Origin of the sequence: Bradyrhizobium septentrionale (assembly GCF_011516645.4) — a bacterium.
Classification (GTDB): Bacteria; Pseudomonadota; Alphaproteobacteria; order Rhizobiales; family Xanthobacteraceae; genus Bradyrhizobium; species Bradyrhizobium septentrionale.
This window is the reverse complement of record NZ_CP088285.1, coordinates 1919756-2381128: the sequence shown is the minus strand read 5'-3', so window position 1 is coordinate 2381128 and position 461373 is coordinate 1919756. Positions and strand designations below refer to the sequence as shown.

At 63.3% G+C, this 461373-nt stretch carries 407 protein-coding genes, 3 tRNA genes, 1 other RNA gene, 12 pseudogenes and 1 riboswitch; of the genes and pseudogenes, 215 read left to right on the top strand and 208 right to left on the bottom strand.

Features of this window, described 5'->3' with window-relative positions; genetic code table 11:
• Position 1: 1 nt before the first annotated feature.
• The 3 genes from HAP48_RS13110 to HAP48_RS13100 form a co-directional block, all read right to left on the bottom strand.
• A complete protein-coding gene (locus tag HAP48_RS13110; RefSeq protein ID WP_166213453.1) occupies positions 2-505 on the bottom strand; it encodes a phage tail protein in 504 nt (167 codons plus the stop codon).
• 12 nt (positions 506-517) lie between these two features.
• On the bottom strand, positions 518-1015 hold the full coding sequence (locus HAP48_RS13105) for a phage tail protein (protein WP_166213454.1): 498 nt from the start codon (positions 1013-1015) through the stop codon (positions 518-520).
• Between the two features lie 278 nt (positions 1016-1293).
• A complete protein-coding gene (locus HAP48_RS13100) occupies positions 1294-9366 on the bottom strand; it encodes a cadherin repeat domain-containing protein (RefSeq protein ID WP_166213455.1) in 8073 nt (2690 codons plus the stop codon).
• Positions 9367-10146: 780 nt separating this feature from the next.
• Between HAP48_RS13100 and HAP48_RS13095 the strand changes: the two are divergent.
• The 3 genes and pseudogenes from HAP48_RS13095 (at position 10147) to HAP48_RS13085 (ending at position 16052) form a co-directional block, all read left to right on the top strand.
• Positions 10147-11409, top strand: a pseudogene (locus tag HAP48_RS13095) (efflux RND transporter periplasmic adaptor subunit).
• Complete coding sequence (locus HAP48_RS13090) at positions 11406-14579, top strand: efflux RND transporter permease subunit (protein WP_166213456.1); 3174 nt, start codon at positions 11406-11408, stop codon at positions 14577-14579. Before HAP48_RS13095 ends, HAP48_RS13090 begins: the two are co-directional and overlap by 4 nt.
• A 282-nt stretch (positions 14580-14861) precedes the next feature.
• Entirely contained in the window at positions 14862-16052 is a 1191-nt protein-coding gene (locus tag HAP48_RS13085) for an ABC transporter substrate-binding protein (protein WP_166213457.1), read from the top strand.
• A 75-nt stretch (positions 16053-16127) separates the two neighbouring features.
• On the opposite strand, the gene HAP48_RS13080 is transcribed toward HAP48_RS13085, so the two are convergent.
• The 5 genes from HAP48_RS13080 to HAP48_RS13060 all read right to left on the bottom strand — a co-directional run bounded on the left by HAP48_RS13080 (position 16128) and on the right by HAP48_RS13060 (position 21613).
• Positions 16128-16520, bottom strand: coding sequence for an MAPEG family protein (locus HAP48_RS13080; RefSeq protein ID WP_166213458.1), 393 nt, complete (start codon positions 16518-16520; stop codon positions 16128-16130).
• 109 nt (positions 16521-16629) lie between these two features.
• A complete protein-coding gene (locus HAP48_RS13075) occupies positions 16630-17715 on the bottom strand; it encodes a lipocalin-like domain-containing protein (protein ID WP_166213459.1) in 1086 nt (361 codons plus the stop codon).
• Positions 17705-20164 carry an ABC transporter permease gene (locus tag HAP48_RS13070; RefSeq protein WP_166213460.1) on the bottom strand — a complete coding sequence of 820 codons (2460 nt, stop codon included), beginning with the start codon at positions 20162-20164 and terminating at the stop codon, positions 17705-17707. The genes HAP48_RS13075 and HAP48_RS13070 overlap by 11 nt, the downstream gene beginning before the upstream one ends.
• Entirely contained in the window at positions 20161-20814 is a 654-nt protein-coding gene (locus HAP48_RS13065; RefSeq protein ID WP_166213461.1) for an ABC transporter ATP-binding protein, read from the bottom strand. The genes HAP48_RS13070 and HAP48_RS13065 overlap by 4 nt, the downstream gene beginning before the upstream one ends.
• Before the next feature lie 40 nt (positions 20815-20854).
• On the bottom strand, positions 20855-21613 hold the full coding sequence (locus HAP48_RS13060; RefSeq protein ID WP_166213462.1) for a class I SAM-dependent methyltransferase: 759 nt from the start codon (positions 21611-21613) through the stop codon (positions 20855-20857).
• Between the two features lie 224 nt (positions 21614-21837).
• Between HAP48_RS13060 and HAP48_RS13055 the strand changes: the two genes are divergently transcribed.
• Entirely contained in the window at positions 21838-23154 is a 1317-nt protein-coding gene (locus HAP48_RS13055; RefSeq protein ID WP_166213463.1) for an MFS transporter, read from the top strand.
• A gap of 82 nt (positions 23155-23236) precedes the next feature.
• Here the strand turns inward: HAP48_RS13055 and HAP48_RS13050 are convergent, their stop codons facing one another.
• Both HAP48_RS13050 and HAP48_RS13045 read right to left on the bottom strand, forming a co-directional pair.
• The gene (locus tag HAP48_RS13050; RefSeq protein ID WP_166213464.1) at positions 23237-24955 is read right to left on the bottom strand and encodes an N-acyl-D-amino-acid deacylase family protein; all 1719 of its coding nucleotides are present in this window, start codon (positions 24953-24955) and stop codon (positions 23237-23239) included.
• Between the two features lie 189 nt (positions 24956-25144).
• Entirely contained in the window at positions 25145-26953 is a 1809-nt protein-coding gene (locus HAP48_RS13045) for a chloride channel protein (RefSeq protein ID WP_166213465.1), read from the bottom strand.
• A gap of 78 nt (positions 26954-27031) precedes the next feature.
• Between HAP48_RS13045 and HAP48_RS13040 the strand changes: the two genes are divergently transcribed.
• Positions 27032-27484 carry a MarR family winged helix-turn-helix transcriptional regulator gene (locus HAP48_RS13040; protein ID WP_166213466.1) on the top strand — a complete coding sequence of 151 codons (453 nt, stop codon included), beginning with the start codon at positions 27032-27034 and terminating at the stop codon, positions 27482-27484.
• Between the two features lie 210 nt (positions 27485-27694).
• Complete coding sequence (locus HAP48_RS13035; protein WP_166213467.1) at positions 27695-29320, top strand: CYTH and CHAD domain-containing protein; 1626 nt, start codon at positions 27695-27697, stop codon at positions 29318-29320.
• Positions 29321-29393: 73 nt separating this feature from the next.
• Here the strand turns inward: HAP48_RS13035 and HAP48_RS13030 are convergent, their stop codons facing one another.
• Both HAP48_RS13030 and HAP48_RS13025 read right to left on the bottom strand, forming a co-directional pair.
• Positions 29394-29582, bottom strand: a complete 189-nt coding sequence (locus HAP48_RS13030; RefSeq protein ID WP_166213468.1) for a hypothetical protein — start codon at positions 29580-29582, stop codon at positions 29394-29396.
• A 150-nt stretch (positions 29583-29732) separates the two neighbouring features.
• A complete protein-coding gene (locus HAP48_RS13025) occupies positions 29733-30956 on the bottom strand; it encodes an MFS transporter (RefSeq protein ID WP_166213469.1) in 1224 nt (407 codons plus the stop codon).
• A gap of 170 nt (positions 30957-31126) precedes the next feature.
• On the opposite strand from HAP48_RS13025, the gene HAP48_RS13020 reads away from it, so the two are divergent.
• The gene (locus HAP48_RS13020; protein WP_166213470.1) at positions 31127-32416 is read left to right on the top strand and encodes an ATP-grasp domain-containing protein; all 1290 of its coding nucleotides are present in this window, start codon (positions 31127-31129) and stop codon (positions 32414-32416) included.
• A gap of 111 nt (positions 32417-32527) precedes the next feature.
• Here the strand turns inward: HAP48_RS13020 and HAP48_RS13015 are convergent, their stop codons facing one another.
• On the bottom strand, positions 32528-32701 hold the full coding sequence (locus tag HAP48_RS13015; RefSeq protein WP_166213471.1) for a hypothetical protein: 174 nt from the start codon (positions 32699-32701) through the stop codon (positions 32528-32530).
• Between the two features lie 113 nt (positions 32702-32814).
• Positions 32815-35085, bottom strand: coding sequence for a TonB-dependent receptor (locus HAP48_RS13010; protein ID WP_166213472.1), 2271 nt, complete (start codon positions 35083-35085; stop codon positions 32815-32817).
• 108 nt (positions 35086-35193) lie between these two features.
• Positions 35194-35391, bottom strand: a riboswitch (cobalamin riboswitch).
• A gap of 112 nt (positions 35392-35503) precedes the next feature.
• Between HAP48_RS13010 and HAP48_RS13005 the strand changes: the two genes are divergently transcribed.
• The 3 genes from HAP48_RS13005 to HAP48_RS12995 are packed head-to-tail and all read left to right on the top strand — an operon-like array spanning position 35504 to position 38165.
• Positions 35504-36547 carry a FecCD family ABC transporter permease gene (locus HAP48_RS13005; protein WP_166213473.1) on the top strand — a complete coding sequence of 348 codons (1044 nt, stop codon included), beginning with the start codon at positions 35504-35506 and terminating at the stop codon, positions 36545-36547.
• Positions 36544-37317: an ABC transporter ATP-binding protein gene (locus HAP48_RS13000; protein WP_166213474.1), complete on the top strand. Its 774-nt coding sequence runs from the start codon at positions 36544-36546 to the stop codon at positions 37315-37317. The genes HAP48_RS13005 and HAP48_RS13000 overlap by 4 nt, the downstream gene beginning before the upstream one ends.
• A gap of 41 nt (positions 37318-37358) precedes the next feature.
• The gene (locus tag HAP48_RS12995; protein WP_166213475.1) at positions 37359-38165 is read left to right on the top strand and encodes an ABC transporter substrate-binding protein; all 807 of its coding nucleotides are present in this window, start codon (positions 37359-37361) and stop codon (positions 38163-38165) included.
• A 167-nt stretch (positions 38166-38332) separates the two neighbouring features.
• Here the strand turns inward: HAP48_RS12995 and HAP48_RS12990 are convergent, their stop codons facing one another.
• The 8 genes from HAP48_RS12990 to soxX all read right to left on the bottom strand — a co-directional run bounded on the left by HAP48_RS12990 (position 38333) and on the right by soxX (position 44474).
• On the bottom strand, positions 38333-39373 hold the full coding sequence (locus HAP48_RS12990) for an MBL fold metallo-hydrolase (protein ID WP_166213476.1): 1041 nt from the start codon (positions 39371-39373) through the stop codon (positions 38333-38335).
• A gap of 298 nt (positions 39374-39671) precedes the next feature.
• On the bottom strand, positions 39672-40127 hold the full coding sequence (locus tag HAP48_RS12985; protein ID WP_166213477.1) for a DsrE family protein: 456 nt from the start codon (positions 40125-40127) through the stop codon (positions 39672-39674).
• Positions 40124-41872, bottom strand: coding sequence for a thiosulfohydrolase SoxB (gene soxB, locus HAP48_RS12980; RefSeq protein WP_166213478.1), 1749 nt, complete (start codon positions 41870-41872; stop codon positions 40124-40126). The genes HAP48_RS12985 and soxB overlap by 4 nt, the downstream gene beginning before the upstream one ends.
• A gap of 34 nt (positions 41873-41906) precedes the next feature.
• Entirely contained in the window at positions 41907-42209 is a 303-nt protein-coding gene (locus HAP48_RS12975) for a hypothetical protein (protein ID WP_166213479.1), read from the bottom strand.
• The gene (soxA, locus tag HAP48_RS12970) at positions 42206-43015 is read right to left on the bottom strand and encodes a sulfur oxidation c-type cytochrome SoxA (protein ID WP_166216437.1); all 810 of its coding nucleotides are present in this window, start codon (positions 43013-43015) and stop codon (positions 42206-42208) included. The genes HAP48_RS12975 and soxA overlap by 4 nt, the downstream gene beginning before the upstream one ends.
• A 110-nt stretch (positions 43016-43125) precedes the next feature.
• The gene (soxZ, locus tag HAP48_RS12965; protein WP_029083589.1) at positions 43126-43437 is read right to left on the bottom strand and encodes a thiosulfate oxidation carrier complex protein SoxZ; all 312 of its coding nucleotides are present in this window, start codon (positions 43435-43437) and stop codon (positions 43126-43128) included.
• 219 nt (positions 43438-43656) lie between these two features.
• On the bottom strand, positions 43657-44151 hold the full coding sequence (gene soxY / locus HAP48_RS12960) for a thiosulfate oxidation carrier protein SoxY (RefSeq protein WP_166213480.1): 495 nt from the start codon (positions 44149-44151) through the stop codon (positions 43657-43659).
• A gap of 32 nt (positions 44152-44183) precedes the next feature.
• Positions 44184-44474: a sulfur oxidation c-type cytochrome SoxX gene (gene soxX, locus HAP48_RS12955; RefSeq protein WP_166216440.1), complete on the bottom strand. Its 291-nt coding sequence runs from the start codon at positions 44472-44474 to the stop codon at positions 44184-44186.
• 420 nt (positions 44475-44894) lie between these two features.
• Here soxX and HAP48_RS12950 point away from each other — a divergent pair, with 420 nt between their 5' ends.
• Positions 44895-45578 carry a DUF938 domain-containing protein gene (locus HAP48_RS12950; RefSeq protein ID WP_166213481.1) on the top strand — a complete coding sequence of 228 codons (684 nt, stop codon included), beginning with the start codon at positions 44895-44897 and terminating at the stop codon, positions 45576-45578.
• Here HAP48_RS12950 and HAP48_RS12945 read toward each other — a convergent pair.
• Positions 45569-46441, bottom strand: a complete 873-nt coding sequence (locus HAP48_RS12945) for a protein-L-isoaspartate O-methyltransferase family protein (RefSeq protein ID WP_166213482.1) — start codon at positions 46439-46441, stop codon at positions 45569-45571. The two genes, HAP48_RS12950 and HAP48_RS12945, sit on opposite strands and share 10 nt — an antisense overlap.
• A 78-nt stretch (positions 46442-46519) precedes the next feature.
• Here HAP48_RS12945 and HAP48_RS12940 point away from each other — a divergent pair, with 78 nt between their 5' ends.
• The 3 genes from HAP48_RS12940 (at position 46520) to HAP48_RS12930 (ending at position 49970) form a co-directional block, all read left to right on the top strand.
• On the top strand, positions 46520-47011 hold the full coding sequence (locus tag HAP48_RS12940) for a type II toxin-antitoxin system HicB family antitoxin (protein WP_166213483.1): 492 nt from the start codon (positions 46520-46522) through the stop codon (positions 47009-47011).
• A 302-nt stretch (positions 47012-47313) separates the two neighbouring features.
• Positions 47314-48558, top strand: coding sequence for an MFS transporter (locus HAP48_RS12935; protein ID WP_166213484.1), 1245 nt, complete (start codon positions 47314-47316; stop codon positions 48556-48558).
• 197 nt (positions 48559-48755) lie between these two features.
• Positions 48756-49970 (top strand): MFS transporter, encoded by a 1215-nt coding sequence (locus HAP48_RS12930; protein ID WP_166213485.1) that lies wholly within the window; start codon positions 48756-48758, stop codon positions 49968-49970.
• Between the two features lie 283 nt (positions 49971-50253).
• Here the strand turns inward: HAP48_RS12930 and HAP48_RS12925 are convergent, their stop codons facing one another.
• A complete protein-coding gene (locus HAP48_RS12925; protein WP_166213486.1) occupies positions 50254-50748 on the bottom strand; it encodes a VOC family protein in 495 nt (164 codons plus the stop codon).
• 133 nt (positions 50749-50881) lie between these two features.
• Positions 50882-51427: a carboxymuconolactone decarboxylase family protein gene (locus HAP48_RS12920; RefSeq protein ID WP_166213487.1), complete on the bottom strand. Its 546-nt coding sequence runs from the start codon at positions 51425-51427 to the stop codon at positions 50882-50884.
• Positions 51428-51595: 168 nt separating this feature from the next.
• Between HAP48_RS12920 and HAP48_RS12915 the strand changes: the two genes are divergently transcribed.
• The gene (locus tag HAP48_RS12915; RefSeq protein WP_166213488.1) at positions 51596-52780 is read left to right on the top strand and encodes an acyl-CoA dehydrogenase family protein; all 1185 of its coding nucleotides are present in this window, start codon (positions 51596-51598) and stop codon (positions 52778-52780) included.
• Positions 52781-52929: 149 nt separating this feature from the next.
• Positions 52930-54069, top strand: coding sequence for an acyl-CoA dehydrogenase family protein (locus HAP48_RS12910; RefSeq protein WP_166213489.1), 1140 nt, complete (start codon positions 52930-52932; stop codon positions 54067-54069).
• Between the two features lie 170 nt (positions 54070-54239).
• Here HAP48_RS12910 and HAP48_RS12905 read toward each other — a convergent pair whose 3' ends face one another.
• The 9 genes from HAP48_RS12905 to HAP48_RS12865 form a co-directional block, all read right to left on the bottom strand.
• Positions 54240-55277 carry an amino acid ABC transporter substrate-binding protein gene (locus HAP48_RS12905; RefSeq protein ID WP_166213490.1) on the bottom strand — a complete coding sequence of 346 codons (1038 nt, stop codon included), beginning with the start codon at positions 55275-55277 and terminating at the stop codon, positions 54240-54242.
• 48 nt (positions 55278-55325) lie between these two features.
• A complete protein-coding gene (locus HAP48_RS12900) occupies positions 55326-55919 on the bottom strand; it encodes a L,D-transpeptidase (RefSeq protein WP_029083603.1) in 594 nt (197 codons plus the stop codon).
• Positions 55920-56089: 170 nt separating this feature from the next.
• Positions 56090-56218 carry a DUF2474 domain-containing protein gene (locus HAP48_RS12895; protein ID WP_156928837.1) on the bottom strand — a complete coding sequence of 43 codons (129 nt, stop codon included), beginning with the start codon at positions 56216-56218 and terminating at the stop codon, positions 56090-56092.
• Positions 56218-57228, bottom strand: coding sequence for a cytochrome d ubiquinol oxidase subunit II (gene cydB / locus HAP48_RS12890; RefSeq protein WP_166213491.1), 1011 nt, complete (start codon positions 57226-57228; stop codon positions 56218-56220). The genes HAP48_RS12895 and cydB overlap by 1 nt, the downstream gene beginning before the upstream one ends.
• The gene (locus HAP48_RS12885) at positions 57225-58631 is read right to left on the bottom strand and encodes a cytochrome ubiquinol oxidase subunit I (RefSeq protein ID WP_166213492.1); all 1407 of its coding nucleotides are present in this window, start codon (positions 58629-58631) and stop codon (positions 57225-57227) included. Before HAP48_RS12885 ends, cydB begins: the two co-directional genes overlap by 4 nt.
• Before the next feature lie 171 nt (positions 58632-58802).
• On the bottom strand, positions 58803-59381 hold the full coding sequence (locus tag HAP48_RS12880) for a thioredoxin family protein (RefSeq protein WP_166213493.1): 579 nt from the start codon (positions 59379-59381) through the stop codon (positions 58803-58805).
• Positions 59382-59399: 18 nt separating this feature from the next.
• A complete protein-coding gene (locus tag HAP48_RS12875) occupies positions 59400-60095 on the bottom strand; it encodes a cytochrome c biogenesis CcdA family protein (protein ID WP_166213494.1) in 696 nt (231 codons plus the stop codon).
• Positions 60096-60508: 413 nt separating this feature from the next.
• Entirely contained in the window at positions 60509-61120 is a 612-nt protein-coding gene (locus tag HAP48_RS12870) for a sigma-70 family RNA polymerase sigma factor (RefSeq protein ID WP_166213495.1), read from the bottom strand.
• 234 nt (positions 61121-61354) lie between these two features.
• Positions 61355-62422, bottom strand: coding sequence for an acyltransferase family protein (locus HAP48_RS12865; protein WP_166213496.1), 1068 nt, complete (start codon positions 62420-62422; stop codon positions 61355-61357).
• Between the two features lie 213 nt (positions 62423-62635).
• On the opposite strand from HAP48_RS12865, the gene hrpB reads away from it, so the two are divergent.
• From hrpB to HAP48_RS12840, 5 genes and pseudogenes are all read left to right on the top strand, one after another.
• Positions 62636-65170 (top strand): ATP-dependent helicase HrpB, encoded by a 2535-nt coding sequence (gene hrpB / locus HAP48_RS12860; protein WP_166213497.1) that lies wholly within the window; start codon positions 62636-62638, stop codon positions 65168-65170.
• Positions 65171-65556: 386 nt separating this feature from the next.
• Positions 65557-65952, top strand: a pseudogene (locus HAP48_RS12855) (cytosine permease); the annotation flags it as partial.
• Between the two features lie 120 nt (positions 65953-66072).
• On the top strand, positions 66073-67239 hold the full coding sequence (locus tag HAP48_RS12850; RefSeq protein ID WP_224496526.1) for an integrase core domain-containing protein: 1167 nt from the start codon (positions 66073-66075) through the stop codon (positions 67237-67239).
• Positions 67240-67288: 49 nt separating this feature from the next.
• A pseudogene (locus HAP48_RS12845) lies at positions 67289-68332 on the top strand (cytosine permease); the annotation flags it as partial.
• Between the two features lie 190 nt (positions 68333-68522).
• Positions 68523-69035, top strand: coding sequence for a TIGR02281 family clan AA aspartic protease (locus HAP48_RS12840; RefSeq protein WP_420869866.1), 513 nt, complete (start codon positions 68523-68525; stop codon positions 69033-69035).
• Positions 69036-69285: 250 nt separating this feature from the next.
• Here the strand turns inward: HAP48_RS12840 and HAP48_RS12835 are convergent, their stop codons facing one another.
• From HAP48_RS12835 to HAP48_RS12825, 4 genes are all read right to left on the bottom strand, one after another.
• A complete protein-coding gene (locus HAP48_RS12835; RefSeq protein WP_166213498.1) occupies positions 69286-69552 on the bottom strand; it encodes a hypothetical protein in 267 nt (88 codons plus the stop codon).
• A gap of 227 nt (positions 69553-69779) precedes the next feature.
• Positions 69780-70046, bottom strand: a complete 267-nt coding sequence (locus HAP48_RS50730; RefSeq protein WP_420869865.1) for a DUF6881 domain-containing protein — start codon at positions 70044-70046, stop codon at positions 69780-69782.
• A 69-nt stretch (positions 70047-70115) separates the two neighbouring features.
• The gene (locus tag HAP48_RS12830; RefSeq protein ID WP_166213499.1) at positions 70116-70508 is read right to left on the bottom strand and encodes a hypothetical protein; all 393 of its coding nucleotides are present in this window, start codon (positions 70506-70508) and stop codon (positions 70116-70118) included.
• Positions 70509-70678: 170 nt separating this feature from the next.
• Positions 70679-71245, bottom strand: coding sequence for a hypothetical protein (locus tag HAP48_RS12825; RefSeq protein ID WP_166213500.1), 567 nt, complete (start codon positions 71243-71245; stop codon positions 70679-70681).
• A 678-nt stretch (positions 71246-71923) separates the two neighbouring features.
• Here HAP48_RS12825 and HAP48_RS12820 point away from each other — a divergent pair.
• Positions 71924-73423 (top strand): phosphomannomutase/phosphoglucomutase, encoded by a 1500-nt coding sequence (locus HAP48_RS12820; protein ID WP_166213501.1) that lies wholly within the window; start codon positions 71924-71926, stop codon positions 73421-73423.
• A gap of 175 nt (positions 73424-73598) precedes the next feature.
• Here the strand turns inward: HAP48_RS12820 and HAP48_RS12815 are convergent, their stop codons facing one another.
• The 4 genes from HAP48_RS12815 to HAP48_RS12800 all read right to left on the bottom strand — a co-directional run bounded on the left by HAP48_RS12815 (position 73599) and on the right by HAP48_RS12800 (position 76579).
• Entirely contained in the window at positions 73599-74099 is a 501-nt protein-coding gene (locus HAP48_RS12815; RefSeq protein WP_024578797.1) for an Lrp/AsnC family transcriptional regulator, read from the bottom strand.
• A gap of 76 nt (positions 74100-74175) precedes the next feature.
• Positions 74176-75123, bottom strand: coding sequence for a sugar kinase (locus tag HAP48_RS12810; protein ID WP_166213502.1), 948 nt, complete (start codon positions 75121-75123; stop codon positions 74176-74178).
• A gap of 79 nt (positions 75124-75202) precedes the next feature.
• Positions 75203-76153 (bottom strand): NAD(+) diphosphatase, encoded by a 951-nt coding sequence (nudC, locus tag HAP48_RS12805; RefSeq protein WP_166213503.1) that lies wholly within the window; start codon positions 76151-76153, stop codon positions 75203-75205.
• A 6-nt stretch (positions 76154-76159) separates the two neighbouring features.
• On the bottom strand, positions 76160-76579 hold the full coding sequence (locus HAP48_RS12800; RefSeq protein ID WP_166216446.1) for an HIT domain-containing protein: 420 nt from the start codon (positions 76577-76579) through the stop codon (positions 76160-76162).
• A 97-nt stretch (positions 76580-76676) separates the two neighbouring features.
• On the opposite strand from HAP48_RS12800, the gene ffs reads away from it, so the two are divergent.
• The 5 genes from ffs to HAP48_RS12775 all read left to right on the top strand — a co-directional run bounded on the left by ffs (position 76677) and on the right by HAP48_RS12775 (position 80255).
• Positions 76677-76773: signal recognition particle sRNA small type (gene ffs / locus HAP48_RS12795), an RNA gene on the top strand.
• A gap of 113 nt (positions 76774-76886) precedes the next feature.
• On the top strand, positions 76887-78731 hold the full coding sequence (locus tag HAP48_RS12790) for a DNA polymerase III subunit gamma/tau (protein ID WP_166213504.1): 1845 nt from the start codon (positions 76887-76889) through the stop codon (positions 78729-78731).
• 21 nt (positions 78732-78752) lie between these two features.
• Complete coding sequence (locus HAP48_RS12785; protein ID WP_166213505.1) at positions 78753-79073, top strand: YbaB/EbfC family nucleoid-associated protein; 321 nt, start codon at positions 78753-78755, stop codon at positions 79071-79073.
• On the top strand, positions 79074-79679 hold the full coding sequence (gene recR / locus HAP48_RS12780; protein ID WP_028335942.1) for a recombination mediator RecR: 606 nt from the start codon (positions 79074-79076) through the stop codon (positions 79677-79679).
• Between the two features lie 147 nt (positions 79680-79826).
• On the top strand, positions 79827-80255 hold the full coding sequence (locus tag HAP48_RS12775; protein WP_166213506.1) for a hypothetical protein: 429 nt from the start codon (positions 79827-79829) through the stop codon (positions 80253-80255).
• 151 nt (positions 80256-80406) lie between these two features.
• Here HAP48_RS12775 and HAP48_RS12770 read toward each other — a convergent pair whose 3' ends face one another.
• Both HAP48_RS12770 and HAP48_RS12765 read right to left on the bottom strand, forming a co-directional pair.
• Entirely contained in the window at positions 80407-81777 is a 1371-nt protein-coding gene (locus tag HAP48_RS12770) for an AmpG family muropeptide MFS transporter (RefSeq protein ID WP_166213507.1), read from the bottom strand.
• 100 nt (positions 81778-81877) lie between these two features.
• A complete protein-coding gene (locus HAP48_RS12765) occupies positions 81878-83086 on the bottom strand; it encodes a DNA recombination protein RmuC (RefSeq protein ID WP_166213508.1) in 1209 nt (402 codons plus the stop codon).
• A 170-nt stretch (positions 83087-83256) separates the two neighbouring features.
• On the opposite strand from HAP48_RS12765, the gene def reads away from it, so the two are divergent.
• From def to truA, 3 genes are all read left to right on the top strand, one after another.
• On the top strand, positions 83257-83784 hold the full coding sequence (gene def, locus HAP48_RS12760; RefSeq protein ID WP_166213509.1) for a peptide deformylase: 528 nt from the start codon (positions 83257-83259) through the stop codon (positions 83782-83784).
• Between the two features lie 156 nt (positions 83785-83940).
• On the top strand, positions 83941-84876 hold the full coding sequence (gene fmt / locus HAP48_RS12755; protein ID WP_166213510.1) for a methionyl-tRNA formyltransferase: 936 nt from the start codon (positions 83941-83943) through the stop codon (positions 84874-84876).
• Positions 84876-85613 (top strand): tRNA pseudouridine(38-40) synthase TruA, encoded by a 738-nt coding sequence (gene truA / locus HAP48_RS12750; RefSeq protein WP_166213511.1) that lies wholly within the window; start codon positions 84876-84878, stop codon positions 85611-85613. Before fmt ends, truA begins: the two co-directional genes overlap by 1 nt.
• A 162-nt stretch (positions 85614-85775) precedes the next feature.
• Here truA and dapE read toward each other — a convergent pair whose 3' ends face one another.
• From dapE to rpmH, 11 genes are all read right to left on the bottom strand, one after another.
• Positions 85776-86942, bottom strand: a complete 1167-nt coding sequence (gene dapE / locus HAP48_RS12745) for a succinyl-diaminopimelate desuccinylase (RefSeq protein ID WP_166213512.1) — start codon at positions 86940-86942, stop codon at positions 85776-85778.
• Positions 86943-86959: 17 nt separating this feature from the next.
• On the bottom strand, positions 86960-87577 hold the full coding sequence (locus HAP48_RS12740) for a DUF805 domain-containing protein (protein ID WP_166213513.1): 618 nt from the start codon (positions 87575-87577) through the stop codon (positions 86960-86962).
• A gap of 70 nt (positions 87578-87647) precedes the next feature.
• Positions 87648-88493, bottom strand: coding sequence for a 2,3,4,5-tetrahydropyridine-2,6-dicarboxylate N-succinyltransferase (dapD, locus tag HAP48_RS12735; protein ID WP_166213514.1), 846 nt, complete (start codon positions 88491-88493; stop codon positions 87648-87650).
• 221 nt (positions 88494-88714) lie between these two features.
• Positions 88715-89410 carry a pyrimidine 5'-nucleotidase gene (locus HAP48_RS12730; RefSeq protein ID WP_166213515.1) on the bottom strand — a complete coding sequence of 232 codons (696 nt, stop codon included), beginning with the start codon at positions 89408-89410 and terminating at the stop codon, positions 88715-88717.
• Between the two features lie 27 nt (positions 89411-89437).
• Positions 89438-90424, bottom strand: coding sequence for a DUF1036 domain-containing protein (locus HAP48_RS12725; RefSeq protein WP_166216448.1), 987 nt, complete (start codon positions 90422-90424; stop codon positions 89438-89440).
• Between the two features lie 86 nt (positions 90425-90510).
• Complete coding sequence (argB, locus tag HAP48_RS12720) at positions 90511-91404, bottom strand: acetylglutamate kinase (protein WP_029083632.1); 894 nt, start codon at positions 91402-91404, stop codon at positions 90511-90513.
• 219 nt (positions 91405-91623) lie between these two features.
• Positions 91624-91992, bottom strand: a complete 369-nt coding sequence (locus HAP48_RS12715; RefSeq protein WP_166213516.1) for a DUF423 domain-containing protein — start codon at positions 91990-91992, stop codon at positions 91624-91626.
• On the bottom strand, positions 91989-92642 hold the full coding sequence (gene yihA, locus HAP48_RS12710) for a ribosome biogenesis GTP-binding protein YihA/YsxC (protein ID WP_166213517.1): 654 nt from the start codon (positions 92640-92642) through the stop codon (positions 91989-91991). Before yihA ends, HAP48_RS12715 begins: the two co-directional genes overlap by 4 nt.
• Before the next feature lie 159 nt (positions 92643-92801).
• Positions 92802-94694, bottom strand: coding sequence for a membrane protein insertase YidC (gene yidC, locus HAP48_RS12705; protein ID WP_166213518.1), 1893 nt, complete (start codon positions 94692-94694; stop codon positions 92802-92804).
• Between the two features lie 3 nt (positions 94695-94697).
• Positions 94698-95078, bottom strand: coding sequence for a ribonuclease P protein component (gene rnpA / locus HAP48_RS12700; protein WP_166213519.1), 381 nt, complete (start codon positions 95076-95078; stop codon positions 94698-94700).
• A gap of 32 nt (positions 95079-95110) precedes the next feature.
• Complete coding sequence (gene rpmH, locus HAP48_RS12695; RefSeq protein ID WP_008542748.1) at positions 95111-95245, bottom strand: 50S ribosomal protein L34; 135 nt, start codon at positions 95243-95245, stop codon at positions 95111-95113.
• Between the two features lie 468 nt (positions 95246-95713).
• On the opposite strand from rpmH, the gene HAP48_RS12690 reads away from it, so the two are divergent.
• From HAP48_RS12690 to HAP48_RS12670, 5 genes are all read left to right on the top strand, one after another.
• A complete protein-coding gene (locus HAP48_RS12690) occupies positions 95714-97192 on the top strand; it encodes a sensor histidine kinase (RefSeq protein ID WP_166213520.1) in 1479 nt (492 codons plus the stop codon).
• A 155-nt stretch (positions 97193-97347) separates the two neighbouring features.
• Positions 97348-97424, top strand: a tRNA-Arg gene (locus HAP48_RS12685).
• A 280-nt stretch (positions 97425-97704) separates the two neighbouring features.
• Positions 97705-99414 carry an Hsp70 family protein gene (locus HAP48_RS12680; protein WP_166213521.1) on the top strand — a complete coding sequence of 570 codons (1710 nt, stop codon included), beginning with the start codon at positions 97705-97707 and terminating at the stop codon, positions 99412-99414.
• Positions 99411-101234, top strand: a complete 1824-nt coding sequence (locus HAP48_RS12675) for a tetratricopeptide repeat protein (RefSeq protein WP_166213522.1) — start codon at positions 99411-99413, stop codon at positions 101232-101234. Before HAP48_RS12680 ends, HAP48_RS12675 begins: the two co-directional genes overlap by 4 nt.
• A 90-nt stretch (positions 101235-101324) precedes the next feature.
• Complete coding sequence (locus HAP48_RS12670; protein WP_224497037.1) at positions 101325-101768, top strand: hypothetical protein; 444 nt, start codon at positions 101325-101327, stop codon at positions 101766-101768.
• Between the two features lie 96 nt (positions 101769-101864).
• Here HAP48_RS12670 and HAP48_RS12665 read toward each other — a convergent pair whose 3' ends face one another.
• The 6 genes and pseudogenes from HAP48_RS12665 to HAP48_RS12640 form a co-directional block, all read right to left on the bottom strand.
• Entirely contained in the window at positions 101865-103361 is a 1497-nt protein-coding gene (locus HAP48_RS12665; RefSeq protein WP_166213523.1) for a sugar ABC transporter ATP-binding protein, read from the bottom strand.
• Positions 103358-104455 carry an SMP-30/gluconolactonase/LRE family protein gene (locus tag HAP48_RS12660; RefSeq protein ID WP_166213524.1) on the bottom strand — a complete coding sequence of 366 codons (1098 nt, stop codon included), beginning with the start codon at positions 104453-104455 and terminating at the stop codon, positions 103358-103360. Before HAP48_RS12660 ends, HAP48_RS12665 begins: the two co-directional genes overlap by 4 nt.
• A pseudogene (locus HAP48_RS12655) lies at positions 104452-106573 on the bottom strand (ABC transporter permease). Before HAP48_RS12655 ends, HAP48_RS12660 begins: the two are co-directional and overlap by 4 nt.
• A 70-nt stretch (positions 106574-106643) precedes the next feature.
• Positions 106644-107660 carry a sugar ABC transporter substrate-binding protein gene (locus tag HAP48_RS12650; RefSeq protein ID WP_166213525.1) on the bottom strand — a complete coding sequence of 339 codons (1017 nt, stop codon included), beginning with the start codon at positions 107658-107660 and terminating at the stop codon, positions 106644-106646.
• 36 nt (positions 107661-107696) lie between these two features.
• Positions 107697-108668, bottom strand: a complete 972-nt coding sequence (locus HAP48_RS12645; RefSeq protein WP_166213526.1) for an ABC transporter permease — start codon at positions 108666-108668, stop codon at positions 107697-107699.
• Positions 108665-109396, bottom strand: a complete 732-nt coding sequence (locus tag HAP48_RS12640) for a TetR/AcrR family transcriptional regulator (RefSeq protein WP_166216455.1) — start codon at positions 109394-109396, stop codon at positions 108665-108667. Before HAP48_RS12640 ends, HAP48_RS12645 begins: the two co-directional genes overlap by 4 nt.
• Positions 109397-109767: 371 nt before the next feature.
• Here HAP48_RS12640 and HAP48_RS12635 point away from each other — a divergent pair, with 371 nt between their 5' ends.
• On the top strand, positions 109768-109959 hold the full coding sequence (locus HAP48_RS12635) for an MJ0042-type zinc finger domain-containing protein (protein WP_029083160.1): 192 nt from the start codon (positions 109768-109770) through the stop codon (positions 109957-109959).
• Positions 109960-110002: 43 nt separating this feature from the next.
• Here HAP48_RS12635 and HAP48_RS12630 read toward each other — a convergent pair whose 3' ends face one another.
• Positions 110003-111025 carry an AraC family transcriptional regulator gene (locus tag HAP48_RS12630; RefSeq protein ID WP_166213527.1) on the bottom strand — a complete coding sequence of 341 codons (1023 nt, stop codon included), beginning with the start codon at positions 111023-111025 and terminating at the stop codon, positions 110003-110005.
• Positions 111026-111487: 462 nt separating this feature from the next.
• On the opposite strand from HAP48_RS12630, the gene HAP48_RS12625 reads away from it, so the two are divergent.
• The 7 genes from HAP48_RS12625 (at position 111488) to HAP48_RS12595 (ending at position 119697) form a co-directional block, all read left to right on the top strand.
• Positions 111488-113140, top strand: a complete 1653-nt coding sequence (locus tag HAP48_RS12625; RefSeq protein ID WP_166213528.1) for a fatty acid--CoA ligase — start codon at positions 111488-111490, stop codon at positions 113138-113140.
• Between the two features lie 43 nt (positions 113141-113183).
• A complete protein-coding gene (locus tag HAP48_RS12620) occupies positions 113184-113660 on the top strand; it encodes a MaoC family dehydratase (RefSeq protein ID WP_166213529.1) in 477 nt (158 codons plus the stop codon).
• Positions 113657-115360, top strand: a complete 1704-nt coding sequence (locus HAP48_RS12615; RefSeq protein ID WP_166213530.1) for an alpha/beta fold hydrolase — start codon at positions 113657-113659, stop codon at positions 115358-115360. Before HAP48_RS12620 ends, HAP48_RS12615 begins: the two co-directional genes overlap by 4 nt.
• On the top strand, positions 115353-116318 hold the full coding sequence (gene phaZ / locus HAP48_RS12610; protein WP_210292831.1) for a poly(3-hydroxyalkanoate) depolymerase: 966 nt from the start codon (positions 115353-115355) through the stop codon (positions 116316-116318). The genes HAP48_RS12615 and phaZ overlap by 8 nt, the downstream gene beginning before the upstream one ends.
• A 16-nt stretch (positions 116319-116334) precedes the next feature.
• Positions 116335-116763 (top strand): phasin family protein, encoded by a 429-nt coding sequence (locus HAP48_RS12605; RefSeq protein WP_166213532.1) that lies wholly within the window; start codon positions 116335-116337, stop codon positions 116761-116763.
• 98 nt (positions 116764-116861) lie between these two features.
• Positions 116862-118079 carry an acyl-CoA dehydrogenase family protein gene (locus HAP48_RS12600; protein ID WP_166213533.1) on the top strand — a complete coding sequence of 406 codons (1218 nt, stop codon included), beginning with the start codon at positions 116862-116864 and terminating at the stop codon, positions 118077-118079.
• Between the two features lie 73 nt (positions 118080-118152).
• The gene (locus HAP48_RS12595) at positions 118153-119697 is read left to right on the top strand and encodes an acetolactate synthase large subunit (RefSeq protein ID WP_166213534.1); all 1545 of its coding nucleotides are present in this window, start codon (positions 118153-118155) and stop codon (positions 119695-119697) included.
• 13 nt (positions 119698-119710) lie between these two features.
• Here the strand turns inward: HAP48_RS12595 and HAP48_RS12590 are convergent, their stop codons facing one another.
• The 4 genes from HAP48_RS12590 to HAP48_RS12575 are packed head-to-tail and all read right to left on the bottom strand — an operon-like array spanning position 119711 to position 122335.
• On the bottom strand, positions 119711-120946 hold the full coding sequence (locus tag HAP48_RS12590; RefSeq protein WP_166213535.1) for an MFS transporter: 1236 nt from the start codon (positions 120944-120946) through the stop codon (positions 119711-119713).
• Entirely contained in the window at positions 120943-121272 is a 330-nt protein-coding gene (locus tag HAP48_RS12585) for a hypothetical protein (RefSeq protein ID WP_166213536.1), read from the bottom strand. The genes HAP48_RS12590 and HAP48_RS12585 overlap by 4 nt, the downstream gene beginning before the upstream one ends.
• On the bottom strand, positions 121259-121834 hold the full coding sequence (locus HAP48_RS12580; protein WP_166213537.1) for an isochorismatase family protein: 576 nt from the start codon (positions 121832-121834) through the stop codon (positions 121259-121261). Before HAP48_RS12580 ends, HAP48_RS12585 begins: the two co-directional genes overlap by 14 nt.
• A 48-nt stretch (positions 121835-121882) precedes the next feature.
• Positions 121883-122335, bottom strand: a complete 453-nt coding sequence (locus HAP48_RS12575; RefSeq protein WP_166213538.1) for a MarR family winged helix-turn-helix transcriptional regulator — start codon at positions 122333-122335, stop codon at positions 121883-121885.
• A 67-nt stretch (positions 122336-122402) separates the two neighbouring features.
• Between HAP48_RS12575 and HAP48_RS12570 the strand changes: the two genes are divergently transcribed.
• On the top strand, positions 122403-122699 hold the full coding sequence (locus tag HAP48_RS12570) for a RidA family protein (protein ID WP_338028989.1): 297 nt from the start codon (positions 122403-122405) through the stop codon (positions 122697-122699).
• A gap of 180 nt (positions 122700-122879) precedes the next feature.
• On the opposite strand, the gene HAP48_RS12565 is transcribed toward HAP48_RS12570, so the two are convergent.
• On the bottom strand, positions 122880-123392 hold the full coding sequence (locus tag HAP48_RS12565; RefSeq protein ID WP_224497036.1) for a hypothetical protein: 513 nt from the start codon (positions 123390-123392) through the stop codon (positions 122880-122882).
• 64 nt (positions 123393-123456) lie between these two features.
• Here HAP48_RS12565 and HAP48_RS12560 point away from each other — a divergent pair, with 64 nt between their 5' ends.
• From HAP48_RS12560 to HAP48_RS12545, 4 genes are all read left to right on the top strand, one after another.
• A complete protein-coding gene (locus HAP48_RS12560) occupies positions 123457-124527 on the top strand; it encodes a sensor histidine kinase (protein WP_166213539.1) in 1071 nt (356 codons plus the stop codon).
• A 152-nt stretch (positions 124528-124679) separates the two neighbouring features.
• On the top strand, positions 124680-125336 hold the full coding sequence (locus HAP48_RS12555; protein WP_029083136.1) for a response regulator transcription factor: 657 nt from the start codon (positions 124680-124682) through the stop codon (positions 125334-125336).
• 139 nt (positions 125337-125475) lie between these two features.
• Entirely contained in the window at positions 125476-125856 is a 381-nt protein-coding gene (locus tag HAP48_RS12550; protein WP_224497035.1) for a hypothetical protein, read from the top strand.
• Between the two features lies 1 nt (position 125857).
• A complete protein-coding gene (locus HAP48_RS12545) occupies positions 125858-127180 on the top strand; it encodes a hypothetical protein (protein ID WP_166213540.1) in 1323 nt (440 codons plus the stop codon).
• Positions 127181-127206: 26 nt separating this feature from the next.
• Here HAP48_RS12545 and HAP48_RS12540 read toward each other — a convergent pair whose 3' ends face one another.
• Complete coding sequence (locus HAP48_RS12540; RefSeq protein ID WP_166202952.1) at positions 127207-128541, bottom strand: IS1182 family transposase; 1335 nt, start codon at positions 128539-128541, stop codon at positions 127207-127209.
• 30 nt (positions 128542-128571) lie between these two features.
• Here HAP48_RS12540 and HAP48_RS12535 point away from each other — a divergent pair, with 30 nt between their 5' ends.
• The 5 genes from HAP48_RS12535 to HAP48_RS12515 all read left to right on the top strand — a co-directional run bounded on the left by HAP48_RS12535 (position 128572) and on the right by HAP48_RS12515 (position 130851).
• Positions 128572-129057: an OmpA family protein gene (locus HAP48_RS12535; protein WP_166213541.1), complete on the top strand. Its 486-nt coding sequence runs from the start codon at positions 128572-128574 to the stop codon at positions 129055-129057.
• A complete protein-coding gene (locus tag HAP48_RS12530; protein ID WP_166213542.1) occupies positions 129057-129557 on the top strand; it encodes a Rab family GTPase in 501 nt (166 codons plus the stop codon). Before HAP48_RS12535 ends, HAP48_RS12530 begins: the two co-directional genes overlap by 1 nt.
• Before the next feature lie 287 nt (positions 129558-129844).
• Complete coding sequence (locus HAP48_RS12525) at positions 129845-130240, top strand: DUF3597 domain-containing protein (RefSeq protein ID WP_166213543.1); 396 nt, start codon at positions 129845-129847, stop codon at positions 130238-130240.
• 75 nt (positions 130241-130315) lie between these two features.
• A complete protein-coding gene (locus tag HAP48_RS12520) occupies positions 130316-130600 on the top strand; it encodes a hypothetical protein (protein WP_166213544.1) in 285 nt (94 codons plus the stop codon).
• A gap of 86 nt (positions 130601-130686) precedes the next feature.
• Positions 130687-130851, top strand: a complete 165-nt coding sequence (locus HAP48_RS12515) for a hypothetical protein (protein WP_166213545.1) — start codon at positions 130687-130689, stop codon at positions 130849-130851.
• 59 nt (positions 130852-130910) lie between these two features.
• Here HAP48_RS12515 and HAP48_RS12510 read toward each other — a convergent pair whose 3' ends face one another.
• Both HAP48_RS12510 and HAP48_RS12505 read right to left on the bottom strand, forming a co-directional pair.
• A complete protein-coding gene (locus HAP48_RS12510) occupies positions 130911-131729 on the bottom strand; it encodes a class I SAM-dependent methyltransferase (protein WP_166213546.1) in 819 nt (272 codons plus the stop codon).
• Positions 131716-132180 carry an Rrf2 family transcriptional regulator gene (locus HAP48_RS12505; RefSeq protein ID WP_166213547.1) on the bottom strand — a complete coding sequence of 155 codons (465 nt, stop codon included), beginning with the start codon at positions 132178-132180 and terminating at the stop codon, positions 131716-131718. Before HAP48_RS12505 ends, HAP48_RS12510 begins: the two co-directional genes overlap by 14 nt.
• A 488-nt stretch (positions 132181-132668) precedes the next feature.
• Here HAP48_RS12505 and ltrA (HAP48_RS12500) point away from each other — a divergent pair, with 488 nt between their 5' ends.
• Together ltrA (HAP48_RS12500) and HAP48_RS12495 are read left to right on the top strand one after the other, a co-directional pair.
• Positions 132669-134000, top strand: coding sequence for a group II intron reverse transcriptase/maturase (gene ltrA / locus HAP48_RS12500; RefSeq protein WP_224497034.1), 1332 nt, complete (start codon positions 132669-132671; stop codon positions 133998-134000).
• Between the two features lie 399 nt (positions 134001-134399).
• Positions 134400-136532: a tetratricopeptide repeat protein gene (locus HAP48_RS12495; RefSeq protein WP_166213548.1), complete on the top strand. Its 2133-nt coding sequence runs from the start codon at positions 134400-134402 to the stop codon at positions 136530-136532.
• A 49-nt stretch (positions 136533-136581) separates the two neighbouring features.
• Here HAP48_RS12495 and HAP48_RS12490 read toward each other — a convergent pair whose 3' ends face one another.
• Positions 136582-136863, bottom strand: coding sequence for a helix-turn-helix domain-containing protein (locus HAP48_RS12490; protein ID WP_166213549.1), 282 nt, complete (start codon positions 136861-136863; stop codon positions 136582-136584).
• Between the two features lie 83 nt (positions 136864-136946).
• Positions 136947-138368: an AAA family ATPase gene (locus HAP48_RS12485; protein WP_224497033.1), complete on the bottom strand. Its 1422-nt coding sequence runs from the start codon at positions 138366-138368 to the stop codon at positions 136947-136949.
• Positions 138369-138803: 435 nt separating this feature from the next.
• Here HAP48_RS12485 and HAP48_RS12480 point away from each other — a divergent pair, with 435 nt between their 5' ends.
• The 4 genes from HAP48_RS12480 to HAP48_RS12465 all read left to right on the top strand — a co-directional run bounded on the left by HAP48_RS12480 (position 138804) and on the right by HAP48_RS12465 (position 144248).
• The gene (locus tag HAP48_RS12480; protein WP_166213550.1) at positions 138804-141146 is read left to right on the top strand and encodes a mechanosensitive ion channel domain-containing protein; all 2343 of its coding nucleotides are present in this window, start codon (positions 138804-138806) and stop codon (positions 141144-141146) included.
• Between the two features lie 418 nt (positions 141147-141564).
• A complete protein-coding gene (locus HAP48_RS12475) occupies positions 141565-142665 on the top strand; it encodes an LLM class flavin-dependent oxidoreductase (protein WP_166213551.1) in 1101 nt (366 codons plus the stop codon).
• Between the two features lie 80 nt (positions 142666-142745).
• Positions 142746-143300, top strand: coding sequence for a flavin reductase family protein (locus tag HAP48_RS12470; protein ID WP_166213552.1), 555 nt, complete (start codon positions 142746-142748; stop codon positions 143298-143300).
• 75 nt (positions 143301-143375) lie between these two features.
• Positions 143376-144248: an MBL fold metallo-hydrolase gene (locus HAP48_RS12465; protein WP_224497032.1), complete on the top strand. Its 873-nt coding sequence runs from the start codon at positions 143376-143378 to the stop codon at positions 144246-144248.
• A gap of 255 nt (positions 144249-144503) precedes the next feature.
• Here HAP48_RS12465 and HAP48_RS12460 read toward each other — a convergent pair whose 3' ends face one another.
• Entirely contained in the window at positions 144504-144980 is a 477-nt protein-coding gene (locus tag HAP48_RS12460; RefSeq protein WP_166213553.1) for a hypothetical protein, read from the bottom strand.
• Between the two features lie 419 nt (positions 144981-145399).
• On the opposite strand from HAP48_RS12460, the gene HAP48_RS12455 reads away from it, so the two are divergent.
• Positions 145400-146155, top strand: coding sequence for an SDR family oxidoreductase (locus HAP48_RS12455; RefSeq protein WP_176399266.1), 756 nt, complete (start codon positions 145400-145402; stop codon positions 146153-146155).
• Positions 146156-146363: 208 nt separating this feature from the next.
• Positions 146364-148319 carry a DEAD/DEAH box helicase gene (locus tag HAP48_RS12450; protein WP_166213554.1) on the top strand — a complete coding sequence of 652 codons (1956 nt, stop codon included), beginning with the start codon at positions 146364-146366 and terminating at the stop codon, positions 148317-148319.
• Positions 148320-148375: 56 nt separating this feature from the next.
• On the opposite strand, the gene HAP48_RS12445 is transcribed toward HAP48_RS12450, so the two are convergent.
• The 4 genes from HAP48_RS12445 to HAP48_RS12430 all read right to left on the bottom strand — a co-directional run bounded on the left by HAP48_RS12445 (position 148376) and on the right by HAP48_RS12430 (position 153493).
• Positions 148376-148795, bottom strand: a complete 420-nt coding sequence (locus HAP48_RS12445; RefSeq protein ID WP_166213555.1) for a hypothetical protein — start codon at positions 148793-148795, stop codon at positions 148376-148378.
• Positions 148795-150378 (bottom strand): tetratricopeptide repeat protein, encoded by a 1584-nt coding sequence (locus HAP48_RS12440; protein ID WP_166213556.1) that lies wholly within the window; start codon positions 150376-150378, stop codon positions 148795-148797. Before HAP48_RS12440 ends, HAP48_RS12445 begins: the two co-directional genes overlap by 1 nt.
• Before the next feature lie 103 nt (positions 150379-150481).
• Positions 150482-152347: a sigma-54-dependent Fis family transcriptional regulator gene (locus HAP48_RS12435; protein WP_166213557.1), complete on the bottom strand. Its 1866-nt coding sequence runs from the start codon at positions 152345-152347 to the stop codon at positions 150482-150484.
• A gap of 117 nt (positions 152348-152464) precedes the next feature.
• Positions 152465-153493, bottom strand: a complete 1029-nt coding sequence (locus tag HAP48_RS12430) for a DUF1254 domain-containing protein (RefSeq protein WP_166213558.1) — start codon at positions 153491-153493, stop codon at positions 152465-152467.
• Between the two features lie 107 nt (positions 153494-153600).
• On the opposite strand from HAP48_RS12430, the gene HAP48_RS12425 reads away from it, so the two are divergent.
• Complete coding sequence (locus HAP48_RS12425; RefSeq protein WP_166213559.1) at positions 153601-154488, top strand: LysR family transcriptional regulator; 888 nt, start codon at positions 153601-153603, stop codon at positions 154486-154488.
• 245 nt (positions 154489-154733) lie between these two features.
• Here HAP48_RS12425 and glgX read toward each other — a convergent pair whose 3' ends face one another.
• The 3 genes from glgX to radC all read right to left on the bottom strand — a co-directional run bounded on the left by glgX (position 154734) and on the right by radC (position 158052).
• A complete protein-coding gene (gene glgX, locus HAP48_RS12420) occupies positions 154734-156848 on the bottom strand; it encodes a glycogen debranching protein GlgX (protein ID WP_166213560.1) in 2115 nt (704 codons plus the stop codon).
• A gap of 116 nt (positions 156849-156964) precedes the next feature.
• The gene (locus tag HAP48_RS12415) at positions 156965-157108 is read right to left on the bottom strand and encodes a hypothetical protein (RefSeq protein WP_166213561.1); all 144 of its coding nucleotides are present in this window, start codon (positions 157106-157108) and stop codon (positions 156965-156967) included.
• 230 nt (positions 157109-157338) lie between these two features.
• Positions 157339-158052, bottom strand: a complete 714-nt coding sequence (gene radC / locus HAP48_RS12410) for a RadC family protein (RefSeq protein ID WP_166213562.1) — start codon at positions 158050-158052, stop codon at positions 157339-157341.
• A gap of 353 nt (positions 158053-158405) precedes the next feature.
• On the opposite strand from radC, the gene HAP48_RS12405 reads away from it, so the two are divergent.
• The 3 genes from HAP48_RS12405 (at position 158406) to HAP48_RS12395 (ending at position 161068) form a co-directional block, all read left to right on the top strand.
• Positions 158406-159125 (top strand): DNA-3-methyladenine glycosylase I, encoded by a 720-nt coding sequence (locus HAP48_RS12405; protein WP_166213563.1) that lies wholly within the window; start codon positions 158406-158408, stop codon positions 159123-159125.
• 128 nt (positions 159126-159253) lie between these two features.
• Positions 159254-159811 carry a TetR/AcrR family transcriptional regulator gene (locus tag HAP48_RS12400; protein WP_224497031.1) on the top strand — a complete coding sequence of 186 codons (558 nt, stop codon included), beginning with the start codon at positions 159254-159256 and terminating at the stop codon, positions 159809-159811.
• Positions 159812-159868: 57 nt separating this feature from the next.
• On the top strand, positions 159869-161068 hold the full coding sequence (locus tag HAP48_RS12395; protein ID WP_166213565.1) for an MFS transporter: 1200 nt from the start codon (positions 159869-159871) through the stop codon (positions 161066-161068).
• 57 nt (positions 161069-161125) lie between these two features.
• Here HAP48_RS12395 and map read toward each other — a convergent pair whose 3' ends face one another.
• Both map and HAP48_RS12385 read right to left on the bottom strand, forming a co-directional pair.
• Positions 161126-161950 (bottom strand): type I methionyl aminopeptidase, encoded by an 825-nt coding sequence (gene map / locus HAP48_RS12390; protein WP_166213566.1) that lies wholly within the window; start codon positions 161948-161950, stop codon positions 161126-161128.
• Between the two features lie 168 nt (positions 161951-162118).
• Positions 162119-163435 carry a mechanosensitive ion channel family protein gene (locus HAP48_RS12385; RefSeq protein WP_166213567.1) on the bottom strand — a complete coding sequence of 439 codons (1317 nt, stop codon included), beginning with the start codon at positions 163433-163435 and terminating at the stop codon, positions 162119-162121.
• Between the two features lie 323 nt (positions 163436-163758).
• On the opposite strand from HAP48_RS12385, the gene HAP48_RS12380 reads away from it, so the two are divergent.
• Positions 163759-165552 carry a potassium/proton antiporter gene (locus tag HAP48_RS12380; protein WP_166213568.1) on the top strand — a complete coding sequence of 598 codons (1794 nt, stop codon included), beginning with the start codon at positions 163759-163761 and terminating at the stop codon, positions 165550-165552.
• Positions 165553-165555: 3 nt separating this feature from the next.
• Here HAP48_RS12380 and HAP48_RS12375 read toward each other — a convergent pair whose 3' ends face one another.
• The 7 genes and pseudogenes from HAP48_RS12375 to mepA form a co-directional block, all read right to left on the bottom strand.
• Complete coding sequence (locus HAP48_RS12375; RefSeq protein WP_166213569.1) at positions 165556-166824, bottom strand: hypothetical protein; 1269 nt, start codon at positions 166822-166824, stop codon at positions 165556-165558.
• Positions 166825-167072: 248 nt separating this feature from the next.
• The gene (locus HAP48_RS12370; RefSeq protein ID WP_166202952.1) at positions 167073-168407 is read right to left on the bottom strand and encodes an IS1182 family transposase; all 1335 of its coding nucleotides are present in this window, start codon (positions 168405-168407) and stop codon (positions 167073-167075) included.
• A gap of 57 nt (positions 168408-168464) precedes the next feature.
• Entirely contained in the window at positions 168465-169136 is a 672-nt protein-coding gene (modC, locus tag HAP48_RS12365) for a molybdenum ABC transporter ATP-binding protein (RefSeq protein ID WP_166213570.1), read from the bottom strand.
• Between the two features lie 2 nt (positions 169137-169138).
• The gene (gene modB, locus HAP48_RS12360; RefSeq protein WP_166213571.1) at positions 169139-169834 is read right to left on the bottom strand and encodes a molybdate ABC transporter permease subunit; all 696 of its coding nucleotides are present in this window, start codon (positions 169832-169834) and stop codon (positions 169139-169141) included.
• A gap of 2 nt (positions 169835-169836) precedes the next feature.
• Positions 169837-170622 (bottom strand): molybdate ABC transporter substrate-binding protein, encoded by a 786-nt coding sequence (gene modA, locus HAP48_RS12355; protein ID WP_166213572.1) that lies wholly within the window; start codon positions 170620-170622, stop codon positions 169837-169839.
• A gap of 192 nt (positions 170623-170814) precedes the next feature.
• Positions 170815-171320: pseudogene (locus HAP48_RS12350) on the bottom strand (hypothetical protein).
• A 148-nt stretch (positions 171321-171468) separates the two neighbouring features.
• Positions 171469-172416: a penicillin-insensitive murein endopeptidase gene (gene mepA, locus HAP48_RS12345; RefSeq protein ID WP_166213573.1), complete on the bottom strand. Its 948-nt coding sequence runs from the start codon at positions 172414-172416 to the stop codon at positions 171469-171471.
• 195 nt (positions 172417-172611) lie between these two features.
• Between mepA and HAP48_RS12340 the strand changes: the two genes are divergently transcribed.
• Entirely contained in the window at positions 172612-173046 is a 435-nt protein-coding gene (locus HAP48_RS12340; RefSeq protein WP_224497030.1) for a L,D-transpeptidase, read from the top strand.
• A gap of 454 nt (positions 173047-173500) precedes the next feature.
• Positions 173501-175690: a putative bifunctional diguanylate cyclase/phosphodiesterase gene (locus HAP48_RS12335; RefSeq protein WP_175612330.1), complete on the top strand. Its 2190-nt coding sequence runs from the start codon at positions 173501-173503 to the stop codon at positions 175688-175690.
• Between the two features lie 631 nt (positions 175691-176321).
• On the opposite strand, the gene HAP48_RS12330 is transcribed toward HAP48_RS12335, so the two are convergent.
• From HAP48_RS12330 to HAP48_RS12320, 3 genes are read right to left on the bottom strand one after another with little or no spacing between them, the layout of a single operon-like run.
• Entirely contained in the window at positions 176322-176771 is a 450-nt protein-coding gene (locus HAP48_RS12330) for a DUF1801 domain-containing protein (protein WP_166213574.1), read from the bottom strand.
• A 35-nt stretch (positions 176772-176806) separates the two neighbouring features.
• Positions 176807-177589 (bottom strand): sulfite exporter TauE/SafE family protein, encoded by a 783-nt coding sequence (locus tag HAP48_RS12325; protein ID WP_166213575.1) that lies wholly within the window; start codon positions 177587-177589, stop codon positions 176807-176809.
• Positions 177590-177600: 11 nt separating this feature from the next.
• Positions 177601-178206, bottom strand: coding sequence for a TetR/AcrR family transcriptional regulator (locus tag HAP48_RS12320; protein WP_166213576.1), 606 nt, complete (start codon positions 178204-178206; stop codon positions 177601-177603).
• A 165-nt stretch (positions 178207-178371) separates the two neighbouring features.
• Between HAP48_RS12320 and HAP48_RS12315 the strand changes: the two genes are divergently transcribed.
• A complete protein-coding gene (locus tag HAP48_RS12315) occupies positions 178372-179238 on the top strand; it encodes a sterol desaturase family protein (RefSeq protein ID WP_224497029.1) in 867 nt (288 codons plus the stop codon).
• Positions 179239-179624: 386 nt separating this feature from the next.
• Here the strand turns inward: HAP48_RS12315 and HAP48_RS12310 are convergent, their stop codons facing one another.
• Together HAP48_RS12310 and HAP48_RS12305 are read right to left on the bottom strand one after the other, a co-directional pair.
• Complete coding sequence (locus tag HAP48_RS12310; RefSeq protein WP_166213577.1) at positions 179625-181592, bottom strand: methyl-accepting chemotaxis protein; 1968 nt, start codon at positions 181590-181592, stop codon at positions 179625-179627.
• A gap of 472 nt (positions 181593-182064) precedes the next feature.
• Complete coding sequence (locus HAP48_RS12305) at positions 182065-183099, bottom strand: IS110 family RNA-guided transposase (RefSeq protein WP_166205315.1); 1035 nt, start codon at positions 183097-183099, stop codon at positions 182065-182067.
• 360 nt (positions 183100-183459) lie between these two features.
• Between HAP48_RS12305 and HAP48_RS12300 the strand changes: the two genes are divergently transcribed.
• The gene (locus tag HAP48_RS12300; protein WP_166213578.1) at positions 183460-183768 is read left to right on the top strand and encodes a hypothetical protein; all 309 of its coding nucleotides are present in this window, start codon (positions 183460-183462) and stop codon (positions 183766-183768) included.
• Positions 183769-184456: 688 nt separating this feature from the next.
• Here HAP48_RS12300 and HAP48_RS12295 read toward each other — a convergent pair.
• Positions 184457-184717: a hypothetical protein gene (locus tag HAP48_RS12295; RefSeq protein WP_166213579.1), complete on the bottom strand. Its 261-nt coding sequence runs from the start codon at positions 184715-184717 to the stop codon at positions 184457-184459.
• 625 nt (positions 184718-185342) lie between these two features.
• Here HAP48_RS12295 and HAP48_RS12290 point away from each other — a divergent pair.
• Together HAP48_RS12290 and HAP48_RS50005 are read left to right on the top strand one after the other, a co-directional pair.
• On the top strand, positions 185343-186023 hold the full coding sequence (locus HAP48_RS12290) for a Crp/Fnr family transcriptional regulator (protein ID WP_166213580.1): 681 nt from the start codon (positions 185343-185345) through the stop codon (positions 186021-186023).
• A gap of 809 nt (positions 186024-186832) precedes the next feature.
• Positions 186833-186955, top strand: coding sequence for a hypothetical protein (locus HAP48_RS50005; protein WP_256375221.1), 123 nt, complete (start codon positions 186833-186835; stop codon positions 186953-186955).
• Between the two features lie 7 nt (positions 186956-186962).
• Here the strand turns inward: HAP48_RS50005 and HAP48_RS12285 are convergent, their stop codons facing one another.
• The 5 genes from HAP48_RS12285 to lepA all read right to left on the bottom strand — a co-directional run bounded on the left by HAP48_RS12285 (position 186963) and on the right by lepA (position 192630).
• Positions 186963-187112 carry a zinc finger domain-containing protein gene (locus HAP48_RS12285; protein ID WP_166213581.1) on the bottom strand — a complete coding sequence of 50 codons (150 nt, stop codon included), beginning with the start codon at positions 187110-187112 and terminating at the stop codon, positions 186963-186965.
• Between the two features lie 367 nt (positions 187113-187479).
• Complete coding sequence (locus HAP48_RS12280; RefSeq protein ID WP_166213582.1) at positions 187480-188652, bottom strand: acyl-CoA dehydrogenase family protein; 1173 nt, start codon at positions 188650-188652, stop codon at positions 187480-187482.
• Between the two features lie 149 nt (positions 188653-188801).
• On the bottom strand, positions 188802-190028 hold the full coding sequence (locus HAP48_RS12275; RefSeq protein WP_166213583.1) for an MFS transporter: 1227 nt from the start codon (positions 190026-190028) through the stop codon (positions 188802-188804).
• A gap of 250 nt (positions 190029-190278) precedes the next feature.
• Complete coding sequence (locus tag HAP48_RS12270; RefSeq protein WP_166213584.1) at positions 190279-190611, bottom strand: hypothetical protein; 333 nt, start codon at positions 190609-190611, stop codon at positions 190279-190281.
• Between the two features lie 207 nt (positions 190612-190818).
• Positions 190819-192630: a translation elongation factor 4 gene (gene lepA / locus HAP48_RS12265; RefSeq protein ID WP_166213585.1), complete on the bottom strand. Its 1812-nt coding sequence runs from the start codon at positions 192628-192630 to the stop codon at positions 190819-190821.
• A gap of 190 nt (positions 192631-192820) precedes the next feature.
• Here lepA and HAP48_RS12260 point away from each other — a divergent pair, with 190 nt between their 5' ends.
• Positions 192821-193645, top strand: a complete 825-nt coding sequence (locus tag HAP48_RS12260) for a M15 family metallopeptidase (RefSeq protein WP_224497028.1) — start codon at positions 192821-192823, stop codon at positions 193643-193645.
• Positions 193646-193817: 172 nt separating this feature from the next.
• On the top strand, positions 193818-195431 hold the full coding sequence (locus HAP48_RS12255) for a glycosyltransferase family 39 protein (RefSeq protein WP_166213586.1): 1614 nt from the start codon (positions 193818-193820) through the stop codon (positions 195429-195431).
• A 181-nt stretch (positions 195432-195612) separates the two neighbouring features.
• Here HAP48_RS12255 and HAP48_RS12250 read toward each other — a convergent pair whose 3' ends face one another.
• The 5 genes from HAP48_RS12250 to HAP48_RS12230 form a co-directional block, all read right to left on the bottom strand.
• Positions 195613-195939 carry an HPr family phosphocarrier protein gene (locus HAP48_RS12250; protein WP_166213587.1) on the bottom strand — a complete coding sequence of 109 codons (327 nt, stop codon included), beginning with the start codon at positions 195937-195939 and terminating at the stop codon, positions 195613-195615.
• Positions 195936-196337 (bottom strand): PTS sugar transporter subunit IIA, encoded by a 402-nt coding sequence (locus tag HAP48_RS12245; protein ID WP_021076632.1) that lies wholly within the window; start codon positions 196335-196337, stop codon positions 195936-195938. The genes HAP48_RS12250 and HAP48_RS12245 overlap by 4 nt, the downstream gene beginning before the upstream one ends.
• A gap of 214 nt (positions 196338-196551) precedes the next feature.
• Positions 196552-196992 (bottom strand): HPr kinase/phosphorylase, encoded by a 441-nt coding sequence (locus tag HAP48_RS12240; protein ID WP_166213588.1) that lies wholly within the window; start codon positions 196990-196992, stop codon positions 196552-196554.
• Complete coding sequence (locus tag HAP48_RS12235; RefSeq protein WP_166213589.1) at positions 196989-198824, bottom strand: sensor histidine kinase; 1836 nt, start codon at positions 198822-198824, stop codon at positions 196989-196991. The genes HAP48_RS12240 and HAP48_RS12235 overlap by 4 nt, the downstream gene beginning before the upstream one ends.
• 111 nt (positions 198825-198935) lie before the next feature.
• On the bottom strand, positions 198936-199637 hold the full coding sequence (locus tag HAP48_RS12230; RefSeq protein ID WP_016843287.1) for a response regulator transcription factor: 702 nt from the start codon (positions 199635-199637) through the stop codon (positions 198936-198938).
• A gap of 238 nt (positions 199638-199875) precedes the next feature.
• Between HAP48_RS12230 and HAP48_RS12225 the strand changes: the two genes are divergently transcribed.
• From HAP48_RS12225 to HAP48_RS12215, 3 genes are all read left to right on the top strand, one after another.
• Entirely contained in the window at positions 199876-200610 is a 735-nt protein-coding gene (locus HAP48_RS12225) for a HugZ family pyridoxamine 5'-phosphate oxidase (RefSeq protein ID WP_166213590.1), read from the top strand.
• A 151-nt stretch (positions 200611-200761) separates the two neighbouring features.
• On the top strand, positions 200762-203362 hold the full coding sequence (locus HAP48_RS12220) for a CHAT domain-containing tetratricopeptide repeat protein (RefSeq protein ID WP_166213591.1): 2601 nt from the start codon (positions 200762-200764) through the stop codon (positions 203360-203362).
• A 312-nt stretch (positions 203363-203674) separates the two neighbouring features.
• The gene (locus HAP48_RS12215) at positions 203675-205291 is read left to right on the top strand and encodes a phosphoenolpyruvate carboxykinase (protein WP_166213592.1); all 1617 of its coding nucleotides are present in this window, start codon (positions 203675-203677) and stop codon (positions 205289-205291) included.
• Between the two features lie 240 nt (positions 205292-205531).
• Here HAP48_RS12215 and rocF read toward each other — a convergent pair whose 3' ends face one another.
• The 3 genes from rocF to HAP48_RS12200 form a co-directional block, all read right to left on the bottom strand.
• Entirely contained in the window at positions 205532-206509 is a 978-nt protein-coding gene (gene rocF / locus HAP48_RS12210) for an arginase (protein WP_166213593.1), read from the bottom strand.
• 186 nt (positions 206510-206695) lie between these two features.
• Positions 206696-207514, bottom strand: a complete 819-nt coding sequence (locus tag HAP48_RS12205; RefSeq protein WP_166213594.1) for an acyl-CoA thioesterase — start codon at positions 207512-207514, stop codon at positions 206696-206698.
• A 209-nt stretch (positions 207515-207723) separates the two neighbouring features.
• Entirely contained in the window at positions 207724-210234 is a 2511-nt protein-coding gene (locus HAP48_RS12200; RefSeq protein ID WP_166213595.1) for a glycogen/starch/alpha-glucan phosphorylase, read from the bottom strand.
• Between the two features lie 257 nt (positions 210235-210491).
• Here HAP48_RS12200 and HAP48_RS12195 point away from each other — a divergent pair, with 257 nt between their 5' ends.
• Positions 210492-210725: a hypothetical protein gene (locus HAP48_RS12195; RefSeq protein ID WP_166213596.1), complete on the top strand. Its 234-nt coding sequence runs from the start codon at positions 210492-210494 to the stop codon at positions 210723-210725.
• A 285-nt stretch (positions 210726-211010) separates the two neighbouring features.
• Here the strand turns inward: HAP48_RS12195 and HAP48_RS12190 are convergent, their stop codons facing one another.
• On the bottom strand, positions 211011-211301 hold the full coding sequence (locus tag HAP48_RS12190; protein WP_166213597.1) for a GIY-YIG nuclease family protein: 291 nt from the start codon (positions 211299-211301) through the stop codon (positions 211011-211013).
• 186 nt (positions 211302-211487) lie between these two features.
• Between HAP48_RS12190 and HAP48_RS12185 the strand changes: the two genes are divergently transcribed.
• Positions 211488-211919, top strand: a complete 432-nt coding sequence (locus tag HAP48_RS12185; RefSeq protein ID WP_029082964.1) for a hypothetical protein — start codon at positions 211488-211490, stop codon at positions 211917-211919.
• Positions 211920-211999: 80 nt separating this feature from the next.
• On the opposite strand, the gene HAP48_RS12180 is transcribed toward HAP48_RS12185, so the two are convergent.
• Positions 212000-212797, bottom strand: coding sequence for a DUF2865 domain-containing protein (locus HAP48_RS12180; RefSeq protein ID WP_166213598.1), 798 nt, complete (start codon positions 212795-212797; stop codon positions 212000-212002).
• A 383-nt stretch (positions 212798-213180) separates the two neighbouring features.
• Positions 213181-213744, bottom strand: a complete 564-nt coding sequence (gene pyrE / locus HAP48_RS12175) for an orotate phosphoribosyltransferase (protein WP_166213599.1) — start codon at positions 213742-213744, stop codon at positions 213181-213183.
• 201 nt (positions 213745-213945) lie between these two features.
• Here pyrE and HAP48_RS12170 point away from each other — a divergent pair, with 201 nt between their 5' ends.
• The gene (locus tag HAP48_RS12170) at positions 213946-214572 is read left to right on the top strand and encodes a glutathione S-transferase family protein (protein WP_166213600.1); all 627 of its coding nucleotides are present in this window, start codon (positions 213946-213948) and stop codon (positions 214570-214572) included.
• A 118-nt stretch (positions 214573-214690) separates the two neighbouring features.
• Here the strand turns inward: HAP48_RS12170 and HAP48_RS12165 are convergent, their stop codons facing one another.
• The 6 genes from HAP48_RS12165 to HAP48_RS12140 all read right to left on the bottom strand — a co-directional run bounded on the left by HAP48_RS12165 (position 214691) and on the right by HAP48_RS12140 (position 224350).
• Positions 214691-215326 (bottom strand): LysE family translocator, encoded by a 636-nt coding sequence (locus HAP48_RS12165; protein ID WP_166213601.1) that lies wholly within the window; start codon positions 215324-215326, stop codon positions 214691-214693.
• Positions 215327-215561: 235 nt separating this feature from the next.
• The gene (polA, locus tag HAP48_RS12160; RefSeq protein WP_166213602.1) at positions 215562-218627 is read right to left on the bottom strand and encodes a DNA polymerase I; all 3066 of its coding nucleotides are present in this window, start codon (positions 218625-218627) and stop codon (positions 215562-215564) included.
• A gap of 213 nt (positions 218628-218840) precedes the next feature.
• Positions 218841-219578 (bottom strand): response regulator, encoded by a 738-nt coding sequence (locus tag HAP48_RS12155; RefSeq protein ID WP_166213603.1) that lies wholly within the window; start codon positions 219576-219578, stop codon positions 218841-218843.
• A complete protein-coding gene (locus HAP48_RS12150) occupies positions 219575-221323 on the bottom strand; it encodes an ATP-binding response regulator (protein ID WP_166213604.1) in 1749 nt (582 codons plus the stop codon). Before HAP48_RS12150 ends, HAP48_RS12155 begins: the two co-directional genes overlap by 4 nt.
• Entirely contained in the window at positions 221293-223296 is a 2004-nt protein-coding gene (locus tag HAP48_RS12145) for a sensor histidine kinase (RefSeq protein ID WP_224497149.1), read from the bottom strand. Before HAP48_RS12145 ends, HAP48_RS12150 begins: the two co-directional genes overlap by 31 nt.
• Before the next feature lie 97 nt (positions 223297-223393).
• Positions 223394-224350: a TRAP transporter substrate-binding protein DctP gene (locus tag HAP48_RS12140; protein WP_175612433.1), complete on the bottom strand. Its 957-nt coding sequence runs from the start codon at positions 224348-224350 to the stop codon at positions 223394-223396.
• Positions 224351-224532: 182 nt separating this feature from the next.
• Here HAP48_RS12140 and ugpB point away from each other — a divergent pair, with 182 nt between their 5' ends.
• Entirely contained in the window at positions 224533-225885 is a 1353-nt protein-coding gene (gene ugpB / locus HAP48_RS12135; protein ID WP_166213605.1) for a sn-glycerol-3-phosphate ABC transporter substrate-binding protein UgpB, read from the top strand.
• Between the two features lie 297 nt (positions 225886-226182).
• On the top strand, positions 226183-227139 hold the full coding sequence (locus HAP48_RS12130) for an aminoglycoside phosphotransferase family protein (RefSeq protein WP_175612331.1): 957 nt from the start codon (positions 226183-226185) through the stop codon (positions 227137-227139).
• A 370-nt stretch (positions 227140-227509) separates the two neighbouring features.
• Here HAP48_RS12130 and HAP48_RS12125 read toward each other — a convergent pair whose 3' ends face one another.
• Entirely contained in the window at positions 227510-228844 is a 1335-nt protein-coding gene (locus HAP48_RS12125; protein ID WP_166213606.1) for an IS1182 family transposase, read from the bottom strand.
• Entirely contained in the window at positions 228741-229208 is a 468-nt protein-coding gene (locus tag HAP48_RS12120; RefSeq protein ID WP_224497026.1) for a winged helix-turn-helix transcriptional regulator, read from the bottom strand. Before HAP48_RS12120 ends, HAP48_RS12125 begins: the two co-directional genes overlap by 104 nt.
• Before the next feature lie 116 nt (positions 229209-229324).
• On the opposite strand from HAP48_RS12120, the gene HAP48_RS12115 reads away from it, so the two are divergent.
• The 10 genes from HAP48_RS12115 to HAP48_RS12070 all read left to right on the top strand — a co-directional run bounded on the left by HAP48_RS12115 (position 229325) and on the right by HAP48_RS12070 (position 239681).
• Positions 229325-230197, top strand: coding sequence for an NmrA family NAD(P)-binding protein (locus HAP48_RS12115; protein ID WP_166213607.1), 873 nt, complete (start codon positions 229325-229327; stop codon positions 230195-230197).
• 124 nt (positions 230198-230321) lie between these two features.
• A complete protein-coding gene (locus tag HAP48_RS12110; RefSeq protein WP_166213608.1) occupies positions 230322-230681 on the top strand; it encodes a DoxX family protein in 360 nt (119 codons plus the stop codon).
• Between the two features lie 508 nt (positions 230682-231189).
• Complete coding sequence (locus HAP48_RS12105; RefSeq protein ID WP_166213609.1) at positions 231190-232812, top strand: ABC transporter substrate-binding protein; 1623 nt, start codon at positions 231190-231192, stop codon at positions 232810-232812.
• Between the two features lie 287 nt (positions 232813-233099).
• A complete protein-coding gene (locus tag HAP48_RS12100; protein ID WP_029082951.1) occupies positions 233100-234113 on the top strand; it encodes an ABC transporter permease in 1014 nt (337 codons plus the stop codon).
• 9 nt (positions 234114-234122) lie between these two features.
• Entirely contained in the window at positions 234123-235022 is a 900-nt protein-coding gene (locus HAP48_RS12095; RefSeq protein WP_166213610.1) for an ABC transporter permease, read from the top strand.
• Between the two features lie 97 nt (positions 235023-235119).
• On the top strand, positions 235120-236907 hold the full coding sequence (locus HAP48_RS12090; protein WP_166213611.1) for a dipeptide ABC transporter ATP-binding protein: 1788 nt from the start codon (positions 235120-235122) through the stop codon (positions 236905-236907).
• A gap of 20 nt (positions 236908-236927) precedes the next feature.
• Complete coding sequence (locus HAP48_RS12085; protein WP_166213612.1) at positions 236928-237107, top strand: DUF4089 domain-containing protein; 180 nt, start codon at positions 236928-236930, stop codon at positions 237105-237107.
• Between the two features lie 7 nt (positions 237108-237114).
• Positions 237115-238512 carry an AtzE family amidohydrolase gene (locus HAP48_RS12080; RefSeq protein ID WP_338822217.1) on the top strand — a complete coding sequence of 466 codons (1398 nt, stop codon included), beginning with the start codon at positions 237115-237117 and terminating at the stop codon, positions 238510-238512.
• A gap of 1 nt (position 238513) precedes the next feature.
• Positions 238514-238906, top strand: coding sequence for an oxalurate catabolism protein HpxZ (gene hpxZ / locus HAP48_RS12075; RefSeq protein WP_166213613.1), 393 nt, complete (start codon positions 238514-238516; stop codon positions 238904-238906).
• A 43-nt stretch (positions 238907-238949) separates the two neighbouring features.
• Positions 238950-239681, top strand: a complete 732-nt coding sequence (locus HAP48_RS12070) for a GntR family transcriptional regulator (protein WP_166213614.1) — start codon at positions 238950-238952, stop codon at positions 239679-239681.
• A 178-nt stretch (positions 239682-239859) separates the two neighbouring features.
• On the opposite strand, the gene atzF is transcribed toward HAP48_RS12070, so the two are convergent.
• Together atzF and HAP48_RS12060 are read right to left on the bottom strand one after the other, a co-directional pair.
• A complete protein-coding gene (gene atzF, locus HAP48_RS12065; RefSeq protein WP_420869864.1) occupies positions 239860-241647 on the bottom strand; it encodes an allophanate hydrolase in 1788 nt (595 codons plus the stop codon).
• A 235-nt stretch (positions 241648-241882) separates the two neighbouring features.
• Entirely contained in the window at positions 241883-242413 is a 531-nt protein-coding gene (locus tag HAP48_RS12060) for a MarR family winged helix-turn-helix transcriptional regulator (protein WP_166213616.1), read from the bottom strand.
• Between the two features lie 163 nt (positions 242414-242576).
• On the opposite strand from HAP48_RS12060, the gene HAP48_RS12055 reads away from it, so the two are divergent.
• Entirely contained in the window at positions 242577-244436 is a 1860-nt protein-coding gene (locus tag HAP48_RS12055) for a feruloyl-CoA synthase (RefSeq protein WP_420869895.1), read from the top strand.
• 419 nt (positions 244437-244855) lie between these two features.
• On the opposite strand, the gene HAP48_RS12050 is transcribed toward HAP48_RS12055, so the two are convergent.
• Positions 244856-245380, bottom strand: coding sequence for a MarR family winged helix-turn-helix transcriptional regulator (locus tag HAP48_RS12050; RefSeq protein ID WP_224497025.1), 525 nt, complete (start codon positions 245378-245380; stop codon positions 244856-244858).
• A gap of 82 nt (positions 245381-245462) precedes the next feature.
• Here HAP48_RS12050 and HAP48_RS12045 point away from each other — a divergent pair, with 82 nt between their 5' ends.
• Entirely contained in the window at positions 245463-246665 is a 1203-nt protein-coding gene (locus HAP48_RS12045; RefSeq protein ID WP_166213618.1) for a cytochrome P450, read from the top strand.
• Positions 246666-246715: 50 nt separating this feature from the next.
• A complete protein-coding gene (locus HAP48_RS12040; RefSeq protein WP_224497148.1) occupies positions 246716-247942 on the top strand; it encodes an ABC transporter substrate-binding protein in 1227 nt (408 codons plus the stop codon).
• 158 nt (positions 247943-248100) lie between these two features.
• Here HAP48_RS12040 and HAP48_RS12035 read toward each other — a convergent pair whose 3' ends face one another.
• From HAP48_RS12035 to HAP48_RS12025, 3 genes are all read right to left on the bottom strand, one after another.
• Complete coding sequence (locus tag HAP48_RS12035) at positions 248101-249681, bottom strand: tannase/feruloyl esterase family alpha/beta hydrolase (protein ID WP_224497147.1); 1581 nt, start codon at positions 249679-249681, stop codon at positions 248101-248103.
• Between the two features lie 374 nt (positions 249682-250055).
• Positions 250056-251321, bottom strand: a complete 1266-nt coding sequence (locus tag HAP48_RS12030) for an NAD(P)/FAD-dependent oxidoreductase (protein ID WP_166216520.1) — start codon at positions 251319-251321, stop codon at positions 250056-250058.
• A gap of 123 nt (positions 251322-251444) precedes the next feature.
• Positions 251445-252851 carry an MFS transporter gene (locus HAP48_RS12025; protein ID WP_166213620.1) on the bottom strand — a complete coding sequence of 469 codons (1407 nt, stop codon included), beginning with the start codon at positions 252849-252851 and terminating at the stop codon, positions 251445-251447.
• Between the two features lie 182 nt (positions 252852-253033).
• Here HAP48_RS12025 and HAP48_RS12020 point away from each other — a divergent pair, with 182 nt between their 5' ends.
• Positions 253034-253342, top strand: coding sequence for a hypothetical protein (locus HAP48_RS12020; RefSeq protein ID WP_166213621.1), 309 nt, complete (start codon positions 253034-253036; stop codon positions 253340-253342).
• 29 nt (positions 253343-253371) lie between these two features.
• Positions 253372-254268: a sigma-70 family RNA polymerase sigma factor gene (locus tag HAP48_RS12015; protein ID WP_166213622.1), complete on the top strand. Its 897-nt coding sequence runs from the start codon at positions 253372-253374 to the stop codon at positions 254266-254268.
• Between the two features lie 185 nt (positions 254269-254453).
• On the opposite strand, the gene HAP48_RS12010 is transcribed toward HAP48_RS12015, so the two are convergent.
• Complete coding sequence (locus HAP48_RS12010) at positions 254454-254993, bottom strand: DUF805 domain-containing protein (protein ID WP_166213623.1); 540 nt, start codon at positions 254991-254993, stop codon at positions 254454-254456.
• Between the two features lie 390 nt (positions 254994-255383).
• Here HAP48_RS12010 and HAP48_RS12005 point away from each other — a divergent pair, with 390 nt between their 5' ends.
• From HAP48_RS12005 to HAP48_RS11985, 5 genes are all read left to right on the top strand, one after another.
• Positions 255384-256556 carry an ABC transporter substrate-binding protein gene (locus HAP48_RS12005; RefSeq protein WP_166213624.1) on the top strand — a complete coding sequence of 391 codons (1173 nt, stop codon included), beginning with the start codon at positions 255384-255386 and terminating at the stop codon, positions 256554-256556.
• 260 nt (positions 256557-256816) lie between these two features.
• On the top strand, positions 256817-257734 hold the full coding sequence (locus HAP48_RS12000; protein ID WP_166213625.1) for a branched-chain amino acid ABC transporter permease: 918 nt from the start codon (positions 256817-256819) through the stop codon (positions 257732-257734).
• On the top strand, positions 257731-258678 hold the full coding sequence (locus tag HAP48_RS11995; protein ID WP_175612332.1) for a branched-chain amino acid ABC transporter permease: 948 nt from the start codon (positions 257731-257733) through the stop codon (positions 258676-258678). Before HAP48_RS12000 ends, HAP48_RS11995 begins: the two co-directional genes overlap by 4 nt.
• 4 nt (positions 258679-258682) lie before the next feature.
• Entirely contained in the window at positions 258683-259450 is a 768-nt protein-coding gene (locus HAP48_RS11990) for an ABC transporter ATP-binding protein (RefSeq protein WP_166216526.1), read from the top strand.
• Positions 259443-260171 carry an ABC transporter ATP-binding protein gene (locus tag HAP48_RS11985; protein ID WP_166213626.1) on the top strand — a complete coding sequence of 243 codons (729 nt, stop codon included), beginning with the start codon at positions 259443-259445 and terminating at the stop codon, positions 260169-260171. Before HAP48_RS11990 ends, HAP48_RS11985 begins: the two co-directional genes overlap by 8 nt.
• A gap of 146 nt (positions 260172-260317) precedes the next feature.
• On the opposite strand, the gene HAP48_RS11980 is transcribed toward HAP48_RS11985, so the two are convergent.
• The gene (locus HAP48_RS11980; protein WP_166213627.1) at positions 260318-260893 is read right to left on the bottom strand and encodes a TetR/AcrR family transcriptional regulator; all 576 of its coding nucleotides are present in this window, start codon (positions 260891-260893) and stop codon (positions 260318-260320) included.
• Positions 260894-261018: 125 nt separating this feature from the next.
• Between HAP48_RS11980 and HAP48_RS11975 the strand changes: the two genes are divergently transcribed.
• The gene (locus HAP48_RS11975) at positions 261019-262116 is read left to right on the top strand and encodes an enolase C-terminal domain-like protein (RefSeq protein ID WP_166213628.1); all 1098 of its coding nucleotides are present in this window, start codon (positions 261019-261021) and stop codon (positions 262114-262116) included.
• A gap of 49 nt (positions 262117-262165) precedes the next feature.
• Here the strand turns inward: HAP48_RS11975 and HAP48_RS11970 are convergent, their stop codons facing one another.
• Together HAP48_RS11970 and HAP48_RS11965 are read right to left on the bottom strand one after the other, a co-directional pair.
• Entirely contained in the window at positions 262166-263614 is a 1449-nt protein-coding gene (locus HAP48_RS11970; protein WP_166213629.1) for a glutamine synthetase family protein, read from the bottom strand.
• Between the two features lie 217 nt (positions 263615-263831).
• On the bottom strand, positions 263832-265190 hold the full coding sequence (locus HAP48_RS11965; protein WP_166213630.1) for an aromatic ring-hydroxylating dioxygenase subunit alpha: 1359 nt from the start codon (positions 265188-265190) through the stop codon (positions 263832-263834).
• Between the two features lie 110 nt (positions 265191-265300).
• Here HAP48_RS11965 and HAP48_RS11960 point away from each other — a divergent pair, with 110 nt between their 5' ends.
• Positions 265301-266086: an IclR family transcriptional regulator domain-containing protein gene (locus HAP48_RS11960; protein WP_166213631.1), complete on the top strand. Its 786-nt coding sequence runs from the start codon at positions 265301-265303 to the stop codon at positions 266084-266086.
• 11 nt (positions 266087-266097) lie between these two features.
• On the top strand, positions 266098-266424 hold the full coding sequence (locus HAP48_RS11955) for a hypothetical protein (RefSeq protein WP_166213632.1): 327 nt from the start codon (positions 266098-266100) through the stop codon (positions 266422-266424).
• Positions 266425-266439: 15 nt separating this feature from the next.
• Here HAP48_RS11955 and HAP48_RS11950 read toward each other — a convergent pair whose 3' ends face one another.
• Positions 266440-267348 carry a helix-turn-helix transcriptional regulator gene (locus HAP48_RS11950; protein ID WP_166213633.1) on the bottom strand — a complete coding sequence of 303 codons (909 nt, stop codon included), beginning with the start codon at positions 267346-267348 and terminating at the stop codon, positions 266440-266442.
• Positions 267349-267522: 174 nt separating this feature from the next.
• Here HAP48_RS11950 and HAP48_RS11945 point away from each other — a divergent pair, with 174 nt between their 5' ends.
• The 5 genes from HAP48_RS11945 (at position 267523) to HAP48_RS11925 (ending at position 274436) form a co-directional block, all read left to right on the top strand.
• Complete coding sequence (locus HAP48_RS11945) at positions 267523-269046, top strand: benzoate-CoA ligase family protein (protein WP_166213634.1); 1524 nt, start codon at positions 267523-267525, stop codon at positions 269044-269046.
• A 168-nt stretch (positions 269047-269214) separates the two neighbouring features.
• A complete protein-coding gene (locus tag HAP48_RS11940; protein WP_166213635.1) occupies positions 269215-270024 on the top strand; it encodes an alpha/beta fold hydrolase in 810 nt (269 codons plus the stop codon).
• Between the two features lie 166 nt (positions 270025-270190).
• Positions 270191-271879 carry a 2,3-epoxybenzoyl-CoA dihydrolase gene (gene boxC / locus HAP48_RS11935; RefSeq protein ID WP_166213636.1) on the top strand — a complete coding sequence of 563 codons (1689 nt, stop codon included), beginning with the start codon at positions 270191-270193 and terminating at the stop codon, positions 271877-271879.
• A gap of 157 nt (positions 271880-272036) precedes the next feature.
• Positions 272037-273473 (top strand): benzoyl-CoA 2,3-epoxidase subunit BoxB, encoded by a 1437-nt coding sequence (boxB, locus tag HAP48_RS11930; protein ID WP_166216529.1) that lies wholly within the window; start codon positions 272037-272039, stop codon positions 273471-273473.
• A gap of 123 nt (positions 273474-273596) precedes the next feature.
• Entirely contained in the window at positions 273597-274436 is an 840-nt protein-coding gene (locus tag HAP48_RS11925) for an alpha/beta fold hydrolase (RefSeq protein WP_166213637.1), read from the top strand.
• Positions 274437-274484: 48 nt separating this feature from the next.
• Here HAP48_RS11925 and HAP48_RS11920 read toward each other — a convergent pair whose 3' ends face one another.
• From HAP48_RS11920 to HAP48_RS11905, 4 genes are all read right to left on the bottom strand, one after another.
• Entirely contained in the window at positions 274485-274781 is a 297-nt protein-coding gene (locus HAP48_RS11920; RefSeq protein ID WP_166213638.1) for a type II toxin-antitoxin system RelE/ParE family toxin, read from the bottom strand.
• Positions 274778-275086: a type II toxin-antitoxin system RelB/DinJ family antitoxin gene (locus HAP48_RS11915; RefSeq protein WP_166213639.1), complete on the bottom strand. Its 309-nt coding sequence runs from the start codon at positions 275084-275086 to the stop codon at positions 274778-274780. The genes HAP48_RS11920 and HAP48_RS11915 overlap by 4 nt, the downstream gene beginning before the upstream one ends.
• Positions 275087-275300: 214 nt before the next feature.
• Positions 275301-276101 carry an SDR family NAD(P)-dependent oxidoreductase gene (locus tag HAP48_RS11910; RefSeq protein ID WP_166213640.1) on the bottom strand — a complete coding sequence of 267 codons (801 nt, stop codon included), beginning with the start codon at positions 276099-276101 and terminating at the stop codon, positions 275301-275303.
• 251 nt (positions 276102-276352) lie between these two features.
• Positions 276353-276622, bottom strand: a complete 270-nt coding sequence (locus HAP48_RS11905; protein ID WP_166213641.1) for a hypothetical protein — start codon at positions 276620-276622, stop codon at positions 276353-276355.
• A 172-nt stretch (positions 276623-276794) separates the two neighbouring features.
• Between HAP48_RS11905 and HAP48_RS11900 the strand changes: the two genes are divergently transcribed.
• Positions 276795-277520: a sulfite exporter TauE/SafE family protein gene (locus HAP48_RS11900; RefSeq protein WP_166213642.1), complete on the top strand. Its 726-nt coding sequence runs from the start codon at positions 276795-276797 to the stop codon at positions 277518-277520.
• 74 nt (positions 277521-277594) lie between these two features.
• Here HAP48_RS11900 and HAP48_RS11895 read toward each other — a convergent pair whose 3' ends face one another.
• Complete coding sequence (locus HAP48_RS11895) at positions 277595-278653, bottom strand: polysaccharide deacetylase family protein (RefSeq protein ID WP_166213643.1); 1059 nt, start codon at positions 278651-278653, stop codon at positions 277595-277597.
• A gap of 169 nt (positions 278654-278822) precedes the next feature.
• Between HAP48_RS11895 and HAP48_RS11890 the strand changes: the two genes are divergently transcribed.
• From HAP48_RS11890 to HAP48_RS11825, 14 genes are all read left to right on the top strand, one after another.
• Positions 278823-280217 carry an OmpA family protein gene (locus tag HAP48_RS11890; RefSeq protein WP_166213644.1) on the top strand — a complete coding sequence of 465 codons (1395 nt, stop codon included), beginning with the start codon at positions 278823-278825 and terminating at the stop codon, positions 280215-280217.
• A gap of 2 nt (positions 280218-280219) precedes the next feature.
• Entirely contained in the window at positions 280220-280516 is a 297-nt protein-coding gene (locus tag HAP48_RS11885) for a hypothetical protein (RefSeq protein WP_166213645.1), read from the top strand.
• Between the two features lie 106 nt (positions 280517-280622).
• Positions 280623-281213, top strand: coding sequence for a TetR/AcrR family transcriptional regulator (locus tag HAP48_RS11880; protein WP_166213646.1), 591 nt, complete (start codon positions 280623-280625; stop codon positions 281211-281213).
• A complete protein-coding gene (locus tag HAP48_RS11875) occupies positions 281210-282118 on the top strand; it encodes a haloalkane dehalogenase (RefSeq protein WP_166213647.1) in 909 nt (302 codons plus the stop codon). Before HAP48_RS11880 ends, HAP48_RS11875 begins: the two co-directional genes overlap by 4 nt.
• A gap of 19 nt (positions 282119-282137) precedes the next feature.
• Positions 282138-282365, top strand: coding sequence for a SelT/SelW/SelH family protein (locus HAP48_RS11870; RefSeq protein ID WP_166213648.1), 228 nt, complete (start codon positions 282138-282140; stop codon positions 282363-282365).
• Between the two features lie 290 nt (positions 282366-282655).
• Positions 282656-283711, top strand: coding sequence for a putative bifunctional lysylphosphatidylglycerol flippase/synthetase (locus tag HAP48_RS11865; RefSeq protein WP_224497024.1), 1056 nt, complete (start codon positions 282656-282658; stop codon positions 283709-283711).
• A gap of 84 nt (positions 283712-283795) precedes the next feature.
• On the top strand, positions 283796-285109 hold the full coding sequence (locus tag HAP48_RS11860; protein ID WP_166213649.1) for an ATP-binding protein: 1314 nt from the start codon (positions 283796-283798) through the stop codon (positions 285107-285109).
• A 136-nt stretch (positions 285110-285245) separates the two neighbouring features.
• Positions 285246-286256 carry a phosphate ABC transporter substrate-binding protein PstS gene (gene pstS / locus HAP48_RS11855; RefSeq protein ID WP_166213650.1) on the top strand — a complete coding sequence of 337 codons (1011 nt, stop codon included), beginning with the start codon at positions 285246-285248 and terminating at the stop codon, positions 286254-286256.
• A 228-nt stretch (positions 286257-286484) separates the two neighbouring features.
• The gene (gene pstC / locus HAP48_RS11850; RefSeq protein WP_166213651.1) at positions 286485-287474 is read left to right on the top strand and encodes a phosphate ABC transporter permease subunit PstC; all 990 of its coding nucleotides are present in this window, start codon (positions 286485-286487) and stop codon (positions 287472-287474) included.
• A 4-nt stretch (positions 287475-287478) separates the two neighbouring features.
• Positions 287479-288324 carry a phosphate ABC transporter permease PstA gene (gene pstA / locus HAP48_RS11845; RefSeq protein WP_051346119.1) on the top strand — a complete coding sequence of 282 codons (846 nt, stop codon included), beginning with the start codon at positions 287479-287481 and terminating at the stop codon, positions 288322-288324.
• Positions 288321-289139, top strand: a complete 819-nt coding sequence (gene pstB / locus HAP48_RS11840) for a phosphate ABC transporter ATP-binding protein PstB (protein ID WP_050403108.1) — start codon at positions 288321-288323, stop codon at positions 289137-289139. Before pstA ends, pstB begins: the two co-directional genes overlap by 4 nt.
• A gap of 101 nt (positions 289140-289240) precedes the next feature.
• Positions 289241-289957, top strand: coding sequence for a phosphate signaling complex protein PhoU (phoU, locus tag HAP48_RS11835; protein WP_024578984.1), 717 nt, complete (start codon positions 289241-289243; stop codon positions 289955-289957).
• 129 nt (positions 289958-290086) lie between these two features.
• Positions 290087-290797 (top strand): phosphate regulon transcriptional regulator PhoB, encoded by a 711-nt coding sequence (gene phoB, locus HAP48_RS11830; protein ID WP_029079895.1) that lies wholly within the window; start codon positions 290087-290089, stop codon positions 290795-290797.
• A 320-nt stretch (positions 290798-291117) separates the two neighbouring features.
• The gene (locus tag HAP48_RS11825; RefSeq protein WP_166203463.1) at positions 291118-292152 is read left to right on the top strand and encodes an IS110 family RNA-guided transposase; all 1035 of its coding nucleotides are present in this window, start codon (positions 291118-291120) and stop codon (positions 292150-292152) included.
• Between the two features lie 343 nt (positions 292153-292495).
• On the opposite strand, the gene HAP48_RS11820 is transcribed toward HAP48_RS11825, so the two are convergent.
• The 3 genes from HAP48_RS11820 to HAP48_RS11810 form a co-directional block, all read right to left on the bottom strand.
• Complete coding sequence (locus tag HAP48_RS11820) at positions 292496-292636, bottom strand: hypothetical protein (protein ID WP_166213652.1); 141 nt, start codon at positions 292634-292636, stop codon at positions 292496-292498.
• 41 nt (positions 292637-292677) lie between these two features.
• Complete coding sequence (locus tag HAP48_RS11815) at positions 292678-293031, bottom strand: hypothetical protein (protein ID WP_166213653.1); 354 nt, start codon at positions 293029-293031, stop codon at positions 292678-292680.
• Between the two features lie 258 nt (positions 293032-293289).
• Positions 293290-293802: a GcrA family cell cycle regulator gene (locus HAP48_RS11810; RefSeq protein ID WP_029079894.1), complete on the bottom strand. Its 513-nt coding sequence runs from the start codon at positions 293800-293802 to the stop codon at positions 293290-293292.
• Between the two features lie 498 nt (positions 293803-294300).
• Between HAP48_RS11810 and HAP48_RS11805 the strand changes: the two genes are divergently transcribed.
• From HAP48_RS11805 to HAP48_RS11795, 3 genes are all read left to right on the top strand, one after another.
• Positions 294301-295509, top strand: coding sequence for an aspartate aminotransferase family protein (locus tag HAP48_RS11805; RefSeq protein WP_166213654.1), 1209 nt, complete (start codon positions 294301-294303; stop codon positions 295507-295509).
• Positions 295509-296435, top strand: a complete 927-nt coding sequence (argF, locus tag HAP48_RS11800) for an ornithine carbamoyltransferase (protein ID WP_166216535.1) — start codon at positions 295509-295511, stop codon at positions 296433-296435. The genes HAP48_RS11805 and argF overlap by 1 nt, the downstream gene beginning before the upstream one ends.
• A gap of 208 nt (positions 296436-296643) precedes the next feature.
• Complete coding sequence (locus HAP48_RS11795; protein ID WP_166213655.1) at positions 296644-297648, top strand: Hsp33 family molecular chaperone; 1005 nt, start codon at positions 296644-296646, stop codon at positions 297646-297648.
• A gap of 37 nt (positions 297649-297685) precedes the next feature.
• On the opposite strand, the gene HAP48_RS11790 is transcribed toward HAP48_RS11795, so the two are convergent.
• The 6 genes from HAP48_RS11790 to HAP48_RS11765 all read right to left on the bottom strand — a co-directional run bounded on the left by HAP48_RS11790 (position 297686) and on the right by HAP48_RS11765 (position 300956).
• Positions 297686-297916: a hypothetical protein gene (locus tag HAP48_RS11790; protein WP_224497023.1), complete on the bottom strand. Its 231-nt coding sequence runs from the start codon at positions 297914-297916 to the stop codon at positions 297686-297688.
• 23 nt (positions 297917-297939) lie between these two features.
• Positions 297940-298311, bottom strand: coding sequence for a signal transduction histidine kinase (locus HAP48_RS11785; protein WP_166213656.1), 372 nt, complete (start codon positions 298309-298311; stop codon positions 297940-297942).
• Between the two features lie 27 nt (positions 298312-298338).
• The gene (locus HAP48_RS11780; RefSeq protein WP_035976533.1) at positions 298339-298833 is read right to left on the bottom strand and encodes a hypothetical protein; all 495 of its coding nucleotides are present in this window, start codon (positions 298831-298833) and stop codon (positions 298339-298341) included.
• A 417-nt stretch (positions 298834-299250) separates the two neighbouring features.
• Positions 299251-299451, bottom strand: coding sequence for a hypothetical protein (locus tag HAP48_RS11775; RefSeq protein WP_166202910.1), 201 nt, complete (start codon positions 299449-299451; stop codon positions 299251-299253).
• 166 nt (positions 299452-299617) lie between these two features.
• A complete protein-coding gene (locus HAP48_RS11770) occupies positions 299618-300397 on the bottom strand; it encodes a sensor histidine kinase (RefSeq protein ID WP_166216538.1) in 780 nt (259 codons plus the stop codon).
• 94 nt (positions 300398-300491) lie between these two features.
• Positions 300492-300956, bottom strand: a complete 465-nt coding sequence (locus HAP48_RS11765) for a response regulator (RefSeq protein ID WP_420869863.1) — start codon at positions 300954-300956, stop codon at positions 300492-300494.
• A 793-nt stretch (positions 300957-301749) separates the two neighbouring features.
• Between HAP48_RS11765 and HAP48_RS11760 the strand changes: the two genes are divergently transcribed.
• Positions 301750-302010 carry a DUF1488 family protein gene (locus tag HAP48_RS11760; protein WP_084518382.1) on the top strand — a complete coding sequence of 87 codons (261 nt, stop codon included), beginning with the start codon at positions 301750-301752 and terminating at the stop codon, positions 302008-302010.
• 313 nt (positions 302011-302323) lie between these two features.
• Here the strand turns inward: HAP48_RS11760 and HAP48_RS11755 are convergent, their stop codons facing one another.
• From HAP48_RS11755 to apaG, 4 genes are all read right to left on the bottom strand, one after another.
• Positions 302324-302647: a hypothetical protein gene (locus HAP48_RS11755; RefSeq protein ID WP_166213657.1), complete on the bottom strand. Its 324-nt coding sequence runs from the start codon at positions 302645-302647 to the stop codon at positions 302324-302326.
• A 185-nt stretch (positions 302648-302832) separates the two neighbouring features.
• Positions 302833-304047, bottom strand: a complete 1215-nt coding sequence (locus HAP48_RS11750) for a radical SAM protein (protein WP_166213658.1) — start codon at positions 304045-304047, stop codon at positions 302833-302835.
• Positions 304048-304180: 133 nt separating this feature from the next.
• Positions 304181-304459: a hypothetical protein gene (locus HAP48_RS11745; RefSeq protein WP_166213659.1), complete on the bottom strand. Its 279-nt coding sequence runs from the start codon at positions 304457-304459 to the stop codon at positions 304181-304183.
• A gap of 341 nt (positions 304460-304800) precedes the next feature.
• A complete protein-coding gene (apaG, locus tag HAP48_RS11740) occupies positions 304801-305199 on the bottom strand; it encodes a Co2+/Mg2+ efflux protein ApaG (protein ID WP_029079882.1) in 399 nt (132 codons plus the stop codon).
• 276 nt (positions 305200-305475) lie between these two features.
• On the opposite strand from apaG, the gene HAP48_RS11735 reads away from it, so the two are divergent.
• From HAP48_RS11735 to HAP48_RS11715, 5 genes are all read left to right on the top strand, one after another.
• On the top strand, positions 305476-306735 hold the full coding sequence (locus HAP48_RS11735) for an OpgC domain-containing protein (protein ID WP_166213660.1): 1260 nt from the start codon (positions 305476-305478) through the stop codon (positions 306733-306735).
• Positions 306735-307499 carry an SGNH/GDSL hydrolase family protein gene (locus HAP48_RS11730; protein ID WP_166216544.1) on the top strand — a complete coding sequence of 255 codons (765 nt, stop codon included), beginning with the start codon at positions 306735-306737 and terminating at the stop codon, positions 307497-307499. Before HAP48_RS11735 ends, HAP48_RS11730 begins: the two co-directional genes overlap by 1 nt.
• Before the next feature lie 14 nt (positions 307500-307513).
• Positions 307514-308512, top strand: a complete 999-nt coding sequence (locus HAP48_RS11725; protein ID WP_166213661.1) for an SGNH/GDSL hydrolase family protein — start codon at positions 307514-307516, stop codon at positions 308510-308512.
• Positions 308513-308758: 246 nt separating this feature from the next.
• Positions 308759-310261 (top strand): glycerol kinase GlpK, encoded by a 1503-nt coding sequence (gene glpK / locus HAP48_RS11720; RefSeq protein ID WP_166213662.1) that lies wholly within the window; start codon positions 308759-308761, stop codon positions 310259-310261.
• 245 nt (positions 310262-310506) lie between these two features.
• Entirely contained in the window at positions 310507-312951 is a 2445-nt protein-coding gene (locus tag HAP48_RS11715) for a penicillin acylase family protein (RefSeq protein WP_166213663.1), read from the top strand.
• Positions 312952-313129: 178 nt separating this feature from the next.
• Here the strand turns inward: HAP48_RS11715 and HAP48_RS11710 are convergent, their stop codons facing one another.
• Positions 313130-313411 (bottom strand): hypothetical protein, encoded by a 282-nt coding sequence (locus tag HAP48_RS11710; protein WP_166213664.1) that lies wholly within the window; start codon positions 313409-313411, stop codon positions 313130-313132.
• 151 nt (positions 313412-313562) lie between these two features.
• Here HAP48_RS11710 and HAP48_RS11705 point away from each other — a divergent pair, with 151 nt between their 5' ends.
• Positions 313563-314156, top strand: a complete 594-nt coding sequence (locus tag HAP48_RS11705; RefSeq protein WP_166216547.1) for a GNAT family N-acetyltransferase — start codon at positions 313563-313565, stop codon at positions 314154-314156.
• A gap of 28 nt (positions 314157-314184) precedes the next feature.
• Here the strand turns inward: HAP48_RS11705 and HAP48_RS11700 are convergent, their stop codons facing one another.
• A complete protein-coding gene (locus HAP48_RS11700) occupies positions 314185-314685 on the bottom strand; it encodes an EF-hand domain-containing protein (RefSeq protein WP_166213665.1) in 501 nt (166 codons plus the stop codon).
• A gap of 148 nt (positions 314686-314833) precedes the next feature.
• On the opposite strand from HAP48_RS11700, the gene HAP48_RS11695 reads away from it, so the two are divergent.
• The 5 genes from HAP48_RS11695 (at position 314834) to HAP48_RS11675 (ending at position 320744) form a co-directional block, all read left to right on the top strand.
• On the top strand, positions 314834-315460 hold the full coding sequence (locus HAP48_RS11695) for a glutathione S-transferase family protein (protein WP_166213666.1): 627 nt from the start codon (positions 314834-314836) through the stop codon (positions 315458-315460).
• 989 nt (positions 315461-316449) lie between these two features.
• A complete protein-coding gene (thrC, locus tag HAP48_RS11690) occupies positions 316450-317865 on the top strand; it encodes a threonine synthase (protein ID WP_166213667.1) in 1416 nt (471 codons plus the stop codon).
• Complete coding sequence (locus HAP48_RS11685) at positions 317866-319155, top strand: M16 family metallopeptidase (RefSeq protein ID WP_166213668.1); 1290 nt, start codon at positions 317866-317868, stop codon at positions 319153-319155.
• Between the two features lie 215 nt (positions 319156-319370).
• Complete coding sequence (locus tag HAP48_RS11680; protein ID WP_026191927.1) at positions 319371-319958, top strand: GNAT family N-acetyltransferase; 588 nt, start codon at positions 319371-319373, stop codon at positions 319956-319958.
• A gap of 138 nt (positions 319959-320096) precedes the next feature.
• The gene (locus tag HAP48_RS11675; RefSeq protein ID WP_175612333.1) at positions 320097-320744 is read left to right on the top strand and encodes a hypothetical protein; all 648 of its coding nucleotides are present in this window, start codon (positions 320097-320099) and stop codon (positions 320742-320744) included.
• Positions 320745-320842: 98 nt separating this feature from the next.
• Here HAP48_RS11675 and HAP48_RS11670 read toward each other — a convergent pair whose 3' ends face one another.
• From HAP48_RS11670 to HAP48_RS11650, 5 genes are all read right to left on the bottom strand, one after another.
• On the bottom strand, positions 320843-321328 hold the full coding sequence (locus HAP48_RS11670; RefSeq protein WP_166213669.1) for a F0F1 ATP synthase subunit B family protein: 486 nt from the start codon (positions 321326-321328) through the stop codon (positions 320843-320845).
• 4 nt (positions 321329-321332) lie between these two features.
• Positions 321333-321899, bottom strand: a complete 567-nt coding sequence (locus HAP48_RS11665; RefSeq protein WP_166213670.1) for a F0F1 ATP synthase subunit B — start codon at positions 321897-321899, stop codon at positions 321333-321335.
• Positions 321900-321958: 59 nt separating this feature from the next.
• On the bottom strand, positions 321959-322189 hold the full coding sequence (locus HAP48_RS11660) for a F0F1 ATP synthase subunit C (RefSeq protein WP_016847054.1): 231 nt from the start codon (positions 322187-322189) through the stop codon (positions 321959-321961).
• Positions 322190-322244: 55 nt separating this feature from the next.
• Positions 322245-322994 carry a F0F1 ATP synthase subunit A gene (locus tag HAP48_RS11655; protein ID WP_166213671.1) on the bottom strand — a complete coding sequence of 250 codons (750 nt, stop codon included), beginning with the start codon at positions 322992-322994 and terminating at the stop codon, positions 322245-322247.
• Positions 322995-323065: 71 nt separating this feature from the next.
• Entirely contained in the window at positions 323066-323437 is a 372-nt protein-coding gene (locus HAP48_RS11650; protein ID WP_166213672.1) for an AtpZ/AtpI family protein, read from the bottom strand.
• A gap of 274 nt (positions 323438-323711) precedes the next feature.
• Here HAP48_RS11650 and HAP48_RS11645 point away from each other — a divergent pair, with 274 nt between their 5' ends.
• The 3 genes from HAP48_RS11645 to HAP48_RS11635 all read left to right on the top strand — a co-directional run bounded on the left by HAP48_RS11645 (position 323712) and on the right by HAP48_RS11635 (position 325417).
• A complete protein-coding gene (locus tag HAP48_RS11645; protein WP_166213673.1) occupies positions 323712-324335 on the top strand; it encodes a 2-hydroxychromene-2-carboxylate isomerase in 624 nt (207 codons plus the stop codon).
• A gap of 31 nt (positions 324336-324366) precedes the next feature.
• Positions 324367-324879, top strand: a complete 513-nt coding sequence (locus HAP48_RS11640) for a hypothetical protein (protein WP_166213674.1) — start codon at positions 324367-324369, stop codon at positions 324877-324879.
• A gap of 64 nt (positions 324880-324943) precedes the next feature.
• Positions 324944-325417: a secondary thiamine-phosphate synthase enzyme YjbQ gene (locus HAP48_RS11635; RefSeq protein WP_166213675.1), complete on the top strand. Its 474-nt coding sequence runs from the start codon at positions 324944-324946 to the stop codon at positions 325415-325417.
• A 111-nt stretch (positions 325418-325528) separates the two neighbouring features.
• Here the strand turns inward: HAP48_RS11635 and HAP48_RS11630 are convergent, their stop codons facing one another.
• On the bottom strand, positions 325529-327154 hold the full coding sequence (locus HAP48_RS11630) for an MFS transporter (protein ID WP_175612435.1): 1626 nt from the start codon (positions 327152-327154) through the stop codon (positions 325529-325531).
• 355 nt (positions 327155-327509) lie between these two features.
• On the opposite strand from HAP48_RS11630, the gene HAP48_RS11625 reads away from it, so the two are divergent.
• Positions 327510-328184, top strand: a complete 675-nt coding sequence (locus tag HAP48_RS11625) for a response regulator (RefSeq protein ID WP_166213677.1) — start codon at positions 327510-327512, stop codon at positions 328182-328184.
• Positions 328185-328362: 178 nt separating this feature from the next.
• On the opposite strand, the gene HAP48_RS11620 is transcribed toward HAP48_RS11625, so the two are convergent.
• From HAP48_RS11620 to HAP48_RS11595, 6 genes are all read right to left on the bottom strand, one after another.
• Positions 328363-331872 carry a PAS domain-containing hybrid sensor histidine kinase/response regulator gene (locus tag HAP48_RS11620; RefSeq protein WP_166213678.1) on the bottom strand — a complete coding sequence of 1170 codons (3510 nt, stop codon included), beginning with the start codon at positions 331870-331872 and terminating at the stop codon, positions 328363-328365.
• Positions 331873-331985: 113 nt separating this feature from the next.
• Complete coding sequence (hemA, locus tag HAP48_RS11615; protein ID WP_029079858.1) at positions 331986-333215, bottom strand: 5-aminolevulinate synthase; 1230 nt, start codon at positions 333213-333215, stop codon at positions 331986-331988.
• Between the two features lie 190 nt (positions 333216-333405).
• On the bottom strand, positions 333406-334470 hold the full coding sequence (locus tag HAP48_RS11610; RefSeq protein WP_166213679.1) for an MBL fold metallo-hydrolase: 1065 nt from the start codon (positions 334468-334470) through the stop codon (positions 333406-333408).
• Positions 334471-334711: 241 nt separating this feature from the next.
• Positions 334712-336856: a methyl-accepting chemotaxis protein gene (locus HAP48_RS11605; RefSeq protein ID WP_166213680.1), complete on the bottom strand. Its 2145-nt coding sequence runs from the start codon at positions 336854-336856 to the stop codon at positions 334712-334714.
• A 238-nt stretch (positions 336857-337094) separates the two neighbouring features.
• Complete coding sequence (locus tag HAP48_RS11600; protein WP_166213681.1) at positions 337095-337829, bottom strand: outer membrane protein; 735 nt, start codon at positions 337827-337829, stop codon at positions 337095-337097.
• A gap of 229 nt (positions 337830-338058) precedes the next feature.
• On the bottom strand, positions 338059-338379 hold the full coding sequence (locus tag HAP48_RS11595) for a hypothetical protein (RefSeq protein ID WP_029079854.1): 321 nt from the start codon (positions 338377-338379) through the stop codon (positions 338059-338061).
• 101 nt (positions 338380-338480) lie between these two features.
• On the opposite strand from HAP48_RS11595, the gene HAP48_RS50000 reads away from it, so the two are divergent.
• Positions 338481-338606 carry a hypothetical protein gene (locus HAP48_RS50000; protein WP_275949043.1) on the top strand — a complete coding sequence of 42 codons (126 nt, stop codon included), beginning with the start codon at positions 338481-338483 and terminating at the stop codon, positions 338604-338606.
• Positions 338607-338648: 42 nt separating this feature from the next.
• On the opposite strand, the gene HAP48_RS11590 is transcribed toward HAP48_RS50000, so the two are convergent.
• The 3 genes from HAP48_RS11590 to HAP48_RS11580 form a co-directional block, all read right to left on the bottom strand.
• Positions 338649-340076, bottom strand: a complete 1428-nt coding sequence (locus HAP48_RS11590; RefSeq protein ID WP_166213682.1) for a hypothetical protein — start codon at positions 340074-340076, stop codon at positions 338649-338651.
• A 574-nt stretch (positions 340077-340650) separates the two neighbouring features.
• Entirely contained in the window at positions 340651-341742 is a 1092-nt protein-coding gene (locus HAP48_RS11585; protein WP_166213683.1) for a peptidoglycan-binding protein, read from the bottom strand.
• 708 nt (positions 341743-342450) lie between these two features.
• Positions 342451-342525: transfer RNA gene (locus HAP48_RS11580), tRNA-Thr, on the bottom strand.
• A gap of 316 nt (positions 342526-342841) precedes the next feature.
• Here HAP48_RS11580 and HAP48_RS11575 point away from each other — a divergent pair.
• The 5 genes from HAP48_RS11575 (at position 342842) to HAP48_RS11555 (ending at position 346966) form a co-directional block, all read left to right on the top strand.
• Entirely contained in the window at positions 342842-343051 is a 210-nt protein-coding gene (locus HAP48_RS11575; protein ID WP_166213684.1) for a hypothetical protein, read from the top strand.
• A 53-nt stretch (positions 343052-343104) separates the two neighbouring features.
• Positions 343105-344802, top strand: coding sequence for an FAD-dependent oxidoreductase (locus HAP48_RS11570; RefSeq protein WP_166213685.1), 1698 nt, complete (start codon positions 343105-343107; stop codon positions 344800-344802).
• Between the two features lie 170 nt (positions 344803-344972).
• Positions 344973-345281 carry a UBP-type zinc finger domain-containing protein gene (locus HAP48_RS11565; RefSeq protein ID WP_166213686.1) on the top strand — a complete coding sequence of 103 codons (309 nt, stop codon included), beginning with the start codon at positions 344973-344975 and terminating at the stop codon, positions 345279-345281.
• 223 nt (positions 345282-345504) lie between these two features.
• On the top strand, positions 345505-346005 hold the full coding sequence (locus HAP48_RS11560) for a hypothetical protein (RefSeq protein WP_166213687.1): 501 nt from the start codon (positions 345505-345507) through the stop codon (positions 346003-346005).
• A gap of 136 nt (positions 346006-346141) precedes the next feature.
• Positions 346142-346966: an alpha/beta fold hydrolase gene (locus HAP48_RS11555; RefSeq protein ID WP_166213688.1), complete on the top strand. Its 825-nt coding sequence runs from the start codon at positions 346142-346144 to the stop codon at positions 346964-346966.
• 181 nt (positions 346967-347147) lie between these two features.
• On the opposite strand, the gene HAP48_RS11550 is transcribed toward HAP48_RS11555, so the two are convergent.
• The gene (locus HAP48_RS11550; RefSeq protein WP_420869862.1) at positions 347148-347798 is read right to left on the bottom strand and encodes a TetR family transcriptional regulator; all 651 of its coding nucleotides are present in this window, start codon (positions 347796-347798) and stop codon (positions 347148-347150) included.
• 114 nt (positions 347799-347912) lie between these two features.
• On the opposite strand from HAP48_RS11550, the gene HAP48_RS11545 reads away from it, so the two are divergent.
• The 7 genes from HAP48_RS11545 (at position 347913) to HAP48_RS11515 (ending at position 353400) form a co-directional block, all read left to right on the top strand.
• Positions 347913-348851, top strand: a complete 939-nt coding sequence (locus tag HAP48_RS11545; protein WP_166213690.1) for an SDR family oxidoreductase — start codon at positions 347913-347915, stop codon at positions 348849-348851.
• 51 nt (positions 348852-348902) lie between these two features.
• Positions 348903-349562 carry a Rossmann-fold NAD(P)-binding domain-containing protein gene (locus tag HAP48_RS11540; protein ID WP_166213691.1) on the top strand — a complete coding sequence of 220 codons (660 nt, stop codon included), beginning with the start codon at positions 348903-348905 and terminating at the stop codon, positions 349560-349562.
• Between the two features lie 80 nt (positions 349563-349642).
• On the top strand, positions 349643-350071 hold the full coding sequence (locus HAP48_RS11535; RefSeq protein WP_166213692.1) for a DUF2948 family protein: 429 nt from the start codon (positions 349643-349645) through the stop codon (positions 350069-350071).
• 216 nt (positions 350072-350287) lie between these two features.
• Positions 350288-351583 carry a histidinol dehydrogenase gene (gene hisD, locus HAP48_RS11530; RefSeq protein WP_166213693.1) on the top strand — a complete coding sequence of 432 codons (1296 nt, stop codon included), beginning with the start codon at positions 350288-350290 and terminating at the stop codon, positions 351581-351583.
• Positions 351580-352086: a UPF0262 family protein gene (locus tag HAP48_RS11525; RefSeq protein ID WP_029079842.1), complete on the top strand. Its 507-nt coding sequence runs from the start codon at positions 351580-351582 to the stop codon at positions 352084-352086. Before hisD ends, HAP48_RS11525 begins: the two co-directional genes overlap by 4 nt.
• A gap of 36 nt (positions 352087-352122) precedes the next feature.
• A complete protein-coding gene (locus HAP48_RS11520; protein ID WP_166213694.1) occupies positions 352123-352584 on the top strand; it encodes an arsenate-mycothiol transferase ArsC in 462 nt (153 codons plus the stop codon).
• Between the two features lie 186 nt (positions 352585-352770).
• Positions 352771-353400: a Maf-like protein gene (locus HAP48_RS11515; RefSeq protein WP_166213695.1), complete on the top strand. Its 630-nt coding sequence runs from the start codon at positions 352771-352773 to the stop codon at positions 353398-353400.
• Between the two features lie 158 nt (positions 353401-353558).
• Here the strand turns inward: HAP48_RS11515 and HAP48_RS11510 are convergent, their stop codons facing one another.
• On the bottom strand, positions 353559-354647 hold the full coding sequence (locus HAP48_RS11510; protein ID WP_210292854.1) for an ISAs1 family transposase: 1089 nt from the start codon (positions 354645-354647) through the stop codon (positions 353559-353561).
• 168 nt (positions 354648-354815) lie between these two features.
• Here HAP48_RS11510 and yacG point away from each other — a divergent pair, with 168 nt between their 5' ends.
• Positions 354816-354998 (top strand): DNA gyrase inhibitor YacG, encoded by a 183-nt coding sequence (gene yacG, locus HAP48_RS11505; RefSeq protein WP_166213696.1) that lies wholly within the window; start codon positions 354816-354818, stop codon positions 354996-354998.
• 139 nt (positions 354999-355137) lie between these two features.
• A tRNA-Phe gene (locus tag HAP48_RS11500) sits at positions 355138-355213 on the top strand.
• Between the two features lie 65 nt (positions 355214-355278).
• On the opposite strand, the gene HAP48_RS11495 is transcribed toward HAP48_RS11500, so the two are convergent.
• The 6 genes from HAP48_RS11495 to HAP48_RS11470 form a co-directional block, all read right to left on the bottom strand.
• Positions 355279-356316, bottom strand: a complete 1038-nt coding sequence (locus HAP48_RS11495; protein ID WP_166213697.1) for a tyrosine-type recombinase/integrase — start codon at positions 356314-356316, stop codon at positions 355279-355281.
• 283 nt (positions 356317-356599) lie between these two features.
• Positions 356600-358240 (bottom strand): DUF927 domain-containing protein, encoded by a 1641-nt coding sequence (locus HAP48_RS11490; protein WP_166213698.1) that lies wholly within the window; start codon positions 358238-358240, stop codon positions 356600-356602.
• A gap of 145 nt (positions 358241-358385) precedes the next feature.
• Positions 358386-359213: a hypothetical protein gene (locus HAP48_RS11485; RefSeq protein ID WP_166213699.1), complete on the bottom strand. Its 828-nt coding sequence runs from the start codon at positions 359211-359213 to the stop codon at positions 358386-358388.
• Between the two features lie 98 nt (positions 359214-359311).
• Positions 359312-360097 (bottom strand): hypothetical protein, encoded by a 786-nt coding sequence (locus HAP48_RS11480; RefSeq protein ID WP_166213700.1) that lies wholly within the window; start codon positions 360095-360097, stop codon positions 359312-359314.
• 99 nt (positions 360098-360196) lie between these two features.
• The gene (locus tag HAP48_RS11475) at positions 360197-360751 is read right to left on the bottom strand and encodes a hypothetical protein (RefSeq protein WP_166213701.1); all 555 of its coding nucleotides are present in this window, start codon (positions 360749-360751) and stop codon (positions 360197-360199) included.
• Entirely contained in the window at positions 360748-361299 is a 552-nt protein-coding gene (locus tag HAP48_RS11470; RefSeq protein ID WP_166213702.1) for a hypothetical protein, read from the bottom strand. The genes HAP48_RS11475 and HAP48_RS11470 overlap by 4 nt, the downstream gene beginning before the upstream one ends.
• Positions 361300-361989: 690 nt before the next feature.
• Here HAP48_RS11470 and HAP48_RS11465 point away from each other — a divergent pair.
• Entirely contained in the window at positions 361990-362985 is a 996-nt protein-coding gene (locus tag HAP48_RS11465) for a C40 family peptidase (protein ID WP_166213703.1), read from the top strand.
• Here the strand turns inward: HAP48_RS11465 and HAP48_RS11460 are convergent.
• Complete coding sequence (locus HAP48_RS11460) at positions 362982-363140, bottom strand: hypothetical protein (protein WP_166213704.1); 159 nt, start codon at positions 363138-363140, stop codon at positions 362982-362984. The two genes, HAP48_RS11465 and HAP48_RS11460, sit on opposite strands and share 4 nt — an antisense overlap.
• Entirely contained in the window at positions 363118-364392 is a 1275-nt protein-coding gene (locus HAP48_RS11455) for a hypothetical protein (RefSeq protein ID WP_166213705.1), read from the bottom strand. Before HAP48_RS11455 ends, HAP48_RS11460 begins: the two co-directional genes overlap by 23 nt.
• 138 nt (positions 364393-364530) lie before the next feature.
• On the opposite strand from HAP48_RS11455, the gene HAP48_RS11450 reads away from it, so the two are divergent.
• The gene (locus HAP48_RS11450) at positions 364531-365064 is read left to right on the top strand and encodes a hypothetical protein (protein WP_166213706.1); all 534 of its coding nucleotides are present in this window, start codon (positions 364531-364533) and stop codon (positions 365062-365064) included.
• Here the strand turns inward: HAP48_RS11450 and HAP48_RS11445 are convergent.
• The 3 genes from HAP48_RS11445 to HAP48_RS49995 form a co-directional block, all read right to left on the bottom strand.
• Positions 365045-365278: a hypothetical protein gene (locus HAP48_RS11445; RefSeq protein WP_166213707.1), complete on the bottom strand. Its 234-nt coding sequence runs from the start codon at positions 365276-365278 to the stop codon at positions 365045-365047. The two genes, HAP48_RS11450 and HAP48_RS11445, sit on opposite strands and share 20 nt — an antisense overlap.
• Positions 365265-365450: a hypothetical protein gene (locus tag HAP48_RS11440; RefSeq protein ID WP_166213708.1), complete on the bottom strand. Its 186-nt coding sequence runs from the start codon at positions 365448-365450 to the stop codon at positions 365265-365267. Before HAP48_RS11440 ends, HAP48_RS11445 begins: the two co-directional genes overlap by 14 nt.
• A gap of 102 nt (positions 365451-365552) precedes the next feature.
• Positions 365553-365675 (bottom strand): hypothetical protein, encoded by a 123-nt coding sequence (locus HAP48_RS49995; RefSeq protein ID WP_275949203.1) that lies wholly within the window; start codon positions 365673-365675, stop codon positions 365553-365555.
• Between the two features lie 594 nt (positions 365676-366269).
• Between HAP48_RS49995 and HAP48_RS11435 the strand changes: the two genes are divergently transcribed.
• Positions 366270-366947, top strand: a complete 678-nt coding sequence (locus HAP48_RS11435) for a hypothetical protein (protein ID WP_166213709.1) — start codon at positions 366270-366272, stop codon at positions 366945-366947.
• Position 366948: 1 nt separating this feature from the next.
• A complete protein-coding gene (locus HAP48_RS11430; RefSeq protein ID WP_166213710.1) occupies positions 366949-367218 on the top strand; it encodes a hypothetical protein in 270 nt (89 codons plus the stop codon).
• Between the two features lie 234 nt (positions 367219-367452).
• Here the strand turns inward: HAP48_RS11430 and HAP48_RS11425 are convergent, their stop codons facing one another.
• From HAP48_RS11425 to HAP48_RS11410, 4 genes are all read right to left on the bottom strand, one after another.
• Positions 367453-368619 carry a patatin-like phospholipase family protein gene (locus HAP48_RS11425; RefSeq protein ID WP_166213711.1) on the bottom strand — a complete coding sequence of 389 codons (1167 nt, stop codon included), beginning with the start codon at positions 368617-368619 and terminating at the stop codon, positions 367453-367455.
• 28 nt (positions 368620-368647) lie between these two features.
• Positions 368648-370876, bottom strand: a complete 2229-nt coding sequence (locus HAP48_RS11420) for a ThiF family adenylyltransferase (RefSeq protein WP_166213712.1) — start codon at positions 370874-370876, stop codon at positions 368648-368650.
• 2 nt (positions 370877-370878) lie between these two features.
• The gene (locus tag HAP48_RS11415; RefSeq protein ID WP_166213713.1) at positions 370879-372015 is read right to left on the bottom strand and encodes a ComEC/Rec2 family competence protein; all 1137 of its coding nucleotides are present in this window, start codon (positions 372013-372015) and stop codon (positions 370879-370881) included.
• A gap of 70 nt (positions 372016-372085) precedes the next feature.
• Positions 372086-373039 carry a ComEC/Rec2 family competence protein gene (locus HAP48_RS11410; protein ID WP_210292828.1) on the bottom strand — a complete coding sequence of 318 codons (954 nt, stop codon included), beginning with the start codon at positions 373037-373039 and terminating at the stop codon, positions 372086-372088.
• Between the two features lie 223 nt (positions 373040-373262).
• Here HAP48_RS11410 and HAP48_RS11405 point away from each other — a divergent pair, with 223 nt between their 5' ends.
• From HAP48_RS11405 to HAP48_RS11380, 6 genes are all read left to right on the top strand, one after another.
• Positions 373263-373595 (top strand): helix-turn-helix transcriptional regulator, encoded by a 333-nt coding sequence (locus tag HAP48_RS11405; protein WP_166213714.1) that lies wholly within the window; start codon positions 373263-373265, stop codon positions 373593-373595.
• Positions 373592-374107, top strand: coding sequence for an ImmA/IrrE family metallo-endopeptidase (locus HAP48_RS11400; RefSeq protein WP_166213715.1), 516 nt, complete (start codon positions 373592-373594; stop codon positions 374105-374107). Before HAP48_RS11405 ends, HAP48_RS11400 begins: the two co-directional genes overlap by 4 nt.
• 12 nt (positions 374108-374119) lie before the next feature.
• Entirely contained in the window at positions 374120-375484 is a 1365-nt protein-coding gene (locus tag HAP48_RS11395; RefSeq protein WP_166213716.1) for an exonuclease domain-containing protein, read from the top strand.
• A gap of 300 nt (positions 375485-375784) precedes the next feature.
• On the top strand, positions 375785-378196 hold the full coding sequence (locus HAP48_RS11390) for a caspase family protein (RefSeq protein WP_166213717.1): 2412 nt from the start codon (positions 375785-375787) through the stop codon (positions 378194-378196).
• Positions 378196-379305, top strand: a complete 1110-nt coding sequence (locus HAP48_RS11385) for a ComEC/Rec2 family competence protein (protein ID WP_210292827.1) — start codon at positions 378196-378198, stop codon at positions 379303-379305. Before HAP48_RS11390 ends, HAP48_RS11385 begins: the two co-directional genes overlap by 1 nt.
• Positions 379306-379316: 11 nt before the next feature.
• Positions 379317-379727: a 3'-5' exonuclease gene (locus tag HAP48_RS11380; protein WP_224497022.1), complete on the top strand. Its 411-nt coding sequence runs from the start codon at positions 379317-379319 to the stop codon at positions 379725-379727.
• Positions 379728-380013: 286 nt separating this feature from the next.
• Here HAP48_RS11380 and HAP48_RS11375 read toward each other — a convergent pair whose 3' ends face one another.
• Positions 380014-381033: a DUF3616 domain-containing protein gene (locus HAP48_RS11375; protein WP_166213718.1), complete on the bottom strand. Its 1020-nt coding sequence runs from the start codon at positions 381031-381033 to the stop codon at positions 380014-380016.
• Between the two features lie 140 nt (positions 381034-381173).
• On the opposite strand from HAP48_RS11375, the gene HAP48_RS11370 reads away from it, so the two are divergent.
• The 5 genes from HAP48_RS11370 to HAP48_RS11350 all read left to right on the top strand — a co-directional run bounded on the left by HAP48_RS11370 (position 381174) and on the right by HAP48_RS11350 (position 388163).
• Positions 381174-382094 (top strand): S1/P1 nuclease, encoded by a 921-nt coding sequence (locus HAP48_RS11370; RefSeq protein WP_166213719.1) that lies wholly within the window; start codon positions 381174-381176, stop codon positions 382092-382094.
• A 14-nt stretch (positions 382095-382108) separates the two neighbouring features.
• Entirely contained in the window at positions 382109-382906 is a 798-nt protein-coding gene (locus tag HAP48_RS11365) for a hypothetical protein (RefSeq protein WP_166213720.1), read from the top strand.
• Positions 382907-384803: 1897 nt separating this feature from the next.
• Positions 384804-385124, top strand: a complete 321-nt coding sequence (locus HAP48_RS11360) for an MBL fold metallo-hydrolase (RefSeq protein ID WP_166213721.1) — start codon at positions 384804-384806, stop codon at positions 385122-385124.
• A gap of 332 nt (positions 385125-385456) precedes the next feature.
• Positions 385457-386866: an integrase catalytic domain-containing protein gene (locus HAP48_RS11355; RefSeq protein WP_176399265.1), complete on the top strand. Its 1410-nt coding sequence runs from the start codon at positions 385457-385459 to the stop codon at positions 386864-386866.
• A gap of 1063 nt (positions 386867-387929) precedes the next feature.
• Positions 387930-388163: a hypothetical protein gene (locus tag HAP48_RS11350; protein WP_166213723.1), complete on the top strand. Its 234-nt coding sequence runs from the start codon at positions 387930-387932 to the stop codon at positions 388161-388163.
• 174 nt (positions 388164-388337) lie between these two features.
• Here the strand turns inward: HAP48_RS11350 and HAP48_RS11345 are convergent, their stop codons facing one another.
• Positions 388338-388847 carry a hypothetical protein gene (locus HAP48_RS11345; RefSeq protein ID WP_166213724.1) on the bottom strand — a complete coding sequence of 170 codons (510 nt, stop codon included), beginning with the start codon at positions 388845-388847 and terminating at the stop codon, positions 388338-388340.
• 143 nt (positions 388848-388990) lie between these two features.
• Here HAP48_RS11345 and tnpA (HAP48_RS11340) point away from each other — a divergent pair, with 143 nt between their 5' ends.
• The 3 genes from tnpA (HAP48_RS11340) to tnpC (HAP48_RS11330) are packed head-to-tail and all read left to right on the top strand — an operon-like array spanning position 388991 to position 391419.
• Positions 388991-389449 (top strand): IS66-like element accessory protein TnpA, encoded by a 459-nt coding sequence (tnpA, locus tag HAP48_RS11340; RefSeq protein ID WP_166073826.1) that lies wholly within the window; start codon positions 388991-388993, stop codon positions 389447-389449.
• Positions 389442-389795, top strand: a complete 354-nt coding sequence (gene tnpB / locus HAP48_RS11335) for an IS66 family insertion sequence element accessory protein TnpB (protein ID WP_166073804.1) — start codon at positions 389442-389444, stop codon at positions 389793-389795. The genes tnpA (HAP48_RS11340) and tnpB (HAP48_RS11335) overlap by 8 nt, the downstream gene beginning before the upstream one ends.
• A gap of 52 nt (positions 389796-389847) precedes the next feature.
• A complete protein-coding gene (tnpC, locus tag HAP48_RS11330; protein WP_166213725.1) occupies positions 389848-391419 on the top strand; it encodes an IS66 family transposase in 1572 nt (523 codons plus the stop codon).
• A gap of 122 nt (positions 391420-391541) precedes the next feature.
• Here the strand turns inward: tnpC (HAP48_RS11330) and HAP48_RS11325 are convergent, their stop codons facing one another.
• The 4 genes from HAP48_RS11325 to HAP48_RS11310 all read right to left on the bottom strand — a co-directional run bounded on the left by HAP48_RS11325 (position 391542) and on the right by HAP48_RS11310 (position 394321).
• Positions 391542-391871, bottom strand: coding sequence for a DUF3768 domain-containing protein (locus tag HAP48_RS11325; protein WP_166213726.1), 330 nt, complete (start codon positions 391869-391871; stop codon positions 391542-391544).
• A 78-nt stretch (positions 391872-391949) separates the two neighbouring features.
• On the bottom strand, positions 391950-392552 hold the full coding sequence (locus HAP48_RS11320) for a hypothetical protein (RefSeq protein WP_176399264.1): 603 nt from the start codon (positions 392550-392552) through the stop codon (positions 391950-391952).
• A 174-nt stretch (positions 392553-392726) separates the two neighbouring features.
• Entirely contained in the window at positions 392727-393551 is an 825-nt protein-coding gene (locus HAP48_RS11315) for a hypothetical protein (protein ID WP_224497021.1), read from the bottom strand.
• Between the two features lie 194 nt (positions 393552-393745).
• Positions 393746-394321, bottom strand: a complete 576-nt coding sequence (locus HAP48_RS11310; RefSeq protein ID WP_166216565.1) for a tyrosine-type recombinase/integrase — start codon at positions 394319-394321, stop codon at positions 393746-393748.
• Positions 394322-394832: 511 nt separating this feature from the next.
• Between HAP48_RS11310 and HAP48_RS11305 the strand changes: the two genes are divergently transcribed.
• On the top strand, positions 394833-395507 hold the full coding sequence (locus HAP48_RS11305; RefSeq protein WP_166213728.1) for a DUF5131 family protein: 675 nt from the start codon (positions 394833-394835) through the stop codon (positions 395505-395507).
• A 155-nt stretch (positions 395508-395662) separates the two neighbouring features.
• On the opposite strand, the gene HAP48_RS11300 is transcribed toward HAP48_RS11305, so the two are convergent.
• Positions 395663-396097 (bottom strand): DUF2130 domain-containing protein, encoded by a 435-nt coding sequence (locus HAP48_RS11300; protein WP_166213729.1) that lies wholly within the window; start codon positions 396095-396097, stop codon positions 395663-395665.
• Between HAP48_RS11300 and HAP48_RS11295 the strand changes: the two genes are divergently transcribed.
• Both HAP48_RS11295 and HAP48_RS11290 read left to right on the top strand, forming a co-directional pair.
• A protein-coding gene (locus HAP48_RS11295) for an IS3-like element ISRj2 family transposase (RefSeq protein ID WP_166204126.1) occupies positions 396061-397190 on the top strand; the annotation gives its coding sequence in 2 pieces (ribosomal slippage) (positions 396061-396313 and positions 396313-397190; 1131 coding nt in all). The genes HAP48_RS11300 and HAP48_RS11295 overlap by 37 nt on opposite strands.
• A gap of 193 nt (positions 397191-397383) precedes the next feature.
• Positions 397384-397575, top strand: a complete 192-nt coding sequence (locus HAP48_RS11290; RefSeq protein ID WP_166213730.1) for a hypothetical protein — start codon at positions 397384-397386, stop codon at positions 397573-397575.
• Here HAP48_RS11290 and HAP48_RS11285 read toward each other — a convergent pair.
• On the bottom strand, positions 397572-398390 hold the full coding sequence (locus HAP48_RS11285; RefSeq protein WP_166213731.1) for a hypothetical protein: 819 nt from the start codon (positions 398388-398390) through the stop codon (positions 397572-397574). The two genes, HAP48_RS11290 and HAP48_RS11285, sit on opposite strands and share 4 nt — an antisense overlap.
• Positions 398390-399034 carry a hypothetical protein gene (locus HAP48_RS11280; protein ID WP_166213732.1) on the bottom strand — a complete coding sequence of 215 codons (645 nt, stop codon included), beginning with the start codon at positions 399032-399034 and terminating at the stop codon, positions 398390-398392. The genes HAP48_RS11285 and HAP48_RS11280 overlap by 1 nt, the downstream gene beginning before the upstream one ends.
• 171 nt (positions 399035-399205) lie before the next feature.
• On the opposite strand from HAP48_RS11280, the gene HAP48_RS11275 reads away from it, so the two are divergent.
• From HAP48_RS11275 to HAP48_RS11255, 5 genes are all read left to right on the top strand, one after another.
• Entirely contained in the window at positions 399206-400963 is a 1758-nt protein-coding gene (locus HAP48_RS11275) for a GmrSD restriction endonuclease domain-containing protein (protein WP_166213733.1), read from the top strand.
• Positions 400964-401154: 191 nt separating this feature from the next.
• Positions 401155-401604, top strand: coding sequence for a recombinase family protein (locus HAP48_RS11270; protein WP_224497019.1), 450 nt, complete (start codon positions 401155-401157; stop codon positions 401602-401604).
• Positions 401601-401822, top strand: a complete 222-nt coding sequence (locus HAP48_RS11265; protein WP_166213734.1) for a WGR domain-containing protein — start codon at positions 401601-401603, stop codon at positions 401820-401822. The genes HAP48_RS11270 and HAP48_RS11265 overlap by 4 nt, the downstream gene beginning before the upstream one ends.
• Entirely contained in the window at positions 401819-402778 is a 960-nt protein-coding gene (locus tag HAP48_RS11260) for a hypothetical protein (RefSeq protein WP_166213735.1), read from the top strand. Before HAP48_RS11265 ends, HAP48_RS11260 begins: the two co-directional genes overlap by 4 nt.
• On the top strand, positions 402771-403382 hold the full coding sequence (locus HAP48_RS11255; RefSeq protein WP_166213736.1) for an AbiU2 domain-containing protein: 612 nt from the start codon (positions 402771-402773) through the stop codon (positions 403380-403382). Before HAP48_RS11260 ends, HAP48_RS11255 begins: the two co-directional genes overlap by 8 nt.
• A 164-nt stretch (positions 403383-403546) precedes the next feature.
• Here HAP48_RS11255 and HAP48_RS11250 read toward each other — a convergent pair whose 3' ends face one another.
• The gene (locus tag HAP48_RS11250; protein ID WP_166213737.1) at positions 403547-404017 is read right to left on the bottom strand and encodes a DUF4411 family protein; all 471 of its coding nucleotides are present in this window, start codon (positions 404015-404017) and stop codon (positions 403547-403549) included.
• 6 nt (positions 404018-404023) lie between these two features.
• Positions 404024-404314, bottom strand: coding sequence for a hypothetical protein (locus tag HAP48_RS11245; protein ID WP_175612334.1), 291 nt, complete (start codon positions 404312-404314; stop codon positions 404024-404026).
• Between the two features lie 351 nt (positions 404315-404665).
• Here HAP48_RS11245 and tnpA (HAP48_RS11240) point away from each other — a divergent pair, with 351 nt between their 5' ends.
• From tnpA (HAP48_RS11240) to istB, 5 genes and pseudogenes are all read left to right on the top strand, one after another.
• Positions 404666-405061 carry an IS66-like element accessory protein TnpA gene (gene tnpA, locus HAP48_RS11240; protein WP_166202956.1) on the top strand — a complete coding sequence of 132 codons (396 nt, stop codon included), beginning with the start codon at positions 404666-404668 and terminating at the stop codon, positions 405059-405061.
• The gene (tnpB, locus tag HAP48_RS11235) at positions 405058-405405 is read left to right on the top strand and encodes an IS66 family insertion sequence element accessory protein TnpB (RefSeq protein WP_063676425.1); all 348 of its coding nucleotides are present in this window, start codon (positions 405058-405060) and stop codon (positions 405403-405405) included. Before tnpA (HAP48_RS11240) ends, tnpB (HAP48_RS11235) begins: the two co-directional genes overlap by 4 nt.
• 46 nt (positions 405406-405451) lie before the next feature.
• Positions 405452-407125, top strand: a complete 1674-nt coding sequence (gene tnpC / locus HAP48_RS11230; RefSeq protein ID WP_166205228.1) for an IS66 family transposase — start codon at positions 405452-405454, stop codon at positions 407123-407125.
• 80 nt (positions 407126-407205) lie between these two features.
• Positions 407206-408654 (top strand): annotated as a pseudogene (gene istA / locus HAP48_RS11225) (IS21 family transposase); the annotation flags it as partial.
• A 16-nt stretch (positions 408655-408670) separates the two neighbouring features.
• Positions 408671-409432 carry an IS21-like element helper ATPase IstB gene (gene istB, locus HAP48_RS11220; RefSeq protein ID WP_029085260.1) on the top strand — a complete coding sequence of 254 codons (762 nt, stop codon included), beginning with the start codon at positions 408671-408673 and terminating at the stop codon, positions 409430-409432.
• Between the two features lie 31 nt (positions 409433-409463).
• Here the strand turns inward: istB and HAP48_RS11215 are convergent, their stop codons facing one another.
• The 6 genes from HAP48_RS11215 to HAP48_RS11190 form a co-directional block, all read right to left on the bottom strand.
• Positions 409464-409847: an ImmA/IrrE family metallo-endopeptidase gene (locus HAP48_RS11215; protein WP_224497018.1), complete on the bottom strand. Its 384-nt coding sequence runs from the start codon at positions 409845-409847 to the stop codon at positions 409464-409466.
• A gap of 48 nt (positions 409848-409895) precedes the next feature.
• Positions 409896-410842, bottom strand: a protein-coding gene (locus tag HAP48_RS11210) for an IS630 family transposase (RefSeq protein WP_477021283.1) whose coding sequence is annotated in 2 segments (ribosomal slippage) — positions 409896-410494 and positions 410494-410842 — 948 coding nt in all. Because the reading frame shifts where the segments join, the coding sequence is not laid out codon by codon here.
• Positions 410803-411288, bottom strand: a complete 486-nt coding sequence (locus tag HAP48_RS11205) for a hypothetical protein (protein ID WP_166213739.1) — start codon at positions 411286-411288, stop codon at positions 410803-410805. Before HAP48_RS11205 ends, HAP48_RS11210 begins: the two co-directional genes overlap by 40 nt.
• Entirely contained in the window at positions 411272-411457 is a 186-nt protein-coding gene (locus HAP48_RS11200) for a helix-turn-helix domain-containing protein (RefSeq protein ID WP_166213740.1), read from the bottom strand. Before HAP48_RS11200 ends, HAP48_RS11205 begins: the two co-directional genes overlap by 17 nt.
• Positions 411458-411579: 122 nt before the next feature.
• Positions 411580-412992 (bottom strand): SEC-C domain-containing protein, encoded by a 1413-nt coding sequence (locus HAP48_RS11195; RefSeq protein ID WP_166213741.1) that lies wholly within the window; start codon positions 412990-412992, stop codon positions 411580-411582.
• A 56-nt stretch (positions 412993-413048) separates the two neighbouring features.
• Positions 413049-413810: a hypothetical protein gene (locus HAP48_RS11190; RefSeq protein ID WP_175612335.1), complete on the bottom strand. Its 762-nt coding sequence runs from the start codon at positions 413808-413810 to the stop codon at positions 413049-413051.
• Between the two features lie 172 nt (positions 413811-413982).
• Here HAP48_RS11190 and HAP48_RS11185 point away from each other — a divergent pair, with 172 nt between their 5' ends.
• From HAP48_RS11185 to HAP48_RS11170, 4 genes and pseudogenes are all read left to right on the top strand, one after another.
• Positions 413983-415335, top strand: coding sequence for an IS1380 family transposase (locus HAP48_RS11185; protein WP_166213742.1), 1353 nt, complete (start codon positions 413983-413985; stop codon positions 415333-415335).
• 2317 nt (positions 415336-417652) lie between these two features.
• Positions 417653-417907 (top strand): annotated as a pseudogene (locus HAP48_RS11180) (transposase); the annotation flags it as partial.
• A gap of 238 nt (positions 417908-418145) precedes the next feature.
• Positions 418146-419513 carry an IS110 family RNA-guided transposase gene (locus HAP48_RS11175; RefSeq protein WP_166204212.1) on the top strand — a complete coding sequence of 456 codons (1368 nt, stop codon included), beginning with the start codon at positions 418146-418148 and terminating at the stop codon, positions 419511-419513.
• Positions 419514-420413 (top strand): annotated as a pseudogene (locus HAP48_RS11170) (IS3 family transposase); the annotation flags it as partial.
• A 39-nt stretch (positions 420414-420452) separates the two neighbouring features.
• On the opposite strand, the gene HAP48_RS11165 reads toward HAP48_RS11170, so the two are convergent.
• Positions 420453-423227 (bottom strand): DEAD/DEAH box helicase, encoded by a 2775-nt coding sequence (locus tag HAP48_RS11165; protein ID WP_224497017.1) that lies wholly within the window; start codon positions 423225-423227, stop codon positions 420453-420455.
• Here HAP48_RS11165 and HAP48_RS11160 point away from each other — a divergent pair.
• A complete protein-coding gene (locus HAP48_RS11160; protein WP_175612336.1) occupies positions 423227-424135 on the top strand; it encodes a hypothetical protein in 909 nt (302 codons plus the stop codon). The two genes, HAP48_RS11165 and HAP48_RS11160, sit on opposite strands and share 1 nt — an antisense overlap.
• A gap of 761 nt (positions 424136-424896) precedes the next feature.
• On the opposite strand, the gene HAP48_RS11155 is transcribed toward HAP48_RS11160, so the two are convergent.
• Together HAP48_RS11155 and HAP48_RS11150 are read right to left on the bottom strand one after the other, a co-directional pair.
• Complete coding sequence (locus tag HAP48_RS11155) at positions 424897-426180, bottom strand: DUF2130 domain-containing protein (RefSeq protein WP_166216572.1); 1284 nt, start codon at positions 426178-426180, stop codon at positions 424897-424899.
• 797 nt (positions 426181-426977) lie between these two features.
• A pseudogene (locus tag HAP48_RS11150) lies at positions 426978-428323 on the bottom strand (IS1380-like element ISBdi2 family transposase).
• A 129-nt stretch (positions 428324-428452) separates the two neighbouring features.
• Between HAP48_RS11150 and HAP48_RS11145 the strand changes: the two are divergent.
• From HAP48_RS11145 to HAP48_RS11120, 6 genes are all read left to right on the top strand, one after another.
• Positions 428453-430825 (top strand): ABC-three component system protein, encoded by a 2373-nt coding sequence (locus HAP48_RS11145; protein WP_166213744.1) that lies wholly within the window; start codon positions 428453-428455, stop codon positions 430823-430825.
• A 164-nt stretch (positions 430826-430989) separates the two neighbouring features.
• Positions 430990-431469, top strand: coding sequence for an ABC-three component system middle component 1 (locus tag HAP48_RS11140; protein ID WP_166213745.1), 480 nt, complete (start codon positions 430990-430992; stop codon positions 431467-431469).
• Positions 431466-434588, top strand: coding sequence for an AAA family ATPase (locus HAP48_RS11135; RefSeq protein WP_166213746.1), 3123 nt, complete (start codon positions 431466-431468; stop codon positions 434586-434588). The genes HAP48_RS11140 and HAP48_RS11135 overlap by 4 nt, the downstream gene beginning before the upstream one ends.
• Positions 434589-434786: 198 nt before the next feature.
• A complete protein-coding gene (locus HAP48_RS11130; protein WP_166213747.1) occupies positions 434787-435749 on the top strand; it encodes a hypothetical protein in 963 nt (320 codons plus the stop codon).
• A gap of 629 nt (positions 435750-436378) precedes the next feature.
• Positions 436379-436774 (top strand): hypothetical protein, encoded by a 396-nt coding sequence (locus HAP48_RS11125; RefSeq protein WP_166213748.1) that lies wholly within the window; start codon positions 436379-436381, stop codon positions 436772-436774.
• Between the two features lie 89 nt (positions 436775-436863).
• Entirely contained in the window at positions 436864-437505 is a 642-nt protein-coding gene (locus tag HAP48_RS11120) for a hypothetical protein (RefSeq protein ID WP_166213749.1), read from the top strand.
• A gap of 568 nt (positions 437506-438073) precedes the next feature.
• Here HAP48_RS11120 and HAP48_RS11115 read toward each other — a convergent pair.
• Positions 438074-438673: a hypothetical protein gene (locus HAP48_RS11115; RefSeq protein ID WP_166213750.1), complete on the bottom strand. Its 600-nt coding sequence runs from the start codon at positions 438671-438673 to the stop codon at positions 438074-438076.
• A gap of 594 nt (positions 438674-439267) precedes the next feature.
• On the opposite strand from HAP48_RS11115, the gene HAP48_RS11110 reads away from it, so the two are divergent.
• Entirely contained in the window at positions 439268-439912 is a 645-nt protein-coding gene (locus tag HAP48_RS11110; protein WP_166213751.1) for a M48 family metalloprotease, read from the top strand.
• A gap of 173 nt (positions 439913-440085) precedes the next feature.
• On the opposite strand, the gene HAP48_RS11105 is transcribed toward HAP48_RS11110, so the two are convergent.
• A complete protein-coding gene (locus tag HAP48_RS11105; protein ID WP_166213752.1) occupies positions 440086-441774 on the bottom strand; it encodes an amidohydrolase family protein in 1689 nt (562 codons plus the stop codon).
• Between the two features lie 167 nt (positions 441775-441941).
• Here HAP48_RS11105 and HAP48_RS11100 point away from each other — a divergent pair, with 167 nt between their 5' ends.
• The 4 genes from HAP48_RS11100 (at position 441942) to HAP48_RS11085 (ending at position 447555) form a co-directional block, all read left to right on the top strand.
• Positions 441942-442793: a zinc metalloprotease gene (locus tag HAP48_RS11100; RefSeq protein WP_166213753.1), complete on the top strand. Its 852-nt coding sequence runs from the start codon at positions 441942-441944 to the stop codon at positions 442791-442793.
• Between the two features lie 19 nt (positions 442794-442812).
• Entirely contained in the window at positions 442813-444933 is a 2121-nt protein-coding gene (locus HAP48_RS11095) for a S8/S53 family peptidase (RefSeq protein ID WP_166213754.1), read from the top strand.
• Positions 444884-446089 (top strand): trypsin-like serine peptidase, encoded by a 1206-nt coding sequence (locus tag HAP48_RS11090; protein ID WP_166213755.1) that lies wholly within the window; start codon positions 444884-444886, stop codon positions 446087-446089. Before HAP48_RS11095 ends, HAP48_RS11090 begins: the two co-directional genes overlap by 50 nt.
• Before the next feature lie 557 nt (positions 446090-446646).
• Entirely contained in the window at positions 446647-447555 is a 909-nt protein-coding gene (locus HAP48_RS11085; protein ID WP_166213756.1) for a hypothetical protein, read from the top strand.
• 664 nt (positions 447556-448219) lie between these two features.
• Here HAP48_RS11085 and HAP48_RS11080 read toward each other — a convergent pair.
• Positions 448220-448903: pseudogene (locus tag HAP48_RS11080) on the bottom strand (IS110 family RNA-guided transposase); the annotation flags it as partial.
• A 59-nt stretch (positions 448904-448962) separates the two neighbouring features.
• Between HAP48_RS11080 and tnpA (HAP48_RS11075) the strand changes: the two are divergent.
• From tnpA (HAP48_RS11075) to tnpC (HAP48_RS11055), 5 genes and pseudogenes are all read left to right on the top strand, one after another.
• Entirely contained in the window at positions 448963-449358 is a 396-nt protein-coding gene (gene tnpA, locus HAP48_RS11075) for an IS66-like element accessory protein TnpA (RefSeq protein ID WP_166213757.1), read from the top strand.
• Positions 449355-449702 carry an IS66 family insertion sequence element accessory protein TnpB gene (tnpB, locus tag HAP48_RS11070; RefSeq protein ID WP_063676425.1) on the top strand — a complete coding sequence of 116 codons (348 nt, stop codon included), beginning with the start codon at positions 449355-449357 and terminating at the stop codon, positions 449700-449702. The genes tnpA (HAP48_RS11075) and tnpB (HAP48_RS11070) overlap by 4 nt, the downstream gene beginning before the upstream one ends.
• Before the next feature lie 46 nt (positions 449703-449748).
• Positions 449749-451423, top strand: a protein-coding gene (tnpC, locus tag HAP48_RS11065) for an IS66 family transposase (RefSeq protein ID WP_166213758.1) whose coding sequence is annotated in 2 segments (ribosomal slippage) — positions 449749-450957 and positions 450959-451423 — 1674 coding nt in all. Because the reading frame shifts where the segments join, the coding sequence is not laid out codon by codon here.
• 379 nt (positions 451424-451802) lie between these two features.
• Positions 451803-453062: a group II intron reverse transcriptase/maturase gene (ltrA, locus tag HAP48_RS11060; RefSeq protein WP_166213759.1), complete on the top strand. Its 1260-nt coding sequence runs from the start codon at positions 451803-451805 to the stop codon at positions 453060-453062.
• A gap of 53 nt (positions 453063-453115) precedes the next feature.
• Positions 453116-453709, top strand: a pseudogene (gene tnpC / locus HAP48_RS11055) (IS66 family transposase); the annotation flags it as partial.
• On the opposite strand, the pseudogene HAP48_RS11050 reads toward tnpC (HAP48_RS11055), so the two are convergent.
• Positions 453705-454334 (bottom strand): annotated as a pseudogene (locus tag HAP48_RS11050) (IS1380 family transposase); the annotation flags it as partial. The pseudogenes tnpC (HAP48_RS11055) and HAP48_RS11050 overlap by 5 nt on opposite strands.
• 731 nt (positions 454335-455065) lie before the next feature.
• Between HAP48_RS11050 and tnpA (HAP48_RS49990) the strand changes: the two are divergent.
• From tnpA (HAP48_RS49990) to HAP48_RS11030, 4 genes are read left to right on the top strand one after another with little or no spacing between them, the layout of a single operon-like run.
• Positions 455066-455527, top strand: coding sequence for an IS66-like element accessory protein TnpA (gene tnpA, locus HAP48_RS49990; RefSeq protein ID WP_166208700.1), 462 nt, complete (start codon positions 455066-455068; stop codon positions 455525-455527).
• The gene (gene tnpB, locus HAP48_RS11040; RefSeq protein WP_166208697.1) at positions 455524-455877 is read left to right on the top strand and encodes an IS66 family insertion sequence element accessory protein TnpB; all 354 of its coding nucleotides are present in this window, start codon (positions 455524-455526) and stop codon (positions 455875-455877) included. Before tnpA (HAP48_RS49990) ends, tnpB (HAP48_RS11040) begins: the two co-directional genes overlap by 4 nt.
• Before the next feature lie 50 nt (positions 455878-455927).
• Positions 455928-457490, top strand: a complete 1563-nt coding sequence (tnpC, locus tag HAP48_RS11035) for an IS66 family transposase (RefSeq protein WP_166213760.1) — start codon at positions 455928-455930, stop codon at positions 457488-457490.
• 29 nt (positions 457491-457519) lie between these two features.
• A complete protein-coding gene (locus HAP48_RS11030; RefSeq protein WP_166213761.1) occupies positions 457520-458110 on the top strand; it encodes a YecA/YgfB family protein in 591 nt (196 codons plus the stop codon).
• Between the two features lie 204 nt (positions 458111-458314).
• Here HAP48_RS11030 and HAP48_RS11025 read toward each other — a convergent pair whose 3' ends face one another.
• Complete coding sequence (locus HAP48_RS11025) at positions 458315-459388, bottom strand: ribonucleotide-diphosphate reductase subunit beta (RefSeq protein ID WP_198031293.1); 1074 nt, start codon at positions 459386-459388, stop codon at positions 458315-458317.
• Positions 459379-461172, bottom strand: coding sequence for a ribonucleoside-diphosphate reductase subunit alpha (locus HAP48_RS11020; RefSeq protein ID WP_224496569.1), 1794 nt, complete (start codon positions 461170-461172; stop codon positions 459379-459381). The genes HAP48_RS11025 and HAP48_RS11020 overlap by 10 nt, the downstream gene beginning before the upstream one ends.
• Positions 461173-461373 lie beyond the last annotated feature (201 nt).

Sequence of the window (461373 nt, the reverse complement as noted above, 5' to 3'; positions counted from 1 at the left end):
CCTAGTTTTGGCTCGGATAAATGCCGTACAGTGAAATGATGAAGCTGACGCAGAGGTAAGGCTGCATGTTGTCGTGCGGCTGGTTGCCGCTGACCGACGAGCAGGCCTGGCTCGCCATTGGCGACGCGGCCGGGGCCTCGCGGTAAATCTGAGTAGCTCCCACCACACCGACGACATTGCCCGTCACCGTGCTGCCGGTCGCGTTGTTCAGGGATGCCGACATCGGGTGGTTGTGGATGGGCAGTTGCTGGGTGGTCAGCGTCACCTGCTCGACGCCCGCGCTCTGCCCCATGACGAAGCTGTTGCCCTGGTGTAGCGGCAGGCGGCCCTGCAGGTTGGGCAAGGCGAAGGTCGACTGGCCGTCGCCGCCATAGGTGGTCCCGATCAGATTGAACAAAGCGTCGTTCTCGGAGATCGCCAGGAGTTGTCCCTGGCAGAACATCCAGCCGTTCGGGGCAAAATTACCGCCGAACATACGTATCTCGCCAATGTAAGGCTGGCCCATGGCGCGCGTCCTTCAATTCCGGGAGGGGAAGATGCCCTGCAACGCGATGCAGAAGTTGAGCGTGAGATAGGGCTGCATGTTCTCGTGAGGCTGCGAGCCGCCGGCATTGCCGACGGTGCTCGGGTCGAGCGTCGTCAGATTGCTGGCAGCGGTATAAAGATTGGCCGACGTCGCCATCAGATTGCCGGTCACCACAGGATTGTCGGCATTGTTGGTCGTGCCCTGAAAGGTGTGAGGATGCTGCGGCATCTCGGCGATCGTCAGGGTGTGGGACGTTTCGCCCGCGGTCTGTCCGAGCGCGAAGCCCGAGCCCATATGCAGCGGCACTTTTCCCTGCAGGTTCGGTAGCGCGAAAGTCGTCGTGCCGTTGCCGCCATAGGTTGTGCCGAGCAGCGAAAACAGGGCCTGATTCTGATTGATCGGCAGCACCTGGCCGTTGCAAAACGCCCAGCCTTTCGGCGCAAAGCCGAACGACATCATCCTGATTTCCGAGAGATAGGGTTGAGACATCGATCCTCCGGCCAGACGATCCGTCTTGTCAGTGACTCAATTAATGAAAATGCGAGGCAATGCTGCGCGCGATGACGAAATGCACGATAGCGTGTTTTACAACAAGCGCAACCTCAACGATTGTTCGACCTTCACGATTTTTTCTCGGACACGTGATGCACGAGCTTCGTTGCGATCATGTGAAGGTTCTTTCACTGCGCTCGATGCGAACGCGACGAAGCCGAATGGCAAACGCCTGCCGGATCGGTCCGGCAGGCGCTGTCTCGCGTAACGTTCGATCAAACCAGCAGATCGTGCTGGGTGTGGAGATGATTGTCGGTCGGCGTGCCGCCCATCGCGGCGAACGTCGTCTCGTGGCCGGCCCACGGGTTGCCGGCATTGGACTGGCCGCTGAACAGGTCGGACCAGGTCGGGGCATTTGCGGCGACGGCCATCGTGTGGCTTGTATCGGCCTGCGGCGTCTGGGCGAACGCCGAAAAGTCGAAACTGTGGCCCATGGCGACGCCGGCAGACGGTGCACTGGCCGGCTGCTGGCTCGAAGGCGCTGCGCTCGATGCGAACACGAAGTTCTGCTGCGGCTGGCCGGGGTCCATGCTGTGGTCCTTCGGCAGGTCGGCCGTGGTCGGCAGCCGGCGCTCGCCGTCGGCCAGACCGATATACATCAGATCGTTGACGTCGGATGCCGAGATGGTATCGGGCAGGCCGAGCACGTGTCCCAATTCGTGCACCACTGTGGTCAGGAGATCGAGATGACCCGCTGCGGCCGTCGACGGGTCGGTCTGCAGATTGCTACCGGACGCGTTGAGGGTGTTGGTGAATTCCGAATTGTCCGACGGTGTCGGATCGACGAACCAGCCGTGGCCGGCGGCATCGGTGTCGATCGTGATGTGGCCTGCGCCTTCCTGGCCGACGATCTGGCCGGCGAGGTCGGCGACGCTGAAGCTGACGGCATGCAGCGCTGCAAGCTGGCCGGCGCCGGCACCGGCCTTCGCCCATAGATCGATCGCCGCCGACACGACCGAGTCGAGTTGGCTCTGCGTCAGGTGCATTTCGCCCGTGGTCGGCGTCGTGGCCTGCACGCCGCCCGCAGTGGCGAGCAGCGGCGCGACCGGGGTCGGCAGCGTCGGCAGCGTGCCGACGAGCGTCGTCGTGCCGCTTCCGCCCGAGGTGTCGACGGTGATGGCGCCTGTGCCGCTGGTGTTGTCGTCGGTGATGACGCCCGCAGCGGTTCCCGAGGTCGAACCGTTCTTCGACAGGTTCAGATGCGTATTGCCGTTGAAGTTGCTCAGCTCGACGTCGGTGGCGTAGGTCGCGTTGTGGTTCAGCGTGTTCTTGGTGCCGGCCCCGCCGGTGCCCGAGCCGATCACGACGTTCGTCGTGCTGGTGTCGGTCGCTGTCGCACCGTTGTCGACAAGGAGTGCCGCAAACGGATTGGCGGAAGTCGGAGACGACACCGAGTTGCCGTATATCGTGGCGTTCAAGGTCGAACTGCCGTCGTTGTTCTGCAAATGGATGCCGTTGTTGCCGACCCCGGTGATCGTGTTGTTCTGGATCAGCGTCGTCAGGGTGCCGGCGCCGGCGTCGCGGACGAAGATGCCGTCGGAGTTCGAGCCCACCTTCGCCGGCCCGATCGAATTGCTGGCGATCGTCCCGGACATCGTGCCGTTGTCCTGGCCCTTCGCCACGAAGATACCGACCGTATCGAACGCGTTGGCGCCGCCGTCGGTCAGGATGTTGTGCGAGATGTCGAACGTGGTGGTCGCGGCGGAGACGAGGCCGCCGGATCCGCTCCTGATGTCGACCGCCGTGCCGCCGCCGGGGACGATGGCCTGGCCGTTGTGGAAGGTGTTGCCGCGGACAACGGCGTCCATCGACGAATTGTTGTTGGCGGTGAAGGCGATGAAGTCGGCCCGGGTGCCGGCAAACGTGCTGTTGGTCAGGGTGTAGTTGGCCGTCGCAGAGTTGTAGACCTGCCCGCGGACGTTATCGTTGCCGGTCGAGCCGATCAGGCCGAACGTGTCGCTGTCCATCGTCAGGCGATTCAGCGTTCCGCTGGTGTTGTAGAGGTCGATGTTCTCGTCGAAGCCGCCGGAGATGCTGGACCCCGTGATCGAAGAGGTGCCGAGCAGGTTGTCGAACCGGATGCTGCTTTCCTCGCGGTCGCCGGCATTGTTGGTGCCGTTGGTGCCGCTGATCGTGCCGTCGGCAAAAGTGAAGCCGGTGACGTTGTTGCCGTAGATCGCGAAGTTGCTGAAATCATGCAGCGACATGTCGCTCAGCGACACGTTCGAGGTGTTGTGCAGGTAGATGCCGGTTCCGCCGGTGCCCGACGTCGTCTGTCCGCCGGCGTCGGTGCCGCTGAGGATGTCCGCGCCGGTCTTGTTGTTGATCGTGCCGCCGGAGCCGGCGGTGCCGGTGCCTGTGACCGTGAGTCCGCCGGCCGATCCGGTCGTGTCGAGGATGATGCCGGCGCTGCCCGACGAGCCCGTCGCCGAAATGCTCTTGAAGGTCAGATTGCCCGCGCCGATGTTGGTGTGCTCGACGTCGAGTGCGGTGCCGGTCGTGGACGAGATGGTGTTGTTGCTGCCGGTGACGGTGATCGTGCCGCCATGCGTGAAGCTCAAGCCGGCGCCGCTGGCGGTCTTGACCGTGATGTCGGACATCGAGACGGTGCCGACATTGTTGCCGTCGTCGCTGATGCCGATGCCGGTCGAGGCCGAGGTATCGATGCTGACGCCGCTGATGCTGTGGCCCGACGCGCCGAGCAGGTCGATGCCGTTGTCGGCGCCGGTGACCTTGATCACCGGATCGGTGCCGGTTGCAGCGTTGGCGGTCACCAGGGCGCCGGTCACCGGATTGGTGAAGGTCAGGGCGTGGCTGCCGCCGACCAAATTGACGCCGTTGGCGAGGTTGATGCCGTTGGCTTCGGTGTAGGTGCCGGACCTCAGCACGACGTAGTCGCCGCTCCCTGCCGGGTTCGCCGCGTTGAAGGCGGCGATCGAGGTGTACGGGTCGGCAGCGGTGCCGAGATTGTGGCTGTTGGCCAGCGCCGTGGCCGAGTTGTCGATGTAGAACACCTGCGGCACGACGCCGACATGGAAGGTCTGGGCGCCCGAGGTGAGCGGCCCGCCGGTGCCGGTGTGGCCGTTGTCGCTGACGTTCAGCGTCACGGTATCCGAGCCGGCGAAGCCGTCATCGCTGTTGTATGTCAGGGTCGCCAGCGCGGTGTTGACCTGTGCGGCCGTGCCGGTCAGCGTCACCGTGTGGCTGTCGTTGTTGGTGAAGCTGGCCAGTCCGGCGGTGTTGAAGGTCAGGTTCGCATGAGCGGAGGAAACCGTCGCCGTGACGGTGCCGGGGTCGGAATCGATGTCGGCGACCGAAAGGCCTGATATCGCAAAGTCGGTGTGCGAGAACGCAGTGCCGAGCGAATTGTCCGCCGGCACCGCCGCGGTGGGCGCATCGTCCACGGCGGTCACGCTTCCGGTGGTCGATGCCGTCCCGGTGTTGTTGCCGCCATTCGCGGTGCCGCCGTCATCGTGCACGGTCAGGGTATAGGAACGCGCGGTGCTGTCGGGATTTTCGCTGGTGTTGTTGAACTGGATCAGGTCGAGCACCGCATTGTAGTGCGCCAGCGTGTCGGTGCCGGTGAAACTGATCGTTTCGGTGCCGGCGGTGCTGGTGATGTCGAAGTGGATCCCGCCGATGTCGCCGCTGGTGCCGGCGTGACCTGCGATCGAGAGCGCGTCCGACGCCTTCAGATTGTTCAGCACGAAGGTCGCATCGGTGATGTTGTTGCCTTCGGCGTCCGAGATCGTCAGGTTTGGCGTGATCGTGACCGGCGTCGAGCTCGAAGCCGGCGTGCCGTTCGGCGGCTCGGAGAATCCGGTGATGGCGCCGAAGCTCACGACAGGCGCGTCATTGACCGGCGTGACATGGATGGTCGAGGTCGAGGTGTTGCTGTTGGCGCTGCCGTCGTTGACCGTGAAGCTGACGGTGCGATCAGCGCCGGACGGGTTGTCACTCGAGTTGAAATAGGTGATGGAATCGAGCGCCGCCTTGTAGTTGGCGACGCTGGAGGAGCCCGTCAGCGTCAGCACGCCGGTCGCGGAGTTGTACGATCCGCTGATGCCGTTCTGGTTGACGAAGCCCAGCACATCCTGGCCGGCGGCGAAGCCGCCGGTGATGGCAACCGTCGCGCTCGACATGTTGGCGCTGTCGACGTCGGAGACGTTGACCGACGCATCGATCACGGACGCGGCCTGGTTCTCGGTATAGTTCAGCGTGCCGCCGGCCGTCGTGACCGGCGGATCGTTGACCGGGGTGACATTGATGGTGTCGGTGACCGCAGCCGAGTTGGCGGAGCCGTCATTGGTGATGATGGTGACCGTACGCGCCAGGCCCGACGGGTTGTCGCTGGTGTTCTGATAGGTCACCGAGGCGAGCGCCGCCTGATATTGGGCAACCGTCGCTGTGCCTGTCAGCGTCAGCAAGCCGGTTCCCGCATTGAACGAGCCGGTGATGCCGTTCTGGGTGGTGAAGGCGAGGACATCCTGGCCGTTGGCGTAGTTGCCGGTAATCTGCACGGTCGCGCTGGCCAGCGTGGTGTTGTCGACATCGGACACGGTGATCGCCGGGTCGAACGCGGTCGCGGCCTGGTTCTCGGTGTAGTTCAGCGTATGGCCGGCGACCACAACGGGCGGGTCGTTGACCGGGGTGACGTTGATGGTGTCGGTCACCGGGCTGCTGTCGAGCGTGCCGTCATTGGCTGTTATCGTGACGGTGCGCGCCGCGCCCGACGGGTTGTCGCTGGTGTTGTGATAGGTCACCGCGGCCAGCGCGGCCTGATAGTTGGCGACCGTGTCGGTGCCGGTCAGCGTCAGCGTTCCGGTCGCGGCATTGAACGTGCCGGTGATGGTGGCAGTGTTGGCGAAGGCGAGCACGTCCTCGCCGTTGACGTAGCCGCCGGTGATCTGCACCGTCGCGGACACCAGATTGGCGTCGTCGCCGTCGGTGACGGTGATCGCCGAATCGATCGCGGTCGCGGCCTGGTTCTCGGTGTAGTTCAGCGTGTGGCCGGCGGTGACGACCGGTGCCTGGTCGACGACGACCGCGATGGTGAAGGTCTGCTGGTTGTGCAAGGTGCCGTCGCTGGCATCGACCGTGACGTCATAAGACGGATCAGCAATGTTGATCTTGGTAGGATCGGCGACCGTGACCTTGCCAGTGGCCGCGTTGATGGTGAAGGCGCCGCCGGAGGTGTCGCCGACCAGCGAATAGGTCACGGCGGGACCGTTGACGTCGGTCGAGGATGCGGTCACGCCGGTTCCCGAGCCGGCCGGTGCGCCGATCGCGACCCGGTTGACGCCGGCGTCGCTATCGATCGGGGTCGATGGCGCGACATCGGTGACGGCGATGGTGAAGGTTTGCGAGTTCGCCAGCGTCCCGTCGCTGGACTGGGCAACGACGGTGTAGCTGCCGCCCGAGCTTTCGAAATCGATCTTGGTGGAATCGGCGACAGTGATGACGCCGGTCGTCGCGTTGATGGTGAAGCCGCCACCAGAGGTGTCGCCGATCAGCGAATAGGTCACCGCCGGGCCGTTGACGTCGGTCGACGACGCGGTGATGCCGACGGTTGAGCCGTTGGCCGCGCCTTCGGTGATCGAATTGGCACCGGCGTCGGCATCGACCGGGGCCGACGGCGGGGCGTCGTTGACGGCGATGGTGAAGGTCTGCAAGTTCGTGAGCGTGCCGTCGCTGGCCTGCGCAGTCACTGTATAGGCGTGGCCGGGCGCACTTTCGTAATCGAGCTTGGTCGGGTCGGCGACGGTGATGACGCCAGTGGTGGCGTTGATGGTGAAGCCGCCGCCGGAGGTGTCGCCGGTCAGCGAATAGGTCACGGCCGGGCCGTTGACGTCGGTCGACGACGCGGTGACGCCCACGGCGGTGCCGGCGGCGGCGCCTTCGACGACGTTGTTGCCCGCGGCATCGCCGTCGACCGGGGCTGACGGCGCGACGTCGTTGACGGCGATGGTGAAGGTTTGCGAATTCGTCAGCGTGCCGTCGCTGGCCGTCGCGGTGACGGTGTAGGCATGCCCCGCCGCGGTCTCGTAGTCGATCTTGCTGCTGTCGGCGACGGTGATGACACCGGTCGCGGCATTGATGGTGAAGCCGCCGCCGGAAGTGTCGCCGGTGAGCGAATAGGTCACGGCCGGGCCGTTGATGTCGATCGCCGACGCGATGATGCCCACGGTCGAACCGTTGGCCGCGCCTTCGACGACGCTGTTGGCGCCGACGTCGCTGTCGACGGGGGCCGACGGCGCAACGTCGGTGACACCGATCGTAAAGGTTTGCGAGCTCGCGGTCGTGCCGTCGCTGGCTTGCGCGGTCACCGTATAGGAATGGCCCGCGCCGCTGCTCTCGTAATCGATCTTGGTGGGATCGGCGACGGTGATGACGCCCGTCGTTGCGTTGATGGTGAAGCCACCGCCGGAGGTGTCGCCGATCAGCGCATAGGTCACCGGCGGACCGTTGACGTCGGTCGACGATGCGGTGACGCCGACCGCGGTGCCGGCGGCGGCGCCTTCGGCAACCGCATTGGCGGCGGCATCGCTGTCGACCGGGCTCGACGGCGGGGCTTCGTTGACGCCGATGGTGAAGGTCTGCGAATTCGTCAGCGTGCCGTCGCTGGCCTGCGCGGTGACGGTGTAGGCGTGGCCGGGAGCGCTTTCGTAGTCGATCTTGGTGGGATCGGCGACGGTGATGACACCGGTGTGGGAATCGATGGTGAAGCCGCCGCCGGAGGTGTCGCCGGTCAGCGAATAGGTCACGCCGGGACCGTTGACGTCGGTCGAGGACGCGGTGATGCCGACCGTGGAGCCCACGGCCGCGCCTTCGACGACGGCGTTGGCGGCGGCATTGCTGTCGACCGGGGTCGACGGCGCCACGTCGGTGACGTTGACGGTGAAGGTCTGCGTGCTCGACAGCGTGCCGTCGCTGGCCTGCGCGGTGATGGTGTAGCTGCCGTGCGAGGTTTCGAAATCGAGCTTGGTCGGATCGGCGACGGTGACGACGCCGGTCGCCGCATTGACGGTGAAGCCGCCGCCTGAGGTGTCGCCGACCAGCGAATAGGTCACGGCTCCGCCGTTGATGTCGGTCGCGTGCGCCGTGACGCCGACGACGGTGCCCGCAGCCGCGCCCTCGGTGACCGAGTTGGCGGTGGCGTCGGTGTCGGTGGGGGCGGACGGCGGAGCGTCGGTGACGTTGATGGTGAAGGTCTGCGTCGACGAGGTCGCGCCGGCCGTCGCGTGCACGGTGATGGTGTAGGCGTGGCCGGGCGCGCTGCTCTCGAAATCGAGCTTGGTGGGATCGGCGACCGTGACGACGCCGGTGCTCGCGTCGATCTTGAAGCCGCCGCCGGAGGTGTCTCCGGTCAGCGAGTAGGTGGTTGCGGGGCCGTTCGGATCGACCGCGGAGGCGGTAACGCCGACCAGCGTGTTGGCGGCGGCGCCCTCGACGACGGCATTGGCGGCGGCATTGACGTCGACCGGCGTGGAGACCGGCAGGTCGTTGACGTTGATGGTGAAGGTCTGCAAGCTGACGCCGCCATGGCCATCGCTGGCCTGCACCGTGATGCTGTAGGCGTGACCCGGCGCGGTTTCGAAGTCGATCTTGCCGGAATTGGCAACGCTGACGACGCCGGTGTTGGGATCGATCTTGAAGCCGCCGTTGGAGGTGTCCGCCGTCAGCGAATAGGTGACGCCGGGGCCATTAACGTCGGCCGCCGCTGCGGTGATGCCGACCAGTGTGTTGACGGCGGCGCCTTCGTTGACGGCGTTGGCGGTGGCGTTGCTGTCGGTCGGTGTCGAGGGCGGCGCATTGCTGACCGCGATCGTGAAGCTCTGCGACGAGACGAAGATGCCGTCGGTCGCCTGCACATTTACGACATAGCTGCCGCCGGAGCTCTCGAAATCGACCTTGGTGGGGTCGGCGATCGTCACCACACCGGTATTGGCATCGATCTTGAAGCCGCCATGCGAGGAATCGGACGTCAGCGAATAGGTGACCGGGAGGCCGATCAGGCTGTCGGAATGTGCGGTGATGTTGACCGAGCTGTTGACGGCGGCGCCTTCAACGACCGTGTTGGCGCCGGAATTGGTGTCGGTCGGCGCCGACAGGAAGCCGTGGATCGGCGGAAAGGGTGTGCCGGGAGGGCAGCCGAGATAAAGGTATTGCAGACCATACGCATCGACGAATGCCTGCGCGGCCGGATCCAGGATGATATTGCCGCTCGGATCAAGATGGAGTTCGGGACGGGTTAAACCACCGATTGTATAGGCGGGTATGGTCGTCATGTGGACTCCTGCAACCGGCGTGGAAGCCGGTCAATATCTACAATTTTTGGATACGGGGACGTGTGAAGCCGTTCACACGTTGAAGTTGACCAGCCGCCACGGGAGACCGCACCGACTCGCTCGCAATGTGGGAAAGCCGCGATGTCCGCGGAGCAGTGACATCAGCAAGATCAAATGCGCTTGCCATTTACGTAGTCGCCTTCACTCACGCACGCCGCGGCAAAGCCCGATGAATGTTCGAGAAATATGCGGCGGCCAACAAAATTTCACTGTTTGGCAACCAAGACCGTATTGGCGATATTTCCGAGTGTCAATGTGTGTCCGGATGACAGCGCACTGTTAACCACGATTCGGCCATGCAGCGGGAGGTAGAGCGCAGGAAAAGGGGCCGGTTTTGCCATTTGCGGCCGGAGGTTGTGCGCCAAAAGTCGAATCGGACGCCGTGTGACGAATCTGTGAAGCGAATTCGCGTTGTGATTGATTCGGGGCGATCCGTCTGTGATCTCATGCCCTCGAAAGGCCAGCCAGTCTGTCCCTTCCCGTCGTCACGGTTTCGCGAGCGTGTCGTAAGGCGTTCAGACTACGCAACTATTCGCTTGATCCGGCGCCCATCTTGAACAGACTGGGGGTCGGCTACATCTGTGACGTCCACTGCCGCAACATTGCGGCGGTCCATCCGCTTTGAATCACTGCAATTTCAAATGCGACTTTGGTAGCCCTGCTGTGGTCGTTCTGGGGGAGAAGGAATTGAGTGCGATTGACACAACGGAGCGTCCGGCTCTGGTTAACGGCGTCGAACGCGATTCGCTTCGCCGCCATGATTCGCTCCGCCGGCTTGATTCGCTTCGCGGTCTTGGCGGGCTCGGCCTCGCGCCGCTCGGCTTGCTTGCCGCGCTGACGCTCAGTGGCTGCGGCGACAAGAGCGCGCAATCGCAGGCCGCGCCGCCGGCGCCGCCCGTTACCGTCGCGCAGCCGGTCAAGCGCACGGTCACCGACTGGGACGAGTTCACCGGCCGCTTCGAGGCGATCGAGGAAGTTCAGGTCCGCGCCCGTGTCGGCGGCTTCGTGGACAGTTTCGAGTTCAAGGACGGTGCGATCGTCCACGCCGGCGATCTGCTCTACACCATCGATCCGCGCCCGTTCGAGGCGGTCGTGCTGCAAGCCCAGGGTCAGCTCGCCGACGCACGCGCCAAGGGGGAGCTTGCCAAACGTGATCTCGAGCGCGGGCTGAACCTGGTGCAGACCAGCGCGGTGTCGGAGCAGGTCGTCGACTAGCGCCGTCAGGCGTTGCAGGCGGCGCGCGCCGCCGAGACGCAGGCCGAGGGCACGCTGAAGGCCGCGCAGCTCAACGTCGAATTCAGCCACGTGCTGGCGCCGATCACCGGCCGCGTCAGCCGGCATCTGGTTACTCCGGGCAATCTCGTGCAGGGCAGCGAGGGCGGCGCGACGCTCTTGACCTCGATCGTGTCGCTTGATCCGATCTACATCTATTTCGACGTCGACGAGGCGACCTATCAGCGCAACAGCAAGCTATGGTTCGAAGGCCGGCGGCCGAGCTCGCGCGACACGGCGAACCCGGTGCAGGTGTCGCTGACCGGCGAGACCAAGCCCTCGCATGAGGGCAAGATGGACTTCCTCGACAACCGGCTCGACGTCTCGACCGCGACCTTGCGCAGCCGCGCGATCATTCCGAACAAGGATCTGTCGATCCTGCCCGGCCAGTTCGGCCGCGTCCGCATCATCGGCTCCTCGCCCTATGAGGCGCTGCTGATCCCGGATACCGCCATTGCCACCGACCAGTCGCGCAAGATCGTGTTCGTGGTCAAGGACGACAACACGGTGGAAGCTCGAGCGGTCGTGCTGGGGCCGCTCGATGACGGCCTGCGGGTGATCCGCGAAGGCCTCAAGGCGGAAGACCATGTGATCGTGGATGGACTGCAGCGCGCTCGCGTCGGCGCCAAGGTGACCCCGAAGATGGCGCAGGCGCCGGCCGGCGCGGGTGCCCCGGCGGAAGCGAAGCCGGCGGCAGGTGCGAAGCCATGAATCTCGGCAGGCTTTCCATCAACCAGCCCATCCTCGCGATGGTGCTGTCGATCGTGCTGCTGATTGTCGGCGCGATCGCCTATCCGACGCTGCCGGTCTCGGAGTATCCGCAGGTCGTGCCGCCGACCGTCGTGGTGACGACGCAATATCCCGGCGCCTCGGCGCAGACCGTGTCCGACACCGTGGCCGCCCCCATCGAGCAGGAGATCAACGGCGTCGAGGACATGCTGTATCTCTACAGCCAGGCGACCTCGAACGGCCAGCTCACCATCACCGCCACCTTCAAGCTCGGCACCGACCTCGACAAGGCGCAGGTGCTGGTGCAGAACCGCGTCGCGATCGCGCAGCCGCGGCTGCCCGAGGAGGTGCAGCGCAACGGCGTCACCACGCGCAAGAACTCGCCCGACATCCTGATGGTGGTGTTCATGCTGTCGCCCGACGACAGCTTCGATCAGCTTTACATCTCGAACTACGCGCTGCTGCAGGTCCGCGACCAGTTGCTGCGGCTCGACGGCGTCGGCGACATCCAGATGTTCGGCGCGCGCGATTACTCGATGCGGCTGTGGCTCGATCCCGACCGGATCGCCAATCTCGGTCTGACCTCGACCGAGGTGCTGGCGGCGATCCGCGCGCAGAACCTGCAGATCGCGGGCGGACAGATCGCGGAGCCGCCGATCACCGATCGTGCCTTCCAGCCGAACCTGGTTTTCACCGGCCGCCTCAAGGACATCAGGCAGTTCGAAGACATCGTGGTGAAGGCGGGCTCCGACGGCCGCACCGTGCGCCTGCGCGACGTCGCCCGCGTCGAGCTCGGTGCGCTGTCCTACGCCACCAACAGCTTCCTGCTGCGCAAGTCGGCGGTGGCCCTGCTGGTGACACAACGGCCCGGATCGAACGCGCTCGCCACCGCCAAGAGCATCTCCGACACAATGGAGCAGATGAAGGCGAGTTTCCCGAAGGGGCTCGACTACAATATCGGCTACAACCCGACCGAATTCATCGCCCAATCGGTTCATGAGCTGATCAAGACCATCTACGAGGCGATGGCGCTCGTCGTCATCGTGGTGCTGGTGTTCCTGCAGGGCTGGCGGCCTGCGATCATCCCGATCGTCGCGATCCCGGTGTCGCTGGTCGGCACCTTCGCGGTGATGGCCGCGCTCGGCTTCTCGATCAACAATCTGACGCTGTTCGGCCTGGTGCTGGCGGTCGGCATCGTGGTCGACGACGCCATCGTGGTGGTCGAAAATGTCGAGCGCCATCTCGAGCACGGCATGTCCAGGCGCGACGCCGCGCTCAAGACCATGGAGGAGGTCGGCGGCGCACTGGTCTCGATCGCGCTGGTCTTGTGCGCGGTGTTCGTGCCGACCGCCTTCCTCGGCGGCATCTCCGGGCAGTTCTTCCAGCAATTCGCGGTAACCATTGCGGTCGCGACCGCGATCTCCTGCTTCTGCTCGCTGACGCTGTCGCCGGCGCTGGCTTCGCAGATCCTGGTCCCGCACGCGGACAAGCGCCCGCCGGCGCGCTGGAACATCATCGCGCGCGGCTGGGACAGCTTCACCGCATTGTTCAACCGCGTGTTCGACCGGCTGGCTCACGGCTACGCGGCGGTAGCCGACTTCGTGATTCGCCACACCGTGGTGATGCTCGCGATTTATGTCGTGCTGATCGGCAGCGCCGGCTGGCTGCTCGCAACCACCTCGCAGGGCTTCATCCCGGCGCAGGATCGCGGCTACGTCATCATCTCGGCGCAGCTGCCGGGCGCGGCGTCGCTGGCGCGCACCACCGCCGTGGTGCGCGAGATCGAGCGGATTGCGCTCGATACACCCGGCATCGTTCGCGTCGCGGCTTTCGCCGGCTTCTCCGGCGCGACGCGCACGCAGGCCGGCAATGCCGCCGCGCTGTTCCCGGTGTTCGATGAGCCGGAGGCGCGGCTGAAGAAGGGACTGACGGCCACCGAGATCACCGCAGAGCTGCGCAAACGCCTGTCGGTGATCCAGGGCGCCTTCATCATCGTGATCCCGCCGCCCGCGGTGTCCGGCATCGGCACCGGTGGCGGCTTCACGATCCGCATCCAGGACCGGCAGGGCCGCGGCCCCGAGCTGCTGGCCTCCGCCACCGACGAGCTGGTCGGCGCGGCGCGCAAGTCGCCCAACCTGACGTCGGTGTTCTCGCCGTTCACCGCCAACACGCCGCAATTGTTCGTCGATATCGACCGCGTCAAGGCGCAGAAGCTCGGCGTGCCGATCGCTGGCATCAACGACACCATCCAGACCTATTTCGGCTCGACCTACGTCAACGACTTCAACCTGTTCGGCCGCACCTATCACGTCACCGCACAGGCCGACCTGCCGTTCCGCAAGGAGACCACCGACCTCGCGCGGCTGCGCACCCGCAACGCCGCCGGCGACATGGTGATGCTCGGCAGCGTCGTGGACTTCAAGGATACCTCCGGCCCCGACCGCGTCGCGCGCTACAATCTCTACGCTGCCTCCGAGCTGCAGGGTGAGCCGGCGCCCGGCACCAGCTCGACGACGGCGCTCAACACCATCAAGCAGCTCGCCGACGCGACGCTGCCCTCGGGCTTCACCTTCGAATGGACCGACCTGTCCTACCAGCAGGTTACCGGCGGCAATGCCGGCCTCTACGTGTTCCCGATCTGCGTGCTGTTCGTCTACCTGGTGCTGGCTGCGCAATATGGCAGCTGGACATTGCCGTTCGCGGTGATCCTGATCGTGCCGATGTGCCTGCTCGCGGCCACGATCGGCGTCCGCCTGATGGGCCAGGACGTCAACATCCTGACCCAGATCGGCTTCGTGGTGCTGGTCGGGCTCGCCGCCAAGAACGCGATCCTGATCGTCGAGTTCGCGCGCGATATCGAGCTCGAGGGCAAGCCGCGGCTGGAGGCGGTCATCGACGCCTGCCGGCTCCGCCTGCGGCCGATCCTGATGACGTCATTCGCCTTCATCCTCGGCGTGCTGCCGCTGGTGGTGTCGACCGGCTCGGGCTCGGAGATGCGGCAGGCGGTCGGCGTCGCCGTGTTCTTCGGCATGCTCGGCGTCACGCTGTTCGGCCTGATCTTCACGCCGATCTTCTACATGGTGGTGCGCAACCTCGCGGAAGGAAAGAACGAGGGCAAGCCGGCGGCGCCCGCGGCGAATGTGGCGGGGTGATGCCCCCGTGACTAAGACGCGATTCCATTCCCGTCACCCTGAGGAGCGCGGAACGCGCGTCTCGAAGGGTGCACGGCCCGGCTGGTGGCCGTTCGCCCTTCGAGGCTCGCCCAGCGGCGCAATTGCGCCGCAAGGCTCGCACCTCAGGACGACGGGTTTGAGGTCGTGCTGCGGAGTTGGGCCCATACTATTGGCTGAGCGGGAAGGGATGGGCAGGCGCAGGGTTATAAAATAATGTCGCGCCGATTTTTCCTGATCAAAGACTGCTGGGAGAGCATAACGATGAAGTCGGGATTTTTGGCCGCGGTTGCGGCGTGCAGCCTGATGCTTGCGGCGCCGGCGATGGCCCAGGGTGTCAAGATCGGTATCCTGAACGACCAGTCCGGCGTCTACGCCGACTACGGCGGAAAGTATTCGCTCGAGGCGGCACGAATGGCGGTCGAGGATTTCGGCGGCGAGGTGCTGGGCCAGAAGATCGAGATCGTCACCGCCGACCATCAGAACAAGCCGGACCTCGCGACCGCGATCGCGCGGCGCTGGTACGAGGTCGAGAACGTCGACATGATCACCGAGCTCACCACCTCGTCGGTTGCGCTCGCGGTGCAGGAGCTGTCGAAGGAAAAGAAGAAGATCGACATCGTGGTCGGCGCGGCGACCTCGCGCATCTCGGGCGATGCCTGCACGCCCTACAGCTTCCATTGGGCCTATGACACCCGCGCGCTCGCGGTCGGCACCGGCGGTGCGCTGACGGAAGCGGGCGGCGACACCTGGTTCTTCCTGACCGCCGACTACGCCTTCGGCTACGCGCTGGAAAAGGACACCAGCGACATCGTCCACTCGAAGGGCGGCAAGGTGGTCGGCTCGGTCCGCGTGCCGCTCAACTCGTCGGACTTCTCGTCGTTCCTGCTGCAGGCGCAGAGCTCGAAGGCCAAGATCATCGGGCTCGCCAATGCCGGGCTCGACACCACCAACTCGATCAAGCAGGCCGCCGAGTTCGGCATCGTCAGGGGTGGCCAGAAGCTCGCCGGCCTGCTGATGACGCTGTCGGAGGTGCACGGTCTCGGGCTGGAGGCAGCCCAAGGCCTCGTGCTCACCGAAGGGTTCTACTGGGATCACGACGACGCCTCGCGCGCCTTCAGCGAGCGCTTCATCAAGCGCACCGGCCACATGCCGAGCATGATCCATGCCGGCACCTATTCGGCGACGCTGAGCTACCTCAAGGCCGTGAAGGCGGCCGGCACCAAGGACAGCGAAGCGGTCGCCGCGAAGCTGAAGGAACTGCCGGTCGACGACGCCTTCGCCAAGGGCAAGGTGCTCGCCAACGGCCGCATGGTCCACGACCTCTATCTGTTCGAGGTCAAGAAGCCGTCGGAATCGAAGAAGCCGTGGGATTATTACAAGCAGCTCGCCGTGGTGCCTGGCGACAAGGCGTTCTTCAGCGCCAAGGAGAGCGGCTGCCCGCTGACCAAGTGACGCACGCATCCAATGGTGGTGTCGTCCTGGCTTTCGCCAGGACGACGACGGAAGACGACGGCTGAATGCGTGGCGTCACCCGTGCACCAGCCGCCACACCGCGCCGCCGATCGCGCCGACCCACAACACGATGCACGCGGTCGCCTGCACGGCAAATCCGCGGCTGCGCTTTGCCACCGCCTCGCGATAGCCGGTGAAGTAGACGATGCGGCCGATCACCCAGAGCGCCCCGATCGCTGCGGCCGTAGCGTCGCCGATATAGATCGCGAACAGCCAGAGCGACGGCAGGAAGATCGGCATCCATTCCAGCGTGTTCATCTGGATGCGGAAGATGCGCTCGAAATCCGGATGGCCGGAGATCGCCGGCAGCTTGACGCCATAGGCGACACGGGCGCGCGCGACCTGGGTCGAGGTGAAGAAATAGAACGCGACGGCAAGGCAGGTGACGATGGCCGTGTAGTGGTACATGTCGGGCGTGTCCTCTCGTTCCGTTGGCCCCGATGTCATGACGGCGCGACAGCGACCGGTGTGACAGGCGAGTTGATTTTTTTGACTGCGCTGATCTTCTGTCGCCGCCCTAGTACCCGGTCATCTCAAGATAGCCGATTCCGGCGTGGCTTCCCGTGAAGCGGACCGGGCCTTCCCAATAGGGGAAGCTGGTTCCCATCCAGCTTTTTGGATTGAGCGGCGTGGTCTCGATGGCAAGGCCGCGCGCGGGCAGGGCGACGCGCCACGCTGTCGGCAGCTTGCGGCCGTCGATCTCGGTGATCGCAACCGGCGCGATGCTGTTGCCGCTGGCCGCGATCTCGGTCGAGCGGCCGTCCGGCGTGATCCAGTTGCCGAACAGGTTCTCGCGGCCGTCCTTCTGGCGCAGCCGGTACAGCATCAGCTTCTCGTCGCCGGGCAGATGCAACGAGAACCAGTCCCAGCCAGTCTGGTCGGCGGCAAGCGGCTGGCTGCTCCATTCGCGGTCCATCCAGGCCATGCCCGTGACGTCGACCGGCCTGTCGTCGATGACGATGCGGCCGGACGCCTTGTAGAACGGCTGGCTGTAGTAATAGGAGGCCTGTCCGCGATCCGACTTGCGGCTGTAGCCATGGTCGCCTTGCAGCACCAGCGGACGGTCGGCGGCAAGCCGAAGCGTGGCGCTGAAGTCGGCGGCGGAGGCCTTGAGCTCGAGCGGCGCGACGGTCTGCGCATCGAACCCATCGAGGCCGCGGATTTCCCAGGCATCGATCCAGGCCCGGAACGGCGTCGCGTCGACACCGGCCTGGCCGACACCGCCGCGCGCAAAGGTCTCGCTGAAGCGATGGGTGGCGGCGCTGGTCACCGCCGCATGGCCCATCCAGACCTGCTGGTTGGCCCAGCCTTCGGCCGGACCGCCGGGCTTCATGGCCTGGCGGAACAGCGTCCATTGCGTGCCGTAGGCCGCGCCGCTGGCGTCTGTGAGGTTCGCGGTGACGTACCACCATTCGATCCGGAATTCCGGATGCGGGCCGTGATCGGCTGGAAATGCGAACTGCTTGCCCGGCGTGACGGCGGCAAAGCCTTCAGCATTCTCGCCGAGGCCGGCAAAGCCCTGCGCAACGCTCTTGCCGCCAAGCGCGAGCGCCAGCGCGCCACCGGCAAAGGCACGGCGCGTGATGGTGCCGCTAGCGCTCATTGACGAAGATCCGGATCAGGCTGGCCGGCTGCATGCGCGCCAGTCTAGCGACCGGCAGCGCCGCCGCACAGAGCGCCGCCGCCATCGCCACCGCGAGCAGCTCGATCAGCTGCAGCGGGAAGATTTGGAACGGCAGTCGCCAGCCGAACGCCTTCACATTGACGATCGCAAGCAGGCACCACGCGACCAGAAGGCCGAGCGGCAGCGCGAACAGCGCGGTGATCAACGCGACCGCCATGGTCTTCAAGAGTTCGAGCGCCGCGAGCCGGCGCCGCGTCAGGCCGATCGCCCACAGCGGCGCAAGCTGCGGCAGCCGCGAATTGGCGAGCGTCAAGAGGCTGGTCAGGAGCGCGATGCCGGCGACGCCGAGCGTGAAGGCGTTGAGCGCCGCCGTGACCGAGAAGGTGCGGTTGAAGACCCGCTTCGATTCCCGCTTCATCGTCGCCTGGTCGGCGACGTTGCGGTCGTCGAGGCCGAACTTCTCCTGCAACGCCGTGATCAGCGGCGCGATCCTGTCGGGCGCGACGCGCAGGCCCATCCGCGTCATCGGCGTTTGCGGGAAGCGTCGCGTCAGCGCGGCGAAGTTGACCGCGATCTGGCCCTTGGGGTTGCCGTAATCGGCATAGATGCCGACGATCTCGAGCGGCCAGGGGCCGCCGGGGGCGGGCACTTCGATGTGATCGCCGAGGCCAAGCTTCATCCGCCGCGACAGCTGCTCGCTGACCAGACAGGTGTCGCCGGGGCGCAGCCTGACCCACGCATTGGCGGTGCTGTCGAGCAACGGCCAGTTGTCGCGATAGGTGGTGTGGTCGGGCAGGCCGAGCACTTCGATCGGCGCGCCGCCGAGCTGGGCGTCGGCGCGGCCGCCGGGCAGGATCGCCTCGACTTCCGGCCGGTCGCGCAGCCAGGCCTTGATCTCCTTCGCCTGGGTATCGCTGGCGGCGCTGATATAGACGTCGGCGGCGAGCCGGCCGTCGAGCCAGACCAGGAAGGTGCGGCTAAAGCTTTCCACCATGGTGCCGACGCCGACATTGACGGCGAGCGCGAGCAGCAGCGCCATCAGCGCCAGCGACAGGCCCGACAATTGCTGGCGGCTGTCGGCCCAGAACCAGATGCTAACAGGCGCTCGCGCGCTGCGCTGGCCGAATGCGAGCGCGATTTGCAGGACCATCGGCAAAATCAATGCCGCGCCGAGCATCAGCGCCGCCAGCACCGCAAAGCCCGCGATCAGGGAATCGCCGAACTGGATCAGAGCCGCGGCCAGCGCAAACACCGCGAGCGCCGCGGCGCTCTGGAGCATGAGCCAGCGCCGCTGCGCCTGCTGCCAGGCCTGCGGTTGCGCGGTCGCCAGCACGGGCATCCGGATCGCCTTGGCGAGGCTCGCGGCCGCCGCGGCGAGCGCGCCGAAAATGCTGATCGCGATGCCGGCGAACCACCAGACGGGCTTGAGCGACAGCTGCCCGGGGATCTGCGCGCCGTAAAGCCCGCGCAGGGAGGCCGCGACATCCGGCAGCAATGCCGCCGCGATGACATAGCCGCAGACGAGGCCGATCAGACCGGCGATCAGGGCCAGCGACACCAGCTCGATCACCAGCACGGTGTTGAGCATCCGCGCCGAGACGCCGCAGGCGCGCAGCGTGCGCAGCATCGGCAGCCGCTGCTCGAAGGCGAGCCCGATCGCGGAGTTGACGATGAACAGGCCGACGAAGAACGACAGCAGGCCGAAGGCGGTGAGGTTGAGATGGAAGCTGTCGGTGAGGCGTTCGAGCTCGCTCTCGGCGCTCGGCTCGACCAGGCGCAGCTTGTCACCGGTCACGCTCTCAAGCGTGCCATGCGGCGCCTTGGCCTTGCCGACCAACAGGCGCGAGACTTGTCCGGGCATTTTCAGGATGTCCTGCGCGATGCCGATATCGACGACCAGCGCGCCGGGCGCGAGCTCGGCCTGCACGCGCAGCGGCGGCAAGCTCATGCCGTTGGCCTGCGGCCGCTCGCCTTCCTTGAGGCCGAGATCGCGCAGCGTCTCAGGCGCCACCAGCATTTCGCCGGGAGGCGTGACGAAGGATTGCAGGTTGCCGCGGCCGATCGCCGGCGCGTTGCCGACCTCGGAGGGCAGCGTCACCGGCTCGACGCCGAGCAGGCGGAAGCTGCGGCCGTCGATCTGGACACGGCCCTCCAGCATCGGCGACACCGGCCAGCCGGCGCGGCGCAGATCGACGAACAGCTGTTGCGGGAAGGTCGCGCTGTCCCTGGCGACCAGCATCGCGGTGCGCGAGCCGCCGAAGGTCGCGGCGGCGCGATCATAGGCGATGCGGGCCTGCTGGTTCAGCGCCTGGACGCCGCTCCACAGCGCGGTTGCTGAGATCAGCCCGATCACCAGCGTTGCGAGCTGCATCGGATGCCGTCGCCAATGGCTGAGCAGCACGGCGAGGATCCAGAGCGCGCGCCTCACGCAATTACTCCGGCATGCAGATTGACCTGGCGGTCGAGCGTCGCGGCGAGCCGCGCGCTGTGGGTGACCATCAGGAAGCCGCAGCCGGTGCGAACAACCAGATCGCGCGCGAGTCGCAGCACCTCGTCGGCAGTGTCCTCGTCGAGATTGCCGGTCGGCTCGTCGGCGAGCAGCAACAGCGGCTTCGGCGCCAGCGCGCGGCCGATCGCGACGCGCTGCTGCTGGCCGCCGGACAATTGCTCGGGATAGCGCTTCAGCAGATTTTTCAGACCGAGGCGCTCGACCAACTCGTCATGCCAGGCGGCATCATGCCGGCCGGCGATGCGCGATTGAAACACGAGGTTGTCGGCGACCGTCAGGCTCGGGATCAGGTTGAACTGCTGGAACACGAGGCCGAGCCGGTCGCGGCGCAGCTCGGCGCGGCCGGCATCGTTGAGCTGGGAGACGACGGTATCGGCGAGCCTGATCTCGCCGCCGTCGGCGGCATCGAGCCCGGCGATCAGATGCAGCAGCGTGCTCTTGCCGCTGCCGGATTCGCCCGATAGCGCGACGCTCTCGCCGGTCGCGACCGCGAGGTCGACGCCGCGCAGCACCGCGACGTCTTCGCCGGCGGAGCGGTAGCTCTTGGTCAGGCCGGTGACGCGAAGCACCGCGGCGGTCTGGTCAGATGAAGCGATGGCCGTGCCTCATTCAAGGCTTCTGGTATTTCAGGACGAACTCGTCGATCGGCACCGGCGCCTTGAAGACGGGAATGTCCCTGGGGTCCTCCGCATGATGCAGGAAATCGCCCTCGGCCACCAGCTTGAAGCCGGCGGCCTCGATCTCCTGCTTCAACGTGCTCTCCTCGATCCGGTGCAGCGTCTTGGCGACATTGGTGCCATCGCCCGGCTTGGCCGAGTGGTCGGCGATCACCAGAAAGCCGCCCGGCTTGAGCGCGGCGAACATCTTCTTGTTCATCGCGGCGCGGTCGACCGGCAGATAGGTGATGTCGTGATAGAAAAAGAAGAAGGTGATCATGTCGAGGTTTTTGACCTCGGGCGGGATCGGGTCGTCATAGTCCCGCACCAGATGGACGACGTTCTTCATCGCGGGCGCCCTCGCGCGAACGTCGAACTTGTCCTTCACGAAACGCTCGAGGACGGCAGCGGAATCCTGCGCGTAGACCTTGCCCGACGGTGCGACGGTGCGCGCCAACAGTTCGGTGCTGTAGCCGGCGCTCGCCGCCATGTCGAGGATGGTCATGCCGGGCTTGACGCCGGCAAAGGCGAGCATCTTGGCCGGCTGGCGGCGCTGGTCGACCTGGCGATCCGCATCGCTGCGGTCGGGCGCGGCGACGATTGCCGCATAGTCGGGAGCGGCGGCGTCCTCGGCGTGGACAACAGGCACCGCGAGCAGCGTGGCGGACACAAGTGCAACGCAGGCGGCCGCGCGTAGGATCGATTTGTTCATGAAATAACCCCGGGCTTTTCGTTGGCCCCGAACATAGCAGGGAGGACATGACAGATCACCGCTTCACGGGCGTGACGACGCGATCGTGATCGGGCCGTTAGCGGCGCGCCGGGGCGTGTGACCCCGGGAAAATGCGTTGTTGCGTTGCTCGGCGAGGCGTGGCTAGCATCGCCAATTGTGGCCGATCTTACGAAGCCAAAAAACGATACGACGGGGAGCCAGACATGACCACGCAACCGACGCCCAAGGGGATGTCGAAGGGGACGCCCAAGGGCGCCTGGACAATCACCTTCCTTCTGTTCCTGTTCATGGTGGTGAACTTTGCGGACAAGATCGTGGTCGGGCTGGCCGGCGTGCCGATCCGGAAGGACATGGGTCTCACCCCAGAGCAATTCGGCGATCTCGGCTCGGCCTTCTTCATCCTGTTCTCGATCTCGGCGATCGTGGTCGGCTTCATCGTCAACCGCGTCGATACGCGCTGGGTGCTGCTGATCCTGGCGGTGATCTGGTCGCTGGCGCAATTTCCGATGATCGGCACTGTCAGCTACACGACGCTGGTGATCTGCCGCATCATCCTCGGTGCCGGCGAAGGACCGGCCTTCTCGGTCGCCGCGCATGCGATCTACAAATGGTTTCCCGACGAGAAGCGCACGCTGCCCACCGCGATCCTGTCGCAAGGCTCTGCGTTCGGCGTGATCCTCGCGGTGCCCGCGCTGAACTGGATCATCGTCAATCACAGCTGGCATCACGCCTTCGGCGCGCTCGGCATCGTCGGCCTGATCTGGACCGTCGCCTGGTTTGCGTTCGGCAAGGAAGGGCCGCTGGTGTCGACAGCGGCCGCGGCCGCCGACGAGCAACGGATTTCCTACTGGAAGCTCCTGACCTCGCGCACCTTCATCGGCTGCGTGGTCGCGACCTTCGGCGCCTATTGGGCGCTGTCGCTCGGGCTGACATGGTTCACCTCCTTCATCATCGAAGGGCTCGGCTTCACCCAGCAGCAGGCCGGCTTCGTCTCGATCCTGCCCTGGATATTCGGCGCGACGATCGTGCTGCTGACGGGGTGGATTTCGCAGCTGATGCTGGCGCGCGGCTTCACCACCCGCGGCGCCCGCGGCGTGCTCGGCGCGGCGCCCTTGATCGTCGGCGGCTGCATTCTCGCGACGCTGCCCTATGCGCCACCGGGCGGCTTGATGATCGCAGCCCTGGTGATCGGCTCCGGCCTGTGCGGCTCGATCTATGTGGTGTGCCCGCCGATGCTCGGCGAGTTCACGCCGGTGTCGCAGCGCGGCGCCGTGATCGCGATCTACGGCGCGCTGTATACGATCTCGGGCATCCTGGCGCCGACGGTGATGGGCAATGTGATCCAGCATGCGGCCACGCCGATGGCGGGCTACATGACCGGCTTCACCATCAACGCCGCGATCATGGTGGGCTCGGGCGTGCTCGGATTGCTGCTGCTGTGGCCCAACACCGAGCGTGCGCGGCTGACCGGCACGTCGCAGCCCGCAGGCACGATCAAAGGCGCGATGTCGCCGACGTAAGCGGCGGCTCTAGCAACTCGCGCCACTTCGCCTCTCCCACAAGGGGAGAGGCGGGAGTTTGCCGAGACGGTCCGGCCCTATCTCAGTTCAACCCCTGCGCGCCGCGCACGAGCTTGCCGGGCCGCGCGCCGGTGGCGCTGCCTTGGCGCTGGGTCACCACGCCGGAGACGATGGTGGCATCGTAGCCGTCGACCTGCTGCAGCAGGCGGCGGCCGCCGACCGGGAGGTCGTAATGCACCTTCGGCGGATGCAGATGCAGGCGGTCGTAATCGATCACGTTGACGTCGGCCTTGAACCCCGGCGCGATCGCGCCGCGATCATGCAGACCGACCGACAGCGCGGTCTTGCGCGACTGCGCCGCGATCACGAACGGGATCGAGAGTTTTTCGCCGCGGCGGCGGTCCCGCGTCCAGTGCGTCAAGAGATAGGTCGGGAAGCTGGCGTCGCAGATGATGCCGCAATGCGCGCCGCCGTCGGACAGACCGGGCACCGCGCTCGGTTCGCGCAGCATTTCGCGCACGGCATCGAGATTGCCGTCGGCGTAATTCAGGAACGGCACATAGAGCATGCCGCGGCCCTCGTCGGTCAGCATCGCGTCATAGGCGAGCTCTTCCGGCTGTCGGCCCTGGCGCCGCGCCTGCGGGCCGAGCGCGTTTTCCGGCGGCTGTTCATAGTCCGGCGGATTGCCCAACAGATACATCTTGTCGTAGTTCGGCCGGAAGAACAGTGGATCGTCGGTCGAGGTCGCGCTCTCGCTCAGGATCGCCGCGCGCACCTCCGGCCGGCGCAGATGGGTGAGCCGTTCGGCCAGCGGCAGCCTGGCGATCTCGCGATAGCTCGGATGGGTCTGGAACGGGTTGCGCGACAATTCCAGCCCGAGCAATAGCCCGACCGGGCGCGCGGCGATCTGGGTGGTGATCGACAGCCCGCGCGCGGCGGCTTCATTGATGGTGTCCATGGTCTGCCGCCAGCGCCGCGGCGCCTTGTCGGCCTGCGCGACCGAAAACGAGATCGGGCATCTGGTGTTTTCAGCGACCCGCAGCATCATCGGCAGATCTTCGTGAACGGTGCTCTGGTCGAGCACGAATTGCAGCACGCTGCGGCCGACGCCGTGCATCGCGCCGGCGATCGCGGTCAATTCATCTTCGCCGGCTTTCAAGGTCGGCGTGTAGTCGCCGGTCGAGGTGCGGTGGTTGAGCGTGCGCGAGGTCGAGAACCCCAGCGCGCCCGCGCGTACCGCGTCGCCGGCCAGCGCCGCCATCGCCTGGTTGTCGTCAGGCGTTGCGGGATCGCGGCGCGCGCCGCGCTCGCCCATCACATAGACGCGGAGCGCCGCATGCGGCAGCTGCGCGCCGATGTCCATGTCGAAGCTGCGCTTCGACAGCCACTCCATGTAGTCGGGGAAGCTTTCCCAGGCCCAGGGAATGCCGGCGCTCAGCACCGGCTCGGGGATGTCCTCGACGCCTTCCATCAACTGGATCAGCCTGACGTGATCGCTCGGCCGGCATGGCGCGAAGCCGACGCCGCAATTGCCCATGATCGCCGTGGTGACGCCGTTCTGCGACGACGGCGTGATGTCCTGGCTCCAGGTCACTTGGCCGTCGTAGTGGGTGTGGACGTCGACGAAGCCGGGCGCGACGAGCTTGCCCTTGGCGTCGATCTCCTCCCTGCCTTTTGCGGAGACCTTGCCGACTTCTGTGATCTTGCCGCCGGAGATCGCGACATCGGCTTCATAGAGGTCGCCGCCCTTGCCGTCGGCGACGGTGCCGCCGCGGATCACGAGGTCTGGGGTCGAGGTCATGGCGTTTCATCCCGAGGCTGTTCTTGGTTGCCGGCATCATGGGTGACCCCCTGATGCTGTCAACCATCGCCGATGAAGCTCTGGGATGCGCTGGCGACGATTTGCCAGCGAGGATCGAGTGCGCCCGTCCGGCGGAAATTTGTTCCGCGACGGGTCGATGACCCGCCGCCGCGGAAGCCGCCTGCAAACCTAGCGCGCGCCGAAGAACGCTGTCTTCTGGGTCTCCTCGGCCTGCAACCGGGCGCGCACCCGCATCAGATCTTTCCAGCCGATATAGCCGACGAGGCGCTGATCGTCGCGCGAGATCACCGGCAGATGCGAGACGTTGACCTGCATCAGGCGGTCGGCCAGCCGGTCGAGATATTCATCGGGGTAGGCGACGGTGATTTTGCTGCCGGCCAGCAACTGGCCGAGCGTCGCGGTGCGATGCTTGCCGGCGCGGCGCCAGCGCAGCACCGACGGCGGGTCGATCACGCCGAGCACGTGATGGTTGGCGTCGACGACGGGAAAGCTCGGGTGACCGGTCTTCGGGTTGGTCAGGAAGGCTGCCGCGCCGTGCAGTGTCATGGTGTCGGTAACGGTCTCGACCGCCTTGGTCATCACGTCGCGCACGCGGGTCAGCGCGAAGGGATCGACGCGGTACTCGCGCACCAGATGATGGCCGCGCCGCGCAACCTTCTCGGTCAGGATCGATCGCCGCATCAAGAGCACCGTGACGCCATGCGCAGTGCCGCAGGCCGCGATCAGCGGCAGCAGCACATGGGTGTTGCCGGTGAGCTCGACGGCGAAGAAGGTTGCGGTCAAGGGCGAGCGCATCGTGCCGCCCATCGTCGCCGCCATCGCCAGCAGCGCCCAGAAGCCGGGGCTCGCGGCAGGCAAATAGCCGCTCAGCACCGTTCCCATCGCGCCGCCCATGATGAGCAGCGGCGCCAGCACGCCGCCCGACGTGCCCGAGCCGAGCGCGACCGACCAGATCACGGCCTTCACCACGAGCAGCAGCAGTGCCGCCTTCAGCACCACGTCGCCGCTCAGCATTGCGGCAAGATTGTCATAGCCGACGCCGAGCGCCTGCGGTTCGATCAAGCCGCCAAGGCCCACGACCAGGCCGCCGATCAGCGGCCACCACATCCAGTGGATCGGCAGCTTCAGGAACATGTCCTCGCAGCCATAAACCAGCTGGGTGAGCACGCCCGACAGCAGTCCGGAGAGGATTCCGATCAGCATCCAGGCGCCGAGCTGCAGCACCGAGATGTCGACGCCGCCGGTGAACGGGAACAGCGGCGCCGGCATGTGCAGGAAGGTGCGCCCGACCGCGGCCACCACAGCGGCAACCGTGACGGGGATGAAGCTGCGCGGCGTCCACTCGAACAGCAGCAGTTCGACTGCGAGCATGATCGCGGCGATCGGCGTGCCGAACACCGTGGTCATGCCGGCGGCGGCGCCGGCCACCAGCAGGGTCTTGCGCTCGTTGTCCGTCACCGGAAGCATCTGCGCGATCAGCGAGCCGATCGCGCCGCCAGTCATGATGATCGGGCCCTCGGCGCCGAACGGGCCGCCGGTGCCGATCGAGATCGCCGACGACAATGGCTTCAGGATCGCCACCTTGGGGTCGAGCCGGGAACGGCCGAGCAAAATCGCCTCGATGGCCTCCGGAATGCCGTGGCCGCGGATCTTCTCGCTGCCGAAGCGCGCCATCAGGCCGATGATCAGCGCGCCCGGGACCGGCACCAGCACGGTCCAGAGACCGAGCGGCGAATCCTGCAATTTCAGATCGGCGAAGCTGAACTGGCCGAAATAGGCGATGTTGGTGGCGAGCTTGATCAGTTGCAGCAGCCCCGCGCCGGCCAGCACGCCGGCGGCGGCGACGAACACGGCGATCGCCGAGATCACGACGACCCGCGGATCGGTGGTGAAGTCGCTCAGAAGATGACTGGCCTTGTCGCCGATCTTGGAGGCGTTGTTGGCGGAGGCGCTCGATTTGGTGGAAATGACGCTCATGGGTGGCGTAAGGCTCGGGTGAAGTGGGACGCGCGCGTCATATCGCATTGCGATATAATTACAAGCGGGGGACATCGAATGGCAGCGTTGAAAAGGCCTGCGAAATCGCCGGCCAGGAACCGGAAGCGGGTTCCCAGCCAGGCCGATTATCAGGCGCTGTCGCAGTTCCGCTATTTGATCCGGTGCTTTCTGGAGTTCAGCCAGGACGCCGCGAAGGCCGAGGGCCTGACGCCGCGGCAGCATCAGGCCTTGCTGGCGATCAAGGGATATCCCGGCGGCGGGCCGGTCACGATCGGCGATCTGGCCGAGCGGCTGCGGCTTCGTCACCACACCACGGTCGAGCTCGTCGACCGGCTGTCCGATGCCGGATTGGTCGAGCGCGTGCTCGATCCCGCCGACCAGCGGCGGGTGCTGCTGAAACTAACCGGCCTTGCGGCCGATCATCTAGCCGAACTGTCTGCAGTTCATCTCGACGAGTTGTCGCGGATCGAGCCGCTGCTCAAACAGGTGCTGTCGCGGCGGTCGGGCTGACCGCGTCGCATGCACAACGCATCGCGCGTCAGGCGCGCGAGGCTCGCGGTCCCGGCCTGATATCCCGAAGCCTGTGGCTTGCGTGGGTGACGAAGCATCGAAAACTCGCGGCGGGCGTTCCTCGCCTGGCCATGCAACTTCACCGCGTGGATTTAGATACAATTCGTGGCAATGCACGCTGTCGTACAAGGGATATGCCTTGTCATTGTCATGAAACCTTCATACACCAAGCTGGGGGCGATTTCATTGAATGAGCGGCAGCCGGTCGTGATTGATGCGGGCACTGCCATTGCCGTCGGGCGTGGCGATCAGGCGGAAATCGAACTCAAGCTGCTTGCGCCGCAAGGAAGCCTCGAAAAACTGCGCGAGGCACCCTGCATCGTGCAGCATGCGCGCAATCGCGGCGCGTTTCACCGGCTGGAAACGGTGTATTACGACACGCCAGAGCGACTGCTGTTTCAGCATGGCATGTCCCTGCGCGTGCGACGCAGCGGCAAGACCTTCATCCAGACACTGAAGCTATCACCCAATGGCGCGCAGCCTCTGATGCGGCGCCAATGGGAAGCGTCGGTCGAAGGCATCGCCCCTGATCTGGCGCGACTCCCCGTCGATGAGGTCGGCGATCCCGTGGCGGCGCTGAGCAACGACGGGCTGGTGCCGGTTTTCGCGACAAAGGTGCGCCGGCACGCACGGCAGCTCGACCTGCCCGATGCGTCGGTTGAAGTCGCATTCGATGAGGGGACGATCGAGGCCGATGCGCGTCAGGAGGTCCTGTCGGAAATCGAGCTTGAACTGAAGAGCGGCAATGCCGGCGTCCTGTTCGATCTCGGAACGCAGTTGCTCGACGCTGCGCCGCTGCAGATTGGCACGCGCAGCAAGGCGGAACGCGGCTATGCGCTTGCGTTTGACGTCGCGCCAGCGGCAGCGAAAGCCGAGTTGTCAGGCATCACCGCGGAACTTGTGGTCGACGACGTCATTGCACTGCTGATGGGCTCCTGCTGGCATCATCTTTTGAAAAACCACGCGGTGGCCGAGCAGGGATCGGACCCCGAAGGCGTGCACCAGATGCGGGTGGCCCTGCGGCGCTTGCGGACGATCTGTGCGCTGTTCCGGCGCGACATTCCGTCGCCGGCATTTTTGGCGGTCAACAGCGAAGCAAAATGGCTGATGCGGCAACTCGGCCGGGCCCGGGATTGGGACGTCTTCGCCAAGGAGACGATCGCCCGCTTGGCCCGCGCGGCTCCGGATCTCGACCTGGACGGCCTCCGCCAAGCGGTTGAACAGCAGCGGAAGTCGAGCTACGGCGCCTTGCAAAGCGTTCTGGCCGATCCCCGTTGCAGCCGCTTCCTGCTCTCGCTGGGGCAGGTGGTGGAACGCCGCAGCTGGCGCAACGAGATCGACAGCGAAGCGCTGGCCGTCCTGTCGCAACCAATGCCCGTGCTCGCCGATAAAATTCTGGAACGATTGCATCGTAAGACATTGAAGCGTGGTGCGCGGTTCCGGCGGCTCGATATCCATGCGCAGCACAATCTCAGAATCAACCTCAAGAAGCTGCGGTATGCGGCGGAATTCTTCCTGCCGCTTTATGCCGCGCACGCGCCGGCTAAGCGCTACGTGAAGCGGCTCGCCGGGCTGCAGGCCAGTCTCGGGCGGGTGTGCGACATCGCAAGCACGCGCACGCTGCTCCATGCCATCCGGCAGGACGACCAGCCTGCGCTTCATCTCGGCATCGGCGCGATGGCCGGCTGGCTGGCCCGCGATCAGATCGCGGTGGCGAAGACGCTGCGCAAGAGTTGGCGGCGGTTCAAGACGACGCCAGCATTCTGGGGCCGGTGAGTTTGGCAGCGGCAGTCATCGGCCGCGCCTCTTCCTGGAGGCTAGCTCGATGCGCGGTGAGCCCACCGCGCCATCAGGGCATCGGAGGCCGGACTTCGTCATCGGGCGAAACGGGCTCCGACGACGCGCCGGCTCCAGCGCCGTGCAAAGCTGTTTCCTGAGCAATCGGAATATGCGGCACGCTGCTGACCACGACCGGATTGTCGTCGTCGGCGTGGCTCATGAGTGTTTCAAGAAACAGGAAAAATTTCTCAGAAAGCACAGCAACCTCCCCCGGTTCGGAAGAGTCGCAATTAAGCTAGTCCTGCCAAGCGGCAGGCGCCAGTTGTTGTGGCGGAAAATCGCGTCAAGAAACGGCGATTGTCGGCGGCTCTGGGGTCGGAGCGGTCCGTGCGGGGTTGCCCTAACGGGGCTACGCCCGGATTGTAGCCTCGGAGGGCTGCGGCTTGCGCTCGGTGACCAGCGCCAGCAGCACGGTCAGCACCATGAAGCCCACCGAGGCGCCGAACACCCAATGCGGCATGTGCTGGTCCATGATCCAGCCGAACAGCAGCGGGCTGACGATGCCGCCGAAGTTGAAGCCGGTGGAGACGATGCCGAAGGCGCGGCCGGCGGCGCCGGGAGGCGCGGCGTTGCGCACCATCATGTCGCGGGACGGCGCGATCACGCCGCCAAGGAATCCGGCGAGCCCCATCGCCAGCGTGAGCAGGACGGGCGGCAGGTCCATCAGCGCGATCAGCAGCACGAGCGCGGCATTGATCGCAAAGCAGGCCGCCGCGACCTGGCTGTGGCGATGGGTCCAGTCGGCGAGATAGCCGCCCGCCAGCACGCCCGCGGCGCTGGCGCCGAGGAACGCGGTCAGCGCGATATTGGCGGTCGAGAACGACGCGCCGTAGCCGCCCATCAGCGCCACCACGCCGAAATTGTTGATGCCCGAGGTCGAGAGGCTGAGCAGCGTGAAGAAGGCGGTCAGCACCATCAGCGCCGGCGTGATCACGCTCGTCTTCTGTGCGGTGTTGTCCTTGGCCTTGTTCCTGTTGGCGCCGGCATCGGGAATGCCGAGCACGATCAGGAACAACGCCACCAGCGGACCGACCGCGCCGGCCACGATCAGTGCGCCGGGGCCGCCGATCGAGGCGACCAGCGCCGCCATGATCGCGGGCGCGACCGCGCCGCCGAGGAAGCCGGCAAAGGTGTGGATCGAGAAGGCGCGGCCCATCCGCGCCTCGTCCATATGGACCGAGAGGATCGCGTAGTCGGCCGGATGATAGACGCTGTTGGCGAGCCCAAGCAGCACGGCGCAGACGATCAGCGAGGGATAGCTGAGGTGCAGGCCGAGCCCGATCAGCGCACAGCCGCCGATCGTCAGCCCGATCAGCAGGATCTTGCGCGCGCCGATATGGTCGGCGAGGTAGCCGATCGGCGCCTGGGTCAAGCCGGAGACCACCGCGAACACCGTCAGCGCCAAACCGAGCTCGACATAGCCGACGCCGAGCTGCTGCTTCAGGAACGGGAACAGCATTGGCAGCACGAAGATATGGAAATGGCTGACCCAATGGGCGACCGAAATCCCCGTCAGCGTGCGCACCGCGCTGTCGGCTCTCGCTTGCTGCGGTGCGGCCAGAACGTCGACCATTTTTGAGACAACCCTTTTCCCAACGCCCGGCAGGGCGCGCCGAAAATAGAGGCTGGCGGCTAATTGTCCATGAACGCAGGTGCATGGCTGCCCCCGGCGTGGGCGTGCCGGATCGACACATGCGGCATAAAGGGCGGCGACAAAGTACGGCAGCGCGGTGATGATCGGCCATGATCGACGCCAGGAAGCCGCTCCGCGTGCTCGCGTCGGAGGGTTCCAGCACCTCCGGCCGCGAGGCGATCACGATCCTCGGGCTGGCCGGCCATCACGTCGAAATCTGCGATCCCTCGCGCTGGTGCCTGGCGCGCTACTCCCGCTTCGTCCGCAAATATCGCCATTGCCCGCCGCTGCGCACCGATCCGGCCGGCTTCCTGCGCTTCGTCGAGCGCCTGTTGGCGTCGCAACGTTTCGATGTGCTGCTGCCGACCCATGAACAGGGCTTTCTGTTCGCTCGCGCCGCGGATCGATTGAAGCTGCGCGCCGGGTTGGCGCTGCCGGATTTCGCCAGCTATCGCGCCGTCCACAGCAAGGCCGGCTTCAGCCGTCTGCTCGACAAGCTCGGCCTGCCGCAGCCGCCGACCCGGATCGTGAACTCGGCCGATGAGCTGCGTGACGGCCTGCGGTTTCCATCGGTGGTCAAGGCGTCGGTCGGCACTGCCAGCCGCGGCATCTGGTTCGTGCGCGACGCCAGCGACCTCCATCGCGCGCTTTACGATCTCGAATCCGCTGGCGATTTTGCCGGCGAGGTGCTGGTGCAGGACCTCATCACCGGCACCGTCGAGAAGGCCCAGTCGGTGTTCTGCCGTGGCACGCTCACTGGCTTCCACGCCTACCGTCAGATCGCAGCCGGCGTCGGCGGCGGCGAGGCGATCAAGGAGAGCGTGAGCCGGCCGGCGATCCGCGCCGCGCTCGAGACTATCGGCGCGCATCTCGGCTGGCACGGCGCGCTGTCGGTCGACGTCATCATGCCGCTCGACAGTGCAACGCCGCTCTTGATCGACTGCAACCCGCGGCTGGTCGAGCCCATGAACGCATACCGGTCCGGCACCGATCTGGTCGACCTGCTGCTGCGCGTCTCGCTTGACGAGACGCCGGCTCCGCTGGCGGACGGCCGCGCTGGCGTGCGGACCCATCTGGCAATGCAGGCGCTGCTCGGCAGCGCGTCGCGCGACGGCACAAGGCGCGAGCTGATCAGGGAATGCGGCCGCATCGCCGCGGGTGACGGTCTCTATCGCGGCAGCACGGAAGAGTTGACGCCGGTGCGGCTCGATTGGCTCAGCGCCGCGCCGCTGGTGATGACCACGGCGCTGCTGCTGGCATCGCCGCAGATCGCCTCATCGCTGGCGCGCGGCGGCTTCGGCGCGCACCTGCTGGATCGCGGCAGTATCAAGAAGATCGAGAGTGACGATTTTATGCGCAATGCCTCACCACGTCGTCCTGGCGAAAGCCAGGACCCATAACCACCACTGCAAGTTTGGTAGAAGGCTGGGGCCGCAGCTCGCCCGCCAACGCGCTTCAGGGGTAATGGGTCCTGGCTTTCGCCAGGACGACATGGTGGATGGTGCCGCGTCCTACAACGGCTCGTCGTCATTGCCGTAGCGGTCGATCTTCGGGGTGGCGATGTCGCCATCCTCGTCATACTCGTCGTCCGGCGGCGCTGCTTGTGGCGGCGGCGCCTTCGGCTTTTCGTCGGACTTTTTGCCGGGCTTGTCGGCGCCCTTGCTCGTCTTTCCGGCCTTGCCCATGCGTTTCCCCTGCGCGGGTTAAATCAGCTGCCGAAATTCTACCCCAGTTTGCTGGCGCTTGTAATGGAGTGAGACGGCGCGGCGGCGTCACACCCGCCGCGCCGGATCATGCTCTAAAACGTCGCGCCGGCCTTGACCATGTAGGTGCGGCCCGGGAGCGGATAGGCCGAGAAGCGGCCGGCCGTGAACGAGCTCGCAATGGCGTAGTCGTAATAGAGCGCGTTGAACAGGTTGTTGACGCTGAGCGACCAGAAGAAGCGGTCAACCTGCCCGCTGAGCTTGATATCGGCGGTGGCGTTGCCGGGAATCCGGCTCTGGGTGTTGGCCTGGTCGTTGTCCATGATGCGCGAGCTCCAGGCGCGCGCTGTGGCGTCGAACACCAGGTAGTTCTGCCAGATATTCCAGGTCACGCCGACATTGCCGGTATAGCGCGACACCAGCGGCACGTCGTTGCCGGCCCAGATGCCTTCACGGAAGACCGCGCGGGTGATCGCCATGCCGCCGCGCAGGGTCACGCTGTCGCTGACCTTGAGCGAGGCGCTGGTCTCCGAGCCGTAACGGCGGGTAGGGTCGAGGTTGACGTTGTAGAACAGCACCGGGTTGAAATGGATCTCGTTCTCGAGATCCATCAGATAGACGCTGGTCTGGACCTGGAAGCGGTTGGTCCTGACCCGGAAGCCGCCCTCGACGTCTTCCGACGTCTGGGTCTTGAGCGCAAAATTCTGCGCGATGGGCAGGAAGGTCAGCGGGTCGAATGATGGACCCGACGCGACGCGCTCGTCGACATCGGGCGTGCGGAATGCCCGCGCGGCGCGGCCGAACATCGAGAAGGTGTCGGTGAAGCGATGCTCGACGCCGACATGGAGCGCATATTGCGTCTCGTTGCTGTCGAGCGGCGACGCTTGCGCGTCGAACGCGAACGGCGCATTCGGGTCGTAGCGATCGCGCGCCGAGACGCTGGTATTCTGGACGCGTGCGCCATAGGCGAAGTCGGTGGTCGGCAGCAATCCCAGCGTATGCTGCCAGTAGCCGGCCACGCTCTGCTGCTCGATATTGTAGATGTGAAAGGGGTCGACGCCCTGGAAGGCGCCGCGGGCCTGACGGAACGTCGAATCGTAGTAGTCGATGCCGGTCAGGATCGTGGACGGCATTCCCAGCATCACGTTCTTGACGCTGAGCCGCGGCGTCAGCGACCAGGTCTCCAGCGCGGCATCGTTGTAGGTCGAGGCGAAGCTGATGGTCGGCACCGTGCCGAAGAAGCCGCTCTGCGTCTCGCGCTGCCGCCAGCCGCCGTCGACGATCAGGTCGACGCCGTTGATCAGCGTCCTGGTGAAGCCGGCGGTGACGCTGGCGGTCTGCTGGTTGGCATAGTCGAACGGCGTGCTGCTGCCCCGGCGGTCGGTCTGCAGCTCGTTGACGCCGATCGACGGATCGACCAGCCGCCCGCCGGGCAGGCCGAGCTTCTGGTCGCTGCCGGTGACGGTCAGGAACGCGGTCAGGTCAGGCGTGGTGTAGTTGATGCTGCCGACGGCGTTGCGCTGGTCGAGCGCATTGTTGACGCGGTAGCCGTCGGACTTGATGCCGTTGCCGTAGAACGAGGTGGACCACGGTCCCGCATTGAGCGCCGCGGAGACGGCGGCCATGCGGGTGTTGAACGAGCCGTATCCGGCCTCGGCTCGCATTGTCGTCGGCGGACCGCCGACACCGGTCTTGGTGATGATGTTGACGACGCCGCCCACCGCATTATCGCCATAGAGCACGGCGCCGCTGTTGCCGCGCGTGATCTCGATGCGCGCGATCGAATCGAGCGGGATCGTGGTGAGATCGAAGCCGGCCTTGTCGACGTCGTTGAGCCGGCGGCCGTTGAGCAGGAACAGCGTGTTGTCGGTGGCGAATGCGCCGAAGCCGCGCAGGTCGACCGCGGTCTTGGCGCCGTTCGGCCCGCCATAGAGCGTTTGCAGCTGCACGCCCGGCACCTGCGCGAGTATCTCGGGCAGCGACTGTACCGGCGAATGCGCGATGTCGTCGGCGGTGATCACGGCCGAGGACGATCCGACAATGCCGGCGAACTGGCGCCCGCCGCTGGTGCCGCCCGTTCCGGTGGCCGTGCCTGTCCCTGTGGTGCCGGATCCGCTTCCGCCGCCCACATTGGTGCTCTCTACGGTGCCCGGCGCCGGACGGCGCGGTGCGGGCGCTTCGTCCGGAGCGGGCTTGGCGCGCGTGACGTTCTGATCGCCCGGCTTGGTGACTTCGATGGTCGGCAGCTGATCGGGAGCAGGCGCCTGCTGCGCCCGCGCGGCGGCGGTGAAGACTGCCGGCGCGAGCATCGTCGTCGCGAGCAGAAGCGCGCGCCGCCGCCAATGGTGGAATGGGTAGGACAACATAAGCGAGACCTCGGTAACGTCAGTGGCACGTCACCGCGAACCAGTCTCACCATCGTGCTAACAGCCTCAGGTGAAGCTCATGCCTGTACTCCCCGACCGGCATCTCGCGTGTGACCACGGCTGACGGCAGGTCTCCTGGCTCGCGGGTCGTTACCCTTCGTCGCCTTCCCAGGACCGAGATTCCCAGTGGCCTGTGACGAAGGATTCACCGCATACAGTTGCGGGGGCAGCCGCGGCCTTGGGGAAGTTTCCCCGCACCGCATTCCCTTTTCATCTCATGAAAGAACCGTCATGTTCATCTAGGGTTCGGCCGGGCGGCAAAGTCAATCCGGCGCAAGTCGGGCAATGGCTGTGCGGCCACGGTTTTTATCGAGTGTCGCTTGTCTGCCACGGCGATCGCTGTAAGAGCATGGATCCAATGAGCGTGCAGGATTTTGCCTTGGCGGCCGAGGTCGCGGCGCGGCGCCGATGGGGCGCCACCGCGGCGCTGCTCGCGCTCGTGGTGCTGCTGTGCGTGATCTCGCTCGGCATCGGGCCGGTGCGGCTGTCGCCGCTTGCGGTGATCGAAGCGCTGTTCGGCGGCGGCAGCGACGTGGCGCAGGTGATCGTGCGCGAGATCCGCCTGCCGCGCACGATTCTCGCGTTCGCAATCGGCGGCATTCTCGGGCTGTCAGGTGCGGCGCTGCAGGGCCTGCTGCGCAATCCGCTGGCCTCGCCGTCGCTGTTCGGCGCGCCGCAATCGGCGGCGTTCGGCGCGGTGCTGGTGATCGCGCTCGGCCTGGCCGATGTGCGCTCCTACGCGCTGCCGGTGGTGGCGATCATCGCCGCGTTCGGTTCGGTGTTCGCGCTGCTCGCGATCGCCGGCCGCAATGCCGGGCTGTTGATCCTGATCCTCGCGGGGCTTGCGATCTCGAGCTTTGCGGGAGCTGCGACCGCGCTGGTGATGAATCTCTCCAGCAATCCCTTCGTGGTGCTGGAGATCGCGTTCTGGCTGCTCGGCTCGCTGGAGGACCGCAGCTTTCAGCATGTGGCGCTGGCGCTGCCCTTCATCATCGCGGGTGCCGCGATTCTGCTCAGCCAGGCGAGCGCCTTCCGCGCGCTGACGCTTGGCGAGGAAGCCGCGCAGAGCCTCGGCGTCGATGTCGGGCGGCTGCGGCTCTTCGTGATCGCGGGCGTTGCGCTTGGCGTCGGCGGCGCGGTCGCCGTCACGGGCACGATCGGCTTCATCGGGCTCATCGCGCCGCATCTGATGCGTCCCCTGATCGGTCACGATCCGGCGCGGCTGCTGGTGCCGAGTGCGCTCACCGGCGCGGCGCTGCTGCTCGCGGCCGATATCGCGGTGCGCATCATCCCCTCGACCTCCGACATCAAGGTCGGCGTGCTGACCTCGATCATCGGCGTGCCGTTCTTCCTCTATCTGATCATGCGCGAACGCCGCGCGCTCGGCGGAGGTGTGGCATGACGCTGCTGTCCGCCATCGCGCTCGATGCGTCGCTCGGTCGCCGCAAGGTGTTGCACGATGTCTCGCTGTCGCTGGCATCGGGGCATCTGGTTGCGCTGGTCGGCCCGAACGGCGCCGGCAAGACCACGCTGTTGCGCGCTCTCGCCGGATTGATCCCGTCCGACGGCGAGATCAGGATCGGCGGCGATGCGTTGTCCGCGCTGCCGCTGCGCGAGCGCGCGAAGCGCTTTGCCTATCTGCCGCAGGGGCACATGGTGCATTGGCCGCTGCCGGCGCGCGACATCGTGGCGCTCGGCCGCTATCCGCATGGTGCGACCGATCCGGCGCGGTTGTCGCCGAAGGACATGGAGGCCGTGCTGCGGGCGATGCAGGCGGTCGACGTCACTGAATTCAGCGACCGCCGCGTCACCGAGCTGTCCGGCGGCGAGCGCAGCCGCGTCGCGTTGGCAAGGGTGCTCGCGGTCGAGGCGCCGGTGATCCTCGCCGACGAGCCGACCGCGTCGCTCGATCCGCGCCACCAGATCGATGTGATGCAGAAGCTGCGCAACGTCGCCGACACCGGCGTGCTGGTCATCGTGGTGACGCACGATCTCGGGCTCGCGGCGCGCTTTGCCCATCATGTGCTGGTGCTGTCGGAGGGGCGGCTGGCGGCGCAAGGCGCGCCGGCGGAGGCCTTGTCGGAAACGGTTCTCGCCAGCGTATTCCGGGTCAGCGCCTATCGCGCCGAATTCCAGCGCGAGGCCGTCATCGTGCCGTGGGCGGACGTCTGATGCGCATGCGGTGTCTCGCAGCCTTGGCAGCGGCGGCATGGATGATGTCGTGCGGTGCCGCGTCCGCCGCCGGACCGCGCATCGTCTCGATGAATGTCTGCAGCGACCAGCTCGTGCTGTCGCTGGCCGATCCGGACCAGATCCTCGGGCTCAGCCGTTTTTCCCGTGATGCCTGGCAATCCTGGGCTGCCGAGAAGGCGCGAAACTATCCGCGGCTGTCGGGCGAAGCCGAGGACGTGCTGCTGCTCAAGCCCGACCTTGTCGTCGTCAGCCTGTTCGACAAGCGGGCGACGCGCGATCTGTTGAAGGCCAAGGGGCTGCATCTCGTCGAGTTCACGGTGCCGCGCACGCTGGACGAGGTGAAGGACCAGATCCGCGCGATGGGCGATGTGCTGCAGCATCCGGATCGCGCAGAGGCCGAGATCGCGCGCCTCGATGCGGCCATCGCCCGGGCGCGGGCGGTGGCTGACGGTCATCATTATCGCGTGCTTCCGCTGGAACGGCGCGGCTTTGTGTCGGGTGAGAGCAGCCTGATCAGCTCGCTGCTGGCGGCAACCGGCCTGACCAATGCGGCCGGCGAGTTCGGCTTCGGCGCCGGCGGATTTGCCTCGCTGGAGGCGATTGTAAAACTGCGGCCGGATTTCATCCTGGTGTCGGAGGCCGGCGATCGTGCCGAGGATGTCGGCCGCGCCTTCCTGCTGCATCCGGCGCTGGAGCGGTTCTATCCGGCGGGCAAGCGCATCGTGCTGCCGGAGCGGCTCACCGTCTGCGGCGGCGTGATGCTGGCGGATGCGCTGGATCGGTTGACGGCGGAGCTGCAGCGGGTAAGCGCCGAGCGCTCTAATTAACCCCGTCATCCTGAGGTGCGAGCTCTTGCGAGCCTCGAAGGATGCACGGCCCGGATGTTTCCGCATGTTCGCGGACAGAGCGGGGCCGTCGCCCTTCGAGGCTCGCTCCGCTCGCACCTCACAGGGTGACGGTGATAAAAATTGTGCGCGGCTAACGGGCTACGGAACTAACCGTGCACCACCGGCCCGCCGGCCTTCTTCCACGCGTCCATGCCGCCCTCGATATGGGCGGTGTTCATCAGTCCGGCCTTCTTCGCGGCCGCCACCGCCATCGCCGAGCGTTCGCCGAAGGCGCAGAAGAACACCACGCGGCGGCCGGTCGCGGCGGCGACTTCGCGCAGCATGCCGCCGGGCTGCAAGGTGGCGCAAATCCCGGGATAGGGCGCGTGCAGCGCGCCGGCGAGCGTGCCGTGCTTGGCCCGTTCGCCGCTCTCGCGCAAATCCACCAGCAGGATATCGGGCCGGCCGAGGCTCGCGATGGCGTCGCGGGCGCTGAGGGAGAGGCCTTCCTTGGCGAGCTCGTCCTGGTGCAGGCCGACATGCATATTGGCGGGCAGCACGACATCCATCAGCTTCGGGTTCGGCAGATTGAGGTTGTTCATCAGCTCGACATAGTCGTCGATCGATTTGACCTGCAGCCGCGGATTGTAGCGCTTCTCCTCGCCGATCGTGGAGACGGTGTCGCCCTTGTAGTCATGCGCGGGGAATACCATCGTCTCTTCGGGCAGCTTGAGCAGGCGGTTGAAGATCGAATCGTACTGCGCCCGCGCGCTACCGTTCTGGAAATCGGTGCGGCCGGTGCCGCGGATCAACAGCGTATCGCCGGTGAAGACGCGGTCGCCCATCAGATAGCTGTAGGAATCATCGGTGTGGCCGGGCGTGTACATCGCCTCGAGGCAGAGGCCCTCGATCGTCACCTTGTCGCCGTCGGAAACGCGCATCGACACCACGTCGGCCTTGCTCTGCTCGCCCATGATGGTGATGCACTGGGTGCGGTCGCGCAGCTCGCCAAGGCCGGTGACGTGATCGGCATGCAGATGCGTGTCGACGGCCTTGACCAGCCTGAGGTCGAGTTCCTGCAGCAGCTTGCAGTAGCGGTCGGCCTTCTCCAGCACCGGATCGAGGATCAGCGCCTCGCCGCCGGCGCGGCTCGCGAGCAGGTAGCTGTAGGTGCCGGACACGCTGTCGAAGAGCTGGCGAAAGATCATGGCGGCTTACCTATGCTCCGGGCCGAGTCACATGGAGGATATTATTCCATAGATAGGGTCGATTCAAAGCAAATCCATCCCCCAAACGGGTCCATCACCGTCATCCTGAGGAGGCTGCGCAGCAGCCGTCTCGAAGGGTGAACGGCCCGGGTCTTTCCGCGGGGAGGGACAATGCGCGTTGAAGCACGAGGGCCGTGCATCCTTCGAGACGCCGCTGCGCGGCTCCTCAGGATGACGGGTCTAGATAGATACGAGCCTCCAGGCCGGACGAACCTCCAGCCCTGCTCCTGCAGCTCCGTCAGGGACGGACCAGCGTGTATCCGTTCTCGGTCAAGATCAGGATCTGCGCGACGCCGACCTGCACCGGAGTGGCGGCTGCGATGTAGTCGGGCCGCTTGCCGGTGTCGCGCTCGATCGTGTCGACGGTGTCGAGGCAGATATCGACCCGCGCGCCCTGCGCGACCAGGCTTTCGACCAGCTTGCGGTTGGCATTGTCGGGCTTGAGCAACTCGATGCCAGGGCCGAAGGCGACGATCTCGACCGCGACCTTGTCGGGGTCGTAGTGCTTCATCAGATTGTTGGCGACGCTGATGACGAGGCCCTGCTTCCTCGGATCATTGTCGGAGAGCTGCAGCACGATCTTGTGCTCGGCGAACGGCTTGTCCTGCAGCGGCGCCAGCTGGGCGCGGGCGAGGGGTGCTGCAAGCGCGAGCGCCGCCAGGCAGAGCGCAGCGATGACTGGGCGCCGCGTCATCCGAGCCTCGTCATCCCCGGATTGTCGTCGACGCCCTTCAGCGTCACGCCGGGCTCGTCGCGGTTCGGCGGCCGGCCGGAGCGCAGGTGCTTGGCCACGACGTCCCAGATCGGCGCGCCGCTCTGCTGGTTGACCGAGGCCCAGCCCGCGACCTTGTAGTGCTTGCCGGCTTCGAGATGTTTGCCGTTGCCAAGCTTCAACTCGGAAATGCGCTTGCCGACGGATTCGCCCGGCGTGCAGGCGTAGGCCAGGCCGCCGACGCGGACCATGTCGCCGCCCTGCTGATAATAGGGATCGACGTTGAACAGGTTGTCGCAGACGTCTTCCAGCACGTCCTTGATCTGGCTGCCGGTCATGGTGGCGACGTAGGTCTCGGGATAGGTGATCGCGGTTTCCGACAGCACGTCTTCCATGGTCAGTGGCTGGCCGGCGAGCGCGGTGAGGCCCCAGCGGAAACCCGGCGACAGCGCGATCTCGGCGTTGAGCTCGCTCAAGAGCGCGTCGCAGATCAATTGGTCGACGGTGCCGGAGAAATTGCCGCGGCGGTAGAGCAGGCGGTCGGCCGTGCCGAGCTTGTCGCTCCAGTCGTCGACATGCGGGTCGCGCATCTTGTCGATCAGCGTCTGCATCGCCGGATCGGGCTTCAGCAGTTCGGCGAACACCGGCAGCAGGCGGTAGCGGACATTGGCGACCTTGCCCTTGGCGAGATCGAGATCGAGCACGCCGATGAACTTGCCGTTGGAGCCGGCATTGGTGACCAGCGTGACGCCGCCGGCATTGGTCACCGTGATCGGGATCGGGATCGCGTCATGGGTGTGGCCGCCGAGGATGACGTCGATGCCGGTGACGCGGCTGGCGAGCTTGAGATCGACATCCATGCCGTTATGCGACAGCAGGATCACCGCCTCCACCTTGTCGTTGTTGCGGTGGCCGTCGACCAGCTTTTGCAGCTCCTCGTCGCGGATGCCGAACTTCCAGTCCGGCGTGAAGCGCTTGGGATGCGCGATCGGCACATAGGGGAAGGCCTGGCCGATGATCGCCACACGATGCCCGCCGATCTCCCTGATGACAGATGGTTTGAACACGCGCCCGGAGGCCGGATCGAACGCCTTGGCGTCGTTGAACGCGGCTTCCTCGGTCAGGAATACGTTCTGCGCCAGGAACTCGCCCTTGAAGCGGGCGAGATTGTCGCGCAGCACCTGCTCGCCATAAGTGAATTCCCAATGCCCGGTCATCGCCTCGATGCCGAGCAGATTGGCGGCCTCCACCATGTCGGCGCCGTTCATGGCGTTGGCGAGCCCTGAGCCCTGCCAGAGATCGCCGCCATCGAGCAGGATCGAGCGCTTTTCGCCGACATCGGTGCGCAGCTTGTCGACCAGCGTCTTCAGATGGGCAAAGCCGCCGAGCTTGCCGAAGCGGCCGACGGCCTTCTCGAACTCGACGCAGGTGAAGGCATAGGCGTCGGCGCTGTCGGGCCGGATGCCGAAACGGTCGAGGAACGCCTTGCCGACCAGATGCGGCGGCTGGCCGGCCATCGCGCCGACGCCGAGATTGACGCTGGGCTCGCGGAAGAACACCGGCTTCAGCTGCGCATGGGTGTCGGTCATGTGCAGGATGCGGGCGTTGCCGAAGCGCTCGAGGTCGTAGACGCTGGCGGTATCGGCGCCGCGCGCAAGCCGGGGCAGGCCGGCCACAAGCGTCGCGGCGGCCGAAGCTCTCAGGAATTCGCGGCGGCGGATGATCATCACTCTCTCCGCGCGGCCCGTGGCCTGCGCGCCTTTAGCGAATTTCCATGTCCTTCCAGCGTTCCTTTTCGCTGGTGGCCTGGAAGATCGATGCCTTTGCCAGTGCCTCGGCCTCCTTGGCCTGGGCGACGGCGGTGTCGAAATCACCAGCCTCACCGGCCTTTTTTGCGGCGGATAGCGTCGCGGCGGTGGTGGTCCACTGGTTGCGCAGGCTGCCTGCTTCCTTGTTGGCGGCTTCGGCAGCGGCGTAGGCCGCCTTGTAGTCGGCCTCGGAGGCGGCGAGGGCGCCCGTCGCGGTTGCGAGCAGCAGGACCGATGCCGCGATGATGACTCTCATGGCCGTGCTCCCGGACCCGAGATCGGCAGGCCGTTGCTGACATAGGACAGATAATATTCGAGGTTGCGATACTCGTCGTCCTGCGGATTGAGCGGCACACCGCGGATCTGGCTGTTGCAGGTGGTGAAGCGGCGGCTGGTGGTGCCCATCCCTGACCATTCCGAGCGGTAGATCGGCATCGCGTTCAGGATGCCGAGCGCCGGCGCCAGCACCTCGGCGCGGATCCGCTCGCCCGGGCTCTGGATGTGGCAGGTGGCGCAGGAGAAATTGAGCTGGCCGCGGCGGGTGTAAAAATATTCCTTGCCTTTCTGATAGGCCTCAAGCGCGCGCGGATCGTTCGGGATCTTGATGTCCATCGGCTTGCCGCGCGAGGTGAAGGCCATGTAGGCGGTGAGCGCCGCCATGTCGTCTTTCACATAGGAGAACGGCGCCTCGCCATTGGCCTCGCGGCAGCGGTTGAGCGCGAGCTCCAGCGTGACGACCTTGCCTTCCTTCTCGTCGAAATAAGGATAGTTCTGGCGGATGCCGATGCCCTTGTTCGGGAAGCAGTCGGCATAGGTCTTGCCGTTCTTGAACGGCGTCGAGAACATCTCCTTGCCGGCCTCGAGCGAGAACTCGTAGGGCGGAAACTCTTCCTTCTCTTGCCACTGCTTGTGCAGGTCCTCATTCATCGAATAGGGACCGTTGACGAAATCCTCGAGCTTCAGCTTGGGGAATTTGCTGGTGAAGAATTTCTGGAACGCGGCCTTGTCGGCCGCGGGATCGACGGTGTCGGCTGCGCGCGCCGCCGGCGCGAGCGTCAGCATGCCGAGCGCAAGCGTTGCGACCAGATTTTTGTTTGGACGCGTTTTCTTCACGCGAACCGGCGTCCACTTCGCTCGAAAACGCTCTAGAGCGCGGATTGCGAGGCGCCGCGTCATTGAATCTTCGCCGTGGCGGTGTCGGTCGCGCCCTTGTTGTCGACCCAGCTGACCTTCAGATCGTCGCCCTTCTTGCCGCCCTTGAAGGCGAACTTGACATAGGGGTCCTTGGAGACGCCGCCGCCCCAGTCGGCGACGAACACCGGCTTGCCGTCATACTCGAAGGTCAGCACCTGGATGAAATGCGGCGGAATGATCTCGCCCTTGGCGTCCTTGACGAAGCCGGAATCCATCGGATGCTGGATCAGCGCCTGCACCTCGGTGGTGTCGCCGTTTGACGTGGCGCGCACGCGAATGCTCGATGCCATCGGTCTATTCCTCTGTTATCGCAACGGCCCGTCCGCGGGCTCGCTTCACCTCTCCCGCTTGCGGGGGAGGTCGGATCGCATCGCAAGATGCGATCCGGGTGGGGGCTCTCTCCAAACGAAGAGCATCCATGGTGGCGAAACCCCCACCCCAACCCTCCCCCGCAAGCGGGAGAGGGAGCACAGCGAGTTTGCGGTTTCGATCGATGCTCATCATGTAAACTAGCCGCCGCAGCCGCCGACAGTGACCTTGATTTCCTTTTGGGCGCTGTAGAGCTTGCCGCCGGCCTCGACGATCACGGTGACGTTGCTGGTCTTGGCCATCTTGATGCGGTTGGCGACGGTGGGCAGCGTGCCGGCCGGAATCTTGTACGAGGCGACCAGCGAGATCGGGTTCTCGCTGACCAGAAACGAGATCGAGGTGACGTCTGATAGCGTCGTGGTGGCGGAGATCGGCACCACAGCGCCGTTCTCGGCGATCTCCGGCGCGTCCATCTTGACCTTGCCCGAGGGCTCGGCGGTCTTGCCGTAGAGCGCCTTGATCGCGTCGGCCTCGCTCTTCTGCTTGAACGCGTCTTCCGGATATTTGTCGTTGGCGGCGGCGAGCGCCTGCGGCACGTCGAACGGAATGACACCGAGGCCGATCAATGCGGCGACGCCGGCGCCCTTCAGCAGCAGGCGGCGTGTCTTGAAGAATTCGCTGGTCGTGATGTTCATCGAAAAAATCTCCTCAAGCGGCGGTCGCGGCGTCACAACGTCTGCAGGAAGTCCACCACCGCGTTGATTTCCTTTTCGCTCAAAATCCGGTTTCGGCCGAACGGCGGCATCACGGTTTGCGGATTGCGCTTGGTCTCATCCGTCACGATCCCGACCAGCTCGTCGCGGCTGTATTTCGCCTTGAGGCCGGTCAGCTCGGGGCCGATCGTGCCCGGCAGGTCGCCGCCCTTGATGACATGGCAGGTCAGGCAATTGCCCTTGCCGCGGTCGAAGGCGAGTTTCTGGCCCTCGGCGGCGGATTGGGCCTGCGCGGGCACCGCCATGGCGGCGCCTGCCAGCAGCGCCAGGACGAAGGCTGGCTTGAAGAAAGTGGCGATCAAGGACGTTTCCCGGGCTTCAATCTCGATGATCCCATCGCAATATAAAGAGTGGAAAGCACAAAGGCCATCGGCTGGCAACACGGAGAATAGGCGCGTTGCGACGGGGGTAATCCCAGAGCGACAGTGCGCTTAGACGAGATTAGACCCGTCACCCTGAGGAGCGCGCTCTTGCGCGCGTCTCGAAGGGTCGACGGCCCGACTGTGGCCGATTCATCCTTCGAGGCTCGCAAGAGCTCGTACCTCCAGCGACAAAGGCGAAGCCTTTGCGCGGGGATGACGGTTAGGCAGTATGCTATGCGGGTTCCGCTCTTGCCGATGGCATGTGCACGGTTCACAAGCGGCTTGGCGTGAGGGAGAGAAGTGGTGGCGGAGTTCGTGGTGGAGTTCGGCAAGGACGGCCAGCCGGTCGAGGCGGACGGGCGGCTCGACGCGGCAGCGTTCCACCGCAACCATCAACCGATCTGGGCGGTCCTGAAACGCTTCCTCGCCGGCCAGTCCGGCGACGTGCTGGAGACCGGCAGCGGCACCGGCCAGCATGTGGTGTATTTCGCGGGTCAGGCGCCTGACATCACCTGGTGGCCAAGTGATCTCCATCCGGCGCATCTGCGCAGCATCGCCGCCTGGCGCGCGCATGCCGGGCTTGCCAACATCCAGCCGCCGCAACCGATCGATCTGTCCGATCCGGCCTGGTCGCCGGCGCCATCCGACGGCAAAGGTCCGGACAAACTGCTCGCGATCTTCTGCGCCAACGTGATCCACATCGCGCCGTGGCGTGTGGCCGAAGGCCTGTTCGCCGGCGCCGCGCAGCATTTGCGCGCCGACGGCCGGCTGTTCCTCTACGGCCCGTTCAAGCGCGACGGCAAGCACACCGCGCTGAGCAACGCCGTGTTCGACACCTCCTTGCGCGAACGCGACGCCGAATGGGGCGTCCGTGATATCGCCGAGGTCGAGAAGCTTGCGGAGAGCGTCGGGCTGAAGCTCGGCGGCGCCTTCGAGATGCCGGCCAACAACATGATCCTGATGTTTACGCGAACGGCTCAGTCATAGGCGAGGCACCAGCCATCCCCGCGCAGCCAGCAACGTTCGTCGGGAATGTCGGCGTCGCGATAGAGCCGCGCCACCTTCTGCCAGCCGCCGCCGGCGAAGGCTTCGGCCAACGCCTTTTCGGACGGTTCGTCACGACCGCCGTCGCAGGGAATGATCGCGACCGCTGAGATCCAGGAAGCTCGATAGCCTGCCTCCTCGCGTCGGATCCGGAACACCGCGCCGGATCGTGCCACCTGCTCCGGCGTGCCGCCCTTGAATCCCCCATCCGACGTCAGCGGCAGAATCAGGCGGCCGCCATCGGCGAGGCCGTCGAGCCATCGCGCGGCGGGCCGGGTGCAGCCGGCGTTGACGTAGATCACGTCGGCTGGCTCGAACGCGACAAGCGTGCCGTCGCCCGCGATGATCTCGACATTCATGTAGGCGGTGAGATTGGCACGGGCGCGTGCCGCAAGCTCCGGGTCGTATTCGATGCCGGTGACGCGGCCGGTCGGTCCGACCAGATGCGCAAGGAGCGCGGTGTAATAGCCCGTGCCCGTTCCGACATGCACCACATGCTCGCCGTCGGCGGGCGCGGCCTGGTGCATGAGATGGGCGTGCAGCGACGGCTGGCCGTTGTTGAGACGGCGATCGGGCAACAGCGCGACCAGATCGTTGGTGTAGAGATAGACCGGATCGGCATCGGGCGTCGGCACATAGTCGCGGGTCCACCATCGCAGCATCATCCACGGTCCCGGGCCGACGAAGTCTTCGCGCGGAATGGCGGCGAAGGCCGCGGCCACGCGTGTGTCGCGGACGTTGGCGGCAGCCATGATCTGCTTGGCATAGGCGGCGCGGATGATGCGGAGTTCGGCTTGCGGGTCCATTGCCGCATTCTCCTGGCTCTTGTGTTATTTGACACATGAAGGTGTGTGAAATAGCATACCCCGATAACGGAGGCCAGAATGAAGAGACGGCTTTATCCGGCCGTGCTGGAGCGCGGGCCGCGCGGCGCGTTCGGAGCGTGGTTTCCGGATTTTCCGGGTTGCGTCGCCGCGGGGCGATCGCAGGAAGACGCGATCGAGCGCGCCGAGCATACGCTGGCGCAGACCGTCGACGGCTGGGTCGAGCAGGGCAAGCCATTGCCGGAGCCGACCCCGATCGAGCGCATCGTGGCGCCGAAGGGGTCGGACGTCGCCGCCTTCTTCATGGTCGGCGTCGACCCGCCCGACCCGTCCGAGCGCGTCAACGTCTATCTGCCGAAGAGCCTCATCGCACGGATCGACAAGCATGCCGCCGGACTCGGCATGAGCCGTTCGAGCTTTTTCGGTTTCGCCGCGACGCTTGCGCTTGAATGGCACGTTCACAAGCCGTACCTCGTGGGGCCGCGCTCCAAGGTGCACAAGACCGGCGCATTGCGTGCCGAGAAGCGGCCGGGCAAGAAGCCGGCGCGGTAGGCGATTTATCATCGGGCGAGAAACTTTTCACCGTCACGCTGAGGAGCGCGCTCTTGCGCGCGTCTCGAAGGGTCGACGGCCCGGCTGGTGGCCGTGCATCCTTCGAGGCTCGCAAGGGCTCGCACCTCAGGATGACGGGTCTGATAGAGGTGTCAGCCTTTAATTGCGCATGAGAGCAGGGCTGTCTCTCGTGCGCCTCCCGCATGGCGTACGTCCGTTTGAGCCGGTTGATCGGCCTGCGCCGGCTCTCCATAGTGCCGGCGATTGGAGGCTCCCGCCGGGGCTTCAGTGCGGGACGACCGATGATCGACGTGACAGCTGCGGAGGAAACGAGCGACGATGCGCGGGTGCGCAGCAAAGTGTGGCGGCTCGCGGCGGCGCAGGCGCTGACCGGCGCCAATTCGGCCGTGATCTTCGCCACCGGCTCGATCGTCGGCGCGACGCTGGCGCCGGACGTTTCGCTCGCGACGGTGCCGCTCTCGATGTATGTGCTCGGGCTTGCCGCCGGCACGCTGCCGACCGGCGCGATCTCGCGCGCCTATGGCAGGCGCGTCGCCTTCATCATCGGCACCTTCTGCGGCACGCTCACCGGCGCGCTCGGTGCCTGGGCGATCCTGCACTCATCGTTCTGGCTGTTCTGTGGCGCGACCTTCCTCGGCGGACTCTATGGCGCCGTCGCGCAATCCTATCGCTTTGCCGCGGCCGATGGCGCCAGCGCCGCGTTCCGGCCCAAGGCGGTGTCCTGGGTGATGGCCGGCGGCGTGTTCGCCGGCGTGCTCGGGCCGCAGCTCGTGCAATGGACCATGGACATCTGGCCGCCTTATCTGTTCGCGTTCTCCTTCGTGATGCAGGCGCTGGTCGCGCTGGTGGCGATGGCGGTGCTCTCGGGCGTCGATGCGCCAAAACCCGCGGCGGCGGATCTGCATGGCGGGCGCCCGTTGCTCGAGATCGCAAGGCAGCCGCGCTTCATTGCCGCGGCGCTGTGCGGCGTGATCGCCTATCCGATGATGAACCTGGTGATGACCTCGGCGCCACTCGCCATGAAGATGTGCGGACTGACGGTCAGCGATTCCAATTTCGGCATCCAGTGGCATATCGTGGCGATGTACGGCCCGAGCTTCTTCACGGGCTCGCTGATCGCGCGGTTCGGCGCACCTCGCATCGTCGCGCTCGGTCTGGCGCTGGAGGCGGTGGCCGCGATGATCGGGCTGTCGGGTATCACTGCGCCGCATTTCTGGGCGACGCTGTTCGTGCTCGGCGTGGGCTGGAATTTTGCCTTCGTTGGCGCCTCCGCGCTGGTGCTCGAAACGCACCGGCCGCAGGAACGCAACAAGGTGCAGGCGTTCAACGATTTCCTGGTGTTCGGCATGATGGCGATCGGCTCGTTCTCGTCGGGCCAGCTGCTCGCCCATTACGGCTGGAACGCCGTCAACTGGGTGGTGTTCCCGCCTGTGCTGCTCGGGCTTGCCGTGCTGGCGCTCGCCTCATTTGCCAAGCGGCGCGCGAAATTGCGCACGGTGGAAGAAATCCCGGAGCCAAGCCTCTAATGCTTCTTGTTTGAGCATGATCTCCGCGCAAACGCTTCGCGTTTGTCGCGAGGGAAAACCGCTTCGCACTTTTCCGGATCATGCTCCTGCCAATTGCTGACACTTCGATCGGTTTCGAAATGACCGGCTTGCACGGCTGCTCACATCGTGGGAACGGACTACTCCGGCCATGACGATGTGAGAAGCAAGAGCAAGAAATGGACGCATCATCGCCCACGCAATCAGACGAGTCCGCGCTTGGTTACGAGGGCTGGCGCATCGTCGTGGTCTGCTTCCTGCTTGCGACCTTCGGCTGGGGATTGGGCTTCTACGGGCAGAGCGTCTATGTCGCCGAGCTGCAGCGCTTGCACGGCTGGCCAGCGTCGCTGATCTCGTCGGGCACGACATTCTTCTATTTGTTCGGCGCTGCGCTGGTTGCCTTCGTCAGCGAGGCGATCAAGGCGTTCGGTGCGCGCAGCTGCCTGATCGCCGGCACCTTGGCGATGGCGGTCGCCGCTGTCGCGATCGGCGAGGTTCGCGAGCCCTGGCAGCTCTATCTTGCCGATGCATTGCTGGCGTTCGGCTGGGCCGGCACCAGCCTCGGCATCATCACCAACACGCTCGGCCTGTGGTTCGACAAGAAGCGCGGCATGGCGATCAGCCTGGCGCTGAATGGCGCGAGCTTTGGCGGCATCGTCGGCGTGCCGCTGCTGGTGGCGGGGATCGGTGCCTTCGGCTTCTCCGGCGCGATGATCGCGGCCGCGGTGCTGCTGATCGTGGTGATGGTGCCGGTGATCCTGATCTTCGTCGGGCGGCCGCCGGCGCATCTTCACGCGGTGACTTCAGCCGCGGCCGATGCTCCGTCGGCGACGCAGCTGCGCGCGCGGGCGCTGCGCGACATCCGCTTCCTCTCGGTCTCGATTGCCTTCGCGCTGGTGCTGTTCGCCCAGGTCGGCTTCATCGTGCATCTGATCGCCTATCTCGACCAGGTGATCGGCCGTGAGCGCGCGACAGTGGCGATGGCGCTCTTGACCGCGATGGCCGTGGTCGGCCGCGTCTCCTTCTCCTTCGTGATCGACCGGCTCAACCAGCGGCTGGCATCGGCGCTGTCGTTCGTCAGCCAGGCCATCGCGCTCGTCGTCATTATCAATGTGCATAACGATTTCGCGCAGATCGCGGCCTGCGCGCTGTTCGGCTTCTCGGTCGGCAATCTGATCACGCTGCCGGCGCTGATCGTGCAGCGCGAGTTCGATCCGCGCGCGTTCGGCGTACTGGTCAGCCTGATCACTGCGATCAACCAGATCACCTACGCCTTCGGCCCCGGCGTGATCGGGCTACTGCACGATCTCTCCGGCAGCTACACGCTGCCATTCTACGGCTGCATCGGTCTCGAACTGATCGCGGCGGTGACGATCATGATGAAGGGGAAGTAGGCCCGGATGAAGCGAAGATTAATCGGGACCGCTCGATCGATTGGCGAGAAAGCCGCAGGTTGCGCTGCACTCCATCCGATCTACCTTTCCACCTCCCCTTGAAAAGGGGAGGTCGCTTTGCTCGCAGAGCAAAGCGGGTGGGGATCTGCTCTCTCCACTTGCAGCAGAGCCCGCGGCTGACCCCCATCCCGACCTTCCCCCTTTCAGGGGGAAGGGGAATAAAGACCTGTAGCCGGATGCGGCGAAGCGCGATCCGGGCTACGAAATTATCCGGACCGCGGAATTACACCGCCCGCTGCTTCAAGAGATCGTCGAGGTCGAGCCGCCGCGTGAACATCGCGAGCTTGCCGTCGGCGCTGCGCGGCCATTCGGCCTCGGGGCGGTCCCAATAGAGCTCGACGCCGTTCTCGTCGGGATCGCGCAAATAGAGTGCCTGGCTGACGCCGTGGTCGCTGGCGCCGTCGAGTTGGATGCCGGCTGACAGCACGCGATGCAGCGCATCGGCGAGCGCCGGGCGGGTCGGATACAGGATAGCGGTGTGGAACAGGCCGGTGGTGCCCGGCGGCGGTGGATGGCCGCCCTTGCTTTCCCAGGTGTTGAGGCCGATGTGGTGGTGATAGCCGCCGGCCGAGATGAAGGCCGCGTCCGCGCCCAAGCGCTGCTGCAGCTCGAAGCCGAGCACGCCGCAATAGAAGCCGAGCGCCCGGTCGAGATCGGCGACCTTGAGATGGACATGCCCGATCCGCGTGCCCGCGACGATGGGAGGATTTTGCGGCATGGCCTGGCTCCGTTGGCGTCAATGCCTTGCCGTCAGGGGCAAGGCCTCAGCGCTTGATATAATCCGGATTTGCCGGGACCCGAGCGACTGATCCGGAAACGCAGCGTTTCCGCAAGCGCCATCCTTGTGGAGTCTATGCGAGCTCGGACAGTTCGCCGCCGGGCAGCTCGAATTCGAACGTGTTCAGCGTCATCGACACCATCGTGTAATAGCCGCAGAGGCCGATCACCTCGACGAGGCCGCGCTGGCTCAGCACCTCGACCGCCTCGCAGTAGAGCGGCTTCGGCAGGCCGTGACCTTCATGCAGCGCCTTGGCGACGTCGTAGATCATCCTGGCCTTGGGATCGTCGAAGCTCGGCGTCCGGCGCACGCGGATGTCCTCGATGATCTTCGGATCGAGGCCGCCCTTCAGCGCGAGGCGCTTGTGGGCATACCATTCGTAATGTGCGGTCCAGTGCCGCGCGGTGACGAGGATCGCGATCTCCGACAGCTTCGCCGGAAAGATCGTGTCGAAGCGCAGTACCTCGCCGAGCCGCGTGGCGTGCCGCGCCATCTCCGGGCTGTTCAGCCAGGCCATCATCGGCGCCGGTGGCGCGCCGCGCTTGCCGGCGATCGACTCGTCGTAGGTTTCTTTCTGGGCGGCGTTCATTTCGCTAGGCGAAAGCAGCTTCAGCCGCATGTCCGTTTCCTCTTGTTTTTCAATCGTTACCCTTTGTCGGCGATACACCCGATCATGCGAGGTGACCACCGACGCCAGAGCATGGCGCGGCCGCGAGGCATATTGAATTTGGCGGCCGCGCAGGTCTAAGGTCGATTCCAATTCGTCGATTTTGACTGGAAACGCACCATGGCTGACCTCGAGAAATTCCGCGCCGAGACCCGCGCCTGGCTGGAGCAGAACTGCCCGGCGGAGATGCGCAAACCGATGGCCTCGGATGGCGACACCTTCTGGGGTGGCCGCAACACGAAATTCTCGTCCGACGCGCAGCGCGTCTGGTTCGAGCGGATGCGCGACAAGGGCTGGACCGTGCCGCATTGGCCGAAGGAATATGGTGGCGGCGGCCTCGACGGCGAGGAGGCCAAGATCGTGCGCCAGGAGATGGCTGCGATCGGCGCGCGTCAGCCGCTGACCTCGTTCGGCATCTCGATGCTCGGGCCGGCGCTGTTGAAATACGGCACCGAGGAGCAGAAGAAGGAGCATCTGCCAAAGATCACCGCGGGCCTGATCCGCTGGTGCCAAGGCTATTCCGAGCCGAACGCCGGCTCCGACCTCGCCTCGCTGCAAACCCGCGCCGTCGGCGACGGCGACGACTACATCATCAACGGCCAGAAGATCTGGACGTCTTATGCCAACTATGCCGACTGGATCTTCTGCCTGGTGCGCACCGATCCGGCGGCGAAGAAGCATGACGGCATCAGCTTCATCCTGTTCGACATGGCATCAACGGGCGTGTCGACCAAGCCGATCCTCCTGATCTCCGGCTACTCGCCGTTCTGCGAAACCTTCTTCGACAATGTCCGCGTGCCGAAGTCGCATGTGGTGGGCACCGTCAATCGCGGCTGGGATGTCGCGAAGTACCTGCTGCAGCACGAGCGCGCGATGATCTCCGGCATGGGCGAACGCGGCGTCGGCCGTCCGCTCGGCCAGATCGCCGCCGACTCGGTCGGTGCGGATGCGCAAGGGCGGCTCGACGACGCGCAGCTGCGCAGCCAGATCGCGAGCTTCGAGGTCGACGAGGCCGCGCTTGCCGCGGCCGCGGAACGCGCGGTCGACCTCGCCAAGGCCGGGCAATCGCATCCGGCCTTTTCCTCGGCGATGAAATATTACGGCACCGAGCTCAACAAGCGGCGCTACGAGATCCTGATGTCGGCGGGCGGCATCGACGCGCTGGAATGGGAAAGCGACCGCTCCAAAGGCGGCGCACGTCCGCGCGCCTGGCTGCGCACCAAGGCCAATTCGATCGAGGGTGGCACCTCGGAGGTGATGCTTGGCATCGTCGCCAAGCGCATCCTCGATCTGCCGGGGGCATAAAACCTCCGCCGTCATGGCCGGGCTTGACCCGGCCATCCACGTCTTTGTGGCGGCAATCAAGACGTGGATGCCCGGCACAAGGCCGGGCATGACGACATCCTGGAAATCAACTGAACAAACGACCAACATCAGAGTTACCGGATCCATCCATGGCCCTCGTCCTCACCGAAGAACAATCCATGCTGCGCGACAGTGCGCGCGGCCTCATCAGCGACAAGGCGCCGGTGGCGCACCTGCGCTCCTTGCGCGACAGCAAGGATGCCACCGGCTTCTCGCGCGAGCTCTGGACAACGTTTGCGGAGATGGGCTTCTCCGGCCTGCTGGTGCCGGACCAATTCGGCGGCAGCGGGCTCGGCTGCGTCGAGGCCGGCATCGTGATGGAGGAGATCGGCCGCACCTTGATGCCGTCGCCGTTCCTCGCGACCGCGGTGCTTGCCGCTTCGGCGCTGTCGCGCGGCGGCAGCGAGGCCCAGAAGGCCCAGCATCTGCCGAAAATTGCCGACGGCTCGCTGCTCGCAGCGCTCGCGATCGACGAGGGCGCAAAGCATCGCCCGCTGCAAACCAAATTGCAGGCCACGCGCTCCGGCAACGGCTTCAAGCTGTCCGGCGACAAGGCCTTTGTGGTCGACGGCCACACCGCCGATCTTCTGATCGTGGCCGCGCGCAGTGCGGGCGGCGCCGGCGACAAGAACGGGCTGACGCTGTTCCTGGTCGATCCGAAAGCGAAGGGGCTCGCGGTCGAGCGCACCGCGATGGTCGATTCGCACAACGCGGCGCGCATCGTGTTCGACAAGGTCGAGGTCAATGCCGACAGCGTGCTCGGCGAGGTTGACCAGGGTTTTGGGCTGCTCGAGGGTGTGCTCAATATCGGCCGCGGCTCGGTCGCGTCCGAAATGGTCGGCCTCTCCGAAGAGGTGTTCGGCCGCACCGTGACCTACCTGAAGGAGCGCAAGCAGTTCGGCAAGCCGATCGGCGAATTCCAGGCGCTGCAGCACCGCGCAGCAGAGCTCTACATCGATATCGAGATCACCCGCGCCGCCGTGCTGAAGGCGCTGCAGGCGCTCGATGTCGATCTCGACAAGGCGGGCAATGCGGTTTCCGTCGCCAAGGCGCGTGCCGGGACCACCGCGACGCTCGCCGTCCAGGAAGGCGTACAGATGCATGGCGGCATGGGCATGACCGACCAGTTCGACATCGGCTTCTTCATGAAGCGCGCCCGCGTCTGTCAGGAGCTGTTCGGCGACAGCAATTTCCACGCCGACCAGCTGGCGCAGGGCAAGGGGTACTGAGCGGCGGCGTCGCCGCCACGCAACACACTGTCATCGCCCGGCTCGACCGGGCGATCCAGGTATTCCAGAGACGTTTGTGCTTGAGCCGAGAGGCCGCGGCGTACTGGATCACCCGCTTTCGCGGGTGATGACATCGTGAACTTGGCGAGGCTTGTCGGCGAATCCGCCGATCAGCGGATCGGCGGCGCGTACTGGACGCCGCCGGCGTTCCAGAGCTGGTTCATACCGCGCGGGATCTTCAACTTGGAGTCGGCGCCGACGTTGCGGTCATAGACCTCGCCGTAATTGCCGACATGCTTGATGATGCGTACGGCCCAGTCCTTGGTCAGGCCGAGATCCTCGCCGTAGGCGCCCTCGGTGCCGACCAGCCGCATCACCTCCGGCTTCTTCGACTTCAGCGCCTCGTCGATATTCTTCGAGGTGATGCCGAGCTCCTCGGCGTTGATCATGGCGTAGAGCGTCCACTTCACGATCATCATCCAGTCGTCGTCGCGTAACCGGACCACCGGCGCCAACGGCTCCTTGGAGATGATGTCGGCCAGGATCGTGTGGTCGCTCGGCTTGGAGAGGTTGAGCCGCAGCGCATAGAGCTGCGAGGCGTCCGACGTCAGCGTGTCGCATTGGCCCGAGTCATAGGCCTTCACCACATCGTCCAGCTTGTCGAACTTCATCTCCGTGTACTTCATGTTGTTGGCACGGAAATAGTCGGCGAGGTTGAGCTGCGTCGTGGTGTTGGACTGCACGCAGACCTTGCTGCCGTTCAGGTCGAGCGCGGAATCGATATTGCGCGAGCGCGGCAGCATGAAACCCTGGCCGTCATAATAGGCGACCGCCGGGAAATAGAGGTCGTAATTGGTCTCGCGCGACATGCTCCAGGTGGAGTTGCGCGAAAGGATGTCGACCTTGCGGTTCTGCAGCTCCTTGAAGCGCTCGCTGGCGTCGAGCGGAACGAATTTCGCCTTCGATGGGTCGTCGAAGATCGCCGACGCGATCGCGCGGCAGAAGTCGACGTCGAAGCCGGTCCAGTTGCCCTTGTCGTCGGGGATCGAGAAGCCCGGCAGGCCCTTGTTGACGCCGCACAGCACGTCGCCGCGGCGCACGGTGCGCTTCAGCGTGCGAGTGTCGTAACGCTCATAGGTGATGGCGGCGGCCGCGACCAGCACGGCGACCGCGAGCCCGATCGTCAGGCCGCCTCGAAATGTACGCATGGGTTCTCTCTCGCGAGTGATCGGGGGAAACGGGGCGGAGTTCGGACGCTACAGTTCGGGCTTCTGGCGGATGATCACCTTGGTGCCGACGGGAACGCGGCTATAGAGATCGGCCACGTCGTTGTTGACCAGGCGGAAGCAGCCGGAGGAAACCGCGGTGCCGATGGTGTCGGGCCGGTTGGTGCCGTGGATGCGGTAGACCGTGGTGCCCAAATACATCGCGCGTGCGCCGAGCGGGTTGCCCGGGCCGCCCGCCATGAAGCGCGGCAGATAGGGCTGGCGCGCGATCATCTCCGGCGGCGGCACCCAGTCCGGCCACTCGGCCTTGCGGGTGATGCTGACCAGGCCCTGCCACGTGAAGCCCTCGCGGCCGACGCCGATGCCGTAGCGGAGCGCGCGGCCATTGCCCTGCACGAGGTAGAGATGGCGTTCGGCGGTCGCGACGATGATGGTGCCCGGCGCCTCGTTGGTCCGGTAATACACCACCTGCTTCTGCCATTCCGGATCGAGCTCGTAGCCGTCGTCGGCGACCAGGCCGGGCTCGTCGGCATCGGGGCGGCTCTGGGCGAAGCCCTGCGACGTCGACAGCACGAGCGCGCCCGTGGCGATCAACATCCAGACCAGGTGACGAAGTTTCGTCATGTAAAGCTCTCCTTGTTGGCGCGCGGCCAATGGTTGCTCCACCCAAATCGCGCTCGGCATCAAATCTCAGCGGCAGCTTGATGGCAAGTTTAGGGCGGGCGTCACACTATATCACTGTAATGCTTCTGTTTTCTGTCATTGCGCGCCGGGGTGTGCCCGCGCCATTCGCCTCATTTCGGCGCGATCCAGAGTCGCAACGCGAACGAGATCACCGTCACCGTGCCGACGCCGCCGAGCCACAGCGCTGCGAACCACAACAGGCGCTGGCCGAGCGGCCGTTGATTCGGCGCCTGCGGCATCAGTGGTATCCGTGGCCGGGCCGCACCTTGCCGCGGAACACCCAATAGGCCCAGGCGGTGTAGCCGAGGATCAGCGGCACCAGGATCGAGACCCCGAACAGCATGAAGATCTGGCTGTTGGCCGGCGCCGCCGCCTGCCAGATCGTGATGCTCTGCGGCACGATGTACGGGTACATGCTGATGCCGAGCCCGGCATAGGACAGTGCGAACAGCGCCAGCGTCAGGAAGAACGGCTGGTGGTCGTTCTTGTTGCTGAGCGCGCGCAGCAGCAGCGCGGTGACGGCGGCGACCGCGATCGGCACCGGCGCGGTGAGGATGATGTTGGGCCAGGCGAACCAGCGCTGGGTGTACTGCACGGCCAGGAACGGCGTTGCGATGCTGACCGCGCCGATCGCGCACAGCATCGCGACCAGCAGGATCCAGCTCAGGTGATAGGCGCGGTCGCGCAACTCGCCCTCGGTCTTCATCACCAGCCAAGTCGCTCCCAGCAGCGCGTAGCCGATCACCAGTGCGATGCCGGTCAGGACGCTGAACGGCGTCAGCCAGTCCCACCAGCCGCCGGCATATTGGCGTCCCTCGACATGGATGCCCTGCAGGATGGCGCCGAGCGCGATCCCCTGCGCCAAGGTCGCGACCAGCGAGCCGCCGGCGAAGGCGAGGTCCCATTTGTTGCGCGCCTTCTGGGTCCGCCAGCGGAATTCGAAGGCGACGCCGCGGAACACGAGGCCGAGCAGCATCGCGATCATCGGCGTGTAGAGCGCCGGCATCAGCACCGCATAGGCCAGTGGAAACGCCGCCATCATGCCGCCGCCGCCGAGCACCAGCCAGGTCTCGTTGCCGTCCCACACCGGCGCCACCGTGTTCATGATGACGTCGCGATCGGCCTTTTGCGGAAACACCGGAAACAGGATGCCGAGGCCGAGATCGAAGCCGTCCATCACGACATAGACGAACACGGCAAAGGCGATGATGAAGGCCCAGATCGTGGTGAGGTCGATGGGAATGCTCATCGCGCACCCTCCACGGCAGCGCCTGCGGCCGGCGTGATGCCGGCGGCGCGGGCGGGGAGATCACTTGGCGGGCCCTGTTCGCCGGGATGCGGCGGCTGCGCCATCAGCCGCAGGATGTAGATCACACCCGCGGTGAACACGGCGAAATAGACGATGATGAAGGCAATCAGCGAGGAGCCGACCGCGGGCGCCGCCAGCGGCGATACCGAGTCGGTGGTGCGCAACAGCCCGTAGACGGTGAAGGGTTGCCGCCCGGTCTCCGTCGTGATCCAGCCGGCGAGCACTGCGATGAAGCCGGCCGGGCCCATCAGGACCGCGAAGCGGTGCAGCAGCGGCGACTGGTACATCATGCCGCGCCAGCGCATCAGCAGGCTGAGCAGGCCGAGCCCCAGGATCAGGAAGCCGAGCCCGACCATGATGCGGAACGACCAGAAGGTGATCGGCACCGGCGGCCAGTTTTCACGCGGCACGGTGTCGAGGCCGGCAAGCGGGGCGTCGAGCGAATGCTTCAGGATCAGCGACGAGAGCTTCGGCACCTCGATCGCATATTTCACCTTCGCTTCGGCCTGGTCGGGCCAGCCGAACAGGATCAGCGGCGCGCCGTCCTTGTGGCTCTGGTAGTGGCCTTCCATCGCCATCACCTTGGCCGGCTGGTGCTCCAGCGTGTTGAGGCCATGCTGGTCGCCGGCGAGGATCTGGATCGGCGCCACCAAGGTGGCCATCCACATCGCCATCGAGAACATCACGCGCGGGCCGGCGAGATGCTGGTCGCGCAGCAGGTGCCAGGCGCCCACCGCGCCGACCACGAGCGAGGTGGTGAGATACGCCGCCAGCACCATGTGCACGAGGCGATAGGGGAACGAGGGATTGAAGATCACTTTGAGCCAGTCGGCGGCGACGAACTGGCCGTCGGCATTGACGGCATGGCCGGTCGGCGTCTGCATCCAGGAATTGGCCGACAGAATCCAGAACGCCGAGATCAGCGTGCCGATCGCGACCATCAGGGTCGCCAGGAAGTGCAGCCTGGGGCCGACGCGCGACAGCCCGAACAGCATCACGCCGAGGAAGCCCGCCTCGAGGAAGAACGCGGTCAGGACCTCATAGGCCATCATCGGGCCGATCACCGGCCCGGTCTTGTCGGCAAAGGACGACCAGTTGGTGCCGAACTGGTAGGACATCACGATGCCCGAGACCACGCCCATGCCGAACGCGACCGCGAAGATCTTCAGCCAGTAATTGAACAGGTTGATGTAGACTTCGCGCTTGGTGGCAAGCCACAGCGCTTCCAGCACCGCGAGATAGCTCGCAAGCCCGATCGAGAATGCGGGAAACACGATGTGGAACGACATCGTGAAAGCGAATTGCGCGCGGGCGAGTACGACCGCATCCCAGCCTTCGAACATGATCCACCATTTGTCGCCGACCTGGCGTGGACCTTACCACGCCAGGTGTGACGACAAACAGGGCGGATTGTCCGAGACGATGATGCGATTGAATGCAATCGCATCATCGTCTCATCTCCGTTTGAGCATGATCTTTACGGAAAACCGGGTCCCACTTTTCCGGATCATGCGCTAGCTATTGGCGTTGAGCAGCCGGGCGACGGTGCGGTCGATCTCGTCGTACCGCCCCTCGCCGGCGTGCTGGAAGACGATCTTGCCGTTCTGGTCGATGATGTACTGCGCCGGCCAGTACTGGTTGCCGTAGGCGTTCCAGGTCTGCGAATTGTTGTCCTGCGCCACCGGATAGAGGATGCCGTGCCGCTTCAGCGCCGCCTGCACGTTGGACGCCGAATGCTCGAACGGGAATTCCGGGGTGTGGACCCCGATCACCACGAGGCCGCGATCCCGGTACTTTGAATAGAGTTCGGTGACGTGCGGCAGCGTGTTGACGCAGTTGACGCAGCCATAGGTCCAGAAATCCACCAGCACCACCTTGCCGCGCAGGTCGGCGAGCTTCAGCGGCTTCGAATTGAACCAGTTGCTGATGCCGGCGAATTCGGGCGCGGTCTGGCTCTGTTCGGCCGTCATCGCCGCGGCCACCGGCACCGCCTTCGCCGGCGTGTCGAACTCCGAGCAGAGGCCGGGGATGACGGCGCCGCCCAGGCCAAGGGCGCCGACGAGGGCCGACACAGCAAGCAAGCGCATGGGCATCGATATCTCCTGTGGGGTTCAGAGGCCGATCTGGCCGTTGGGATAGAACTGGGTCAGCCACGCCACGATCAGCGTGTCGTATTGCAGGTAGGACAGCGCAGCGAAGCCGATGATCACGACGCCGAAGCCCTGCTGCAGACGCGGCGCGATCCGCGCCATGCTGCGCACGCTTGTGGTGACGGCTTGGCCGCCATAGGCAATCGCAAGCATCGGGATCGCGGCGCCGATCGCGTAGGTGACGAGCTGCAGGCTCGCCCACGCCGTATCCTTCGAGGTCGCGACGATGGTGAGGATCGAGCCGAGCACCGGTCCGGCGCAGGGCGTCCACACCAGGCCGAGCGTGCTGCCGAGCACGAAGCCGCCGAACAGGCCCTGCGACGGCGCAGCCTGACTTGCGCCGCCGGCGGCACCAGTGAGCCGGATCGACAGCCATTCGAACGGCGCCGGCCAGATCATCAAGAGGCCGAAGCCGGCGAGCAGGACGGCTGCGCCGGTGCGCAGCACATTCGGATCGAAATCGAACGCACGCGTGATCGCGCTCAGCAGCAATGCCACCGCAGAGAATGACATCACGAAGCCGAGCGCGATCACCGCGGGCCGCGCCTTGCGGGTCTGGCCTATCGATACCCCAAGCAGGATTGGCAGCATCGGCAGGGTGCAGGGGGCGGCGACGGTGGCGACACCGGCAAGCAGGGCTAGGGCAAGGCTGAGCATCGTCGTCCGTCCATCAGAACTCCCGGCTCGCCAGAGGGCCGTGCCGGGTACGCCTGATGGTCTTCGCGAGGACGGTCGGCCCGTTACGGCCGAGCGGTCGCGGATGACGTCACGTCAGTGTGAGACGAGGCGCGTTCGGCTTCACGACGCCGCGCCAAAGACAGAGCGACCCGGCTGGGGGGCATCCCGGCCGGGTCGTTGGAGGCTACTTGGGAGGTTGGAACTAGAGAAGCGTCGAAACTCGTTGAGCTGGTAGTGGTTGCGGTTGCGTCGTTGGATATGGGTATAGAGATCGGGTTTTTCCGGGTGATGTCGTCGATTGTTTCAATTGTTTCGTCGCCTGACTTTTTCGGCTTCGTCGACAATTGCCTGAATCGCGCGATCTCCTGATAAGTGTCTGGATTTGCGTTAGATTATGCCGCGACGCTGTCCACGCCGGCACCCCTGAGGAGATCGGCGAGCTGCTTGCGGGCATAGAACATGCGGGTCTTCACCGTGCTCTGCGGGATACCGATGATCTGCCCGGCCTCCTCGACCGACTTCTCATGGTAGTAAACCAGGTTGATGATCTCGCGGTGCGCCGGCGACAGCTTGGCGACGCAGGCGCGCAGGATTTCGCTGGTGGTGGCGCGATCGAGCGAGGTTTCCGGCGTGTCGGCGCCATCGGCGATCTCCAGCACGTCGTCCTGGTCGATATCCTCATGCTTGCGCTGGCGCAGTGCGGTCAGCGCCTTGAAGCGGGCGATCGACAGCAGCCAGGTCGAAACCTGCGAGCGGCCCTCGAACTGGGCCGCGGTGCGCCAGACGTCCAGGAACACCTGGCTGACCAGGTCCTCGGCCATCGTGGTGTCGCGGACCATCCGCAGCACGAAGCGGTAAACCCGGACATTGTGACGGGCATAGAGCGTGTGCATCGCGGTGCGGTTATTCTTGGCGATGCTCGCGAGCAGCATTTCATCCGATGTCGCGCGGGCAGCGTCGATATGCTTCTTGGCTGCAGTGTTGATGGCGATGACGTTCGGCATGACAGGCTCCCAGTTCGCCGTTAGGCGGCAGTTCGTTGGGAGAATTGTTAGTTACCGCCCGTTTCCGGATGTCTGCGCGAAAAGCGGAAAATGGTTTCGTGACCGGGAGAATTGTTTCGTCGGACGCCCGACGACGAAATATTCGGGACCAAAAAGCCAGTAATTTCAATGCGCGGAAAATTGGGGCGGCCGGAATCGCTCCTGGTGGAACGAATCCGGCAGTGACTTTTGGCACTATTCCGCGGCTTGCAAAGCGGGCGCTGCCTTTTTCGGGGCGATCCAGAACGCATCGGGCCGTTCGAACAGGAAATTGGCCCGCGCCGCCAGCGCCAGCCGCCAGATCAGGAGCGAACCGGCGACGCCGACCGCGGTCACGATCAGCGAAACCAGGCCGATGTCGTGGATGACACCGGACTTCAGCAGCAGGGTGCGTGTCGCGGCCATCGGCAGGAAGAAAGCCAGATAGATCACGATCGAATGCTCGCCGCAGAAGCGCAGGAAGCCGAGCCAGTGTGCGCGCGCCAACAGCGTGCCGGTCACGATGATCGCGCAGGCGCCGGCCAGGCCGAGCGCCAGCGAGACGATCGGCCATTCGCTGATATCGAGCGCAACCAGGCTGCCGTTCACGAGCGCCCAGAGCCCAAGCCCGAGCAGCGCCAGCGCGGGCCGCGCCCGCGCGCGGTCCGACAACGCGAACACGTAATTGGCGAGGACATAGCCCGTGTAGAAATAGACGAAGCGCGCGCAGAACTCATCGATCACGGTCCAGCCGGTCGCGACATGCGTCGACTCCAGCAATGCTGCGATCAGCCAGATCACCAGCGGATGGACGCTGCGCGTCAGCTTGGTGACGACGAAGAAGATCGGCAGCAGATAGATGAACCACAGCGTGCCGAACGGCTCGATGAAGGATTCGAGATACGCGAGCCCGACCTGGGCGCAGCCCGCCTCGGCGGCCAGCGACGGCGCCTTGAAGCCGAACTGGATCGTCACCCACAGCACATAGAAATAGGCGAAGTGCATCACCTTGCGGTCGAGATAGGTGCGCCAGTCGCGATCGATCACGACCGACAGGAACAGCCCCGAGATCAGGAAGAAGTCGGGCATCCGGAACGGCTTTGCGAACATCACGACATAATGCATGAAGCCGGTCTGGTCGGCGGCCTTCTCGACCCCCAGCACCGAGTGCATCATCACGACCATGATGATGCAGATGCCCTTGGCATAGTCGACCCAATCGACGCGCGCGGCCGCGTTCCCGGCGGAACGATCTGTCGCAGCTTGTGTGCCGTTTGTGGTCATCCCTGTCCTGTTTCGGCGTGATCGTGCCTATCATCGGCCCGATCCGTTGCTTTCTCCTTTATCAATACAAAGGATGTGCCGCCGAACCCGGGCCTTTCCCCGGTTCCCTGCAACAGGCGAATGGTCTAAGAGGCCCAGTATTCCGAAAGGGACCAGAGACGTTCGTTAACCACGGGACGCAGGTCGTCCCAGCCGCTGCCGCGATGAAAGTCCTTGCCACGCCATTTCGATAGCCCGCTGCCGATCGACGCCGTGCTCGATGAGCTCGACCGCACGCTCGATGGCCATAATTCCGCAGTGCTGGTCGCGCCGCCGGGCGCCGGCAAGACCACGCGCGTGCCGCTGGCCTTGCTCGATGCGCCCTGGGCCAGGGCTAAGAAGATCATCGTGCTGGAGCCGCGCCGCATCGCTGCGCGCGCCAGCGCCGAGCGGATGGCGAAGACGCTCGGTGAGCGCGCCGGCGAAACCGTCGGCTATCGCGTGCGCTTCGGCTCAAAGGTGTCGCGCGCGACCCGGATCGAGGTCGTCACCGAAGGCATCTTCTCGCGCCAGATCCTCGACGATCCCGAGCTCAGCGGCGTCGCCGCGGTGCTGTTCGACGAATTCCACGAGCGCTCGCTCGACGCCGATCTCGGGCTGGCGCTGGCGCGCGACGCGCAGACCGGCCTGCGCGAGGATCTGCGCATCCTCGTGATGTCGGCAACGCTCGACGGCGCGCGGGTCGCAAGACTGCTCGGCGATGCGCCTGTTGTCGAGAGCGAGGGCCGCGCCTTTCCGGTCGAGACCCGTTATGTCGGCCGCAAGGTGGACGCGCCGCTGGAGCGGCAGATGGCCGAGACGATCGCAACCGCGCTGCGCGCCGATGCCGGCTCGGTGCTCGCCTTCCTGCCGGGCGCGGCCGAGATCCGCCGCACCCAGACCTTCCTCGCCGAACGCGTGCATGACGCGTCGGTCGAGATCGTGCCGCTGTTCGGCGCGCTCGATGCGAGCGTGCAGGATCGTGCCATCGCTCCGGCGCCGAAAGGCACGCGCAAGGTGGTGCTGGCGACCTCGATCGCCGAGACCTCACTGACCATCGAGGGCGTGCGCATCGTGGTGGATTCCGGCCAGGCGCGGGTGCCGCGCTACGAGCCTGACATTGCGTTGACCCGGCTCGAGACCGTGCGGGCCTCGCGCGCAGCGGTGGATCAACGGCGCGGCCGCGCCGGCCGCATCGAGCCCGGCGTCTGCTACCGTCTGTGGGACGAGCCGCAGACCGCGTCGCTTCCGGCCTATACCGCGCCCGAGATCCTCTCCGCCGACCTGTCCTCGCTGGTGCTCGACCTCGCGCAATGGGGCGTCAGCGATCCCGGCAGCCTTGCCTTCCTCGATCCCCCGCCGGGTCCGGCGCTGAAGGAAGCGAAGTCGCTGCTGTCAGAACTCGGTGCGCTCGACGGCGACGGCCGCATCACCGAGGAGGGCAAGAGCCTGCGCGCGCTGGCGCTGCCGCCGCGGCTGGCGCGCATGATCGTGGATTCCGCCCGCCTCAGTGCAGGCGAGGAAGCGGCCGAGATCGCGGCGGTGCTGACCGAGCGTGGGCTCGGCGGCGACAGCGTCGATCTCGACCACAGGCTCGACCAGTTCCGCCGCGACCGTTCGCAGCGGGCATCGAGCGCGCGCAGCATGGCCGAACGCTGGGCCTCGCAGGTGGAGAGGTCTGAGAGACTTTCTTCTCCCTCCCCCCTTGTGGGGGAGGGCCGGGGAGGGGGGCCCGCAAAGCTAGTGTCTGCCGATCGCGGCGATCTCTCCACCGGCGTCATGCTGGCCTTCGCGTTCCCGGACCGCGTCGCCAAAAACCGCGGCAATGGCAGCTTCGTGCTGGCCAATGGCCGCGGCGCCGCGGTCGAGCAGACGTCAGCGCTGGCGCGGCTTCCCTATATCGCGGTCGCCGAACTGACGGGTACAGCCGCGAGCGGCCGCATCCTGCTGGCGGCGCCGATCACCCAGGACGAGATCGAACAGCGCTTCGCCGACCAGATCGAGACTGTGGAAGAGGTAACGTTCGACCGCGGCGCGATGGCGCTGCGCGCCCGGCGCAGGCGCTCGCTGCATGCGATCACGCTGTCGGAAGCGCCGATGTCGCTGCAGCCCTCGGCCGAGACCGCACGCATCTTCGCCGACGGCCTGATCGCGGCGGGCCTCGACCGGCTGCCGTGGTCCAAGCATTCGAAGCAATGGCGCGACCGAATCATGTTCCTGCGCAAGGCCGAGGACGAGAGCTGGCCCGATCTGTCGGATGCCGCGCTTGCCGCGCGTGCCGAGGACTGGCTGGTGCCTGCGCTGTACGACAAGACCGCGCTGAAGGATTTGTCCGCCGGCGATCTGTCCGATGCGCTGATGGCGCTGCTGCCGTGGGAATTGCGCGCCCGGCTCGACCGCGAGGCGCCGACGCATTTCGAGGCGCCGACCGGAACACAGCTTGCGATCGATTACGAGGCCGAGCAGGGCCCGACCATTGCGGTGCGGTTGCAGGAGCTGTTCGGGCTCAACATCCATCCCTCGATCGCCAAGGGCGCGGTGCCGCTGGTGCTGGAACTGCTGTCGCCGGCGCAGCGGCCGGTGCAGGTGACGCGCGATCTGCCGGGTTTTTGGCGCGGCAGCTACGCCGCTGTCCGCTCCGACCTGCGCGGCCGCTATCCGCGCCACCCCTGGCCGGAAGATCCCGCCAGTGCGCTGCCGACAAGGCGCGTGAAACCGCGCGGCACGTGAATCTCTGCGCCATAGGCATGATGAAGTTAGGTTGAACTAGCGACCGCGAAGACGCTGCGCTCCCTCTCCCGCTTGCGGGGGAGGGCCGGGGTGGGGGTATTGCCGCGAATCCCATCCTGGAGAGAGCCCCCACCCGCCGCGCTGCGCGCGGCGGCCTCCCCCGCAAGCGGGAGAGGCGAAGCAAGTCTGCGGTCCGGCTGATTCAACCAAAACTCATCCTGCGCAAGCGCGTTGCGCTTGTCGCGTCGCGCAAACGTTTCGCGTTGTTGCGAAGGCATATCTCCGCTTTTTCCGGATGATGCTTGATCGGTTGCGCTGGCGAGCGCGCGCAAACGGTGATTAGATTTGCGCGCTGGGATCACGGGCTCGCTTTTGGGGACGCCGCCATGGAGATCAAGAACGCATCGCCGTCGCTCTACAACGAAGACCTGGCGCCGGCCAGGGAACGCAACTGGGGCGCCTTCAGCATCTTCAACGTCTGGACGTCGGACGTGCACAGCCTGTGGGGCTATTATCTCGCCGCCAGCCTGTTCCTGCTCTGCGGCAGTTTCGTCAACTTCATCCTCGCGATCGGTGCCGGCTCGCTGGTGATCTTCGTGCTGATGAGCCTGATCGGCAATGCCGGCGTGCGGACCGGCGTGCCCTATCCGGTGCTGGCGCGCGCCTCGTTCGGGATCTGGGGCGCCAACATTCCGGCCCTGGTCCGCGCCATCGTCGCCTGCTTCTGGTACGGCGCGCAGACCGCGGCGGCCTCGGGTGCGATCGTCGCGCTGCTGACGCGCATCGACGGCTTCGGTACAGACCGGATAGATACCCGACAGTTTAGACCGGCATGATTGCCGACAGGTTTCTAGAAGCATCGGCGGGAGGGCCCGACGATGCCGTTCAGAGAGACCAGTCGGATGGAAGAGCGTATCCGGATGCTTATGGAGTACGAGAGCGGGAACTGGAGCGTGTCGGAGTTGTGCCGCCGTCACGGTATCTGCCGCGACACGTTTTACGCATGGCGCCAGCGGAAGCAGAGCGGCGATCCGGAGTGGTTCAGGGACCGTTCGCACGCGCCGCAGCAATGCCGACAAACGACCGATGCGGCGATTGCAGAGAAGGTGATCGCGGCTCGGCAGCGCTTTCCCTATCTGGGACCGCGCAAGCTGCTCGCCCTGCTTGACCGCCAGGCGCCGGAGATCGATTGGCCGGCGGCGTCGACGATTGGGAGCATTCTCAAGCGCGCGGGGCTGATCTCGCCGGTGAAGCGCCGCCGCCGTCCGCTCGACCAGCGGCGTCCCTGCACGCCGGTGCAGGAGCCGAACGACGAGTGGAGCGTGGACTTCAAGGGTTGGTTCCGCACCCGCGACCAGTGCCGGATTGATCCGTTGACGGTGGCTGACAGCCACAGTCGCTTCCTGATCGAACTGCAGATCGTCGCACCGACGACCGAGGGCGTCCGCCCCCGCTTCGAGAGGGCTTTCCGCGAGCATGGCCTGCCGCGGGCAATCCGCTGCGACAATGGTTCGCCGTTCGGCTCGCGCGGCGCCGGCGGTCTCACCACATTGTCGGTCTGGTGGCTGAAGCTCGGCATTACGCCGCACTTCATCCGTCCGGCCTCGCCGCAGGAGAACGGTCGCCATGAGCGCATGCATCGCACCTTGAAGGCGCAAACATCGAGCCCACCGGCAGATAATGCGTCCGAGCAACAGGCCCGCTTTGACGCCTTCCGAGAGCATTACAATAAGGAACGTCCTCACGAAGCGCTGGGCCAACGGCCGCCGGAGGACGCCTATCGAGCATCTCAACGCACCATGCCGGATCGCGAGCAAGACCCCTGGTATGACGCCGATCACCAGGCCCGCCGTGTTCGCGGCAATGGGGAGATTAAATGGAAAGGCAAGTTCGTCTTTATCGGTCAGGCGCTGGTGAACGAACTTGTCGGCATCGCCGAACTCGATACCGGTGACCACGTCGTCCGCTTCTGCGACCTCGACGTCGGTCTCATCGACCGCCGCGGCCTGTTCACCCGGTTCGCTCCGCCTCGTGAGGGGCTGCGCGAACCGGGCGAACAGACCGCTTAACCCAAACTGTCGGGGATCATGCCGGTCCAAAATGTCGGGAATCATGCCGGTTGAACACCACCAGTCCAGCCACATGCTCGGCCATTCCACGCTCGAGGTGATCTGCTTCGTCGTGATCTGGGCGCTGCAGCTCCTGATCATCCAGCGCGGCATGGAAACGGTGCGCCGCTTCCAGGACTGGGCAGGGCCGGCGGTGTGGCTGATGATGCTGATCCTCGCGGTCTATCTCTGCATCGCGGCCGGCGGCATCTCGCTGACGGCCCCGATCCCGCAGGATGTGCTGCTGGAGAAAACCAAGGAAGCCGGCGTGCCTGGCGTGCCCGGCTCGTTCCCGGCGCTGTGCGCCGTCGCCGCGACCTGGATCACCTATTTCGCCGCGCTCTATCTCAACTTCTGCGACTTCTCGCGCTATGCGCCGGACGTGCATGCGCTGCGCAAGGGCAATATCTGGGGGCTGCCGGTCAATCTGATCCTGTTCTCGCTGGTCGCCGGCGTCACCACGATCGCGGCGTTCAACGTCTATCACGAGGTGCTGCTGCATCCTGACCAGATCTCGGCGAAGTTCGACAGCTGGTTCCTGGCGCTGCTCGCGGCGGTCACCTTTGCGGTGGCCACGCTCGGCATCAACGTCGTCGCCAATTTCGTCTCGCCGGCGTTCGATTTCTCCAACGTGTTCCCGCGGCATATCGACTTCAAGAAGGGCGGCTACATCGCGGCGCTGATCGCGCTGGCGCTGTATCCGTTCGCGCCCTGGGAGGGCAACGCCGCCTCGTTCGTCGGACTGATCGGCGCGACGATGGGACCGATCTTCGGCATCATGATGGTTGACTATTATCTGATCGCCAAAGGTCGCGTGAACGTGCCGGCGCTGTATCAGGAGAACGGCGAATATCGCTTTCAGAACGGCTGGAACGTCAGCGCGCTGATCGCAGCCGCCATCGGCGCCCTGTTCTCGTCGGTGCTGCCGAACTTCACCTCGATCCTGCCGGCGTGGTGGGCGGTCTATGGCTGGTTCTTCGGGGTCGGAATCGCGGGCGCGGTCTATTACGCGCTGCGCGTTGCGATGCCGAGCCCGGTTGCCAAGACGGCCTGAAAGTCGGCCTGAAAGCCGGCAAAATCCTTCCGTGAGAGGCGGCCGATGGCGTTTGGCCGCCTCTCACGGGCTGGCATTAACTCTTCGCTCATCCTTTTCGCCAAAATGGCAGCCTCGCGCTGCCGCGCTTGCTCGCGGCGGGGCGTGCGGCGTGGTGAAATTGCGTGTTCGGTTTTCCGAGTATGGTGTCATGCGTAACCTGATGATTTTCGCGGCCATCCTGATCGGGCTGGGCACCTTCATGGCCCAGATGGCCAGCAAGATGGCGCCCGCCGCCGCAACCACGGCCAAGCAGACCATCGCCCCCGCCGTCACGGTGGCGCAGGCCAGCGCCCGCACGCTGAGCATTTCACCCGACCCCCGCGGCCATTTCGCAACCGACGGCCGCATCGACGGCCAGCGCATCAACTTCATGGTCGACACCGGCGCCTCGGTGGTTGCCCTGAACGAGAGCTCTGCCGCGCGCTTCGGCCTGCGCCCGGTGCCGGGCGATTACACCTCGCGCGTCACTACCGCCAACGGCACCATCAAGGCCGCGCGTGCCCGCATCGCCATGATCGAGCTCGGCGGCCTCACCGTGCGCGACGTCGACGCCCTGGTGCTGCCGGACGAGTCGCTGTCCGAAAACCTGCTCGGCCTGTCCTTCCTGTCGAAGCTGAAGCGCTTCGAATACGCCAACGGCAAGTTGTTGCTGGAGCAGTAAGGCCGATTGGCATCAAAGCCCTATCCAAGTCTTCCGCTGGATGTCTTCCTCCGTGATGCGGATCGTCTCCTCAGAACGGCAGAAAATTCCACCGAAACTGAGGAAGGCGGACATACAAGTAGCCTCGAGGGAATTCAGGGCGCTGCACATTTTGGGAATGAGAGGGTAATCGAGTCGATCTTCGCGACGGCGCGGGCAACATCAGACCTGAGGCGCTTTCGCAGAGTGTCGGGCCGGTCTCCCGGCATACTCACTGTAAATCCCTACTGCACTCTCTAATTTCGCCGGGCGGATCGTCGACATTCGGGCAGCGCACGACCTGAAAGCAAGAGACTTCGTCGCTGTGTTTGAATATCGTGACTTTCAAACTCTCGTCTCTCTCCGTCGGTTTCCCAATAATAGCTATGCCTAGGCCGGCATCGTCACCCGATAGCGACACCTCATCTACGCCAAAAGCAAAAACTGATAGACACTCTTTCGGCACATCAGTCCATTGCCCATTGTGTTCAATGCGCATCGACCGTTCCAAGCCTACCCCAAACCCTTTTTTTCCGGGTTTCGGTCGCAAGCTGCCTTGCGGGTGCGAAGTTCGATCCTCGCAAGATCCCCACCTTGTTGATTTTTGAAAGTCAAAGTCACGACATCCGGCTTACACCAGGGGCCGGAGTTTGCTTTGCATACCGTTGAACTGGAGAGCAGAAGGCATAAGGCTCCCGCGAGCGCGAACATTTTCATCGACATGACTCAATATTTGTATCGATTCCAATCAGGCATTCTCGACCCCGTTGGCTTGCCGTCATGCCAATACTTTCTGTACCCATACCAAGATCCAACCCATGCGCTGTAATCTGGAACCTGCTGAGTGTAAGTCAGCGCGTTGGCATACCCGATCCTTCCGTCGGGAAGGATTTCGACCTTACGGAGCTCCCAATGTTCGTCATCCAACTCACTGTAGATAAGCACGGGTCGGTGGCATAACGCGTGAATCCACTTCACCTTGAGATAGGTCATTGGTCGGATACCTTGCTGCGGCGGGCCTTGCGGCTTGGACTGGGCCAGCTCGGCAATTTTGGTAAATGTCTATTGCGGAGTTACCCCCACGCACTGAGCGAAGTCTGAAATACAGAACTCAGTTTTCCCGGTGGTCTGATCGATTTTCCAAGCGCCTAACACTGGCAATCCGCCAAAAATGTTTGAAATCCCTCCCTGTACGTTAGGTCCTTTGCCGGTTGGTTTCTCAGGAAAGCCGGGCCTCTCGGTGCATTGACCGGTCAATTGCTTAGTCTCGGCGTTGAAGACTGCGGTGCAATGATGAAGCTTCTGGTTCTTGTGGTCGAGGCGTTCGACAGCATAATGGTTTACCCCAGTCTCCACAGTCGCAAATTCAGCGAAAATTTCATCATCCGCAGCGAGCCCAACGGTCGCCGTCACGGTTAGCGAAAGTACGAGTATCCCGGTCTTCAGAAGCTTCATAAGACCTCTCCATGTCTTCCGCTGTGGTGCGCGAACCTCGGCGAAGCGAGCTTCTAGCCGGCCCTTGGTCCCGTTTCGCCAACTCACATTTTGCCAATTGGCATTGGTCTGCATGTGTTCGGCAGCCATCGACAATACATCGGGAATGTGCCCGCTCGGCCGGCGGTTATTCAGTAGCCCTTGTACTCTCTGACACTCAGGAGGTTTGGATTATCTTCTACCGGGGTCGCTACCAACAAGCCAGTTGGATCGGCAGCGGTGATTGTTCTCAAATTATTGCTACCGGGTTCTGAGAACGTTAGCGTGTGTCCATAAACCCCACCGAAATTCGTGGGTTTGGCGCTGTCAGTGGCAGTGATTGTGAGATTACGGTTCGCAGTAGTAACCTGAGGGCCTTCTGGCGGAGTGCCAGTCGAGTTTCTTGCGTAAAAGTAGCTGTCGACTTTACCATTCTCAAGCAAGGGAATTGCGCGACCGTGTGATGGAAGAGCGTCTGTTGGCGTCGGATTGGCGTGGCCGCTAAACGGAGCGGTTTTGGCGGCGCCTTGATCCAAAGTCGGACCGGCTCCCGCTGGGGGCTGTTGCTGCGCCGGGCCTTGCGGCTGCGCTTGATCTTGTTGAATCTGCGCCTGTTGAATGACGCCATCCGCGGCGAACGGATCGTGGTCAACGGGAACGAGCGAGTAGTCATCGAAGTCCGGCTGATGGTCCACCGGCACCAGAGAGTAATCAGGCATGATCATCACCTACAGTATTGCGGACACCTTCGGGTGAGCCCGTGCGTGACCGCACCTCGCGGAGAGGGTTGGGTTGGCGTTATGTGTTGAAGGCGAGTGCTTGAAGGATAGCTTGCGCGAGGGCGCGGAAGTGTCGCTTCCGGTTCGGCTTGCCCATCGTCTTCGCCGGGCGCCCGTCTATCGGCGGGGTCGGCCCTGGCTGTCAGCCAGTTCGGTTCGTTGCGGTGGCCAATTTCGGCGCGCTCGGCAGTGTATTGGCCGACAGCGTCCTGTCTGATTCAAAAAGCCCGCAGCGGGATTTTCCGGTGCGGGCTTAATTGTTGCGACGATGAAAATATATCGGTGAGTTGCCCGACGTGTCAATTATTCGACGCGCAGATTGCAGAGCGCCGGGAGCGGCTGAAATAACAACCGCACGGCAATGCCTGTCCATGCCTGGCGCCACCCCTGCAGAAACCATGCTGGGTCGGAGCGATTAGCGGTCAAGCAGCTCGTAGGGCGCAACAGCGTGGCGTATTGCGCCGCCGTGCAAGGATGGGTGGATGACGACAGTGTTTCACCGACGCCAAATCTGCCGTAATTATTAGCCACAAGCCGTCAATCCTGCCTTCCGCTGCGGCGATGCATTCGCTAAAGCCAGCGGCATTGTTCCTCCGCATTCCCACGAGGCCATTCCTGATGTTTCCCAAGCCGAAACCCGCGCTGGTTCCAAACACCTATGCTTTCGAATCCGAGCCGATGGTGAAGCCGACCGGGTTTCGCGAATACGACGCGCGCTGGCTGTTCAACAAGGAGATCAATCTGATGGGCGTGCAGGCGCTGGGCATGGGGCTCGGCGCGCTGATCGCGGAGCTCGGCGTCCGCCAAGAGATCGTCACCGGTCACGATTTCCGCGGCTATTCCGCCTCGATCAAATACGCGCTGATCTCGGGCCTGATGGCGGCCGGCTGCAAGGTGCACGACATCGGGCTCGCGGTGACGCCGATGGCGTATTTCGCGCAGTTCGATCTCGACGTGCCCTGCGTCGCGATGGTCACCGCATCGCATAACGACAATGGCTGGACCGGCGTCAAGATGGGCGCCAACCGCCCGCTCACCTTCGGCCCCGACGAGATGACCCGGTTGAAGGAGATCGTGCTCACCGCCGCGTTCGACAACAAGACCGGCGGCTCCTACCAGTTTCACGAGAACTATCCGGCGCGCTACATCGCCGACCTCACCAACCGGCCGAAGCTGAAGCGCAAGCTGAAAGTGGTGGCGGCCTGCGGCAACGGCACCGCGGGCGCGTTCGCGCCGCAGGTGCTGGAAGCGATCGGCTGCGAGGTGATCCCGCTCGACACCGAGCTCGATCACACCTTCCCGAAATACAATCCGAATCCGGAAGACATGGAGATGCTGCACGCGATCCGCGATGCGGTGCTGGCGCACAAGGCCGATGTCGGCCTCGGCTTCGATGGCGACGGCGACCGCTGTGGTGTGGTCGACAACACCGGCGAGGAGATCTTTGCCGACAAGGTCGGCGTCATGCTGGCGCGCGACATGTCGGCGATCAACCCGAACGCGCAGTTCGTCGTCGACGTGAAATCGACCGGGCTGTTCGTGACGGACCCGATATTGCAGAAGCAGGGCGCGAAGACGGTCTACTGGAAGACCGGCCATTCCTACATGAAGCGCCGCACCAATGAATTGGGCGCGCTCGCCGGCTTCGAGAAATCCGGCCACTTCTTCTTCAACAAGCCGTTCGGCCGCGGCTATGACGACGGCCTGGTTTCGGCGATCGCGATCTGCGAGATGCTTGACCGCGCGCCCGGCAAGTCGATGGCCGACCTCAAGGATGCGCTGCCGAAGACCTGGTCGTCGCCGACCATGTCACCGCATTGCGCCGACGAGGCGAAATACGGCGTCGCCGATGCGGTGGTGAAGCACTTCGAGACGCTGCAACAGAACGGCGCGAAGGTCGCGGGCCAGAGCATCCGCGATCTCGTCACCGTCAATGGTGTGCGCGTCACGGTCGAGGACGGCAGCTGGGGCCTGGTGCGCGCATCCTCCAACAAGCCGGAGCTCGTGGTCGTGGTGGAAAGCCCGGTCAGCGAGCAGCGCATGCACGACATGTTCGAGGCGATGGATTCCGTGCTGCGCACGCATCCCGAGGTCGGCGAGTACAATCAGAAGATTTGAGCGCGCTGCTTGCGGCGAAGAATGGTGTCATCACCCGCGAAAGCGGGTGATCCAGTATTCCAGAGACGGTAGCGATTGAGCCGAGAGGCCGCGGCGTACTGGATCGCCCGGCCAAGCCGGGCGATGACAGCTCGGCAGGCGGCGAGCCGGGCGATGACAGCTCAGGAGGCGGCGCTTACGCCGCCGGCACCGGCAGCGCCGTCACCGACTTGATCTTCTCCATCGCGAAGCGCGAGGTGACGTTCTTCAGCGGCACGGCCGAGATCAGCTTCTTGTAGAAGACGTCATAGGCCTGCATGTCCGCGACCACGACGCGCAGCATGTAGTCGACGTCGCCGGCCATCCGGTAAAACTCCATCACCTCGGGCATGGCGCTGACGGCGTCGGCGAATTTGCGCAGCCAGGCTTCCGAATGGTCGGCGCTCTCGACCGAGACGAACACGGAAATCCCGAGCCCGATCTTGTTCTGGTCGACCAGCGCGACGCGGCGCAGGATGACGCCGTCGGCCTCCAGCCGCTGGATGCGCTTCCAGCACGGCGTCGACGACAGCCCGACCCGGTCGCCGATCTCGGCGACGGAGAGCGAGGCATCCTCCTGCAGCACGGTCAGGATCTTGCGGTCGATCGCGTCGAGGCGGCGGTTGTTGTCATGAAGCTGAATGGCGACATCGGTCATAGAAGAATGTTCCACATGAAGGTTCAATCTCCCTCATATAGAGAAAAATCTTCCAAATCAAGCGGGTCGTGGCCGGTCAGGCCGGCCGGGCCTCGGCGTGCTCACCCAAAAACGCTTCAACTTCAGCACGTTGCGGTGCGGCATAAGCACCTCCGAAGCGGGTGCATTTCAGCGCTGCGGCGGCCGAGGCGAAGCGCAGCGCCTGCCGCAGCTCCTGCTGCTCGGTGATGGCCAGCGCGAACGCCCCGTGGAAGACGTCGCCGGCCCCGAGCGTGTCGACGGTATGGACCGGGAAGGCGGGGGTTTCCTCGAGCTCGCCCTGCTCATTGAGCCAGATCGTGCCCATCGGCCCGCGGGTGCCGGCCAGGAAGGAGGGGGTGAGCTTGGCGAGCTTGTGCAGCGCCTGGCCGTCGTCGGTGACGTCGGCGGTCTCCTGCAGCGGCTCGCTGGAAAACACCAGATGGGAGGAGGCCGTGAGCAGCCCTTCCCGCATCGACATCGCGCGGTCGACGTCGACAACCACGGGAATGCCGCGCCTGACGGCCTCGGCGCACAGCTCGGTGCAGAACGGTGCGCAGCGGCTCTCGGTCAGGATCGCCGCGCAATCCTCTAGCAGCAGATCGGTCGGCGGCAGCTTGACCTTCCAGAGCTCGGGATCGCGGAAGGTGACGATAGTGCGCTCGCCGGTGTCGTCGATCATGATCGCCGAGATCGGGGTCACCAGGTTCGGCATGTGGATGAGATGGTTGGTCTCGATGCCTTCCTCGCCGAGCTTGTCGAAGATGTAGCGACTCGAGGTCTCCCGCGAATCGCCCATCGCTCCGCAGATCGAGGCGCGGCCGCCCAGCCGGACGATGCCGATCGCGGCGTTCAGCGCATTGCCGCCGCAAATCTCGTCGAAATGCGTCGCATTCTCCTTGGAGCCGCGCGCCGGGACATTGACGCGGAAGGTCAGGTCGCGGACCGGCAGGCCGATGCAGAGGATGCGGGGCGGGACTTTCGGGGCGCCGTTCGGAAAATTCATGCAGGGGTCCGTCGCAATGGTTCCGTCAACTGCCACAAGCAGTGCCCGGACTAATCGGCAGAACGATGTCCGGTTCCCGCTACTGGTCCAACGGGTTTCGGTGATGCACCCAGCGGCCGAGCAAATGATGGGCAATCGCGAACGGATGCGGACCGGCGAGGCCGTCGGGGTGCTGGCGCTTGAGCATCAGCGTCGCCTCGGCGTGGTCGAACCAGCGCGCGTCCTCCAGCTCGGTGCGGTCGACCACGATGTCCTCGTTGGTCGCGCGCGCGGTGCAGCCGATCATCAGCGATGACGGATAGGGCCAGGGCTGCGTCATGTAGTAGTTGACGTCGGTGCAGCGGATGCCGGCCTCCTCGAAAATCTCGCGCCGGACTGCGTCCTCGATGGTCTCGGCGGCCTCGACGAAGCCGGCGAGGCAGGAATACATGCCGGGCATGAACTGCTTCTGCCGTCCCATCAGCACCTTGTCGCCCGACGTGACCAGCATGATCACGACCGGATCGGTGCGCGGAAAGTGCTCGGCCTTGCAGCTCGGGCATTCGCGCTTCCAGCCGCCGTCCTTCATCGCCGTGCGGGTGCCGCAATTCGCGCAGAAGCCGTGGCGCTGGTGCCAGGTCACCATGGATTTCGCCATCGCGATGGCCGAGAGCTGCTCGGGCGGCACCACGCCCTGCATCGCCATGCCGCGCAATTCGGTGATCGCGACGTCGGGACGTCCGACCAGCTTTTCCGCCGCCTGTGGTGCGATCCCCATGCCGAAGATCGGCGCGGCATCGCGGAGCCCCAGGAAAATCGTGCCGGGATTGGCGCCAAAGCTGCGGGCCTCCTCCAGCGAGAGCAGCGCGCGGGCCCCGCCATCCTCCTGCTTCACCACCAGCGAGTCGCGATAGATCACATAGGCGCGGGCTTCGCGGTGGCCTTCCAGCGCGAAAAGTTTTTCGTCATTGCTGCGCAGATGCGCGGCACGGTCCAGCACATGGGTGACGAAGGCCGGCTGGCCGAGCGGAAAGGAATCGAATGCGGACATTGGAGTTCAACCCAACCAGATCTTGCGGCGAAGCGCGCTGATGAAATTCTGCACTTCCTCGGCATCATGCGCCAGCGGTGGCATCACGCCCCAAACGGGACGCGGCCATGCAGCGTCGCTGGTACGGCGTGCGATGACATGGACGTGAAGCTGCGGGACGAGGTTGCCGAGCGCGGCGACATTCAGCTTGTCGCACTTGGTGACCTCTTTCAGGGCCCGCGAGACGCGGGTGATCTCCGTCATCAGCTGCGCCTGCTCGACCTCGCCGAGGTCGATGATCTCGACCGCGCCGTCGCGTCGCGGCACCAGCAGCAGCCAGGGATAATGAGCATCCTTGATGACGAGCACCTTGCACAGCGGCAGGTCGCCGATGTCGATGGTGTCTTTCTTGAGCTGCGAATGCAGCGACCAATTGGAGGCGGACATGAGGGGCAAATAATGCCTTTCCGTGTTCCCACACAAGTCCCACAAAGCACGGTCAGGCCGCTTGCTTTCCGGCGGTTTTGGCCCCAAATAGGGACCGGGAGATTGGCGGTGGACGAGCCACTCGCCAACCGGGTCAGGTCCGGAAGGAAGCAGCCCTAACGAGGTCCGGATCGGGTCGCTCGTCAGTCTCCTACCTGTTTTTCCGAGCGAATCGTGCTGGAATGGCGGTCTCCGCGCCCGGCGCTTGATTTCGGCTCCTATCCGCACGCCGGCTGCAAGAGACAATTCCCAAGTTGCGGATCGACGCATGAATGACGCTGGCGCCCCCTCCCATCCCTCCGAAGGCGCAGGCCAGAGCGGTTTTGATCTTGGAGGAGCGCCGGAGGCCGCAAAGCCGTACCGCGTTCTCGCCCGCAAATACCGCCCCTGCAGCTTCGAGGATTTGATCGGCCAGGAGGCCATGGTCCGCACCGTCTCGAACGCGTTCGAGACCGGGCGGATTCCGCAGGCCTGGATCCTCACCGGCGTCCGCGGGGTCGGCAAGACCACCACCGCGCGCATCCTCGCCCGCGCCTTGAATTATGCGAAGCCGGATGGCTCGGTGAAGGGGCCGACCATCCACATGCCCGACCTCGGCGTGCACTGCCAGGCGATCATGGAAAGCCGGCACATGGACGTGCTGGAGATGGACGCCGCGTCCCACACCGGCGTCGACGATGTCCGCCAGATCAATGACAGCGTGCGCTATGCGCCGGCCAGCGCGCGCTACAAGGTCTACATCATCGACGAAGTCCACATGCTGTCGACGGCGGCCTTCAACGCCTTCCTGAAGACGCTGGAGGAGCCGCCGGAGCACGCAAAATTCGTGTTCGCCACCACCGAAATCCGCAAGGTTCCGATCACGGTGCTGTCGCGCTGCCAGCGCTTCGACCTGCGCCGCGTCGAGGCCGACCTGCTGATGAAGCATCTCGGCAATATTGGCGCGAAGGAGGGCGTCGAGGTCGAACCCGAGGCGCTCGGCATCATCGCGCGCGCGGCCGAGGGTTCGGTGCGCGACTCGCTGTCGCTGTTCGACCAGGCGATCGCGCATGCCGCAGGCAATGTGAAGGCGGACGCAGTCAGGCAGATGCTCGGCCTCGCCGACCGCACCCGCGTCATCGATCTCTTTGATTCGCTGGCGCGCGGCGATCTCGCCTCAGCCTTCGCCGAATTCCGCGCGCAGTATGATGTCGGTGCCGATCCGGTCGTCGTGCTGTCCGACCTTGCCGAGTTCGTCAATTTCGTCACCCGCGTGAAGTTCGTGCCGGGGACGGCCGACAATGTCGCGTTCGGCGAGACCGAGCGCGTGCGCGCGCGCGAATTCGCCGCAAAACTGTCGACGCGGGTGCTGTCGCGGATGTGGCAGATGCTGCTCAAGGGCATTGCCGAGGTGCAGACCGCGACGCGCCCGGCTGCCGCCGCCGAGATGGTGCTGGTGCGGATCGCCTATGTCGCCGATCTGCCGACGCCGGATGAAGCGATCCGGATGATGATCGAGCAGAACGGCGGCGGCGCCGCGCCTGCGACGTCAGGCTCGGCCGCGTCACAGCCATCGCGCGGCGCGCCGTCCTCGGCGATGTCTGCGATGTCGTCGGCGCCGGTGCGTGCCTCGCAGGGGGCGCCACGTGCCGATTTCGCCGCGCGTCCGCAGATGGCGGCGCCGGCTGCCGATGCCGCGCCGGCACTGCGGATATCAAGCTTCCCGCAGCTGATCGCGCTCGCCGGCGAAAAGCGCGACATCATGACCAAGAGTGCGCTGGAGGCCGATGTGCGGCTGGTGCGCATCGAGGATGGCCAGCTCGAGATCGCACTCGAGCCGAAGGCGCAGCGCGCGCTCGTCACCGATCTGTCGCGCAAGCTCGAATTGTGGACCGGGCGGCGCTGGACCGTGATCATCTCCAACGAGGCCGGCCAGCCCACCGTACGCTCGCAGAACGAACTGGCGCGCAGCGAGCACCAGCGCGCCGCCGAGGCCGATCCGCGCGTGCAGGAGGTGCTGGCGCGCTTCCCCGGCACGAAGGTGGTCGAGGTCCGCCGCCTGGCCGCCGAGGTTCCGGTAGCGGATGCGACCGGCGAAGACCCAATTGAAACTTCCGACAGCGACGACGATTGATCAAATTATAGGAACGCACGCATGGCTGATTTTCTCGGCATGATGAAGCAGGCAGCACAGCTGCAATCCAAGATGCAGGCGATGCAGGATGAGCTCGGCAATGTCGAGGTCGAGGGCATTTCCGGCGGCGGCCTGGTCGCGGTGCGCATGACCGCCAAGATGGAAGTGAAGGGCATCAAGATTGATCCGTCGCTGATGAAGCCGGAGGAACGCGAGGTGCTCGAGGATTTGCTGGTCACCGCGCTTGGCGACGCCCGCCGCAAGGCGGAGACCGCGATGCAGGAGAAGATGATGGCGCTCACCGGCGGGCTCGGCTTGCCGCCGGGATTTGGTCCGACCTAAATGGCTGCAAGCGTTGCCGGCCCCGAGATTGAACGCCTGATCCAGCTGCTGGCGCGGCTGCCCGGGCTGGGCCCGCGCTCGGCGCGGCGCGCGGCGCTGCACCTGATCAAGAAGCGCGAAGCCCTGATGACGCCGCTGACCGCGGCGTTGCAGGTCGCCATCGACAAGATCCAAGTCTGCAAGACCTGCGGAAACATCGATACACAAAATCCCTGCACGGTCTGCACCGATCCGCGCCGCGATCCCTCGATCATCGTCGTGGTCGCCGATGTCGCCGATCTCTGGGCGCTGGAACGTGCCAATGCAACCAATGGCCGCTATCACGTGCTGGGCGCAACGCTGTCGCCGCTCGACGGCGTCGGCCCGCAGGATCTCACCATCGATCAGCTGGTGGCGCGGGCGCATGCGCCTGAGGTCAGCGAGATCATCCTGGCGCTGAATGCGACCGTCGATGGCCAGACCACCGCGCATTACATCACCGACCTGCTGTCGGAGGCCAATGTGCGGGTGACGCGGCTGGCGCATGGCGTGCCGGTCGGCGGAGAGCTTGATTACCTCGATGAAGGTACGCTATCCGCAGCCATGCGGCAGCGGACGCTGTTCTAGCCCGCGATCGAAAGCCGGACGCGGCGGGTGTTCGCCAGGCGATCGGTGACAGCCGAAAAGATCGCGCTGAAACAAAATGATAGGGTGGATGGCGATTCGGGGACGGTCATCCACGCTCTGACGAATTGAGATACGGAACTCCTGAAAATGACGACACACCGATTCGGCGTACGCTTGGGCTTTGCGTTTCTGGCGGCCACTTTCGCCGCGCCGTGCGCGATCGCGCAGCAGGGTGACGCGCCGCAGAAGCCCGGCAAGATGATCCGCTCCGGCGACGTGCTGTCGGGGGAACTGAGCGCCCTGAAAGTGCGCGATGCCAAGAACCGTGGCAAGCGCGTCGCGACCTACCAGATCACCAGCGAGCCGCGCCGCCTGCCGCCGCCCAACGGTCTCTGCAATCTCGAGACCGGGCCCGAAACCTTCCAGCTCATCCCGACCAATGATGCCCAGGCTGCCCAGCTAAAGAGTCTCACCGGCAAGGAAATCTCGGTGAAGGTCGACGAGGTCGCCTGCGCTCAGGACGCCGGCCAGATGAGCGAAGCCATCGTCACCAAGTGGAGCGTGGTGGCGAAGTAGGTGCGTGCCTCGATTGCGGTGTCATCGCCCGGAATGCGGTGTCATCGCCCGGCTTGACCGGGCGATCCAGTACGCCGCGGCTTCTCCATCGAACAACGGACGTCTCTGGAACACTGGATCACCCGCCTTCGCGGGTGATGACGGCTGAGCGCTAAACCCGCACCGGCCCCAGCTCGTCAAAATGCCCGCGGCGCTGCAGCCAGGCGAGCAGGATCAGGCTCGGGATCGCGACCAGCACGCAGATCACGAAGAACACCGGCCAGCCGACGGCTTTCGCCACATAGCCCGCGCCCGATGACAAATAGGTGCGGCCGACCGCTGCCAGCGCCGTGAGCAGCGCATACTGGGTCGCGGTGTGCAGCGGATTGCGACACAGCGCCGAGAGATAGGCGACGAAGATCACGGTGCCGATCGCGCTGGTGAAGTTCTCCGCCGTAATCGCCAGCGCAAGCGCCCATTGATCGACGCCGACATGCGCGAGCCAGGAGAACGAGAGGTTGGCGATCGCCTGCAGCACGCCGCCGATCCACAGGCTGGTGGCGAGCGAATAGCGTCGCGCCACGAAGCCGCCGGCAAATCCGCCGATCAGGGTTGCGGCAAGCCCGACGCCCTTCACGATCGCCGCGTAATCGACCTTGGAAAAGCCGATGTCGATCACGAACGGCGCGGTCATGGTGCCCGAGAACGCGTCGGTGAACTTGAACAGCACCACGAAGGCGAGCGCCGCGAATGCATCCTTGCGGCTGAGGAACTCGGAGAACGCGCCGAGCGCCGCGTGCCATACGCGTTCGGCTGCGGTCTGCGCATGCGTCGCCGCCTCCGCGCCTTTCGATTGGGCCGGCTCGGTCGCAGCCAGCGCCGTGACGATGCCGATCACGACCAGCGCGGCCATCGCCACATAGCCCCACATCCAGGCCGACGGGCGTGCCACTCCGGCGGACTCGAACCCGCTGACGATGAACAGCGCGCCTGCGGTCGAGACCAGCATGCCGATGCGATAGGCTGCGACATAGGATGCCATGCCGGCGGCCTGCTCGCTTTCAGGCAGGCTTTCGACACGGAAGGCATCGACCACGATGTCCTGCGTCGACGAGGCGGCTGCGACCAGCAGCGCGGCAAAGGCCGCGAACCATGGCGATCGCGCCGGATCGGCCATCGCCAGCACCAGGATCGCCGCGATCAGCAACAACTGCGAGAACAGCAGCCAGCCGCGGCGGCGCCCGAACATTTGCGTGAACAGCGGCACATGCAGCGCGTCGACCAGCGGCGCCCAGAGGAATTTCAGCGTGTAGGGCGTGCCGATCAGCGCGAGCAGCCCGATGGTGCCGAGATCGACCCCGGCCTCCTTCATCCACACCTGCAGCGTCGAGCCCGACAGCGCCAGCGGCAGGCCTGAGGAGAAGCCCAGCAGCAACACGATCAGCACCCGCGGCTGCAGGTACACCGCGAAGCCGTCGCGCCAGGAGGTGGCGGCAGGGGTGGCTTTTTCCGTCGGGGGCGCAGTCACTTCGGGCGCTGTCATAGTGCAGTTGGTAGCAGATTCGGCCCCAAAAAGACTGTCATCGCCCGGTCGAGCCGGGCGATGACACCGATTATGCTGCGCCAGCTGCGGTCAGCAACAATCACTCCCCCGCCTGCAGCTTGCGCGGGGCCGGGAACAGCTCGGGCGTGCCACTCTTGACGAAGCGGGGGACCTCGATCGGGGTCTCGGACTTGCTGAAGTCGAGTTCCTCGATGCGGCCGGCGCGCTTCTCGATCTTGTCGGCGGAGATCAGGATCTGCCTGACGTCCTCGTTCACCTGGCCGAAATGGTTCTGCAGCTTGAGCACGCGATCGCGCAGACGGCCGAGGTCATCGCCGAGATGCATCACCTCGTTGCGGATCTGGTCGGCGGCGTCGCGGATGCGGGCGTCCTTCAGGATCTGCTGCATCACCTGGATCGCCAGCATCAGCAGCGAGGGCGATACCAGCACGACGCGGGCGCGATAGGCCTTCTGGATCACGTCGTCGAAGCCGTCATGGATTTCGGCATAGACCGATTCCGACGGCACGAACATCAGCGCGGTGTCCTGGGTTTCGCCGGGGATCAGGTACTTCTCCGCGATGTCGCTGACATGCTTCAGCACGTCGGCGCGCAGCCGCTGGCTAGCGAATTTGCGTTCCTCGTCGCTGCGCGCATCGTGCAGCGCGGTCATGGCCTCCAGCGGGAATTTCGCGTCGATGCAGAGCGGGCGCTGGTCGGGCAGGAACACCACGCAGTCCGGCCGCTTGCCCGTGGTCAGCGTGTACTGGAACTCGAACGAGCCCTTCGGCATGCCGTCCTGGACGATCGCCTCCATCCGTGCCTGGCCGAAGGCGCCGCGGGATTGTTTGTTGGCGAGCACGTCGCGCAGCGTCGTGACCTGGGTGGTGAGCTCGTTGAGGTTCTTGTGGGCGTGATCGATGATGCCGAGCCGCTCATGCAGCACGCGCAGCGAATCCATCGTGTTGCGCGTGGTCTGTTCCATCGACTGGCCGACCCGGTGGGTCACCGTGTCAAGCCGCTCGTTGACGGCACGGGCCATCTCGGCCTGGCGGCCGGCCAGCGCCTGCCCCATCGCATCGACCCGTCCTGAGGCCTCGCTCTGGGCCCGCAGCATGTCGGCGAGCCGCTCCTCCAGCTCGTCGGCCCGAATGGCCTGGGCCATCGCCAGTTCCGCGCCGCGCCGGCTGGCGCGCGCGATCACCACCGCAATGGCCAGCAGCAGGATCAACGCCAGCGCGCCAAGGCCGATCAAGGCGTCGGAGACGCGGACCGGCAGGTCGCCAATCGTGAGGAGAATCTCGTTCATGCCGGCAGTTGTAGCCGATTCGGTGTCGCCACCGAACGAAAAGGGAACATTTATGGTAAACGCTCCCTTAATTGTCCTGGTTAACGCTGTGTAAAGAAACGTGGTTAAGGCCGCCTTAAGGGGTTCCTGAACGCATTGACCGCATCATGCCCGCAGCTTAAATCGCGGCCATGGCTATCAGAGAAATCATCATTCTGCCGGACAAGCAGTTGCGGCTGGTGTCGAAGGCGATCGAGAAGGTGACGCCGGAGATCCGCAAGCTCGCCGACGACATGCTCGAGACCATGTACGACGCGCCGGGCATCGGGCTTGCGGCGATCCAGGTCGCGCAGCCGCTGCGGTTGATCACCATGGATCTCGCCAAGCGCGACGAGAACGGCGAGACCACGCCGCAGCCGCGGGTGTTCATCAATCCGGAGATCATTTCGCATTCGGAAGAGCTGTCGGTCTACGAAGAGGGCTGCCTGTCGATCCCCGAATATTACGAGGAGGTCGAGCGCCCGGCGCGGGTGCGCCTGCGCTTCACCGACCTCGACGGCAAGGTGCATGAAGAGGATGCCGAAGGGCTTTATGCCACCTGCATCCAGCACGAGATCGACCACCTCAACGGCGTGCTGTTTGTGGACTATCTGTCGAAGCTGAAGCGCGACCGTGTTTTCAAGAAATTCGAGAAGGCCGCCAAGCGCGCGGCGGAGTGAGGATAGCGTGAGCAGCGTTTCCGCTTGCGCGATGCGCTCTCTCCCCCCTTGTGGGGGAGAGCCGGAGAGGGGGGTAGCCGCAAGCACCGCCGTTGCGGCTACCCCCCTCCCTAACCCTCCCCCACAAGGGGGGAGGGAACGCAGCGAGTGCTGTTGATGCCGCTCCGCCTGATCTTCATGGGCACGCCCGATTTCGCGGTGCCGACGCTGCTGGAGCTTGTGGCCCATGGCCATGAGGTCGCAGCCGTTTACACCCGCGCGCCGAAGCCGGGCGGGCGGCGCGGCCTGCAGTTGCAGCCGACGCCGGTCGAGCAGGAGGCGCGCCGCCTCGGCATTCCAGTGCTGACGCCGAAGACGCTCAAGACGCCGGAGGCGCTCGAGGAATTTCGCGCCCATGACGCGGATGCCGCCGTCGTCGTCGCCTATGGCATGATCCTGCCGCAGGCTATCCTCGATGCGCCGAAGCTCGGCTGCTTCAACCTGCATGCCTCGCTGCTGCCGCGCTGGCGCGGCGCCGCGCCGATCAACCGCGCCATCATGGCGGGCGACGCCGAGAGCGGCGTGATGGTGATGAAGATGGATGTCGGTCTCGACACCGGCGACGTCGCGATGGCCGAGCGGTTGCCGATCACGGACAGCATGACGGCATCCGATCTGCACGACGCGCTGGCGCCGCTTGGTGCCGATTTGATGGTGCGCGCGATGGGCGCGCTGCAGCGTGGCGGCTTGCAGCTTACGAAGCAGAGCGAGGACGGCGTCACCTACGCCGCCAAGATCGAGAAGGCCGAGGCGCGAATCGACTGGAAGCAGCCGACGCATGCGGTGCTGCGGCACATTCACGGGCTCTCGCCATTCCCCGGCGCCTGGTGCGAGCTCGCCGGCGAAGGCGAGCCGGTGCGGCTGAAAATCCTGCGTTGCGAATTCGCCAAGGGCTCGGGCGAGCCGGGCGATCTGCTCGACGACAAATTTGCGGTCGCTTGCGGCGACGGCGCGGTCCGGATTCTCGAATTGCAGCGCGCCGGCAAGGCGCCGATGAAAGCGGCGGATTTTCTGCGCGGCACGCCGCTGAAGCCGGGCGCGCGGCTCGCCTGATGCCGCGCTACAAGCTCACCATCGAATATGACGGCACGCCGTTCTCCGGCTGGCAGATCCAGGACACCGCGCCGACCGTGCAGGGCGCGCTGGAGACGGCGGTGAAGGCGATCTGCGGCGAGAACGTGCGCGTGCATGGCGCGGGCCGTACCGACGCCGGGGTGCATGCGCGCGGCCAGGTCGCGCATTGCGACATCGCCAAGCATTTCCCGCCCGGCCGCTTTCGCGACGGGCTGAACGCGCATCTGCGGCCGAATCCGATCGGCGTGCTGGCGGCGGATATCGTATCAGACGATTTCGAGGCACGGTTCTCGGCTATCAAGCGGCACTACCTCTATCGCATCACCAACACCCGCGCGAACCTCGCGCTCGACATCGGCCGCGTCTGGCGCGTGCCGCGCGCGCTCGATGCTGACGTGATGCACAACGCCGCGCAGCGGTTGCTCGGCAAGCACGATTTCACCACCTTCCGCGACACCGAGTGCCAGGCCAGGTCGCCGGAGAAGACGCTCGACCAGCTCGACGTCACCCGCGACGGCGATGCCGTCAACATCGTGACGTCGGCGCGCTCGTTCCTGCACAGCCAGGTGCGCTCGATGGTGGGCTCGCTGGTCTGGGTCGGCGAGGGCCGCTGGAGCGCGGACGATCTCTTTGGTGCGCTCGCCGCCCGCAACCGCGCCGCTTGCGGCCCGGTCGCGCCGCCGGACGGGCTCTATCTGATGCGGGTGGATTACTAGAGCGTTTTCGAGCGAAGTGGACACCGGTTCGCGTGAAGAAAACGCGTCAAAAACAAGAATCTAGAGCCCAGTTCCGATGGAATCGGAACGGGGCTCTAGTGGCCCCAATCCCTACTGTGCATGGGGTTGTTTTCGATGTTTTTGTCTAGCCGAGCGTCTGGATTACGCAAAATACCTGTCCAGCACGCCGCGATATATCCGCGTCAGCTTCTGCAGATCGGCCACCGGCGTGCGCTCGTCGATCTGATGCATGGTCTGGCCGACCAGGCCGAATTCGATCACCGGGCAATAACTCGAGATGAAGCGCGCGTCCGAGGTGCCGCCCGAGGTCGAGAGCTCCGGCTTGCGGCCGGTGATCTCCTCGATCGCAGCGACGGCGAGGTCGGTGAACGGCCCCGGCTTGGTGACGAACACGTTCGAGTTCGACGGTTGCCAGTCGATGTGGGCGCGGATGCGGTTGCCGCAGGCTTTTGCCAGCCGCTCGTCGACCAGCTGCCGCAGGCTCTCCTGGGTGTGATTGTCGTTGAAGCGGATGTTGAATTTCGCCCGCGCCTGGCCGGGGATCACGTTGCCGGCGGTGTTGCCGACATCGACCGTGGTGAATTCGAGATTGCTGGCCTGGAATTGCGCGCTGCCGTGATCGAGCGGCTCGTCGCTCAGCGCCACGATCAGCCGCGAGATATCAGGCACCGGATTCGAGGCGCGGTGCGGATAGGCCACATGGCCCTGCACGCCGTCGACGACAAGCGTGCCGGATTGCGAGCCACGCCGGCCGATCTTGATCATGTCGCCGAGCACCTCGACATTGGAGGGCTCGCCGAGCACGCAATGATCGAATTTCTCGCCGCGCTCGGCACACCATTTCAACAGCTTGACGGTGCCGTTGATCGAGACGTCTTCCTCGTCGCCGGTAATCAGGAAGGAGATCGAGCCGTTGCCGTCTTCTTGTGGCTTGCCGCCATGGTCCTGCAGATATTGCAGCACCGCGGCGACGCTGCAGGCGATGCCGCCCTTCATGTCGACGGCGCCGCGGCCGTAGAGATAGCCGTCCTTCACCTCGCCGGAGAATGCGCCGATCGTCCACGCTGATTCATCGCCGGGCGGCACCACGTCGGTGTGGCCGCCGAAGGTGATGTGCGGCGCGGAGCTGCCGATGCGGGCGTAGAGATTGTCGACATCGGCGGTGCCGGGCTCGGAGAACGTCACGCGGTGGACGTCGAAGCTCGCCGCCTTCAGCAGGCCTTCGAGAACGCCGAGTGCGCCGGCGTCGGCCGGGGTGACGGAGGGGCAGCGAACGAGATCGCGGGTGATCGAGACGGCATCATTCATGCGCCTCGCTTAACACGTCACACCGCGGGTGGACCAGCTTTGTGCGGTATCATTTCGAGCTCGCTCTGCTGATCCCAGCCCCGCCCGGAGCGCGACCCACTGCCGCGGTCGCCTCCTCGCCTGTCATGGGTTTTTCCCAGCGGATTGGGACCGTATCGATTTGGGTATGACGTGCCCCGCAGGAAGGCGAGCTCGATGAAGCCCCAGATATAGAGCACGAAGACGATCAGGCCCGCGGCCATCATCAAATAAGACTCGTCGGGAAGCCGGCCTGAGAACTGGCTCATGAGACCGGGGATCGCGAAGTACGGGACCATCCACCAGCCGCTCTTGTCGCGGTCGTGCAGGCGCTTGATCGAGACCGCGATATAGACCCAGACGAACAGCGCCGTGCCGCTCGCCTTGACCAGCAGCGCCGGCAATCCGGCAGAGGTCAGCGACTTGTAGCTGTCCGGGTCAAAGGCCCGGAAGATGTCGTCGACATTGAAGCCAAACCCATCCTTGCCGCCAAGGCCGGCCGAGACCACCAGCAGGGCGAGGAACATCATCGAGCAGACGATGATCAACCCTGCGAGCCAGAATTTGGCCCGGTTGACGCGGCCCTTGAAGCCGAACAGGTAATTGGCCCAGTCCATGAAAAAACTCCGGGCGGCGGCAATTTTCGCGGCCCGGAGTTTTGTCGGCGTCGGATGGAAATTGGTTCGATCAGTCCCGCAGCAGCTCGTTGATGCTGGTCTTGGCGCGGGTGCGCTCGTCGACGCGCTTGACGATCACGGCGCAGGCGACCGCAGGTCCCGGCTGGCCGTTCTTGAGCGGCTTGGCCGGCATGGTGCCGGGCACCACGACGGCATATTCCGGGACCTCGCCGACGAAGATCTCGCCGGTCTCGCGGTCGACGATCTTGGTGGAGGCGCCGAGGAACACGCCCATCGCCAGCACTGCGCCCTTGCGCACGATCACGCCCTCGGCGACCTCGCTGCGCGCGCCGATGAAGCAGTCGTCCTCGACGATGACAGGCTCGGCCTGCAGCGGCTCGAGCACGCCGCCGATGCCGACGCCGCCGGAGATGTGCACGCGCTTGCCGATCTGGGCGCAGGAGCCGACCGTCGACCAGGTGTCGATCATGGTGGCTTCATCGACATAGGCGCCGAGATTGACGAAGGAGGGCATCAGCACGACGTTGCGGGCGATGAAGGCCGAGCGGCGCACGATCGCGCCCGGCACGGCGCGGAAGCCGGCGTCGCGAAAGCGGTTCTCGCCCCAGCCCTCGAACTTCGAGGGCACCTTGTCCCACCAAGACGCCTTGCCCGGGCCGCCCGCGATCTGGCCCATGTCGTTGAGGCGGAACGAGAGCAGCACCGCCTTCTTCAGCCACTGATTGACCTTCCACTTGCCGCTGGCCTCGCGCTCCGCGACGCGGGTCTCGCCCTTGTCGAGCAGCTCCAGCGCGTGATCGACGGCCTCGCGGACCTCGCCCTTGGTCGAGGTCGAAATGCCTTCGCGGGCGTCGAACGCGGTGTTGACGGTGGTTTCGAGGGCGGACAGCGACATCGGGACAATCCTTGGGCGTATCGGGGATTATGACGGGAATTTTGCAGGGCTTTTTCGGAATTTGGGGCAGGAGAGTCAAGGCTAACTCAACGTCGTCCCGGCGAAGGCCGGGACCCATTACCCCGAATGTTATTGATGAGTCACGCTGGGGCCGCAGCGTACAACCCAACCGAAATTTGTGGTTATGGGTCCCGGCTTTCGCCGGGACGACGTGGGAGAGATCAGGGCTTTCCGTTCAGCCGCTGCAAGAACCCGGTCAGATCGTCCGTGACATGGTCGACATGGGCGGCGTCGCGGCCTTCGAGCTCCCAGGTCTCGCGCACCACCTCCTGGCTGCCGTCGGGCACCACCAGCACGGTGGTCATGCCGAGCTCATGGGGCACGACCAGATTGCGCGCGAGGTCCTCGAACATCGCGGCTTTTGCCGGATCGACGTCGTGCAGCCTGAGGAACTTCTGATAGGTCTGCGGCGCCGGTTTCGGCTCGAGATCGGCCGCGATGATGTCGAACACGCCGTCGAAATGGTTGGTGATGCCGAGCCGGTCCAGCACCGCATCGACATGGTCGACCGAGCCGTTGGTCAGGATCAGCTTGCGCCCGGGGAGTTTGGCGATCGCAGCCCCCATCGCCGGATTCGGCTGCAGCGGGGAATGATCGATCTTGTGCACATAGGCGAGGTAGTCGTCCGCCTGCACGCCATGCTCGGTCATCATGCCGCGCATCGTGGTGCCGTAGCGCAGGTAATAGTCCTTCTGCAGGCGTCGCGCTTCCCCGGGCGTCACCTTCAGCCAGTTGCTGACGAACTCGCCGATCCGCGCATCGACCTGCTGCCACAGATTGACGTGATGCGGGTACAGCGTGTTGTCGAGGTCGAACACCCAGGTCTCGACATGGCCGAAGCTGCGGGGAGTTTTCATGGCGCTCTCAATCCGTTGTCCCGTGCATCACGGCATCGCAAAGCGCAGCGTCTTGCCGCCGCTGGTCATGTCGACGGTGGTGAAGCCGAGCGCGGCGAGGCCGCGGGTGGCGCAATCGCCCTGCTCGTTGATCTCGAATTTGCTCTCGCGGGTGCAAAGCTGCACCGCGCCGCCCCAGTTCAGTGGCTTGTCCCTGATGCGGATGGCGCGGTTGTCGCTGTCGACGGCCTCGGCGAACGAATAGATCTGCTTCGGCATGCCAGTGACGTCGGGGTGCAGGCACTTGCCGGGGTCGATCCGATACCAGCCGCGGCTGGTCACCACCTTGCCGTCATCGGTCGCAACTGCGGCCATCACCTTGTACTGTGTATCGTTGCACCAGGTCAGCCCCGACGCCGACGGCTTCTGCACGGCATCGATCATGGTGGCGAAGAAGTTCGGCGACTGCACGATGTCGCTGGCGAGCCCGCGGCCCTTCAGGAACGCCGACAGCGCGCTCTGGGTCTTCGGCCCGTCGACGCCATCGATCGGCGCCGCGTCGTAGCCCGCGATCACCAGCAGGCGCTGGATGCCGGCGAGCCGCGCCTGCTCGTCGTCATACTCGCTGTCCTCGGCGAGATAGGCGACGAGATTGCCGTCATCGGTCTGCGTCGGCGTGATCTGGGTGAACTGCGCCGGCGTCTGGCCGGAGCGGCATTGGCGCGCGGCGGCGATCACGAAATTGTCCTGCGCGACGCAGAGCGTGTCGGTGCCGTTCTGCGGGATCGGCGAGGCGCCGTAGACGCCGAGCGCGCGCGCATTGAGCAGCACGCGGTCGGCGGTCAGCGTGCCCTGCACCACCACCCGGCAGGTCGCGGGATCGATGCGGAACCAGCCGCGTGTCGCTGTCGCCGCCTTGTCGTCGATGCCGATCGCGGCCTCGATCACATAGCTCATGCGGTTGCAGAGCTTGAGGTCGGCATGCGCCGGCGCCGACGAGAACAGGATTGATACCAGCGCGGCCGGCAGCGACATCGCGAGCCGCGTCGCCGGCGACCGGCGAGGCATCCTCGCCATGAGTCCCGCGATGACGGCCTTCATTCGCGCTGCCGCGTCTGCCATTACTTATGGATCAGCGTGCCGGTGCCCTGGTTGGTGAAGAGCTCGAGCAGCACCGCGTGCTGCGTCTTGCCGTCGATGATCACGACGCCCTGCACGCCCTGCTCGAGCGCATAGATGCAGGTCTCGACCTTCGGGATCATGCCGCCGGAGATCGTGCCGTCGGCGATCAGCTTGCGGGCTTCCTTGATCGAGAGGTCCGGGATCAGCTTCTTGGACTTGTCCAGCACGCCGGGCACGTCGGTCAGCAGCAGCAGGCGCTTGGCCTTCAGCGCGCCCGCGATCGCGCCGGCAAAGGTGTCGGCGTTGATGTTCAGCGTCTGGCCGTCCTGCGAGGTCGCCAGCGGCGCCAGCACCGGGATCAGCTCATAGCCGATCAGCTGATTGAGCAGCGTGAGGTCGACCTTTTCGGGGTCGCCGACGAAGCCGAGGTCGACCGCCTTCTCGATATTGGAATCCGGATCGACCATGGTGCGCGTCGTCTTCGACGCCTTAACCATGTTGCCGTCCTTGCCGGAGAGGCCAACGGCCTTGCCGCCGGCTTCGTTGATGTAGCCGACGATCTGCTTGTTGACCGAGCCCGCCAGCACCATCTCGACGATCTCGATGGTCGCGGCGTCGGTGATGCGCAGGCCGGCCGCGAATTCCGACTGAATGCCGAGGCGCTTCAGCATGGTCGCGATCTGCGGCCCGCCGCCATGCACGACCACCGGATTGATCGCGGTCTGCTCCAGCAGCACGATGTCGCGCGCGAACGCCTTGGCGGTGTCCTCGGCGCCCATGGCATGGCCGCCATATTTGATGACGATGGTTTCCTCGTCATATTCCTGCATGTGCGGCAGCGCCTCGGACAGGATGCGGGCCTGATCGAGCGGGCTGATGTGCTGGTCGGTCATGGGACTGGTCTCGTCGTCAGCGGAGGGGCGCGCAGGGTTCTATCTGATTGGCGGGCAGCGCGCAAAGTGGTCTTCAAACCCTCTCCCCTTGTGGGAGAGGGTGGCTTCGATGCGATAGCATCGGAGCCGGGTGAGGGGTCTGTCTCCGCGGATAGAGACCCCTCATCCGGCGTGGACTGCGTCCACGCCACCTTCTCCCACAAGGGGAGAAGGCAGTCATCACCGCCTCGGCCACATCGCTGCGACCGCCAGCACCAGCCAGCTCAGGATCAGCAGCGTTCCGCCAGTCGGGGCGGCCATCGGAAACAATCCATGGCCGGCATATTGGCGCAGCACGAGGTCGCCCGCGAACAATGACGCAGCGATGACGAAGCCGGCCGCTGCCGTAATTCCGAACTTCGCATGGATGACCGCGCGGTCCGCAACGGCGATGGTCGCGATGGCGGCGGGTGCATGGAACAGCAGCATCGTGGACGCCGCCGCCAGCCGCGTGGCATCTGGCAAATGGGCTGCGCCCGCCGCCAGCATCACGCCGCAGGCGCCCATCACGGCGGCAACGCAGATCAGAAGGCGGGATAGGCCGTTCATCGGCGCCGTTCCTCGATCAGCCGCACCATCGCGGCGCGCAACTCCGGCATGCCGTCGCCGGTCCGCGACGAGGTCACCAGCAGTTCGGGGAACGCGGCGGGATGCTTTGCCAGCGTCGCTGACGTGTCGGCGATCACGGTCTTCAGTTCGCCGGCCTTGACCTGGTCGGCCTTGGTCAGCACGACCTGATAGCTGACCGCGGACTTATCCAGCGTCTTCAGCACGTCGAGGTCGACGTCCTTGATGCCGTGGCGTGCGTCGATCAGCACATAGACCCGCGCCAGCGTGGCGCGCCCGAGCAGGAACTTGTGAATCAGCGCCGTCCATGACGCCACCTTGGTCTTCGGCGCCGAGGCGTAGCCGTAACCGGGCATGTCGACGAGACGAAAGTCCGCGTTTTCCGGGCCCTCGAAGAAGATCAGTTCCTGGGTGCGCCCCGGCGTATGCGAGGTGCGAGCTAGCGCATTGCGGCCGGTCAGCGCGTTGATCAGGCTCGATTTGCCGACATTGGAGCGGCCGGCAAAGGCGACCTCGAGGCCGGCCATCGGCGGCAGCGTCTCGATCGAGGGCGAGGCCCAGATGAAACGCCAGTCGCCGGCGAACAGCTTTCGTCCCTGCTCGATCAGCGCCGCATCGGGTTCGGTGCTCATGCGAAGGATCCCATCTTGTGGTGGCCAGGCAAAGGCCCAAGGCGTGTCTTTGGCGTAAGACGACCCGGCCATCCAGGTCAACGTCTTGCCGCCCTCCAATACGTCGATGCCCGGCACGAGGCCGGGCATGACGCGGTGATCAAGCGCTGCTGCTGGAAGCTACGTCGCTTTCTTGGTCTCAGTCGTCACGCTTTTTTTTTGAAACGTGGATTTGAGATTGTCGAACAACTCTACCTTCACGCCGTTCTTGCGCATGATGAAGCTCTGCTGCAGCACGGAGAGCGTGTTGTTCCAGGCCCAGTAGATCACGAGGCCCGCCGGGAAGCCCGCCAGCATGAAGGTGAAGATCAGCGGCATCCAGTCGAAGATCATCTTCTGGGTCGGATCCGGCGGCGCCGGGTTGAGCTTCATCTGGACCCACATCGTGATGCCCATGATGATCGGCCAGATGCCCATCACCAGATAGGCCCCGATATGCGGTCCGAGCAGCGCGATCGGGTCGAACGGAATCAGCCCGAACAGCGTGAACAGGTTGGTCGGATCGGGCGCCGAGAGGTCCTTGATCCAGCCGAAGAACGGCGCGTGCCGCATTTCGATGGTGATGAACAGCACCTTGTAGAGCGAGAAGAACACCGGGATCTGCAAGGCGACGGGAAGACAACCGGCGATCGGGTTGATCTTCTCCTTCTTGTAGATCTCCATCATCTCCTGCTGCTGCTTCACGCGGTCGTCAGGATAGCGCTCCTTCAGCGCGGCGAGCTGCGGCTGCACCGACTTCATCTTCGCCATCGAGGCGTAGGACTTGTTGGCGAGCGGGAAGAACAGCAGCTTCACGATCACGGTCACCAGCAGGATCGCGATGCCGAAATTGCCGACCAGGCGATAGAACCAGTCGAGCGCCAGGAACATCGGCTTGGTGATGAAGTAGAAGTGGCCCCAGTCGATCAGCAGATCGAAATGGTTGAGGCCGAGCTGCTTGTTGTAGCCGCCGAAGCCGACCAGCGGGAAGTTGAGGCCGACGACAGCGGCCTCCTTCGCGCCGGCGAACAGCCGCCCACTGGCGACGGCGGTGCCGCCGATCGGGATGGTCTGCCCGCCGAGCATGTAGTCGGCCTGGTAGCGCTTGTCGCCGGTGGTGAACCTCGCGGTTTCGAGCGTTGCGTCGGTGTCGGGCAGCAGCGCCGTGGCCCAGTATTTGTCGGTGATGCCGAGCCAGCCGTTGGTGACCTTCGAGAACACGACGCCGCGCGAGTTTCCGCCGGTCGAGGTCTTGGCCTCGTCGATGTTCTTGTAGGTGTATTCCTGCAGGCCATGTTCGCCGAGATAGCCGATCGGGCCTTCGTGCAGGATCGCGTAGCCGGAGACCGGCGGCTTGCCGCCGCGCGAGATCAGCCCGAACGGATACAGCGTGACCGGGGCGCTGCCGAGATTGTTGACCTCGTCCTTGACGGTGAAGAGGTAGCGATCGTCGATCGCGATGGTGCGGCGGAAGATCAGCCCCTGGCCGTTATCGTATTTCAGCGTCACCGGGCTCGTCGGCGACAGGCTGTTCGACCCTTCCTGCTGCCAGACGGTTTCGCCATTCGGGGTCTTCACCGACGAGCCGTTGGCGGTCAGCCACAGGAACTCGGCATAGTAAGGCTCGGCCGTGCCCGACGGCGACAGCAGCACGACAGCCGGCGATTTGGGGTCGACCGTCTCGCGGAACTGGACCAGCGCGAGATCGTCGATCCGGGCGCCCTTCAACGCGATGCTGCCGGTGACGCGCGGCGTGTCGATCTTGATGCGCGGGCCGGAAGCGAGCACCGCCTCGCGGCTCGCCACCGGGGCGTCGGCAGCAGGTGCGCCCGGCGCCGGCGACGCAGAAGTCCCCGGAGCGGCGCCAGGAGTGGCACCCGGAGCCGCCGGCTGAGCCGCTGGCTTCTGCACCTCGGCCTGGCGCTGGACTTCGCGCTGCTTCTCCATCTGCGGCACATTGTAGAAATATTGCCAGGCGATCAGGACGAAGCCGGACAGAATGACGGCAAGGATCGTGTTGCGGTTGTCGGACATCTCTTATGGTCTCGTCATTCCGTTCGGATTGGGCGCGCTTGTGTTACCCGCCTTTGGCGCAGGCCGGTCGAGGCGGCGCAGCGCCGACCGCAGGTCGTCAAGCATGGTCGCAAAGTCGCGGGTCAGCGCGTCACGACGGCCGACTAGCACATAATCATGGTGCGGCCGCATGTATATGGCATCGACCCGTCTAATCACTTCGCGAAGCCGGCGGCGAATGCGATTGCGCTCGGTCGCGGTGCCATTCTTCTTGGTGACGGTATAGCCGACGCGGATCGGGCCCTGATCGTCGCGGCGGCGGCCCTGCAGCACAAAAGCTGCGGTATTCGCCCGCACGCCATTGGCAACGGCGAGGAAATCCGCCCGCTGCCTCAGCCGATCCATAATGGGTATCTCCGGAGTGGAGACGTCCGGGCTCAGGCGCTCAGGCGCTTGCGGCCACGCGCGCGGCGCGCAGCGAGGACCTTGCGGCCGCCGGCCGTGGCGAGACGGGCGCGGAAGCCGTGACGGCGCTTGCGCACCAGTTTGCTGGGTTGATAAGTCCGCTTCACGGGTAATTCTCCGCTGACCGGGCAATTTGCCGTTGTATTGAGATGGAGTCCGGTGATGCTGGCGGGCTCAAACGAGCCGGTTACGGCCCCAAACGAGCCGCCCCCGGGTCAAGAACCGGGCCATCGCGGACAGTTGGCGCGGCTTATAAGGGAGCGTCCTGTTTTCGTCAATGTCACAGGGCGCCGCAAACGGGCTTCTTCGAAACGTCGCAATTAGGGCGAATATATCTGTTTTCGCGGGGTTTTTGACGGTGAGGGGCGCTATCGGGCGCTCTAGAGCGTTTTCGAGCGAAGTGGGCACCGGTTCGCGTGAAGAAAACGCGTCAAAACAAGAAGCTAGAGCTTCGGTTCTGATTCAATCAGAACCGAAAATGCTCTAGGAACCGCCGACATTAGCGATCCGTAATTTGACCGGCTTGGGGGCCGGGCGGCATCTTCCGACCCCTAAGCCAACCAAGGCCTTATCTTGTGGCTCTAACTGACGATCAGGCGCCCGCGCAGAAGCAGCGGCCCAAGCCGTCCCTTCGGCTCGGGCTGTCGGGCAAGCTGTTGCTGCTGACGATCCCCCTGGTGATGATCGCCGGGCTCCTGATCTACGTGCCGGCGATCGCCAACTTCCGGATGAACCGGCTCAATGACCGCCTGGCCGCCGCCAATACCGCGGCGCTGGTGCTCGATGCCGCCCCCTCCGGCCTGGTGCCGGATTCGCTGGCGCGGCAGATCCTGACCAGCATCGGTGCCCGCGCCGTCGCCATCAAGCTCGGGCAGCAGCGCCGCCTGCTTGCCAGCGCCGATCTGCCGGCCGCGATCGACCATGACGTCGACATGCGGACCATGACGGTGTGGTCGGCGATCGTCGATGCCTTCGAGATCATGCTGGAACACGGCGACCAGACCATCCGCGTGGTTGGCGCCGCGCCGGGCCAGGCGCAATTCATCGAGGTGGTGATCGACGAGAAGCCGCTGCGGCAGGCGATGTACCGCTTCTCGCGCAACGTGCTGGTCGTCGCCCTCCTGATTGCCGGCCTCACCGCCGGCCTGGTCTATCTGGCGCTGCATTATCTGTTCGTCCGCCCGATGCGGCGGCTGACCGCGAGCCTGGTCGGCTTCCACGAGAATCCGGAGAGTGCGGCGCGAATCATCGTGCCAAGCCAGCGCGGCGACGAGATCGGCGTTGCGGAGCGTGAGCTGTCGGACATGCAGCGCGACCTCGTCTCGATGCTGCATCAGAAGAGCCGGCTTGCCGCGCTTGGGCTCGCCGTCTCCAAGATCAATCACGATCTGCGCAACCTCTTGGCGTCGTCACAGCTGCTGTCGGACCAGCTTGCCAGCGTGCCCGATCCGCGGGTGCAGCGTTTCGCGCCGAAATTGCTGCGCTCGCTCGAGCGCGCCATCGCGTTCTGCCAGTCGACATTGTCCTATGGCCGCGCGCAGGAGGCGGCACCCGATCGCCGCGTCATCATGGTTGAGCCGGCGGTTGCCGAGGTGCGCGAGTCCGCCGGGCTCGCAACCGATGTCTCGATCACCTGGATCAGCGCGATCGAGCGCGGGCTCACCATCGACGTCGACCCGGACCAGCTGTTCCGCGTGCTGCTCAATCTGGTGCGCAACGCCGCGCAGGCGCTGGAAAGCCGCCCCGCCAGCGACGGCGGCGCCCAGCAGATCCGCATCACCGGCCGCCGCGAGGGGACGGTTGCGATCATCGAGGTCTCCGACACCGGCCCCGGCGTGCCCGCCAAGGCGCGCGAGCACCTGTTCGAGGCGTTCCAGACCTCCGGCCGCCCCGGCGGCAGCGGGCTTGGCCTCGCGATCGCCGCCGAACTGATCCGCGCCCATGGCGGCCATATCCATCTGGTCGAGGGCACCATCGGCGCCACCTTCCGGATCTCGATCCCGGATCGTCCGGTGGAACTGCTCTCGGTCCGCAGCGAGCGGGCACGGGCGTAAACGGCGTCCCGTTGTTCCGGGACGCGGCCGAAACCGCGCCGAAATTGGCGTTTCCAGACCTTGCCAACCGGACCGGGAGCCTGTAGCTAGAGCGCTCTTTCGCGACGTTCCGGGCCTCTCGGATCCGTCTGGGCTCAAAGCCCTGCCGCGAAAATGCGCCCGTAGCTCAGCTGGATAGAGCATCAGACTACGAATCTGAGGGTCGGACGTTCGAATCGTTCCGGGCGCGCCATTTTCCAATTGCCAGCAAATCCCGACCGGCGCCGCTGAGGTGGATCGGACGGTTGCCTCGATGCTGAAACGCACTCGCGTTGTCAGCGGAGAGCTGACGCGCGATTCGACATCGGCCGAAGTGAATCACGATCAATTCCCTGACTGTCCGACGGTGTGACCGGTGTCTTTGTTTCCGTTTGTTTCCCCTGCGGATAGCAACTTCACGGCGTCGCTACCCTAGATATACTGGCCCCGATTTCACCGGCGCACGTCGCAGGTTCAACGAGGTTCGCTGGCGCATGATCATTGGAATTGACCTCGGCACGACCAACAGTCTGGTTGGCGTGTGGAAGGCCGGTAAGTCTGAACTCATTCCCAATGCCCTTGGATCGTTGCTTACGCCTTCGGCGGTGAGTGTGGATGACGACGGCGCCATCCTGGTCGGTCTGCCGGCACGCGAACGGCTGCTGTCTCATTCGCGCCAGTCGGCCGCCTCGTTCAAACGCTACATGGGCAGCAATCGCAGCTTTCAGCTTGGCACCAAGTCCTTTCGGGCCGAGGAATTGTCCGCGCTGGTGCTTCAAGCGTTGAAGGCCGATGCGGAAGCCTATCTCGGACAGTCGGTCAGCGAAGCGATCATTACCGTTCCCGCCTACTTCAATGACGCCCAGCGCAAGGCCACCAAGGCTGCGGGCGAAATGGCTGGTCTGAAGGTGGAGCGGCTTCTCAACGAACCGACGGCTGCGGCTCTCGCCTATGGACTTCAGGAGGGAGCGGGCGAGCGCAAGATTCTCGTGCTCGATCTCGGAGGCGGAACGTTCGACGTGTCCATCCTCGAAATGTTCGAAGGCGTCATGGAGGTGCGCGCATCGGCCGGCGATAATTTCCTCGGCGGCGAGGATTTCGTCGACGTGATCGTGGATCGTTTCATGGCCGAAGCCGGCGCTCTGGCCGGGATTCCTCCGCGATCCGATTCGAAGGAGGTTCATGCCAATCTTCGCCGTCAGGCCGAAATTGCCAAGCGCGCCCTTACCGACCACGAGCAGCACGAAATCGAACTGGTCCACGACGGTGGCGCGACGCGGTGGTCAATCACGCGGAGCGATTTCGAAGCGGCCAGCGAGCCGCTGATCAGGCGGCTCCGTGCCCCGATCGAGCGGGCGATCCGGGACGCCAATCTAAATCCCGATCAAGTCACCGACCTGGTGCTGGTCGGTGGCGCAACCCGCATGCCGGTGGTGCGACGGCTGGCGGCCCGGCTGTTCCAGCGGCTTCCGATTGCGCAGATCAGCCCGGATGAGGTCGTGGGTCGCGGCGCCGCGGTCCAAGCCGGGTTGAAGATGCGCGATATGGCGCTCGACGATATCGTGATGACGGATGTCGCCCCGTATTCGCTGGGCATCAACACAAGAAGCCGTCTCGCCGACAATTCGTTTCTCGACGGCCTCTATCTGCCGATCATCGAGCGCAACACCGTGATTCCGGTCAGCCGCTCGAAGCAGGTCGCCACGTCGGCTGACGGCCAGAGCGAGGTCAGGTTTCGCATATTCCAGGGTGAAGCCCGGATGGTCGCCGACAACATCGAGATTGGACAACTCTCGGTGCCCGTCCCGCCGGGGCCGGCCGGCAAGGAACGCATCGATGTTCGCTTCACATATGATGTGAGTGGGCTTCTGGAGGTCGACCTGCTGGTTGTCAGCACTGGCCAAACCGTTCAGCTCGTCATCGAAGGCAATCCCGGCATCCTCAGCCAGCAGGAGATCGATGAACGCTTGGCCACTTTGAAGGCGCTCAAGATTCATCCGCGCGATCAGGCAGAAAATCAGGCCGTCATCTCCCGGGCCGGGCGGCTGTATGAAGAGAGATTGGGCGACGAACGCGCCGCGATTGGCAAGCTGATCGATGATTTTCGTGCTCTTCTCGAGCGTCAGATCCCAAGCGAGATCGAAAACTATCGAACCCGGTTCAGCACATGGCTGGATCGCGTGGACACAACGTTCTTCTCGTGAGCATTGCACCGATGTCTCCGTGGGACGCGCTGGGCATTGGACCGACCAGAGATGTCGGCGCGATACGCAAGGCCTACGCGTTGCGACTGAAGCAAACCCGGCCAGAGGACGATCGAGCGGGGTTCCTGCGTCTGCGCGAGGCCTATGATGCGGCGCTTGCCTGGGCCGCGAGTTCGGATGCGACCGCTCCAGACCGGAGTGAACAGTTCGTATTCCGGGGCGATGCGCCCGACCCGCAGGATCCACCACAGGAGTCCCCGCGTTCATCTTTCAGTCAGCTGTTTGATCGCCTACGGACGAATGAGGCGGAGCGGCGGCCCGCACCGGAAGCGTTCCTGCGCGTATCGGCAGACCGGCGCGGGCGGGTGGATGAGATACATGCCGATGTGGCCCAACCGTCACCGACGAGTGCTGCTCAAGCAATTGCGAACGCATTTGCGTCGGGAAACATCGGCGTCGGCTCGTCCTTGTTCGCGAAAGCGCTGACCGAGGGGCAGCTCGCGTTGCGGGATGAATTGCAGTTGGCCGACTGGCTTATCAAGCTGCTGGCCCGCGATGTTGCATTGCCCGTCGAGCAACTCCTGCAGATCGTCGACCAGACGGGATTGTACGACCGGATCAACAAACCGCGCAGCCGCTTCCTGTCGGACCAGCCGAGCCCTCTGGCAAAGCTGGAAGAACGGCTCTGGTTGCCGACTCTGTTGAGGCGGGCGGAGGCCGGCGACGCCAGCGCCCAATTGAGTCTGGCCAGGCTTTATAAGGCCGGCGAACAGGTGCCACAGGACCAAGTGCAGGCGGTGCGATGGTTGAAGGCCGCCGCTGTACAGGGCTTGGCGGATGCCCAAAACGATCTGGCGTTCTGCTATCGCGACGGCGTTGGCACTGAGCCTGACGACGCGGAGGCCCTGAAATGGTTTCGGCTGGCTGCTGAGCAACAACACCCGCAGGCGACCTCCCAACTTGCCTCTCTCTATCGGACTGGCCGCCGAGGCGTTGCACAAGATCACGCAGAGGCGCTGCGGTTATACGAGATCGCAGCCAAATTGGGGCGTGTGCTCGCGCAGCGCCAACTCGGGTTGATATACTGGAACGGCCAGACGGCGCCGCGCGATGACAATCGGGCTGTCCATTGGTTTCGCGCAGCGGCAGATCAAGGCGACGCAGACGCTCAATATCATCTCGGCCGGTGTTATTATTTCGGCCGTGGTGTTCCGCAAGATTACGCCATTGCTGCAGCTTGGTACCGCAAAGCCCTGGCCCAAGGGCAGGCGCAGGCGGCGGCGCAATTCGGTAAGCTTGCCGAACTCGGAAGGGGCGTGCCGAAGGATTTCGGCGAGGCCCGTCGGCTCTACGAAATTGGCGCGGTTCAAGGCGTTGTTTTCGCCCAGGTGAACCTCGCTCTCATGCTGACTACGAACAGAGGAGGCCCCGTTGATTTCTCCGCGGCGTTTCGCTGGTACTTGGCGGCGGCGGAGCAGGGCGACATTCACGGGATGAATGGAGCCGGCCTGTGTTACGTGAACGGCTACGGGGTAGAGCGGGATATCACGAAAGGCCTGAGCTGGTTGGCGGCGGCGGCCAACCGAGGACAGCCAAATGCAATGCATACGCTGGCCGCGCTGCTTTTCGATGGCATGGTTACTCCGAGAAATCTGGAGCAGGCCTATATCTGGGGATCGCTTGCGCTTCGCACCTATGACAGCGCAAATGACAAGATTCCGGTCCTTCGGGATCTGTACGAGAAGATCTGCAACATGCTGTCGGCGGATGACCGCACACGGCTCGACACGGCGGTGGCGCAGTGGAAACCGGACGCCTAGCCCCCGGAGGAATTCATCTGCATTGCTAGATCGTGGCGCTGCCCGTCCCGCTACGCAAACTTTTGCCGCATCTCGCAGAACCTGATCGCCATGTCCGGCGACAAACATCTCAAGCCAGCGGGCGACGGCCTCAAGTGCGTCCGGGAGAATGACGTGATGTCGGACAGGTCTGTACTCGCCTGCATCGTCTGCTGCGCCGTGATGCTCGGTGCGCTCGGCGCGTCCGTGCATGCGCAGACGCCGTCGAGCTGCAAGGAGCCGCAGACCGGCACCAGTCGGGTCCCGATATTCTCGCCGCCGCTCGCCAATGTGGTGACGGGCACGGGACGGCTGCAATTCTATTCGGCGCCCAATCTGCACTGTCCGGTCAGCGGTGTCTTCGTCATTCCGAATGACGAGCTCGTCGCCTATGCGCAAACCAGTGATGGCTGGTCGTCGGTGATGTACATCAATCCGCGGACGGGCAACGACGTCTCGGGCTGGGTGCGGTCGGCGAGGCTGAAGACAACCGGAACCGTCGGTCCAAAGCAGTAGGCCGTCAGGATCGCGGCTGATGCGGCGGGCTCGCTCAATGCGATCGTGCTCCGGCATGGCATCGCGAGCCGTACGTAACGCATGCCCGCCGGGGCATCAGTGGATCGCCGCGTACATGATCTTCTCCTCCGTGGCTTCGACCGCAGAGAATTCCTCGACCACCTTGCCCTGGCGCGACACCAGGATGCGGTCGGAGAGCGCCATGATCTCGGGCAGATAGGACGAGATCACCACCACCGCCTTGCCCTCGTCGGCGAGCTGGTTGATCAGCTCGTGGATCTCGACGATGGCGCCGACGTCGACGCCGCGCGTCGGCTCGTCGAAGATGATGAGCTCGGGCTCCTGCACCAGGGACTTGGCGATCACCACCTTCTGCTGGTTGCCGCCCGAGAGCTCGACCACCTTGGCCTCATCGCCGATGGCGCGCACCTTCAGCCGCTGGGTCCAGGTCTTGCCGACCGAGTTGGTCTCGCGTCCCGACAACAGCATCCGCCCGCCGGGGAACTTGGAGAGCAGGCCGAGATAGATGTTGCGGGCGATCGAGGCGGTCTCGAAGAAGCCCTCGACCTTGCGGTCCTCGGTCACATAGGCGATGCCGGCTTTGACCGCCGGCGCCGGGACCCGGTAGCGCACCGGCTTGTCATGCAGCAGGATCTCGCCGCCGTGGAAGAAGTCGCGCTTCAGCACGCCGGAGACGATCTTGAAGGTCTCGGTGCGGCCCGCGCCGACCAGGCCGAACACGCCGGTGATCTGCCCGGCAAACACCGACAGCGAATTGTTCTTCACCATCGGCGCCATCTTGAGGTTCTGCACCGTGAGCACGCGGGCGCCGGCCGGCCGGACGCTGGTCTTCCGCGCGCCATACAGCGTGTTCGACAAATCGCGTCCGACCATCGCCTGCACGATCGCCGCGCGGTCGAATTTCGCCGCATCGTCGGTGATAACGTGCTTGCCGTCGCGCAGCACGGTGATGCGGTCCGCAAGCAGCAGGGCCTCTTCAAGTGCGTGCGAGATGAAGATGATCGAGACGCCGCGCTTCTTGAGGTCGCGGACCAGGTCGAAGAAGTACTTCTTCTCTTCCGGCGTCAGCGACGCGGTCGGCTCGTCGAAGATGATGACCTTGGCCTTGTGCAGGACCGCGCGCGCGATCTCCACCATCTGCTTCTTGGCGGCGCCGAGCCCGCTCACGGTCGCGGTCGGCGTCACGTCGAAATTGAGCGATTGCAGGAATTGCTGGGCGGCGATGTAGATGCCGCGCAGCCGGTTGTAGAATTTCTCCTGCCCGAGGAAGAGATTTTGCGCCACCGTCATGGTCGGCACCAGGCTGTTCTCCTGGAACACCATAGCGATGCCGAGATTGCGCGCCTCCAGCGGTGTGCGTGGCGCGAACTCTGCGCCATCGACCGTCATGCCCCCCGAGGTCAACGTCACGACGCCGGCCATCACCTTGGTCAGCGTCGACTTGCCGGCGCCGTTTTCGCCGACCAGCGCGTGGATCTCGCCGCGGCGCAGCTCGAAGTCGACGCCCTCGATGGCGGGCACGCCGGCGTAGAGCTTGGTGGCCTTGCGCAGGGACAACACGGTGTCGTTCATGAGCCGACCTCCTCGGCGAGCCCGGCGAGGGGCAGTTTCAGCACGCGGCCCGGTCCCTTGGCGATCAGCACAAGGTCGTCGCCCAGCTCAATCGCCGCGACGACGCCGTGATTGACGCCGTCGACCCGGCTGTGCAACGAATACATTGGCTTGCCGTCTTCGCTCAGCCGGATCACGAGACCGTAGGAACGCGGCGGCGCCCACGGCTTGATGACGCCCATCGTCTTGATGTGCGCGCCCTGCATCGGCTCCTTGAACGAGAAGCCCGAGCGCAGCCGCGGCGCCACCCAATAGGCCGGGTCGATCTCGGCCATCATGCGGCGCCGATAGGCCGGCTCACGCAGGACGAACTCGATGAGCTGCGTTCGTGCGGTGAATGCGGTGAGCCAATAGCCTCCGCCCGCAGCCTTCGACAGCCGCGACGGATAGACAGGCAGGTGTCCGAGTACGACCTGTGGCGGCCGTCCATCCGCGACAAGGACAAGACGATGCCGCCAGCTCTCGCTGACCAGCACGCCATCGCCCTGCGCGCAGGCGCCGAAAGCGTAGCCGAGCTTTGACGCCAGCGGATTCACCAACTTGGTCCTGGGATCGAGCCGGAACACCCGGCCGCTCCGGTTGAGCTCCATCAGGTCGCGCGCCCAGTCGTCGACGTCGCAGGTCGCCGAACCATCGGTCGCGATCAAGGTCCCGTCGCCCGCCGGGCTCAGCGCGTTGATCGCATTGAAGGCGGCGTCGCTGAACGTCACGCTTGGCTCGCCGGACGAGGGGTTGGCGTAGAGCCTCACCTCGCGGCCGCCGAGCGCGACGGCGATGCCGCCGTCGCCCAGCGTACAGAGCGCTGAGATCGGCTGCTCGAAGCTGCGCAGCTCGGTCGCACCGCTGCCATCGAAACGCAGCAGACGGCGGCCGTCGGCGACATAGAGGTTGCGGCCGTCGGTTGCGAGGTCCTCGAGCGCCTCGCATTCCAGTAAGGTCGTCGCGGCCTCGAGCTTCTGGTTCGGCTTCAGTGCGCCGTCGAACGACGGCACGGTGATGGTGGCTTCACCGCGCCCGAGGAAGCGGTTGGTGAATTCCCTGACAGCCGCGATCACGACAGCTTCCCCCAGCGCTTGTCATACTGCACGTAGTTCGGGTCCGCGTTGTCGAGCTTGTAACGGCCGATCCGGTTGTTCATGATGCCGCCGAGATAGAGATAGCCGCGATGCTCGCGCATCGAGGTGATCATCGGATGGTTCTCGCCGCGCAGGTCCCAGAACGATTCGAGGATCTTGCCCTGCTCGTTGAACTTGACGACGCAGCCGGTGTTGATGTTCGGGAATAGCCATTCGTCGACCGGGACGCGCTTGGCCATGCGGCGGCGGAAGCCGGGCATCTTCCAGGCGAGGTCGAGCGAGGGGCTGCGCATGCCGACCAGCGCCAGCCAGTAATTGCCGTCGGAGGCGAGGTTGATGTTGTCGGGATAGCCCGGCAGATTGTCCATCACCACCTCGACCTGGCCCTTCTTCGGCCCGGCGAACCACAGTCGCTTGATCGAGCAGCCGAAGGTCTCGGCGAACAGGATCGACTGGCCGTCGCTGGCGACGCAGATGCCGTTGGGGAATTTGAGGCCGCGCAGCGCGGTGTGCGTGGCGCCGGTCTTGGTGTCGTAGCAGATGATGCGGCCATTGCCGCGCGCCTCGAGGCCATCGATCGGCCATTCGTCCATCTCGTAGCGCACGGTGGCTTCCGAGAAGAAGATCAGGCCGTCGTCGGTGATGTCGAGGTCGTCGGCCAGCCGCAGGCGGCTGTCGTCGTTCACCGAATGCATGCTGCGATTGGTTTCATCAGTGGCCTTCTCGACCGTGCCGTCCGGCTTGATGCGGTAGAGGCCCATGCCGCCGATGCAAACATAGAGATTGTCCTGCCGGTCGAAGGCCATGCCGAGCGGCTGGCCGCCGATATGGGCGAACACCTCCATCCGCTGATAGTCGGGCGCGAAGAAGCGCATGATGTCGCCATGGCGCGAGCCGGCGTAGAGATTGTTGTTGCGATCGAGGATCACGTCCTCCGGCGCCTCGATGCGACCGAGACCGATCAATTCGACGTCGCGCAGCTTGTCGTTCTGCTCGAACGGGCCGCCCTGGCCGATCTCGGTGGCGGGAGGCGGCGGCAAGGCGTGATAGGTCGGCGCGACATAGACCTTGCTGATGATGCGGGTACGGTTCTTCTGCCAGCGGATGTCGACCATGGCGGCGATCAACAGAATTCCCGCAAGCGCCATGCGGTTGATGCCGCCACGTGCGTTGAGCGTGGTCAGGCCGTTGGTGATCAGCAGCACGATCAGGACGCCGACCAGCGACTTGGCGACCGAGCCCTTGCCGCCGCCGAGCGTGATGCCGCCGAGCACGGTCGCGGTCAGCACGATCACCTCGAGGCCGACACCGATGTCCGCCGACGGTGCCGAGCCGTGCGGCAAAGAACAGCGCGGCGATGCTGGTCAGCACGCCGCTTGCGACATAGCAGAGCGCGATGGTGCGGCGAACCGGAATGCCGGAATTGTAGGCCGAGCGGCGCGAGCCGCCGATCGCGGTGATGTGCCAGCCCGGGCGCAGCCGGGTCATGAAGATATGGCCGAAGATCGCGATCGCGATGTAGACCAGTGCGACGCTCGGAATGCCGAACACGTCGCCGCCGCCGATGAAATTCCACGACGGGATGTCGGGAAAGGCCGCGGCGATCGAATTGGAGTAGCGCTGGATCAGGAGATCGAACGCCGAACGGTAGATGATCAGGGTGATCAGCGTGGTAATGAAGGCACGCAGCCGCAAATATCCGATCAGAACGCCGTTGACGGCGCCGAGCAATGCGCCGCAGAGGAGAGTGGCCACCACCACCGCCGGCACCGGCCAGTTCAGCACGTCGAGCAGATAGAGCGCGCAGAAATCCGTCAGCGCGAAGATCGATCCGACCGACAGATCGATGCCGCCGACGATGACCACCAGCGCCATGCCGAGCCCGATGAAGCCGATTTCGCCGGCCTGCCGCGCGGTGTCGGCAAGGCTCGACGGCGACAGGAAATGATCGATGGAGCGGCTCAGCGCGAAGCCGACGATCAAGAGCAGGATCACCGGAATTGCGGTCTCGGTCCAACGCTTGGACAGGATCTCGCCGAGGAGATGATCCGGCCAATAGCGGTAACGCAGGCTCGTCAAGGTGTCGCGCATCGGCATTCCAAAGGCGTTCGATTTGGGAGATCGACGTCCCGGGCGTGACCCGGGACGTCGAGCGGGAATGGCCGGGCTATTTCTTCAGGTCACTGAGATTCCAGCACGCGGTCGGGCTGTCCGCGTTCTCCTTGGTGATCGGAATCAGCGTCGTGTATTCCGAACCCTTGATCGAGCCGGCCTTGGCGCCGGACGACAGCAGCCATTTGATCGTGCCGGCCATCTGCGCGGCCTGGGTCGGCACGTCGTAGCTCATGTTGAGGTCGAAGGCGCCGGACTTCACGAGCTCGCAGGCGCCCTTGCGCTCGCCGCCGCCGGAGGTCGCCACGAACACCTTGCCGGTCAGCCCGGCTTCCTTCACCGCGGCCGCGGTGCCGATGTCCATGCCGTCCCAGAAGCCGACGATGCCGCAAAGATCAGGATTCTGCTTCAGTACGGTCTGGGTGATCGCCTTGGCCTTCGCGGCATCCCAGTCGGCCGCCTGGCTCGACACCACCTTGATCTCGGGATGCTTGGCGAGCACGTTCTCGACGCCCTTGAGCGTGTAGGCGCTGGCCGCCGCCGAGAGCGCGCCCTGCACGATGGCGATCTTGTTCGACTTGCCCTGGCAGGCCTTCACCACCGCTTCGGTGTCCCGCTCGCCGATCTCGATCCAGTTGGCGCCGACGAAGGCCGAAGAGCGATAGGCCGATCCCATGTTGATCTGGATGACGTAAATGCCTTCGTTCTCGGCGCGCTGCAGCAGCTTGGCATAGGTCTGCACGTCCGGATTGTGGATCACCATGACGGCCGGCTTCTCCGAGATCAGCGAGGTCACGGCCTGCGCGCCGGCATTGGTGTTCCAGTTCGGATCGCGGATCTCGAACTTCACGCCGAACGGCTCGAGTTCCTTCTTCATGCCGGCGTACCAGCCTTCGGTGAGGTCGAAGTTCATGGCGACCGGAACGTAGGCCACCGTCTTGCCGGCGAGAGCCTCCTTGAACGGCTTCTGGAACGGCTCGTCGAGGCCCTGCTGGGCCAGGGCCGGTGCGGCGATGGCCGCAAGCCCCAGTGCTATGGCGGTCACCTTTGCAGAACTGACAATGCGCTTCATCGCTTCCTCCTTGGTTATGGTTGTTTCTCTGCTTGATCAGATGTCGCCCTGCTGTGCGGTTTCTTCGTTGCGCGGGTTCAGGAATGAATCCGTGATGACCGCGAGCAGCAGGACGACGCCTTTGACGAGATTTTGTCCGGCGTAGGAGATGTCCATGATGGTCATGCCGTTCAGCATGGTGCCGATCAGCAGCGTTCCGATGATGACGTTGAGCACGCCGCCGCGGCCGCCCGACAGGCCGATGCCGCCGAGCACGACGACCAGGATGACGTCGTAGATCAGGGTCGAATTGAAGATGCGGGTCGGCATCGAGTTGACGGAGGCCGCCATCACCAGGCCCGCGAAGCAGCCGATCAGCGCCGCGACGACATATTGCAGCACGATGATCGGGCGCGAGGGGATGCCGGTGACGCGGGCCGCATAGGGATTGTCGCCGATCGCGTAGATGTAGGCGCCCCAGCGGGTCCGGCGCAGCAGGAACGCGACCACCACGCAGGCGATCGCGAACATCACGATCGAGGTCGGGATGCCGACGATAGTACCTTGTCCGAGCCGCTCGAAGCCTTTCATGCCGTCGCTCCACTGCACGACGTCGAGCTGGAACAGCGCGGTCTGGCCGAGGCCGGCGAGCAGCAGGCCGGACGCGAGCGTCGCGAACAGCGACGGGACCTCGGCGTAGGCAATCAGCCAGCCATTGACCAGGCCGAAGCCGATCGTGAGCAGCACGGCCGTCAGCAGCGAGGCCGGCAGCGAGTGGCCGTTCTGCACCATCTGCAGCACGAGCCCCGGAGGTACCGCGAGGGCTGCGATCAGGGAGATATCGATGCCGCGCCCGATCACGACGATCGCCATCGCAAGCCCGAGGATGCCGAGCACCGCCACGTTCTGCAGCAGCGTCAGCATGTTCTCCGGCGTCAGAAAGCCGCGCAGGAAAATCGAGAACACCAGGAAGAGGGCAGCAAATACCGCGAAGACGATCTCCTGCTGATTGAACCGCAATCGCTTCATTGCCTCGTCCTTCCTGCGGCTATGGATGCGCCCGTCTGCCTGGATTTTGCGCGGGAGGTGGTCGCGACGCGGCTCGGACGCGCCCTGCCGGCGACCGCGGCGTCGATAAACGTGCCGACGGCGCTGATGTAGGCCTCGATCGAGGTGCCGCGTCTGCGGTATTTCCAGCGTTTGACGTACCAGTCCTGCAGCAGCGGCTTGATAAGCGAGGCCGTCAGCGTGATCTGATCGATCGCGAAGACCCCGCTGGCGACGCCTTGCCTGAGGACGTCCGCGATGATCTTCTCGGTCATCACCTCCATCTCGATGGCGCGCTGGCGTTCTGCGGCCGGAAACGACTTCGCTTCCATGAAGCAGAACACGAACCAGGGCTGCATCGCCTCGCTCATGCGAATATGGGTCGCAATGATCCAGTGCAGATGCTTGCGCGCATCCTGCTTGACGTTGGCGGGCGGTGAGTTGAGCACCTCCGCCGCCGTCTCGGCGACCTCGCCGAGGATCATCGACAGCAGCGTCGGCTTGCTGTCGAAATAGGTGTAGAGGCCGCCCATGCTGAGGCCGGAGGCCTCCGCGAGCTGGCGCAGGGTGGTGGCGTGAAAGCCGTGCTTGTTGGAAAGCGTGAGCGTCGCGCCGATGATGCGCGTGAGGTTCGGAACGGCGAGATGGGTTTTCTGGACCCGGATGGATTCGCGATGACGTTCGAGGATGCGTGCGCAAAGCACCTCCATCGCGAACGCATTCGTCCCCGGCCGCTGACGCGCGAGACCCAATTTGCCTCCCTGGCTATGTTCCCGGACCATTTCATTTTGTTGCTGGTCCGGGTGTGGGCTTTGCGCCCTTGCGTCATTCCTAGCCTACGAAACGGCCGTCGGAAAAGGGGGATGAGCAAACTTTCTGAGAGAGCGCTCGCTCGTTTTTTGGTGCGCCGCGTTGCTTGCCCGTGGCCCAGCGTTGCTGTCGCGGCTCTCGGGAAGTTTTCGGTTGAAAGGACAGCACAAATTCCCGGTGCTTTGGTCGACCTGCATCCAGCCCGGCGGCCGTCACATTTCCGACGATGGGTGTGTGAGAAAACCCTGGAGAGCAACCGCTTGCTGATTCGATGCGCAAATCCGATGTGACTTGTCCCCATTGCGAGGCCGGCTATCGCCGGATCGAATTGACGTCGAAGGGTGGCACCGCAGGTGAGTTTCGCTGCCTGGTGTGCGGCCACATGATCGAGCTGATGGATGGTTCGACCGATGTCGCGTTTCGGCTGACCGTGCAGCCGAGCAAGACGTCCTACGCTTTCTAGGACCGGTACCACCCAAGCGGACGACGTAAGGTCGCGGCTGAAGCTATTCGCCGCGGATATCGCTCGGCGCCTTGTTGGTCCAGCGGTGGAACGCGCGCCGGAAGTTTGCCGCATCGCTGAAGCCGAGCGCCAGCGCGATGTCTTCGTTGGCCAGCGTCGTGTTGCGGAGATATTTCAGGGCAATCTGGGTGCGCAGCTCGTCGTGCAGTCCGCGAAAGGAAAAGCCCTGCTGACGAAGCTGGCGCCGCAGCGACCGGTCGTTGACGCCGAGCTGCTTGGCGATGGCCTCGAACGTCGGGGGATTTGCGATGTCGCGGAGCAGGATGGCGCGAATTTTGCCGGCAACGCCGGTTCGCAATCTCAAATCTCCAAGCAAGTCGTCGCAGAGCGCCACGATGGTCGGATATGTCGTCTTGTTGCCGAGATCCGCGCTCCGGTCCAGCAATTGCGCCTTGAAGACGATCTGGTTGGCCGGCTGATCGAAGCGCACCGGGCATCCGACATGGTCGAGCGGGAGATCGAAGTCCGCCGCCTGCGGGTAGGCGAGCGTGATTTCGGAGGGGACAAAGCCCGGCCCCATGATGTCGCGCATCAGCGAGATGTGGATGCCGATCTGCATCTCGGCGACGAACCGGTAGAGCGCGGAATCGGCAAACGCGTGCAGATTGGGCTCGATGGTCCATCTCGCATGGGCCTTGTCTTCAGTGAAGTCGATCGCAGCCAGCGGCGCCGCCAGCGCGTGGTAGCGCATCGCGAATTCCATCGCTTTGCGGAAGTCCGGGCAGCACAGCAGCGCATAGCCGTACATTCCGTAGGTCGAGATGTGGATCGATGCCCCGATGCGATAGGGCAGATGACGGTCGGTCGACAGGCGAAGCGCGTTTTGACAGACCGTTATCAGCTGCGTCAGCGAGATCCGCGCTTGCGGCGAATGAACCTCGGCAAGCGCAATGTTCGTGTTGCGCAGGATGGCGTCGGCCGGGACGCCGTGACTCGCCAGCATGTCGAAGACGGCGCCGAGCTTGGTTGTCTCGTAGACCTTGTCGCCGGCGCCGACGCTCAGCATGTCGCTGCGAGGGCCCAGGGGTCTCTTCGGTCGCGTGGTTGGTTGCAACTCGCACCAGCCTTTCCTGCGGCGCAGCAAATAAAGACGACAACGTTTGAGGAGATCCAGCTTCTCCGACGCGGCGGATTGCTGCTCGCCATCATCACGGAACATAGCTGGTTCGCGGCACAACCCAAGCCATATCAGTAGTCATATAAGCAGACATATCAGCGGGTTCGTCCTTGTTGCAAAGCAGCGGAGAGCCCGTCGAAAAGACGCTGCGGCCGTCGATGAGAGCAGCTTGTCCGGCTAAGACCCCGCCAATGTCCGTTTCGGACCTTCACAAATCTCGGGCGTCACGCGAGGCTTCGTTCTAATGTCACACGGTCAGGCCGTCGTGACAAAGACGGCAGACCACTCGATCCGCTCGCTTAAGAATCGCGGACGTTGGCCGGAGGACATGCCAGGTCGAGGGAGGCTTCCATGGTTGGAAGACTGATTCAGACTGCCCAATCCGCCTATCAATATCCACTCATTTTCAAGCAGCTCTGGCACACGCCGCGCGTGCAGGCGCCGGACCAGGAGATCGTCTATCGCGATCTCAAGCGCTTCACCTACCGGCAGACCAGAGAGCGGATCGGCCGCCTCGCCTCGGCGCTCCGCAAGGCAGGCGTCGAACCCGGCGACACCGTCGGCGTGCTCGAATGGGACAGCCACCGCTTCCTCGAAGCCTTCTTCGCGATCCCGATGATGGCGGCCGTGCTGCAGACGGTGAATGTCCGTCTGTCGCCGGAGCAGATCGCCTACACGATCGATCACGCCGGCGCATCGACGCTGCTGGTCAATGACGAGTTCGTCGGATTGCTTGATGGCATCAAGGCGCAACTGCCCAAGGTCAAACGGCTGATCGTGATGTCGGACAAGCCGTCGCCGCAGACCGGCGGCCTGTCCTTCATCGGTGAATATGAAAGCCTGCTGGCTGCCGCTTCGCCCGACTACGACTTTCCCGATTTCGACGAGAACACCCAGGCCACCACCTTCTACACGACAGGGACGACCGGCCTGCCCAAGGGCGTCTATTACAGCCACCGCCAGCTTGTGCTGCACTCGCTCGCCGGGCTCGCGCTGTTCGGCATGGCAGGCACGCAGGGCCGTTTCTCGCGCGACGACGTCTACATGCCGATCACGCCGATGTTCCACGTTCACGCCTGGGGCTTCCCCTGGTCGGCGACGCTGGCCGGCACCAAGCAGGTCTATCCCGGCCGCTACGAGCCGGGGATGCTGGTCAAGCTGATCAAGAGCGAAGGCGTCACCTTCACCCATGGCGTGCCGACCATTCTGCAGATGCTGCTCAACGCCGCCGCTGCGGCGAACGTCGATCTCAAAGGTCTCAAGATGGTGATCGGCGGCTCGGCCTTGCCGAAGGCGCTGGCCAAGCAGGCGATGGCAGCCGGCATCGATATCTTTGCGGGCTACGGCATGTCCGAAACCGGCCCGCTTGCGGCGGTCTCCCATGTTCAGTCCAAGGACCTCAGCGGCGATCCCGATGGCGAGGTCGAATTCCGCACCCGCGCCGGCATCGCCGGCCCGCTGGTCGACCTCCGCATCGTCGATCCCGACATGAAGGACGTGCCGCATGACGGCAAGTCCGCCGGCGAGATCGTGATGCGGTCACCCTGGCTCACCCAGGGCTACTTCAACAATCCCGAGGGCTCGGAGCAGCTCTGGGAGGGCGGCTATCTGCACACCAGCGACATCGCCGTGGTCAGCCCGGGCGGCTACGTCCACATCACGGACCGGATCAAGGACGTGATCAAGACCGGCGGTGAATGGGTCTCGTCGCTGCAGATCGAGGATCTGATCACGCAATGCGCCGGCGTTGCCGAGGCCGCGGTGATCGGCGTCAAGGACGAGAAATGGGGCGAGCGGCCGCTCGCGCTGGTGGTCAAGAAGCCCTCCGGTGCCGACGGCCTCAGCGACGTCGCCATCAAGGACCATCTCAAGGTGTTCGCTGACCAGGGCGTGATCTCGAAATACGGCATCCCCGGAACGATCCTGTTCATCGACAGCATTCCCAAGACCAGCGTCGGCAAGATCAACAAGAAGGAGCTGCGCGAGCAGTACGGCAACATGTGACCAGCGCAAGCGCAGCCGAGAAGGGATCGAGGAGAACCACAAGATGAGCAACCTCACGCTTGCCGGCCTGGGCGAACATGTTGGACGGGAGCTCGGAATCTCCGACTGGGTCACGGTCGACCAGCAGCGCATCGACGCCTTTGCGTCCTGCACCGGCGATCACCAGTGGATTCATGTCGACGTTGAACGGGCGAGGCGCGAGAGCCCGTTCCGCGGTCCGATCGCGCATGGCTATCTGACGCTCGCGATGGTGGCGCCGCTGGCGATGCAGGTCGGCATCATCCCGCGCGACGCCGCAGCCGGGCTGAACTACGGGATCGACAAGGTCCGCTTTCTGGCGCCGGTGCCGTCCGGCGCCCGCGTGCGGCTGCGCGTCGTGCTTGCCGGCATCGAGCCGAAGGACGGCGGTCAGGTGATCATGAAGACCCAGAACACGCTGGAGGTCGAAGGCTCGGAAAAGCCCGCGCTGATCGCCGAGACGCTGGCCCTTCTGATTCCCGCGGCGGGAGCAAAGCGATGAGCACGGAAAATCGCAGTCCGGATTCGCCGGCGTCTGACGTCTCCGAGGCGGCGTCCAGGAATACGCTGGCGCTCAATCCACTGGTCGGCATCCAGGGGCAGGACCTCGTCGAGGGCGCCGGCATCCTGTTCAAGGCCGTCATCAACGAACCGAAGGTCGCAACCGAGCAGTGGCTGTCCTTCGTCGGCGAGCTCGGCTCCATCGTGTCCGGCAAGTCCGAGCGCGCGCCGAAGGCGGGCGACAAGCGGTTTGCCGATCCGACCTGGAAGGAGAGCTCGCTGCACTCCGGCCTGCTGAAGGCCTATCTGGCGTGGGGCGAGGCGGTCAACGGCCTGGTCGACAAGACCAGCCTCAGCGATATCGACAAGCAGCGCGCGCATCTAATCACGGAAATCCTGATTGACGCCGTCGCGCCGACCAACACGATGCTCACCAACCCGGCGGCGGTCCGCAAGTTCATCGACACCGGCGGACAAAGCCTGTGGTCCGGCCTGAAGAACTACATCGGCGATCTGACGCAGAATCGCGGCATGCCGTCGATGGTGGACATGAGCGCCTTCAAGGTCGGCGAGAACCTCGCGACCACCCCGGGCGCGGTGATCTTCCGCAACGAGCTGCTCGAATTGATCCAGTACACGCCGACGACGCCGACGGTCAGGAAGCGGCCGCTGGTGATCACGCCGCCGCAGATCAACAAGTACTACGCGCTCGACCTCTCGCCGGACAAGAGCATGGTGCGCTTCCTGCTAGAGAGCGGCATCCAGGTGTTTGCGGTGAGCTGGCGCAACCCGACGGCGGCGCACCGGGACTGGGGGCTCGACACCTATGTCGCCGCGCTGGACGAGGCCGTCGACGCAGCGCGCGAGATTTCCGGCAGCGAGGACATCTCGATGATGGGGTCCTGCTCCGGCGGCATCACCGCGTCAGCCTATTTCGCGACGCTCGGCAGCGCCGCCGAGAAGAAGATCAAGAACCTGGTGCTGGCGGTCTGCCTGCTCGACCCCAACTCGGCCGAGGAGAGCACGTTCGGCTGCCTGATGACGCCTGAGACCATGCGCGCGGCCAAGGCCTCGTCGCAGCTGCGCGGCATCGTCGACGGCCATGACCTGGCGCGGATGTTTGCCTGGATGCGGCCCAACGATTTGATCTGGAATTACTGGGTCAACAATTATCTGCTCGGCAACCAGCCACCGGCGTTCGACATCCTGTACTGGAACGCCGACACGACCCGCCTGCCGGCGGCGCTGCATGGCGACTATCTCGATCTCTATTTCTCCAACCCGTTCGTCAACGCCGGCAGGCTTAAGCTCAACGACAAGACCATCGACATGAGCAAGGTCAAGGCCGACAGCTACGTCGTCGCAGGGGTGACCGACCACATCACGCCGTGGAAGGGCGTCTACAAGACCGCGCAGATCATGGGCGAGGGCACCACCTTCGTGTTGTCGAACAGCGGACACCTGCAGAGCCTGATCAATCCGCCGAGCAATCCGAAGGCGTCCTTCATGATCGGGCCGATCTCCGCGGACAAGCCCGATGCGTTCATGGCTTCGGCCGAAAAGCGCAAGGGGAGCTGGTGGCTCGACTGGCGCGACTGGCTGCAGCCGCGCTCGGGCGACGAGGTCAATGCGCCGGCCGCGCTCGGCAGCGCGCGCTATCCGACCCTTGCTGCAGCACCAGGAACCTACGTCTTTGACTGAAGATCTCACCAGCGCCGACAAGGCAAGTCCGGCAAAGGTTGGACCAGCAGCCGCAACGCAGCGCGGCGCGATCGAGACACGGCAGATCACGATCGACGGCCAGCTGCTCCAGGTGGCGATCCGGCACGGTGACGGCGGCGCCCCGCCGCTGTTGCTGTTCAACGGGATCGGCGCCAATTGGGAGCTGGCGCGGCCGTTCCTGGAAGCGCTCACCAATACGACCGCCATCATCTTCGATGTGCCCGGGGTCGGCGGGTCGCCAAGGCCGGCATGGCCCTATCGCCCGTCAACGTTGGCGCGGCTCGCCGCCGATCTTGTCGCAGAGCTCGGCCATGCCGAGGTCGATGTCGCCGGCGTGTCGTGGGGTGGCGGAATCGCGCAGCAGTTCGCGCATCAGTTTCCAAAACGCTGCCGGCGGCTGGTGCTTGCCGCGACCGCGCCGGGTTTCACCATGGTGCCGGCAAGCCCTGCGGTGCTGTGGAAGATGGCGACGCCGCGCCGCTACACCGACAAGGGCTACATGAAGACGGTCGCCGCCGACATCTATGGCGGGGCGTTTCGCGATGACCCGTCTCTGATCGGCCGACATGCGGCCGCGATGCATGGCGCGCGCAGCATGGGTTACTTCTATCAGCTGCTCGCGATGACCGGCTGGACCAGCCTGCCCTGGCTGTGGTCGCTGCCGCAGCCGACGCTGATCCTGATGGGCCGTGACGACCCGCTGGTGCCTCCGATCAATGGCCAGATCATGGCGAGCCTGATCCCGAATGCCGAGCTGCACATGATCGACGACGGGCACCTGTTCATGGTGACGCGGCCAAAGGAAACCGCCGGCCTGATCGAGGCATTCCTGGCTGACGAGAGCCGTCAGGCCGCGGCGTCATCGCTGCTCTCGCGCACCACCAGTTACCTCAGGGATCTCGTTCCAACGTCTGGAGACGGGCGGCAAAAATCGTAACCACAGGGAGGACGTCATGACGGATAACAGCTCATATATCGATATGCTGCGGAAGTTCGGTAGTGATCTCGGCTTGCCGAAGCTGAACGTGGACGAATTGCTGCAGGCCCAGAAGAAGAACCTCGAAGCGCTCGGCCAGAGCGCGAAGGTCGCGGCGCAAGGCGCGCAATCGGTGGCGCAGAAGCAGCGCGAGGTGCTGGAGGCCGGGCTGCGCGAGGCCTCGACGCTGGCGCGCGATTACAAGCCGCTCGGCAAGGTCCATGAGAACCTCACCCTGCAGACCGAATTCGCCCGGAAGATGTTCGATATTGCGGTGAAGGGCGCCCAGGACAGCGCGTCGACCGCACGGCAGTCGACCACCGACGCGGTCAAGATCATCCAGGACCGCATGAAGGAAAGTTTCGAGGAGTTCCGCAGCAGCGTCCGTCCGAACAAGCCGACCTGACGTTACGACGCGACGAAACCCGGCAGGACGTCGCGTTCTGCCGGGAGCGCGAGATATCAGGGCGAAACATCGCCACGCATCAGGGAAGGGAGGACACCATGGCAAACGCGCAGGCAACACGGGCGGCCAAGCCGGACTACGTGCCGCCGCCAATCAACGGTGATTTCTACGGGATTGCCAACGTCCTGAACGAGACGGAACGCGCGCTGGTGCGGCGCGTGCGCGAGTTCACCGAAGGCGTGGTCGCGCCCGTGATCGAGGAGTTCTGGGCGCGCGACGAATTTCCGTTCGCGGTCATTCCGAAGATGGCCGAGATCGGCATCGGCGGCGTCGGCTACCAGGGTTACGGCGCGGCGGGCGGCAGCTGGCTCCTGAACGGCTTCGTCGCGATGGAATTGGCGCGAGCCGATTCCTCGGTGGCGACCTTCTGGGGCGTCCATACCGGCCTGTCGGCGGGCTCGATCTATCTGTGCGGCGACGAGGCGCAGAAGCAGCGCTGGCTGCCTTCGATGATGCGCTTCGAGAAGATTGGCTCGTTTGGTCTCACGGAGCCGCTGGTCGGCTCCGCCACGTCGGGCGGGATGCTCACGACCTGCCGCCGCGAGGGCGACGTCTGGATACTCAACGGCCAGAAGAAGTGGATCGGCAACGCCACCTTCGCCGACATCAACGTGATCTGGGCGCGCGAAGAGGGCTCCAACCAGGTCAAGGGGTTTGTCGTGGCCAAGGACAATCCCGGCTTCTCGGTCGAGAAGATCAAGACCAAGATGGCGCTGCGCGTGGTGCAGAACGGCCTGATCACCCTGAAGGACTGTCGCGTTCCCGAGGCGGACCGCCTGCAAAACGCCAACACCTTCAAGGACACCGCCAAGGTGCTGCGCATGACCCGCACCGGGGTGGCGTGGTTCGCCGTCGGCTGCGCGATGGGCGCCTATGAGCATGCGCTGCGTTACGCGACCGAGCGGCAGCAGTTCGGCAGGCCGATCGGCGGCTTCCAGCTGGTGCAGGATCTCCTGGTCAGGATGCTCGGCAACGTCACCGCGACGCAGGCGATGATGTTGCGGCTCGGGCAGTTGCAGGACGACGGCGTGATGCTGGACGAGCACGCCTCGCTGGCGAAGGCGTTCTGCACCGTCAAATGCCGCGAGACCGTCGGCTATGCGCGCGAGTTGCTCGGCGGCAACGGTATCCTGCTCGAGAACCATATCGGCCGCTTCGTGGCGGATGCCGAGGCGATCTATTCCTATGAGGGCACGCGCGAGATGAACACCCTGATCGTCGGCAAGTCGATCACGGGATTGAGCGCCTTCGTCTGACATGACGGAACCGAATGCCAAGGTGGGAACATCATAACGAGCCAGGCGATCAACCGCACGACGGAGAAGCGGAATGAACGGCGCGGAAAGTCTTTTGCGGACGCTGGTCGAATCGGGTGTCGAGGTCTGTTTCGGCAATCCCGGCACGTCGGAGATGCACTTCGTCGCAGCTCTCGACAGGGTCGCGGGCATGCGGGTCGTGCTTGGCCTGTTCGAAGGCGCGGTGACCGGCGCGGCCGACGGCTATGGCCGCATGGCAGAGAAGCCCGCCGCGACGCTGCTGCATCTCGGGCCGGGACTCGCGAACGGGCTGGCCAATCTCCATAATGCGCGACGCGCGGCGACGCCGATCGTCAATATCGTCGGTGACCACGCGACCTATCACGCGCAATATGACGCGCCGCTCGCTTCCGACGTCCATGGTTTCGCACGGCCGGTCTCGGCCTGGGTGCATTCGTCGGCAAGTGCCCAGACTGTCGCTGCGGACGGAGCTCGTGCCGTTGAGGCAGCGCTGCAATATCCCGGTCAGATCGCGACCTTGATCCTGCCGGCCGATACCGCCTGGCTGGAAGCCGATCGCCCGGCGCCGGCCTTGCCGAAGCCGATGCCGGTAGAGGTTTCGACCGAGGCGATCGACCAGGCCGTGGCCGCGCTCCGGTCCGGCAAGAAAACCATGATGCTGATCCGCGGCGCCGCGCTGAAGGAGCGCGGGCTCAATGCGGCCGGCCGGATCGCCGCGGCGACCGGCGCACGGATCGCCTGCGATACCTTCGCGCCACGTTGCCAGCGCGGAGCCGGCCGCGTGCAGGTCGAGCGCATTCCCTATTTTGCCGAGCAAATCGTCGAGTTCATGCGCGGGACGGAGCAGCTCATCCTGGTCGGCGCCAAGCCTCCGGTCAGCTTCTTCGCCTATCCGAACAAGCCGTCCTGGTGCACGCCCGAGGATTGCAGGATTCTCCATCTCGCCCACGCGCATGAGGATGGCGTCGTCGCCCTGGAGGCCCTTGCCGACGCAGTGAAGGCCGCGGGTCGGCCGCTGCACGTCGGCACATTGAACAAGCCGGACATTCCGGCCGGTCCGCTTGATGCGCGCACGGCCGGACAGGTCATCGCCCATTATCTGCCTGATGGGGCCATCATTTCCGACGAAGGCGCGACGGCAGGGGGCGGCGTGCATCGATTTGCAGCCAATATCGCGCCGCACGATCATCTGACGCTGACAGGTGGTGCGATCGGGCAGGGCATCCCTCTCGCCACAGGCGCCGCCGTCGCCTGCCCGGACCGGAAGGTCGTCTGCCTCCACGGTGACGGTGGGGCGATGTATACGCTGCAGGCGTTGTGGACGCAGGCCCGGGAGCGGCTCGACGTCACCACGGTGATCTTTGCCAACCGCTCCTACGCGATTCTCAACATCGAGCTCGGGCGGGTCGGAGCCGGCGATCCCGGACCCAAAGCCTTTTCGATGCTCGATCTGCACAATCCCGAGCTTGACTGGGTCAAACTTGCGTCCGGCATGGGCGTAGAGGCGAGCCGCGCAACCTCGGTTGAGGAATTCGCGAGCCAGTTCGCCAGCGCGATGAAAGATCGCGGTCCCCGTCTGATCGAGGTCATTTTGTGATGGACCAAACTGCTTACCGCTTCACTGCGGGCGGCAGGTCGCTTGCTTCGACATCCCGTTGAGACAGGAACGTGATCGCCACGATCGCGGCGGCAAAGCCGGCGGCGGCGCCGACCCCGAGCGCCCAGCGCGGGCCGAGATGATCGGCAACCCAGCCGACAATCGGTGCGCCGATCGGTGTGCCGCCAAGCGCAACGCCGAGCCGCAGTGCCATCACGCGTCCGCGCATCGCGGGCTCGGTCGAGAGCTGCATCAGCGCGTTCGAGGTGTTGGTGACGGTCAGCGCGGCGACGCCGATCACGACGAGTGCCGCGGCGAACAGCCAGTAGTTCGGCGCCAGCGCCGCCAGCGTGCAGCCCAGTCCGAAGATCGCTGATCCCAGCGTCAGCGAAGCGAAGCGCGGCTGGTCGCGGCTTGCGGCCAGCAGCGCACCCGACATGGTTCCGAGCGCCATTATCGACGACAGCAGGCCAAAGCCGCGCGCATCGGTGTGGAACACGCCGACCGCCATGGTCGAGATGAAGATCGGGAAGTTCAGTCCGAAGGTGCCGATCAGGAACAGCATGATCAGGGTCGCCCGGAGATCGGGGCGCGACCACACATAGTGGAAGCCCTGCATGACGCTGCCCTTGGTGCGATGTGCCCGCGCGTTCGGCCGCAGCTCGGAGGTGCGCAGCAGGGTCAGCGACGTCAGCACCGCGAGGAACGACGCGCCGTTGAACAGGAACGCCCAGCCGGTGCCGACGGAGGCGATGATGAGCCCGGCGACGGCGGGCCCGATCATCCGTGCGGCGTTGAACGAGGTCGAGTTCAGCGCGATCGCGTTCGAGAGGTTGGTGTCGCTGACCAGCTCGGCGACGAAGGTCTGGCGCACCGGGGCATCGAGCGCGGCGGCACAGCCGAACAGGAAGGCGAACACATAGACGTGCCAGAGCTGCACCAGTCCGGTGACGGTGAGAATGCCGAGCATCAGCGCGAGCGCGCCCATCGTCGCCTGCGTTGCCATCAAGAGCTTGCGCTGGTTGAAATGATCGGCGGCATAACCGGTCCACGGCATCAGCAGCAGCTGCGGTCCGAATTGCAGCGCCATCACGATGCCGACGGCGGACGCGCTATGCTGCGTGAGCTGGGTCAGAACCAGCCAGTCCTGGGCGGCACGCTGCATCCAGGTGCCGATGTTGGAGACCAGCGCGCCGGCCGCCCAGACCCGGTAGTTGAAGCTTGCCAGCGATCGAAACACCCGTCTCATGTTCGCTGCGGTTCATTGCCGCCGTGAAAACGTCCGAACCGCCGCGCCAGGAACAGGCCGATCAGGAGGCCGCCGAGGCCGAGCGCTGCGACGTCGCTGGTGGTCCTCAGGCCGAAGTCGCCGACGCGGCAGACCAAGAGATATCCGACGGCGAGGTTGAAGAAGCCCCACACGATGTTGACTGATGATGACGACAGGCCCTCGCCGGGCGGTTTTGCGAACGGACTCTGGAACGGCTCGCCCATCATGCCGGCGACGACGTGGGGGATAGCGTTGGTGAGGAAGGCGCCGCCAAAGAAGTAGGCGACGAGGTCAAGCCAGTTCATGCGCGTTGGTCCTTTCAAGGAGGTCGATGATCCCCTGCGTCGAGCCGGCTTCGCCGAGCCGCGGGAATACGTGTTCGATGCTGTAGGCATGCGCGTTCGGCCGCACATCGGTCATGGCGTCGACGGCGAACGTGACGTTGAAGCCCGCCTCATAGGCTTGCCGCGCGGTGGATTCGACGCCGGTGCCGGTCGCGACGCCGGCAATCACGACTTGCGTGACGCCGCGGGCTCTCAGCTGGCTCTCGAGATCGGTGCTCGCAAACGCGCCCCATGTCCGCTTGGTCACGACAATGTCGTCCGGCTGCCGGTCGAGCTCCGGGATCAGCTCGGTCCAGCCATCGGGAAACTGTCCACCATGGCGCGGCCGCTCGGTGCGTCCCGGCGCAACGCCGTCAACATTGACAAGCACGATCGGCAGTCCGCGCCGCCGGAATGCGCTGATGAGCGCGCAGGTCCGCGCCACGACATCTGCGAACGGATGCATGAAGGGCGAGCCGACCAGCCCGCGTTGCAGATCGACGACGATGAGCGCGGTGACCGGATCGAGCGTCGTCAGAGCCATCATCGTTTCCTTGTCCAGCGGATGTTGCCCGCGATCGGCGCGGCCGCGTCAATCGTTGACCAACCGCTTCAGCAGGCCGACGGCCGCGGCGAGCTCTTCCTGCTCCCGCGGCGACAGCCGCGCGGCGATGGTGCGCGACAGCCAGTCCTGCCGCGCCGCGCGGCCGGTGCGCAGCCGCTCGCGGCAGGTGTCGGTGAGCGACATGATGGTCTGCCTTCCGTCGTCCGGATCGGGCGCGCCGCGGACCAGGCCCGCGGCCTCGAGCGCTGCAATCGCCGAGCTCATCGACTGCGGACGCATGCCCTCCGATCGCGCCAGGCTGGATACGGTCGCGGGGCCGTGCTTTTCGAGACGAAGCAGGACCGCAACCTGGGACGGCGGCAGGTCCTCGCGTTGCCCTTGCTCGCGAAGCCGGCGCTTCAGCGTGCCGATCAGCAAACGAAGGTCTTCGGCGAGCGCGGAGGTGCGCGCCGAGCCGGTACGGGCGGGTGAACTATTCATGTCGGCTGATTAGCCGATATGAAGGTAAACTGTAAAGATTAACTTATCAGCTAGACTTCATAATCAGGTGATCGGCGCTCTGCCGCCCGGCGGCACCATCGCCGACGACACCAGCGTCTCGATGGGCGAGCAGACCCGCAACATCCTCGGCAAGATTTCGGGCTATCTGAAGCAGGCCGGAACGGACCCCTCGCGTATTGTCAGCGTCTCGATCTTCGTGACCGACCTGTCGAAGAAAACGGAGATGGACGCGGTCTGGACCGAGTTCTTCGGCGACAATCTGCCGGCGCGGGCAACGGTCGGCGTCGCCGATCTCGGCGGCGGCGCTCTCATCGAGGTGGTGGTGACCGCGCTCAAGGGCTAAAGCATGATCCGGAAAAGTGCATAGCGGTTTTCCGAACAGATCATGCTCAAACGAGAACCATGATCCGGACCCGACGGGCCGCGTTAGCGCAAAGTGCATAGCGGTTTTCCCTCGCGACAAACGCGGAACGCGTTTGCGCGGAGATGATGCGCAGACAGGAGCCCAGGGCGCGATGAGGGTTCAATCTGAACTCATCGCGCCCTGGACCACGCCGTCCGCCGTCGGATCTGCATGAATTTCCCGCGCGCGCTTGGTCACGGCCGCGTAGCGCGCCGTTGCGCTGAGGCTCATCAGGCCGGCGCGCACCAGTCCGAGAATAGCGCGCCGGGAGTGGAACGGCCCGGTCTTGCGCGCGGCATATCCGCGCGGATAGAGCTGCAGGCGGCCGGCGAGAGCCTCCTGCAACGCCACCTTCTGGGTGGCACTCAGGCGCCGGCGCCGTGCAGGCTTCTCTGCTTCCGCCAACATGCGCAGCTCGATGCGCGACGATTTTCGTGGCGCGGCCCTCATTGTCAGCTCACATTCCGGTCGACTGGCGCGGCGTCCCGCGAAGCCCAGCGCCGGGCTGGCATCGTCATGGACGCCGGCATGTGGCACAACATGGCTTGCGCTGTTGCTCATCGTGAAACAAAACCGCATTTCGAGCGGCAGCGGCATCTGACGAAAGTCAGGATCGGTTGTGACGAAAGTCATATTCGTTTGCGGCCGCCGCGGGCTTACGCCAGAGTGGGCTGCTCGATGAGCAAATGGGCAACGCATGATCGATCTGAGCGCGGATTTGCTTGCGGCCGCAGAAGCCGATGTCATCGGTCTCGCCGTCATCGCTGCCGACCGGCGCATGCAGCGGAAGATCGGGCGGCTGGTCGAATGGCTTCCCGCCATCGGCGTCGATTGCTGCGAGTGCATGCTGCTGGTCGGCATGGAAGCCGAATTGGCGGCGCTTGCCGAGGGCCAGCGGGACATGATCGCGCTGGCCGGTGTGCGCGGCGCCTCGCCTGACATCACGCAGCCGATAACGGCGGTGGTGCGGTGGAATGGCGCGCAGTCACACTACTTCGTGATCGCCATGCCGGATTTCGCGGGCCGTCAGGTCGAAACGCTGCTCGGCAGCGAGCGCCGGGCCCGCCGCCTGATGGAGCAGCAGCTCGATGCGGCGAGCGCGGAGGTGCGCTTTGCCTCGCTGGCGCGGACCCGGCTTCGGCTGGCGCGCGATCTGCACGATACGCTGGTGCATTCGATCGTGGCGCTGCTGACCCAGATCCGACTGATCAGGCACTATTTGTCGGCCGATCCCGCACGCGTGGCCGACAGTCTCGCGACCGCGGAAGACGCGGCGGCGAGCGGCCTTTCGCGTGCCCGCGAAGCCATCGATCGTCTGCGCACGCCCGACGATCTGAAGCTCGATCCCGATGTCGAGGGACTGCTGAGCGATTTCGCCGCACGCAGCGGCGTCAGGGTCTCGATCCAGATCGACGAGCAGGCACGGCCCGGCTTGCGCGACTGCGGCCTGACCGTTCAACGCATCCTCTCTGAGGCGCTGCGCAATGTTCAGGCACATGCGAAGGCGCGCCGCGTCTCCTTTCACGCCTTCGCCGAGCCGGCCGCGGTCGGCCGCAAGCTCGTTGTCGAGATCCGCGATGATGGCCGCGGCTTCGATCCCGCGGAGCCTACTCCAGGACATTTCGGATTGATTGGCATGGCCGAATTTGCTGAACTTGTCGGCGGAAGCTGCGCGGTGGAGAGCGCGCGCGGCCAGGGAACGCTGGTCCGAATCTCGCTCCCCGTGGCGGCGCTGCCGACAGCGTCTGCCGGCGTGCTGGCCGATTGATGTCACGGCCCGCGCATTGAGCGCGTTTTTTCGAGCTAAGTGGCTACCAGTTCGCGTAAAGTAGCGCGACCGACAAGAGGATGAGAGCATGATCCGATTCGATCGGATCATGCCTTGGAGCGAGAAGACCTTCGAGAGGATGACGGAAGCCCGTGAGCAGGATTGAGAAGGTACGGGTGCTGATCGCCGAGGATCAGACGCTGATCAGGGAAGGTATCGCGACACTGCTTGCCCAGCAGAACGACGATTTCGAGATCCTGCCCGGTGCTGCCGACGGCGAGCAGGCCATTGAATTCGCGCGGCGCTATCGGCCGGACGTCATCCTGATGGATTTGCAGATGCCGCGTGTCGACGGCATCGCCGCGACCCAGCGGATTCTCCGCGAGCTGCCGCAGACCCATATCGTGGTGCTGACGACGTTCGAGACCAACGATCTGATCTTCGAGGCAGTCAGCGCAGGCGCCAAGGCGTATCTGTTGAAGGACGCCAGGATCGAGGAGATCGCGGGCACGATCCGCGCCGTGATCAACGGCCAGTCCGGGCTGTCGCCGAGCGTCGCCGCGCGGATCCTCGACGAGTTCAAGCGGCTGCGCGGCCCGCGCGTCTCGGCGAAGCTGCCGGTTCGCGACGGGCTGACGGCGCGGGAGAATGAAATTCTCACGCTGATCGTCGAGGGCAAGAGCAACACTGAGATCGGTGAACGGCTGCATTTGGCCGAAGGAACCGTGAAGAACTATGTCAGCACGATCCTGGAGAAATGCCAGGTCAAGAACCGTACGGAACTGGCAATAAAGGCAATCACTTACTAGAAATAATTGCCCCTAACCGCACAACCACGCGGTTGATCCGGCTGAGATTGCTCGCCTTGCTCTGGGCCGCGCCCGTAAAATTGGCTATAGGATTGTTTCGGATTTGCTTTTTGACACCGCACGTCCGGATCGCGCAGCCATGAGTAAGCAGGGAATGACCATGAAGGGTATCGAGCGCCAGACCACCGATGGACTGGCAAACGCTCCGGCGGCCGGCAACGGCGCCGATCCGGCGGCGCATGGCATGGCGGCGATCGATCAGGTCCGCGATCTCTTGTTCGGCGGCGCGCAACGCTCGCTCGAGACCAACCTCTCGGGTCTGCGCGAGGAGATGCAGGCGCAGCTCAAGCAGATGCAGGCGGACTTCACCAACGAGCTCACCGCCCTGCAGGCGCGGCTCTCCGACCTCGAGCGGGACACCGAGCAGAAGCGCCTCGACTCGCTGAAGGATGTCGGTGCGGCCATCACCCAGCTCGGCGCTGCGATCAGCGAATTGGGATCGGGCCGCTCGGGCAATTAGCATGGCAGCTGCTGCCGGCCAGAACCGCGAGATCGAGCAGCTCAAGACATTGCTGTTTCAGCCCGAGGCGACGCGTCTGACGTCGCTGGAGGCCGATCTCGACTCGCTGCAGCGATATGTCGGCAACGCCGACCGCCTGGAGACGGCAACCGCCGGCATCCTGGTGGAGGCGCTGGAGCGCGCCGAGGTCAACCGGCCGCGCGAGCTTGCCAGTGCGATCGCGCCGGTCGTCGTCTCCGCGATCCGGAGCGAGATCAAGAATTCGCGCGAGCAGATGATCGAGGCGCTCTATCCGATCGTCGGCCGGCTGGTCAGCGCCGCGGTGGCGAATTCGTTCCGCGAACTGGTTGCTTCGCTCGAGCAGCGCATCAACGCATTGACCTCGGCCCAGCTGTGGGTGGGACGCGTCAAGTCGCTGGTGACGGGACGCCCGATCAGCGAATTCGTGCTCGCCGACAACCCGCCGCGCGTCAACCGCCTGCTGATCATCGAGCGTGGCAATGGCCGCCTGATCGCGGACTGGAAGCGCGACGCCACCGCCGACGAACGCGCCGACCTGCTCAGTGCGATGGTCGCGGCGATCCTGGAATTCTCGGTGCAGGCGCTCGCCGGCGAAGGCAATCTGCAAACGCTCGATTTCGGCGGGCGGCAGCTCGCGCTGCGCGCCTCGCCCCGCTTCATCCTGGCGGCGGAGTGCCTCGGGCCGCTGCGGCCCGCCGACAATGCCAGGATCAATTCGCTGTTCTTCGATGCGATCGAGCGCATCGACCGCGGCGCGGATTGCGATGGGCCGATGCTCGCGTCGCTTGCCGGCTCGATCGAGACCGATGACACCCCGCGCAGGATCGCGAGCCGGCGCGGCAAGGTTATCCTGCTCGCCGTGCTCGCGGCGGTGGCCGGGCTGCTGCTCTGGCTTGCGGTGACGTCGGTGACGCGCAGCCTGCTGGAGCGGCGGACCCACGCGGCGCTGGAGCAGCTAGCCGTCAAGCAGCCGTTGCTGGCCTCGTTCCCGCTCCGGCTCGACTTCGATCACGGCAGTCGCAGCGTGGCGGTCTCGGGTATCGAGCCGAGTCAGCTGGAGACTGCGCCATTGCTCGACGCGCTCGGCGCTGCGGCGGCGCCGTACAGGATCGTCAACCGCATCGGCCTGGTGTCCGCACCGGAGCAGGTCGCGGCATCGCAGGCCGGCATCGCGGGTCTGCAGCGGAGCATGGCGCGCCTGCAGGCGAGCCTCGATCAGATGCGCGAGACGATGGGCGCGCAGGCCCAGTCGGGCGACCAGAAATATGCCGCGCTAGGAGCCCGTCCAGATATGTTTTCGTGACGGGCATTTGTTGTAGAGTAGCAGGCTCAGGCTGCGTTTGCGAGGTTGAACAGCTTGAGGAGGTTATGGACGGTGCAGATCATTGTCCACTCGGCGCGCACTTTCTCGATGCCCCGCAACAGGAACTGGCGGAAGCCTCTTGCCTGTTTGATCTGCCCGAACACCGGCTCCACCACTTGCTTTCGCAATCGGTAGGGTGTTTCGAAGCCGCCATCGTCGATCTTCTTTCGCATGGCCTGTGTCAGCGGGCCGCCGACTTTTCCGTTCGCTACTGTCGGGTGTTTGGCGCGTCCGGGCGCGACATAGCCATCGATGCTGCGTGTGTCGAGCGCTTCGAGATTGGCTTCGCTGCAGTAGCCGGAATCCGCTGAGGCCTGCCGCGGCTTGCGGCCAAGATTGCTCTCGATGGCCTCGATCAGGGGCACCAACTGGCCCTGATCGCTGCCGTGCTGGGTCAGTTCTTGCGCGACAATGATCTGGGCATGTGCATCGACGGCCGCCTGGGCATTATAGGCCTGAACGAAGCCATCCTTCGACTTCATGATGCGGCTTTCCGGATCGGTGAAGTTGCGTTGCGCCTTGGGATTGGGTTCCTCCGATGGCAGCGCCGCCGGTTTGCCCGGCTTCTTGCGGCCTTCGGCCTGGCGCTGCTGTTCCTTTTCGGCCTCGATGCGGCGCTCTTCCTCCGCCGCCAGTTTGGCGTCCGCTTCCAGCGCCGCCATCGCTTGCTGGATCTTCGCCAGCCGTTTCTGCTTGTCGACGGTCCAGTCCGGCAGTTCGTCGCTGTTGCCGAAAGTCTCATCCTCCGAGGCATCCGCCGCCTCGGCGGCCGCCAGCATGCGAGCGACCTCGGCCTTCAATTCCGCCTCGCGCTTCTTCATGCGCTCATAACTCATCGCCTTGTGTTTCGACGCGTTCGCCTTGATCTTCGTACCATCCAGCGCGACATGACCGAGCTTGACCAGCCCGGCCGTCTCGCACAACTTCAGAACCTGCACGAATAGCGCGCCGAGCGCCTTCAAATGTCGCTTGCGAAAGTCGCTGATCGTCCGAAAATCCGGCGCATCCAGCGCCACGATCATCACAAAATCGTTCCGCTCCCGGCAGGCCTTGGCAATCCGACGCGACGAATACAGCCCACTCGCATAGCTATGCAGCAGCAGCGCCACCATCATCCGCGGATCAAACGGCGGCTGCCCAAGCCCGCTCACATAGCTGCCCATGATCTCCCTGAGATCGAGGCTCTCCCGCACCAGATCAACCATAAACCGCGAGACATGGCCTTTCGGCACGAAGTCCTGCACATTCGGCGGCAGAAGCAGCGTCTGATCGATGTTCCAAGGCCGAAAATACTTGCTCATCGCCCAATGTTGAATCAGACCCGACCAGATTTGAACAGCGACTATCCAGACAAGCTCCTAGGCGCGCAATATGACAGGCTCGGCGAGCAGTCCGCGAAGTTGGGCGAGCAGGTTGCCAAGCTGCAGTCGGTTGTCGACGGTCCGGCAGGGCGGCTCGACCGGTTCATCGCCACAACCGCGATCTTCTTCGTTTACAACGCCGACGAATTCCTCGACGCCGATCAGGCCGAGCAGCAGCTTCGCGAGCTTGCCGGATTGCTGGCCAACAACGATCTCAGGGTACGCATCGTCGGCTACGCCGATCAGAGCGGCACGGAAGGCACCAACCGGACGCTGGGGCGCAAGCGGGCCGAGCAGGTGCAGCGCAGGCTGACCGCGCTTGGGGTCGACCCGTCACGGCTGATCCTGGTGTCGCGCGCCGCGACGAACCCGATCACCGACCGGTTCGACGCCACCGTCGGCGGCAACCGCCGGGTGTCGTTCGAGACGGTCTATCGAGGCGAAGTGTCGCGCTGATGCTCACCGCAAAGGTCATGCTGCTCGGCGATATGGGGGTCGGCAAGACGTCGATCCTCTACCGGCTGATCTACAACCGGTTCGAGGGCCAGTACAAATCGACGCTGGGCGTCGAGATCCTGAGCCATGACGTCGTGCCGGCGGACGGCAGCGATCCCATGCGCCTCGTGCTGTGGGACACCGACGGCGATTTCGGCACGCAGATCTTCGATACCGTTTATGTCACCGGCGCATCCGCTGCCATCATCGTCTCCGACGTCACGCGGCCGCAGACGGTGACCCGCATGGTCGAGCTGGTCCGCGGTTTCGAAGAGCGATTTCCCGGCCGGCCGTACCGGGCGCTGTTGAACAAGATCGACCTGCCGGAGGCTGCGGGAAGCGCCGGCGTGATCGGCGAGCTCGCGAGGTCGAGCGTCAAATCGGTCAGCGCCAAGACCGGCACAGGCATTGCGGAATGCTTCGTCGAACTCGCGCAGACCATCCGCCGTCGCCAGCTTTAGCTCAGGAAACTTAGGCGCATGTCTGTGTCAGCCGCCCCGACTTCTCGGGGCTGGCGAATCGGGCCGGGGCGGCTGACTTCATCGCACGTGGGGCGTACGATGAAAGGCTCTCGACATGCGGTCGCTTCGCAGACCGCACACTTTCCGCTCAACCGCACCACGCCGTTCCACACTCCGATAGTGACGATGGTCATCTTCCGCTCGGCCAATGGCCTGCCTATCGTCCGCTCCGTCACTGGAACCAGCCATGAGGCAGAAGGTGTCTCGGGCGCACGGAGTGAGAGATCATGAGCATTTTTGGAAGCATCATGGGTGCAATCTTCGGCCATGGCGCCCAGGCCAAGACGGCTGGGACCACCGCTGCGCCCGGAGCCTCGCCGGCAGCACCGTCAAGCTCGGCTGCATCGGCTACGCCCGCGGCGCAAACCGTCGACGTCGCGGCGATTGTCGACAAGGCCGCCGCTGCCACCGGCGAGAAGCTCGACTGGCGGACCTCGATCGTCGATCTGATGAAGGCGCTCGGCCTCGACAGCAGCCTTGCGGCGCGCAAGGAGCTCGCGAAGGAGCTGCACTACACCGGCGATACCAACAACACCGCCACCATGAACGTCTGGCTGCATCAGCAGGTGATGGCCAAGCTCGCCGCCAACGGCGGCAAGCTGCCGGCCGACATCAAGACCTGACGAGCTGCCTTGAGCCGTGCGAGGCGCGCGCGTCCCGCACGGCTCCGAGCGTGTATTGCGTGAGGAGCAGTTGCGATGACCTCATCCCATCTTGCCACGATGAGCAGTCCCCGGACCGGCGTTGTCCGGTCCGCCGGATCGATCGGCGCGGGACTTGGATTCGCCGCGCTTGCGGTCGGCATCACGATCGCCATCGCACGTGCCGATAGCGCCAGCGGCGAGGCGCGGCCGGCGAACGCGAATGTGCAGCGCGCCGCGCAGAACCTGCCGCCGGCGCGGGTCATCCTGCCGGCGCCGTGGGAGCAGGCGGCTCCCGTGCAGCCGGTCGCAGCGCCAGCGAAGCCGGCAGACCGCAAATAATCTTCGCGCGCTTTTGTTGCGACCGGCGATCCACGCCTTGCGTAGCGATCGCTGCGGATGGCCCCGCCCAGCTCTGGAGCCTCACCATGCCAGAACAGGTCAAGCTGCCCCGAAAATTGTCGCAGGAGCCCGGTGGTCCGTCGACGCTGCGGCCGAGCCACCAGCGGGTCATCGAGGAGCTCGACCGCTGGGCCAACAGCCCCGGCCTGCAGCCGCCGAGCGATGGAGAGAAGCAGGACGATACGCGCTGAGGCGAGAACGGCACGGCCACGGGCCGGCATCGCCGAGCCGGCCAAACTCCGCGCTGCGATCAGAGCCGCCGGGCCGTCGCAATCAGTGCGGTCGAGGGAATCGCGAAGATGTCACCGACCCGTCCGCGCTCGATCTCGGCGCGGAAGGCGCGCGCGACCGCGGCGCTCTGGTCCGCGTCGAGCCCGCTCCAATGCGGCATGAACTCGAACAGTTTGTCGACATCGCCGGGATTGCCGACATTGAGCTTGAAGTCGTGGGTGATCTCGGCGACCGCCGGAACGGAGAAGCCGGCGGCGATGACCGCCGCAGCGAGGCGGCCGGGATCGGCGAGCTCGGCGAGGCCCGTGCAGGGCATCGGCGTGACATTGCCGGGGTAGAGCCGCCGGATGATCTGCGCGAGCAAGAGATGCACGGCGGCGCCGTCGGCGCTTTTCCAGACCGCAATCGCGGCCGTCCCGCCTGATCGCGTCACCCGCGCCATCTCGCGCAGGCCGGCGCGCCAGTTGGGAAACAGCATCACGCCGAACACCGACACCGCCGCATCGAATGCGGCATCCGGCAGGTCGAGCGCCTGGCCGTCCATCTGCCGCGCCTCGATGTTCGCGACATCATGCGCACGGACCCGCGCCACCATGCCGGCGGAGAAGTCGATCGCGGTGACCTCGGCGCCGCTGCGGGCGGCGGCAAGCGCTGCCGCACCGGTGCCGGTGGCGATGTCGAGCACTTTGGATGACGGGCCGATCGGGAGTGTTGCGACCGCGGCATCGGCGAAGTGCGTCGTGAACGGCTGCGACTGCGCCTCGTAGGTGGCAACCATCTTGTCCCAGTGCGCGGGATCGTTGAACGGCAGAGATTTCGCCTGCTCACTTGACTGCATGGATCTGGTCCTGAAGGCTCTGTTTGTGCTTGGCGAGCCGGCGCTTGAAATCCTTGGCGAGGGCATCGAGCGTCACCGCGCCGAGTCGCTTCAGGAAGATCGCCTCGACCTCGCGAAACGTGCCTGTGAGTGCGTCGTTGACCGCCTGTTCGACCAGACAACCGGGATTTTCCGAGCGATGGCCCATCGCAACGATCGTGGGCGCGCCGACCGCGCGAAAGATGTCCGCGAGCGTGATGTCGGCCGGATCGCGCGCCAGCGTCCAGCCGCCGCCATGGCCCTTCTCAGACCGGACCAGCCCCTGCTCGCGCAGGCCCGCCATCACGCGGCGCACGACCACCGGGTTGGTGGCCATCGCCTGGGCAAGTTGCTCCGAGGTGACCGGCTCGCCCGCTCCGATCATGTGGAGCAGGCCGTGCAGCACACCAGACAAACGGCTATCGCGTATCATGTAACTCCATATGGTGCGCCCCGACGGCGCGCATTACCAGTGGAGGAAGGATCCACCCAGAGAATTGTCGATTGATCTGGTAGCTGACGAGCGGTTTGGACGAGCAATCGGACGGATCGAAGCCTCGTGACAAAGGTCGCTTTTGGCGGCCGAGCAATCCAGCGGGCCGTAACGTGAGTGAAGCCTGAGCACGCCTCGAAAGTTACGATGTGAATGCCGACCCGATCGTATGGCGGGGAAGGCCGCGCTGACAGGGAAGCAATCGACGCATGCACCTGTCCGGTTCACCGGGGTAATGGGCACGGCACGCCGGAAAGGTAGTGCGGGTAATCGGGGGAGACCCGTCTTGGTCGAAGGTCGCGCCTTCAGCATCGAGTAGTCGATGGACCGGACGGGAGTCGGACAGGGTCGTAGTACTGATGAAACCGGGTAATTCCGGCGGAGGAAAGGACCCTGACTTCAGGTGCGCTTTTGAAGATGGCGAGGGAATGGGTCGATTGGCGATGAGCCTACAAACGCCCGATAAGATCAGGAGCCTTCAGAGAAAGCTTTATCGCAAGGCGAAGGCGGAGCCTGCCTTCCGTTTCTATGTGCTGTACGACAAGATCTGCCGCGAGGACATTCTGAGCCATGCCTACAAGCTGGCCCGCGCCAACGCGGGTGCGCCAGGAGTGGACGGAACAACTTTCGAGCAAATCGACGCGTCGGGACTCGAAGCATGGTTGGCCGGCCTGCGCGATGAACTCGTCACGAAGACTTACCGGCCCGATCCGGTGCGGCGGGTGATGATCCCGAAGCCCGGCGGCGGCGAACGTCCACTCGGTATCCCAACAATCCGGGACCGGGTCGTCCAAGCTGCCGCAAAGATCGTGCTGGAACCGATCTTCGAGGCGGATTTTGAGGACGGTGCTTATGGATATCGCCCGCGTCGTAACGCGGTCGATGCAGTCAAGGAAGTGCACCGGCTTGTGTGCCGGGGCTACACGGACGTTGTTGACGCCGATCTGTCGAAATACTTCGACACGATCCCGCATTCGGACCTCCTCAAATCGGTGGCCCGACGCATCGTTGACCGGAATGTGCTGCGGCTGATTAAGTTATGGCTGCGAGTACCGGTCGAGGAGCGGGATAGCGACGGGAAACGGTGCATGAGCGGCGGTAAGAGCAACAAGCGTGGCACGCCACAGGGCGGTGTCATCAGTCCGCTGCTCTCCGTCATCTACATGAACCGGTTCCTGAAGCATTGGCGTCTCAGCGGTCGGCGTGAAGCATTCCATGCCCAGGTTATCTCCTATGCCGACGACTTCGTCATTCTCAGCCGCGGCCACGCGGAGGAAGCATTGACGTGGACGAAAGCGGTGATGACCAAGCTTGGGTTGACGCTCAACGAGACTAAAACCTCGGTGAAGAATGCCCGATTGGAAAGCTTTGACTTCCTTGGGTACACGCTCGGACCCCGCCGCTTCCGCAATGGGGGACGGTGGTATCTTGGCGCGGCTCCGTCCAAGAAAAGCGTGCTGCGGATCAAGAGGAAGGTCAGCGTACTGCTGACGCCGGGCAACAAGGGCGCTTGGCCCGAAGTACAAGCACGACTGAACCGCCTTCTGCGCGGCTGGTCCGCTTACTTCAGCTATGGCTCTCTTGCTACGGCTCATCAGGCCGTTGATCGACACGTCTTCGACCGCGTGCTCGCCTTTCTGCGCAGACGACATAAGACGCCAGGACGTGGCGTCAGACGGTTCTCTGATCGGATCCATGGGAACCCTGGCGTACTTGTGCTGAACCGCGTGCGCAAAGTGTCGCCGACGTGCGCCTTGTGACAAAACCTGTCGGAAAGCCGGATGCGGGAAAACTGCACGTCCGGTTTGATGAGCGGGGAGAGGAAACGGAACGCGCAACAAGCGCATCACCGCGCCTCTCCTCGACTCTACTTACATGACGGAGCGCGCGTCAAGAGGGCGATGGCGGGCGCATCATCGCTCCTGGTCACCCTCTTACCTCCCCTTGAAAAGCGAAGGTCGCTTTGCTCCGCAGAGCAAAGCGGGTGGGGATCAGCTCCCTCCGCTTGCAGCGTCGTCTGCGGCTGCCCCCCCATCCCGACCTTCCCCCCTTTCAGGGGGAAGGAGAAGAGATCAGGGCCTGCACCCGGGTTATGATTCTTCAATCGGGATTTGCGTGCCGGATTTGGCGGCGCCGCCCGTTTAATCCCTATCGGGATTATGAAGGGCGAGGGCGGTATCGTGGGCAGTGTGGCGGTTGATCGGATGTTGCTGGATGCGGTGGCGCATTATGGGGCGGGCCGCGCGATGGAGGCCGGCACGCTGTGCGGCGATATCCTTACCGCCGATCCCGACCATGTTCCGGCGCTGCATCTGTCCGCCGTCATCGCCTTCGTGACCGATCGTGCTGCGGAGGGCGCGGTGCTGCTGAACCGGGTGTTCAGCCTCGATCCGCATCATGGGCCGGCATTCGCCACGCTCGGCGACGCGCTCGCGGTGAAGGGCGAGCATGAAGGCGCGGTGGCGGCGTTTCAGCGCGGCGTGACGCTGCGGCCGAAGGATGCCAGCCTGCACATCAAGCTCGGCGTTGCGCTGTGCGATCTGTCGCGCTTCGACGAGGCCGAGACGGCGTTCCGCCGCGCCATCGCGCTCGATCCCGGCTTTACGCGGGCGAAGTTCAACCTCGCCGTTGCGCTGGCCGGGCAGCGGCGCCCGGTCGAGGCGGAGCAGGCCTATCGCGAGGTGATCGCGCGTGATCCGGCCTATCGTGGCGTCTGGCTCAATCTCGGCAATGTGTTGACCGATCAGAACAAGCTCGGGGACGCCGCCACCGCCTATCGCCGCGGGCTTGGCACGGATCCCGACAATGCCGGGCTGCATTGCGGCCTCGGCGGCGCGCTCTATCGCCAGGGCCTGCTCGACGACGCGATCGTGCAATTTCGCCGCGCGACGACGCTCGATCCGGAAAACCTCACGCCGCAGCGTCTGCTGGCGATGGTGCTGCACGAAGCGGGCGAGCGCGAGGAGGCACTCGGCATCTATCGGAAGGTCTCGGCCCGCGACCCGTCCGACCACGTCATTCTCAACAATCTCGGCGCCTGCCTGTTCGAGCTCGGGCAGGTCGACGACGCCATCGCCTGCGCCGAGCTCGCGCTGGCGCTCAAGCCGGACTATGCGGCTGCGCACACCAATCTCGGGATCATCTTCGAGGCGCAGAATCTGGTCGAGGCGGCGGTCGCGGCACATCGGCGCGCCATCGAGCTCGAGCCCCATTACGCCAAGGGCCATGCCAATCTCGCGGTCGCGCTGCGCAATGCCGGCGACATCGATGCCGCGCTGGTGGCCTCGCGCAAGGCCATCGCGCTCGATCCCGATCAGCCGCTCGCGCATTACAACCACGCGCATTTCCTCCTGATGAACGGCGAGTTCGAGGAGGGTTTTGAAGAGTACCAGTGGCGCCGCAAGACCAAGATGCTCAGTGACGGCGATCCCGTGTTCGACGAGCCGGAATGGCAGGGGGAGCCGCTCGCGGGACGCACGCTGCTGCTGTTTGCCGAATACGGGCTCGGCGACGCCATCAATTTCGTCCGCTATGTGCCGATGCTGGCGGGCAGAGGCGGCCGGATCATCCTGCAGGCGCAGCCGGCGCTGGTCTCGCTGCTGCGGCCGATGCTGCCCGATGTCGCGGTGTTCGCCCGCGGCGAGCCATTGCCGCCGTTCGATCTACAGCTGCCGCTGCTGAGCCTGCCGCGGATCTTCCGCACCACCGTCGAGACGATTCCCGCTGAGGTGTCCTATCTGCAGGCGGATGCCGTCAAGCTCGCGCGTTGGCGCGCGGCGCTCGCCGGCGCCGCCGGGCTGAAGGTCGGCGTGGTCTGGGCCGGCAATCCCAGGCACAAAGGCGACCGCCAGCGCTCGCTGCCGGCGGACGCCGTGCTGCCGCGGCTGGTCACAGCTGGTGTCCAGCTCTACAGCCTGCAGAAGGAGCCGCGGCCGGACGATGCACCGGTCCTGCGGCGTCTCGGTTCCGATATCGTCGACCTCGCGCCGACGCTCGGCGATTTTGCCGACACCGCGGCGGCCGTCTGCGCGCTCGATCTCGTGATCGCCGTCGATACGTCGGTGGCGCATCTTGCCGGCGCCCTCGGCCGCCCGGTCTGGCTGCTGTGCCCCTATGCGCTCGACTGGCGCTGGCTGCGCGACCGCGCCGACACGCCGTGGTATCCGACCATGCGGCTGTTCCGCCAGGACAGACCGCAGGCCTGGGACCGCGTGCTGGCGCGGATGTCGGACGAGCTTGCCCGCGTCGCCGCGGGTGATCGCGTGCTGCTGTTGCCGCCGGCGTTGCGGTGATGGTCAACAGGTAGCGCTGATGCGCGGGCGGATCGTCTGTTGCTTGGCGTTACGCCGCCGAGAGCCTGATCCGGAACTTGCTGCCAGTTGCCTTGGCAAACCGCAGCAAGGTCTTGGTGCTCGGGAGCGTCTGGCCGCTTTCGAGGCGAGCGACGGTCGACTGACTGGTGCCCATCCGGGCGGCAAGTTCGGATTGCGACAGTCCTGCGCGCTGGCGCGCTCTCACCAGTTCTGCGGCGATCTCGAATTCGGGTGCAAGCGCGTCGTATTCGACCTTGACCTTGGGATTGGCCAGCAGGCGCGCCTTGAGCTTTTCGAACGGGATGGTCATGCAATTCCCTTAGCTCGCCGCAACGCCAACTCGATCTCATTTTTGGGATAGTGTAAAGCAGCGACCCGCTGATGCGTCGGCCATCACACCGCGCTCCTCCCCTGCGCGCCGCCGAGCAGCTTGACGTTGAGCCGGCCGCCGTCGAACAGCATTTCGTTCAGCGCTCCGTCGATGTCTTCAGCGGTGACGTCCCGGCCGCCGCCGCGTGCGATGCTCGCCTGAGCGATGCGGCGCATCAGCTCCTTGATGAAGGCGGCGCTGACGCCTGCCGTGCGTGCCACTGCCTGGTCGATGATGGCCTCGTCGAGCGGCAGGCCCTTGCCATAGAGCCGGATCAGCTTGCCGCGCCCGGTCTCGTCGGGCAGCGGCACCTCGATCGCCTGATCGATGCGGCCGGGCCGGCCGGCGAGTGCGCTTTCCAGCTCTTCGGGCCGGTTGGTGGTCAGCAGGAACAGGATATCGCAATCCTCCTTCAGGCCGTCCATTTCGTTGAGCAGCTTGTTGAGCAGGGATTCCTCGCACGGTCCGCCCATGTCCTCGCGGTCGCGCGCGATCAGGTCGACATCCTCGATCACGACCATGGTCGGCTGCAGCAGCCGCGCAAGGCTCATATAGGCGCCGAGCAGGCCGACCTGCTCGGCGGTGATGATCAGCGTGGTGTGGCCGGGCAGATTGGTGGCGAGATAGCGAATGGTGTGGGTCTTGCCGGTGCCGGGCGGGCCGTAGAGCAGGATGCCTTTGCGGGTCGACTGGCCGAGCCCGCGCAGCAGATCGCGGCTTTCGACAAAGCCGAGCACGTTGCGGTCGAGCAGCCGCAGCGTCCGGTCCGGCAGGATCACGTCATCGCGAGCAACCGTCGGCAAGCGATGCACGGTCACACCCTGTGCGCGGCCGCGATAGTTTGCGGCATCCTCCAGCGACAGGATTTTGCCGCGATAGGATCGCGCCGCATGCACGGCAGCTTCCAACTCGGCAAAGGTCCGTTGCACCAGGGTGTTTCCGGCGGCGCCTGCGGGCACCGCGAGCTCGATCCGCAGGCCCGGCTCGCTGCGATAGTCTCGGTGGTAGCTGAGCAGTACCGCGTAACGCAGCTCTTCGGCGCGGCACAGCCACAAGCCATTGGTGAGGCATTTGACCGGCTCGGGCTCCCCGACGTCGACGTCGTGATACTGCGGCGGCGCGATCGCCGGCGCGTTGCGGCTGTCTTCCATCAGCGCGGCGAAATCGAGGGTCTCGTAGCGGTGCGCCTCATGAAGGCCGAAGAAATGGATCGGTGCGTCGAACAGCCTGTCGATTGCGATCTGAACATCGGCGCGCATGTGACCGGGAAACTGCCGCGACCGGGTCAGGATCTGGTTGCGCGGCACTCCGGCAAAATGCCAATCGAGGGCCACGAAGGCATATCTGAACTCCTCGCCCGGCAGGTTTTCCGAACTGGCCCTGGCGGCGAGCAGGCAGTTGCTGCACAGGCAGACTGTCTTGCGGCCGAGAAAAACGTCCGTCACGGGGTCCAGCGCGCCACAAAGGTCGCACGGCCGGGCCGCATCGGCGGCTGCGGCCGTGATCAGCAATGGATGGCCATTGCTGCGGATCAATTGCTGCGCGGACTCCTCGAGACGCGATCGCTAACCAAAAAGAACAAAATAAGAACATCATGACAGCCCGCAGACGTCAAGCGAAAGATTGTCCCACTTCATCCCTGACGTGTGGTGGGGCGGCAGACCGGCGAAGCCCGGAACACCGGCATGCGTAAACGCCCTTCAACGCTTGTGACGATTGTGTTGCGGCAAATGCCAAGACAAATGCCAAGAGATGGCCGCCGCAGCGGCAAACTTCCGACACATCATCGGGGCGAAAAGGAGCAATCCGACATGATGCGAGCGCGAGGCAGGTTCTCTCTCAGAATCTTCCGTCGCGCGATTATTTTTTATGAGGTCCTCGTGTCGCACAAACTTCGTTTTGCGATCCTTCTCGTTTTCACGCTGTTCCTCTCTCCCGCGCTCGCGCAGCCGGCCGCCAAGCCGGCGCCGCCGCAACCCGCGCCCAGCGACGCGCTGACGCCAGAGCAGGCCAGGCGCGCGCTCGACACGCTGCAGGACGACAAGAAGCGCGGCGAGATCATCAACACGCTGCGCGCCATCGCCAATGCCTCGCCGCAGGCGGCGCAGCCCGCGCCCGCCCCCGAGCAGCAGTCGCCGATCCCGCTCACCGCCGACAGTCTCGGCGCGCAGCTGTTGCTGATGGTCTCGGAGCAGGTCGGCGAGATGTCGCGCGAGGTCGCCGACGTCGCGCGCACGCTGACGCATTTCCCGGCGTTCTATTACTGGTTCGTGCGTACCGCCAACGATCCGGCCGCCTATGGCCTGCTGATCGATATCGCCTGGAAGCTGGCGCTGGTGTTTGGCTGCGCGCTGGCAGCCGAATGGGTGGTGTTCCGTCTGATCAAGCGGCCGGTCGCATTCCTGGAAGCGCGGCTGCCGCAGACTGCGCGGGTGCCGGTGCAGGCGCTGGCCAGCGCCGATCCGCCGTCCTCGGTCGCGGACGTCACCCCGGAGGGCGATCTGCATCGCCGCCGGCTCGGCCTGGCGCGGGCCTGGCAGTCGCTGGTCCGGCTACCCTTCGTGCTCGGCCGCCTCGTGCTCGAATTGCTGCCGGTGGTGGTGTTCGGCGGCGTCGCCACCGCGCTGCTCGGCACCGAGATCGGCGACCAGTCGACCACCCGGCTCGTGATCCTGGCGGTCGTCAACGCCTATGTGTTCTCGCGCGTACTGATCTGCGCGGTGCGCGCGCTGGCCGGTCCGTTCGGCCTGTTCCGCGTCCGTGCCGAGACCGCGGCCTATATCGAGATCTGGGCGCGGCGCATCATTGCGGTCGGCGTCTCCGGCGTCGCCTTCGCCAATGTCGCGCTGCTGCTCGGGCTGCACCGCGCCGGCTATGCCGCGCTGCTCCGGCTCGTGATGCTCATCGTGCATCTCTTCGTCGTCGTCATCATCCTGCAGTGCCGCCGGCAGGTCGCGGACGCCATCCGCGCGCCGGCCGGCCGCACCGGCCTTGCGGCGCGGACACGCAACCGCCTCGCGTCGCTCTGGCATGTGCTGGCGATCGCGCTCGACCTCGCGCTATGGGCGGTGTGGGCGCTCAATATCCGCAACGGCTATTCGCTGCTGCTGCAATATTTCGTCGGCACCGTCGCGGTGCTGCTGGTCACCCGCCTCGTCATCATGGTGGTGCTGAGCCTGATCGATCGCGGCTTCCGCATCAGCCCGGATCTCTTGCACCGCTTCCCCGGGCTGGAGACCCGCGCCAATCGCTATCTGCCGCTGCTGCGCAAGGTGGTCACGGCGGTGATCGCGCTGATCGGCTTCGTCGCGCTGCTCGAGGTCTGGGGCGTCGACGCCATCGTCTGGTTCTATGGCGGCCAGATCGGCAGCCGCCTGATCTCGGCGCTGGTGACGATCGGGATTGCCGCATTCGCCGCGGCCGTGATCTGGGAAGTCGCCAATGCGCTGATGGACCGGCAGATCGAATCGCTGTCGCGCGAGGGGCACTTCGCCCGCGCCGCGCGCCTGCGCACCTTCCAGCCGATGCTGCGTACCGCGCTGTTCTGCATCATCGTCGCGGTGGTCGGGCTCACCGCGCTCAGCGAGATCGGCGTCAATGTCGCGCCGCTGCTCGCCGGCGCCGGCATCGTCGGCATCGCGATCGGCTTCGGTTCGCAGAAGCTGGTGCAGGATCTGATCACCGGGCTGTTCCTGCTGATCGAGAACACCGTGCAGGTCGGCGACAACGTCACGGTGTCCGGCCTCTCGGGCGTGGTCGAGAATGTCTCGATCCGCACCATGCGGCTGCGCGCCGGCGACGGCTCGGTGCATGTGGTGCCGTTCAGCGCGGTGACGACGATCACCAATGCCAGCCGTGGCGCCGGCAACGCCGCGGTCAGTGTCAACGTGTCCTACAAGGAGGACACCGACCGCGCCGGCGAGGTGCTGAAGGACATCGTCGCCGGGATGCGCCAGGAGACGGCGTATCGCGCGCTGATCCGCGGCGATCTCGAATTGTGGGGCGTCGACAAGGTCGACGGCTCCGTCGTGACCATCGTCGGCCAGATCCGTTGCACTGATGGCGGCCGCTGGTCGGTGCAGCGCGAGTTCAATCGCCGCATGAAGCGGCGCTTCCAGGAAGAGGGCATCGAGATCGCCTCGATGGGCCAGACCATTTTGATGCAGCTTCCCCCGCCGTCGGAGCCGGACACCGGAGCGCTACCGCGTCGCGCCGCCGGCTGATCCCTTTGGCTTGCTCCACCTCTCCCGCTTGCGGGGGAGGTCGGATCGCATCGCAGATGCGATCCGGGTGGGGGCTCTTTCCACGATGTGACTCGCTGAGATACCCCCACCCCAACCCTCCCCCGCAAGCGGGAGAGGGAGCGCAGTCCCTTGGCGGCGGCCGCTCCGGCTTGATCCCAGCTCGCTACAACTGCTGGGCATGTTGCGCGTCTCATCGTCGCGACATCGTCTCGCGACGATGAGACGGCAAGGGCCTCGCCGAGCCCGCGGCATGGCTCACAAGTCGGCCGAAAACGCGGCCTTTCTCATCCTCTTCTGCGATTTCCGCGCTGGCACAGCGCTTGCTCAACGCATCTTCGAATGCGCGGCAAGACGCATTGCATGACTGAACCGCAAAGCCAGAAGGAAGGAAACGCATATGGAGCTTGGCTACTTCACCATGCCCTCGCACCCGCCGGAGTGCGGATTGAAGGAGGGCCACGACTGGGACCTGCAGACGCTGCGCTGGCTCGACGAGCTCGGCTATCAGGAAGCCTGGATCGGCGAACACCACACCGCACCCTGGGAGCCGCATCCGTCGCCCGACCTGCTGGTCGCGCAGGCGCTGCTGCAGACCAAGAATCTGCGCATCGGCCCCGGCGGCTTCCTGCTGCCGTATCATCACCCGGCCGAACTCGCCAACCGTGTCGCGATGCTCGACCATCTCTCGAACGGACGGCTCAATTTCGGCGTCGCGGCCTCGGGCCTGCCGAGCGACTGGGCGATGTTCAATGTCGACGGCATGTCCGGCCAGAACCGCGACATGACCCGCGAGGCGCTCGAGATCATCCTGAAAATGTGGTCGGAGCCGGGCCCGTGGACGCACAAGGGTAAATTCTGGACGGTGAGCAAGCCGGACACGATGTTCGATTTCCTCAAGCCTCATATCAAGCCGCTGCAGGGACCGCATCCGCCGATCGGCGTCGCGGGGCTGTCGAAGAACTCGGACACGCTGAAGCTCGCGGGCGAGCGCGGCTTCATTCCGATGAGCCTCAACCTCAACCCGGCCTATGTCGGCAGCCATTGGGACTCAGTGGAAGCCGGAGCGGCCAAGACCGGCCGCAAGCCGAGCCGCAAGGACTGGCGGCTGGTGCGCGAGGTGTTCGTCGCCGACACCGACGAGGAGGCGTGGAGGCTGTCGACCGGCGACATGATGGGCCGGATGATGGGCGAGTACTTCCTGCCGCTGCTCGGCCATTTCGGCTTCAAGGACTATCTGAAGCACGCGCCCGACGTGCCCGATAGCGACGTCACCGTCGAATATTGCGCGCGCCGGAATTGGATCGTCGGCTCGCCGGCGACCGTCACCGAGAAGATCGAGAAGATCTACCGGGAGGTCGGCGGCTTCGGCGTCCTCTGCGTATTCGGCTTCGACTACAAGCACAAGCCGGAGGCCTGGCGGCACTCGCTGGATCTGCTCAAGAACGAGGTGATGCCGCGGCTCAAGCATCTCGGCGCCGAGTTCGAGAAGGCTGCATGACAGCTGCGCGGGGTGCGGGGCTTGCCTCGCACCCCGCGTCGCATATCTTGAAGGGGATTTTATCGGTTCAGGGTCAGGGCATGACGGTCGACGCACAGAGTTTCAAGCAGGCGATGCGCCATTGCGCGGGCGCGGTGGCGCTGGTGACGGTCGGCCGCGAGCCGGGCCAGCGCACCGGCCTGACGGTGACCTCGGCCTGCTCGCTCTCGGACAATCCGCCCTCGGTCTTGGTCTGCGTTAACCGTAACGCCAGCGCGCATACACGGATCCGCGAGGAGCGCCATTTCGTCATCAACTTCCTGAACGAAGACCACGCGATGCTGGCGCTGACCTTCTCCGGCCAGAAGGGCGTCAACGGCGATGACCGCTTTGCGTTCGGCCGCTGGACCACGGGCGCGACCGGCGCCCCGGTGCTGGAGGATGCCGTCGCGGCATTCGACTGCGTGCTGACGCAGGAGCTCGAGACCAAGACCCATTCGGTCTTCATCGGCGAAGTCCAGCATGTCCGCGCCGCGACCACGGTCGATCCGCTGATCTATCTGCGCTCTGGCTTCCAGAGCGTACGCAACATCCATGATCCGGTCGTACTCGGCGACCTCGACGCGCGGCGCGTGAGCTGGAACGAGTTTTCCTAAGGCTTGCGCTTAACGCCTTCCACCCGCATTTCTTGATGGTCTGCGTCCGGCCAATCTCGCCTGACGGCAATTCGCTTGGCTGAGACCTGCAGCTCCGCCGCCAGCCTAATCCTCGAACAGCGCGCGCGAATTGGCGAAGATGTCCGCGAGATGCCGGGCAACACTGCTGACAAGAGGGTCATTCCGGTCGCGGCGCCTGGTGACGAGCCAAAGTTCGCGTGCCGGCGGGTCGTGCGCGAGTTTGCAGGCACACAGCTTCAGTTCGGCCCTCCCGATGAGTATCAGGGACCGTACAGCCCGGTGAAGCACAGGAAGACGGACGGTCCGGCCCTTTCAGTCGAACGGATCGGCAAGCTCGACGCAGTCCTGCTCAGTCACGACCACCACTTCGACAATCTCGACAATGCCGGCCGCGCGCTTCTTCCGCACGCCGGCATAACCTACACGACGGATTCCGGCGTGCAGCGTCTCGGCGGCAACGCAATCGGCCTCGCTCCATTCGAGACCCGCGTCCTCGAGCGTCATGATCGCAAGAAGCTGTTGGTGACCGCGACGCCGGCCCGCCATGGACCTGTCGGGGTTGACGCCGGTGATGTGGTTGGCTTCGCGCTCGGCATCGAGCAGCCGGGAGACCTGCTTTACGTCACCGGCGATACGCTTTGGTTCGAAGGCACCGCCGACGTCGCGAAGCGTTTTTCGCCCAAGCTCGTCGTGCTGTTCACGGGCGCCGCAGAGCCCCGTGGGCGTTTCCATATGACGATGGGCAGCGAGGATGCTCTGGAGGCTGCACACGCCTTTCCCGACGCAGCACTTGTCGCGGTCCACAACGAAGGTTGGGGCCATCTGCGCGAAAGCCAGGACCAGCTTCTGGATGTCTTCACCAAGTTCAATCTGGCGAGCCGTCTAACCCGGCTTGAAAAGGGCAAGCCGCTGTCACTGTCATGGTGAGCCGGCCGCAGCAGAGCTTGAACACGGGCTATCCGCGGCGTCTTTCGCCGCGCCGACCGCGAGGTATGCAATGCTGATCAAGCTGGCGCTGCTCTTCGTCACATCGCCAGATTATCGAGAGGGCAGCGAGTTGACTCCAACGGGCTTGGTCCGCCTCACGCCGCGTTTGATGGCGTGGGCCCGGCGCGGCCATGCGACCGCCGGCCGGGCCAACGCCCATGTGAGGCGTGCTGTGGTCCTGCGGACGTTGCGCTGCTATGACCCCGGCGTTCTCACGACCAGTTTGATGTTCAGGAGGTTGACGCCCTTGAACGGGTTCGGCGCGCTTTCGATCGTTCCCGTGCCCGTCGCGTTCGCATAGGCGCCCGTGCCCGAAAGGATCGTATATTCGCCATTTGATTTTCCGTCTTTGATCGCGCCGGTGTAACGCGCCGTGATCGCGCCATCCTCGAACGTGTAGGTGCTGTAACCGTAATAGGCGCCCGAGCCCTTCAGCATGTCTCCTGAATGGACGAACTCTTTCACCCCGATACGGCCATCATTGAAGACGGCGACACCAAAGAATTTGCCGGAAACGACCGTCTGCCCTTCGACGTTTGCTGCCTCGATGACCTTGACGTCGATCGGCTTGGTGACGAGCTTGAACTCGAGCACCTTCTCACCCGCTACGGCGGTTGACGCCGCAACAACGATTGCCACGCTGGAAACGAAAAAGGTGATAAAATTCCGCATAGACTCCTCCTGCGTTTGCTGAAATCAAATCAAGGAGTGCACAGCGGGCTATACGTCATGCCCAGCATTTGCGTTGCAACACGAAAGAAAGCCCGCGGTGATATTCCGGCAGCGGCCGAAGCTTTCGGTGCCCCAGCACGCCGGCTGGAACGCAGATATTAGTCTACGCGACAGTAAAAGGTTCAGCAAGCGTAGCCCGCCAACGGCTCGTGCGCATCCGAAGACAGGTTCCGCGCATCAGAACAGCCCGTAGCATGCTATAGTGTGGTTGCGTGCGAGGGAGCGATCGAGGGAGTAGCGCAAACTCACCAATCGTTCTCCCCGTTGCCGTGGTCGGCCCGGGGCGCGCGACGATCATCGAAGCTTCTGCGGATCGACGTACCCATGACGATTGCCGTCACCGGACAAGGAGGATCACCATGAAGATCGTTGTGATCGGCGGTACTGGATTAATCGGCTCAAAGACCGTTACCATTCTGCGCCAGCGCGGCCATGACGTCGTCGCCGCCTCGCCCAAGAACGGCATCAACACCATCACCGGCGAGGGGCTCAACCAGGCGCTGGCGGGCGCGAGTGTCGTGATCGACCTCGCCAATTCGCCATCGTTCGAGAACAAGGCGGTGATGGAATTCTTCGAGACCTCCGGCCGCAACCTTCTGGCAGCGGAGAAGCCGGCCGGTGTCCGGCATCATGTCGCGCTCTCGATCGTCGGCACCGACCGGACGCCCGAGAACGGCTACTTCCGCGCCAAGGTGGCCCAGGAGAAGCTGATCGAGGCCTCCGGCATTCCCTACACCATCATCCGCGCGACGCAGTTCATGGAATTCGTCGGCGCCATTGCCGATGCGGGTGGAGATGGCAAGGCGGTCAGGCTGTCATCCGGCCTGTTCCAACCGATCGCGGCGGAGGACGTGTCGGCCATGGTGGCCGATGTGGCGCTCGAGGCCCCGCGCAACGGCATCGTCGAGATCGCAGGTCCGGACCGCGCGCCGTTCAACGAAATCGTGGCCCGCTACCTGAAGGCCGTCGGCGACCCGCGCGAGGTGATCAAGGACCCTGAGGCGCTCTATTGGGGCGGCCGGGTCGAGCAGCACTCGCTGGTGCCGCTGGGCGAGGCCCGCCTCGGCCGCATCGACCTGAACGAATGGCTGCGCCGCTCGCGGCCGGGGGGCTGATCGTCCTCCGGGGCACGTGACGGGATCAAATCTGGCCCGGGCGCCGCATTTGCGGCCCAATTTGCGGTCCATGGGCATGGTGATTTGCCCGCGCTTGGCGTAAAGCAGCCGAAATCACCATCGCCACGCGCGGCCGTGCCGCCTGCCGGACCTCGCGGCTCGACGCCGCCGGGCGCGGCGTTCTGCGCCAACCAGGATTTCCCTTCTCGTGTCATTTTCGACAACCAGCCCGCCGCTCGCCCGGGCCCTCGCCGAGCGCAGCTACGATCAGCCGACCCCCGTTCAGGTCGCCGTGCTTGCCGACGAAGCCGTCGGCCGCGACCTCTTGGTTTCGGCCCAGACCGGCTCTGGCAAGACCGTCGCCTACGGGCTTGCGATCGCAACCGATCTGCTGGACGGCGCCGAGCGGTTCGAACGGGCGGCGGCGCCGCTGGCCCTGATCGTCGCGCCGACGCGCGAGCTTGCTTTGCAGGTCCACCGCGAGCTCGCATGGCTCTATCAATATGCCGATGGACGCGTCGTCTCCTGCGTTGGCGGCATGGATCCGCGCCGCGAGCAGCGCGAGCTTGCCGCCGGCGCGCATATCGTCGTTGGGACGCCCGGCCGGCTGTGCGACCACCTGCGCCGCGGCCACCTCGACACCTCGGAATTGAAGGCTGTCGTGCTCGACGAAGCCGACGAGATGCTCAATCTCGGGTTTCGCGAGGATATGGAGTTCATCCTCGAGGCCACGCCGGAGGCGCGGCGCACCTTGCTGTTCTCGGCGACGTTCCCGCGCGGCATCGTCGCGCTGGCGAAGCAGTATCAGCAGCAGGCGTTCCGGATCGAGGTCGCGGGCGACGAGGGTGGTCATGCCGACATCGACTACCGCGCGATCCGGATCGCTGCGGGGGATGTCGAGCACGCGGTCGTCAACGTGTTGCGCTTTTTCGACGCGCCGAGCGCGCTGGTGTTCTGCAACACCCGCGAAGCCGTCAGGCATTTGCAGTCCGCGCTGCTGGAGCGCGGGTTCTCCGTGGTCGCACTGTCGGGCGAATTGACCCAGAACGAGCGCACCCAGGCGCTGCAGGCGTTGCGCGACGGCCGCTCCCGCGTCTGCGTGGCGACCGACGTGGCGGCGCGCGGCATCGACCTGCCGAGCCTCGACCTCGTGATCCATGCGGATCTGCCCAATGACGCGGAGGTCATGCAGCATCGCTCGGGCCGCACCGGCCGTGCCGGCCGCAAGGGCGTCAGCGTCCTGCTGGTGCCGCCGGCGCGTCGACGGCGTGCGGAATTGCTGCTCAATCTGTCCGGCATCGATGCGGTCTGGGGCACCGCGCCGCAGCCGGATGAGATTCGCAAGCTCGATCACGAACGCATGCTGAAGGATGCGGTGCTCACCGAGGAGTCGAGCCCCGACGATCTGGTGCTGGCGCAGGCATTGCTCGCCGAGCGCTCGCCGGAGGAGATCGCCGCGGCGCTGGCGCGGCTCTATCGTGCGCGGCTTCCGTCGCCCGAGGACATCAGCGATCCCGGCGAGGGCAAGGGCCGATCGCGCGACGATCGCGGCCGGGACGATCCGCGCAGTTCACGCGGTGATGACCGGCCTGCGCGAGCCCGATCGAAGAGCGGAACATCATCGTCGCGCCACGGCATGGCTGAAGCCAGCGTCTGGTTCCGGGCGGCGATCGGACGAAAGAAGAATGCGGAAGCGCGCTGGCTGTTGCCGATGATCTGCCGTCGCGGCGGCATCGACAAGCGCGACATCGGCGCCATCAGGATCATGGATACAACGACCGAGTTCGAGATTTCGGAGCGGGTCGCCGAATCCTTCGCCGTCAAGATCCAGCGTCCGGACAAGGAAGACAGCATCCGCATCGAGCCGCTCACCGGCGCGCCGCAGGGGCAGGCGGCGTCCGACAAGCGATCACACGCGCCCCGGCGCGAGGCGGTCGACGCGGATGGCGGTGTTCGTCATGGTGACGAGGCGCGCGAGGCGGCCGGACCAAAACACCGCGGCAAGCCTTATCGCGACGGCGGCGCGAAGTTCGGCGGCGAGCCGGCGCGGGATAAGAGAAAGAAGCATCGGGACAAGTCCGGACATGCCGGACCGCCGACTGGGGTGACCGAATGGTCGACGAAGGCATCCGGAAAGAAGGGAAAGAAAAAGCGCCGCGGCTGATCCGTCACCATAGCGCAAGCGCTTCGACTGTGGCGCGAGGGGCGATCCAGCAACGGCTACTTGAGCCACACCATCAGCGGGACCGGCGCGCGCCCCGCGCACGACAGCGTTCCCTCATAGGCATGCGTCTTGCGGGCGCTGTAGGTGCAGGGCGCGCCGTCCAGCACCAGCTCCGCCGTCACCTGCGAATCCGGCCCCGCGAGTTGCAGCCTGATCTCTCCGGCCCGCTCCTCCGGTCCGTCCTGGGTGCAGATTCCGACATGCTTCATCTTCAGCGGTCCGGAGAATTGTTTTCGTGCGCCGGGTTCGCTTTCAGTGAGATGCCCGGTCAGCTCCCATTCGCCGAGCACGCCGGCCTGACCGAGGATCTCCATCGCGCCGAGCGGCGGCACATGGCACAGCGATAGTCCGACGGCGCCGAGCAGCGCCGCCGCACCGTTGCGCCATCCATTGTTGCGCCATGGTGTCCGCAGCATCAGAGCTTGCTTCCGGTTGTCTGGCGCAATTCGATCAGCTCCGGCCTCGATACGTCGGAATCCGCAGTGAGCCGGGCGATCTGCACCGCGCATTCCTGGGTCTTGGCCTGATCGCCGGAGGCCTTGGCGCTCTTGATCATGCCGAGATAGGCCGCCAGCCGATTGGGCTCCTTCTTGAGCACGGCCTCATAGGCGGCCAACGCCTCCTTCGCCTTGCCGCGATCGAGCAGCATCGCCGCGTAGAGCTCGCGCGCCGGCGCCAGCGGTCCCGGGGTGACGGGATGCTTCTCGGTCTTGTCTTCCGCTTCTGCTGCGGCATTCATCGCGCTGAGCGCCTCGTCAAATTTGCCTTCGGCGTACAGCACCCAGGCGCTCGCGATCTGCTGCTGGATGTCGACGATGTTGGACCAATAGGCGTCCTTTGCGTCCTTGAGCTTGTCGCGCAACGCGACGAGCTGCGCGATATCGGCCTTGGCCGCCGCCGGATCACCGGAGCGCGCGGCGCCGACCGCGCGGGCAAAATAGGTGATGGCATCCGCATAGGCGTACTTGGTCGGACGCACTTCAAGTGCGGCAGCCGCCTTCCAGTCGCCGCGTTCGAACACATAGCGGGCCTGGCTTGCCGCCACCGCGTAGGGGCCTGCGAACCGATCGAGCTTGAACTCGAGCTTGCCGAGTTCGTCGACCACCGCGCGCGCCTCCTTGTCCTGGCCGAGCTGCAGATAGGCATAGACCAGATAGTCCATCGCATGCGCCTGATCCTGCTGTTCACCGTCTTCCTTGGCGATGCGCGCGGATTCCTTGTTCGAGGCGATCGATTCCTTCCAGTAGCCGACGCGGGTGAAGATGTGCGACGGCATGTGCTGGGCATGCGGCGCGCGGGCCGCGATCTTGGCATAGCGCATCGCCGCGTCGAGGCCTTTCTCCGCCAGCGTCGGATAGTCGTAGAGATGGATCAGATAATGCGCGACGCCCGGGTGCTCGGGCTGGCGCTTGAAGATCGGCTCGAGCAGTGCCGCGCCTTTCAGCTGGTTGGCATAGGTCTTGTCGGTCGGGGACGCCGCGACATTGAGCGTGATCGCATAGGCGATCTGCGCCTCGTCATCGTCGGCATAGTGGGTCGCGACCTGCTCTTCGGCGGCGAGGAATCGCTGTACGCGGGCGCGGTGATCGACCTTGTCATAGTCGACATACATCGCGGCGATCGCATTGATGTATTCTTGCTCGCGCGGCGTCTGCGCACCCAGCGCCTGGCCTTTCTTCACGGCTGCGAGACCGAGCGGCAGGTTGTCCGGCGGCGGTGGCGCATGCGGATTGTACAGATAGCTGAGCGCGATGCCCCAATAGGCGATGGCGCATTGCGGGTCGGCCTCGAGCACCTCCTCGAAGGTGCGGCGCGATGCGCTGTACCAGAACGAATGCTGATACAGCATGGCGCGATCGAACAGCTCCTGCGCCTCCGGCTTGCAGGATGTCGCAAAATGCACTTTGCCCAATCGTTGGTCTTCGGAATGTGAGGCAGCAGGCTGCGAAATGGTCGCGGCAACCAGGCCAACGACCACAGCGAGGGGAAACCGTGTCATGGGACCCGCTCCATGGCGTTGCATGAAAGCTGCAGGATAGCACCTTTCCCGGCACGGCCGGAACACGACTGCGCGACGAGACCCGGAACGAGCATATCCTCGTCTAGCCCTCGAGCTCGATCTCTAACGTCTTGATCTTTCGGTACAACGTGGCGCGGCTGAGCCTGAGCGCCTTCGCCGCCTCGGTCACGCGACCGCCGCTGGCGCGCAGCGCCTCCACGATCATCGCGCGCTCGCCTCCCGCATGATCCGCCTCGGCGCTCCGTGCGCCGAACGGTGGCAAATCGAGATCGGCCTCGGTGATGACGCCGCTTTCGGCGGTGGCGCCGGCGAGCCGCAGCACATGGCGGAGCTGGCGCATGTTGCCGGGGAACGGATAGGCCATCAGCTGCGCCCAGGCGTCAGCTGAGATACGACAATGCGGCGCCTCCTCGTCGGCGATCTGCGCGATGACGTCTTTCCGATCAGCACGCTCGCGCAACGCCGGCAGCCGGACCTCCATGCCGCGCAGCCGGTAATACAGGTCGGAGCGGAAGCTGCCGTCTTCGGCCATCTGCGCCAGATCGCGATGGGTGGCGCTGATCAGGCGGATGTCGACCGCAACCGGCTTCAACGCGCCGAGCGGCCAGACCTCGCGATTTTCCAGCACGCGCAGCAGCCGCGTCTGCAACGCCAGCGGCATGTCGCCGATCTCGTCGAGGAACAGCGTGCCGCCGCTCGCCTGCACGATCAGCCCCTTCGATCCCTCGCGCCGCGCGCCGGTGAAGGCGCCGGCCTCGTAGCCGAACAGCTCGGCGTCGATCAGGCTCTCCGGCATCGCCGCGCAGTTCAGCGCGACATAGTTGCGGCCGGCGCGACTGCTGGCGGCGTGGATGGCGCGCGCGAACACGTCCTTGCCGGCGCCGGTCTCGCCACGCAGCAGGATCGGCAGATCGAGATTGCCGACCGTCATCAGCCGCTTCACGCCCTTGATCAGCACGGGATCGCGGCCGGCGAGCCTGTGCAGCCCGCCGAACTGCCCGGCTGGTTTTTCACGCGGCTGTGTCGGCAGAGGCCGCAGCGAACGCGCCCGCACCGGCGGCGCCAGATGGCCGCGTCCCCACGGCGTGCCGTCGGCCCGGCGCAACGCAACGAGCTCGTCCGGGGTGCGCGTCGCGCGATCGTCGAGCTGGATCAGACGCGACAGCTCGATGCCGTCGTCGATCATGGCATCGGTCAGTCCAAACACGCCGCGCGCGGTGCGGCAGGCGCCGACCACGCGGCGGTCGTCGTCATAGGCGAGCATGCCATGCCCGTCGCCGGGCAGGGTCGCGATCCAGGAGGCGCGGTAGCGCCGGCGGAAGAACGACTGCTCGATCCGCCGCGTCGCCTCCGTGGTCACGGCCAGCGCCAGCTCATGCGCGCTGCGGCCGAGATCGCTGCGGCACGACGAGATGTTGACGGCGCCGGCGAGCCGCCCGGCATGATCGAACAGCGGCGACACCGCGCAGGTGAACATGTGCCACTGCTCGCGGAAATGCTCGTCGCCATGCACCAGAATCGGCCGCTGCTCGGCGAGCGCGGTGCCGAGCCCGTTGGTGCCTTCGAACGTCTCGGCGAAGTTCGAGCCGGTGTAGATCTTCCATTCCAGGAACATCCGCGCGTAATCGCCCTCGGGCAGCCGGCTCACGAGCATGGTGGCGTTGGGGTCGGCGAGGTTGACGCAGTAGCCGGAGTCGTTGAGTACGCGGGCGAGGTCCTCGATCTCTGGGATCGCGACCTGGATCAGGTCCTCCATCGGTTCGGCGATGTGCCGGACCTCGGCTTCGGTGAGCGTCTGCGGCGGCCCGCGCCGGGCCGGATCAAGGTTGTGATTGACCAGGCAGCGCCGCCAGGACGCGGCAATCCGCGTCTCGGTGTCGACGCCGGCCACCTGATTGGCCGCCGATAAAACACGGGCGACGTGATTTGAGGCCGAAAGATTGGCCATCCAGAGGTCTCCACCCTGTATTTTTGCCAAAGTCTGGCACCCCGCGGCCGAATGTCAATTGGCCGGCGGGGTCGCGGGGAGGGACCTTGGGTGGAGGATCGCGGCACCGGACGCGGCTCAGTCCGCAGGCTGCGCCTCGGGAAATTTCCAGCTGCCGTCAAGGATCTCGGCGCGCGGTTGGAACAGCCGTACCGTGTAATTCCACCCCGGCGCGATCGGCAGGCAGTTGGCGACCTTGCCATCGCAGCCGCCGAACTGGATGGTGACCGCGCCATCGGAAGCTTGCTTCGCGGTGATGCTGTTCACCGCATAGGCATTGGCCGGGTTCGGTTGCAGATAGCCTTCACTGTTGTAGACGGTAAGCGACCAGAAACCATCGACCGGGATATCCCTGACCGTCAGCCGGTAGATGGTGCCGCCGTCGTTGCGCGCGGGCGTGATCGGAAGATAAAGCGCGTCCTGCTCCGGATTGCCGCCCCACAACATCGCGCTTCCGATCAGGTGTCGCACCGGATCGACCTGATGCGCGTTGGCGCCGAACATCCGCCGCGTATCGGAGACCGTGGCGCCAAGCTGCATCAGCGCGGCTTTCACCGTCTTCAGGCTTGTCGCATCCCAGTTCGGGATCTCGAATGCGCCGGGCCGGTCCTGGCTGGCCTTGACCGCGTCCTGCAGGGCGTGAACCTGCCTGACCTCCTCGGCGTTCGCAAAATCGACCTGGAAGCGGACGACCGCTACGGCGTAGCGCGTTCCGACCGCCTCGCGGGTCAGGGTGTGGCGGCCGGCGCCGTAATGGACCGCAAGGGTGTACTGGTCTTCATTGACGATTTGCATTGCCATGAAACGCCTGGCGCCGCCGGGCAGCTCGATGGTCACCGGTCCGGCGTCGAGATCGAACACCGCAAGCGAGTACAGCGTGTCGCGGTTGGGGCGGACGATGCCCTGCTGCACCGGAGCAGCAAGCTCGCGGCCATGGCGGAATTTTCCGTAGCCGCCGCTGCCGGCTACCCCGGCGAAGTAGGTATCGGTCTGCGCGCGGTTGTAGGTGTCGATGGTGACGCGCTGCGGGGCCGATGGTGGTGTTTGTGCGGACGCGATGGTTCCCGCCAATGCAAATGACATGGCTGCCACGATGTTCGTTTTCATAGGGGCTCCGGATGAGGTCCTGTCCGCGCGAGCTGGTAGTCCATCCAAATACGAAAATGAATGACCAAGATTGGCAGACATCCTACCGAATATGGTAGGAATGCCGGATGGATCTCAACGCCGTCAGGATGTTTGTTGCGGTCGTGCAGGCGGGCAGCCTGTCCGCGGCAGCCACGCGCCTTGCAATGCCGCTGCCGACATTGAGCCGCCGCATCCGCGATCTGGAGCGGCAGCTCAAGGTCCAGTTGCTTGAGCGCTCGGTGCGCGGCGCCAGGCTCACCGACGCCGGCGCCAGGCTTTACGAACATGCCGGCCGCGGGATCGAGACGCTGCTCGAGGCCGAGCAGGTGGTCGTGAACGACCAGGCTCATCTGAAAGGACGCTTGCGGCTGTCATTGCCGCCGACGTTCGAGCCGTGGTGGGAGCTGCTGGCCGCGTTCCAGCGGCGCTATCCCGATATCGAGATTTACCTCTACACGACCGAGCGTCGCGTCGACCTGGTCGAGGACGGCATCGATGTCGCGCTTCGTGTCGGTGCGATCGTTCACGAGGCCATGGTGGCGCGACACCTGCTTTCGTCCCGCAATATCCTCGTGGCCAGCCCGCAACTGGTGAAGCGCCTCGGGGTGCCCGGACATCCGGATGCGCTGCATGATCTGCCATGCGCGACATGGGCCTCGCGCATCGATGAGCAGGCGCGCTGGGACTTGGGCGGGCATGTTGTGGAGCCCAGGGCGGTGCTGGCCACCAACGACTACGAGCATTTGTGCAGGCGCGCGCTGCGTGGCGATGTGGTCACCGAGCTGCCGCCGTTCCTTGCGGCGGCGCCGATCCGCGAGAAGCGCCTGGTCCGATTGCTGCCGCAGCATCCGCTGCCGGAGTGGTCGCTCAACCTGCTCTATCCGCCGCATCGTCACCAATCGACCATCGTCAGAACCTATCTGGATTTTTGCCAGAGCTTTCTGCCGAAGATCGTGCAGGCGTGCACGGTTTGAAGGAAGGCGCACCGCTCGCTTTGCTCGGCAGAGCAAAGCGGGTGGGGATCTGCTCTCCCCGCTGAGAGCGTCGCCTTTGGCAGACCCCCATCCCGATCTTCCCCCTTTCAGGGGGAAGGAGAAGGCGGACCTGGATGAAGCGTAGCGGCTGGCCGCGTCAGCAGCTTCGTAGCCCGCATGAGCGAAGCGACATGGGGGGCGACGCACGGTTCCCGGATGTCGCTTCGCTCATCCGCCCTACAGGGCTATTTCACCTCACCGGTCGTGAGCAGCACGAACGAGCGGTCCGTCACCTTGTAGGTGCTGTCGAACGCGAATTGCGCGCCCGCCGCTTGCTCCGGCGCGCTGGTATCGAGCAGCAGAGACCAGTGCGCGCCGGCGCCGGTCATCGGCAGCTTGAAGTCGACCTCGCCCTCATAGCTGTTGAGGATGACAAGCACGGTGTCGTCCTCGCCCTCGCGTGCGATCGCGCTCTTGCGCGCGCGGCCGTCGAGCAGCGCGGCAAAACATTTGATCCAGCCGGTCGTCCAGTCGGCCTGCGTCATCTCGACGCCTGACGTGCTGATCCAGACCACGTCGCGGATGTTGAGCTCGGCGTCGCGATCGCCGGAGAGGAAGCGGCTGCGGCGCAGGATCGGATAATCGCGCCGCAGCTTGATCATCCGCCTGGTGAAGGCGAGCTGCTTCTCCGCGTCGGCGGACAAATTCCAGTCGAACCAGGAGATGTCGTTGTCCTGGCAATAGGCGTTGTTGTTGCCGCGCTGGGTGCGGCCGAACTCGTCGCCGCCGAGCAGCATCGGCGTGCCCTGCGAGGCCAGCAGGGTCGCCAGCATGTTACGCTTCTGTCGCTCGCGCAGGCTGCGGATATCAGGGTTGTCGGTCGGGCCCTCGGTGCCGCAATTCCAGGAATGATTGTCGGAGGTGCCGTCGTTGTTGTTCTCGCCGTTGGCCTCGTTGTGCTTAAAGTTGTAGCTCGCCCAGTCGTTCAGCGTGAAGCCGTCGTGGGCGGTGATGAAGTTGATGCTGGCCCAGGTGCGGCGTCCCTCGCGGTTGAACACGTCGTGTGAGCCGAGCAGCCGCGGCGCCAGCGCGCCGGGCGTGGCTTCACCGCGCCAGAAGTCGCGCACAATGTTGCGGTACTTGTCGTTCCATTCCGCCCAGCCCGCCGGAAAGCCGCCGACCTGATAGCCGCCGGGGCCGCAGTCCCAGGGCTCGGCGATCAGCTTGACGGTGGCGAGCAGCGGGTCCTGATTCATCGCCTTCAGGAAACCGGACTGCTCGTCGAAGCCGTAGACCTCGCGCGCCAGGATGGTGCCGAGATCGAAGCGGAAGCCGTCGACATGCATGTGGCCGGCCCAGTAGCGCAGGCTGTCCATCACCAGCTGGATCACCCGCGGGTGCGACAGGTTCACGGTGTTGCCGGTGCCGGTATCGTTGATGTAGTAGCGCCGCTTGTCGGGGAACAGCCGGTAGTAGCTCGCATTGTCGATGCCCTTGAACGACAGCGTCGGGCCGCGCTCATTGCCTTCGGCGGTGTGGTTGTAGACGACGTCGAGGATCACCTCGAGGCCGGCGCCATGCAGCCGCGACACCATCTCCTTGAATTCGCGCAGGCTGTTCGGAACATCGGCGGCGTAGCGCGGGTCCGGCGCGAAGAAGCCGATCGTGTTGTAGCCCCAGTAATTGGTGAGATGCTTTTTCAGCAAATTGCTGTCGTTGATGAAGGAGTGCACCGGCAGCAGCTCGACCGAGGTGATGCCGAGCGCCTTCAGATAGTCGATCGCGGCGTTCGAGCCGAGGCCGGCATAGGTGCCGCGCAGGTTCTCGGGGATGCCGGGATGCTGCTTGGTAAAGCCCTTGACGTGGGTCTCGTAGACGACGGTCTCGTCCCAGTGGGCTTCCTGCCGTTGCGGCTCCTGGGCCCAGTCGAAATTGGGATCGCACACGACGCATTTCGGCATGAACGGCGCGCTGTCGCGCTCGTCGAACGTCAGATCGTCGCCGCTTTCCATCTTGTAGCCGAACACCGCCGGATTCCATGTCAGGCTGCCGGCATGGGCGCGCGCGTAGGGATCGAGCAGCAGCTTGTTCGGATTGAAGCGGTGGCCGCCGTCGGGCTGGTACGGGCCGTAGACGCGAAAGCCGTAGAACGTCCCCGGCTGCACGCCGTTGATGAAGCCGTGAAACACCTGGTCGGTATATTCGGGCAGCTCGAAGCGGTGGGTCTCGCGTTCGCCGTCGAACAGGCAGATTTCGACCTTGGTGGCATTGGCGGAAAACACTGCGAAGTTGGTGCCGCGGCCGCTCCAATGCGCACCGAGCGGATAGGGCAGCCCCTCCTCAACGACGAAATCGGACATCGGTCCCCCAGCCCTGCAATAATGCCATCAAATCAACCTGCAACAAACGCCGCCGCGCGAAAAACGTTGCATTGGTATTCTAGCGGCAATCGCGCGTGGTTCGTATGACGCCATCGTCATTCCGGGCCTTGCTTCGCGATGCTCCCAGGTGCCCAATTGCGCACCATGTCGCGAGAATGCGAAGCCTTGTCTTCATCCACGCTGTCATCGCCCGGCTTGACCGGGCGATCCAGTACGCCGAGGCCCATCCGTTCAAACACGACTGTCTCTGGAATACTGGATCACCCGCTTTCGCGGGTGATGACACCGAAAAAGCTGTTTCACATTGAATCAGACTAACACCGTCGTCCCGGCGAAGGCCGGGACCCATAACCCCAGATATCAGTTGGTTGGCGATGCTGGGGCCGCAGCCCGCTTCAACAATTCACCCCTGTGGTAATGGGTCCCGGCCTTCGCCGGGACGACAGCGGGGGGCTTGTTGAGTGCAATGCTAAATCAGCCGCATCCCCTTGAAGCTCGTATGCCCGTTCTTGCCGACGATGATGTGGTCGTGCACGGCGATGCCGAGCGGTTTTGCGATATCGACGATCGCTTTCGTCATCTGGATGTCGGCCTGCGACGGCGTCGGGTCGCCAGAGGGGTGATTGTGCACCAGGATCAGCGCGGTCGCCGACAATTCCAGCGCGCGCTTGATCACCTCGCGCGGATAGACCGGGGTGTGGTCGACGGTGCCGGTCTGCTGCACCTCGTCGGCGATCAGCTGGTTGCGCTTGTCGAGGAACAGCAGGCGGAATTGCTCCTTGTCGGCGAACGCCATGCCGGTGCGGCAATAGTCGATGACGTCGTTCCAGGACGACAGCGCGATGTTGCGCTTGATCTCGCCCTTGGCGATCCGGCCGGCGGCGGCCGCCAGCAGCTTGAGCTGGTTGATCGAGGCGTCCTTGATGCCCTCGACCTCGCGCAGCCGCGCCACCGGCGCGTGCACGACCTCGGCGAAGGAGCCGAACTTCTTCAGCAGCGCCTTGGCCAATGGCTTGGTATCGCGGCGCGGGATGGCAGCGAACAGCGCCATCTCGAGCAGCTCATAGTCGGTCAGCGCGTCGGCCCCCGCCGCATGGAAACGCTCGCGCAGCCGTTCGCGATGACCGTGATAATGCGGCGTCTCGTCGGGCTGATCGGTGCTGTCACTGGCTTTGGCGGGCATCGGCCACAACCATGCCGTGCTCGCCGGGTTTTGCAAGGGGCGATGCAACCCACGGTCATCGCCCGGCTCGCCGCCTCCGCTAAAGCTTCGGCGTGCCTGAGAGCGAAAGCCCCGTCGAAGCCTTGGCGTAGACGGCACCGGGCGATCCAGTACGCCGCAGCTTCTCGATTCAAGCGGTGGCGTCTCTGGAATACCGGATCACCGCTTTCGCGGGTGATGACACCGCAAATGGGTCCTGGCTTTTGCGAGAACGACGATCGTGTGTGAGGCGCCCACTTCCCCGGTTTGCCACGACGCGACGGGCGAATTACCGTTCGCTGCAACGGTTCGAGATCGAAAAGGGGGAGGACGGCGTGACATCGTTCAAGGTGATCCGCGCGCGCGCTGAGAAGCGCAAGGGCGGGCCGAAGGCACTGGAGAAACTGCTGCGGCCGCCGGCGGACGCCAAAGCGCTGGCAAAGCTCTGCGACGACCGCGTGCTGGCCGAGATGACCAGGCGCGTGTTCTGCGCAGGCTTTGCCTGGAGCGTGATCGACGCCAAATGGGAGGGTTTCGAGCAGGCGTTCCTCGGCTTTCAGCCCGCCAAGCTCGCCTTCAAATCAGATGAATTCTGGGAGAAGCTGACCAGCGACACCCGGATCGTGCGCAACGGCGCCAAGATCATGTCCGTGCGCGACAATGGCCGCTTCGTGCAGGAGATCGCGCGCGAGCACGGCAGCTTCGGCAAATTCCTCGCGGCCTGGCCATCGTCGGATGAGGTCGGATTGCTTGATCTGCTGACCAAGCGCGGCAGCCGGCTCGGCGGCAACACCGGGCAGATGCTGCTGCGCTTTCTCGGCTGGGACGGCTTCGTCACCTCGCGCGACGTCGTCGCCTGCCTGCGCGATGCCGGCCTCGATATTGCCGAGGAGGTCAAGTCGAAGCGCGATCTCGCCAAGGTGCAGGCGCAATTCAACGCCTGGGCCGAGGAGACCGGACTGTCCTATCTGCATTTGTCGCGGATCTGCGCGATGTCGATCGGCGAAAACCACACGCCCGAGGAGATCGTCGAGCGGACGCGAAGCGATTATTGAGCCTGCCGCGCTGCACAAAAATGTGAATTGATTTAGGGAATAACCTTTTCCTAAATAGGGGAATGGCGACCATGGTCCAACGATTGCAGCAGAGTGCGCGCCCACGCGGGCGGCCGCGGGAATTCGACGTGGACCAGGCGCTCGACAAGGCCATCAAGGTGTTTCGTGAACAGGGCTACAACGCCACCTCGATCGAGGACCTGACCGACGCGATGGGGCTCGCGTCCGGCAGTATCTACAAGGCGTTTAAGGACAAGCGCGCGGTGTTCCTGGCGGCGCTCGATCGCTATATGCGTCTGCGCAACGATCAGGTTGCATCGATCGCCGGGACCCGAGGGTCGGGGCGCGAGCGGCTGCGCGCGGTGCTCGGCTTCTACATGGATTCGGCGAAGGGGATCGAAGGCCGGCGCGGCTGCATGGTCGTCGGCAGCGCGGTGGAACTGGCGATCGCCGATCGGGAGGTCGCCACGCGTGTTGGCGCGACGCTAGCGCGCAACGAGGCGTTTCTGGCCGATCTGATCCGGCAAGGACAGGCGGACGGATCGGTCTCGGGCCGGATCAATCCGGAGGACACCGCGCGCGTGATGGTCTGCCTGACGCAGGGCTTGCGCGTGGTCGGAAAGTCCGGACGGGCGCCGGCGGACACCGCAGCAGCGGTCGAGATCGCGATGAGGCTGCTGGCATGAATGGCCGGCGAGCTTCGTGGCTAATTAGGAAATGATTGTTCCCGAAATGGAGAGCTTATGACGACAATCACATCCGACGCCGGCCCGGAGCCGGACTCGGTCTCCACCTGGCTGACCTTCCTGCTGGCATTGTCCTGCGGACTGGTTGTCGCCAACATTTATTATGCCCAGCCGCTGGCGGGGCCGATCGCCGCGGACCTGGGCTTGCTGCCCGAACATGCCGGCCTGCTCGTGACCATGACCCAGCTCGGCTACGGCGCCGGTCTGCTGCTGATTGTTCCGCTCGGTGACCTGATCGAGAACCGCCGGCTGGTCTCGACGGTGATTGCCCTTGCCGCCGTCGCGCTGGCCGCGGCCGCGCTGTCGCGGCATCCGCTGCCATTTCTCGCCGCCGCGCTATCGGTTGGCTTCTCGTCGGTCGCCGTGCAGATCCTGATTCCCTATGCCGGTCATCTGGCGCCGGCGCGAATCCGGGGTCAGGTCGTCGCCAACGTCACCAGCGGGCTGATGATCGGGGTGATGTTGGCGCGTCCGGCGTCGAGCTTCATCGCCTCGGTGTCGTCCTGGCACATGGTCTATTGGCTCTCGGCCGCGCTGATGGTGTCGCTCGCGATCCTGCTGCGCCTGACGCTGCCGACGCGGATGCCGCAGGCGCGCTTGAGCTATGGCGCATTGTTGCGGTCGATGGTTCACCTCGCCCGCACCACACCGGTGCTGCGGCGTCGCGCGCTCTACCAGGCCAGCCTGTTCGCGGCGTTCAGCCTGTTCTGGACCACCATGCCGCTGGTCCTTGCCGGACCCGCCTTCCGATTCTCGCAATCCGGCATCGCGCTGTTCGCGCTTGTCGGCGCGGCCGGCGTCGTATCGGCGCCGCTCGCGGGGCGCGTCGCGGATCGCGGCTGGACGCGGCCGGCCACCGCGGCGGCGCTGCTGCTGGCGAGCATCGGCTTCGCGCTCACCATGATCACCGAGCCGGGCTCGACCCTGTCGCTGGCCTTGTTTGCCGCCGCAGCGATCGCGATCGATTTCGGCGTGCAGGCCAATGTGGTGCTCGGCTTTCGCGCGCTGTTCGTGCTCGGCGCAGATGCGCGAAGCCGGCTCAACGGGCTCTATATGGCGACGTTCTTCGTCGCCGGTGCGCTCGGCTCGGCCGTCGGTGGCTGGGCTTACGCCACCGGTGGGTGGCTACTGGCGGCAGCGATCGGCGGCGTGCTGCCGCTCTGCGCGCTCGCCTATCTGGCAACGGAGAGCAAATAGAATGCGGCCTGCCGTGGCCTCAGTCCGCGACCAATTACACTTGAACCTTGAACCCCGTTACACCAGAACCCACGGCTTCTCGCCATGGCGCTCGGACAGCGTGAAGATCTCGACGCCGTCGGCGGTGACGCCGACCGAGTGCTCGAACTGCGCGGACAGCGAACGGTCGCGGGTCACCGCGGTCCAGCCGTCGGACAGGATCTTCACATGCGGCTTGCCGAGATTGATCATCGGCTCGATGGTGAAGAACATGCCGGGCCGCAGCGGCACGCCCTCGCCGGGGCGGCCGATATGGATGATGTTCGGTTCGTCGTGGAACAGGCGGCCGAGGCCATGGCCGCAGAAATCGCGCACCACGCTCATGCCCTGCGGTTCGACATAGCTCTGGATGGCGTGACCGATATCGCCGGTGGTGGCGCCGGGCTTCACCGCCGCGATGCCGCGCATCATCGCCTCATAGGTCACCTCGATCAGCCGTTCGGCCTTTCGCGCGATGGCGCCGATCGCATACATCCGGCTGGAATCGCCGTACCAGCCGTCGACGATGAAGGTGACGTCGACATTGACGATGTCGCCTTCCTTCAGCGGGCGGTCGCCCGGCATGCCGTGGCAGACCACGTGATTGATCGAGGTGCAGGTCGAGTAGCGATAACCGCGATACATCAGCGTCGCCGGATAGGCGCCGTGGTCGAAGGCGAACTTGCGGACGAACTCGTCGATATCAGAGGTCGGGACGCCCGGCTTGACGAGGTCGGTCAGCGCGTCGAGGCATTTCGACACCAACGCGCCCGCCTTGCGCATGCCGGCAAAGCCGCTCTGCCCGTGCAGCTTGATCTGGCCGGTCTTGCGAAGGGAGGTGTCGGTGGCGTCGATATAGCTCATGGGCGGGGCGTTTCTGCAGGCAAGGGGCTGATTTCAGGCTCTAATTTAATGATCGGCGCGCCCGGTGCAAGCCAAGGTTGGGCATGGGGACAATTCCCAAACAGCTTGATTTTGCGGCCCAATCCGGAACAGCGGCAGTCGATCCTCCAAAAAAATGGCGCTCAAGCGCTAGCTGGAGACCTCGACCACGCTCTCGACCGGCAGCGCGCCGCCGCGGATCCGGAGTTCCCGCACCGGGTAGGGCACCCTGATGCCTTGCTGCTTGAAGGCGTCCCACAGCGCCAGCATGACGTCGCTCTTCACATTGTCCATGCCGTCGGGATCGGCGATCCAGAAGGTCAAGGAGAACTTCATCCCGGGCTCGGCGAATTCGGTCAGGATGCAGTTCGGTGTCCGGCCCTTGGTGGCGCGCGGATGGGCCGTTGCGGTCTCGATCGCGAGCTTGCAGACCTGCCGCGGATTGGCGTCGTAGTTGGTGGAGAAGGCGATCTTCACCAGCGTGTTCTTGTCGGTGTAGGTCCAGTTGGTGACCTTCTGCGTCACCAGATCCTCGTTCGGGATCAGGAACTCGCGGCCGTCGCCGGCGGCGACCGAGATGTAGCGGGTCTTCATCGCGCTGATCCGGCCCGAATTGTCGCCGATCGTGACGAGGTCGCCGGGCTTCACCGATTTGTCGACCAGCAGGATCAGGCCGCTGATGAAATTGGCGACGATCTTCTGCAAACCGAGACCGATGCCGACGCCGGCAGCACCGGTGAACACCGCGAGCGCGGACAGGTTGATGCCGACCGCGCCGAGCGCGATCGCGATCGCCAGCACCATCAGGCCGATGCGGATGATCTTGACCAGCAGCACCTGGATCGAGGGCGTCAGATCGGTGGCGCGGTTGATGCGGCTCTCGGCGAAATTGCTGGCCAGGTTGGTCAGCCACAGCGCCACGATCAGGAGCGCGCCGGCCTTGAGCAGCAGCAGCGGGGTGAGGCGGAGGCCGCCGACCACGACCGCAAACGAATCCAGCGTGTCGGCCGCCCAATCGAGCTGGCCGACGATGCTGAGTGCCGCGACCACCCAGGCCGCGATCGACACCGTCTTGACGATGAAGGCGTTGTCGATCACCGAGGTCACGAGGCGGATCACGAGCCAGGCCAGCGCCAGCTTGGCGGAGACCGCGATCAGGTAGCTGCGGCTCGGCCAGGTGGCGTGCCACATCACGATGCGCGAGATCACCATCAGCACCGCGAACACGGCGGTCGAGGCGCTCGTCACCATCACGCGGGCAAAGTGCCGGAGCGGCAGCGGCCAGCGGCTCGCCAGCGACGACAATTCGACCCGTGCGTGAATGGCGGTATCGGCCGCGTAGGCGAGGCCCGCGGCGGCGAGGATGATGCCGAACTGCAGATAGAACCAGGGCGAGGCGACCTCGGCGCCGACCGAGCGCGCCGCCATTTGGATCGATTCCAGGACGTCCTTCCAGCTCATGTCCATCGGTAAATTCTCAACTTGCAGTGCGGGTCAGGCAAATGTGATTCGAAGGTGTTGGGAGATTCCCACAACGGCGCGCGCGCGACCATCGATACACCACAGTGTCGAGGCGCATTAGAGCGTTTTCGAGCGAAGTGGTCACCGGTTCGCGTGAAGAAAACGCGTCAGAACAAGAATCGAGAGCCCCGTTCCGATTTTGTCGGAACGGAAAAGGATCTCGGGGCAGCGGGACCGGGCACATTGCCGCTTAAGGCAGAAATCGTTTGGCGTCCCGGTGTGGCGACGATAAGGATGCAATTGCAAGTATTTGAGACCCCCGAAGGCGCATGGCATCCCTCGACTCCGTCAGTATAGCGATCCTGCTCGGCGCGGTGCTGGTGATGGCCGGCATCCTGTCGAGCCTGCTGGCGTTGCGGTTCGGCGCCCCCTTGCTGCTGGTGTTCTTGCTGGTCGGCATGCTGGCGGGCGATTCCGGCCCCGGCCAACTGCAGTTCGACGACGTCCGCACCACCTATCTGGTCGGCTCGGTGGCGCTGGCGCTGATCCTGTTCGACGGCGGATTGAAGACGCGGTTTGCCAGCATCCGCACCGTGCTGGTGCCGTCGATGGTGCTGGCGACCGCCGGCGTGCTGTTGACCGCGCTGATCACGGCGCCGGTCGCCCGCTATGTGCTCGACCTCAACTGGACCGAATCGCTGCTGGTCGGCGCCGTGGTGGCCTCGACCGACGCCGCGGCGGTGTTCCTTCTGGTGCACACCCAGGGCCTGCGCCTGCGCCCGCGCGTCGGCGCGACGCTGGAGGCGGAGTCCGGTACCAACGATCCGTTCGCGATCTTCCTCACTTTGATGCTGGTCGAGTTCATCTCGATCGGCCAGAGCTCCGCCTCGCACATCGCGATGGAGTTCATCCAGGAAGCCGTGCTCGGCGCCATCATCGGGGTGATCGGCGGCCGGCTGGTGGTGCTGGCGCTGAACTATGTGGCGCTGCCGCAGGGCCTGCATGCGCCGTTCGTCACCACAGCGGCACTGGTGATCTTCGGCGGCTCGCAGATCGTGCATGCTTCGGGATTCCTCGCGGTCTATCTCGCCGGTATCATCATCGGCAACCGGCCGACCCGCGCGCATAATTCGGTGGTGACATTCCTCGACGCCGCGACCTGGCTGGCGCAGATCGTGATGTTCGTGCTGCTCGGCCTGCTGGTGTCGCCGCATCGCCTGCTCTCCAGCGCCGGCGGCGCCGTGCTGGTGGCCTTCGCGCTGATGCTGGTGGCGCGGCCGCTGGCGGTGCTGATCTGCCTCGCGCCGTTCAAGTTCAACTGGCGGGAAAAGATCTTCATCGCCTGGACCGGGCTGCGCGGCGCGGTCGCGATCTTCCTCGCCTCGATCCCGATGCTGGTCGGCCTGTCGAAGGCCTATCTGTATTTCGACGTCGCCTTCGTCGTCGTCATCATCTCGCTGTTGCTGCAGGGCTGGACGCTGGGACCGGCGGCGCGGCGGCTGCATGTCGCGCTGCCGCGCGCCGAACGCGGCCCGCGTCGCGTCGAACTGGACCTGCCTGGCCAGCTCGAGCAGCAGCTGGTCGGCTATCCGGTGCGGCCGAAGAGCCTGTATTTCCGCCGCGGGCTGATTCCGTCCTGGTCGAAGCCGACCCTGGTGATCCGCGACGAGCGGATCCTGACGCCTGTCGAGGCCGATCCGGTCGCGCCGGGCGACTACATCTATCTGCTGGCGCCGCCGGAGCGCGCCGAGGCGCTCGACCGCTTCTTCGTCGACATGGCGCCATCGAGCACGCCCGATCCGCATCTGCTCGGCGACTTCATGGTCTCGGGCGAGCATACGCTGGGCGAGCTCGCCGAGATCTATGGCGTCAAGGTCGATGAGCACCAGGCCAAGCTGACGCTGGCGGATTATTTCGACATCAATCTCGACCGCGCGCCGAAGGAAGGCGCCGAGCTTGCGCTCGACGAGATCGTGCTGGTGGCGCGCAGCATCAGCGGCGGCCGCGTCAATGTCGTCGGCCTGCGGCTGCCGGAGGAAGAGGAGGCGGTCGCGCCGCAGACGCGGATGCAGATCGTGCGGCGCAAGCTCGCCGATATCTGGGCGTCGGTGGCGGGGGTCTGAGCGCTACTGCTTGCGCAGGAAGGTCGAATCCGGCGCGAACTTCTTGATCATGTCGGACAGGCCGTCGTCGGCCGGCGAGCCAGGCGAGCCCGGCTTGGGCTCGTCCTTGAACTTCTGGCCGGAAATCTCGGCCAGCGCCGCGAGCAGCGTCTCGTCGAGGTCGTCGGCCGCTGTCTTTCCAGCTGTCTTGGCGGCCGGTGGCTTCGCGACCGGTGTGATGGTGGGCGGAGGTGGCAGTGGCGCCGGCGGAGCGGGCTTCGGCTGGTTGGGCGCGACGGCGCGGGCGTCCTGCTCGGGCATCGCCGCGATCGGCGCGCGCTCCGGTATCGGTGGAGGCTTGGGGGTATCAGCCCGTTTGGCGGCGGCCTGGCTGACTGCGGCGATCAACGATGCTTCGAGATCGGCGGGAGTCTCAGCCGGCATCGGTATCGACACCGGCGGCGGTGCGGCGGGCTTCGTGTCCCGGGGCGCGCGACCGAACAGCGGTTCCCGCTGGTTCGCCGTCGGCGGCCGGTTCTCGGTTGCCTTGCTGGGCTCCCTGCCGGGCTTGAAGAGACCCGCGCGTTCGGCGGCGAGCCTGGCGGAAGCCTCCTCGACCGTTGCGAGCAGGGACGATTCCAGCGCATCGGCGGGATTGCTCGGCGGTGTCGGCGGCGCCGCTGACTTGGCGGCAGGGACGACCACCTGCTTCGGCTCCTGCCGGGGCGGCACCGGCGGCGGCAGCGATACCCCGACCACGGGCGGTGGCCGCGACGCCTCGACTGGGGGGGCCGGCGGGACCGGCTGACCGCTGCGGGCCCGCGCGATGATGCCGTCGACGATCGCCCCCAGGCGGCTCTTGTCGGGGGCAGCGAGATAGCTGGCCGCCAGCTCGTCGACATATTGCGGGCCGTAATCGGCGAGGACATGCGCGAGCTGGGCCAGATCAGGATCGCTCTCGACCAGCCGTCGCCACGCCTCCCGGTCGTAGGGCGCGCCGTTCTTGTCGGGCCAAGAATCGGGCCATGCCATCCGGCGGGGCTGACGCTGAGGTCCGGCGTCCTGGCCGGTGACCGGGTCGAGGGTCGGCGGCTGCAGCCCGGCACTGAGGCGCGGAGGGGTAAATCCCGCGGCGGCTGCCGGCGCGGGATCATCTGCCGGGCTTCGGCGGCGTTCGGCGACCTGCAGCGCGATCAGGCCGACGCCCATCAGCAGGAAGCCGAGCGCGGCCCACGAAATCGTGGCGCACAGCGCCGCGCCGATCAGCAGAAGTACCCAGCCTGTCAGTCGCACAATGTGCCTTTCCCCATGCCCGATCGGATGCCCGATGCGGGCCTAGCAGACAAGATTGGCTATCTTATGCCGACTTTCGGAAAAACGGCCAGCTAGAGCGTTTTCGAGCGAAGTGGACACCGGTTCGCGTGAAGAAAACGCGTCAAAACAAGAATCCAGAGCTTCGGTTCTGATTCAATCAGAACCGAAGCTCTAGGAGCCCGTCCAGATATGTTTTCGTGACGGGCATTTGTTGTAGAGTAGCAGGCTCAGGCTGCGTTTGCGAGGTTGAACAGCTTGAGGAGGTTATGGACGGTGCAGATCATTGTCCACTCGGCGCGCACTTTCTCGATGCCCCGCAACAGGAACTGGCGGAAGCCTCTTGCCTGTTTGATCTGCCCGAACACCGGCTCCACTACTTGCTTTCGCAATCGGTAGGGTGTTTCGAAGCCGCCATCGTCGATCTTCTTTCGCATGGCCTGTGTCAGCGGGCCGCCGACTTTTCCGTTCGCTACTGTCGGGTGTTTGGCGCGTCCGGGCGCGACATAGCCATCGATGCTGCGTGTGTCGAGCGCTTCGAGATTGGCTTCGCTGCAGTAGCCGGAATCCGCTGAGGCCTGCCGCGGCTTGCGGCCAAGATTGCTCTCGATGGCCTCGATCAGGGGCACCAACTGGCCCTGATCGCTGCCGTGCTGGGTCAGTTCTTGCGCGACAATGATCTGGGCATGTGCATCGACGGCCGCCTGGGCATTATAGGCCTGAACGAAGCCATCCTTCGACTTCATGATGCGGCTTTCCGGATCGGTGAAGTTGCGTTGCGCCTTGGGATTGGGTTCCTCCGATGGCAGCGCCGCCGGTTTGCCCGGCTTCTTGCGGCCTTCGGCCTGGCGCTGCTGTTCCTTTTCGGCCTCGATGCGGCGCTCTTCCTCCGCCGCCAGTTTGGCGTCCGCTTCCAGCGCCGCCATCGCTTGCTGGATCTTCGCCAGCCGTTTCTGCTTGTCGACGGTCCAGTCCGGCAGTTCGTCGCTGTTGCCGAAAGTCTCATCCTCCGAGGCATCCGCCGCCTCGGCGGCCGCCAGCATGCGAGCGACCTCGGCCTTCAATTCCGCCTCGCGCTTCTTCATGCGCTCATAACTCATCGCCTTGTGTTTCGACGCGTTCGCCTTGATCTTCGTACCATCCAGCGCGACATGACCGAGCTTGACCAGCCCGGCCGTCTCGCACAACTTCAGAACCTGCACGAATAGCGCGCCGAGCGCCTTCAAATGTCGCTTGCGAAAGTCGCTGATCGTCCGAAAATCCGGCGCATCCAGCGCCACGATCATCACAAAATCGTTCCGCTCCCGGCAGGCCTTGGCAATCCGACGCGACGAATACAGCCCACTCGCATAGCTATGCAGCAGCAGCGCCACCATCATCCGCGGATCAAACGGCGGCTGCCCAAGCCCGCTCACATAGCTGCCCATGATCTCCCTGAGATCGAGGCTCTCCCGCACCAGATCAACCATAAACCGCGAGACATGGCCTTTCGGCACGAAGTCCTGCACATTCGGCGGCAGAAGCAGCGTCTGATCGATGTTCCAAGGCCGAAAATACTTGCTCATCGCCCAATGTTGAATCAGACCCGACCAGATTTGAACAGCGACTATCCAGACAAGCTCCTAGGCGCCAGATGTCAGCACCTTGACACCGCCGAACGCGGTCACCTGGCCGCGGCGCAGCATCACGATCTGGGTGGCGAGCTGGCGCAGCTCGGCCGCGTCGTGGCTGACATAGACCATGGGGACGCCGGCCTCGTCCCGCAGCCGCACCAGATAGGGCAGGATCTCGAGCTTGCGGCTTTCGTCGAGCGCGCCCAGCGGCTCGTCCAGCAGCAACAGCCGCGGCTTCGACAACAGCGCGCGGCCGAGCGCGATGCGCTGGCGCTCGCCGCCGGAGAGTTTTCCGGGGCGGCGGTCGAGCAGGGCGCCGATGTCGAGCAGGTCAACGACGCGCTTGTGTTGCGCGGGATCCTCGGCGAGGCCGTTCATGCGGCGGCCGTAGTCGAGGTTCTGCCTGATATCGAGATGCGGAAACAGCCGTGCGTCCTGGAAGACGTAGCCGATGCGACGGCGCCAGGTCGGCACGTGGATGCCGGCGGCGGTGTCGTCGACGGTCTCGCCGTCGATCACGATCGTGCCGCGGTCCGGGCGCAACAGCCCCGCGATGGTGTTGATCAGCGAGGTCTTGCCGGAGCCGGACGCGCCGAACAGGCCGGTGACGCGGCCCTCGCTGGTGAACGATGCCGCAAGCGTAAACTCGCCGAGCTGTTTGGTGATGTCGACGCGCAGCATCGCTATTGCCCGTGCAGGCGCGCGGTGGCGCGGCGCGCGAACACTTCGGCGGCGATCAGCGCGCCGACCGCGAGCACGACCGAGATGATCACGAGCCGCGCGGCGGCGGTGTCGCCGTCCGGCGTCTGGATCAGCGAATAGATCGCCGACGAGATGGTCTGGGTTTCGCCGGGGATGTTGGAGACGAAGGTGATGGTGGCGCCGAACTCGCCGATCGCCTTGGCAAAGCCGAGCACCATCCCGGCCAGCACGCCCGGCAAAGCGAGCGGCAGCGTCACCGTTGCGAATACCCGCCACGGCGCCGCGCCGAGCGTTTCGGCGGCCTGCTCGAGGCGGCGATCGACCGCCTCGATCGAGAGACGGATCGGCCGCACCAGCAGCGGAAACGACATCACGCCGCAGGCCAGCGCCGCGCCAGTCCAGCGGAACGCGAACACGATGCCGAGATGATCGGCCAGCCAGCCGCCGACCAGGCCGCGCTTGCCGAAGGTCAGCAGCAGGAGATAACCCGTGACGACCGGCGGCAGCACAAGCGGCAGATGCACGGCGGCATCGAGCAGCGACTTGCCCCAGAAATCGCGCCGCGCCAACAGCCAGGCGAGCGCGATTCCAAATGGCGTCGCCACCAGCGTTGCGATGATGGCGACCCGCAGCGACAGCAGGATCGCCGTCCATTCGGTCGGCGAGATCTCAAACACGCTCAGGTCGTCGGGCTGATCAGGAACTTGAAGCCATATTTCTCGAGGATCGTCTTCGCTGCGGACGAACGCAGGAAGGCGAGATACTCCGCGGTCTCCGGCTTCGCGGTCGTGGTCGCCGCGACCGGATAGATGATGGCCGGATGGCTGTCGGCCGGGAAGGTGCCGACGATCTTGACGCCGGGCTCGACCTTGGCGTCGGTCGAATAGACGATGCCGAGCACGGCTTCGCCGCGCGCCACCAGCGTCAGTGCCGCGCGCACGCTGTCGGCCATCGCGAATTTCGGCTCCGCCGCCTGCCAGGCGCCGAGCTTCTCGAGCGCAGCCTTGGCGTATTTGCCGACCGGCACCGCCTTGACGTCGCCGGTCGCGATCCTGCCGTCGCCGGCGAGCTTGGCGATATCGAAGCCGGGTCCGATGTTGACGTTGTCGATCTTGGAATCCTTCGGCGCGATCAGTACGATCGAGTTGCCGAGCAGGTTGACCCGGGTCTGCTCATTGATGTTCTTCTGCTTGATCGCGTAGTCCATCCAGTCGGTGTCGGCGGAGACGAACACGTCGGCCGGCGCGCCCTGCTCGATCTGTTTTGCCAATGCCGAGCTCGCGGCATAGCTGGCGCTGATCTTGACGCCGGTCTTGGCGGTGTAGGCCGCGTCGATGTCGTCGAGCGCGTTCTTCATCGAGGCGGCGGCAAAGACGGTGAGCGTCTTGTCCTCGGCGCGCGCGGGCGAATGGATCGCGCCGAGCAGGATGATGAAGGCAGTGAAAAGTCCGGCAAGTCGTGACATGGAAAGCGCTCCGTGCGAACTCGCGCGCGAACCAGCACGCGCAAATCAGGCGTTGGGTGAAGTCTGGCCTGCGACGGACGGAAGCGCTGTTCCGCTGATCCCCGAAGGACTTACGGTCCTCAGGGATATCGCACTGCAAACATAGCAGGCTGAGGCTTACGGTAAAGGCGACCGTTTGTCTAACCGGGTGCCCTATTCATCCGCCGGTTGGATCGCGATCGACAGCGAGTTCTCTTTTGAGCCGCTGACCTGGAGCACGAAGGGGCTGGCGGCGAGGTCGTATTTCATGGTTTTGCGGATACCGTCGCAATCGGTGGCGCCGCTGAACGCCTTCGGCTTCAGGAAATGCCGTCCTGCACCAGGTCGACCCAGGCCCCGGCCGAGAGGCTGACCGTATAAAGCCCGGCCTTCGCGGCCTTGAAGCTGGTGAAGCCGGCGAAGGTGCCGTCCTTCGGCGCGCGCTCCGGCGGCGTCGGCAATTTGGCGTCGCCGGGCGTGACCAGCGCCAGCGTGACGGCGGTCGACGGCAGTGCGGTCTGCTCGCTGCCGGAGGCGAGCTTGGCGCGATCGGGCGCGGTGAGCGCGGCGCGTGCGCGGTCGATCGACCATTTGAACTTGTCGCAGCCGCTCGGCTCTTCCGCCGCGAAAGCGGGAGCCGAGACGAGCAGGAGCGATGCGGCGAGGAGCGATTTGCGCATGTCTGGTCCATTAAGATGATGACGGATGAAACAGATCAGCGGCCCCGATCCCATCGCTCGTACGCGCTTACGGCGCGACGGCATCAGATCATAACGCAGTTCGAGCCGGCCGGCATAGCCGCCTGACGAAGATGTTATTGCTTGTATGCTACTGCTTGGCGTCAGCTGCGTTCAGCACCGCCTTGCAGTCCGCCGGCAACTGCGCCAGCGTCGTCGGCGGGCGCGGTTTCGGCGGCTTCGGCGGAGGCTTCGGATGCAGCACCGAATCCTTGAACCAGTAGGCGAGGTCGGATGGCTTGCAGCCTTCGCCTTCCGACTGCGGCTTCTGTCCCTCGCATTCGGGGCTGCCGGACGGGCATCGCATGCGGATGTGGAAATGGTAGTCGTGGCCCCACCACGGCCGGACCTTCGACAGCCAGCTGCGGTCGCCCTTGGCGTCGCGGCACAGTGCTTTCTTGATGGCGGGATTGACGAAGATGCGCTGCACCGCCGGCTCCCGCGCCGCATCGCGGATGACGAGCACGTGAGCCGGTGTGAACACGCGCGGATCGATATCGAGCCGGTCGTCGCGCACCATCATCACCGCCGACATCTCCTCACGATCCTCGCGCGACAATTTGCGATCCGGCATCGGCGTCAGCCAGATATCGGCGTCGAGCCCGATTTGGTGGCTGGCGTGACCGGTGAGTGCAGGGCCGCCGCGCGGCTGGCCGATATCGCCGACCAGGATGCCCGGCCAACCGGCATCCTTGTGCGCGTTGGCCGCGAGCCGCTTCAAGAGTGCGATCATGTCGGGGTGACCCCAGTAGCGGTTGCGCGACAAGCGCATCACCTGCCAGGTGTCGCCGTTGAGCGGCATCTGCGCAGCGCCGGCAAGGCAGCCCTTGGTGTAGCCGCCGATCGATCGCGTCGGCATCGCCGCGGGCAGCACCTTGCGTGCGAACAGCTCCTTCGCCCCGATCTTTGGATCGTTAGGGTTAGCGAGCGGCGGCAATGGCTGCGGAGTGAGCGAGCCCTTGTCCTGCGCCCGCGCGGAGATGGTGCAGGCGACGAGGATTGGGATCAGGAGCGGGATCAGACGAAGGCGGGGTGTCATTCGGATCACTCTGAATACGCGAGGCTAGCATGGATTCGAACCAGGCGAACCGCGCATTCATCCCATTTGCTTGATCGCCCACAAGCCGGATTAAGATTACCCGCGGCTTCCTGGCGCGCATGTGAGCCGCGCCACTTTACAAGCACGCGTTGCAGGCGACATCATGCCCGCAATAATTTCAGGGTAGGCGTCATTATGACAAGCGTATGCGTACGGCTGGCATTTGCCGCCGCGATCGCCGCGTCGACATTGGCTTTGTCTCCGGCGCGGGCCGACCTCGTCGTTCACATCGATAAATCAGCCCAGCGCATGGCGGTCAGCGTCGACGGCGCGACGCGCTACAACTGGCCGGTGTCGACCGGCCGCCGCGGCTATGGCACGCCGAGCGGAGTCTTCCGTCCGCAGATGTTGGCGCGCCGCTGGTACTCGCGGAAGTATTACAACTCGCCGATGCCGCACTCGATCTTCTTCCATCGCGGCTTTGCCATCCATGGCACCTACGAGCTCACGCGTCTCGGCGGGCCGGCCTCGCATGGCTGCGTGCGCCTGCATCCCTCGCACGCAGCACAGCTCTATGGGCTGGTCGAGCGCAACGGCCGCGGCGGCACGCGGATCCAGATCACCAACTAGAGCGCTTTCGAGCGAAGTGGACACCGGTTCGCGTGAAGAAAACGCGTCAAAACAAAAAGCTGGAGCTTCGGTTCTGATTCAATCAGAACCGAAAATACTCTAGCCCGCATGGCACGCAGACGGGCTGAAGCGCGCAGCGCCTTAACCCTGCAATAACCCTGTCACATGCTGGCAAAGATTGATGCGGTTGCAGCGCTTTCGGCGCATTCATTGGGCATTCGCGCGCTGATTTACGCTTCCTTCACCACGGTTCGGCGCTCCCACGCTGCAAATCTGCGCTGTTCGTCGCTTGCACACCGCCGGCAACTCGCGCGTGGCGTGAACTCGCCTGCAAAGCAGGCATGCCCTGATATCTCATACAGCGCAGCGCTTCGCCAAGAGATACCAATTTTTCAGAGACTTATCGCAGAAATATCGCCGAGCTGGAATGCGCGTGGGGCGTGCGATACCGATGATGCGGCCGAAGAAGATCAAGAAACCAAACCAGGCCAAACCGGCCCGCTCCCGGGGGCGCCGGCCCCAGGCGGTGCCGAAAGTGTCGGGCTGCTCGCGCCGCCCTGCCGTCGAGATCGGCGAGCTGGTGCGCCAGCGCGCGCAGGCTGAGGCCGCGATCGCCGAGGCGCGCAAGTCGAACGCGCGATTGCGCGAGGCGATCGACATCCTGCCGCAGGGCATCGTGTTCCTGGACCCCGAGGGCCGCTACACGCTCTGGAACAAGAAATACTCGGAAATCTACCAGCGCAGCTCCGATCTGTTCGAGTACGGTGCGCGCCTGGAAGACACCATCCGCATCGGCGTCGCACGCGGCGATTATCCCGAGGCCAAAGGCCGTGAGGAAGAGTGGATCGCCGAACGGGTCAAGAAGATGTATCAGCCGGGCGAGCGGCACGAGCAGGTGCTGGCCGACGGCCGCGTGGTATTGATCGAGGAGCGGCTGACCGCCGATGGCGGCATCGTCGGTCTGCGCGTCGACATCACCGAACTGAAGCAGCGCGAAGCGTCGTTCCGCCTGCTGTTCGACGGCAATCCGGTGCCGATGATCCTGTGTGCGCTCGACGGCGAACGGATCCTCGCCGTCAACGACGCCGCGATCGCGCATTACGGCTACGTCCGTGCCGAATTCGAGCGAATGACGATCAGGAGCCTGCAGGCGTTCGATACTGAGCTGCCCTGGGCCGCCGGCCGCAGCAGCGACGAGCAGGCGGTGCGGACCTGGAAGCATGTACGCGCGGACGGCACGCTGATCGACCTTGCGATCTATTCGCGCCAACTGATGCATGGCGACCAGCCGGCGATGCTGCTCGCGCTGATGGACATCACCGAGCGCAAGCGCGCCGAGGCGCGGCTCGCCTTCATGGCCCAACACGACAGCCTGACCGGGCTGCCCAACCGCAACCTGCTGCGTCAGCAGATGGACGAGATGCTGCAGCACACCCGCCGCTCGACCGACAAGGTTGCGGTGCTGATCCTCGGGCTCGACAATTTCAAGGCGGTCAACGAGACGCTCGGCCACGGCATCGGCGACAAGCTGTTGCGTGGGGTCGCCAAGCGCCTGCGCTCGACGCTGCGCGAGGAAGATGCGCTGGCGCGTCTCAACTCCGATGAATTCACCATCGTGCAGGGCGGCGTGATGCGGCCTGAGGACGCGGTGCTGCTGGCACGGCGGATCCTGGATGCGATCGGCGAGCCCTATCTGCTCGAGGGACATTCGGTGGTGATCGGCGCCAGCATCGGGATCGCGATGTCGCCCGGCGATGGCGAGGATTCCGAAAAGCTGTTGAAGAGCGCCGACATGGCATTGTCGCGCGCCAAGAGCGAATTCCGCGGCACCTTCTCGTTCTTCGAGGCCGAGATGGACGCGCGCGCCCAGAGCCGCCGCAAGATCGAGATCGATCTGCGCGATGCGATCCAGAACGAAGGCCTGCGGCCCTATTACCAGCCGCTGGTCGATCTCGCGAGCGGACGCATCACCGGCTTCGAGGCCCTGGTACGCTGGCCGCATCCGGAACGCGGCATGATCTCGCCCGGCGAGTTCATTCCGGTGGCCGAGGAGACCGGCCTGATCAACCCATTGGGCTCGCTGATGCTGCATCGCGCCTGCATAGATGCGGCGCAATGGCCCGATGACGTGCGCGTCGCGGTCAATCTGTCGCCGCTGCAATTCCGCACCGGCAATCTGCTGGCGCTGATCACCGACGCGCTGCGGCAATCCGGCCTGCCGGCGCGGCGGCTCGAGCTCGAAATCACCGAGACGCTGCTGCTCGAGAAGAGCAGCCAGGTGCTGGCGACGCTGCATGCGCTGCGCGCGCTCGGGGTGCGGATGTCGATGGACGATTTCGGCACCGGCTATTCGAGCCTCAGCTATCTGCGCAGCTTCCCGTTCGACAAGATCAAGATCGACCAGTCGTTCGTGCGCGACCTCGGCGCGAACCCCGACGCGCAGGCGATCGTGCGTTCGATCGTTAGCCTCGGCATCGGGCTCGGCGTCACCATCACCGCCGAGGGCGTCGAGACCGAGGCGGAGTTGAGCTGCCTGCGCGCCGAAGGCTGCCACGAGGGCCAGGGCTTTCTGTTCAGCCGGGCGTGGCCGAACGCCGAGGTCATCAGCCTGCTGAAGGCGCAGCGTGTCGCGACGGCGGCATAGCGTAAGGAAGCTGCCTCCACCGCGTCATTGCGCTGGATCGTGCAATAAATTCAGTGTCGTCCCGGCGAAGGCCGGGACCCATAACCCCAAATGCCGGTCGTTGCGCGTCGCCGGAATGACGAGTCCCATTCACAACATCCGCCGCGGAGTATGGGTCCCGGCCTTCGCCGGGACGACGTGGATGTTTCTCGTGCAATCTATTTCTCTGTCGTCCTGGCGAAAGCCAACATCATACGGTGGGCGAAACGTTAGCGTGCCTACCATCGCGAGCGCGACGTGAATGGTGGGCACGTCGCTTCGCGCCTTTGCCCATCCTACGTTCGCTACAAGGGCATTCATCGGCGGCGTCGTCTATCGACGAAGGGCGACAGCACGTAGTGGAGCGCGGCCTCCGCCGCAAAAGCAGCGCTCCCAGCGACTCCGCCCCAAAGCCATCCTATACCGACACAATGACCTAGATACGCTCCGATCCCGCCGTAAATGACGGCTAGTATCGCAATCAACAAGGCGCTGGCCCATGATGTCTGTTTCATGGGTGGAATAGTAGCAAAACAGGCAGCATCGCCCTAGATGCAGCTTGGTGAGTTTGCCACCTAATGCCGCGCCTTTGCCCACCCTATGTCGACGGCTGCTACCCCGGCTTCCGCCTGTTCAAATGATACGTCAGCGCCAGCGCAACACAATGGCGCAGCGCTACCTCCGGAAGCTTGCCGGCGACGTCGAGCAGGATCGCGCGGTTGCCGCCGTAGCTGAGCTCGGGATAGAGTTCGCGGAAGGTCTCGACCAGATTGGTCTGGCAATGGAAGTAGACCGCGACCTGGCCGGCGGCCGGCTTCACCTGATCGATCCGGATCGTGCTGCCGCTGCCGGTCTCCGGCGTCAGGTAGCTCGGCTGACCCCATTTCAGCGTCTCCTCCAGCGCGCCGACGCCCCTGGTCGCCTTCGCGGTCTTCAAGATCAGGCGCCGCAGTGCCAGCAGCCTGGCCTTGACGGGGGCAGGGTAGGCGTCGAACAGCGCGTCTGTCGATTTCGCTTGCGGACGCCGTGCCGCTTTGCTGGTCGATCTTGCCGGCTTGCGCATGATGGGCTCCGCTAAGGAGGACGTATTGCGCCTATCTACCACAGCGCCTTGAACGTCATATAGACCGCCATCAGCGACACGAAGAAGATCATTGCGATCCGCAGCGTCGCGCGGTCGATGCGGTTGGCGGCGCGGGCGCCGAGATCGGTGCCGGCGAGCAGGCCGACGATCACGCCTGCCAGCACCGGCCATGACGCGAGCGAACCCTCGCTCCAATAGATCCAGGCCGAGGGGATCGTCGTCGGGATCAGCGACATCACCAGGCTCGCCATCTGCGCCTGATGCTGCGGCACCCCGAGCACGGCGCTCAATCCGACCACGGTCGCCAGTCCGCCGCCGATGCCGAGAAAGCCGGACGACAGACCGGCCAGCAGGCCAACAATGAGCAGCGCCAGCCACGATATGTCGCGCGTGGCACCGTCGGCGTCATGCTCCGGCTTGTCGCGCCCGCCGCGCAGGATCAGCATCGCGTCAAGCGCGACGAGATAGGCCACATAGGTCCAGCGCAGCGCGGGCTCGGCGACATGGTTTGCCGCGAGCGCGCCGGCGGCGCCACCGGTGACGAAGCCGACCGTCAGCAAGGCGATCCAGCGCATCGGCGTGCGGTTGCCGCCTTTCCAATAGCGCCTGATCCCGGTCAGACTGGTCGGCGGCACCTGCGCGACCAGGGAGATGCCTTGCGCGACATGCTGGCCGGCGCCGAGCAGCAGCACCGAGAACACGACGAGGCCGCCGCCGGGGCTGACGCCGAGCAGGCCTGCGGTCAATCCGCCGGCGAGGTCCGTGACGATGCCGGCAAGGAGGTCGTGGATGATCACTGTGTCCTCCGTCAGCGTTTGGCGGCGAGGCCGGCGAGGAAGATGTCGAAGGCGTGCATCGCCTCAGATGTCGAGACGGTTTCGCCCCACAGCCGCTGCAGCACGATGCCCTGGAACATCGCGACCATCGCCCGCGCTGCGCCGCGCGGCTGCACGCTGCGGTCGATCGCGCCGCTCTTCTGACCGCGCCGCAGCAGGTCCACGATCAAGGCGATCGGCTGGCGGATGCCGCTGGTCACCTGGTCGCGGACCACGTCGTCGCGCAGCGCTTCCGCCCAGAGCTGCAACGCGACGCGGCGGGCGCGCAGGCCTTCTTCCTTCTGCAGGTCACCGAGAAAGCCACGGGCGATCGATCGCAGGTTCTGCAACACATCGTCCGACCGGTCCTTGACCGTGAGCAGCGCGCCGTCGCGACCATGGCGACTTTCCCCGATCGCCTGGATCAGTTCCTCCTTGCCGGCGAAATGCCCGTAGATGCAGCCGGCGCTGAGCCCGGACTGCTTGATCACGTCCTGGATCGTGGTCTGGTGGAATCCCTGGCGCGCAAAGCAGATCTCCGCGGCCTGCAGGATCTCCTCGCGGCGGATCGCAAGGGTCTCGGGTTTCACCTTCGGCATTGTCGGTCCTTGTCAGTCGCGAAGCGGGCACCGCACGCCCGGTGCAGGGCCGACCTTGACGATCGTTGCCGCCCATTATAAAGAACGAATATTCGTTTTGTAAAGAGAGGAGCAATCGACATGATCGGCTTTGCGAAACTTTTGTAGCATCCGGGCGCGGGCGAGATGGCCAATATCGAGCTGCCGTCGACCGGTTCACGCATCGCGTTTCTGCTCGCGTCGTTCGCAATCGTGCTGCTGTTCGAGGCCGCGTTTCCGCTGTTCAGCTACGGCCGCGGCGAGCGGATGCGCAACATCGGCCGCAACGTCGCCATCACCGTAATCTTCGTCGGCGTGAACCTGCTGCTCAGCCCGTTGTCGCCGCTGGCCGCGCAATGGACGTGGGATGCGAAGTTCGGCCTGTCCTGGTGGCTCGGCCTGTCACCGCCGAGCCAGCTGCTGCTCGGCCTCATCGGGCTCGACCTGTTCGCCTATTTCGCCCACGTCTCGATGCACAAACTCGGCTGGATGTGGCGCTTCCACCGCATGCACCATGCCGACCGTTTCGTCGACGTGACCACGGCCTTCCGTGAGCATCCCGGCGAAACGCTGTGGCGGATCGGCTGGCACATCGCAGGCGTGATCGTGTTCGGAACGCCGGCCTGGGTGCTGGTCACTTATTTGACGCTGTCGGCGCTGAACGCGCAGTTCGAGCATGCCAATATCCGCCTGCCGGAGCGGCTCGACCGCTGGCTGCGGCTCGTCTTCGTGACGCCGAACATGCACAAGATGCATCATTCCCGTCATCAGCCCGAGACCGACAGCAACTACTCGAACCTGCTCTCGATCTGGGACCGGCTCGGCGGCACCTACAATCACGGTCCGCGCTTCGCGGAGCTGCGTTACGGCCTCGATGGTTTTGATGATCCCGAGAAGCAGTCGCTGCGCGGGCTGCTCAAAATGCCGTTCATGGGCGATTGGGGACGGACCGGGGCAGGGCCGGACGACAATGCGGAGCGATCGCCGCCGCCGCCCGTGCTGCCCTGGCCGTGATCACGCTCTGGTACTGCTGCGTGATAGGCCCGAGGCGTACGCTTCCTGGCCCGTCATCCTCGCGCAAAGGCTTCGCCTTTGTCGCTGGAGGTGCGAGCTCTTGCGAGCCTCGAAGGGTGCACGGCCCCGCTGGTGGCCGTCGACCCTTCGAGACGCGCGCAAGAGCGCGCTCCTCAGGGTGACGGGGTGATTGCTCAGCTTGCTCAGTGTCATCACCCGCGCATGCGGGTGATCCAGTATTCCAGAGACCGCAGTGCTTGCGCCGAGGGGCCGCGGCGTACTGGATCGCCCGGTCGAGCCGGGCGATGACAGCGGTGGACGAGGATATAGCCTCACATCCTCTCAGGGTGACGGATGACGGGTATTGTGCCTATGGCACAGTAAGATTAAGCGGCGTTGCGCAGCCCGGCGAGGAAGGTGTCGACGCTGTGCGACAGCGCGGAGGCGTGATCGCCGAGCTGGCCGGACGTATCCAGCACGCTGCCGGTGAGGGCGCGGGATTGGCCGGCGGCCTCGCTCGCGCCGGCGATATTGGCGGAGACTTCGACGGTCCCGGCGGAGGCCTGCTGCACGCTGCGGGCAATCTCCCGCGTCGCCGAGTCCTGCTGCTCGACGGCGGCCGCGATGGCGGTCGCGATCCCCGAGATCTCGCGGATGGTGCCGCTGATGTCGCCGATTGCGCCGACGCAATTGCCGGTGGCTGACTGGATCGCGCCAACCTGGCCGGCAATTTCCTCGGTCGCCTTCGCGGTCTGGCTCGCCAATCCCTTCACCTCGGCGGCGACCACGGCAAAGCCGCGGCCGGCCTCGCCGGCGCGCGCCGCCTCGATGGTGGCGTTGAGCGCCAGCAGATTGGTCTGGCTGGCGATCGCGCTGATCAGGCGCAGCACGTCGCCGATCTTCTCGGCAGATGCGGCGAGGCTCGTCACCATCTCGGTGGTCTCCCTGGCCTTGGCGACGGCATTGTCGGCGACATGGCTGGAATGGGTGACCTGGCGGCCGATCTCGGTGATCGAGGAGGCCAGCTCTTCGGTGGCGGCTGCGACCGCATTGACGCTGGCCGATGCCTCCTCGGACGCGGCGGCCGCCGCCGTGGTCCGTTCCGAGGCGCCGTTGACGCTGGTGGTGATCTCGTTGGCGACGCGCTGCATGTCGCTCGACGACCGCGCGACCGCGGCGACCATGCCCTTGACGTCGGATTCGAAACGGTCGGCCATCTGCCGCTGCAGCGCCTGCTTGTCGGCCGCAGCCTTCACCTTGTCGGCCTCCTGCGCGTCGCGCAGCGAAGAGGTCTCGATCATGCCGCGGCGGAACACGTCGACCGCCTTGGCCATGGTGCCGAGCTCGTCGCGGCGCTCGCTGCCGGGAATCGTGACGCTGGTGTCGCCGCTCGACAGGCGGTTCATCACTGCGGTAATCGCGGTCAGCGGCCGGGACAGGCCGCGGCCGAGCAGGAAGGCGAGCAATACGGCTGCGGCCAGGATCGCGACCGTGCCAAGGATCAGATTGCGCTGCGCGCTTGACGCCGCGGCTTCATAGTCGCTGGTGTCCTTGATGATCTCGAGCACGGCGACCGGCGCACCGGCATAGTTCTTGATCTGCCCGAGATAGAGCTCCACGGCATGGCCGTCGAGATCAGCGTCGCGCAGCAGGGCCGAACCGTTCATCACACCCTTGAGCTCGTCCTGGGTCGCGACCACGGTGTCGCCGAAGGTCGAGGACAGCCGCTTGAAGCTCTGGCCGTCGAAGGAATGCACGGCGAGGTCGATGCCAAAGCGCTTCTTGGCGCGGTCGACGAATTCCTTGCCGAAGGCGGCGCCGACGTCGACATTGGCCAGCGTCTTGCCGTCGTGCATGATCGGGGTCATGCCGAAGATCGAAAGCGCTTCGCGGCCGGGCTCGACGCCGACGATCGGCTTGCCGGCCTTGATCGACTCCACCACCGTCGTGCGCCGCGCCGAGGCGTCGTCGCCGAAAGTTTTCGCCGCGTGGACGCGGTAGAAGCTCGTCGCCGGGGCCTGCCAGAACGAAATCAGCGGGATGCCCTGCGCCTTGATCGAGGCCCAGGGAGCGCCGAGCAGCTTGCCGAGGCCATCGCGGTCGCCCCTGGCGATGGCGTCTTCGACCGGCGGCAAGGCGGCGATCACGGCTGAGACGGCCAGTGCCGCGCGCCCCTCATATTCGATCGCTGCAATCACGCTGTCATATTGCAGCTTGAGCTGCTGATCGAGCGCGAGCCGGGTCAGCGCGCGCTGCTGGCTGATGGAGAAGCCGCCGAGGATGGCGCAGGCGACTGCAACGGTCAGTGAGATCGCCAGGATCAGGCGGGCGGCAATCGATCGAAGCGTGAACATGGGACCTGCGGAACTCCAGGCATTAGCGCCGCCCGCAAAGTTTCAGAAAAAGCTTAACAACCGCATGTTGCGCCGCCGGTATTCGTGCCGGCGGCATCGTGCCGGTGCCTACTTTCGTACCATGCACGATGGGATTCGCGGCGATATCCGACCCCAGCCCTCCCCCGCAAGCGGGAGATGGAGCGCAGCGTCCTCGCGGTCGTCAGGGCGTGTACTCATCTGTGGACGCCCCGCCAGATGCAAGCGGTTTTTGAAGAAGATTGGCACGTAGTCGGATGCTGCCATCTGTCCGGCCTCTGATGCAGCGATGGAGCTGCGGGCCCGTATGGGAGTTCGCGGACCGGAACCAAATCATAAATGCGTGCTCCAGGCACGATGAGTACATCTGGTTCTTCCGGCCCCGTCTCGCCGACTGTTGCGCCATACCCTCCTTCGACCGACTACACCTCTGACGACCTCTGGCCCGCCAAGATCACGCCTTGGCGGCAACCGGAGCTCTGTAGTTTTCGCACTTGACGAGTAGCGCCCAGACGATCCGCGCCATCTTGTTAGCGAGCGCGACGGTTACCAGCATCCGCGGTTTACGAGCCAGCATCTGTTCGAGCCACGAACCCCTTGGCGCACCGCGTTTGCTCGCCTGTTGCACGACCGCGCTGCTGCCGATGATGAGGAGGCGCCTGAGCGTGCGTTCGCCCATCTTGGATGTCGCACCGAGCTTCTGCTTGCCGCCTGTCGATCTTTGAAGAGGCGTGAGACCCAACCAAGCGGCGAAGTCACGGCCTTTAGCAAAGGTCTCGGCCGGCGGTGCTAGAGCGGCGATCGCGGTGGCGGAGATTGGGCCAATGCCGGGAACGGTCATTAGCCGGCGCGATACTTCGTCCTCGCGAGCACGTCGCGCGATTTCCTGGTCGAGGTCCGCGACCTTGCCATTGAGGTCGGTCAGCAGGTCCAACATCAATCGGAACATGGCGTGGGCCGCTTTGGGAAGCGAGCTGGCCATCTCTTCTTCCTCGATCAGGTCGGTAAGCATCGCCACGTGCGACGGCCCCTTAGGTGCGACCCAACCATATTCAGTGAGGTGTCCCCGGATCGCGTTGATGAGCTGCGTTCGCTGCCGCACTAACAGGTCACGGGTCCGAAACACCAGACCCGCCGCCTGTTGCTGTTCGCTCTTCACGGCTACGAACCGCATGCTCGGCCGCTGCGCTGCTTCGCAGATCGCCTCGGCATCGATCGCGTCATTCTTTTGCCGCTTCACAAACGGCTTTACGTAGGCGGGAGGGATCAGCCGAACTTCATGGCCAAGCTGGGCGAGTTGACGGGCCCAGTGATGGGCTCCGCCACATGCCTCCAGAGCTACCGTGCAACTCGGCTGGGCTGCGAAGAAATCCAGCAGCTTTCCTCGGCTGATCCGTTTGCTGAATATAGCTCGCCCTTTCCCGTCTGCTCCATGAGCGTGGAAAACATGCTTGGCGATATCCAGACCGATTATGATAACCTCTGACACGGACGCCTCCCTTAAGTGGTGCTCAACACCTCCACTTTGGCACATCGATGCCGTCGGGCGGGGCGTCCACCCCATCATAAACGCCAGCGGTCCGATGTCCGCTTCCGGAGAATAAGCGGACATCGCGAAGCCACGTCGAAATCGGTCGAGAATGACCCATCTCAGACCTCGCGCATTTGTCCGTGTGGCGCCCGTTGAACCAGTAAACGCCTCGTTCGGACGTCGCGGTATCGCTGACTGGCCAAGAACCGATTGTATTTTGTCAAATCGTGCTTAGTTAACAAGCATCGTCCTTTGTCAAAGACGGCCGAGAGTTCGGCGCTCCCAGAGCAGAGTGGCTTCCTCAGAATGGGGCTAAAAATGACAGAACTTCGAATTGACGCGGGCAAAGCAGAACGAATAATCGCGCAAACCTTGCACGACGAAAAGGGCATACCTCCAGCCGATGCAGCCGCCGTGGCTGCAAATATTTGTCGGCGGCTTACGATGGCGATGCCGACGAGCCCCTCATTGGATCGCTATCGGATCATTTCGAGAGAGCCTCCAGCCGGCGACGGTTTCGCGAGTGCAGTGGCTAAAGCGCTCACTGAAGGGAAGAGTGAGCTTTGGAACGCCAGCGAACTTTGGGAGCTTGTTTACAATCAAGGTCGCCATCTTCGGACGAACTAGCAATAAGCCGCGTTCAATGCCTGCTACTGCTCGGACCCAACTGCCCGAAAGCATCGCCCACCAGACCCCGCGGCTCGAAGGCTCTCGGACTAACATCACATCTAAATTGAAGAGTGAGCAATTTTGCTCAGACGAGAGCTAAGCCGTGTGCTGATTTGGCAAGCTCCGGAGGATTGCTCTATCCGGGGCTAGCGCAACGCCACCAAGCATTATTCAGCTTGGGGGCGTTGTGAGCTTGCCTAGGTGATGAGTTGTCCCGCATATATTTGCATTCGGCCCTGCGTGGTCATTCGAAGCCTGCCCGATAGTTCGACCATGTAACCCATTGCGATCAGCCGGGCGCTGTGTTCGGCCGGGATCACTGCTGGGGGGCTGGTTACGGAGGACGTGTTGCCGACTATAAGCAAGGAAGCAAACTCTTCCGGGCTAAGCGTTTTCGTTTTTGAGACCATGATTCGAGTATGGCCATATCTTAGCAGTTCCGGATGTTCAATTTTGAACAGATCAGCAAATAAGGCCGCCTCAGTTGACGACCGCTTTCATGTATTGATGGATGCCATGTCGCCTCTTGGCACCTCGCAACTGCGCGCACAAGTCCGAAAATGCATCTGTCGAGCAACGTAGTTAGCGGGGCGGGTCAGTAGTTTTGTGGAACCAATAGACCCACCCCTGTACTCGCGCCGTCACTTCATTCCTTGCAAGTCTTATCAGCCATCAAGGCTGCTTGTGCTGACGCCTGTGTCGGATGTGCCGTACCGATGGCCTTCATGTTGCCGCCAGCGGCAGGCTGGGCATTGACAACGTGACACTTCATCGTCGCGGTATCTTGAGCCACGTAGAACGAGGAAGCGCCTGATGGTGGTGCTTGACCGGTAGTTTTGTCCTGCTGCGCGAATGAAGGCGCAGTGAATGCGATAACAGCAACCGTCGCCAAAAGAACTTTCGTCATGGTGTCTACCTCCTGGTTAGAGACAGGGGACAAATAGAGCCAGGCGATAAGAGGTTCCTGCGATACTGGATTTATTTCATGTGCGAGTTGGAGTTGATTTCGTGCGCCTTCGTTTAGCACTTCCGATGTGAGCAATATTGACCAGCCCCGCATTGGCGTATTGGGCTAGACTGGGTCCATCGCCGTCCGAATAGGCAGTTATCGGCGACAGAGAGATCGGTAATGCTCCCGCCCAATACAGGGGAAGGCATGATGTCATCTGTCCAGCCAAATCCGCTATACAGCCGCGCGGAGATCGGAATTCTTCCGTGCTCCAGGTGTGGCAAGCCTATGCGGTTGGCTTGCATCGAACCTGCTCAACCCGGTCATGAAGTCCGCACCTTCCAGTGCCCGGAATGCAAGACGACTGGAAGTTTTGCAGTTGCGATCTAGCCGCCACTCTGGTCGGTGTTTGCGACCTGTTGGGTCCGGCTCGGGCTTCGCTTGCTGACCGTTCCATCAGCTCATCGGCAGCCTGGTGCTCCCATCCTGGCTGCGAAAAGCTGCCATTGTGCGGCACTTTTACTTCGAACGTCGGCGGCTGAATGGTAAGCTAGGTGTCCCACCGCGCGGGACGAAACGGGACATGCCAGAAAATACCAACCACGCAATATTTGATCCTAAGGAGTTTCTCGCCAAGGTAGGCGAAGGGAAGACCATCCTCGCGTTTCGCAAGGATGAGATCGTGTTTGCGCAGGGCGACGTGGCAGATACGGTTTTCTATATCCAGAAAGGCCGGGTCAAGGTTGTTGTCATATCCGAGCAAGGCAAGGAAGCCGTGGTCGGCATTTTGGAGCCCGGCCAGTTCTTTGGCGAAGGCTGCATGAACGGCCATTCGCTGCGTATCGCGACGACGACAGCGATGGAGGAATGCCTGGTGACCGCGATAACGAAGACCGCCATGGTCGCGGCATTGCACGATGAACCCAAATTTTCCGAGCTGTTCATGGCCTATCTGCTGACCCGCAACAGCCGGATTGAAGAGGACCTGATCGACCAGCTCTTCAACTCCAGTGAAAAACGATTGGCGCGCCTGCTGCTCCTGCTGGCGAATTTCGGCAAGGAGGGCAGCCCTCAACCGATCAGTCCAAATATCAGCCAGGAGACATTGGCCGAAATGATTGGAACGACGCGATCCCGCGTCAGCTTCTTCATGAACAAATTCCGCAAGCTCGGCTTCATCAGCTACAACGGAAAAATCGAGGTCAACAGTTCATTGCTGAACGCGGTCTTGTACGACAAGCCCGAGATCAAGCGCGGATTGTAAACGATAAAATTGCGCCTCAAGCGTCGCGGGCCAACGCGAACCGCCGCGTCGTTAGTGGCGACTAAACTCTTCAGAGCCAATTGCATGGACGCGCCGGCCCTTCCTGTACCTGGACAAGGGCACACCTGCTGAATATGGCGCCGCCCTCGAGCACACCATCGCGCAAGGCTGGCTGGAGATCCACGAGAGCGTGACGTACGTGAAGATTCTCCCGGCCGGAAACGAACTGTTCGCCTGAAATGAAAAGGGGCCGCGTCACGCGAATGAGGATCCTTTAAAGCACCTTGCGCGTTGAGGCCCCATCGAGGGGCTGAACCTGAAGGTGGGTTATGAGCGACGTTCCTCGGGATATTCAAAGAAAGTTCGAACGGCGGTGGGCCGCCAGATTTGCGCGGCCAGTGGAAGCGCGCCGGCCCGAAAGGCATCAGTCTAAAAAGCCGGATCAGCGCCTCGCCGCTCCCTCAAAACCCAGAGAAAAACCCGCCGAATTGAACCGGCGGCCCTGAGGCGTGCGAGCGCGGGACCGTAAGCCGCACCGTTGCACCGCTTGGCGACTGGCAGCTGTTAGTCGAGCGGTCGAGAAAGCGCCGCAGATGAAACTTCTTCGCATTCGCCACTCAGTTGGGCGTGGGCCAGCCGTCAGACTACACGCGGCAGTCGCGCCCAAATCGTTAATTTCTTTTCGAGAGTGATCAAAATTGACCAGCCTTGGAACGTCGGCTGTTCCAACCTCCGGCCATCACCGCCCTCGGCGTCTGCCGGTGACTGAGAGCGTTCGCGCTCCCCGCCCAGAGACAAGGGAGCGTGGCATGATCGAACAACCCCATTTAGATTCATATTCAATCCCAGCACGCGTCAGTCTTGGCATTGCTATTTTCGGCGGCACACTGCTTATCGCGGTGATGCTTACGGGTGCCTTCATCGTGCATTGAGGCCGCCTCAGTTGTCTTCCGTGATCTTGCCCTTGCCGTCACAGGCTTTGCATTTGACCGGATAGATTTTGTGGCCCGGCTTTACCGACTGCATTACGGCCGGGAAGCCCGTTCCATTGCAGGCCGGGCAGATTCCCTCTTTGATCTTCGGCTGCATTTGAAGCCTTTCCGGCCGCCTCAGTTTGGGGGGCCACTATTTGTCAGGCGCGATCACCGGAGGCAGCGGCTGTGTAGGCAGGATGTTCGTCCGCCGCTCACGCGACATCGCGAGAGCCAACGCCAAGACGCCTACGGTTATGATGATCGCCCGACGCATGCGAGCATGTTGGTCTCTCCGGACAATATGCACAATCTGACTGAAGTCGAAGGTCGCCTCAGTTGGTGGCTACTTCCGTTTTGCTCAAGTCGCTTGTTGGCCCAAAACCGACATGCCGTGGTCACCCGGCGATGTCCGGCTTTCGGGGTAGAGCCGACATGGCGGATTTGTGAGTACACGCCCTCGTTCAATCTGACTTCATCACGCTTCAGCGCGTCGTCGGCGGGGCGGAGAGATTTCCCGCCAGGATCGCCTTGCCGGCATCCTCATACTGGGTGTCGCGGGCCTGGATCTGCTGCGCGATCGCGTGCATGTCGCGAAACCGCCGCTCGAACGGATTCTTGGCGAATACCGCCGTCGCCCCCGACATGTGATAGGCGATGTCGACCGCGGCGGCCGACTGGTGGATGGTCCAGGTCGAGGCGATGCGGATCGCGATCCGATGCGCCTCGCTGATGGAATCGCCGCGCGACAGATCGCGCCAGACGTCGCTCGCCGTCGCGTAGAGATAGGCGCGGGCGGCGCGCAGGCTCGCCTCTGTGCGGCCGATCTGGCCCTGCACGGCGTTGTTGTCGCGCATCGCCTTGAGGCCCTGCGGGGTCTTGCCGCGGGCCAGCTCGGTCGCCGCATCCAGCATGGCGCGCGCGACGCCGAGCGAGGTGGCGGCAAAGCCCATGCTGAACACCATGTTGGTGGTGAGCTTGTAAAGCGGCCCCGGTTCGCGGCACGCGGCCGGATCGTCGCGCAATGCCGCGAATTTGTCTGATATGAAGAGGTTCTCGACCGAGTAGGAATCGGTGCCCGTGCCCTTCAGGCCGATCACGTCCCAGACGTCGTACATCACAGCCTGTGACATCGGGAACAGGATGGTGCGGATCTCCGGCGAGCCGTCCGGCTTCTTGCGCGGCGAGCCGTCGGCCTCGACGACGCGGACATGGGCGCCGAGCCAGCTCGCCTGCCGCGAGCCCGAGGCAAAATCCCAGCGCGCATTGGCGCGGTAACCGCCGGGCTCGGCGCGGACCTCATGGGCGATCGCGCCCCAGGCCAGGATGCCGGGCGCGGTGTTGAAGATCTCGTTGGCCGCGTCGGGATCGAGATAGGCCGCGGTCATGGCGCAGACGCTGCACTGGCCGAGGCACCAGGCGGTCGATGCATCGGCCTTGGCGATTTCCTCCTGCATCTGCATGAACGCTTCCAGGGTCGCCTCGGCGCCGCCGAAGCGCTTCGGCAGCAGCGCGCGATAGAGCCCGTTCTCGACCAGCGCCGTGGTGACGGACGGCGTCAGCCGCCGCGTCCGTTCGATCTCGTCGGCTTCAGCTATGATCAGCGGCGCCAGCGCGCGCGCCCGCTCGACAAGGTCGAACCCCTGCGGCTTGTTCATGCGTTTCCTCGGCGCCTTCCGATGTTGTTGTTGGGCGGGTTAAGCGATGGTGACCCATCCGGCAGGGGAGGGCAAGGCGGGACGGCGCCGACGCAGATCAGCTATCCATCCGCTGCGCCGGCGCGTGATCGATCGACCGACGCGCACGCTCAGGCCGCGGCGCGGCCGAGGTCGAGCGACGGCTGGCGCTTTGTCGAGAAGCTCAGCGCGACTGCAACCGCGGCGAGGCCGATCGCGAAGGAACCGGCATGCAGCCATGTATAGCCGTGGAACGTGTCGAACACGTAACCGCCGGCCCATGGCCCGAGCGCCATGCCGAGGCTCGCGAAGGCCGACACCGCGCCGAACACCGTGCCCATGATCCGCGCGCCGAAGAACTCGCGCACCAGCACGGCATAGAGCGGCATCACGCCGCCATAGGCGAGGCCGAACACCACCGACAGCGCGTAGAATTCGCCGAGCTGCGCCACCGCGAGGTAAGTCGCAATCGACAGCGCCTGCACCAGCAGGCCGCCGACCAACACCGGCTTGGCGCCGAGCCGGTCTGCGAGCACGCCGAGCAGCAGCCGTCCACCGAGCCCGGAGAAGCCGGCGAGGCTATAGACCGTGACCGCGGTCAACGGCGCGATGCCGCACACCATGGCATAGGACACCATGTGGAAGATCGGCCCGGAATGCGCCGCGCAGCAGGCGAAATGCGCCAGTGCCAAGGTGATGAATTGCGGCGTGCGCAGCGCCTGCGCCACGGTCCATTCGGTTTGTGGCGCGTTCGCGGCCACGCCGGTCGCAACGGTCGATCCGTGCGGCGCGGGGCGCACCAGGAAAGATGCCGGAATCAACAGCGCCCATGCCGCGATGCCGATGACGAGCATCGCAAAGCGCCAGTCATAGGCCGTGATCAGCCAGCTTGCCGATGGCGCGACGGTCAGCGGCGATACGCCCATGCCGGCCGACACCAGGGCGACGGCGAGGCTGCGATGCTTGTCGATCCAGGCGCTGGCGAGCGCCATCATCGGCGCATAGAAGCTGCCGGCGGCGATCCCGATCAGCACGCCGAAGCACAGCTGGAATTGCCACAGGCTCTGCGCCTGGCTTGCCGTCACGAGGCCAAGGCCGAGCAGCAGGCTGCCCGCCAGCACCACGATGCGGGTGCCGAACCGGTCGGACAGCGCGCCCCAGGCAAACGCCGCAAAGCCCATGCAGAGGAAATCCAGCGTCGCTGCTGCCGAGATGCCGGCGCGCGACCAGCCCATCGCATCCGAGATCGGCTGCAGGAACACCGCGAGCGACAGCATGGTGCCGAAGCCGACGCAGGTCATCAGCGCGCCCGCGCCGACGACGACCCAGCCATAATCGAACCGAGCGTCCTTGCTCATGCGTTTCCCCGGCGCTGTTGTTTTTTGTGGTGCGCGAAGGGAGGATGGTGGCCTATCCGAGGTCCAGGGGCAATATGACGGGCAACATGCCTCTCATTCCGGGATCAGCGGATTGTGAGTTGCGTGCGCGAGATGTCGCAGCGACGCGGCTAAAGCGCGATGAGGTTGGGTTGAATCATCATCGCGCTTTAGCTTCTTGTTTGAGCATGATCTTTTCGGAAAACCGCGTCACACTTTTCCGGATCATGCTCTAGCCGCAGTTCCAGGCCCGCCCGATCGGCGTCCAGGTCCAGCACGGGCCAAAACTGCCGCCATTGTAGCGGCCGCGGTAGAATCCGGGGCGGCCGAAATAATGCCAATCCCCGCCATACCAATATTGCGGCGAATAATCCGGGTAGCCGCGGGCGGCGCCGCGCGGACCGAGCACGGGAATGGTTTCGTTGGGCGGCTGCCGGTAGCCGGGCAGGAAGCCATAGCCGTGCCAGCGGGTGCTGCCGTGCCGCTTTTTCGAGGAGGCGGCCGAACTCGGGTCCGGCTGCAGCAGTGCGAGGATGACGATCGAGAGAGACAGGATGCGCAACATGGCCAGAGCTTAGTCGGGCCGCTGCGCCATGGCGATTCAAATCATGGTGCGTTTTGTTGCTGGGACAAGAGTCGGCAACAGGCGCGCTTGCGGCAGCGCGTCAGCTATCCACCTCCGGCTACTTTGCATGGGGTTGTTTTCGAGATTTTCGGTTAGGGCAGGACCGGCGCGGTCGTCGTCAAGCTGGCGACAGTCCGTGCCCGCGCCTCAGCTGTCCACCTTGAGTGCGGCGATGAAGGCTTCCTGCGGGATGTCGACCTTGCCGAACTGCCGCATCTTCTTCTTGCCTTCCTTCTGCTTCTCCAGAAGTTTGCGCTTACGCGTGATGTCGCCGCCGTAGCACTTCGCGGTGACGTCCTTGCGCAGCGCGCGGACGGTCTCGCGCGCGATCACCTTGCCGCCGATCGCCGCCTGGATCGGGATCTGGAACATGTGCGGCGGGATCAGCTCCTTCATCTTCTCGACCATGGCGCGGCCGCGGCCCTCGGCGCGGGTGCGATGCACCAGCATCGACAGCGCGTCGACCGGCTCGGCGTTGACGAGGATCTGCATCTTGACCAGATCGGCCGGCTTGTAGTCGGTCAAATGATAGTCGAACGAGGCGTAGCCCTTGGAGACCGACTTCAGGCGATCGTAGAAATCGAACACCACCTCGTTGAGCGGCAGATCGTATTTCACCATCGCGCGGGAGCCGACGTAAGTGAGCTCCTTCTGCGCGCCGCGGCGGTCCTGGCACAGCTTCAGCACGCTGCCGAGATATTCGTCGGGGGTGAGGATCGTCGCCTCGATCCACGGCTCCTCGATCTCGGCGATCTTGACCACGTCGGGCATGTCGACCGGGTTGTGGATCTCGAACTCGGTGCCGTCGGTCAGCTTCATCTTGTAGATCACGCTCGGCGCGGTCGCGATCAGATTGAGGTCGAACTCGCGCGACAGCCGCTCCTGGATGATCTCCAGATGCAACAGCCCGAGGAAGCCGCAGCGGAAGCCGAAGCCGAGCGCGGCCGAGGTCTCCATCTCGAAGGAGAAGCTGGCGTCGTTCAGCCTGAGCTTGCCCATCGCCGCGCGCAGCGTCTCGAAATCGTCGGCATCGACCGGGAACAGGCCGCAGAACACGACCGGGATCGCCGGCTTGAAGCCCGGCAGCATTTCGGTGACCGGCTTCCTGTCGTCGGTGATGGTGTCGCCCACTCTCGTGTCGGCGACTTCCTTGATCGCGGCGGTGATGAAGCCGATCTCGCCAGGGCCGAGCTCATCGACCTGCGTCATCTTCGGCGTGAAGAAGCCGACGCGTTCGATGTCGTAGGCGGCGCCGGTGCCCATCATGCGGATGCGGCTACCCTTCTTCATGGTGCCGTCGACGACGCGGATCAGCACGACGACGCCGAGATAGACGTCGTACCAGCTGTCGACCAAGAGCGCCTTCAGCGTCGCGTCAGCGTCGCCCTTCGGCGGCGGCAGGCGGGTGACGATCGCTTCCAGCACATCGGGAACGCCGAGGCCGGTCTTGGCCGAGATCATCACCGCGTCGGAGGCGTCGATGCCGATCACGTCCTCGATCTGCTGCTTCACCTTCTCGGGCTCGGCTGCGGGCAGATCGACCTTGTTGAGGACCGGCACGATCTCATGACCGGCGTCAAGCGCATGGTAGACGTTGGCAAGCGTCTGCGCCTCCACGCCCTGGCTGGCGTCGACCACCAGCAGGGAACCCTCGCACGCCGCCAGCGACCGCGAGACCTCGTAGGCGAAGTCGACATGGCCGGGCGTGTCCATTAGGTTGAAGATGTAGTCCTTGCCATCCTTGGCGCGGTAGTTCAGCCGGACGGTCTGCGCCTTGATGGTGATGCCGCGCTCGCGCTCGATATCCATCGAATCGAGCACCTGCTCCTTGCCCGCCATTTCGCGATCCGACAGGCCGCCCGTCATCTGGATCAGGCGGTCGGCGAGGGTCGATTTGCCATGGTCGATATGGGCGACGATGGAGAAGTTGCGGATGTTCGAAATCGGGGCAGTTGTCATGGGGCGCGGGATAGCATCCGCACCCCCGCGCGGGCAACCATATTGCGGTATTTTGCAGGGCTGTGACGGCGAATCACCGGGGTGTTTCAGTCAGGGCTGCCGCGATCGATTTTCGGGCAGGTTTCTGCTAGGTCTTTCGGCCCAAAACCCTCGCTTCTCCTGGTATGCGCCGAACAGCTGGAATCCGAGGATGAACGCGATTGAAGAGGCCAATGTCGCGGCGATCGATCAGGCCGGGCAACGCGGATTGGCTGTGCGATGGGCGGCGTGCGCCCATGTCTTGCTCGCACTGATGCCGCCACTTGCGCATGCCCAAGACAGACGCGAGCTGCTCGACCGTCTGGTGCGCGCCTATCCCGACGCGCTGTCCGCCCACGACGACACCACGATCACCTGGCGCGACGGCACGGTGATGGCGGTCGATGACGGCGTCGCCGGCAAGCCGTTCGATCAATTGCTGCGCAACGCGTCGATCCTCGATCAGATGCGGTTGTCCTATCCGTCCGGGCCAGCGGCGCCGCCGGCCCCGAACGCCGATCCCGGCCGTTTCCGCAACGAGGCCTTCTTCAAGAAGATGTACGGCGACTGCAATACGGGCGAGGTCAGGCGGAACCTGGTGACGATCATTTGGCTGCCGCGATCCTGGGGCAAGCCGGTTCAGGTCACGCGGGTCAACGGCGTCGCCGAGCGTCTCAAGCGGGTCTCGGCCGAGATCGACGCGCTCGATCCTGCGCTGCGCGCCGCCGCCTTTCCGATCGCCGGTGTGCTGTCGTGTCGCGCCGTCGCCGATACCGGCCGGATGAGCATGCATGGCTACGCCGCTGCGATCGACCTCAACCTGAAAGTTTCGGATTACTGGCTGTGGGCGGGCAAGGGCAGCACAATCGCCTACAAAAACCGCATGCCGCAGCAGATCGTCGACATTTTCGAGCGCCACGGATTCATCTGGGGCGGCAAATGGTATCACTACGATACCATGCATTTCGAGTACCGGCCGGAGCTTCTCGGAAAATGAACCGGCCGGCTTGAGGCGTTCTCACGCCAAGCTGATTTCACTCGCCACAAAAACGCGCTAAAGCGCGCTGAACTGCTGGTGAGCATTCACTCATCGTCCTTCCGCTTCCATTCGGCATGTCCCTTCGGAAAACCACTTTCCACTTTTCCGGGTCATGCCACAGGCACAGGCCATGTCGACCGTCTCCACCCTCCCTGCCGCCCGGCGCACCAGCCGCAAGCTGACGATCCGGCGGATCGCCGCATGGGTTGCCTCGCGCGCAACCAGTCCCGGGACCGGCCTGTGGCTGGTGATCGGCTTTGCGCTGGTCCACGCGATCTTGTGGACGCTGATCCTGATCAGGCTCAAGGCCGCGCAGGACGTCCACATGGACGTCGCGGAAGCCTATGCCTGGGGCCAGCGCTTCCTGCTCGGCTATGGCAAGCATCCGCCGCTGTCGGGCTGGATCGCCGGGGTCTGGTTCAGGATATTCCCTGTCACCAACTGGTCGACCTACGCGCTCGCGATGGCAACCGTCAGCTTCGCGCTGGTGGTGTGCTGGCTGATTGCACTGCGGGTCGTCGATCGCCGCCGTGCGTTCTTCATGGTGGTGATGCTCGCGCTCTACCCGATCTTCAATTTCAAGGGCTTCAAGTACAACGCCGACCTCGCGCAGCTGGTGCCGCTGCCGCTCCTGGTGCTGGCCTATCTGAACGCGTTCGAGAAGCGCACGGTGAAATCGGGTCTCTGGCTCGGCTTTGCCGGCATGCTGGCGCTGATGACCAAGTACTGGGTGGTGACGATGATCGGCGCCATCGGGCTCGCCGCCCTGATCCATCCGCAGCGGATGCAATTCCTGCGCTCGCCGGCGCCTTGGGTTGCGATCGGCACGATGGTCGTGGCGATGATTCCGCATCTGGTGTGGCTGGAGGAGGTGAACTTCGTGCCGTTCACCTATGCCGGCGATGTCTACGCGCTGTCGAGCCGCGCGCTCAACGTCCAGCTCGTGATCGGCTACATCGTGCACAATGTTGGGCTGCTCGCGATTCCCGTCGTGCTGGGCCTCGTGGCGCTGCTGCTCGGGTCGGTGCCCTGGCGGCCGTCGGATGTGCTGGCGCGGATCTGGTCGCGCGGACCCAACCCGGGCGTCAATCGTCCGCAGGCGCTCAACGTCTGGATCATCCAGTCGATCGTCGCGATCGGACCGGCGCTCGGTGCGCTGGCTTTCGAGGTCTATATCAAGACTGACTGGGGCATCCCGCTGTTCTTCCTGGTGCCGCTTGCGCTGGTTGCGATCCCCTCGCTGCGCGTCCCGCGCATGGCGCTGTTCTCGATCACGGCAGTCTGGTTCGTGGCCACGGTTGCCACGCTGATCGCTGCGCCCAGCATCGCCACGCAGGAGATGGCGTCCAGCCACAATGGCGCCTCGACCTACGCCGCGCGCTCCGAGCTCGCCCGCGAGCTCACCGAGACCTGGCAGGCCAAATTCCATTCGCGCTGGGCCGTGGTCGTCGCACGTTCCGACATCGGCGAGCCAATGACGTTCTACAGCCCTGATCATCCGGCGTCGCTGGTGCCGGGCGAGGCGTGGTCGTCGGGGTTGACGTCGCTCGACGAGGCCAGGCGCCTCGGCTTCATCGGCGTCTGCGACACCACCGATCCGGTGTTCCTGAAGCCGTGCGAGGCATGGATGGCGGAGAATGCCAGGGATGCCGAGCCGCTGGTGATGACCACCATGCGGTTCTTCAACGGCCATCCCGGCCCATCGACGGTCTGGAAAGTCTATCTGGTGCCGCCGGCGAAGTAGCTTGCTCTTACCTCGCCCCGCTTGCGGGGAGAGGTCGAAATTCGAGCGCGCTCGAATTTCGGGTGAGGGGGTACATGTCTATCGGTAGACCGACATGGCGGTTAGAGCCCCTCACCCCAACCCTCTCCCCGCAAGCGCGGGGCGAGGGAGCGGACCGACTCCGCGGCACGCGAGCCCGTCCTTACGTGCCTTCCTCGTTGAACTTGCCGGCGACGAGTTCGGCGATGGCGTCGAGTGCTTGCTGCGCTTCCTCGCCCTTTGCCGAGACCACGACCGTGGTGCCGGGCCCTGCGGCGAGCATCATCAAGCCCATGATCGAGGTGCCGCCGACGGTCTCGCCGCCGCGCGTGACCCAGATCTCGGCGTTGAAGCGCTCGACCATCTGGACGAATTTCGCCGATGCCCGCGCATGCAGGCCGCGCTTGTTGACGATCAGGAGCTCACGGGAGATGGCGCCCGCCGGCACGCCCGGGCCGACCTGGTTCTCGCCCGGGGCCTCGCCGCTCATTTGCCTGCGAGAACGCGGCTGGCGATCGTGACGTACTTGCGGCCGGCTTCCTGGGCCATCGCGATCGCGTCGGGCAGCGAACGCTCCTCGCGAACCTTGGCGAGCTTGACCAGCATGGGGAGATTGATGCCCGCGAGCACCTCCACCTTCGGGCGGCTCATGCAGGAGATCGCAAGGTTCGACGGCGTGCCGCCAAACATGTCGGTGAGGATCGCAACGCCGTCGCCGCTATCGACGCGGTTCACCGCCTCGATGATGTCGCTTCGACAGAGATCGGAATCATCCTCGGCGCCGATCGTAATTGCTTCAATTTGTTTCTGCGGACCCATGACGTGTTCGAGCGCGGCTCGGAACTCGTCGGCAAGGCGCCCATGGGTCACCAGCACTAGACCAATCATCGGAAACTCCTCGCGGGCGCCCTTTGGTGCACCGCACGAACGCGCCACTTTGACCATCCAGAGGCCCTGCGCAAGAGGGCATCTTGGCTAGTCTCCCTGTTCCTGGCGGTAGAGAGGGGAGGCTGCGCCGGCAAAATCCGACGCGATAGTGGATGTGATATGGTTACCAATTCCCTTCTCACAATTGGCCGCAAGATTACGGGGACATGAACTTTCAGGTTGTCGTCAGCGCAGCGACAACCAGGGGCAGGGGTCGGAAGCCGACCGATACGGGAATTCGCGGTATTGAAACACCATTAAGGCAAGTCTTGAGCGCCTCCGGCGGCGGCAACCGCGCGGCATCGTCGGCCGCGAGGTCGACGACCAGCCCCACCACGGCCTCATTTGCGAACGGGCAATGGCGGATTCCGAGGCCTCGGATCTCGATCAGGCCGGCCAATTGCTGTGCCGGGCGAACCCACAATTGTTCGCCGGCTGTGTCGAGATAGACACGGTCATCCCCCACCAAAATGGCAGACGGGAGCACTCCGGTGCGCCCGGCGAGAATCAGCTCGAAGGCGAGACGCGACTTGCCGGCACCCGACGGGCCGCGGATCAGCACTGCACGCTCGCCGACCAGAACGGCGGATGCGTGCACGCTTGAATTGTCGCTCATAGCGACGGCAGCCTGACCACGAAGCGCGCGCCGGCAACTGCGGGCTTGCCATCTTCACCGGCCGGGCCGGGGCGGTTCTCGGCCCAGATGCGTCCGCCATGCGCTTCGATGATCTGCTTGGAGATCGAGAGCCCAAGGCCGGAGTTCTGGCCAAACCCCTGATGCGGCCGGTCGGTGTAGAAGCGCTCGAAGATCCGCTCCAGCGCGTCCTCGCCGATGCCGGGCCCGTCATCATCGACCACGACCTCGACCTCGCCGCGGCTGCGGCGGCAGACGATGCGCACCTTGTCGCCCGGCTTGGAGAATGATTGCGCGTTCGACAGCAGGTTCGAGATCACCTGGCCGAGCCGGGAATCATGGCCGGGCACCGAGAGCGTGTCGGTCGGTCCGCGGCCCTCGAAGCGGGCTTCGACGGCGACGTCGTGGCCGAGCCGGGTCTCGTTGGCGACGCTGGTCAGCGTGGTCAGCAGCCGGCGCAGATCGACCGGCGCCATGTCCTGACGCTGCAGCTCGGCATCGAGCCGGCTCGCGTCGGAGATGTCGGAGATCAGGCGGTCGAGCCGCCTGACGTCATGCTCGATCACGGCGAGCAGCCGCGCGCGGCTGTTCTCGTTGCGCGCCAAAGGCAGCGTCTCGACCGCGGAGCGCAGCGAGGTCAGCGGGTTCTTCAGCTCATGGGCGACATCGGCGGCGAACATCTCGATCGCCTCGATGCGGCTGTAGAGCGCGTTGGTCATGTCGCGCAGCGCGCCGGAGAGATGGCCGATCTCGTCGCGGCGCCCGGTGAAGTCGGGAATCTCGACGCGGGTCTGGATGCGGTGACGGACGCGCTCGGCGCTTTCGGCGAGCCGCCGCACCGGGCCCGCGATCGTGCTCGCCAGCAACAGCGACAGCATGATCATGACCGCGGAAGCGACGCCGCCGATCTTGAGGATCGCGAGGCGCTCGGACATCACCAGCTGGTCGATGTCGTCGCCCTGGGTGGTCAGCATCAATGCGCCGCGCACGGCGCGGAAATGCTGCACCGGAACCGCAACCGACACGATGATCGCGCCGCGGTCGGTGACGCGCACCGCGCTGCCCTTCATGCCATCGAGCGATTGCGCCACTTCGGAATAACCCTTGCCGCCCTCGGGGCCGAGCTCGCGGTAGATCGGCAGGTCGCCGCGGTTGAGCCAGGTCTTGATGGTGGCCTTGCTCTTCTCATACAGCGACGGCTTCTCCGACGGCGGCGGCAGCTCCATGCGCAGCACGTCGCCGCGCGCAAACAAATTGCGGCTGTCGAGGATCAGGCCGCCATCGCGGTCGAAGATGCGGGCCCGCGTCTTGGTCGGCGCGATCAGGCGGCGCAGGATCGGCGCGAGACGCTCCGGATTGATCGAGAAGTCCGCCGATTCATCCGGCTGGCCAAAACTCTCGCCGGGTTTCAGGTCGAGCAGCCGGTCGGGATCGATGGTGACGGTATTGCCTTCGACGGTCGCGGAGGCGGCGATCGCCTCCGAGATGATCTCGGCATAGACCAACAGGCTCTGCGTGCGCGCCTCGATCAGGCCGGCGCGGAATTGCGAGAGATAGAGGATGCTTGCGACCAGCGCGACGAGACCGGCAAGGTTGAGCGAGACGATGCGGCGCGTCAGGCTCGAGAACGACAGCGCAAAGAAGAACTGACCGGCGCGACGCAGCCAACCGAGCGGCCGGCGCCAGCCCTTGTCCTGCGCCAAGTCGTCCTGCGCCAAGTCCTGCGCAACGTCGTCGGCCACGGCCTCGTGATCGAGGACCTGTGATGCGTCCTCGGTGTTCAGGCCCTGCTCGAGCTGCGTTCGATCAAGCACTGGCAAAGCTGCCGGTTGGTATGGATGTCGTCCCGCGAAGCAATATGGTGGCCCGAGCTTACCCCAGCCGTGCGGAGCCTGTCAGTTAACAAGCCGCCCGGGAAGTGCAGATCAGGCTTCCTTGAAGCGATAGCCGACGCCGTACAGCGTCTCGATCATCTCGAAATCGTCGTCGACCACCTTGAACTTCTTGCGCAGCCGCTTGATGTGGCTGTCGATGGTGCGGTCGTCGACATAGACCTGGTCGTCATAGGCCGCGTCCATCAGCGCGTTGCGGCTCTTCACCACGCCGGGGCGGGTGGCGAGCGCCTGCAGGATCAGGAATTCGGTCACGGTGAGCGTCACCGGCTCGTTCTTCCAGGTGCAGGTGTGGCGCTCCGGGTCCATCCGCAGCAGGCCGCGGTCGAGCGCGCGGGCGTCCGGCTCCTTCGGTGCGGCGGTCGGATCCTTCGGCTGGCCGCGGCGGAGCACGGCCTTGACGCGTTCGACCAGCAGGCGCTGCGAGAACGGCTTGCGGATGAAATCGTCGGCGCCCATTTTCAGGCCGAACAATTCGTCGATCTCTTCATCCTTGGAGGTGAGGAAGATCACCGGCAGGTCGGACTTCTGGCGCAGCCGGCGCAGCGTCTCCATGCCGTCCATGCGCGGCATCTTGATATCGAGGATCGCAAGATCGGGCGGCGACGTGCGAAACCCATCCAGCGCCGACGCACCGTCCGTGTAGGTCATGATGCGATAGCCTTCGGCTTCGAGCGCGATCGAGACCGAAGTAAGAATGTTGCGGTCGTCGTCGACCAGGGCGATTGTGGGCATGAGCTGCTTTCACAATTTGAGAGTGGCTTAAACGGCGGGCACTCTGGCAACGCGCCGTGGAAATGGGCTTCGAACGCGGTCAACGAGCAATGCAAGCTGGGCTGAAGTGTGACCGAGTTCCGCAAAACGCTGCGACCCAAGCGATGGACCCCCATATAGCACCCTTAGACCCTGAGAAAAGGCCCTTTTTTCATGCGGAACCGGGCCCGATTCGCCCATAAAATGACCCAATAGCCCCATGCAACCGACCGCCGACTTCGACCCCGCCCGTCTTGCCCGCTCGCTGCTGCGCCGCAGCCGCCAGGGGGCGCTCGCTACGCTGATGACCGGTACCGGCGATCCCTATTGCTCGCTGGTCAATCTGGCCAGCCATCCCGACGGCTCGCCGATCCTGCTGATTTCGCGGCTGGCGCTGCATACGAAGAACATCCGGGCCGACGGCCGGGTGTCGCTGATGCTGGACGAGCGCGCCGAGGGCGACCCGCTGGAGGGCGCCAGGATCATGCTGGGGGGTAAAGCCGAGGAGGTCGCGCAAGCTGAGCGGGAGCTCGTCCGCCGCCGCTATCTCGGCGCCCATCCTTCGGCGGAAGCCTTTGTAGAATTTAAGGATTTTTCGTTCTTCCTGATAAAGCCGAGCGGCGCCCATCTGGTCGCCGGGTTCGGCCGTATCGTCGACCTCAAGCCGGCGCAGTTCCTGACCGATCTCGGCGGGGCCGAAGCGCTGCTGGAGGCTGAGCCCGGCGCGGTGGCCCATATGAACGGAGATCACCGCGAGGCCATGAACCTCTACGCCACGCGGCTACTCGGCGCGGAAAGTGCCGACTGGCTCTGCACCGGCTGCGACCCGGAGGGCATGGACATGCAGGCCGGCCGCAACACGCTGCGGCTCGATTTCCCCGAAAGGGTCACCAACGGCACCGAGCTGCGCAAGATGCTGGTGCGGCTCGCCGGCGAGGCGCGCGCCAGGCAATAGAAAGACGGCTCGACAATCCGCGGGGCGTGCCTTGAACGAACGCCGCCGCTGCCGCGACCCAAGGCTGCGCAGCGAGCATGCGGGCAGCGAGGCATGATGTCGCATGGCCGCTGCTCCTTGCGCGATCGTCGCAGTGCCGGGAGCGAGCCGCATGAAGTCAGGCATTCATTTGATCGTCACGCTTGGGCTTGCGCTGGCCGCGAGCAGTAGCCTCTCCGCGCCGTCGTTCGCGCAGCAGGGCAGCGTCGCGGCGCTCAGTGCCAAAATCAACGCGCTCAGCCGCGCCGGCAAATATGCCGAGGCGCTACCGCTGGCGCAGGGCCAGCTCGACAGCCTCGAAAAGAAATACGGGTCCGACAACCGCGATGTCGCGGCGGCGCTGAACAATCTCGCCCAGATCTACGGCGCGCAGGGCCGCGACGCCGAGGCCGAGCCGCTGTTGAAGCGCGCCATCGCGATCCTCGACCGAGTGTCGGGGCTTGATTCCGCCGACGCTGCGCCTGAACTGAACAACCTTGCCGCGCTCTATCAGCGGCAGGAGCGCTATGCCGACGCCGAGCCGTTGTTCAAGCGGGCGCTGGCGATCCGCGAGAAGGCGCTGGGTCGAAACCATCCCGATCTCGGGCAGTCGCTCAACAATCTCGCGACGCTCTACGAGAAGCTCGGCCGCCACGCGGATTCGGAGCCGCTGTTCAAGCGCGCGCTCGCGATCTACGAAAAGGCGGCTGGTCCCGAGCATCCCGCGGTCGCGACCCTGCTCAACAATATCGGCCAGGTCGAGAAGGTGCAGGGGCGCTATTCGGAGGCCGAACCGCTGATCAGGCGCTCGCTTGCGATCCGCGAGAAAGTGCTCGGGCGCGAGCATCCCGATGTGGCGCGCTCGCTCAACAATCTCGCCGATCTTGATGAGCGGCAGCGCCGCTATGCCGATGCCGAGCCGCTCTATCAGCGCGCAGTCGCGATCCGGCAAGGCGCGCTCGGACCCGATCATCCCGATCTTGCAATATCGCTCAACAACCTTGCCGGGCTCTACCAGGCCGAAGGCCGCAGCGCGGACGCGCTGCCGATCGTCGAGACCACGATCACGAATGGCCGGGCGCAGCTCCGCGTGGCGCTGCCGGTCTTGCTCGCCGCGCAGCGCCAGCAATTGCTGGCCGGCGACCGCGCGCTCGACGCTGCGCTAAACGTCGTCCAGCGCGCCACCCAATCGTCGGCGGCGTCGGCCGTGAACAAGCTTGCGGTGCGGCTTGCCGCCGGCACCGACCGCCTCGCGCAACTGGTGCGTCGCGACCAGGACCTCGCGGCGGAAGCCGAGGCGCTCGATAAGTCGCTGCTCTCGGCGGTGTCGAAGGACCGCGCCAAACGCGACGCCGCAGGGGAAGCGCGCAGCCGTGCGCGGCTCGCCGCGATCGCCACCGAGCGCGCCGGCCTGCAAAAGACCTTTGCGACCGAGTTCCCCGACTATGCCGCGCTGTCGAATCCCATGCCGATGACTGCGCGGGAAATCCAGGCGCTGCTCTCGCCCGACGAGGCGATGGTGCTGTTCGCGGTCGCTGACAAGGAAAGCTTCGTGTTCGCGCTGACCCGCGACGCGGTCGACTGGAAGCCGGTCTCCCTTGGCGGCGATGCGCTGTCTGCCAAGGTTGCTGCATTTCGTCGCGGGCTCGATATCGGCAAGGCGAGCGACGCCAGCGGCAAGGCCGGCCTGTTCGATCTCGCACTGGCCAATGAACTCTACGCGGCGCTGCTCGGCCCGGTCGATGCGCTGGTCAGGGACAAGCGAAGCCTGCTGGTCGCGCCCGTAGGAGCGCTGACAGCGCTACCATTCCATTTGCTGGTCACCGAGCCGCCGCCTTCAGCGATTCCCGAAACATTTGCCGGCTATCGCGACGCGGCGTGGCTGTTGAAGCGGCAGGCGGTATCGGTGTTGCCTGCGGCTTCCAGCCTGAAGGCGTCGCGCGTCTTCGCGCGCAAGGAGCAGAGCACAAAGCCGCTGACCGGCTTTGGCGATCCGCTGTTCAATCCGTCGCGCGAGGGCTCGGGCAGTGGCCGCACCGCGGTCAAGCAGGCCTCGCGCGCGCTGGTGACGTCGGCCTACACCGATTTCTGGCAGGGCGCCGGCGTCGATCGTGCGCGGCTTGCCGCCGCGCTGCCGCAACTGCCTGACACCGCCGACGAATTGAATGCGGTCGCAAAGGATCTCGGCGCCGAAGCCTCCGACATCCATCTCGGCGCTGAAGCGAGCGAAACCACGGTGAAGCGCGCGCCACTGGCTGATTACGCAATCATCTATTTCGCAACGCATGGCCTTGTTGCAGGCGATGTGAAGGGTGTTGCGGAACCTTCGCTCGTGTTGAGCATTCCTAATCAGCCGTCAGACCTTGACGACGGACTGCTCACCTCGAGCGAGGTCGCGCAGCTCAAGCTCAACGCCGATTGGGTGGTGCTATCTGCGTGCAACACGATCGCCGGCGACAAGCCCGGTGCCGAAGCCCTGTCAGGGTTGGCGCGCTCGTTCTTCTATGCGGGCGCGCGAGCACTGCTGGTGTCGCACTGGTCGGTGGATTCGGAGGCCGCGACGCGGCTGACCATTTCGACCTTCGATCGCCTGAAGGCCGATCCCAAGCTGGGACGCGCGGAGGCGTTGCGCCAGGCGATGCTCGCCTATCTCAACGACACATCCTCGGCGCGAAATGCATACCCGGCATTCTGGGCGCCGTTCGCCCTGATCGGCGAAGGCGCGGCCCGCTAGCTGGCACCTTTTGTGCATCGCAACGCCTTGTGCGCAGCGAGAAAGGTAGTGGAACGCCGCCCGACTGCTGTGAAAACAAAGCGAAAGTGAAAGCGAAACGAAAGGGTCCCGCGCTGCGGTATTTGCGCCAGATGATGTGCCCGCATTGGAATCAACCAAAAGCCGTTCGACTGGCTTGGCAAGCCCGGCGATCCCCACTATTAGGTCGCCGGACCGGGGCCGAGAGGCTATATTCTGATGACGGTCACCGCGGCGGGGCGCGATTAGCGACATTCGCGCGAACAAGGATACGCGGGTTCGAGGAGGTACTTCGTGCAAGAGACGGGCGTGCATAACGGTGCCTTCGGCGCCGACAAATTCGGCTTAAAGAATCTCAAGGGCGTGCATTGGAACTATGGCGCGCCGCAGCTTTACGAGCATTCGTTGCGCAATGGCGAAGCGGTGCTCTCGGCCGATGGCGCGCTTTGCGCGGATACCGGTGAGTTCACCGGCCGCAGCCCGAAGGACAAGTTCACGGTCCGCGACGACCTGACCGACAAGAGCATGTGGTGGGCTGGCAACCAGTCGATCACGTCGGAGCAGTTTGCGGCGCTCTACGCCGACTTCCTCAAGCATGCCGAAGGCATGACGCTGTTCGCGCAGGATCTCTATGGCGGCGCCGATCCGACGCATCGCATCAAGACCCGCGTCTTCACCGAGCTCGCTTGGCACTCGCTGTTCATCCGCACGCTGCTGATTCGCCCCGAAACGTCGGAGCTCGCGAGCTTCGTGCCGGAACTCACGATCATCGATCTGCCGAGCTTCCGCGCCGATCCGAAACGTCACGGCTGCAAGTCGGAGAACGTTGTCGCGATCGATTTCGCCCGCAAGATCGTCCTGATCGGCGGGTCTTATTATGCCGGCGAGATGAAGAAGAGCGTGTTCACCACGCTGAACTTCTACCTGCCCGAGAAGGGCGTGATGCCGATGCACTGCTCGGCCAATGTCGGCCCCGACGGCGACAGCGCGATCTTCTTCGGCCTGTCAGGCACCGGCAAGACCACGCTCTCGGCCGACCCCAAGCGCACGCTGATCGGCGATGACGAGCACGGCTGGAGCGCCGACGGCATCTTCAATTTCGAAGGCGGCTGCTACGCCAAGTGCATCAAGCTCTCCGCCGAGGCCGAGCCCGAGATCTACGCCGCCAGCAAGCGCTTCGGCGCGGTGCTGGAAAACGTCGTGCTCGGTGCCAACGACCGCGTGCCCGATTTCGACGACGGCTCGAAGACCGAGAACACCCGCTCGGCCTATCCGCTCGATTTCATCCCGAACGCCTCGCGCACCGGCCGCGCGCCGCATCCGAAGAATGTGGTGATGCTCGCCGCCGACGCCTTCGGCGTGATGCCGCCGATCGCCAAGCTGACGCCGGCACAGGCGATGTATCACTTCCTGTCCGGCTACACCGCGAAGGTCGCGGGCACCGAGCGCGGGCTCGGCAACGAGCCGCAGCCGGAATTCTCGACCTGCTTCGGTTCGCCGTTCCTGCCGCGCGATCCGTCGGTCTACGGCAATCTGCTGCGCGAGCTGATCGCCAAGCACAATGTCGATTGCTGGCTGGTCAACACCGGCTGGACCGGCGGCAAGTACGGCACCGGCCGCCGCATGCCGATCAAGGTGACGCGCGCGCTGCTCACCGCGGCGCTGAACGGCAGCTTGCGTAACGCCGACTTCCGCACCGACAAGTATTTCGGCTTCGCGGTGCCGACCTCGCTGCCGGGCGTCGAACCGCACGTCCTCGATCCGATCAAGACCTGGGCCGACAAGGTCGAGTTCGACAAGACCGCGCGTGCGCTGGTCGGCATGTTCCAGAAGAACTTTGCCAAGTTCGAAGCGCAGGTCGACGCCGAAGTCCGTGCCGCCGCGCCGGAAGTGAAGCTGGCGGCGGAGTAGTTCGCGCGCTGATACGTGATTTGAAAAGGCGGCCCTCGCGGCCGCCTTTTTGTTTGCAGTTGTCTTCCTCTATCCGCGCGACACTTCCTCGTTCCGTCACCCTGAGGAGCGTGCTCTTGCGCGCGTCTCGAAGGGTCGACGGCCACCAGCCGGGCCGTGCATCCTTCGAGGCTCGCAAGGGCTCGCACCTCAGGATGACGGGGCGGGGGCGGAGTGTGCTTCGCTATTCGCCTCTACCCGCTACTCGCCCATCTCCGGCAGCACCGCGTTGCTTGGCGTCTGGCGGTCGGTGATCTGCAGGCCGAACAGGCTGCCGATCAATTCGACCGCGACGCGCGCGGTGCGGCCGCGCTCGTCGAGGAAGGGATTGAGCTCGACGATATCGAGCGAGCGCACCAGCCCGGAATCGTGCAGCAGCTCCATAATGAGGTGCGCTTCCCGATAGGTCGCGCCACCAGGCACCGTGGTGCCGACGCCGGGCGCCACCGCCGGGTCGAGGAAGTCGACATCGAACGAGACATGCAGCACGCCGTTCTTGGCCCTGACGCGCTCGATGACGCGACGGGTCAGCACGGCGACGCCGAACTCGTCGATCTGGCGCATGTCCGATATCGCGACGTTGCGTTGCCGCAGCAGCTTGCGCTCCAGCGGATCGACCGAGCGGGTGCCGATCAGGTCGAGCTGATCGGGCGGGATCGAGGCGCGCGGCAGCCCGCCGAGCAGGTCGTCGAGGCCAGCCTCGCCGCACAGGAAGGCCGCGGACATGCCGTGCATGTTGCCGGTGATGGTGGTGGCCGGCGTGTTGTAGTCGGCATGCGCGTCGACCCACAGCGCAAACAGCGGCCGGCCCTTCTCCTGCCAGTAGCGCGCGACGCCGTTGATCGATCCCATCGACAGCGAGTGATCGCCGCCCATGAAGATCGGAATCGCGCCGGAATGCGCCAGCCAGTAGGCGCGCTCGGAGAGCGCGCGGGTCCAGGTCTTCACCTCGTCGTAGAATCTGGTGTTCGCCGGCACCGGGCCGTCGGCGACCACGGCCGGGATCGCCAGGTTGCCGTGGTCGTCAACTTGGAAGTCGAGCTGCTCGAGCAGGCGGGCGATGCCTGCGGTGCGCAGCGCGTCCGGTCCCATCAGCGGACCGGCCTGCGATGCGCCGATCTCGATGGGAACGCCCAGCAAAGCGATGCGCGATGGTCGGGAATTGTCGGCTTCGGACATGCGGCGATGCTCCCAAAGGCGTGAAACAGAAGCGACGCGCCAATGTTCCCTCAACCCCTGAAATAGGCAATCCGGTCGCAACAGGCCAATGTGGATATGTGCGCTTCGCCTCGGTTTGACGCGTTTTCTTCACGCGAACCGGTGCCCATCCCGCATCAAGTGCGGGACAGGCCCCGCTTGAAAACGCTATGCCTTGAAGTAAGCGATCTGCGTCGTGGTCGCGAGCAGGCGGCCGGAGGGCGACCACAATTCGCCGTGCTGGTCGCCATAGCTCTTGTGGAAGGTCTTGGCGTCGGCCGTGGCGAGCACGCGGGTGGTGTCCTCTGCGTCCAGGTCCGCCGCGTCGGCGTGGAAATAGGTCGTCAGCGACACCGTGCCGAACGGCACCAGCTCGTGCCGCGCGTGGAACACGCGGCCGAAGAAGGCGTCCGACATCGACATCAGCGACAGCGCATCAAGCTTGCGCGGCACGCGGTCGGCAATCCACATCTTGGAATAGGCGCTCGACGGCTCCTTCGCGGCGCTGCCGCTGAATTTCGGCTCGCCCTCGGCAAAGCGGAAATCGTACTGATTGGCCCAGGTCATTGCGAGCTTCGGATAGGACCGGAGCTGCTCGAACGGCACCGCGCCGGGAAAGTCGGCCGGCTGGTGCGACCACGAGGGCCGGCGCTCGGCGAACACCGCGGTCGCCAGCGTCGCGACCTCGCCGCCGCCCTGCGTCATCTCGACCGACCAGTGCTGGCTCGAACGATTGGCCTTGACCAGGCGGACATCGAGATCGAACACGCCCTCGGCGACCGGCGCGCAGTAATTGACCGTCAGTGCCAGCGGATCGCCCGCGCGCTGCGGATGCTGCATCAGCGCCCGCAGGATGGTCGCCGCCGTGCAGCCGCCGAACGGGCCGACGAACGCCCAGTAATCCGGGCTGGTCCGTCCCTGCCAGCGGCTGTCACCGGCGGTCACGGCGGTGGCTTCATCGAAAAGGTGCGGGGTCTTGGTGAGCATACTCTTTGGTTCCGTCATTGCGAGCGAAGCGAAGCAATCCAATGCCGCAAAGCAAGTCTGGATTGCTTCGTCGCGGAGTTCATCATCGGGCCGGCCAGGGGCCGGACCCGTTGGCTCCTCGCAATGACGCTCTCATCTGGACAAGCACTACCCCGGCAACCACGCCGAATTCAATGACGTCGGGCGTAATCGATTTCCGCGTCGCGGGATTAGCCCTTCGCCTCGCGCTGAACGCCAAGCTGCGGCGAGGCGGTCGGATGCACCGGCACGTGCCAGATGTCCTCGGCATATTCCCGGATGGTGCGGTCGGAGGAGAACCACGCCATGCGGGCCACGTTGAGGATCGAGGCGCGGGTCCAGGCGGAAGGCACGCGCCAGCGGGCGTCGATGCCGCGCTGCGCGTCGTAGTAGGAATCGAAATCGGCCGAGACCATGTAGTGGTCGAGGTAGCGCAGCGCGTGCCCGATCGAGGCGAAGCGGGCGGGATCGCCGGGCGAGAACTCGCCGCTCTCGATGGCGCGGATCGCGCGCTCCAGCCGCGGTGAGTTACGGATCGCGTCGCTGGCGTCCAATCCCTGCTTGCGGCGGACCATGACATCGCCGGCCTCCAGGCCGAAGATCGCGATGTTTTCCTCGCCGACATTGTCGCGGATCTCGATATTGGCGCCGTCCAGCGTGCCGATGGTCAGCGCGCCGTTCAGCGCGAGCTTCATGTTGCCGGTGCCCGAGGCCTCCATGCCGGCGGTCGAGATCTGCTCGGAGAGATCGGCGGCCGGGATGATCACCTCGGCGAGGCTGACATTGTAGTCGGCGAGGAAGACGACCTTCAGCTTGCCGCCGAGCGATGCATCGTTGTTGACGATTTCGGCGACGTCGCTGATCAGCTTGATGATCAGCTTGGCATAACGATAGCTCGCCGCGGCCTTGCCCGCGAAGATTTTGACGCGCGGCACCCAGTCGCGTTGCGGCTCGTCCTTCATCGCGTGATACAGCGCGATGGTCTCCAGGACGTTGAGCAGCTGCCGCTTGTATTCGTGGATGCGCTTGATCTGCACGTCGAACAGCGCCGACGGATCGACCTGGATGCCGTTGCGCTCGCGGATCAGCCGCGCCAGCGTCAGCTTGTTGTGATGCTTGACGTCGCGGAAGCGCTTCTGGAATTCGAGATCGCTCGAATGGGTTTCGAGCCGTTCGAGCAGCGAGAAGTCGTCGAGCACGGCCTCACCGCAGGCCTCGCGCAGCAGCGCGGTCAGCCGCGGATTGGCCAGCATCAGCCAGCGGCGGATGGTGATGCCGTTGGTCTTGTTGGTGATGCGCGACGGATAGAGATGATGGAGGTCGTGGAATACGGTTTCCTTCATCAGGTCGGAATGCATCGCCGAGACGCCGTTGATGCGGTGCGAGCCGACGAAGGCGAGCTGGCCCATCCGCACCCGGCGGCCGCTCCGCTCGTCGATCAGCGACACCGACGCGCGATATTCGATATCGCCGGGGAAGCGTTCCTCGGCGAGCGCGAGGTGCGCCACATTGATGCGGTAGATGATCTCGAGATGGCGCGGCAACAGCCGCTCGAACAATTCGACCGGCCAGGTCTCGAGCGCCTCCGGCAGCAGCGTGTGGTTGGTGTAGGAGAAGGTCGCGACCGTGATCTTCCAGGCCTCGTCCCAGCGGAAATTGTGCAGGTCGACCAGGATGCGCATCAACTCGGTGACTGCGAGGCTCGGATGGGTGTCGTTGAGCTGCACGGCGGCCTTCTGCGCGAGGCTGCGCAGGCCGCCGTCGGAGGCGAGCTGCCGCTTCACCAGATCCTGCAGCGACGCCGAGACGAAGAAATATTCCTGGCGCAGCCGGAGCTCGCGGCCCGCCGCGCTCTCGTCGTTCGGATAAAGGAATTTGCAGATCGCTTCCGCGCGCGCCTGCTCGGCGCTGGCCGAGACGTAGTCGCCGCTGTTGAAGACGTCGAGCTGGAGCGGATCGGGTGCATGCGCCGACCACAGCCGAAGTGCGTTGACGTGCTGGCCGCGCCAACCCACGATCGGCGTGTCGTAGGCCATTGCCTCGACGGTTTCCGCCGGGTGCCAGGTGGCGCGGTCCCGGCCGCGCTCGTCGACATGCTCGACATGGCCGCCGAAGTGGACGTTGTAGACCACCTCGGGCCGCTGGAATTCCCAGGGGTTGCCGAAGGCGAGCCACTCATCGGGATATTCCTGCTGCCAGCCCTGGTTCATGATCTGGCGGAACAGCCCGAAATCGTAGCGGATGCCGTAGCCGGTCGCAGGGATCGCCAGCGTCGCCATGCTCTCCATGAAGCAGGCCGCCAGCCGTCCGAGGCCGCCATTGCCGAGCGCGGCGTCCGGCTCGCATTTGCGCAGCTCCGAAAGGTCGACGCCGAGGTCGCCGAGCGCGGCTGCGAACACCGGCAACAGCCCCATATTGTTCAGCGCGTCGGTGAACAGCCGGCCGATCAGGAACTCGAGCGAGAGATAATAGACGCGCTTGGCGCCGGCGTCGTAGCTCTGCTTCTCGGCCGTCAGCCAGTGGTGGACGATGCGGTCGCGCAGCGCCAGCGTCGCGGCCTTGTACCAGTCGCGCCTGGTCGCAACGGTGGCGTCCTTGCCGATCGCAAGCCGCAGCTTGGCCAGGATCGCGCCCTTGATCTCGGTCAGTGCCAGCTCATCGATCGGCTGGTTCAATGCCGGGTAGTTTGTTTGTTCCTGCAACGCCCAATCCCTGCCGTTCAGACTTCGAAGATCATGATGCGATCATAGTGTCCGGATCATGCCCCAAGATCATGCCCGAAGCCGATGATACGCGTGTTGCATGGCAATCGAAACCGCCCGAAACGTTGCCGTGCCCAGCGCTGCCGATATTTTATGCAAGGACCGGGCCGATTTAGGGGCCTTCGGAACCGTCGTTGCCGGTGCTACGATCGGCCATGAAAGCCTAAATCTTGCGGCAATTTGGCGGAGGATGCGTGATGAGACTCGTGATCGAGATCGCGGCCGCAGCATTGCTCATGGTGTGCATCACGGCGACCAGCGCGGCTTACGCAGCGGGCAAACTCGGCCGCAGCGCCGACGGCCTGAGCTGCAGCTTCAGCATGGCGCAGAACGCCTCGCCGGCCGCGCGCTGCGCCGCCATCAAGCGGCAATGCGGCGGCAAGTTCTACGCAAATGCCTGCGGTGACAAATTGCTGTCGGCGGCGAATTAAGCCGGCGCACAAGGCGTTTCACGCGCAATCGGGAACACCGTGGTGATACGGATTCCCAAGGTTTAACAAGTTCTTTACAACCACACCTGTCGCTCGTGGGGCGGGCACATATTTTAGCTCCGACGCATTTCATTTCGAAGCAATTTTCAACGGGCCGCTGACATTTGTCGGCGGCCCGAATTGGTTGTGGGAGCCGTGCGAGCATGGCGACCGCTTTTTCATCAGGAAACGGCAGTCACCACAATTCGTCGCCCCGGCGAAGGCCGGGGCCCATAACCACAGCCGTTAGAGAAGATGGGACAGGTCGCTCCACTCCGGATTATCTTGCTCGATCAGGCGAATCTTCCAGTCGCGGCGCCATTCCTTCAGCGCTTTTTCCCGTGCAATCGCCTCCTGTGGCGAAGCGTAGACCTCTACGTAAACCAGTCGCATGACGCCGTATTTCTTGACGAATTGTGAGCCGCGTCCGGAGCGATGGAGCGTCAGCCGATTGCAAAGATCGTTGCTGACGCCGATGTAGAGCGTCCCATGGCGGCGGCTCGCGAGAATGTAAACGTAGTAGGCTGCGGCATTCATTTCAGGGCACCGATCACGTGAGATGTCCGATCGCGGTGGTTATGGGCCCCGGCCTTCGCCGGGGCGACGCCTATTGATGGCATCAGAACGAATTAAGAACACTTTAGCAAGTCTTTGATATATCATTGTGATTCGGCGCAGGCGCCGACACAATATCTATGGTCTCTCTGTCTCCACGAGGACTACATGTCCACCATCGCGTTCGATCCATTCGCTCTGACCCGGATTGCCGATTTCGCACGATCGCTGTCGCGGCTGCATCAGGCTTCGCGTCGCCAGCCGATCGACGACGACCAGCTCGATCGCGAATTCAATGCGGTCTGCATGTCGATCTGGGGCTACACCACGGATGATTTCGGCGACGAGCTGTTCTCATCAGAGGATCACGCCTGGCTCGACGCGCTCGATGAAGCGCATGCGCGCATCTTCGCCGCCGAGCACGGTTACGATCTGGTCGACGATCACGGCATGCTGACGGATTGGTGGGGCTATTGCTGGATGATCCTCGCCGAGAAGCGCGGCATCCTCAACCCGGAGAACCGCGCGGCCGCGCGTGCCGCGATCGAGGAGAAATACATGGCCGCGCCGAACGTGATCGGCGTGATCGTGGCGCGCTAGCCGTTTTGCGTCATTGCGAGCGCCAGCGAAGCAATCCATCGCGCCACAACGGAATCTCCTCGCAATGACGGCTTGCGCCGTCAGTTCGCCTCGGCCCGCTTGGCGGGCTTTGCCGCGTTGCCCTTCGGCACCACCGAGGACGGCGCCGACGGCGCGACATCGCGGCTGGTCTCCGGCAGCGGCGCGTCGCCGGCGAGCTCGGCGCTGACGGGAGCGACCTTCATTTCGCCGAGCCGCGCGCGGACCGCCGCGGTCAGTCCGGGATAGGAGGCGATCGGCGTGAAGTCGAAGGACTGCTCGTTGCCGACGCGGACGCCGGTATAGGCGACGAGGCCGTCGGTGGTCGCGATCACGTCGCCGGCACGCAGCGAGGCATCGAGCGCGAGGTCGACCGGCGCAAGCCCGGCGGGGTCGCGGCCGTTGCAGGTGCAGTCGGCGCGCAGCGCCTTGCGATAGGCGAAGGCGTTTTCACTGTCGGCATAGCGCTCGCCGGTGGTCGACGCGGCACTGTCGATATGGCCGCCGTAATAGACCTTGGTCGCGCTCGCCGGACAGAACGCCTGGCAGAGCTGCGCCGGCGTCGCATTGCCGCGCATGGTGAGCGGAAAATATTTGCCGTCGCAGCTGCGCACACAATAAGCGGGCCCGGAACCGGCCACGCGCGGCGCCGAGATGGGCGCGGACGTCTGCCGTTCCGGCTGCTGGTTGAGGCCGAACGGATCGGCGAAGAAATTGGCCTGGGGCGGGGCCTGCCGGCCCTGCTGCTTCTGGGAACCGCCGAAGAACAAGTCGAACAGCCCTTCGGCCGAGACGGGCGCGGGGACGACCAGCACGGAACCCGCAAACGCTGCGGCGGCAAGCATCACGCGGCGCCGCATGCGCCGATCACTCAACTCTGTACGCAACGCCAACTCCACCGACGCACCACGCCGCGGCGACAAGGTGCCCCGGCGGATTCACCATAGTGCGGGATGGTAAACGAGCGATTGATCGTGCGTGACGGCGTCACAGGAAGAAGGCGAAGCTGCGCGAATCTTATCTACCTCGCCCCGCTTGCGGGGAGAGGTCGGATCGCATGCAGCGTTAGCGGAATGCGATCCGGGCTAAGGGGTACAGGTCTCTCGACGATCGCAACTGAGGAGAGAGGCCCCTCACCCCAACCCTCCAAGAGCGAGCTTCGCTCGTCTCGACCCCGCATCCGCCTTCGCCCGAAGGCGGGCTTCGGCGGACAAGAGAGCGGGGCGAGGGAGAACAGAAAGTCTCAGCCCTTCAAAAACTCGCCGGCCTTGTACAGCGCGCGGAACGGCAGTCCGGCTTCGGCAAACGTCTCGGTGGCGCCTTCCTCGCGGTCGACCATGGTGAAGACCAGCGCGATCTCGCCGCCGGCCTCGCGCACGGCTTCCACCGCTTTCAGCGCCGAGCCGCCTGTCGTGGTGACGTCCTCGACGATCACGATCCGCTTGCCTGCCAGGGTCTCTCCCTTGGCGAGCCCTTCGACGGCAAGCCGCGCGCCGTGCTCCTTCGGCTTCTTGCGCACGAAGAAGGCGGCGATCGGGTGGCCCTTCAGCCAGGAGAGCTGTGCGATGGCGCCGGCGAGCGGCACTGCGCCCATCTCGAGCCCGCCGACGAAATCCAGATTGTCATCCTTCAGCGCCTCATAGGTGAGCTCGGCGAGCAGCGCCGCGCCTTCGGGATCGAGCATCGTCGGCTTCAGGTTGAAATAGAAGTCGCTCTTGCGGCCCGACGCCAACGTGATCTCGCCGCGGCCGAACGAACGCTTGCGGATGATCTCGGCGAGGCGGGCGCGGGAGGCTGATTTGGACAAGGCTTTTTCCCTTTGGGGGCTTTTAGGGGTTTGCGGCGGCCGGCAATCTATCGGCGGTCTCCGGCACATTCCAGCGGGTAAATCCCGCCGTCAACAGTGCCCGCGCCGCCATTTCAGCGCAGCCGTGTGCGGAAAGCGCGGGTTGTGCCATCAACGCCTTCCCCCTAAAGCAAGCGCCAAACACTTGCGAGGGAAGCGGAAATGTCCATCGAGCTGCACACCTGGAACACGCCCAACGGCCGCAAGATCTCCGTCGCGCTGGAGGAAATGGGCCTGCCCTACAAGGTGATCCCGGTGAATATCGGCAAGGGCGAGCAGATGGCGCCCGGCTTCCTCGAAATCAGCCCGAACAACAAGATCCCCGCGATCGTCGACCCGGATGGCCCCGGCGGCAAGCGTATCAGCATCTTCGAGTCCGGTGCGATCCTGCTCTATCTCGGCGAGAAGACCGGCAAGTTCCTGCCGAAGCCGCTCGCCGAGCGGATTCCGGTCTATGAATGGCTGATGTGGCAGATGGGCGGTTTCGGCCCGATGCCGGGCCAGGTGCATCATTTCATCGCGCTGGAGGACGAGCAGGACCGCGCCTATGGCCTGAAGCGCTACATGGCTGAGACGCGGCGGCTCTACGGCGTGCTGGACCGTCGGCTGGATGGCCGCGACTTCGTCGCCGGCGATCTCTCGGTCGCCGATTTCGCCATCCTCGGCTGGGCCTGGCGCCATCCGCGCCACAAGGTCGATCTGGCCGACTTCCCCAACGTCAAGCGCTGGTACGAGACGCTGATGGCCCGCCCCGCCACCAAGCGCGGCATGGACGCGAAGCTGGATTGAGGGTGCGACGGCTGTCATCACCCGCGAATGCGGGTGATCCAGTATTCCAGAGACGTCTGTGCTTTAGCCGAGGGGTCTCGGCGTACTGGATGCCCCGCCTTCGCGGGGCATGACAGCGTTACGCCCTCCGCGCTTCCAGCGCCATCTTCATCGCAAGCCCTGCGAGCACCGTGCCCATCAGCCAGCGCTGCACCAGCAGCCAGGTCGGGCGGGTGCCGAGGAACACCGCGATCGAGCCGGCGGCGAGCGCGATCATCGCGTTGACGCTGACGCTGATCACGATCTGGATCGAGCCGAGCGCGAGCGACTGCGTCAGCACGCTGCCGCCTGCGGGATCGATGAACTGCGGCAGCAGCGCGAGATAAAGCATCGCGATCTTCGGGTTCAGCAGATTGGTGACGAAGCCCATCGCAAACAGCTTGCGCGGGCCGTCGACCTTGAGCGTCCTGACCTGGAACGGCGAGCGGCCGCCAGGCTTCAGCGCCTGCCATGCCAGCCAGAGCAGATAGGCGGCGCCGGCAAAGCGCAGCGCGTCATAGGCGTAGGGAATCGCAAACAGCAGCGCGGTGATGCCGAACGCCGCGCACAGCATGTAGAACACGAAGCCGAGCGCAACGCCGCCGAGCGAGACGATGCCGGCCCCGGGCCCTTGCGTGATCGAGCGCGAGATCAGGTACATCATGTTCGGGCCCGGCGTCAGCACCATGCCGAGGCAGACGAGTGCAAAGCCGAGCAGAGCGGATGTGTGGGGCATGATGGGTCTCGCGAGGGGATGCACGCATTTCTAGCGTGTCATCCGCCACGCGGCCATGCTGGAATTGCTCTCGGAGCAATGTAGCGGCAGCGGTGGTGCGAGGGCTCCCTCTCCCGCTTGCGGAGGAGGGCGGGGTGGGGGTGTCTCCGCGCAGAATCTTTCAGCGGTGAGAGCCCCCACCCGCCGCACGCTTCGCGCGCGTCGGCCTCCCTCGCAAGCGGGAGAGGCAAGAAAGCTAGTGCGCCTCGTCCCAATTGTTGGCGGCGCGGGCGTCGACCTGCAGCGGCAGCGACAGGATCACCGCGGGGAACGGCGCATCCTGCATCACCTTTTGCACGACGGGCAGCGTCGCCGCGACTTCGTCGTCGGGCACCTCGAAGATCAGTTCGTCGTGCACCTGCAGCAGCATCTGCGCCGAGAGCTTCTTCTCGGCGAGTGCGTCCTCGACCCGGATCATGGCGCGGCGGATGATGTCGGCGGCGGTGCCCTGCAGGCGGGCGTTGATCGCGGCGCGTTCGTTGAAGGCGCGCACCGAGGCGTTGGAGGCCTTGATATCGGGGTAATAGCACTTGCGGCCGAACAGCGTCGTCACATAGCCGTTGCGGCGGCAGAAGTCCTTGGTCTCGTCCATATAGGCGCGGATGCCCGGGAAGCGCTCGAAATATTTCTTGATGTAGGCGGAAGCTTCCTCGCGGGCGATGCCGAGCTGGTTGGCGAGGCCGAACGCCGAGATGCCGTAGATGATGCCGAAGTTGATCGCCTTGGCGCGGCGGCGCACCTCGCTCGGCATATCCTTGATCGGCACGCCGAACATTTCGGAGGCGGTCATGGCGTGAATGTCGAGCCCGTCGCGGAATGCCTGACGCAGCACCGGCACGTCGGCGATCTCGGCAAGCAGCCGCAGCTCAATCTGGGAGTAGTCGGCCGACACCAGCTTGTGACCCGGCGTCGCGATGAAGGCGCGGCGGATCTTGCGGCCGTCCTCGGTTCTGACAGGGATGTTCTGCAAATTCGGCTCGTTCGACGACAGCCGCCCCGTCGTGGTCGCAGCCAGCGCGTAGGTGGTGTGCACACGATGGGTCTGCGGATTGACGTAGGTCGGCAGCGCGTCGGTGTAGGTCGATTTCAGCTTCGAGACCTGGCGCCACTCCAGGATCTTCTTGGGGAATTCGAGGCCTTGTTCAGCGAGATCGTCCAGCACCTGCGCGGTGGTCGACCAGGCGCCGGTCTTGGTCTTGGTGCCGCCTGGCAATCCCATCTTGCCGAAAATGATGTCGCCGATTTGCTTCGGGCTGCCGACATTGACCGGCTCGCCGGCGATCTGCTGGATCTCGGCCTCGACGCGCGCCGCGGTCTGGGCGAAATCACCCGACAGGCGCGACAGCACCTGGCGGTCGATCGAGATGCCGCGCCGCTCCATCCGCGCCAGCACCGACACCAGCGGCCGCTCCAGCGTCTCGTAGACCGTGGTCATCCGCTCGGCGACGAGGCGCGGCTTCAGCACGCGCCACAGCCGCAGGATCAAATCGGCGCTTTCGGCGGCGTATTCGGTCGCCTTGTCGATCGTGACCTGATCGAAGGTCAGCTTGCCCTTGCCGCTGCCGACGAGGCCGCCATAGCTGACGACGGCATGCTCGAACCAGCGTTCGGCGAGCGACTCCAGCGCATGCGAGCCACGGCCGGCATCGAGTGCGTAAGACATCAGCTGCGCATCATCGATGTTGCGCAGCGTGATGCCGTGCTGCGCCAGCATCACCGAGGTGAACTTGACGTTGAAGCCGACCTTCTGAATTCCAACGGACTCCAGCAGCGGCTTCAGCGCCGCAAGCGCGTCGGCAGCCTTGATCTGGCCGGGTGCGAGACCTGCATCGAACAGGCCTGCGCCGCCGCCGGGCTGCCGGTGGCTGAGCGGCACGTAGCAGGCGTCGTTCGGCGCCAGTGCCAGTGCAAGTCCCGAGAGCTCGCCTTGCATCGGGTCGATCGATTCGGACATCGCCTCGATCGCGAGATAGCCGGTGTCGGGCACGCGGGCGACGAAGGCCTTGAGCTGGTCGAGGCTGCCGATCGCCTGATACGCCTTGCGGTCGAAGCCGGTGTTGCGGATCGCTTCGCCGCGGGTCCCAGCCAGCGCTCCCGGCGTACCCTTCAGGCTGGAGTTCTTGTCATCGCGCGCGCCGCTCGGCTTGCCGCGCTCTCTCGAAGCCGGCGTTGCGGGTGCAGAAGCGGTCGATCCGTTTCCGGGCGCGGGCGTGACATCCGACGGCGGCAGTGGCGAGAACACGCTGGCGCCGCTCTTGTTGCCGGGATCGGCGTCGACATTGGCGGGATCGATCTGCGCGTATTCGGCGACGCGGCGGGTGAGGGTGGAGAACTCCATCGCCTTGAGGAAGGCGACCAGCCGGCGCGAGTCGGGCTCATGCACGGCAAGGTCGTCGAGCGGCACGTCGAGCGCGACCTTGTCGTCGAGCAGCACGAGCTGGCGCGAGATGCGGGCTTTCTCGGCGTTCTCGAGCAGCGCCTCGCGCCGCTTCGGCTGCTTGATCTCGCCGGCGCGGAACAGCAGCTGATCGAGATCGCCATACTCGATGATCAATTGTGCCGCGGTCTTGATGCCGATGCCTGGCACACCGGGAACGTTATCGGTGGAATCGCCGGCCAGCGCCTGCACCTCGACCACCTTCTCCGGCGGCACGCCGAATTTCTCGATCACCTCGTCGCGGCCGATGCGGCGATCCTTCATGGTGTCGTACATCACGACCTTGTCGTTGACGAGCTGCATCAAGTCCTTGTCGGAAGACACGATCGTCGTGGTGGCGCCGCGCTCGGTCGCCAGCCGCGCATAGGTCGCGATCAGATCATCGGCCTCAAAGCCTGACTGCTCGAGGCAGGGCAGGTCGAAAGCGCGCACCGCCTCGCGGATCAGCGCGAATTGCGGGATCAAATCGTCCGGCGCCGGCGGCCGGTGCGCCTTGTAGTCGGGATAGAGCTTGTTGCGGAAGGTGACCTCTGACTTGTCGAACACGATCGCCAGATGGGTCGGCCGGTTGTCCTCCGGCATGTCGCGCAGCAGCTTCCACAGCATGTTGCAGAAGCCGAGCACGGCATTGACCTGCAGCCCGTCGGACTTGCGGTTCAGCGGCGGCAGCGCGTGATAGGCGCGGAAGATGTAGCCCGAACCGTCGACCAGGAAGACATGGTCGCCCTTCGCCGCGGCCTTGGTAGCAACGGGCTCGGCGGCAACGGGCTTGGGGGCGGTCTTCGGGGCTGATTTGGCGGGGTCTGTGGAGGCTGTTTTCGGCATGGCCGAAACTTAGGGATTTTTGCGCGGATTGACAGCCTTTGCTGTGTGGATTCTGGGTGCGCCGCACAGCGATTTCGGTGGATTTGAGACCCGTCATCCTGAGGAGCCTGCGAAGCAGGCGTCTCGAAGGATCGACGGCCACCAGTCGGGCCGTGCATCCTTCGAGACGCGCGTTCCGCGCTCCTCAGGATGACGGGATAAAGACAAAACGAGTCAGGCCTTGTCGCCGGTCGGCGAGAACAGGTAGCCGCCGCCCCGGATGGTCCGGATCACCGATGGCTTGGTCGGATCGAATTCGATCTTGCGGCGGATCCGCATGATGCGCAGGTCGACGGCGCGGTCGAAGGCTTCCGCGTCGCGCGCATTGGCGAGTTCCAGCAGCCGCTCGCGCGACAGAACCCGCTTCGGATTGGCCGCGAACACCTTCAGCAGGCCGAATTCGGAGGCCGTCAGCGGGTGCTCATTGCCCTCGTCGTCGCGCAAGGCCTGGGCCTCGAGATCGAGCCATTTGGTGCCGAACCGCACCAATTGCTCCTTTTCGGCCTTCGCACCGGCCGGTTCCGGCGCTGCTGATTTCGCGGGGCCGCTCCGCCGCAGCACCGAGCGGATGCGCGCCATCAGCTCGCGCAGCTCGCAGGGTTTTGCGACGTAATCGTCGGCGCCGAGCTCGAGGCCGACGACGCGGTCGATCGGGCTGGCAGTAGCTGTCAGCATGATGACGGGGACGTTGATCTTGCTCTTGAGGTCGCGAATGATCGACAGCCCGTCTTCCTCGGGCATGTTGAGGTCCAGCACCACGAGATCGGGCGTGCTGCTCTCGATCTCCTTGCGCAGGCTCTTGCCGCCATCGCACAGCGTCACGCCAAAGCCGTGCATCTTGAGGTAATCGCCGACCATCTCGCGGGCCGGCGCCTCGTCGTCGACGATGAAGATATGCGGGTTCTGGTTCATGATGTCTCTGTCGCCGGCAGTGTAACCGTAAAGGTCGACCCCTGTCCGGGACCGGGGCTCTGAGCGGTCACATGGCCGCCATGCATGTCGATGATGCGCTTGACGATGGAGAGGCCGAGGCCGGTCGAGCTCTCGCCCGCGGTCGGCTTGGCCGACAGCCGCTGGAACCGGCCGAACAGCCGCCCGAGATCCTCGGGGCTGAGGCCGGGGCCCTGGTCGGAGATGCGGATTACGGTGTCTTCGCCCTCGTGGCTGACCGAGACCGTGATCTTGCCGCCGATCGGCGAGTATTTGATGGCGTTGCTGACGAGGTTGTCGATCGCCTCGCGGATCCGGTCGGAGTCGCACATTGTGACGAAATGCTGCGGACCCGAGACCGAGATGCTCTGCTGCTTGTTGACGGCCGAGGGCAAATTGGCCTCGGTGACCTCGTTGACGAGGGCCGCGACGTCGACCGGCTCGCGGCGAATGGTGATGTCGAAGGCATCGGCCATCGCATCCGAGATCAGGTGGTCGACCATCGAGGTCAGCCGCTTGGTGGCATCCCTGATGTGCTCGACCTGCGACGTGACGCTCTCCTTCGGCGAGCCGGCGCCGATCAGTTCGGTCAGCATCTCGGTGCGGCCGAGGATCACGCCGAGCGGATTCTTCAGGTCGTGGGCGACGGTGCCGAGGATCTCGTTCTTGAAGCCGTTGGCGCGCTGCAGCCGCAGCCACTGCGCCGACAGCCGCCGGTTGGCCTGCATCAGCGCGCGGGTGCGCTGCGCGACGCGGTCCTCGAGTTGGCTGTTGGCCTCGTGCAGCTGCTGGTAGAGGATCACATTGTCGAACGCGATCGACAGCCGGCTCGAGAAGATCTCGACCAGCGCACGGTCGGTGTCGGAGAGCTGGCGTTCGGCCTGCAGCAGCACCACGACCTCGCGGCCGCTGCCGGTGCGCGAATAGAGCACGCTGCGGTGGTCGGCGAACTCGTTCTTGCGGCGCTGGAACGCGGCCTCCACCATGTGCCGCAGGTCCGCATCGAGCGCCTTCGACGAGGTGGTGCCGATGAAGCGGCTGTAGCAGCCCGAGCAGGCCAGCACCGAGAAATCGCATGCGGCCGCGTTGCCGTCGTCGCGCAGCACCAGGATCCCGGCGCAATCGACATTGAGCAGCGAGGCGAGCTGGGTCAGCACGCCTTCGGCGAGACGCTGCATCGACTTGAAATCGTACAGGGTCGAGGCGGCGTCGATGATGATCTCGAGCCCGCGCCTTGTCTGCACCATGCGCTCGAGCTGCTGGTAGCTGCGCAGCGCCGCCGTCAGCGAGGTGAACAGCTTGTCGGCGGTGAGCTCGGTCTTCGCCTTGTAGTCGTTGATGTCGTACTGCACGATGACGCGCCGTTCCGGCGCCTGGCCGGGCTGGCCGGTGCGCAGGATGATGCGGACGGTCTCGTTCTTGATCTCGTTGCGGATGTACTCGACGAGCTCGAGGCCGGCGACGTCGGTCTCCATGATGACGTCGAGCAGCACGGCTGCGATATCAGGGTTGTCCCGCATCAGCGTGCGGCCTTCGGCCGCGGAGTAGGCCGAGAGGATTTCCAGCGTCGAGCCGTTCAGATTGTAGTCGCTGAGCGCGAACCGGGTGCCTTCATGGACGGCGTGATCGTCGTCGATGACGGCGATCCTCCATTTGCGGGCCGACGAGTCCTCCGGGGGGCTCTCGGTATCGTCGATCAGTTGGAGGACATCGTCCTGTTCGGCCATTGACTGGTTCCGTCAGCTGCTGCGTCAGTGATCGTGGGCTGGCCTATGGCAATCCCCTTGGCGATCCTGGGCATGATAATGCGAAAAGTGGTGCCTTGTCCTACCCTTGACTCCAGCATCATGCGTCCGCCGAGCTGCTGGGTGACCAGGTTATAGACGATATGGAGGCCGAGGCCCGTACCACCTTCGTTGCGGCGCGTCGTAAAAAACGGGTCGAACGCCTGCCTTTGCACGTCCGGCGTCATGCCCGCCCCGTTATCCGCGAAGATGATCTCGACGTCGTCGGCGCCGCGTCCGCGGGCCGAGATCGTGATGTTGCCGGAGCGGCCGTCCGCGAAGGCATGATTGACGGCGTTGAGGAAAAGATTGGTTAAAATCTGCCCATAGGCGCCGGGATAGCCGTCGATCAGGAGCCCCTCGGGCACGTCGACGGACAGCGCGATGGCGGCCTTCTTCAGCACCGGCCGCAGGCTCGCGACAATCTGGTCGGTCGCTTCGCCGAGGCTGAACTGGCGGCGCTCGGCGTGCGAGCGGTCGACGGCGACCTGCTTGAACGACTGGATCAGTTCGCCGGCGCGCTGCAGGTTGGAGACCAGCTGTTGCGATGCATCGCGCGAGGCGCGCACGAAGTCGTCGAGCTTGGAGCGGCGCAGCGGCTCGGTCTTCAGGTCGTTGTCGAACATCTCGGCGCGGCGGGCAAAGCTCGAGGCCACCGTCAGGCTGATGCCGATCGGGTTGTTGACCTCGTGGGCGACGCCGGCCACGAGGCCGCCGAGCGCGGCGAGGCGCTCCGCATCGATCAGGTTCTGCTGCGCTGCATTGAGCTCGAGCAGCGCGCTTTCGGCCTTCTCCTTGGAGGTGCGCAGCTCGTCCTCGGTCTTGCGCTTGGCGATGGCGTTCTCGCGGAACACCTCGACCGCGCGCGCCATCGCGCCGACCTCGTCCTTGGCCGAGGTGCCCTGCACCGGCCGGTCGAGATCGCCCGAGGTGATCGTGCGCATCGAGGCCATGATCTGCGCAAGCGGCAGCCGGATCGACAGTGCGATCATGACGCCGGCCGACATGATGACGCCGAGGAAGATCACGGCAATCGACAGCACCCGGCGCGAAATCGAGGACAGCGTCCTGTCGAAGGTCTCCTGCGCCTTCTGCTCGCGCTGGCGCATCTTCACCGAGAGATCGTCGATCGCGCCGATCGCGTCGGCCTGGCTGGCGTCGATCGAGTTGCGCAACAGGTCGGTGCGGTTGGTGAGCTGTTCGCTCAGCTTGCCGAGCCCGTCGCGCAGCTCGGCGGTCTTGACCTTGAGCCGCGCCAGCGCCATGCGCTGCAAATCGTTCTCGGCCATATCGGTCATGACCGGGATGGTCTTTTCGATCGTATCGATGTTGCGGCGGGCCTCCTCGGCCGATGACGAGGAAAGCGAGAGGTAGTAGGCGTTGGCGGCGACCAGCAGCGAGGTGAACGCTTCGCGGGACTTGCCGAGTGCGGGCCAGATCAGCGCGTCGCGATGCCCGGTCGCGCCCTCGATGATCGAATAGAGTCCGGCCATGTCCTTGGTCGGCGTCAGCACCTGTTCGTCATAGGTCTTGGAGATCTTGGTCTGCAAGGTGCGCAATTCACCGAAGCCGTCGAGGAAGCGGCTGGTGACGCGTTCCAGCTGCTCGACCGAGCCCGACAGCATCGGGTCGGTCGAGGCCCGGTTGGTCAGCGTGCCGAGCACGGCCTCGCGCAGCAGCAGGATTTCCGCGAACAGGTCCGGGCTCGGCTGGTTGATGTAGCGGTGGATCAGGTTCTGCAGCCGGCTGGTCTCGCTTTCGAGCTTGGCCAGGATCTTGTCGGATTCCCGCACCTGGCGGACATCCTCCCAGGCGGAGCCGAGCACCTTCGAACCGTTCCAGATCAGCACCGCGAGCACGATCACGACCGCGGAGTTGAGCAGCGCGATCGAAAGAATGCGCCAGCGGATCGGCACCGCACGCAGCAACTGGACGATACGGAAACGGCCCTGCGGCCCAAAGGCCGCCGGCCGCCGTGTCGTCCTGTCCTGTTTGGGTGCAGCCAAGATCCGGTTACTCCATGTTGCGGATGCGTTCGATCAGCGCCGACATCGCGGGATCGCGCTCGGCCCTGGCATAGATGCCGGCCATCGCCGCCTCGAACGGCTTGCGGTCGAAATCGGTCACGACCTTGACGCCCGCCAGCTCCGCCTGCTTGCGCGAGCGCTCCTCGAGCTCCCGCCACTTATCGCGCATATAGATGCTGGAGCGCTGCGCGGCATCGCGGAAGATGGTCTGCTCGTCCGGCGAGAGGCTGGCCCAGGCCTTGCGCGACATCACCAGCACTTCCGGGCTCATGGTGTGCCGGGTCAATGTGTAGTAGCCGGCGTATTTGTAGTGGCCGGTGGTGACGAAGGACGGCCAGTTGTTCTCCGCGCCATCGATCAACCGGTTGGCGAGCCCGGTCAGCACCTGGCCGTAGGGCATTTCGACCGGCTGGGCGCCGAGCGCGCGGATCATGTCCGACATCTGCTCGGATTGCTGCACGCGCAGCCGCAGCCCCTTGAGGTCGTCGAGCGAGCGCACCGGGCGGACGCTGTTATAGATCGAGCGGGCGCCGGAATCGTAGAAGGTCAATCCGACGAAGCCATGGGCTTCGAAACTGTTCAGGATCTCGGTCCCGATCGGTCCGTCCAGCACATGTTGCAGGTGCTCAAGCGACCGAAACAGGAACGGCATCGCCAGCACGTTGACCGATGGCACCATGGTTCCGATCAGCGCGACATTGGTCCGGTTCAGATCGATGGCGCCGGCCCGGGTCTGCTCCAGCGTCTCCTTTTCCTCGCCGAGCTGGCGGGAATGGAAGACCACGATGCGGTGCCGGCCGGAGGTCCGCTCGGCGATCAGGCGGTCCATGTAATTCAGTGCCTGAACGGTCGGATAGTCCTCATTCTGGGTATCGGCAGTGCGGAATTCACGCGCAGAAACACTCGCCGAAACCGCTGTCCATAACAGCACGACGGCAAGCATCATTGTCCGCGAAAGGCCGGCGCGGCGGTACACAGGCTACAATTCCCCTTGTGATTTGTGTCCAGGGCGGGAGGAAAAGGTTCAATGCTTTCTAGCAGAACGTGGGTGGTTCGCCCATCGGCCAAACGTTAAATCCGCGCTGCAACCTGCGGTCTCGATTGAATCCGGGGTTGTGGCGCCTTATGACTGCGCGCTGGCATCGAGGAACGCTCGTCGTGAAGTTCGCTTTCAAACTCCTGCAACTCACCGTGGCGACCCTCCTGCTTGTATCGCCTGCGCAGGCTGCGACCGAGATCATGTGGTGGCACGCGATGTCGGGTGAGCTCGGCAAGCAGCTCGAGAAGCTTGCCGCCGATTTCAACGCCTCGCAATCCGACTACCGGATCGTGCCCGCCTACAAGGGCAATTACACCGAAACCGTCACGGCGGCGATCTTCGCCTTTCGCTCGCACAGCCAGCCGGCAATCGTTCAGGTCAACGAGATCGCGACCGCAACCATGATGGCGGCGCGCGGCGCGATCTATCCGGTGTTCGAGCTGATGCGCGATCAATCGGAGGCGTTCACGCCGTCGGCCTATCTGCCGGCGGTCGCCGGCTACTATGCCGATGTCGACGGCAACATGCTGTCGTTTCCGTTCAACGCCTCGACGCCGATCCTCTACTACAACAAGGATATGTTCCGTTCGGCCGGGCTCGATCCGAGCCAGCCTCCGAGGACCTGGCCGGAGCTCGGCATCGCGGCCAAGCGGCTGCGCGCCGCAGGCGCAATGTGCGGGGTGACCACGTCGTGGCCGTCCTGGATCAACGTCGAGAATTTCTCCGCCTTCCACAATCTGCCGATCGCGACCAAGGCCAACGGATTCTCCGGGCTCGACGCGCAGCTGATCTTCAACAACCCGCTGCTGGTGCGCCATATCGCGCAGCTCGCGCAGTGGCAGGCCGACAAGACCTTCGACTATAGCGGCCGCGGGCAGTTGGCCGAGCCGCGCTTCCAGAAGGGCGAGTGCGGCATCTTCATCGGCTCGTCGGGCACCCGCGCGGACATCAGGGCCAATTCGAAATTCGAGGTCGGCTACGGCATGATGCCGTACGATCCCGACGTGCAGGGCGCGCCGCAGAATTCGATCATCGGCGGCGCGACGCTGTGGGTGCTGCGCGACCGGCCGCGTGCCGAATATGCCGGGGTGGCGAAGTTCTTCGCCTATCTGTCGCGGCCGGAGGTGCAGGCCGCCTGGCATCAGAACACGGGTTACCTGCCGATCACCCGCGCCGCGTTCGATCTCACCCGCACGCAGGGCTTCTACGATCGCAATCCCGGCGCCTCGATGTCGATCGAGGAGGTCACGTTGAAGCCGCCGACCGACAACTCGAAGGGCATCCGCCTCGGCTCGTTCGTCCTGATCCGCGATGTGATCGAGGAGGAGCTCGAGCAGGTGTTCGCCGGCAAGCGTTCGGCGCAGGCCGCGATGGACAACGCCGTCGAACGCGGCAACCGCCTGCTGCGCCAGTTCGAGCGCGCCAATCCGGACCGGTGAGGGGGCATGTGCGACGCAACTGCTTCTCCGTCATCCTGAGAGAATGCGAGGCTTTGCCCTCATCCACCGCTGTCATCGCCCGGCTTGACCGGGCGATCCAGTACGCCGCGGCCCCTCGGTTCGATCACTGGCGTCTCTGGAATACTGGATCACCCGCATGCGCGGGTGATGAAACCGACCAAGGTGCGCAAACCAATTCCGTCATCCCGAGGCTCGCTCCGCTCGCACCTCCAGCAACAAAGGCGAAGCCTTCGCGCGGGGATGACGGGGATAGATTGGGCTACGAGATTCCTTGAAATGATATCCCTGCCTCCCATCACCACCTACGACACCTACCGCGCCTGGCGCAGCGACACGTCGCGCTGGCTGCCCGTCGTGCGCGATATTGCCGACGGCCATGGGCTGTCATGCGCTGCGCCGCATGTGTTCTCGACCGGCACCAATCTCGTTATCGGGCTCGACGGTGAGCTGATCCTGAAACTCTTTCCGCCGTTTCTGCGCCCGCAATTCATCTCCGAACGCGGCGCGCTGGCGGAGTTGCGCGGACGGCTCGGCTTTCCGATCCCCGACCTGATCGCGGAGGGCGAGCGGGACGGCTGGCCGTATCTCGTCATCACCCGCCTGTCCGGCACCGTCGGCTCGGAGGTGTGGCCATCGCTGTCGGAGGTCGAACGGGAGCGCGTGCTCGCCGAGATCGGCGCCGTGATCGCGGCGGTGCAGCGCGTGCCGCCCGGCCGGCTGCTTGCGATCGAGCCGCGCTGGGAGGCCTTCATGCGCGGGCAGATCGCGCAATGCCGGGCGCGGCACGAACGGCTCGGCCTGCCGGCGAAATTCCTCGCCGGGCTCGATGATCTCTTGCGAGACGCTGCCGAATTGATCCCGATGGACGCGCCGCCGGTGATCCTGACCGGCGAATACATCCCGGAGAATTTCCTGCTCGGGCGCCGGGCCGACGGTTGGCACGTCGCCGGCCTGTTCGACTTCGGCGACGTCCGGACCGGCTGGGGCGAGTACGATTTGCTCGGTCCCAGCGCCTTCATGGCCGCCGGGAATCCGCGGCTTGTGCGCAGCCTGTTCGACGGTTTTGGCATCGCGCGTGCCGACGTGACGTTCGCGCTGAAGCGGCGGCTGATGGCACTGCTGATGCTGCACTGGGCCAGCGATCCGCTCCGGCACATCTGCATCGAGGGGTGGCCGGACCGGGTCGACGATCTCGTGCAGCTTCAGCAGTTGATCTGGCCGGACTATTATTGAACGCCGCAATTCCGGGATCGCCGTCAGCTCTGACTCGTCGCGCAGCAGGAGGGTAGACTTGAGGTTCCGCCAGCGGCCATCACCGTAACGAATGCCGACATCCTCGGCGACGAGTTAACGAACCGGCTGCTGTATCTGCATCGGAAGCACGCCGCCAAACCTCACACACGCGATGACGTGAACTTCTGTTTCACATCACTAACGCGGGACATCACAGGGGGCTCCGTCAAAGCGGACGCGCGCAGCATGGATATCCGAATAGCGACGGTCGGCCCAATCGATGAGGCTCGCCATCGGGTCCAGCAGGGATTGGCCTAGGAGCCCGTCCAGATATGTTTTCGTGACGGGCATTTGTTGTAGAGTAGCAGGCTCAGGCTGCGTTTGCGAGGTTGAACAGCTTGAGGAGGTTATGGACGGTGCAGATCATTGTCCACTCGGCGCGCACTTTCTCGATGCCCCGCAACAGGAACTGGCGGAAGCCTCTTGCCTGTTTGATCTGCCCGAACACCGGCTCCACCACTTGCTTTCGCAATCGGTAGGGTGTTTCGAAGCCGCCATCGTCGATCTTCTTTCGCATGGCCTGTGTCAGCGGGCCGCCGACTTTTCCGTTCGCTACTGTCGGGTGTTTGGCGCGTCCGGGCGCGACATAGCCATCGATGCTGCGTGTGTCGAGCGCTTCGAGATTGGCTTCGCTGCAGTAGCCGGAATCCGCTGAGGCCTGCCGCGGCTTGCGGCCAAGATTGCTCTCGATGGCCTCGATCAGGGGCACCAACTGGCCCTGATCGCTGCCGTGCTGGGTCAGTTCTTGCGCGACAATGATCTGGGCATGTGCATCGACGGCCGCCTGGGCATTATAGGCCTGAACGAAGCCATCCTTCGACTTCATGATGCGGCTTTCCGGATCGGTGAAGTTGCGTTGCGCCTTGGGATTGGGTTCCTCCGATGGCAGCGCCGCCGGTTTGCCCGGCTTCTTGCGGCCTTCGGCCTGGCGCTGCTGTTCCTTTTCGGCCTCGATGCGGCGCTCTTCCTCAGCCGCCAGTTTGGCGTCCGCTTCCAGCGCCGCCATCGCTTGCTGGATCTTCGCCAGCCGTTTCTGCTTGTCGACGGTCCAGTCCGGCAGTTCGTCGCTGTTGCCGAAAGTCTCATCCTCCGAGGCATCCGCCGCCTCGGCGGCCGCCAGCATGCGAGCGACCTCGGCCTTCAATTCCGCCTCGCGCTTCTTCATGCGCTCATAACTCATCGCCTTGTGTTTCGACGCGTTCGCCTTGATCTTCGTACCATCCAGCGCGACATGACCGAGCTTGACCAGCCCGGCCGTCTCGCACAACTTCAGAACCTGCACGAATAGCGCGCCGAGCGCCTTCAAATGTCGCTTGCGAAAGTCGCTGATCGTCCGAAAATCCGGCGCATCCAGCGCCACGATCATCACAAAATCGTTCCGCTCCCGGCAGGCCTTGGCAGTCCGACGCGACGAATACAGCCCACTCGCATAGCTATGCAGCAGCAGCGCCACCATCATCCGCGGATCAAACGGCGGCTGCCCAAGCCCGCTCACATAGCTGCCCATGATCTCCCTGAGATCGAGGCTCTCCCGCACCAGATCAACCATAAACCGCGAGACATGGCCTTTCGGCACGAAGTCCTGCACATTCGGCGGCAGAAGCAGCGTCTGATCGATGTTCCAAGGCCGAAAATACTTGCTCATCGCCCAATGTTGAATCAGACCCGACCAGATTTGAACAGCGACTATCCAGACAAGCTCCTAGCGGGGAAAGGCGATATTCAACGCTCGGCGGCTTGGTCGGAAAGACATGGCGGGTGATAAGTCCGTCGCGCTCCAAGTCGCGCAGCGTCTGTGTGAGCATGCGCTTCGAGATGTCGCGGATGGCTCGGCGAAGCTCGCCGAAGCGCTGCGGTCGCGTCGCGAGGGTCATGATCATTAGTATGCTCCACTTGTCGCCGATGCAGTCGAGCACGTCGCGCACCGGGCAATGCACGGGTTCTACTGACTGGGCGTCGTCCGATTGATATCGGCTGAAACGCTCGATCGCGCTCAATGCGTCGCTCATGCCGGTCCCCTTTTTCTCTCCTGGTTACAAAAAACTGCCTCCTTACGGCGCAGGTCTGAGGTCTCTATGTGAGACCTACCCTAGAATATAGGCCATTTAGCACCCGGAGAATACGCATGTTTCTAGTCACTGGAGTTACCGGAAAAGTCGGCGGCGCAGCGGCCAGGCACCTGTTGGCGCAAGGTAAGAAAGTACGCGCCCTGGTTCGCGACCGCGCGAAGGCGGCAAGCTGGACGGACCAGGGCGTGGAACTGGTGGACGGCGACTGGAACGACACGGCCGCCATCGAGCGGGCGCTCAAGGGCGTCGACGGCGCGCTTGTAATGTTGCCAGCCGTCTGGGCCCCCTCGCCGGACTTCAAGGAAGCCAAGGGCGTCATCGCGAACTATGTCGAGGCGCTGACCAAGGCCGCGCCGCCGCGGGTCGTCGGGCTCTCGTCGATGGGGGCGGACAGAACCAGCGGGCTGGGGATGATCACGGCCCTGTCGTTGCTGGAGCAAGGCTTTCGCAAACTGACATCGCCGACCGCCTTCGTGCGCGCCGGCGGTTTTTTCGAAAACTTCCTTTACGGCCTGCACGTCGCCCAGGGCGGCACGCTCCCCGTCTACTACAACCCGACCAACCGGAAATCGACCATGGTCGCGACGAACGACATCGGTGCCGAGGTGGCGACGCTGCTGACCGGGCCGACGTGGTCGGGGCATCGCGTCATCGAACTTGGTTCGATGGTCAGCGCGGATGAAGTCGCAGCGCAACTGGGCGATGTCATGCAGCGCGAGGTCAAGGCCTTCGCTGTCCCGCGGGCCGAGTGGCCGGCAGCATTCGAGCAGTTCGGCATCCCGAAGGGCCAAACCGGACCGGCTGAAGCGATGTTCGACGCCGTTAACGCGGGCTGGATGGACCTCGGCGTAGCGGGCACGGAGCGCGTCGTCGGCACAACGCTTCCCCGCGATGTCTTCGCGGCGGCCCAGAAGGTCGCCACGGCTTAGGTCCGCGGATCAGCGATGAGATGCGACTTTCGGACCTGTTCCGGAAATTCGCATCTCCTTCGGAATGAATGCATCGCGGCCGGCCGTCTCTCCGCGACGCCCTAATCAGAAAAGGTATGGACAAATGTCAAAGATTTCCTGGCGCCAAGTCTCGGCCTTGACGCTTGCAGCTTTCTTCGTCGTGGGATCGCTGAGCAACATCTTCGCCCCTGGGTCTATCTACGAAGAATATCTGCGGTGGGGATACCCGTACTGGTTCCATTTCGTAACGGGATCGCTTGAACTCACGACCGCCGTTCTGCTGGCGCGGGCACGGACGCGGCTGTGGGGCTCGGCGCTCGGCTGCGCCGTGATGTTGGCGGCGCTCGCGACCGTCACACTCCACGGCGAATACGGGCACGGGGTGGCGCCGCTTGTCGTAGCGGCACTATCGATAGTCGTTGGCTGGATCGCCTGGCCGAAAGCGGCTCCCAGCTCGGCATGACTGACGCCACTGGAGGGCCGGGGGAAGGTCTGCCTGCAAGCGTTCACGGGTGAAACGGGATGGCTCACCTACCGCCACGCCACTGACAGCTCGCGCTCGCACCGCTAGGAGCGTTGCTTTCGGCCAGAATGACTTGATCCAAACCCCCAAACTGGGGGTCGAATCATGCGCTCCAAGCTCACCGATTATATCGACGACCGCATGTATTTTGCTCGTCAGGCCGCCGCCTGTGGCTGCGCCTTAATGAGTCCGCGTCCCAGCTAGTGACGGGTGGTCGCTGGTTGCACGAAAAGGCGAGCAGCACCTTGTTGCTTGCACTCATATTGGGCAAGTTATCTGCCTTTGTATGCAATGACCGGTTCTCGATCTCGCCGGATCAAGTTACCGCTTTTCCTTTTGCTAGCATTTGCAAGGTGTTCGATCGACCTAACGATCCGTTAAGGGTTGGCACAAACCTTGCGATCCCTGTTCCAAGGCCATTTTCCAAAGAAGGCATTTGGAGCATCACATGAAGCGTCGCGATTTCCTCAAATCGGTGTCTGGACTGGCAGCCGGGGCGCTGGCGCCGACCGCGCCCGCGATCTGGTCGCCGGCAAAGGCCGACGCCCGTTCCGAAACGCTGCTGATCGTCTCCGAGGGTGGCCCCAACAATCTCGATATCCACGGCATCGGCACCAACGTGCCCGGCTATGAGGTGTCGTGGAATTGCTACGACCGGCTGATCAGCCACGAGATGAAGAGCGGTCCGGGCGGCGTGCCCTATTACGACCGCGACAAGTTCAAGGGTGAACTCGCCGAGGACATGAAGATCGACGACATGTCGGTCACCTTCAAGCTGCGCAAGAACGCCAAATTCCATGACGGCACGCCGGTCACGGCGAAGGACGTCAAATGGTCGCTCGACCGCGCGGTGAGCGTCGGCGGCTTCCCGACCTTCCAGATGAGCGCGGGCTCGCTCACCAAGCCCGAGCAGTTCGTGATCGTCGACGATTATACCGTGCGCGTCGATTTCCTCAGGAAGGACAGGCTGACGATCCCCGATCTCGCGGTGATCGTGCCCTGTGTCGTTAACTCCGAGCTCGTCAAGAAGAGCGCCAGCGAGAAGGATCCGTGGGGTCTCGAATTCACCAAGCAGCAGACCGCGGGCTCCGGCGCCTACAAGGTGACCAAATGGACCGCCGGCACCGAAGTGGTCATGGAGCGCAACGACGATTGGGTCTGCGGTCCGTTGCCGAAGATCAAGCGCGTGATCTGGCGGATGGTGCCGCAGGCCGGCAACCGCCGGGCGCTGCTCGAGCGCGGCGACGCCGACATCTCCTATGAGCTGCCGTTCAAGGACTTCCAGGAGATGAAGGCGAACGGCAAGCTCAACGTGGTCTCGCTGCCGTTCTCCAACGGCATCCAGTATATCGGCATGAACGTGACCAAGCCGCCGTTCGACAATCCCAAGGTCCGGCAGGCGCTGGCCTACGCGATGCCGTATCAGAAGATCATGGATGCGGTGCTGTTCGGCCTCGCCAACCCGATGTTCGGCGCAGCAAAGGACAAGCCGACCGAGGTCGCCTGGCCGCAGCCGACAAAATACAACACCGACATGGAGAAGGCCAAGGCGCTGCTCGCCGAGGCGGGCTACGCCAACGGCTTCGAGACCACGATCTCGTTCGACCTGAATTTTGCGGGCGTCAATGAGCCGCTCTGCGTGCTGGTGCAGGAGAGTCTCGCGCAACTCGGCATCAAGACCACGATCAACAAGGTGCCCGGCGCCAACTGGCGCACCGAGCTGAACAAGAAGGAAATGCCGCTGTTCACCAACGTGTTCTCGGGCTGGCTCGATTACCCCGAGTACTTCTTCTACTGGTGCTATCACGGCAACAATTCCGTCTTCAACACCATGAGCTACAAGTCGCCGGAGATGGATAAGCTCATCGACGGCGCGCGCACCGCTGCCGCAGCCGGCGACACCGCGGCCTACGATTCCGACGTCAAAGGCTTCGTCGATCTCGCCTTCGCCGACATCCCGCGCATCCCGCTCTATCAGCCCTTCGTCAACGTCGCGATGCAGAAGAACATCTCGGGCTACCAATACTGGTTCCATCGCCGCCTCGACTACCGCGCAATGGCGAAGGGGTGAGGGCGCATGTCGACGGTCTACGGCGCATCGACTTGTGCTTGTCGCTCAAGTGAGGCGGGTACCACTCTCTCATTCCCTCCCCCCTTGTGGGGGAGGGGCAGGGAGGGGGGTAGCCGCGAGTCCGGTGCGTGGGGCTTACCCCTCTCCCCAACCCTCCCCCGCCGCAAGTCGGGCTTGCCCGACTTGCGCAGATCATTGATGCGCACCCGGGGTAGACCCCGGGTGCGTGGGGGAGGGAGCCCTGCCAGTCCCGTTGTGGCGTCGCAGCCAGAAACAGCGAGGTCACGATGCTGACCCTGATCGGCAAGCGGCTGCTGTTCGCGATTCCGTCGCTGATCGGGGTCGTGATCGTGACGTTCCTCCTGACGCGCGCGCTGCCGGGCGATCCCGCGGCGTATTTTGCAGGGCCTGCTGCAACGAAAGAGGCGGTCGACCAGATCAGGAAGAAGCTCGGCTTCGACAAGCCGCTGATCGAGCAGTTCGTCCGCTACAGCAACGATCTCGCTCATGGCGATCTCGGCACGTCGCTGACCACCGGGCAGCCGGTTGCCGCCGAGCTGCGCAATCGCCTGCCGGCATCGGCTGAACTGACCTTGCTCGGCCTCGTCGTCTCGATCGTGATCGCGATCCCGCTCGGCGTGCTGGCGGCGACGCGGCCGGGCTCCTGGATCGATCATCTCTGCCGCGTCACCACGACGGCCGGCGTGTCGCTGCCGGTGTTCTTCACCGGGCTCGTGCTGGTCTATGTGTTCTATTTCCGGCTCGGCTGGGCGCCGGCGCCGCTCGGCCGGCTCGACGTATTCACCAGCGCGCCGCCGACGGTTACCGGCTTCTATCTGATCGATACGCTGATCGCGCGCGACTTCGAGGCCTTCCGCTCAGCGCTGAGCCAATTGATCCTGCCGGCGGTGACGCTCGCGATCTTCTCGCTGGCGCCGATCGCGCGCATGACGCGCGCCTCGATGCTGGCGGTGCTGGCCTCCGATTTCGTCCGCACCGCGCGCGCCAGCGGCCTGTCGCCCGGCAAGGTGATCGTCACCTATGCCTTCCGTAACGCGATGCTGCCGGTCATCACCACGCTCAGCATGGTGTTCTCCTTCCTGCTCGGCGCCAACGTGTTGGTCGAGAAGGTGTTCGCCTGGCCCGGCATCGGCTCCTACGCGGTCGAGGCGCTGATCGCATCCGACTTCGCGCCGGTGCAGGGCTTCGTGCTGACCATGGCGGTCATGTACGTGCTGCTCAATCTCCTGATCGACATCCTCTATGGCGTGATCGATCCGCGCGTCAGGCTGGAAGGGTAGGGAGGACAGATGAGCAGCGTTGCCCCCACTGTTGAGCCGGTCGGTCCCGCACGCACCTCCGGTCTCGCCGCGATCATTGAGCAAACCCGCTACGTCCTCGGCGAGAACAAGGTCACCGGCTTTGCCTTCGCGCTCTTGATCCTGATCCTGTTTGCTGCGCTGTTCGGGCCCTACGTCGTGCCGTACGATCCGCTCGCCTCGGACACCGCAGCTGCATTGAAGCCGCCGTCCGCCGCGCACTGGTTCGGCACCGATCAACTCGGCCGCGACATCTTCAGCCGCGTCATCGTGGCGACACGGCTCGACACCTTCATCGCGGTGGCGTCCGTCGTGCTGGTGTTCCTGATGGGCGGGCTGGCCGGCATCGCTGCCGGCTATTTCGGCGGCTGGACTGATCGCATCGTCGGCCGCATCGCCGATACCATCATGGCGTTTCCGCTGTTCGTGCTGGCGATGGGCATCGTCGCGGCGCTCGGCAACACCGTGCAGAACATCATCATCGCCACCGCGATCGTGAACTTCCCGCTCTACGCCCGCGTCGCGCGCGCCGAGGCCAATGTCCGCCGCAACGCCGGCTTCGTGCAGGCGGCGCGGCTCTCCGGCAATGGCGAGTACCGGATCCTGCTCGGGCACATCTTGCCGAACATCATGCCGATCATGATCGTGCAGATGTCGCTGACCATGGGCTATGCGATCCTCAACGCCGCGGGCCTGTCCTTCATCGGCCTCGGTGTTCGGCCGCCGACCGCGGAGTGGGGCATCATGGTTGCCGAGGGCGCAGGCTTCATGGTCTCAGGCGAATGGTGGATCGCGCTGTTCCCGGGCCTTGCGCTGATGATCGCGGTGTTCTGCTTCAACCTGCTCGGCGACGGCCTGCGCGACATCGTCGATCCGCAGCGGAGGACCTGATGACTGTCTCGGCACGGTACCGCGCCACCTCTGCGCTACTTTGCATGGGGTTGGTTTGCGGATTTTTGGATGACACATCGCATGGGGGGAGGCGCGCATGACCGCCCAGCCGCTGCTCGACGTCAGCGACCTCACGGTCGAGTTCACCACCCGCCGCGGCATCGTCAAGGCGGTGCAGCACGTCAACATCTCGGTCGGCAAGGGCGAAACCGTCGGCATTGTCGGCGAGTCCGGCTCCGGCAAGTCGGTGACCTCCTATGCCGTGATGCGCATCCTCGATCGCGCCGGCCGGATTGCCGACGGCTCGGTGATGTTTTCCGGCATCGACGTCAAGGCGGCGACCGAGAGCCAGATGCGCGATCTGCGCGGCCGCGAAGTCTCGATGATCTTCCAGAATCCGCGTGCCGCCCTCAATCCGATCCGCAAGGTCGGGCACCAGATCGAGGACGTGCTGCGCCAGCATGTGCAGCAGGCGCAGGTTACCGACCGCGGCGGGAAGGCGATCGAGGCGCTGGAGCAGGTCAAGATCGCGCGTCCGCGCGAGCGCTATCACGCCTATCCGTTCGAACTGTCAGGCGGCATGTGCCAGCGCGTCGTCATCGCTCTTGCGCTGGCCTGCAACCCGCAGCTTCTGATCGCCGACGAGCCGACCACCGGCCTCGACGTCACCACCCAGAAAGCGGTGATGGACCTGATCGTCGAATTGACCCGGCGCCGGGCGATGTCGACGATCCTGATCACGCATGACCTTGGTTTGGCTGCCGCTTATTGCGACCGCGTCGTGGTGATGGAGAAGGGCCGGGTGGTCGAGACCGCTGTCTCGGCCGACATTTTTGCGTCGCCGCAGCACGACTATACGAAGAAACTGATGCGCGCGACGCCGCGGCTCGGCGTGTCGCTGCGGGATCTGCTGCCGGAGGAAGAGGCAACAAACTCTCCTCGACAAACACCCGTCATGGCCGGGCTTGACCCGGCCATCCATCGACCTTCGCATGACTCGTTTTCCTCGATGGACCCCCGGGTCAAGCCCGGGGGCGACGAGAGTGGCAAACCGCTCCTGTCAGTCGAAAAGCTCGTCAAGGAATACCCGCGCCAGGGCGCCGGCTCGGTGCTGGCAAAACTGTTCGGCCGCAAGCCGCCGGTCGAGGAGGAGATCTTCCGCGCCGTCGATGGCATCAGTTTCTCGATTGATCACGGCGAGAGCGTAGGCCTGGTCGGCGAATCCGGCTGCGGCAAGTCGACGACGTCGATGATGGTGATGCGGCTGCTTGACCAGACCTCCGGCCGCATCATCTTCGACGGCGAGGACATCGGCGGGATCATGCCGCAATCCTTCGCGCGGCTGCCGCGGCGCAGCCAGATCCAGATGGTGTTCCAGGATCCGACCGACAGCCTCAACCCGCGATTCACGGCGGCGCGTGCGATCGCGGACCCGATCATGCAGCTCGGCGACATCAGGGGGCGCGACGCGCTCCGCGATCGCTGCGAGGATCTCGCGCGGCTGGTCGGCCTGCCGGTCAATCTCCTGGACCGCTTTCCGCACCAGCTTTCCGGCGGCCAGAAGGCCCGCGTCGGTATCGCGCGCGCGATCGCGCTGCACCCGAAGCTTGTCATCCTGGACGAGCCGACCGCGGCACTCGACGTCTCGGTGCAGGCGGTGGTGCTCAATCTGTTGCAGGACCTCAAGCAGTCGATGGGCATGAGCTATCTGTTCGTGTCGCACGATCTCAACGTGGTGCGCCTGCTGTGTGATCGCGTCATCGTGATGCGCGCCGGTCGCATCGTCGAGCAGGGCACGTCCGAACACGTCTTGGGCAATCCGCAGGATGCCTATACAAGGGAGCTGCTGACGGCGATCCCGCATCCGCCGTTGCCGGTTGCTTGAGAAAACCTATTGGGAGCGAAATGGCCGATCATCTCGACGACTACATGAACGCCGTCGCCGGTGCGATGGCGCTGCCGCTGGAAGACGCCTGGCGTCCCGCGGTGCGTGCCAATCTCGAGGTCTCGCTGCGGCTGGCACGGCTGGTCGATGACTTCCCGCTGCCGGACGAGATCGTGTCGGCCGCGATCTATTCGACCTGAGACTGCGATGTCCGAAACTCCCGCTTCCATGTCGGCCGCCGAAATCGCGCAGGCCGTATCAAGTCGCAAGATGACGGCCCTCGCAGCGACCGAAGCTGCGCTCGCGCGGATCGCTGCGCATGACAAGGTCCTCAACTCCTTCACCGACGTCACCGCCGATCGCGCACGTGCCAGGGCCAGGGCGATCGACGCCGCGCTCGCGGCAGGCCAATCTGTCGGCCCGCTCGCCGGCGTGCCCTTCGCGGTGAAGAACCTGTTCGACGTGCAGGGCCTCTCGACCCGCGCGGGCTCGAAGATCAACCGCGACCTGCCGCCGTCGCCGCGCGACGCCGCGCTGATCGAGCGGATGGAAGCCGCCGGCGCCGTACTGGTCGGCGCGCTCAACATGGGCGAATACGCCTACGACTTCACCGGCGAAAACGTGCATGACGGCCCGTCGCGCAATCCGCATGATCCGACGCGGATGACCGGCGGCTCTTCGGGCGGCTCGGGCAGCGCCGTCGGCGGCGCACTGGTGCCGATCGCGCTCGGCTCCGACACCAACGGCTCGATCCGCGTGCCGTCGTCGTTCTGCGGCACCTTTGGCCTGAAGCCGACGTATGGCCGGCTGTCGCGTGCGCGGTCCTATCCATTCGTCGCGAGCCTCGATCATCTCGGTCCGTTGGCGCGCAGCGTGAAGGATCTCGCACTCGCCTATGACGCGATGCAGGGGCCTGATGCCGATGATCCCGCCTGCATCGTGCGATCGGTTGAGCCGACCGTGCCGCTGCTTGCCAATGACGTCGGCCGGCTGCGCGTTGCGATCGCCGGCGGCTATTTCCAGCAGAACGTGTTTCCGGAGGCTATCGAAGCGGTCGCACGCGTGGCGAAGGCGCTCGGCGCCACCCAGACCGTGGAGCTGCCGGAGGCCGCGCGCGCCCGCGCCGCGGCCTTCATCATCACCACGACCGAAGGCGCCGCACTGCACCTCGATCGGCTGCGCAAGCGTCCCAACGATTTCGATCCGGCGGTGCGCGACCGCTTCATCGCGGGCGCGATGGTCCCGGCCGTCTATGTCGACAAGGCGCAGAAATTCCGCCGCTGGTTCCGCGCCAAGGCGGCGGAGCTGTTCCAGTCGGTCGACGTGATCCTGGCGCCGGCGACGCCGTGCACCGCGCCGAAGCTCGGCCAGGTCAATTTCACGCTCGACGGCGTCGAGCTGCCGGTGCGCGCCAATATCGGCATCCACACCCAACCGATCTCCTTCATCGGACTGCCGGTCGTGGCCGTGCCGGTGCCGCTCGAGCCGATGCCGATCGGCGTGCAGATCATCGCCGCGCCCTGGCGCGAGGACATCGCGCTGCGGGTCGCCTACGCGCTGGAACAGATGGGCGTTGCTGCAGCTCCCGCGCCGAGAGGACTCTGATATGGAAATCGATCTTCCCGAGGTGGTCGCCGAGGTCACCGCGCAGTTCCAGCGCTACGAGAAGGCGCTGGTCTCGAACGATGTCGCGGTGCTCGACGAGCTGTTCCGCAACGACAGCCGGACGCTGCGCTACGGCATCGGCGAGAACCTCTACGGCTATGCCGAGATCATGGCGTTTCGTGCCGGGCGCTCGCCGGTCGGGCTGATGCGCGAGATCGATCGCACCGTGATTACGGCCTATGGCCGCGACACCGCGATCGCCTCGACGCTGTTTTACCGGGACAGCACACCGGGTAGAGTGGGGCGGCAGATGCAGACGTGGATTCGCTTCCCCGAGGGCTGGAGAATCGTCGCGGCCCATGTCAGCGTCATCGACGAGCCCAAGAATACTTGAACAACGGCGTTTGAACTGGACTGCTCGAAAGGGTGCTTGAGGCATGAGCTTGGACGATCTTCCGACGCGGATGCCGCCGGGCGCAGAGCCCGACGCGGCCGTGCGCCGCGTCGATCGGCCGTCGTCGCTGACCGACAAGATCACCCGCGCCGAGGAACTGCGGCTGCAACTCGCCGACGAGATCGTGCGCGGCACGCTGCCGCCGGGCGCCGGGCTTGACGAGACCGATCTCGCACGCCGCTTCAAGGTCTCCCGCACGCCGGTGCGCGAGGCGCTGCGGCAGCTTGCCGCCAGCGGCCTGATCGATGCCCGCGCGCATCGCGGCGCGGTGGTGGCACGGCCGTCGCTCGAGCGCCTCACTGGCATGTTCGAGGCGATGGCCGAGCTGGAGGCGATGTGCGCCGGCCTTGCCGCCGAGCGGATGACGCCGGCGGAGCGCCATGCGCTGGAGGCCGTCCACGAGGAGCTGCGGGTCTTGAGCTACACCGGCAATCCCGAGCGCTTCCACGAGGTCAATGAGCGCTTCCACAACGCGATCTATGCCGGCTCGCAGAACGCCTATATCGCCGAGATCACCCTGGCGACGCGCGTGCGCGTGCAGCCGTTCCGCCGCGCCCAGTTCCGCAACCTCGGGCGCCTGGCAAAGTCGCACGCCGAGCACGACCGCGTCGTCGTCGCCATCATGCGCGGCGACAAGCCAGGTGCCGCCGCCGCAATGCGCGCCCATATTGAGCAGGTGCGTGGCGAATACGAGACCTACGCGGTGTCGGTGTAGAGCGTGAAGCTCTCAAGCTTGTCATTCCGGGGCGCCGCAAAGCGGCGAACCCGGAATCCATCGGTCCGCACCTGACGTAGATGATAGGTTGTGGGGCTCTTCCTGCAACCGCCGCTGTGGCGAAATGGATTCCGGGCTCGCGCTACGCGCGCCCCGGAATGACGGCCGGAAAGACGGGCTACGCCTTCGCCTTCTCCGCGATGAACGCCCGCCAGCCGCCATAGTCGGAAATATCCTTCGCGCCGTTGATCGCGGCTGGCTCGACGATAAAGCCCTTGGCCTGTCGCCCATCGGCCAGCCTGATGGTGCCGATCGAGAGCGGCGGCGGAATCGCGGCAACGAATTTTCCGAACGCGGCCGGCGACATCGCCCAGAGCTCGAGCTTGATCGCATGACCCGCGTCCGGCTCGATACGCAACATGCCGGGTTTCGGCGGCGTGGTGTCGAGTGCGTAGAGCCTGTAGTCCGGCGCGGTGACCGCCTCTTCCAGCAGGCGCGCAGCGAGCGTCGTCAACTCATGGTTCAGCGCCATGCCGGAGAGATGCGCGCCGACCACCGCGACCGTGATCTCGTCGGCCCCGGCCTGCGCCGGCACTGCGGCCAGCGGCGGCTGCGGCAGCGCCTTGGCGCCGATGGCAAGTCCGGTGTCGGCGTGGAACACGCGGCCGATTCCGGCAAGCTCGGCGTCGCGGCCGGCGGGCGCGAGCAGCGTGATGCCGAACGGCGCACCGTCGGGCCGCATCGCTGCCGGCAGCGCCAGGCCGCAGAGATCGAGCAGGTTGACGAAATTGGTGTAGGTGCCGAGCCGCGAGTTGAGCTCGATCGGGTTGGCCAGCACGTCAGCGGTGGAATAAACCGTTGGCGCCGTCGGCAGCACGATCGCATCACACTGCGCGAAGGTGCGCTCGGTGACGCGGCGCAGCGCCTGCAGACGGTACAGCGCGGAGAACGTATCCGCCGCCGTGAGCCGCGCTCCGCCGATCGTGATCTCGCGCGTCACCGGATGGATCGCGTCTGGCGACGACGCCAGCAGGTCGCGGATCACGAGATAGCGCTCGGCGACCCACGGCCCCTCATAGAGCAGCCGCGCGGTTTCGTAGAACGGCTCGAGATCGAACTCGACGAGGTCGGCGCCAAGCGACTGCCAGCGCTTGCATGCCTCGCCATAGGCCTTCTCGGCCTCGCGGTCGCCGAAGAAGATCAACTGACCGCTTTTGGGAATGCCGAGCTTCAGCTTGGCCGGAAACGTTGCCAGTGATGCCAGCGGCCGGTTGCGCGAGAACGGATCGGCTTCATCCGGCCCGGCCATCACGGCGAGCGCGGCCAGCGCGTCGTCGACGGTCAGCGAAAACACCGAGATGCAGTCGAGCGTGCGGCAGGCCGGCACCAGCCCGGCGTTCGAGATCAGCCCGAGGCTCGGTTTGAGGCCGACGATGTTGTTGAGCATCGCCGGCACCCGGCCGCTGCCGGCGGTGTCGGTGCCGAGCGACAGCGGCACCAGTCCCGCTGATACTGCGACCGCGGAGCCCGAGCTCGATCCGCCCGGCACGAGATCGCCGCGCACCGGATTTTTGGGAATGCCGTAGGGCGAGCGCACGCCGACCAGGCCGGTGGCGAACTGGTCGAGATTGGTCTTGCCGATGATGATGGCGCCGGCCGCACGCAGTCGGGTGACCGCGGTGGAATCCTGTGCCGGCATGTAGGAGAAGGCCGGGCAGGCCGCGGTGGTCGGCAGGCCCTTGACGTCGATATTGTCCTTCACGGCGACCGGCACGCCATAGAGCGGCAGCGTCGGGTCGGTGAGGCGCCCGGCTTCGACGAGCGCCTCGTTCTCGTCGCGCAGGCTGATGAAGATGGCGGGGTCGTTGTGCTCGCGGATGCGCTGGTAGCTGCGCGCCACGGTTTGGGCCGGCGTCATGGTCCCGGCGCGATGCGCGGCAACGATCGCAGCGACAGTTTCAGTCACGTGGTTGGCCCCGTCTGTTGAGCGGGAAGGCATCGGATGCTCTCCGCGAGGGAATTGCAGCCTGATCGAAGCAAGCAATGTGCCATTGTGTACAATTCGACTGCGTTCACGTTATGGAAGATTATTTCACAATATCAATTGTTTGAAGCAGTCGCCAGCAACGCGGCAGACGCGCCTGCGAATCTTTCTGCCTAATCTTAAGGCGGGTCTGATCAAGCCGAAATCTGGCCAGAGGTCAGGTGAAGCAGGCGAGGATCTGCAACAACTGCTCGCGGTTTTCCTTGCCGATCTTCTCGGCGACGTGCCGTTCGTGCTCGGCGGCGAGCCGTTTGAACTGGGCCAGCGCGGTTTTGCCCCGCGCGGTCAGATGCAGCGCGTGGGTGCGGCGGTCGGTGGCGGAGGGGATCCGGCTGACGAAGTCGCGTTCCTCGAGGCTGTCGAGCAGATGCACCAGCCGCGCACGCTCGATCCCGAGCCGCTTGGCCACCGCCATCTGGCTCAGGCCCGGATTGGCCCCGATCACGGTCATGACCGAATACTGGGTCGGGCGGATATCGGCCGCGGCCAGCGTCTTGATGAAGTCCTGGAAGATCCAGAGCTGGAAGCGCCGCACCGCGTAGCCGGCGTGGCCAGCCAGCGCATCGAGGCCGATGTCGTCGCCGGCGTCGCCGCCTTGTGCCCCGCCGTTCGCCGCCCGCGCACGGGGGCGGCGGATTGCCGCTGCCGTTCCTGCCGCCTTGCGCGACGTCTTTTGCTGGCTTGCCATGGCGACGATGCTAGCGCGCCCGAGGCACAAGGGAAAGATTGTTGTTGACGACAACAATTGTTGCTCGCAACATTATCCGCCAAAGAGCCCGGCCGGGACCAGCGATGCTGCACGATGTTGCAGCGCGGTCCCGCAAGATACGGGCGAGGAGGAAATCATGACGATGGCCGCCGCCAGCGCAGACAATCCGCACCGCCTGTTCGCGACGCCCGCGATCGTTGCCGACCGCCGCGATGACGGCAGCATCCTGGTTCGTTCGACGATGCCGCTGCAAGACAGCGCCCGCTGCATCGGCGACTGGCTGGTGCACTGGGCGCGGCAGGCGCCGGATCGCATCTTCCTCGGCGAGCGCGCCAGTGCCGAGGCGCCCTGGAGCACTGTCACCTATCTCGATGCGCTCGATATCGTGCGGCGGGCCGCATCGTGGGTGCTGGCACAAGGGCTGAGCGCCGAGCGGCCGCTCGTCATTCTCTCCGACAACGGCATCGATCACGCGCTGTTTGCGCTCGCCGCCCAGCATGTCGGGGCGCCGTCGGCCGCGATCTCGCCGGCCTATTCGTTGATGTCGAAAGATTTCGACAAGCTGAAGAGCATGATCGGCCTGCTCGATCCCGGCGCGATCTATGTCACGGGCACAAGACCGTTCGCGCCGGCGCTTGCCGCGATCAAGCCGCTGCATCGGGCGACCCTCGTCAGCGGCAATCCCGACGATGCCGACGCGCTACCGTTCCGCACCGTCGCAGCGACGCCGGAAGCGCCCGAGATTGCAAAAGCCTTCGCGGCGGTGACGCCGGACACGATCGCAAAATTCCTGTTCACCTCGGGCTCGACGGGCACGCCGAAGGCCGTGATCAACACCCAGCGTATGCTGACCTCGAGCCAGCAGGCCAAGGCTCAGACCTGGACGTTCCTGGAGCAGTCCGATGAGGAACTGGTGATCCTGGACTGGCTGCCCTGGAGCCACACCTTCGGCGCCAATCACAATTTCAATCTCGTGCTGCGCAACGGCGGCACGCTCTATATCGACGGCGGCAAGCCGGCGCCCGGCCTGTTCGCGACCTCGCTCGCCAATCTGCGCAGCGTGGTGCCGACCGTCTATTTCAACGTGCCGCGCGGCTTCGACATGCTGATCGCGGCGCTCCGCACCGATGGCGAGCTGCGCCGCAAATTCTTCGAGGGCACCAAATTCGCGTTCTATGCCGGCGCGGCGCTGCCGCAGAATCTGTGGGACGCGCTCGAGGAATTGTCGCTGCAAACCGTCGGCCGCCGGCTGCCGATGGTGTCGGCTTGGGGCTCGACCGAAACCTCGCCGCTCGCGACCGACTGCCACTTCCTCGCCGAACGCTCCGGCAATATCGGCGTGCCGATCCCCGGCACCGAACTGAAACTCGTGCCGTCGGGCGACAAGCTCGAGGTACTCGTGCGCGGGCCCAATGTCACGCCGGGCTACTGGAAGGCGCCCGGGCTCACCGCCGAGGCCTTCGACGCCGAGGGTTTTTACAAGATCGGCGACGCCGTCACCTTCGCCGATCCTGACAGGCCCGATCTCGGCCTGTTCTTCGACGGCCGCGTCGCCGAGGATTTCAAGCTCAATTCAGGAACCTGGGTCAGCGTCGGCACCTTGCGCGTCGCCGGCATCGCGGCGCTGGCGCCGCTTGCGCAGGACATCGTCGTCACCGGTCATGGCCGCGACGAGGTGCGGTTCCTGGTGTTTCCGAACATTGCCGCCTGCCGCGCGCTGGCGGAACTTTCCGAGTGCGCCGACGTGCGAGAGGTGATCAGCCATCCTGCGATCCGCTCGGCGATCGGGCAGGGGCTGGCAAAACTGAAGGCGCAAGGCGCTCATTCCTCCGGCCACGCCACCCGCGCGCTGCTGCTGGCCGAGCCGGCCTCGGTCGACGGCGGGGAGATCACCGACAAGGGCTACATCAACCAGCGCGCCGTGCTGACGCGCCGCGCCGCAGCAGTGGCGGTCCTGGAGGACGACGCGTCGGCCGAGCCGATCGCCTGCGCGGGCTCGTGACGTGATTTGTACCGGTAGGGTGCTGGCAGGACGCCACGTACACCGCCGTCGTCCCTGCGAAAGCAGGGACCCATACTCCGCGGCCGACGTTGTGTAGAAAAGTCGTCGTTCCGCTGGGGCGCAATAATCAGCATTGGTGGTTATGGGTCCCGGCTCGGAGGCCGGGACGACACCGAGTTTGTGGAACGTCTGGCGGACCATATACTTGAGCCGTCCGCACCGGTTCCCCGGAGCCTTGCCCAGCAAGGGTTCGCGTTTTTAGTTGCCATGGCAACTAAGCTGTGCGAGTTTCAGCCCCAATCGGGCCAGGGCCGGTCAACGGCCACGCGTTTGGGAGGACAATGTTGCGCAGCAGCGCGCGAGCAGCACGCATGGAAGACCGGGCGAATACCGCGGTGGTGCAGGGCCCCGCCGTGCGGTCAGGTCGTGCTTTGCCCGGTCACGGCGCCGAGATTCTCGTGCAGCCGGCGCAGCAGGTCGATCAGCACCTCGCGCTCGTCCTTCTTCAGGCACGACAGCAGCCGCCGCTCGCGTTCCAGCGCCGCGACGATCACCCTGTCATGAATGGCGCGGCCGCGCGCGGTCAGCGTGATCGAATGGGTGCGGCCGTCGTCCGGCGCGGTGCGGATCGTCAAAAGCCCGCGCTTCTGCAGCGCCGCGAGGTTGCGGCTGACCGGGCCCTTGTCGAAGCCGATCACCTGGCAGATCCGCGAGGCCGGAATGCCCGGCTCGATCGCCAGTTGCGAGATGATTCGCCACTCGGTGACGTTGACCCCGAAATTCTTCTGGTAAAAGGCGGTGGCGCTGTTCGACAGCTTGTTGCCGATGAAGGTGATGAACGCCGGCACATAGCGATTGAGGTCCAGCAGCGGGCCGTCGGTGGCGTCTGCGGGATCGGCCGGTCTCGGCCGGCGGGGCTTTCGGGGGAGGGGCTGACTGCTCATTTCTCAAATCATCGCTGCGAAACTGTCCGGGAGCAATAGACATGCGGCCCGTGTTGACAAGATCAAACCTCGGGAGGTCCCGATGACTGCAACGGCAGGGACGTCCGTCCCGCATCTCGACGTCGATCCGTTCGCGCTCGAATTCTTCGCCGATCCGTTCCCGACCCATGAGCGGCTGCGCGAGGCCGCACCCGTGGTCTATCTCGACAAGTTGAACGTCTACGGCGTGGCGCGCTATGCCGAGGTCCATGCGGTCCTGAACGATCCGGCGACGTTCTGCTCCAGCCGTGGCGTCGGCCTCAGCGACTTTTCCAAGGAGAAGCCCTGGCGGCCGCCGAGCCTGATCCTGGAGGCCGACCCGCCGGCGCATACCCGCACCCGCACGGTGCTGAGCTCGGTGCTGTCGGCAACCGTGATGAAGCAGCTTCGCGGGCGATTCGCCGCCGCCGCGGAGGCCCGCGTCGATGCGCTGCTGGAGAAGCGCCGTTTCGACGCGATCGAGGACCTTGCGGAAGCCTATCCGCTGTCGATCTTCCCGGATGCGCTGGGCTTGCGGCCGGAGGGCCGCGAGCATCTGCTGCCTTACGCAAGCCTGGTGTTCAACGCCTTCGGGCCGCCGAACGAGCTGCGCAAGCAGGCGATCGAGCGCTCCGCGCCGCATCAGGCCTATATTGCCGAGCAGTGTCAGCGCGACAATCTCACCCCTGATGGCATCGGCGCCTGCATCCACGCCCATGTCGATAGCGGTGCCATTACCGCGACCGAGGCGCCGCTCCTGGTGCGCTCGCTGCTATCGGCCGGTCTCGACACGACCGTCAACGGCATCGGCGCCGCCGTCTACTGCCTTGCCCGCTTCCCCGACCAGTTCGAGAGGCTGCGCGGCGACCCGACGCTGGCGCGCAACGCTTTTGAGGAAGCCGTGCGGTTCGAAAGTCCGGTCCAGACGTTCTTCCGTACCACGACCCGCGATGTCGAGCTCAGTGGCGCCAGCATCCCTGAAGGCGAGAAGGTGCTGATGTTCCTGGCCGCGGCCAATCGTGATCCGCGCCGCTGGGACAAGCCCGATAGCTACGACATCACGCGTCGTACGTCGGGTCATGTCGGCTACGGCTCGGGCATTCATATGTGCGTCGGTCAGCTCGTCGCCCGCCTCGAAGGCGAAGTGATGATGGCGGCGCTGGCGCGTCGTGTCGCCAAGATCGAAATCACTGGCGAGCCAAAGCGCCTTTTCAACAACACGCTGCGCGGGCTCGAGAGCCTGCCGGTCGAGATCACGCCGGCCTAACGAGAGACTACCGGCAAAAGGTTGGCTGAGGAAACATGGGAGTGGAGAGGATGAGGGGCTTCGGGGTTGGGCGATTTAGGATTGGATTTGCGCTGGCACTGGCGTGCGCTGCAGGCAGCGCACGTGCGGAGATTTCCGGCGATGTCGTGCGGGTCGGCGTGCTCAACGACATTTCCGGCATCTTCCAGGACACCAACGGCATGGGCTCGGTGGAAGCCGCGCGCATGGCGGCGGAAGATTTCAATGGCGGCGGCAAGGGCATCAAGGTCGAGATCGTCTATGCCGATCACCAGAACAAGGCCGACGTCGGATCTGCGATCGCGCGCAAATGGCTCGATGTCGAAGGCGTCGATGCCATTGTCGACGTGCCGAACTCGGCCGTGGGCCTCGCCATCAACACCATCCTGCGTGACAGCCGGATGACGTTCCTGGCGTCGTCGACCGCAAGCTCCGATCTGACCGGCAAGGCCTGTTCGCCGAACACCATTCAATGGGTCAACGACGCCTGGGCCACCGGCAACACCACGGCGGCCGCGATGATGCAGCGCGGCGGCAAGGACTGGTATTTTGTGACCGTCGACTACGCACTCGGCAAAGGCATTGAAGCCGAGGCGACGAACTACATCGAGAAGCACGGCGGCAAGGTCCTGGGATCGAGCAGGCATCCGCTCGGCACGTCGGACTTCGCGTCCTTCCTGCTGCAGGCGCAGAACTCGAAAGCAAAAGTGATCGGGCTCGCCAACGCCGGCGGCGACACCATCAACGCGGTGAAGCAGGCGGCCGAGTTCGGCATCCAGCAGGGCGGCCAGACCATGGTCGCGTTCCTGCTGTTCGTGAACGACGTCCACGGCATGGGCCTGAAGGTCGCGCAGGGCCTGCAGCTGCTCGAGGCGTTCTACTGGGACATGAATGACGACACCCGCGCGTTCGCAAAGCGCTTCGCCGCGCGTCCCGGCATGAATGGCAAGATGCCAAGCGGCAACCAGGCCGGCGTCTATGCCGCGACGCTTGCCTATCTCAACGCGGTCGCCGCAACCGGCAGCGACGACGCCAAGGCCGTGGTGCCGCAGCTGAAGACCTTCAAGGGCATGGACAAGCTGTTCGGCGAGACAGCGATCCGCCAGGACGGCCGCGTCGTCCACCCGATGTATCTGTTCGAGGTGAAGAAGCCGGAGGAGTCGAAATACCCCTACGACTATTACAAGCTGATCGCGACCATCCCGGCCGACCAGGCGTTCCGGCCACTGGCCGATGGCGGGTGCTCGCTGGTGAAGTGAGGCGCGCTCCGTTTGCCTCGCCCCGCTTGCGGGGAGAGGCCGACGCGCTCGAAGAGCGCGGCGGGTGAGGGGGACTTTCCGCGAGTCCCACGCTCACTGTCCTTGCGGAGAGCCCCCTCATCCCGACCTTCTCCCCGCAGGCGGGGAGAAGGAGAAGATCACGGCGCACAGGAGAAACTCGACGCCGCGGTCACCGGTCCTGCCATGTAATGCGGCCAGGCCGGCCAGCGGCACAGCGGCAGCGCGCGCAGCGTCTCGAAGCCTGGCGCCTGCACCTTCTGCTCCGTCACTTCCAGATCGGCGGGTGCCTTGCCGTTCTCGACCCAGTCGACCAGCACCGCGAGCATGTCGACATTCGCCGGCGCGCCGGAGCCGACATGGTCGACGCCGGGCGCGGTGTAGAGCCGCGCGAACTCCGCCACCTTGTCCTTGCCCAGCGTCTTCTCGACACTCTCGAAATAGCGGATGCCGGCATAGGGGCTTTGTGCATAATCGGCCATGTGCTCGAGGATCACGAGCTTGCCGCCATGGGCGTGGAAGCGGCTGAGATCCGGATCGGTTGAATCCATCAGCGCGGAGACCTGCAGCACGCGATCCTTGTGGTCGTCCGGCCTGTAGGTCGTGACGTCGAGTTTTGGATCGCGCGCGAAGACATACTGGATTCCGCCGGCGCCGTAGATCCAGGCGATGCCGTTGGACGGAAGCGGCGGTTGCGCCGGGGCCGTGGTGCCGAGCCACCATGCGTTCCATCCGCCGGTCGGACCGAATGCCGGTGTGTTCTCGCCTGACACGCCCCAGCCCGGATAGTCATCGAGCCCGTTGGCGAGCGGGAACGAAAATTTGTAGGTCGCATGCAGGGTGTCGATCGCCGCGATCTGCTTGTCGGTCAGACAGTCGTCGCCGCTCTGGCCCGCCGCGCATGCCAGCGAGGCCGGCTTGAACGCCGCCTTGCAGCCGACCGGGTCCTGCACCAGCGCGTCGTCGGAGCCGTCCTGCGTGTCGCAGGCCTTCAGCACGGCATCTGCCACCAGCTTCACCTGGGCCGGGCGGATCCAGCCGTCGCCCATCGTGACGAGGCCCGAGCGGGTGCCGGCATGCTGCAGCCCAACCCAGTTGATCACGGGCACCCGTGCAAAGATGCCGTCGAAATCGTCGGGGTAGCGCTGCGCCATGGTCAGCGCCTCGCGGCCACCTTCGGACGATCCTATGAAATACATCTTCGCCGGCGGTTTGCCGTAGGCGCGCACGACAAGCGCCCGCGCTGCGTCGCGCACCTTCTTGTAGGCCTTGTGCGAAAAATTCTCGAACGCCTCGTCGTTGAGCGCGAACAGCTGCGGCGGCTCGCCGGGCTTCGACTCGTGGCCGGAATCGGTGCCGACGGTCGCGAAGCCGAGCGCCAGCGGCGAGGCCTTGTCGAACGGGTAGGCTGGCGGCAGGCCGAGGCCTGATATCAGCACGCCGTTGAAGCCGCCGCCGCCATATTGCAGCGAGCGGCCGTTCCACTCGACGGGCAAGTTGACCTCGAATTTGATCGGCGGCGCCGTGGGATCGGCGGGATCGATATGGGCGAGCACCTTGCAGAAGGCGGGATTGGCCGGGACGACGCGGCCGGATGGTGTCGGTCCTTTCTCGGCGACTGCGGGCGGCGACGGTGCCTGGAGCACCGCGCTATCGATCTTGATGGCGCCGTCGGCGGGGCCGGCAAGTCCGCTGCAGGTCGCCGCGGGATCGGCGAGCATCTGCGCCGCCGCCGCGTCGCCTGCGAATGTCGTCAGCGTGACAAGCGAAGCCGCAAGCGCCCATGCGCGCGCATCCATCTGCATTGTTTCCTCCCTGCAATAATTGTTGCCGTGGCAAGTATTTCACGCGAGGGGTCGGTGCACAATGAGTGAATGGCCGCGTGTGCCGGTTGCCCTTCCGTCATCCCCGCGCAAAGGCTCCGCCTTTGTCGCTAGAGGTGCGAGCCTTGCGGCGCACTTGCGCCGCTGGGCGAGCCTCGAAGGATGCACGGCCACTAGCCGGGGCGTCGACCCTTCGAGGGCCGCCGAAGAGGCGGCCACCTCAGGGTGACGGTTCAAATTGCTTGAGGCGCGGAGGCTCCGCCGAGGCGCGCCTACTGCGCGACCTTGCTGCTGCCTTGGGTGATCAGCCGCGCGGCACGCTGGTCGCGGGTGTGAATCCAGAGCCAGTTCATCGCCACGGCGATCCGGTGGCGCACGCCGATCAGGAAGTAGATGTGGGCGAGGCCCCAAATCCACCATGCCAGTGAGCCGCGGAGCTTGAGCCAGCCGAAATCGATCACCGCCTTCTTCTTGCCGATCTGCGCGAGGCTGCCGGCATGCTTGTAGCGGAACGGCGGCAGCGTCCTGCCATCGAGCCGGGCCTTGATCAGTGCGGCGACGTAGCGTCCCTCCTGCTTGGCGGCCGGCGCGATGCCGGGCACTGGATTGCCGTCGGGACCCTTGATCGTGACGGTGTCGCCGACTGCGAAGATGTCGGGATGGCCCGGCACCGTGAGATCGGGCTCGACCTGCAGCCGATGGGCGCGGTCGGCCGGCGCGTTCAGCCACTCGGCGGCGCGCGAGGCGCGCACGCCGGCGGCCCAGACGATGGTGCGGGCCTCCAGCCTCTTGTCCCCGAACACCACGCCGTCGGCCGAGCATTCGGTGACCGGCGCGCCCAGCATCACCTCAACGCCGAGTCTTTCCAGCGACGCTTGCGCATAGGCCGACAGGTCGTCGGGAAAGCCGGCTAGCACGCGCGGCCCAGCTTCGATCAGTACCACGCGCGCCTTGCGTGTATCGATGTGGCGGAAGTCCTGCGGCAGTGTGTCCTTGGCGAGGTCAGCGATGGTGCCGGCCATCTCGACGCCGGTCGGCCCGGCGCCGATGATGACGAAGGTGAGCAGCGCCGCGCGCTTGTCCGGATCGGTCTCGCGCTCGGCGCGCTCGAAGGCGACCAGGATGCGCCGCCTGAGCGTGGTGGCGTCCTCCAGCGTCTTCAAGCCGGGCGCGAACGGCTCCCATTCGTCATGGCCGAAATAGGCGTGGCGCGCGCCGGTGGCGAGGATCAGCGTGTCGTAGGGAATGCTGCCGCCGTCATCGAGCTGCACCTGCTTCTCCGCCGCATCGACGCCGCAGACATTGGCAAACAGCGTCGTCACCTCGGGCCGGTCGCGCAGGAGATAGCGGATCGGCCAGGCGATCTCGCTGGTGGCAAGCGATGCGGTCGCGACCTGATAGAGCAGCGGCTGGAACAGATGGTGGTTGCGGCGGTCGATCAGCGTGATCTCGACCGGCGCGCCCGAGAGACCGAAGGCGGCTTCCAGCCCGCCGAAGCCGGCGCCGACGATCACCACGCGATGAGGTTTGGCCGGCACTTGCGTCATGAGATGTCGCTCTCGGTTCCGAACGGCTTCGTCATTTGATTATGTAGTCATTCGCAGCCTCATTCCAACACGAAATGCCCGATCGCCCGATAGCGAAACCCAATCGTTGCAACGTCATGCATCCTGCGGCGCCGCCGCTGCGACGGCCCGTCGCCGCATCGGCAGGAACAGTCCCGCGATCGCGCCGGCGAACGACAGCGTCGCCGCAAGGCTCATCGCCGCTGCAAAGCCGCTGGTGAAATGTCCGGTTGAATCGGCGGCGCCATTGGCTACGAGGCTCGCCACCAGCGCCGCGATGCCGAACATGCCGCCGAGGAAGCGGCCCATGTTGAAGATACCAGACGCCTTGCCCATCTCGCTGACGGCAACCGCGCTCAGCACCGCGTTCTGCGCGGCCGGCATCGCCATCGAGACGCCGACGCCGGCGAGCACCAGCGGTGCGACCAGGGCGGAATAGGGCACTGACGGGCTCACGATCTCGCTGATCCAGCCGAGCCCGATCGCCTGCATCACGAGACCAGTGACGACCAGCGTGCGCTCGCCGAACCGGTTGACGGCGGCACCGGCGATCGGGGCCGTGACGAACAGCGTCGCGGTCCACGGCAACAGCCGCAACCCGGCGCCGAAGGCGTCGAAGCCGAGCGCGATCTGCAGGAACTGCGGCAGCAGGAACAGCACGCCGTACATCGCGGCATAGAACAGCACGCTGGCGGCGATGCCGGAGCAGAATGGTCTTGCCGCGAACAGTCGCATCGGCACCATCGGGTTCGTCACACGCAGCTCCCACAGCACGAACATCACAGCCAGCGCGGCGCCGGCGATCAGCGCGCCCGTGACTTCTGCGCTTGCCCAGCCGACGCTGTTGCCGCGCAACAGGCCCCAGACCAGCGCCAGCGCCGCGAGCGCGACCAGCGCCAATCCGGCGAGGTCGAGCGGCGCTGCCGGTCCAAAACTTTCGCGCAGCCGCGACAGCACAAGGGCAATCGCGACCAGGCCGATCGGCAAGTTAATCCAGAAGATCCAGCGCCAGCCGAGATGCTCGGTGATGAAACCGCCGATCGCGGGGCCGATGATCAGCGCGCATCCGGTGATGCCGCTGAAAATGCCGAGCGCGCGGGCGCGTTCCTCGCGGCCGAACGCGCCGCTGAGGATCGCCATCGCCAGCGGCATCACCAGCGCCGCGCCTGCGCCTTGCAGGGCGCGGGCAGCGATCAGTGCCGCGGCGTTGCCGGCCAGCGCGCAGGCCGCCGACGCCACGACGAACAGGCCGATCCCGGCCGCGAACATCTTTCGTCGTCCGAAGCGGTCGCCGAGCGCCGCGCCTGTCAACAACAGCACCGCGAAGGTCAGATTGAAGGCGTTGACGGTCCATTGCAGCGTCTCCACCGGGCTGCCAAAATCGGAGCGGATGGTCGCGAAGGCCGTGGTCATGATCATGGCGTCCAGCGCCATCATGAAGGATGCCAGCGCGGTGAGGCCGAGCACCCAGCGCTGGTCGGCGCGCTCTCGAGGGGTCTGCATGGTCGTTCTCCGTTGGCGTGCCGCAAGGTTGCGGCGCGCTTCGCAGGCCAGGACGAACCGGGACCGGCAAAGGATGCGGACGAGAATATTTTTTGCCGGACCGCATCCTTTGGCGGTCGGCAAACGTCCTTGGGTCTGACGCGGCCTGTTCCGGCCGCAGAGATCGAGCCAAGGAGGTTGCGATGAGACGGACCCTGATCAGGTACAAGGCGAAGCCGGAGATGGCCGAGAAGAATGCCGAGCTGGTTTCGGCCGTGTTTGCCGAACTGAAGGCGGCGAACCCGGACGGCGTGCGCTATCTGACCCTGCGGCTGGAGGACGACACCTTCATCCACATGGTCGAGACCGTGGCCGAAGACGGCTCGAGCCCGATCCCGAAGCTCGCGGCGTTCCAGGCCTTCCAGGACGGCATCCGCGATCGTTGCGCCGAGCCGCCGCAGGTTCGCAGTGCTGTGATTGTCGGCAATTATCGTATGCTGGATGAGCCGTGAACCGAGTGAACCGACTTGGCGGAGCCATCATGACGTCACCACCCCAAGCGCCGGCCGTGACCGAGGTCGACGCGCTCTTGGCGGCGATGCGGCCCAGACTGCATCGCTACTGCGCCCGCATGGTCGGATCGGTGATCGATGGCGAGGACGTGCTGCAGGACGCGCTGATCAAGGCGGTGGAGGCCTTCGCGTCCGCAGCTCCAATCCAGAACGTGGAAGCCTGGCTGTTCCGGGTCGCGCACAACACCGCGCTCGATTTCCTCAGGCGGCGCAACCGCCAGGACGCGCTCCACTCTTCGGAGGAGGTGGACATGATGGCCGGAGAGCTCGATGATGTCAGCCGCCGCGAGATTGCAGCGGCGAGCCTGCGCACGTTCATGCGGCTGCCGGTGGCGCAGCGCTCCAGCGTGATCCTGATGGACGTGCTCGGCTGCTCGCTGCAGGAGGTCTGCGGCATCATGGATTTCAGCCTGCCCGCGGTGAAGGCGGCGCTGCACCGCGGACGGACGCAGTTGCGGGAATTCGCCCGCGAGCCCGACGATGCGCCGCGGCCAGGGCTGTCGCCGGCCGATCGCAACAGGCTGAATGCCTATGTCGGCCGCTTCAACGCCCGCGACTTCGACGCCATCCGCGCCATGATCGCCGATGACGTCAGGCTCGAGCTCGTCAACCGGACACGGCTGAACGGCAAGGCCGAGGTGTCGCGCTACTTCGGCAATTATTCGAAGATCCACGATTGGCACCTGGTGACCGGACAGGTCGAGGGACGTCCTGCGATCCTGGTGTTCGACCCGGACGCAAAAGGCGCGCCGCCGCGCTCGTTCATGCTGCTCGACTGGTCGGCCGACAAGGTTGCGACGATCAGGGATTTCCGCCACGCGGCCTATGCGATCGACGGCGCCGAATGGGCGGTGGATGGAGGGTGAGTGGCCGCTGCTTAGCTTGTGGCTCGCTGACCGCGCCACAAACTCGGTGTCGTCCCGGCCCCCGAGCCGGGACCCATAACCACAGTCGCTCGTTTGGCGAAGGTTGTGGCCTCAGCGTGCTTCGACAATTGCGTCCGTGGTTATGGGTCCCGGCCTTCGCCGGGACGACGGCCGCGAGGCGGTCGCTACCGCGTCTTGCCGCCGAACTCGCCGCTGGCGATACGTGCAACGCGGTTGCCGGCTGCGGCCGGGGTGCTGCCCCTGCTTGAGAAGCCGTCATCGCCCGTCTCATGCGGCGCTTCGCCGGGGCGGCTGCCGGGCCAGAACGTCAGGGCCAGCATCAGCGCAAGGTTGACGAGCGCGCCGACCGTCGTGCCGGTGTGTTGGTAGGTCAGCGCGTATTCCGGATATTTGCCGGCGACGATCCGGTCGATCACGACGAGCGCGATCCAACCCACCATCATGCAGACCGGGTCCCATCCGATGTCGCGGATACGCATCGATTGCAGCATGAAGGTCATGGCAAGCACGACATAGAAGCCGATCAGGAGCGGCATGCTGTTGGCGGCCTGCGCCAGCAGCACATCCGTCCGGCCGCTCGCCGGTGCATTGCCGGTGATGCCGAACACCAGCATCAGGTAGCCGCAGCCGACCACGAAGCTGAAGAAGAAATAGGCCAGCCGGCCGAGCCGGGCGTTGAAGCCGAAGACGTAGTTCAACAACATGCGACGCGTCCCTTTGGACCGAGCCTCGCCCGGCGATGCTTTCGAGAGCATGAAGTCCGGGACGGCTCCCCGGGACGTGGTTTCCGAGCGCTTTACCGAATCCTTAAAGCCTGCTGCAGTGCGGCGGGGGTCTCTCGAGGGGAGCGGGGTGCGACAATCGTTGCCTACGCAACCGGCATTATATTTCTTGCCTTGCCCGGTTTAGACGAATTATGGTGCACGGTGCTCGGGTATGCGCCGAAGGTTCTAATAGGGTGCCGTCGGTTCATGCTTGCTGCAGACTTGCGATATCGCGCACAAAACACGTCACAGAACGACGCGCGTAAAGCGTGACCCCCGGGCCCTCGTGATCGAGCCTGGCGGGATCTTTGGTTGAGGAGGGGAGTGAATATGAAAAAGGCATTTTGGCTGGCAGGCGCCATGGCTTTGGCGCTGGCGCAGCCCGCGACGGCGGCTGACAGCGTCAAGATCGGCTTTGTCTCGACCTTCAGCGGTCCGACCGCCGTGATCGGCAACGATATGCGCAATTCGTTCGAGCTCGCGCTCGACCATCTCGGCCGCAAGATCGACGGCAAGCCGGTCGAGGTGATCTACGAGGACGACCAGCAGAAGCCCGATGTCGGCAAGCAGAAGACCGAAAAGCTGGTGCAGTCCGACAAGGTCGACTTCATCGTCGGCTACATCTGGTCGAACGTGCTGCTGGCGTCGCTGAAGACCGCGGTCGATTCGAAAACCTTCCTGATCTCGGCCAATGCCGGTCCGTCGCAGCTCGCCGGCGAACTGTGCTCGCCCTATGTGTTCTCGACCTCCTGGCAGAACGACCAGACCCCGCAGGCGGTCGGCACCTACATGAACCAGAAGGGCGTCAAGTCGGTATTCCTGATCGGCCCGAACTACGCCGCGGGCAAGGACATGCTGGCCGGCGTCAAGAGCACCTTCAAGGGCGAGGTGGTCGGCGAGGAATACACGGTGTGGCCGAGCCAGCTCGATTTCTCCGCCGAGCTCACCAAGGCGAAGAACTCCAAGGCCGAGTCGATCTTCGTGTTCTATCCGGGCGCGGCCGGCGTGCAGTTCCTGAACCAGTATGCGCAGGCCGGCATCAAGCAGCAGATCCCGCTCTATACCGCCTTCACCATCGACGAATTGTCGCTGCCGCTGCAGAAGGACAATGCGCTCGGCGTTCCCGGTGCGCAGCAATGGGTCAACGATCTGCCCAACGAGGAGAACAAGAAGTTCGTCGCCGACTACCGCAAGAAGTATCCGGGCCTGCGCCCGACCTTCTACGGCGCGCAGTCCTATGACGCCGCCAACCTCATCAACAGCGCGGTGGTCGCGGTGAAGGGCGACCTGACGAAAAAGGACGCGATGAAGGCCGAGATGGAGAAGGTGAACTTCAAATCGGTGCGCGGCCCGTTCAAGTACGGCAACAACCACATTCCGGTCCAGAACTTCTATCTGCAGGACGTGGTCAAGGACGCGGACGGCCAGCTCTCGCTGAAGACGGTCGCGACCATCGTCAAGGACGACCAGGATCGCTTCCACGACAAGTGCGCGATGAAATAACTCTTGGGCAATCTTGGCCCGAGCCTTGCTTTTCATTCACCTCGCCCCGCTCCTGCGGGGAGAGGTCAATCGCGAAGCGATTGGGTGAGGGGCTCCTTCCACGAGTTCGATTCGTGGAGATGGCCGCTCACCCCAACCCTCTCAGGGCGAGCTTTGCTCGTCCCGGCCCCGCAAGAGCGGGGCGAGGGAGAACACGCAGCGAGCAATGCGGCGGTGGGCATGCACTGCCGCTGTTTTTTTAGGGATGATGTAGACCCACGATGTATCTCGTCGTCGAACAACTGCTGAACGGCCTGCAATTCGGCCTGCTGCTGTTCCTGCTGGCAGCCGGGTTGACGCTGGTGTTCGGCATCATGGACTTCGTCAATCTGGCGCACGGTTCGCTCTACATGATGGGCGCCTATTTCGCGGCGACCTTCGTGGCCTGGACCGGCAGTTTCGTGCTTGGCGCGCTGATGGCGCTGGGCGCCACGCTGCTGCTCGGCATCGCGCTCGAATATGCCGCGCTGAGGCATCTCTACGGCCGCGACCATCTCGACCAGGTCTTGGCGACGTTCGGCCTGATCCTGTTCTTCAACGACGCCGTCCGGCTGATCTGGGGCCCGGCCGGTCTCGCGCTGCCGCTGCCGGTCTGGCTGACCGTGCCGGTGCAGATCATTCCCGGCGTGTACTATCCGGCCTACCGGCTGATGATCATCGTGGTCGCGCTGGCGGTCGCAGCATTGCTCTATCTGGTCGTGATGCGCACCCGCGTCGGCATGCTGATCCGCGCCGGCGCCTCCAACCGCGAGATGATCGGGGCGCTCGGCATCAACATCAAGCTGCTGTTCACGCTGGTGTTCGGCCTTGGCGCCGCGCTCGCCGGGCTCGCCGGGCTGATGCAGGCGCCGATCCTCACCGTGCAGATCGGCATGGGCGAGAACATCCTGATCCTCGCTTTCGTCATCATCGTGATCGGCGGCATCGGCTCGATCCGCGGCGCGTTCATGGCCGCGGTCTTCGTCGGCATCATCGACACGATGGGCCGCGCCTTCCTGCCCGACCTGCTGCGCAAGGTCTTGAGCGGGGCGGCGGCCTCCACCGCGGCGCCGGCGCTGTCCTCGATGCTGATCTATCTCTTGATGGCCATCATCCTTGTGCTGCGGCCTGAAGGGCTGTTCCCGGTGGCCAAACGATGATGCCCAAGCTCAACGCCTCCAATTCCGTCGTGGCGCTGCTCTGTGCCGCCCTGGTCTTGCTGCCGGTCTATTCGGCGGTGACCGGCAACATCTTCATCCTGACGCTGTTCACCCGCATCGTGATCTTTGCGCTGGCCGCCGCCAGCCTGAACTTGATCATGGGCTACGGCGGCATGATGAGTTTTGGCCACGCCGCCTATCTCGGCATCGGCGGCTATGCCGTCGGCATCCTCGCCACTGAAGGCATCGGCTCCGGCTTCATCCAGTGGCCGGTGGCGCTCGCGGTCTCGGCGCTGTTTGCGCTGGTGATCGGCGCGCTCAGCCTGCGCACCCGCGGCGTCTACTTCATCATGATCACGCTCGCCTTCGCGCAGATGGCCTATTACATCACATCCGGCCTGTCGCGTTACGGCGGCGACGACGGCCTCACCGTCTACAAGCGCAGCGATTTCGCCGGCCTGATCGACCTCTCGAACCGCACCCAGTTCTATTACCTCTGCCTGGCCTGCCTGTTCGGCGGCCTCTATCTGATCTGGCGCATCGTCAATTCGCGCTTCGGTCTCGTGGTGCAGGGTGTCCGCTCCAACGAGCAGCGCATGCAGGCGATCGGCTTCCATGCCAACCGCTATCGCCTGGTCTGCTTCGTGATCGCGGGCACCATCTGCGGCCTTGCCGGCGCGCTGCTCGCCAACAACACCGACTTCGTCAGCCCCGCCGTGATGTACTGGACCCGCTCCGGCGACCTCATGGTGATGGTGATCCTGGGCGGCATGGGTTCGCTGTTCGGCCCGGTGATCGGCGCGATCGTCTATCTCTTGCTCGAGGAGCTGCTGTCGCAGGTCACCGAATATTCGGGACTGATCCTCGGTCCGGTGCTGCTGTTGATCGTGCTGTTCGCGCGCGGCGGCATCATGGGCCTGCTCGGGAGGATGCGCCGTGCCTGATTCCTTGGCTGAACCCCTGCTCCGCGTCGATAATCTGGTCCGTCGCTATGGCGGCATCACCGCGACCGACAACCTCTCGATGGAGGTGGTGCCGGGCGAACTGCACGCCATCATCGGCCCCAACGGCGCCGGCAAGACCACGCTGATCAGCCAGCTCACCGGGCAGGTGATGCCGAACTCCGGCACCATCCGCTTCGCCGGCCGCGACGTCACGGGCCTGCCGTCCTACAAGCGCAGCCGGCTCGGGCTGGCGCGCTCGTTCCAGATCACCTCGCTGCTGAAGGATTTCTCCGCGATCGACAATGTCGCGCTGGCGGCGCAGGCGCATGACGGCCACTCCTTCCGCTTCTGGGGCAATGCGCGCAAGGAGCGGCGTCTGCGCGACGCAGCGCGCGCGGCGCTGGAGCGCGTCGGCCTCGGCAAGCGTGCCGATGTGCTGGTGTCGCAATTGAGCCATGGCGAGCAGCGCGAGCTCGAGCTCGCGGTCGCGCTCGCCACCAAGCCGCAGCTGTTGTTGCTCGATGAGCCGATGGCCGGGCTCGGCGTCACAGAATCCGCGCGGATGGTCGCGCTGCTGAAAGAGCTGCGCAAGGAAGTGACCATCGTGCTGGTCGAGCATGACATGGAGGCGGTGTTTGCGCTTGCCGACCGTATCACGGTGCTGGTCTATGGCCGCGTCATAGCCTGCGACGTGCCGGATGCGATCCGCAAACATGAAGAGGTCAAGCGCGCCTATCTCGGCGAACAGCATGCGGTGACGCGCCATGGTTGAGACCAAAACCGCTGAAACCCTGCTCGAAGTCGATGGCATCGAGACCTGCTACGGGTTGAGCCAGGTGCTGTTCGGCCTGTCGCTGCAGATCAGGTCGGGCGAGATGGTCGCGCTGATGGGCCGCAACGGCATGGGCAAGACCACGACCATCCGCTCGATCATGGGCCTGACGCCGGCGCGATCAGGCGCCATCCGTTTCGCCGGCGAGGCGGTGCGCGGCCTGGCGTCCTACAAGATCGCAAAGCTCGGCATCGGCCTGGTGCCCGAGGGACGCCAGATCTTTCCGAACCTGACGGTGCGCGAAAACCTCATCGCTGCCTCGGGCAATCGGTTCGGCGCCTCCGATCCCTGGACCATCGACAAGATCCATGCGCTGTTTCCGCGGCTCGCCGAACGCACAGGCAATATGGGTGTCACGCTGTCCGGCGGCGAGCAGCAGATGCTCGCGATCGGCCGCGCGCTGATGACCAACCCGAAGCTGCTGATCCTCGACGAGGCCACCGAAGGTCTTGCGCCGCTGATTCGCGACGAGATCTGGAGCTGCCTGTCGATGCTGAAGGGACGCGGGCAGTCGGTGCTGGTGATCGACAAGAACGTCGGAAACCTCGCCCGCATCGCTGACCGCCACTACATCATCGAGCGCGGCAAGGCGGTGTGGAGCGGCACCAGCGAGCAGCTGATCGCCGAGCCGGAGCTGCAGCACAAGTATCTCGGGATTTGAGCAGCAAGCATTGCCGTATAGCCGTCATCCTGAGGAGCCTGCGTAGCAGGCGTCTCGAAGGATCGGTGGCCCGGCTGGTGGCCGTGCATCCTTCGAGACGCGCTACGCGCTCCTCAGGATGACGGATCAGAGAGGCGTCTGCCGCCTCACCGCGAAGAGCTTCGCAGCAGTCGTTTTGCCGCATCGGCCGCGGCCGCCGCATAGGCCCGATCGCCATGCACCAGCATCAAGGAGATCGCTCCCTCGGAGAGCAGCCAGATCTCGCGCGCACAGCGGTGAGCCTCGCGGACGCCAGCCCGCTTCAGCAAGTCGCCGAGATGGGTTTCAAGCAATGCCTTGTGCCGACGCGCAATTGCGCGTGCGGGATGGCCGGGGAGATCGGCCAGTTCGATGACCAGCCTGGTAAATCCCGAGCCGGCCCATCGCGGCCGGTCCGCCCAGACCGCGAGGTCGCGGAATAGGCCGTCAATGATCGCCGCCGGCGAGCCGGACAGCTTGTCGCCGAATGTGGCGAACGCGGCCAAGGCCAATTCGTTCTGGGCTTCCAGCACGAAGGCGAGCAGCTGATCCTTGCTTTGAAAATGATTGTAGAGCGTGCGCTTCGTAACCCTCGTCGCCGCTGCGATTTCGTCCATGCTCACGCGGCTATATCCGCGCTGGCGAAACAGGACGTATGCGGCAGCAAGGATGCGCTGTCGTGTCGGTTCTGCAGATCGTGCCATGCAGTCACCCCTGAGTATACCAGGTAGTGAATTTACACCGGTCGAAAAACCGATTGGAATGGTATCTGTGACTTTTTCAGCCCGCTGTAATCAGTTTCTTCCCTCGCGCTGCGAAGGCAATCGTCATGCCCGACCCATTGACGCTCAGAGAAATCAGAGCCCGTCCCGTGGTGCTCAAGCTGAAGCGGCCTGTGGTCGCGCGCATTGTCACGATATCGGAGTGGCCGCTCGTTCTCATCGATCTCGTGACCGAGGAGGGCATCGTCGGGCGAAGCTATCTAGAGCCCTATATCGTGAAATCGATGCGATATCTGGTTCCCGCACTTCACGACCTCAGCGAATTGCTCAGAGGTCGAACCGTGGCGCCGGTCGAGCTCTTCGAGGCCGCGCGCAGATCCCTGCACTTTGTCGGCTACGAGGGATTGTCGATGATCGCCGCGTCGGGTCTCGACATGGCTGCGTGGGATGCGTTGGCGAAGGCCGCAAACAAGCCGCTATGCGTGCTGTTGGGCGCTACGGTCGGCGCCGTGAAATCCTACAACAGCAACGGCCTTTGGTTGAAAGAGCCGGCCGCCATCGCAGCCGAAGCCTTGGAGTTGCGGGACGAAGGAGGATTCTCCGCCCTGAAATTGCGGCTCGGCCGAAGCGATCCGCGCGAAGATCTGGCGACGCTCGACGCTGTCCGCAAAGCGGTCGGTGAGCGCATGCATCTGATGGTCGACTACAACCAGGGGCTAAATCTCGCCGAGGCCATCGAGCGCTGCCACATGATCGACGACCACGGCCTCGACTGGATCGAAGAACCCGTGCTCTACGACAATCTCGACGGGCACGCCCAGCTTGCGGCAGAGCTGAAGACGCCAATCCAGATCGGGGAGAACTTCTATGGCCCGAGGGAGATGCACAAGGCGATCGCCAAAAAGGCTTGTGACCTGGTGATGCCCGATTTCATGCGCATTGGCGGAGTGACGGGCTGGATGCGCGCGGCGGCGATCGCCGGCGCAGCGGGCATACCGATGTCAACGCATCTTTATCCGGAAGTCGCCGCTCACGTCATGCGCGCAACGGAGACCGCACATTGGCTGGAGTGGCAGGATTGGGCCGATCCGATTCTCGAACGGCCATATGAAATAAAGGATGGCCTTTTGCATATTCCCGACGCGCCCGGCCTCGGCCTGGAATGGAACGAACGGGCTGTTGCTGCAAACCTCGCGAGTCTCTAGCCGCAGAGTGGGTCGGTCCGAGGGTTTGTCCCGCGCTTGGCCGCTCCCCTCAAAACATCTCGAAATACTCGCGGTGCTCCCAGTCCGACACCTCGGCCTGGAAGCGCTCGATCTCCGCGTTCTTGATGAAGACGTAATAGTCGACGAACTCTGGTCCGAGCGCCCCGCGGAAGAACGGATCGTCGTTGAGCGCGTACACGGCTTCGCGCAAAGACTTCGGTAGCAGCGCGGCCTTGGTCTCGTAGGGCGTGTCGGCGGACGGGCCGGGATCGAGCTTGCGGTCGACGCCGTCGAGGCCGGAGAGGATCTGCGAAGCCATATAGAGATAGGGGTTGGCGGCCGGCTCACCGATCCGGTTCTCCAGCCGCGTCGCCGGATCGCCGGCACCGCCGAGCACGCGGATCATCACGCCGCGGTTGTCGCGGCCCCAGATGGCGCGGTCCGGCGCAAGCGAATAGGAGCGGTAGCGCTTGTAGCCGTTGATGGTTGGCGTCGTGAACACGGTCGAGGCCCGCGCGTGCTCGATCAGGCCGGCGAGCCAGGCGCGGCCGAGCGGGCTGAGCGGCTCGCCGGTTTCCTTGCCGGTTTCCTTGGCCATGAAGACGTTTTCGCCATCGGCGCGCGACACCAGCGACTGGTGCAAGTGCCAGCCCGAGGCAAACACGTTCGGCAGCTTCGGCCGGCACATGAAGGTCGCGTGATAGCCGTGGCGGCGCGCGATCTGCTTCACCGCGGAGCGGAACAGCACCATGGTATCGGCCGGTGCGAGCCCGACAGTCGGCGCGAAGGTGAATTCGCACTGGCTCGGGCCGAACTCGACCTCGACCGAGCGCAACGGCAGGTCAAGCGCGAGGATGTCGCGTCGGATGATCTCGAGCGCCGGCTCCATCAAATCGTAGCGCTGTTCGGTGAGGTACTGATAGCCGTGCGACAGCAGGCTCACCGACGGCGGCCGTCCGGGCTGGCCGGCATCTTCCGGCGCCATATGCGCGTCGTCGAGCTTGAACAGATGGAATTCGACCTCGAGGCCTGCGACGAAATCGTAGCCGCGGCCTGCGAGCTGATCGAGCACCTTGCGATAGAGGTTGCGGGTCGCGAACGGCACCGGCCGCCCGTCGCTGAAGTAGAGATCGCAGAGCACCCAGCCGGTGTTCTCCGCCCAGGGCAGCACGCGGAACGTGGTGGGATCGGCGACCATCAGCACGTCGGCCGCGCCCTCCATCTCCTTCATGCCAAAACCGCCGCCGGCGGTGAACACCGGAAACACGGTCTTGTGCGAGGTGTCCTTGGCGAGCATCGTCGTGGTGATCGAGCAACCACCCTCCAGCGAGCGCACCGCTTCGCCGGCGATCAGCGTCTTGCCGCGCGGGATGCCGTGCTGGTCCGGGAACGACAGGCGGATGACCTCGAGGTTCTTCTCCTCGACGATGCGGCGGAGGCGATTCGCGGCCTCCTTCTGCTCACCCGACCACAGGCCGTGACGCTCGACAAAGCTCACCGCGTCACTCCTTCACTTCTCCCTCGCCCTGCTCTTCGCGGGGCCGGGACGAGCAAAGCTCGCCCTGGGAGGGTTGGGGTGAGGGGCTCTCTCCGCCGATTGAATGTGTCGATAGGCCTGTACCCCCTCACCCGGATCGCATCTGGCGATGCGATCCGACCTCTCCCCGCAAGCGGGGCGAGGTGAAGGATACAATGTGGCGTCATTGAAACCACCATCATTCCGCCGCCGTCAGATGATGCACCTTGCCTGCGATCTCGCGCGGCACTGGAGCGGCCCACGGCGCGCCGCGGCGGCGCTTGACGTCGACCTCCATCCAGTAGAGCTCCCAGCCTAGCGTCGGCCCGATGCCGTCCATTGTCGCCGGGCCCTGGATACTGCGCGCGGAGGCGTCGTCTAGGAACAGCATCGGCTTCTCGCCGCCGGCAACCTTCTCGATCTCTTGCCGCAGCAGGCGGCGATACTGCACGATCGCCTTGTCGCTCTGGCCGAGATGCTCGTTGGTGCGGTCCTGGATCGCCCCCATCGATTCCACCGCCCACTGGTCGTGGACGTTGATGTCGGTGCCCATGCCGGTATAGGTCTCGGTCGCCTGCTCGTGCGGGTCGAAGCCGTAGTCGTTGCTGCGGTTCTTGCGCGACTTGTAGTCGGGCAGCGTGTAGAGCTCGAGCCGCTGGTCGCGCATCTTCTGCTTGTCGACCGGCGCCGCGTAGCTGGTGAAGATCGCATACCAGTAGCAGTTCTCGTCATCGACCGGCACGTGCCACTGCGTGATCGTCATCTCGGTCGACATCGGAATGACGAAGCCGTGCGGGAACAGCTGATTTGTCACCCGCACATGGGTGCGCTCCTCGTCGAGCTCGCGCAGCGCGATCAGGCGCAGGCCGTATTCGGTGTGCTCGACATTGATGATCGGCCGGTCATATTCGCGCAGGATTTTGGTCATCGGCATGTCAGAGCCGGCGGATGCGCCGCGGAACTGCTTGCCGTAGGCGGCCGAGGTGTCCTCGTCCTCGAAGAAGCGATGCAGGAAGGAGGCGTGTGCCGGATCGATGCCGACCTCGAGCGCCTGCAGCCAGTTGCAGTTCATGTGGCCCTTGAACGCGAACGTGTGGCTTCCGGGTGCGACGAAGCAGTCGAGCTCCGGAAATGCTGGCGGGGTGCCTTCGCCGAGATAGGCCCACAGGATGCCGCTCTTCTCGATCACTGGATAGGAGCGCTGCCTGATGCCCTTGCAGAGCTGCGAGCCGGCGGGCTCGGCCGGCGTCTCGATGCACTGACCGGTCGCATCGAACAGCCAGCCATGGAAGGCACAGCGCAACCCGCCATTCTCGAGCCGGCCGAAGGCGAGGTCGGCGCCGCGATGCGCGCAGTGGCGGTCGATCAGCCCGTAGCTTCCGTCCTCGGCGCGGAACAGCACCAGGTTTTCGCCGAGCAGCTTGACCGGCCGCACCGGGCGCGGTCCCTCCAGCTCGTCGACCAGCGCCGCCGGCTGCCAGTACATCCGCATCAGCTTTCCGCAGGGGTCTTTGCGGCCGGTGCGGGTGATCAGATCGTTCGCTTCCTGGCTCATCATGGCGGCGTCTCCCGGATTTGGACTTGTTCGCCTATTGAACGTATGTGCGAATTATGCCATGTCTAATTCCAACAGCAAGCGCAATTTTTGAACCGTTCAAAGCCCGACCCATGCCCAAGCTGAAGCGCAACGATCAGGACGAACGCGCCACCGATTTCGTCGAGGCCCTCGATCGCGGTCTGCGGCTGTTGCAGGTGTTCGGCACCGTCTCCGGTCCGGCGACCTTGAGCGATCTGGCGCGCGCCGCCGACCTGCCGCGTGCCACAGCGCGCCGCATCCTGTTCACGCTGGCGCATGGCGGTTTTGTCGCGACCGACGGCAAGCTGTTCACGCTGACGCCGCATGTGCTGACGCTGGCGGGCTCCTTCCTGCAATCCAACCAGGTGGTGACGGTGCTGCAGCCGGTGCTCGATCGCATCGCGACCGCGGCCCAGGAGATCGCGTCGCTCGCATTGCTCGACGGCGACGACGTCGTGTTCGTCGCGCGTTCGAGCCCGACGCGGGTGTTCTCCGCCGGGCTCGATATCGGCTACCGGCTGCCGGCGTTCTGCACCTCGGTCGGCCGCGCCATGCTCGGCCGGCTCGGTGATGAAGAATTGGCGGCGCGGCTGAAGGCGATGCGCCGCGATCCCGTCACGCCGCAGACGGTCACCGATCCGAAGAAACTGCTCGCCGTCATCATCGCCGATCGCGCGCAGGGCTATTCACTGGTCGACCGCGAGGCCGAGCCGCATTTCCGTTCCATCTCGGTGCCGGTGCGCCGCTACGACGGCACCATCGTCGCCGCGATCAACATGGGCGCGCACGTCGATCGCGTGCCGAAGCAGGAACTGATCGATCGCTTCCTGCCGCTGCTGCGCAAAGGGGCGGATGATGTGAAGAGCCGGTTGCTGTGAAAGGGCCGACGATGACCACGCCGCTTCTGACGCTGACGCACATGGACACCGGCGTACGTTTCTATCATCTGAACGACGAGCGGGCCTTCTTCGAATGGTTGGCGCGGATTCCCTGCGTGAAAAGTTACGCCGGCAATCGCGAGAACGGGTTGGTCGTTCGCCTGAAACGAAGGCCTAGCCAGGACGATCTTCGGCAGCTCCTCGCACTCTGCTTTCGCTACGGCGTCGACATGCGGCAGTTGGCGAAATTCGAGACGGACAAAAACCAGAGTTGGTTTCGCGATTCACGGACGTATTGGTATCGCGCGGTTTTCGGAAGTGCGCGGTCCAGGCATTGATAGGGGGCACCCAGATCAAAGCGCCACGCTGCGCAGCCCGAACGAGCGCGCCTCGTTCTGCAGCACCGGCCGCACCTGGTCGATCAGCCGGGCCGCGGCGGCGTCGACCGAGAGGCCGGCGGTGTCGACCACCGCCGATGCGCGCGCATAAAGCGGTTCGCGGCTGACCAGGATGTTGCGCAGTTCGGCCATCGCCGAGCGGTCGTCGGCCATCGGGCGCAGATCGCCTTGGCGGCGGACGCGCGCCATGTGCTCTTCCGGCTCGGCCTTCAGCCAGATCGTGTAGAACGACGACAGGATCAGGTCGAAGGTCAGGGCCTCGGAGACGATGCCGCCGCCGGTCGCCAGCACCATCAATTCGTTGCGTGCCAGCAGCTGCGTCAGCGCGGCCTGCTCCATCCTGCGAAAGCCTTCCTGGCCGTACAGCGCGATGATCTCGGCGACCGAGAGGCCGTTCTGTGCCTCGATCTCCTTGTTGAGCTCGACAAAGCTCCAGCCGATCTTCTTCGCCAGCATCCGGCCCAGCGTGGTCTTGCCGGCGCCGCGCAGGCCGATCAGCGCGATGCCGGAGAACGAGGCGCGGCGCGGTGCCAGCGGGCTGCTGCCGGCGAGGATGTCCTTGGCCTGCGCGATCTGGATCGGCGACGCTTTGCGCAAGAAGTCGCGGATGACAGCCCAATCCGGGATCGGTTCGCTCGAGGGAATCAGGTCCTCGAGATGCGCGCCCATCGCACCTGCGACACGGCGCAGCAGCACGATCGAGACATTGCCTTTGCCGCTCTCGAGCTGGGCGATGTAGCGTTCGGAAATGCCGGAGACCTTGGCGAGCACCTTGCGCGACATGCCGGCCAGGCCGCGGGTCGTGCGCACACGCTGGCCGAGCTGCTCGAGGAAGTCGGTTTCCGGATCGTTGGCTGCGGTCATGATCCCTGTGCGACGTGCGGGTTCTGTTCAGGCGGGAATCAGACCCAAGCTTTAGGAAACATAGTGCCGATGAGGATTGACAGCAAGCCAATGTGGTGGCTTTGTATGAATTATAATTCTTAAAACTCGACGGGAGAGGGCAGGCGCGACGCGCTTTTGCCTGAGGAGCGGGCCATGACTTACAACGCGGTTACCTGGCTGCTCGACCGCAATGTCGATGAAGGCCGCGGCGACAAGGTCGTGTTCGACGACACGGTGTCGCAAATCACCTATGGCCAGCTGCAGCAGCAGACCCGCCGCCTCGGCAACATGCTGCGCCGGCTCGGCGTGCGCCGCGAGGAGCGGGTCGCCATGATCATGCTGGATACGGTCGATTTCCCGGTCGTGTTCCTGGGCGCGATCCGTGCCGGCGTGGTGCCGGTGCCGCTCAATACGCTGCTGACCGCGGAGCAATACGCCTACATCCTCGGCGACTGCCGCGCGCGTGTGCTGTTCGTCTCCGAGGCGCTGCTGCCGGTGGTGAAGGACATCATCGCTCGCATGCCCGACCTCGAGCATGTCGTGGTCTCCGGCAAGGACGCGCACGGCCACAAGAAACTGTCCGACGAGATCGCGCGCGAGTGCGATGTGTTTGCCACCGCGCCGACCCATGCCGACGAGCCGGCGTTCTGGCTCTATTCCTCGGGCTCGACCGGCATGCCGAAGGGCGTGCGCCATCTGCATTCCAATCTCGCCGCGACCGCGGAGACCTACGCCAAACAGGTGCTCGGCATCCGCGAGGACGATGTCGGCCTGTCGGCGGCAAAGCTGTTCTTCGCCTACGGGCTCGGCAATGCGCTGACCTTCCCGATGTCGGTCGGCGCCACCACGGTGCTCAATTCGGAACGTCCGACGCCGGCGGTGATGTTCGCGCTGATGAACAGATATCATCCGAGCATCTTCTTCGGCGTGCCGACGCTGTTCGCGGCGATGCTCAACGACGAGGCGACCAAGGCGCAGTCCGGCGGCAACCGCTTGCGCGTCTGTACCTCGGCCGGCGAGGCGCTGCCGGAATCGGTCGGCAATGCCTGGAAGGCGCGGTTCGGCGTCGACATCCTCGACGGCGTCGGCTCGACCGAGCTTTTGCACATCTTCCTGTCGAACGCGCCCGGCGACATCAAGTACGGCTCGTCCGGCCGTCCGGTGCCCGGCTACAAGGTGCGGCTGGTCAACGAGATCGGCGCCGATGTCGCCGACGGCGAGCTCCTGGTCGATGCGCCCTCGGCCGGCGAGAGCTACTGGAACCAGCGCGCCAAGAGCCGCGCCACCTTCGAGGGCGCGTGGACCCGCACCGGCGACAAATACACGCGCGACAGCGACGGCCGTTACACCTTCTGCGGCCGCGCCGACGACATGTTCAAGGTCTCCGGCATCTGGGTCTCGCCGTTCGAGGTCGAGAGCGCGCTGATCACCCATCCCGCGGTGCTGGAAGCCGCCGTGGTGCCGGAGGCCGATCCGGAAGGGCTCTTGAAGCCGAAGGCCTATGTGGTGCTGCGGCCCGGCAGCTCAGCCGACGGTCTGAATGAGGCGCTGAAGGAGCACGTCAAGCAGAAGATCGGTCCGTGGAAATATCCGCGCTGGATCGATGTGGTCGACAATCTGCCGAAGACGGCAACCGGCAAGATCCAGCGGTTCAAATTGCGCGACGGTGCGCAATAGCTCCCCACGCGTCGTCCCGGCCTAGTGCGCAATTGCGCACGGGAGCCGGGACCCATACGCCGGGGCTTTCGTTTTGAGAGACGCTGTTCAACGGCTTTTGCGCAACAACTAACGCCTGTGGTTATGGGTCCCGGCTTTCGCCGGGACGACGAGTGAGGAAGGCCCATCATGCAGAATTTGAACCCTTCAGGCTTCCTCACCATCGACGGTGCCGAGCTCGAATACCGCATGATCGGCCCAATGCCCGAGAAAGTGCCGACCATCGTGATGCTGCATGAAGGCCTCGGCTGCGTCGGCCTGTGGGGCGATTTCCCCGAGAAGCTGCAGGCGGCAACCGGCGCCGGCGTGTTCGCCTATTCGCGCGCGGGCTATGGCGCGTCGTCGCCGGCCAGGCTGCCGCGTCCGGTCGACTACATGCATCGCGAGGCGCTCGACGTGCTGCCGAAGCTGCTCGATCGGATCGGCTTCCGCCGCGGCCTCTTGCTCGGGCATTCCGATGGTGGATCGATCGCGGCGATCTATGCCGGCTCGCATCAGGATCATCGCCTGCATGGGCTCGCATTGATCGCGCCGCATTTCATCGTCGAGGACATCTCGGTCAAATCGATCGCCGAGACCAAGACGGCGTATGAGACCACCAACCTGAAGGAGAGGCTGGCGCGCTGGCACCAGGATGTCGACAGCACCTTCTATGGCTGGAACGACGCCTGGCTCGATCCGAAATTCCGCGACTGGGATATCTCAGACTATCTCGCCTATATCCGCGTTCCCGTGCTGATCGTGCAGGGCGCGGAAGATCAATACGGCACGATGCGCCAGGTCGAGATCGCCGAGGACGAATGCTACTGCCCGGTCGACGTCGCGGTCATCGAAGGCGCCGGCCATTCGCCGCATCGCGAGGCGCCGGCAGTGACGCTGGACGCGGTCACCGAATTCGCCCGGGCGGCACTCCGCGACGACCGGACCTTGGCCGCCTGACATTTGGTGCCGGTGCCAGGTCATTGGCCGAGCGAGTGAATTTCATGAACATGAAACAAAATGCATGTTTTTTCGTTTTGAACTGGACCAGATCAAAAACATGCATTATTGTGCATGAGGACTGAGACGACGAACCTTCAAAACGAACAACAGATAAGGGTGGCCCATGGCTGGTGACGATCGCGTCCTTGCAGGCGGGGCGAAGTACATCGACTTCCAGACCGAACCGTCGCGCTACCGACACTGGAAGCTCGACATTGCGGGCGACGTCGCGACGCTGACCATGGACGTCGACGAGAACGCCGGCCTGTTCGAGGGCTATCAACTCAAGCTCAATTCCTACGACCTCGGCGTCGACATCGAGCTCGCCGATGCCGTGCAGCGGCTGCGCTTCGAGCATCCGCAAGTGAAGGTCGTGGTGATGCGCTCGGGCAAGAACCGGGTGTTCTGCGCCGGCGCCAACATCCGCATGCTGGCGGGCTCGACCCACGCCCACAAGGTCAACTTCTGCAAGTTCACCAACGAGACCCGCAACGGCCTCGAGGATTCCAGCGAGAATTCCGGCCAGAGCTTCATCACCCTCGTCAACGGCACCGCGGCCGGCGGTGGCTATGAGCTGGCGCTCGCGACCGATCACATCATGATGGCCGACGACGGCGCCGCCGCCGTCGCGCTGCCAGAAGTGCCGTTGCTCGCGGTGCTGCCGGGCACCGGCGGGCTCACGCGCGTCGTCGACAAGCGCAAGGTGCGCCGCGACCACGCCGATTTCTTCTGCACCATCGAGGAAGGCATCAAGGGCAAGCGCGCCGTCTCCTGGCGCCTGGTCGACGAGATCGCGCCGAACTCCAAGCTCGAGGGCAAGCTCGCCGAGCGCGTCAAGGAATTCGTCGCGAAGTCGAAGCGCAACGGCACCGGCAAGGGCATCACGCTGGCGCCGCTGACGCGCACCATCGATGACAGCGCCATCCGCTACGGCTTTGTCAGCGTCGACATCGATCGCGCGGCGCGCATCGCCACGATCTCGATCAAGGCGCCGGAAACTGCGGCGCCCGCCGATATCGACGGCATGATCGCGCAAGGGTCTGCGTTCTGGCCGCTGCAGGTCGCCCGCGAACTCGACGATGCGATCCTGCATCTGCGCATCAACGAGCTCGAGATCGCGATGCTGGTGTTCAAGAGCCATGGCGACCGCGCCAATGTCGTGTCCTACGACGGGTTCCTGGAAGCCAACAAGGCGCACTGGCTGGTCAACGAGGTCAGGCACTACTGGAAGCGCGTGCTCAAGCGCATCGACGTCACCTCGCGCACGCTGGTGACGCTGGTCGAGCCGGGCTCCTGCTTCGTCGGCACGCTCGCCGAGCTCGTGTTCGCCGCCGACCGCTCCTACATGCTGATCGGCCAGAAGCAGGGCGACAACCGCCCGCCGCCGGCGATCGAGCTGACGGCGATGAATTTCGGGCCGTATCCGATGAGCCATGGCCTGACCCGGCTGCAATCGCGCTTCCAGGCCGATCCATCGGATATCGAGCGCGCACAGGCATCGATCGGCAAGGCGCTCGACGCCGAAGAGGCCGAGGAGCTCGGTCTCGTCACCTTCGCGCTCGACGACATCGACTGGGACGACGAGGTCCGCGTGTTCTTCGAGGAACGCACCTCATTCTCGCCCGACGGCCTCACCGGCATGGAAGCCAATCTGCGCTTCGTCGGGCCAGAGACCATGGAATCGAAGATCTTCTCCCGCCTCACCGCGTGGCAGAACTGGATCTTCCAGCGGCCCAACGCGGTCGGTGAAGACGGCGCGCTGCGCCGCTACGGCACCGGCCAGAAGGCGCAATTCGATATGACGCGCGTTTGACTTTGTGTCCCGGGCGCAGCGGGCACGCGAGTGACGCGCTGCAGAACCGGGACCCATATGGACCACGACTGAATGGGTCCCGGCCCTGCGGCGCACCGCTTCGCGCTGCACCGCGTCCGGGACACGAGAGCCAGCAAGGAGCACGGCCATGAACATCATGAACGTCGATTACTCGACCAAGATTCCGAACAATGTGAATCTCGCCGAGGACCGCCAGGTGCTCAAGGCCCTGGAAGGCTGGCACCCCGGTTACATGGACTGGTGGAAGGACATGGGGCCGGATGGCTTCCAGGAATCGCTGGTCTATCTGCGCACCGCTTATTCGGTCGATCCGCGCGGCTGGGCCAAGTTCGATTACGTGCGCATGCCCGAATATCGCTGGGGCATTCTCCTTGCGCCACAGGAGGAAAATCGCGTCATTCCGTTCGGCGAAGACTACGGCAAGCCGGCCTGGCAGGAAGTCCCCGGCGAGCATCGCGCGATGCTGCGCCGCTTGATCGTGATCCAGGGCGACACCGAGCCGGCCTCGGTCGAGCAGCAGCGCCATCTCGGCAAGACCGCGCCCTCGCTCTACGACATGCGCAACCTGTTCCAGGTCAATGTCGAGGAAGGCCGCCATCTCTGGGCGATGGTCTATCTCTTGCAGAAGTATTTCGGCCGCGACGGCCGCGAGGAGGCGGATGATTTGCTGCGCCGCCGCTCGGGCGATGCGGATTCTCCGCGCATGCTCGGCGCCTTCAACGAGGCGACGCCGGACTGGCTGTCGTTCTTCATGTTCACCTATTTCACCGACCGTGACGGCAAGATGCAGCTGCACTCGCTGGCGCAGTCGGGCTTCGATCCGCTGTCGCGCACCTGCCGCTTCATGCTGACAGAGGAAGCCCACCACATGTTCGTCGGCGAGACCGGCATCACCCGCGTCGTGCAGCGCACCTGCGATGCGATGCAGGAAGCCGGCATCACCGATCCGACCGATATCGCCAAGGTCCGCGCGCTCGGTGTGATCGACCTGCCGACCATCCAGAAGAAGCTGAACCTGCATTATTCGCTGTCGCTCGACCTGTTCGGCTCCGAAGTCTCGACCAACGCCGCGAATGCCTTCAACGCCGGCATCAAGGGCCGCTACAAGGAAACCACGATCGAGGACGATCACCAGCTCAAGAACTCGACCTATCCGGTCATGAAGATGGTGGATGGGCAGATCAAGATGGTCGACGAGCCGGCGCTGACCGCGCTCAACATGCGGCTGCGCGACGACTACACGCAGGATTGCGTCAAGGGCATGCTGCGCTGGAACAAGGTGATCTCGAGCGCGGGCTACGACTACAAGCTCGCGGTGCCGAACACGGTCTTCCATCGCCAGATCGGCGAGTTCAGGGACGTCCATGCCACCCCCGATGGCCTGCTGATCGACGACGCCACCTGGGCCAAGCGCAGGAACGACTGGCTGCCGTCGACCGAAGACGGCGACTTCATCGCCTCGCTGATGAAGCCGGTCACCGAGCCGGGCGAGTTCGCCTCCTGGATCTCGGCGCCCAAGGTCGGCATCGACAACAAGCCCGGCGATTTCGAATATGTGAGGATCGAGAGCTGATTCTCTCCGGACGGAGAGAGCAGGAAAGGGGTGAGCCGAAAAGGTCCCAGGCTCGCCCCTTTTCCTCGTCGAGAGCAGTGCGCTTGCTTGTGTCGTCGTGGCTTCGGATTTCGGGGTGCTGTCATGAGTGAAGAGAGTTTTCCGGGTCCGGCGCTGCGTCCGCTACAGCTTCGAATTGGGGCGCAGACGATCGCAGGTTTCGAGAGTGGCGGCACCGGCCGCCACATCCTGCTCGTCCACGGCAATTCGTCGTCGTCGCGGATCTGGCAGAAGCAGCTTCAGGGACCGCTCGGCGCCAAATACCGGCTGGTTGCGATCGACCTTCCCGGCCATGGCGCATCATCGCCGGCGCCGGATCCGGGGCACGGCTATTCCGGTGCGGGCTATGCGGATTGCATCGCTGCCGTCGCGCGCGAGCTCGGCCTGAAGGATGCGGTCGTGGTGGGCTGGAGTCTCGGCGGACACGCCGTGCTGAATGCGGCCGCATCGCTGCCGATGGCGTCCGGACTGATGATCTTCGGTACACCGCCGATCAGCAAGACGCCGGATGGATTTTCCGGCTTCAAGGGGCTGTCGGCCACCATCTTCACGCCGGCGCCGAGCGACGCCGAGATCGAGGAGTGGGGACAGTCGGCCTTTGCGCCGGGCTATGCGGCCCGCCCGTCCTTCCTCGAAGCTGATTTCCGCCGCACTGACGGCAATGCGCGGGGCTATCTCGGTGCCAGCGTGCAGGCCGGCCGCTTCGCCGACGAGGTCGAGATCGTGCGCAATCTCAAGATTCCGTTCGCGATCGTGCAGGGCAGCGAGGAACAGATCGTCGATCTCGGCTATCTGCAGCGGCTGTCCGCGCCGACGCTGTGGCGCGGACAGGTTCAGGTGATCGAAGGCGCGGGCCATGCCACGCAATGGGAGCAGGCCGAAGCCTTCGACCGGACCCTCGACGCGTTTGCTTCGAGCCTTTGAGGAGGGCGAAAAGGGGTCGGCTGCTCGCGGTTCGTCGCTCAGCCGACCTTAATCGTCATTTGTAAGTTCGTCGGGCCACATCTGCGCGCCGTGAAGCACGCGCAAGATGCGGCCAGTCTCGCCGTCGACCAGGTACGCCGCGATATAAGGTGTGCGCGGGATGACCAACTCGCGCGTGCCGGCGACACGCCCGGGCCGGCCACTGTCAGGAAAGTCGAGCAGGCGCCGCGCGGCGTCGGCGATCTGTTCGTCGACATGAACCGCAGCGCGGGGATTCTCGGCTTCGATGTAGCTGAAAATGTCGTCGCGATCGGACAACGCGAAGCGCGACCAGACGAGTTTCAACGTTTACGCTCCGCCGCTTTTCGAAGCGCAGCGGTGCGGCGTTGCGCGAAATGCGCTTCGACCTCGGAATCATCGAGATTGGGCCGGGTATCCGCCAGCGCATGGCGCACCTTCTCACCAAACCAGCTGTCGTAAGCTTGGCTGTTGCTCACGAGCTCCAGTGGAAGCGCCCCCTCGTTGGCCGTGCGTGTCAGCAGGATCCGCACGGCGTCGGATACCGTGAGACCCATGTTTTCCAGAACCGCGGTGGCCTTTTCCTTTACGTCCGCATCGATGCGGGTTTGGACTAGGGCATTCGAAGCCATAGCGACCTCCTATTCGCCGCCAATGTAATGCATTTGAATGACATCTGCCAGAGGCGTCGCCACCCCGTGACCGGAGGTCAGCAAGCCAAAACGGCCCCGCCTTTCGGCGAGGCCGTTGCCGCCGGCCCTCGATTCCGGTTCGGATGGGACCAGATGAGTCAAAGGCTGTCAGTCCCGCGCGGTACTACTCTGCTGCGCGTGAGAGGCTGGTCGCCTACCCCGCGATCTCCAGCCCCGCGGTCGCGTAGACCACGCCGCCATCGACGGCGATCGTGTTCCCGACCACGTAGTCGCCGGCGCGCGAGGCGAGGTAGATCGCAACACCCGCCATATCCTCGTCGGTGCCGACGCGCTTCGCCGGAACGCGCTTGGCGACCTCGTCGGCGTGGTCGCGCGCGGCCTTGTTCATGTCCGACTTGAAGGCACCCGGCGCGATCGCGGTGACGTTGATGTTGTCCTTGATCAGCCGCGTCGCCATCCGCCGCGTCAGGTGGATCACCGCAGCCTTGCTCGCGGCATAGGAATAGGTCTCCATCGGGTTGACGAAGATGCCGTCGATCGAGGCGATGTTGATCACCTTGCCGGGCTTGTCATGCGTCGCCGCCGCGCGCAGCGGCTTGGCCAGCGCCTTGGTCAGGAAGAAGATCGACTTGACGTTGAGGTTCATCACCTTGTCCCAGCCGCTCTCCGGGAATTCGTCGAAATCCGCGCCCCATGCCGCACCGGCATTGTTGACCAGGATGTCGAGCTTCGGCTCGCGCTTGATGATCTCGCTGGCGAGCTTTTCACAGCCCTCGACGGTTGAGATGTCGATCGGCAGCGCGATGCACTCGCCGTCATATTCGGCAGAGAGCTCCTGGGCGGTAGCTTCGCACGGCCCGGCCTTGCGCGCGGTGATGTAGACCTTGGCGGCGCCCTGCGCGAGGAAGCCGGCCGCGATCATCTTGCCGATGCCGCGCGATCCTCCGGTGACCAGCGCGACGCGTCCTTTCAGTGAGAATAGATCCTTGAACATGTTGCCTCCCTTGCTGTGGCAAGCGTTCTGGCCGTGTTGGCGGAGCTAGTCAAGGAACCGCCGCGGCGGACGAACCTGCTGCCCGATCAATCCAAGGAATTGTCTTGATCGATATGCCCGCAGAGATCGTGCGTCGATTCGATCAAGCTTTGTTGAGATGTGAGGCATTGAACAAACGGGTCAGCCGCTTTGACGTATCAAGCACGTGGGGTGGAATTCCAGGACAAGGAGTTCCAAGAATGAAGCACATTTCATTGCCGGTGACGGGTGTGACGCCTGTCACCCTCATTCAATCGGGCCGAAGGCGGAAGGGTCTCTTCGCAGCAATCCTTGGCGCAATTCATCTCTCGCGACGGATCCAGACGCGCCGCGTTCTGAAGCAGTATCGGCATCTGATCGACCGCGCCGATCGGCACCGTACCAATCTGGAGGGCGCTCATGTCCATCGGTGAGCGGTCGACGACGCGCAAATCGATCATCCGTCTCCCTGAGATCAGCGAGATCACGCTGCTGATCGTCATCGCGATCGGATTTCTTGTTCTGCATATCCTTACTGCGACGCTTTTGATGCCTGCGGCCGCAGGCGATCCGGCCGAGCCCCAGCCAGCCGTGCCGCAAGAGGTGAGAGCGGTTCACACCGACTAGCGCTCTCCCAATTCATTCATCATCGCTCTCATCAACGGAGGTCCGCTCGTGGCCGACGTCACGTCATTTCTCGTGCTCAGCGCGGCGGTGTTTTGCGGCGCCTTCGTATCCGGTCTTGCCGGCTTTGCCTTTTCGGCGATCGCCGGCGCCATCCTGCTGCATGCGATGCCGCCGACCGAGGCGGTGCCGCTGATGATGGCCTGCAGCGTCGGCGTGCAGGGCGCCAATCTGTGGGCGCTTCGGCACCACATTCAGTGGAAGGAGAGCCTGTCGCTGATTTCAGGCGGACTGCTTGGCGTGCCGCTCGCGCTCTGGCTGTTGCACAACACCGATAGCCGGACCTTCCGCGAAGGCTTCGGCGTCATGGTCGCGCTCTATGCCGGCTACATGCTGTTCAGGCCGGCGATCGGCTACGGCCGGTTGCCGGAAGGGCGCAACGCGCTGGTCGGGTTTGGCGGCGGCCTGATCGGCGGGTTGACCGCGATGCCCGGCGCGCTGCCGACGATCTGGTGCGACATCCATGGCGTGCCGAAGCAGCAGCAGCGCGGCCTCGTGCAACCCTTCATCGCCGCGATGCAGATCTCCGCGCTCGTGATGATGCTGCTGCATCGCGACCTGTCGATGAAGGTCGCCTACGACGTCGTCCTGGGCGCCCCGGCGCTGCTGGCCGGTTCGTGGCTCGGCATCTTTGCCTTCCGCAACATCAACGAGGCCAATTTCAGGCGCGTGATCCTCAGCCTGTTGCTGGTGTCGGGGCTGTTGCTGGTGATCTGAGAGCATGATCCGGAAAAGTGCGAAGCGGTTTTCCGAAGAGATCATGCTCAAACAATTTTAGGGACGTCGCTCGATCACGCCGCGTCGATGCGGCGAAAGCCGTTCCACACCGCGGTGGCGGCGCCCGAGGTCAGGACCGGCAACAGCCGCGCTTCCTGGTAATTGCCGTTCAGCGAGACGCGCTGCAATGCGGTCATGTGGTCGGCGCTTTCGGCAAACAGCATGCCGGGCCGCGTCGTCACCGCGGTCTTGAAGCCGATTGACCTGGCGAGCGCGAATTCGCGCTGCCCGGCAGCGATCCGGTCGCCATAGGGATAGGCGAGGTGCGCGACCTGCCGCTGCAGGGCTTGCTCGATCCGCGCCCGGCTGGTCGCGAGCTCGAACGATGCGATGGTCTCGCTCTGCTTGGCGAGATTGCAATGGGTGATGGTGTGCGCGCCGATGGTGACGAGCGGGTCGTCGGCAAAGCCGCGCAACTCGTCCCATGACATGCACAGCTCGCGCGCGATGCCGGCCTCGTCGACGCCATGGCGGGCGCTAAGCGCTGATATCTCCGCCTGCATCTCCTGCTCGCCCGGCAGCGAACGCAGCCAGTCATGCATGCGGCCGAAGGCTGTGCGTTTGGCCTGTGGCGTCGCGGTGTCGATCTTCGTCATCGCGCCATCGATCGGCACCTCGATCGCGGACGCTGCCGATATCACCCGCTCCAGTGCGATCCACCACAGCCTGCCGCAGCCCTCGGCGAAATCGCTCGCGACATAGACCGTGAACGGCGCGCCGAACTCGCGCATGACGGGCAGCGCGAAATCGCGGTTGTCGCGATAGCCGTCGTCGAAGGTGAAGCATGCGAAGCGCCGCGCGAAGTTCCGTTCGGTGAGACGGCGATGCGCCTCGTCCATGCTGACGACGTCGACGTCGAGCGCGCGCAGATGCGTCAGCATCGCGCGCAGGAAGTCGGGCGTGACCTCGAGATGATGGTTGGGCTGGAACGCGTCGCCGCGCCGCGGGCGCACATGGTGCAGCATGAAGATGGCGCCGACGCCGGCGAAGATCGGCCGCAGCAAATGATGCGCGCCCGAAAAATACAACGCCGCCAGCCCGGCACGGATCACGGTGTTGCGGAGTTGTTTCATGAGGGCGCCGGCCGGCCGATTTGCATTCCGCGGCAAACTTAGCGAAAGACCACTGAAGAAACTGTTATTCCGGTCCGACATGGCGCCCCCGCCATGATGCTTGATTTGGGGTTTGACAGTCAGCCAAGGGTTTGTTTTCTCTCTGGTTCCCGAGCCCGCAGGACCCTGAATGCACGGACTTTTCAAGTGGAGTAGCAAGTGGTGGCCGGGCGTGATTCCACTGGTCGTCCTTTGGGGTATCGCGGCCTGGACCAGCACGGCAACGGTCGAAGCCGATCTTGCTGCGCGCTCTAATGCCGCACTCAAGGACACCGTGCTCGACAAGCGCCGCATCAGCGTCGACGGCCGCGACGTGACGTTTGCCGCCAACGCCTTCTCCGAAGACGGCCGGCTCAGCGCGGTGGCGTCGGTCGAGGCGGTGCCGGGCGTGCGACTGGTCAACGACGAGACCCGGCTTGTTGCCGAGGCCAAGCCCTATGTCTGGTCCGCCGAACGCGACGTGGTGCGGGTCACGCTTGGCGGCAATGCGCCGCTGCCGTCGAGCAAGAGCAAGTTGACCGAGGCCGCGAAGGCCAGCCTCGGTGGTGTCGAGGTGGTGGATCAGATGGCGCTCGCCCGCGGCGCACCGTCGCGGTTCGACGCGGCCGCGCTGCTGCTGCTCGACCAGATCAGCAAGCTGAAGGACGGCAAGATCACGCTGACCGACAGCAAGGTTAACCTCGCCGGCATGGCGCGCGAGCTCGGCGGCCGCGAAGCGGTCGCGGCCGCGCTGAAGAACCTGCCGGAAGGCTATTCGGTCGCCGCCAACGACATCAAGGCGCCGCCTTACGTGTTCCAGGCCTACAAGGACCCGGTCGCGGTGACGCTGACGCTGACCGGATACGTGCCTGACAACAACGTGCATGCCGCGCTGGTCGCGGCCGCCGGCCGCAAGTTCTTCAGCGAGAAGGTGGTCGACAATCTCAAGGCCAGCCTCGGCGCGCCATCGGGTTTTGCGGCGGCGGTGGCGCCTGCGCTCGGCGCGCTGTCGCGGCTGTCGACCGGAACGCTTGTCGTCTCGGACCGCGAGGTGAAGCTGTCGGGCGATGCGCTCTATGATGCCGCGGCCGGCCAGATCCGCGACGGGCTCGGCAAGGACTTCCCGCAGGGCTGGCAGTACAAGGCCGAGGTCACGGTCAAGCCGGCGGCGGCGCCGGTCGATCCCACCGTGTGCCAGCAGCTGTTTTCCGAGATCCTCGCGAAAGGCAAGATCCGCTTCGAATCCGGCAAGGCCGACATCGTGCCTGACTCCGCCGGTCTGATCGACCGCCTGATCGAGACCGCGATGCGCTGCCCGAATGCCACGATCGAGGTCGTCGGCCATACCGACAGCGACGGTGAGGAAGCCGCCAACCAGGCGCTGTCGGAACGTCGGGCGCTGGCCGTGGTCGATTACCTGGTGCGCGCCGGGCTGCCCGCCAATCGCTTCACGCCGATCGGCTATGGCAGCACGCAGCCGCTCGCCGGCAACGACAGTGAAGATGGCAAGGCGCAGAACCGCCGCATCGAATTCGTGGTGAAGTAGCGATGACCGTGCTCGCGACATTCTTCTGGGGTTGGCTGCTCGGCGCAGCGCTGCTCGGCTTCGGCATGGGCTGGATCGCGGTGGTGCATCGGGCGCAGGGCGTCTCGAAGGTCTGGATCGGTTGGCTGTCGCTGCTTGCCGCCGCGCTGGTCGCGGCGTCGTTCGCGCGGGTCGTGCCCGGCCGCTTCGGTTACTGGCTCGATCTGGTCCTGCTCATGTTCGCGCTCTATCTCGTCGGCTGCGCCATCGGCTCCTGGTTGCGCGACTGGGTGGTTTCCCGCAGCAAGCCCGCGAGCTGACCCCAAGCCCTTGATCCTTTGGGCCTGAACGACGCCGCCATGCGCGGCGCCGGCCCACTTGATATTGTCGTTGACATCAATACGTACGTACGTATTAAATACACCTATGCCGAAACCCTCTCTCCGCGATGCCATCCTCGACGCCGGCCTGAAGGCGATGTTCCGCACCGGCTATCACGGCACCAGCGTGCGCGACGTCACGGCCGCCGCCGGCGCCCCGCAGGGCTCGTTCACCAACCATTTCCGCTCCAAGGAGCTGTTCGCGGCCGAGGTGCTCGACCGCTACTTCCTCTATGTGCGCGGCCTCGTCGCGGAAGCACTCGATGACACTACGCTGCCGCCGCGCGAAAGGCTGCGGCGCTATCTCGATCTCATCACCGGCAAGCTTGCGTATGACGGCTTCACCCGCGGCTGCCTGATCGGCGATTTCAGCCTCGAGGCGTCAGGCTCCAGCGAGATGCTGCGCGCGCAGCTCGACGACATCTTCCGGGAGTGGCGTGTGCCGTTCGCAGCCTGCATCGCCGAAGCCCAGGCCAAGCGCGAGATCGCCTCCGACTTCGATCCCGACGCGCTTGCCGATTTCCTGCTCGCATCCTGGCAGGGCGCGATGCTGCGCATGAAGGTTGAACGCAGCGAAGCCGCGCTGACGCGCTTCAAGACGATCGCATTCCAAACCGTGTTCAAGGAGTTGCCATGACCCTGTCCGTCGAGATCAGCCTGCATCATCGTTCCGTGTTCGGGACCACGATGGCCTATCGCGAGACCGGACGCAGCGACGCGCCGCATGTGCTGTTCCTGCACGGCAATCCGACGTCATCCTTTATCTGGCGCAACATCATGCCGCTGGTCGCGCCGGTCGGGCACTGCATCGCGCCCGACCTGATCGGCTACGGCCAGTCCGGCAAGCCCGACATCGCCTATCGCTTCTTCGAGCATGCCGACTATCTCGACGCGCTGATCGACGCGCTCGGCATCAACTCGGCGTATCTCGTCGCGCAGGATTGGGGCACGGCGCTCGCGTTCCATCTCGCGGCGCGCCGTCCGCAACTCGTGCGCGGGCTGGCTTTCATGGAGTTCATCCGCCCGATGCGGGACTGGTCCGACTTCCACCAGCACGACGCGGCACGGGAGACGTTCAAGAAGTTCAGGACACCGGGCGAGGGCGAAGCGATGATCCTCGACAACAATGCGTTCGTCGAACGCGTGCTGCCCGGCTCGATCCTGCGCAAGCTCAGCGAGGAGGAGATGGCCGCCTACCGCGCGCCGTTTGCGACGCGCGAGAGCCGCAAGCCGACATTGATGCTGCCCCGCGAGTTGCCCATCGCAGGCGAACCTGATGATGTCGATCAGGCGCTCGCCGCAGCACACGCGGCGCTTGCGGCATCGACCTATCCGAAGCTGTTGTTTGCGGCGTCGCCCGGGGCGCTGGTGTCGCCGGCCTTCGCCGCCGAATTCGCGGCGACGCTGCAGCATTGCGCGGTCATTCAGCTCGGCGCCGGCGCGCACTATCTGCAGGAGGATCATCCGGAGGCGATCGGCCGCTCGGTCGCAGGGTGGATCGCCGGGATCGAGGCCGCGAGCGCGCAACGCCGCGCGGCATGAGCGGACGGGAGCGCACGCCATGATCGATCTCTCGATCATTTATTGCCGTCCCTGCGGTTACGAGAAGCGCGCCAGGGAGGCGGCCGCGCTGCTGCGCGAACGCTTTGGGCTCGATGCGGCGCTGGTGCCCGGCAAGGGCGGCATCTTCGAGGTCCGGCTTGACGGCAAGGTGATCGCCCGCCGCGTCAAGGGGCATTTCCCCGGTGCCTCGGAAATCGTCACCGCGGTAGCGTCGGCGCGGGCATGACCGTGCCGCCGCTCGCGGCTTCCTCCCCGTAGTATTCCGGATGCCTCGCGGGCCGTTCGGCGGGCTAACTGCCGCACGGGAATGTCAAGTCTTGTCGAAGGTGGCGAGAAACGCGCATATTTGTGCATCCGCTGTCATGAATCATCCCTAATATCTTGAAGATGCGCGTTTTATTGTCCTTCGACGAATTCCACTCCGGCTTAAAACGCGCTACACGGGGCAGGACACAGCGAAGCGCCGGCGGAGTTCGCCCGGGAGCCGTCGTCGCGGGATCGCAATTCGAGGTCTAGATGCTGGAAGCAATACGCAGGGCGATGGCGTTTCTGCGCCAGAAGCAAATCCTGCATCGGCTGGGTGTTGTGATCAGCATCGCCGTCATCGGCATCGCCTGCTACGTCCTCTATCACATGCTGCGCGGCATCGACACCAACGAGGTGCTCGAGGCCATCAAGAGCACCGAGCCGCGGCAAATCGCGCTGGCGGGGCTGTTTGTCACAGCCGGCTATTTCACGCTGACCTTCTACGATCTGTTCGCGGTGCGTGCGATCGGCCACGCCCACGTGCCCTATCGCATCAACGCGCTCGCGGCCTTCACCTCCTATTCGATCGGCCACAATGTCGGCGCCAGCGTCTTCACCGGCGGCGCGGTGCGCTACCGGATCTATTCGGCCTGGGGACTAAACGCGATCGACGTCGCCAAGATCTGCTTTCTCGCCGGCCTCACCTTCTGGCTCGGCAATGCAGCGGTGCTCGGGCTCGGCATCGCCTACCACCCGGAGGCCGCCGCCAACATCGACCAGCTGCCGCCCTGGCTCAACCGCACGCTGGCGTTCGGCATCATCATCGCGCTGGTCGCCTATGTGGTCTGGGTCTGGACCCAGCCGCGGGTGGTCGGCCGCGGCCCGTGGACGGTGACCTTGCCGGGCGGTCCGCTGACGCTGCTGCAGATCGCAATCGGCATCGTCGACCTCGGCTTCTGCGCGCTGGCGATGTACGTGCTGGTGCCGGACGAGCCCAATCTCGGCTTCGTCGTGGTCGCCGTCATCTTCGTGTCGGCGACCCTGCTCGGCTTCGCCAGCCACTCCCCGGGCGGCCTTGGGGTGTTCGACGCCGCCATGCTGGTCGGCCTCTGGCAGATGGACCGCGAGGACCTGCTCGGCGGCATGCTGCTGTTCCGCCTGCTCTACTATATTGCGCCGTTCGTCATATCTGTAATCTTGCTGACGTTTCGGGAGGTTATCGTCGGCGCCCGACTCAAACGGCCGCCGCAGGCTGATTCGGGTCCCCGCGCTGAGCCGCATCATGAGGCGGTTCTGGTCCGCAAGCGCGGTGACTCCGGCGTCTGACGAAGCGGCCCGATGCCTCCCGAGGGAAGGTCGATGTGACCGCGCCTGGGCGAGACATGAACCGACGGGAAGAAAGCCGCCGCGATGGCAATTGACGATTCGCATTCCTCCATCTTCTCGCCCTGGCCCGACCGGTTGCGTCATGCCGCGCTGATCCTGCTCGCCGCGGCGCTGGCGCTGAGCGTGGTGGTTTCACTCGGCGAGCTGTCGCTGGTGCGCGCCTGCGCGGTATTCGCCTGCATCGCGGCCGCGGCGCTGGTGCCATGGCGGCTGCATGATGCCGGGACCTCGCGCGAGGATGTCCGCAGTGGCAATCCGGTCGAGGCTGCCTCCGTCAGCGCGGTGGTCGCCGGCATGCCGGATCCGGCCGTGCTGCTCGATCGCGCCGGCCGCGTCATCCACCTCAACACCGCCGCGGCCGAACTCGCGCCGGCGCTGCGCCGGAACGAACTGGCGCAATTTGCCCTGCGTTCGCCGGAGATCATCACCGCGCTGCGCGAGGCGATCGCGACCACCGAGCCGCGGCGAGCCACCTACACCGACCACGTCCCGGTCGATCGCTGGATGGAACTGGTGATCACGCCGGTTCCAGTGCCGACCCAGTTCGGTGGCACCGAGAAATGTATGCTGATGACCTTCCACGACCTGACGCCGCTGCGTCGGGTCGAGGAGATGCGCGCCGACTTCGTCGCCAATGCTAGCCATGAGCTGCGCACGCCGCTCGCCGCTTTGTCCGGTTTCATCGACACGCTGCAGGGGCCGGCGCGCGACGACGCGCGGGCGCGCGAGCGGTTCCTCGGCATCATGCACACCCAGGCCACCCGCATGGCGCGGCTGATCGACGATCTGCTGTCGCTGTCGCGGGTCGAGTTGTCCGCCCATGTGCGGCCCGAGGCCTCGATCGATATCGTGCCGATCATCCGTCAGGTCGCCGACGGGCTCGAGGCGCTGGCCAGCGAGCGCCAGGTCGAGATCGACGTCGACCTGCCGCAGACCCCGGTCACGATCGCCGGCGACCGCGAGGAACTGCTCCGCCTGTTCGAGAACCTGATCGAGAATGCCCTCAAATACGGCGCCTCGGGTGGCCGCGTCATAGTGTCGCTCAATCAGACCGTTTCGGGCGCATCGGGCGAAGGAAGCCCCGAAATCCGGGTTTTGGTGCGGGATTTCGGCCCCGGCATCGCCCCGGAGCACCTGCCGCGGCTGACCGAGCGGTTCTACCGGGTCGACGTCGGCGATAGCCGTAACCAGGGCGGAACCGGTCTCGGATTATCGCTGGTGAAACATATTCTTAACCGTCATCGCGGGCGTCTTTTGATCGAGAGCGTGCCGAAAAACGGCGCCACTTTTACCGCCTGTTTTCCCCGGCCGAAGACCCCGATACCGACCCAAAGCTAAGCACTTTCAGCTGCTTAGCTCTGTCATCCAACTGTCATCCAACCTTCGTAAAAGCAGCACCGACCGCTCCTAGATGGACCGGCGTGAGCGCAATCGGGCGCGTTCGGCGCTTCGCTCACAAGATGGAGACCACCCCATGAATTTCATCAAAGCAATCGTCGCTGCCGGCATGGTCGCCGCTTCGACGTCAGCCTTTGCTGCCGATATTACCGGCGCGGGCGCGACGTTTCCGTTCCCGATCTATTCGAAGTGGGCTGACGCCTACAAGAAGGACACCGGCAATGGCCTGAACTACCAGTCGATCGGTTCCGGCGCCGGCATCAAGCAGATCCAGGCCAAGACCGTGACCTTCGGCGCCACCGACGCGCCGCTCAAGGCCGAGCAGCTCGAGAAGGACGGCCTCGTCCAGTGGCCGATGGTGATGGGCGCGATCGTTCCGGTCGTGAACGTCGAGGGCATCAAGCCGGGCGACCTCGTTCTGTCGGGCGAAGTGCTCGGCGACATCTACCTCGGCAAGATCACCAAGTGGAATGACGCGGCGATCGCCAAGCTCAATCCGAAGCTGACCCTGCCGGCCGACGCCATCACCGTCGTGCGCCGTTCGGACGGTTCGGGCACCACCTTCAACTTCACCGACTATCTCGCCAAGTCGAATGCCGACTGGAAGTCCAAGGTCGGTTCCGGCACCGCGGTCGAATGGCCGGTCGGCGTCGGCGCCAAGGGCAACGAAGGCGTTGCCGGCAACATCGGCCAGACCAAGAACGCGATCGGCTATGTCGAGTACGCCTATGCCAAGCAGAACAAGCTGACCTACACCGCGCTGGTCAACAAGGCCGGCAAGACCGTGCAGCCGACCATCGCCGCCTTCCAGGCCGCTGCGTCGAATGCCGACTGGGCCAAGGCTCCCGGGTACTACGTGATCCTGACCGACCAGCCGGGCGAAGCCTCCTGGCCGATCACCGCGGCGACCTTCATCCTGATGCACAAGGACTCGACCGACAAGGCGGCCTCGCAGGAAGCGCTCAAGTTCTTCAAGTACGCCTTCGAGAAGGGTGACAAGGCGGCCGAAGAGCTCGACTACATCCCGATGCCGGACTCGGTCGTCAAGCTGATCGAGAAGACCTGGTCGTCGGACATCAAGAGCTAAGTTCGATATTTCGGACACGGCCTGTGCCGCCTTCCAAGCGCGGCACAGGTCGAACGATCAAGACCCGGGCTCCATCACGCGGCAAGAAACGTGGATGGCGACCGGGTTTCGCGCCCCAAACAGGCGCAAGCCGGAACGGCGCCGGTTAAATGCGTCAGTGAAGATCGCTTCGGGGCGTAGCGGTTTGCGTGGCTTTCACATAGTAAAGAGGGGATTGGCGTGGCAGACATGGCTGTTCAGAGCGATGTGATGGAAGCCGCGGGACCGTACGATCGCGCCAAGGCCCTCAGCGCCTTCAAGCTGGGTGATCTCACCTTCTATTGGATTACCCGCATCTCGGCGATTTCGGTTCTGTTGATCCTCGGCGGCATCATCCTGTCGCTGATCGTCGGCGCCTGGCCGGCGATGAAGGAATACGGTTTCGCCTTCCTCTGGACGCAGCGCTGGGCGCCCTCGGCCGATCCGCCGGTGCTCGGCGCGCTCGGCCCGATCTATGGCACGCTGATCACCTCGGTCATCGCGATGATGATCGCGATCCCGGTCGGCATCGGTATCGCCATCTTCCTCACCGAGCTCTGCCCGCAAATGCTGCGCCGCCCGATCGGCATCGCCATCGAGCTGCTGGCCGGCATTCCCTCGATCATCTACGGCATGTGGGGCTTCTTCGTGCTCGGCCCGTTCCTGGCCAACACGTTCCAGCCGTTCATGATCCGGATCTTCGAAGGTGTGCCCGTCTTGGGTGCGGTGTTCGGAGGCCCGCCGTCCTATCTCAGCCTGTTCAACGCCGCGCTGATCCTTGCGATCATGGTGCTGCCCTTCATCACCGCGATCTCGGTCGACGTGTTCAAGACCGTACCGCCGGTGCTGAAAGAGGCCGCCTACGGCATGGGCTGCACCACCTGGGAAGTCGTCCGCAGCGTCGTGATCCCCTACACCCGGGTCGGCGTGATCGGCGGCATCATGCTGGCGCTCGGCCGCGCGCTCGGCGAGACCATGGCGGTCACCTTCATCATCGGCAACTCGTTCCGCATCTCGGCGTCGATCTTCGCGCCGGGCACCACGATCTCGGCCGCGATCGCCTCCGAATTCGCCGAGAGCGACGGCCTGCACCAGTCCGGCCTGATCCTGCTCGGCCTGCTGCTGTTCGTGCTGACCTTCTTCGTGCTCGCCGCCGCGCGATTGATGCTGATGCGGCTTGAAACGAAGGCGGGGAAGTAACGCCATGAACCCGATCTACAAATCCCGCCGCCGCAGCGACATCGTCATCCGCGCACTCTGCGTCGGTGCGGCGCTGTTCGGCGTCACCTGGCTGGCGCTGATCCTGTTCACGCTGCTCTACAACGGCCTCGCCGGCCTCAGCGTGCAACTGTTCACCCAGAACACGCCGCCGCCCGGCTCGACCGAAGGCGGTCTGCTCAACGCCATCGTCGGTTCGGTCATCATGACCGTGATCGGCGTTGGCATCGGCGCGCCGCTCGGCCTGTTCGCCGGCACCTACCTCGCCGAATACGGCAAGAACGACAAGCTCACCTCGGTGATCCGCTTCATCAACGACATCCTGCTCAGCGCGCCGTCGATCATCATCGGCCTGTTCATCTATGGTGCGGTGGTGGTGCCGATGCGCGGCTTCTCGGCGATCGCGGGCGCGCTCGCGCTCGCCGTGATCGTGATCCCGGTGGTGCTGCGCACCACCGAGGACATGCTGCTGCTGGTGCCCAATCCGCTGCGCGAGGCGGCCTCCGCGCTCGGCCTGCCGCGTTCGCTGGTGATCAAGCGGATCGCTTATCGTGCAGCGCGATCCGGTCTGATCACCGGCGTGCTGCTGGCGACCGCCCGCGTCGCCGGCGAAACCGCGCCGCTGCTGTTCACCGCGCTGTCGAACCAGTTCTTCAGCTGGGATTTGACCAAGACCATGGCCAACCTGCCGGTGACCATCAACAACTTCGTGCAGAGCCCCTACGCCTACTGGAAAGAGCTGGCGTGGAGCGGTGCGCTGCTCATCACATTCACTGTGCTCGCGCTGAACATCGGCGCGCGCATCCTTGGTGCCGAAAGGGCCGCAAAATGACCGAGCTTTCCGTCTCCACGACCGCCGCGAGCCACGTTCCCCAGGTGCCGTTGCCGGAAGCGCCGCCGAAAGTCACGGTGCGCAACCTCAACTTCTATTACGGCGAGCACCACGCGCTGAAGAACATCAACCTGACGCTCGGCACCAACCGCGTCACGGCGTTCATCGGTCCGTCCGGCTGCGGCAAGTCGACCCTGCTGCGTATCTTCAACCGGATGTACGATCTCTATCCGGGCCAGCGCGCGGTCGGTCAGCTGATGCTGGACCAGACCAACATTCTCGATCCCAAGCTCGACCTCAATCTGCTGCGTGCGCGGGTCGGCATGGTGTTCCAGAAGCCGACGCCGTTCCCGATGACGATCTACGAGAACATCGCCTTCGGCATCCGCCTCTACGAGAAGATCTCGAAGTCCGAGATGGACGACCGGGTCGAGAAGGCGCTGCGCGGCGGCGCGCTGTGGAACGAGGTCAAGGACAAGCTGAACGCTTCCGGCCTGTCGCTCTCCGGAGGCCAGCAGCAGCGGCTGTGCATCGCGCGCACCGTGGCGGTGCGTCCCGAGGTGATCCTGTTCGACGAGCCGTGCTCGGCGCTCGACCCGATCTCGACCGCCAAGGTCGAGGAGCTGATCCAGGAGCTCTCCGAGGACTACACGATCGCGATCGTCACCCACAACATGCAGCAGGCGGCGCGCGTCTCCGACAAGACCGCCTTCATGTATCTCGGCGAGCTGATCGAGTTCGACGACACCAACAAGATCTTCACCTCGCCGAGCGATCGACGCACCCAGGACTACATCACCGGCCGGTTCGGCTAGCGCATGATCCGGAAAAGTGGGCACCGGTTTTCCGATTGGATCATGCGAAACTGAGGACACGAAATCATGATCCCCGGGATCATGATTGAGGGAGACAAGCGATGGCTTCTGAACATACCGCCAAGGCATTCGACAGCGACCTGCAGGAGTTGACCCGCCTGGTCGCCGAGATGGGCGGCCTCGTCGAGCGCATGATCACCGAGTCGGTCGACGCGCTGATCCGGCGCGACGTCGCGCTCGGCAAGCGCGTGGTCGCCGCCGACATCGAGATCGACAATCTGCAGCGCGTCATCGAAGAGCGCGCGGTGCTGACGATCGCCCGCCGCCAGCCGATGGCGATCGACCTGCGCGAGATCGTCAGCGCGATGCGGGTCGCCACCGACCTCGAGCGGATCGGTGACCTCGCCAAGAACATGGGCAAGCGCGTCGCGGCGCTGGAGAGCGATTTCCAGCCGCTGAAGCTGATCCGCGGCCTCGAGCACATGACCGACCTCGTGCTGTCGCAGGTCAAGTCGGTGCTTGACGCCTATGCCGCGCACGATCTGCCGGCGGCGATGAACGTCTGGAAGGGCGACGAGGAGGTCGATGCGATCTGCACCTCGCTGTTCCGCGAGCTCTTGACCTACATGATGGAAGATCCGCGCAACATCTCGTTCTGCATCCATCTGATGTTCTGCGCCAAGAACATCGAGCGGATCGGCGACCACGCCACCAATATCGCTGAGACCGTGTTCTATATGATCGAGGGCCAGCAGATCACCGACAAGCGTCCGAAGGGCGATATGACCAATTTCGCCACCACGGTGCCGGGTAACTAGGGCATGATCCGCATCGGCGGAACCGGATTGTCGTCGCGACAAACCGTTTCCACGGGGAATATGCTCAGGGGTTGAGTGTTTCGGTTTGCGTTTGGGCAACGGATCACCACAGAGAAAGAACTTAGACCGATGAGCGCACGCATTCTGGTAGTCGAAGACGAGGAAGCGCTGACGACACTGTTGCGCTACAACCTCGATGCGGAAGGCTACGATGTCGAAACGGTGGGACGCGGCGACGACGCCGACACCAGGCTGAAGGAGCGCATCCCCGACCTCGTTGTGCTCGACTGGATGCTGCCGGGCCTGTCCGGCATCGAGCTGTGCCGCCGCCTGCGGGCGCGGCCGGAGACCAAGCAGCTTCCGATCATCATGCTGACCGCGCGCGGCGAGGAGAGTGAGCGCGTGCGCGGGCTTGCCACCGGCGCCGACGACTACATCGTCAAGCCGTTCTCGGTGCCCGAGCTGCTGGCGCGGGTGAAGGGCCTGCTGCGCCGTGCGAGCCCGGAGCGGCTTGCCACCGTGCTGACCTATGGCGACATCGAGCTCGACCGCGAGAAGCGCCGCGTGGCGCGCTCGGGCCGCCCGATCGATCTCGGGCCGACCGAATATCGCCTGCTCGAATTCTTCCTCGAACATCCCGGCCGGGTGTTCAGCCGCGAGCAGCTGCTCGACAGCGTCTGGGGCCGCGACATCTATATCGATGAGCGCACCGTCGACGTGCATATCGGCCGCCTGCGCAAGCTGCTCAATCCGGGCCGCGAGCAGGATCCGATCCGCACCGTGCGCGGCGCCGGCTACGCGCTCGACGACCGCTTCGCGAAGGCCGAGCCGCAGCCGTAGCCGCGGAGCCGCAAATAAACTACAGCGTCGTCCCGGCGAAAGCCGGGACCCATAACCACGAATCTTGATTGTTGGAACGCGCTGGGGGCCGCAGCCCGGCCTGACCACCTGCGCCGGTGGTTATGATGGGTCCCGGCCTGCGGCGGGACGACACCGGTGATGCAGACGTAGATGGGGTAACGGGCCGGCCGCCCGCTCGCTACGGCGCGCTTTGGAAGCGCGCTCGCGAGCGGCCTGTTGGTTGGAAGGCGGTCGTCCCTCAAACTGATGGTGTCAACGGAGTCGGGCAAGCCCGCTCCAAGCATCATTAAGGGACGACCATGTACCACTATGCAGGAATCGACGTGTCTTTGGAATGCTCGAGCGTCTGCCTTGTCGATGGGACGGGTAAGATTTTGCGCGAGGCGAAGGTTGCGAGCGAGCCGGAGGCCTTGATCGGCTGGTTCCGGTCGCTGGGGTTGGTGCTGGAACGGATCGGGCTGGAGGCTGGTCCGCTGTCGCAATGGCTCTACGCAGCGATGCGGGATGCGGGCCTGGCAGTCGAACTGTTGGAGACGCGGCACGTCCGCGATGCCTTCAAGGCGATGCCGGTGAAGTCGGACCGCAACGATGCCCGCGGGATCGCGCAACTGATGCGGCTGGGCTGGTTCCGGCCGGTGCACTGCAAGTCGATCGAAGCGCAGGAGACGCGGGCGGTTCTGACGGCACGCAAGCTGCTGCAGTCGAAGCTGCGCGACATCGAGAACAGCCTGCGCGGCGTGCTCCGCGGCTTCGGTCTGAAGGTCGGCCCGACCACCGAGCGCACGTTCGCCGAACGCATCCGGGAGCTCGTAGCGGGCCATCCTGGACTTGAGGTGGTGGCCCAGGCACTGCTCGAAGCCCACGCCGTGCTGCGGCGCGAGTTCAATGGCCTGGATAAGCACACCCAAAGGCTCGCCAGGTCGCACCCGCAGGCGAAGCTCTTGATGACGACACCGTCCGTCGGCCCGATCGTGGCGCTCACCTATGCCTCGGCGATCGACGACCCGAAGCGCTTCCGGTCATCGAAGGCGACGGGAGCGCATTTTGGCCTCACCCCGAAGAAGTACCAATCGGGCGAAACCGACTATACCGGCCGCATCAGCAAGATCGGCGATGCCTCCGTGCGCGAGGCGCTCTATCAGGCGGCTCATGTCATGCTGACCAAGCCGGTCAGGAACTGCTCGGCGCTGAAGGGCTGGGCGATGCGGATCGCCCGGCGCGCAGGCATGCGCAAGGCCAAGGTGGCGCTTGCACGCAAGCTCGCCGTGATCCTGCATCGCATGCTCGCCGACGCCAAACCGTTCAACCCGATGGCCAAGGCCTCGGCAACCTAAGCAAGGAGCAGCAATCGGTTCCGGGCGGGCCACGACACCAGGCTCTCCCTGAGCGAGGTCCCTTCGCCGGGACGATGGATCCGGTCAGGCCGCCATCCGGGAAGTGGCTCACAACCACGCTTCCGTAGATTGGCCGGCCGGCTCCTCAATGCACCCCATCAGGCGACGGCCACCGCGCCGATCCCGTACAGAAGCAAGTGCCCGGCGACTGGATCACGCAAAAAGGGATTGACTTACCAAGGCCCGTTACAGAAGCCCGGATGCAGCTAAACGAAAATCCACAATCGCCTCCCCAAAGTTTGGCGGTGTGCGTCGGGTAGACCTCGCTTCGCCGCGCTATCGGTCAAACCGAAGCTGTTGGGCTCTTGCTTGCGCCGGCAACATGTTGCTGCGCATAGGCCCAAAGCTGCTCTTGGCTTGCGGCATCGAAAGCTTGCCACGGCAGATACCACCAGCCCTGATAATCGGAGCGCAGCAACAGCAATCTGTTCGTTCGAGCTAGCGATTTGACGTTGGCCCAAGGCATTAGGATGGTGGGACCTTTGCCATATCGTTGGTGATGCCGCTTTCGGTGACCTCATACGTGATCCCTGTGCGACCGACGCTGAGCCGGTACCACAGCCAAATAGCTTGCCGGCGAAAGAAATAGACAGACAGCGTGAACGGAAGCCAGCTCACGGCGTAATGCCAGATGGAGGCAAAATACCATTGTATTGCCACACCGGGGTGCGCGACCGCATAGGTCCAACTATTGGGGAGACAAGAAACGAAGAGATAGACCGCCCACAAGAAGAAGGCGCCGAAGGGTGCCAGGAAGCCGAAGAGCAGCACCCGCGGTGCTCGCCAAAGCTCGAACACGATTTCGTCGCGATACGTCATCTTGGCTGCGCCTCTAACGGGCGTGTCCCTGGACGCCTGTGTCAGGTCAGTCTGTTCGCTTGCCATGTGATGGATGCTCGATCTGCGTGTGATCCAGCACCGATACAATTGTAACGTTGCGAATGGCTCGCCATCAGCGATAAAATTTTAGGAAACGGTCCGCACCGATTGGTTGCGAAGCCAGGTCGAGACTGCCACAAAAAAATCCCCGCTTTCGCGGGGATTTGTTTTTCAAGTCTACGCCGGTTTCCCGAGTGCTCACTTGATCTGCGGTTTCGCCGACGGCCGGCGGCGATCGCCGGCGGGCTGGTAGGCGACGCGCGAGTGGTGCGCGCAATAGGGCAGGCCGCCGAGCGCCTTGCCGCCGCAGAAGAAGAATTCCGGGCTCGAGGGATCACCGACCGGCCAGTGGCAGGTGGCCTCGTTCAGCTCGAGCAGCGACAGCCGCTGGCTCATCGGCACAACGTTGTCGTAGGAGATCGGATCGGGCTCCATCTCGACCTCGAAGGCGTGCGCCAGCGCGGTGTTGCCGCGCGAGACCGGACGCGCCACCCGCATCATGTGCTGGGCGGGGCGGGCCTTGCGCTGCCGCGGCGCGGCCGTGGAGGGGGCCTTGGCGCGGCCGGAGAGGCCGAGCCGATGCACTTTGCCGATCACGGCGTTTCGCGTCACATTGCCAAGTTCCGCGGCGATCTGGCTGGCCGACAGGCCAGACTCCCAGAGCTTCTTCAGCTGCTCGACGCGATCGTCGGACCAGGTCAATACAGTCATCGCATTCTTCCTTTCGCATGGCGCCGGCCAGTCATTGGAGCGACGCTGCGAGCCAAATCCGGGTCAAAATCCCAGCGGCCAGAATCCCTTAGCCCTCGCCGGGCGCGGTCTTGCGCCCGAACGTTTACGTGTGACACGAAGGCTACTTAGAGGGTCCAGTACTGCCGCACGAGATGTCGTACCCGACAGGCCAAACGCTACAATATGGCGTGACTCTGGCGCAAGAGTCCGCGGCCGTGCGTCCACATGTTCCCACAAAGTTAAGCACTACAATGAGGCTTTTCCACCGCACCGGAATGCTCCGGATTGCGCTCGTTCCGCATCGCAGGAAGGCCGGCAAAGGCCGGCTGCTGGCGATTGACACCTACTGGCCGCAGCATAGAATGCCTGCACGTGCCGCCCGCAAAGGCGGCCGTTTTGTTTTCCGAAGCTGGCCGTTGCTGCACTGGCGTCAAGGCGCGCACGGCAATTGTCGGCTTCAAACCGGCAGTGAACGCCATGACCAACAGCGCCTCGTCGCATCTGCTCCCCGTCTTCGCCAGGGTCGATCTCGGCTTCGAGCGCGGTGAGGGCGCCTGGCTGATCGCAACCAACGGCGACCGCTATCTCGACTTCACCTCGGGCGTTGCGGTGAACGCACTCGGGCACGCGCATCCGCATCTGGTCAAGGCGCTGCAGGAACAGGCGACCAAGCTCTGGCACATGTCCAACCTGTTCAAGAGCCCGGACGGCGAGGTGCTGGCCGCCCGGCTGTGCGAGCAGAGCTTTGCCGACTTCGTGTTCTTCTGCAATTCCGGCGCGGAGGCGATGGAGGGCGTGATCAAGCTCGTCCGCCATTATCACTTCTCCAAGGGCCATCCCGAGCGCTACCGCATCATCACCTTCGAAGGCGCCTTCCACGGCCGCACGCTGGGCACGCTGGCTGCGACCGGCTCGCCAAAATATCTCGAGGGTTTTGGCCCGCCGATGGACGGCTTCGACCAGGTGCCGCATGGCGACATCGAGGCCGTCAAGAAAGCGATCGGCCCGCACACTGCCGGCATCCTGATCGAGCCGGTGCAGGGCGAGGGCGGCGTGCGCTCGGCGCCGCAGGCGTTCTTCAAGGCGCTGCGCGCGCTCTGCGACGAGCATGGCCTGCTGCTGGCATTCGACGAGGTGCAGACCGGTATGGGCCGCACCGGCGACCTGTTCGCCTACAAGCGCACCGGCGTGACCCCTGACGTGATGTCGCTGGCGAAGGCGCTCGGTGGCGGCTTCCCGATCGGCGCGGTGCTGGCGAGCGCCAAGGCCGCTGAGGGCATGGCGCCGGGTTCGCACGGCTCGACCTTCGGCGGCAATCCGCTCGCGGTCGCCGCGGCCAATGCCGTGCTCGACGTGATGCTGAAGCCCGGCTTCTTCGAGCACGTGCAGAAGATGTCGCTGCTGCTCAAGCAGAAGCTCGCCTCCGTCGTCGACCGCTATCCGTCCGTGCTGGCGGAAGTGCGCGGCGAGGGCCTTTTGATCGGCGTCAAGGCTGTGGTGCCCTCGGGCGACCTCGTCGCCGCGCTGCGCAACGAGAAGCTGCTCACCGTCGGTGCCGGCGACAATGTGGTGCGCTTCCTGGCGCCCCTGATCGTGACCGAGGCCGAGATCGACCAGTCGATCGGCTCGCTCGAGCGCGCCTGCTCTGCGCTGGCGGCGGCCCAGCCGAAGAAGGCGGCGGGATGATGAGCAAGCCGGTCCGTCACTTCCTCGATATCAACGAGCTGCCGCTCGCCGAGCTGCGCAACATGCTGTCCGCCGGCGCCGCCATGAAGGCGAAGCTGAAGGCCCATGAGAAGGGCGGGAAGCCGCTCGAGGGCAAGACGCTGGCGATGATCTTCGAGCGCCCGTCGACCCGCACAAGGGTGTCGTTCGACGTCGGCATGCGCCAGCTCGGCGGTGAAGCCATCATGCTGACCGGCGCCGAGATGCAGCTCGGCCGCGGCGAGACCATTGCCGACACCGCGCGCGTGCTGTCGCGCTATGTCGATGCGATCATGATCCGCATCCTCAACCATGACGCGCTGCTCGAGCTCGCCGCCCACGCCACCGTTCCCGTCATCAACGGCCTGACCCGCCGTTCGCATCCCTGCCAGGTGATGGCCGACCTCATGACCTATGAGGAAAACCGCGGCTCGATCGAGGGCAAGACGGTGGCCTGGACCGGCGACGACAACAACGTGCTGGCCTCCTGGGCACACGCAGCAGAGCGCTTCAAGTTCCAGCTCAATGTCGCGACCCCGCCGGAGCTCTCGCCGAAGAAGCCGATGCGCGACTGGATCAAGGCGACCGGTGCGCCGATCATGCTCGGCACCGATCCGGAAGCCGCCGTGCGTGGCGCCGACTGCGTCGTCACCGATACCTGGGTGTCGATGGGCGACAAGGAGGGCGAGCACCGCCACAATGTGCTGAAGCCCTATCAGGTCAATGCCAAGCTGATGTCGCTCGCCAAGCCGGATGCGCTGTTCATGCACTGCCTGCCCGCGCATCGCGGCGAGGAGGTCACCGACGAGGTGATCGACGGCCCGCAATCCGTGGTGTTCGACGAGGCGGAAAACCGCCTGCATGCGCAGAAGGGCATTCTGGCCTGGTGTTTCGACGCGGTCGCGTAGTCGTAGGTCAGCAAGTGTTGTCGTCCCGGGCAAGCGCAGCGCGACCCGGGACCCATAACCACCGCTGTCAATTGTTGTGAAGGCTGGGGCCTCAGCTGGATGCATCAACCGACAGTGGTGGTTATGGGTCCCTGCTTTCGCAGGGACGACGCATCTCTCGTTGAGTGAACCCCTTTATTTCATGGTTCGAGACCCCAGATAGAGCGCCATGGTTTCACAATCCCCCGACATCAAAATCACGCCCGAGGCGCCGGTTCGCGCGCCGTCAGCGGTTCCTGTCGACGATGCCGTGCTGGCCTTCGAGGTCGGCGCGCTGGATCTGCGCGGCCGGCTGACCCGGCTCGGCCCTGCGCTCGACGAGATCCTGCACAAGCACGATTATCCGCCGGCGGTGGGCAAGCTGCTCGGCGAGGCCATTGTGCTGACCACGCTGCTCGGCTCGTCGGTCAAGTTCGAGGGCCGCTTCATCCTGCAGACCCGGACCGACGGTCCGGTCTCGCTGCTGATCGTCGATTTCCAGGCGCCCGACCGGCTGCGTGCCTATGCGCGTTACGACGAGGCGCGCCTCAAGACTGGCCAGAGCTCGGGCGAGCTGCTCGGCAAAGGCCATCTCGCGATGACCATCGACCAGGGCGCGAACACCACCAGCCGCTACCAGGGACTGGTCGCGCTCGACGGCGGCGGCCTCGAAGAGGCGGCCCATGAATATTTCCTGCGCTCCGAGCAGATCCCGACGCGGGTGCGGCTTGCGGTCGGTGAGGAGATGCGCGGTGGCGAGGGCGGCAAGCTGCACTGGCGCGCCGGCGGCATCCTGCTGCAATTCCTGCCCAAAGCGCCCGAGCGCGCCAAGCAGGCGGATCTGCACCCCGGCGATGCGCCGGAGGGGACGGCCACGCATCACGTGCCTGATGATGACGCCTGGGTCGAGGGACAATCGCTGATCTCGACCGTCGAGGATGTCGAACTGATCGATCCCGATCTCTCCGGCGAACGGCTGCTGTACCGGCTGTTCCACGAACGCGGCGTTCGCGTCTTCAACCCGCAGACGTTGCGCGCGCAGTGCTCCTGCTCGCGCGATGCGGTGTCGTCGATGCTGAAGAGCTTTGCGCCGAACGATCGCGCCGAGATGGTCAAGGACGGCAAGGTCGTCGTCACCTGCGAGTTCTGCTCGTCGGTGTATGAATTCACGCCGCAGGAAGCCGGCGCGGAGTAGGCGGCAACCTGTCCACGAGGCCCGGTAACCAGGCCTGTCAGCTCAGCAAGGTGCGGGTCTTGCTGACGGCGTCATAGATTTCGATCTGAAGCATCGGATAAGCCGCCTTCAGTTGTCGGCCGGACGTTTCAGCTGCCTCGACCGTGTCGAACTCCGACTTGAAATGTTTGTCGACAATGATCACGAAACCTTCGGCGGGAGGCCGGTCGGCGCGCAGTGGTTTCTTCGGCTCTGGCTCGTCAGTGGACGGTGGGGATTTCTTCATCATGGGAATTCCTCCTGGATCGACCTTCAACTCAGCCGGTGGAACGCCGGCGGCAAGACTTCACGAACGAGTTCGCTCAGATTCAGCGTCTCCCCGCTGTCGGTGATGTCCGAGAACAGCACCTCGACATAGGGGTGTTGGCGGTTGAACGCAGCACCGCGTTGGTATTTCGCACTGACGATCCGCTCGATCGCCGCCAGGTTAAGTCTGCCAAGCGCATTGTATTGATCGCGGAACAGGCTTCGGTGTCCGCCGCGGTGCTCGACAGACTCGGCCCAGACGTCCATCACCTTGCGGCCGATGAATGCCTCGATCCGTTCATTTCCGTCCCGGGTGAGAAGCCGCAGCCCGTCCATGCTGTGCGGTCCGTCATCGACGCCGAATTGGGTGAGTGACATAACGAATCTCCTATTGTTGCAGTTTGCTTACATCGGCAGTCCCTCGGGGACTGCGCCTCCTTCATTGTCCCATCGCGACAAAGCCGCAGCGCGCGATCTCGCATCCTGACGCGCCTCCAGAACCTTGTTGCGATCGGCATCATCCTTGTGCTTGTGCAGGAAGCGAGCGATCTGCCCGCGGAGCGCCGCCGTCTCCAGCAGCTTTCCGACCGATCCGGCGGTGTCGAAGATTTCCCGCTGTAGCGTCTTCGGCAGGACGTTCCATTGCATGATGACGGCCGCGCCGAGACACCGCAGTACGTACTCCTCTTCGGCGGCAAGGGCCGCGCCGCGGGAGCGGTCCTGCTCCGCAACGTTCACTGCGTCGTCAAAATTGTCCGCCAGTTGCTGCTCGTTGTCCGCGAGCGAAGCGAGGCGGTCTTGCTGCTCCTGAAACTTGCGGCTTTCGCCCTGACCGCTCGAACGCTTGATCAGTTCGCCATATGCGGCTGCCTTGGCACGATACTGCTGAGATTTGAACATGGCGGGCCCTTTCGTTGGAGGTCTCCGCGCATTCCGGCCAATCTCGATGGCCGACGAGGATGATCTTTTATATGGGAAGCAATGGGTCGAATAACGAGCACCAAGGCCACAAATCACCGAGCACAACAAAATCGGATGGCGCGCGTGAATATCTGCACCGCGACAACGTTCACCGCGGTCGCCTGTTCCTGAAGGACAGGTCAGAGCCGATGTCGACGCCGTTGCCTGGTGAGAGACGACCGGAGGCCATGCCCTTCGGCATCCGATGAATGGCGGCCTCAGTCCGCCTCGTCATGGGGCGGCTTTTCCTCAAGGTCGGCAGCCAGAGCTTCGGTTCTGATTGAATCAGAAGCGAAGCTCCAGTTTGTCAGTGTGACACGTTTTCTTCACGCGAACCGGTCCCCTTCGCTCGACGCTCTAGCAGGGCGTTCGCAGGCCGGGAGATGTCAGCCAATCATTGATGTGCGAGGCGGTCTCGATCAGGCGCGCCTTGCGAAGCATCGCATCGCGCTGAAGGCTGGGCAGCAATGGCTTCGCAGCATCCCTTATCCTCACCGCCTCTAACGCCAGCAGATCATGAGGCGGCGGTTCAGGCTGGCTGTGTTGGGCAATCGGCATAAAGCTCTCCTGATTACTGGCGGGAGCTTGGAGCACTCTCAGTCACCGATATCGGCCAGAGGCGGAGCGGTGATGACTGCAGTAGATACCCCTTATGCCCGGTAGTCGACTTAATTCGTCATCGAGGGTCATATCCCAACTTTGGCGGGTGGGTTGGGGACGTCCACTATGCGGTTGACGATGTCAGAGAAGCCAATGGTGCATTGAATGCGTACACGAAACCGGTCGGCTCATAGCTTAGCCGCACGTCGCCGCGCAGTTGCCTGCCAAGCGTCTCGATCAGCCGTGTCCCGAAACCGCGCTTTTCGGGAGGGTGGACTGCCGGACCGTTCTTCTCGATCCATGTCAGATGCAAGCGCTGTGCTGGTTGATCCAGCGTCCAACTGATGTCGATCCGCCCTTGTGGAGCGGACAGGGCACCGAACTTCGTGGTGTTCGTGCAGAGCTCGTTGAGCGTCATTGCGATGGCGATGACGGCGCCCGACGTCATGCGAATATCGGGTCCTGAAATGGAGAACTTCGGCTCATCCGGATTGTTGAATGCTTCGGTGGCGCCGCGGACGACCGTGCCAAGATCCGCGCTGCTCCATCTTGCCTGCAGCAGGAGATCGTGCGCCCGCCCGAGCGCCAGCAGCCGGCCCGCGATGGCGTGCTGCGCGTGTTCAGCTCCTTCCAGGTTGCGCAGGCTCTGGGAGACGATGGCACCGACGGTTGCGAGCGTGTTCTTGATGCGGTGGTGAAGCTCCTCGAGGATCACCTTCTGCAGCTTGTCGGCCGCTTCGCGCTCCTTGGCGTCAATGCCGGCCGCGGTCAGCAAACTCTGCGCATCGATCTCGGCCTGCGCGAGGAGAAGCCGAAGGCTGACATTCTCTTCCGCCAGAACGTCTTGCTGCGGTGCTAAGCGGCTTGCAGCACGCGGGTCTGTGCGGAGGTCGGCTGGAGACATCATCGACCATATCATTAGAAGCTGGCTCTTCGGCGAATGTTTTCTGCGCAATCAGGCGAATCTGGACGTATCCGGCACGAAAAACGCGAGGGCATCAGGCCCGGCCGATCATGCCATGCATCTCAGCTATCACTTCCCCGGCATCGAGTGGCTTGGCGAAGGACCTGCTGCAGGCGGGAATATCAAGGCTCGGCAGGTTCGATTGCCCCGATACCACGATGATCTTGATCGACGGCCAACGCCCGTGCACGGCATGTGCGAGTTCAAGGCCGTCCATGCTGCCGGGCATCTGGATGTCGGTGCATACCAGCGCGATATCGGACCTGGATTCCAGGATGGCGACAGCCTCATCGGCATCCATGGCCTCAAGTGGCGTATAGCCGGCGTCTTCCACCATTTCTACCGCGCGCATGCGAAGCAGCATCTCGTCCTCGACAATGAGCACAACAGCTGGAATGCCTGAATGATCGAGTACCATTAGAACGCCTGGAACGCCGCTCGCAGCGATTTGAGAGATCGAAGCTGCCCTGAACCGGACGAGGCAGTCGATCTGGGACAAGCGTCTCGGTGCCCATTCGATCCCCGGCCAGCTGATAAATGATATAAGCTCGCCGCGAATGCACGTTGCCATCTCGCGCCGGCGACAAACGGCGCGCTTGCTCCTGCGTGTCACTAGCGTGTTGGTTCTCAGTCGGGAGCGAGCACACAGCAGCGCACCGCCCTCTTAGGCCGTTCAATCGGCTGCTCCGCCGCGTTTTACCGCAGAGAAGCTCCTGCATTTCGGCGGCATTTCGCGCGCCTCGTCCACGGCGGCCACCGCTCGGATCATCGAGATCGTGAGCCAGCGTTGATTGGGTTTGTTTCATCCGAGGCGATCCGGCCTGCGGCGAAAGCGCGCAGCGTTGGATCACCATTGAATGACGACCACGGCGGCGACCAGCAGCACAAAGAAGATCGGCAGCAGCACCGGTGGTACGAGCAACCCGCGAAGATCGAATTTGGAGATATCTGACATGTAACCGCCTGTTTTGGTCAAGGCGGGAGCGCAACACTCTCAGTCACCGGTAACAGCCCGGGGCGCGCGGTGATACTGAACACGTAGCGATCCTTCCGCCCGACAACAAGGCGAATCGCGATCTATTTGTGGGGGCCTGGTGCGAGTGGGCTTGTCATTGGTTAGTGGAGTAGCCACGTAAGCGGTAGCGCAACTGTATTGTTACAGCATCCCCTTTGCGGAAGCGCGAAGCCTTAGCCGCCAAATCTTGCCCCCGATATCGACCGACGTCACGTCGCTTCAATGTGCGCGTCACGGGGCACGGCACGCCATGGCATCAACCTGATAGGCCTTATCCATGATTGAGTTTCCAAATCATAGTCGTTCATACGACCAGACGCGGCGCGCCGTGCGGTTTTGGGGATATGACAGTGCTATTGAGGCATCATTCTTCGTCACCGAAGGCGCCTTGAAACGCATTCAATCGGATGCCTACCTCGACGAGCCGGGCCTTCTGAACGCGTTCGATGCCAACCGCGATCTGATCTGTGCCGCCGCTGCCAGGGTCTATGTTCGCGGAAGTAGGGGGTCTTACGATCTGGTCGCTGCGAATTTCTGAAATCGGCGCCGTCGATCCGATCACGCGAGACAATCTGGCAGATTGAGCGCGTTGGTCGAGCTTGCAAGCGATCAACTGGAGGATGTCATGGATACGAGTTTCGTACAGACTTTCTTGGCGTGTGGAGGAATCTTCGTTCTCTCGTTCGTTGCGATCGGGGCTTTCTGGTTCCTGGAGCGCATGCGGGGCGCCAGTGCCCCTCACATGTGAAGGCGGGCAGTTGGCCGGCGGACCATGTCCACGCCGTTTGCAGGGCCGCCAAAAAGAAAAGCCGCGGATTTCTCCGCGGCCCTTTTTGGCGCTTTCCGTTTCCTCAGTAGCGGTCGGTCCCGATTCCGACGCTCACGCCCGGCGCGCGGAACCCGATGCCACCACGCTCTTCATAGTCATGGCGCTCGATGTAGCGCTCGCGAGGCGCATATCCGTATGAATCACCGCGCTCGCGGATGATGACGCGTCGTTCGCCACGTTCACGCCAGCAACGGCCGTCTTCGCGGCAAACCATGCGAACGTTGTGGATGTTGCTCGCCGGCGTAACGGACGCGCCGAGCGAAAGCGGTCCGGCGTAAGCCGTGGTTGTGGCAGTCATGACAAGGGCACTTGCGCCGGCCGTCAAATAGATCGCGAGATTCTTCATACTAATCCTCCAAAAGTGCTTGTGTCAGGAAGCCAATGGTCTCGCGAGGCATTGGTTCCGGGTGCCGACCGGTCGATTCCATTGATCGCGTGGCGGCCGCGCCGCCCCAACGCGCAATTTCATATTGAATGATGGCGAGTTGACTGGCCGTCGAGCAAATCAGAAAAATTCGGGACCTATTTCTATTATTCTGAAATAGAGTGCCTCGCATTCACGGGCATGGCGCCTGCCAAAGTGTCGCGCACATTGACGCGACTGCCGTCTGGCTTGCTGACGTAAAGATGGTTTTCCAGCACGAACTGCATGTTCTCAAACATCGCATAGAGATCGTCGCAATAGACCGAAGGATTATCGTAGCCGTTCGCCTTGGAGAAACGGTGCGGTAGATAGCCGCCCCCGCAGGCGTTCATGAACTTGCATTGCCGACACTTCGCGCAAAGATTGATTGAAGCATCGCGCGCGGCTTTCCAGCGAGGCTCGTTCCTGACCGCGTCGATCGCATGATCGAAGATGTTGAAGCTGGTGTTCGTGAAGCCGTCGCCCGCAATCCGCAGCACATCGTGCGCCTCCACGGTGCCATCGGTCATGATGGTGCAAAGCTCGACGGGTTTGTGGCCGACGCCCTCGGTCGGTGAATTGTTGTCGAGCAGGGCGGTGATCATGTCGGAAATGATGCGGATATTGATCGTCGGTGCGGCGCGATTCGCATCCAGCCACACGTCGAACAAGCCCTTGTAGAACGCGGCAATGGATGGCGGCTGCTCGTCCACCGTCGCGTCGGGGATCATGATGTCGTAGTTGGAGATCCCGCACGCAGCGAAAAAATCGGCATATTGCTGCGGCGCATAGGCGGGATTGCAGACTGCCAGGGCAATCACGCCAATCTCGCGCGACACCAGCATGCGAGCGGCTCGTTCGACAGCGGCGTGGGTGCCCGTACCCTGGAACGTCTTGCGGTGCGTGTCGTGAATGTGCGCCGGCCCATCCAGACTAATCGCGACCGAAATGTTGTGGGCCTCGAAGCAGGCCAGCCAATCGTCATCGATCAACACGCCGTTGGTCGTGACCGCGATGGGTATCTCGCAGCCGGTCCGTGATGAAATATCCTCGCAGGCCTCGGCAAAGCGGTGGAAGTTCTCCACGCCCCACAGCAGCGGCTCACCCCCGTGCAGAATGATGGGAAAATCGACGAGGGCGTATCTGAGAACATGCTGTTCTATGCGCTGCAGCAATTGCTGCTGCACGTCCGGGCTCATGAGCTTGGGCTTGCTGTAAACGGACGCGTCGCGGAACCAGTAACAATAGGAGCAATCGATGTTACATCTCGTTGCAACCTTGACCAGCAATTGCGTGATCGGCTGATCCTGGAAAGCGGCAAAATCTGCACCGTCCGCTGACATGCCGATACCGAGACTGGTTGAAGGAGCTAGCTAGAGCGTTTTCGAGCGAAGTGGATACCGGTTCGCGTGAAGAAAACGCGTCAAAACAAAGAGCTGGAGCTTCGGTTCTGATTCAATCAGAACCGAAAATGCTCTAGTACCCTCGAACAAATCCGCCTCGGCGAAACGCGCCCACGCCCGGAGCGTACCCCGCTCTGCGAAACGCGCCTGCGTTAGGCCCCTTGGCAAAACCCCCACGTCTGAAAGCGGCTTGGGTCACCACGGCTTCGTCGGCGACGACCCCTTGCTGCACACCCTGTCCGCGCAGATCGCTCAGCAATGCGTCGATACCCTGATGGTCGCTTTGAATGGTTGCGTCGGGCCCATGGAGCTGGATGAGGCTCGCCAAAACCTTCAGCGTCGTAATCGGCATGGTCACGCTCCTGTATTCGCAGCGCGGTGCAGGGATCGACCGAAAGCCCGGCGCGTTGAACCGCCCGAGCAACAACAAAATATACTATTTTTGCCGGAGGGGCAACGTGGTCGGCCCGGGCCAATCCCCCGGGCGCAATGTCCGGATACGCACTATCCCACGCGCACGTTGATGCAAGCAAACCAACGTGTTGGATTGCGCCGCGAGAGTGCGAACCCATGCTTGACCGTCACTACTTCGTCGCGATCGCTCTCCACGGTGACGGAGAGCGTGCGGACTGGCTCCCTGAAGTCTCGTGGACGCGCACCCTTGCCGCGACATTGTCGCCCGGAAGAAGTGTCTCAGTTCAACACCCTTTTCCCGTCCGGGCTCGGGCTGTCCAGCGAGAACGTCGGCACGTCGATGTCGAAGCGCTCGCCGGCTTCGGTGACCATCTGGTAACTGCCGGTCATGAAGCCGGAGGCGGTCGGCAGCGGCACGCCTGAGGTATATTCGAAGCGCTCGCCGGGCGCGAGCACCGGCTGCTCGCCGACCACACCCTCGCCGCGGACCTCCTGGCGGCGGCCGGTGGCGTCGGTGATGATCCAGTGCCGGGTGCGCAGTTGCACCGTTTCCGGGCCCGCATTGACGATCACGATCTTGTACGACCAGAAATACTCGCGCCGGTCGACCGATGAGCGCTCCGGCATGAAGTTCGGCTCGACGGTGACTTCGATCTGGCGGGTAACGGCGCGGTACATACGGCTCAATCCGATGATCTCGGCGCACAATCCGCTTTCGACCGGATCGTGCGCAAACAGGCGCCTATCATAGCCAATTGATCCGCCGGAACCAATCGCCGGGCGGGCCGTAAAAAGTCGGTCCCCCGGGAGCCGTCCGTTCATCGTGGTTTCAACATAGTTCCGCTCTAAAGCGCGGCCGCATGCCGCCGCACTCTCCGCTTTGTCAGCAAGTCGTGGACCGATATTATCTTTTCAGCACGGCCTGCGGGGCGTCCGCAGCCGATACGGTGTTTGATGAGCTCGATTGCCGATCCCATAGCCGGTTCGCCGGTGGCTGAGACCAAGGCCGAGGCAAAAGCCGATGCCGAGGTGAAGGCCGCGGCGCCTGCGATCACGCTGCCGGTGACCGGCGAGCGCGAGCTCAGGCTCGACCTGTTCCGCGGGCTCGCGCTGTGGCTGATCTTCATCGATCATCTGCCGACCAATCTCCTGACCTGGCTAACCATCCGCAATTACGGCTTCTCCGACGCCACCGAGATCTTCATCTTCATCTCCGGCTATACCGCGGCCTTCGTCTATGGCCGCGCCATGCTGGAGGGCGGCTTCGTGATCGCGACCGCGCGCATCCTGCGCCGGGTCTGGCAGATCTATGTCGCGCATGTCTTCCTGTTCACGATCTTCCTCGCCGAGATCTCCTATGTGGCGACCTCGTTCGAGAACCCGCTCTACACCGAAGAGATGGGGATCATGGACTTCCTCAAGCAGCCCGACGTCACCATCGTCCAGGCGCTGCTGCTGCGCTTCCGTCCGGTCAACATGGACGTGCTGCCGCTCTATATCGTCCTGATGCTGTTCCTGCCGCTGATCCTGTGGCTGATGAAGTGGAAGCCCGATGTCACGCTCGGCCTGTCGGTCGTGCTCTACGCGGTGACCTGGCAGTTCGACCTCTATTTGTCGGCCTATCCGAACGGCTTCTGGGCGTTCAATCCGTTCGCCTGGCAATTGCTGTTCGTGTTCGGCGCCTGGTGTGCGCTGGGCGGCGCGCGGCGGATGTCGCGGATCCTGTCGTCGAACATCACGATGTGGATCTGCATCGTCTATCTGGTCGCCGCGTTCTTCGTGACGCTGACCTGGTACGTGCCGCAGCTCGGCCACATCATGCCCAAGGTGATCGAGCAATGGATGTATCCGATCAACAAGACCGACCTGGACGTGTTGCGGTTCGCGCATTTCCTGGCGCTCGCAGCCCTCACCGTGCGCTTCCTGCCCCGGGATTGGCCGGGGTTGAAATCGCCCTGGCTGCGACCTTTGATCCTGTGTGGCCAGCATTCTCTTGAGATATTCTGTCTCGGGGTCTTCCTCGCCTTTGCCGGTCACTTCGTGCTTGCCGAAGTATCTGGCGGTGCCGCACTGCACGCCTTGATCAGCGTCAGCGGCATCCTCATCATGTGCGGCATGGCGTGGATTATTTCGTGGTACAAGCACTCCGCCGACAAAGGCGCCTCGAAAAAAGGCGCCGGCGGCAACGCCGATATGGCGGGAGGGGGAGCATGATGTCCGCGCGGACGCTGCTGGGCCTGACGCTATTGGCCGCCTGTTTGGCGGCGGCGCCCGCACGCGCCGGCGACGCCGCCGAGCCGCCGGCGCCGCCCTGCGACGTGCCCGCCTATCTCCTCACAACCGAAAGCTCGCTGCCGAAGGTCATGGATGCCGTGAAGGCCAACCAGCCGCTCAACGTGCTGGTAGTCGGCAGCCGCTCCTCGACCATCCCCGGCAACGAGGCGAGCGCCTACCCGGCCACGCTGCAGGCGGCGCTGAAGGAGGCGTTGCCGTCGTCTGTGATCGATCTATCCGTAGAATTACAGGGAAAGAGCACCGCCGAGGAGACCGCGGGAACCCTTGTTAAGCTTGTTGAAGCAAAAAAGCCTACTTTGGTTATCTGGCAGACCGGCACGGTCGATGCTATGCGAGCAGTCGATCCCGATGATTTCCGTACCGCCATCAACGACGGCGTTGTTGCGTTGCGGGGCGCCGGGACTGACGTGGTGCTGGTCAATCTCCAATACAGCCCGCGTACGGAGACGATGATCTCTGCACCGCCATATCTCGACAATATGAAAGTGGTGGCGCAGCAGCATGACGTTCCGCTGTTCGACCGGTTCGCGATCATGAAGCAATGGAGCGACGCCGGATACTTTGACCTGTTCAGCACCTCGCATGGTGTCGACCTGGCCAAGAAGGTTCATGCCTGTCTCGGCCGGGCCCTTGCGAAATTCGTGATCGATGCGGCCCATCTGGGCCCGGTGCAGCAGAATTAGAGGAAGCAGAGTTGATGCGTTTTGCGTTCCCTTTTTGCTCTATCGCAGGGTGCGCCGTTGCGGCGCTCGCGTTGCTTGCGCCGATCGCGGTTACGCCGTCGCGCGCGCAGACCGGCCAGGGCGATCAGCATGCGGCACTCGCGCCCGGCGCGAAGTCCGAGGCCGCACGGCCTGATGCGGACAAGCCCGCCGCGATCGAAGCCGATGCGGCCAATCAGCAGCCCGGCGTCGCCGCGAAGGCGTTCGACAAGGTGAGGCAGGTCGCCAAATCCGCCAGCGACATTTTCCATCGCGTGCCCTGCCAGCAGCCCAAGGGCGTGCCGAGCTCGACCGGCTCGCTGCCGCATGTCGCGGCCAAGCTCGCCGCCGGCAAGCCGGTCGTCATCATCGCATTCGGCTCGTCCTCGACGGAAGGTTATGGTTCGTCGGCGCCCCAATTCACCTATCCGAACCGGCTCGCCGGACAGCTGCGCCGGCAATATCCCTCCGCCGACATCACCGTGCTCAACCGCGGCAAGGGCGGCGAGGACGCGCCCGAGATGATGGCGCGGCTGCAGACCGAAGTGATCGACGTGCATCCGGACATGGTGATCTGGCAGGTCGGCACCAACGCGGTGCTGCGCAACCTCGATCCTTCCGAGACCGCCAAGCAGGTCGAGGACGGCGTGGCGCGGCTGCAGGCCTCCGGCGCCGACGTCGTGCTGGTCGATCCGCAATATTCGCCGCGCGTCACCGAGCGTCCCGAAAGTGCGCGCGGCATGGTGAAGCTGCTCGGCCGCATCGCCGCGCTGCGCCATGTCGGCATCTTCCCGCGCTTCGAGGTGATGCGCGACTGGCACGAGCGGCAGGCGATCCCGATCAACGATTTCGTCACCGCCGACGGCCTGCATATGAACGACTGGGGCTACGCCTGCTTCGCCCAGCTGCTCGGCGACGACATCATCCGCTCGGTCGGCGCGATCAAGATCGGCGTCAACGTCCCCGGCGACGTGCGGACCTACCGGCCGATGTGATCGGGCGGTCGTTGCTCTGTCACCGTCACCCTGAGGAGGCCGCGTAGCGGCCGTCTCGAAGGGTCGACGGCCCGAGTGTGGCCGTGCATCCTTCGAGACGCGCTACGCGCTCCTCAGGATGACGGGTCTGATAGCCTCAGACGGGTCTAACGCCAACTAGCCCTCAATCTTGACCTCGCCGCGGTAATCCGCTCCCTTGGCGCTTGAACCGATCCCCCTCGGGACCACGCCTTAAGGGAAACGCTCATGTCTTTCGTGCTGGCCATCGATCAGGGCACCACTTCGTCGCGCGCCATGGTGTTTCGCGGCGACATCTCCATCGCCGCAGTGGCGCAGCAGGAATTTCCGCAGCATTTCCCGGCCTCCGGCTGGGTCGAGCACGAGCCGGAAGACATCTGGACCTCGACCGTGATGGTGTGCCGCGAGGCGCTGGAGCAGGCCGGCCTTAAAGCGCGGGACATCGCCGCGATCGGCATCACCAATCAGCGCGAGACCACCGTGGTGTGGGACCGCGCCACCGGACAGGCGGTGCACCGCGCCATCGTCTGGCAGGACCGCCGCACCGCCGACATCTGCGCCAAATTGAAGGCCGAAGGCCATGAGCCGGCGATCTCGGCCAAGACCGGGTTGATCATCGACCCCTATTTCTCCGGCACTAAAGCCGCATGGATCCTCGATCACGTGCCGGGCGCGCGCGAACGTGCCGAGCGCGGCGAACTGCTGTTCGGCACCGTCGACTGCTATCTGTTGTGGCGGCTCACCGGCGGCCGGGTGCACGCCACCGACGCCACCAATGCCTCGCGCACGCTGCTGTTCAATATCCACACCGGCGCGTGGGACGACGATCTGATCAAGCTGCTGCGCGTGCCGCGCTCGATGCTTCCAGAGGTGAAGGATTCCTCCGCCCGGTTCGGCGAGAGCACGGCTGATCTGTTTGGTGGTCCGATCGCGATCTCCGGCATCGCCGGCGACCAGCAGGCCGCGATCATCGGCCAGGCCTGCTTCGAGCCCGGCATGATGAAGTCGACCTACGGTACCGGCTGCTTCGCGCTGCTCAACACCGGCACCACGCCGGTGGCTTCGAAGCACAAGCTGCTTACCACGATCGCCTATCAGCTCAACGGCCAGCGCACCTACGCGCTCGAGGGCTCGATCTTCGTCGCCGGCTCTGCGGTGCAGTGGCTGCGCGACGGGCTCGGCATCATCAAGCATGCCGCCGAGACCGGACCGCTTGCCGACAAATCCGACTCGATGCAGAGCGTCTATCTGGTGCCCGCCTTCGTCGGCATGGGCGCGCCGTACTGGAATCCGCGCGTGCGCGGTGCGCTGTTCGGCTTGACCCGCAACACCGGTCCGGCCGAGCTCGCGCATGCGACGCTGGAAAGCGTCTGCTACCAGACCTTCGATCTGTGGGCCGCGATGCGCACCGACTGGCCGGAGGCCAACGCCGCCAACACCGTGCTGCGCGTCGACGGCGGCATGACCGCATCCGACTGGACCATGCAGCGGCTCGCCGATCTGCTCAACGCGCCGGTCGACCGTCCGATGATCCAGGAGACCACGGCGCTCGGCGCGGCCTATCTCGCCGGGCTCGAGGCCGGCGTCTATCCGGAGCCCGCAAAATTCGCCGACAATTGGCGGCTCGAGCACCGCTTCAGGCCGGCGATGAGCGAGGCAACCCGCGACCGCAAGCTCGCCGGCTGGGCGCGCGCCGTGAAGGGCGTGCTGGCGAGCGACGAGGGGGAGTAGGACGCGTGAGGTTTGCTCGCTCGTGCGGCAGACGCTCTGCACCTCTCCCGCTTGCGGGGGAGGTCGCATTGCATCGTAGATGCAATGCGGGTGGGGGCTCTCTCCGCATAATGACCGGCCCCATTGTGGCGACACCCCCACCCCAGCCCTCCCCCGCAAGCGGGAGAGGGGGCGCACTTTCTCCGCGGTGACGATCTCACGCGTCGACAAAGCGTCAACCAATAACAACCATCGGAGAGAACAACATGAACACGGATTTCAACCGGGTCACCAGACTGCTCACCGCCGCACTCTGTGCGGCATTGCTGGCCGCTCCCGCCGCGGCGCGCGAGAAGCCGAGCCCGCTTGTGGCGGCGCGCGAGGTCAAGAGCGACGTTGCCGGGCTGACGGCGCCGGGCCAGATCCTGGTCGACGTCTGGGGCATCCCGCACATCTATGCCGGCAACGAGCACGACCTGTTCTTCCTGCAGGGCTTCAACGCCGCGCGCGACCGGCTCTGGCAGATCGATCTCTGGCGCAAGCGCGGGCTCGGCCTCTTGGCGAAGGATTTCGGCCCCGCCTATGCCGAGCAGGACAAGGCGCTGCGGCTGTTCCTCTATCGCGGCGACATGAATGCAGAGTGGGCTGCCTATGGTCCGAAGGCGAAATCGTATGCGGAGGCCTTTGTCGCCGGCGTCAACGCCTATGTCACCGACGTCAAGGCCGGCAAGCGGCCGCTGCCGATCGAGTTCAGGATCGCAGGCACCATGCCGGACCTGTGGTCGGCGGAGGATGTCGTGCGCGTCCGCAGTCACGGCCTGACCCGCAACGTCGCGTCCGAGGTGAAGCGTTCGCAGGTCGCATGTGCCGCGGGCCTCGATGCCGATCGCTTCCGCGTCAAGCTGGAGCCGGCATGGACCACGAAGATCCCCGACGGGCTCGACCCCTGCAGCGTGCCGAAGGGCGTGCTCGCGGCCTATGACCTCGCCACGCGCCCGGTCGCTTTCGCCGCGCCGAAGGACCAGAAGGCGGCGCTGGCGCACGATCCTGACACATTCCTCGCCGAGGCCGACCAGCAGCGCGACACCATCGGCTCCAACAACTGGGTGATCGCGGCCTCACGCACTGCGACCGGACGTCCGATCCTCGCCAACGATCCGCATCGCGAGCACTCGGTGCCGTCGCTGCGCTACATCGTCGGCCTCAACGCACCCGGCATCTCCGTGATCGGCGCCGGCGAGCCGGCGCTGCCGGGCATCTCGATCGGCCACAACGACACCATCGCGTTCGGCCTGACCATCTTCAACGTCGACCAGGAAGACCTCTACGTCTACGAGCTCAATCCCGACAATCCGAACCAGTACCGCTACGGCACGGGTTGGGCGGACATGCGCATCGTGCACGAGAAGGAAGCGGTGAAGGGCGAGGCCGACCGCGACCTCGAGCTGAAGTTCACCCGCCACGGCCCGGTGATCTACACCGACGATGCAAAGAAGCGCGCCTTCGCCGTGCGCTCGATCTGGTTCGAGCCGGGCACCTCGGCCTACTTCGGCTCCTCCGACTACATGACCGCGAAGAGCTGGAACAGTTTCCTCGGCGCGATGCGGCGCTGGGGCGCGCCGTCGGAGAACCAGGTCTATGCCGACACGTCAGGCAATATCGGCTGGGTCGCCGCCGGCAAGACGCCGCGCCGCACCAGCTTCGATGGATTGATGCCGGTGCCCGGCGACGGCCGCTACGAGTGGCAGGGCTTCCTGTCGCTCGACGAGCTGCCGAAACTCTACCAGCCGAAGCAGGGTTTTATCGCCACCGCCAACCAGATGAACCTGCCGGCGGATTATCCGGTCAATGAGCGCCGGGTCGGCTTCGAATGGTCCGACAGCGCGCGCTGGCAGCGCATCACCGAGGTGCTGCAAGCCAACAGCAAGGTGACGCTGGCGGACGCGATGGCGCTGCAGAACGACGACACCGGCATGCTCGCGCGGCGCCTCGTCGCGCTCTTGAAGCCGCTGTCATCCGACGATGCGAACGTCAAGAAGGGCCTCGACCTGTTGCAGCCGTGGGACGCGCGCGACGCGGCCGACAGCGCCGCCGCTGCGGTCTACGAGGTTTGGATCGCCAACCATCTCGGCCCCGTCCTGCTCAAGACCACGGCGCCGAAAGTGGCCGAGCTGATCGCGCCGGAGGCGTCCAGCATCTCTGCCATCGTCGGCTATCTCGAAAAGCCTGACGCTGCGCTCGGCAGCAATCCCGCCGCCGAACGCGACCGCGTGCTGCGCGACAGCCTCGGCGCGGCCGTCGCCGACGTCACCGTAAAGCTCGGGGGCGATGCCTCGACCTGGCGCTGGGGCCGGCTGCATGTCGCAAAGTTCGATCACGCGCTGATACCGCTCGCCGACAAGGCCACGGCGGCGCAGATGTCGGTCGGTCCGCTCGCCTATGGCGGCGCCGCCAACGTGCCGCGCGCCGCCACCTATCGCCGCTCCGATTATCACCTCACCGCAGGCGCCTCGTTCCGCATGGTGCTCGATGTCGGCAATTGGGATGCGAGCCGCACCATCAACACCCCCGGCCAATCCGGCGATCCCTTCAGCGCCCACTACCGCGACCTCGCGCCGCTGTGGGCCACCGGCCAGTATGTGCCGCTGCTCTACAGCCGCCCGGCCGTGGAAGCCGCGACTGCGGAGGCGATCACGCTGACGCCAAGGTGAAGATGCGCGCCCCAAACTCCCCTGTCGTCCCGGGCAAGCGCAGCGCGACCCGGGACCCATAACCACGAGAGTGAATTGTTTTGCGACGCTGGGCCACAGCTTTCGCAACAACTGACGACGGTGGTTATGGGTCCCTGCTTTCGCAGGGACGACACCGAATATGTGGCCGCCGCTCGCTCTACTTCACCTGCTGCTCCTGCAACTCCAGCATCGCGCGCAGCGTGTCGTCGCTGAGCTTTCCGTTCGGTGACGGCGTGCGCCGCTCGGCAGCCTCGACCGGGCGCGCATGCTGTGGAATGACCGGAGCGCTGCGCACCGGCGCACCATCCGCGACGTCCTCGGCCTCGCCAGCCGCACCCGTCACATTGGCGTAACCGACACCGCGCCGCCGTCGCGCTGGCTTCGGCTTCGGTGGCGGCGGCGTATAGATGATCGGCGGCAGCGTGTGGTGGCGCGACACGGTATCTGCTCCGGTGGCCTCTCCACATCGAGCGCCTGATTCGCCAAAACGCCGACTGACAAATCGGTAACATTGTTACGCAGCGTTGCATTGCATCTGCTGCGAGACACGCGGATATTTCCCGCCGATAATTGGAAACAAAGGTCGCGTGATGCTGCTACCCGACGGGTACTCCGACATCCCCCACGGCAAGATCGCCGCCGTCGTCACACATCTGGAAATGACCGAGCGCCCGCCGCGCCGCGACGATCCGCCCGGCGCATTGCGCCTGCGCAGGGTCGATCTGCCCGCGCTCGACTGGTACCGCGATCTCTACCGCCGCGTCGGCGAGGAATGGCTGTGGTTCACCCGCACGGGGCTCGATGACGCCGATCTCGCCGCGCGGATCCACGCGCCCGGCATCGAGCTCTACGGGCTGGCCGTTGAGGACCATGATGAAGGCCTGCTCGAACTCGATTTCAGCGAGGCTGGCCAATGCGAGCTGCTCTATTTCGGCGTCACCGCAAAATTCATCGGCACCGGCGCCGCGCGCTTCCTGATGAACCGCGCGCTGGAGATCGCCTGGTCGCGCGACGTCGGTCGTGTCTGGGTGCACACCTGCACCTTCGACCATCCTTCAGCCGTCGCGTTCTACCAGCGCTCAGGCTTCCGTCCGTTCAAGCGGCAGATCGAAGTGGCTGACGATCCGCGCCTCGACGGCACATTGCCGCGCGATGCGGCGAGGCATGTGCCGGTGATTGCGTAACGGAGCTGTGGCAGTGGAGACGTGACTCTCAGTGGAATCTGTCCCGCGGCCGCTCGGCCGGGCCCTGGGGACCTTTTGGCGCGGTCGCGGCTCTTAGCTCGTCGGCGGTGACACGGCAGTCGCCATTGCTGTCGAAGCGCAGGATGAACGCGTTCGGTTTCTCCACGAACTCCTTGCGCGTGATCTTGCCATCCTGATTCTCGTCAAAGTAGCCAAAATCCGCGTCGGCCAACGTTGCGTCGGCTTTCTGAACCGTTGCGAACTCGGATGGATCCAGTCTGCCATCGCGATTGCGGTCCGCCGAAGCAAAGATCCGATCGGCAAAACTCTTCCATTCATCGCAGGTGTAGACGCCGTCACGATTGGCGTCCCAGATCGGCGGCCCGCTCTTGAGCAGGCCATCCTGCGCGGGACAAGCGGCGGTTTGCGCAAGAAGTGGAAGGCTGCTCGTCAGAAGCAGCCCCAAGGCCGTAACGCATAGAAGTTTTTCGCGCGACAAATCTTCCTCCCGCTTCCAAGCCGCGAGCATCGGCTTCTGATGGAGTCTGCGCGGGTCATCTGCCGGAGTTGAGATAGAAAATCGATGTGGACTGCTGGTGCATCTCATAGCAAAAAAGTATTGTTTTCGAGACGTGAACGGCTCCGCTTCGCGCTCATCCGGCAATCGTGAGTGAAACATGTTCCTGATCGGCCAGTACGACTCGCCCTTTGTCCGCCGCACCGCGATCGCGCTGCGGCTCTATGGGCTGCCCTATGAGCACAGACCGTGGTCGACTTTCGGAGATGCCGAGAAGGTCGCCGCTTACAATCCGGTGCGGCGGGTGCCGACGCTGGTGCTGGACGACGGCGAGGCGCTGATCGAGAGCAGCGCGATCCTGGATTATCTCGATGAACTGGTCGGGCCGGACAAGGCGATGATTGCCCGCTCCGGGCCTGAGCGGCGCAAGCATCTGCGCATCACGGCGCTCGCGACCGGGCTTGCCGACAAGGCGGTGAGCCTGATCTACGAGCGCGTGCTGCGCAAGGAGCAGCTCAAGCTTTGGGTCGAGCGTTGCGAGGCGCAGATATCAGGCGTGCTCGCGGTGCTGGAGAAGGAGCGAGCGGCGGTGCCGGCGCCGTACTGGCTGGAGAATCGCATCGGCCATGCCGACATCGCGGTGGCCTGCGCGCTGCGTTTCACCGGCGAGGCGCATCCGCATCTGTTCGACGCGCGCTATCCTGCGCTGCAGGCCCACGCCGCGCGCTGCGAGGCGCTGCCGCCGTTCCGGGAGATCGTGCAGCCTCTGGCGCCGCCGAGCGGTTAGGGGATATCGCGCAACTCCTTCCACCTGTCATTCCGGGGCTCGCGAAGCGAGAGCCCGGAATCCATTTCGCCGCCAACCCTGCGGCATGATGGATTCCGGGCTCAGCCCTTCGGGCTGCCCCGGAATGACGAGTGGATGGAGTGGCGCCCCCTGCCACTGAGTTGCCCGACGGCGCAAGCCCCTCACGCAAAAATATTTCGCTTTATCAGAAATGCAACTCAGTGTTATAGATTTGCCGTCCCGCCCGATCGAGGGGCGCTTCGCGATCGTCACGAGCGCGGTGTGAGATGCGGTGGACGCCGAGTGCGCGATTGACGAATGCGCATGAAGCGGACGGTGAAGTCGTGTGGTCCTGACGCCCTAGCGGCCGGTGTCCCCTCGCAAAACGCGCAAGCGTTTTTGCGAAGGCGGTGACAAGCAAGCCCAGTCTCGCCGGGGAGAGCACGAAGTAAGCCGTAACCCATCGCGCAGGGAAAGCCGGCGTTTCCGGTGACACCTGTGGTCCTACCCCCGAGCTTTCTACCTTTTGCTCGGGGCCCATGGGTGCGATCGGCACCCGGCTTTCCCTGCGCCCTCTGCTTCCAGAGCGGCGGAACGAAGAGCAAAGCTCGGACAAATCATGTCGCGAGAACGCGGATGTGTGACTCACAGATCGTGCAGCACACTCAGTGTCGTCCTGGCGAAAGCCAGGACCCATTACCCCAAATCTCAATTGTTGTACGACGCTGGGGCCACGATCCTCGTTCGCCATCCAACTTCGGTGGTTATGGGTCCCGGCTTTCGCCGGAACGACGAACGGAGAGAGATCCGCGCAGTCCATTCCATCGGCAACCCCACACCACTCCGCGCGACACCGGGGACGCGCGCTTCGGGCTACCCATTGGGGGCCCGATCTTCTATGGTGACCTCATCCGGTTCGCATGCGGCGAACTCGATAATTCCATGATATCAAAGGCTAAAGGCTCGGATCGAAGCCTTTGGAGGGCGGTTTGACGCGGTATATTTCGACCAGGGGCGAGGCCCCGGTGCTTGGCTTCTGCGATGTGATGCTGACCGGGCTTGCCCGCGACGGCGGGCTCTACGTGCCCGAGACCTGGCCGCAGCTTTCGCCCGAGACCATCGCCGCGCTGTTCGGCCGTCCCTATTGGGAGGTCGCGGTCGAGATCATCCGTCCGTTTGTCGCCGGCGAGATTTCCGACGCCGAGCTCGGCCGCATGGCCAACGAGGCCTATGCCACGTTCCGCCACCCCGCCGTGGTGCCGCTCGACCAGGTCGGGCCGAACCAGTTCCTGCTCGAGTTGTTCCACGGACCTACCCTGGCGTTCAAGGACGTCGCGATGCAGCTGATCTCGCGGCTGATGGACCACGTGCTGGCCAAGCGCGCGCAGCGCACCACCATCGTGGTCGCGACCTCGGGCGATACCGGCGGCGCCGCGGTCGAGGCGTTCGCAGGGCTCGACAATGTCGACCTCGTGGTGCTGTTCCCGTACGGACGCATCTCCGAGGTGCAGCGCCGCATGATGACGACGACCGGCGCCGGCAACGTCCATGCGCTGGCGATCGAGGGCACGTTCGACGATTGCCAGGCGCTGGTGAAGGCGATGTTCAACAACCATCGCTTCCGCGACCAGGTGGCGCTGTCGGGCGTCAACTCGATCAACTGGGCGCGCATCGTCGCGCAAGTGGTCTACTATTTCACCGCGGCGGTCGCGCTCGGTTCGCCGCAGCGCACCGTCGACTTCACGGTGCCCACAGGCAATTTCGGCGACATCTTCGCCGGCTATGTCGCGAAGCGGATGGGGCTGCCGATCCGCTGGCTGCGCATCGCCGCCAACGTCAACGACATCCTCGCCCGCACCTTGAAGACCGGCATCTACGAGGTGCGCGAGGTGCACGCCACGACCTCGCCGTCGATGGACATCCAGGTGTCGTCGAATTTCGAGCGGTTGTTGTTCGAGGCCAGCGGCCGCGACGCCGAGCAGGTCCGCCGCCTGATGGGCTCGCTGAAGCAGTCCGGCCGCTTCGTGCTGCCGGATGCGACGCTGGCCGCGGTGCGCCGCGATTTCGACGCCGGCCGCGCCGACGAGACCGAGACGGCGGCGGCGATCCGCGCCGCCTGGCGCGAGGCGGGCGATCTGGTCGATCCCCACACTGCGGTCGCGCTCGCGGTCGCCGATCGCGACACCTCGGACTCAGGGATCCCGAACATCGTGCTGTCGACCGCGCATGCGGCCAAATTCCCCGACGCGGTCGAGGCCGCCTGCGGGGTGCGTCCGCAGCTGCCGGCCTGGCTCGGAGGGTTGATGACCAAGTCCGAACACATGACGGTCATGAAGAATGATTCTGCCGAGGTCGAGCGCTTCGTGCTGTCGGTCAGCCGTGCCGCCAAGCAAGGAGTTGCCTGAATGAGCGTTGAAATCACCAAGCTGCCGAGCGGACTGACCGTCGTCACCGACAGCATGCCGCATCTGGAGACCTCGGCGCTCGGGGTCTGGGCCGGTGTCGGCGGGCGCGACGAGAAGCCGAACGAGCACGGCATCTCGCATCTGCTCGAGCACATGGCGTTCAAGGGCACCGCACGGCGCTCCTCGCGCGAGATCGTGGAGGAGATCGAGGCGGTCGGCGGCGATCTCAATGCGGGCACCTCGACCGAGACCACGGCCTATTATGCGCGGGTGATGAAGGCCGACGTGCCACTGGCGCTCGACGTGCTGTCAGACATCCTCGCCAATCCGTCCTTCGTGCCGGATGAACTGGAGCGCGAGAAGAGCGTCATCGTGCAGGAGATCGGCGCAGCGCAGGATACGCCCGACGACGTCGTGTTCGAACATCTCAACGAGCTCTGCTATCCGGACCAGCCGATGGGCCGTTCGCTGCTCGGCACCGCCAAGACGCTGAAGGCCTTCAACCGCGACATGCTGCGCGGCTATCTCTCGACGCATTACCGCGCCCCCGACATGGTGGTCGCCGCCGCCGGCGCCGTCGATCACAAGCGCATCGTCGAGGACGTCGCGCAGAAGTTTGCAAGCTTCGACGCCACGCCGGCGCCGAAGCCGCAAGCCGCGATGTTCGGCAAGGGTGGCTCGCGCGTGGTGCACCGTGATCTCGAGCAGGCGCATCTGACGCTGGCGCTCGAAGGCGTGCCACAGACCGACCCGTCGCTGTTCTCGCTGCAGGTCTTCACCAACACGCTCGGCGGGGGGATGTCTTCGCGGCTGTTCCAGGAGGTGCGCGAGAAGCGCGGGCTGTGCTACTCGATCTACACCTTCCACGCGCCCTACACTGACACCGGCTTCTTCGGGCTGTACACCGGGACCGATCCGGCCGACGCGCCGGAAATGATGGAAGTGATCGTCGACGTCATCAATGACGCGGTGGAAACCTTGACCGAGGCCGAAGTCGCCCGCGCCAAGGCGCAGATGAAGGCCGGGCTGTTGATGGCGCTGGAAAGCTGCTCATCCCGGGCCGAACAGTTGGCACGCCATGTGCTAGCCTATGGAAGGCCGCAGACGGTGGAAGAACTGGTGGCGCGGATCGATGCTGTCAGCGTCGAATCGAGCCGCAACGCCGCCCGTGCCCTGCTGTCGCGCAGCCGGCCCGCCGTCGTTGCCCTCGGCAGCGGCAGGGGTCTGGACACGGCGGTGTCTTTTGCGGAAGGATTGACCAAGTCGAAGGCAAAGTCGTTGCTGCACTAGGAATTCTGCTTACCTCGCCCCGCGCTTGCGGGGAGAGCATAGGCCGCCTTCGGCGGCCGTCGACGGAAGGACGCCGAGGCGGTGCCTCGGCTACGGCCGAAGGCTTCGGTGAGGGGTAGAGCCGCAAAAACGAATTTGCGGTGGGACCCCTCACCCCAACCCACTCCCCGCAAGGGCGGGGCGAGGGGGAATAGCTTGGCGGGGAGTGTTGGGCCATGGCCCTGTTTCGTTTGCCGTCTAATGGACCCGCTGCACTGATGCCGCGCGGTCACGGGCTGTTGCTGCGCGCGCCGCAAATGTCGGATTTCCCGCAATGGGCGCAATTGCGCGAATTCAGCCGCGCCTATCTCACGCCGTGGGAACCGATCTGGCCGTCCGACGACCTGACCCGCGCGGGCTTCCGCCGCCGCTTGCGCCGCTACACCGAGGATATCGCCGCCGACCGCTCCTACCCGTTCATCATCTTCCGCGAATCGGACGGGGTGATGATCGGCGGGATCACGCTCGCCAATGTCCGCCGCGGCATCGTGCAGGCCGGCACGATCGGCTATTGGGTCGGCCTGCCGCACGCGCATCGCGGCTACATGACGACGGCGCTGCGGGTGCTGCTGCCCTCGCTGTTCGGAGAGCTCAATCTGCACCGCATCGAGGCGGCCTGCATTCCCTCCAATGCGTCGTCGATCCGGGTGCTGGAGAAGTGCGGCTTCACCCGCGAGGGCCTGGCGCGGCGCTATCTCTGCATCAACGGGATCTGGCAGGACCACCTGCTGTTCGGCCTGCTGCACGAGGATTTCCGCGGCTGATTCTTGCTCCTTTCGGCTGATGGCCGCACCACCCCTTGCCTTGCAAGATGCCTTGGGTTCGCCGCCATTGGCTTGCTATAACGCGCGCGATACGGGGAACTCCACTCGGAGACCACTTGGGGGCTTTAGGGATATCGCATGGGTGACAGGGTGATCAGGTTCGCGCTCGCGGCGGCGGTAACGATCGGTCTCGGTGCCACCCTGCTGCCGTCAGTCGGCTCGGCGCAGTCGCTGAGCGACCGCTTCAAGAGCCTGTTCGGCGGCGGCTCGTCCGATTCGGACAAGCCGGCCGCGCCAGCCGCGCCAAAACAGCTTAACGACGCCGACGCCGAGTTGACCTGTCCGCCGGTGCAGATCCGCGCCGGGGCCTCGACCTATTCCGTGGCTGCGAACGGCAAGGAGGCGGTCGGCAACGACGTCAAGTTCCTGGCCTCGATCACGCGCACGGCGCGGCAATGCGGCCTGAACAGCGGGCAGATCACCGCCAAGATCGGCATCCAGGGGCGGGTGATCGCCGGGCCCTCGGGCGCGCCGCCGACCGTCCAGGTGCCGCTGCGCGTCGCCGTGGTGAAGGGCGGCATCGGCGAGCGGACGATCATGACCAAGGCCTACACCACCACGGTGCAGATGGACGAGAGCGGCAGCGTGCCGTTCAGCCTGGTCGCCGAGGATGTGGTCTATCCGGCGCCGTCGGCCGCGGAGAACGACGATTACATCTTCTATATCGGCTTCGACCCGCAGGCCCTGAAGCCGGAACCGAAGCCCCGCGCGCCGAAGAAGAAGTAGCGCGACGCGGTCGCTGCACCCGGGGGCAGATTTGAGCAAACAAAAAGGCCGGCGCGATCAGCTCGCGCCGGCCTTTTGTAGAAGGAGTTGAGATCGCGTCAGTTCAGCTTGGAGCGGACTTCGGCGATGCCCTTGCCGACCAGGTCGTCGGCAACCGAGCCCTTGACCGACTGCGACAGGATGGTCGAGGCGGCGGTCACGGCGGCGTTGGCCGCAGCGGCGCGGACATCGGCCACGGCCTGGGCCTCGGCCTGGGCGATCTTGCTCTCGGCGGTCTTGGTCCGCCGCGCAACAAAATCTTCCATCTTGGTCTTGGCCTCGGCCGCGATCCGCTCGGCCTCTTGCTTGGCGTTGGAGATGATCTCCTGGGCCTCGCGCTCGGCGCTGGCGCGGCGCGCCTTGTACTCGCCGAGCAGCTTGTTGGCCTCGTCCTTCAGACGGCGGGCGTCCTCGAGCTCGGCCTTGATGCGCTCGGCACGGTGGTCGAGCGCCGTCAGCAGGGTGCGATGGACGCCGAGGTAGCCGAACACTACCATCAGAATGACGAAGGCGATCGCAACCCAGGTTTCCGGTTCGTAAAACATCGGCCTATCCCTTCAGCGACGCGTCGACGGCGCTGTTGACCGCATTCGCGTCCGGCGTGACGCCGGCGAGTTGCTGGACGATGGCGCCGGCTGCATCCGCCGCGATGCCGCGGACGTTGCTCATGGCGTTGGTCCGGGTCGTTGCGATCTGCTTCTCGGCGTCGGCGAGCCTGGCCGCCAGCTTCTCTTCCAGCGCCTTGCGCTCGACTTCGGAGGCCGCGTTCAGCTTCTCGCGGGTCTCGTTGCCGATCGCCTGCGCGTTGGCGCGGGCGTTCGCCAGCTCGGTTTCATAGGCCTTCAGCGCCGCGTCGGACTCGTCCTTCAGCTTCTGCGCCTCGGCCAGATCGCCCTCGATCTTGTTCTGACGTGCATCGATCGTCCCGCCGACACGCGGCAGTGCGATACGCGACACGATCAGGTAGAGCGCGACAAATGCAATCGCCAGCGACACCAGCTGCGAGGCGAAATTGGACGAATCGAACGGCGGAAAGGCTCCGCCGTGATGTCCGCCATCGGTCTCGGTGTGGGCGCCGGCTTTCTGGCCTTTTGCCTCGCCATGACTCTCAGCCATGGTGTTCTCCTGTTGCTGTCATGCGCGCCGCCCGAAGGGGCGGCGCGACGGGGTGCCGCTCAGAGCGGAACGAACAGCAGAAGCAGCGCGATCAGCAGCGAGAAGATGCCGAGCGCTTCGGTCACGGCGAAGCCGAAGATCAGGTTGCCGAACTGGCCCTGCGCGGCCGAGGGGTTGCGCACCGCAGCGGCGAGGTAGTTGCCGAAGATGATGCCCACGCCGACGCCCGCACCGCCCATGCCGATGCACGCGATGCCCGCGCCGATAAGTTTTGCTGCTGCCGGTTCCATATGTAGCTCCTTGAGAAAGATAGACAGATTGGTGGGTGGAGATTCCCCGGACCGCTTAGTGTCCCGGATGAATGGCGTCGTTGAGGTAGATGCAGGTCAGGATCGCGAACACATAGGCCTGCAGGAACGCGACCAGCAGTTCGAGGGCGTACAGCGCCACCGTGAGCGCGAGCGGCAGCACGCCGCCGACCCAGCCGAGCGCGCCGAGCGAGAAGCCGAGCATCGCGACGAAGCCCGCGAACACCTTCAGCGCGATGTGGCCGGCCAGCATGTTGGCGAACAGACGAACGCTGTGCGAGACCGGCCGCAGGAAGAACGACAGGATCTCGATGAACATGACCAGCGGCAGGATGTAGATCGGAACGCCGTGGGGGACGAAGATACTGAAGAATTTCAGGCCGTTCTTGTAGACGCCGTAGATCAGGACGGTGAAGAAAACCAGCAGCGCAAGCGCCGCGGTCACGATCAGATGGCTCGCGATCGTGAAGGTGTAGGGGATCACGCCCACCAGGTTCGAGACGCAGAGGAACATGAAGAGCGAGAAGATCAGCGGGAAGAACTTCATGCCTTCCGCGCCGGCCGTGCTGCGAATCGTGGTGGCGACGAACTCGTAGGAGATTTCGGCGACCGACTGCAGCCGCCCCGGAACCAGTTCCCGGCCGCTCGCCAGCATCAGCAGCGCGATCAAGAGCACCGCGATGAGCATGAAGAGCGTCGAATTGGTGAAGGCGATCGTGTGATTGCCGATGTGGCCGAGCGTGAAGAGGGGCTCGATATTGAACTGGTGGATCGGGTCGATTTTCATCCGCGCGGCTCTTGGTCCACCGGCCATCGTGCCGGTAATCGAATTTCAGATGTCGTGACTTCCGTCAGCGCTCAGCGCTTGCCCGAGGCCACGCCCGCGGACCTCACCACGTTGACCACGCCGGCGACGAAGCCGAGCAGCGTTAACACGATGAATCCGAATGGCGACGTCGACAGCAAACGGTCGACCCCCCAGCCAAGCGCCGCCCCGACGACAACGCCCGCGACCAGCTCCGAGGAAAGACGAAAACCGAGCGCCATCGCCGAAGCTCTGGCCGCACTGTCCCCGCCTTCAGTACCGGATTGATCAGTCTTGCTCCTGCGGCTGTCGCGAATTTCTGACAACCGATGATCGAGACTTCCGAGCCTTGCGGAAAGCGCAGCTTCGTCGGGAGACGAATGATCGCGACTTCCATCTGCGCCGTCGTTGGTGCTTTCAGCCATGCTGCAAACACTAACCGATGCCGCGGATGATGGAAATTGCGCCCGTCCCCGTCAAAAGCCGCGCGGACCATACTTACCGCGTCTAATCAAGTCAAGATTGCGTCGTAACCAGTTATTGCTTTGATTCTGCTGGATTTATTTGGAGATATTCAAGGTCAGAGTGACACAGTGATCGCAGTGCAACAGCTTGCGTGGCATTGAGCGATATTGCGCGGCTTATCCTGCTCTGCTGGGATCACCAAAATCTCCCGTTCTCGTGCAGTCAAGGTTCCGCATGCCGCGCCCAATCGATTACTACTTCTCGCTGCAATCACCTTGGGCCTATATCGGCCACAAGCCCTTCGTTCGGCTCGTAAGAATTTACGATCTCAAGGTAAATTATCGGCCCGTGCTGCTGGTCGATCTGTTCTCGGAGACCGGCGGGCTGCCGCTCGCGCAGCGCCATCCGGTGCGACAGCGCTACCGGATGATCGAGTTGCAGCGCTGGCGCGACAAGCGCGGGCTGAATTTCCATCTGCAGCCGGCCAACTGGCCGTTCAACGGTCGACTGGCCGATGGCATCGTGATCGCGGCGCTCGAGGCGGGCCTCGACCCCGAGCCGTTTTTGCAGCGGGCCTATCCCGCGGTCTGGGAGCTTGAGCTCAACCTTGCCGATCCCGCGACGCTGGTGAAGCTCGCCGACGATGCCGGCTTGCCCGGCCGGCAGCTTGTCGAGCGCTCGCCCTCTGATGCGATCAGCGCGGCCTATGAGCAGAATCGCCAGGATGCACTCAACACCGGCGTGTTCGGCTCGCCCGGCTATGTGCTCGATGGCGAGGTCTTCTGGGGCCAGGACCGGATCGAATTGCTCGAGGACGCGTTGAAGTCAGGCCGCAAGCCCTATAGCTCTGTGGTCTAGGGGCAGGAATCAGGTTGAGGCGGAGCAAGCCATGCCCATCGCGTCGTCGCTCTCAAAATCGTCCATCGCAATTGCCGCGGCCGTTTTGATCACGAGCGGCGCGGCGACAGCGCAAACCGCACCCGATACCGAGAACGGCCGCTACGCGCTGTCTCCGGCCGGCGACGGCTTCCTGCGGCTCGACACCCGCACCGGCGCGGTGTCGACCTGCACCAATTCCAGCGCCGGCTGGGCCTGTTACATGGTGCCCGACGAGCGCGCGGCGCTGGATGCCGAGATCGGGCGCCTGCAGGCCGACAATGACAAGCTGAAGGGCGAGCTTGCGGCGCGCGCGCCGCCGGCCAAGACCGACGAGGCGCTGCCGAAATCGGATTCGCTGAAGAAGGCTGAGCCGAAGGTCGCCGAGGGCGAACGCAAGATCGAGATTCCGCTGCCGAGCGACCGCGACATGGATCGCGTGATGTCGTTCGTGGAACGAGCCTGGCGGCGGCTGATCGAGATGGCCAACCGCGTGCAGCGCGACGTCAATGGCGGCAAGATTTGAGGTGACGACGGCGCTGCCAAAAGCGTCGTCGCAGCCTACGCCGTGACGTGTTGAAGGAGCGCAGATGAACTCACAGAGAACTATGTCGCGCTCGGCGCCATCATCGGTCGCTGCAACCAGCATCGTCTCGTCGCGGTTGACGGTGGAAACCTCTGGCGCAGGCTTCACCGACATCACGCGCGAGGTTGCAAAATTCCTGCGCGAGGTGCGTGCCGGCGAGGGCGCGGTGACGCTGTTCATCCGTCACACCTCGGCCTCGCTGACGATCCAGGAGAATGCCGACCCGACGGTGCTGGTCGATCTGATGACGGCGCTCGATCGCGCCGCGCCCGAAGACGGCGGCTGGCGCCACGACACCGAAGGTCCCGACGACATGCCGGCGCATATCAAGACCATGCTGACGGCGACCTCGCTGCAGATTCCGGTGCTTGATGATGAAATGGCGCTCGGCACCTGGCAGGGCATTTATCTGATCGAGCATCGCGCCCGCCCGCACCGGCGCGAGATCGTGCTGCAATTCATCGGTGCCATACGCTGACGCGTTCGACCGCTTCAATTCGACCCGGCTTTCAATTCGATCTGGCTTCTCAAATGACATCGGCCGCGGATCGCTCCGCGGCCGATGCTGTTTGATCAAGATGTCGACCGATCAGGTCTTGCTGATGTCGACGTCCTTGGTCTCCGGAATGAACAACGCGCCGACCACGACGGTGATTGCCGCGAAGATGATCGGATACCAGAGGCCGGAGTAGATATCGCCGGTCGAGGCGGTGATCGCGAACGCGGTCGCCGGGAGCAGGCCGCCGAACCAGCCGTTGCCGATGTGATAGGGCAGCGACATCGAGGTGTAGCGGATCTTGGTCGGGAACAGTTCCACCAGCATCGCCGCGATCGGTCCGTAGACCATGGTTACGTAGAGCACCAAGATGAACAGCAGGCCAATGACCGCGGCTACCTGCGGACGGAAGACGTCGAACGGGTTCGACATCTTCACGATGCCGGCGTCGCCTGGCTTCGGATAGCCCGCCGCCTGCACCGCCGCGGTGATCAGGGGGTTCGACGTCTTGGCGTCCGTGTACGGCACCTCCTTGTCGTTGACCATGATCTTCACCGGCGAGCCGGCCGGGCCTGGCACGGTGGAGTACTTCACCGACGACTGGGCCAGGAAGGCGCGGGCGGTGTCGCAAGGCGCCGTGAAGACGCGGGTGCCGACCGGGTTGAACAGATCGCCGCAGCCCGCGGGATCCGCCACCACCTGCACCTTGACCGTCTCATAGGCCTTTTCCAGCGCCGGGTTGGCGTTGGTCGTGATCATCTTGAAGATCGGGAACAGTGTGAGTGCGCCGATCAGGCAGCCCGCCAGGATGATCGGCTTGCGGCCGATCTTGTCCGACAGCGCGCCGAACACCAGGAAGAAGCCGGTGCCGAGCAACAGCGACCAGGCGATCAGGAGGTTGGCGGTGTAGCCGTCGACCTTCAGGATCGATTGCAGGAAGAACAGCGCATAGAACTGGCCCGTGTACCAGATCACCGCCTGGCCCATCGTCAGGCCGAACAGCGCGAGGATCACGATCTTGGCGTTGCTCCAGGTCGCGAAGGCTTCGGTCAACGGCGCCTTGGAGGCCTTGCCCTCGTCCTTCATGCGCTGGAATACCGGCGATTCATTCAACCGCAGCCGGATCCAGACCGAGATGCCGAGCAGCAGCACCGACACCAGGAACGGAATGCGCCAGCCCCATTCCGCGAAGTCCTTTTCGCCGGTGATGGATCGGGTGAACAGGATCACCAGCAGCGACAGGAACAGGCCGAGTGTTGCCGTGGTCTGGATGAACGAGGTGTAGTAGCCGCGCTTGCCCATCGGCGCATGCTCGGCGACGTAGGTCGCCGCACCGCCATATTCACCGCCGAGCGCGAGGCCCTGCAGCAGGCGCAGCGTGATCAGGATGATCGGCGCTGCGATGCCGATGGTCTTGGCGTTGGGCAACAGGCCGACGATGAAGGTCGACAGGCCCATGATCAGGATGGTGACGAGGAAGGTGTATTTGCGGCCGACGATGTCGCCGACCCGGCCGAACACGATCGCGCCGAACGGGCGCACCAGGAAGCCGGCGGCGAAGGCCAGCAGCGCGAAGATATCGCGGGTCGCCGGCGGATAGTCGGAGAAGAACTGCGCGCCGATGATGCCGGCCAGCGATCCGTAGAGATAGAAGTCGTACCACTCGAACACGGTACCGAGCGACGACGCGAGGATGACGAAACGCTCATCCTTGGTCATGCCGGCGGGCCGCGCCGAAGTTGCAGTCATTGTGGACATCTGGAAAGCTCCCCCCGAATTGTTGCTGCCATGCTCGCTCCCGTCTGCCGGGTTGGGCCCGAATAAGCCCCAAGCTTGAGTTAAAGGGTAACATCGCAGTGAAACCTGCCCCAATAAGACTTTTGGCCTTTTCAGGATTGAACCTATCTTGTGGCGGAAGGCCGAGATGGAATGCCGCCGCGTGCGTCTATTGCGGCGCACAAGCTGAGCGGGTTAACTGCGTTGGCATCTGGTATTATCGAGCCCTTGCGTGATACTGCCGCGCGGGCGACAACCGAACGGCGCGGGTTTGCCGAAATCCGCTAGTGGGACTGAGATGACTGCTGCAGCCAATACTCATCTTGTCATCGCCGACGACCATCCGCTGTTCCGCGATGCGTTGCGTCAGGCGGTGTCGAGCGTCGTGAGTTCGGCCACGATCAGCGAGGCCGGATCGTTCGAGGATCTGACCGCGCTCCTGGAGCGGGACTCCGAGGTCGACCTGATTCTGCTCGATCTGAGCATGCCGGGGATCAGCGGCTTCTCCGGCCTGATCTATCTGCGGGCGCAATATCCGGCGATCCCGGTCGTCATCGTCTCCGCCAGCGACGATGCCGGAACCATCCGCCGCTCGCTCGACTTCGGCGCCTCCGGTTTCATCCCCAAGCGCTTCGGCGTCGAGACGCTGCGCGATGCCATCATGAAGGTGATGGAAGGCGACGTCTGGGTTCCGCCGGACACCGATCTGTCGGCTGGCGGCGATCCCGACATGACCCGGCTGCGCGACCGCCTGGTGACGCTGACCCCGCAGCAGGTGCGGGTGCTGATGATGCTGTCCGAGGGGCTGCTCAACAAGCAGATCGCCTACGAGCTCGGCGTCTCCGAGGCGACCATCAAGGCCCATGTCTCGGCCATCCTGCAGAAGCTCGGCGTCGAAAGCCGCACCCAAGCCGTGATCGCCGCCGCCAAGATCGCCGGCGGCCAGTGGCGCCAGGGCACGCCGTCGACGTAAATTTCCAGGACCGATCGTCATTCCCCGGTGCGCAATTGCGCACCTGAGGGCGACGTCACCGGGCCAGCGCGCATGCGCGGCCCGAACCTGGAATCCATCAGGCCGCGAGATTTGTGGCGGAATGGATTCCGGGCTCGCGCCTTTGGCGCGCCCCGGAATGACGGTGAATGTGTTGAGCCTATTCCGCCGCCACCATCTGTTGCGTCCGCCACTGTCCGAGCAGGGCGCGCAGCGAGGCCGGTTTGACCGGCTTGTTCAGCACCGCGATGTTCTCCTCGCGCGCGGCGGCGCGCACCGCCGGGCTGCGGTCGGCGGTGATCAGGATCGCCGGAATGCCGTCGCCGAAGCGGCGGCGGATCTCGCGGATCGCGGCGACGCCGTTGCCGCGGTCGAGATGGTAGTCGACCAGCACGCCGGTGACGCGGCTGCCGGCGGCCTCGATCGCACTGATCGCGCCGTCGGCATCGAGCACCGCGATCACCTCGGCGTCCCACGCCGTCAGCAGCGTCTTCATGCCGTCGAGAATGGCGGGATCGTTCTCGATGCAGACGATCAACGAACCGCTCATCGGCGTCTTCGACAGCGGTGTGGCGCTGGTGACCGCCGCGGTATGATTGACCGCGGTCGCGACCGGCACCGTGACCGAGAATGCCGAGCCGCCGCTCAGATTGGCCGAGATCGCGATGCGGTGATTGAGCACGCGCGCCAGCCGCTCGACGATCGACAGGCCGAGGCCGAGGCCGCGGGCGATGCGGGCGCCCTGCTCGAGGCGGTGGAATTCCTTGAAGATCTCGCCGCGCTTCTGCACGGGGATACCGACGCCGGTGTCGAAGATGCTGACCTGCAGCTTATCGTCGCGGCGGCGGCAGCCGATCAGCACGCGGCCGCGCGGGGTATATTTGATGGCGTTAGAGATGAAGTTCTGCAGCAGCCGGCGCAGCAGCGAACGATCGGATTCGACCGGCAGCGAGCAGGCCACGAAGCGCAGATCGAGGCCCTTGTCGCGGGCGATCGGCATGAACTCGATCTCCAGCGAGCGCATCAGGTCCGCCATCCGGAAGCTCGTGATCGCCGGCGTCATGGCACCGGCGTCGAGCCTGGAGATGTCGAGCAGCGCGCCCAGGATGTCCTCGATCGCTTCCAGCGAGTCGTCGATGTTCTCGACCAGCCGTGAATCCTCGCCGCCGTTCTGGCGCTCGACCAGGCTCGTGACGTAGAGCCGCGCCGCATTGAGCGGCTGCAGGATGTCGTGGCTGGCCGCCGCCAGGAAGCGCGTCTTGGAGGCGTTGGCGTCTTCCGCGACGCCCTTGGCGAGCGCGAGCTCCGAGTTCAGCCGCGTCAGCTCCTCGGTGCGGTCGCGCACGCGCTTTTCCAGCGTCGCATTGGCGCGCTCCAGCGCCTCGGCGGCCTCGAAGCTCGGCGTGACGTCGGAGAAGGTGATGACGAGCCCGCCGCCCGGCATCCGGTTGGCGCGCACCTCGATCACCAGATGGCGGTCGGTGAAGCGTTCCAGATAGGGCTCGCCCTCGGTGGTGTAGGCGCGCAGCCGCAGCTGCAACAGGCCGTCGCTGTCGCCCGCCGGCGGCGGACTGATCGCCCCCATGAATTCGAGGATCTCGGGCAGCGGGATGCCGAGCTGCACCAGATGCGGCGGCAGCCCGAGCAATTCGGAGAACTGGCGGTTGGAACAGATCAGCTGCAAATCGGCGTCGAACACCGCGATGCCCTGGCGCACATGATTGAGCGCGGTCTGCAGGATCTCGCGGTTGAAGTGCAGCGCGGCGTGGGAATCGTCGAGCAGCTTCAGCGCGGCCTTGGCCGACACCGTGCGCCGCTGCAACAGCAGCGACATCACGAGGCGCGAGGACGCGGCCCCGATCGAGGAGGCGATCAGCCGCTCGGCATGCTGCAGCAGCTCGAAATCGGCCGGCGCCGAGGTCTGCAGCATGATATTGCGGTCGGCCGCGAACGAGGCGAAGGCCTCGCGGGTGCGGTCGGGACCGAGATATTGCGTCACCGTGCTCTGGATGTCCTGCACCGTCACCGTGGTGCGCCAGCGCCGGAAGCTTGGCGCGATCGGCGCCAGCGCGTTGGGCACGAACACATCGGCCTGCAACAGCTCGATCGCGGACGGCGCGCGCGCCAGCGAGAACAGGACATAGGTCAGGATGTTGAGCGCGAGGCTCCACAGCACGCCGTGCAGCAGCGGCGGCAGGTCGGCGCCGAACAAGGCCTGTGGCCGCAGCGCCTCGATCCCGAACGGTCCATGCTGCAGCAGCATCAGGCCGGTGGTCGAGGTCTCCAGGAAGCTCGGGATGAACAGCGTGTAGAGCCATGTCGCGAAGCCGACCAGCATGCCCGCCATGGCGCCGCGCGCGGTGGCGCGCCGCCAGAACAGGCCGCCGAAGAAGGCCGGCGCCAGCTGGGTGATCGCGGCAAACGACAATAGGCCGATCGCGACCAGCTGGGTGTTGCCGAGCGCGCGATAGTAGAAATACGCCAGCACCATGATGGCGAAGATCGAGAAGCGGCGCGCCTTCAGCAGGAAATCGCCGAAATCCTTCTGGCCGGCGCTGATGTCGTCGCTGCGCGGCAGCACCAGCGGCAGCACGATGTCGTTGGAGACCATGATCGAGAGCGCGACGCATTCGACGATCACCATCGCGGTCGCCGCCGACAGTCCGCCGACGAAGACGGCGAGGCTGAGCAGCTGCGAATTGCCCTCGATCGGCAGCGCCAGCACGAACATGTCGGCATCGACCGCGCCGAACGGGAAGATGACAAGGCCCGCGATCGCGATCGGAATCACGAACAGGTTGATCGCGACGAGGTAGAGCGGGAACAGCCAGCGCGCCCGGCTGACCTCGGCGCTGGTGGAATTCTCCACCACGCTGACGTGGAACTGGCGCGGCAACAGCATGACCGCGCAGAACGACAGCAGCGTCATGATCAGGAAATTGCCGATCGACGGCACGTATTCGATCGCGCGCACCGCCTCCGGCGTCTTCAGGGCGCGCTCATAGAGCTCGACCGGAGAGAACATCCAGAAGGTGACGAAGGCGCCGGCGGCGATGAAGGCGACCAGCTTGACGATGGATTCGGCGGCGATCGCCAGGATCAGGCCGTGCTGGTGCTCGGTGGCGTCGGTGTGGCGGGTGCCGAACAGCACCGCGAACACCGCCATCGCCAAGGTTACCATCAGCGCGATGTCGCCGATGATCGGGATCTTCGAGAACGCCTGGTCCTCGCTCAGGATGGTCTCCAGCGACGACGCCATCGCCTTGAGTTGCAGCGCGATGTAGGGCACCGAGCCGATGATCGCGATCAGCGCCACGGTGGCCGCGACCGCCTGGCTCTTGCCGTAGCGGGCGCCGATGAAGTCGGCAATCGAGGTGATGTTCTGCGACTTGGCGAGCGCGATCACGCGGCGCAGCAGCGGCGTGCACAGCCCGATCATCACGATCGGGCCGACATAGATCGCCAGGAAGTCGATGCTGGTGCGGGTGGCGAAGCCGACCGAGCCGAAGAAGGTCCAGGAGGTGCAGTAGATCGCCAGCGACAGCGGATAGATCCACTGGCTGGCACGGCCGCGCGCGCCCGGCGACGTCCGGTCGCCGCGGCTGGCAATGAAGAACAACAATCCGATGTAGGCGAACGCCGTGGCGATGACGCCCCAGTCGTGCAGCATCGCTGCCTATCTCCTGTCCCGGCCAAGAACGGGCCGGTTGCCCCGATTATAACGCAAAGGGCCGGCCGCGCATCGCACGACCGGCCCAAATTCGGGGTCGGAGAAGGATAGGGTTACTCGGCGGCCAGCGACTTCTGGCGCAGCGGCAGGCCGAGCCGGTCCCAGACCTGGAGCAGGGCCTCGGCCAGCGCGTCGATCAGGCCGTCGTCATGGTAGGGCGAGGGCGTGATGCGCAGCCGCTCGGTGCCCTTGGCGACCGTCGGATAGTTGATCGGCTGGATGTAGATGCCGTGGTCCTCGAGCAGCAGGTCGGAGGCGCGCTTGCACTTCTCGGGATCGCCGACGAACAGCGGCACGATATGGGTGTCGCTCGACATCACCGGCAGCCCGGCGGCGGTCAGGATCGCCTTGGTGCGGGCGGCGCGGTCCTGGTGGCGCTCGCGCTCCCAGTTCGAGGTCTTGAGATGGCGGATCGCGGCCGTCGCAGCCGAGCAGATCGCCGGCGGCAGCGCGGTGGTGAAGATGAAGCCCGGCGCGTAGGAGCGCACCGCATCGATGATCTCGGCGCGGCCGGCGATATAGCCGCCGAGGCAGCCGAACGCCTTGGCCAGGGTGCCTTCGAGCACGTCGATCCGGTGCATCACGCCGTCACGCTCGGCAATGCCGCCGCCGCGCGGGCCGTACATGCCGACCGCATGCACCTCGTCGACATAGGTCATGGCGCCGTATTTCTCGGCGAGATCGCAGATCTTGGCGAGCGGCGCGACGTCGCCGTCCATCGAATAAAGGCTCTCGCAGACGATCAGCTTCGGCCGGTCGGGGCCGGCGGCGATCAGCAGCTCTTCGAGATGGGCGACGTCGTTGTGGCGGAAGATCTGGCGCTCGCAGCCGGCCTGCCGGACGCCTTCGATCATCGAATTGTGGTTCAGCGCGTCCGACAGGATCAGGCAGTTCGGGATCAGCTTGGCGAGCGTCGAGATGCCGGTCTGGTTCGAGACATAGCCCGAGGTGAACAGCAGCGAGGCTTCCTTGCCGTGGAGGTCGGCGAGCTCGGCCTCTAGCTGCACCAGCGGATGGTGGGTGCCGGCGATGTTGCGGGTGCCGCCGGCGCCGGTCCCGACCCGGGTCGCGGTCTCGACCATGGCGCCGACCACCTTGGGGTGCTGGCCCATGCCGAGATAGTCGTTGGAGCACCAGATCACGACGTTACGGCTGCCCTTCGGCGAATGCCAGGTCGCGTGCGGGAAGCGTCCCGCGATCCGCTCGAGGTCGGCGAACACCCGGTAGCGCCGCTCGTCATGCAGGCGGTTGAGGGCGGTTTGGAAAAACTGGCTGTAATTCATCGGCGAACCCAGAAAGCGGAACCTGACCGGAAAACGTGCCTCTTCTTAGAGCTTTTCCAGCTCTAATGTCCATGCATTGGCTCACATCTGGGCATGCGCCGCAGTTGGGCAAATTGCCCTAGCGGGCTCTGTCCGCCTTGATTTCGGTCAAATCGCCGGGAGGCGGCATGGCCGCCCCGGGGCCGGGCGCTCAGGTCGTCCTGAAGCGCAGCATGCCGTCGGCGGCCATCTCGGCCGTCAGCCGGCCTTCGACCAGCATGTAGTTGACATGGGCAACCAGTTCGCCGGCGGCAAAACCCATCTGGTGCTCGTCCAGCACGTGCTTGTGGAACACCACGGGCACCAGCTCCTTGGAGGTCTGCGGCACCTCGCGGCAGGCCTCGGCGATCAGCCGGCAGCGCTCCTCATGGTGATCGGCGAGCTGCTTGATCCGGGTCTTCAGCCCGTAGAACGGCACGCCGTGGCCGGGCAGCACCATCACGTCATAGGGCAGGGTGGTGGTCAGGCTCGCCAGCGATGCCAGATATTCGCCGAGCGAATTCTGCTCGGGCTCGACGGCCCAGACGCTGACATTGGGCGAGATCTTGCTCAGCACCTGGTCGGCGGACAGGAATAATTTGTCGGCCGCGCAGTACAGCATCACCTGGTCGAGCGCGTGTCCGCCGCCGGTGATCACCTTGAAGCGCCGTGTGCCGATCACGACCTCGTCGCCATGGGTGAGGCGGTGATAGGACGGTGGCAGCACCGAGACGCGCTTCAGATAGTCCTGGCCGCGGCCGAGCAGTTTTTCGGTCAGGTCCTCGTCCATGCCGTGGCGGCGGAAGAACAGCCGCTGCGCGTTGCGCCGTTCCTCGGTGCCGCGGTTTTGGTGATAGACCGACTGCAGATACTCCACCTGCGACATGAACAGCGGGCAGCCGAAGCGCTCGGTGATCCAGCCGGCGAGACCGACATGGTCGGGGTGGGAATGGGTCACGATCAGCCGCGTGACCTTGACGTGCTTCAGCGGTCCCTCGAACAGCGTGGTCCAGGCCGCGATCGATTCCTCATTGCCGAAGCCGGCATCCACCATGGTCCAGCCGTCGCCGTCGGCGAGCAGATAGACGTTCACATGGTTGAGGCGGAACGGCAGCTTCAGCCGCGCCCACAGCACGCCGGGGGCGAGCTCCACGACCTGATCGTGGCCGGGATGGTTCTCCCAGGGGTATCGCAATGCCTCCGCCGAGGAGGGCAGGCTGTCGGTCCTCGTATGCATGCTATCGGCTTAGCGGCACATTGCCCGCCGCGCCAGCCGAAAAATCAGATAGTCGTCCGGAGAATGGGGTGATCCGGAGCTGGAATTCCGTAGCCCGGATCAAGCGCAGCGGCCGCGCGAATGTGCGCCCGTCATTCCGGGGCGATGCGTCAGCATCGAACCTCAGGTGCGCAATTGCGCATCGGGGAATCTCGAGATTCCGGGTTCGGTCCAGCGGACCGCCCCGGAATGACAGGAGTGATTACGCCGCGCGGATGTTCGACAGGAAACCGTCGATCTCCGAGCGCAGCACGTCGGCCTCGCGGCGCAGCGCGTCGGAGGCGCTCAGGACCTCGCCGGCGGCGGCGCCGGCTTCGGCCGAGGCGGTCGAGACGCCGACGATGTTGCTCGACACCTCGCTGGTGCCGCCGGCGGCGTGCTGGATGTTGCGGGCGATCTCGCGGGTCGCCGCGCCCTGTTCCTCGACGGCGGCGGCGATCGCGGTGGTGACGTCGTTGATCTCGCCGATCGTGCTCGAGATGTTGCGGATCGCGGTAACAGCCGTGGTCGTCACCTCCTGCATGCTGACGATCTGCTGGCGGATTTCCTCGGTCGCCTTGGCGGTCTGGCTCGCCAGGTTCTTGACCTCGGAGGCGACCACGGCAAAGCCGCGGCCGGCCTCGCCGGCGCGCGCCGCCTCGATGGTGGCGTTGAGCGCCAGGAGGTTGGTCTGCGAGGCGATGGTCTGGATCAGGTCGACCACGACGCTGATCCGCGCGGCGTTGTCGGCAAGGCCCTGCATCGTGCTGTCGGTGGCGCTGGCTTCCTCCACCGCCTTGCGGGCGATCTCCGCCGAGGTGACGACCTGGCGGCCGATCTCCGAGATCGACGACGACAGCTCCTCGGTGCCGGCCGACACCGTCTGCACGTTGACCGAGGTCTCCTCCGCGGCCGAGGCCACTGCATTGACCAATGCGCTCGACTGGTCGGCGGTCGCCGACATGCTCTGCGCGGTCGACTGCATCGAGTTCGCCGCGGTCTGCAGGCTGCCGAGCGCGCTGCGGACATTGGACTCGAAGGTGACGATCTGCGCTTCCATGCGCGTGGTGCGCTCCGCCTTGGCGGTGCGGTCCTTGTTCTGGTTTGCCGTGAGCTCGCGGCCCTCGATCATGCTCTCGCGGAACACCTGCAGCGCGTCGGCCATGACCGCGATCTCGTCGCGCTGCCGGCTCTGCGGGATCTCGGTGTCGAGGTCGCCGTCGGACAACAGCTGCATCGAACGCTGCAGGCCGCGGATGCGGCGCAGGATGTTGCGCCCGACATAGAGCCAGACGAACAGGAACGAGCCGACCAGCGTCAGCGCGCCGAGCGCGATCATCACCATGGTCGCGAGCGAGATCTGCTGCCGCGCCTGGAAGGTCGAGCTGTCGGTCTCCTTCTGCACGGCCTCGACCAGCTGCTGCACGCTGATGCCAAGCCCGACATTAAGCTTGCGCGTTTCTTCCAAAATGGTCTGGCCGTAATCGATCGCGTCGAGCTCCTTCTGGCGGATCTTGAACACGCCGGTCTTGCCTTCGCCGAGCACGAGCAGCCTCTCGGCCGTGTCGCGCACCGCGACGATCGCCGGATTGTTCGGCAGGTCCTCGAGGTTGGACTTGATGCGTTCGCGCCCGTTCTTGAACTCGGCCTCGATCGCATCGAGCGTCTCGCTGGAATTGGCCGACAGCGCGGCGGTCATGTCGGCGGCCATCAGATTGCCGGCGGCGAGCACGTTGCTGATCTGGCCGACGGTTCGGGCCGCCTCGGTGGCATCATCGGCGGACACGTCGGCCGCGCCGAGGATGGCGTTGAGTCTCGTCTGCGCGTCGAGCATCGCGGGGCTCGCGGCGGAGACGAATGCCGTCTGCGCCTTGCGCAGCGCACTGTACTGCTTGTCGCGCAGAGCGCCGACCTCGAGCCGCTCGCGCGCCGCCGAGATCAGGCTGTTGGTGGCCTCGTCGGTGTTCTTGACGTTCTCCTGCAGCGCGCTGACGACGGATTTGTCGGCGCCGAGCTCGATGATCTCGCCGAGCTTGGCGCGGGTCGCCTGCGCGACCTCCTTCACCTTCTTGGTGCGATCGTTGAGTGCATCTTCGGTCTGCACGGCGAGCAGGCCGGGACCTTGGGCCGCGAGCGAGGCGCTCTGCGCTGACAGTTGCAGGCTTGCGGCAAGCCGCGGAATGTCGCGCCCGCTGAGATCGGTCATGGTGCCGCCGAGCTGATGCAGCACGATGCCGGCGCCTGCGCTGATCACAAGCGCCATGCCCGCGATCACGGCGAATGCCGCGAACAGGCTGCCCCTGACGCCCATCTGCGGCAGGCCGATGCGCTTGAGATTGAGTTTGCCGAGCTTGAACCGAAACGCCATTGCCCCCGTGCCCCCGTGGCCACCTACTCTTGGCCACTACTCCTGGATGTTTCCCCGGCGCGGGAGTATCAGTGCGGCGGGTTAACAAAATCGGGAAAATTGCGACGATACGCCGGATTTTTCAGGGCGGTCGTGCGCGAGCACTGGCTTGGTTCGCTGTGCGGAATCGATGCACGCGACCGGACGCAAAAAGGCCGGCGCGAGCCGGCCTTTCCACTCATGGTTGTGGATCGTGGTCTCAGTAGCGCGCGTAGCCGGGGCCGCCGAGGTTGCCGAGATTGAAGCGGTAGTTGAGCCCGGCCTTCACGGTGTGCTCGTCATTGTGGAAGCTGCCGAACGGCACCAGCGCGGCCGGCGCGGTGAAGCGGCTGTCGCCGAAGTCGTAGTACTGGTACTCGACCTTGGCCGACCAGTTCGGCGCGAACATGTATTCGGCGCCGCCGCCGATCGTCCAGCCGTTGCTGTGGTTGTCGGTGAGCGCGAAGCCGACCGGCGCGCCGCCCAGCGTCACCGTCTCGTTGTTGTCGGAATAGGCGTACCCGCCCTTCACATAGATCAGGCCCGGGCCCCAGGTGTAGCCGACGCGGCCGGTGATCGATGCGATGCCGCGCTGGTTGTTGTTGTAGACATAGCCGCCCGGGAAGATCGCGTTGAGCTGGTGGTTGCCGACCCAGGAATACTGGCCTTCAAGGCCGATCACCCACATCGGCGACAGCTGCCAGTCGTAGCCGCCCTGCACGCCGCCCATGAAGCGGGCGCTGGAGTCCGACAGCGCGAGGCCGTTGAATGTGTTGTTCTGTGAGAACACGCCGCCGAGATGGCCGCCGAGATAGAAGCCGGTCCAGTTGTAGAGCGGAGCGGCGTAAACGGGCGCGGGCGCCTTCTGATAATAGCCGCGGTTGAGGTCGGCCGCCTGAGCGGTCGCGCTCAAGGCTGCGACAGCGGCTGCGGTTGCAAGCAGGATCTTCTTCATGTGGTCAGTCTCCGGACAAGTCGTGGAGGCGCAGCGACATGGCGCCGTCCATGGCCGGCGAGATAGACCGCATTTGAATAAAATGCTGTCACCGGAAGACCGCTCGGAGCGTTAAGTCGCCGCCTTTGCGGCGAAACGTTTTGTTGTGCCTAACGAACGCTTAAGCCGGAATGAAGGAAGGCTTAACGCGGCGCGTGCGACGCCCGCCTGCTGTCAATCAAGCCGCTTGCTAACCAAGTCGCTTGCGCACGTCGTCGCGCATCTGCTCGCGGAACGCCTGGCGGCGCGCGGCGCGATCCTTGACGGGGACGTCGTGGCGATCGAACACGTCGAACTTCTCCAGGATCGGATAGTGCTCGCTCGCCATCGCCAGCACGCGCAGCAGCGCGGCGACCTTCGGGGTCGGGCCGGTGACCTCCCATTTGCGGAGCTTCTCGGCGCCGCCGGCAGCCGGCAATCCGCACAGCTTCGCCATGTCGGCCGCGGTCAGCTCGCGGCCAAGCGCCTCGCCGAGATGTTTGCGCAATTTCTTCAGTTCTGGGCCGGTCACGCTTTAAGTCCGCTCCGCGATCGCAAAGTGTGAAGTGAGTCACATGACGTGCTCGGGGTGCGGGCTATACGCCGCGCATGCGACTTCTAAAGGAAACCATCGTGCACGGCATCATCGAAAGCCTCAGCCCCGAACACGGACACATCGATTGGAAATGGGTCGGCAGTGTGTTCGCGTTCTACGTCGTGCTGACAATCGGTGCAGTGGGCGTGCTGCTCGCGCATTGATCCTGCGAACCCGACGAGGGCACTTTCTGCCGTAGACAGTCCTCAGTTGCCGAGGGGCGATGTCAATTTTCTCTTGACGGAACCGAGGGTTCGCCGAAGCCAAGTATAGGCAAAGCGTTTGATGGACATGTTGGCCAGGCTCTGTTGATCCATGGCCAGCCGTTGGAAGTCCGTGGCCAACCTTTGGTGGTCAGTGGCCAGCCTTTCGTAGGCGTTGGCCAGCCCTTGATGGTCTTCTATCAGCTTGTTGTAGACGGGGAGAACATGTTCTTCCAGATATCGGCCGCGTGCGGTCAGCTCCAGTCCGCGCGTGCTGATGGCGAGTTCCAGGGGATCGAGCGCCCCGGGAATCGCATTGCGCGCAAGCTCAACCCGTTGCGCTTCGTCGTCGACGACTTTGTCAAATCGCTCGACCATTCGCTTGAAAGTCCACGCCGGAGACAGCGCGACTTCGTGAAACGCACGATCGATGATGGATTGCGCCTTCGAAGGATTTCGTATGACCGAGACCACCTCCGCCATGTTGCTGTGGTCGCGGTTGAGCGGGACATAATGATCCCACGGCTTTACCGCACCTGAATACTCACCTTCATAGAGGATCATCAGAGTACGAAGCGCGGCAGCTTCGAAAATGCGGGGAGAAACCACCCGGATAACGATCTTGCCGTCGTCGTCTCCCAGAAATTTCTGTCTCACCACCTCGTGGGACACATCGGGATTTTCGGCGCAGAAGCGTTCCACCTGGATTTGGGCGTCCCCGGTGAAATCGATGAAACTGACCCCGCTCTCCGTCCCCAAAACGGCCTTCGAGCTCGCAATGAAGTCGACCCAGGAGCCGCCGTAGATTCGGGACGTTTCGCTCGTGTCGATGTCGCAGACCAGATTGTACTGCGCTGCATCAGCGGCAAATCTGTCGGCTATTCGCCATTTTTCCTCGGCGAAGTATCCGTACCAAGGCGGAGCCTTGCGTGCGCGATACGAAACGTCGAGCGGACGTTCCGAATAATTCGGCACGTCCATCGTCAACAGATGCTCGGGTACAAATCCCGTCAAAGTATGCTCGAAACGTATCTTGTCGAAGAACGTGTCCCGATAGATTTTTCTGGTGACGTCCGAGTTCGTAACGGTAAAAATCGCTCCGATCTGCAGATCGGCCAATGCAGCATTTTGACGATCGATAAATCGATACTCGTCTTGAATGAACGCGACCTTGACCCCTTTGAAGTGCCTGATCTTGTCACGGAGCGAGGCGGGAACATAGTTCTCCATCGAGATCACGACGGAATAGTGAAATACCAGGCAGTCAAAGGCATCCAGATCTGGTCCGATCGCATCGAACGCCAGCGGATCCACGATCGTATATTTATGCTGGCTGTATTGGCGAAACGCTCGGATATGGTCCGATACCGTATTGGTTCTCAGGGCGGCTGCGGCGCACAGCAGCAGAATGTTGTAGCGGGGGGATTGCACTCTGGTTTCTCGTCGTGGTGGTCAAGCAGTTGGACGTGAATAATCTGATTCTCTCAACTTCCGCGCGGTCTCCGCTCACCAAATTTGCGAACTTGACATGCGCTCTCGCTGGTGCCTCCCGGGCGCCACACTGGTGCGAGCCAAGTTCCTGAGGTTTGAAGTTCCGCTGGGCTCGGGTGCTCGCTTACCAGACATTCGTCGCGTCCTTGGCATGCAACCCATGCAAGCGCAACCGAGGGGCGATAGCAAGCCCAATTGCCCGTGCGGGATGATGGTCTGCATTGCGTGGATGCCAGCGCTCACTTCGCGGTCTCCGCCAATGATCTGACGCACCATGCCGTCGTGCATCTGCTCACGAAATGCCTGGCGGCGCGCGGCGGATAGTACCGGCCAATTTTTACAGTATAGCGCACCCGGGAACTGCTCTCCAGATGGATCAGGCCGCTGACAAGCCTCAGCCGGCAATGGACATGAGGAGGCAAGGGCGTGTCGAAGAGCGTGAGGTTTTTGGGTGGATGGGTCGGTGGTGTCGCAGTTTGAATCTTATTGGGATAGCAAAGCGAGCCAGCCCGCCTCAGAACTGGAGTAGCACGCGGAACATGCTGCGTCCGAAATGTGCCTCGAAGGCGAACAGCGCGTAGAACTCCGCGATGCGCGGCCGCCTATCCGGCGGCAACCGTGCGAGGGAGGCATCGCTCGATGACCTGTCCGGCGGATCGTCGATGCAATCGGGATGGCCATCCGGCCGCCCCACGAAATGCGCGAGTTCGTGGATGAGCGTGCCGATCTGCAGGTCGCTCGACGCGAAGAAATAGACCGGCGCGATCACCACCGCATCCGCCCGCAGCGTGGCGGATGTGCCATTCGTCCGGTCGAGCTGAACGGTCTCGCCGCGCATGGTGACGCCGTTCGAAATCGCGAGCGCCAGCGTGCGGGATTCCGCCATCTCGTTAAAGGAGAGCGTAAACGGGAACTTAATGAAAGTCGTAGCGGGACTCAGGGCGGCGACCGACAGCTCGCGATCGATGGCGCGAAAGGTGCGCTCGATCAGCACAAAATCCGGCGGCGGCGGATCGCTGAGCAGAACCGCGAAGTGCTTGCGCACGAGCGTCTGGGCCGGAGATTCGATTGTGCCCATTACTTTCGCCGCGGTCAGCGTGCGCAGCGCGCTCTTCACGCAGGCCCGCGAGATGGGCAAGGTGTCATCGAACATCTGCTCCATCATCTCATCCGTGACGGTGAAGGTCGGTGCCGGCGGCGCAACCTGGCCGACACCGCTGCGGGGCGCAAGCGATCTCGATGATCCGCTCGCCAGGATTGGCAACGAGGCGCGTAAAATGCGATTGAGCGCCTGAATCGTCGGCCCGTTCGGGTCGATGCGGAAATCGACGAAACTGATGTTCTGCTTCTGGAACCTGCCGATCGCCGCGCGCGTCAACGGGCCCACCAAGCCATCCGTTGCGAGGCGTGGCGTCGGGCCGCCCTGACTGGTGCCGACCGCATTCAGTGCCTGCTGGATGGTGAGAACATCGTTGCGGACGTTGGCCCCGCCCTGCCCCACGGAACGGCCGACCACGACGGGCAAGGCGACCTGATTATCCGGTTCGACGCGGGGAGCGGTCGCGCGGCAGCTCTGATCAAAACAGTAGCAACGCAAGCGTCCCATTGGCTGTGCCCCAAGGCGATGCCGGCCCAGTTCTCAAGTCGAACTGCACCGGCTCTACCGGTCTACACAAATTCGCCTGCAAGTCCATGTGGCAACTTTGCTCGACCTGAGCTTGTCGTGCTGGCGGGTGCGTAGCGCAGTCTGCCGCGTGCTCAGGGCCGCCGACTGCGGTGTAGTCGAAGCCGCGCCGGAAGCAGGCGACAAGGCCGCCGTCGCCGCAACCCAGCGCCTATTTTCCCTCTGTAATGAGGACGTCGACAAACACTTCTGCGAACGGGAAGTCGATCGAAAAAGAAGAATTCGCCCTCCGCGTTCTTCTTCAAATCGATCAGTCGAGACGATGGATAGCGTCCGACGTCTTACTTAGCCGATTGAGGACGACGGCGAATGAAGCGCATTTCCGAAGCCGAAGACCGATGGTCTATCGCGAAAATCCGCCCCCGCCGATGCGGAGAAAGTTGCGCTCCGCGGCGGCCCTTCGGGCCGGCTTGATCGTGGGTGTGTCCAGCAGATCAACCAGGCAAAACGGTTGTCGCCGGATAAGAATGGCGGCTCGTGGTCGTCGAGGCGCCCCGCGATGATCGACTCTATGTCCGCGAAGTAGCTTTCGTCGGGTGACCAAACCTGTTTTTGTGGCGACGGTTGGTGGCAAACAAGCGGGATTAGTGCTGCAATTGCAAGAGGATCTAGGCCTCTCAATAGGATAGGTGGTGCTGCCAGACAGGATTGAACTGTCGACCTCTCCATTACCAATGGAGTGCTCTACCACTGAGCTACGGCAGCATGCCCGGGAAAAATTGAATCGGCCCCAAGGGCCCATCCAAGCGGGCGGTTCTTGCCACAGGCCTCCCTTTCGCGCAAGCGAAACAGCGTCCCTGCCGCCGGTGAAATCGGCAGAAATTGGCGTTCCTCGCCGGCGATTCCGACCAATCCGGCCGATTTCGGCCGGATTGGGTCCCGATCGGCCGGAAAGCTCCTGATTCTCCGCCCGCCGAATCATCCATCGAGCACAACTGGCCGACCGGGCAGGGTGCGCCGGCGTCGGCCATTGTCTATGCTGGCCTCTTGCTAGAGGCGTCGGCAGTTCGAGAGTTTTGCAATGACGGGCGATCACGACAAGGGCGGCGGGCGGGCCGGGGCCCGCGTGAAGGATTCACGACAGGATCGCCTCAAGCTGGCGCTGCGCGAAAACCTGAAGCGGCGGAAGTCGCAGGCGCGCGGTCGCGAGGATGTGGCTTCCGAAGGGCCCGAGGACTCATTAGATGACCGCTCGCTAGATGACGCCGGCGGAAACGAGCCGCGCCGTTAACCCGGCTCGTGTGTTGCAAGAACGTGTGTTGCAAGAAGAAGCGGGTCGCCGACATGGCTGTAGACGAGACGACGATCGATCGGCTGAACGCAACCGCCTACGCCTTCCCGCGCCATGAGCAGACCTTTCCGACCCTGACGGCGCATGAGATCGAGCGGATGCGCCGCTTCGGCGAGCCGCGGTCGTTTGGGGACGGCGAGGCGCTGTTCGAGACCGGCAAGCCGGGGCCCGGCATGTTCGTGGTGCTGTCGGGCAGCATCGCGATCACCCAGCGCGATGGCCTCGGCCATGTCACGCCTGTGATCGACCAGGGGCCCGGTCAATTCCTCGCCGAGATCGGCCAGCTTTCCGGCCGACCTGCGCTGGTCGACGGCCATGCCGACGGCGTTGTCGAGACCTTGTTGCTGCCGCCCGAGCGATTGCGCGCGCTGCTGGTCGCCGAGGCCGACCTCGGCGAGCGCATCATGCGCGCGCTGATCCTGCGCCGGGTCAGCTTGATCCAGGGCGGCGCCGGCGGGCCGGTGCTGATCGGCCCTGCGTCCGTCGGCAACATGGCGCAGCTGCAGAATTTCCTGGCGCGCAACGGCCAGCCGCACCACTTCCTCGACCCCGAGACGGACAAGGACGCCGCCGACCTCGTCGCGCGCTATTCGCCGACGCGCGCCGAGCTGCCGCTGGTGGTCTGTCCGAACGGCACGGTGCTGCGCAATCCGTCCGAGACCGCGCTTGCGATGGCGCTCGGCATGATCGGCAACAGCGCGCATGACAAGCTCTACGATGTCGCCGTGGTCGGCAGCGGCCCGGCCGGGCTTGCCACCGCGGTCTATGCGGCCTCGGAAGGGTTGTCGGTCGCGGTGTTCGATTCCCGTGCCTTCGGCGGCCAGGCCGGCGCCAGCATGCGGATCGAAAACTATCTGGGTTTCCCGACCGGCATCTCCGGCCAGGCGCTCGCCGGGCGCGCCTTCAACCAGGCGCAGAAATTCGGCGCCGAGATGCTGATCCCGGTCTCCATCAAATCGCTCGACTGCACGAAGGCGTCGGGCGCGTTCGCGCTCGCCACCGGATGCGGGCACACGTTGCGCGCCAGGTCGGTGGTGGTGGCGAGCGGCGCGCGCTATCGCCGGCCTGCGATCGACAATCTCGAGAGCTATGAGGGCCGCGGCGTCTGGTACTGGGCCTCGCCGATCGAGGCGCGGCTCTGTGCCAACCAGGACGTCGTGCTGGTCGGCGGCGGCAACTCCGCAGGCCAGGCGGCGGTGTTCCTGTCGGCGCATGCCCGCAGGGTCAACATGATGATCCGCGGCGGCGGGCTCGGGGCCAGCATGTCGCGCTACCTGATCGAGCGCATCGAGGCGACGCCGAACATCGAACTGATGTTCAACACCGAGGTGATCGGGCTCGAAGGCGCGGAGACGCTGGAGCGCGTGCGCTGGCGCAGCCGGCTCGCGCCCGACGAGTTCACCATGGATATCCGCAATCTGTTTTTGTTCGTCGGCGCCGATCCGGCCACCGGCTGGCTCGAGGGTTGCGGGGTGCTGGTGGACCGCGGCGGCTTCGTGATGACCGGCGTGCAGAGCGGCGAGGGCGCGCGCGCCGTGCCGCTGCTCGAGACCACGGTGCCCGGCGTGTTCGCGGTCGGCGACGTCCGCTCCGGATCGGTCAAGCGCGTCGGCGGCGCGATCGGCGAGGGCGCCCAGGTCGTCGCCGCCCTGCACGGCTATCTCGCCGATGATGGCAGTCCGTCGCTGTGAGAGAAGGATCCATTGGGGTAGCTCCATCCCCGTCATCCTGAGGTGCGAGCCTCTTCGGCGAGCCTCGAAGGATGCACGGCCCGGTCTGTGGCCGATTCATCCTTCGAGGCTCGCTGCGCTCGCACCTCAGGATGACGGATTGAACAGGGATGCATAAAGAGAGGCCAAAAATGTCAAAAAGCTGCACCCACATCGCCAGCATCCAGGACGTCACGCCGAGCGCGCTCGGCTGCGAGGAATGCCTGAAGAGCGGCAGCCGCTGGCTGCATTTGCGGATCTGCCGGAGCTGCGGCCATGTCGGCTGCTGCGATGACTCGCCGAACCGGCATGCCACCGCGCATTTCCACGCCACCGGCCATCCCGTGATCGAGGGCTACGATCCGCCGGAAGGCTGGGGCTGGTGCTATGTCGACGAGGTGCTGTTCGACCTGTCGAAGCGCAAGACGCCGCATAACGGGCCGATCCCGCGCTATGATTGATTGAATGTCTCATCGGGCGCACGTGCCGCGGCATCTGGCGGACGCACGGACTATCACCGTCATCCCCGCGCAAAGGCGTAACCATTGCGCGGGGATGACGGGTCAATCAAAATTAGCGCTGGCAAATTTTTGATGAGATGTCGGCCATCCTGCCATCGAACCATGTAGCAATTTCCAGTCACGCATCGTAACGTGGTGCGGGTCTCAATGGGGAGTGCGTCACATGACGACGTTGGTGCTCGTGCACGTCATTATCAGCCTGATTGCGATCGTCGCCGGTGTGATCGTGATGTTCGGCTTGCTCGGCTCGCGGGCGATGCCGGGGCTGACCGCGATCTTCCTGCTGTTCACGATCCTGACCAGCGCCACCGGCTTTGTGATTCCGCCGCTGGCGACCGAGAAGCTGCTGCCGTCGCACATCATCGGCGGCCTCTCGCTGCTGCTGCTCGTGATCGCCTGCATCGCGCTGTATGCGATGCAGCTCAAGGGCGCCTGGCGCCCGATCTATGTCGTGACCGCGATGGTCTCGCTCTATCTCAACGTCTTCGTGCTGGTGATCCAGAGCTTCCTCAAGGTGCCGGCGCTGCAGGCGCTCGCGCCGGCGGTGCCGCCGAATCCGCCCGCCGGCCCGGTGTTTGCGGTGGTGCAGGGCATCGTGCTGGTGTTCTTCGCCGTCGTGATCATCGGCGCGTGGCGCCGGTTCAGGCCGGTCACGTTCGCCTGATCATTCTTGTCATTCCGGGGCGCGCGAAGCGCGAGCCCGGAATCCATCGGGCCGCACATTCCCTGGATAAATGGATTCCGGGTTCGACGCTGCGCGTCGCCCCGGAATGACGAAGGCAACAAGAGGAGCAAATCAAATGCCCACTATCACCACCAAAGACGGCGTCGACATCTTCTACAAGGATTGGGGTTCGGGCCAGCCGATCGTGTTCAGCCATGGCTGGCCGTTGTCGTCGGACGATTGGGACGCGCAGATGCTGTTCTTCGTGGGTCACGGCTTTCGCGTCGTTGCCCATGACCGCCGCGGCCACGGCCGCTCCGCCCAGGTCGGCGACGGCCATGACATGGACCATTATGCCGACGACCTCGCTTCCGTCACCGCGCATCTCGATTTGAGGAACGCGGTCCACGTCGGCCATTCCACCGGCGGCGGCGAGGTCGTGCACTACATCGCGCGTCACGGCGAGAGCCGGGTGGCGAAGGCGGCGATCCTGAGCGCGGTGCCGCCTCTGATGCTGCAGACGGCTGACAATCCCGGCGGCCTGCCGAAGTCGGTGTTCGACGGCCTGCAGGCGCAACTTGCAGCCAATCGCTCGCAGTTCTACCGAGATTTGCCGGCCGGGCCGTTCTATGGCTACAACCGGCCCGGCGCAAAGCCGTCGGAGGCCGTGATCCAGAACTGGTGGCGGCAGGGCATGATGGGCGGCGCCAAGGCGCATTACGACGGCATCGTCGCGTTCTCGCAGACCGATTTCACCGAGGACCTGAAGAAGATCAACGTCCCGGTGCTGGTGATGCATGGCGACGACGACCAGATCGTGCCCTACGCCGACTCCGGCCCGCTCTCGGCCAAGCTTTTGAAGAACGGTACGCTGAAGACCTACAAGGGCTTTCCGCACGGCATGCCGACGACGGAAGCCGAGACCATCAACAAGGACCTGCTGGCGTTCATCAGGGGGTGATGTGACGCTGCTCTCTTGTGCCAGGCAACGCAGCTTTGCTTCGATCGCGTGAGGGAGCCACTAGCGGAAGGGTTCCCTCCCCCGCAAGGGACCCGCAAGGGGGGGAGGGAGCCTGACGAGCGTGCTCACCTCACCAGAATTCGCCTCACGAAGAGTGTAGAGATCCTGTCGTTCCGATCGCTCACTCGAAAATCGCGCGGATCGCGGCGAAGATTCGCTTGGCGAGCAGCTCCGGCTTCTCGCGGGCGCCGTCGGCTGCCCAGAGATCGCCGCCGACGCGCATCGCGCCGGTGGTGATCATCGCGACGAGCCGGGCCTTCATCCGGTCGGCCTTGTTGCCGGCGCGCTTGAGCAAGGCCTCGGCGAGCTCGCGCTCGAGCTTCTCGTACTTCACCTGATCGCGGGCCTGCAGTGCCGGATTGTCGCGCTTGAGTCTTGCCAGTGCGACCGCCTCGCGCGGATCGAGTTGCAGCACCATTTCGGCGATCGCATTCTCCGCGGCCTGCAGCATGGATTCGGTGGCCGGACGGGCCGCGACCGCTGCGATCAGCGCCGTGCTGCCGTCCTCCTGCCAGGCGAACACGACGTCTTCCTTCGACGCGAAATAGTGAAAGAAGGTGCGGCGCGAGATATCGGCTGCGGCGACGATGTCGTCGAGCGTGGTCGCCTCGAAGCCGCGCTCGAGAAACAGCGCCATCGCCGCCCGGGTCAGCCGTTCCCGTGTTTCCCGCCGCTTGCGCGCGCGCAGGCCGGACGTCGCCGTGGGCGGCGCCGAATTCCCGTTGGATTGCCGCGGCTTGGCAGATTTGCGCGCGGGCGCAGGGCGCTTCAAATTTTTCACCTCTTGCAAAAATGCACTTAGTGCACATTTCATCGGAATGCGGCTGGAACCCGCAAGACCGACAACAACCGTCAGAACCGATTCGTGTCGCAAGGAGATATAAGCATGACCGGCTGGAGCACTGCAGACATTCCGCGGCAGCGCGGCAGGACCGCGGTGATAACAGGCGCAACCGGCGGGCTCGGCTACGAGACCGCGCTCGCGCTGGCGCGTGCCGGCGCCAATGTCGTGCTGACCGGCCGCAACGGCGCCAAGGGGCAGGACGCGCTGGCGCGGATCCGCGCGCAGCTTCCCGATGCGGCGGTGATCTATGAGACGCTCGACCTCGCGAGCCTCGCATCGGTCGCCGATTTCGCCGCGCGCTTTGCCGCCAGCCACGATGCGCTCGACCTGTTGATCAACAATGCCGCCGTGATGGCGCTGCCGAAACGCCAGGTCACGTCAGACGGCTTCGAGATGCAGTTCGGCACCAACTATCTCGGCCACTACGCGCTGACCGCACATCTGTTGCCGCAGCTGTGCCGCGGCCAAAACACCCGCGTCGTCAATCTGTCGAGCCTCGCCCACCGCACCGGCGCGATCAACTTCGCCGATCTGCAGTCGCAGCGCGCCTATGTGCCGTGGCGTGCCTACTGCCAGTCGAAGCTTGCGATGCTGATGTTTGCGCTCGAGCTGCAGCGCCGCAGCGCGCGCAATGGCTGGGGGATCATGAGCAATGCCGCGCATCCCGGCTATGCGCGCACCGAGCTGATCCCGAACGGGCCCGGCACCGACAGCCTGTCGTGGCGGCTCGGCCGATATCTGCAGCCCTTCATGAGCCATTCGGCGGCCGCGGGCGCGCTGCCGACGCTGTTCGCGGCGACCTCGCCGGCGGCCGAGCCCGGCGGCTATTACGGGCCCGACTGGTTCTATGAATTGAAGGGACCGCCGGTGCCGGCGCGGATCATGCCGCAGGCCAGGGACACCGTGGTGGCGGAGCAGCTCTGGGATGTCTCGGCGATGCTGACCGGTGTATCGTTCGATCAGATCGCCACCGCCGCCTGAGTGCGACCGGGCGGCAAGGAGACATCATGGCGGCATCGAGGGGCAATCGAGATGAAAATCATCCTGTTCGGCGCGACCGGCATGGTCGGGCAGGGCGTGCTGCGCGAATGCCTGCTCGATCCCGGCGTCGAGCGGGTGCTCGCGGTCGGGCGCAGCCCGACCGGGCAGCGCGATGCCAAGCTCGTCGAGCTGACCTGCGACAATTTCATCGATTACAGCGCGATCGAGCCGCAGCTGACCGGCTATGACGCCTGCTTCTTCTGCCTCGGCGTCTCCTCGATCGGCACGGACGAGGCGCGTTACCGCCATCTCACCTACGACGTCACGCTGGCCGCGGCGACGGCGCTGGCGCGGCTCAATCCGGGCATGGTGTTCACCTATGTCACCGGGCGCGGCACCGATTCCACCGAGCAAGGCTCGCTGATGTGGGCGCGGGTCAAGGGCAAGACCGAGAACGACCTGCTCAAGCTGCCGTTCAAGGCCGCCTACATGTTCCGCCCCGCCGGCATCCAGCCGCTGCACGGCGTGCGCTCCAAGACACCCTGGGTGCAGGCGATCTATCTCGCGACCTCGCCGCTGCTGTCGCTTCTGGTCCGGCTTGCCCCCGGCCATATGACCACGTCGGAACAACTCGGCCGCGCCATGCTCAAGGTGGCCCGCGACGGCTACCCCCGGCCGGTGCTGGAGAGCGAGGACATCAACAGCCTCTGACGAGGCGGCGCCGGTTCCCCTGGGCGGGATTTCCTTGGAGGGATGGTACCTCCGGGGCCCCAAGCCGTTATAACTACCGCATGTCCCCACCTGCTCCCCTGAAACTGATCGCCCTCGATGCCGATGACCTCGCGGTCATCTCCGCCCACGTGCAGGACGCCCGCGTCCAGCCCGCCGACATCGTCTGGCGCCAGGACGAGAAACGCCTGGTGGTCGGGTTGAACCGGCTGGACTGGGAGCAGACCCTGTCCGGCGGCGCCTGCTCGCGCCGGCTGATCGCCGCGCTCAGGTTCGACCGGGTGCTGGCATGCAAGTCGCGCAATATCGACCTGGAGGCCCCGGAGGCCACCCTGGAACTGCTCGGAATCGAATTCCATGCCTCCGACCCGCCGGGCGGCAGCGCGCTCCTGATGTTCGGGCAAGGCGCGGCGCTGCGGCTCGATGTCGAGTGCCTGGAGTGCGAATTGACCGATCTCGGCACGGATGATCTCGGGGTGGCGGCGGGGTAAATATGCCGTCGTCCCGGCGAAGGCCGGGACCCATAACCACAAATGCCATTTGTTATGGGACGCTGGGGGTCCCACCCTGCTCCAGCAGCAGGCTTCTGGGGTAATGGGTCCCGGCCTTCGCCGGGACGACTGCAATTTCGGCGCCCCCCAAGGGTTGACGGCCATTATCCGCCGCGCCATTGAGCAGGGACCCAGAGTCCTCTTCAGAAAGCCGCCATGCCCGTTCGCCTGGACCGACAGAGCGCCGATTTCGACCAGCGTTTCCGCGATTTCCTGGCGGCCAAGCGCGAGGTGTCGGCCGACGTCGAGCGCGCCACTCGCGCCATCGTCGACGACGTGGCGGCCCGCGGCGATGCGGCGCTGCTCGAGGCGACCAAAAAATTCGACCGGCTCGACGTCGACGCCGCCGGCCTGCGCATCGCCGCCGCCGAAATCGACGCCGCGGTCGCCGCGTGCGATCCCGGGACCGTCGAGGCGCTGAAATTCGCGCGCGACCGGATCGAGACCTTCCATCGCCGCCAGCTGCCGAAGGACGAGCGCTTTACCGACGCCGCCGGCGTCGAACTCGGCTGGCGCTGGAGCGCGGTCGATGCGGTCGGTCTCTACGTGCCCGGCGGCACCGCGGCCTATCCGTCCTCGGTGCTGATGAACGCGGTGCCGGCCAAGGTTGCCGGCGTGCCGCGGGTGGTGATGGTGGTGCCGGCGCCGGACGGCAAGCTGAACCCGCTGGTGCTGGCGGCAGCAGGTCTCGGCGGCGTCTCGGAGATCTACCGCGTCGGCGGCGCCCAGGCGGTGGCGGCGCTGGCCTATGGTACCGCGACGATCGCGCCGGTCGCCAAGATCGTCGGCCCCGGCAACGCCTATGTCGCCGCCGCCAAGCGGCTGGTGTTCGGCAAGGTCGGCATCGACATGATCGCCGGGCCCTCCGAGGTACTCGTCATCGCCGACGACACCGGCAATGCCGACTGGATCGCGGCCGATCTGCTGGCGCAGGCCGAGCATGACGTCAGCGCGCAGTCGATTCTGATCACCGACAGTGCGCGGCTCGCCGCCGATGTCGAGCGCGCGGTCGAGGCGCAGCTTGCGACGCTGCCGCGTGCGGCGATCGCGCGCGCCTCGTGGAACGATTTTGGCGCCGTCATCAAGGTGGCAAAGCTCGACGACGCAGTGGAGCTCGCCAACGCGATCGCGGCCGAGCACCTCGAGATCATGACCGCGGACGCCGAGGCCCTGTCGAAGCAGGTCCGCAACGCCGGGGCGATCTTCCTCGGGGCCCATACGCCGGAAGCGATCGGCGATTATGTCGGCGGCTCCAACCACGTGCTGCCGACCGCGCGTTCGGCGCGGTTCTCCTCGGGCCTCGGGGTGCTTGACTTCATGAAGCGAACCTCGATCCTGCGCTGCGGGCCGGATCAGCTTCGTGCGCTCGGGCCCGCCGCGATGACGCTCGGCCAGGCCGAGGGTCTCGATGCCCATTCACGTTCCGTCGGATTGCGCCTCAACCTCTCATGAACAAGCCACCAGACGACGAGGATTCCAACAATCGCATCGTCGCGGTGACGCTCGACGAGGAATCGATCGGCCGTTCCGGGCCCGACATCGAGCATGAGCGGGCGATCGCGATCTACGACCTGGTCGAGCAGAATCTGTTTGCGCCGGAAGGCGGCGCCGGGCCGGGGCCCTACACCCTTCACATCGCGATTACCGGCAACCGGCTGATGTTCGATATCCGCAAGGAGGACGGCGCGCCGGTGGTCGCGCATCTGTTGTCGCTGACGCCGTTCCGCCGCGTCGTGAAGGACTACTTCATGATCTGCGACAGCTATTATCAGGCGATCCGGACCGCGACGCCGGACAAGATCGAGGCGATCGACATGGGCCGCCGCGGCATCCATGACGAGGGCTCGCGCACGCTGCAGGAGCGGCTCAAGGGCAAGGTGCGGGTCGATTTCGAGACCGCGCGGCGGCTGTTCACCCTCATCACCGTGCTGCATTGGAAAGGCGAGGGCGCATGATGTCGGTGTCGGCCCCTCGACCGAAAGCCTGATCGCATGGCAGCGCCGCGCGCGCGCAACCCGCAGGCCGTGCTGTTCGCATGCGGCCTCAACAGCGTGCGCTCGCCGATGGCCGAAAGCCTGCTGCAGCAGATGTTCCCGCAAGGCCTTTATGTCCGCTCGGCCGGCGTACGGAAGGGCGAGCTCGACCCGTTCGCGATCGCCGTGATGGCGGAACTCGGCCAGGACATCTCCACCCACAAGCCACAGACCTTCGAGGAACTCGAGGACTGGGAAGGCCTGAACTTCGACCTGATCATCACGCTGGCGCCGGAGGCCCATCACAGGGCGCTCGACCTCACCCGCACGCTCGCCGCCGATGTCGAGTACTGGCCGACGGTGGACCCGACCGGCACCGAGGGGACGCGCGAGCAGAAGCTCGCTGCCTATCGCGAGGTTTGCGACGGCCTGTTGCTGCGCATCCGCCGCCGCTTTGCCAAGGGCGCGGCGAACCTGTGAGGCTTCGCGAGGCGTGTTCCGATTCGCAGAACGCCCCTTGTCGCCAGACTGACAAACAGCTGTGCTTATGGGGCCGTGTCGCCCACGGGGAAGCGCGATGCGCAGCCGGTTCCAAGGTTGTGCATCCATGCCCCATCCGATAGGTTCCGCCCGCGTCCGTCCCCCCGATTCAGCCCAAAAACCCGCATGCTAGGCCGTCCCAAATTCGTTCTTGCTTCCGGTTCGCCGCGGCGGCTGGCCCTGCTCAACCAGGCCGGCATCGAGCCCGATGCGCTGCGCCCGGCCGATGTCGACGAGACCCCGCGGCGGGGCGAGCTGCCGCGCGCCTGCGCCAACCGGCTGGCGCGCGCCAAGGCCGACGCGGCGCTGAAGTCGGTGCAGCTCGACGACGATCTGCGCGGCTCCTTTATCATCTCTGCCGACACCGTGGTCGCGGTCGGCCGCCGCATCTTGCCGAAAGCCAATCTGGTCGACGAGGCTGCGCAGTGCCTGCGGCTGTTGTCGGGCCGCAACCACCGCGTCTACACCGCGATCTGCGTGGTGACGCCGCGTGAGGCCTTCCGCCAGCGCCTGGTCGAGACCCGCGTGCGCTTCAAGCGGCTCAGCGAGGACGACATCCAGGCCTATATCGGCTCCGGCGAATGGCGCGGCAAGGCTGGCGGCTATGCCGTGCAGGGCATCGCCGGATCCTTCGTGGTCAAGCTGGTCGGCTCCTACACCAATGTGGTCGGCCTGCCGCTCTACGAGACCGTGACCCTGCTCGGCGGCGAGGGCTTTCCGATCCGCCACGGCTGGCTCAACGCCGTCGCGGTGTGAGTACGGATAGAAACGACCTCGAACCGCATCCGCTCTTCCACCTCTCCCGCTTGCGGAGGAGGTCGTATCGCATCGAAGATGCGATACGGGTGGGGGCTCTCTCCACGACATGACCAGCGGTGATACCCCCACCCCAGCCCTCCCCCGCAAGCGCAGGGCTATCGCATATGGGCCAGGGCTTTGAGGAGGTAGTCGTCGTTCCATGCGCATTTTTTGATGCGGTGGCTGATAGGGACCTTCGGCGGGTCGGTCATCTGCAGGATATTTTTTGCGATTCGCTTGAGGATGGCGATGTTGGCAGGTGCGTGGTCCTTGCGAGCTCGGTTCATATCCTCGGCGAGATGAACATCAAGCATCCAGTGCAGGCCGTTCTCGACCTGCCAATGGGCTCGCGTGATGTCGAGGGCCTGCTGCGGCGAGAACACGCGCGAGGTCATGAACAAGCGCGTCAGCGGCTCGGACCGATCACGCCGGGAAGTGATCCGGATGATGGCGGCATGGCCGGGCATCAGCGCGGTCTCGACCGGCACCACCTCAGCTTTCCGCCATTCGTCGCGGCCATGACCGCGTTCCGTCTGCTCGACAACCGGTGGCGAGGGCGCTCGTGCCAGCAGGCTCTCGGCTTCCTTGTGCCAGTGACCACGGTTGCCTTTCAGCGCCAGCACATAGTCCGCATTCTGTTCGACGACCGCCTCGGCCATCCGGCGATGGCAATGCAGCGCGTCGGCCGTGACGATCTTGTCAGTCAGATCAATCAGCGCGATCACCTTCAGGGCGGCCTCAATCTCGTTCTCGGCCGCCGTCGGCGACGCGGCCGCAAGGCAAAGCCGGGTTTGCGTGGCGAAGGCCGAGACCGTCAGCGGCGGATAGGCCTGCTGGCCTTGTTCATAGGCGCGCCGCAAGGCCTTGCCGTCGAGCGCGACCACCTCGTCTGGCGTGGCCACAGTCGTGCCGCTGGATTCGCCGAGCGCCCGGGCAAAACCCGCGGCAAACGACGCAAAAGCCTGCTCGAACGCCCGCGGATCCAGCAGCCGCAAAAGCCGCGAGAAAGTATCGTGGCTGGGGGCCACGTCGTAATCGATCAGGCGAGACAGCACAGCCCTGCGGGTCTCCGCGAACAACGCAAATTCGGTTGCTGTCGCGGCCCCGCACAGGCTCGCGGCGACCATCATCACGATCAGGTCGCCCAACCGATGCGTCGCGTTTCCGGCTCGGGGGTCGGGAACCGATCCAAAACAGGTTTCCAGGCAGATGGCCGTTTCTCCTTCGAAAAACTGCCTCCCTCAAGAATCCCTATTCAGCCTCAACACAAGAAAAATCCATATGCGATTCCCCTGCCCGCAAGCGGGAGAGGGGGCACAGCGGAACATGCGGCCGCCTCCTCAATCGCCAACTGGTGTAAACTCCGCCCAGCCATGACCGACCAAGCCCGAACACCCCCGGCCACCACCCGGGCCTGCCCGATCTGCAGCAAGCCCGCCCAGCAGGCTTTTCTCCCGTTCTGTTCCCCCCGCTGCCGCGACGTCGACCTCAACCGCTGGCTGACCGGCCGCTATGTCGTCCCCGGCCGCGAGGACGACGTGGAGGACCCGGAATAGCCAAGATTTCCCAACAAGTTGGGGAAACAACGCCGGGCGGGCCTGCCACGCCGAAGCCTTTGGCGAAGGCGGGTGGACACGGCGCTCCGACCTCTCTATAAACCGCCCGCTCGCTGCGGCCTTTCGGCCCCGCGAGTATGCCCAGGTAGCTCAGTTGGTAGAGCATGCGACTGAAAATCGCAGTGTCGGTGGTTCGATCCCGCCCCTGGGCACCACGATTTCAATGACTTACGCCCAGCACAATTGTTGAGTTAGACGCTTCCGCTGACAAGTTAGACAGTTATGTTCGCGATTTGCTCCCTAGCGGATCGAGTTTTGTGATCACCTCCCGCATTCGTTGCGAAGTATCTGCTGACTCTGAGTAGTGGATCGCCATCGCGAGTGTCTTCTGGCCAAGCCAGCGGCGCACTGTGTCGATATCGTAGCCTGCTTCAATGAGAAGCGTGCCGACCGTGTGACGAAGGCCATGAAACGTGAGGCCGTCGCCAATTCTGCCTGATCGTTTGAGAGTGGCCATCGCCTTGATGAAACTCGAATTGAAACCGCTCTCGGTCCATGGCGTGGCGTTCGTCGTTGCAGCGACGGTGATCGCATTGTGGTGCGGAGATCCAGCCAGGATTTGAGCCAAGTCTGGATGGATTGGAATCGAAAGCTCTAGACCGGTCTTGTTCGTTCGCCGCCAAATTCGCCCACTTCGGATGGCACTCTTCCTAAGCGCCAGTACGTCGCCTTTGCGAAGGCCAGTGAACATCGCCAGCGCCACCGGTAATTTCAATTGGTGTGGCAGTTCCGTGAGCACGGTTCTGCATTCTTCGATTGTCCAAGGTCTATTGGCAGCCGGTGCAATCCTTGAGCGCCTGACTCTCTTCACGCCCTTGACCGGGTTTTCGCGAATGATCCCGTGTTCTTTGCCGTGTTCACAGGCGACTGAAATGACTGCCATCACATAATTCGCCTGCCTGCGGCCATGTCGCTCGGCCATTTTATCTCTCAGCCCGGCAATGAACTGCGGTGTCAATTCAACGAGTGGCATCTCGTCTAGCGGGTTGAGCAAATTCATCATTCGCGAATAGCCGTTCCGAGAGGTAATTGCCAAATCGGTGAAAGCCGGTGACGCCCTGTAAGATGCAAATAGCTTTCCCATCGTACCCGGTAGAGCTTCGGCCTTCCTGAGCTTGCGTTCCAGCGTTTCCAACTCGGCGATGAATTCCGCAGTGCCAAATTCAGATTTTAGTCGCACGCCAGATTTGCGATGGTATGCATACCACCGGCCTTTTACCCGATACCGCTTAAGCCCCTTCACGCGGATTATTGCCATCGCACTACCTCAACAAAGAGAGCCAATCTTTTCGTCCATGGGAATTATTTCCCCTCAAAGTTTCGATCCAATCATCTAAGTCGCGAATGTCATACCTCTCAAGTCGTTTGCCCTCGCCTAGGGCAATCGGGGTGACGGGACAAACCGCTGCAAATGTTGCGATACTAACTCCACAGTAAGCAGCTGCTTGTTGCTTTTTCAGAAGTCTTGGGATGCTGAGCGGGACATTGGTCTTTCCGTTGTCCCGCTCAGACAACGTCTTCTTCATCGAAGAAGAAGTCCCTTACACTTTGTCCGCAGACAGAATCGCAATTGACCTGCGACGTTTGCCGTCTGGCCATAGCGGCTGACGCTTTGCAGCTCTCCTACCGTGAGCGTTCTTTGGGTTGGTCATCGTCAACCGTTTAGAGTTCGCCAGCGTTGCTTCCACCAGCGCGCGTTGGTGTGGTGAGTCAAAGATCGAGTTGAAATCTTTGGTCTTCATAACGTATCGAATAGTTCCATTTTTCTTAATTCTGTAGCCGATTTCGGTATCGAACGACGAGATTGCCTTTTTCGACTTAAGCTTTTCGAGTTCTGCCTGCAGGAGCTGAAGCCCCTTCCGAGTCTCGACACCCTCATCAGGAAGAAGGTCACGCGCGGCGCGGTAGCATTTGGCAACTGCACGAAAAAGCTCGGACCGGGTCCAGGGCACGAGCTTTTGCTGGATGGCAATCGCTCCACCAGCATAAATAAGACCGAATTTTCGAGCCAAATCGTTCGCCATATCCCCATCCTCAGAGAGCGATACTTTGAGGACGAATCGACCCCGATACTTATCTGTTTGCTGCTTCGTGAGCGTTGCATCTTTGCAAAGCGTGGTGACATACCGCTGGAAGGTTGCACCATGATTGTCACGACACGCATTGATGATGGAATTGAATGCCTTGGTTTTCCATTCTCTGGAAATCTGGCTTCCGCCGTCTTCTGCCAGATCGAAGATATGATCACGATCCTTTGAGAGAACGGGAATGTCGATGAGCCGAACCGTCTCCCCTGGTTGTCGGGTCTGTTTGGTTTTTGCGGCTAGAACATAGATGGGCTTCTCCATCGAAGTAATCACGATGGTGCGCCATAGCCTGGTTCTCGTAGCGAAAGAGGAATGGCGCTGTTTCTCCGCCCCGGCACCCACGCCATACGAAACGTTTCGAATCCGCTCATACTTATGAACATCCGAGCCCTTCATGGTTTCGAAGTCATCAATAACGGATAAGCAGTCGTTGAATCTTGGAAGCTGTTCCTCAAGTCCTGCTTCCGTATTATGCCATGTCATCAAATTGCTCTTCTGCCCTAAGCCGACGACTGAAGCTCCCATTTGAGCAATGGCCGTTTTTCCTGATCGTGTTCGTGCGGCCAGGCAAATCGCGAAACTATCTTCGGCTGATACTAGCAACAACGGAGCGGCGAAGGCTGAAGCGACAGCAAGCATGGCATAGGAAGAGAACTTGGACAGCACGCCAACGCTGTCTTTCCAAGATTCGTAAGTTCCTGAGATACGAACCCGTCCCCGTTCGCTTTCGTCTGTCGAAACGCGAGGACCGATCAATCTGCCTTCGTCGATACCCAAGACCTTCGTCTGCCAGACAAAGGTAAGAAAATTATCTTGCCACCCTGATCTCCCGACGCGCTTCAGATTTCGTGAGCAGGGCGCATCGGCAAGCTTCGAGAGATATGCGGCCCGTTGACCTTTTGGAGGCAGCACAGCACCTAGCCCAAAGAGCTTCTTGGCCAATGTCGTCGGCTCGGTCAGGTCAGCTCGGGGCAGCTCAATTTCACGCTTGCATCCGTCTTCAGTGCGTATACTAAACCTGACGTAAAAGTCGCCTGTTGCCTCGTCTTCGATGGTTGATAGCTTTCTTAGATGTGGAGTTACGGTCTTAGTCATGACGATTTTCCTGGTGTGCAAACCGTGCATCAGCGGCGCGTGCACAGCGTGCACACGTGGTTTACGGCGATATCGTTGTGCGATGTTGAGCTAATCGTTGTGCAGTTCAGTCAGTTTTCGGCTCAGTTTGCGGTGGCTCCACTAGTTAGGAGGCGACATCGAAGCCTCCTCTCGCTTTGGTCACTTCGAATAGAACAAGACGACCTTCGAGCCCGATTTCATGTAAGTATAGGAATAGCTCGACACGTTCGTTGGCTCGCAATCTGTCGGAAGTAGTATTTTTGCATTCGCGTACCTTGCCGCGCGCGAAGCGATATGTGACCTTGGAGATGCGCCGATCAAACTTCGTCTTTAGCGCATAGCCGAGCGCCTCGATGTTGCCGTCCCATGGATCGATTCTTATGGGTCTAGGTCGTATTAGTGCTTTCGCAAGATATGTCTCTCGAACGACGCGCTCCCAGCGCGGCCTATTGGCGTTGTGAATCAAAAGCCAAAAGTGAGGGACCCAGCGAGCTAGTCGGTCGGTTGCTGGAAACTCGTTGAAGCTAAAATCGATACCACCGAGTGCCAACCCGGCCCGTCCACGTCGCAGGGTGCGGAGAAGATGATCGCGGAATTTGGCGGCCGGTAGCGTGCGCAGATTGCCTTGCAACCGCTGAGTGCGACCTATGATGGAGGCTACATCGTATTCATTGTAAGGGGTAAGGAGCTGGCTTGCCTTTGTCGCCACGAAACGCTGCATGGCGCGGCCACATTCAGGACAGCATCCGGACAGGCAACGTTTACCCGGCGCGCACGCTGCAAGAGCCGTCATCAACTCTGGATGGCGGTGCTTCTTGAGCAGCCGAACGCGCTTCAGCCGTTCGATCTGCGCCTTCTCGACAGAAGGCAGATGCTTCCAATTGGGCTGACCTTCACCGAACCAGCGCTCGTCAGCGAGATTTTTGGCAAGCCAGGGGCTTGGCGTATTCATGTGCGCGTTCCTGTTCTTGAACACGCGCAACGTAGCGACGCTGACGGGCTGGCGTAATCTGCCGGGGCAAACTAGAACTAGGTCAAGTTCAGTTTGACCTAGTCCGGCATAAACTTAGGGGCGCGGTATCTACGCAGGATCGTTAGTTGGCTTTCGTCGAACTCCGTAAACTCGCACTCGATGGTACGAATGCGCTTTGGAAACTTCACATTGAAGCGGTTGCGGCTGGAGGCGTCGACAATTGAAAGCAAGCGCTCTTGCACGAACTTGCTTATTCCAAAATATTCGGCAAGCTTTTCAGGCTTCTTGAGAATTCTCTCTGCTCGCCTGAATGCGCCCCAGTTGTCTGGTAGCATCTCATACAGGTCGCTCAACCCCGCAATCGCCAGGGCCCAATGGAATGGGCCTGTGCATGCTCGCTCTTTCCAAGCCATCTTGAGCGTCGAAAGAGACCGGGCGTCCGGCTCATTATCCTTTAGGTCGAGATGGTCGAAACCGCCTCCCTCAATGAAGAATAGAGCTTTGTTCAGGCTCGGTTTAGCCGTTGCTGGACAGCACAGGAAGAAAGAGACGATCTCAGTTACAGCGCTCGTCAGCGTGGTGGAGGAGTCTGTAACATCAAGTAGCGGTCTATTCAGGGGAGAGGCCAGCAGGGCAATAGCAAGGTTTTCAACTGTGGCCAGCCGATTAGGCTCACCATGTGTATCAAGGAAGCACGCCGCGGCTGCGACGATTTGGGCGTGCTGCAACACCTCTTGATCGTTTGGATATTGAAGCCACGTGGCAAACGTCATCAATGCGATATGTTTCTCGTAAGCGTAGCGCTCTCGACGAACTCCTATCAGGACTGCAATCAAATCACCTACATCGATCTTCGACACCATCCTTCTGCCCCTCCAGGTCTGTCCGAGTCGTATCCATTGAGCCACGGATAAACACCCTGGTCCACCGGTTCCCCATGAAGGGGCACTAATTGAGCGGGTCTAGGCCGGTAACCTTAGGCGTGGTAGTTTAGAGCGATAGGGATTTCTCAGTTGGCCGAAGGCATCATTGCCGTTCGACTCTGGCAGATCGTCACTGAAGGCGTAATCCCGAGGACGTCGGTAAAGCGGAAGCCCCATGTTCGCTAGGCGCGCGCAGCCAGCAATCCCGTTGTTCGCCTTTAGGAACCAAATGAGTTCGCTCGGGCGAACTTCTTGATCGTATGCCCATTCCAGCGCGCGAGCCCATCGACTGCGAGTTCGAAGATCAGAAGCGGTGGTGGCGGTGGCGTCGATAATCGTCCGTAGCGCGTGAGTGCCGGCGCGTTTCGGCACGTTGTATTCCTGGCGAACGACCCGGCTCAGGATTGGCAAGAGGTTGTCTTCGCCCAGGTTGTGAAGAGCGCGATACACCGCTCGAAGATACCGATAGTCGGCGAACCGCTTTTCGCTCCGAGCAGCCTTTTTGCCGACCTTTCGTACTCGGTCGAGCTGCGCCCGGATTTGGTCGATTTCACTTTGTTTGATTTGCCGGATGAGCGAGTACTTTTTCTTCATTGGCGGCTCCAGAGTTCACGACTGCTGCAAAAATTAGCGTGCGCATCGGCCGGAAGTCTTGGGCGGCAAAGCCGAGGGTGTGCCCCAGGCGAACGTCGAGGCGAAACTTGGAAAACGGTCGGGTGCTCGAAGGCGATGTTGAAGGCGAAATTAGTCGGCCGTTTTTGAGAGACACGTATCTTTCTAAGCGACAAAAAGTGGCGCAATTCTTGCGCGGTGACGACTACGAGCATGAATCTAAGTCGACGTCCCGCACCATGCCGTAAGCGGGCCGCTCTCTTGGCGATGGAAATCTGTTCGTCAATAATCTGGCCCGGCGAAACGCCCCAAAACGCATCTTGTAAATGGTCGCTAGTCGGCAGGCGTTCTGTCCGATGGTTCATCGCAAGGAGCGAAGAATGAGGTTGCCCATTTTTACCGAGGATGAGTTCGTCAGATTGTTGGACACTGGAATCAGCCCTGAGTGGTTTGAGAATGTCGGGCATGAAACGCGGGACACCAAGTCCAAGAAACTTGGGTCCCATAATGACGAGATAGACCTCGACCACCTGTCATACCAATTCTTGATCAGAATGCTGCACTGTCTATTCGGCCAGAAGCGTGTCCCACGGAAGATGCAGACAGCGATTACGCATTCAATATTGGAGAACGCTGAGTTGCAAGGGTTGGTGGTCGAGCAAGAGCCAATCGGGACAGTGAGATCATTTGTCAGCACTGACCGCATGACAAAGTATTGGTCCAGAATCTTCGAAGGTGACTTGCTCTCGGTACCAGACCGGAGAGTTCTGCAAACAAAGCGTCGGTAGTTGGCTGCCTGAGCGGCGGTAGGATGCGGGCATTTGGCTGCTGGCCCTGCATAGCGTAGCTGGCGGATTGGTCTCGCCTGTCCGCCAGAGCTCGTTCAACCGTTCACGTTACCACTGATAAGGTAATGTTCTGTGTTGGAACGCTCAGGCTGAAGCGATTTCCAGGCGAAGTTCTTGTGATGCACCTCATAAGAGCGTCAAAACACACATAAGTGCGTCATGTTTTGCGGCCTGATCGGACTCAAGCGGCCCTATCGGACCGGGAGAGACCGACCGACGGGCTGGTTATCCTGATGATTTTCGCTCGATCCGTACTGGTTAATTTATCGTTCAGTGGGGTGCCGAGACGTGGGGGGCCAGCCGGCCGCCTCTCATTTATCAAACGCCCAAGGCTCTTTGGGTCATAGTTATTTCGATCGGGGGAGACGCCAGATGACGCTTGCGACTTCAGTCGGAACGGTCGGCCGCATAGTAGACAACTCACTTGCATATCTGACATTGACAGATGTCGAGGACACCCTCTGCTTTGTACCCAGCGTTTTGGACGGTTATCGAGGTCAATCATTCGCCGAGTACGGCATTTTGCCCGGAGCCACCGCGGCCGTCGAATGGGACGTCGATGCTGGAACGGTGGTTCGCGTCGCCTTGGGATCCGATGCTCTCAGCGAAGCCGAGACGCGCCGACATGCATTCGGCCATGGCGGCGATGGCGGTCGGGAGAGAAAGGCCTCCGATGCGGAAGAACCGCTCGATGCTCCTGTGATCGAGCTCGAGCCGGGAGCCGATCCGAAGGGCAAGGCCGTCGTCCTGAGCGCGTTACCGCTGAAAACCCGGCAATTCGGCAAGATCGTCGACACTTCGGCGCTTCTCCCGGGCGACCTGATGCTCGCGAGGGAATGTGCGCCGGATAAGATGAGCGAGATGATCGTCAAGACGCAGGAGTGGGGCGGCTATCACGGCCAAGACGCGAAATGGTCCCATGCCGCGATGTATCTGGGCGACGGCGCGAGCGTCATAGAGGCAACCACCGATTCGATGACACAGGGATCGGTACGAGTGACGAGCCTTTTCGACTACTCGCAGGGAGCTCATGTATTGCGATTCCGGCGCTCGCGATACATCTCCGACGATCGTCAGAGGTGGCGCCTCTGCATTCGTGCGATGACCCGTTTGGGAAAGGAGTATGGTGTCGCGGAAGCGGTGAAGATCTGGTTCAATGTCGCTGTGCGGGGCCGGACTTTCATCAGCGATGACATGCGCAGGTACGCGAACGACGCGGTCATATGTTCGTTGCTCTACGCCGATGCTTACGGCGAGGCCGTCAGGCGGAGCCTTGGCGAACGGGAGGGAGTTTGCGTGCCGGCTTGGCTGAGCGGATCGGACGAGTTCGAGGATATCGCCACGAACTGGCTGAAAATCTCCCGTTAGCGGCGGGAGGGCGCCAAGCGGCGAATCTCCCCTGAATAGGCGTTCTGAAGTTTCATCGAAAGCGTGGACGTCGTATTGTCGCCGGCCGCGTCGTAGATCTTCATCAACATGCGGATGGCCGCGGCGGCATCTTCATCGTCGGGATTCTTCTTCAATCGTCGTTCGAATTCGATCCGGGACGCCGCGATGGCCGAAAAGATGCGGCTGGGAGGGGCCTGCACCAACCACCTTGGTAGTTTGGTCCATGAAATCCGCATCGCTTTTATTCCGCAGACACCCCTCGATCACGGTCGTGATCGTGTTGGTGCTCTTAGCCCATTCTCTGTAACCCTTAGAGGTCTCCGCGAGCAATGCATCGCGCTGCTCCAACTCTCGCAGGCAGTGGAGTGCGAACCGGCGGAGGAAAAAGCCTAGAAGTGCAGTGTTTCGGACGAATTTCAGTAACCTGTCCAATCGCTGCTGTGCCGGCGGATGCGACGAAGTTGCGTTCTGTTCGAAGGCTTCGAGCCGCCGTCCGATCGCGAGCACAAGCCAGGCACCCAGCAAGCTCGCCACGACTGCTTGTTTGCATTTCGCTGAGCGGATACCGAGTTCGAAGGCGCGCTCGTCGGCCGCGAATTCGTCGCCGTGCGAATGCTTTACGCCGAAATCGTCGTTCAGGACATGCCCGCACTCGTGCAACAGTAGGAATCTTATCGCGTGCTCACGAAAATGATTGCCCGTCTCTAATGGATGGCCGAAACGAGCCGGGTGAGGAAACAACGGCATGATTCCGAACCCGGTGAAGAATGAAGGTGGACCCGCCACGCCCATTTCAGAATAATTCTTGAAGAGGAAGTCGAGCTCGCCGGCTATTCTTTCCGGATAGAGCGACGCCAGCGCGTCCTTATTCTCGTATTGCCGAAGGGCCCGCATCGTCCGAAATTGCCGCCGGTCCGTTAAACCGCAGGCGCAATAGTCCCCCAGAATGATGGTCTGCTGAATGAGCGCGGGCAGATTCAAGGAGTAGAGTTCCGCGGAGAACGACACGAGCATCAGGGCGCCATTCGGAACACAGATCGCATGACCGGGTTTACAGTCTTCGACGAACCCGTTGAACTCGGCGTCATGAACCGCTCCGACTGCGAGCAAGTCTGAGAGCTGCAGCTTAGTGCTTACGTCGGCGGGCAGGTTCTTCACCAATCGGGCGTAAGCGTCTCTCGCCCAATCGATCTCATCCACGAGCGCACGATACAGGTCCGGCGCGCCACCAAGTGCGTCCGGGAAAATCGGCTTCATGAGCTCTATCAGCTCGGGCGGCAGCTCGGTGAGCGATGAACCGCGACCATTCGGCGGAACGAGACGCAGCAGCCATGCGGAGACTTCGTGCTTGTCCTTCTCGCGAGCCACAAGTTCGGCCGGGGTCATGCGCGGATATTCCTGAAATTCGTAGCTCGATCAGGCTCGCATTTTCGGCGGTGAGGAGCAATCCTGCGATCCCGTCGCGCTAGAAATAGAACTACCTCCCGATTTATGTCATGGTTTGCGCAACCCGGGAGGGAGCTGATGGCCAACGAGAAGAGTTTGATATTTGCTAACAAGCCGGAGCTGACCGAGCAAGAGAAGCTCTTTGAGGATACTCACAAGCGAGCAATGGAGCTCGTTAGGCGCACCGAGCAAATGATGCTGTCCGTCGTAAAGACGCAGGTCATCGTTGAAGGCTTCATGATCGAACTGCTCGAAGCGTACGGAAAGGACCCAAGCCATTTCTTCTACACCGGAAAGAAGATCGAAGAATTGAGGGATAGGATCGATCCACCCGAAGTCGGTCGCCCGATCTGGGAGCTTTTGTCTCTATGCTCACATGTACGGAACGAACTCGTTCACTCGCTCCAAGTGGATAAAATCAAGGAGAAAAGCCAGAAAGTCCGCGAAGCTTATTTGGCTATGACACCAGAAGGCGCGCGCAAAGAAGGCATCAAGGGCATGAATGACACGGAGCTAGTGACCGACGCCATTCGCCACTGCGGCAGCTATATCGTGATTGCGACCTACGCCAAAGGAGCCGCCGATAAGAAGGCTAAAACGACGCCGGGATAGGCGTCCGATGGACCGTCGCCAGCGCTGTCACGTTCCTCTCCTCCGGGAAATTCTCCAGCGCTAACAGAGCCAGCTTGACCAATCGCGGCAGCGGATCGGTCTGCTTCTCCCAGGTGATGATGGTCTGCCGGGATTTGACGCCAAGCGCGATCCGCAGCGTCTCCTGGGTGAAGCCGTTACGCTTGCGCCATTCCGGGAGTTCAGTGCCGCGCATCGGTCGGCTCCACAGTGGTGACGCTCTCCTCGACGGCGACGTTGCCGCTCCACCAATTCAGCCTGACTTTCCGAGTGCGAAAGACAAGCCGGTGCAGGCCGGTGGCGAGCGCGGCGCGGATGTCCAATTTATGGACGTCAGATTTTTGGACATTTCGGGTTGATTCGCTCATGGACGCCTCTGAAATTGCTAATGAATGTGGATTTCCGGACCATCACCATAGCGACAGATGGTTAAAAACGACTTAAACTGCAGATTCATTGACAATCATCCGCTACCTCCTCCTGCGGACGAGGCGCGCAAGAACGATCTCGCCGGCAATGAGCAGGACGAGTGCGCCGAAGGTGTAGGCGTCGTGGATGTTGTAGATAATTGCGGCCCAGCCGATGGTCTTCATAGGACAATTCCCACGTGCCTGGCTTACGCCAAGCGAGTTGCGTGATGAATCGTCCCTGCTCAGTCATAACCCACTGGGCGCGGTACTCCGCGTGAGTACCGGGAAGATCTTGGCGACCGGCGGCATGCCGGGTCTTCATTTGCGGGCCGCTGATGACCCTTACTCATTATTCTTCGCCATCGCGACACGGGTTGATGTCGGTCTGATGGGTTTAGAGTTCTCTAATGGGGCCTGAGTCCGTGGCGGTTTCAAGGCAGTGCGACCAGCGGCTCACGTGACGTCTGGCGGCATTTTGGACGACTCTGCCGCGTTAATATCGACGCTGTCATCTGTGGGACAGATGGGTTGAGCGAGCACCGTTACCGTTCGTCTTTCTTCGACGCGAGCAAAGGCAGCGTCATCCGTTGTGGCGTATCTCGCCCCAGCTGGCCGTGCGGCGAACAGCCACTGGCGGCGCGAATCTGCCGCCGCCTTTCGCCGCCCTGAACTGTGAATACGCGGGATAAGGGAACTTATTGCCGGAACATATGCGGAACCGGGTATAACCTTGGCGTAGTACCGAGTCGCGTCCCGCAACCAACGATAGGAGATCGAATGTTGAGACCGCAGGCCCGCACCACGCGGCGCCACTGGGAAACATTGAGCGACGACCAGCTCCTCGATACGGAGCTTATGACTGATGATCCCGAAAGCCTACCCAACCTCGTCTATGAACTTCCGGCCGACGACGAGGATCCATACGTCGAGTACAAGTACGATCTCAGGAAATCAGAAAGGAAGATGTTTTCCTGCGTACACGGCCACCATCAGCACCATGCCGGCTTCGTCATGCGCAAAGGCGAATCTCGCTTCTTGGTCGGCTGGATCTGCGCCAAGACGATCTATGGCGAAGACTTCGAGAATTACACCGCCGACTTCGACGCGGCGGTCAGTAGACAGGACGCGCTCAGGCGCGTTCGTGAGATCAAGGTCGCAATTCACCCTTTCGTCGAGTACCTAAATGCGATCTCGAGTTCGGAAGTATTCCGACATTTCAACAGAGTCCGCGGTCAGCTAGAGACCCAGATGCCCTGGGTCTTCGATACGCTTGCCTGCCGCTGCTTCCATGGATCGACACATCATCGGCGCGTCATTGCCAAAGAGATTGTGTGCTCCAGGACTGGATGTGCGCCAAGAGTTCAGCCGATTGATGGCGGACTTCGCGGCAGCGCAGATTACACTAGTCGGAGAACCGGAGAAAGCTGCGAAGCTCATCGGCGCCATCCGAGGTAAGATGGAAGGCTTGGCCAAGCGGACTGAAGTAATCCTCGACACGCTCCGCGAAGTAGAGGACTTTTTCCAGCCTGCTGTGTTGGCTGCCATCTGCAAGTTGGCAAATGAGCACGACAACCCGAAGCGCAGAAAGTACGAGGCTGGATTGCTCTCACTGTCGTGCAAGAGAGAGCGTGAAAAGACGACGATCACGATGCCGAAGGATTTTGAGCTGCCGTCGCGAAAGCCACTTGAGACGTTCCGAGCGGCTCTTGCCGGTGTGAAGGTCTAAAATCCAAAGTGCTCTGGAGCTTCCATAGCCCTTTCCGTTTATGCCCACCGCACGAGTACTTCTTCAGATGCCAAAAAGCCTCTCGTAGATATTTTCTGGCCAGCATCGCCCTGAGGATGGTAGTCGAAGCCGCCCGCCGCATTATTTAATATGAACAGACTTACTTGCAGCGCTCCTCCTCAGCCGCTATCTGGGGCGGACATCAGTCGGCCAACTAGTCAATGAGTACGCGCCCTAATCAAGGCCGCTCGCCCGCAATGGCAGCGCGCCGAAGGTGGCTTGCTGTTGATTTGCGAACCCTCGCGCAGACAACGAAGCCGTTGCGCCTGCGTACCCTGCCATCAAGAGCAGATCGATCTCTTCCGGCGCGAACGTATTCAAGCGCGTGCGCATCGATGCTGCGCGTTTCGTTTGCTCCATAGAGATGGCTGGCACGCCGGACACATCATAGTCGGCGATCGGAGTGTCGATGCCCCAGTAAGCGACTTTGCGCTGACCAAGATTGTTCACACCAAACAGAATGCGCTTGCGCGAATTCTCGGCCTGTTGAGAGACGAGTTCAAGCGTTCGAAAAAACTGACCTACCCATCGGCCGGTTGGCGAACCAACCTCAGGCGTATTGCGACCAGCATTGCTGACAAGTACTGTCCGACATCGCCTCCAGATGCGCTCAAGACCCATATTGTCGTAAACACCGCCGTCGGTAAGAACGGCAGTCCGCGTGAATGGAGCGCGATGGAGATCAGTGCCCCGCATTGGCTTCACATCACCATCACGAAACTCGATCCGGACCGGTGAAAGGAATGGTGGAAAGGCCGACGAGGCAGCGACCACGCGCGACAAACTTAGCGTTGGCCTTTCGATTTGGCCAACCCGATGGTCAGCAGCATAATCCTTTGCAAACCTCCAACCGCTGCCGGTCTGCAAATTCGTTGCCATGAACGTGAAGCGTGGGCGATCAGTGACGTCCTGTAGTGTAGCGCCATTAAAGAGATGCGCATCGTAGGCACGAACGACTTCATCCGCAGCACTACGCCCGGGAAGCAACCCAAGCACGATCGCACGCACATCCAAAGGATGCCCAGCGAATGCAAGCAAGGGCTTTGCGACTATTTCATTGAGGTTCGTGGCAACCCCATCTGCCGTAAACTGGAGCTGATGCCAAGCGAGGGCCAGCATGCCGGCAGTGATCGAACCGCCGGAAACGCTGCTAACTTGATCGAGCCGAGAAAGTAGACCTAGCTCATTGAGCCGCGTGAGCGCGCCAACATGATAAATCATCGCGCGGAAGCCGCCTCCGGAGAGGCAGAGGCCTAATGTATCCTCGACTTTGGTTGCTGTTAAGAAGTCATCCCGAGCTGAATGGCGTTCGAAGCTTGTCTGAATATCAGTCGAGCTCATGGCGAGAAATGCCCCCCGAAATAGGCGTTCATCCTGACCGCGTCGGATCGAAGCTTAGCAAGGAAAACTCTCCACAGTGGGCCGCAATCGCCATCAGCCCGGGCAAGCCGTCTGCGGCAAGCTCTGCGCCCAGATAGGCAAGTTGCGCGATGTCGGTTTCGCTAGGTCGCGCGTTCGCGTAGCGCGGATGCGAATGCCACTCGCCGAGATATCTCACCTGATGCATCGACCGACGCGCGACGTCATCGATAGACTTCGCTAAGCCGACGACGCCGCGCTCGAACTGGGTCGGGCTACCAACGCTGTCCTCAGGCTCGGGGAACGCATGAGCAAGATGAAGAGAGAAGCGGCTCCAATCAGCGATACCGACGAACGCTCCTCCGGTCTCGTTCGGCAGACGGAGATCGCGCAACGCAGCAAGCTGAACAAGAAATCCGCGATCATAGCTGACCTGCCAATTACCGACCGTGAACCGGTAAACCGGTTCGCCTTCTCTTTGAACGACCTGGACAGAGCCGCGTTCGCCCAAGGTCCAGATCGTCAATTTGGCGCCATCGTTCGCAAGATTCTCGGTGATCCCGCCTGCAGCCAAGGCGCTTAAGAGAGCCGCTCGCGTTGCCGGTATCGTATTCGTCAAGGAACGGCACGAGCCGCTGTAGCGCACGCCCCCTTGGGAGAGGTCGAGATGCTCGGCCAGAGACGGCTCGGTCAGAATGAGGCGGTGATATTGCGCCTCGAGATCGCGCAGCGTGACATCGCGCCGTGCATCTTCTGTAAGCAAGACGACGGCGGTGCCCGAAGGATTGAAGAAGACACAGACGCGGCGTGCAGCAAAGGGCAGATCGCTCACATGGCGTGCGACGCCGACCGATGCTGACGCGTCAATGATAATGGTAGCAGCTGCATAGGCGGCATCCAGCGTCGTCTGCTGATCCGAGTTCGGCGTGAGCACGCTGGCCACGATCGCGGATTGGGGCTCGTTCAGCAATGCCGAGATCTGCCTGGCCAATGCGTTGGCCTTGGGCGCGCCGATCTCGTCCGCCAACAGTGCGTGACGTGCCATGTTGTGCGGCAGGAGCGCGTCGCCGTCGACGACGGTCCACTCGAAAGCACCTTCGCGGGCGAGATCCATGGCGAGCTGGGAGCCGAGCGAACCGGCGCCGATCAGCACGACCTTTCTTCGGTCCGCGGCTTCGGCACCGGCGATCGAGGCCGCGAGATCCCGATCGAAGGCGAAATGGACCTGCGCCGGCATGAGAGGCAACGAAGCTCCCGCGACCGGCGCTTCGGGGAACGCGCGGACGTAGCCTTTGCCGACGTTGTTGGCGTGCAGTACGCCTAGAAGGACGCCGATCTCGCCCGCGGCGTTGGTGGTGATGAAGGCCCGGAAGTCGTCGGCGGCACGACCTCCTTCGGTGGTCACCGGGAGACCGACGACGATGGCGAGGCGGCCGGCCATCCGCCTGACGCCGTCGTCCGCGATGCCTGTCCACGCTTTCAATCGCTGCTTGATCTCGTCCAACAGCTTGAGGCCGCTCGGTGCCAGTTCGGTCGCCAGGCTCTCCAAGGTTCGAGGTAAGCGCCGGATCGACGTCATGACCTGCGGAGGCAGCGCGAAAGCCATCACGGTCAGGCCGATGCCGCCCGGCCGAGCCTGGTTGGACGGAAGGGCGAAGACCAGGCCCTGATTGTCGGCACGTACGAAACCCGCGAACTCGGAGATCGTGGACCCGGCCTTGAAGACGCTGCGCGGCAACACCAGGGACATGTCCGCGCCGTAGAACAGCGGATCCGGAGGTTGTGCCGGATCATGGAGTTCGCCGCGCGCCGCCTTGGCCAGCCAAAGCTGTACGAGCCGCGACAATTCTGCCGGCGTGTAGGTCAGGCGCGCTTCCGACCACGGCCGATCGTCCACGCAAAGCGAGAACGGCATCCCTTCGGGCACACCATTCTGATGCATGGTGTGGGGAAAGTCGTTCCGCAGCGCCAGTACCGCAGGACGGCCCTGCGGCGACGGGAAGAGAATGCCGATCGGCTCGTGGGCACGGATCGGGTGGGCGAGGTCTTGGGGGCGCTCCACGTCGATCTCGACATGGACACCGACGTAGCCGGTCGCCTTGTCCTCCTTGATCTCGACGAATGTGGTCGCCGCAACGCCGGCGATCACTGCTTTCGCGAACGAACGCGCCGGCCCGGGGGCGACGTCGTCGACCGTTGTCGCCTCTCCGAAGGCGGCCCACCAGGCGTGGATCGTCACGCCTAGCCCGCCCGCACCGGGGTCGCCGCCACGCTCACTGCGCCGGCGGCGGTGGCGGAAACGAGCAACAGCTGGGCGCCGCGTTCGGTGATCTCGATGGTCGTCGGCTTGGGCTTGCTCTTCGAGGGCAGATCCATGGTGACCTTAAACTGGCCGTCCTTGAGGTCTGCGACTAAGCGGTAGTAGGCCGCGGCTTGGCGGTGCGGCGGCTGCGGATCGAGGTCCTCGTCGCTGCCCTTGATCGGGATCGACCAGCTGGTGGACATCATGATGGAGCGCTCGCGCCCCTGTGTCTCGCACAGCCACTTGACCTCGCCGGTCGGCTTCGTGACGTCGACGCCCTTCTCCGGCCCGATCGAGAGGTAGGAGCAGTGGTGCGGGATCTTGAAGATGTCCCAGAGCAGCCGGTCCTGGTTGCCGTGGCGCTCGGACGTGGTCACGATCTGGTTGATCGTGTCGTTGTTGATGTCCGACATGAAGAGCGCGCAGGTCTCGCGGCTTCCCTCCCGGAACGTCGCCTGGAAGACCACGCTGTGCTGGTTGCGGTCGACGATCTCGCTCTCGTTCTGATGCCAGCCGAAGGGGCTGTGGATGAAGAACTGGACGCGTTCGGGACCGAACATCGAGAAGCCGGGTACGTACTGGCCGGCGTCAGTGATGAGGTGCGCGCGCGATTCCAGAGTCAGGCCCTGCTTCTCCAGCCATTCCTTGAGCTTGGTCGGGCGCGAGAAGACGCGGATGCCCTTGCCGACGCGCAACCGGTGCCGCGCCTCCTGACGGATGATGCGCGCACTATCCTCGCAACCATCCTCCAGGATCGCCGCCGCGGGCACCCACAACTCGTCGATCTTGATCCGGCCTTCGCCGTGGTACTTCGCGGCATGTTCGAGCCAGAAGAAGTCGCCCGAACCGCAGCAGTGGTCGTCGTCGAGATGGGTGTAGCAGACCACGTCGTAGTAGTCGCGCTTCGCCGCGCGCAGGTCGGCCTTGAGCACCTCGGGCAGGTCGACGCGGTCGTCCCACATGTCGTCGGGATTGCGCATGTCGGCGTAGTCGACCAGCATCTTGCGGCCGTTGGCCATGTCGATGCGGGTGCAGTCGGCGTTGCCGAGGGGATGAAAGGTAAGTTTAGCCGTCATTTCGGTCTCTCCGATTTATGCGGTGATTTCCGGACATCGGAAGGCCGCGTTGAGGCTTCTCGACACTTTCCTATGGGCCGTAACATCTCCGACCCTGATATCTCTGTCGCAGGGTGTCCTCGTTGAAGGAGAGGATCCGGCCCTTCTTCGAGCGGAAGTCCATCGTCGAGGAGATGTCCTTCGAATTGCCCTTGAGGTTGACGGCGCGATAGACGCCGGTGTGGTCGCCGATTGACTTGACGATCACGTCGCCCGTCTTGGTCGTCATGAGCCGGATGCCTTGCTCGTGGAGCAGCTCCCGGATCTCGTCGCGCGGATGATCGTATTGGTTGGCGTAGTTCGACGAGCAGATCGCCAGGCGCGGCTCGAGGCGGGCGAGGAAGCCCTTGGTGGTGAAGCCGTTGTCCGCCCCGTGATGAGCGAGGATCATCACGTCGGTCTCCGACTTCAGGATCCGCGAGCGCCGCAAGCGTGCCGAGATGTTTGGGGATTCGACGTCGCCGAGGCTGAGGACATTGAAGCTGCCCTGACGGAAGTGCTTCACCGTCGAATTGTTGTTGGCGCAGTCCTCGTCGAAACGAAGCGGATTGTAGAGCGTGTCCTTGAATGCCAGATCCCCGGCCTTCTGAAGTGCGGCGATGTACCTGGGCGTGAGGTGACGGATCGTCGGCGTGCGATTCGCCTTCAGCTGCGCGTCCCTGTAGGCGGCGATGATCTCGAGACAGCCTTCTCCATGATCGGTGTAGGGATCGTAGCCGGGGCACTCGATCAGCAGCGGCCGGACCAGGCCGAGGAGCTCCTGCAGTTCGTGCCGATTGCAGTGGTCCGCGTCCCAACTGGTGATGTGGAGGGTATTGGCGGTCTCGACGCCGCAGCGGTGCATCTCGTACAGGAGTGCGACCTTGCTGAGCTCGGTCAGGCGCCCCTCGATGACCGTGAAGTGTCCGTCGGCGAAAAAGGAGAAGGACGAGCCGGGAACTCCGAGTTGATACGCGCGGAACCGCGTCACGATGCTCTTCATCATGCGGCTTCATCCCCGGTCGTCGTCCGGGGGCGCGGTAGGGCTTCAGGTCGGTTCGGGACAGCCATGACTGCTCCAAAATCGGGAAAGCTCTTATTCCCTACAACTTACCCGACTCTGGCTGAAAAAACACCAATACAATATTAATTATCCGCAATGTTTGTAATAAACACACAAACGTTTGCAGTGTTGACGAGTGGTCCGAACTACGATTCTCTGGGGCAACATGGCTGATTTGGAGATCTACCGGATCATCGGCGCGAGCCTGGCGGCGCGACGAAAGAAACTGCGCCTGAAGCAGGCGGAGGTGGCCGATATGATCGGGCTGACGAGGGCGTCGCTGGCCAACATCGAGAGTGGGCGACAGAAGCTGATGCTCCATCAGGTCTACAGGCTTGCGAAGGCGCTGCAGGTCGAGTCGATCATCGACCTTGTTCCGAGCAGCTTTTCGTTCGAGCAGGCGAGCGGTCCGCTGATGATCGAAGGCAGCGACGTGAACGATACACAGCGCGCACAGATCGAGAACTACGTGAGACGGACGGGCGGGAGCCAGAAATGAACGAACTGGATGAGGCGAGAGCGCAAGCGAGTGCCCTAGTCAAAAGACTCGGTCTGAAGGTGCCGCCCGTGCCGGTGGACAGACTCGCGAAGGTCCTGGGAGTTCGCATCGAATACACGCCCTTCGACGACGAATTGTCCGGCATGGCGTTCATCCGGGACGGCAAGCCGGTGATTGGCGTCAACTCGAACCACCATCCGAACCGCCAGCGCTTCACCATCGCGCACGAATTGGCACACGTGGTGCTGCATCGAGCGAAACTGGAGGCGACGGTGTTGATCGACAAGGGCAGAAATTTCATCCCGCGCGATTCCATTTCGGCGGAAGGCATCGATCCACTCGAAAAGCAGGCCAATGCGTTCGCTTCCGAACTTCTGATGCCGGAGCGGCTCGTGCAGCAAATCATGGCGGAATCGTCGCGCGATATCCAGGATGACGACTATCTGATCGGCATCGCCAATCGCTTCCGCGTCAGTCTTGCTGCTCTGCAAATCAGACTCGCAAGACTATAGGCAGCGGCGGTCGTGGCATTCGTCCTGTACGATCTCGAAACGTCAGGGTTGAACAAGCGCTTCGACCAGATACTTCAGTTCGCCGCCGTCAGGACCGATGCAGACCTCAACGAGACGCACCGGTTCGAGACGAGATCGCGCCTCTTGCCTCACGTTGTTCCGTCACCGCAGGCGTTGCTGGTCACCGGGCATACGCTGGCCGAAGCCAACAGCCCTTTCAGACAGTCGCACTATTCGATGGTGTGCGAGATCGTGAACGTGCTGGCTTCTTGGTGCCCTGCGACTTTTCTCGGTTACAATTCGATCCGCTTCGACGAGGAGTTTCTGCGGCAGGCGTTCTATCAATGCCTGCATCCGATCTTTCTGACCAACAGGAACGGTAACGCTCGCGCCGACGTACTCAACCTGATGCGCGCCGCGACGACCCTGCATCCATCGGTCATGCACGCGGGACTGGAGCGGGACGGTCGTCCCACGCACCGACTCGGTGCCATGGCCGCGGCGAACGGCGTCCCGTCACGCGCGCTCCACGACGCCGCGGCCGACGTCGACGCCATGCTTGGTCTATGCCGGCTGGTGCGCGCCGGCGCGCCCGACCTCTGGTCGACTTTTCTCCGCTTCTCGGCCAAGCCGGCGGTCGTCGATTTCGTCCGGGACGAGGACGCTTTCGCCTACTTCGACTATTTCGGGCGTCCGCAGGTCATGCATTTCCTGACGAGGGTCGGAGTCAACCCGAACGACGGAAATTCTCACTATTGCCTCGACCTCGCGTCCGACATCGACGCCTTGCGGAAGCTCGATGACGGCGAACTATCTCAGCGCCTGACGCAGGAGCCGCGTCCCATTCGCAGACTGAAGGTCAACGCATCGCCCCTGCTCTATCCTTTGTGGGACATCGAACCCGATCGGTTCGTGGATCTCACCGAAGACGAACTGACGCGGCGAGCGTCTTCGGTTCGCGGCGACCCTGAATTTATGGCGGCTTTGACCCGCGCGGCAGCATCGATCGAGCCGATCTATCCGCCCTCCGAGCATGTCGAGCAACAGATCTATGGCGGAAGTTTCATCTCGGATGCCGATTCTGCGTTGTCTCGGCAGTTTCATAGCTTGCCATGGCAGGACAGATTGGACTTTGCGCAGCGTTTCCAGGACGATCGACTGAGACGACTTGCACGCCGTCTCATCTTCTTCGAGAGCCCTCACGTCTTGGAGGAGCCTGAGCGCCGCCTGATAGTCAATGATATCGCGGCGCGCCGTCGTGGCGAGGGACGATACACAGCGCCGCCTTGGACGACTGTTCCTCAAGCTCTGTCCGAGCTCGACGCCATGATCGGAGAACAATCGGAAGCTCTCAAAATCGAATTCCGTTCGCTCTGACAGCGATGGGCAAGGAGGGAAAATACTGCGGTTCTCCGGGCTACCGAGCGTCGGAGGGTAGAAAGGCCAATAGCCTTGCGTCTCATGGATGGAACGAAGACGCAATTTTCTTGATGGCATGCGATGAGAGCAATTCGGGCCGTCAAGATGCGGCTTGCACGATCGCAAATACTAAAAATAGAAGTGCTGTAGCTATTGCACTCTATCATTGGTTGATTAAGCTTCTGGCGTTTATTTTGAGCCGGCCGCGAGCCAGCCATGACGTAGCTCATAGTTCCGTGAGGCTGATCGGGAGAAATCATGGCCAAAGCTGAACAAGTCGTACCCTCCAACGACAAGCGACGGGACGTCGGGCTCGTCTACGACGATGATTCCTTAGCAGAGGGCCCCGCGACGCATGTACTGATTCTCGGGATCGGATCGTACCAGTCCTCGAGGCTGAAATCCGTCAGCACGTCGGTGATCTCAGCAAGAAATCTAGCAGACTGGTTTGTTGATGACCAAAAGGCGCGCTTCTCGAACGAGAACTGCAGCCTTGGAAGCTTGGCTATCCTGCTGTCTGAAGACAAAACGGGACGCTTGTCGACCTATGCTGGAGGCGAAGTGCCGCGCGCAACTTTCGCCAATGCGAAAGCTGCCATGCAAGCTTGGCTCGACCGTATCAACACCAACAAGGATAACCTCGCGATCCTGTATGTGGCGGGACATGGTGAGAGCTTTGTAAATCGGACGTCGTTTTTGTTAGAGGATTACGGTCGCGATAAGTACGACGCCACGGCTGGCATGGTCGAGGTGGAACAATTGATCGGTTCGCTCGAGAATGCGATGCCGGTATCGCAGTTACTATGTTTCGATTGCTGTCGTAATCCGACTGCTGCCGATCTTCCATGGAACGAAATTGGCGGTAACAAGCTGATTGCGCTGACGCGTCGAACTGACGATCACGGCGAACCAAGAAAGCAATGGGTGATCTGCTCAACATCACTCGGTACAGCTGCGGCTGGCATGAAAGATGGGCCGACTTTATTCAATACTGCGTTGCTACAGGGCCTAAACGGCGTAGCAAGCGACCCCGGCGCTGATGGCTGGCCCGTGCGGCCGGGCCTACTGTTTGACAAGATCGATAAGATTCTGGCCTTGCATCGTTTGCCTGACCAGAAGCCCCAAACGCCAGCAGGACGCTGCGCCGGATCATTTGACATAACGTTTCCCGGCGAATTCACAGACGTCCCAGTCTACATCACGCTGAAAGACCCCGCGAAATGGCCCGACAGCACCATTAACGTTTCGGTTGACGGAACGCTCGTTCCTCCCGCGATCAGAGGCAAAGCGAACCAGTCACCGTTCCACGTTAGGAAATTTCAAGAATTGTCCGTTTTGGAGATTGATGCTCGAGGTGGTCCCGCGAGTCTGGGATCTGCGAAAGCAAAAGTTCGCGCGCCCTCCCTGTTCATTACGGTTGACCAGCAGCCGGTGCCGTTGCGAAAGGTTAGAACACCTGGATCGCAAGCAATCTTAGAGATCGAAGTTCCTTCCCAATATCACACCGGAATTGGCGGCGTCGCGAGCATTACACGACGCGATGCACGCCAGTCACCCGCTTACACATTTCCGATCGCCACGGGTGAATTTGATGTGGGCCGGATCGCTATCGAACCAGGCGAAGTGACAGTCGCTCTGCACACACCAGACGGACGCATTCAGTCCCGAGATGTAACCGTACAGGAGCAAGAGACAACGAGGGTAATCTTCGATTCCTTTCAATCACCGCACGAATGGCTGGTGTCGGCAGTGTTGACGGGTGCGATCCACCCCCCCTCGACAGAGACTGTGCAGATGGCCGCGGGCGGGTCTGAGGTGGTCGTCGAAGCGTTTGGTGGCGTTGGCATGATCCGCGGTGCAGTCTTCGCTCGCGCGCCGGCAATCAAAATCAATCATGTCGATGATGACGAACGGTATGCTCGTTTCGATTTTCGGGACGAGAGAACTCGGCCAGATCGCCCGCTTCAAGATCGGCGCTGGCTGACCATGGATCGTCTCGTCAGGACGTTCGAATTCCAGCGATCTCGGCCCCGCTTTCCATTCGCTCGAATTACGATGGGCCGTCGATCAGAGTTGGCCGCTATCCCGACAAGTGTGGCCAGGTCGGAGTGGCGATCCTACGCGTTGATCGATCGTTCTGCACATCGTGACACGCCAATGACCACGATGGTCGTCGACAATCCGCTATGGTCGACTCTTCTTGGCTTCCTGGGCTCGCGAGATATGACACAGAGCTCAGTTCTACTTGATCATCGCCTCCTAGTACACGCGGTCAACGCCATAGAGGATAAGGTCGCTAATCCTCTCGCAGCAGTTGCTGGCGCATTGATCGCAGTCTCTGGCAGCAGCTCTATAGAGGAGGAATGGGATCCATGGCTGCGCAACATTGTGCACTGGTTCCCAAGCATTCCAGATGGCCCAATCATTCTAGGGCGTCATCTTCTAAATAGAGCAAGAAGCCGGCGCGATATTCGCTTAGCCACGATGTGCATGATCGAGGGATTTTGGCGCGGCGTGCCTTGTTACTCGCTTACAGTCGATTGGCTCGCGCGTGGTCTGGAGAGCATTCCAGAGCCGCCGCCGGCAGTCATCGAGGCGGCGCGCCACGCGCGACGGCTCGCAAATCGCGTGGACCCCACACGAGCATTTACGGTCATCCTGGAACGGTGATGAAATCTGCCTCACCCATTTTCCGGCTGACCATGCATCCCGCCTCTGACGGTGATGCGCTTTTGCTCAGTTGGGGGAAGTCAACGGACCTGCGCCACGCCCTCATCGATTTCGGGCGCACCAAAGACTATCGGAGGTTAGCGCCCCTGCTTCGGCGAGTTCGGGAATTTGATCTCGTCGTCCTCACCCATATCGACGCGGACCATATTGAGGGTGCTGTTCCGCTTTTTAGGGAACGCCCGCTCCCATTTTCCGCCAATCAAGTATGGTTCAACGGATATCAACAGCTTGAGGCGGCAAACGATCGTTTGCCTTCATCGGAGAGAGAAACCTTAGGAGCGAAACAGGCCGAGAAGATAACGGTCGGCATTATCAACAGCAAGTGGCGTTGGAATGCAGCCTTTAGCTCGGGGATCGTCTCGACTGACAGCCCCGAAGCAAAGGCATCAATTCCGTTCGATGGTGGCTTGTCGCTAAAATTGTTGTCACCCGATGATCGAAAGCTCGCTCTGCTCTTACCGACATGGGAGGCCGAACTGAAAAAGGCCGGTCTTCGCACGACTGATCCGGACGAAGTTGAGGAGTCTCTGGCCGCTGGACGCGTCAACCTTTCCACGATGAATGTGGAAGCGCTAGCTCGACTACCCTTCAAGGAGGACACGACTAAGCCAAATGGCGCCAGCATCGCGTTTCTCGCCGAGGCGTCGGGCAAGCGAATTCTTCTTGCGGGCGACGCGCACCCTGGCGTCATAGAGAGGGCGTTGCGCGCGCGAAGCGCAAGCGAGGCTGCTCCTTTAAGGCTCGACTGTCTTAAAGTGTCCCATCATGGCAGCAAAGCGAACACGTCACCTACGCTCTTGAAGCTGATCGATTGCACATGCTTTGCGTTCTCGACGGACGGTACGCGTCACGACCATCCGGATCCCGAAGCGATTGCTCGCATTCTGGTGGCCGATCAGCATCGACCGAAGACCCTCGTGTTTAATTTCCGTCAAGAGAATACGGAGATCTGGGATGATGAAAATCTCAAGAAGCGCTGGAACTACGATTGCGTCTTTCCAACGAACAATTCCGCCGGGGCGTCGATAGACTTGTTGGAGGCAGGTTAGGTAACCATCAGGTGGTCGACGAGTGGCAATCTCTTGTCAATCCGCAGCGGCCGATCCCCGCGAAGATCGTCGAGCTGACCGGCATCACCAACCAGATGGTTCGGGAAGCGCCCCTGTTCCACGAGATCGCGGAAAGCTTCATGGCATTCATAGGCGACGGCATCTTCGTCGCCCACAACGTGAACTTCGACTACGGCTTCCTGTCGTACGAGCACGAACGGCACGAACGGCGCTTCCGCTTTCCGAAGCCGTGCACTTGCGTGGAAATACGGCGCCGTTATCCCGGGCACAAATCGTATAGACTCGGAACGTTGTGCGCGCGCGATCTACGATATCGGGCTCGAAGCGACGACGGTATCTCAGCGGAAGCGGATGTGAAATATCGAGACATAACTTTTGAAGGGCTATTGCGCGCTAGCTAGCTCGTTTAAAGGGCTAAGGCGGAGCTGATAAGTCTAACTCATCTCCAATGCGGCCTAACCTTTTCTCTCTTAGGAGCTTGTAGCTCAACACAAGCCTTGGACGTTTGCGCGTGCGCTGCTGCGGATGCGCTTTGCTCCGCACACTGTCACTCCTGGCCGAAGGTAACGGAAGTCCTAATGTCGCTGCGTATGATCAAAGACGTACTGAAGGTGCGCGATGTATCAACACACTGCGCACTTTGCGGCCAACTCGCGAGCTTTCGCCTGCTCAGCCCATTACCGGTTGCTAGGGGTTGGCACACTGACTTCGACCGGCCCCTTCCTTCTTTCCGTCAAAGAGCAGCAATATCCGCAAGCCCGCCGCTCGCTCCTCCAGCGGAAGTAGCGCCTCTGCTTTGCGCTTACCGTTCTTTCCGACGATACCCGACAGCTCCTTCAGTAGTCTCACGTTCTCGCTCTCACCGTCCCACCAGTAGATCGAATAGGTTCCTCGTTCGCTCGACGTCGGCCCCGCGAGAACCAAAATACCGCTTTGAAAAGCTGCCAGGTCGCGAATACCCGTCCCATCGCCGAGGGGAATCTTCCAGAGGCGGGCATCAGGAGGGGCTTCGCCGAATAGACCATCGACCGAAACCGAGAGAACCGCTGCGCGGCCCGCGTTGAAAGAAGGTCCCCGAAAGCCCGCGAATAGACGACCATTCCGGATCACGATGCCTTCGATCGTCAGTCCATTCTCCTCTAGTCGCCTATCGCGATATGCTTCCAGCTCCGGCTGCGACATGATGATTTCGCGAAGTCGGCTCGTGCGTTCAACGGGAGACGTTGCCTTTTTGCCGTCCGTCCTGAAGCGGACGACCTGACTGCTCGCCCTGATCCGCGCCGCGATTTCCCTCTTTCCAAGCTCATGTTCGCGGTCCCGAGGATGACCGTGGGATCCGATCACGTAGAAAAACCCGTCCGCGTAGGCCACGCCCTCGCCGTCCAATTCGAGCGGCTCACCTTTGAAGCGGTCATCGATGAGCGACATCATGTCGCCCACCTGAATCTCTCCGTCATTAACCTCGACAAATTGCGCTGCCTGCAAATTGTCGTCGATGACGAGGCAGCAGCGAGGGAAGCCCTGTTGCGCCGTACATGCGATCCCGCTTACGTCCTTCGAACGCTTACCGTTTTTGCCCTCCAGCGTTCCGTGAACCGGCCATACATGACGTGCGGCGGCAGGCGCTTGGACAAAGAGAACCAGGAGAAGCGCAACCGGCAGAACGATGCTCGGCTCCTTGAACAACAAACTCAAGCGAACGGGCATGAGGGCCTCCAACGACGGAAATTCCGATTGTATTTTCGCGTGGTTAGGCGAATATATGCCTTATTGCAACTTTGACTGGATAGTATCGAGTTAGGTCCTTTCACTTGTCACCATTGGGATAGATCATTTCGAGGCCAACCATGAAGGTCAACGCATTACTCCCATTCGTAATCTGTCTTGTCTTCGCCGGCGAGGCTCATGCCTGGAACCTCAGGGGCCACATGGAGATAGCCGCCGTCGCGTGGGATCAACTGAAGCCCGCGACCAAGGCCAAGGTCAGTCAGCTTCTCCGTCTGAACCCGGCCTACGACGACTGGGTCGAAGGGTTCTCGAGCAGGGAAAAGAGCAAGGCGGCCTTTACCCGCGCAGCCGGCTGGCCGGACGACATCAAACGGGACCATGATTACACGAACGATGGTGAGACGCCGTCAGGACCAGATTCCGCCCGCAATATCGGATACCAGGACAAACTGATGCACCGCTATTGGCACTACAAGGACATTCCATTCTCTCCAGACGGCACTCCTACTCACGATAGCCCCGTCCCCAATGCTGAAACGCAGATCATCGCATTTCGTGATGCGCTTGCGTCACATGACACGCCGGACGATGTGAAGTCGTACGATCTGGTATGGCTGCTGCACCTCGTGGGCGACGTTCATCAGCCGCTACATGCCACGTCACGCTTCACACATGATCTGCCTGACGGCGACCGAGGCGGAAACAGCGTCAAGCTATGCGAAAGTCCATGCAGGAACGAGTTGCACGCGTTCTGGGACAATCTCTTTGGAACGGGTACAAGCACGCGGGCGGCCATCAATGCCGCCAGGAAGCTGGATGATGCGCCGGATGGGGCGGCCACCAATCAAGACGTTCGCTCATGGATAGTCGAAAGCTTCGAGCTGGCAAAGAGCAACGTATACCAGTCGCCGATCGGTATCGGGGACGGACCGTTCACAATCAGCGACACGTATCGTCGCAAGGCAAAGACGTTGGCGAACGAGCGGGCTTCCATCGCAGGCGCTCGATTGGCCAAGCTGTTGAACGACGCGTTGCAATAGAGGAGGAACCTCTCATGCGAGCGGCGCTGACGATCACGGTAGCTATGATATCACTTGCTCTGGGAACTACGGCGCGCAGCGCCTCCGTGACCTCCTGCGCCGCAGACGACTTCTGTTACTGCGTGAAAGATAGTCTTCAGGACGCGATCCAGACGAACGTCGAAAGAATTCGAAAAGCGATCTCGGCTCAGAAATCGCTTGGCAAAGCCGTCGGGTATCTCAGCATCCCGCTTTCGACGCTAAACGGAAGCTACATAGCCCTGAACGCCGAAATCGCCGACCAAAACAAGAAACGGATCGAACGCCGCTTCGGAACGGAAGATGTCTGGATTCTCGATCCGGGCGCGAAAGAATACTCCCTGCCCGATGAAGCGCGCGGCGGTGAATACATGCTGATGTGGACCAGAGTTCTGCAAGGCGACGACGGCTTTGGCAAGGACTGGGACTTCGTCTATTTCGCCGGCCCATCAGATTTTTCGAGCTTCTTCTCGCTACGTGGGCAAGGCGACATGATGAAGATCGCCAGGTACTACGATAGACGGATCAAGACCGATCGGGACCTTGCCAAGATCGATAAGGCTCTATTCCGGAACTACTACGGCCTGAAGGCCTCCGTCTCGTTCAGCTACGGATCACATGACGAATGGAATATCGTTCGAGCGATCAATAAGAAGCGCCGCGATCAGGACGCCAAGGTCGGGCTCGCCAACCAGATCGGCGTGCTGTTCGACGGGAAGGCCATCGCCCCGGCTCTTTTCGACGTTGGCATCTCCTCGGGAAACGCGCACGCCTGTAGCCCTGACGGTAAATGAACAAGGTTGTGAAGGACGATGTCTTGCTACATCTAACCCCCATGACGTCATCCTCGAAGTACCTTGAATGATCAAGAGGAGACCTCGATGGCAAAAAAGACGGTCACCAAAGCATCTCTCATGAACCTCTATGGAGCGCGCAAGTATTTGAGCGCAAAAACCCAAGAGGAGTTGGGACTTAAGATAACTTTCGATGTCTATTTCCAAGATCCTGCGTTCGCGAAGAAACGTCCGGATCTTCCCGAGTTCGATGCGGCCTCTATAACTTGGGAGCCTGGTATCGACGATGGACCGACGAGCGCAAGGTTTGCGGTCGTCGAGTACGACGGCGACACGGGTGATCTGGCACCGCCTGCGAAGTGGCAAGAGGATGCCAAGCAGTTCGTCGATGCGAACAAGGCAAAGATCGACATTTCGACCCAAGCGGATTCGCTGCAAGCGCATCAAGTGCACGTTTGGGCGGTTCTCCAGCGAGCTTTGGACTTCTTCGAGGGAGGTTTCGGCCTCGGCAGAAGGATAGCCTGGGGGTTCGAGGGCAACCGCTTGATTGTCGTTCCTCATGCCGGAAACGGCAGAAACGCCTTCTACGACCGGCAGAGCAAATCTCTTCAGTTCTATTATTTCGACGACGGCCCGGAGAGAATATACACTTGCCTGTCCTCCGATATCGTAAACCACGAGTTCGCCCACGCCGTGCTGGATGGTGTTAGACCTTACTTCGTCGAAGCGATCGTCCCGGAAACGGCAGCTTTCCACGAATTCATCGGCGACCTTACCGCCATTCTGGTCGCGTTCCGCAATAACGACTTTCGCAACTACCTCGTGGAGGAATCGAAGGGCGATCTCGGCACCGACAACGACCTGAACCGGCTCGCGGAGCAGTTCGGAAAGGCTGCGTATGGCCGGGACTATCTCAGGACGGCGCGGAACTGCAAGACGCTCTCCAAGCTCAAAGGCGAGCAACGTCCGCACCTACTGTCCGAAGTCCTCACCGGTGCCATGTTCGACATAATCATCGCGCTGTCCAAGTATTACATCGACAAGCGGAAGCGCACGATCTCGGAAGCCTTTTGGGACACGATTCAGCGCATGCAACAGATGGCCATCCAGCCCCTGGATCTACTCCCCCCAGTAGACGTCACGTTCAACGACTATGCCAAGGCTGTATTGCGTATGGAGGAAATTGCAAATCCTGCGGACCCCGACGACTACCGCGGTCTGATGATCAAGGTATTCCGGGCCAGAGACATCTTGGATGACGCCGACGTCGAAGAGTTGGAAAAACCTCGTCAGGTATTCAATCGTCCCCTTCTCGACGTATTTCACGAAGTCGACGACTTCTCCTCTTCTCGCCCTGAGGCCTATCGGTTCCTCGACGACAACCGCGACCGCTTGTTCATCCCGCCAAACGTCGACGTCATCGTGTCCGACCTGTACGTCTCGCACAAGCTTAGCCGTCAGGGACGCCGCCTCCCAAAGCAGATAATCCTTCAATACATCTGGCGCGAGGATGTGGAGCTCAAGGGCGCCCGCTTCGGACGCTTCGAAGGTCAAAGCGCGAGCTTGCTTTGCGGGGGTACCCTCGCCTTCGATCACGAGGGCAATCTGCTCGCATGGGCCCGGAAGCCCGGGACTACCTTCTCCGGAAGCGGACAGCGTAGCGGAGACGACGAGCGCGAACGACAGCTCGGCGAAGCGCGTAGGGACACGTTCCTGAACTCCGTTGCCGCCAGAGTGAAGACCGGAAGCATCGGCACCGCCATCGGTGGCCCGAAGGGTCTGCTGGGTTCGAGGATACCGCCATTCACGTCGCGCGAAGTCGATGGCGCCCTACGGTTCGAGCTTTCCCCCACTTCGGCATTCACGACGATTCCAATGATGAACTGGGTGAGAGACGATGGCAGACGAGCTCCTGATACGGGCCTACAACGTCGAACTCGGCGACTGCATCTACTGCAGGATCCCAAAGGCGCGAAGCGACGGCGGCGACTTCCACATGCTGATCGATTGTGGAACTTGGGGGCCCGTGTCCGCTCTGAAGGCCGCTATGCAGCATCTCAAAAAGGAGCTGCCCGACGCCGGCGCCGGGAAACGGCAGCTCGACCTTCTGGTCGTTACCCACGAACATAAAGACCACATCGCCGGATTTGACGCCGATCTCTGTCATTCGGCCTGCAATATTGCCCCCCTAAGCCGGGGGATCGGCGTCCAAAATTGACCCCGCATTGCCTCATCGAAAATGTTACCGAACAATTCCGCTGATGACTGGGGCGGCGTTACCGAATCAGGTCGGTGGCGCCAATGGCGAGCGGGATCAGCATGGGCGCAAGGCGCGAGGTGTTGGCCGTGGTGGCGAGGCGCTACCGTGCGGCTGGACGAGTTGAGAAGGGACGGATCCTTGACGAGTTGACAGCAACGACGGGTTGGCACCGCAAGCACGCGGTGCGAGCACTGTCGGTTGCCGGAAGGGACAGGCCCAGACCACCACTGGACGAAGGGGCAACGAGCCCAACCGAACCAGCGACAAGTCGGCGACGCAAATACGCCAGCGTGCGCGACGCGCTGATCGCGCTGTGGGAAGCCTCCGATCGCGTCTGCGGTAAGCGCCTCGTATCGATGATCCCAGTGCTGTTGCCCGCACTCGAGCGGCATGGCCGGCTGAAGCCAACGAGCGCAGAGCGTGCGCTGCTGACAACTCTGAGCGCGGCGACGATCGATCGGATGTTGATCGACGTTAAAATTGCGGCTGCTGGGGGGCGCCGGCGGCGAGTCGGATTCTACTCGGCGATTCGACGCGAGGTGCCGATCCGCACTTTCAATGAAAGGGCAAACCCGCCGCCAGGCTTTTGCGAGATCGACATGGTCGCGCACGGTGGGACCAGCGTCGCCGGCTCGTTTATCCAGACTTTGACCATGGTGGACATCGCAACAGGATGGACGGAATGCCTGCCCCTGGTGACACGCGATGGCAGCCTCGTCGTGGAAGCGATGACGCGAGCACAGGGCCTGTTCCCGTGGGTGATCTGTGGCGCCGACTTCGATAACGACAGCGCGTTCATGAACGACGTCGTCGTTCCATGGTGCCGAGCACAGAAGATCGAGGTAACGCGGTCACGTGCCTACAAAAAGAACGATCAGGCTTTCGTGGAGCAGAAGAACGGTGCGGTGGTCCGGCGGCTCGTCGGATACGGGCGCTTCGACGGGGTCGAGACGGCCCGCGTGATGGCACGTCTCTACGCGGCGGCGCGCCTGCTGGTGAACTTCTTCCAGCCGTCATTCAAGCTCAAAGAGAAGCGCCGCGAGGGTGCCAAGATCATCAAACGCTATCATCCGCCTGCCACACCATACGAACGTGCACTGGGGCACCCGAAACTCCCATCAGCGGTCAAGCGCCGTCTGCGCCAGACGTATCGGACTCTCGATCCCATACAATTGCTTGCCACGATCCGCACGGCGCAGGAAGAGCTCGGCGAACGGATCGGCAAGCGCGGTCTTGCGAAGGTTCCCACCGTAACGCCGGCTGATCCGCTCTCGTTTGCCCGATCGCTCGGCACGGCGGCAAACACCGCCGAAGTGCGGGCCACGCACCGCCGGCCGAAACGGCGATACAAAAAGCGTATTCGCATGCCCTCGAAGCTCGATCCCCATCTCGCGATCATCGAGAACTGGCTCGCCGTCGAGCCACAGCTCACTGCACTGGCCATCGTGGGCAGGCTCGCCACGATCGATCCTTCGATGTTCAGCGACAAGCAGCATTCGATCGTTCAGCGCCTGCTTCGGTCCCTCCGGCGGAAGGTGGCGGAGACTGCCATCGTATCCATGCCCGTGGATGAAATACGGCCCGAGGCTGTGGACGGCGCTGCGTGTGATGAGCACTCCGCCCCGCCCACAGCCTCTCCACCGAGTTGGCCGCGGCTCGAGACCGGTCTGGGGCAGTTCGTAGACCTTCATCCCGGGTAACATTACTTCCTGAGGCAATACGAGGGGTCAAATTTGCAGGCCGATTGACAGCTGCAGATCCCAAATCCTCACTTCCATCGCTAAAAAGCCTGCGCGAACGTGCGTTTCATGCTCAAACGGGCCGATTCAATCGGAATCAGCCTGTTTCGACAGCTGGTCTGCGCGTCGATGCTGTTAAACGGGCCTCAGAGGCCCGTGGGCGAGCCTTCGGTGGTTCTGCTATTTCGGCCGTCGATGAAATTCTAACGCACCAGAGGCCGCCTAAACGGGTCGCGTTTTTGCTGCCGATTTTCGTGATTCAAAAGACAATCTTATGAGATGCAAAATCCCCGGAAAGACAATTTTACGAGGTGCGAGTGACGCACTTATGAGGTGCAGCGTCACCGAAAACATCGGCCTTTTCCACTTTGCACGACCGCCTTATGAGGTGCATCACAGTTCTTCGGAATCTAGCCCGGTGCTCGCAGTCGAACGTTCAGGCGAAGTTGTTTTCAATTTCACGGTTGAGCGAGACGCTGTTCGGCGCGTTCGATTCAACAGTCTTTGCGTCGTTCGGCATCAATTGACTAGGGGCTCATGTGAACCGGCAAAAAGCCCGCTTCTGTTGCCACCAACCGATGTCCTACCGGAGGACGGTGGCCGGCAGCGTCAGGTCGGTTGCAACCCTGGACGGCGAGGGCGGAATATCTGCACAAAGCTCGGTCAGTTCTTAGGCGACCGTGAAGCGCAATTGCCGCCCGCCAGAATGGATGGAGCGGTCGGCAGGAGGCCATTTCAAAACTTGTAAATGGACGATGCGGCAAGTGAATGCCGCGTTGTCAACAGAGTTGGAGAATGAAATGAAGCACACGGCCAAAGATAGACCCGATCCAATCGAACGCGCTGAGACAGATGACGAGGGAAAATCGATAGTCAAGGTAGATTACGAGGCGGGTACATCTCGGTTCTGGAACGGCGAGGACTTCCACGGCACCGGGGTTGTGTATGCCGTTAGAGACAAGGAGTGTCTTTCAATTCAGTGCGACTACGAGCTCAACACTTTGTTCGAATCGAAGCCCCGGACGTGCGCGCGTTTCGCCAGGATCTGCGGCGAAAGGGCATCGAACGGCGACGTCTCAGAAACGATGAGCTTCACAGCGAGATGGTCGTCATCTTTGGCCCTGAGTTGAGCGCGAAGCAGGCCGTTGAACAACTTGAATGTCTCGTCGCAAGAATTAAGAAGCACGGACTTCAAACGGGTAAGGATTCTTCAGAAGACTATGTCCTGGAGACTTTGGCTGGAAAACTGGTCAAATGACGGGGTTGCGAGCTCGTTGTGAGCGCCAAAGTCGCGACTGATAAGAAAAGTTGTCTTTCCTTATCAGTTGGGCGGTCGCTGATCTGAGGGATCCCGGTGCCGGAGGCGAATTCAACAAACGGCTCAGGCCGTGTTACCGACCTGAGCCACGAAAGGAGGAGAAGAAGAAAGATTTCAATCGATGTTCAGCAATGCGACCGACCTGACCGGTCGTACGATCTCAGCTTCGCTGGGGTAGTCGCGCCACTTCAGTGTCAGCGTATCATTGGTTCGCTTCGCGATGATCGCAGGCCACCAACCATCATCGACAGTGGCTTGCGCGAGGACGAGATGACCAGGCGCGAGCTGAGCCCAAGATTTTGGCAATGACGCTGAAATCGTACCGGGATCGCCTCCCACTAGCGAATTGATCTGATCATAAAGTTGTTGATCGACAGCGGGCACGAGACCAGTACCGCTCGCATGAATCCGGCCTGCCGGAAGCTTGTTCACGATCTCGAAGTGCTTTTTAGAGGCTGGTACCGCTAGCCGCAGACCCATCGTTGCCGCTGCTCGCGCCAATAGCGCCTCGTTCTCACCGGTGAACCGCGCCGCACGCGGCTTACGGTCCTTATCCAGTCCGAACAGAATGACGGTTTTGGCGACAGGGGTTTTCGCTTTGGGCTTTGTGGGTGTCGTCGACATGAACGCTCTCCTCTGGAATAAAGAGAGGCTCCATAGCGGAGCCTCGATAGGTGGGTTGGTGGTAAGCGCGAATTTCTCCGCACCTTTTGCTTTTGAGAGTCCTGATGCATGAGGTGTCCACCAAAATAGGTGGACACCTTGTGATGAGCGACGATGATCAGAAACTGCGGGTCAGGCTTGTCGGCCGGAACGGTCGCCGGCGCTACGAGGCGGCATCGAAAGAGCGTCTTGTCGCGGCCTGCCTTGAGCCTGGGGTTTCGGTATCGAGGCTTGCACTCGAACATGGGGTCAACGCGAACCTCCTTCGGAAGTGGATCAAGAAGCACAGCGCGACCAGGTCGCTGCCGCCGTCCTCACGCCCGGCGTTCATCCCGGTTCAGCTTGAGGGGAAGTCCGAGCGGGACCTGTCGCGAAAAGACAGCGTGGCGACGGTTGATTTGCCGGCTTACGATGAAGTGCGTGGTTCGGAACCCAAAGGGACTCCAGCTTTTTGTTCTCCGGCCAAAGTGAGCGTGTCGCTGCCGAATGGCGTGAAGCTCGCGCTGGAATGCGGCGATGTGGATGCATTGACGGCGATCATCGGAGCGCTGGGCGATGTTTAGACTGGGCGATGACCTGCAGGTCTATCTGCACCGTGAGCCGATCGACTTCCGGGCTGGCATCAACAGCCTTGCGGTCCTGGTCCAGGAGACGATGGCGCTCGATCCATTCACTCCGGCGGTTTTTGCGTTCTGCAATCGCCGTTGCGACCGGATGAAGCTTCTGTTCTTCGATCGGTCCGGCTTTGTACTGGTCCTGAAGCGGCTGACCGAAGACAGGTTCCGATGGCCGCGCCGCCAGGAGGCGATCGTCACGCTGACGACGGAGCAATTGCACTGGATCCTTGACGGCATCGATATCGATGCGATGGTCCGCCATCCGGTGCGGCAATATCAGGTTGCCGGCTGAGCTCTCGAGTTGAGCGGTTGACGCGTCGGTACGGTTCAGATTCAAGAATTCGATGAATCGAACCGGCGATCCGAGTGTTGAAGTGCTGTTGGCACGCATTGCTGCGCTGCAGGCGGAGAACCATCAACTCGCCGACCGCGTCGCCAAGCTCGAGGAAGAACTGGCGCTGGCACGCCTGCATCGTTTTGCGCCGCGCAGCGAAAAGCATGTTGATCGTCTCTTCAATGAAGCCGAGCAGGCCTCCGATGAGGAGGACGCCGGCAGTGAAACGAACAATATCGCCGAACTTCCGGACACGGGCTTGCCACCCGTCGAAAACACAATGGGAAAGAAGCGCGGCCGCAAGCCGCTGCCGGGGAACCTACCTCGTGAGCGCGTCGAGTATGACCTGTCCGACGATCAGAAGGCGTGTCCTTGCTGCCGTGGCCAGATGCATCGCATGGGCGAGGCTGTCACCGAGCAACTTCATATCGAGGTGAAGGCGAAGGTTTTACAGAATGTGCGCTTCAAATATGCGTGCCGCCATTGCGATCGCACCGGGATCCACGCCCCTGTCGTGACCGCGCCGATGCCGCCGCAACCATTGCCGGGCAGCGTTGCCACGCCCTCGACGCTGGCGTTCGCGCTGGTTCACAAATATGTCGATGGCACGCCGCTCTACCGCCTGGCGCAGGCCTTCGAACGTGCAGGTGTTCCTGTCAGCCGCGGCGCTTTGGGCCACTGGGTGATTGGCTCGAGCGAGAAGCATCTGCATCGCATCTACGACGCCCTGAAGCTGCGGCTCAGATCACAACCTCTCATCCATGGCGACGAGACAACGGTTCAGGTCCTCAAGGAGAAGGACAAACGGGCCACCAGCACATCGTACATGTGGGCTTATCGCAGCGGCAAGGGCAGCCACGAGCCGATCGTTCTTCTGGATTATCAGCCGGGCCGCGGCCAAATCCACCCGCAAGCCTTCCTCGGCGATTACCGTGGCATTGTAATGAGTGACGGCTATACCGCATGGCGCACGCTGGAAGGGGCCACCCACATTGGATGCATGGCCCACTCCCGGCGGCGCTTTGTCGATGCCCTCAAAGCCAGGAAGAAGGGCGGCGGTCCGCCCGAGCAAGCGCTGCGGTTCTTTGAACAGCTCTACCGGGTTGAAAGGCGGGCGTGGGACGGAATACCGGAGAAGGGTGAAACACAGGCCTACTGCATTCGCCGCTTCCGCCAGCAACATAGTGTCCCCATCCTCAATGCTCTCAAAGTATGGCTCGATGACATGGCCCCGAAGGTCTTGCCTGACAGCAAGCTCGGCGACGCCGTATCCTACACCCGAAACCAATGGGAATATCTGACGCGCTACACCGGGGACGGCAGCATGCCGATTGACAACAATCTTCTGGAGCGCGACATCAGGGTTTTTGCAACTGGCAGGAAGAGTTGGTTGTTCAGCGATACCGTGGACGGAGCCAAGGCCAGTGCCGTCGTCTATAGCCTGATGCTGACCTGCCGCGCCTCACGTGTCGAGCCGTTAGCGTGGTTGCGCCACGTCCTCACCGAATTGCCTCAGCGCGCCGGCGACGCCGATATTACAGACCTGCTGCCCTTCAACTTCCACAAAGCCGCCACTGCCTGAACGGCTCGGTATCGCCCGATACCAGGGCAATCCATCAAAACCGCCGGCGTGCGAAGAAAATCGCGCTTACGGTTGGTGGCTACGAAAACAGTGGTTGAAGCACTCTCCAAGTCCAATTCTGGCTAGTACTCTTCGGCCAACATGAGGGTGATCACCCTCTCGGTGACGCTCGGATCGGCCGGATCGGGTGAGCCGTTCTTGAGGGTCTTGTCGTAGTAGTCGATCTTGAAGAAGACCCTGACGCCATCGAAATCAAAGGCACCAAAATCGTGTTCGCTGTGAGGGTCATTCTCAGTACAAAAGTCATCGAACGTTGCGATGGTTTGAACGAGCCGTTGAATCGCCTCAGGGCCTAGGGCTGCAATCCCAGGCGTCATGACAGCGCCACCACCAAGCAAGTGCTGTCGGAGGTCATCATTAAGCGCGCGAATCCGCGCCTTGTCGCTAGACATGGTTGGGTCTCCTGCTGATATTTCAATGAAGGAAAGGGGCGGTGGCCCGGAGTGCGGAGCGACCTCGATGGCCAAGTCCTAGCCGCCGTGCATCAAGGCGACGGCTTGGACGGTGCACTTGAAGAGCGGAAGGCGAGGGTAGTCTCTGAACCGGCAGACCAGATTGTCGCCATCCCGTTCGGTGACAATTGCCTCCCAATAGCCCTCTTCGACGCCTTCGCTGCAGAGAACCAGGTCACCCGCGGCGATGCTGGTCCGGTCCTTTGGCGGTTTGGCTTCCGGCGCCATCGATACGTTCGGGCCAAGCTTTGCTGCGGCGGCCATAGAGGGGTTCGCCGCGGCCGCCAGCTCTTGATATAGGTCCGGCCTGATGAACGGCAGGAAAGCCCTTCCCTGGGCGTGGAGCCGGCCGAGCGGGATCCGGGTGACGAGCTCGACCAGCCTTGGCCGATTGACCTTGCAGACAGCCAGTTTCAGTGCGAGAGCGGCCTTTCTGGCCAAGGTGGCATCCTTCCCCGGAAATCGGCCGGCCTTCGGCTTTCCGGTCGGATCGAGGCCGAAGACGATCACCGCGGTGGTCGAGGAAACGGTGGGTTTGGAGGAATTAGGCTTTGTCATGCCGGCCTCCCTGAAAAGCAGAAGGGGCCCGATTTGGGCCCCTTGCTGGGAAGATCGATCCATTTTGGCTCCGGGCGCGCCCGGACAATCTAGGTTTTGGCATCTGTCTGGCTCCTTGTTCTAAGATGACGAGACAAGAATGACTGGCCTCGCAGTAGTATATTCGCCGGAAATGTCAAAAATGTCAATTATTTCAATGCGTTATATCGAAGAATGATATTTTCTTTAGTGCAATAATTACTTGATTTTCAAGGCATTTCGGCCACAAATACTGTAAACTATACATGATATCTGTTCGCACGACTTGCGATCATCAATATTGTTGCCGTTACAGACGTTTAAGCCGTCGGCAGCGCAGTAATGCCAAAGCGTATGCTGAATATAGCGCGGAAAATTCGCGGGAAAGCCGGCATCGAATTGGCGCGCGTCGATCTTTGCCGAAACCCGCCGCAGAATGTCGGCGCAGCCGGTCTGGCCGTAGCAATGCTGGCCGTAGCCGTGGCTCGCGCCAGACCTCGCCAGGATTCCGGTGCGGGCGAGCAGATTGTGGACGAGCCGGTCGACGACGATCATTCGGCTGCCGACACTGAACCAATCAGGCCGGCCTCTCCGATCTGCCATCAAGACCGCGGACAGGGTCATGGTGAGGACTTTGTCCGACACACCGAAGACGTGGCGCATCGGGCCGACCAATGCCTCTTGTGCAGCCGAATTGCCAAGGTCGGCTGCGGCTGCGAGCTGGTCATCGAGCCACCGGAAGAGATCGGATCCAGCCACGTCTCTGACGAATAAGAAGAAGCTGAACGCGGTTTGGTTGAGGCGGCCATTTCTCAGGGGATGAGACGGGACTGGACATCCGCGGAGGTAGCGAGGGTGGCTACAGGCTTGTCGGGTCTTGTCGTATCGGCAGTCCTCGTATGCCCAATAGCTCCGCAGAAGCGAACAGGCCGGATCGCGGCCAATCTGAGCCTTGATTTGATGCCAGGTGATGCTGCCGTGAGCCTGGAGGTATGACGCGGCGACCCTGTCGGAGATTCCCTGGAAGTTGAAGGTCTCGATCATCCAGTCGAACAGGGCCGGCGTATCTTTGGATCGGACGATGTTGCGGAGTCTGGGATCAGGTGCGGCAACGTCCGCTTGGCCTGATCTTGTCCATCGGGAAGTTTCACGAGCGATAGCCTCGATGAGGTTCGTCGCGATCCCGATTGGTTCCCCCGGCGGTGGTCCCAGCCTCGAGGCCGGTTTCGATGATTTTCCTAGATCAGCGATACCAGCCTCCTCTGCGCATCACTGTCGCCGTCGATGTATCGCTGGGTTGTCTGGATCGACGAATGACCTGCCAGGAGTTGGACGTCCCTGAGGGAGCCGCCAGCTTTGTGGACCAGGCGAGCTGCGCGCGTGATGAAGGTTCGCCGTCCCGAATGCGAGGAACACCCGTCCAGTCCCGTCGCGCGGAAGACCCGGTTGAACCAGACAACGATGCTTAGCGGCGTCATCGGGCCACCGCGTTCAGATCGAACGACTGGTCCTTCACCTCGAGATCTCTTGCGCCAAACGATCAACGCGTCGCGCAAGTCGCCTTGAATCGGGACCCGGCGACCATGTCGTTTCTTCGCGACAGCGTCTCGCAGCTCAATCGTGGCGCCGATCTCGCCCTCGGCGGTCTCGACCATATCCCAGGTGAGTTTGGCGATCTCGGCAGCGCGCAAGCCGGCCTTTAGCGACAACAAGACGATAACGCGATTTCTATCCGGGTGTCGGGTCGTTTCGGCGAAGAGAACCAAGTCTCGCGCCGCTTGAGCAGAGAGGATTTTAGCTTGCTTGCCTGCCATCTCGATCAAACCGACTGATGAGATTCTAGTCGATCAGTCTCTGCATGCAACACAATAAAAGCTTATCAGTTTTGGCTTGCTCGAAAGTATCGTCTCAAGCGAACAGCGTCGTCATAACGACAGCTCAACTCATCTGACGAGGCACATGAAGGGCGACGTCGACTGACAAGGATTCGAGAGAACACTTATTAGTTCTATGGTCGCGCAGGCGCTTCACATTCTTCTTGATGAGAGCCTCGCCTGCAATCCATTTCGTGGCTTTGCCGCAAAGTGATCCCTGCGCGCATGATGAATCGCAAGAACCACCTTATGAGAAATTCATACTTGTCGCTCCAAGCGACAGAAAAACGGCACACGCCATTCTCCCTTGGAATGCCTTCTGAGGAGACGTCGTCGACTCGATGACATTAGTGCGTTTAGCCACCGCTAAAGGCGAAAAATAAACTTGTAAAGGATGCGACCGTGACCGGTGTCTCGGGCAGAGCGATGCTCTGAACTTTGGAGATTTGTGATGGGTGAAAATTCGAAAATAGAATGGTGCGATCATACATTTAATCCATGGATTGGCTGCCAAAAAGTCTCGCCGGGCTGTGATAATTGCTATGCCGAAGCAATGATGGATCTCCGGTATAAAAGAGTGCAATGGGGCCCGCACGGCAAGCGTCAACGAACGGCAGTCCAAAATTGGAAAAAGCCTATCCAGTGGAATGCGCAAGCGCGAGAGTTCCGAAAGGAGAATGGCCATCGACCGCGGGTATTTTGCGCGTCGCTCGCCGATGTCTTTGACAATCAGGTTGATCCATCGTGGCGCGATGACTTGTTCGCCTTGATCCGCAAATGCAAGAAATTGGACTGGCTAGTGCTTACGAAACGACCGGAAAATATTGAAAGAATGCTGCCGTCCGATTGGCACGATGGGTATTCCAACGTGTGGCTCGGAACAACGACCGAAGATCAGACGCGGTTTGATTTCCGGTGGAAGCGTCTAAAGAAAGTACCTGCGGTCATTCGCTTCATTTCTTATGAGCCCACTCTTGGGCCCGTGCGGCTGCCGTCCAACGGGTTCTTGCCGGATTGGCTGATATCAGGCGGAGAAAGCGGTGCCGGTGCTCGTGCATTGGAAGCCGCAATGGGTTCGCGATGTTATCGCCGACTGCCGTCGTCTTGGTGTTTCGCCGTTTCATAAGCAGTGGGGATCTTATCGCAGCAATCCGCTTGTGGTGGAGAAAGGTATGACGGCTCGTGAAGCTCAACAAATCGACGCAGAAGGAAAGGGCGGCGGGTTGGTTGATGGCAAGCTCGTTCGCGAATTCCCAGATCGGAATTAAACCCGGTCAGACCTTAAGCAGCTTTTCCCTCGATCATCGGTGGTTCATCAATCGCTGATGTCTCCGGCATCGCTTGACCCACGATACCGTGGAGATCGCCCACCATACCGACCGTTGCTTCAATCATCGCACTAACCTGGGCCTCACGTTTGGCCCAGGCTTTCATCATTCGTTCTTTGTCGATATCGTCGCGCATTTCCTTGAATCGCTCAACGATGGCTTCAATCCGCTGCTTGAACCGCGAACCAGTCAGATATTGATAAACCTGATCCGCCTTGGACTGCTGATCGGCCTGCGTCATGCGCGCATTCGTCACCTCGATAAGAGCTGGCTCCGCAAATTCGGACAGTAGCTTGAGTGGATTTTCTGCCTGACAGCGGCGAGGATTCTTGCCGCGAATCAGGAGCGAAGATGACGAAGAAGAGCCGCCGGATGCATTCTCCGGCATTCAAGGCGAAGGTTGCTTTGGCTGCGGTCAAAGGCGACAAGACGCTGGCGGAGCTGGCGCAACTGTTTGATGTTCATCCGAACCAGATCACGATCTGGAAAAACCAGCTCCTGGAAGGCGCCGCCGGCGTGTTTGGGCATGACAAGGCGTCGGCCGAGACGCCGGTCGATTTGAAGGCGTTACATGCCAAGATCGGCGAGCTGGCGTTGGAAAACGATTTTTTGTCCGGCGCGCTCACCAAGGCGGGCCTGCTGAGCGCAAAGCGATGATCGACCGCGGTCATGATCTTTCTATCGTGCGCCAGGCGAAGGTCCTGAAGCTGGCTCGCAGCACGGTCTACTATGAACCTCGGCCAGTTTCGGCCGAGGACCTTGCCTTGATGCGTCGGCTCGATGAGCTGCATCTCGATTATCCCTTCGCGGGAGCGCGTATGCAGCGATCGTTGCTGCGGCGGGAGGGCGTATACGCCGGTCGCCGCCACATCGCGACGCTGATGAAGCGCATGGGGATCGAGGCGGTCTATCGTCGCCCGAACACGAGTAAGCCGGCACCGGGTCACAAGATCTACCCGTACCTGTTGCGCGGATTGAAGATCGAGCGGCCCGACCAGGCGTGGGCAATGGACATCACCTACATTCCGATGCGGCGTGGCTTCGTCTATCTCGCGGCGGTCGTCGATGTGTTCAGCCGACGGGTCCTGGCCCATCGCGTCTCGATCACAATGGAGGCGGCCTTCTGCGTCGAAGCGGTCCAGGAGGCGTTGGCGAAGCACGGCAGGCCCGAGATTTTCAACACGGACCAGGGCAGCCAGTTCACCAGCCTCGAGTTCACCGATGTGCTGCTGGACGCGAAGATCGCCATCAGCATGGACGGCAAGGGCGCCTGGCGCGACAACGTGTTTGTCGAGCGGCTCTGGCGCACGGTCAAATACGAAGAAGTTTATCTCCGCGCCTACGACAGCGTGTCCGAGGCGCGAGCGTCAATTGCCAAGTATCTGGCCTTCTACAATCAGGGACGCCCTCACTCGAGCCTTGACGGGCGCACGCCCGACGAGGCTTACTTCGGCACGCAAGCTATGGTGATGGCCGCATGACCGTCGCCGACGATTTTGTCGTCGCTCTGGTCGGGCTACGCCCTCCCGACGCAACGACAAAATCGTAAGGCCCCGCGTTCAGCATAACCCGGCAGGAATCCACTTAAATCCCGCGGGGCGCTGTCCAAACAACCGGCGCCAGCTCTATAAGACCCTGACGTAAGGTAAGAGCAATCGGGATCGCACAGCGTGGGTGCGCAAGACGCCGATTGATCTGCTCGTCAAGGCGTTCTCTGGCGTTGGTAAGTTCATCCTGTTGCTGGCGGAGCTCATCGGCTTTGCGGGTAAATTCGGCTTGCGTCCAGCCCGGAGCGGCGACCGCTACCAAGACATTCGCAACGGCGATCGTCAGTGTTTTGCGAAGCGCGGTGGGCTGCATACTTAAAGGTAGACTTGGGAACGCACTGTGTCGCGCCCGGTGCTTACGTTCGAGGCGCCCGCGCCGCTAAGCGTGCACGTAATTGTCCGGGTAGCCTTGTGCCATCGCTGCGAACGACGCTTCGTTCTCACTACGAATGGTAAGTATGGCAGCGGGTCCAAGCGGCGCCGTTGAGACAGATCGAAAGCGCCGCGATCGGGTCGGCATCCAATGGTGCGTGCGTACGCGGCGACCACAGCCTTGCCGGCCGAATACCAATGGTTTGTGCTGGCGACAGGCACGGCAATTTCGAGAATGCGCGGGCGGCCGATACTAGCGACGAGCTTCTCCAGCCGTTCATCCTCAAGCCAGAAATATGTCGACTCGCCACCCCAGTTGCCGAGCAGCAATTCGACGCCACCATCATCGGTGAGGATGGGACCGGAGGTCATCCAGAATTTGCCCAGTCTACCCGGTTGCTGTTCGCGGTGATGGCACGGGCTTGCGGCATGCAGGGCTTCTGCGTCCGCCGCGGTGAATAGTCCCGCTGCCACCTGCGCATCAAGCCGCTGCCGCAGGGTATCCAGTGTCCCCGAATAAATGCCGTTCTCGCGGATGATCCGGACCTCATCATCGCGGCCGATCGCTTCGGCGAACGCCAGGTAATCGCTGGCAAAGGGATTGGTGGCGTGAGGCGTCCAGCCACTTGCTGCCTCGCGTTCTTCGAACTGACGGCGATCCGTGGTCAGATAATCGTGAACCAGTTGCGCGCCGGCCTTCAGGTTCACCATCAGCTCCGGATCGAAGGTGCCGGTGTCCCACACATCGATCGCCGTGATCATCAAGCCTCTACGATGATCTTGATGCTGGCGGGTTCGACACCAAAGGTAATGCCCAGGCGGCGCTTGGCTTCCGCAATCGTCAGCCCCTCATCAGCCCTGGGTTCTTCCTCGTCGACCTCGCTGTCGGCGGAGATCAACTTTGCTGCGTCGAGGGGGATCTTGCCAAACGGCGGGTATTTGTTTCCGGCGCCGGCACCGACGTGATGGACAGGACTGAAGCTTTCGTTCGCATACAACGAGAGCCAAACGCCGCGGCCGACCGGAATTGTATGGCCGGCCTTGAGCCGCGCCTCGTAGGTCCGGTTGAAGCGGTCGCGCATCTCGTCGCCCGGCAGCAGGTGAATGTTGGCGAAGTGCGGGTTTTCCTTGTCGTCGACCGAGGCCGCGATCACGGCGTCGACCTCATCGAGGGTGCGCCAGCTTTTGTCGCCCTCGGTCCGGGGAAAGGCGATCGAGCGGTCCTGGGTGGTGCGGATCGAGACCACCTTGCTGTCTTTGCCTTTGGTGATGCGCCGGACGCTGGACTTGCCGCTGCCGGCAACCTTCTCGACTTTCCAGCCGTCGCTCTCAAGGGCAGTGATGGCCGCCCCGAACAACGCGCTTTTCATCGTTACCTTTTCAGGTGAACCGTAAACGTTTGTCATGAGAGCTCCACACATCGAGAAATGACTGTCACCTTCTAATATTTCATGAACTAAAGTCAACTTGTTTATAGGCACAAATTTGTTTACCGACTTGTCTCCAGGCAAGGGGAGTATCGCTGCAGGCGGGTCCTTTTTCTGGTAGCCATCGGAGATTGTGCAGGGGGAGCCGTCATGGAAGCGAGAGATCGCAATATTGAGACCTGGTTTAATCGAGTTCGATCCGGCCAGGTACGGCTCCCAAGATTTCAACGATTTGAGGCGTGGGATTATGAGAACATTGCCTCGCTGATCGATTCCATTTTGCGCGAGTTGCCGATCGGCTCGACCCTGGTACTCGAAATTGGGGAAAAAGAGCCGTTCGTAACCCGCCCCCTCGCTGGAGCGCCCGCGCCGGTCGAACGATGTACCGAACATCTTCTTGACGGCCAGCAGCGTCTCACAGCGCTTTGGCGTAGCCTCCACGATTCCTATCCCGACGTTACGTTTTTCATGCAGCTCAAGGAGCCCCAGCCCGACGAGGAGGGGGTGTTACCCTCGCGCATTGTCCGGGTTAAGCGCTGGCTGAATAAAGAGGGTCGCCGACTTCCGGTGTGGGCCGACAATACAGTTGAAATTTATGAGCGTGGTTTGGCTCCCGTTTTCCTGCTTCAACCGTCGGACATTTCGGCGCGCCGACAGGAATGGTGTGACCAGGCTGTTCAAAACGATTTGCAGGCGAGCCGCTCACTAGAAAATACCTTGCGCGACCTGCAGGACAAAATGAAGCGATTTAACCTTCCAATGCTTGTTCTCGACGCGAGCACCAAGGCTGCAACGGCGCTCGACGTTTTCGTCAAGATGAACACTTCGGCCGTGCCGTTGAATGCCTTCGACATCATCGTCGCGCAATTTGAGGCGCGGTCGGGCAAATCTATGCACGACCTCATGATCGATCTGCGGGAGAAATGTCCGGCGCTGGAAAGCTATGCCTCACCCGAGCAGGTCGCGCTTCAGACCGCGGCGCTACGCGCGGATAAATCTCCCGGCCAGGCGAGTTTTTTCCAGCTTGATCTCTCAAACGTCGATGCGACCTGGGATGAGATAGCCGAAGGGGCCAAGTGGGCTGTTCAGGTACTCGAAGAAGAGGGCATTTATGACGAACAACGCCTCCCGACCGTGACCGTAATTCCGGTGCTCGCAGCTCTTCACAGAGATTTGCCGAGGGCGCTCGACGAACACGGAAATGCGCGCGGCGTGATACGGTCTTATTTGTGGCGTTCGTTCATTACTTCTCGCTACGAGAACGCTTCTTCCACCAGATCGCTGCAGGACTACCGCGCAATCCGAGATTTTTTGTTGAAGAAGGGTCCAAGGAACGCGGCACCGGTATTCAATGAAACCGACTATCCGCTGCCGTCGCTCGAAGAGTTGATCGATGTAGGTTGGCCAAAGCGCAAGGAGACGCTCGCGCGAGCAATCCTGGGACTATCGATAAAGGCCGGGGCCTTCGACATTGCCGATGGCAACCAGGCAACCCGCGAGCGCCTGAAAAACAGAGAGTATCATCACCTTTTTCCAGATTCGCTTCTCCGCGACGATGGCCATCTCCCGGAGAAAGAGCGCAGCCGCGCGCTGAATTGCGTTCTGATCACAATGAACACCAACCGGAATATTTCCGCCAAGGAGCCGTTAAAATATCTCGCCGAGAGGGTGGATCGCGCCGAGTTGGGTGAATCGGTTGTTCGCGATCGTCTTCGGTCACACGTCGTGCCTTTTGCTGAATTAAATGTTGGTGGCTATGCCGCGATGCCGTCAACAGCAGAGCGTGAAAGCAAGATACGTGCTGACTACGAGTCGTTCCTTCGCAAGAGAGCCGAGTTGGTTCGGAAGGCGCTCGAAGCGCTGTCTCAAGGCCGAAATTGGCCAACGGAAGCCATCAGCGAGGTGTGACTATGCCACGCTCCTCGCTGAGGTCGAAGAGGCTCCACGCCGCTTCGCCGCTGCCATCGGGATCAGGCTTTATGCGAACCGCCGCCAATTGACATTGAGCAGAGAGCGGGCGCGATTGATGTCCGCACCGGCTTCTTGTACTGCCTTATGAACCATGGCCTCGGCCTGACTAGCGACCTGATCATTGTCAAGTGAGGGATACCGCGAGCGGTGCCCGCGTCGATCGCAAGGAACTGCAACGGATGCTCACAAGGCTTGAGCGCGGTGACGTGGTGACCGTCACACGCATCGATCGCCTGGCACGATCGCTGTTTGACCTGTTTGCGATCGTCCAGCGCATCAATGAGAGTGGCGCGGTGCTTCGCTCCATTGCCGAGCCATGGGCCGACACCGGCACCGGACGCATGATGCTGGCGGTCATGGCAGGGATGGCGGATGTAGAGCGCGACCTAATCCGTACGCGGACGGCAGAAGGTCGCGCGAAGGCCACTGCAAGGGGCCAACACATGGGCCGACCGCCTAAACTTAGCCCGGAGCAAAAGCGAGAGGCCTTAGAGCGCCGTGAAGCGGGCGAAGCGCCGGCCGAAATCGCCCGCAGTTATAATGTGAACCGGATGACGATCACGAGGCTCACGCGATGACAGCCGACAATCTGATCCGCATCGATGCTGAAAAGAACATGGCACGGTTCTATAAGCTGGACGTGCAGCCGACGCTGTTTGGCGAATGGGCTGTTATCCGCGAATGGGGCCGTATCGGCCGGGGAGGGACGGTGCGCAGCTACGATAACGTTGAAGCGGCCGAGGCTGCGCGCGATCAGCAGCGCCAAGTCAAACAGCGCCGGGGATATCAACCATGACGGTTCGCCCCCCGGTGATTAAGCGGCTGTTTGCGCATTCCGGTAACCAATGTGCTTTCCCGACATGCAACGCGCCGATCGTTGATGGATCAATCGTGCTCGGCAGAATATGCCATATCGCGGCCGCCAGCAGCGACGGTCCACGTTACGACGCCAGTCAAGCCGACGACGTGCGCAACGGTTTTGACAATCTGATTTTGCTTTGTCCCAACCACCACGCCGTCATCGACGCCGACCTTGAAGCATACTCAGTTGAGCGGCTGCAGAAGATGAAAAGAGATCACGAGGCCCGTTCGGGAACGCGCCCCTCAGACGAGGCCAATGAAGCCACCATCCTTTTGCTTGATCAGTCGATCCACAACGAAAATCAATCTGGTGGCCTCGCCGCGCATACGGTAAATGCCGGATCGATAAATATTTACGGTAAGGACAGCGCGGAACGAACGCGGACCTCTCAGGCGGTTGAAGTACTGTGGGGCATCATCTTGGCGTTCAAGCAAGAGTTTGGCGATGTCGTTTTTATCGATACGATTTTCACGCCAGAGGAGTTGAATGAACTCTTCGGCGGAAGAGCCTCGCACCCGATGTTTGAAACCATCGGCCACTATCGTCCGTTAGACGCGGTCATTCAGAAAATGACAAAGGCAAATTTCAAGGACGCTGAAAAAGAGCGCCCTTTCATTTCGCAACGACTTTGGGCGATCTACTATTGCATACAGGCGGTTTACGCCCGTGCCGCCAGCCTCTTCCAACTTTCATTCAAGGAGCGAAAGTTTAAAGATTGGCGCGATGACGACGGCATAACCGCTCATCTTCGCGCGATCTTGCCCGAGGCCGGCGTCCAGCAGCTCAAGTCAAAAGGCACATACGCGCTGCAAACTCTCAATGCTTCGCTGGAACAGCGTTTCCTCGAAGTGGCGAGTCAGGAGCAGGGTCAGGACAAAAAGCATGTATGAAACATGGTCGGTCCAGAAACGGATCGATGAAGCACGGTTGATTACCAAGAGCCTAATTGATCAGGTGCACTACCTTCTCGATTTGCACGAGAACAACGCTATCGCGATCTATTCCGACACATTGTCAAAACAGATAAAGCGTTCCGACGCTGCGGCGGCGTTTTACGTTTTCCAATCGGCCATGCATCAGTTTGAGCTGGTACGGCTTTGTGCGCTCTGGGACACCGCGCAGCTTGAGCGGGAATCAATTATGACTGTGGTCGAATTGGTTGACCACGACGATGTTATCTTGGCGCTAGCGGAAGAAACGCTTGCTGCGTACGTCAATCTGCCTACAAGGGTTTACGAGCAAGACCATGAAACCGAGGAAACGCGGAAACTCATTGCTGATGCGATGAACCGAAGCAACGCAGAGTTTGGCGATCAGCAGGCCTGGAAGGCGATCGACGATCTGAAAAATGCGATCAAGGCTACCCGAGATCTTGAAACCGGTGAACTCATGGCTTCAATGAGAAATCACCGCGATAAATATCTCGCTCATTCCCTTCGGTCGACCCGCCGCGAAAAACGTGGGCCGGTGACTCCACTATGGCAACGAGACTGAGGTATTGGAGAAGTCGCTGCCGATTATTGAGGTGCCATATTGTTGGGCGAATGGGACCAGCATTTCGCTTACAAGCTCGCAGGCCTCGGATCGAAGAAATGCTCAAGCGTTATGGGGGGCTTGCACGTTCGAGGCTGGTGGGCGGTAGGTTGGCGAAGCCGCCGTTAGCCCAGCACCCAATCTTCCGCGTCGATCAGCTGCATCAAGTTGATGCATTCAACCTTCATGGCGTTGCAGACGCCGGGTATCTTACCGAGGCTGCCTACCCCGGTCTCTTCAGTGATAACCGCGTAACCGCTCACCTTGGCTTGGGCGATCACGAACGGGTCGGCTTGGAATTTTGCTTTACCGGCCGACACCAGCCCCGTGTAGGTATTGACGATATGGTCGACTTGGCCCTGCACGGTCTCATCCGGCGTGTGAAACATGGATGACCGAGGCTGCAGCCAATCGTGCAGCTCTTCCGATCGCTTCTTACTGCACTCTCGCAGAACCAGCGTAGACGACACGAGACGCCCCTCCTGGATCAATTGGTCAAGTTGCTCCCACAGTTTGGGAAAACGGTTGGGCTTATACCGTTCATACCAGGCGGAGATTAGCGCGCTGGTATCGATGCAGTAGATTGTCTTTGCCACGCGGGGTTACCCCGCCAAGCCAAAGGCCGCTTTTTCCATGACTTGAACAGTAGTGACCTTCATGTTCAAAAGACCTGCGACATCGCGCAGCGTGAAATAGCGATCATGATAACCCTGAAAAACCAGTTGCGTGAATGTGCGGCCGAGTTGGCTCAGCACAACGTAATGATATTTGGGACCACCTTCGGAGGCTTCTTTCCTTTCATCAAGCTGGGCGTAGAGTTTCTGAAAATCTGCGCGCTTGTTGTCGTAAAAGGCTTGGGTGGTGAGACCGAGTGTTAGCAGTCGGCGCAGCACGGCCTCCTGGCTAACTGCATGTTTCGCGGGATCGTGAGCACGGATTTCAGGGGATCGTGAGCAGAGATTTCAGACGATCGTGAGCACGGATTTCGCGGGATCGTGAGCAGCTTTTCAGCGGCTCAGCCCGCTTCGGCCGACAACTCAACCGGCTTAGGAACTGCCTCGTCAGTGAACGAGGAAGGCCGATGCCCACCCAGAGATTGTCGATGCGCCGGATCAAAGAGGTTCTCCGCTTAAAACATGTTCAAGGCTTGCCGGAGCGAGCCATCGCGCGCACCCTGGGCATCAGCGTATCCGTCCGAGGGCGGCCGTCTTGCGAGTTTTTCCGATCTGTAGCTGACTGTCCTTATGGACGGACATAAGGACAGTGCGGTGCTGAGCCGCATGGATTTGGTGGAGACCGGTCGGCGGCGACGCTGGACGCGTGCGGAGAAGCTCAGAATCGTAGAGGAGAGCTTCTCGGGGCCACGACTGGTGTCGGCGACGGCTCGCCGGTATGGGATATCACGTCAGCTTCTGCTGAGCTGGCGCAAGGCTTGGACCTGTCATGATCCGGCCGAAGAGGATTCGATCGGCCCGACATTCGTCCCTGCGATAGTTGCGGCAAGTACGCCGCCAACGACGGAAGCTGTCGAGACAGGTCAGATCGAAATCGTGAGCCCTCAGGGGCTGCGCGTGGTCTTCGGCCCCGGTGCGGATATCGAGGCGGTCGTTCGAATTGCTCGGGGCCTGGCGCGCCGATGATCCCGATCCCGACGGGCGTGCGGGTGTGGCTGGCGACGGGCCATACCGACATGCGGTGCGGCTTTCCGAGCCTGGCTCTGCGCGTGCAGGAAGTGCTCAAGCGCGACGCCATGGGCGGCGGTCTTTTCTGCTTCCGGGGCAAACGCGGTGATCTATTGAAGGTCATTTGGCACGATGGCCAGGGCGCCTGCTTGTTCACCAAAAGACTCGAGAGAGGCAGGTTCATCTGGCCATCGGTTGCTGGTGAATCGGTAACGATCTCTCCGGCGCAGTTGAGCTATCTGTTGTCCGGGATCGATTGGCGCAACCCTCAAGAAACCCAGCGTCCGACGCGGGTCGGATAGTCGTTTTACGGTTTGAATCTGCTGCTCGATCTGATTCAATGGCTCCATGATATCGAAGCCGGATGATCTTCCATCGGACCTTGTCAGTGCCCTGGCGGCGCTGCAGGCCGAGCGTGAGGCGCGACAGAAAGCCGAGGCGAAGGCCGCCAACTGGCAGGCGCAAGCCGCGAATGCGCAGGCGAAACTGTCGGATACCGAGGCGCTGATCGCTCATCTCGAGTTGCGCATCGAGAAGCTGAAACGCGAACTGCACGGGCAGCGATCCGAGCGCTCGGCACGGCTGCTCGAGCAGTTGGAGTTGGAGCTCGAAGAACTCGTCACCACGGCGAGCGAGGATGAGCTTGCCGCACAGGCCGCAGCGGCGAAGACGCAGAACGTCCGCCCCTTCATGCGCAAGCGGCCGGTGCGCAAGCCATGGCCTGACGATATCGAACGCGAGCGCGTCGTCATTGAGACTCCAACGACCTGCGCCTGCTGCGGTGGATCGCGGCTGGCGAAGATCGGTGAGGATGTGACCAAGACGCTGGAGGAGATCCCGCGCCGCTTCAAGCTGATCGAGACGGTACGCGAGAAGTTCACCTGCCGCGATTGCGAGAAGATCAGCCAGCCGCCCGCGCCGTTCCATGCCACGCCGCGCGGCTTCATCGGCCCACAATTGCTGGCGACGATCCTGTTCGACAAGTTCGGCATGCATATCCCGCTCAACCGCCAGAGTGCGCGCTTTAAGGCCGAGGGGATCGACCTGCCGTTGTCGACGCTGGCCGACCAGGTCGGCCACGGGACCTTCGCCGTCATGCCGCTCTTCCACTTGATCGAACGCCACGTGCTCGCTGCCGAGCGCCTTCATGGCGACGACACCACCATCCGTATTCTGGCGAAGGGCAAGTGCACGACCGGGCGGATCTGGACTTATGTGCGGGATGACCGGCCGTTCGCCGGGCCTGCGCCGCCGGCAGCGGTCTATTACGCCTCGAGCGACCGACGAGGCGAGCATCCACAGAGACATCTGGCCGCCTTCGCCGGCATCTTGCAGGCGGATTGCTACAGCGGCTTCGAGCCGCTGTTCGACCCGCAGAAGAAGGCGCTGCCGATTACGCCGGCGTTTTGCGTGGCCCATGCGCGGCGGGGCTTCTTCGAGCTGGCTGATATCGAGAAAAATGCTCGGGAAGGCAAGAAAGGCAAACCGGTCTCCCCGATCGCGCTGGAGGCTGTCAGACGCCTCGATACGTTGTTCGAGATCGAGCGCGCCATCAACGGCCGCGGTGCCGGCGAGCGGCGTGCCGCTCGCCAGGAACAGAGTAAGTCACTTCTCGAGGACATGCATGCCTGGCTGCTCCGCGAGCGCGAAACCCTCTCGCGTTCCTCCGAGGTCCTGAAGCCGATTAACTACATGCTCAGGCGCTGGGACGGCTTCGCCCGCTTCCTCGACGACGGCAGGATCTGCTTGACCAACAATTGCGCTGAGCGCGCATTGAGAGGCATCGCCTTGGGAAGGCGCAACTGGACCTTCGCCGGCAGCCAACGCGGCGCCGACCGTGCCGCCATCATGCTGACGATGATCACGACCTGTCGCCTCAACGACGTCGATCCCAAGGCCTGGCTCGCCGACGTCCTGGCCCGTATCGCCGATCATCCCGCATCGCGTCTGCACGAGCTCTTGCCCTGGGAATGGAAGCTCCTGCGCCAGGCCGACAAGCCAGCCAATCAGCAGGCCGCCTGACCTTCACCCTTCACCCAATGCCATCATAGACCTCGCCGTGCCCGCGCGCATGCGTCAATCAGGCGGCCTCCGTCGTATGCGTACGCATCAGCAACGGAGCCGTGCACAGCTATCTGCGCCGAGCCGGGGCTGCCGGACTGAACTGGCCGTTGCCGGTCGGAATGACCGACGAAGACCTGGAGCTGCTGCTTTTCCCTGCGCCGAGGCCTGCGTCACAGAGCCCACAGCGGCCCGTTCCCGACTGGGGCTATGTCGACAAGGAGCTGCGCCGGCGCAACGTGACCCGCCGGCTGCTGTGGGACGAGTATCGCGCCAGCCATCCCGATGGATTCGGCTACACATGGTTCTGCACGACCTACGAGGCCTGGAAGGGGCGAGCCCGGCCTTCGATGCGGCAGACCCATCTGGGCGGCGAGAAGGTTTTCGTGGATTTCGCCGGCGACACCATCGACGTCATCGCCCCCTCAAGTGGGGAAGTGCAGTCGATGAAGCTGTTCGTCGCAGCGATGGGCGCCTCCAACTATACCTACGCCGAGGCCTGCCCAAGCGAGGGGCTCGCCGACTGGATCCGGGTCCACATCAACCTTTTCGCCTTCCTCGGCGGCGCGCCGACATTCGTGGTCTGCGACAATCTCAAGGCCGCCGTCACCAATCCCGACCGCCACGATCCTGGCCTCAACCGAACCTATGCCGAGATGGCGAGCCATTACGGCACGGCCATTCTCGCAGCCCGGCCGCGGCGCCCAAAAGATAAGGCAAAGGTCGAAGTTGCGGTGCAAGTCGCCCAGAGATGGATTTTGGCGCGGCTGCGCAACCAACGCTTCTTTTCGTTGGCGGAGCTGAACGCAGCCATCAAAATACTCGTCGTCGAACTCAATGCCCGGCAGATGCGCGACTTTGGCGCCAGCCGCGCCGAACTGTTCTCCGAACTCGACAAGCCCAAGCTCACAAAGCTGCCGGATCAGGCTTACGCTTTCGCGCGCTGGAAGCGATGCCGGGTCGGCCCCGACTATCATATCGAGATCGATGGACACTGGTATTCCACGCCATATCGGCTCATCCGTGAGCTTGTCGATGCCCGCATCGACGACAGGACGGTCGAGATCTTCCACAACGGCCGCAGGATCGCCAGCCACGCCCGCGCGCCCAACCGGCGGGGCCACACCACCACCGCCGACCACATGCCCAGCGCCCATCGGCGCTACGGCCAATGGACGCCCGCCGGAGTGATCGCCGCCGGCGAGCGGATCGGTCCGTCGACCGCCGCCTTCTTCCAGGCCGTGATCGCGGCCCGGCCGCATCCCGAGCAAGGCTTTCGCACCTGCCTCGGCATTCTGTCGCTGGCCAAAAGCTACAGCGCCGAGCGCGTCGACGCGGCCTGCCGGCGCGGCATTCTGATCAAGGCGCGATCCGTCGCCTCGATCCGCTCCATCCTCCAGAACGGCCTGGATCGCACCTTTCTCGACGAGCCCTCCGAACCCCAACCCCTGCGCCACGGCAACATCCGCGGCCGGGATTATTTCCACTGAAGCCAAGGAGACCTGTATGCTCACCCATCCCACCCACGAACGCCTGATCGAGCTCGGCTTGAGCGGCATGGCCAAGGCCTTCGAGGAGCAGCGACGATCACCTGATCTCGAAGCCTTGCCGTTCGAAGATCGCATCGGCCTGCTGGTCGACCGGGAAGCCGCGGAACGCGACACCAGGCGGCTCACTACGCGCCTCAAGCTGGCCGCGCTCCGCCAGAATGCTTGCTTGGAGGACGTCGATTTGCGCACGCCGCGGGGTATCGACCGGGCCGTCTTCGCCAAGCTGGTCAGCGGCGACTGGATCGATCGCCACGAGAATTTGCTCATAACCGGAGCGACCGGATTGGGCAAAAGTTGGTTAGCCTGTGCCCTCGGCCACAAGGCCTGCCGCGACAATCGCTCGGTTCTCTATCATCGCGTCCCAAGATTGTTCGAAGCGTTGGCACTCGCGCGGGGGGATGGACGTTATGCCCGCTTGCTCAAAACCCTTGGCCGCGCCCAGCTTCTGATTTTGGACGATTGGGGATTGTCAGTGCTCACCGCTGCCGAACGGCGCGATCTACTGGAAGTCCTTGAGGACCGCCATGGCCGCGCATCCACCATCGTAACCAGCCAACTCCCTGTGGACACATGGCACGAAGTTATCGGAGACCCAACCTACGCCGACGCTGTCCTCGATCGCCTCGTCCATAACGCTCACCGCCTCCAGCTTGCCGGCGAAAGCATGCGAAAACGCAACGCCAGAACCATCACCCTTGACGAGCAGCCAGAACGCTGACTCTATCACCGCCTCGGCCGGAGCGGGCTGCTCACGATCGTCTGAATTCGCCGCTCATGATCGCGCGAAATCGCTGCTCACCATCACTGAAATATGCACTAACACCGAACCGCAATGCCAACGCTTCGAGTTCGTCATCGCGCCAACTCTTTTGGCCGTTCTTCTGATTAACCAGTCTTTCGCTCAGGAGCCAGTCGCGCGGCATCAACGTCGCAGCAGCGACAGCGTTACAGAATTTTTCAACCGCGGGGTTGGGTGCGTCATTGCGATCACTGCCGACGTTGCTAACACCGCTTTGTCTCAGCGCCAGATGGCAGAACTCGTGTAGTAGAGTAAACACACGGCCGTTGCCGCGATCCTTACCGTTGACCAGGATAACCGGCAGCGTGGTCTCCGCGAGCGCTGTCCCGCGCATCTCTCTAATTTTGAGGCGTGGCACAACGAAGACTAGAGCATTTTCCGATCACGTTGCGTCGTAACCAGCCGCGACGAGATAATTTTGGCATTCCTCGGGTGAGAAGCGCTTGAGAGCGTTGGCGATTGCTTGCCAGAGATCGGGCATGGTGCGCGCTGCGGCGGCCCGCAACAGGGCTTTCAGTTTAGAGAAGGCCATTTCGATCGGGTTGAAGTCTGGACTGTAGGGCGGAAGATAGAGCAGGCTTGCTCCGACCGCCCGGATGGCCTCTCGAACGCCATGGACCTTGTGAGCGGGCAAGTTGTCCATGATAACGGTATCGCCCGGCCGCAGCGATGGGGCGAGCAATTGCTCGACGTAGGCCAGGAAAGCGTCGCCATCCATTGGACCGTCCAGAACAAGCGGCGCGATCAGACCGTCGGAGCGCAATCCAGCGGTGAATGTCGTCGTCTTCCAATGTCCGTGTGGGATAGCTGCACGACATCGCTCGCCGCGTGGCGAGCGGCCGTAAAGCCGCGCCATTTTGGTGTTGGCGCTGGTTTCGTCGATGAAGACGAGACGCTCAGGGTCAAGATCGATTTGCCCTTCGATCCACTCCTCACGCGCGGCATTTATATCGCCGCGCCGTTGCTCGGCGGCGTGCGCTGTCTTTTTTTAAGTGTGATCTTTCTGCGCTGGAAAAAACGCCAGAGCGACGCGATGCCAGTCGATATTCCACGACGTTTCAACAGTTCTCGCAACTCGGCGAGCGTGATATCCGGCTTCGCTGTCACTGCCTCCAGAATCAATTGCGAATGCGCTTCGATGCGCTGCGATTTGCGGTCACCGCCCTGGCGTTTAGGAACGATGTCGCCAACTTCCTTGAGGCGACCGCGCCAGCGGATCGCACTGGCCGCGCTGACACCAAAGCGCTCAGCAGCCTGTCGACAGGACATGCCACCGTCAATCGCGGCTATCACCCTTTGACGAAGATCAACCGAAAGCGCCCTGGCCATACATGCTGGCCTCCCTCGCCAGCATGCAGCTTGAATCTGACTCGCGCCGTTTTGGGAATCCCCACCCGATTCATTCCGGTCGGAAAATGCTCTAGAATGTCCTTGGCCTCGATCGCATTGCGCCAGCCCTCAAACGCCTTTTTGGCAAAGCGCTGCTGTTTGGTGTCATCAACCTCAAGAAACTCACGGAAACGGGCGCTCAGTGTTTCGACATTGCTGGCAAGAGTGGCGCGCAATGCAAACTCGCGCACGGGTTCTTTCAGTTCGTTCTTTACCGCCAGCGCGACCTCGCGGCGTTCGCGCGCCTGACGGATGGCATAGGTCAACTGCGGGGAGAACCCGCCCTCGGCGCCGGGCAGGCGGCGGAAATCGCGGATCGGCTGCCAGCCCTTGGGCGGCTGCTTAAGATAAAACAGACTAACCGGGCGTTTATAGTGGTCGGCCACATCCAGGAAGCTTGGCGAAGGTCGGCGTTTCCTCGCCGCTCTCAAGCGCTTGCAGGCGTGCTTCATCAATGCTGAGTTTGCGCGCGGCATCGGCCAGGCTGTACCCGGCTTGCGCCCGTGCCCATGTCAGCATGGCCGGATTGATAAGGGCTTTGACGCTTTTCGCCATTTCTGCAGTTCCAACGGGATTGTACCGCGTTCGTCAATAGATAGGCATCAAATATGGCCGTCTTGCCTAAAAGAACCGTTCAGATCGTGGGCGTTCAGCACTGCCCCCCGCAGTGGTGGGGCCTAATCTAACCCGTCTGGGGTATCCTTCGGGGTCTTCCGTGCCATGTATTCAAGAACCTCGCTAAAATCGATGCCAAGGCCGGCAAGGGTCGGCTGCAAAAGGAAAAAACTCGAGGCCGTTGCTACGCCGCCCGTAGGCGTACTGTCGTTTTTCGCCGCGGCGGACGCATTACCACTAGCCAAGGTTTCCGTCACACGAAGCAGCAAGTTTAGCCGCCGATCGTTGAAGATTGGATCGGCTGTACCCAAGCCTTGCAGAAGTGTTTTTGCCTCGGTCAGGCGCTCGGCTTTGTTGGACCAAATCGCAATGGCAGAGTAAGCAAACACGAAATCCTCAAATTCGTGATGCGGTAACGTTTCGCGTTCTACAGCGTCGATCTCGGAAGCGGCCGCATCGGTGTCCTTCAGATATAGCAAACATTCCGCCAGATGCACCTTGTCGAGTTGAGACCCGTCTAGTGCGATTGCTTCGCGAGATGCGGTCTCGGCCTGATCCCATTCTCCAGCGTATCGGTAGCTGTTACAAATCTCACGATGGATGTTGGCTTTTCCGGATCGCGTCCAGTTAGGCTCAAGTAGAAGGGCTTGAAACTCCAACGCGGAGGCCTTCAATATCTGCTTGTCGTGCCTCACGCTTCCTTTTAGCTGTAATAATCGGCAATAGATGTGCTTCTCGTAGCCCTCAAGAGGATCATCTTTCTCGGTCTGCTGCACCATCGCAAGGGCGTCGCTTAGTTGCTGCTCGGCAGTTTGAGCATCACCTATCATGAAATATTGAACTGCTTTCGCCCCACGGTATTGCAACTGGTTCTCACGGTCGTCATCAAGCTCAAGGATACGATCGAGAATTTCAATTCGAGCTGCAAATGGTAGATCGTCAAATTCCAAGTCACCGTACAGCCGCAGAAGTTCGAGGTCGTCCTCTTTTTTGGTAATCGGACCGGCCTTTGCCAATTCCTGTCGCGCTTTCCCGCGATCACCGCCAGGTCCGAGATAATGAAAGGCCAAATGGTACGTGATTCTTTTATACCAGGATGGATGTTGGATATTGCTTCGAAGTCGTTCCAGCACCGCAGGCCAGTCTTTCCAAAGTTCGAGCCGGAAATAAAGCCAGGAGAGACGACTGACGTAGTCGCCAAGCGCATTAACGTCGATGCGGAGCAACTTTGAGACAGCTCCGCTTCTCGCTATCACAGGTGCTGTATTAGTCTTGTGCCAGATTGTGTACTGTGTGATGTCCGCGCGCGTAGCGACCAGTGCCCGGTCGAAGCGGTTCTCTTTGATCGCCTGAAAATATGCCTTGCCGATGTCAAAGTCTGGCAAACACCGCCAGCAACAATCCTTGAATTTGTTTCCAGAAGCGCACGGGCACGGCTCGCTCCATTTGGGTTTCCACCGTCGGCGTGTCGGCATTAACTGATCTTCTGTTGTGTTTAATCTTACCTGCGGTGACTCTGAGGCACCAGCGATCAAGTAGCAAACCGCCGAAGCGCAGCGCGGTCCTCTGGAATGAGGCTCAGGCTTCGGGCTGGATAATCGGGCTGGATTTCCTGGCTTACCCGCCCTTCGGGGATGCGCCGCAGCAATACCTGAAAAGCGGGGTTGAAGCGCCGCAGCTCCCATCCGCTCGCAGCATGCAAAGTTGGCGTCCACTCGCGGGTTTCATCTTCCAACAACAGCTTCGCAAGGGTGCGGGCATCCTTATCCGTGGAGCATTCCCAGCCCATCACCTGATGATCGATCTGTTCGTAAAATGTCTGCGTCAGTCGAAGCCACCAGTTATCGCGGCCGATGGCCCGGTCAATCTTGACCAGGCCGTGCGCATTCAGCTCAAACGCGGCCTGCTCAACGTCGCCTCGATCGGCATCCGGGAGCAGGGCGCAAAGGTCAGCCAACATCCGGCGGTGGCCCGCCATCCCATCGCCCGGCGCACGCGCCAGCGCTACGGCCAACTCCCCGGCCACGCCCGTCAGCGTGGTCGTTGGATTGAGTACCTTGTCGTGCTCGTCGATACGGCTGGTATTCTCGTTCGTACGTTCCGAGACCGCGACTTCCCACTTGCCCCGAGATTTTTGTGCCTGGGTCGGGACGAACTCGCCCACCAGCTTCGTAATGGCGCTACCGCCAGGAACGAGGCTGACGGCGGCTTCCAATGGGACACGTGCCCGGTCGTCGGGGTGCTTCGTCCGCGGCGGAGCGATTGGCGGGCGTTCGATGGGTTTATCTGTCATAAAACGGCTCCGGCCAGGGGTATTCTCGGGCTGAGAACGTATTTTGGCCCTCCCTAGCCCGTCTTATTCGTCAGAGGGCGCCTGAGAGGCTGGCGAGCGTGGTGTAAAGCGCTGATGCGGCGTAGGATTCGGTTGCAAAGCCAACCCCATCACCTTCAGCCGCGAACACGCCATGACCGATGATACGATTCTGCCCTTCTCGTTTCCAGCCGTTCACGCCAAGAAAGTCACAGCTGCCTTCGATGGCGGTCGGCTGACCTCGAACGGGGGCGTGATGCTTCTGGCGATGGCCGAGCGGCGTCTCGGCTTGGCCGACAATTTGGCCCGGGTGTTCCCGGATCGGCGCGATCCGACGCGGGTCGTGCACAGCCTTGTCGATATGTTCCGCGCGCGCATGTTCGCGATCTGCTGCGGCTACGAGGACGCCGACGACCTCGATCATCTGCGGTCCGATCCCGCATTCAAGCTGGCCTGCGGTCGGCTGCCGGACACGGGTCGCGATCTGTGTTCCCAACCGACGCTGTCGCGGCTGGAGAATGCTCCGCGCCTGCGCGACGTGATCCGACTGACCTACACTTTGGTCGACGCATGGATGGATAGCTACCCGCGCGAGCCGGCATCCGTCACGCTCGACATCGATGATACCTGCGATGTCGTCCACGGCCATCAGCAGCTCTCGCTGTTCAACGCTCATTATGACGAACGCTGCTTCCTGCCGATCCACGTCTACGACACGGAGAAGAGCCGGCCCGTGGCGGTCGTGCTGCGGCCCGGCAAGACGCCGGGCGGCGTCGAGGTGCGTGCCCATCTGCGCCGCCTGATACGGCATATCCGGACGCGGTGGCACAACACGCGAATTACGTTCCGTGGCGACGGGCACTATGCCCGGCCAGAGGCACCGGAGGCAATGGCGTGGTGCGAGACCAACGGCATCGACTACATCTTCGGTCTGTCCGGCACCAAGCCGCTCGCCAGAAAAGTCGACGAGGCCGCCGACGGCATCCGCACGCGCCGTGCCATCGAGGACCTGCCGGTTCTGCGTGGCTATACCGAGACGCGCCACAAGGCAAAGTCCTGGGATCGCGAACGACGTACCGTCGCCCGTATTGAGGCGACGATGCTCGGCCTCGACATCCGTTTCGTCGTCACCAGCCTCGATGTCGGCTCGGCCGAGTGGATCTACGACAGCCTGTATTGCGCGCGCGGCCAAGCCGAGAATCTGATCAAGCTGCATAAGACACAGCTCGCCTCCGATCGCACCAGCTGCCGTTCGGCGCTCGCCAATCTAGTCCGCCTCGTTCTCCACACCGCCGCTTATTGGCTGATGCTGACCGTGCGCGACGCGATTCCCAAAGCCCGGGAATTGGCCACAGCCGAGTTCGCGACGCTGCGTCTTCGTCTCTTGAAACTCGCTGCCCGTGTCGTCGAGACCACGAGCCGCATTCGCCTTGCGTTTGCCGCGGCATGTCCCGAAGCCGACCTGATCCGCGGCTTGCCAGGCGCGCTGCTGCCGCTCGGTCCTTGACCGGCGGGGCGTCCGCCCCTCGTTCGCCCAACCCATCCCTCAAGCGCGTTGCAAAGTACCGGTCGTCAGGCGGTGAAAAGCCGAAGGCAATCCCGCGCGCCTCGTCAGAGCAGATGTGCGGCCACATCAATCGGACTAAAAAAACGCACTCTCACGAATAGGACGGGTTAGCGAGACTGACCACCTTGCCCCCCCCCGAGAGGCTCAATCCTCAAGGGTGCGAGCAAGGAGTATCGCGGAAAAGGACTGCACCGCACCTACCTGGATTGGTGGCAGCCGAATCCCACCATTGGTCTATGCTGGTCCTTCAGGACTTGCAGATTTAGGAGAGATTACTAGACGTGCTCAGGACGGCCACAGAGGCCGATGATGGCCTCGGAGATCGCGGCGGCGGTTCTGGCTGCCCATGGGGTGCGGGACATCTCCCTCTCCTGGTGGCAGTGACGAACCGCGATATAGGTGAGCCCGGAGAGTGTTACTAGTCGGCGCCGCGGCGAGGTGGGACTCTTTCGGTCAGATCTTAGATCAGGGCGAAGCCCTCGCTACCCCACGACGGTCCGGAACAATCCACAGCCGCGCTGCGTTTGCGTCGCTGCAACCCCAACCCGGAAGGGAGTCCGACGGCGAAGACGAAGAAGACGACCAAGAAGGCTCCGCCTCGATACAACAAGGACGACGTGAGGGCCCTCAAGGCCCATTCCAAGGCCAGGACGCCGATCGACAATATCTCGAAGCAGATGAAGCGGTCGGTCCCCGCACTGAGGGCGAAGGCACACCAGCTCGGCATCGGGCGCTGAGCTGCGGCGGATGGCCGGAAGATCTGAGCGCGAAGCGCTCGCTACAATTCGCAGGCGTCGACTTCCTCGTCCGGAAACTTCTCAGCCGCCAGGTCCAGCCTGTCCTTCGCCTCCTCCAGCTCCCCGGTGACCAGGACGTAGTCCTCGAACCTGATGAATCCGCGCGCCAGTTTTCAGCGCGATTACATGCGGCTCTTTCCCACTGAAAATCAATCTTGTATATGAAGTCGTGATCGCAATCCGCGGTTCGCCAACAAACGCGCCCGACTGGCTAGAGCGATGTTACTATTAGGCTGTTGAATTGTGGAGGGCAGCCATGACGTTAGGGAAAGGTTCGCTGGTATTGGCGCTTTGGCGCCTCACGAGGGTATGGTCGTTTGGGACTGCAGGTGTGTGGTACGCTGGGAGAGTACAGCGGACGCTACCTGACGGTAGGGTAAGAATACGATTTTGTCACGGGAAGGTACGGCTACATGCCAAGGACTCTTTCGATGTAATCAGGGTGAAATCTGCTCTGCCCTTTGGTAAACACCAGTGCGGTCCTTACACAAGAGAGTATGCGCGAACGCTGGCAGACTTATCGGAGAGTATATGGCCCGGAAAATCAAAGTGGGTCGCTGTCGATCGAGAGTCCAAGTGGTATGTCGGACGAGTAACCAAAGTTGCATCGAATCCCTCTGCTTGGCACGTCGCAGAGAACAACGGTCAGAAAGGTTGGCACGGCGCAACTTCATTGCGATTTCTCAAACACAAGGCTCCTCATCTGCTCAGTGGCCCCTATAGTCCGCAATTCATCGACACCATTTCCGTAAAAGCCGCCCCGAGGACGACACGGATCGCAAAGTTCAGGCCTGTCGTTAAAGGTATTAAAGAGCAAACACTTTCATTCATGGAAGGACAAAGGGTCATAGGCTCCGCTAGCATCAAGCCTAACGAGTGGTGGATGGGGACTATAGTGTCCGTAAGGCGTGATAAGGGCATAACGATCATCCAGTTCGACAATGGAAAGAGACTCGGTTCGCCGCGAGCTATTCATGATTTTCGGCCAATTACTCCAATCTTTACGGGTCAGAGCGGGCCTTACACGCTGGCGCAAGCCGAGCGCATCTGGAAAAAATACAGGCTCACTGATTAAGCCGGCTGCCCATGTAGCCGGTTCGGCATGCGCAGGCGTGGCAAGCCGCTGGTATCAATGTTCGCACAAGTCCGGCAAGATCATGAGTTAAGTTGCGACAGCTGGCTGCCGCCAGCAACATCCGACTGATAAGGTTTTCGCTGAAAGCTTATCAGTTTACGCAGCGTACCGACGCAAGAGGCGGACGGATGTGAATGAAAGCTTGCTACATTTTGCTTAGAAATCACGATTGAGGCGTGGTTTTCACGTCAGAAGCGACTTACGTCTTCGAAGAGCTTGGGCCTCCGGTGGCCGATCACCGATGATGACTCATGACTGTGCGGAATGAGCTGCTGCCGGTTTGATGGACACCGAGATTAGGTGTTTCATGAAGCCGGAGGTGGCGATGAAAAGACGGAAGTTCAGCCGCGAGTTCAAGGTCGAGGCGGTCAAGCTGGTGCGGCAACGTGGGGTGTCGGTGGCGCAAGCTGGCCGTGACCTGGATGTTCATGAGAATGTTCTCCGCAAATGGGTGAAGGAGTTGGGCTCCGACCCGGCGCAAGCCTTTCCCGGCCACGGGCAGATGAAGCCGGAGCAGCAGGAGATCGAGCGGCTGCGCCGTGAGGTCGCCAAGCTGAAGGCCGAGCGGGATATCCTAAAAAACTGTCCAGCGCCGTGGCGTGCCTGCGCGGGGTAGAAACAGCCTTGTGCTATCGTCTGAGGCCGGGAGGGTAGCGGCCGTCAGCTTATTGGAGGCACTGTCCCCGTTAAAAAACGTGGTCCATGGGTGCATGCGGACTTGAGAGTGGTGACGGCGCTCCGGCGGCGATCCCGATTAGGAAGATGACAAATTGGCATAACCCAGACCCTCCTGCCCATGATTGGACGGAGGACCCGCAATGCTCAAGACGACAACTGCAGATCGCCCGGAATTGAAGCCAGTCAACGTCGGGGCGGCTGCCATCGACATCGGATCAAAGATGCACATGGCCGCCGTGAACCCGGCCTGCACCGATGTCCCAGTGCGCACGTTCAGCACGTTCACACAGGACCTGCATAGTCTGGCGGACTGGTTCAAGACATGCGGTGTGACCAGCGTCGCGATGGAATCCACTGGCGTCTATTGGATCCCGGTCTACGAGATTCTGGAGCAGCGCGGGTTCGAGGTCATTCTGGTCAACGCGCGGTATGCCAAGAATGTGCCCGGGCGCAAGACCGATGTCAGCGATGCTGCGTGGTTACGCCAGCTTCATTCCTATGGGCTGTTACGCGGCAGCTTCCGTCCCGATGCCGAGATTGCGACCCTGCGCGCTTATCTGCGCCAGCGGGAGCGGCTGGTTGAATATGCTGCCGCCCATATCCAGCACATGCAGAAGGCTCTGATGGAGATGAACCTGCAGCTCCATCATGTCGTCTCGGATATCACCGGAGCGACTGGTATGCGGATTATCCGAGCCATTGTTGCAGGCGAGCGCAATCCCGACGTTCTGGCAACCTATCGAGACGTGCGCTGCCATTCTTCAACGGAGACGATCCGCGCGGCGCTGATCGGCAACGACCGGGAGGAACATGTCTTCGCTCTGACCCAATCGCTGGAACTCTACGACATCTACCAGGCGAAGATGCTGGACTGCGACCGCAAGCTCGAAGTCTTGATCGCCGCGCTTAGCAACAGAGAAGCAAAGCCGGTCGGAAAGCTATCCCAGCCACGCGTAAAGACCAAGCAGGTCAACACACCCACCTTCGATGTCAGGACCGCGCTGTACGGTGTGCTCGGCGTTGATCTGACTGAGATCCATGGGCTGGGTCCGTCACTCGCATTGAAGCTCGTCGGCGAGTGCGGCAAGGATCTGAGGGCGTGGCCAACCGCCAAGCACTTCACCTCTTGGCTCTGCCTCGCACCCGGCAACAAAATCTCCGGTGGCAAGGTACTATCTTCACGCACGCGGAGATCCTCCAGCCGGGCAGCCGCACTACTGCGATTGGCAGCCACAACCGTGGGGCGGAGCGATACGGCGCTCGGAGCATTCTATCGCCGGCTGTCCTCACGCGCGGGCAAGTCGAAGGCGGTGACGGCGACCGCCCGCAAGATTGCAGTTTTATTCTACAACACACTCCGGCATGGCATGAGCTACAGGGATCCAGGTGCCGACCAATATGAGCGACAATATCGCAGCCGCGTCCTCGCTAACCTTCAGCGCCGGGCCAAATCGCTCGGCTTTGTCTTGCAGGCCATTCCGTGCAACGCCAATCAGGCTGTTTCTTAGGAAGGCCGCAGCCTACTTCGCGAAGGAAGCGACATGAAGTTCGCCTTCGTCGCGAAGCACCGGACGATCTGGCCGGTGGCATGGCTATGCGATGCGCTGGGAGTGTCGCGGTCGGGCTTCCATGCCTGGCTGAACCGCTCTCCCAGCGCCAGATCCCGCAGCGACGAGGAGCTCGGCGGCAAGGTCAAGGCCAGCTTCGCCGCCAGCGACCGCACCTATGGCGCACGCCGGGTGTGGCGTGACCTGCTCGCCGACGGGGCGGATTGCGGCCTGCACCGGATTGAGCGGCTGATGCGCCTGCAAGGCTTGCGGGCGCGGCCGCGACGTCGGCGCTTACCGAAGGACAGCGGCGATCGACAGCTCGAGACCGTACCGGCGAACCTCCTTGACCGGCAGTTCGCCGCCGAGCGGCCGAACCAGAAGTGGATCGCCGACTTCACCTATCTCTGGACGGCCGAAGGCTGGCTCTATGTCGCAGCGGTGATCGACCTGTTCTCACGCCGCGTGGTGGGCTGGTCGATGAGTGCCGCCATGACGGCACAGCTCGTGACGGACGCATTGTTGATGGCCGTCTGGCGGCGCGGCAAGCCGGATGCGCTGTTGCATCACTCCGACCAGGGCAGCCAGTACACCAGCGAGCAGTTCCAGCGCCTGATGGCCGACCACGGCATCGTTTGCAGCATGAGCCGCTCCGGCAACGTCTGGGACAACGCGGCGATGGAGAGCTTCTTCTCCTCGCTCAAGACCGAGCGTACGGCCAACAAGATTTATCAAACCAGAGATGAGGCACGCGCCGATGTGTTCGACTACATCGAACGATTTTACAACACGACCCGCAGGCACTCGACCATCGGCTATCTCAGCCCGGTTGAGTTCGAGCGCAAGGTGGGATTAGCTTAAGCGGGTGTCCATCAAACCGGCAGCAGCTCAGAACGCATTTCAGAGTCTGCGGGCCCGTGTCGCGGCGACGGCGTCATCAGATGGAGAAGCTGCAAGGTCGGGCACCACTTTGAGAGGATATTGACCCACAGGACGGGCACTTTCGACAGAGATGCTTCCTCCCGCTCTCGCGACCAGGGATTGCAACCGCTCAAACTCGCTGCACCAGATCGTTTCCATATCCTTATCCCGTCCAGTATCGCGTGCATCGGCCGGATTTCCAATGCCGACTGCTCTCACCTGCATAACGTCAGCCTGGGATCCGCTAGATAGTTCGACGCCATATCCGGGATTAGCAGGTTTTCGGAGAACGACCCGGCCGCCCGACACCCAAGCCGTCATCATGCCCTCGGATACCTCGTAACCGAGGTTCGCGAGCCCCGCCAAGATGGCGCGGCGCCGCTCCTCCGCAGCCATGGAGCGGACTTCGGCCTCGATCAGAAAATCGGCGCGTTTGACCAGCTCCTGGTCATTGCTGCCGGCCTTCGCAATGGCCCGCTCGATCTCGACGCGCAGCGCGGCCGCTTCGGCCGATTTCATCTCCGACAGTTCGGCATGCCGCTCAGCAAGATCCCGTTCGAGGCGCGCGCGCGCGCGTCCGGTCTTGATCGCGGAGTTAAGATCGAGGAGCAGGCTGTCGGCAACAAGAGCCTGCCGGGCGCGCGGCTCGGCCTCGAGAGCCGCGATCCGAGCGGAAAAAGGACTGGGATCGATCCCAAGGCCAGCAAGTTCGCCGACGAGCTTGTCCACCTTCAAAAGCGCCTGGTCGTCGCTTGCGCCAGTTTGCTGGGAAGTCCACTCCTCGAGCGTGATACGACGGTCGCCGGCACCGAGCCGGTCGGCGAGCGCCCGCTGACGCTCGGTGACGCCTTCGGAGCGGTCGGTTGGCTGAAGCAGCATCAGCCCCTTGCTTACAGCCTTGTTGAGACTCTCGACGGACGCCGCGGGGGTCGTAAGCTCTCGTCGAAGATCGATCGGGATCTCGATGTGGGAAGCTTCGAACTTCGCGAGCAGTGCCTGGGCGGCGGACTTGGCACGCCTCTGATCGCCCTTGATGATGTCGCGCTCGTCGCCCTGAACGTTCTCCACGTTCTTGACGAAGAAACCCATATCCTCGCCGCCTTCGACGCGCTCACGCTCCCGCATCAAGGCATCACGAAACGCTTCGTCGTTTTCGGCGCGATCTTCCAGCGCGTCCTCGATTGCGTCCGCCTGCTTGCGATTGAATGTCACGACACCGACTGATGGCGGAGAAGCGTCTTCCCAGAGGCCGCTGAGATACTCCACCACATCGGAGGCTTCCTTGGGATTGGTCTGGCTCTTGTAGATGCCGTCCGAGCGGAGAACCTCGATAGGCTTGATCCTCCGGATTGTTTCGTCGGGGTGGCGAACCGGCACGCTGAGTCCGTTTGCGTAGAACGAAGCGTTCGAAAACGAGATGAGCTCGCGGTATTTCGAACGATAGTGGACCTGCAGGGTTCGGCTTTGGAGAGCGGAGCGGGCAAGCTGGAGCAGGTCGGGACAATCCTTGATCTCCCGCCTATTCCACGTTTCCGCGAAGGCTTCGCGCTCCTCTTCGGTCGCTTCCTCTTCCGGCTCCTCGCCATCGAAGATTGCCGCTTCGTCATTCTCGACCTTGCTCGCGAAGAATGTCGTGGGCGGCATCTGCTTCTCGTCGCCGCTCACGATCACGATCTTGCTCCGGAATAGCGATGGCAACGCGTATTCCACCGGCATCTGGGAGGCCTCGTCGAAAATGACGGTATCGAACGTGCCGGGACGCGCCTGCAGCACCCGGCTCGCGATGTCGGGAGTCATCAGCCAAACCGGTCGTAGCGCGAAAAGGCCGAGCGGAGCGGCTTTCTCGATGAACTCTCGAAGTCGCAACGCCCTCGGACCGCGAAGTCGAGTGATCGGTTCCCACTCTCGCGTCGGGTGGACGCGGCTGACGTCGATGCCGTGGATCAGAAGCTCCCTATTGCAATCCCTGATCTGCGCGTCGGCTTCGGCGAGCGACGTCACCTTCGCTTCGACCGCTCCGCTATCGAGGAGTACCTCCGGATTGGCGGCTTCCATCGCGCTCTTCCAGGCCAGTCGCGCCTGCCGCCCGATGGTTGCCCGGATGCAAGAATCAAGATCACCGGTACCGACCAGCGAGAGTTCAGCTTCCTTCGAGCGAAGAGTGCGGAAGATGGCGCGTTCCTTATCGCCGAGACGAACGGAGCGTAGCCGAAATTCCTGGTATGGCACCAGCATCGGTAACGCTTGGAGTATTTCGGCGAGGGCGGCCCCGTTGGACCGGCCGCCGTCGATCGTCGCGCGTCGCGATTCGATCCAAGCCGCGTCAACATATCGGGCGAGATCATCCAGCGCCGCATGACTTTGCTGCCGGACATCCTGCCTTCGGAGGGCGCGATCCGCTCGCCCGAAGAACCAGTCGATCCCTTCGACCTTGCCGGTCGTGGCTGCCCGGTCGAGCTCAGCCCGGTTGGGGCAATCGTCGATGACGATCACGAGGTTGTGGACGACCGCAAGTATCGAATGCAGGTTCCTGGAAAATTCGGCGAGTTTGCCGGGAGCAACGTCGTGATCGGGAGCCTTGCCGAAAAGCGCGGTGAGATATCCCGCCAACTGCATTCTTAGCGGCCTGAGCACCAACTCCAGTTCGGCCCCGCGATGGAAGGACGAGATGGCTCGGTCGTCGTTGGCAAAGCTCATGGTCGTCAGCAGAGCGCGAAGACGACGTTTTTGAAGCCAACGCATGGGATTGATCATTGCCAATCCCTTCGCTGGCTGGAGGACCGCTGCCGCCAGTTCCGAAGCGGATCTTAGCTCGTCGTCTTGGATACCCACCAGTTTCCGAACCTGCTCTGGCTGGTGGGCAAAACGGTCCTCGTTGGGTTTTCCTCTCTCCCGAGCTCGCGATCGACGACATCATCAAGTCGAAATTCTCCGGCGAGGACGTGACGACCGACCGAGTTCGAACGCATCGGGCCCTGATAAGAGGTGAGTACGACCGGTTCAGCGAGCGGGAGAACGAGTTCATCTCGAATCTCTTCCAGACCAATCCACAGAAGCCTGGCCCGCCGCTATTGGGCTATTACATCTTGTGGATTCTCCGTCGCCAGATGCACAACGCGCGTAACAATCAAGATGAGAATGTTGAGGCGGCGCACTGGTCGGTCTCGAATCTCGTGCAGTTCTTCGAAGGATGTGGCGTCGCCGAGGAGTTGGTCGTTACCGCGGTCAATCGGCTCTACGACCGCCGCCTGGTTGAGGCGCTTGATCCGAACGTTCAATACGTGACGCTCGCCGACAAAGTGGCCATCAAGGAGAGTGGCATCGCTCACCTGGAGCTGTTGCTCACGTCGCCCGTATATATTGATCAGATGGGGCTGGTCACTGGGATCAACGAACCGTTCGCGCGCGACGAAATCAAGAAGTCACTTACCAACAGCCGGTTCGACGATATTCGGATTCAGTTTCTCCGCTACATCCTCAAGATTGACGCGGGCCGCATCACCATCCCGCCCAATGAGCTGTATGAGCAGGTGCAGTTGGCACGCAAACAGATTGAGCGCCTTACGCTACAGCCTGTTCGGCCATCTCGTAGACCGGACAAGCCAACCCGTGCGCCCATCAAGGGAAAACATTTCAGATGGGGCTGGGGTCCGAAGCGCTAGCCAACCGGCTGGCGCTGGAACCGCCTTAGACGCTCGACCGCTCCTTCTTCAGAACCGGCCGTGAAGATCCAGCAACAGCGGGCCTCATGGACAACCTCGCGACACTTGAAGCAGTCTGCAGTCTCTCGCTCGCTATTCGCTCTGGAATCGCCAGATTGAAACATCAGGACGTGGTTGAGCGCGCCGCAGTTGTTGCATGTCGCTGTCGTGAATTCTTCGTACATCGCCATCCTCCGACTAGGAGGAAGATGCGGCGCTCGATGCGTGGCCGAAACAAGGCAGCCGCTGATTCATACCTCATTTTCCGGTGCGTATAGTGGGGCTAACGCTTTCGCTGCGTGCTGGCTTTTTGTTATCGCGCATTTCGCGAAGTCTCAGTTCGACCTCTGACACCTTGTCATCAAACGCTTATTGAAGATAATCCCAACGTTCGCGGACGACCGCAGGGGACGCGGGCTTGTTTAATTGGCTTTGGTGGTTTGGACCTAGCTGGTGGTGGTAGCTGGGCCAGTACGTCTACCAGCGGCCTAAACTCTCCCCGAAACAGCTCGCTGCCCTTCGACGTCCAGCGCTATTCATGGATTGGGGGGAGTACCAAGAGCGACAAGGCCGTCTCTTGCATGGAATAGCCGGTCGAGCAGGCAATGCTCAAGGGGAAGCGCGGCAGGGAATTTTGGTGGGTGGCTCCCGTAGCGTTCCATCGATGAGCTGATCGAAGTCCGCGGGGGGAAAGAGATTAGATCCTTACGTCAGTGTCTAGCTTATCCAACCTTCCTTTGAAGGTCGGTTGTATCCTCCAACAGTGGCATGTCTAAGCTCGGAATCTCCGGCATCGACCTACCGGCAATCGCCTGCAAATCGCCGACCATGCCAACTGTGGAGTCGAGCACAGATAGAATTTGTGTTTCTCGCTTGGCCCACTGACGCCCCATGAATTTGCGTTCTTTGTCGAGGTCGTCGCGCATATCGTTGAATTTCTCGACAACGGCGTCCACGCGTTGTCTAAACTTGGTACCGGTCAGATAATGGTAGACCTGCTCCATCTTCGTTTGTTGACCCTGTTGGACCAATCGCGAGCTAGTTACGTCAATTAGACTTTGGCGGAGGGCAACAGCCACCGGAAGAGCGCAACGAGGGTGAGCGACCCAAACACCGTCGACCAGGTCGAACTGCTCAACATGCTTGGGTAGGGCTTGAGAGACAATTAGGGCGATATCGGCACCAGATCGTCGCTGGTCGTCCCGCAATTTGGCGAGCCACCCATCACTCCAGGCCTTGGTGCGCTTTATCTCCCACAGAATGACTCCGGCCGGCTGGCCAATAGCTCCGTTTACCTGCTGCATCACATCTGCACCAAGCTCGCCTTTGCCGATTGCATCGATGGAGTCTGTGGGAAAGCGTCCGCGCAGAAGCTCCTCGAGCTCAAGTTCTAGAACCTCGCCCTGTGACTGCTGCGACCCTTGCTCCGCCTTGCGCTTCAGTTCCTCGATCGTCCGCGCCATAGATTCAATGGTCTGGTCTTTCTCTGCGACTCGCAACCGGGCAGCCTCGTCGGCCTCTTGGCGAGCTTTGGTCTGGATAGTCTCGACGGAAGCTTGCACGCGCTTTTCAACCGTCAAATCAAGCTCGCGCTTCTCTTCATCAAGTACCCGTTGCTTTCGCACTACCTCGGCCTGTGCCTGCTGCGCTTCCGCTAGCTTGACATTGTTAGTCTCAAGCGTTTGTTGAAGTTCTGCAATTTCGTTCGTCCGCGCTTGCAGGTCTGAAGCTACAGCGTCCCGTGCCTTCTTCGCCTCGGCGGCGGCCACTTGCCGGCGTTCGCTCTCCAGCCGTTGCTTGATCTGCTCTTCGACATTTGCTCGCGCTTTAGCGACTTCGTCCTGCTGTCGTCGCAACTCGTCAGCTTGGCGAGCGAATTCCGCCTCTTTTGTAGCAAGCTTCGTTTGGAAGCTGCGTCGTTCGACTTCCAACAAAGGTGCAGCAATCGATTCCGTAAGCGGAATTTGGTGACCGCACTTGGGGCAGGGGACGTGAGGTTCGTTGATGTGTGCAGCCATTGAAAATATTTGTTCCTGTTCTGTTCATTTTGGCTGAGTCCGAACTTTAGGTCAACGCTAAGTTGGATTAATCCCCAGGAGGGTCCGGAGGCGCATTTCGTCCGTACTTTGGTGCGTCGTCCGCCGCCGGGGCGTCATCCGCAGTCTGATCGTGAGTCAACAGTCGCACCTTTGGCCTAGTATGCACCAAAGGTTGCTCTTGCGTCAGGACTCGCGTTGTTAGATTTTCGAGGGAGGGAATGAGGATGAATATTCGCGTTTGAGGGCCGGGGCCGGCCCAAAGCTGATTGTGCTGACCACGTAATTGCAGTCGACAGCGACGTCGTTTCTGGCGTGGACGAAGGGAATCGGTCGGGCGACCGCTGGCCTTAAGTCGCAGTGCTAAATTCCGTCGGATAAGGGCTGCGGGCGCTCGCTCTGGAGGATACCGACCTGAAACTCCATGGTTCTGTGCTTGCCATAAAAAGTGGCGGGCTGTTGATGACTAGGCAATTTGCGTGCTCTGGACGAACGAGCACAAAAACGGGGGATTCGCATGGCGGAAAAAGCTACAGCTTCGTGGGCGTATGTCGGGGGGCGGCCTTTCACTACGAGTAGAAATGATCTGTTGTCGATCTAGCCCGTCCTATTCGTGAGAGTGCTTTTTTTAGTCCGATTGATGTGGCCGCACATCTGCTCTGACGAGGCGCGCGGGATTGCCTTCGGCTTTTCACCGCCTGACGACCGGTACTTTGCAACGCGCTTGAGGGATGGGTTGGGCGAACGGGGGGCGGACGCCCCGCCGGTCAAGGACCGAGCGGCAGCAGCGCGCCTGGCAAGCCGCGGATCAGGTCGGCTTCGGGACATGCCGCGGCAAACGCAAGGCGAATGCGGCTCGTGGTCTCGACGACACGGGCAGCGAGTTTCAAGAGACGAAGACGCAGCGTCGCGAACTCGGCTGTGGCCAATTCCCGGGCTTTGGGAATCGCGTCGCGCACGGTCAGCATCAGCCAATAAGCGGCGGTGTGGAGAACGAGGCGGACTTGATTGGCGAGCGCCGAACGGCAGCTGGTGCGGTCGGAGGCGAGCTGTGTCTTATGCAGCTTGATCAGATTCTCGGCTTGGCCGCGCGCGCAATACAGGCTGTCGTAGATCCACTCGGCCGAGCCGACATCGAGGCTGGTGACGACGAAACGGATGTCGAGGCCGAGCATCGTCGCCTCAAACGGGCGACGGTACGCCGTTCGCGATCCCAGGACTTTGCCTTGTGGCGCGTCTCGGTATAGCCACGCAGAACCGGCAGGTTCTCGATGGCGCGTCGCGTGCGGATGTCGTCGGCGGCCTCGTCGAGTTTTCTGGCGAGCGGCTTGGTGCCGGACAGACCGAAGATGTAGTCGATGCCGTTGGTCTCGCACCACGCCATTGCCTCCGGCCGGGCATAGTGCCCGTCGCCACGGAACGTAATTCGCGTGTTGTTGTGCCACCGCGTCCGGATATGCCGTACCAGGCGGCGCAGATGGGCACGCACCTCGACGCCGCCCGGCGTCTTGCCGGGCCGCAGCACGACCGCCACGGGCCGGCTCTTCTCCGTGTCGTAGACGTGGATCGGCAGGAAGCAGCGTTCGTCATAATGAGCGTTGAACAGCGAGAGCTGCTGATGGCCGTGGACGACATCGCAGGTATCATCGATGTCGAGCGTGACGGATGCCGGCTCGCGCGGGTAGCTATCCATCCATGCGTCGACCAAAATGTAGGTCAGTCGGATCACGTCGCGCAGGCGCGGAGCATTCTCCAGCCGCGACAGCGTCAGTTGGGAACACAAATCCCGGCCCGTGTCCGGCAGCCGACCGCAGGCCAGCTTGAATGCCGGATCGGACCGCAGATGATCAAGGTCGTCGGCGTCCTCGTAGCCGCAGCAGATCGCGAACATGCGCGCGCGGAACATATCGACCAGGCTGTGCACGACCCGCGTCGGATCGCGCCGATCCGGGAACACCCGGGCCAAATTGTCGGCCAAGCCGAGACGCCGCTCGGCCATCGCCAGAAGCATCACGCCCCCGTTCGAGGTCAGCCGACCGCCATCGAAGGCAGCTGTGACTTTCTTGGCGTGAACGGCTGGAAACGAGAAGGGCAGAATCGTATCATCGGTCATGGCGGGCGTGGCGTTCGCGGTTGAGGTGATGGGGTTGGCTTTGCAACCGAATCCTACGCCGCATCAGCGCTTTACACCACGCTCGCCAGCCTCTCAGGCGCCCTCTGACGAATAAGACGGGCTAGTTCTATGGCTGCCGGGCTTCCTTTTGATGATTGGCTTCTCGTAACGGAGAGTTCAGCCGACGTTGGCCTTCACTTCGTCGGCACATTTGATCGGCGGATCACGTTCTATTCACAACAGGTGCGGGCGCTCCGGCTGGTGCATGCGTTGAGCCGCTCCGGAAAATTGAAGTCCACTGATTACGTCGCCGTGGTCGGCGCGGGCGCGGCTGGCGTTACGGCTGCCTTAGGATTAGCGCTACTCGGCAACGACGTGACGCTGTATGATACGGCCGGGGCGATCCTGCAGTTGCAAAGTGCGTCACCGCGACTTCTGCACCCTCACATCTACGAATGGCCTCGGTTGGGATCCTTGGATAACCGCGCGGGTCTACCAATTTTGGATTGGTCCGCTAATAATGGGGGTGCAGTCTGCGCTCAGCTCCAGGCGGATTTCTATGCCGCAAAAACGCGCCTGCAGAATTTTTATTTCAAATCTGGCCATCGCTTAGTCTCGCTTGAAAGAATAGCGCCCCGCTGGCGGCTTGGTCTGGAGGCGGACGGCGCAGTCCACCACCGAGAGTTTGATCGCGTCGTGCTTGCGATCGGCTTCGGTGATGAGATTCCTTGTGGCGCTGCGATCCCTCTTCACTATTGGAAGCAAAATTCCACGGGCTCGGTTGGCGCTGAGCCATACAGCCCAACGACCTATATCGTCAGTGGTAATGGCGACGGCGGGCTGACCGACCTGCTGAACCTCTTGATTCACAATTTCGAGCACGTCGGCTTTACGCGCCGCTTCCTAGACTATTTTCGCGATGACGCTCTTCGAGCCGCCACTGAATCCGCCTGTGCCGGCGTTGCGGTTGGTGGCGATCTTGAAGCGGCCTTCACTACGCATCTCCTACCTTTGTTTGAAGCGCGGGGCGTCCTCGACCGGCTCAGTCAACTGTTGCGATCCGACCGAAAAGTCACGATCAATAGCTCTGGCCCGTTGTTTGCTGCAGGAAAGGCGGCGCAACTGAATCAGGTTATGGCTTTCGCGGTCCTTGAAGCGGCAAAGCAAGCGGCTCGACCGGTCCAGCGAAGCTCGGGCCTTGTCACCGACGTAACCGCGAGCGTCGGACGATTTCAAGTCGGCGGCCTGCATGTCGACGGTGCGCCATTTGCCGATGCACTCGATCATGTGGTTCTTCGACACGGTCCTAATCGCTCGTTGCGCTATCAGGCTGTCGGCTCCTACTTCGAAACGTACAGAGCGCATATGACCGCGCTATTTGCGTCGCGCCCTGACCTTATCGCGCCTCCGGTGCTCGATCCTGAAACGTATGATTTTTTCGGAGCGCTTCGCATCTCAAAGCTCGAAGATCACGCGTCGCAGCTAACCTCCAGTACGAGCGTCGCCACCGCCAAGGCAACGATAATTCTTGGGGTCGATCCGGCTGCCCACGCTCCCATCGAGCGGGGAAGCCGGCGTCTTCTGGACGTAGCCGTTCAATGTGAGCGGTTGCCCACCAATATTATTCTGCACCTCGCTGCCACTCCAGCGAAGATTCCGGGCTCGGCTGACATTGTTCGTCTGGCGTTGGCCAGTGGTGGTCGTATCGTCCTCTCCGCCGATCCTGACGCTCTAGACGACTGGCAAACATTGGTGCCGGCGATTAGTGCGGCCCCGGTCGCGCTCTCGCACTACCCAGCTCTGGCCCTAGAAGTAAACGGTTTAGAGGAGGCGATTGACGCTTGCCTGCTGCGCCTTCTGGGACAGCGAATCGAATTAGTCGTCGAAAGTCACCAGTGCGAAAGCCTTGGCCCGATTAGCGCATCGATCGCTGGCGCGATCGGGCCTACATGGACGGCATGGCACGCTTCATTGAGTGCGGACAAAGCACTCTGCGGCGCATTTCTCCGGTGGCTCGCCAATGTGGAGCAACACCAGCGTTCGCCATGGAATGGCGATCATGCTTATATTAAACATCTGGCTACGGCACTTGTCATGATGTTGGCAACCCATCATGGCGAACCACTTGAGCCCGCTATGGTTGACCGCGGCAATCTCCAATTCAGCCAAAACGCGGTCGCGCTAGGCTCTGGATGCCAGTTGGTTGGCCAGCAACCAATCGCAATATGGAACCAGCCTGACCAGTGGGGTGTCGATGCGCTAATACTATCGGGATCGGCAGAAGTTGAGGTAATGGATCCACCGGGGCGCATACTCGATGGTGGCAAGCCGGCCATGGGAATGGCGGCGGCGAGACGGGTCCGTCCCGTCGTAATCCGCAACGACAGGCAATGGCGTGGCCGCCTGATCAACGACCTTGCCGCCTGGAAAGCTGTAGTAGAAGCGGAATTTGCTGACCTGCGCAGTCGACAAGACGCGGAACTGAAGGAGCTCACGAAGTGACTCCCGAGATACTCAAGGACAGGCTCGTTGGGTCAGCCGAGGCAATCGGTTGGCCCACCACGATCGAACCAGATTTTGCGTCTCCGAGATTCAGAGGACGTCAGGACGCTTCTGTGACGTCGCTCCCGGCAACCAAAATCGGGCTACGGCTAGGTGCGTATCCCGTGCTGGTCGCACCAATTGCCTTGAAGAGCCGCGATGACATTCAGACCTCTCTGAAGGCGCTGCATAACCAGATGGTAATCGCCCGTTCCTACATGCGCGCTGAGGAAGTAATCAATGCGCACATCATGTTGTGCGTAACGGAGGCTGATCCCAAGGCCGACTGGCGCGGCATAATGGACTTGGCTGAAAGGGACGAGACCGTCTGCCGGAAAGTCGTTTGGATGCCCGATACAGATGCGATCGATGCTTCATACGAGGCGTTCCTTGCTAGGACATTCCTCGCCCAGCCCTGGCGATCGCTCCAAGCGGTCCTCAACGCTCCACTAGACCATAACCAGGGCCTCGCTGAGCGTATCCTTGAGAGGCACGGACTCTCCGCGGCTGCAGCGAAGCGTTGGGTTGAACTGGCCGAGGCTTACAAAGATGATCCTGACGCGTTGATCCCGCAGTTGATCGCAGCCCGGGAGGAACTCGGATGACTTCACTCTATCTGAAGCGCGTATCGCTTCGTCAATTCCGAAGCTTCGCCGCGCTCGATGTTGAGTTGCCCGCTCAGCCCGGGGTGCTGATCGTTCATGGCAGCAACGGCCTTGGGAAATCCTCTCTTTTTGATGCGCTCGAATGGGCGCTCTCCGATCGAATCGATCACTTCCGTGACGCAAATGGAGTCAACAAACCGGGTACCTACCTATGCCGCTGGCGTGAGGGACAACCTGGACCCACCAGCGCGACAATGACATTCTCGGATGACAGCACCATTACCCGAAGCCTGTTGTCAGCAAAGTCAACAAAATCGCAGCTCGCCGGCAATGTAGCCGACATCACGGCCTTTCTGCGCGCACCGGCCTGGCAGCAAGGCATTTCCGAGCTACAACGCTATCTTTTACTGACCCATTTTCTCGGGCAATCGACCATATCACGTCTGACGTATCGCAAATCTACTGAGCGGTTTGATATTCTTAAAGAGGCTGCGCAGAGTACGGCAATTGAGGCCATCGCCAACTCTCTCCATGGACAAGGCAATAACACCGTTGTCCGTGCATATGCTCGGCGAAGTGACATGGCCGAGCGTGATGCTAAAAACCTGGATGTCCTTCTCGAGCAGGAAACTACGCTATGGTCTGAATCACAGATTTCAGGCGCGATCGATGACGCCAGTGCAAGCATCGAGGCTCTTCGAATCGCAGAGGAATTGACAAGGGCGCAGGTCCGCGATCAGTCCTCTCGCAACATTTTGGATGTTGAGATCGACCCCACGATCGAGCGGCTGCAGGCGGCGGCAGACCAGATTGTACGCGACTGTCTTGCGGAAGAGGCCCAGTTAGAAGAGGGAAGGCGGCTCTTTGGTGAGCGTCAACAGGCCTTGGCAGACATTGCCGAAATAACAGCGTCACGCGCCGCCACACAGACGCGATTCGAAGAGCTTGGCACCGAATATGAGCAAGCCGTGCGAGCCAGGGGTGTTTGCCGGGGGGATGTTGCGACGCGTGAGGAGGCGTTGGCTGAGGCAACCGCTGCTGTTTCGAGGTTGCGGGCCTTGAGTGACGCGCGCGCTCTAGTCGCAAGGCTGACGACCGAACATCGCGACACTGTGTCCGCGCGGATGACGGCCGAGCAAGCCAAAATCGCAGCGGAGCGCGATGTCACATTGGCCGAGCGCAAGCGCCAAATTTTACGGCGAATAACCGTCGAGATCGATCAATGCGATGAGGAGCTTGATCGCCTGCGCAGCAACTTGACGACGATGGACCGAGCGATCGCGTCAGACGAGCGCATTCGCCACCAGTCGGAATTGCTTGCCAAACTCAACACTGTAAACCCGGACATCGATATGGCAGTGGAACGCGCCGAAGCAGCCGTTGCAGCGGCTATTGACAGCGTCCGCGCCCAGGCCTCAGTTGTTGAGGGACTTCGAAATACGGTCGACGCTATGTCGAACGCCATCGCGTCGATCGCAGCCCACTTGCCGGCCGATGCATGCGACTGTCCGGTTTGCGCGACTCCTTTTGACAGTGCGTCGGCATTGCAAGCACGAGTCTCAACCGCAGCACAACGTCTCGCGCCAGCGCTCCTGGCCCAGGAGGAAGCGCTTAGGACCTTGTTGGCCGATCGCGACAGCCGAGCGACCCAACTCCAGCGATTGCGGACGGCGCAGTCGGATATCCGCGCGGCCAGCGCCGCGCTGAACTCTGAGCGAGAGCAACGTGCCCAACTGCTCGCGCGTCTCGATGGCGGCTCAACTGAAGAATCCACCTCGCTTGCTGCGAAACGGGCGCAGTTGGCCGATCGCATCGAGGCGTTGAGTACGAAGCGTCGCCGCAAGACGCGTTGGCAAACACATCGATCCCTTAGTGGTTCGTCGTCGGACACCGAGCATTCGCGCGCTGTCCGAGCGCGCGACGCAGCCCAACGCGCGCTCGATGCGAGCCTTCGCTCGTCGGCTGCTCTGGCTGCTGCTCTCGATCGTGCAAAGGCCGACGAGACGAATGCAAGTACGGCAGTGGACGCGAGTCGCGCAATTGGCCTCGACGAACTCCCTTTATTGCTCCGGGAAGCAGAGGCGACCTTGCGTCTCGTTCGGGAAGCCCTCAGCGGGGCGAGGAGAGCGCTTGCCGAAGCAGATGCGACCGTTGCCACCCTTACAGCGGAGCAAGCCGGACTGTTGGCGCGCTTCGCGGAGTTCGATTCCAGAATTGGAGCACTCAATCAGACGCAGCGCAGAATCAGCGATGGTTGGCGGGCCCTTCAGCGTTATGGGTCCGATCCCGATCTCGCTCTCGTCCAGGCTGCCGAGCGTCGCCTTGCGGCTTCAAGGTTGGCGGTCAAGCAAGCGGCAGGTCGGCTCGCGCGTCTGCGCGATGGGCGCCTCGCTTGGTCGCGGCAAATCAACCATCGCGCTTTGCTTGAGCAAATCCGTGAGCTCGTTGATGGTCCACCGAATGGAACGCGAGAAGAGTGGCTGACAATCGCCACCTCGCTTCGAGATCAAAGGGAGGCGGAGGTCGAGGCGATCCAAGAAGTTAAGGAGATCGCGAAGGCTGCGAGCGCCGATATCACCACCGAGTTGGAAGGTTTCAATTCTGAATACATCAAGCCCCTCGGGTTCTTGATGTCGCGGATCAACCAGGCGATTCTGTGTGACCCCCGCGTCGGCATTGACCTTCACGTAAAAAAGAAAAAGATCGAGCAGAGCGCGGTTAAAAATGGGGAAGTTCCTAGCGCGATCGGAGAAATCGATCCGGTGCTCGTGCACAGTGAGGGACAGATGGCTGCGCTCGCAGTCAGTATGCTGTGTGCTGCGAGCTTGACGTTTCCATGGTCGCGTTGGAAGGCGCTCGTTCTCGACGATCCACTACAACACAACGATTCGATCCACGCCGCGGCCTTTGCCGATCTGATCGGAAATCTTGTGAGTGCCGAGGGTTATCAGATTTTGCTGTCGACCCATGATGTTGCCCAAGCGGAATTTCTACAGCGTAAGTTTCGTTCTCGCTTTATTCCATGCACAATGTTGAACTTGCTGGGTCTTGGTAAGGATGGCGTCGAGTGGGTCGTCCAGTCCTCTACTTCGATTGGCAGTCAAATAGCGTCAGCGTGATCCGGTTTGCGGACATGGTGCGCATTTGTCTTGGCAGATAAGATCTGGTCGCAATCGGAGTCATTGGTCAAATGATAAGGTTTCTAACAAGAGCCTATCAGTGGCTGCGGTCGGATTCGATGCTCGTTAGTGCGTGAGGGCGAGGATCGTCACTCGAAGGGCCGAGACGCCTAAACATCGTTTTTCGCGAGGATCGTGATGACCGCAAAGGCCAAAAAGGTGTCTTCGCCGGCTGCACAGCAGGATCAGGTTATTGGCTTTGAACTCTCGCCCGCCCTGGTGGCGTTTCGACGAACCGCTGGCGATGCGAACCGCCATCTCAATACGCTGCTTGTAGCGATCGAAACCCTAACGAGCACCACGCCAATCAAACCCAAGGGGTTGGCCGTTCCGTGGACCAAGCCCGGTGTAAAAAAAGAATGGGATGATAGCCGCGATTACGTCCTGAAGGGCTGCATGGTCGCGTTGGTAGACGGGCTCGATCAGTACATGCGGGTCTTATCCCGTATCCCGGGTCTGACTGCGCCAGAGCTCAATGACACGCTGAACGGTCGTAAGGAACCTGGCGACCAACGACGACCAACCGTGGCCGAACGGCTCGAAGCTTTGGCAAGCCATTACCCGAAAACGGTTCCGAAAGAATATATCGCGGCGCTCTATCTGCTGGTGACGTGGCGAAACCAGTTTGTGCATCGCGACTATCGTTTTGATCTGGGCCTTTCCATCCGCAAGACGTTGACCGGGGCCGCGCCAGGTTTCGCCAAAGGCTTCCAGGGGACAGACATCACGAGTGCATTGAAACGCTTCGGATCTCGGGAGCCGCCCTCGCTAAACGATCTTGCGTTTCTCATTGCTATTGCCCAGCGGACGGTGCGCCTTATGGATGAGCATCTGCTACAGCTCCAGAATGGTGCGGACTACGCGACGGCACTCATGCGCTACCTAATCGCGTCAAGCGAGGACCCAAAAGCATTTGTCGAAGACACGTGGATGTACGGCGGTAACCGGTCTGCAGGACGAGTACATGCTCTATTCCTCGACAACGGAGGCAATCACGATCCCGATCGGTCGCCCAACGCGCCCAGTATCACCCGCAAGAAGCTGAACGATCTCTTCGCTTTTGGGCGCGTCAGGGCACGGCACCTGTTTGGCTCTGTTTAACCAGGGAAGATAGCGGTGCGACAGCGCAGCGGGCGCGCCGGGAGAGATGATGCCCGGATTCGGGGCAGTGATAGCGACGCCGCAAGGTGGCGGCCCCTTCGCGCAAGTGCCTCCGGCGAGCGACACGACGTTCCTTGTGGCGCCGCTTCGCGAGGCGGCTATCCCGCATTTCACGGGATGAGGGCTTTTCTGTCAGTCGTCCCGCGGTTTAGTGAAGGCATGACTGAGAACGACCGCTCATCAGCATTCGGAAACTGCGTCTCAGGCGACGCTCTTTCGCGCCTTGAGGAGAGCCGGAAGCTCACAAGGAGGACAGTACTTTGATCGGCTGGGAGCGAGAACCCTTTGAGCTAATTAACGAGGGACATTTTCGGGTTACGAATCCGGGGCCATTGCATGCGCCAATTCACAGCCTCTCCATTCGTTGAAATGAAAAGCTCAACATCATTCTGGAGACGCGGGCACCCACCGACGCGCAATCATTGGCGCCAAACGTCCCTTCGGGGACCGTTCGCCTGAATACCGATGTCGCGGAGCTAACAAATAATGCTGGCACTAGAGTTGTGCTCAGTGGCATCCAACCCTACTCCGTCAGGACGTCGCACCATCATGCGGAGAATCAGCTCGACTTGATTGAAGAGACGCGCGTGCATCGAATAGATGCGATTATCGACGCCAACACGAAACCCGCATACACGATCGATTGGCTGGACAACGTTCCAGATTTATTTCATTGGCCGGACACAATTAGGAGGAAAGTATCAACAGCTAGGCCGAGGCGGATCGTCGAAAATGACGATGGCATAACCCTGACCAGCTCCGAAGGCAACGAGGGCTTCGGTAGACGCGCCGCGAAGCTCTTAGTGGCTGGCAAGAAGGCGTTTTTCTGTGCGCTGGATCGAAAGGAAGTCAGTGACCATCAAAGACCGGGGTGCATCGTCTATCTCGGAACTCCCGACCAGCAGTTTCGCAAACGAATGAGAATGCCCTTTCGTTCGCGCTTGGCGCCTTTCTCGTCGACCTAGGGAGTGTCGCTTACACAGAAGACTGGAAGGTCCATTCGTTTCGATTGAATGATGCTTACAGTATTGGAAGAGCAGTATTCGAGTTGCCGGTGCTCCATCCCGCGCCGTTGCATATGAATTGGCAGCACGGTATAGACCGCGTTCGCCTCAACCGTGTACTGAATGCCATTGTCGAGAAGTATGATGAGCTAGATTTTGGAAATCTAGAATGGGCTTACTGGCATGCCTTATGCGCGGCACCGCATATTGTTGGCGTCCATTTCGGTGCTGCCATCGACGCGTTGCAGCGGCGGTACATCGCAGCTGGTCCAATGAAGGTCCAGACAAAAATAATCGCCGATCGGCCTCTCTGGAAGAGTTTCAGCGACGAGATCGACGGCGTGATAGCTCGATCGCCTCTGCCTGACGAAAGCAAAGCCGCCCTCCGCGAGAATATCGGCTCACTGAACAGGGTGCATCAGAAAGCCAAAATGGAAGCGCTTTTGCGAGAAATCGGCATCGAGCTTGGACCAGAGGAGGCGCTCGCCTGGAAACGCCGGAACGATGCAGCTCATGGCAACGAAATGGAAGCCGGAGGCGAGCTGTCCCTAATTCAAGATAACAAGTTGCTAAAAGTTGTCTTTCATCGAATGTTGTTGCGGATCATCAGCGCAAGCGATCTATACTTTGATTACGCAACACCCGGTTTTCCCATGCGTTGTCTTGCTGATCCGGCGGCGCAGGGTACTTAGTGTGCGGACAAAGCCTCGGAGGTGTAACGATCCTGACGTAAGCCCGGATGAGCGCCGCTGTTCCTTTCGCCATTCACGCATCTCGAACCTTTTCCGGTAATGATTTCGAGGATCCGCACATACGAAACAGAGCCGAGCTTCGCGTGGGCAGTCAGTCGGTATGCGGCCAGAATAGAGGGCGATGAGTTTAAGCAGTGACGGATCAACAAAAAGCAACAACTCTGGTGCTATCGTTTAATTGGTCCAGCTCCGGCGAATGACAGGAGCGCCCGATATCCGGGCCTCGAAGCGGCATCGACGAACATGTAATCTATCGCAATCCGCGCGAGCTGTGGTTCCTACGCATGCTTCCTTGCTTCCAGACGGGGCAGGCGGAGGAGACACCGGAGAAGCTATTGTCGTTGTCGGCATTAAGATAACGCCTCATGAGACCGTCGTTCGACTGATAAGGTTTGGTCGCAAAGCTTATCAGTTTTGGCCGTGTCTTCTCATATGAATGGGTCAGTTGGGAGACTGTTGCTGCTGGCGATCCAGCCCGTGCTTCTGCGGCTCGATGCCGAGCTAGGCTCTACGGTCCGCCCTTTGCGGGGGAAGGAGCACCAAGGCCCCCCATAGGAAGGGTGGGAATCGGCGGGGATACCGAATTGCTGTGATCCACCATTGGTTCAATTCTATAGACGTATATTACGAAGACCAGAAAGAAACAGAACGATATCAGCAGAATGAAAAGGCCCGTTATGGATGATTTCAAAACGAGCCGATTGCGCTCTAGGGTTAGTTCACCACCGTTATTGTTGCCCAAACTGGCTTGATAGGCGACTGCGAGTCGATACGACGCCCAGAGCTGAAAGCCAGCCAGCATCACGCCGGAAAGTGTAACTGCCACAACCATCCACATCAGCACGCCACTGGTTCGGTACTGTTGGAAGAAGTTCAGCTTCCGAAGGGCGAAGTCACTCAGCAACCCCTGAGACTGAATCAACGAATAGCAATGGTCACGCGCATCGCGAGCGGTTTCGGAAGTCGGGGGATTTTTCTGACCAAAGAGAGCTAGTGTATCGGCCACGCACTGGCTCATTGAAGGCAAGTCTGGCTGCTTTTCAACAAATGGCTGGCTGGAGGAATGCCCGACAAACAGACCGATCAGCAATCCAGCAACCGCAGTCAAAACCAAGAATCCATATAGCGCAACTGACCTTTCATGAAGGTTTCGAAGCGGGGTACCTGCGTCATCGCCCGTGCCGGCCGGGTGATCCTGCGTGATGGGGGCGTTGTGTGTGGTCGATGAATCTGGCTTCAAACGGTGCGCCCTGCATATTCAGCGCAGTGACATGATGACCCCGGCGCAATTGGTGCGTTCCCACGGACCGCACATAGTCCCCTCGGTGTTTCGCACCACGCATAGAACCCATTTGGTGGGAGAGACGGTAAGACGTTAAAGCCAATAGGTGCGCCGCCACGAAGGATGGCGGAATTGCCAGATTGACATAGGCCAGGTGCAGCCCTGGCAACGCTCAATATGGCAATGAGAACTATCCGCAAAATCAATCGCACAAAAGCCCCCCTAACACGCGCGCAGCGCGCCGAGCAATCTCAGAGACTTAAATATGTTTTCGTTGTGCAAGTCGCAGGATACTCTCTGCGCTAGAAAATGGCAACCATTCAGGGTAGGGAGAAAACTATGAGATTCATCTGCACTGGAGCAGGCTGCCTTGTGGCTCTCCTTTGTTGGAGCTCGGCTTTATCGCAATCGACGCAACGCGTGACGATCGGGAAGGATGTCTTCGCCTTCCACGAGGAAAAATTCCGGGACCTCAACATGAAAATGGAAGCTGCTATCGTGAGTGACGTCGAAATCCTTGTTGAACTGGTGGGGCTTCCCAACACCACCAAGATAAATGCGTTGCGGTTGCAGATACGAAGGATACTAGGATTGAACAACGCCGCTGCACTCGAAGGAGAAGGCTATCGAACTATCGCCTATGATCCAGATTGGGCCGCGGGCGATACACCAGGGTTTTATTTAGTCCTGGGACATGAAGCCGGACATCACTTTTGCGGACATTCCGTCGGCGACGTTCGCAGGAACCGCTGGCAGATTGAATTAGAGGCCGATCAGTTCGGCGGCGCGTCTATCAAGCGATTTGAGGTGTATCATGGCCGAAGTTTGTTTGGTCAAGTGTTCGCTACCGCTGCTTCCAAATATGCAGAGCAGGGCTCGTCCTTGTATCCACCGCGTGCGTTGCGGCTCGAAGCTCTCAAGCGCGGGTACGAACAAGGTTCACAATGTGGCGGCCTAGCGCCGGTTGTGGAGGGTGGCTTCAGTCCTGGCGCGCGTACTACTGGGCCCCCAACTCCGTGCCGGCCGGTACGGACGGGACCAACTTCCTACGCGTGTGAGCATTGAGGAATCCAGAGACGGAGCGCTGACTGATAAGCAAATGGCAAATTCCTTATCAGTCAATGGCTTCTATCCCGCTTCCAGCTTAGGCACCGGCGCCTCAGCGGACTCGAACTTCACGACAGGGTAATGCATGTCGAAGTCGGTAGCGTTAGCGCTCGACCCAGACCCATCCTTCCCTACGAGTCGAACAACGCCAGACGCTTAGACGGTAGCTGCCAACGTTGATAGAGACTTGCAAGGCGTGATCGGGTCGCCGAGCCTTGGCTAAGGCCGAGGAAGCGAATGGCATTCCGGAAACAAACTCGTTCAATCGCGTCTTGCGATAGGCCAACATCATGGCGAAGGAACGAGAAGAGATCAGTCGCGAAGGTATCGCTCTTCGATTCACGACCAAGCATGATCCAGTCAGATCCGTACAGTATCCGCTCTGCGCTTGGATCAAACTCATTCAAGAAGTTTCTAATGATGGTCCCAAGCTTCTTGCGATTGGCGACGTCGACGTCTTGCGCCTGCGACAGGTAACTGAGGTCAACAAAGAGCCGCTGTTGCGAGTGAGATTTCACGAACTTGCCGAGCTCCCACTCCCAGCTCGCGGCCGGCAAGACGCTCCCTGGTGCGGCGCCGCTCGAGCGATGATCGAACCGGCCAAAATGCGCGAGGCACAGCCTAAGCGTCGGGTATTTTGTAAACACCGGCAACCAGAACGCTGGATCAGCGCGGTCGGCGTATTCAGGACCCGCGCCGTTTGATGCGGCTGCATGCGCTAGGATCGGGATGTCGAGTTGTGTGCAGAGTGCAAACAGCTCTTCCATGGCCTCGTTTAGACCTTCGCTTACGTGGCCGCCCAACCGGTCAAGGATAGGTTGGGGATATGTTTGCCCTGGCGCATTCCCCATGGGCTTAAATCCCATGGGTGGATAGAGCTTAACGCCGAGGAAGCCGTGCTCAAGCACCGCGGTTCTTATAAGCGCTAGTTGATCGGTACTGCCAGCGATCTGGCGCCGAAAATGGACCTGCGCGAGCGGATCGTAGCCAATATACCCGTGAATCATCACGTCACGAGAGCGCTTGGCTACCAGTCCCATCACCTCAACCTGGTCCGCAAAGGGCGAGGTAGGATATTCATCGAGCCAATGCGAATAGTTGACGGCGGCCGGACAGATAAGTTGGGGCGTCAGCTGCTGCGCTCGATAGGTGGCCGTCAATTGCTCGGCGAGCGCATGACGATAGAGCGCAAAGAGATTGAACCACCGAAGATACGATCCCACGTCAGTTGGAGAAAGAAATGCCGCTTCGGCAAGTGTCTGTTCGTCGGTAAGTGCGTCAGGAGATAGTTGAAATCCGCGGGCGGCGGCCTTGCGGATAGCGTCGACAAACTTTTCCCGTCCGGCATCACCCGGTGATGCAAATCCATTCGGTCGCACCGACATGTTCGCCATGGCCGATGAGCCGGCGCTCTGAAGGAACTGGCGCAACTTCTCCTTCGTAACCGCAGTCGAAGCATCGACACTGGCTGGCAGTGAGCTACCACCGCGACCGCTCAGAAAATCAATTTCCGCCCGAGCGGTGGGCGCGCGTCCTGCGACGATCCAGACAAACAGAGAGACAAGCCAGTCCGTTACGCCTGGCTCGCCGAAATCTAGCATGCGCTCGACACCCTGCTCGGGGTAATGATCAAGCACCACGATCTTCAGAAAACTGCGAGCGGGGATGTCAGTCGCGTTGAAAAGATGCGCATGCACGTCGATAAGACGCGGCGACGCTTCGGCCCAGGCGCGCCTTTGCCCGAGCACCGCGGCAGCAGAGGCAGAGAGGAGTGCGAGACTGGTACGCCGACTGATCTTTGGCATAGCCGATTTCTTCATAATTCATCTGGACAGAAAATAGACTCAATCTATAATATGCTAACGATGTTTGTGCTACCTTTAAGGTTGAGCCTCAGGCGTCACCCTGGGGTTGTGCGTGCGCGGAATTAGCCCGCCATGCGTTCGGGACCGTTTTTTATCGTTAAGGTTTTTAGAAAGGAATAGGTATGTTCAGAATTACAGCTCTGGCATTGACGTTTTTCGCGATGCTCTCCGGCGCCTGCGTTGCGCAAAGCCAGGACGAGTATAAGGCGGTACTCGCCGATCCGGATAACGACGGCGTATTTGAAGCGTTTCTCAAAAAGCTGCCTACCATTTCGACTACAGAGGACGGCGCTGCCCGTACCTATTACCTTCTTGAGGGCGATTTGCTCATGAGCCGGGAACAGGTGAAATCCACGATCCAGTTCCAAGCGCGCGGCTTCCAACCCGCAACGAAGCCAACGGGTGAACTGCTCGTGATGACCAAGAACGGCGTACCGACCTTCTGGGCCAAAGGGAAACGCGAACTGACCTACGCGGTCGCGCGCCAATCGTTTTCCTCCCCCGAAGAATACAAAACGGTAGTGGAGCATATGAAAAAGGCCGCGGCGGATTGGGAGGGGGTGTGTCCTGAATGCGGGCTGTCGATAAAGTACAAGGAGGAGTTTGATGGCAATCCGCAACTCGACAAGGTGTTGTTTATCGTGCGGTACGTGCCGGGAGAAAAGCGCTTCATTGCAGCCTCGTTTTTCCCGGCCGATCCCGAAAGCAAGCGCTATCTAAACGTCGGTCCGCAATTTTACACGACTATCTTCGACCGCACGGGGGTGCTACGCCACGAACTCGGGCACGTTATTGGCTACCGGCACGAGCAGATCCGCGGCGTTCCAGGCTGCTACCTTGAAGACAATAACTTCAAGCCGCTGACGGAGTACGACCCAAAGTCCGTCATGCATTACTTTTGCGGAGGCGGCGGCACGATGAACCTCGTGATCTCGGAAAGCGATCAGCGCGGCCACCGGGACCTGTACCGCTAACCGAGCTAGAGTTACAACCATGAGATACTTTGCAGGCATTACGATCCTGTCACTTTTTGTTTCGAGCGCGCTGCCGGTGGCTTCGGTCGCGCAAGACAAAAAGCCACTGCCGGAAAGCGGTAAAGTTTCGCAATCATTTGACCCGACAAAGCGAACAGCGCCCGGTGTTGTCGTTTCTTTTGAAGGCGGTAACGCTGGCCAGAACATGGCTGCGGTCCTCACGGTTGCCGCGCGCGCGGGCCTGCTGGCTAGTCGACCCTACACGGTGGGACCATCGGATAATTTGTGCAAGATCATTGTATCACTTGGATACCCGCCACCCTGTGAGCCGTTCCTCCAAGTGTTGGGCTTGATGAATCCGGGCGACAAGCAGCAGGCACTACTGTATAAGCTGCAGCCTAATCAAACCATCCTCGTGCCCGATGTCGGGCTGGTTAAGTATCGCTCCTCCATATCGTATTCAAAAACGATCGAGCGAGAGGTCGCCCGCAGTAAAGCGGTGCTGAGCAACTGGGGTGACCTCAACGCCAAGCTGACCGAGGGCCTCGAGAATAATCTGACCGCGGGTAACAAGGGCGCGGTCGATTTCGATGCCTTCCAGCTGTTTTTCAAGACGCAAAGCGATATTCAGTCGGCAGACTTTGCGTCAAACATCATTGATCTCAAATCAACCGCCATTTCTTTCGATATGCTGCGTCTGCAGCGGCCGCCCGCCAAAGCTTACGCCGCGATGCCGCTGCAAGCGTTGCGCGATAGTTGTAAGACGGGTGCTCCCATTGCTGAGCCGTACGATTACGTAACGCTTGCAGAGCCCGATCTCGACGCGCAAACAGCTGTAGAACGCGGGTTGCCGGACTCGTCGGCCCCGGTCACGGTAACCTTGATCGATGTGCCGTTGACCAAAGCGCCAAACCTCTACCCTTCATTCGGCGACACGGCGCCCGCGAAGGATTGGATGTGCCAGTGGGTAGAATTCAAGTCGGGTTTGCACCATTCGACCCACATGGCGGGCATTATCGCGAGCAACGGGCAGTATGGGTTTCAAGGTCTATCAAAAGGCGCGAAAGTAGATGCGTTTGAGTGGGGCACCGTGTCTTCTGAGGACAAAATTGAACCCTCAAGCGCCGACCGCCACATCAGACTGGGCGACGAAATTCAGGCCCGCAGTTACGATCCACTGCCGCTCAACGTATTCGTTGCAGCGGTCTCGTTCGACCAGTGGGAATTTGCGCTCCAATACGGACAGCTCCCTCAGGAGAATATGCGTTTTGTTCGGACACTGGAACGTAGAATCAAGCAGTATGGGCCATTCCTCGTGGCGGCAGCGGGGCAAACTGCCGATGGGACGGCGGGTGAGGCACTCTATAATACGACACCACTTTTTCCTATGAATCTGGGCGACCTGCCTAGCGTGCTCGTGGTCACAGCATGCGGGCCCTGTGGCGTCGCGAACACACGACTTATGCCAAGCGCGAACTTTGGAGCGGGGGACCGAAAGTTCGTCCACATAGCGGCGCCGGGCGGCGAAAACGTTCCCGGTTGGGTTTCAGAGAAAGCAATAAGCGCGACGCCCGGAACATCGCAGGCGGCAGCTTATGTCGCCGGTGTCGCGACCGCGATGATCAGCAACTTTCCGCAAAGCTATAAAGAAGGTAGCGCACTGAAGGCACGACTACAGGTTACTTCTCGGCCACTTACGGGCAGCTTTGGCGTACCCCATCCAGATAACCCAAAGATCAACGCCGGTGTGGTTGATCCCATTCTGGCTCTTCTTAATCCGACGAAGCATTGGCTGAAACAAAACGGAAAATGGCGCGACGTAAAACTAGCGCCAGCAAATGCGTTTGATTTTCGGGATTCAACGTCGGCAGAAGACGTGCGGGTAAGGCTCCGCGACGTGCGGCGCATATATCGAATGCCAGGAGCGGGAGCCTCGCGTTGGACGCTCTACGTTGACTACGCCGCACCGACAGATGCTGTAGCAAATGAAATTAAGCGGTTAGGCCCACTGCAGGCGCTTAGCGGCTCCACGGCTATCGCTCAGTTTTGCGGCGCGTCGGGTACGACGGCGCTGCGATTGGAGGAGGTAGATGACTTGGTTGTTGCCAAACAGGGGTTTCGGCCTGCGGATTGCAAGTAAGCTCAGCCTCCTTATATTTTTTCTGTTTTTTGAGTCGGGTAACGCTTTAGCGCAAGCACTGGTATGCCGACCAAAAGAAGCTACGACGGAATTCGGACGGTGGTTTGATGATGGTGCTGCACTGAGCCGCACCTACACCTCTCATCGAGCCAATCCAGGGTTTGGCCCGACTTATAGTTCATTGAAGCTTTTCTTCACCATACGGTCGGGGCAGGACAAGGGTTGGTACGTCGTTGTACGTGATCTTGACTACCACGTGCTTGCGTCTTTCGGGCCTTCCGATTTCTCGCCAGATGCGACAACACGCTGGACCGGCCGCTTGTCAAAGGGAGTGGTGCTCGTTGATCTAGTTGCGTCTGCGACGTCCGACATTGTCGTCGAATTGACGTCCGGCATCGCATATCCGCTTGAAACGACTGATGTCCGACTATTTTCTAGTCAGCAGGCTACCCCGCGCTGGGACGCGCTTTACAGCGTGAGCAATGCCGTTATGAAGCGAGCCGGCGACACGGTCGGCATGCTTGCGACCGCGACCTACGACACAGACGGCATCAAGCGCTCCTGGTGTTGCTCGGGTGTGATGATTGCGAGCGATATTTTCATGACCAACTGGCATTGCGGGGGCAGTCTGGGCATGAGCTCGACGAGTTATTGGAGTAAGGACGTTTGTCGCAATGCGATTGTTGACCTGTCCTACGACGATAGCAAGCTCAGTCGCCAATATAGTTGCGAAGAGGTTCTTAAGCCAGATAAGGACCTCGATATCGCATTCTTGCGGGTCAAACCAACTCTCGGCGTGAGCGCCAGCGTGGGACAGCCACCTCAAGCAAGAATTTCGCAAGCAAAGCCTGCTCAAGTGTTCGTAGTCCATCATGCGCTGTGTCGTCCAAAACTTGTCAGCGCCTGTTCGCTGGTCGCAACTGTGGGGGACCAAGGACCCACGCTCCAACACTATTGCGATACGGAACCAGGAGCATCTGGGGCCCCGATCTTTGATTACGACGGACGCCTGGTGGGTCTGCACCACTCAGGTTTCGACAGGGATGCAGCTTGTAATGCGCTCGATAATAAGAACAAGGGCACCAAGGCGTCTGCGATAGTTAAATATCTCGAAGAACAGTTGCGACCCGTATACGACCGCATCCAAAAGGAATAGCTGCCACAGATTAGACGGCGGTCGACGGTGCGCATTAGGCTGTCCCGAATTTTCAGGCTGGTGGAAGACGCACGACATTCGAGGTACGGCCGCAGGGATTGCCGTTCTGGTCGAGTCCAATCTCGGCCGAGAGTATCGGTCTGGAAAACGTCCCAGTCGAAGTGTGTCTCTGAATAAGGTTTTCAACTCCAGGGGTCGCAGATTACACCACGGAGCTTTCTATCGATTTCGAGGAGTTAAACCGTGAATGGACAACTGCTGGGCACTAAGAGCCCGAGCCGCCAAAGCTGATGCGGCTGATCAGAAAGTTTGGAACGATTTTCTAAACCTCTGTGGAAGCATTTTCCCAATGCGCAAGCGAACGGCGCATAAATCTCGTCGCTTTGCGCTAGGCATTGGCCGTTTCGTCGAGCGATTGCGCGACAACAAGCGCATGATGAATGGTCCCACCTCTGCGACCTTATTGTCACACGATCCCATTTCCGTGCGTCACCTTGGATTAGCGAGTTGCGCTCGCTTTGGAGTTGTGGAACCGTTGATATGCGCGAGGGGCAATAATGGGCAAACGTGGCATCGCGGCTGCAGTCGCAGGCATGTGTCTGACCGGCTGCGCCAATTTTCCCATCGAGGCAGTCGATCAGGTTTCTCTGGCGGCCGTCGAAGAACGGGTGAAGTGTGAAATCGGCGAAGCATACCGCATTCTTCGAGCTGACGAGCGGTATCCGGACTTAAGCAGGTGGGCTGCCGGTCTGGCATTGACGCTTTCGGTCGATTCGACGGGCGGCATTGTTACGTCATCGTCGCTTACGGGCCCATTTGGAAGCATCAGCCCTCTTGAGCTCAACGCCGGCGCCTCTTTGAATGCAAAAAGGACTGCTCTGCTGAATGTTTACGTAGCCTTTATTGAGGCCGCACGGCATCCATGTCCTCCCGCTAGCCCCATTCTCATTGAAGGGCATCTCGGCCTTGGTCAATGGATTGTTCGAGTCTTCGAGTCTCAATACCTCGTCAATCAAAATTCGACGCTGCAATCTGGGTTCGACGGGGAAAAATCGATTGGGTACAATATCGAATTTCTGCTCACGCTCACAGCAGGCGCTACGCCCAATTTTCTGATTGCTAATGCGACAGGAACGAAAGCTGCTTTCAGTCTAGAGGCCAAGTCAACTCATTCCGTCGACATAGCCATGGTCGAGCTGAGCCCGGCTGACTTCGCAAAGCGCTTTAGAGAAGTTCGTATTCCAGGCAGGGTGATCGATATCGAAAACCCAGCACTCAAAGATATGTCGCCGGAGATGTTGCGCGAAAGCAATATTCCAAAGACTATCAAAAAAAGATTGCCTGATCGAGTCGTCAGAGAACCGGACGGTGTCGCCGTGAAAGTCGGCGTTCTGACGCGCTTAAAGCTTGATGGCATCCTTCAGCAATTGAATAATAAGCTGCTGATCCAATCACTGAGGCGATAGAATCGCGGCTTTGAGCCTCGCTACAAAAGCACGGGCATGGCTATTGGCTCCGTCATCTGATCTAGCCAATGAACTCGATAAGGCCTCGTTAAGCGGTCGACGTGGCAGCGTCAGTAAGTGGCGAAAGCCAAACTGGGTTTTCGCGGTGGACCGGTCAAAGGGAGGACGGTGAGGCAAGACCAAATCAAAGAGCGCCACTCGTACAATTGGAGACAGTAGGCTAACTGATAAGCAAAACAGCACAATGGAGACAGTTAGCTGACCGATAAGCAAAATTGGAGAAATGGAGTCAGTTCGCAGACTGATAAGGAATTAGTACAAACCTTATCAGTTGAGGGCAGGGGGCCGGCTTTCGCGGAATGAGCGGTTACGGAATGGGCTGAGTGACCTTGCCCCCATATGTGGAACGGCCCGCGTGGCAAGAGCTTTTTCAGTCGATTTCACACATTGGAACGGTGCGGTCATATGTCCGGCCTTTGCGCGCGGCACAATATCGCCGCTGGCCTCGATGAGATCCGCGGAACGAGGAGCTAAATCAAGTTTACGCGCTTGAGCGCATTGGGGGCAGTAGCTTCACTCGTTTCGGGATTTCGTCCCATGGGTTCATCGCCTGTTGTTGCACCTTGCCCTCTGCCGGCCTGCGCCAGTCAGATCGTTTTGGCGGTCACTGCGTCACCGCTGTAATCGCCAGTGGTTCGGGACGCCGATAAATTCCGCCCTTGTTCAGGAGCGCCCAGATGATCCGCGCCGTCTTATTGGCCTGCGCGACGGCGACAACCTTGACGGGCCGTCTGGCGAGAAGCGCCTTCAGCCACGGCCGCGCCCGAGCGTCGTTTCGGACGCCCCGCAAGACGGCCGTTGCCCCGACAACGAGGAGAGAGCGGAGTTCCGGATTTCCCATCTTCGATATGCGTCCCAGCCGCTCTTTGCCTCCGCTTGAATGAGACCGCGGCGTCAATCCCAGCCAGGCGGCAAAGTGGCGAGCCGACTTGAACCCGCCAGGATCCGGCACAAGCGCCTTGATGGTCGCCGCCGTAATGGCGCCGACGCCAGGGATGGTAGTCAACCGGCGCATGTCCTCGTCGTGCTTGGCCTCCATGACGATTGCGCGCTCGAGCCTCTCAATCTGGTCAGCTGAAGCTTCAATCTCGTCGGCAATAGCCATGAGCGCGAAGCGCGCCGCTGCGGGCAGGCGAGCATCTGTCTCGTCCCGCACGATTGCGACCAGCACCTCAACCTTTGCCAGGCCGGCGGTGGCGATGATCCCCAATTCGGCTAGGTGCGCGCGCAACGCGTTGACCGCCTGCGTTCGCTGCCGCACTAGAAGAGCGCGGGTCTTCAGCACCATCGTATCCGTCCGAGGGCGGCCGTCTTGCGAGTTTTTCCGATCTGTAGCTGACTGTCCTTATGGACGTACATAAGGACAGTGCGGTGCTGAGCCGCATGGATTTGGTGGAGACCGGTCGGCGGCGACGCTGGACGCGTGCGGAGAAGCTCAGAATCGTAGAGGAGGGCTTCTCGGGGCCACGACTGGTGTCGGCGACGGCTCGCCGGTATGGGATATCACGTCAGCTTCTGCTGAGCTGGCGCAAGGCTTGGACCTGTCATGATCCGGCCGAAGAGGATTCGATCGGCCCGACATTCGTCCCTGCGATAGTTGCGGCAAGTACGCCGCCAACGACGGAAGCTGTCGAGACAGGTCAGATCGAAATCGTGAGCCCTCAGGGGCTGCGCGTGGTCTTCGGCCCCGGTGCGGATATCGAGGCGGTCGTTCGAATTGCTCGGGGCCTGGCGCGCCGATGATCCCGATCCCGACGGGCGTGCGGGTGTGGCTGGCGACGGGCCATACCGACATGCGGTGCGGCTTTCCGAGCCTGGCTCTGCGCGTGCAGGAAGTGCTCAAGCGCGACGCCATGGGCGGCGGTCTTTTCTGCTTCCGGGGCAAACGCGGTGATCTATTGAAGGTCATTTGGCACGATGGCCAGGGCGCCTGCTTGTTCACCAAAAGACTCGAGAGAGGCAGGTTCATCTGGCCATCGGTTGCTGGTGAATCGGTAACGATCTCTCCGGCGCAGTTGAGCTATCTGTTGTCCGGGATCGATTGGCGCAACCCTCAAGAAACCCAGCGTCCGACGCGGGTCGGATAGTCGTTTTACGGTTTGAATCTGCGGCTCGATCTGATTCAATGGCTCCATGATATCGAAGCCGGATGATCTTCCATCGGACCTTGTCAGTGCCCTGGCGGCGCTGCAGGCCGAGCGTGAGGCGCGACAGAAAGCCGAGGCGAAGGCCGCCAACTGGCAGGCGCAAGCCGCGAATGCGCAGGCGAAACTGTCGGATACCGAGGCGCTGATCGCTCATCTCGAGTTGCGCATCGAGAAGCTGAAACGCGAACTGCACGGGCAGCGATCCGAGCGCTCGGCACGGCTGCTCGAGCAGTTGGAGTTGGAGCTCGAAGAACTCGTCACCACGGCGAGCGAGGATGAGCTTGCCGCACAGGCCGCAGCGGCGAAGACGCAGAACGTCCGCCCCTTCATGCGCAAGCGGCCGGTGCGCAAGCCATGGCCTGACGATATCGAACGCGAGCGCGTCGTCATTGAGACTCCAACGACCTGCGCCTGCTGCGGTGGATCGCGGCTGGCGAAGATCGGTGAGGATGTGACCAAGACGCTGGAGGAGATCCCGCGCCGCTTCAAGCTGATCGAGACGGTACGCGAGAAGTTCACCTGCCGCGATTGCGAGAAGATCAGCCAGCCGCCCGCGCCGTTCCATGCCACGCCGCGCGGCTTCATCGGCCCACAATTGCTGGCGACGATCCTGTTCGACAAGTTCGGCATGCATATCCCGCTCAACCGCCAGAGTGCGCGCTTTAAGGCCGAGGGGATCGACCTGCCGTTGTCGACGCTGGCCGACCAGGTCGGCCACGGGACCTTCGCCGTCATGCCGCTCTTCCACTTGATCGAACGCCACGTGCTCGCTGCCGAGCGCCTTCATGGCGACGACACCACCATCCGTATTCTGGCGAAGGGCAAGTGCACGACCGGGCGGATCTGGACTTATGTGCGGGATGACCGGCCGTTCGCCGGGCCTGCGCCGCCGGCAGCGGTCTATTACGCCTCGAGCGACCGACGAGGCGAGCATCCACAGAGACATCTGGCCGCCTTCGCCGGCATCTTGCAGGCGGATTGCTACAGCGGCTTCGAGCCGCTGTTCGACCCGCAGAAGAAGGCGCTGCCGATGACACCGGCATTTTGCGTGGCCCATGCGCGGCGGGGCTTCTTCGAGCTGGCTGATATCGAGAAAAATGCTCGGGAAGGCAAGAAAGGCAAACCGGTCTCCCCGATCGCGCTGGAGGCTGTCAGACGCCTCGATACGTTGTTCGAGATCGAGCGCGCCATCAACCGGCCGCGGTGCCGGCGAGCGGCGTGCCGCTCGCCAGGAACAGAGTAAGTCACTTCTCGAGGACATGCATGCCTGGCTGCTCCGCGAGCGCGAAACCCTCTCGCGTTCCTCCGAGGTCCTGAAGCCGATTAACTACATGCTCAGGCGCTGGGACGGCTTCGCCCGCTTCCTCGACGACGGCAGGATCTGCTTGACCAACAATTGCGCTGAGCGCGCATTGAGAGGCATCGCCTTGGGAAGGCGCAACTGGACCTTCGCCGGCAGCCAACGCGGCGCCGACCGTGCCGCCATCATGCTGACGATGATCACGACCTGTCGCCTCAACGACGTCGATCCCAAGGCCTGGCTCGCCGACGTCCTGGCCCGTATCGCCGATCATCCCGCATCGCGTCTGCACGAGCTCTTGCCCTGGGAATGGAAGCTCCTGCGCCAGGCCGACAAGCCAGCCAATCAGCAGGCCGCCTGACCTTCACCCTTCACCCAATGCCATCATAGACCTCGCCGTGCCCGCGCGCATGCGTCAATCAGGCGGCCTCCGTCGTATGCGTACGCTGGTGGTCGCCCGGGGATTAGTGCAGGCGGAGTCCTGAAGACCGGCCTGTGCGGCGTCCGGCTCGAAGGCGGCGTGAACTTGGATCAGGCTCTTACGTGGAACAGGAGAACCTGTCGTTCCGATGCTAAGGAAGACGGTCGAGCGGGCGAACCCTGCGAGATCCAGCGTACCGATGCGGGACACAGGGGCAAAACGGTTCGTAGTAGGGATGAAGGCGCCGTAATGGCGCCGGACCGAAGGGGCCGTGGCGTTCAGCTCTCGGCTGCGGCCAACCGGTGACGGGAGGAGCCGTATGACGCGGGCAAAGCCGTTCGCCATCCCGAAGCGGGAGGTATGGGAAGCCTTCAAGAGAGTGAAGGCCAACCAAGGAGCGGCTGGAGTTGACGGGCAGTCGATCGAAGAATTTGAGAGCCGGCTTTCGGCCAATCTCTACAAGCTCTGGAATCGACTGTCCTCAGGCAGCTATATGCCGCAGCCGGTGCGCCGGGTGGACATCCCGAAGGCGAATGGCGGAACGCGGCCGTTGGGAATCCCCACCGTCGCCGACCGTATTGCGCAAGAGGTTGTTCGACGCCGACTGGAGCCGTCGCTGGAACCTATTTTCCACGCCGACTCCTACGGCTATCGCCCCAAGCGCTCGGCAGTCGATGCTATCCGGGTGGCGCGTCAGCGGTGCTGGCGCTCCGATTGGGTGCTCGACATCGATATCAAGGGCTTTTTCGACAGCATCGATCACGAGCTGCTCCTCAGGGCTGTGTGCAAGCACACGGATTGCGCCTGGGTTCGGCTCTATATCGAACGCTGGCTGAAGGCGCCCGCGATGCTCGACAATGGCAAGCTTGTCGCGAGGGAACGGGGAACGCCACAGGGCGGTGTCATCTCGCCGCTACTCGCAAACCTGTTCCTGCACTACGCGTTCGACATCTGGATAGAGCGGGAGATGCCTGGCATATTGTTCGAACGATGTGCTGATGACATCATCTGTCACTGCCAGACTGAACGTGAAGCGCTGAGGTTGTGGCGTGCTGTTGATGAACGGTTCGCCGCCTGCGGTCTGGTCCTCCATCCGCAGAAGACCAAACTGGTCTACTGCAAGGATACCAACCGAAAAGGCGAATACGGATGTATCAGCTTCGACTTCCTCGGATACACGTTCCGTCCGAGGCTGGCGAAATGGCGGGGCGGCCTCTATGTGGTCTCGTTCTTGCCGGCAGCAAGTCCGACGGCGCTGAAGGATATCCGGCGTACGTTGCGTAATTGGGGCCTTCAGCGGCGCAGCGACAAAGTGCTGCACGATCTCGCTCGGATGTTCAATCCCTGCATCCGGGGTTGGATCGGCTACTACAGCCACTTCTACAAATCTGCTCTCTATTCGACGATGCGTCGGATAGATGCGCATGTCCTCAGATGGGCGGCTCGCAAGTTCAAGCGCTTTCGTCAGCGTCCCCGTGACGCTCGGGCGTGGCTGGCGCGGTTGGTCCGGGCTCAGCCCGAACTCTTCGCTCATTGGCCGCTTCTCTATGGCCGAGGCCGAACGCTGGGAGCCGTATGAGCCGAGAGGTTCACGTACGGTTCTGGGAGCGCGCGGGGGTGAGATTCCCCCGCGCGACTCGCTTGCCGCTCTATCGGCAGGCTCAGATTTACGCCCGCCAGGGCATTGAGCTCGATCGTTCGACGCTGGCGGACTGGGTGGGACAAGCAGCCTTCCACCTGCGTCCGTTGCATGAGCGCCTCCTCGGCAAGCTCAGGCGACGGCCAAAGCTGTTCGCCGACGAGACGACGATGCCGGTGCTCGATCCCGGCCGAGGGCGCACCAAGACCGGTCAGCTCTGGGCCGATGCAGCGGACGACCAGCCATGGGGCGGCGCCGATCCGCCGGGCGTCGCCTATGTCTATGCTCCCGATCGCAAAGCCGACCGACCAATCGCCCATCTGGCAGGCTTCAAGGGGATCCTGCAGGTCGATGGCTATGCTGGCTATGGCAAGCTGGCCGAGCGTGGCGACGTTCAGCTTGCATTCTGCTGGTCCCACATGCGGCGTAACTTCTACGAACTCGCCGCCCCCGGTCCCGCGCCCATTGCGGGCGAGGCGCTCAAGCATATCGCCGAGTTCTATGCCATCGAGAAGGACATCCGTGGCCGTAGCGCCGAGGAGCGCTGTCTCGTTCGGCAACAGAAAAGCCGACCGCTGGCGGACGCACCTCGACGCCGCCCGGCGTCTTGCCGGGCCGCAGCACGACCGCCACGGGCCGGCTCTTCTCCGTGTCGTAGACGTGGATCGGCAGGAAGCAGCGTTCGTCATAATGAGCGTTGAACAGCGAGAGCTGCTGATGGCCGTGGACGACATCGCAGGTATCATCGATGTCGAGCGTGACGGATGCCGGCTCGCGCGGGTAGCTATCCATCCATGCGTCGACCAAAGTGTAGGTCAGTCGGATCACGTCGCGCAGGCGCGGAGCATTCTCCAGCCGCGACAGCGTCGGTTGGGAACACAGATCGCGACCCGTGTCCGGCAGCCGTCCGCAGGCCAGCTTGAATGCGGGATCGGACCGCAGATGATCGGGGTCGTCGGCGTCCTCGTAGCCGCAGCAGATCGCGAACATGCGCGCGCGGAACATATCGACAAGGCTGTGCACGACCCGCGTCGGATCGCGCCGATCCGGGAACACCCGGGCCAAATTGTCGGCCAAGCCGAGACGCCGCTCGGCCATCGCCAGAAGCATCACGCCCCCGTTCGAGGTCAGCCGACCGCCTTCGAAGGCAGCTGTGACTTTCTTGGCGTGAACGGCTGGAAACGAGAAGGGCAGAATCGTATCATCGGTCATGGCGGGCGTGGTGTTCGCGGCTGAAGGTGATGGGGTGGCTTTGCAACCGAATCCTACGCCGCATCAGCGCTTTACACCACGCTCGCCAGCCTCTCAGGCGCACTCTGACGAATAAGACGGGCTAGTGCCCATAGCTTTAGCCGCGACAAGGGCCATGTGCGAAGGTTGATAGATTGTCTCCGCCAACAGCAGGAGCACGTGATGACGATCGCTCTTGGCTGGCGGATACTCCGCCGGCCAAGTTCCTTTCAAGGCGTCCACTCGATATGCGGAAACCTGATCGAAATTGTCTAGCTGTACGGCTGAAGAGGAGCGATCACCAACTGGCCTCCTCACTCTACTCGCCTCCCGGCCGTTTGCTGTATGGAGACGGCCGCGTCGATGACCCTGATCATCAAGCGCCGTCATCGCATGCACGGTCGCCCTGAACAGACTGGCGGCTTCCACTCAGGCTTTCGCCGCCCTTTTGTGCAGGTGTGCATAAACCGGTTCCATTGGTCCGCATCGATGAGGTCACGCCGACTTTCCCGCAAGGCGAGCGCGCCTCAAAGATCGCCGACCAATGCCCGCGCTTGGTCCTGCAAATTGCAACGATTGTGATCGCCTTTTCGAAGTCTGCCGCACCGAAGCAACTCAGCACAAGATCGTAACCGGCATGAGGCCTCCACCTCGTCATGGCGCGGTTCGCTTGGGATACAGCCTGGGATGAGCTGATGGGTGGAGGTGAAGCGATGGCAAATGCCATGCTTGATGCCAGGCAGGAAGGTGACTCTTATCGCCGCGTTGAGGTGATCACTGGGGAGCGCCGGCGGCGACGGTGGACGCGCGAGGAGAAGGCCCGGATCGCGGCGGAGAGCTTTGAGGAGGGGACGAACATCTCCGAGGTGGCGCGGCGCAATGGTGTTTCCCGCGGACTGCTCACGGTGTGGCGACGCCAGGTAGCGGCGGCGATGGCCGGCAAAGCCCAGAACTTCGTGCCTATCCAAATTGGCGCCGAGAGCGATGGCGGGAGGGCTGGCGAGTCCGAGTGTATTTCGCCGGGTAAGATGAAGCCCTTGGAGATTGCCGCGCCGCCGGCCAAGGTCTGTGGAGCGGTCGAGATCGAGGTGAACGGGGCGCGCATCCGCGTCGAGCCGGGCGTGGAGCTGGCGACGCTTTCGATGGTGCTATCGGCGCTTCGAGGGATCCGGTGATTGCGCTACGGTCAGACCTCAAGGTGGTGCTGGCGGCCCAGCCGGTCGACTTTCGTAAGTCGGTGCATACGCTGTCGGCGCTGGTGAGCGAAGCACTGCGCGCGAACCCATATTGCGGCGACGTCTTCGTGTTCCGCAGCAAGCGCATGGACAGAGTGAAGCTTCTGGCGTGGGACGGCAGCGGCATGGTGTTGGTAACGAAGTGGTTGCACCAGGGGCGTTTCACCTGGCCACCGATCCGCGACGGCGTTGTGCATCTCAGTGCGACGCAGCTTGCGATGCTACTCGACGGCCTCGAGTGGACGCGTGTGTCGCCCAAGCCTGTGAAGCAGCCGGTCATTGTCGGCTGAGAAGTGAGGATTTCGCTGGAGCGTGGGTCACACGGATGTATCGTCTGATCATGGCGATTCGCCCCGACGCTCTTCCGGCCGATCCAGCAGCTCTGACCGAGATGGTGCTCGCGCTTGACGCTGAGAACGAGAAGCTGCGCGTAGCAATGCAGACGTTCAAGGACATGATCTTCGGGAAGCGCTCGGAGCGGCTTGCCGCGCTCGTGGCCGAGCAGCTCGCACTTGAGCTTGGCGACCTTGAGACCGGCGTCACGCCGCCTGCAGCTGCCAACGACGATGCAGCCGCGGCAAAGCCGCCCGGCAAACCACTGCGGAAGAAGGCGCGCCGCAACATCGGCGCGCTGCCCAAGCACCTGCCGCGCTGCGAGCAGGTGCTGGAGCCGGAGGCGACCGCATGCCCGTGTTGTCAGGGCCAGCTTCACAAGATCGGCGAGGACGTCAGCGAGGTGCTGGACATCATCCCGGCGATCCTGCGGGTGTTGCGGACGGTCCGTCCCAAGTACGGCTGCCGCCGCTGCACCGATGGTGTGATCCAGGCGAAGGTGCTGCCGCGCCTAATCGAGAGCGGCATGGCCTCGACGGCACTCGTGAGCCACGTGGTAGTCTCGAAGTTCGCCTGGTATCTGCCGCTTTACCGACAGGTGCAAATTCTGGCCGGCCAGGGTGTCCATCTCGACCGGGCGACGCTCGCCGGCTGGGTGAAGCGAGCGGCCTGGTGGCTCAGGAGCCTCTATGAGCTCCAGCTGCGCACCATCCAGGCTGCGCCGCGCCTGTTCTGCGACGAGACGCCGATGCCGGTGCTCGATCCCGGACGACATCGCCCGCGCATCTGCCAGTTCTTGGCGCATGCGATGGATGACCGGCCATGGGGCGGCCCCTCGCCGCCGGCGGTGGCCTACGTGTTCGCCGACGGCCGCGGCACGGCGGAGATCGCCAGACAGTTGACGGGCTTTTCCGGCATTCTGCAGGTCGACGGTTATGCGGCCTACAAAGCGCTCGCCCGCGATCATGGCGACGCGATCCAGCTCGCCTTTTGTCTCGCCCACGCCCGACGCAAATTCGTCGACGTGTATAAGACGACCCAGTCGCCGTTCGCTCGCGAAGTGATCGAGCGCCTGCAGGCGGTCTATGCCATCGAAGCAGAGATCCGCGGCAGCAATGCCGAGCAGCGGCTGGCCACCCGCCGCACCAGGTCCGCTCCATTGATGGAGGCGCTCAGGACGCGCCTGACCACAATGGTCGGCCAGCTCTTCTCCCAATCGAAGCTGGCGGAGGCCATCAACTACGCACTCAATCACTGGGACGGGTTGACGCTGTTTCTCCGCGACGGCCGTGTCGAGGTTGACAGCAACACAGTCGAGCGTTCCATGCGCCCGATTGCGATGGGAAGACGCAACTCATTGTTCAGCGGCAGCGAAGGCGGCGCCGAGAGCTGGGCGATCCTGGCGTCGCTCGTGAACACGGCAAAACTCCATGAGCTCGACCCGCAGGCCTACCTGGCCGATGTGCTGGAGCGCATCGTGTCCGGGCGAACCAAGAGCCATCAGCTGCACGAGCTGCTCGCCTGGAACTGGAAGGCGGCGCGCCGGCGCACACCGCAGGCAGCGGCATGAGCCCACGTCGCCATAAAGCAGCATCGTCGATGCCGTCAGCCGCGATGCCGCTTGCGGACCTCGAGCGATGGCTCCAGGCTCGCATCGATCGCCATCCTGCCGCCACTAGCATTCCCATGCTCGACGGCTATGCTGCCGCGATCGTAGCCGGACCGGTCTCGATGAGCCCGCTCGATTGGATCTGCCCGCTGCTCGCGATCGATGCCGACGCGTTCAACCATGGCGGCACGCCGGAGTTCGCCGCGATCTCCGCCGTTGCGCTGCGCCACAACGACATCAGCAACACCCTCTCGACTGCCCCCGATCGGTTCGAGCCGATACACCGGCGCAACCCCAATGGCGACGTCGATCCGCGTCCCTGGTGCCAGGGTTTCCATGCCGCGATGCGGCTCAGGCTGTCGGCGTGGGCGCCGATGCTGGACACCAGCAATGTCAATCACGGCCTGCTTCTGCCCATTCTGTTGCACTGTCGCGACGATCAGGGGCAGCCGATGCTCGGATCCCCCCGAAGCGGCCGCGAGACTGCCGACTTTCTGCGTAACGCCTACGCCGATATTCCAGCGGTCGTCGAGGCCATGCGCCAATATTGGATGCCGATCCGCTACCCACGCGCCCGCTGATCTCCGCAGACGTGGGAGCTCATACCGGTTACACAAGATCAGACTTCACTTTGGTACATCAGCCCCGTGGGCGGGTGTTCCCCCGTTATGATTTTCGAGCGGCGTGGATGATGCCGCTTGAGTCCGCTGTGCCGCCGGAAGCCGCAGCAGAGGACTTCCGCGAACCTCCAAGATGTATGAACGGACGCATGCTGTTCCGGTTGCCTACATACGGCCGAAAGCCGCCCACACCCCGTCCTCGCCGTCCCAGCTGCCTCGGCTCGCCGCCTTGGAGTACTCCGTGGCGCGCTGCTCGAAGAAATTGGCGTGCTCGACCCCATTGAGAATCTCGACGAGCCAAGGCAGCGGATGCGGCTTGAGCTGCGTGAACCCATCCTCCTCGGCCTTGAAGAAGCCGAAAACCGGGGCAATCCGGAGTTGGGTCAGTCGCCAGTCGGCGACATAACGGACGTAGGCGTGGATCTGCTCAGGACGCATGCCCTCGATCTTGCCCAGGCCAAAGGCGAGATCGACGAAGTTCTCCTCCAGCTTTACCATCGTTCTGGCGACATCGACGATGTCGTCACGGACCGAGCGCGTCACGGCGCCGGTCTCGCGGTGCCATTCGTGAAACAGCTTGATGACGCCCTCGCAGTGGAGACTCTCGTCGCGCACCGACCAGCTTACGATCTGTCCCATGCCGTTCATCTTGTTGTGGCGCGGAAAATTGAGCAGCATAGCGAAGCTCGCGAACAACGCCATGCCTTCGGTAAAGGCGCCGAACATAGCCAGGGTGCGCGCGACATCGGCCACGGTGTCAACGCCGAACTCGTGCATGTAGTCCGCCTTGGCGCGCATTTGCGCATAGCTGCGAAATGCCTCGAACTCGGTCTTGGGCATGCCGAGCGTCTTGAGCAGCAGCGCATAGGCGTCGATGTGGACCGTCTCCATGTTCGTGAAGGCCGCCATCATCATCTGGACGGTGAGCGGCTGGAAAATCGGGATGTATCGCTTGAGATAATTGTCACCGACCTCGATGTCCGACTGAGTAAAGAAGCGAAAGATCTGGGTGAGCAGCGCGCGCTCGCTGGCGGTGACGCGGTCCGACGCCCAGTCCTTGAGGTCGTTGCCGAGCGGCACCTCCTCGGCCATCCAATGCGTCTGCTGCTGACGCTTCCAGAACTCGTAGGCCCAAGCGTAGCGATCAACGTCATAGCTGCCCGTCGAGTCAAGGAGACCAACGCGCCCCTTGCCGATCAGCGTGCGCGGATCGACAGACGAGAGATCGATCATTGACATGCGAGGCACTCCTCATAATCGGCGCGCTGCGCAGGCGGCTGCCGCGGCGCGGCCTCGTCATCGTCGACGATCTTGCCGGCGAACGCCGCGCGCGAGATCGATTTTGAACGGCAGTAATAAAGGCTCTTCACCCCACGCTTCCACGCCGTCCAGTGCAGCATGTGGAGGTCCCACTTATCGACCTCGGCCGGCAGATAGAGGTTGATTGACTGGCTCTGGCAGATGAATGCGGCCCGGTCGCCTGCAAGCTCGACGATCCAGCGCTGGTCGACCTCGAAGGCGGTGCGAAACACCGCTTTCTCGTGTTCCGACAGAATGTCGAGATGGGCGACCGAACCCTCCTGCGCAATGATCGACTGCCAGGTCACCGGGGTGTCGGCGCCCTTGGCGATCAGTACCCTGGTCAGATGAGGATTACGTACCGAGATGGCACCAGACAACGTCTTGTGGGTGTAGATGTTGGCCGGGATCGGCTCGATGCATGCGCTGGTGCCGCCGCAGATGATGCTGATCGAAGCAGTCGGCGCGATCGCGATCTTCTGGCTGAAGCGCTCCATCACGCCACGTTCCAGGGCATCCGGGCACGGGCCACGCTCGCGAGCAAGGGCGACGGATGCCGCGTCGGCATCACCCCGGATCTTCCGAAACATCTTTAGATTGAATGATTTCGCCAAGCCACTCTCCATTGGAATGCCATTCGCCTGGAGGAACGAGTGGAAGCCCATCACGCCAAGTCCGACGGAGCGCTCGCGCAGGGCGGCGTAGCGGGCCCGCTTCATACCCTCCGGCGCCGTCGTGATGAAGTGGGTGAGCACGTTGTCAAGGAAGCGCATGACGTCCTCGATGAAGCCGGGTTCCTCATTCCATTGGTCCCAGGTCTCGAGGTTGAGCGATGACAGACAGCACACCGCGGTGCGCTCCTCGCCGCGATGGTCGATGCCGGTCGGGAGCGTAATCTCGCTGCACAGGTTGGAGGTCGAGACCTTGAGACCGAGCTCGCGCTGGTGCTTGGGAAGCGCGCGATTCACGGTGTCGATGAACAAGAGATAAGGCTCGCCTGTCTGCAACCGGTTCTCAAGAATGCGTTGCCATAGCTGTCGCGCGTCGATCTCGCGGACGACCTCGTTCGTCTTCGGGCTGCGCAGAGCGAACGCGGTGCCGGCGCCCACGGCACGCATGAACTCGTCGGTGAGGTTGATGCCGTGATGCAGGTTGAGGCTCTTGCGGTTGAAGTCGCCGGACGCCTTGCGGATCTCGAGAAACTCCTCGATCTCGGGATGCTGGATATCGAGATAGACCGCCGCCGAGCCGCGCCGCAACGAGCCCTGGCTGATCGCCAGCGTCAGGCCGTCCATGACGTGGATGAACGGGATGACGCCTGAGCTGACGCCGCCCTTCACCTTCTCTCCGATCGAGCGAACATTGCCCCAGTACGTGCCGATACCGCCCCCGTTGGAGGCAAGCCACACGTTTTCGTCCCAGGTGCCAACGATTCCTTCGAGCGAGTCCGACACCGAGTTAAGGAAGCACGAGATTGGCAGGCCGCGCGTGGTGCCGCCATTGGACAGCACCGGCGTGGCTGGCATGAACCACAGCCGAGACATCGCGTCATAGAGACGTTGGGCGTGCGCAACATCGTCCGCGAAGGCACAGGACACCCGCGCGAACATGTCCTGGATGCTTTCGCCGACGAGCAGATAGCGATCGGTCAGCGTTAGCTTGCCGAACGCGGTCAGCAGGCCGTCGCGCGATCGATCGAGCGTGAGATCGGACGGCTTTGGCAATGGCGCGAGAGGCCGCGGCAGCGGAGCCGATGACGGCGGCGGCACAACACACCGCTGAGGCGCGGCAGACTTTGGCCGCGCCGGCCACGGCCGCACACTCGGCCACTCAATTAGATGACCATGCTGATTGAAATCGTAAGACGGCGACATCGGCAACCCCGCGATGTTAGGGGGTGAAGCCACGCGCACGACTTGCGAGGA

Excerpts from the sequence above, each read along its gene's own strand:
- HAP48_RS13110 (WP_166213453.1), bottom strand. The coding sequence starts at position 505 with ATGGGCCAGCCTTACATTGGCGAGATACGTATGTTCGGCGGTAATTTT.
- HAP48_RS13105 (WP_166213454.1), bottom strand. The coding sequence starts at position 1,015 with ATGTCTCAACCCTATCTCTCGGAAATCAGGATGATGTCGTTCGGCTTT.
- HAP48_RS13100 (WP_166213455.1), bottom strand. The coding sequence starts at position 9,366 with ATGACGACCATACCCGCCTATACAATCGGTGGTTTAACCCGTCCCGAA.
- HAP48_RS13090 (WP_166213456.1), top strand. The coding sequence starts at position 11,406 with ATGAATCTCGGCAGGCTTTCCATCAACCAGCCCATCCTCGCGATGGTG.
- HAP48_RS13085 (WP_166213457.1), top strand. The coding sequence starts at position 14,862 with ATGAAGTCGGGATTTTTGGCCGCGGTTGCGGCGTGCAGCCTGATGCTT.
- HAP48_RS13080 (WP_166213458.1), bottom strand. The coding sequence starts at position 16,520 with ATGTACCACTACACGGCCATCGTCACCTGCCTTGCCGTCGCGTTCTAT.
- HAP48_RS13075 (WP_166213459.1), bottom strand. The coding sequence starts at position 17,715 with ATGAGCGCTAGCGGCACCATCACGCGCCGTGCCTTTGCCGGTGGCGCG.
- HAP48_RS13060 (WP_166213462.1), bottom strand. The coding sequence starts at position 21,613 with ATGAACAAATCGATCCTACGCGCGGCCGCCTGCGTTGCACTTGTGTCC.
- HAP48_RS13055 (WP_166213463.1), top strand. The coding sequence starts at position 21,838 with ATGACCACGCAACCGACGCCCAAGGGGATGTCGAAGGGGACGCCCAAG.
- HAP48_RS13050 (WP_166213464.1), bottom strand. The coding sequence starts at position 24,955 with ATGACCTCGACCCCAGACCTCGTGATCCGCGGCGGCACCGTCGCCGAC.
- HAP48_RS13045 (WP_166213465.1), bottom strand. The coding sequence starts at position 26,953 with ATGAGCGTCATTTCCACCAAATCGAGCGCCTCCGCCAACAACGCCTCC.
- HAP48_RS13040 (WP_166213466.1), top strand. The coding sequence starts at position 27,032 with ATGGCAGCGTTGAAAAGGCCTGCGAAATCGCCGGCCAGGAACCGGAAG.
- HAP48_RS13035 (WP_166213467.1), top strand. The coding sequence starts at position 27,695 with ATGAAACCTTCATACACCAAGCTGGGGGCGATTTCATTGAATGAGCGG.
- HAP48_RS13025 (WP_166213469.1), bottom strand. The coding sequence starts at position 30,956 with ATGGTCGACGTTCTGGCCGCACCGCAGCAAGCGAGAGCCGACAGCGCG.
- HAP48_RS13020 (WP_166213470.1), top strand. The coding sequence starts at position 31,127 with ATGATCGACGCCAGGAAGCCGCTCCGCGTGCTCGCGTCGGAGGGTTCC.
- HAP48_RS13015 (WP_166213471.1), bottom strand. The coding sequence starts at position 32,701 with ATGGGCAAGGCCGGAAAGACGAGCAAGGGCGCCGACAAGCCCGGCAAA.
- HAP48_RS13010 (WP_166213472.1), bottom strand. The coding sequence starts at position 35,085 with ATGTTGTCCTACCCATTCCACCATTGGCGGCGGCGCGCGCTTCTGCTC.
- HAP48_RS13005 (WP_166213473.1), top strand. The coding sequence starts at position 35,504 with ATGAGCGTGCAGGATTTTGCCTTGGCGGCCGAGGTCGCGGCGCGGCGC.
- HAP48_RS13000 (WP_166213474.1), top strand. The coding sequence starts at position 36,544 with ATGACGCTGCTGTCCGCCATCGCGCTCGATGCGTCGCTCGGTCGCCGC.
- HAP48_RS12995 (WP_166213475.1), top strand. The coding sequence starts at position 37,359 with ATGATGTCGTGCGGTGCCGCGTCCGCCGCCGGACCGCGCATCGTCTCG.
- HAP48_RS12990 (WP_166213476.1), bottom strand. The coding sequence starts at position 39,373 with ATGATCTTTCGCCAGCTCTTCGACAGCGTGTCCGGCACCTACAGCTAC.
- HAP48_RS12985 (WP_166213477.1), bottom strand. The coding sequence starts at position 40,127 with ATGACGCGGCGCCCAGTCATCGCTGCGCTCTGCCTGGCGGCGCTCGCG.
- soxB (WP_166213478.1), bottom strand. The coding sequence starts at position 41,872 with ATGATCATCCGCCGCCGCGAATTCCTGAGAGCTTCGGCCGCCGCGACG.
- HAP48_RS12975 (WP_166213479.1), bottom strand. The coding sequence starts at position 42,209 with ATGAGAGTCATCATCGCGGCATCGGTCCTGCTGCTCGCAACCGCGACG.
- soxA (WP_166216437.1), bottom strand. The coding sequence starts at position 43,015 with ATGCTGACGCTCGCGCCGGCGGCGCGCGCAGCCGACACCGTCGATCCC.
- soxZ (WP_029083589.1), bottom strand. The coding sequence starts at position 43,437 with ATGGCATCGAGCATTCGCGTGCGCGCCACGTCAAACGGCGACACCACC.
- soxY (WP_166213480.1), bottom strand. The coding sequence starts at position 44,151 with ATGAACATCACGACCAGCGAATTCTTCAAGACACGCCGCCTGCTGCTG.
- soxX (WP_166216440.1), bottom strand. The coding sequence starts at position 44,474 with ATGGCGGTGCCCGCGCAGGCCCAATCCGCCGCCGAGGGCCAGAAACTC.
- HAP48_RS12945 (WP_166213482.1), bottom strand. The coding sequence starts at position 46,441 with ATGGACCCGCAAGCCGAACTCCGCATCATCCGCGCCGCCTATGCCAAG.
- HAP48_RS12940 (WP_166213483.1), top strand. The coding sequence starts at position 46,520 with ATGAAGAGACGGCTTTATCCGGCCGTGCTGGAGCGCGGGCCGCGCGGC.
- HAP48_RS12935 (WP_166213484.1), top strand. The coding sequence starts at position 47,314 with ATGATCGACGTGACAGCTGCGGAGGAAACGAGCGACGATGCGCGGGTG.
- HAP48_RS12930 (WP_166213485.1), top strand. The coding sequence starts at position 48,756 with ATGGACGCATCATCGCCCACGCAATCAGACGAGTCCGCGCTTGGTTAC.
- HAP48_RS12925 (WP_166213486.1), bottom strand. The coding sequence starts at position 50,748 with ATGCCGCAAAATCCTCCCATCGTCGCGGGCACGCGGATCGGGCATGTC.
- HAP48_RS12920 (WP_166213487.1), bottom strand. The coding sequence starts at position 51,427 with ATGCGGCTGAAGCTGCTTTCGCCTAGCGAAATGAACGCCGCCCAGAAA.
- HAP48_RS12915 (WP_166213488.1), top strand. The coding sequence starts at position 51,596 with ATGGCTGACCTCGAGAAATTCCGCGCCGAGACCCGCGCCTGGCTGGAG.
- HAP48_RS12910 (WP_166213489.1), top strand. The coding sequence starts at position 52,930 with ATGGCCCTCGTCCTCACCGAAGAACAATCCATGCTGCGCGACAGTGCG.
- HAP48_RS12905 (WP_166213490.1), bottom strand. The coding sequence starts at position 55,277 with ATGCGTACATTTCGAGGCGGCCTGACGATCGGGCTCGCGGTCGCCGTG.
- HAP48_RS12900 (WP_029083603.1), bottom strand. The coding sequence starts at position 55,919 with ATGACGAAACTTCGTCACCTGGTCTGGATGTTGATCGCCACGGGCGCG.
- HAP48_RS12895 (WP_156928837.1), bottom strand. The coding sequence starts at position 56,218 with ATGCCGCAGGCGCCGAATCAACGGCCGCTCGGCCAGCGCCTGTTGTGG.
- cydB (WP_166213491.1), bottom strand. The coding sequence starts at position 57,228 with ATGAGCATTCCCATCGACCTCACCACGATCTGGGCCTTCATCATCGCC.
- HAP48_RS12885 (WP_166213492.1), bottom strand. The coding sequence starts at position 58,631 with ATGTTCGAAGGCTGGGATGCGGTCGTACTCGCCCGCGCGCAATTCGCT.
- HAP48_RS12880 (WP_166213493.1), bottom strand. The coding sequence starts at position 59,381 with ATGCCCATGCGCTTGCTTGCTGTGTCGGCCCTCGTCGGCGCCCTTGGC.
- HAP48_RS12875 (WP_166213494.1), bottom strand. The coding sequence starts at position 60,095 with ATGCTCAGCCTTGCCCTAGCCCTGCTTGCCGGTGTCGCCACCGTCGCC.
- HAP48_RS12870 (WP_166213495.1), bottom strand. The coding sequence starts at position 61,120 with ATGCCGAACGTCATCGCCATCAACACTGCAGCCAAGAAGCATATCGAC.
- HAP48_RS12865 (WP_166213496.1), bottom strand. The coding sequence starts at position 62,422 with ATGACCACAAACGGCACACAAGCTGCGACAGATCGTTCCGCCGGGAAC.
- HAP48_RS12850 (WP_224496526.1), top strand. The coding sequence starts at position 66,073 with ATGGAAGAGCGTATCCGGATGCTTATGGAGTACGAGAGCGGGAACTGG.
- HAP48_RS12840 (WP_420869866.1), top strand. The coding sequence starts at position 68,523 with ATGCGTAACCTGATGATTTTCGCGGCCATCCTGATCGGGCTGGGCACC.
- HAP48_RS12835 (WP_166213498.1), bottom strand. The coding sequence starts at position 69,552 with ATGCGCATTGAACACAATGGGCAATGGACTGATGTGCCGAAAGAGTGT.
- HAP48_RS50730 (WP_420869865.1), bottom strand. The coding sequence starts at position 70,046 with ATGACCTATCTCAAGGTGAAGTGGATTCACGCGTTATGCCACCGACCC.
- HAP48_RS12830 (WP_166213499.1), bottom strand. The coding sequence starts at position 70,508 with ATGAAGCTTCTGAAGACCGGGATACTCGTACTTTCGCTAACCGTGACG.
- HAP48_RS12825 (WP_166213500.1), bottom strand. The coding sequence starts at position 71,245 with ATGCCTGATTACTCTCTGGTGCCGGTGGACCATCAGCCGGACTTCGAT.
- HAP48_RS12820 (WP_166213501.1), top strand. The coding sequence starts at position 71,924 with ATGTTTCCCAAGCCGAAACCCGCGCTGGTTCCAAACACCTATGCTTTC.
- HAP48_RS12815 (WP_024578797.1), bottom strand. The coding sequence starts at position 74,099 with ATGACCGATGTCGCCATTCAGCTTCATGACAACAACCGCCGCCTCGAC.
- HAP48_RS12810 (WP_166213502.1), bottom strand. The coding sequence starts at position 75,123 with ATGAATTTTCCGAACGGCGCCCCGAAAGTCCCGCCCCGCATCCTCTGC.
- nudC (WP_166213503.1), bottom strand. The coding sequence starts at position 76,153 with ATGTCCGCATTCGATTCCTTTCCGCTCGGCCAGCCGGCCTTCGTCACC.
- HAP48_RS12800 (WP_166216446.1), bottom strand. The coding sequence starts at position 76,579 with ATGTCCGCCTCCAATTGGTCGCTGCATTCGCAGCTCAAGAAAGACACC.
- HAP48_RS12790 (WP_166213504.1), top strand. The coding sequence starts at position 76,887 with ATGAATGACGCTGGCGCCCCCTCCCATCCCTCCGAAGGCGCAGGCCAG.
- HAP48_RS12785 (WP_166213505.1), top strand. The coding sequence starts at position 78,753 with ATGGCTGATTTTCTCGGCATGATGAAGCAGGCAGCACAGCTGCAATCC.
- recR (WP_028335942.1), top strand. The coding sequence starts at position 79,074 with ATGGCTGCAAGCGTTGCCGGCCCCGAGATTGAACGCCTGATCCAGCTG.
- HAP48_RS12775 (WP_166213506.1), top strand. The coding sequence starts at position 79,827 with ATGACGACACACCGATTCGGCGTACGCTTGGGCTTTGCGTTTCTGGCG.
- HAP48_RS12770 (WP_166213507.1), bottom strand. The coding sequence starts at position 81,777 with ATGACAGCGCCCGAAGTGACTGCGCCCCCGACGGAAAAAGCCACCCCT.
- HAP48_RS12765 (WP_166213508.1), bottom strand. The coding sequence starts at position 83,086 with ATGAACGAGATTCTCCTCACGATTGGCGACCTGCCGGTCCGCGTCTCC.
- def (WP_166213509.1), top strand. The coding sequence starts at position 83,257 with ATGGCTATCAGAGAAATCATCATTCTGCCGGACAAGCAGTTGCGGCTG.
- fmt (WP_166213510.1), top strand. The coding sequence starts at position 83,941 with ATGCCGCTCCGCCTGATCTTCATGGGCACGCCCGATTTCGCGGTGCCG.
- truA (WP_166213511.1), top strand. The coding sequence starts at position 84,876 with ATGCCGCGCTACAAGCTCACCATCGAATATGACGGCACGCCGTTCTCC.
- dapE (WP_166213512.1), bottom strand. The coding sequence starts at position 86,942 with ATGAATGATGCCGTCTCGATCACCCGCGATCTCGTTCGCTGCCCCTCC.
- HAP48_RS12740 (WP_166213513.1), bottom strand. The coding sequence starts at position 87,577 with ATGGACTGGGCCAATTACCTGTTCGGCTTCAAGGGCCGCGTCAACCGG.
- dapD (WP_166213514.1), bottom strand. The coding sequence starts at position 88,493 with ATGTCGCTGTCCGCCCTCGAAACCACCGTCAACACCGCGTTCGACGCC.
- HAP48_RS12730 (WP_166213515.1), bottom strand. The coding sequence starts at position 89,410 with ATGAAAACTCCCCGCAGCTTCGGCCATGTCGAGACCTGGGTGTTCGAC.
- HAP48_RS12725 (WP_166216448.1), bottom strand. The coding sequence starts at position 90,424 with ATGTCGCTGCCGGCCGCGCTGGTATCAATCCTGTTCTCGTCGGCGCCG.
- argB (WP_029083632.1), bottom strand. The coding sequence starts at position 91,404 with ATGACCGACCAGCACATCAGCCCGCTCGATCAGGCCCGCATCCTGTCC.
- HAP48_RS12715 (WP_166213516.1), bottom strand. The coding sequence starts at position 91,992 with ATGAACGGCCTATCCCGCCTTCTGATCTGCGTTGCCGCCGTGATGGGC.
- yihA (WP_166213517.1), bottom strand. The coding sequence starts at position 92,642 with ATGAGCACCGAACCCGATGCGGCGCTGATCGAGCAGGGACGAAAGCTG.
- yidC (WP_166213518.1), bottom strand. The coding sequence starts at position 94,694 with ATGTCCGACAACCGCAACACGATCCTTGCCGTCATTCTGTCCGGCTTC.
- rnpA (WP_166213519.1), bottom strand. The coding sequence starts at position 95,078 with ATGGATCGGCTGAGGCAGCGGGCGGATTTCCTCGCCGTTGCCAATGGC.
- HAP48_RS12680 (WP_166213521.1), top strand. The coding sequence starts at position 97,705 with ATGATCATTGGAATTGACCTCGGCACGACCAACAGTCTGGTTGGCGTG.
- HAP48_RS12670 (WP_224497037.1), top strand. The coding sequence starts at position 101,325 with ATGTCCGGCGACAAACATCTCAAGCCAGCGGGCGACGGCCTCAAGTGC.
- HAP48_RS12665 (WP_166213523.1), bottom strand. The coding sequence starts at position 103,361 with ATGAACGACACCGTGTTGTCCCTGCGCAAGGCCACCAAGCTCTACGCC.
- HAP48_RS12650 (WP_166213525.1), bottom strand. The coding sequence starts at position 107,660 with ATGAAGCGCATTGTCAGTTCTGCAAAGGTGACCGCCATAGCACTGGGG.
- HAP48_RS12645 (WP_166213526.1), bottom strand. The coding sequence starts at position 108,668 with ATGAAGCGATTGCGGTTCAATCAGCAGGAGATCGTCTTCGCGGTATTT.
- HAP48_RS12640 (WP_166216455.1), bottom strand. The coding sequence starts at position 109,396 with ATGGAGGTGCTTTGCGCACGCATCCTCGAACGTCATCGCGAATCCATC.
- HAP48_RS12635 (WP_029083160.1), top strand. The coding sequence starts at position 109,768 with ATGCGCAAATCCGATGTGACTTGTCCCCATTGCGAGGCCGGCTATCGC.
- HAP48_RS12630 (WP_166213527.1), bottom strand. The coding sequence starts at position 111,025 with ATGCTGAGCGTCGGCGCCGGCGACAAGGTCTACGAGACAACCAAGCTC.
- HAP48_RS12625 (WP_166213528.1), top strand. The coding sequence starts at position 111,488 with ATGGTTGGAAGACTGATTCAGACTGCCCAATCCGCCTATCAATATCCA.
- HAP48_RS12620 (WP_166213529.1), top strand. The coding sequence starts at position 113,184 with ATGAGCAACCTCACGCTTGCCGGCCTGGGCGAACATGTTGGACGGGAG.
- HAP48_RS12615 (WP_166213530.1), top strand. The coding sequence starts at position 113,657 with ATGAGCACGGAAAATCGCAGTCCGGATTCGCCGGCGTCTGACGTCTCC.
- HAP48_RS12605 (WP_166213532.1), top strand. The coding sequence starts at position 116,335 with ATGACGGATAACAGCTCATATATCGATATGCTGCGGAAGTTCGGTAGT.
- HAP48_RS12600 (WP_166213533.1), top strand. The coding sequence starts at position 116,862 with ATGGCAAACGCGCAGGCAACACGGGCGGCCAAGCCGGACTACGTGCCG.
- HAP48_RS12595 (WP_166213534.1), top strand. The coding sequence starts at position 118,153 with ATGAACGGCGCGGAAAGTCTTTTGCGGACGCTGGTCGAATCGGGTGTC.
- HAP48_RS12590 (WP_166213535.1), bottom strand. The coding sequence starts at position 120,946 with ATGAGACGGGTGTTTCGATCGCTGGCAAGCTTCAACTACCGGGTCTGG.
- HAP48_RS12585 (WP_166213536.1), bottom strand. The coding sequence starts at position 121,272 with ATGAACTGGCTTGACCTCGTCGCCTACTTCTTTGGCGGCGCCTTCCTC.
- HAP48_RS12580 (WP_166213537.1), bottom strand. The coding sequence starts at position 121,834 with ATGGCTCTGACGACGCTCGATCCGGTCACCGCGCTCATCGTCGTCGAT.
- HAP48_RS12575 (WP_166213538.1), bottom strand. The coding sequence starts at position 122,335 with ATGAATAGTTCACCCGCCCGTACCGGCTCGGCGCGCACCTCCGCGCTC.
- HAP48_RS12565 (WP_224497036.1), bottom strand. The coding sequence starts at position 123,392 with ATGACTTTCGTCACAACCGATCCTGACTTTCGTCAGATGCCGCTGCCG.
- HAP48_RS12560 (WP_166213539.1), top strand. The coding sequence starts at position 123,457 with ATGATCGATCTGAGCGCGGATTTGCTTGCGGCCGCAGAAGCCGATGTC.
- HAP48_RS12550 (WP_224497035.1), top strand. The coding sequence starts at position 125,476 with ATGAGTAAGCAGGGAATGACCATGAAGGGTATCGAGCGCCAGACCACC.
- HAP48_RS12545 (WP_166213540.1), top strand. The coding sequence starts at position 125,858 with ATGGCAGCTGCTGCCGGCCAGAACCGCGAGATCGAGCAGCTCAAGACA.
- HAP48_RS12540 (WP_166202952.1), bottom strand. The coding sequence starts at position 128,541 with ATGAGCAAGTATTTTCGGCCTTGGAACATCGATCAGACGCTGCTTCTG.
- HAP48_RS12530 (WP_166213542.1), top strand. The coding sequence starts at position 129,057 with ATGCTCACCGCAAAGGTCATGCTGCTCGGCGATATGGGGGTCGGCAAG.
- HAP48_RS12525 (WP_166213543.1), top strand. The coding sequence starts at position 129,845 with ATGAGCATTTTTGGAAGCATCATGGGTGCAATCTTCGGCCATGGCGCC.
- HAP48_RS12520 (WP_166213544.1), top strand. The coding sequence starts at position 130,316 with ATGACCTCATCCCATCTTGCCACGATGAGCAGTCCCCGGACCGGCGTT.
- HAP48_RS12515 (WP_166213545.1), top strand. The coding sequence starts at position 130,687 with ATGCCAGAACAGGTCAAGCTGCCCCGAAAATTGTCGCAGGAGCCCGGT.
- HAP48_RS12510 (WP_166213546.1), bottom strand. The coding sequence starts at position 131,729 with ATGCAGTCAAGTGAGCAGGCGAAATCTCTGCCGTTCAACGATCCCGCG.
- HAP48_RS12505 (WP_166213547.1), bottom strand. The coding sequence starts at position 132,180 with ATGATACGCGATAGCCGTTTGTCTGGTGTGCTGCACGGCCTGCTCCAC.
- ltrA (WP_224497034.1), top strand. The coding sequence starts at position 132,669 with ATGGGTCGATTGGCGATGAGCCTACAAACGCCCGATAAGATCAGGAGC.
- HAP48_RS12495 (WP_166213548.1), top strand. The coding sequence starts at position 134,400 with ATGAAGGGCGAGGGCGGTATCGTGGGCAGTGTGGCGGTTGATCGGATG.
- HAP48_RS12490 (WP_166213549.1), bottom strand. The coding sequence starts at position 136,863 with ATGACCATCCCGTTCGAAAAGCTCAAGGCGCGCCTGCTGGCCAATCCC.
- HAP48_RS12475 (WP_166213551.1), top strand. The coding sequence starts at position 141,565 with ATGGAGCTTGGCTACTTCACCATGCCCTCGCACCCGCCGGAGTGCGGA.
- HAP48_RS12470 (WP_166213552.1), top strand. The coding sequence starts at position 142,746 with ATGACGGTCGACGCACAGAGTTTCAAGCAGGCGATGCGCCATTGCGCG.
- HAP48_RS12460 (WP_166213553.1), bottom strand. The coding sequence starts at position 144,980 with ATGCGGAATTTTATCACCTTTTTCGTTTCCAGCGTGGCAATCGTTGTT.
- HAP48_RS12455 (WP_176399266.1), top strand. The coding sequence starts at position 145,400 with ATGAAGATCGTTGTGATCGGCGGTACTGGATTAATCGGCTCAAAGACC.
- HAP48_RS12445 (WP_166213555.1), bottom strand. The coding sequence starts at position 148,795 with ATGCTGCGGACACCATGGCGCAACAATGGATGGCGCAACGGTGCGGCG.
- HAP48_RS12440 (WP_166213556.1), bottom strand. The coding sequence starts at position 150,378 with ATGACACGGTTTCCCCTCGCTGTGGTCGTTGGCCTGGTTGCCGCGACC.
- HAP48_RS12435 (WP_166213557.1), bottom strand. The coding sequence starts at position 152,347 with ATGGCCAATCTTTCGGCCTCAAATCACGTCGCCCGTGTTTTATCGGCG.
- HAP48_RS12430 (WP_166213558.1), bottom strand. The coding sequence starts at position 153,493 with ATGAAAACGAACATCGTGGCAGCCATGTCATTTGCATTGGCGGGAACC.
- HAP48_RS12425 (WP_166213559.1), top strand. The coding sequence starts at position 153,601 with ATGGATCTCAACGCCGTCAGGATGTTTGTTGCGGTCGTGCAGGCGGGC.
- glgX (WP_166213560.1), bottom strand. The coding sequence starts at position 156,848 with ATGTCCGATTTCGTCGTTGAGGAGGGGCTGCCCTATCCGCTCGGTGCG.
- radC (WP_166213562.1), bottom strand. The coding sequence starts at position 158,052 with ATGCCCGCCAAAGCCAGTGACAGCACCGATCAGCCCGACGAGACGCCG.
- HAP48_RS12395 (WP_166213565.1), top strand. The coding sequence starts at position 159,869 with ATGACGACAATCACATCCGACGCCGGCCCGGAGCCGGACTCGGTCTCC.
- map (WP_166213566.1), bottom strand. The coding sequence starts at position 161,950 with ATGAGCTATATCGACGCCACCGACACCTCCCTTCGCAAGACCGGCCAG.
- HAP48_RS12385 (WP_166213567.1), bottom strand. The coding sequence starts at position 163,435 with ATGGACATGAGCTGGAAGGACGTCCTGGAATCGATCCAAATGGCGGCG.
- HAP48_RS12380 (WP_166213568.1), top strand. The coding sequence starts at position 163,759 with ATGGCATCCCTCGACTCCGTCAGTATAGCGATCCTGCTCGGCGCGGTG.
- HAP48_RS12370 (WP_166202952.1), bottom strand. The coding sequence starts at position 168,407 with ATGAGCAAGTATTTTCGGCCTTGGAACATCGATCAGACGCTGCTTCTG.
- modC (WP_166213570.1), bottom strand. The coding sequence starts at position 169,136 with ATGCTGCGCGTCGACATCACCAAACAGCTCGGCGAGTTTACGCTTGCG.
- modA (WP_166213572.1), bottom strand. The coding sequence starts at position 170,622 with ATGTCACGACTTGCCGGACTTTTCACTGCCTTCATCATCCTGCTCGGC.
- mepA (WP_166213573.1), bottom strand. The coding sequence starts at position 172,416 with ATGACACCCCGCCTTCGTCTGATCCCGCTCCTGATCCCAATCCTCGTC.
- HAP48_RS12340 (WP_224497030.1), top strand. The coding sequence starts at position 172,612 with ATGACAAGCGTATGCGTACGGCTGGCATTTGCCGCCGCGATCGCCGCG.
- HAP48_RS12335 (WP_175612330.1), top strand. The coding sequence starts at position 173,501 with ATGCGGCCGAAGAAGATCAAGAAACCAAACCAGGCCAAACCGGCCCGC.
- HAP48_RS12330 (WP_166213574.1), bottom strand. The coding sequence starts at position 176,771 with ATGCGCAAGCCGGCAAGATCGACCAGCAAAGCGGCACGGCGTCCGCAA.
- HAP48_RS12320 (WP_166213576.1), bottom strand. The coding sequence starts at position 178,206 with ATGCCGAAGGTGAAACCCGAGACCCTTGCGATCCGCCGCGAGGAGATC.
- HAP48_RS12315 (WP_224497029.1), top strand. The coding sequence starts at position 178,372 with ATGGCCAATATCGAGCTGCCGTCGACCGGTTCACGCATCGCGTTTCTG.
- HAP48_RS12310 (WP_166213577.1), bottom strand. The coding sequence starts at position 181,592 with ATGTTCACGCTTCGATCGATTGCCGCCCGCCTGATCCTGGCGATCTCA.
- HAP48_RS12300 (WP_166213578.1), top strand. The coding sequence starts at position 183,460 with ATGACAGAACTTCGAATTGACGCGGGCAAAGCAGAACGAATAATCGCG.
- HAP48_RS12295 (WP_166213579.1), bottom strand. The coding sequence starts at position 184,717 with ATGACGAAAGTTCTTTTGGCGACGGTTGCTGTTATCGCATTCACTGCG.
- HAP48_RS12290 (WP_166213580.1), top strand. The coding sequence starts at position 185,343 with ATGCCAGAAAATACCAACCACGCAATATTTGATCCTAAGGAGTTTCTC.
- HAP48_RS50005 (WP_256375221.1), top strand. The coding sequence starts at position 186,833 with ATGATCGAACAACCCCATTTAGATTCATATTCAATCCCAGCACGCGTC.
- HAP48_RS12285 (WP_166213581.1), bottom strand. The coding sequence starts at position 187,112 with ATGCAGCCGAAGATCAAAGAGGGAATCTGCCCGGCCTGCAATGGAACG.
- HAP48_RS12280 (WP_166213582.1), bottom strand. The coding sequence starts at position 188,652 with ATGAACAAGCCGCAGGGGTTCGACCTTGTCGAGCGGGCGCGCGCGCTG.
- HAP48_RS12275 (WP_166213583.1), bottom strand. The coding sequence starts at position 190,028 with ATGAGCAAGGACGCTCGGTTCGATTATGGCTGGGTCGTCGTCGGCGCG.
- HAP48_RS12270 (WP_166213584.1), bottom strand. The coding sequence starts at position 190,611 with ATGTTGCGCATCCTGTCTCTCTCGATCGTCATCCTCGCACTGCTGCAG.
- lepA (WP_166213585.1), bottom strand. The coding sequence starts at position 192,630 with ATGACAACTGCCCCGATTTCGAACATCCGCAACTTCTCCATCGTCGCC.
- HAP48_RS12260 (WP_224497028.1), top strand. The coding sequence starts at position 192,821 with ATGAACGCGATTGAAGAGGCCAATGTCGCGGCGATCGATCAGGCCGGG.
- HAP48_RS12255 (WP_166213586.1), top strand. The coding sequence starts at position 193,818 with ATGTCGACCGTCTCCACCCTCCCTGCCGCCCGGCGCACCAGCCGCAAG.
- HAP48_RS12250 (WP_166213587.1), bottom strand. The coding sequence starts at position 195,939 with ATGAGCGGCGAGGCCCCGGGCGAGAACCAGGTCGGCCCGGGCGTGCCG.
- HAP48_RS12245 (WP_021076632.1), bottom strand. The coding sequence starts at position 196,337 with ATGATTGGTCTAGTGCTGGTGACCCATGGGCGCCTTGCCGACGAGTTC.
- HAP48_RS12240 (WP_166213588.1), bottom strand. The coding sequence starts at position 196,992 with ATGAGCGACAATTCAAGCGTGCACGCATCCGCCGTTCTGGTCGGCGAG.
- HAP48_RS12230 (WP_016843287.1), bottom strand. The coding sequence starts at position 199,637 with ATGCCCACAATCGCCCTGGTCGACGACGACCGCAACATTCTTACTTCG.
- HAP48_RS12225 (WP_166213590.1), top strand. The coding sequence starts at position 199,876 with ATGCAACCGACCGCCGACTTCGACCCCGCCCGTCTTGCCCGCTCGCTG.
- HAP48_RS12220 (WP_166213591.1), top strand. The coding sequence starts at position 200,762 with ATGAAGTCAGGCATTCATTTGATCGTCACGCTTGGGCTTGCGCTGGCC.
- rocF (WP_166213593.1), bottom strand. The coding sequence starts at position 206,509 with ATGTCCGAAGCCGACAATTCCCGACCATCGCGCATCGCTTTGCTGGGC.
- HAP48_RS12205 (WP_166213594.1), bottom strand. The coding sequence starts at position 207,514 with ATGCTCACCAAGACCCCGCACCTTTTCGATGAAGCCACCGCCGTGACC.
- HAP48_RS12195 (WP_166213596.1), top strand. The coding sequence starts at position 210,492 with ATGAGACTCGTGATCGAGATCGCGGCCGCAGCATTGCTCATGGTGTGC.
- HAP48_RS12190 (WP_166213597.1), bottom strand. The coding sequence starts at position 211,301 with ATGAATGCCGCAGCCTACTACGTTTACATTCTCGCGAGCCGCCGCCAT.
- HAP48_RS12185 (WP_029082964.1), top strand. The coding sequence starts at position 211,488 with ATGTCCACCATCGCGTTCGATCCATTCGCTCTGACCCGGATTGCCGAT.
- HAP48_RS12180 (WP_166213598.1), bottom strand. The coding sequence starts at position 212,797 with ATGCGGCGCCGCGTGATGCTTGCCGCCGCAGCGTTTGCGGGTTCCGTG.
- HAP48_RS12170 (WP_166213600.1), top strand. The coding sequence starts at position 213,946 with ATGTCCATCGAGCTGCACACCTGGAACACGCCCAACGGCCGCAAGATC.
- HAP48_RS12165 (WP_166213601.1), bottom strand. The coding sequence starts at position 215,326 with ATGCCCCACACATCCGCTCTGCTCGGCTTTGCACTCGTCTGCCTCGGC.
- polA (WP_166213602.1), bottom strand. The coding sequence starts at position 218,627 with ATGCCGAAAACAGCCTCCACAGACCCCGCCAAATCAGCCCCGAAGACC.
- HAP48_RS12155 (WP_166213603.1), bottom strand. The coding sequence starts at position 219,578 with ATGAACCAGAACCCGCATATCTTCATCGTCGACGACGAGGCGCCGGCC.
- HAP48_RS12150 (WP_166213604.1), bottom strand. The coding sequence starts at position 221,323 with ATGGCCGAACAGGACGATGTCCTCCAACTGATCGACGATACCGAGAGC.
- HAP48_RS12140 (WP_175612433.1), bottom strand. The coding sequence starts at position 224,350 with ATGCTTGCCGTCGTGCTGTTATGGACAGCGGTTTCGGCGAGTGTTTCT.
- ugpB (WP_166213605.1), top strand. The coding sequence starts at position 224,533 with ATGACTGCGCGCTGGCATCGAGGAACGCTCGTCGTGAAGTTCGCTTTC.
- HAP48_RS12130 (WP_175612331.1), top strand. The coding sequence starts at position 226,183 with ATGATATCCCTGCCTCCCATCACCACCTACGACACCTACCGCGCCTGG.
- HAP48_RS12125 (WP_166213606.1), bottom strand. The coding sequence starts at position 228,844 with ATGAGCAAGTATTTTCGGCCTTGGAACATCGATCAGACGCTGCTTCTG.
- HAP48_RS12120 (WP_224497026.1), bottom strand. The coding sequence starts at position 229,208 with ATGAGCGACGCATTGAGCGCGATCGAGCGTTTCAGCCGATATCAATCG.
- HAP48_RS12115 (WP_166213607.1), top strand. The coding sequence starts at position 229,325 with ATGTTTCTAGTCACTGGAGTTACCGGAAAAGTCGGCGGCGCAGCGGCC.
- HAP48_RS12110 (WP_166213608.1), top strand. The coding sequence starts at position 230,322 with ATGTCAAAGATTTCCTGGCGCCAAGTCTCGGCCTTGACGCTTGCAGCT.
- HAP48_RS12105 (WP_166213609.1), top strand. The coding sequence starts at position 231,190 with ATGAAGCGTCGCGATTTCCTCAAATCGGTGTCTGGACTGGCAGCCGGG.
- HAP48_RS12100 (WP_029082951.1), top strand. The coding sequence starts at position 233,100 with ATGCTGACCCTGATCGGCAAGCGGCTGCTGTTCGCGATTCCGTCGCTG.
- HAP48_RS12095 (WP_166213610.1), top strand. The coding sequence starts at position 234,123 with ATGAGCAGCGTTGCCCCCACTGTTGAGCCGGTCGGTCCCGCACGCACC.
- HAP48_RS12090 (WP_166213611.1), top strand. The coding sequence starts at position 235,120 with ATGACCGCCCAGCCGCTGCTCGACGTCAGCGACCTCACGGTCGAGTTC.
- HAP48_RS12085 (WP_166213612.1), top strand. The coding sequence starts at position 236,928 with ATGGCCGATCATCTCGACGACTACATGAACGCCGTCGCCGGTGCGATG.
- HAP48_RS12080 (WP_338822217.1), top strand. The coding sequence starts at position 237,115 with ATGTCCGAAACTCCCGCTTCCATGTCGGCCGCCGAAATCGCGCAGGCC.
- hpxZ (WP_166213613.1), top strand. The coding sequence starts at position 238,514 with ATGGAAATCGATCTTCCCGAGGTGGTCGCCGAGGTCACCGCGCAGTTC.
- HAP48_RS12070 (WP_166213614.1), top strand. The coding sequence starts at position 238,950 with ATGAGCTTGGACGATCTTCCGACGCGGATGCCGCCGGGCGCAGAGCCC.
- HAP48_RS12060 (WP_166213616.1), bottom strand. The coding sequence starts at position 242,413 with ATGGCAAGCCAGCAAAAGACGTCGCGCAAGGCGGCAGGAACGGCAGCG.
- HAP48_RS12055 (WP_420869895.1), top strand. The coding sequence starts at position 242,577 with ATGGCCGCCGCCAGCGCAGACAATCCGCACCGCCTGTTCGCGACGCCC.
- HAP48_RS12050 (WP_224497025.1), bottom strand. The coding sequence starts at position 245,380 with ATGAGCAGTCAGCCCCTCCCCCGAAAGCCCCGCCGGCCGAGACCGGCC.
- HAP48_RS12045 (WP_166213618.1), top strand. The coding sequence starts at position 245,463 with ATGACTGCAACGGCAGGGACGTCCGTCCCGCATCTCGACGTCGATCCG.
- HAP48_RS12040 (WP_224497148.1), top strand. The coding sequence starts at position 246,716 with ATGAGGGGCTTCGGGGTTGGGCGATTTAGGATTGGATTTGCGCTGGCA.
- HAP48_RS12035 (WP_224497147.1), bottom strand. The coding sequence starts at position 249,681 with ATGCTCGCCGATCCCGCGGCGACCTGCAGCGGACTTGCCGGCCCCGCC.
- HAP48_RS12025 (WP_166213620.1), bottom strand. The coding sequence starts at position 252,851 with ATGCAGACCCCTCGAGAGCGCGCCGACCAGCGCTGGGTGCTCGGCCTC.
- HAP48_RS12020 (WP_166213621.1), top strand. The coding sequence starts at position 253,034 with ATGAGACGGACCCTGATCAGGTACAAGGCGAAGCCGGAGATGGCCGAG.
- HAP48_RS12015 (WP_166213622.1), top strand. The coding sequence starts at position 253,372 with ATGACGTCACCACCCCAAGCGCCGGCCGTGACCGAGGTCGACGCGCTC.
- HAP48_RS12010 (WP_166213623.1), bottom strand. The coding sequence starts at position 254,993 with ATGTTGTTGAACTACGTCTTCGGCTTCAACGCCCGGCTCGGCCGGCTG.
- HAP48_RS12005 (WP_166213624.1), top strand. The coding sequence starts at position 255,384 with ATGAAAAAGGCATTTTGGCTGGCAGGCGCCATGGCTTTGGCGCTGGCG.
- HAP48_RS12000 (WP_166213625.1), top strand. The coding sequence starts at position 256,817 with ATGTATCTCGTCGTCGAACAACTGCTGAACGGCCTGCAATTCGGCCTG.
- HAP48_RS11995 (WP_175612332.1), top strand. The coding sequence starts at position 257,731 with ATGATGCCCAAGCTCAACGCCTCCAATTCCGTCGTGGCGCTGCTCTGT.
- HAP48_RS11985 (WP_166213626.1), top strand. The coding sequence starts at position 259,443 with ATGGTTGAGACCAAAACCGCTGAAACCCTGCTCGAAGTCGATGGCATC.
- HAP48_RS11980 (WP_166213627.1), bottom strand. The coding sequence starts at position 260,893 with ATGGCACGATCTGCAGAACCGACACGACAGCGCATCCTTGCTGCCGCA.
- HAP48_RS11975 (WP_166213628.1), top strand. The coding sequence starts at position 261,019 with ATGCCCGACCCATTGACGCTCAGAGAAATCAGAGCCCGTCCCGTGGTG.
- HAP48_RS11965 (WP_166213630.1), bottom strand. The coding sequence starts at position 265,190 with ATGATGAGCCAGGAAGCGAACGATCTGATCACCCGCACCGGCCGCAAA.
- HAP48_RS11960 (WP_166213631.1), top strand. The coding sequence starts at position 265,301 with ATGCCCAAGCTGAAGCGCAACGATCAGGACGAACGCGCCACCGATTTC.
- HAP48_RS11955 (WP_166213632.1), top strand. The coding sequence starts at position 266,098 with ATGACCACGCCGCTTCTGACGCTGACGCACATGGACACCGGCGTACGT.
- HAP48_RS11950 (WP_166213633.1), bottom strand. The coding sequence starts at position 267,348 with ATGACCGCAGCCAACGATCCGGAAACCGACTTCCTCGAGCAGCTCGGC.
- HAP48_RS11945 (WP_166213634.1), top strand. The coding sequence starts at position 267,523 with ATGACTTACAACGCGGTTACCTGGCTGCTCGACCGCAATGTCGATGAA.
- HAP48_RS11940 (WP_166213635.1), top strand. The coding sequence starts at position 269,215 with ATGCAGAATTTGAACCCTTCAGGCTTCCTCACCATCGACGGTGCCGAG.
- boxC (WP_166213636.1), top strand. The coding sequence starts at position 270,191 with ATGGCTGGTGACGATCGCGTCCTTGCAGGCGGGGCGAAGTACATCGAC.
- boxB (WP_166216529.1), top strand. The coding sequence starts at position 272,037 with ATGAACGTCGATTACTCGACCAAGATTCCGAACAATGTGAATCTCGCC.
- HAP48_RS11925 (WP_166213637.1), top strand. The coding sequence starts at position 273,597 with ATGAGTGAAGAGAGTTTTCCGGGTCCGGCGCTGCGTCCGCTACAGCTT.
- HAP48_RS11915 (WP_166213639.1), bottom strand. The coding sequence starts at position 275,086 with ATGGCTTCGAATGCCCTAGTCCAAACCCGCATCGATGCGGACGTAAAG.
- HAP48_RS11910 (WP_166213640.1), bottom strand. The coding sequence starts at position 276,101 with ATGTTCAAGGATCTATTCTCACTGAAAGGACGCGTCGCGCTGGTCACC.
- HAP48_RS11905 (WP_166213641.1), bottom strand. The coding sequence starts at position 276,622 with ATGACGATCAGCAGCGTGATCTCGCTGATCTCAGGGAGACGGATGATC.
- HAP48_RS11895 (WP_166213643.1), bottom strand. The coding sequence starts at position 278,653 with ATGAAACAACTCCGCAACACCGTGATCCGTGCCGGGCTGGCGGCGTTG.
- HAP48_RS11890 (WP_166213644.1), top strand. The coding sequence starts at position 278,823 with ATGCACGGACTTTTCAAGTGGAGTAGCAAGTGGTGGCCGGGCGTGATT.
- HAP48_RS11885 (WP_166213645.1), top strand. The coding sequence starts at position 280,220 with ATGACCGTGCTCGCGACATTCTTCTGGGGTTGGCTGCTCGGCGCAGCG.
- HAP48_RS11880 (WP_166213646.1), top strand. The coding sequence starts at position 280,623 with ATGCCGAAACCCTCTCTCCGCGATGCCATCCTCGACGCCGGCCTGAAG.
- HAP48_RS11875 (WP_166213647.1), top strand. The coding sequence starts at position 281,210 with ATGACCCTGTCCGTCGAGATCAGCCTGCATCATCGTTCCGTGTTCGGG.
- HAP48_RS11870 (WP_166213648.1), top strand. The coding sequence starts at position 282,138 with ATGATCGATCTCTCGATCATTTATTGCCGTCCCTGCGGTTACGAGAAG.
- HAP48_RS11865 (WP_224497024.1), top strand. The coding sequence starts at position 282,656 with ATGCTGGAAGCAATACGCAGGGCGATGGCGTTTCTGCGCCAGAAGCAA.
- HAP48_RS11860 (WP_166213649.1), top strand. The coding sequence starts at position 283,796 with ATGGCAATTGACGATTCGCATTCCTCCATCTTCTCGCCCTGGCCCGAC.
- pstS (WP_166213650.1), top strand. The coding sequence starts at position 285,246 with ATGAATTTCATCAAAGCAATCGTCGCTGCCGGCATGGTCGCCGCTTCG.
- pstC (WP_166213651.1), top strand. The coding sequence starts at position 286,485 with ATGGCTGTTCAGAGCGATGTGATGGAAGCCGCGGGACCGTACGATCGC.
- pstA (WP_051346119.1), top strand. The coding sequence starts at position 287,479 with ATGAACCCGATCTACAAATCCCGCCGCCGCAGCGACATCGTCATCCGC.
- pstB (WP_050403108.1), top strand. The coding sequence starts at position 288,321 with ATGACCGAGCTTTCCGTCTCCACGACCGCCGCGAGCCACGTTCCCCAG.
- phoU (WP_024578984.1), top strand. The coding sequence starts at position 289,241 with ATGGCTTCTGAACATACCGCCAAGGCATTCGACAGCGACCTGCAGGAG.
- phoB (WP_029079895.1), top strand. The coding sequence starts at position 290,087 with ATGAGCGCACGCATTCTGGTAGTCGAAGACGAGGAAGCGCTGACGACA.
- HAP48_RS11825 (WP_166203463.1), top strand. The coding sequence starts at position 291,118 with ATGTACCACTATGCAGGAATCGACGTGTCTTTGGAATGCTCGAGCGTC.
- HAP48_RS11815 (WP_166213653.1), bottom strand. The coding sequence starts at position 293,031 with ATGACGTATCGCGACGAAATCGTGTTCGAGCTTTGGCGAGCACCGCGG.
- HAP48_RS11810 (WP_029079894.1), bottom strand. The coding sequence starts at position 293,802 with ATGACTGTATTGACCTGGTCCGACGATCGCGTCGAGCAGCTGAAGAAG.
- HAP48_RS11805 (WP_166213654.1), top strand. The coding sequence starts at position 294,301 with ATGACCAACAGCGCCTCGTCGCATCTGCTCCCCGTCTTCGCCAGGGTC.
- argF (WP_166216535.1), top strand. The coding sequence starts at position 295,509 with ATGAGCAAGCCGGTCCGTCACTTCCTCGATATCAACGAGCTGCCGCTC.
- HAP48_RS11795 (WP_166213655.1), top strand. The coding sequence starts at position 296,644 with ATGGTTTCACAATCCCCCGACATCAAAATCACGCCCGAGGCGCCGGTT.
- HAP48_RS11790 (WP_224497023.1), bottom strand. The coding sequence starts at position 297,916 with ATGATGAAGAAATCCCCACCGTCCACTGACGAGCCAGAGCCGAAGAAA.
- HAP48_RS11785 (WP_166213656.1), bottom strand. The coding sequence starts at position 298,311 with ATGTCACTCACCCAATTCGGCGTCGATGACGGACCGCACAGCATGGAC.
- HAP48_RS11780 (WP_035976533.1), bottom strand. The coding sequence starts at position 298,833 with ATGTTCAAATCTCAGCAGTATCGTGCCAAGGCAGCCGCATATGGCGAA.
- HAP48_RS11775 (WP_166202910.1), bottom strand. The coding sequence starts at position 299,451 with ATGCCGATTGCCCAACACAGCCAGCCTGAACCGCCGCCTCATGATCTG.
- HAP48_RS11770 (WP_166216538.1), bottom strand. The coding sequence starts at position 300,397 with ATGTCTCCAGCCGACCTCCGCACAGACCCGCGTGCTGCAAGCCGCTTA.
- HAP48_RS11760 (WP_084518382.1), top strand. The coding sequence starts at position 301,750 with ATGATTGAGTTTCCAAATCATAGTCGTTCATACGACCAGACGCGGCGC.
- HAP48_RS11755 (WP_166213657.1), bottom strand. The coding sequence starts at position 302,647 with ATGAAGAATCTCGCGATCTATTTGACGGCCGGCGCAAGTGCCCTTGTC.
- HAP48_RS11750 (WP_166213658.1), bottom strand. The coding sequence starts at position 304,047 with ATGTCAGCGGACGGTGCAGATTTTGCCGCTTTCCAGGATCAGCCGATC.
- HAP48_RS11745 (WP_166213659.1), bottom strand. The coding sequence starts at position 304,459 with ATGCCGATTACGACGCTGAAGGTTTTGGCGAGCCTCATCCAGCTCCAT.
- apaG (WP_029079882.1), bottom strand. The coding sequence starts at position 305,199 with ATGTACCGCGCCGTTACCCGCCAGATCGAAGTCACCGTCGAGCCGAAC.
- HAP48_RS11735 (WP_166213660.1), top strand. The coding sequence starts at position 305,476 with ATGAGCTCGATTGCCGATCCCATAGCCGGTTCGCCGGTGGCTGAGACC.
- HAP48_RS11730 (WP_166216544.1), top strand. The coding sequence starts at position 306,735 with ATGTCCGCGCGGACGCTGCTGGGCCTGACGCTATTGGCCGCCTGTTTG.
- HAP48_RS11725 (WP_166213661.1), top strand. The coding sequence starts at position 307,514 with ATGCGTTTTGCGTTCCCTTTTTGCTCTATCGCAGGGTGCGCCGTTGCG.
- glpK (WP_166213662.1), top strand. The coding sequence starts at position 308,759 with ATGTCTTTCGTGCTGGCCATCGATCAGGGCACCACTTCGTCGCGCGCC.
- HAP48_RS11715 (WP_166213663.1), top strand. The coding sequence starts at position 310,507 with ATGAACACGGATTTCAACCGGGTCACCAGACTGCTCACCGCCGCACTC.
- HAP48_RS11705 (WP_166216547.1), top strand. The coding sequence starts at position 313,563 with ATGCTGCTACCCGACGGGTACTCCGACATCCCCCACGGCAAGATCGCC.
- HAP48_RS11700 (WP_166213665.1), bottom strand. The coding sequence starts at position 314,685 with ATGCTCGCGGCTTGGAAGCGGGAGGAAGATTTGTCGCGCGAAAAACTT.
- HAP48_RS11695 (WP_166213666.1), top strand. The coding sequence starts at position 314,834 with ATGTTCCTGATCGGCCAGTACGACTCGCCCTTTGTCCGCCGCACCGCG.
- HAP48_RS11685 (WP_166213668.1), top strand. The coding sequence starts at position 317,866 with ATGAGCGTTGAAATCACCAAGCTGCCGAGCGGACTGACCGTCGTCACC.
- HAP48_RS11680 (WP_026191927.1), top strand. The coding sequence starts at position 319,371 with ATGGCCCTGTTTCGTTTGCCGTCTAATGGACCCGCTGCACTGATGCCG.
- HAP48_RS11675 (WP_175612333.1), top strand. The coding sequence starts at position 320,097 with ATGGGTGACAGGGTGATCAGGTTCGCGCTCGCGGCGGCGGTAACGATC.
- HAP48_RS11670 (WP_166213669.1), bottom strand. The coding sequence starts at position 321,328 with ATGTTTTACGAACCGGAAACCTGGGTTGCGATCGCCTTCGTCATTCTG.
- HAP48_RS11665 (WP_166213670.1), bottom strand. The coding sequence starts at position 321,899 with ATGGCTGAGAGTCATGGCGAGGCAAAAGGCCAGAAAGCCGGCGCCCAC.
- HAP48_RS11660 (WP_016847054.1), bottom strand. The coding sequence starts at position 322,189 with ATGGAACCGGCAGCAGCAAAACTTATCGGCGCGGGCATCGCGTGCATC.
- HAP48_RS11655 (WP_166213671.1), bottom strand. The coding sequence starts at position 322,994 with ATGAAAATCGACCCGATCCACCAGTTCAATATCGAGCCCCTCTTCACG.
- HAP48_RS11650 (WP_166213672.1), bottom strand. The coding sequence starts at position 323,437 with ATGGCTGAAAGCACCAACGACGGCGCAGATGGAAGTCGCGATCATTCG.
- HAP48_RS11645 (WP_166213673.1), top strand. The coding sequence starts at position 323,712 with ATGCCGCGCCCAATCGATTACTACTTCTCGCTGCAATCACCTTGGGCC.
- HAP48_RS11640 (WP_166213674.1), top strand. The coding sequence starts at position 324,367 with ATGCCCATCGCGTCGTCGCTCTCAAAATCGTCCATCGCAATTGCCGCG.
- HAP48_RS11635 (WP_166213675.1), top strand. The coding sequence starts at position 324,944 with ATGAACTCACAGAGAACTATGTCGCGCTCGGCGCCATCATCGGTCGCT.
- HAP48_RS11630 (WP_175612435.1), bottom strand. The coding sequence starts at position 327,154 with ATGACCAAGGATGAGCGTTTCGTCATCCTCGCGTCGTCGCTCGGTACC.
- HAP48_RS11625 (WP_166213677.1), top strand. The coding sequence starts at position 327,510 with ATGACTGCTGCAGCCAATACTCATCTTGTCATCGCCGACGACCATCCG.
- HAP48_RS11620 (WP_166213678.1), bottom strand. The coding sequence starts at position 331,872 with ATGCTGCACGACTGGGGCGTCATCGCCACGGCGTTCGCCTACATCGGA.
- hemA (WP_029079858.1), bottom strand. The coding sequence starts at position 333,215 with ATGAATTACAGCCAGTTTTTCCAAACCGCCCTCAACCGCCTGCATGAC.
- HAP48_RS11610 (WP_166213679.1), bottom strand. The coding sequence starts at position 334,470 with ATGCATACGAGGACCGACAGCCTGCCCTCCTCGGCGGAGGCATTGCGA.
- HAP48_RS11605 (WP_166213680.1), bottom strand. The coding sequence starts at position 336,856 with ATGGCGTTTCGGTTCAAGCTCGGCAAACTCAATCTCAAGCGCATCGGC.
- HAP48_RS11600 (WP_166213681.1), bottom strand. The coding sequence starts at position 337,829 with ATGAAGAAGATCCTGCTTGCAACCGCAGCCGCTGTCGCAGCCTTGAGC.
- HAP48_RS11585 (WP_166213683.1), bottom strand. The coding sequence starts at position 341,742 with ATGGGACGCTTGCGTTGCTACTGTTTTGATCAGAGCTGCCGCGCGACC.
- HAP48_RS11575 (WP_166213684.1), top strand. The coding sequence starts at position 342,842 with ATGACGGGCGATCACGACAAGGGCGGCGGGCGGGCCGGGGCCCGCGTG.
- HAP48_RS11570 (WP_166213685.1), top strand. The coding sequence starts at position 343,105 with ATGGCTGTAGACGAGACGACGATCGATCGGCTGAACGCAACCGCCTAC.
- HAP48_RS11565 (WP_166213686.1), top strand. The coding sequence starts at position 344,973 with ATGTCAAAAAGCTGCACCCACATCGCCAGCATCCAGGACGTCACGCCG.
- HAP48_RS11560 (WP_166213687.1), top strand. The coding sequence starts at position 345,505 with ATGACGACGTTGGTGCTCGTGCACGTCATTATCAGCCTGATTGCGATC.
- HAP48_RS11555 (WP_166213688.1), top strand. The coding sequence starts at position 346,142 with ATGCCCACTATCACCACCAAAGACGGCGTCGACATCTTCTACAAGGAT.
- HAP48_RS11545 (WP_166213690.1), top strand. The coding sequence starts at position 347,913 with ATGACCGGCTGGAGCACTGCAGACATTCCGCGGCAGCGCGGCAGGACC.
- HAP48_RS11540 (WP_166213691.1), top strand. The coding sequence starts at position 348,903 with ATGAAAATCATCCTGTTCGGCGCGACCGGCATGGTCGGGCAGGGCGTG.
- HAP48_RS11535 (WP_166213692.1), top strand. The coding sequence starts at position 349,643 with ATGTCCCCACCTGCTCCCCTGAAACTGATCGCCCTCGATGCCGATGAC.
- hisD (WP_166213693.1), top strand. The coding sequence starts at position 350,288 with ATGCCCGTTCGCCTGGACCGACAGAGCGCCGATTTCGACCAGCGTTTC.
- HAP48_RS11525 (WP_029079842.1), top strand. The coding sequence starts at position 351,580 with ATGAACAAGCCACCAGACGACGAGGATTCCAACAATCGCATCGTCGCG.
- HAP48_RS11520 (WP_166213694.1), top strand. The coding sequence starts at position 352,123 with ATGGCAGCGCCGCGCGCGCGCAACCCGCAGGCCGTGCTGTTCGCATGC.
- HAP48_RS11515 (WP_166213695.1), top strand. The coding sequence starts at position 352,771 with ATGCTAGGCCGTCCCAAATTCGTTCTTGCTTCCGGTTCGCCGCGGCGG.
- yacG (WP_166213696.1), top strand. The coding sequence starts at position 354,816 with ATGACCGACCAAGCCCGAACACCCCCGGCCACCACCCGGGCCTGCCCG.
- HAP48_RS11495 (WP_166213697.1), bottom strand. The coding sequence starts at position 356,316 with ATGGCAATAATCCGCGTGAAGGGGCTTAAGCGGTATCGGGTAAAAGGC.
- HAP48_RS11490 (WP_166213698.1), bottom strand. The coding sequence starts at position 358,240 with ATGACTAAGACCGTAACTCCACATCTAAGAAAGCTATCAACCATCGAA.
- HAP48_RS11485 (WP_166213699.1), bottom strand. The coding sequence starts at position 359,213 with ATGAATACGCCAAGCCCCTGGCTTGCCAAAAATCTCGCTGACGAGCGC.
- HAP48_RS11480 (WP_166213700.1), bottom strand. The coding sequence starts at position 360,097 with ATGGTGTCGAAGATCGATGTAGGTGATTTGATTGCAGTCCTGATAGGA.
- HAP48_RS11475 (WP_166213701.1), bottom strand. The coding sequence starts at position 360,751 with ATGAAGAAAAAGTACTCGCTCATCCGGCAAATCAAACAAAGTGAAATC.
- HAP48_RS11465 (WP_166213703.1), top strand. The coding sequence starts at position 361,990 with ATGACGCTTGCGACTTCAGTCGGAACGGTCGGCCGCATAGTAGACAAC.
- HAP48_RS11455 (WP_166213705.1), bottom strand. The coding sequence starts at position 364,392 with ATGACCCCGGCCGAACTTGTGGCTCGCGAGAAGGACAAGCACGAAGTC.
- HAP48_RS11450 (WP_166213706.1), top strand. The coding sequence starts at position 364,531 with ATGGCCAACGAGAAGAGTTTGATATTTGCTAACAAGCCGGAGCTGACC.
- HAP48_RS11445 (WP_166213707.1), bottom strand. The coding sequence starts at position 365,278 with ATGCGCGGCACTGAACTCCCGGAATGGCGCAAGCGTAACGGCTTCACC.
- HAP48_RS11440 (WP_166213708.1), bottom strand. The coding sequence starts at position 365,450 with ATGAGCGAATCAACCCGAAATGTCCAAAAATCTGACGTCCATAAATTG.
- HAP48_RS49995 (WP_275949203.1), bottom strand. The coding sequence starts at position 365,675 with ATGAAGACCATCGGCTGGGCCGCAATTATCTACAACATCCACGACGCC.
- HAP48_RS11435 (WP_166213709.1), top strand. The coding sequence starts at position 366,270 with ATGTTGAGACCGCAGGCCCGCACCACGCGGCGCCACTGGGAAACATTG.
- HAP48_RS11430 (WP_166213710.1), top strand. The coding sequence starts at position 366,949 with ATGGAAGGCTTGGCCAAGCGGACTGAAGTAATCCTCGACACGCTCCGC.
- HAP48_RS11425 (WP_166213711.1), bottom strand. The coding sequence starts at position 368,619 with ATGAGCTCGACTGATATTCAGACAAGCTTCGAACGCCATTCAGCTCGG.
- HAP48_RS11415 (WP_166213713.1), bottom strand. The coding sequence starts at position 372,015 with ATGACGGCTAAACTTACCTTTCATCCCCTCGGCAACGCCGACTGCACC.
- HAP48_RS11410 (WP_210292828.1), bottom strand. The coding sequence starts at position 373,039 with ATGATGAAGAGCATCGTGACGCGGTTCCGCGCGTATCAACTCGGAGTT.
- HAP48_RS11405 (WP_166213714.1), top strand. The coding sequence starts at position 373,263 with ATGGCTGATTTGGAGATCTACCGGATCATCGGCGCGAGCCTGGCGGCG.
- HAP48_RS11400 (WP_166213715.1), top strand. The coding sequence starts at position 373,592 with ATGAACGAACTGGATGAGGCGAGAGCGCAAGCGAGTGCCCTAGTCAAA.
- HAP48_RS11390 (WP_166213717.1), top strand. The coding sequence starts at position 375,785 with ATGGCCAAAGCTGAACAAGTCGTACCCTCCAACGACAAGCGACGGGAC.
- HAP48_RS11385 (WP_210292827.1), top strand. The coding sequence starts at position 378,196 with ATGAAATCTGCCTCACCCATTTTCCGGCTGACCATGCATCCCGCCTCT.
- HAP48_RS11375 (WP_166213718.1), bottom strand. The coding sequence starts at position 381,033 with ATGCCCGTTCGCTTGAGTTTGTTGTTCAAGGAGCCGAGCATCGTTCTG.
- HAP48_RS11370 (WP_166213719.1), top strand. The coding sequence starts at position 381,174 with ATGAAGGTCAACGCATTACTCCCATTCGTAATCTGTCTTGTCTTCGCC.
- HAP48_RS11365 (WP_166213720.1), top strand. The coding sequence starts at position 382,109 with ATGCGAGCGGCGCTGACGATCACGGTAGCTATGATATCACTTGCTCTG.
- HAP48_RS11360 (WP_166213721.1), top strand. The coding sequence starts at position 384,804 with ATGGCAGACGAGCTCCTGATACGGGCCTACAACGTCGAACTCGGCGAC.
- HAP48_RS11345 (WP_166213724.1), bottom strand. The coding sequence starts at position 388,847 with ATGTCGACGACACCCACAAAGCCCAAAGCGAAAACCCCTGTCGCCAAA.
- tnpA (WP_166073826.1), top strand. The coding sequence starts at position 388,991 with ATGAGCGACGATGATCAGAAACTGCGGGTCAGGCTTGTCGGCCGGAAC.
- tnpB (WP_166073804.1), top strand. The coding sequence starts at position 389,442 with ATGTTTAGACTGGGCGATGACCTGCAGGTCTATCTGCACCGTGAGCCG.
- tnpC (WP_166213725.1), top strand. The coding sequence starts at position 389,848 with ATGAATCGAACCGGCGATCCGAGTGTTGAAGTGCTGTTGGCACGCATT.
- HAP48_RS11325 (WP_166213726.1), bottom strand. The coding sequence starts at position 391,871 with ATGTCTAGCGACAAGGCGCGGATTCGCGCGCTTAATGATGACCTCCGA.
- HAP48_RS11320 (WP_176399264.1), bottom strand. The coding sequence starts at position 392,552 with ATGGATCGATCTTCCCAGCAAGGGGCCCAAATCGGGCCCCTTCTGCTT.
- HAP48_RS11315 (WP_224497021.1), bottom strand. The coding sequence starts at position 393,551 with ATGATCGAGACCTTCAACTTCCAGGGAATCTCCGACAGGGTCGCCGCG.
- HAP48_RS11310 (WP_166216565.1), bottom strand. The coding sequence starts at position 394,321 with ATGGCAGGCAAGCAAGCTAAAATCCTCTCTGCTCAAGCGGCGCGAGAC.
- HAP48_RS11305 (WP_166213728.1), top strand. The coding sequence starts at position 394,833 with ATGGGTGAAAATTCGAAAATAGAATGGTGCGATCATACATTTAATCCA.
- HAP48_RS11300 (WP_166213729.1), bottom strand. The coding sequence starts at position 396,097 with ATGCCGGAGAATGCATCCGGCGGCTCTTCTTCGTCATCTTCGCTCCTG.
- HAP48_RS11285 (WP_166213731.1), bottom strand. The coding sequence starts at position 398,390 with ATGATCACGGCGATCGATGTGTGGGACACCGGCACCTTCGATCCGGAG.
- HAP48_RS11280 (WP_166213732.1), bottom strand. The coding sequence starts at position 399,034 with ATGACAAACGTTTACGGTTCACCTGAAAAGGTAACGATGAAAAGCGCG.
- HAP48_RS11275 (WP_166213733.1), top strand. The coding sequence starts at position 399,206 with ATGGAAGCGAGAGATCGCAATATTGAGACCTGGTTTAATCGAGTTCGA.
- HAP48_RS11265 (WP_166213734.1), top strand. The coding sequence starts at position 401,601 with ATGACAGCCGACAATCTGATCCGCATCGATGCTGAAAAGAACATGGCA.
- HAP48_RS11260 (WP_166213735.1), top strand. The coding sequence starts at position 401,819 with ATGACGGTTCGCCCCCCGGTGATTAAGCGGCTGTTTGCGCATTCCGGT.
- HAP48_RS11255 (WP_166213736.1), top strand. The coding sequence starts at position 402,771 with ATGTATGAAACATGGTCGGTCCAGAAACGGATCGATGAAGCACGGTTG.
- tnpA (WP_166202956.1), top strand. The coding sequence starts at position 404,666 with ATGGACGGACATAAGGACAGTGCGGTGCTGAGCCGCATGGATTTGGTG.
- tnpB (WP_063676425.1), top strand. The coding sequence starts at position 405,058 with ATGATCCCGATCCCGACGGGCGTGCGGGTGTGGCTGGCGACGGGCCAT.
- tnpC (WP_166205228.1), top strand. The coding sequence starts at position 405,452 with ATGATATCGAAGCCGGATGATCTTCCATCGGACCTTGTCAGTGCCCTG.
- istB (WP_029085260.1), top strand. The coding sequence starts at position 408,671 with ATGCTCACCCATCCCACCCACGAACGCCTGATCGAGCTCGGCTTGAGC.
- HAP48_RS11215 (WP_224497018.1), bottom strand. The coding sequence starts at position 409,847 with ATGCGCGGGACAGCGCTCGCGGAGACCACGCTGCCGGTTATCCTGGTC.
- HAP48_RS11200 (WP_166213740.1), bottom strand. The coding sequence starts at position 411,457 with ATGGCGAAAAGCGTCAAAGCCCTTATCAATCCGGCCATGCTGACATGG.
- HAP48_RS11195 (WP_166213741.1), bottom strand. The coding sequence starts at position 412,992 with ATGCCGACACGCCGACGGTGGAAACCCAAATGGAGCGAGCCGTGCCCG.
- HAP48_RS11190 (WP_175612335.1), bottom strand. The coding sequence starts at position 413,810 with ATGACAGATAAACCCATCGAACGCCCGCCAATCGCTCCGCCGCGGACG.
- HAP48_RS11185 (WP_166213742.1), top strand. The coding sequence starts at position 413,983 with ATGACCGATGATACGATTCTGCCCTTCTCGTTTCCAGCCGTTCACGCC.
- HAP48_RS11175 (WP_166204212.1), top strand. The coding sequence starts at position 418,146 with ATGCTCAAGACGACAACTGCAGATCGCCCGGAATTGAAGCCAGTCAAC.
- HAP48_RS11165 (WP_224497017.1), bottom strand. The coding sequence starts at position 423,227 with ATGATCAATCCCATGCGTTGGCTTCAAAAACGTCGTCTTCGCGCTCTG.
- HAP48_RS11145 (WP_166213744.1), top strand. The coding sequence starts at position 428,453 with ATGGCTGCCGGGCTTCCTTTTGATGATTGGCTTCTCGTAACGGAGAGT.
- HAP48_RS11135 (WP_166213746.1), top strand. The coding sequence starts at position 431,466 with ATGACTTCACTCTATCTGAAGCGCGTATCGCTTCGTCAATTCCGAAGC.
- HAP48_RS11130 (WP_166213747.1), top strand. The coding sequence starts at position 434,787 with ATGACCGCAAAGGCCAAAAAGGTGTCTTCGCCGGCTGCACAGCAGGAT.
- HAP48_RS11105 (WP_166213752.1), bottom strand. The coding sequence starts at position 441,774 with ATGAAGAAATCGGCTATGCCAAAGATCAGTCGGCGTACCAGTCTCGCA.
- HAP48_RS11100 (WP_166213753.1), top strand. The coding sequence starts at position 441,942 with ATGTTCAGAATTACAGCTCTGGCATTGACGTTTTTCGCGATGCTCTCC.
- HAP48_RS11095 (WP_166213754.1), top strand. The coding sequence starts at position 442,813 with ATGAGATACTTTGCAGGCATTACGATCCTGTCACTTTTTGTTTCGAGC.
- HAP48_RS11090 (WP_166213755.1), top strand. The coding sequence starts at position 444,884 with ATGACTTGGTTGTTGCCAAACAGGGGTTTCGGCCTGCGGATTGCAAGT.
- HAP48_RS11085 (WP_166213756.1), top strand. The coding sequence starts at position 446,647 with ATGGGCAAACGTGGCATCGCGGCTGCAGTCGCAGGCATGTGTCTGACC.
- tnpA (WP_166213757.1), top strand. The coding sequence starts at position 448,963 with ATGGACGTACATAAGGACAGTGCGGTGCTGAGCCGCATGGATTTGGTG.
- tnpB (WP_063676425.1), top strand. The coding sequence starts at position 449,355 with ATGATCCCGATCCCGACGGGCGTGCGGGTGTGGCTGGCGACGGGCCAT.
- ltrA (WP_166213759.1), top strand. The coding sequence starts at position 451,803 with ATGACGCGGGCAAAGCCGTTCGCCATCCCGAAGCGGGAGGTATGGGAA.
- tnpA (WP_166208700.1), top strand. The coding sequence starts at position 455,066 with ATGGCAAATGCCATGCTTGATGCCAGGCAGGAAGGTGACTCTTATCGC.
- tnpC (WP_166213760.1), top strand. The coding sequence starts at position 455,928 with ATGGCGATTCGCCCCGACGCTCTTCCGGCCGATCCAGCAGCTCTGACC.
- HAP48_RS11030 (WP_166213761.1), top strand. The coding sequence starts at position 457,520 with ATGCCGTCAGCCGCGATGCCGCTTGCGGACCTCGAGCGATGGCTCCAG.
- HAP48_RS11025 (WP_198031293.1), bottom strand. The coding sequence starts at position 459,388 with ATGTCAATGATCGATCTCTCGTCTGTCGATCCGCGCACGCTGATCGGC.